At 72.0% G+C, this 347,300-nt stretch carries 298 protein-coding genes, 4 tRNA genes, 1 rRNA gene, 2 pseudogenes and 1 riboswitch; of the genes and pseudogenes, 154 read left to right on the forward strand and 151 right to left on the reverse strand.

Annotated features, from left to right (window positions below; all coding sequences use genetic code 11):
• Nucleotides 1–7: 7 nt before the first annotated feature.
• Nucleotides 8–589 (forward strand): hypothetical protein, encoded by a 582-nt coding sequence (locus FGW31_RS19415; protein WP_142194710.1) that lies wholly within the window; start codon nt 8–10, stop codon nt 587–589.
• Nucleotides 590–782: 193 nt separating this feature from the next.
• Here FGW31_RS19415 and pdxH read toward each other — a convergent pair whose 3' ends face one another.
• Nucleotides 783–1,469: a pyridoxamine 5'-phosphate oxidase gene (gene pdxH / locus FGW31_RS19420; RefSeq protein ID WP_142194711.1), complete on the reverse strand. Its 687-nt coding sequence runs from the start codon at nt 1,467–1,469 to the stop codon at nt 783–785.
• A 273-nt stretch (nt 1,470–1,742) separates the two neighbouring features.
• Here pdxH and FGW31_RS19425 point away from each other — a divergent pair, with 273 nt between their 5' ends.
• The gene (locus FGW31_RS19425; protein WP_142194712.1) at nt 1,743–2,843 is read left to right on the forward strand and encodes a citrate synthase 2; all 1,101 of its coding nucleotides are present in this window, start codon (nt 1,743–1,745) and stop codon (nt 2,841–2,843) included.
• A 333-nt stretch (nt 2,844–3,176) separates the two neighbouring features.
• Here FGW31_RS19425 and FGW31_RS19430 read toward each other — a convergent pair whose 3' ends face one another.
• Nucleotides 3,177–4,619 carry an NCS2 family permease gene (locus FGW31_RS19430; RefSeq protein WP_142194713.1) on the reverse strand — a complete coding sequence of 481 codons (1,443 nt, stop codon included), beginning with the start codon at nt 4,617–4,619 and terminating at the stop codon, nt 3,177–3,179.
• Between the two features lie 269 nt (nt 4,620–4,888).
• On the opposite strand from FGW31_RS19430, the gene FGW31_RS19435 reads away from it, so the two are divergent.
• Together FGW31_RS19435 and FGW31_RS19440 are read left to right on the forward strand one after the other, a co-directional pair.
• Entirely contained in the window at nt 4,889–5,563 is a 675-nt protein-coding gene (locus FGW31_RS19435; RefSeq protein WP_142194714.1) for a helix-turn-helix domain-containing protein, read from the forward strand.
• Nucleotides 5,564–5,784: 221 nt separating this feature from the next.
• Nucleotides 5,785–7,182, forward strand: coding sequence for a PAS domain-containing protein (locus tag FGW31_RS19440; RefSeq protein ID WP_142194715.1), 1,398 nt, complete (start codon nt 5,785–5,787; stop codon nt 7,180–7,182).
• Between the two features lie 22 nt (nt 7,183–7,204).
• On the opposite strand, the gene FGW31_RS19445 is transcribed toward FGW31_RS19440, so the two are convergent.
• On the reverse strand, nt 7,205–7,960 hold the full coding sequence (locus FGW31_RS19445; protein ID WP_142194716.1) for an SIS domain-containing protein: 756 nt from the start codon (nt 7,958–7,960) through the stop codon (nt 7,205–7,207).
• Nucleotides 7,961–8,188: 228 nt separating this feature from the next.
• On the opposite strand from FGW31_RS19445, the gene FGW31_RS19450 reads away from it, so the two are divergent.
• Together FGW31_RS19450 and FGW31_RS19455 are read left to right on the forward strand one after the other, a co-directional pair.
• Nucleotides 8,189–8,881, forward strand: a complete 693-nt coding sequence (locus FGW31_RS19450; RefSeq protein ID WP_142194717.1) for a metal-dependent transcriptional regulator — start codon at nt 8,189–8,191, stop codon at nt 8,879–8,881.
• A gap of 438 nt (nt 8,882–9,319) precedes the next feature.
• Nucleotides 9,320–10,180, forward strand: a complete 861-nt coding sequence (locus FGW31_RS19455) for an alpha/beta fold hydrolase (RefSeq protein ID WP_142194718.1) — start codon at nt 9,320–9,322, stop codon at nt 10,178–10,180.
• Between the two features lie 615 nt (nt 10,181–10,795).
• On the opposite strand, the gene FGW31_RS19465 is transcribed toward FGW31_RS19455, so the two are convergent.
• The 3 genes from FGW31_RS19465 to FGW31_RS19475 all read right to left on the reverse strand — a co-directional run bounded on the left by FGW31_RS19465 (nt 10,796) and on the right by FGW31_RS19475 (nt 14,122).
• The gene (locus FGW31_RS19465) at nt 10,796–12,388 is read right to left on the reverse strand and encodes a transporter (protein WP_142194719.1); all 1,593 of its coding nucleotides are present in this window, start codon (nt 12,386–12,388) and stop codon (nt 10,796–10,798) included.
• Entirely contained in the window at nt 12,385–13,158 is a 774-nt protein-coding gene (locus FGW31_RS19470; RefSeq protein ID WP_233452523.1) for an ABC transporter ATP-binding protein, read from the reverse strand. Before FGW31_RS19470 ends, FGW31_RS19465 begins: the two co-directional genes overlap by 4 nt.
• Before the next feature lie 301 nt (nt 13,159–13,459).
• Nucleotides 13,460–14,122: a bifunctional DNA primase/polymerase gene (locus tag FGW31_RS19475; protein WP_182674968.1), complete on the reverse strand. Its 663-nt coding sequence runs from the start codon at nt 14,120–14,122 to the stop codon at nt 13,460–13,462.
• Between the two features lie 306 nt (nt 14,123–14,428).
• Between FGW31_RS19475 and FGW31_RS19480 the strand changes: the two genes are divergently transcribed.
• Together FGW31_RS19480 and FGW31_RS19485 are read left to right on the forward strand one after the other, a co-directional pair.
• Nucleotides 14,429–15,814, forward strand: a complete 1,386-nt coding sequence (locus FGW31_RS19480) for a transcriptional regulator (RefSeq protein ID WP_142194721.1) — start codon at nt 14,429–14,431, stop codon at nt 15,812–15,814.
• Nucleotides 15,815–15,991: 177 nt separating this feature from the next.
• A complete protein-coding gene (locus FGW31_RS19485; RefSeq protein WP_142194722.1) occupies nt 15,992–17,845 on the forward strand; it encodes a hypothetical protein in 1,854 nt (617 codons plus the stop codon).
• Between the two features lie 99 nt (nt 17,846–17,944).
• Here the strand turns inward: FGW31_RS19485 and FGW31_RS19490 are convergent, their stop codons facing one another.
• On the reverse strand, nt 17,945–19,255 hold the full coding sequence (locus tag FGW31_RS19490; RefSeq protein WP_142194723.1) for an ABC transporter substrate-binding protein: 1,311 nt from the start codon (nt 19,253–19,255) through the stop codon (nt 17,945–17,947).
• A 172-nt stretch (nt 19,256–19,427) separates the two neighbouring features.
• Here FGW31_RS19490 and FGW31_RS19495 point away from each other — a divergent pair, with 172 nt between their 5' ends.
• Nucleotides 19,428–19,874, forward strand: coding sequence for an SCO4402 family protein (locus tag FGW31_RS19495; protein WP_142194724.1), 447 nt, complete (start codon nt 19,428–19,430; stop codon nt 19,872–19,874).
• A gap of 47 nt (nt 19,875–19,921) precedes the next feature.
• Nucleotides 19,922–20,803 carry a formyltetrahydrofolate deformylase gene (gene purU / locus FGW31_RS19500; RefSeq protein WP_142194725.1) on the forward strand — a complete coding sequence of 294 codons (882 nt, stop codon included), beginning with the start codon at nt 19,922–19,924 and terminating at the stop codon, nt 20,801–20,803.
• A 54-nt stretch (nt 20,804–20,857) separates the two neighbouring features.
• Here purU and FGW31_RS19505 read toward each other — a convergent pair whose 3' ends face one another.
• Together FGW31_RS19505 and FGW31_RS19510 are read right to left on the reverse strand one after the other, a co-directional pair.
• Nucleotides 20,858–22,120 carry a maleylpyruvate isomerase N-terminal domain-containing protein gene (locus FGW31_RS19505; RefSeq protein WP_142194726.1) on the reverse strand — a complete coding sequence of 421 codons (1,263 nt, stop codon included), beginning with the start codon at nt 22,118–22,120 and terminating at the stop codon, nt 20,858–20,860.
• Nucleotides 22,117–22,698, reverse strand: a complete 582-nt coding sequence (locus FGW31_RS19510) for a sigma-70 family RNA polymerase sigma factor (protein WP_142194982.1) — start codon at nt 22,696–22,698, stop codon at nt 22,117–22,119. Before FGW31_RS19510 ends, FGW31_RS19505 begins: the two co-directional genes overlap by 4 nt.
• A gap of 362 nt (nt 22,699–23,060) precedes the next feature.
• Here FGW31_RS19510 and FGW31_RS19515 point away from each other — a divergent pair, with 362 nt between their 5' ends.
• The 3 genes from FGW31_RS19515 to FGW31_RS19530 all read left to right on the forward strand — a co-directional run bounded on the left by FGW31_RS19515 (nt 23,061) and on the right by FGW31_RS19530 (nt 25,325).
• Nucleotides 23,061–23,441 carry an STAS domain-containing protein gene (locus tag FGW31_RS19515; protein ID WP_142194727.1) on the forward strand — a complete coding sequence of 127 codons (381 nt, stop codon included), beginning with the start codon at nt 23,061–23,063 and terminating at the stop codon, nt 23,439–23,441.
• A 171-nt stretch (nt 23,442–23,612) separates the two neighbouring features.
• Nucleotides 23,613–24,125 carry an EF-hand domain-containing protein gene (locus tag FGW31_RS19520; RefSeq protein WP_142194728.1) on the forward strand — a complete coding sequence of 171 codons (513 nt, stop codon included), beginning with the start codon at nt 23,613–23,615 and terminating at the stop codon, nt 24,123–24,125.
• 735 nt (nt 24,126–24,860) lie between these two features.
• Nucleotides 24,861–25,325: an ATP-binding protein gene (locus FGW31_RS19530; protein ID WP_182674966.1), complete on the forward strand. Its 465-nt coding sequence runs from the start codon at nt 24,861–24,863 to the stop codon at nt 25,323–25,325.
• 632 nt (nt 25,326–25,957) lie between these two features.
• On the opposite strand, the gene FGW31_RS19535 is transcribed toward FGW31_RS19530, so the two are convergent.
• A complete protein-coding gene (locus FGW31_RS19535; RefSeq protein ID WP_142194731.1) occupies nt 25,958–27,037 on the reverse strand; it encodes a GlxA family transcriptional regulator in 1,080 nt (359 codons plus the stop codon).
• A 70-nt stretch (nt 27,038–27,107) separates the two neighbouring features.
• Here FGW31_RS19535 and FGW31_RS19540 point away from each other — a divergent pair, with 70 nt between their 5' ends.
• On the forward strand, nt 27,108–28,424 hold the full coding sequence (locus tag FGW31_RS19540) for an MFS transporter (protein WP_142194732.1): 1,317 nt from the start codon (nt 27,108–27,110) through the stop codon (nt 28,422–28,424).
• 46 nt (nt 28,425–28,470) lie between these two features.
• Complete coding sequence (locus tag FGW31_RS19545) at nt 28,471–29,415, forward strand: hypothetical protein (RefSeq protein WP_233452525.1); 945 nt, start codon at nt 28,471–28,473, stop codon at nt 29,413–29,415.
• 62 nt (nt 29,416–29,477) lie between these two features.
• Here FGW31_RS19545 and FGW31_RS19550 read toward each other — a convergent pair whose 3' ends face one another.
• Nucleotides 29,478–30,677, reverse strand: coding sequence for a flavin-containing monooxygenase (locus FGW31_RS19550; RefSeq protein ID WP_142194733.1), 1,200 nt, complete (start codon nt 30,675–30,677; stop codon nt 29,478–29,480).
• Nucleotides 30,678–30,779: 102 nt separating this feature from the next.
• Here FGW31_RS19550 and FGW31_RS19555 point away from each other — a divergent pair, with 102 nt between their 5' ends.
• On the forward strand, nt 30,780–31,406 hold the full coding sequence (locus FGW31_RS19555) for a GNAT family N-acetyltransferase (RefSeq protein ID WP_142194734.1): 627 nt from the start codon (nt 30,780–30,782) through the stop codon (nt 31,404–31,406).
• Between the two features lie 50 nt (nt 31,407–31,456).
• On the opposite strand, the gene FGW31_RS19560 is transcribed toward FGW31_RS19555, so the two are convergent.
• The 3 genes from FGW31_RS19560 to FGW31_RS19570 all read right to left on the reverse strand — a co-directional run bounded on the left by FGW31_RS19560 (nt 31,457) and on the right by FGW31_RS19570 (nt 33,445).
• Nucleotides 31,457–32,122, reverse strand: coding sequence for a pyridoxine/pyridoxamine 5'-phosphate oxidase (locus FGW31_RS19560; RefSeq protein WP_142194735.1), 666 nt, complete (start codon nt 32,120–32,122; stop codon nt 31,457–31,459).
• Nucleotides 32,123–32,150: 28 nt separating this feature from the next.
• Nucleotides 32,151–32,576, reverse strand: coding sequence for a pyridoxamine 5'-phosphate oxidase family protein (locus tag FGW31_RS19565; protein WP_142194736.1), 426 nt, complete (start codon nt 32,574–32,576; stop codon nt 32,151–32,153).
• A 233-nt stretch (nt 32,577–32,809) separates the two neighbouring features.
• On the reverse strand, nt 32,810–33,445 hold the full coding sequence (locus tag FGW31_RS19570; protein WP_142194984.1) for a TetR family transcriptional regulator: 636 nt from the start codon (nt 33,443–33,445) through the stop codon (nt 32,810–32,812).
• 134 nt (nt 33,446–33,579) lie between these two features.
• Between FGW31_RS19570 and FGW31_RS19575 the strand changes: the two genes are divergently transcribed.
• From FGW31_RS19575 to FGW31_RS19585, 3 genes are all read left to right on the forward strand, one after another.
• Nucleotides 33,580–34,302, forward strand: coding sequence for a VOC family protein (locus FGW31_RS19575; protein WP_182674955.1), 723 nt, complete (start codon nt 33,580–33,582; stop codon nt 34,300–34,302).
• 209 nt (nt 34,303–34,511) lie between these two features.
• Nucleotides 34,512–36,869 (forward strand): outer membrane protein assembly factor BamB family protein, encoded by a 2,358-nt coding sequence (locus FGW31_RS19580; RefSeq protein ID WP_142194737.1) that lies wholly within the window; start codon nt 34,512–34,514, stop codon nt 36,867–36,869.
• A gap of 392 nt (nt 36,870–37,261) precedes the next feature.
• Nucleotides 37,262–37,792: a hypothetical protein gene (locus FGW31_RS19585; RefSeq protein WP_142194738.1), complete on the forward strand. Its 531-nt coding sequence runs from the start codon at nt 37,262–37,264 to the stop codon at nt 37,790–37,792.
• Between the two features lie 93 nt (nt 37,793–37,885).
• On the opposite strand, the gene FGW31_RS19590 is transcribed toward FGW31_RS19585, so the two are convergent.
• The 3 genes from FGW31_RS19590 to FGW31_RS19600 all read right to left on the reverse strand — a co-directional run bounded on the left by FGW31_RS19590 (nt 37,886) and on the right by FGW31_RS19600 (nt 43,029).
• Entirely contained in the window at nt 37,886–38,074 is a 189-nt protein-coding gene (locus FGW31_RS19590) for a hypothetical protein (RefSeq protein WP_142194739.1), read from the reverse strand.
• Nucleotides 38,075–38,301: 227 nt separating this feature from the next.
• Complete coding sequence (locus FGW31_RS19595) at nt 38,302–41,259, reverse strand: AfsR/SARP family transcriptional regulator (RefSeq protein WP_142194740.1); 2,958 nt, start codon at nt 41,257–41,259, stop codon at nt 38,302–38,304.
• A gap of 258 nt (nt 41,260–41,517) precedes the next feature.
• On the reverse strand, nt 41,518–43,029 hold the full coding sequence (locus tag FGW31_RS19600) for a CehA/McbA family metallohydrolase (protein ID WP_142194741.1): 1,512 nt from the start codon (nt 43,027–43,029) through the stop codon (nt 41,518–41,520).
• 313 nt (nt 43,030–43,342) lie between these two features.
• Here FGW31_RS19600 and FGW31_RS19605 point away from each other — a divergent pair, with 313 nt between their 5' ends.
• The 3 genes from FGW31_RS19605 (at nt 43,343) to FGW31_RS19615 (ending at nt 47,486) form a co-directional block, all read left to right on the forward strand.
• Nucleotides 43,343–44,203 carry an LLM class F420-dependent oxidoreductase gene (locus tag FGW31_RS19605; RefSeq protein ID WP_142194742.1) on the forward strand — a complete coding sequence of 287 codons (861 nt, stop codon included), beginning with the start codon at nt 43,343–43,345 and terminating at the stop codon, nt 44,201–44,203.
• A 24-nt stretch (nt 44,204–44,227) separates the two neighbouring features.
• Entirely contained in the window at nt 44,228–46,816 is a 2,589-nt protein-coding gene (locus FGW31_RS19610; RefSeq protein WP_142194743.1) for a bifunctional FO biosynthesis protein CofGH, read from the forward strand.
• A gap of 103 nt (nt 46,817–46,919) precedes the next feature.
• Nucleotides 46,920–47,486 carry a hypothetical protein gene (locus tag FGW31_RS19615; RefSeq protein ID WP_142194744.1) on the forward strand — a complete coding sequence of 189 codons (567 nt, stop codon included), beginning with the start codon at nt 46,920–46,922 and terminating at the stop codon, nt 47,484–47,486.
• A gap of 14 nt (nt 47,487–47,500) precedes the next feature.
• On the opposite strand, the gene FGW31_RS19620 is transcribed toward FGW31_RS19615, so the two are convergent.
• The 3 genes from FGW31_RS19620 to FGW31_RS19630 form a co-directional block, all read right to left on the reverse strand.
• On the reverse strand, nt 47,501–47,899 hold the full coding sequence (locus tag FGW31_RS19620) for a PIN domain-containing protein (protein WP_142194745.1): 399 nt from the start codon (nt 47,897–47,899) through the stop codon (nt 47,501–47,503).
• A complete protein-coding gene (locus tag FGW31_RS19625) occupies nt 47,896–48,177 on the reverse strand; it encodes a hypothetical protein (protein WP_142194746.1) in 282 nt (93 codons plus the stop codon). Before FGW31_RS19625 ends, FGW31_RS19620 begins: the two co-directional genes overlap by 4 nt.
• A 63-nt stretch (nt 48,178–48,240) precedes the next feature.
• Nucleotides 48,241–48,753 carry a DUF2165 domain-containing protein gene (locus FGW31_RS19630; protein WP_142194747.1) on the reverse strand — a complete coding sequence of 171 codons (513 nt, stop codon included), beginning with the start codon at nt 48,751–48,753 and terminating at the stop codon, nt 48,241–48,243.
• Between the two features lie 291 nt (nt 48,754–49,044).
• Between FGW31_RS19630 and FGW31_RS19635 the strand changes: the two genes are divergently transcribed.
• Nucleotides 49,045–50,181, forward strand: coding sequence for an ADP-ribosylglycohydrolase family protein (locus FGW31_RS19635; RefSeq protein ID WP_142194748.1), 1,137 nt, complete (start codon nt 49,045–49,047; stop codon nt 50,179–50,181).
• A 104-nt stretch (nt 50,182–50,285) separates the two neighbouring features.
• Here the strand turns inward: FGW31_RS19635 and FGW31_RS19640 are convergent, their stop codons facing one another.
• The 3 genes from FGW31_RS19640 to FGW31_RS19650 all read right to left on the reverse strand — a co-directional run bounded on the left by FGW31_RS19640 (nt 50,286) and on the right by FGW31_RS19650 (nt 56,835).
• Nucleotides 50,286–51,860, reverse strand: coding sequence for a sodium:solute symporter family protein (locus FGW31_RS19640; protein WP_142194749.1), 1,575 nt, complete (start codon nt 51,858–51,860; stop codon nt 50,286–50,288).
• 219 nt (nt 51,861–52,079) lie between these two features.
• A complete protein-coding gene (locus FGW31_RS19645; RefSeq protein WP_142194750.1) occupies nt 52,080–53,963 on the reverse strand; it encodes an MFS transporter in 1,884 nt (627 codons plus the stop codon).
• A gap of 142 nt (nt 53,964–54,105) precedes the next feature.
• On the reverse strand, nt 54,106–56,835 hold the full coding sequence (locus FGW31_RS19650; RefSeq protein WP_220511087.1) for a D-alanyl-D-alanine carboxypeptidase family protein: 2,730 nt from the start codon (nt 56,833–56,835) through the stop codon (nt 54,106–54,108).
• A gap of 222 nt (nt 56,836–57,057) precedes the next feature.
• Here FGW31_RS19650 and FGW31_RS19655 point away from each other — a divergent pair, with 222 nt between their 5' ends.
• The 3 genes from FGW31_RS19655 (at nt 57,058) to FGW31_RS19665 (ending at nt 59,374) form a co-directional block, all read left to right on the forward strand.
• Nucleotides 57,058–57,813, forward strand: coding sequence for a GOLPH3/VPS74 family protein (locus FGW31_RS19655; protein ID WP_142194751.1), 756 nt, complete (start codon nt 57,058–57,060; stop codon nt 57,811–57,813).
• A 286-nt stretch (nt 57,814–58,099) separates the two neighbouring features.
• Entirely contained in the window at nt 58,100–58,957 is an 858-nt protein-coding gene (locus tag FGW31_RS19660; protein WP_142194752.1) for a helix-turn-helix domain-containing protein, read from the forward strand.
• A 225-nt stretch (nt 58,958–59,182) separates the two neighbouring features.
• A complete protein-coding gene (locus tag FGW31_RS19665; RefSeq protein WP_142194753.1) occupies nt 59,183–59,374 on the forward strand; it encodes a DUF397 domain-containing protein in 192 nt (63 codons plus the stop codon).
• A gap of 88 nt (nt 59,375–59,462) precedes the next feature.
• Here the strand turns inward: FGW31_RS19665 and FGW31_RS19670 are convergent, their stop codons facing one another.
• From FGW31_RS19670 to FGW31_RS19695, 6 genes are all read right to left on the reverse strand, one after another.
• Nucleotides 59,463–60,398, reverse strand: a complete 936-nt coding sequence (locus FGW31_RS19670) for a MerR family transcriptional regulator (protein ID WP_142194754.1) — start codon at nt 60,396–60,398, stop codon at nt 59,463–59,465.
• A gap of 80 nt (nt 60,399–60,478) precedes the next feature.
• Nucleotides 60,479–60,988 (reverse strand): glutathione peroxidase, encoded by a 510-nt coding sequence (locus tag FGW31_RS19675; protein ID WP_142194755.1) that lies wholly within the window; start codon nt 60,986–60,988, stop codon nt 60,479–60,481.
• A 54-nt stretch (nt 60,989–61,042) separates the two neighbouring features.
• On the reverse strand, nt 61,043–61,795 hold the full coding sequence (locus tag FGW31_RS19680; RefSeq protein WP_142194756.1) for a nucleotidyl transferase AbiEii/AbiGii toxin family protein: 753 nt from the start codon (nt 61,793–61,795) through the stop codon (nt 61,043–61,045).
• Nucleotides 61,796–61,822: 27 nt separating this feature from the next.
• Complete coding sequence (locus FGW31_RS19685) at nt 61,823–62,647, reverse strand: SAM-dependent methyltransferase (RefSeq protein ID WP_142194757.1); 825 nt, start codon at nt 62,645–62,647, stop codon at nt 61,823–61,825.
• 123 nt (nt 62,648–62,770) lie between these two features.
• Nucleotides 62,771–64,162, reverse strand: coding sequence for an MFS transporter (locus FGW31_RS19690; RefSeq protein WP_142194758.1), 1,392 nt, complete (start codon nt 64,160–64,162; stop codon nt 62,771–62,773).
• 3 nt (nt 64,163–64,165) lie between these two features.
• Nucleotides 64,166–65,176 (reverse strand): amidohydrolase family protein, encoded by a 1,011-nt coding sequence (locus tag FGW31_RS19695; RefSeq protein WP_142194759.1) that lies wholly within the window; start codon nt 65,174–65,176, stop codon nt 64,166–64,168.
• 252 nt (nt 65,177–65,428) lie between these two features.
• Between FGW31_RS19695 and FGW31_RS19700 the strand changes: the two genes are divergently transcribed.
• From FGW31_RS19700 to FGW31_RS19710, 3 genes are read left to right on the forward strand one after another with little or no spacing between them, the layout of a single operon-like run.
• On the forward strand, nt 65,429–66,100 hold the full coding sequence (locus FGW31_RS19700) for a response regulator transcription factor (RefSeq protein WP_142194760.1): 672 nt from the start codon (nt 65,429–65,431) through the stop codon (nt 66,098–66,100).
• 11 nt (nt 66,101–66,111) lie between these two features.
• Nucleotides 66,112–67,515, forward strand: a complete 1,404-nt coding sequence (locus FGW31_RS19705; protein ID WP_142194761.1) for a sensor histidine kinase — start codon at nt 66,112–66,114, stop codon at nt 67,513–67,515.
• The gene (locus FGW31_RS19710) at nt 67,512–68,681 is read left to right on the forward strand and encodes a TAXI family TRAP transporter solute-binding subunit (protein ID WP_142194762.1); all 1,170 of its coding nucleotides are present in this window, start codon (nt 67,512–67,514) and stop codon (nt 68,679–68,681) included. The genes FGW31_RS19705 and FGW31_RS19710 overlap by 4 nt, the downstream gene beginning before the upstream one ends.
• A 27-nt stretch (nt 68,682–68,708) precedes the next feature.
• Here FGW31_RS19710 and FGW31_RS19715 read toward each other — a convergent pair whose 3' ends face one another.
• Nucleotides 68,709–69,152: a RidA family protein gene (locus tag FGW31_RS19715; protein ID WP_142194763.1), complete on the reverse strand. Its 444-nt coding sequence runs from the start codon at nt 69,150–69,152 to the stop codon at nt 68,709–68,711.
• A gap of 120 nt (nt 69,153–69,272) precedes the next feature.
• Between FGW31_RS19715 and FGW31_RS19720 the strand changes: the two genes are divergently transcribed.
• From FGW31_RS19720 to FGW31_RS19740, 4 genes are all read left to right on the forward strand, one after another.
• Nucleotides 69,273–69,773, forward strand: a complete 501-nt coding sequence (locus tag FGW31_RS19720) for a MarR family winged helix-turn-helix transcriptional regulator (protein ID WP_142194764.1) — start codon at nt 69,273–69,275, stop codon at nt 69,771–69,773.
• Between the two features lie 229 nt (nt 69,774–70,002).
• Nucleotides 70,003–70,794 carry a VCBS repeat-containing protein gene (locus tag FGW31_RS19730; protein WP_142194765.1) on the forward strand — a complete coding sequence of 264 codons (792 nt, stop codon included), beginning with the start codon at nt 70,003–70,005 and terminating at the stop codon, nt 70,792–70,794.
• A gap of 87 nt (nt 70,795–70,881) precedes the next feature.
• Nucleotides 70,882–71,913 carry a hypothetical protein gene (locus FGW31_RS19735; protein WP_142194766.1) on the forward strand — a complete coding sequence of 344 codons (1,032 nt, stop codon included), beginning with the start codon at nt 70,882–70,884 and terminating at the stop codon, nt 71,911–71,913.
• A 170-nt stretch (nt 71,914–72,083) separates the two neighbouring features.
• Nucleotides 72,084–73,286, forward strand: coding sequence for an HNH endonuclease signature motif containing protein (locus FGW31_RS19740; protein WP_142194767.1), 1,203 nt, complete (start codon nt 72,084–72,086; stop codon nt 73,284–73,286).
• 164 nt (nt 73,287–73,450) lie between these two features.
• Here FGW31_RS19740 and FGW31_RS36240 read toward each other — a convergent pair whose 3' ends face one another.
• Nucleotides 73,451–74,125, reverse strand: a complete 675-nt coding sequence (locus FGW31_RS36240) for a helix-turn-helix domain-containing protein (RefSeq protein WP_142194768.1) — start codon at nt 74,123–74,125, stop codon at nt 73,451–73,453.
• Nucleotides 74,126–74,309: 184 nt separating this feature from the next.
• On the opposite strand from FGW31_RS36240, the gene FGW31_RS19750 reads away from it, so the two are divergent.
• Nucleotides 74,310–75,509 carry a cytochrome P450 gene (locus tag FGW31_RS19750; RefSeq protein ID WP_142194769.1) on the forward strand — a complete coding sequence of 400 codons (1,200 nt, stop codon included), beginning with the start codon at nt 74,310–74,312 and terminating at the stop codon, nt 75,507–75,509.
• Nucleotides 75,506–75,730 carry a ferredoxin gene (locus FGW31_RS19755; RefSeq protein ID WP_142194770.1) on the forward strand — a complete coding sequence of 75 codons (225 nt, stop codon included), beginning with the start codon at nt 75,506–75,508 and terminating at the stop codon, nt 75,728–75,730. The genes FGW31_RS19750 and FGW31_RS19755 overlap by 4 nt, the downstream gene beginning before the upstream one ends.
• A gap of 152 nt (nt 75,731–75,882) precedes the next feature.
• Here FGW31_RS19755 and FGW31_RS19760 read toward each other — a convergent pair whose 3' ends face one another.
• Nucleotides 75,883–77,211, reverse strand: a complete 1,329-nt coding sequence (locus FGW31_RS19760) for a hypothetical protein (protein WP_233288655.1) — start codon at nt 77,209–77,211, stop codon at nt 75,883–75,885.
• 295 nt (nt 77,212–77,506) lie between these two features.
• Between FGW31_RS19760 and FGW31_RS19765 the strand changes: the two genes are divergently transcribed.
• Both FGW31_RS19765 and FGW31_RS19770 read left to right on the forward strand, forming a co-directional pair.
• A complete protein-coding gene (locus tag FGW31_RS19765) occupies nt 77,507–78,373 on the forward strand; it encodes an AraC family transcriptional regulator (protein WP_142194988.1) in 867 nt (288 codons plus the stop codon).
• A gap of 52 nt (nt 78,374–78,425) precedes the next feature.
• On the forward strand, nt 78,426–78,785 hold the full coding sequence (locus tag FGW31_RS19770; protein ID WP_142194771.1) for a hypothetical protein: 360 nt from the start codon (nt 78,426–78,428) through the stop codon (nt 78,783–78,785).
• Nucleotides 78,786–79,216: 431 nt separating this feature from the next.
• On the opposite strand, the gene FGW31_RS19775 is transcribed toward FGW31_RS19770, so the two are convergent.
• The 11 genes from FGW31_RS19775 to FGW31_RS19830 form a co-directional block, all read right to left on the reverse strand.
• On the reverse strand, nt 79,217–79,591 hold the full coding sequence (locus tag FGW31_RS19775; RefSeq protein WP_142194772.1) for a MerR family transcriptional regulator: 375 nt from the start codon (nt 79,589–79,591) through the stop codon (nt 79,217–79,219).
• 759 nt (nt 79,592–80,350) lie between these two features.
• Nucleotides 80,351–80,692 (reverse strand): CBS domain-containing protein, encoded by a 342-nt coding sequence (locus tag FGW31_RS19780; protein ID WP_202432662.1) that lies wholly within the window; start codon nt 80,690–80,692, stop codon nt 80,351–80,353.
• A 137-nt stretch (nt 80,693–80,829) separates the two neighbouring features.
• Nucleotides 80,830–82,329, reverse strand: coding sequence for a DEAD/DEAH box helicase (locus tag FGW31_RS19785; RefSeq protein ID WP_142194773.1), 1,500 nt, complete (start codon nt 82,327–82,329; stop codon nt 80,830–80,832).
• 275 nt (nt 82,330–82,604) lie between these two features.
• Complete coding sequence (locus tag FGW31_RS19790) at nt 82,605–82,808, reverse strand: cold-shock protein (RefSeq protein WP_004986771.1); 204 nt, start codon at nt 82,806–82,808, stop codon at nt 82,605–82,607.
• 687 nt (nt 82,809–83,495) lie between these two features.
• Nucleotides 83,496–84,530, reverse strand: coding sequence for a Gfo/Idh/MocA family protein (locus FGW31_RS19795; protein WP_233452526.1), 1,035 nt, complete (start codon nt 84,528–84,530; stop codon nt 83,496–83,498).
• A gap of 398 nt (nt 84,531–84,928) precedes the next feature.
• Nucleotides 84,929–85,192: a LapA family protein gene (locus tag FGW31_RS19800; protein ID WP_142194775.1), complete on the reverse strand. Its 264-nt coding sequence runs from the start codon at nt 85,190–85,192 to the stop codon at nt 84,929–84,931.
• Nucleotides 85,189–86,556, reverse strand: coding sequence for a diacylglycerol/lipid kinase family protein (locus tag FGW31_RS19805; protein WP_142194776.1), 1,368 nt, complete (start codon nt 86,554–86,556; stop codon nt 85,189–85,191). The genes FGW31_RS19800 and FGW31_RS19805 overlap by 4 nt, the downstream gene beginning before the upstream one ends.
• 27 nt (nt 86,557–86,583) lie before the next feature.
• Nucleotides 86,584–87,030 (reverse strand): DUF7144 family membrane protein, encoded by a 447-nt coding sequence (locus FGW31_RS19810; protein ID WP_142194777.1) that lies wholly within the window; start codon nt 87,028–87,030, stop codon nt 86,584–86,586.
• Nucleotides 87,031–87,060: 30 nt separating this feature from the next.
• Entirely contained in the window at nt 87,061–87,534 is a 474-nt protein-coding gene (locus tag FGW31_RS19815; protein WP_142194778.1) for an SHOCT domain-containing protein, read from the reverse strand.
• 140 nt (nt 87,535–87,674) lie between these two features.
• The gene (locus tag FGW31_RS35065; RefSeq protein WP_182674950.1) at nt 87,675–88,124 is read right to left on the reverse strand and encodes a hypothetical protein; all 450 of its coding nucleotides are present in this window, start codon (nt 88,122–88,124) and stop codon (nt 87,675–87,677) included.
• Nucleotides 88,125–88,464: 340 nt separating this feature from the next.
• Nucleotides 88,465–89,121, reverse strand: coding sequence for an HdeD family acid-resistance protein (locus FGW31_RS19830; RefSeq protein ID WP_182674947.1), 657 nt, complete (start codon nt 89,119–89,121; stop codon nt 88,465–88,467).
• A 214-nt stretch (nt 89,122–89,335) separates the two neighbouring features.
• On the opposite strand from FGW31_RS19830, the gene FGW31_RS19835 reads away from it, so the two are divergent.
• The gene (locus FGW31_RS19835) at nt 89,336–89,968 is read left to right on the forward strand and encodes a potassium channel family protein (protein WP_142194779.1); all 633 of its coding nucleotides are present in this window, start codon (nt 89,336–89,338) and stop codon (nt 89,966–89,968) included.
• Nucleotides 89,965–91,374: a DUF2252 domain-containing protein gene (locus tag FGW31_RS19840; RefSeq protein WP_142194780.1), complete on the forward strand. Its 1,410-nt coding sequence runs from the start codon at nt 89,965–89,967 to the stop codon at nt 91,372–91,374. The genes FGW31_RS19835 and FGW31_RS19840 overlap by 4 nt, the downstream gene beginning before the upstream one ends.
• Before the next feature lie 48 nt (nt 91,375–91,422).
• Here FGW31_RS19840 and FGW31_RS19845 read toward each other — a convergent pair whose 3' ends face one another.
• From FGW31_RS19845 to FGW31_RS19865, 5 genes are all read right to left on the reverse strand, one after another.
• On the reverse strand, nt 91,423–91,620 hold the full coding sequence (locus tag FGW31_RS19845; RefSeq protein ID WP_142194781.1) for a hypothetical protein: 198 nt from the start codon (nt 91,618–91,620) through the stop codon (nt 91,423–91,425).
• A 141-nt stretch (nt 91,621–91,761) separates the two neighbouring features.
• Complete coding sequence (locus FGW31_RS19850; RefSeq protein ID WP_142194782.1) at nt 91,762–92,295, reverse strand: hypothetical protein; 534 nt, start codon at nt 92,293–92,295, stop codon at nt 91,762–91,764.
• Between the two features lie 16 nt (nt 92,296–92,311).
• Nucleotides 92,312–93,955, reverse strand: a complete 1,644-nt coding sequence (locus FGW31_RS19855) for an MFS transporter (RefSeq protein ID WP_142194783.1) — start codon at nt 93,953–93,955, stop codon at nt 92,312–92,314.
• 97 nt (nt 93,956–94,052) lie between these two features.
• Nucleotides 94,053–96,755 carry a LuxR C-terminal-related transcriptional regulator gene (locus tag FGW31_RS19860; RefSeq protein WP_142194784.1) on the reverse strand — a complete coding sequence of 901 codons (2,703 nt, stop codon included), beginning with the start codon at nt 96,753–96,755 and terminating at the stop codon, nt 94,053–94,055.
• 5 nt (nt 96,756–96,760) lie between these two features.
• Nucleotides 96,761–97,621, reverse strand: a complete 861-nt coding sequence (locus FGW31_RS19865; protein WP_142194785.1) for a class II glutamine amidotransferase — start codon at nt 97,619–97,621, stop codon at nt 96,761–96,763.
• 675 nt (nt 97,622–98,296) lie between these two features.
• Here FGW31_RS19865 and FGW31_RS19870 point away from each other — a divergent pair.
• Nucleotides 98,297–98,926 carry a hypothetical protein gene (locus FGW31_RS19870; RefSeq protein WP_142194786.1) on the forward strand — a complete coding sequence of 210 codons (630 nt, stop codon included), beginning with the start codon at nt 98,297–98,299 and terminating at the stop codon, nt 98,924–98,926.
• Here the strand turns inward: FGW31_RS19870 and FGW31_RS19875 are convergent.
• Together FGW31_RS19875 and FGW31_RS19880 are read right to left on the reverse strand one after the other, a co-directional pair.
• Nucleotides 98,896–100,122, reverse strand: a complete 1,227-nt coding sequence (locus FGW31_RS19875; protein ID WP_142194787.1) for a hypothetical protein — start codon at nt 100,120–100,122, stop codon at nt 98,896–98,898. The genes FGW31_RS19870 and FGW31_RS19875 overlap by 31 nt on opposite strands.
• A gap of 2 nt (nt 100,123–100,124) precedes the next feature.
• On the reverse strand, nt 100,125–101,231 hold the full coding sequence (locus FGW31_RS19880; RefSeq protein WP_142194788.1) for an ImmA/IrrE family metallo-endopeptidase: 1,107 nt from the start codon (nt 101,229–101,231) through the stop codon (nt 100,125–100,127).
• Nucleotides 101,232–101,471: 240 nt separating this feature from the next.
• Between FGW31_RS19880 and FGW31_RS19885 the strand changes: the two genes are divergently transcribed.
• Nucleotides 101,472–101,954 carry a DUF5994 family protein gene (locus FGW31_RS19885; RefSeq protein ID WP_182674944.1) on the forward strand — a complete coding sequence of 161 codons (483 nt, stop codon included), beginning with the start codon at nt 101,472–101,474 and terminating at the stop codon, nt 101,952–101,954.
• A gap of 93 nt (nt 101,955–102,047) precedes the next feature.
• Here FGW31_RS19885 and FGW31_RS19890 read toward each other — a convergent pair whose 3' ends face one another.
• The 5 genes and pseudogenes from FGW31_RS19890 to FGW31_RS19915 form a co-directional block, all read right to left on the reverse strand.
• Entirely contained in the window at nt 102,048–102,395 is a 348-nt protein-coding gene (locus tag FGW31_RS19890; protein WP_142194789.1) for an STAS domain-containing protein, read from the reverse strand.
• Between the two features lie 315 nt (nt 102,396–102,710).
• Nucleotides 102,711–103,295: a DUF5994 family protein gene (locus tag FGW31_RS35720; protein WP_142194992.1), complete on the reverse strand. Its 585-nt coding sequence runs from the start codon at nt 103,293–103,295 to the stop codon at nt 102,711–102,713.
• A pseudogene (locus FGW31_RS19905) lies at nt 103,296–104,330 on the reverse strand (PP2C family protein-serine/threonine phosphatase); the annotation flags it as partial.
• Between the two features lie 106 nt (nt 104,331–104,436).
• Nucleotides 104,437–104,973 (reverse strand): DUF5994 family protein, encoded by a 537-nt coding sequence (locus tag FGW31_RS19910; protein ID WP_233452528.1) that lies wholly within the window; start codon nt 104,971–104,973, stop codon nt 104,437–104,439.
• A 237-nt stretch (nt 104,974–105,210) separates the two neighbouring features.
• Nucleotides 105,211–106,101, reverse strand: a complete 891-nt coding sequence (locus FGW31_RS19915) for an STAS domain-containing protein (protein ID WP_233452529.1) — start codon at nt 106,099–106,101, stop codon at nt 105,211–105,213.
• Nucleotides 106,102–106,696: 595 nt separating this feature from the next.
• On the opposite strand from FGW31_RS19915, the gene FGW31_RS19920 reads away from it, so the two are divergent.
• Nucleotides 106,697–107,514, forward strand: a protein-coding gene (locus tag FGW31_RS19920) for an IS5 family transposase (protein WP_228126347.1) whose coding sequence is annotated in 2 segments (ribosomal slippage) — nt 106,697–107,026 and nt 107,029–107,514 — 816 coding nt in all. Because the reading frame shifts where the segments join, the coding sequence is not laid out codon by codon here.
• 5 nt (nt 107,515–107,519) lie between these two features.
• Here FGW31_RS19920 and FGW31_RS19925 read toward each other — a convergent pair.
• The 7 genes from FGW31_RS19925 to FGW31_RS19955 all read right to left on the reverse strand — a co-directional run bounded on the left by FGW31_RS19925 (nt 107,520) and on the right by FGW31_RS19955 (nt 113,834).
• Nucleotides 107,520–108,563, reverse strand: coding sequence for a serine hydrolase domain-containing protein (locus tag FGW31_RS19925; RefSeq protein WP_142194791.1), 1,044 nt, complete (start codon nt 108,561–108,563; stop codon nt 107,520–107,522).
• A 95-nt stretch (nt 108,564–108,658) separates the two neighbouring features.
• Nucleotides 108,659–109,747 (reverse strand): glycosyltransferase family 4 protein, encoded by a 1,089-nt coding sequence (locus FGW31_RS19930; protein ID WP_142194993.1) that lies wholly within the window; start codon nt 109,745–109,747, stop codon nt 108,659–108,661.
• 23 nt (nt 109,748–109,770) lie between these two features.
• A complete protein-coding gene (locus FGW31_RS19935; RefSeq protein WP_142194792.1) occupies nt 109,771–110,307 on the reverse strand; it encodes a dCTP deaminase in 537 nt (178 codons plus the stop codon).
• Entirely contained in the window at nt 110,304–110,843 is a 540-nt protein-coding gene (gene dcd, locus FGW31_RS19940; RefSeq protein WP_142194793.1) for a dCTP deaminase, read from the reverse strand. The genes FGW31_RS19935 and dcd overlap by 4 nt, the downstream gene beginning before the upstream one ends.
• On the reverse strand, nt 110,840–112,078 hold the full coding sequence (locus tag FGW31_RS19945; protein WP_142194794.1) for a metallophosphoesterase: 1,239 nt from the start codon (nt 112,076–112,078) through the stop codon (nt 110,840–110,842). The genes dcd and FGW31_RS19945 overlap by 4 nt, the downstream gene beginning before the upstream one ends.
• On the reverse strand, nt 112,075–113,394 hold the full coding sequence (locus FGW31_RS19950) for a UDP-N-acetylglucosamine 1-carboxyvinyltransferase (RefSeq protein ID WP_182674960.1): 1,320 nt from the start codon (nt 113,392–113,394) through the stop codon (nt 112,075–112,077). The genes FGW31_RS19945 and FGW31_RS19950 overlap by 4 nt, the downstream gene beginning before the upstream one ends.
• Nucleotides 113,395–113,396: 2 nt before the next feature.
• Nucleotides 113,397–113,834, reverse strand: a complete 438-nt coding sequence (locus FGW31_RS19955; protein WP_142194795.1) for an ATP-binding protein — start codon at nt 113,832–113,834, stop codon at nt 113,397–113,399.
• A gap of 175 nt (nt 113,835–114,009) precedes the next feature.
• On the opposite strand from FGW31_RS19955, the gene FGW31_RS19960 reads away from it, so the two are divergent.
• Together FGW31_RS19960 and FGW31_RS19965 are read left to right on the forward strand one after the other, a co-directional pair.
• Entirely contained in the window at nt 114,010–115,281 is a 1,272-nt protein-coding gene (locus FGW31_RS19960) for a helix-turn-helix domain-containing protein (protein WP_182674941.1), read from the forward strand.
• A complete protein-coding gene (locus FGW31_RS19965; RefSeq protein ID WP_142194796.1) occupies nt 115,278–115,832 on the forward strand; it encodes a flavoprotein in 555 nt (184 codons plus the stop codon). The genes FGW31_RS19960 and FGW31_RS19965 overlap by 4 nt, the downstream gene beginning before the upstream one ends.
• A gap of 75 nt (nt 115,833–115,907) precedes the next feature.
• On the opposite strand, the gene FGW31_RS19970 is transcribed toward FGW31_RS19965, so the two are convergent.
• From FGW31_RS19970 to FGW31_RS19990, 5 genes are all read right to left on the reverse strand, one after another.
• Nucleotides 115,908–117,617 carry a relaxase/mobilization nuclease domain-containing protein gene (locus FGW31_RS19970; protein ID WP_142194797.1) on the reverse strand — a complete coding sequence of 570 codons (1,710 nt, stop codon included), beginning with the start codon at nt 117,615–117,617 and terminating at the stop codon, nt 115,908–115,910.
• A complete protein-coding gene (locus FGW31_RS19975) occupies nt 117,614–118,264 on the reverse strand; it encodes a MobC family plasmid mobilization relaxosome protein (RefSeq protein WP_142194798.1) in 651 nt (216 codons plus the stop codon). Before FGW31_RS19975 ends, FGW31_RS19970 begins: the two co-directional genes overlap by 4 nt.
• Nucleotides 118,265–118,377: 113 nt before the next feature.
• Nucleotides 118,378–119,184, reverse strand: a complete 807-nt coding sequence (locus FGW31_RS19980) for a DUF2637 domain-containing protein (RefSeq protein WP_142194799.1) — start codon at nt 119,182–119,184, stop codon at nt 118,378–118,380.
• A gap of 206 nt (nt 119,185–119,390) precedes the next feature.
• On the reverse strand, nt 119,391–120,647 hold the full coding sequence (locus FGW31_RS19985; RefSeq protein WP_142194800.1) for a DUF3631 domain-containing protein: 1,257 nt from the start codon (nt 120,645–120,647) through the stop codon (nt 119,391–119,393).
• Between the two features lie 145 nt (nt 120,648–120,792).
• Nucleotides 120,793–121,029, reverse strand: coding sequence for a helix-turn-helix transcriptional regulator (locus tag FGW31_RS19990; protein ID WP_142194801.1), 237 nt, complete (start codon nt 121,027–121,029; stop codon nt 120,793–120,795).
• Nucleotides 121,030–121,544: 515 nt separating this feature from the next.
• On the opposite strand from FGW31_RS19990, the gene FGW31_RS36105 reads away from it, so the two are divergent.
• Both FGW31_RS36105 and FGW31_RS20000 read left to right on the forward strand, forming a co-directional pair.
• Complete coding sequence (locus FGW31_RS36105) at nt 121,545–121,697, forward strand: XRE family transcriptional regulator (protein ID WP_142194802.1); 153 nt, start codon at nt 121,545–121,547, stop codon at nt 121,695–121,697.
• Entirely contained in the window at nt 121,698–122,936 is a 1,239-nt protein-coding gene (locus FGW31_RS20000; RefSeq protein WP_182674934.1) for a tyrosine-type recombinase/integrase, read from the forward strand. It begins immediately after the preceding gene.
• Between the two features lie 89 nt (nt 122,937–123,025).
• Here the strand turns inward: FGW31_RS20000 and FGW31_RS20005 are convergent, their stop codons facing one another.
• The 3 genes from FGW31_RS20005 to FGW31_RS20015 all read right to left on the reverse strand — a co-directional run bounded on the left by FGW31_RS20005 (nt 123,026) and on the right by FGW31_RS20015 (nt 124,936).
• On the reverse strand, nt 123,026–123,373 hold the full coding sequence (locus FGW31_RS20005) for a hypothetical protein (RefSeq protein WP_142194803.1): 348 nt from the start codon (nt 123,371–123,373) through the stop codon (nt 123,026–123,028).
• 113 nt (nt 123,374–123,486) lie between these two features.
• A tRNA-Arg gene (locus FGW31_RS20010) sits at nt 123,487–123,559 on the reverse strand.
• Between the two features lie 84 nt (nt 123,560–123,643).
• Entirely contained in the window at nt 123,644–124,936 is a 1,293-nt protein-coding gene (locus FGW31_RS20015) for a M6 family metalloprotease domain-containing protein (RefSeq protein WP_142194804.1), read from the reverse strand.
• 301 nt (nt 124,937–125,237) lie between these two features.
• Here FGW31_RS20015 and FGW31_RS20020 point away from each other — a divergent pair, with 301 nt between their 5' ends.
• Both FGW31_RS20020 and FGW31_RS20025 read left to right on the forward strand, forming a co-directional pair.
• Entirely contained in the window at nt 125,238–125,879 is a 642-nt protein-coding gene (locus FGW31_RS20020; RefSeq protein ID WP_182674931.1) for a TetR/AcrR family transcriptional regulator, read from the forward strand.
• 262 nt (nt 125,880–126,141) lie between these two features.
• Entirely contained in the window at nt 126,142–127,713 is a 1,572-nt protein-coding gene (locus tag FGW31_RS20025; protein ID WP_142194805.1) for an MFS transporter, read from the forward strand.
• Nucleotides 127,714–127,870: 157 nt separating this feature from the next.
• On the opposite strand, the gene FGW31_RS20030 is transcribed toward FGW31_RS20025, so the two are convergent.
• Complete coding sequence (locus FGW31_RS20030) at nt 127,871–128,386, reverse strand: MarR family winged helix-turn-helix transcriptional regulator (RefSeq protein WP_142194806.1); 516 nt, start codon at nt 128,384–128,386, stop codon at nt 127,871–127,873.
• 150 nt (nt 128,387–128,536) lie between these two features.
• Between FGW31_RS20030 and FGW31_RS20035 the strand changes: the two genes are divergently transcribed.
• A complete protein-coding gene (locus FGW31_RS20035) occupies nt 128,537–129,322 on the forward strand; it encodes a dioxygenase family protein (RefSeq protein ID WP_182674928.1) in 786 nt (261 codons plus the stop codon).
• 262 nt (nt 129,323–129,584) lie between these two features.
• On the opposite strand, the gene FGW31_RS20040 is transcribed toward FGW31_RS20035, so the two are convergent.
• Complete coding sequence (locus tag FGW31_RS20040) at nt 129,585–130,103, reverse strand: GNAT family N-acetyltransferase (RefSeq protein WP_142194807.1); 519 nt, start codon at nt 130,101–130,103, stop codon at nt 129,585–129,587.
• Nucleotides 130,104–130,296: 193 nt separating this feature from the next.
• Between FGW31_RS20040 and FGW31_RS20045 the strand changes: the two genes are divergently transcribed.
• Nucleotides 130,297–131,295, forward strand: coding sequence for a sigma-70 family RNA polymerase sigma factor (locus FGW31_RS20045; protein ID WP_142194808.1), 999 nt, complete (start codon nt 130,297–130,299; stop codon nt 131,293–131,295).
• A 483-nt stretch (nt 131,296–131,778) separates the two neighbouring features.
• On the forward strand, nt 131,779–132,699 hold the full coding sequence (locus FGW31_RS20050; protein ID WP_373303368.1) for a TetR/AcrR family transcriptional regulator: 921 nt from the start codon (nt 131,779–131,781) through the stop codon (nt 132,697–132,699).
• Between the two features lie 90 nt (nt 132,700–132,789).
• On the opposite strand, the gene FGW31_RS20055 is transcribed toward FGW31_RS20050, so the two are convergent.
• Nucleotides 132,790–133,794, reverse strand: coding sequence for a helix-turn-helix transcriptional regulator (locus tag FGW31_RS20055; RefSeq protein ID WP_142194809.1), 1,005 nt, complete (start codon nt 133,792–133,794; stop codon nt 132,790–132,792).
• A gap of 61 nt (nt 133,795–133,855) precedes the next feature.
• On the opposite strand from FGW31_RS20055, the gene FGW31_RS20060 reads away from it, so the two are divergent.
• The 5 genes from FGW31_RS20060 (at nt 133,856) to FGW31_RS20080 (ending at nt 140,113) form a co-directional block, all read left to right on the forward strand.
• A complete protein-coding gene (locus FGW31_RS20060) occupies nt 133,856–135,373 on the forward strand; it encodes an MFS transporter (protein WP_142194810.1) in 1,518 nt (505 codons plus the stop codon).
• 207 nt (nt 135,374–135,580) lie between these two features.
• A complete protein-coding gene (locus FGW31_RS20065) occupies nt 135,581–136,342 on the forward strand; it encodes a DeoR/GlpR family DNA-binding transcription regulator (RefSeq protein WP_142195000.1) in 762 nt (253 codons plus the stop codon).
• A complete protein-coding gene (gene pfkB, locus FGW31_RS20070; protein ID WP_142194811.1) occupies nt 136,339–137,286 on the forward strand; it encodes a 1-phosphofructokinase in 948 nt (315 codons plus the stop codon). The genes FGW31_RS20065 and pfkB overlap by 4 nt, the downstream gene beginning before the upstream one ends.
• Nucleotides 137,287–137,578: 292 nt before the next feature.
• Entirely contained in the window at nt 137,579–139,711 is a 2,133-nt protein-coding gene (locus tag FGW31_RS20075) for a PTS fructose transporter subunit IIABC (protein WP_142194812.1), read from the forward strand.
• Nucleotides 139,712–139,828: 117 nt separating this feature from the next.
• A complete protein-coding gene (locus FGW31_RS20080) occupies nt 139,829–140,113 on the forward strand; it encodes a hypothetical protein (protein ID WP_142194813.1) in 285 nt (94 codons plus the stop codon).
• Between the two features lie 303 nt (nt 140,114–140,416).
• On the opposite strand, the gene FGW31_RS20085 is transcribed toward FGW31_RS20080, so the two are convergent.
• Nucleotides 140,417–141,163 (reverse strand): DUF6227 family protein, encoded by a 747-nt coding sequence (locus FGW31_RS20085; RefSeq protein ID WP_142194814.1) that lies wholly within the window; start codon nt 141,161–141,163, stop codon nt 140,417–140,419.
• Nucleotides 141,164–141,323: 160 nt separating this feature from the next.
• Nucleotides 141,324–142,352, reverse strand: coding sequence for a P1 family peptidase (locus FGW31_RS20090; protein ID WP_142194815.1), 1,029 nt, complete (start codon nt 142,350–142,352; stop codon nt 141,324–141,326).
• 42 nt (nt 142,353–142,394) lie between these two features.
• Between FGW31_RS20090 and FGW31_RS20095 the strand changes: the two genes are divergently transcribed.
• Nucleotides 142,395–142,571 carry a hypothetical protein gene (locus FGW31_RS20095; RefSeq protein WP_142194816.1) on the forward strand — a complete coding sequence of 59 codons (177 nt, stop codon included), beginning with the start codon at nt 142,395–142,397 and terminating at the stop codon, nt 142,569–142,571.
• Between the two features lie 22 nt (nt 142,572–142,593).
• On the opposite strand, the gene mscL is transcribed toward FGW31_RS20095, so the two are convergent.
• From mscL to FGW31_RS20125, 6 genes are all read right to left on the reverse strand, one after another.
• The gene (gene mscL / locus FGW31_RS20100) at nt 142,594–143,061 is read right to left on the reverse strand and encodes a large conductance mechanosensitive channel protein MscL (RefSeq protein WP_142194817.1); all 468 of its coding nucleotides are present in this window, start codon (nt 143,059–143,061) and stop codon (nt 142,594–142,596) included.
• A gap of 135 nt (nt 143,062–143,196) precedes the next feature.
• Nucleotides 143,197–143,703 (reverse strand): hypothetical protein, encoded by a 507-nt coding sequence (locus FGW31_RS20105; protein WP_233452531.1) that lies wholly within the window; start codon nt 143,701–143,703, stop codon nt 143,197–143,199.
• An 835-nt stretch (nt 143,704–144,538) separates the two neighbouring features.
• On the reverse strand, nt 144,539–145,381 hold the full coding sequence (locus FGW31_RS20110; protein ID WP_142194819.1) for an S-methyl-5'-thioadenosine phosphorylase: 843 nt from the start codon (nt 145,379–145,381) through the stop codon (nt 144,539–144,541).
• A 78-nt stretch (nt 145,382–145,459) separates the two neighbouring features.
• The gene (locus FGW31_RS20115) at nt 145,460–145,792 is read right to left on the reverse strand and encodes an FmdB family zinc ribbon protein (RefSeq protein WP_142194820.1); all 333 of its coding nucleotides are present in this window, start codon (nt 145,790–145,792) and stop codon (nt 145,460–145,462) included.
• 67 nt (nt 145,793–145,859) lie between these two features.
• Nucleotides 145,860–147,149, reverse strand: coding sequence for an MFS transporter (locus tag FGW31_RS20120; RefSeq protein ID WP_142194821.1), 1,290 nt, complete (start codon nt 147,147–147,149; stop codon nt 145,860–145,862).
• Nucleotides 147,150–147,894: 745 nt separating this feature from the next.
• Nucleotides 147,895–149,430: a potassium/proton antiporter gene (locus tag FGW31_RS20125; RefSeq protein ID WP_142194822.1), complete on the reverse strand. Its 1,536-nt coding sequence runs from the start codon at nt 149,428–149,430 to the stop codon at nt 147,895–147,897.
• A gap of 237 nt (nt 149,431–149,667) precedes the next feature.
• On the opposite strand from FGW31_RS20125, the gene FGW31_RS20130 reads away from it, so the two are divergent.
• Entirely contained in the window at nt 149,668–152,469 is a 2,802-nt protein-coding gene (locus FGW31_RS20130; RefSeq protein ID WP_142194823.1) for a penicillin acylase family protein, read from the forward strand.
• 72 nt (nt 152,470–152,541) lie between these two features.
• On the opposite strand, the gene FGW31_RS20135 is transcribed toward FGW31_RS20130, so the two are convergent.
• On the reverse strand, nt 152,542–153,177 hold the full coding sequence (locus FGW31_RS20135) for a 5-formyltetrahydrofolate cyclo-ligase (RefSeq protein WP_142194824.1): 636 nt from the start codon (nt 153,175–153,177) through the stop codon (nt 152,542–152,544).
• A 92-nt stretch (nt 153,178–153,269) separates the two neighbouring features.
• On the opposite strand from FGW31_RS20135, the gene galU reads away from it, so the two are divergent.
• From galU to FGW31_RS20170, 7 genes are all read left to right on the forward strand, one after another.
• Nucleotides 153,270–154,181, forward strand: coding sequence for a UTP--glucose-1-phosphate uridylyltransferase GalU (gene galU, locus FGW31_RS20140; protein ID WP_142194825.1), 912 nt, complete (start codon nt 153,270–153,272; stop codon nt 154,179–154,181).
• Nucleotides 154,178–155,500 carry a molybdotransferase-like divisome protein Glp gene (glp, locus tag FGW31_RS20145; RefSeq protein WP_142194826.1) on the forward strand — a complete coding sequence of 441 codons (1,323 nt, stop codon included), beginning with the start codon at nt 154,178–154,180 and terminating at the stop codon, nt 155,498–155,500. Before galU ends, glp begins: the two co-directional genes overlap by 4 nt.
• A gap of 86 nt (nt 155,501–155,586) precedes the next feature.
• Nucleotides 155,587–156,099 (forward strand): cyclic pyranopterin monophosphate synthase MoaC, encoded by a 513-nt coding sequence (gene moaC / locus FGW31_RS20150; RefSeq protein WP_142194827.1) that lies wholly within the window; start codon nt 155,587–155,589, stop codon nt 156,097–156,099.
• Complete coding sequence (locus tag FGW31_RS20155) at nt 156,096–156,629, forward strand: MogA/MoaB family molybdenum cofactor biosynthesis protein (protein ID WP_142194828.1); 534 nt, start codon at nt 156,096–156,098, stop codon at nt 156,627–156,629. The genes moaC and FGW31_RS20155 overlap by 4 nt, the downstream gene beginning before the upstream one ends.
• A gap of 26 nt (nt 156,630–156,655) precedes the next feature.
• Nucleotides 156,656–157,309 carry a GNAT family N-acetyltransferase gene (locus FGW31_RS20160; RefSeq protein WP_233452532.1) on the forward strand — a complete coding sequence of 218 codons (654 nt, stop codon included), beginning with the start codon at nt 156,656–156,658 and terminating at the stop codon, nt 157,307–157,309.
• A gap of 172 nt (nt 157,310–157,481) precedes the next feature.
• Nucleotides 157,482–158,699: a divisome protein SepX/GlpR gene (gene sepX / locus FGW31_RS20165; RefSeq protein WP_142194830.1), complete on the forward strand. Its 1,218-nt coding sequence runs from the start codon at nt 157,482–157,484 to the stop codon at nt 158,697–158,699.
• Between the two features lie 60 nt (nt 158,700–158,759).
• Nucleotides 158,760–158,833, forward strand: a tRNA-Ala gene (locus FGW31_RS20170).
• A 102-nt stretch (nt 158,834–158,935) separates the two neighbouring features.
• On the opposite strand, the gene FGW31_RS20175 is transcribed toward FGW31_RS20170, so the two are convergent.
• The 4 genes from FGW31_RS20175 to FGW31_RS20190 all read right to left on the reverse strand — a co-directional run bounded on the left by FGW31_RS20175 (nt 158,936) and on the right by FGW31_RS20190 (nt 162,533).
• A complete protein-coding gene (locus FGW31_RS20175; RefSeq protein ID WP_142194831.1) occupies nt 158,936–159,169 on the reverse strand; it encodes a hypothetical protein in 234 nt (77 codons plus the stop codon).
• A gap of 426 nt (nt 159,170–159,595) precedes the next feature.
• Nucleotides 159,596–160,072: a hypothetical protein gene (locus tag FGW31_RS20180; RefSeq protein WP_142194832.1), complete on the reverse strand. Its 477-nt coding sequence runs from the start codon at nt 160,070–160,072 to the stop codon at nt 159,596–159,598.
• Nucleotides 160,073–160,161: 89 nt separating this feature from the next.
• Entirely contained in the window at nt 160,162–162,078 is a 1,917-nt protein-coding gene (locus FGW31_RS20185; RefSeq protein ID WP_142194833.1) for an alpha/beta hydrolase, read from the reverse strand.
• Entirely contained in the window at nt 162,078–162,533 is a 456-nt protein-coding gene (locus tag FGW31_RS20190) for an amino acid ABC transporter permease (RefSeq protein ID WP_142194834.1), read from the reverse strand. The genes FGW31_RS20185 and FGW31_RS20190 overlap by 1 nt, the downstream gene beginning before the upstream one ends.
• Before the next feature lie 303 nt (nt 162,534–162,836).
• Between FGW31_RS20190 and FGW31_RS20195 the strand changes: the two genes are divergently transcribed.
• Complete coding sequence (locus FGW31_RS20195) at nt 162,837–163,466, forward strand: hypothetical protein (protein WP_233452533.1); 630 nt, start codon at nt 162,837–162,839, stop codon at nt 163,464–163,466.
• On the opposite strand, the gene FGW31_RS20200 is transcribed toward FGW31_RS20195, so the two are convergent.
• Nucleotides 163,448–163,924, reverse strand: a complete 477-nt coding sequence (locus tag FGW31_RS20200; RefSeq protein WP_142194835.1) for a GNAT family N-acetyltransferase — start codon at nt 163,922–163,924, stop codon at nt 163,448–163,450. The two genes, FGW31_RS20195 and FGW31_RS20200, sit on opposite strands and share 19 nt — an antisense overlap.
• 49 nt (nt 163,925–163,973) lie before the next feature.
• Between FGW31_RS20200 and FGW31_RS20205 the strand changes: the two genes are divergently transcribed.
• The gene (locus tag FGW31_RS20205; protein WP_142194836.1) at nt 163,974–164,777 is read left to right on the forward strand and encodes an exodeoxyribonuclease III; all 804 of its coding nucleotides are present in this window, start codon (nt 163,974–163,976) and stop codon (nt 164,775–164,777) included.
• On the opposite strand, the gene FGW31_RS20210 is transcribed toward FGW31_RS20205, so the two are convergent.
• Nucleotides 164,774–165,397, reverse strand: a complete 624-nt coding sequence (locus FGW31_RS20210) for a MerR family transcriptional regulator (protein WP_142195002.1) — start codon at nt 165,395–165,397, stop codon at nt 164,774–164,776. The genes FGW31_RS20205 and FGW31_RS20210 overlap by 4 nt on opposite strands.
• A gap of 177 nt (nt 165,398–165,574) precedes the next feature.
• On the opposite strand from FGW31_RS20210, the gene FGW31_RS20215 reads away from it, so the two are divergent.
• The 4 genes from FGW31_RS20215 (at nt 165,575) to FGW31_RS20230 (ending at nt 169,166) form a co-directional block, all read left to right on the forward strand.
• Nucleotides 165,575–167,095, forward strand: coding sequence for a flavin-containing monooxygenase (locus FGW31_RS20215; protein ID WP_142194837.1), 1,521 nt, complete (start codon nt 165,575–165,577; stop codon nt 167,093–167,095).
• Nucleotides 167,092–168,030 (forward strand): alpha/beta fold hydrolase, encoded by a 939-nt coding sequence (locus FGW31_RS20220; RefSeq protein ID WP_142194838.1) that lies wholly within the window; start codon nt 167,092–167,094, stop codon nt 168,028–168,030. Before FGW31_RS20215 ends, FGW31_RS20220 begins: the two co-directional genes overlap by 4 nt.
• A complete protein-coding gene (locus tag FGW31_RS20225; protein WP_142194839.1) occupies nt 168,027–168,911 on the forward strand; it encodes an SDR family oxidoreductase in 885 nt (294 codons plus the stop codon). Before FGW31_RS20220 ends, FGW31_RS20225 begins: the two co-directional genes overlap by 4 nt.
• Before the next feature lie 75 nt (nt 168,912–168,986).
• Nucleotides 168,987–169,166 carry a hypothetical protein gene (locus tag FGW31_RS20230; protein WP_142194840.1) on the forward strand — a complete coding sequence of 60 codons (180 nt, stop codon included), beginning with the start codon at nt 168,987–168,989 and terminating at the stop codon, nt 169,164–169,166.
• Between the two features lie 62 nt (nt 169,167–169,228).
• On the opposite strand, the gene FGW31_RS20235 is transcribed toward FGW31_RS20230, so the two are convergent.
• Complete coding sequence (locus FGW31_RS20235) at nt 169,229–172,534, reverse strand: S41 family peptidase (RefSeq protein WP_142194841.1); 3,306 nt, start codon at nt 172,532–172,534, stop codon at nt 169,229–169,231.
• A 173-nt stretch (nt 172,535–172,707) separates the two neighbouring features.
• On the opposite strand from FGW31_RS20235, the gene FGW31_RS20240 reads away from it, so the two are divergent.
• The gene (locus FGW31_RS20240; protein WP_142194842.1) at nt 172,708–173,307 is read left to right on the forward strand and encodes a TetR/AcrR family transcriptional regulator; all 600 of its coding nucleotides are present in this window, start codon (nt 172,708–172,710) and stop codon (nt 173,305–173,307) included.
• A 99-nt stretch (nt 173,308–173,406) separates the two neighbouring features.
• A complete protein-coding gene (locus tag FGW31_RS20245; protein WP_142194843.1) occupies nt 173,407–175,614 on the forward strand; it encodes an MMPL family transporter in 2,208 nt (735 codons plus the stop codon).
• A gap of 127 nt (nt 175,615–175,741) precedes the next feature.
• Here the strand turns inward: FGW31_RS20245 and FGW31_RS20250 are convergent, their stop codons facing one another.
• Nucleotides 175,742–176,272, reverse strand: a complete 531-nt coding sequence (locus FGW31_RS20250) for an ATP-binding protein (RefSeq protein ID WP_142195003.1) — start codon at nt 176,270–176,272, stop codon at nt 175,742–175,744.
• A 146-nt stretch (nt 176,273–176,418) separates the two neighbouring features.
• Here FGW31_RS20250 and FGW31_RS20255 point away from each other — a divergent pair, with 146 nt between their 5' ends.
• The 4 genes from FGW31_RS20255 to FGW31_RS20270 all read left to right on the forward strand — a co-directional run bounded on the left by FGW31_RS20255 (nt 176,419) and on the right by FGW31_RS20270 (nt 178,423).
• The gene (locus tag FGW31_RS20255; RefSeq protein ID WP_142194844.1) at nt 176,419–177,276 is read left to right on the forward strand and encodes a helix-turn-helix domain-containing protein; all 858 of its coding nucleotides are present in this window, start codon (nt 176,419–176,421) and stop codon (nt 177,274–177,276) included.
• Nucleotides 177,273–177,461: a DUF397 domain-containing protein gene (locus FGW31_RS20260; protein ID WP_142194845.1), complete on the forward strand. Its 189-nt coding sequence runs from the start codon at nt 177,273–177,275 to the stop codon at nt 177,459–177,461. Before FGW31_RS20255 ends, FGW31_RS20260 begins: the two co-directional genes overlap by 4 nt.
• A gap of 10 nt (nt 177,462–177,471) precedes the next feature.
• A complete protein-coding gene (locus tag FGW31_RS20265) occupies nt 177,472–177,975 on the forward strand; it encodes a YbaK/EbsC family protein (protein WP_142194846.1) in 504 nt (167 codons plus the stop codon).
• 172 nt (nt 177,976–178,147) lie between these two features.
• Nucleotides 178,148–178,423 (forward strand): DUF1876 domain-containing protein, encoded by a 276-nt coding sequence (locus tag FGW31_RS20270; RefSeq protein WP_142194847.1) that lies wholly within the window; start codon nt 178,148–178,150, stop codon nt 178,421–178,423.
• 64 nt (nt 178,424–178,487) lie between these two features.
• Here FGW31_RS20270 and FGW31_RS20275 read toward each other — a convergent pair whose 3' ends face one another.
• The 5 genes from FGW31_RS20275 to FGW31_RS20295 form a co-directional block, all read right to left on the reverse strand.
• Nucleotides 178,488–179,657 (reverse strand): serine hydrolase domain-containing protein, encoded by a 1,170-nt coding sequence (locus FGW31_RS20275; RefSeq protein ID WP_142194848.1) that lies wholly within the window; start codon nt 179,655–179,657, stop codon nt 178,488–178,490.
• A gap of 122 nt (nt 179,658–179,779) precedes the next feature.
• Nucleotides 179,780–180,250: a MarR family winged helix-turn-helix transcriptional regulator gene (locus tag FGW31_RS20280; protein WP_142194849.1), complete on the reverse strand. Its 471-nt coding sequence runs from the start codon at nt 180,248–180,250 to the stop codon at nt 179,780–179,782.
• A gap of 11 nt (nt 180,251–180,261) precedes the next feature.
• Nucleotides 180,262–181,029, reverse strand: a complete 768-nt coding sequence (locus FGW31_RS20285; RefSeq protein WP_142195004.1) for an energy-coupling factor ABC transporter ATP-binding protein — start codon at nt 181,027–181,029, stop codon at nt 180,262–180,264.
• A 12-nt stretch (nt 181,030–181,041) separates the two neighbouring features.
• Nucleotides 181,042–181,833 carry a cobalt ECF transporter T component CbiQ gene (gene cbiQ, locus FGW31_RS20290; protein ID WP_142194850.1) on the reverse strand — a complete coding sequence of 264 codons (792 nt, stop codon included), beginning with the start codon at nt 181,831–181,833 and terminating at the stop codon, nt 181,042–181,044.
• A 1-nt stretch (nt 181,834) separates the two neighbouring features.
• Nucleotides 181,835–182,896 (reverse strand): energy-coupling factor ABC transporter permease, encoded by a 1,062-nt coding sequence (locus FGW31_RS20295; protein WP_142194851.1) that lies wholly within the window; start codon nt 182,894–182,896, stop codon nt 181,835–181,837.
• Nucleotides 182,897–183,088: 192 nt separating this feature from the next.
• On the opposite strand from FGW31_RS20295, the gene FGW31_RS20300 reads away from it, so the two are divergent.
• The gene (locus FGW31_RS20300; RefSeq protein WP_142194852.1) at nt 183,089–183,451 is read left to right on the forward strand and encodes an SsgA family sporulation/cell division regulator; all 363 of its coding nucleotides are present in this window, start codon (nt 183,089–183,091) and stop codon (nt 183,449–183,451) included.
• Between the two features lie 10 nt (nt 183,452–183,461).
• On the opposite strand, the gene FGW31_RS20305 is transcribed toward FGW31_RS20300, so the two are convergent.
• The 5 genes from FGW31_RS20305 to FGW31_RS20330 all read right to left on the reverse strand — a co-directional run bounded on the left by FGW31_RS20305 (nt 183,462) and on the right by FGW31_RS20330 (nt 190,526).
• Nucleotides 183,462–185,138: a penicillin-binding transpeptidase domain-containing protein gene (locus FGW31_RS20305; protein WP_142194853.1), complete on the reverse strand. Its 1,677-nt coding sequence runs from the start codon at nt 185,136–185,138 to the stop codon at nt 183,462–183,464.
• A 132-nt stretch (nt 185,139–185,270) separates the two neighbouring features.
• Nucleotides 185,271–186,902, reverse strand: a complete 1,632-nt coding sequence (locus tag FGW31_RS20310) for a penicillin-binding transpeptidase domain-containing protein (RefSeq protein WP_142194854.1) — start codon at nt 186,900–186,902, stop codon at nt 185,271–185,273.
• A 258-nt stretch (nt 186,903–187,160) separates the two neighbouring features.
• Nucleotides 187,161–187,628 (reverse strand): hypothetical protein, encoded by a 468-nt coding sequence (locus FGW31_RS20315; protein ID WP_142194855.1) that lies wholly within the window; start codon nt 187,626–187,628, stop codon nt 187,161–187,163.
• A gap of 11 nt (nt 187,629–187,639) precedes the next feature.
• Entirely contained in the window at nt 187,640–188,293 is a 654-nt protein-coding gene (locus tag FGW31_RS20320) for a hypothetical protein (protein WP_142194856.1), read from the reverse strand.
• 487 nt (nt 188,294–188,780) lie between these two features.
• Nucleotides 188,781–190,526 carry a dolichyl-phosphate-mannose--protein mannosyltransferase gene (locus FGW31_RS20330; RefSeq protein WP_142194858.1) on the reverse strand — a complete coding sequence of 582 codons (1,746 nt, stop codon included), beginning with the start codon at nt 190,524–190,526 and terminating at the stop codon, nt 188,781–188,783.
• A gap of 426 nt (nt 190,527–190,952) precedes the next feature.
• Here FGW31_RS20330 and rsmI point away from each other — a divergent pair, with 426 nt between their 5' ends.
• The 8 genes from rsmI (at nt 190,953) to FGW31_RS20370 (ending at nt 201,599) form a co-directional block, all read left to right on the forward strand.
• Nucleotides 190,953–191,810 carry a 16S rRNA (cytidine(1402)-2'-O)-methyltransferase gene (rsmI, locus tag FGW31_RS20335; protein ID WP_142194859.1) on the forward strand — a complete coding sequence of 286 codons (858 nt, stop codon included), beginning with the start codon at nt 190,953–190,955 and terminating at the stop codon, nt 191,808–191,810.
• A 147-nt stretch (nt 191,811–191,957) separates the two neighbouring features.
• On the forward strand, nt 191,958–192,848 hold the full coding sequence (locus FGW31_RS20340; RefSeq protein WP_142194860.1) for a TatD family hydrolase: 891 nt from the start codon (nt 191,958–191,960) through the stop codon (nt 192,846–192,848).
• A gap of 34 nt (nt 192,849–192,882) precedes the next feature.
• On the forward strand, nt 192,883–193,752 hold the full coding sequence (gene rsmA, locus FGW31_RS20345; RefSeq protein ID WP_142194861.1) for a 16S rRNA (adenine(1518)-N(6)/adenine(1519)-N(6))-dimethyltransferase RsmA: 870 nt from the start codon (nt 192,883–192,885) through the stop codon (nt 193,750–193,752).
• Nucleotides 193,749–194,651 (forward strand): 4-(cytidine 5'-diphospho)-2-C-methyl-D-erythritol kinase, encoded by a 903-nt coding sequence (locus FGW31_RS20350; protein WP_142194862.1) that lies wholly within the window; start codon nt 193,749–193,751, stop codon nt 194,649–194,651. Before rsmA ends, FGW31_RS20350 begins: the two co-directional genes overlap by 4 nt.
• Before the next feature lie 169 nt (nt 194,652–194,820).
• Nucleotides 194,821–196,632 carry an ABC-F family ATP-binding cassette domain-containing protein gene (locus FGW31_RS20355; RefSeq protein ID WP_142194863.1) on the forward strand — a complete coding sequence of 604 codons (1,812 nt, stop codon included), beginning with the start codon at nt 194,821–194,823 and terminating at the stop codon, nt 196,630–196,632.
• Nucleotides 196,633–196,865: 233 nt separating this feature from the next.
• Entirely contained in the window at nt 196,866–198,662 is a 1,797-nt protein-coding gene (locus FGW31_RS20360) for an outer membrane protein assembly factor BamB family protein (RefSeq protein WP_142194864.1), read from the forward strand.
• Between the two features lie 70 nt (nt 198,663–198,732).
• On the forward strand, nt 198,733–200,685 hold the full coding sequence (locus tag FGW31_RS20365) for an outer membrane protein assembly factor BamB family protein (RefSeq protein WP_142194865.1): 1,953 nt from the start codon (nt 198,733–198,735) through the stop codon (nt 200,683–200,685).
• Nucleotides 200,686–200,927: 242 nt separating this feature from the next.
• On the forward strand, nt 200,928–201,599 hold the full coding sequence (locus tag FGW31_RS20370) for a helix-turn-helix transcriptional regulator (protein WP_142194866.1): 672 nt from the start codon (nt 200,928–200,930) through the stop codon (nt 201,597–201,599).
• A 480-nt stretch (nt 201,600–202,079) separates the two neighbouring features.
• Here the strand turns inward: FGW31_RS20370 and FGW31_RS20375 are convergent, their stop codons facing one another.
• Together FGW31_RS20375 and FGW31_RS20380 are read right to left on the reverse strand one after the other, a co-directional pair.
• Entirely contained in the window at nt 202,080–202,391 is a 312-nt protein-coding gene (locus tag FGW31_RS20375) for a hypothetical protein (protein WP_142194867.1), read from the reverse strand.
• A gap of 21 nt (nt 202,392–202,412) precedes the next feature.
• Complete coding sequence (locus FGW31_RS20380; protein ID WP_142194868.1) at nt 202,413–204,092, reverse strand: sodium:solute symporter family protein; 1,680 nt, start codon at nt 204,090–204,092, stop codon at nt 202,413–202,415.
• A 176-nt stretch (nt 204,093–204,268) separates the two neighbouring features.
• Between FGW31_RS20380 and galT the strand changes: the two genes are divergently transcribed.
• The 3 genes from galT to galK are packed head-to-tail and all read left to right on the forward strand — an operon-like array spanning nt 204,269 to nt 207,490.
• A complete protein-coding gene (gene galT / locus FGW31_RS20385; RefSeq protein ID WP_142194869.1) occupies nt 204,269–205,330 on the forward strand; it encodes a galactose-1-phosphate uridylyltransferase in 1,062 nt (353 codons plus the stop codon).
• Nucleotides 205,327–206,289 (forward strand): UDP-glucose 4-epimerase GalE, encoded by a 963-nt coding sequence (galE, locus tag FGW31_RS20390; RefSeq protein ID WP_142194870.1) that lies wholly within the window; start codon nt 205,327–205,329, stop codon nt 206,287–206,289. The genes galT and galE overlap by 4 nt, the downstream gene beginning before the upstream one ends.
• 28 nt (nt 206,290–206,317) lie before the next feature.
• The gene (gene galK, locus FGW31_RS20395; RefSeq protein ID WP_142194871.1) at nt 206,318–207,490 is read left to right on the forward strand and encodes a galactokinase; all 1,173 of its coding nucleotides are present in this window, start codon (nt 206,318–206,320) and stop codon (nt 207,488–207,490) included.
• Nucleotides 207,491–207,577: 87 nt separating this feature from the next.
• On the opposite strand, the gene FGW31_RS20400 is transcribed toward galK, so the two are convergent.
• The gene (locus tag FGW31_RS20400; RefSeq protein WP_182674958.1) at nt 207,578–208,033 is read right to left on the reverse strand and encodes a GNAT family N-acetyltransferase; all 456 of its coding nucleotides are present in this window, start codon (nt 208,031–208,033) and stop codon (nt 207,578–207,580) included.
• A 291-nt stretch (nt 208,034–208,324) separates the two neighbouring features.
• On the opposite strand from FGW31_RS20400, the gene FGW31_RS20405 reads away from it, so the two are divergent.
• Nucleotides 208,325–209,092 (forward strand): LuxR C-terminal-related transcriptional regulator, encoded by a 768-nt coding sequence (locus FGW31_RS20405; protein ID WP_142194873.1) that lies wholly within the window; start codon nt 208,325–208,327, stop codon nt 209,090–209,092.
• Here the strand turns inward: FGW31_RS20405 and tamR are convergent.
• Complete coding sequence (tamR, locus tag FGW31_RS20410; RefSeq protein ID WP_142194874.1) at nt 209,051–209,548, reverse strand: MarR family transcriptional regulator TamR; 498 nt, start codon at nt 209,546–209,548, stop codon at nt 209,051–209,053. The two genes, FGW31_RS20405 and tamR, sit on opposite strands and share 42 nt — an antisense overlap.
• 119 nt (nt 209,549–209,667) lie before the next feature.
• Here tamR and FGW31_RS20415 point away from each other — a divergent pair, with 119 nt between their 5' ends.
• Nucleotides 209,668–210,510 carry a trans-aconitate 2-methyltransferase gene (locus FGW31_RS20415; RefSeq protein ID WP_142194875.1) on the forward strand — a complete coding sequence of 281 codons (843 nt, stop codon included), beginning with the start codon at nt 209,668–209,670 and terminating at the stop codon, nt 210,508–210,510.
• Here the strand turns inward: FGW31_RS20415 and FGW31_RS20420 are convergent.
• Both FGW31_RS20420 and FGW31_RS20425 read right to left on the reverse strand, forming a co-directional pair.
• A complete protein-coding gene (locus FGW31_RS20420; protein WP_030870343.1) occupies nt 210,495–211,172 on the reverse strand; it encodes a TetR/AcrR family transcriptional regulator in 678 nt (225 codons plus the stop codon). The genes FGW31_RS20415 and FGW31_RS20420 overlap by 16 nt on opposite strands.
• Entirely contained in the window at nt 211,169–212,182 is a 1,014-nt protein-coding gene (locus FGW31_RS20425; RefSeq protein WP_142194876.1) for an acyl-CoA desaturase, read from the reverse strand. Before FGW31_RS20425 ends, FGW31_RS20420 begins: the two co-directional genes overlap by 4 nt.
• 290 nt (nt 212,183–212,472) lie before the next feature.
• Here FGW31_RS20425 and ppc point away from each other — a divergent pair, with 290 nt between their 5' ends.
• The gene (gene ppc / locus FGW31_RS20430; RefSeq protein WP_142194877.1) at nt 212,473–215,214 is read left to right on the forward strand and encodes a phosphoenolpyruvate carboxylase; all 2,742 of its coding nucleotides are present in this window, start codon (nt 212,473–212,475) and stop codon (nt 215,212–215,214) included.
• A 73-nt stretch (nt 215,215–215,287) separates the two neighbouring features.
• On the opposite strand, the gene FGW31_RS20435 is transcribed toward ppc, so the two are convergent.
• From FGW31_RS20435 to FGW31_RS35075, 7 genes are all read right to left on the reverse strand, one after another.
• Nucleotides 215,288–215,956, reverse strand: a complete 669-nt coding sequence (locus FGW31_RS20435; RefSeq protein WP_142194878.1) for an LPXTG cell wall anchor domain-containing protein — start codon at nt 215,954–215,956, stop codon at nt 215,288–215,290.
• 166 nt (nt 215,957–216,122) lie between these two features.
• Nucleotides 216,123–216,611: a hypothetical protein gene (locus FGW31_RS20440; RefSeq protein WP_142194879.1), complete on the reverse strand. Its 489-nt coding sequence runs from the start codon at nt 216,609–216,611 to the stop codon at nt 216,123–216,125.
• A gap of 125 nt (nt 216,612–216,736) precedes the next feature.
• Nucleotides 216,737–217,351: an aminoacyl-tRNA hydrolase gene (gene pth / locus FGW31_RS20445; RefSeq protein WP_142194880.1), complete on the reverse strand. Its 615-nt coding sequence runs from the start codon at nt 217,349–217,351 to the stop codon at nt 216,737–216,739.
• 144 nt (nt 217,352–217,495) lie between these two features.
• Nucleotides 217,496–218,095, reverse strand: coding sequence for a 50S ribosomal protein L25/general stress protein Ctc (locus FGW31_RS20450; protein ID WP_142194881.1), 600 nt, complete (start codon nt 218,093–218,095; stop codon nt 217,496–217,498).
• Between the two features lie 205 nt (nt 218,096–218,300).
• Entirely contained in the window at nt 218,301–219,281 is a 981-nt protein-coding gene (locus tag FGW31_RS20455) for a ribose-phosphate diphosphokinase (RefSeq protein WP_142194882.1), read from the reverse strand.
• Nucleotides 219,282–219,369: 88 nt separating this feature from the next.
• Nucleotides 219,370–220,815: a bifunctional UDP-N-acetylglucosamine diphosphorylase/glucosamine-1-phosphate N-acetyltransferase GlmU gene (gene glmU, locus FGW31_RS20460; RefSeq protein WP_142194883.1), complete on the reverse strand. Its 1,446-nt coding sequence runs from the start codon at nt 220,813–220,815 to the stop codon at nt 219,370–219,372.
• Between the two features lie 115 nt (nt 220,816–220,930).
• Nucleotides 220,931–221,001: transfer RNA gene (locus FGW31_RS35075), tRNA-Gln, on the reverse strand.
• A gap of 378 nt (nt 221,002–221,379) precedes the next feature.
• On the opposite strand from FGW31_RS35075, the gene FGW31_RS20465 reads away from it, so the two are divergent.
• Entirely contained in the window at nt 221,380–222,696 is a 1,317-nt protein-coding gene (locus FGW31_RS20465) for a sensor histidine kinase (RefSeq protein ID WP_142194884.1), read from the forward strand.
• Nucleotides 222,697–222,734: 38 nt separating this feature from the next.
• On the opposite strand, the gene FGW31_RS20470 is transcribed toward FGW31_RS20465, so the two are convergent.
• Nucleotides 222,735–223,262 carry an SUKH-3 domain-containing protein gene (locus FGW31_RS20470; protein WP_142194885.1) on the reverse strand — a complete coding sequence of 176 codons (528 nt, stop codon included), beginning with the start codon at nt 223,260–223,262 and terminating at the stop codon, nt 222,735–222,737.
• Nucleotides 223,263–223,301: 39 nt separating this feature from the next.
• Nucleotides 223,302–223,829, reverse strand: a complete 528-nt coding sequence (locus tag FGW31_RS20475) for a YwqJ-related putative deaminase (protein WP_142194886.1) — start codon at nt 223,827–223,829, stop codon at nt 223,302–223,304.
• 351 nt (nt 223,830–224,180) lie between these two features.
• Between FGW31_RS20475 and FGW31_RS20480 the strand changes: the two genes are divergently transcribed.
• The 3 genes from FGW31_RS20480 (at nt 224,181) to FGW31_RS20490 (ending at nt 229,030) form a co-directional block, all read left to right on the forward strand.
• Nucleotides 224,181–225,200 (forward strand): SMI1/KNR4 family protein, encoded by a 1,020-nt coding sequence (locus FGW31_RS20480; protein ID WP_142194887.1) that lies wholly within the window; start codon nt 224,181–224,183, stop codon nt 225,198–225,200.
• 8 nt (nt 225,201–225,208) lie between these two features.
• Nucleotides 225,209–227,944, forward strand: a complete 2,736-nt coding sequence (locus FGW31_RS20485) for an SUKH-4 family immunity protein (RefSeq protein ID WP_142194888.1) — start codon at nt 225,209–225,211, stop codon at nt 227,942–227,944.
• Nucleotides 227,945–228,145: 201 nt separating this feature from the next.
• Entirely contained in the window at nt 228,146–229,030 is an 885-nt protein-coding gene (locus FGW31_RS20490) for a cellulose-binding protein (protein ID WP_233288661.1), read from the forward strand.
• A 75-nt stretch (nt 229,031–229,105) separates the two neighbouring features.
• On the opposite strand, the gene FGW31_RS20495 is transcribed toward FGW31_RS20490, so the two are convergent.
• The gene (locus tag FGW31_RS20495; protein WP_233288662.1) at nt 229,106–230,620 is read right to left on the reverse strand and encodes an MFS transporter; all 1,515 of its coding nucleotides are present in this window, start codon (nt 230,618–230,620) and stop codon (nt 229,106–229,108) included.
• A 499-nt stretch (nt 230,621–231,119) separates the two neighbouring features.
• Between FGW31_RS20495 and FGW31_RS20500 the strand changes: the two genes are divergently transcribed.
• Together FGW31_RS20500 and FGW31_RS20505 are read left to right on the forward strand one after the other, a co-directional pair.
• Nucleotides 231,120–231,959, forward strand: a complete 840-nt coding sequence (locus FGW31_RS20500) for an ABC transporter ATP-binding protein (RefSeq protein ID WP_373303366.1) — start codon at nt 231,120–231,122, stop codon at nt 231,957–231,959.
• On the forward strand, nt 231,956–234,535 hold the full coding sequence (locus tag FGW31_RS20505) for an ABC transporter permease (RefSeq protein WP_142194890.1): 2,580 nt from the start codon (nt 231,956–231,958) through the stop codon (nt 234,533–234,535). The genes FGW31_RS20500 and FGW31_RS20505 overlap by 4 nt, the downstream gene beginning before the upstream one ends.
• A gap of 79 nt (nt 234,536–234,614) precedes the next feature.
• Here FGW31_RS20505 and FGW31_RS20510 read toward each other — a convergent pair whose 3' ends face one another.
• Nucleotides 234,615–237,680 carry an NACHT domain-containing protein gene (locus FGW31_RS20510; protein ID WP_142194891.1) on the reverse strand — a complete coding sequence of 1,022 codons (3,066 nt, stop codon included), beginning with the start codon at nt 237,678–237,680 and terminating at the stop codon, nt 234,615–234,617.
• A 266-nt stretch (nt 237,681–237,946) separates the two neighbouring features.
• Between FGW31_RS20510 and mfd the strand changes: the two genes are divergently transcribed.
• On the forward strand, nt 237,947–241,531 hold the full coding sequence (gene mfd / locus FGW31_RS20515; RefSeq protein WP_142194892.1) for a transcription-repair coupling factor: 3,585 nt from the start codon (nt 237,947–237,949) through the stop codon (nt 241,529–241,531).
• A 245-nt stretch (nt 241,532–241,776) separates the two neighbouring features.
• Here the strand turns inward: mfd and FGW31_RS20520 are convergent, their stop codons facing one another.
• Nucleotides 241,777–241,962, reverse strand: coding sequence for an antitoxin (locus tag FGW31_RS20520; RefSeq protein ID WP_142194893.1), 186 nt, complete (start codon nt 241,960–241,962; stop codon nt 241,777–241,779).
• Nucleotides 241,963–242,159: 197 nt separating this feature from the next.
• On the opposite strand from FGW31_RS20520, the gene FGW31_RS20525 reads away from it, so the two are divergent.
• Nucleotides 242,160–242,927, forward strand: coding sequence for an HNH endonuclease family protein (locus FGW31_RS20525; protein WP_142195007.1), 768 nt, complete (start codon nt 242,160–242,162; stop codon nt 242,925–242,927).
• 488 nt (nt 242,928–243,415) lie between these two features.
• Here the strand turns inward: FGW31_RS20525 and FGW31_RS20530 are convergent, their stop codons facing one another.
• Together FGW31_RS20530 and FGW31_RS20535 are read right to left on the reverse strand one after the other, a co-directional pair.
• Complete coding sequence (locus FGW31_RS20530; protein WP_142194894.1) at nt 243,416–244,219, reverse strand: hypothetical protein; 804 nt, start codon at nt 244,217–244,219, stop codon at nt 243,416–243,418.
• Nucleotides 244,220–244,263: 44 nt separating this feature from the next.
• Entirely contained in the window at nt 244,264–244,776 is a 513-nt protein-coding gene (locus FGW31_RS20535; protein ID WP_142194895.1) for a hypothetical protein, read from the reverse strand.
• A gap of 204 nt (nt 244,777–244,980) precedes the next feature.
• On the opposite strand from FGW31_RS20535, the gene FGW31_RS20540 reads away from it, so the two are divergent.
• The 11 genes from FGW31_RS20540 to FGW31_RS20595 all read left to right on the forward strand — a co-directional run bounded on the left by FGW31_RS20540 (nt 244,981) and on the right by FGW31_RS20595 (nt 259,179).
• Complete coding sequence (locus FGW31_RS20540; protein WP_142194896.1) at nt 244,981–247,224, forward strand: N-6 DNA methylase; 2,244 nt, start codon at nt 244,981–244,983, stop codon at nt 247,222–247,224.
• Between the two features lie 943 nt (nt 247,225–248,167).
• Complete coding sequence (locus FGW31_RS20550) at nt 248,168–249,664, forward strand: serine/threonine-protein kinase (RefSeq protein ID WP_220511103.1); 1,497 nt, start codon at nt 248,168–248,170, stop codon at nt 249,662–249,664.
• 171 nt (nt 249,665–249,835) lie between these two features.
• Nucleotides 249,836–250,483 carry a SurA N-terminal domain-containing protein gene (locus tag FGW31_RS20555; RefSeq protein ID WP_142194898.1) on the forward strand — a complete coding sequence of 216 codons (648 nt, stop codon included), beginning with the start codon at nt 249,836–249,838 and terminating at the stop codon, nt 250,481–250,483.
• Nucleotides 250,484–250,685: 202 nt separating this feature from the next.
• A complete protein-coding gene (locus tag FGW31_RS20560; RefSeq protein WP_142194899.1) occupies nt 250,686–251,678 on the forward strand; it encodes a nucleoside triphosphate pyrophosphohydrolase in 993 nt (330 codons plus the stop codon).
• 129 nt (nt 251,679–251,807) lie between these two features.
• On the forward strand, nt 251,808–253,100 hold the full coding sequence (locus FGW31_RS20565; protein ID WP_142194900.1) for a cytochrome P450 family protein: 1,293 nt from the start codon (nt 251,808–251,810) through the stop codon (nt 253,098–253,100).
• Nucleotides 253,101–253,290: 190 nt separating this feature from the next.
• Nucleotides 253,291–254,295: a LysM peptidoglycan-binding domain-containing protein gene (locus FGW31_RS20570; RefSeq protein ID WP_142194901.1), complete on the forward strand. Its 1,005-nt coding sequence runs from the start codon at nt 253,291–253,293 to the stop codon at nt 254,293–254,295.
• A gap of 228 nt (nt 254,296–254,523) precedes the next feature.
• Nucleotides 254,524–254,690: riboswitch (cyclic di-AMP (ydaO/yuaA leader) on the forward strand.
• Nucleotides 254,691–254,694: 4 nt separating this feature from the next.
• Nucleotides 254,695–255,381: a transglycosylase family protein gene (locus tag FGW31_RS20575; RefSeq protein ID WP_142194902.1), complete on the forward strand. Its 687-nt coding sequence runs from the start codon at nt 254,695–254,697 to the stop codon at nt 255,379–255,381.
• Between the two features lie 330 nt (nt 255,382–255,711).
• Nucleotides 255,712–256,992, forward strand: coding sequence for a phosphopyruvate hydratase (eno, locus tag FGW31_RS20580; RefSeq protein WP_142194903.1), 1,281 nt, complete (start codon nt 255,712–255,714; stop codon nt 256,990–256,992).
• 104 nt (nt 256,993–257,096) lie between these two features.
• Nucleotides 257,097–257,573: an FtsB family cell division protein gene (locus FGW31_RS20585; protein ID WP_142194904.1), complete on the forward strand. Its 477-nt coding sequence runs from the start codon at nt 257,097–257,099 to the stop codon at nt 257,571–257,573.
• A gap of 110 nt (nt 257,574–257,683) precedes the next feature.
• Nucleotides 257,684–258,229: a DUF501 domain-containing protein gene (locus FGW31_RS20590; protein WP_142194905.1), complete on the forward strand. Its 546-nt coding sequence runs from the start codon at nt 257,684–257,686 to the stop codon at nt 258,227–258,229.
• Nucleotides 258,226–259,179: a Ppx/GppA phosphatase family protein gene (locus FGW31_RS20595; RefSeq protein WP_142194906.1), complete on the forward strand. Its 954-nt coding sequence runs from the start codon at nt 258,226–258,228 to the stop codon at nt 259,177–259,179. The genes FGW31_RS20590 and FGW31_RS20595 overlap by 4 nt, the downstream gene beginning before the upstream one ends.
• 37 nt (nt 259,180–259,216) lie before the next feature.
• Here the strand turns inward: FGW31_RS20595 and FGW31_RS20600 are convergent, their stop codons facing one another.
• A complete protein-coding gene (locus FGW31_RS20600; protein ID WP_142194907.1) occupies nt 259,217–259,486 on the reverse strand; it encodes a type II toxin-antitoxin system RelE family toxin in 270 nt (89 codons plus the stop codon).
• Nucleotides 259,483–259,755 (reverse strand): type II toxin-antitoxin system Phd/YefM family antitoxin, encoded by a 273-nt coding sequence (locus FGW31_RS20605; RefSeq protein ID WP_030739901.1) that lies wholly within the window; start codon nt 259,753–259,755, stop codon nt 259,483–259,485. The genes FGW31_RS20600 and FGW31_RS20605 overlap by 4 nt, the downstream gene beginning before the upstream one ends.
• Before the next feature lie 540 nt (nt 259,756–260,295).
• On the opposite strand from FGW31_RS20605, the gene FGW31_RS20610 reads away from it, so the two are divergent.
• A complete protein-coding gene (locus FGW31_RS20610; RefSeq protein WP_142194908.1) occupies nt 260,296–261,681 on the forward strand; it encodes an NAD(P)/FAD-dependent oxidoreductase in 1,386 nt (461 codons plus the stop codon).
• A 233-nt stretch (nt 261,682–261,914) separates the two neighbouring features.
• Nucleotides 261,915–263,213: an SAM-dependent methyltransferase gene (locus tag FGW31_RS20615; RefSeq protein WP_142194909.1), complete on the forward strand. Its 1,299-nt coding sequence runs from the start codon at nt 261,915–261,917 to the stop codon at nt 263,211–263,213.
• A 64-nt stretch (nt 263,214–263,277) separates the two neighbouring features.
• On the opposite strand, the gene FGW31_RS20620 is transcribed toward FGW31_RS20615, so the two are convergent.
• Both FGW31_RS20620 and FGW31_RS20625 read right to left on the reverse strand, forming a co-directional pair.
• Nucleotides 263,278–265,806, reverse strand: a complete 2,529-nt coding sequence (locus FGW31_RS20620; RefSeq protein WP_142194910.1) for an ABC transporter permease — start codon at nt 265,804–265,806, stop codon at nt 263,278–263,280.
• A 57-nt stretch (nt 265,807–265,863) separates the two neighbouring features.
• Complete coding sequence (locus tag FGW31_RS20625; protein WP_142194911.1) at nt 265,864–266,661, reverse strand: ABC transporter ATP-binding protein; 798 nt, start codon at nt 266,659–266,661, stop codon at nt 265,864–265,866.
• Nucleotides 266,662–267,166: 505 nt separating this feature from the next.
• Here FGW31_RS20625 and FGW31_RS20630 point away from each other — a divergent pair.
• From FGW31_RS20630 to FGW31_RS20640, 3 genes are all read left to right on the forward strand, one after another.
• A tRNA-Leu gene (locus FGW31_RS20630) sits at nt 267,167–267,253 on the forward strand.
• A 280-nt stretch (nt 267,254–267,533) separates the two neighbouring features.
• Nucleotides 267,534–268,709, forward strand: a complete 1,176-nt coding sequence (locus FGW31_RS20635; protein WP_142194912.1) for a 4-hydroxybenzoate 3-monooxygenase — start codon at nt 267,534–267,536, stop codon at nt 268,707–268,709.
• Nucleotides 268,710–268,912: 203 nt separating this feature from the next.
• Nucleotides 268,913–269,821: a Bax inhibitor-1/YccA family protein gene (locus tag FGW31_RS20640; RefSeq protein ID WP_142194913.1), complete on the forward strand. Its 909-nt coding sequence runs from the start codon at nt 268,913–268,915 to the stop codon at nt 269,819–269,821.
• Between the two features lie 264 nt (nt 269,822–270,085).
• Here the strand turns inward: FGW31_RS20640 and FGW31_RS20650 are convergent, their stop codons facing one another.
• Complete coding sequence (locus FGW31_RS20650; protein WP_142194914.1) at nt 270,086–270,316, reverse strand: DUF4287 domain-containing protein; 231 nt, start codon at nt 270,314–270,316, stop codon at nt 270,086–270,088.
• A gap of 102 nt (nt 270,317–270,418) precedes the next feature.
• Here FGW31_RS20650 and FGW31_RS20655 point away from each other — a divergent pair, with 102 nt between their 5' ends.
• Nucleotides 270,419–270,730: a hypothetical protein gene (locus FGW31_RS20655; RefSeq protein WP_142194915.1), complete on the forward strand. Its 312-nt coding sequence runs from the start codon at nt 270,419–270,421 to the stop codon at nt 270,728–270,730.
• A gap of 37 nt (nt 270,731–270,767) precedes the next feature.
• Here FGW31_RS20655 and FGW31_RS20660 read toward each other — a convergent pair whose 3' ends face one another.
• The 3 genes from FGW31_RS20660 to FGW31_RS20670 form a co-directional block, all read right to left on the reverse strand.
• Nucleotides 270,768–271,538 (reverse strand): hypothetical protein, encoded by a 771-nt coding sequence (locus tag FGW31_RS20660; protein WP_142194916.1) that lies wholly within the window; start codon nt 271,536–271,538, stop codon nt 270,768–270,770.
• Between the two features lie 272 nt (nt 271,539–271,810).
• On the reverse strand, nt 271,811–273,031 hold the full coding sequence (locus tag FGW31_RS20665; protein ID WP_142194917.1) for an acetyl-CoA C-acetyltransferase: 1,221 nt from the start codon (nt 273,029–273,031) through the stop codon (nt 271,811–271,813).
• A gap of 271 nt (nt 273,032–273,302) precedes the next feature.
• Entirely contained in the window at nt 273,303–274,331 is a 1,029-nt protein-coding gene (locus tag FGW31_RS20670; protein ID WP_142194918.1) for an SGNH/GDSL hydrolase family protein, read from the reverse strand.
• Between the two features lie 163 nt (nt 274,332–274,494).
• On the opposite strand from FGW31_RS20670, the gene FGW31_RS20675 reads away from it, so the two are divergent.
• A complete protein-coding gene (locus tag FGW31_RS20675) occupies nt 274,495–275,883 on the forward strand; it encodes a cystathionine beta-synthase (protein WP_142194919.1) in 1,389 nt (462 codons plus the stop codon).
• Nucleotides 275,884–276,262: 379 nt separating this feature from the next.
• Here FGW31_RS20675 and FGW31_RS20680 read toward each other — a convergent pair whose 3' ends face one another.
• Entirely contained in the window at nt 276,263–277,123 is an 861-nt protein-coding gene (locus tag FGW31_RS20680) for a helix-turn-helix transcriptional regulator (RefSeq protein ID WP_142194920.1), read from the reverse strand.
• 145 nt (nt 277,124–277,268) lie between these two features.
• Between FGW31_RS20680 and FGW31_RS20685 the strand changes: the two genes are divergently transcribed.
• A complete protein-coding gene (locus tag FGW31_RS20685) occupies nt 277,269–278,030 on the forward strand; it encodes an SDR family oxidoreductase (protein ID WP_142194921.1) in 762 nt (253 codons plus the stop codon).
• Nucleotides 278,031–278,042: 12 nt separating this feature from the next.
• Here FGW31_RS20685 and FGW31_RS20690 read toward each other — a convergent pair whose 3' ends face one another.
• Nucleotides 278,043–278,465, reverse strand: a complete 423-nt coding sequence (locus FGW31_RS20690) for a hypothetical protein (RefSeq protein WP_142195008.1) — start codon at nt 278,463–278,465, stop codon at nt 278,043–278,045.
• An 836-nt stretch (nt 278,466–279,301) separates the two neighbouring features.
• Here FGW31_RS20690 and FGW31_RS20695 point away from each other — a divergent pair.
• Nucleotides 279,302–280,144: a MurR/RpiR family transcriptional regulator gene (locus FGW31_RS20695; protein WP_142194922.1), complete on the forward strand. Its 843-nt coding sequence runs from the start codon at nt 279,302–279,304 to the stop codon at nt 280,142–280,144.
• A 129-nt stretch (nt 280,145–280,273) separates the two neighbouring features.
• The gene (locus tag FGW31_RS20700) at nt 280,274–280,882 is read left to right on the forward strand and encodes a hypothetical protein (protein WP_142194923.1); all 609 of its coding nucleotides are present in this window, start codon (nt 280,274–280,276) and stop codon (nt 280,880–280,882) included.
• 279 nt (nt 280,883–281,161) lie between these two features.
• Here FGW31_RS20700 and FGW31_RS20705 read toward each other — a convergent pair.
• Nucleotides 281,162–282,466 (reverse strand): annotated as a pseudogene (locus FGW31_RS20705) (type III PLP-dependent enzyme domain-containing protein); the annotation flags it as partial.
• A 191-nt stretch (nt 282,467–282,657) separates the two neighbouring features.
• On the opposite strand from FGW31_RS20705, the gene hutU reads away from it, so the two are divergent.
• From hutU to hutI, 4 genes are read left to right on the forward strand one after another with little or no spacing between them, the layout of a single operon-like run.
• Nucleotides 282,658–284,331, forward strand: a complete 1,674-nt coding sequence (gene hutU, locus FGW31_RS20710; RefSeq protein WP_142194924.1) for a urocanate hydratase — start codon at nt 282,658–282,660, stop codon at nt 284,329–284,331.
• Nucleotides 284,328–285,545 carry an allantoate amidohydrolase gene (locus FGW31_RS20715; RefSeq protein WP_142194925.1) on the forward strand — a complete coding sequence of 406 codons (1,218 nt, stop codon included), beginning with the start codon at nt 284,328–284,330 and terminating at the stop codon, nt 285,543–285,545. Before hutU ends, FGW31_RS20715 begins: the two co-directional genes overlap by 4 nt.
• The gene (locus tag FGW31_RS20720) at nt 285,542–286,888 is read left to right on the forward strand and encodes a formimidoylglutamate deiminase (protein ID WP_142194926.1); all 1,347 of its coding nucleotides are present in this window, start codon (nt 285,542–285,544) and stop codon (nt 286,886–286,888) included. The genes FGW31_RS20715 and FGW31_RS20720 overlap by 4 nt, the downstream gene beginning before the upstream one ends.
• Nucleotides 286,885–288,075, forward strand: a complete 1,191-nt coding sequence (gene hutI / locus FGW31_RS20725) for an imidazolonepropionase (protein ID WP_373303364.1) — start codon at nt 286,885–286,887, stop codon at nt 288,073–288,075. Before FGW31_RS20720 ends, hutI begins: the two co-directional genes overlap by 4 nt.
• A 675-nt stretch (nt 288,076–288,750) precedes the next feature.
• Here hutI and FGW31_RS20730 read toward each other — a convergent pair.
• Nucleotides 288,751–289,665, reverse strand: a complete 915-nt coding sequence (locus FGW31_RS20730) for an RNA polymerase sigma factor SigF (RefSeq protein WP_142194928.1) — start codon at nt 289,663–289,665, stop codon at nt 288,751–288,753.
• 251 nt (nt 289,666–289,916) lie between these two features.
• Between FGW31_RS20730 and FGW31_RS20735 the strand changes: the two genes are divergently transcribed.
• Both FGW31_RS20735 and FGW31_RS20740 read left to right on the forward strand, forming a co-directional pair.
• Complete coding sequence (locus tag FGW31_RS20735; RefSeq protein ID WP_142194929.1) at nt 289,917–290,294, forward strand: STAS domain-containing protein; 378 nt, start codon at nt 289,917–289,919, stop codon at nt 290,292–290,294.
• Between the two features lie 269 nt (nt 290,295–290,563).
• Entirely contained in the window at nt 290,564–291,127 is a 564-nt protein-coding gene (locus FGW31_RS20740; RefSeq protein WP_142194930.1) for an ATP-binding protein, read from the forward strand.
• An 87-nt stretch (nt 291,128–291,214) separates the two neighbouring features.
• On the opposite strand, the gene FGW31_RS20745 is transcribed toward FGW31_RS20740, so the two are convergent.
• The gene (locus FGW31_RS20745) at nt 291,215–292,711 is read right to left on the reverse strand and encodes an oligopeptide:H+ symporter (RefSeq protein WP_142194931.1); all 1,497 of its coding nucleotides are present in this window, start codon (nt 292,709–292,711) and stop codon (nt 291,215–291,217) included.
• 515 nt (nt 292,712–293,226) lie between these two features.
• Between FGW31_RS20745 and FGW31_RS20750 the strand changes: the two genes are divergently transcribed.
• Both FGW31_RS20750 and FGW31_RS20755 read left to right on the forward strand, forming a co-directional pair.
• On the forward strand, nt 293,227–293,904 hold the full coding sequence (locus FGW31_RS20750; RefSeq protein WP_142194932.1) for a response regulator transcription factor: 678 nt from the start codon (nt 293,227–293,229) through the stop codon (nt 293,902–293,904).
• Nucleotides 293,905–293,936: 32 nt separating this feature from the next.
• Nucleotides 293,937–295,211 carry an ATP-binding protein gene (locus FGW31_RS20755; RefSeq protein ID WP_142194933.1) on the forward strand — a complete coding sequence of 425 codons (1,275 nt, stop codon included), beginning with the start codon at nt 293,937–293,939 and terminating at the stop codon, nt 295,209–295,211.
• A 42-nt stretch (nt 295,212–295,253) separates the two neighbouring features.
• Here the strand turns inward: FGW31_RS20755 and FGW31_RS20760 are convergent, their stop codons facing one another.
• Nucleotides 295,254–295,754: a GtrA family protein gene (locus tag FGW31_RS20760; RefSeq protein WP_142194934.1), complete on the reverse strand. Its 501-nt coding sequence runs from the start codon at nt 295,752–295,754 to the stop codon at nt 295,254–295,256.
• A 150-nt stretch (nt 295,755–295,904) separates the two neighbouring features.
• Between FGW31_RS20760 and FGW31_RS20765 the strand changes: the two genes are divergently transcribed.
• The 4 genes from FGW31_RS20765 (at nt 295,905) to FGW31_RS20780 (ending at nt 300,203) form a co-directional block, all read left to right on the forward strand.
• On the forward strand, nt 295,905–297,044 hold the full coding sequence (locus FGW31_RS20765) for a 5-(carboxyamino)imidazole ribonucleotide synthase (protein ID WP_142194935.1): 1,140 nt from the start codon (nt 295,905–295,907) through the stop codon (nt 297,042–297,044).
• Between the two features lie 77 nt (nt 297,045–297,121).
• Nucleotides 297,122–297,622 (forward strand): 5-(carboxyamino)imidazole ribonucleotide mutase, encoded by a 501-nt coding sequence (gene purE, locus FGW31_RS20770; RefSeq protein WP_142195010.1) that lies wholly within the window; start codon nt 297,122–297,124, stop codon nt 297,620–297,622.
• A complete protein-coding gene (locus FGW31_RS20775) occupies nt 297,619–298,806 on the forward strand; it encodes a dipeptidase (RefSeq protein WP_142194936.1) in 1,188 nt (395 codons plus the stop codon). The genes purE and FGW31_RS20775 overlap by 4 nt, the downstream gene beginning before the upstream one ends.
• A gap of 260 nt (nt 298,807–299,066) precedes the next feature.
• Entirely contained in the window at nt 299,067–300,203 is a 1,137-nt protein-coding gene (locus tag FGW31_RS20780) for a dipeptidase (RefSeq protein WP_142194937.1), read from the forward strand.
• 12 nt (nt 300,204–300,215) lie between these two features.
• On the opposite strand, the gene FGW31_RS20785 is transcribed toward FGW31_RS20780, so the two are convergent.
• Together FGW31_RS20785 and FGW31_RS20790 are read right to left on the reverse strand one after the other, a co-directional pair.
• Entirely contained in the window at nt 300,216–300,608 is a 393-nt protein-coding gene (locus FGW31_RS20785) for a VOC family protein (RefSeq protein ID WP_142194938.1), read from the reverse strand.
• A gap of 48 nt (nt 300,609–300,656) precedes the next feature.
• The gene (locus FGW31_RS20790) at nt 300,657–301,016 is read right to left on the reverse strand and encodes a VOC family protein (RefSeq protein ID WP_142194939.1); all 360 of its coding nucleotides are present in this window, start codon (nt 301,014–301,016) and stop codon (nt 300,657–300,659) included.
• Between the two features lie 136 nt (nt 301,017–301,152).
• Between FGW31_RS20790 and FGW31_RS20795 the strand changes: the two genes are divergently transcribed.
• Nucleotides 301,153–301,659: a CGNR zinc finger domain-containing protein gene (locus tag FGW31_RS20795; RefSeq protein WP_142194940.1), complete on the forward strand. Its 507-nt coding sequence runs from the start codon at nt 301,153–301,155 to the stop codon at nt 301,657–301,659.
• Between the two features lie 106 nt (nt 301,660–301,765).
• On the opposite strand, the gene FGW31_RS20800 is transcribed toward FGW31_RS20795, so the two are convergent.
• Entirely contained in the window at nt 301,766–303,109 is a 1,344-nt protein-coding gene (locus FGW31_RS20800) for a UDP-glucose dehydrogenase family protein (RefSeq protein WP_142194941.1), read from the reverse strand.
• Between the two features lie 183 nt (nt 303,110–303,292).
• Between FGW31_RS20800 and FGW31_RS20805 the strand changes: the two genes are divergently transcribed.
• Nucleotides 303,293–304,450: an acyl-CoA dehydrogenase gene (locus FGW31_RS20805; protein ID WP_142194942.1), complete on the forward strand. Its 1,158-nt coding sequence runs from the start codon at nt 303,293–303,295 to the stop codon at nt 304,448–304,450.
• A 72-nt stretch (nt 304,451–304,522) separates the two neighbouring features.
• Here the strand turns inward: FGW31_RS20805 and FGW31_RS20810 are convergent, their stop codons facing one another.
• Nucleotides 304,523–305,725 (reverse strand): phospholipase D-like domain-containing protein, encoded by a 1,203-nt coding sequence (locus tag FGW31_RS20810; protein ID WP_142194943.1) that lies wholly within the window; start codon nt 305,723–305,725, stop codon nt 304,523–304,525.
• Nucleotides 305,726–305,947: 222 nt separating this feature from the next.
• Here FGW31_RS20810 and FGW31_RS20815 point away from each other — a divergent pair, with 222 nt between their 5' ends.
• Nucleotides 305,948–306,319, forward strand: coding sequence for a four-helix bundle copper-binding protein (locus tag FGW31_RS20815; protein ID WP_142194944.1), 372 nt, complete (start codon nt 305,948–305,950; stop codon nt 306,317–306,319).
• Between the two features lie 64 nt (nt 306,320–306,383).
• Here the strand turns inward: FGW31_RS20815 and FGW31_RS20820 are convergent, their stop codons facing one another.
• A complete protein-coding gene (locus FGW31_RS20820; protein WP_233452534.1) occupies nt 306,384–307,664 on the reverse strand; it encodes an LCP family protein in 1,281 nt (426 codons plus the stop codon).
• Between the two features lie 119 nt (nt 307,665–307,783).
• Here FGW31_RS20820 and FGW31_RS20825 point away from each other — a divergent pair, with 119 nt between their 5' ends.
• Entirely contained in the window at nt 307,784–308,341 is a 558-nt protein-coding gene (locus FGW31_RS20825; RefSeq protein ID WP_142194945.1) for an acyl-CoA thioesterase, read from the forward strand.
• Nucleotides 308,342–308,359: 18 nt separating this feature from the next.
• Here the strand turns inward: FGW31_RS20825 and FGW31_RS20830 are convergent, their stop codons facing one another.
• On the reverse strand, nt 308,360–309,847 hold the full coding sequence (locus FGW31_RS20830) for an LCP family protein (RefSeq protein ID WP_233452535.1): 1,488 nt from the start codon (nt 309,845–309,847) through the stop codon (nt 308,360–308,362).
• A 128-nt stretch (nt 309,848–309,975) separates the two neighbouring features.
• Between FGW31_RS20830 and FGW31_RS20835 the strand changes: the two genes are divergently transcribed.
• On the forward strand, nt 309,976–311,013 hold the full coding sequence (locus FGW31_RS20835; protein ID WP_142194947.1) for a glycosyltransferase family 2 protein: 1,038 nt from the start codon (nt 309,976–309,978) through the stop codon (nt 311,011–311,013).
• Between the two features lie 83 nt (nt 311,014–311,096).
• Here FGW31_RS20835 and FGW31_RS20840 read toward each other — a convergent pair whose 3' ends face one another.
• The 5 genes from FGW31_RS20840 to FGW31_RS20860 all read right to left on the reverse strand — a co-directional run bounded on the left by FGW31_RS20840 (nt 311,097) and on the right by FGW31_RS20860 (nt 319,275).
• Entirely contained in the window at nt 311,097–312,695 is a 1,599-nt protein-coding gene (locus FGW31_RS20840) for an LCP family protein (protein ID WP_142194948.1), read from the reverse strand.
• A 676-nt stretch (nt 312,696–313,371) separates the two neighbouring features.
• The gene (locus tag FGW31_RS20845) at nt 313,372–314,877 is read right to left on the reverse strand and encodes an LCP family protein (RefSeq protein ID WP_373303376.1); all 1,506 of its coding nucleotides are present in this window, start codon (nt 314,875–314,877) and stop codon (nt 313,372–313,374) included.
• Between the two features lie 188 nt (nt 314,878–315,065).
• A complete protein-coding gene (locus FGW31_RS20850; RefSeq protein WP_142194950.1) occupies nt 315,066–316,805 on the reverse strand; it encodes an LCP family protein in 1,740 nt (579 codons plus the stop codon).
• Nucleotides 316,806–317,070: 265 nt separating this feature from the next.
• Complete coding sequence (locus tag FGW31_RS20855; protein ID WP_142194951.1) at nt 317,071–318,276, reverse strand: LCP family protein; 1,206 nt, start codon at nt 318,274–318,276, stop codon at nt 317,071–317,073.
• Nucleotides 318,277–318,513: 237 nt separating this feature from the next.
• Nucleotides 318,514–319,275: a TIGR03089 family protein gene (locus tag FGW31_RS20860; protein WP_142194952.1), complete on the reverse strand. Its 762-nt coding sequence runs from the start codon at nt 319,273–319,275 to the stop codon at nt 318,514–318,516.
• A 140-nt stretch (nt 319,276–319,415) separates the two neighbouring features.
• Between FGW31_RS20860 and FGW31_RS20865 the strand changes: the two genes are divergently transcribed.
• On the forward strand, nt 319,416–320,918 hold the full coding sequence (locus FGW31_RS20865; protein WP_142194953.1) for a peptidoglycan recognition protein family protein: 1,503 nt from the start codon (nt 319,416–319,418) through the stop codon (nt 320,916–320,918).
• 119 nt (nt 320,919–321,037) lie between these two features.
• Nucleotides 321,038–322,120, forward strand: coding sequence for a mannose-1-phosphate guanylyltransferase (gene manB, locus FGW31_RS20870; protein ID WP_142194954.1), 1,083 nt, complete (start codon nt 321,038–321,040; stop codon nt 322,118–322,120).
• 351 nt (nt 322,121–322,471) lie between these two features.
• Here the strand turns inward: manB and FGW31_RS20875 are convergent, their stop codons facing one another.
• From FGW31_RS20875 to FGW31_RS20890, 4 genes are read right to left on the reverse strand one after another with little or no spacing between them, the layout of a single operon-like run.
• Nucleotides 322,472–323,473: a DNA-3-methyladenine glycosylase family protein gene (locus tag FGW31_RS20875; protein WP_142194955.1), complete on the reverse strand. Its 1,002-nt coding sequence runs from the start codon at nt 323,471–323,473 to the stop codon at nt 322,472–322,474.
• A gap of 60 nt (nt 323,474–323,533) precedes the next feature.
• Nucleotides 323,534–324,850, reverse strand: a complete 1,317-nt coding sequence (locus FGW31_RS20880; protein ID WP_142194956.1) for a coenzyme F420-0:L-glutamate ligase — start codon at nt 324,848–324,850, stop codon at nt 323,534–323,536.
• Entirely contained in the window at nt 324,847–325,806 is a 960-nt protein-coding gene (gene cofD, locus FGW31_RS20885) for a 2-phospho-L-lactate transferase (RefSeq protein WP_142194957.1), read from the reverse strand. Before cofD ends, FGW31_RS20880 begins: the two co-directional genes overlap by 4 nt.
• Nucleotides 325,807–325,839: 33 nt before the next feature.
• Nucleotides 325,840–326,346, reverse strand: a complete 507-nt coding sequence (locus FGW31_RS20890) for a cysteine dioxygenase (protein WP_142194958.1) — start codon at nt 326,344–326,346, stop codon at nt 325,840–325,842.
• A 719-nt stretch (nt 326,347–327,065) separates the two neighbouring features.
• Here FGW31_RS20890 and FGW31_RS20900 point away from each other — a divergent pair.
• The 3 genes from FGW31_RS20900 to FGW31_RS20910 all read left to right on the forward strand — a co-directional run bounded on the left by FGW31_RS20900 (nt 327,066) and on the right by FGW31_RS20910 (nt 332,709).
• Nucleotides 327,066–327,329 carry a WhiB family transcriptional regulator gene (locus FGW31_RS20900; protein WP_003975777.1) on the forward strand — a complete coding sequence of 88 codons (264 nt, stop codon included), beginning with the start codon at nt 327,066–327,068 and terminating at the stop codon, nt 327,327–327,329.
• A gap of 248 nt (nt 327,330–327,577) precedes the next feature.
• Nucleotides 327,578–331,246 carry a glycosyltransferase family 2 protein gene (locus FGW31_RS20905; RefSeq protein WP_142194960.1) on the forward strand — a complete coding sequence of 1,223 codons (3,669 nt, stop codon included), beginning with the start codon at nt 327,578–327,580 and terminating at the stop codon, nt 331,244–331,246.
• The gene (locus FGW31_RS20910) at nt 331,243–332,709 is read left to right on the forward strand and encodes a DUF5719 family protein (RefSeq protein ID WP_142194961.1); all 1,467 of its coding nucleotides are present in this window, start codon (nt 331,243–331,245) and stop codon (nt 332,707–332,709) included. Before FGW31_RS20905 ends, FGW31_RS20910 begins: the two co-directional genes overlap by 4 nt.
• A 155-nt stretch (nt 332,710–332,864) precedes the next feature.
• Here the strand turns inward: FGW31_RS20910 and FGW31_RS20915 are convergent, their stop codons facing one another.
• Entirely contained in the window at nt 332,865–333,317 is a 453-nt protein-coding gene (locus tag FGW31_RS20915; RefSeq protein WP_142194962.1) for a metallopeptidase family protein, read from the reverse strand.
• Nucleotides 333,318–333,609: 292 nt separating this feature from the next.
• Between FGW31_RS20915 and FGW31_RS20920 the strand changes: the two genes are divergently transcribed.
• From FGW31_RS20920 to FGW31_RS20965, 9 genes are all read left to right on the forward strand, one after another.
• Nucleotides 333,610–334,032: a DUF3499 domain-containing protein gene (locus FGW31_RS20920; RefSeq protein WP_073936149.1), complete on the forward strand. Its 423-nt coding sequence runs from the start codon at nt 333,610–333,612 to the stop codon at nt 334,030–334,032.
• A gap of 321 nt (nt 334,033–334,353) precedes the next feature.
• Nucleotides 334,354–335,970 (forward strand): L-lactate permease, encoded by a 1,617-nt coding sequence (locus FGW31_RS20925; RefSeq protein WP_142194963.1) that lies wholly within the window; start codon nt 334,354–334,356, stop codon nt 335,968–335,970.
• 325 nt (nt 335,971–336,295) lie between these two features.
• Nucleotides 336,296–337,663: a phosphomannomutase/phosphoglucomutase gene (locus FGW31_RS20930; protein ID WP_142194964.1), complete on the forward strand. Its 1,368-nt coding sequence runs from the start codon at nt 336,296–336,298 to the stop codon at nt 337,661–337,663.
• Between the two features lie 217 nt (nt 337,664–337,880).
• Nucleotides 337,881–338,051, forward strand: coding sequence for a Trm112 family protein (locus FGW31_RS20935; protein WP_007382472.1), 171 nt, complete (start codon nt 337,881–337,883; stop codon nt 338,049–338,051).
• 78 nt (nt 338,052–338,129) lie between these two features.
• Nucleotides 338,130–339,257 carry an SIS domain-containing protein gene (locus FGW31_RS20940; RefSeq protein ID WP_142194965.1) on the forward strand — a complete coding sequence of 376 codons (1,128 nt, stop codon included), beginning with the start codon at nt 338,130–338,132 and terminating at the stop codon, nt 339,255–339,257.
• Between the two features lie 84 nt (nt 339,258–339,341).
• Nucleotides 339,342–340,493: a mannose-6-phosphate isomerase, class I gene (manA, locus tag FGW31_RS20945; RefSeq protein WP_142194966.1), complete on the forward strand. Its 1,152-nt coding sequence runs from the start codon at nt 339,342–339,344 to the stop codon at nt 340,491–340,493.
• Nucleotides 340,494–340,638: 145 nt separating this feature from the next.
• On the forward strand, nt 340,639–341,619 hold the full coding sequence (locus FGW31_RS20950) for a cation diffusion facilitator family transporter (protein WP_142194967.1): 981 nt from the start codon (nt 340,639–340,641) through the stop codon (nt 341,617–341,619).
• Between the two features lie 316 nt (nt 341,620–341,935).
• Nucleotides 341,936–343,393 carry an adenosylhomocysteinase gene (gene ahcY / locus FGW31_RS20960; protein WP_142194968.1) on the forward strand — a complete coding sequence of 486 codons (1,458 nt, stop codon included), beginning with the start codon at nt 341,936–341,938 and terminating at the stop codon, nt 343,391–343,393.
• Between the two features lie 150 nt (nt 343,394–343,543).
• The gene (locus FGW31_RS20965; RefSeq protein ID WP_142194969.1) at nt 343,544–344,161 is read left to right on the forward strand and encodes a hypothetical protein; all 618 of its coding nucleotides are present in this window, start codon (nt 343,544–343,546) and stop codon (nt 344,159–344,161) included.
• A 205-nt stretch (nt 344,162–344,366) separates the two neighbouring features.
• On the opposite strand, the gene FGW31_RS20975 is transcribed toward FGW31_RS20965, so the two are convergent.
• A complete protein-coding gene (locus FGW31_RS20975) occupies nt 344,367–345,449 on the reverse strand; it encodes an RDD family protein (protein ID WP_142194970.1) in 1,083 nt (360 codons plus the stop codon).
• Between the two features lie 149 nt (nt 345,450–345,598).
• On the opposite strand from FGW31_RS20975, the gene FGW31_RS20980 reads away from it, so the two are divergent.
• Both FGW31_RS20980 and FGW31_RS20990 read left to right on the forward strand, forming a co-directional pair.
• A complete protein-coding gene (locus tag FGW31_RS20980; protein WP_142194971.1) occupies nt 345,599–346,606 on the forward strand; it encodes a stage II sporulation protein M in 1,008 nt (335 codons plus the stop codon).
• A gap of 559 nt (nt 346,607–347,165) precedes the next feature.
• Nucleotides 347,166–347,300 (forward strand): 16S ribosomal RNA (locus FGW31_RS20990); the annotation flags it as partial.

Raw genomic sequence — 347,300 nt, forward strand, 5'->3', positions numbered from 1 at the left:
TCTCCGCATGGGTGACTACTTCCAGACGATCGTCGACCTCGACGCCGGTGCCGACGAGGCGGCGCGGCTCGCGGACCGCGCGGTGGCGTGGCTGGTGACCGAAGGCATCGTCCTCGCGGAGCGCACCGGCTGCGTCCTCGGTGTGCCGCTGGGGCATCCGCCCGGCCCGGACTGGCACCGCGCCGTGGCGGACGACGACGCCGAGTGGAAGCCGACGGACGGACTGGCCGTGGTGGTCGGGCGCACGGTCTTCGACGGCGGGCAGGGCGAAGCGGAGGCGGTGACCTGCCCGCGGTGTGCGGCCACCACGCCGCTGGTCACGGACCACTGGGACACGATCGACGCCGCCTGGGAGCCGTTCAGGGACGCCATCGAGACCTGGCAGGAGACCGGGCAGGCAGAGGTCGCCTGCCCCGCCTGCGCCGAGTCCGTCCCGCTGCCCGAGTGGAGCTGGGCCGACGACTACTTCACCTTCGCCCACCTCGGCTTCACGTTCTGGAACTGGCCCGAGTTCACGCCCGAGTTCCAGGCCCGGTTCTCCGGCGCCCTCGGCGGCCACCGCACCGGACTCGTGTGGGGCAAGTTGTGAGGCGCCGCGCGACCACGCCTGCTCGCGAGCGCCGCGCACCGCACCGAGGCCGCCGCTGACGTCCTCGGCCGTCACACCGCCGCGCGTGGCGCCGCCGTCACCGCTGCGCGCGTGGCGAGGGCGCGGGCCTCGACCGCCGTCCAGCGCGGCGAAGGGTTTGCGGCTGCACCCGGCGCGCGGGTGTGCTGCCCGTTCACGGACTCAGCCGCTCCACCCGCCAGCTGTCGTCCGGCTCGCGGACGTACCGCAGGCGGTCGTGGAGACGGTTCTCGCGTCCCTGCCAGAACTCCACCGCCGACGGCACCACGCGGAAGCCGCCCCAGTGCGGCGGCACCGGCACCTGCTCGTGCTCCGGGTAGCGGGCCGCCAGCTCGGCGTAGACGGCGTCCAGCTCCGCCCGGCCGGAGATCACCGACGACTGGCCGCTGGCCCACGCGCCGAGCTGGGAGCCGTGCGGCCGGGAGCGGAAGTAGGCCGCCGTCTCGTCCCGGCCGGTGCGCCGCGCCGTGCCGGTGACGATGACCTGCCGGGCCATCGGGTGCCAGGGGAACAGCAGCGAGACGTGCGGGTTCTCGCCGAGGTCGCGGGCCTTGCGGGAGTCGTAGTTCGTGTAGAAGACGAAGCCCTCGTCGTCGAAGTGCTTCAGCAGCACCGTGCGGGAACTGGGCCGGCCCTGCGCGTCCGCCGTCGAGACGACCATCGCGTTCGGCTCGAACAGCCCGCCCTCCGTCGCGGCCTGCCGGAACCAGCGGGCGAACTGCTCGACGGGAGTGGCGGCCAGGTCGGTCTCGGAGAGCCCGTCGGCCCGGTACTGCTTGCGCATCGAGGCGAGATCGAAGGGCACGGCGTCGCGGTCGGTCACGCCGTCATCCTGCCGCATGCGCCGGGCGCCCGGGGCGGCCGTGTCCTACGTCACGCATGGCACTGAGTGCCGCGAACTCTCCCCAAAGATGGCACCCGGGGATATCGTGCTGGCACTGATCCGGTTGGGTGACCGCCAGCCGGGCATCACAGGGGTGACGTCCCGGACCGCGAGTCCCGCCAGACGACCGTGGATCCACCGGACGCCTCGCCCAGCAGCACCTACTTGACCGACACATGGTCGTCCCACCCCACAACACCATCTGTCACCCACCTCACGAGGAGCCGCCTGATGTCCGACTTCGTACCCGGGCTCGAAGGAGTCGTCGCGTTCGAGACGGAGATCGCCGAACCGGACAAGGAGGGCGGCGCCCTGCGGTACCGGGGCGTCGACATCGAGGACCTGGTCGGTCACGTCTCCTTCGGCAACGTCTGGGGGCTGCTGGTCGACGGGGCGTTCAACCCCGGACTGCCGCCCGCCGAGCCGTTCCCGATCCCCGTGCACTCCGGCGACATCCGCGTCGACGTGCAGTCCGCGCTCGCCATGCTGGCGCCCGTGTGGGGCCTGAAACCGCTCCTGGACATCGACGCCGGGCAGGCCCGCGACGACCTCGCCCGCGCCGCCGTCATGGCCCTGTCGTACGTCGCCCAGTCCGCGCGCGGCCAGGGCCGGCCCATGGTGCCGCAGCGCGAGATCGACAAGGCCGAGTCCATCGTCGAGCGGTTCATGATCCGCTGGCGCGGCGAGCCCGACCCGCGGCACGTCAAGGCGGTGGACGCCTACTGGACGTCGGCCGCGGAGCACGGCATGAACGCCTCCACGTTCACCGCCCGGGTCATCGCCTCGACCGGCGCGGACGTCGCGGCCGCCCTCTCCGGTGCCGTCGGCGCCATGTCGGGACCGCTGCACGGCGGCGCCCCCTCCCGAGTGCTGCACATGATCGAGGAGATCGAGCGCACCGGGGACGCCGAGGCGTACGTCAAGCAGGCCCTGGACCGGGGCGAGCGGCTGATGGGCTTCGGGCACCGCGTCTACCGCGCCGAGGACCCCCGGGCCCGCGTCCTGCGCCGCACCGCCCGCGAGCTGGGCGCCCCGCGCTTCGAGGTCGCCGAGGCGCTGGAGAAGGCCGCCCTGGCCGAACTCCACGCCCGCCGCCCCGACCGGGTCCTGGCCACCAACGTCGAGTTCTGGGCCGCCATCGTGCTGGACTTCGCCGAGGTCCCGGCCCCCATGTTCACCTCGATGTTCACCTGCGCCCGCACGGCGGGCTGGTCGGCGCACATCCTGGAGCAGAAGCGCACCGGCCGCCTGGTGCGGCCCTCGGCGCGCTACGTCGGCCCGGGCAGCCGCGACCCGCGCGAGATCGAGGGCTACGCGGACATCGCCCGCTGACCGAGGAGAGGGACGCCGGGCGCAAAGGGCCCGGAAAACGCAGGCGACCCGCGAGTCTGGTTCCTCCCTCGGGGAGGAGCCGGCCGGACGTTACCGGCGACTCGCGGGTCGGGTGACTGCGTTGGATTAGGCCGGCTGCGTGCTGCTCGCGCACGCTGGTCCGGCGCCGAACCGAGTACGACGACGGGCCACTAGCCCGCAGTCACCTCTTCCGTCCGGTGTGTGTACATCTGCCGAACCACCTCCTTTCCGAAGTACCGCCACCTTAAGAAGCGCTTCGGCTCGGATCAACCACTTTTTTCTCCGTCGGCCGGCCGAGGCGGTCCGCCGGGGTCAGATGCCCAGCAGCTGCTTCACCGGGTCGATGGCGAAGTACGCGAGGAAGAGCCCCGCGGTGCCCCAGAGCAGCCAGTGCACCTCGCGGGCCTTGCCCAGGCAGGCCTTGATGACGACGTAGGCGATGAAGCCGGCGCCGATGCCGTTGCTGATGGAGTACGTGAACGGCATGACGACGATCGTCAGGAACGCCGGGACGGCGAGGTCGTAGCGGTTCCAGTCGATGTGCCTGACCTGCGTCATCATCAGGAAGCCCACCGCGATCAGCGCCGGCGAGGCGGCCTGCATCGGCACGATGGTCAGCACCGGCGTGAAGAACAGCGCCAGCGCGAACAGACCACCGGTGACGAGGTTGGCGAAGCCGGTCCGGGCGCCCTCGCCGACACCGGCGGCGGACTCGATGTAGGTGGTGGCCGACGAGGAGGACGCCGCACCGCCCGCGACGGCCGCCGCGCTGTCGATGAGCAGGACCTTGCCCAGGCCGGGGACCTGGCCGCGCTCGTCGAGCAGCCCGGCCTCGGCGGTGACACCGACGACGGTGCCCATGGTGTCGAAGAAGTCCGACAGGATCAGCGTGAAGATCAGCAGCACCGCGGTGAGCACGCTGATCTGGCCGAACGAGCCGAGCAGGTCGAACTGGCCCAGCAGCCCGAAGTCGGGCGCGGCGACCGGGTTGTCCGGCAGCTCCGGCGCCGTCAGACCCCAGGACTTCACGTCGGCCAGCTCGTTGATGACGACGGAGAGCAGGGTCATCGCCACGATGCTGATGAGGATCGCGCCGCGCACCTTGCGGGCCATGAGGACGACCGTCAGCAGCACGCCGAGGCAGAACACCAGCATCGGCCAGCCGGTGAGGCTGCCCGTGCCGAGCTGCACGGGCACGGTGGTGTTGGCCGCGTCGGGGATGCGGGTGACGAACCCGGAGTCCACGAAGCCGATGAACGCGATGAACATGCCGATGCCGACGCTGATGGCCTGCTTGAGCGGCTGCGGGATGGCGTGCATGACGGCCTCGCGCAGACCGGTCAGCACCAGGACGCAGATCAGCAGACCCTCGAGGACCACGAGGCCCATCGCGTCGTCCCAGCTCATCAACGGAGCGATCTGGAACGCGACGACGGCGTTCAGGCCGAGGCCCGCGGCCAGGGCGAGCGGCAGGTTGCCGGCCACACCCATGATGATCGTCATCACGGCGGCGACCAGGGTCGTGGCGGTCGCCAGCTGGGCCGGATCCAGCTTGTCACCGAACTTGTCCTCGGTACTGCCGAGGATGATCGGGTTCAGTACGAGGATGTACGCCATAGTGAAGAACGTTGCGAAACCGCCGCGTATCTCCCGGGCGTACGTCGAGCCGCGTTCACTGATGCGGAAGAATCGGTCGAGCGCGCCGCCGCCTCTGGGGGGTGCGGGGTCGGCCGGGCCGGTCTTCATGGTCTGCATGGGGAATCTCCTGGGCGTGCGCGGGGGACGAATGCACGACGGTGCCGCCGGGGAAACGCGGCAGTCGGTATGCGGTCACACCTGCGGCAGCCTGCGTGCGGATCCTACGGAGCACTGTGCCCACGTCAACACCCCTGCAGGAAGTGGCAGTTGCGAGCGCAATGATCTCCGTTGCTTCCTACAGAATCGGCGGCGACCTTCCCGCCATAACGGGATGCAGGCGACAAGGACCGTGGTGCTCACCCTCCGTCGCTCCCTACTCTCCCACCGTGCATCCTCCACTCCCCTTCAGCGCACGCGCCGCCCGCATCCTGCGCGAGAAAGTCGGGATGGCCCCCGGCCACGTCGCCTACGGCATGCGCGCCTCCTACGGAATGACCCACATCACCCCCGACCACATCACCGCCTGGGAACGCGGCCTCGCCGTGCCGAACGCCCAGGAACTCACCGCCCTGGCCGGTGCCCTGTGGTGCGCGCCCCGCGACCTCATGGGCGCCCCCCGCACCCTGCGGGAGCACCGCATCGCCCGCGGAGTGGCCCCCGAGGACATCGCCCGCGCCACCGGCCTCACCCTCAGCGCCTACCTCGCGATGGAGGAGTCCGGCCGCTGGACCGGCGGACCGCGAGAGTCGTCCCTGCTCGGCGCGGCCCTCGGGCTGCCGCCGCGGGCGCTGCTCGCCATCACCGGCGGCGAGGAGGAACTGGCCCGGCTGCTCACCGAGGCCGTCTCCACCCGCTGGCAGGCGCACATCCGGGAGATCTCCGACCTGCTGTCCATCGAGCGCCGCGAGCTGAAGAGCACGCTGCGCGCCATGCACGACGAGTACCAGACCCTCATGGCCGTCACCCTCAGCCGGGCCGGCGACGTCTCCTCCGGCGAGACCGGGCGGCGCTACCTCGACGAGATCGTCCACCACTTCTGGACCCGGTTCGAGAACCGGTGAACGACCGGTCCCCCGGAGTGGGGGGCGTGGTCGGTCGCACCGGTGAGCGATCTTCGGTCCGGTGCCTTTTCGCACGTGGCCGGGCCCGGCGCGATCAGTCGTACAACGATTCCCTCAATCTTGCGGGAACCCGATGTGCGCTGCGTCACGTTCAAGTTGAATGATTGCAAGTGAGCGAACCGTCGTGCCGTACGCACGGACGCAGCCTGCAGGGGGTCCAGGTGAGTGCTTCCCGGCGTAGTGGGATCACCGACGAGCTGGGGCCGGAGGAGCCCGAGCCCGCGCGGGAGGGCGGTGACGGCTCCGATCTGCTCGCCGCGCTGCTGGACGGCATGGACGCCGCCCTGTGCGCCTTCGACGCGGACGGTGTCGTCACGCACTGGAACCGCGAGGCGGAGCGGATCCTCGGCTGGACCGCCGCCGAGGCGGTGGGCCGGGCCGGTTTCGCCGGGTGGGCCGTGCGCAGCGCGGACGCCGAGGAGGTCGAGGCGCGGCTGATGTCGGCCATGGACGCGCCGGGCCGGCAGGTGAACGAGTTCGCGCTGCTGACCAAGGACGGCGGCCGGGTGCTGGTGCGCACGCAGTCGGCCGCGGTGCACGGGCCGGACGGCAAGCCGGCCGGCGTGTACTGCGCGTTCAGCGAGGTGCACGCGCAGATCGACCTGGAGCGGTCGATCGCCCTGAGCGAGGCGCTGCTGGAGGACGCGAGCTGGGGTGTCGTGCTGGTCGACGCCGACCTGCGGCCCGCCGTGGTGAACGCGCACGCCGCGCGGGCGCTGGGCGCCGGGCGCACGGCCGTGCTGGGGCGTCCGCTGGGGGAGTTGCTGACGCAGGGCGCGGAGGAACTGGAGAGCGCGCTCACACACGTGCTGGCCGAGGGGGCGCCGCCGGCGCCCGCCGAGCTGTGGGTGAGCGTGCGCACGCCGGAGGGCGAGCGGCGGCGGTGCTGGCGCAGCGGGTTCGTGCGGCTGGCGTCACCTCTCGCGGAGGAGCCCGTTCCGCTCGGGGTGGGCTGGATGTTCCAGGACGTGACCGAGGCGCGGCAGGGGGAGCAGGAGGCGTCGCTGCTGCGGTTCCGCGCGCAGCAGCTGCACCGTGCGGCGCGCGCGGCGGCGGAGTGCGAGGACCCTGCGGAGGCGGTGACGGTCCATCTGGACTTCGCGCTCGCCGGGTTCGCCGACCACGCGCTGATCGACCGGGTCGCCGAGGGCACGGCGGACGGGGCCGCGCGGGTGCGGCTGGTGCGGATCGCCGCCACCCCGTCCGGCTCCCCGGGGCCGAGCAGGCTCGCCGGGCAGGCGGGACTGCCGGTGCGCTACGGCGACGGCCACCCGGCGGTGCAGTGCGTGGAGCGGTGCGGCTCGGTCCGGGCGAGCGCGGGGGCCGCCGGCGCCGAGGCGGCGCGGACGTGGGCCCTGTCCCGGCAGTGGCCGGCGGACACGGTGCACGCCCTGTGCGCGGTGCTGCGCAGCCGCGGCCGCACGCTCGGTGCCGTGACGTTTCTGCGCGGTGCCGGCCGCAACCCGTTCGAACGCGCCGACGCCATGTACGCGGAGGACGTGGCCACCCACATCGCCACCGCCCTCGACCTCGCGAACCTCGCCCCGGACGACCACTGACCGGGGCCCGGTCACGACGTCATCAGTACTGGTAGAAGATCCGGTCGCCGTACTCCTCGAAGACGCGGGCGTTCCACTCGTGGCCGCCGTCCACGTTGCCGGAGCGCAGCAGCGGCGGCTCGATGCCGCGGTCGGCGAGGGTGGCGGCGGCGGTGGCCACGACGGCCTGGAGGAGCGCCGAGGTGACGACCGTGGACGCGGGCGCGAAGGGCGCGGGCACGTTGTCGAGAGTGAGCTCCGCGTCACCGACCGCGATGCGGGAGTCCAGCACCAGGTCGCAGTGGTCCTTCAGGAACGTCCCGGAGGAGTGCCGCGACGTCGTACGCGTCGCGTACGCCACCGAGGTCACGCCGATCACCTTCACGCCCATGGCGCGGGCCTTCAGGGCCATCTCCACGGGCAGCGCGTTGCGCCCGGACAGCGAGATGATCAGCAGCGCGTCGCCCGCGCGCAGCGGCGAGCACTCCAGCACGACGCCGGCGAGCCCGTCGACGCGTTCCAGCGCGGAGCCCAGCGTCGCCGGCATCACGTCCACGCCCACCATCCCCGGGACGGTGAGCAGGTTCATCAGGGCCAGTCCGCCCGCGCGGTAGACGAGGTCCTGCGCGGCGAGCGAGGAGTGCCCGGCGCCGAAGGCGAAGAGGCGGCCGCCGTCCGCGACCGTGTCGGCCAGCAGGGTCCCCGCGGCCGTCACCGACGCGTCCTCCTCGTCGCGGATCCGCTGCAGCAGCTCGATCGCGGCGTCGAGGAACCGTCCGGACGGCGTGCGGTCGCTCATGCGGCATCCCTTCGGGAAGGAGTGGTGTGGATCACCGTGCGGTCTGGACCAGTGCCCTGTCAATACGGTGCCCCACGGCACCGTTCCCCGGGCCCGGAACCGCTCGTTTCCAAGGCGCGACCCGGTTGTCGGTCGGATGCGCAAGAATTGAGGCCTGGGCCAGCGCACGCGCCGGTGAGCCGTCCAGCCTCCGGCAGAGCCATCCGCAGATCTCATCGAGGGGCATGTATGTCCGGACTGATCGACACCACGGAGATGTATCTCCGCACCATCCTCGAGCTGGAGGAGGAAGGTGTGGTCCCCATGCGCGCCCGGATCGCCGAGCGGCTCGACCAGAGCGGGCCGACGGTCAGCCAGACGGTGGCGCGGATGGAGCGCGACGGCCTGGTGTCCGTCGCCACCGACCGGCACCTGGAGCTGACGGAGGAGGGCCGTCGGCTGGCGACCCGCGTGATGCGCAAGCACCGCCTCGCCGAGTGCCTGCTGGTCGATGTGATCGGCCTGGAGTGGGAGCAGGTGCACGCCGAGGCGTGCCGCTGGGAGCACGTGATGAGCGAGGCCGTCGAGCGCCGCGTGCTGGAGCTGCTGCGGCACCCGACCGAGTCGCCGTACGGCAACCCGATCCCGGGCCTGGAGGAGCTGGGCGAGAAGGACGGCGCGCACCCGTTCCTCGACGAGGGCATGGTGTCGCTGGCCGATCTCGACCCCGGCGCCGAGGGCAAGACGGTCGTGGTGCGCCGGATCGGCGAACCGATCCAGACGGACGCGCAGCTGATGTACACGCTGCGCCGGGCCGGTGTGCAGCCGGGTTCGGTGGTGAGCGTGACGGAGTCGGCCGGCGGTGTGCTGGTCGGCAGCAGTGGTGAGGCGGCCGAGCTGGAGTCGGACGTCGCCTCGCACGTGTTCGTCGCCAAGCCCTGAGTACCGGCGCGAACGCGCCGTTCCAAGATCCAGTCCGTGGAATCGCAGCGCTCGCCGGGTTCCCGTGCGACGCTGTGGCGTGAGGCATATGACCGGAGGGGTTCTTGGCCGGGGTGACAGCGATGTCATCGGGCCGGGGAGGGGCGGGACGATGTGCCGTGATCACGTGAGGAGCCCCGGCGCCGCGCGGCGCCGGGGCCTGTCCTCCCCTGTGCTGACCCGGAGCCCCGAGCTCTCAGGGTCATTCCCCTCGGACCGTTTTCCCCGAGCGGTCCGCCTCCCGATGAAGGTCTCCCCTGAGCCGCGGCGATCAATCCCCGGAGCGGGTCACTCGAACGAGCGGTGTTGCCGCGCAAGACGGCGTCTTCGAATGCGCATTCGATAACCTGCGGGTACAACCAGTCGGCGGGCAGGCAGCGAGCTTGGGGGTCCAGGCACATGGCGCGACGCATCGACGTGACCGGGGCGGACGGCGTGCGGCTGGCCGCCTGGGAGTTCGGCGACCCGCCGAAGGACGGGTCGGACACCGCCGCACCGGGCGTGCTGTTGCTCCACGGCCTGATGGGCCGCGCCTCGCACTGGGCGCCGACCGCCCGGCGCCTCTCCGCGCGGTACCGTGCGATCGCCCTCGACCAGCGCGGCCACGGCCGCAGCGACAAGCCTCCGCAGGCCGCCTTCACCCGTGACGCCTACGTGAACGACGCCGAGGCCGCCCTGGAACAGCTCGACCTGGGCCCCACCGTCCTCATCGGCCACGCGATGGGCGCGCTGACCGCCTGGCAACTGGCCGCCAAACGCCCGGACCTGGTCCGCGGCCTGATCATCTGCGACATGCGGGCCTCCGCGCTCGGGGCGGCGTCGCAGCGCGTGTGGGCGGAGTGGTTCAAGGCCTGGCCGGTCCCGTTCGCGACACTCGCCGACGTACGCAAGTGGTTCGGCGAGGACGACCCGTGGGTGGAGCGGCCCAACCCGGCCCGCGGCGCGTTCTACGCCGAGGTGATGGCCGAGTCCCCCGACGGCTGGCGTCCGGTGTTCGACCCGGACCAGATGCTCCGCTCCCGCGAGACGTGGGTGTACGACGCGCACTGGGAGGAGCTGGCCCAGGTGCGCTGCCCGGCCCTGGTGGTCCGCGGCCTCGACGGCGAACTGGGCCGCGCGGAGGCCCAGGAGATGGTGCGGGTCCTGCCCCACGGCCAGTACGCGGAGGTCGCCGACGCGGGCCACCTGGTCCACTACGACCAGCCGGAGAAGTGGCTGTCCGTGATCGAGCCCTTCCTGGACACCCTCACCACCGACTGACCCACCGGAGTACTTCCTCCGGAGACCGCACCGGGCCGGCGGGGACTGCCGCGTACGGCGCGGAGGGGGCGGGGCGGGGGTGTCCGCCCGCAGCGACCGGCGCGTCAACGCCCCCACCTCTCCAATGCCCCATTCCGCGCCGGTCCGAGGACGGACACCCCCCCCCCCCCCCCCCCCCCCCCCCCCCCCCCCCCCCCCCCCCCCCCCCCCCCCCCCCCCCCCCCCCCCCCCCCCCCCCCCCCCCCCCCCCCCCCCCCCCCCCCCCCCCCCCCCCCCCCCCCCCCCCCCCCCCCCCCCCCCCCCCCCCCCCCCCCCCCCCCCCCCCCCCCCCCCCCCCCCCCCCCCCCCCCCCCCCCCCCGACCCACCCACCGCCTCGCACGCACCGCACCACCCGCGCACCCGCACCCCGCCCGCGCACCGCACCCCGCCCGCACCGCCCGCGCATCACCGCGCACCGCCCGCATCCCACCGGCGCACCGCACTCCGCACACAGCCCGCGCACCGCACCCGCGCACCGCCCGCACCGCCGGCATCCCACCCGCGCACCACCGCGCACCGCACACAGCCCGCGCACCCGCGCACCGCACTCCGCGCAGCGCCGCCGCGCCCCGCGCTCACCCCTTGCTGACCGCCGTAAGGATCTCCGGCAGCCGACGAGCCGTCAGCGGCGCGGCCAGGCGCAGACCGCCCAGCGCCAGGCCCGCCCCGTACACCGCGCCCACGGGCAGCAGCAGCCACAGTCGCCCGTCCCCGGCCTCGCTCACGTTCAGCCAGATCGTGAGGCCGATGACCGGCGCGCAGAGCACGGCCGCCGTGAGCATCCCGCCGAAGATGGAGATCCACGCCAGCCCGGTCTGCCCCGGCGCGACGTTCTTGTAGCCCTCCTGCGGGATCGAGTACGGGAACCGTGCCGACGTCCACGCACCCGTCGCCAGCATCGCGCCGAGCAGCGCGAAGGACAGGCCCAGCGTCTCCGGCAGCCGCGCCCAGTCGCCGAGCATCGCGGTCGTGAGGACGGTGACGAGCGCCGCGTAGGGCAGGGTGATCAGGAGGAGGGCCAGCGCGCGGGCGCGGAGTTCGACGTAGGCGTCCCGCGGCGAGGAGATCGTCATGGCGACCATCCAGAACGCGGAGGTGTCCTGTCCGAACTGGTTGTACATCTGGATGCCGAGCATCCCGGCGGCGAAGCAGGCGAAGTACACCGATCCGGTGCCCTGCCAGGCGTTGAACACCGGCACGATCAGTCCGACCGCCAGCGAGGTCACCCACGCGGCCTTGGTCTTGGGGTCGCGCCAGACGTACCGCAGGGTGCGCTCCATGGCCGTACCGGTGCGGCCCGGTGGCAGCAGCCGGGCGGGCCCGCTCGTTCCGCGTTCGCGGACCGTGGTGTCGCCGGCCGGCAGGGTGGAGCCGTCGGGCGAGGTCATCAGCCGGGTCAGGGTCCGCGACCACACCACGAGCAGCACCGCCAACGCCGACGCAGTCAGCGCGAGTTGCGCCGCCGCGACGCCGTACGACCCTTCGCCCGCCGAGTGCACCGCGCCGAGCGCCGACGCGGGCGGCAGCCACCGCAGTACGTCCGCCGCCGGCGCGAGCTGCTCCAGTCCGGACGAGCCGAGCCGCTGCGCACCGAAGTTGACCAGTTGCGCGCCGACCGCGATCACCAGCCCGCTGAGCACCGCGAGGTCACGTCCCTTGCGGCTGGTGAGCAGTCGTACGTTGGCGGCGGCGACCGCCCGTGCGAGCGCGACGCACACCAGCAGCGCCAGCGGAACGGCGAGGACACCCACGGCGAACGCCGTCCCGCCGTGTGCGACGGCGATCACGGAACCGGCGAGCAGGCTCACCGTGAACAGCGGCCCGATGCCGACCAGCGAGGCCGCCAGCAGTGCCCGCACCAGCGGACGCGGCCGCAGCGGCAGCATCACCAGCCGGGTCGGGTCGAGGGTCTCGTCACCGCCGGGGAAGAACAGCGGCATCACGGCCCAGCCCAGCCCCAGGACGGCCACGAGGAGCACCACCAGCGACTCGACGTCGTCGAAGCCGCGCAGCGCGATCAGCCCGATGAGCTGGAGCGCGGCGAACAGCAGCGCCACGACCGCGGAGGCGATGTACGCGGCTTTGCGTCCGCCGGACTGCCGTAGCCCGTTGCGCAGGAGGGACAGTTTCAGCCGGACGACGACGGGGGTGATCGCGGGGGCGCTCACCGGGCGCCTCCGCCGAGCCAGTCGAGGTCCGTGCCGGCGTCGCGGCCGTCGGCGCCGACGAGTTCCAGGAACGCCCGCTGGAGTGAGGGCGCGTCGCCGCGCACCTCGGCGAGCGGCCCGTGGGCGCGGATCCGGCCGGCGGCCATCACGGCCACCCAGTCGCACAGCGACTCGACGAGTTCCATGACGTGGGAGGAGAACACGACGGTGGCGCCGGACGCCGTGTACCGCTCCAGGACGCCCCGGATGGTCTGCGCGGAGACCGGGTCGACGCCTTCGAACGGCTCGTCCAGAAAGAGGACTTCGGGGTTGTGCAGGAGTGCGGCGGCGAGGCCGATCTTCTTGCGCATGCCGGTCGAGTAGTCGACGACGAGCTTGTGCTGGGCGCCGGCCAGGTCGAGGACGTCGAGGAGCTGGGTGGCCCGCTTGTCGACCTCGGCGCCGGGCAGTCCGCGCAACCGGCCGGTGTAGGCAAGGAGTTCACGTCCGGACAGCCGCTCGAACAGTCGCAGTCCTTCCGGTAGTACGCCGATCCGGGCCTTGACCTCGACGGGGTCCTGCCACACGTCGTGCCCGACGACCTCGACGGTGCCCTGGTCGGGCCGCAGCAGCCCGGTCACCATGGACAAGGTGGTGGTCTTCCCGGCCCCGTTGGGCCCGACCAGCCCGATGAACCGCCCCGCGGGCAGTTCCAGGTCCACCCCGCCGACGGCCACCTGCTGCCCGAACCGCTTCCAGAGCCCCCGCACGCTGACGGCAACAGTCCCCACGATGTCTCCCTCCGGTCAGCATGAAGCCTACGGCGGGCCGACGAGGCCCCGAAAACCTGAAGCGAACACACGAACCGAAAGACCACAACCGAAAGGAACGCACCCCGAAGGTGCCGCACCCCAAAGGTGCCGCATCCCGAAGGTGCCGCATCCCGAAGGTGCCGCACCGCAAAGGTGCCGCGCCCAAGAAGCCGCGCCCCCCGAAGAGATGGCACCCGTGCCCCGAAGCCGCCTACCCCTACCGGTTCCTACCGACCCCTACAGACCACCCCTACCGATCCTTACCGACCCCTGCCAACCCCTACCGATCCCTCCCGCACGCGTACGCCAGCGGCGACATCAGCTCCTCCGCGTCCGGCAGCCACCGGTTCGCCACGGTCGGCCGGCAGGCCCACTGCACGGCCCCCCGCGACCCCACCCGGGTCGGCGGCGCGGCGACGAAGTCGCCCTCCCCCCGCACCGTCAGGTCCAGCGACGACGGCGCCCACCCGAGCCGCCGCAGCAGGTCCGGCACCTTCGCCGCGGCCCCGGGCAGCACGAAGAACTCCATGCGCCGGTCCGGTGTCAGCGTCACCGGGCCCAGTGTCAGCTCCATCCGCCGCATCCGGGCGAGCGCCAGGAACCCGGCCGTCTCCGGGACGGAGACCGTGTCGAACGTCAGGCCCGTGGGCAGCAGGATCGACGCGGTGGGCCGTTCCTGCCACATGCGGCGGGCGACGGTGGCGCTGCCGGTCGCCTCCGACATCCAGTCCGGGCGGGCCGGGTGCGCGCCGGGTGCCGGGCACGCGGCGTCACCGCACGAGCAGCGGTGCGAGCCGTCGACGGCGTCGAGCCAGGTGCCCGGGACCACGTCCCAGTGTCGTTCCTCGGCGTAGCGAACTGCGGCGTCCAGCAGCGATTCCCCGCGCTGCTTCGGGATCTGTACGGCGTCGGTGCCCGCGATGGTCTCTTCCACGATGAACACAACTACGGCCGTCACCAGGGGTTACGCACGCGCGCATGCGCGGGGGAGGTGCACCGGTTCCGTGTTCGGGGCGCATGGGTGCATCCGTGGGGGCGCGCGGGAGGATCCGCATCCGCTGGTGGGTAACCACGAGGAGGGTCGGCATCAGCCGTAACCCCGGCAATCCTCACATGTCCCGCATTGTCGGCACTTCAGCGGGGCATCGATCTTCACGGCCGGAGCTTTTCGCCGGGACGTGAGAAGTACGGCCGCGGAAGAACGTCAACCCGGTGCGAGGGCAGGCACCGCAGCCTCAGGGGGTACGCCATGGCCGCAAGGCCTCTCGTCGCGCGGCAGCCGAACGAACGGCTGCAGGCGCTCATCCAGGAAGCCGGATGCTCCAACGCCGGTCTGGCCCGCAGGGTCAACATGTGCGGCGCGGAGCACGGCCTCGATCTGCGCTACGACAAGACGTCGGTGGCCCGCTGGCTGCGCGGACAGCAGCCGCGCGGCCGGGCGCCGGCGATCATCGCGGAGGCGCTGGGCCGCAAGCTGGGCCGTACGGTCACGATCGACGAGATCGGGATGGCCAACGGCAAGAACCTCGCCTCGGGTGTCGGTCTCCAGTTCTCGCCGACGGTGCTGGGGGCCATCGAGCAGGTATGCGAGCTGTGGCGCAGCGACGTGGGCCGGCGGGACTTCCTGTCCGGATCGTCCGTCGCCGCCTCCGCGTTGGTGGAGCCGAGCCGCGACTGGCTGATCTCCGCCCCCGACGGGCAGGTGGCGCGCTCCGCCGGGCCGCGCGTGGGGCAGTCCGACGTGGCGGCCGTGCGGGCGATGACGCAGGCGCTGGTCGACCTGGACCACCAGTACGGCAGCGGGCACGTCCGCCCGGTCGTGGTGCACTACCTCAACAGCGTGGTCTCGGGGCTGCTGGCGGGGTCGTACCGCGAGGCGGTGGGGCGTGATCTGTTCGCGGCGGTGGCGCGGTTGACCGAACTGGCCGGGTACATGGCCGTCGACACCGGACAGCCGGGTCTCGCCCAGCGCTACTACATCCAGGCGCTGCGGCTGGCGCAGGCGGCCGGCGACCGCGGCTACGGCGGGTACGTGCTCGCGGCCTCCATGAGTCATCTCGCCGCGCAGCTCGGAAACCCGCGGGAGATCGCGCAGTTGGCGCGGGCGGCGCAGGAGGGCGCGCGCGGGCGGGTCACGCCGCGTGCGGAGGCGATGTTCCACGCGGCGGAGGCGCGCGGGCACGCCCTGCTGGGCGACGCGTTCGCCGCGCAGACGGCGGCCGGGCGCGCGGTGAGCGCCATGGAGGCGGCCGATCCGGCCTCGGGTGACGATCCGGCGTGGATCGCCCACTTCGACGAGGCGTACCTGGCCGACGAGTTGGCGCACTGCCACCGGGACCTCGGCCAGGCGGAGGCCGCCGCCCGGTGCGCCCGGGACTCGCTGAACGGGCATCCGGCGTCGCGGGCGCGGCGGCGGGCGATCGGTTATGTGCTGTTGGCCACCGCGCAGGTGCAGCAACGTGAAATCGAGCAGGCCTGCAGTACGGGTCTGAAGGCGGTGGAACTGCTCGGCGGGCTGCGCTCCAACCGGGGCGCCGAGTATCTGGAGGACCTTCAGCAGCGGCTCGAGCCGTACCGGGAGGAGTCCGTGGTGCGGGAGTTCGGGGCGCGGATGGAGCTTCAGACGGCGGCGTGATGCCGGTGGGGTGAAGCGACGGTGTGGGGGAGGTGACGTAAGCAGCGTGCGGTGACCCGGTTTTGTTACCGCGCTCACAGGGCAGGAGGTCTGGTTCTGTGCTGCGTGGCACCGGGCTCCGGGGACCCGGTAGCGTGAGCCGACGATTCACAAGGTCCCCCATTAGTAGGAGTCCCGGTGACGCAGAGTGGACAGGGCGAGGAGCCCTCGGCGCGCATCGCGCGCGAAGGCATCGTGCTGCCCTCCGACGGTGGTGAACCCCTGCTGCCGGGCATGACGGCCGGACCGGTCGCGCCCGGCGGCGGCGCGGACGGCCGGGGCTCCGGCGGAGAGTTCCCCGCCTCGGCCCCGCCCGGCGGCCAGACGTGGGACACGCCGTGGGGTCCCGACCAGCAGGCGCCGGCCCCGCCGCCCGGCCAGGACTGGCGGTCGCCCGCGGACAACCAGTGGGGCGCGCCGGATCAGGCGTCGTGGGGCGCGCAGGCACCGTCCGTCGGCGGGCAGGGCCCCGGCCCGCTGCCGCCGGAGGGCGCCCGGCCGCCGGCCCTCGGCGGCCCGTACGACGGCGGCGGCACCGCGCAGCAGCCGGGCGCCGGGTACGGCTACCCGGGCCCGCAGGGCGACCCCGGCACCGGGTACGGCGCCGGATCCGCCCCTCTGCCGCCGCAGTTGGACGCGGGACACGGCGCGACGTCCGGGCCCGCCGCGCAGGGCGCCGACGGCGTGTACGGACCGGGTGCGGGCCACGGCGCCGGATCCGGTCCCGTCCCGCAGCCGGGCGCCGCGTACGGCGGCCACCCGGCCCCCGGCGCCCCGCCCGCACCGCACAGCCCGCCGGCACCGCAGGGCCTGCCCGCGCCGCACGGCGCTCCCGGTGCCTACGGGGCGTCCGACGGGAGCGGGTACGGCGGCGCGCCGCTGCCGCCCGCCGCACCCGACGGTTCGGAGGGCGCCACCCAGTTCCTGCCGCCCGTGGCGGCCGGCGGCGCCGACGAGGCGGCGACCCAGTACATACCTCCGGTGGGTCCGGGCGCGCTGCCGCCGGAGATGCCCGCCGCGTCCGCCCACGACCCGGAGACGACCCGCTTCCTGGGCCACCGGGCCCCGCAGGGCGCGCCCGCCGCCGGCCATCCCGACGCCGAGGCCACCCAGTACCTCGCCCCGGTCCCCGACCAGGGCCCCGCGCGGCCCTACGGCGCCCCGCCGCCCGGTGACGGCAACCGGCAGCCGCCCGCCGAGTTCGACAACCTGTTCCGCAGCGACGACGGCCCGGCCGGGTCCACCCAGCAGATGCCGCGCCCGGGTCACGGCCGTCCGCCGGCCGGCCCCGCCGCCCACGTGCCGCCCGGCCCGCCCGGCCCGTCCGCCTCCGGCCGGGGCGGACGCGGCGGGGGCCGCAGCGGGTCGCGGGTGCCGCTCATCGCGGCGGTCGGTGTCGGCATCGTCGTGTTCGGTGTCGGCGCGGGCGCCCTGATGGGCAGCGGGGACGACGACGGCGGCGGCGACAACCAGACCGTGTCCGCCACCGCGCCGGCCGGTGAGGAGACGTCCGCCTCGCCGTCCGCCGACCCGGTCCGCGAGCAGGCCGTCGAGCTGGACAAGCTGCTGGCCGACAGCGGCGACAGCCGCAACGCCGTGATCGCGGCGGTGGGTGACGTCAAGGCCTGCCGCGACCTCGGCCGGGCCGCCCAGTCCCTGCGGGACGCGGCCGAGCAGCGCAACCAGCTGGTGACCGACCTGTCCGCCCTGTCGGTGGACCGGCTGCCCGACCACGAGGCGCTGACCACCGCGCTCACCAAGGCGTGGAAGGCGTCGGCCTCGGCCGACGACCACTACGCGGCCTGGGCCGACCAGGTCGCCGGGAGCAAGGGCAAGTTCTGCAAGAAGGGCCAGGCCCGCACGACCGCCCAGACCCAGGCGGGCAACCGGGCCAGCGGCACCGCGACCACCGAGAAGGCCAAGGCCGCCAAGCTGTGGAACGCCATCGCCCGCGAGTACGGCCTGACCGAGCGCCGGCCGACCCAGCTGTGACCGGGCACCGGTGACCGCACGACCGGTCCGTCCCGCTTCCGCGCCGGACGGACCGGGAGCGGGACGGTGCACCGGGGGTCGGTGCACCGGCCGGCCGGGTCAGGCCAGGTCCGCCTCCCGCAGCGTCTTCGTCATGTCGGTGAATCCCTTGCGGGCGGCGACCAGCCGGCCGTCCCTGACCACGTGAAGGGTCATGTTGGCGTTGACCAGACGCGGGAAGCCGACGGCGGCGAGCTCGTCCTGGAACTTCCACTGCAGGGTGGGCGTGAGCCCGCCCGTGGTGACCTTCAGCCCGCTGTCCAGCGCCTCGCTCACCGTGTCGGCGGTCACCTCGCCGTCGCCGAGCGTCTCCACGACCTGCTGGAACACGGTGTAGGCGATCCAGGTGGTCTGCACCCCGGCGTCGGCGGGGTCGATCCGGTTGTCGCCGAAAGCCTGCTCCTTGATCACCTTCTTCATCGGGTCCCAGCGCGCATCGCTCGACGCCGGGTACCAGCCGGTGACGTACGCGCCCTCGTACGGCCCCGACGCACCGCCGGACGCGTCGATCGTCGACTGGTCGACGCTGCCCAGCACGGTCCCGGTGCGCACCTCCGGGTAGTCGGCGCGGGCGCGCCGGAAGGAGTCCATGAAGGTGTTGGTGCGGTCGCCGAGGGCGGGCACCACACAGCCCTGCCGGGCCGGGTCGGCGGTGGCCTTCTCCAGGGCCCGCTCGGCCTGGTCGTCGTAGGAGGTGGCGTCCTCGGCCGCCCGCTGGTCGCCGGAGAGGGCGTGCCCGCCCGCCTTCAGGCCCGAGTCGAGCAGCGGCGGCAGCTGGTCGCCCGTGATGGTGTCGGGCCGGATGAGGGTGACCGGGCCGCAGGTGTCGGCGAGGGTGCGGCCGAGGCCGGCCAGCAGTGTCGGCTGCCCGCCGTTGACCGGGTAGGACAGGGGGCTGGTGAACTCGTTGGTGGTGATGCCGTAGCCGCCGATGTACGGGATGCCGGCGCCCTCCAGGGTGGGCATGAAGGAGTCGGCGTACTGGCTGTAGGAGCCGACGACCGCGACGGCGTTCTCCTGCACCGCGCGCCGGGCGCACCGCGCGGCGGTCACGGTGTCGTTCTGGTCGTTGCAGGTCAGCACGTTGAGCCGACGGCCGTTGATGCCGCCCTTGGAGTTGACCGAGCGGGCGTAGGCCTGGGCGAAGGCCGGCATTCCGGGCTTGTTGGTGGCGTCGGTGTCCTGCGGCGCCCACGTCATCACGGTGATGGTGTCGTCGTCGGGGCCGCCCGCGGCGCCCGGGACGATTCCGCAGCCGGCGGTGAGCGACGCGCACGCCACGACGGCGCCCGCGGCCAGGACTCCCGCTTTGACGGGTCGGGGGAGGAGGCGGGGGAGGAACGTGCTGCGGGTGTGTCGCCTGCCGGTCATGCTTCCGCACGATTCCGCCACACGGCCAATCCTGGAGTGATCCTCGGTCAACGGCGGGTGACGTGGAGGTGAATTGCGGGGTCCGTTGTGTCCGGCGGGCTGCGGAAACGTACGATCGAGCATCGTGCAAGGTTCGGAGAACTCTTCCCGTCGCGGCCGTCGCTCCTCCACCATGGGCGGCATGCCACTCAACGACATGCCGTGGTGGCGCTGGCGCAGCAATGTGCGCTCCGCGCTGCACATGCTCTCCGACCCCGTGTTCCAGCGGGACGTCTGGCTGGCCGGCGTGCCCGGCTACGGGGACGTCACCGACGCCGTCTACCGGCTGGTCGAGGACACCTGGCTGGACAACTGGTCCGCCGAGAAGTACGTCGGCACGATCTTCCGCGACTCCCAGGAGGCGGCGCTGGTCGACACCGCGGTGCTGCGGGTGCTGCGGATCATGCACCAGGTCGGCCCGGACGCCCCGGTGACCGCCTACCTGGAGGACGAGGGGTGGCCGGAGGCGGTGCGGGCGGCGCGGGACGCGCACGTGCGGATGGCGGCGAGCGACGGCGAGGACCCCGACACCCCGCCGAGCACGCTCGAGGTGCTGCGGATCCTCACCCGGTCCGCCTAGCGGAACGGCCGGGCTGTCGTGACCGCGCGTGTGCGACCCTTTTCAGCATGAGCGAGCAGTCCACCCGACCCGCGGCCCCGGCCGACCAGTACGTCCTCACGCTGTCCTGCCCCGACAAGCAGGGCATCGTGCACGCCGTGTCCAGCTACCTGTTCATGACCGGCTGCAACATCGAGGACAGCCAGCAGTTCGGCGACCACGACACGGGACTGTTCTTCATGCGGGTCCACTTCTCCGCGGACGCCCCGGTGACGGTGGAGAAGCTGCGGGCGAGCTTCGCGGCGATCGGTGACTCCTTCCAGATGGACTGGCAGATCAACCGGGCCGACGAGAAGATGCGCATCCTGCTCATGGTCAGCAGGTTCGGGCACTGCCTGAACGACCTGCTGTTCCGCGCACGCATCGGCGCGCTGCCGGTGGAGATCGCCGGCGTGGTGTCCAATCACACCGACTTCGCCGAGCTGGTGTCCTCGTACAACATTCCCTTCCATCACATTCCGGTGACCCGGGACACCAAGCCCGAGGCCGAGGCGCAGCTGCTGGAGATCGTGCGCGAGCAGGACGTCGAGCTCGTCGTCCTGGCCCGCTACATGCAGGTCCTCTCCGACGACCTGTGCAAGCAGCTCTCCGGGCGGATCATCAACATCCACCACTCGTTCCTGCCGAGCTTCAAGGGCGCGAAGCCGTACCACCAGGCGCACGCGCGGGGCGTGAAGCTCATCGGCGCGACCGCGCACTATGTGACGGCCGACCTCGACGAGGGCCCGATCATCGAGCAGGAGGTCGAGCGGGTGGGGCACGACGTCACGCCGGACCAGCTCGTCGCCATCGGCCGCGACGTGGAGTGCCAGGCGCTGGCGCGGGCGGTCAAGTGGCACGCGGAGCGCCGGATCCTGCTGAACGGCCGGCGCACGGTGGTCTTCGCCTGAGATCCGGGGCCGGGGCCGCCCGCGCACCGTGGTCGGCCCCGCGTCCGGCCGTGGTCAGATCCGGCTCATGCTCGCCGCCGCGAACAGCACGTCCCTGATCGCGTCCCGGTCTCCGACCTGCCCGGCGGCGGCCTCCTGCGGCGGTACGTGTCCGGCGGCCAGCCGGCAGAACTCCGCGCCGTCCAGCGCCACATGGGCCACCTCGTGCTCCGCGGACCCCTTCGCGGCGGGCGAGTCCAGCGGAATCAGCCACTCGCCTCCGCCGGACCCCTCGATCTCCAGCCGCAGACTGCGACCCGGCTCGCCGGCCGCGACCAGGCGCCGCTCGACCGGTGAGGCCAGCCCGTTGAGGCGGCGGTGCTCCAGCACGGCCGGGAGCATCCGCGCGGCCAGGTCGACGATGCGGTGCAGATGCCGTCCGGTGGGCGGGTCGTAGGGGTAGTCCACCGCCTCGGCGATGTCCTCCCCGTGCACCCAGCACTCGAAGGCGCGGTCCAGCATCGCGTCGTGCAGCGGCAGCGTGTAGTCGCCGTACGACACCGGCATCCGGCCCGTGCCGCCGCCCGTGAACGACACCGTCCGCACCAGGTCGTGGCTCTGCTCCCGCCAGGGTGTCCGCACGGCACGGGTGGGCGGGACCCGGGCGGACCGCCAGTACGCCTCGGTGCGGTCCCACGGCGTGGGCCGGGGCGGGGCGGCGTCGCCGAGCGGGTCGTCCAGCCCGAGCGCGATCGCCACCAGCCCGTCCACCGTCATCAGGTGCGCTATGACCCCGGCGACGGTGGTCCGCCGGGTGGTCGCCTCGTCGGACTCGTACCAGCGCAGCCGCACCGGCGCGTGCCACTCGGCGTCGCCGAAGTCCTGCAGCAGCGCGTCCAGCCGCGCGGTCTCGGCGTCGTAGGGCGCGGCCCACTCCGGGACGGGGATGCGTGGCGGGCGACGCTCCAGGCAGGACTGGAGGACGCGGGTGCGCAGGGCGGGGTCCAGGTCGAGGGGCTCGGGCCGCTGGAGCAGGCCGACCGCCTCGCGCAGCCGCAGCGCCTCGTCCGCGCAGGACCCGCAGGAGCCGAGGTGCTCCTCGACGGCCTCCGCCTCCGCGGGCCCGCAGGCGGCCAGGGCCCAGGCGCCCAGCAGCGACTTCAGCACGTGGTGCTCCAGCACGGGAGGCACACCCTCCGGCCCGCTCGCGGGGTGTGACCCGTTCTCGTCGTGGTGGTCGTCCGCGTCATGGCTCCGGACGGTGTCCTCGTGGTGCCGGACGGAGGCTTCGTGGTGCCGGGCGGGGTCCTCGTGGGGAGCGCGCGGGTGCTCGCTCACGCGGCACCTCCGACGCGGGGCGGGGCGCCCGGGGCCTCGGTGTCGTGGGCGGTGGCCAGCAGTTGCAGGCCCAGGCGGAGCCTGCGGCGCGCCTCGTCGTCGGTGACGCCCAGGTGGACGGCGGTCTGGTGGTAGTCCCGGCGCTGGAAGTACGCCAGCTCCAGGGCGGCCCGCAGCGGCGTCGGCATGGACTGGACGATGTAGTCGGCGCGGGCGGCCACCGAGGCGTGGCGCACCTTGCGCTCCAGGTCCTCCGGAGTGCCCGGACCGCCCCGGGCGAGCGCCGCGGTCTCCAGGCTGCGCAGCCGCTGCACGGCCAGCCGGCTGGTCAGCGCCGCGAGCCAGGTGCGCAGCGGCTCCCGCTTCGGGTCGTAGGCGTCCGGGTGCTCCCAGACGTGGGCGAAGACGTCGCGGGTGATGGCGTCGGCGGCGTGCTCGTCGCCGACGACGCGGTGGGCGAGGCCGTGCACGAGGGAGGCGAAGCGGTCGTAGAGCTCGCCGAGCGCGGCCGCCTCCCCGCGCGCGAGCCGCTGCTGCATCTTGCGGTCCCAGCGGGGCGGCACGTCCCGTTGCGCCATGCGGCTGTTCACCCCCTCTTCCTCCCCCAGCGTGCCGGGCCGGTCGGCGCCCGGGGCCGGCGTGCGGCCTGCGACCACCCGAATGTAGTCGGCACCTACGACGACGCACGCCCCTTTGTGGCAATGTGCGCCCCCGTCGGAGCCGCAGGTGGTAAGGGGCCGAGCGGGCACGTCGGACGCCTCCCGGACGGCGTCTACCCCTCACCACGCTGATCGGAACCGATCGAATCGGATCGAAGGCGACTAAAACAAGCCCTTTCCGTTCGGTAACCGTTTCTGGGCCCGTGTTTCAGGGAACGGCCGGTGGGCAGCCGCGCTGCAAGGAAGCGTAGGTACTGCTTCCGTTTCGGCGAGCGAGGGGCGTGGTGGTGACCTTCAAAGTGACCGGCCAAGAGCACGGCGAGTGGGCCGTGCTCCGGGTGTCGGGCGAGCTGGACCTGGTGACGTCCCCGGTGCTGCGCCAACGGGTGCACGACGTGGTGGCCGACGGCGGGCACCGTCTCGTCCTCGATCTCTCCGAGGTGTGGTTCTGCGACTCGAGCGGGGTCGGCGTGCTCATCGCCACCCGCCGGCTGCTGCGCTCCTGCCGGGGCAGCCTGCGGCTGATCCTCCCGGCCCGGGGGGCCGCCGACGGCAGCCACGTCAACAAGGTGCTCGGCGCCCTCGGCGTCCGCCGCCTCTTCGAGATCCACCCCGACGTCCCGTCCGCGGTCGACGAGGACTCCCGCCCGCTGTCCGCGTGAGGACTCCCGCCGCTGTCCCCGTGCGGAGTGCGTTCGCTCACACGTGTCACACGGTTGTCCCGTTCTTCCCCCGGTCTTGGTGCAGCCGCCGCTTTCGGGCCTCCCGACGCCCCTCCACCCCGTACGCTCCCAGCGAGACGACCCACTGACCTAAGGCGGCCTGAGGAAGACATGGTCACCAGCGAGTACGAGCGCAGGATCGCGGACCGTTTTGCCACGTTCGACCAGGACGGCAACGGCTACATCGACCGCGAGGACTTCAGCGGAGCGGCCAAGGCGCTGCTCGCCGAGTTCGGCACCGCGGCCCGCTCCGACCGGGGCCAGGCCCTGTACATCGGCGCCGAGGCGTTCTGGCAGGGCATGGCGGGGATCGCGGACCGGGACGGCGACCAGCGCATCACCCGCGAGGAGTTCGTGAACGGCGCGGTCAAGCGGCTGCGGGACAACCCCGACCGGTTCGCCGAGATCGCCCGCCCCTTCCTGCACGCGGCGCTCGCCGTCGCGGGGCCCGCGCCCGACGGTGCGGCCACGGTCGAGGGCACCGCCCGGGTGCTCGGCGCGCTCGGCGTCCAGGAGGATCTGGCCCGCGCGGCCGCCGCCTCGCTGGACGCGGACGGCGACGGCCGGATCGGCGAGGAAGAGATCGTGCGGGCCTTCGCCCGCTACTTCACCGTCCCGGAATAGCGGAAGCCGCGCGTCCGTGCGAGGCGCGCGTCCGTGCGAGCCGCGCGACCGTGCGAGCCGCATGACCGCACCGAGCCGCGCGACCGTACGAGGCGCGGGTGCGTACGAGCCGCATGACCGCACGAGCCTGGTGGCCGTACGAGCCGCATGGCCGCACGAGTCACGTGACCGTGAGCCGCGCGGCCGCACGAGGCGCGCTGGTTGCGCGACCGCGGGCCGCATGACCGCACGAGCCTGGTGCCCGTACGGACCGCGCGGCCGCGCGGATGTCACGGATCGTGGCATTTCCGTGATCACGGAGCGTTGATACCGGCTTGTGTCCTGTGCGTGACTCGTCACGGCCCGGAGTCGGACGTCCGCTCCGGTACCTTGTGTGGGATGCGAGTCGTTGTGAGCGCGCACCGCGGCGGAGTCGCCCCCGAGGCGACTCCGTCTCCGCTGGTGCCCGCGTCCGCTCGCCGTGCGGCCAGGCAGAACGCCGTCGACTGTTCGACTTCCCGCGACGGGCGTCGCACAGTATGCCGCACATGTACTCCTTCGCGCTGGAATATGCCCGAAGCGCTTGTTGGCGTGACTGTACGTCAACCATGCTGTCCCACCAGGGATTCACGTTCCGTGACTCCCGTCCCGGCCGTTGTTCCGGCCATGCAGGGAATGGCCACGATCGTGGCCCTCATGAGGCGCGAGCCTAAGTGTCCGCCGGTTCGGATGGTGTGAGCGGTGCAGGTGCTTCAAGTGCAGCTGGAGATCCGGCCCGATCCCGCTGAGGTGGGACGGGCCAGGCGGTGGGCCCGCTCGCGTCTGGCGGTGTCCGGTATGCAGGCCGACGAACCCCTCGCCGAGACGCTGATCCTGCTCGTCTCGGAACTCGTCACCAACGCCGTGGTGCACACCGGTCGGCCCGCCGTGCTGCGGCTGTCCCTGCCGGGCGCGGAGGCGCCCGAGGAGGCCATCGTCCGCCTGGAGGTGGCCGACCGCAGCGGCCGGGCGCCGGTGCCGCGCTGCGTGGACGGCGAGGCGACCGGCGGGCGCGGGCTCGCCCTCGTGGACGGACTGGCCGACCGCTGGGGCTGGAGCGCCGAGGGCGTCGGCAAACGCATCTGGTGCGAACTCGACCGCTGCGCGCGGCCGTCCGGGGTCACCGGGGTCTGCAGCGAGGGCACGGGCGCGTACGGCGGACTGGCGTACGAGGCGGTGTGAGCGCGGCCCGGTGACGGCCCGCCCGCCCGGGGCGCGGGCCGGCCGTGCCGGAGCGCGCGCCCGCCGGTGCGGGCGGCCGGACCGGTGCACGGGCGCAGGGCGGGCCGGTGACACGGGGGCGCGCACGAGACGGTGCGCCGGGTGTGCTTCCGTGCGCGGTGCCCGCGAACAGGGCGTATGTCGCATTCCTCGCAATCTCACCCGAACCGGTGTTGACTCGCCGTGACCGTTTGATCACGCTGTTCGTCAGCGATTCGCCGCGAGGGGACGGCGAGGGCTCGGCGACGGGAGTCCTCGGCGAGTGTGGGTCGTGATTCGGTGCCGGTTCCCCCTCAAGGGCCGAGAGGGAACCCGGGTGGGAGCGCCGAAGCCGGAAGGGCGGTGCGGCACTGCCGTGCTCGGGGCGGACAGTGCCGCACCGCCACCGGCCGCTCGACACCGTCCACAGGCTGTGGACGAACGGGCCGTCGGTGTCGGTGAACGGGCTGTGGACGACTGGGCTGGGGATCGCCCGGCCGCACGGGCTGGGGATCGCCCCGGCGAACGGGATGGAGATTGCCCCGGCGAACGGGATGGAGATCACCCCGGGCGGCGGCCCCGCGGGACGGAAACCCGCCGACGTCCCCGCGGGCTCACGCCCCGACCGGAACGGGCGGGCCGGACCCGCGCCGGCCGTCGGCCCGGAAGGTCCGCCGGTAGGCGGTCGGCGTCACGCCCAGCGCCGCCTGGAGGTGCTGCCGCATCGACTGGGCCGTGCCGAAGCCGGCGTCCCGGGCCACCTGGTCCACCGACAGATCGGTGGACTCCAGCAGATGCCGGGCCCGCTCCACCCGCTGCTGCGTCAGCCACTGACCCGGGCTGACACCGGCCTCCTCCCGGAAACGCCGGGTGAACGTGCGCACCGACATCGCCTCCCGCGCGGCCATGTCGCGCAACTGGATCGGCTCGTGCAGCCGGGTCAGCGCCCACGCCCTGGCCGCGCTCGTGGACGCCTGCTGCGGATCGGGCACCGGACGCTCGATGTACTGCGCCTGCCCGCCGTCGCGGTGCGGCGGCACCACCGTGCGCCGGGCCACGTCGTTGGCGACCGCCGCGCCGTGGTCGCGCCGCACCATGTGCAGGCACAGGTCGATGCCGGCCGCGACACCCGCCGACGTGAGGATGTCGCCGTCGTCGACGAACAGCACGTCCGGATCGACCTCCACCCGCGGGAACAGCCGCTGGAAACGCTCCGCGTCCGCCCAGTGGGTGGTCGCCGGGCGGCCGTCGAGACGGCCGGCGGCCGCCAGCACGTACACACCCGTGCAGATGGAGGCCAGCCGGGTGCCCGGGCGGACGCGAGCGAGGGCGGCGGCCAGCTCGTCGGTCAGCTCGCCCCGCTCGTACACCGGGCCCAGCTCGTAGGAGGCCGGGACGATCACCGTGTCGGCGGTGGCGAGCGCCTCCGGGCCGTGCGCGACGTGAACGGCGAAGTCGGCGTCCGTCTCGACCGGCCCCGGCGGCCGCACCGAGCAGGTCACCACCTCGTACAGGTGCCGCCCCCGCGCGTCCCTCGGGCGGCCGAAGATGCGGTGCGGGATGCCCAGTTCGAACGGGAGCAGCCCGTCCAGGGCCAGGACAACGACCCGATGCGGCCGGAAACCGCCGGAAGAAGGAGAGGAAGAGGATGAGGGGGAGGGCGAGGAAGAGGTGGAGGGCGCGACCGGAGCCATGGCCCGATCCTAGCGAATGCTGTCCTTCGGGCCACTCGATGCGGCGTCGTCGACCCCGCAAGCTCTAGGCGTGAACCGGACAAGCGAGACAGCCACCGCCCTGGAGCCGCCCGTGAGCGGCCGCAAGCCGACCCGCGCCCGCGTCCACCGGGCGTGGTTCGTCGCCGCCGTCACCTTCGTAACGATCATCGGCGCCGCCGCCTTCCGCTCCGTACCGGGCCTGTTCATCGACCCGCTGCACGAGGAGTTCGGCTGGTCGCGCGGCACCATCGGCGCGGCGGTCTCCGTCAACCTCGCGCTGTACGGACTCACCGCGCCGTTCGCGGCGGCGCTCATGGACCGCTACGGCATCCGCAAGGTCGTCGCCGTCGCCCTCACCGTGATCGCGCTCGGCTCCGGGCTGACGGTGTGGATGACCGCGGCCTGGCAACTGATGCTGTGCTGGGGCCTGCTGGTGGGCCTCGGCTCCGGCTCCATGGCGCTGGCCTTCGCCGCGACTGTCACCAACCGCTGGTTCACCGAGCGGCGCGGCCTGGTCAGCGGCATCCTCACCGCCGCGTCCGCTTCCGGGCAGCTGATCTTCCTGCCCGTGCTGTCCTGGATCGTCGACACGCACCACTGGCGCCCGGCGGCCGTCACGGTGGCGCTCGCCGCGCTCGCCGTGGTCCCGTTCGTCTGGCTGCTGCTGCACGACCACCCGGCCGACATCGGCCAGAAGCCCTACGGCGCGAAGGAGTTCGTGCCCAAGCCCGAGCCCGTGCCCGGCGCCGCCCGCCGCGCGCTGACGGTGCTGTCCTCCGCGGTGCGCACCGGGCCGTTCTGGCTGCTCGCCGGCACCTTCGCGATCTGCGGTGCCTCCACCAACGGCCTGATCCAGACCCACTTCGTGCCCGCGTCCCACGACCACGGCATGCCGATCACGACCGCCGCGTCCCTGCTGGCCGTCATCGGTGTCTTCGACGTCGTCGGCACGGTCGCCTCCGGCTGGTTCACCGACCGCTTCGACTCCCGCCGCCTGCTCGCCGTCTACTACGCGCTGCGCGGCGTCTCCCTGCTGTTCCTGCCGATCCTGCTGGCGCCCAGCGTCCACCCGCCGATGGTCTTCTTCATCGTCTTCTACGGCCTCGACTGGGTCGCCACCGTCCCGCCCACCCTCGCCCTGTGCCGCGAGCACTACGGCGACGACAGCCCCATCGTCTTCGGCTGGGTCCTCGCGTCCCACCAGGTCGGCGCCGCCCTCGTCGCCTTCCTCGGCGGCGTCGCCCGCGACACCTTCGGCTCCTACGACGTCGTCTGGTACGCCTCCGGGGCGCTGTGCGCCGCGGCGGCCCTGATGGCCCTGGTGATCCGCCGCCGCCCGGTCGCACCGGCGCTCTCGACGGCCTGACCGGCTCCCCGCAGGCACCGCGGCAACCCGGGCGTACGCTGCGCGCATGGGACGGGGGGAAGGCGGCTGCCGGCGGGCCGAGCTGCACACGGCTGCCGAGCTGCACACGGCCGCCGCGCTGGGCGCGGCACAACTGCCGGCGGCCGGGCTGCTGTGGTGGGTCGTCGCCGACAGCGGCACCGACGACTACGGTGCCGGATACGGCGGAGCGTTCGGGCTGCTCTGCCTGTTCCTCTTCGCCCCGCTCGTACTGCCCGTCCTCGGTCTGCTGCACGCGGTCCTGCACCCGCTGCCCGCCCTGGTCCTCGCCCGCCGCGCCGCCCGGCGCGTCCCGGGGCCCGAATGGGCCCGGCACCTCGGCGGCGTGGCGCTGCTCGGGACGGCCTGGGCGGCACCGGTCACCCTCCGGTGGGGCGGGTCCTACCCGGCCACCGCCGTGTCGCTGTCGCTCCTGGGCGTGCTGCCCGTGCTCGGCGTCGCCCGCCTGCGAAGGCGGTACGCCCGGGAGGCACAGGGCACGGGACGGGCGTGGCGGGCCCGGAGCGTCTGGCTCGGCTCGGCGCCGGTCTCCGTGGCCCTGTTCGTGGTGGCCTTCCTCGGCGCGCTGCTGGCCTCCGTCACCGGGCTGCTCACCGCGTACGAGCCGCCGAAGCTGTCCGCCGGGCAACTCGCCGGGGTGTGGCGCGGCGACGACGGCGCGGTCCTGCGGCTGCTGCCCGGCGGCCGGGCGCGGGGCACCGCACTGCCGACCCGGGCCGGGTCCGAAGGGCCGCCGGGCACACGGGACTTCGTGGTGTGCGGCGGAGACGGCACCTGGCGCCTCGACGCGCCGGAGCATGAGGGGGAGCGGGACGGTGTCCTCCTCCGCCTCGACCGGGACTGCGGCCGGGAGACGGTGTGGACGATCGGCGGCACGGCCGACGAGCCCGAACTGTTCGTGCTGTTCGGCGATCCGGACGCGGGCGACGTGCGGATCCTGACCCGGGACTGACGGGCCTGACCCGGGACTGACGGGCCGTCGCGAGCCCTCAGGAGGCTTACCGCGTACGGGCGTCAGACGGGCAGCCGGGAGGGGCGCGCGTCCGAGCGGGAGATCGCCCTGGCGATCCGCTGGGCGTCCAGGGCCAGTTCGCGCAGCGTGCCGCTGAGCGGGGTGGTGAAGCCGGTGAAGTACAGGCCGGGAGTGTCGCGCGGGCAACGGGCGCCCTGGGCCAGGGGCTTGCCGTGGGCGTCGAGCACGCCGAGGTGGCCGACGAGGCCGTGCAGGTCGCGGGTGTACCCGGTGGCGGCGACGACCGCGTCCGGAGCGATGCGTTCACCGTCGGCGAGGACGACCTTGCCGTCCTCGAAGCCCTCCACGGCGGCCACGACCTCCACCGCGCCCCGGCGCACCGCGTCGATCAGGCCGGCGTCCACCACCGGCACGGCCCCCGCGGCGGCCCGTACGGAGAGCCGGGAGTCCGGGCGCGGCAGGCCCTGCTGCGACAGGTCCGGCGTGCTCAGCCCGGCCAGCAGCGGCGCCAGCCGGTCGACCAGGCCGGCCGGCAGCCTCCGGCACACCACGCCCGAGTACTGCGCGGCCCAGCCCGCCGTCGAGCGGCGCAGGATGTGCGGCACGGTGCGCACCGACAGCCGCACCCGGGAGGCACCGCCCTCCACCAGGTCCACGGCGAGTTCGGCGCCGGTGTTGCCGACGCCCACGACGAGCACGTCCCGGCCGGCGAACGGCTCGGCGTCGCGGTAGGCGGAGGCGTGCAGGAACTCGCCGGTGTAGGTGTCCCGGCCGGGCCAGTCCGGGACGTGCGGCGTGTGGTTGTGGCCCGTGGCGACGACGACCGCGGAGCCCGTCAACTCCCGTCCCCCGGTGGCGTGCAGCAGCCAGCCCGCGCCGTCGGGCGAGCGCTCGACCCGGGACACCTCGACCCCGGTGACGATCTCCAGGCGGTGGTGCTCGGCGTACTTCTCCAGGTACCGCACCACGTCGTCCCGGGCCGGCCAGCGCCCGAACCGGCGCGGCATCGGCAGGCCGGGCAGGGCGGACAGGCGCCGGGTGGTGTGCAGCCGCAGCCGGTCGTAGTGCCGCCGCCAGGAGTCGCCGACCCGGGCCGACCGCTCCAGGACGACGGCCCGTATGCCCCGGGAGCGCAGGGCGTACGCGACGGCGAGTCCGCCCGGGCCGCCGCCGATGACGTAGACGGGACGGTCCGCGCGGGTCGGCGCGGGGGTCGGTGCGGAGGCGGCGGAGTCGGTCATGAGCGCGAGCGTAATCCGGCACCAGGTTGATGGGTCTCGGTCAAGACCGGAATTGGTTGCGGATTGATCACGTGTGTGGGGATCGCGCGTTTGAATGTCCCCATGTCCTCCTTGCCCGAGCGCAACCGGCCCCGTCCCCTGCCCGAACTCCGCGGGCACGGTCTGCACCTGCGCCCCTGGAACCCCGAGTCCCGCACCGACGTGGAGGCGTGGCTGCGCGGCCTCACGGACCCGGAGTTCCTGCGCTGGAACACGCCGTTCCGGCCCATCACGGACCTGGCCGGCGCCCGGGCGTCGCTGCGCCGCGCCGTGGGGTACGACGCCGACGGCACAGGGGTGTCCTTCCAGGTCGCCGACGCCGGCAGCGGTACGCCGCTGGGACACGTCGGCGTCAACGAGATCCACCCGGTGCTGCCGCAGGCCCGCATCGGCTACTGGGTACTCCCCGAGGCACGCGGCCGGGGTGTCGCCACCCGGGCGCTGCTGCTCGCCGCGCGCTGGGCGCTGACCGAACGGCGCCTGTACCGCCTGGAGTTGAACCACGCCCTGGGGCACGGGGCGTCCTGCCGGGTCGCCGAGCGGTGCGGGTTCCGCCACGAGGGCACCCTGCGCGGCGCGATCCTGCAGGCGGGCCGCACCGACGCCTTCCGCGACGCCCACCTGCACGCCCGCCTCGCCACCGACCCGTACCCCACCCCACCCGACGGCCCGCCCCCGGCGACTTGGTGACCTCGACCGGCCCGGGACCCGCGCTCCTCCCCGCCCTCACGCCCACTCCCTCACGGCCACAGCAGTTTCCTGCTCCACCCCCGTTCCTCGCGGTCGTAGCGGAGCCGGACGTGACGGCGGGCGGGGTCGCCCTGGAAGAACTCGACTTCGTCCGGGTGCAGCCGGTACAGGGTCCACGACGGTGCCGGTGCGTCCGGCTCTCGCCGTGCCCGTTCCCACGCGGCCTCCGAGGCGCGGGCCAGCTCCTCGGCCGAGCCGAGCACGGCGCTCTGCCGGCCGGTCAGGGCGGCGGCCAGCGCCCCGGTGGAGCGGGCGTGCAGGTCCGCCTGGGCCCGGTCGGCCGGTGCCGTGGTGACCGGCCCGCGGACCCGCACCTGGCGGCCCAGCACCGGCCAGTAGAAGGCCAGCGCGGCGTACGGGCGGCCGTCGAGCTGGCCGCCCTTGCGGCTGTGCGCGTGCGTCGCGAAGGACCAGCCGTCGGCGTCCGCGCCGTGCAGCATCACGATCCGCACGTCCGGCCGGCCCTCGGCGTCCGCGGTGGCCAGCGACATGGTGTGCGGCTCGGTCTGCCCGGCCGCCACCGCCTCGGCGAACCAGCGCGCGAACAGCGGCAGCGGCTCGGCGGGCGCCGTGCCGGGGTCGAACGGCGGCAGGGCGGTGACCGCCGGGTCCCACACCCGCAGGGACCTCAGCAGCTCGGGGAGATCGGGTTCCATGCCCCCGATTGTCGGACGTGCCGCGCGCTCACACCGAGCCGAGGTCGGAGGACACCCACCGCTCCGGCCGCATCCGCACGACGACCTGATCGCCGTGGTTCTTCGACGAGAAGTCGACGTAGCCGTCGACCTTCGCGGCCGGCAGGTAGCGGGCGGCCATCTCCCGCAGCTGCTCCCGGGTGGCCGGGGTGGTGTCGAGGACCGGGCCCTCGACGGAGACGTAGCGGACGGTGGGCTCGGTCCGCTCGACCATGAGCGAGAACCGTCCCGCCGCACTGATCAGCCGGTTCTTGCGCGAGTCGAGGCCGGTCATGATCCACACGTCGCCGCCGGGCGCGTACTGGTACCAGATCGGCACGGTCAGCGGGGCGCGGCCCTCGCCCGCGTCCACCGCGAGGGCGGCGACGTGCGGCTCGGCCAGGAACTGTTCACGCTCTTCGCGGGTCAGGGCCATGTCCGGATCCTCCTGCGCGTCCACGGTCGGGTCGGTGCAGGCACAACACCGGGCACCCGCCGCGGTGTTCCCGTGCGGGGCGTGTCGTCCGGACGGCCCGCGCCGGTTCCGGCGTCCGGCGGCCGCGGTGAGGCGTCTCTCCGCGCAACGCGACGGGCGGCGGTCCACCGGAGTGGACCGCCGCCCGGATGACAGGACTTGGGGTCGCGCGCGGAGTGCGTGCCGCCGGACGGCTACTTCGTCGGCTTCCTGCCGGTGACCCCCAGGTGCACCAACAGGGCCAGCGACGGCTTGAGTTCGGCCTGCTTCACGCCCCAGGAGGAGGCGGCCTTCTGGTGCGAGGCCACGGCCGCGAGCATCGCGACCAGCGCACCGGCGATCGCCGCCGGGTTCACGTCCTTGTCGATCCGCCCCTTGGACTGCAACTCGGCGACGGAGCCGGCCAGCGAGCTGTTCACGGAGTTCAGGATCTTCGTACGGAGCTTGGAGAAACGTTTATCGCCCTCGGCGGCGCCGAGATCGACCACGCGCAGGATGGCGTCGTTCTTCCGCCAGAACTCCAGGAATCCGTCCACGAGTTCCTGCGCCGTCTGCCAGCCCGCCCGGCCCGCCCAGGAGCGGCCCTCCAGCAGCCCGGCCAGCCCGGCGCTCTCGGCGGCCATGCGCTCGGCGATCTCCAGGACGGCGCCCTCGACGTCCGGGAAGTACTGGTAGAAGGTGGCCGGTGACGTCCCCGCGCGGCGGGCCACGTCGATGACTTTGACATCCCGGTACGGGGACGAGCTGAGCATCTCGCTGAGGCAGTCGAGCAGCTTCTGCCGGGTCGCCTGCCCACGCCGACCGGCCACGCGGCCGTCGACGGTACGCACTTGTCCTGTCATGCCGTCAGCTTACCGACGGGTGATCTGAGCGCGATTCGGCCGACTGCAAATGGGGTGTGCGGGTCCACGGAGCCTGGTGTGCCTGGTCTGCGGCCTGCGGGCGACCCGGCTACGTTGGCGGCATGGCCGAAAACAGGGCATCGGAGTACCCGGAGGGCACCCCCTGCTGGGTGGACGCGCAGCTTCCCGACGTGGAGGCCGGCAGGCGCTTCTACGGCGAGCTCTTCGGCTGGACCTTCGAGGACCAGCCGCAGGGGACCGTCCGCGCGCTGAAGGACGGGAAGCCCGTCGCCTCCCTCGCGCACAAGACCGACGGCCGGCTGCCGACCGTGTGGACGGTCTCCTTCACCACCCCGGACGCCGAGGCGCTGTGCCGGCGCATCCGCGCGGCCGGCGGGCAGGTCGTCTCCCCGCCGGCGCCGTTCGGCGACCTGGGCGTCACCGCGCTGGTCACCGACCCCGAGGGCGCCGTCTTCTCGCTCTGGCAGCCCGGCACCACCCCGGGGTTCGGGCGCCGCCACGAGCCGGGCACCTTCGCCTGGGTCCAGCTCTACACGCGCGACACCGACACGGCGAACACCTTCTACGGCGGCCTCTTCCACGACGCCCTGTTCGGTCCGGACACCGACCCCGACTTCGGCCGCGCGCCGGTCTCCGACGTCTTCGCCGCCGAGATGCCGCCGCACTTCCTGGTCCACTTCGCCGTCGAGGACGTCGACGCCGGCCTGCGGGAGGTGACCCGGCTCGGCGGCCGGGTCCAGGTTCCGCCCTTCGAGACGTCGTACGGCACCGCGGCCGTGGTCACGGACAATCAAGGGGCGTCGTTCGCGCTGCTGCACCGCTGAACCCGCACCCCGGCCCGCCCGCGGACCTGCCGGTCCGCCCATTGGGTCGTATGTAAACCTGGACACCCTATTTGTCGGTCGGTTCGCAACCGGGGGCCCGGACAGGAAGAATCGGGGTGCGTGCCGCCACGGCGGTGCGGTGGTGAGACGCTGCACTTCGGTCGCGTGCACAGGTGGTGGCGCGACTCGTACGGGGAGGTGGCAGGCAAGTGGTGGATCAGCTGACGCAGCACGATCCGCGGCGTATCGGGCCGTTCGAGGTGCTGGGACGGCTGGGGGCCGGCGGCATGGGGCTGGTCTATCTCGCGCGCTCGGCGTCCGGCCGGCGCGTGGCGATCAAGACCGTCCGGACCGAACTGGCCGAGGACCAGCTGTTCCGCGTCCGCTTCACACGTGAGGTGGAGGCGGCCCGCGCGGTCTCCGGCTTCTACACGGCGGCCGTCGTGGACGCCGACCCGCGGGCCGCCGTGCCGTGGCTGGCCACCGCGTACGTTCCCGCGCCCTCCCTCGAGGAGATAGTGAACGAGTGCGGGCCGCTGCCGGCCCAGGCCGTGCGCTGGCTGGCGGCGGGCGTCGCGGAGGCGCTCCAGTCGATCCACGGCGCCGGGCTGGTCCACCGCGACCTGAAGCCCTCCAACGTCCTCGTCGTCGAGGACGGCCCCCGGGTGATCGACTTCGGCATCGCCTCCGGGGTGTCGAACACGCGCCTGACGATGACCAACGTCGCGGTCGGCACCCCCGCCTACATGTCGCCGGAGCAGGCGAAGGACTCCCGCAGCGTCACCGGCGCGAGCGACGTGTTCTCGCTGGGCTCGATGCTGGTCTTCGCGGCCACGGGACACCCGCCCTTCCACGGCGCCAACCCCGTGGAGACCGTCTTCATGCTGCTGCGCGAGGGCCCCGACCTGGAGGGCCTGCCGGACGAGCTGCGCCCGCTCATCGAGGCGTGCATGCAGATGGACGCGACGGCCCGGCCCAACCCGGCCGACCTCCAGGCGCAGCTCGCGCCGCACCTCTTCGGCTCGGGCTCCGACGACAGCGGCACGGCCTCGGCCTGGCTGCCGGAGCGGGCGGTGAGCCTGATCGAGGCGCGCCGCGGCGGCCGCCCGGCGGCCAAGCCCGCGCCGTCGGGCCGCAGTGCCGGCGGCGCCCGCCCGCCCGTGCCGCCCCCGCCGCCGCACGACCCCGTCGTCCCGCCGCTCCCGTCCGTGCCCGCGCCGGTCGGCGCCCCCGACACCGGCCCGGTGCGGCTGGCGGGCGGGGCGGTGCCCATCGGGCCCGGCCCGCGCGTCGCCGACACCCGCGCGGCCGCCGTCAAGGCACCCCCGGCGACGGCGGCCCTGGCCGCCACCTGGTCCCGGCCCCGCCCCGGCGTCAACGGCGCCGACCCGGCCGTACCCGCCCCGGCCGCGCCCGCCGCGCCGCCGGAGCAGCCCGGCGGCTGGCGTCCCTGGCGCTTCCGCATGTCCAACGACGTCTGGGGCACCCCCGCCGTCGACGGCGACCTGGTCTACGTCACCTCCTTCGAGGTGCACGCCCTCGACGTCGCCACCGGCCGGCGCCGCTTCAAGACCCGGGACGTCGCCTGGTCGATGGCGGTCGCCGACGGCCGCATCCACGCCTCCGACGGGCCCACCCTGTACGCGCTGGACGCCCGCGAGGGCGGCGACCTGTGGCGGCTGTCCACGGACGCCTGGGTGTACTCCCTGAAGGCCGACCGCGGCACCGTCGTCACCGGCACGCGCGGCGGCGGCGTCCAGGCGTGGGAGGCGTCCACCGGTCAGAAGCTGTGGGAGGTCACCGGCTGCCAGACCGACTTCGAATCCCCGGAGGCCGGCCCGTCCCTGCACGACGGCACCGTCTTCGTCTGGCAGGACGCCCGGCTGCGCGCCCTGGACGCCCGCACCGGCGACGAGCGCTGGTCGTACCCGATCGGTGACGCGGCCTCCTGCGGCGGCGTACCGGTACGGGTGACCCACGCCCCCGACGGCAGCGTCTACGTCTGCGCCGGCACCCGTGTCCTCGCCCTGGACGTCGCCGGCGGCCATGTGCGCTGGCACTTCGAGGCTCCGGCGGTCTTCCTCGCCCCGCCCGCCCACGTCCCCGGCCCGGCCGTCACCGGCGGCGGCGTGTACCTCGCCGACTACCTCGGCACGGTCTACGCCCTCGACGCCACCGACGGCCGCGACCGCTGGCGCATCGCCACCGAGGCCCGTTCCTCCGCCGAACCGGTCCTGGTCGCCGCCGGCCACGTCCACGTGGGCAGCGGCAAGGGCCTGTACACCCTGGACGCGGTCACCGGCACGCCCAAGTGGCGCTTCCAGTCGGGCGGCGACATCGTCGGCGCGCCCGTGGTCGCCGAGGGCCGGATCCACTTCGGCTCCAGCGACCACCTGCTGTACACGCTGAAGGCCGACGACGGCCGTCTGCGCTGGAAGCTGGCGACGGGCGGCGAGATCACCGGCTCCCCGGTGGTGCGGGACGGCGTGGTGTACGCGTGCAGCAAGGACCGCTGTGTGTACGCGCTGGACGCGGAGAAGGGCACGGGCACCTCGCGCACGGCCTAGGGTCTGTTGTTCGGATCAGCGCGGCTGTGAGGTGCGGTGCCCTTTCGACCGGCCCGAGCGGGGTCCGGTGCGTGCAGCTGCAAGGCGGAGGAGGGCGACAACGCGGTGGGGGTGCCCCCGCGCGAGCGGAGCCGAGCGTGGGGGAGTTGGCAACCGACGACAACGCCGCAGATGCGCGTGCCGGACCCCGCGACCCCGGGATGATCCGAACGACAGGCCCCAGGCGGGGTGCGGGACGGCCGTCGTGCCGGTGCACGGAAGGGGTGCCGGACGGCGGCCGCCGCTGCGGGGAGCGGCCCGTTCGCCGCTCTCACCGCCGACGCTACGCCGGGTACGCGACGGTCGCCAGGTAGTGACATGCTCGTGACACAAAGATCGCTAGTCTGTCGCGCATGAATTCCCGGGGGAACGCACTCAAGCTCACAGCGGTGTCGGCACTCGTCGTCCTCACCCTCACCGGTTTCTCGACCGGCCGCGGCGGCAGCAGCAGCGGCGGCGGGGACGGCTCGGGCGGCGGCGGTTGCAGCAGCTCCAGCCAGAACCACGACTCGTCGGGCTCCGGCGGCTCGCACAGCGACTACGACGACGACTACGACGACACCTACGACGACACCGGCAGCGGCGGCGCCGACGTGGACGCCTCGCCGGCCGAGCAGGACGCCACGGTGGAACTGGTCGACTGCGCCTCGCCGACCGCTCCGTACGCGACCGTCGAGGTCACCAACCCCAACGCCGCGTCCGGCTCGTTCACCGTCACCGTGACCTTCCGGGACGCCTCCGGCGCGGAGGTCACCGCCCCGGCGAAGGACGTCCACGTGCCGGGCAACGACACGGTGACGGCCCGGGTGGAGATCGACGACAGCGCGGCCGCCGGCCGGGTCGACGACTGCGACCCGGACCCGTACGCGCCGCCCGCCGTCTGACCCGGGACGACAGAGAGAAGAACCGCGGACACACCTCGGCCGCGGCGGCTCCCCCTCCGCGCCGCCGCGGCCGATCCCCGTGTGGAAGGACGACTACCTGCCGCCGTCGAGGTCCAGGGCCGGCGGGGCCGGCATGCTGTTGTCCAGGGTGGTGACGGCCTCACCCGTGGCCGGTTCGCTCGGCATGCTGTTGTCCAGCGTCGTGGCGTCCCCGTCCGCCGGCGGCGTGGGCATGCTGTTGTCCTGCGTGGTGACGTCCGCGTCCTTCTTCGTGTCGCTCATCGACCTGACTTCCCTGTAGTCGCAACGAGTCGGTCACGCCCGTCCGGTAACTCCCCCGAGGGCCACCGGACGGGCGTTCGGAGCCGCACATTAACCGGTACGGCTCCTGTCCGACCGCCTGCCCCCCGACGCGACGGTCCGACTGCTTCGAGAGTGCCGCGCACCGATAAACGAATGCTGAACGCGCGCGGGCGCCGTGCCGGGACGCCGCCCGCACTCGGCGCGCGTCAGGCCGCGGAGGCGCCGTTCAGCAGGTTCCGGATCTCCGCGGCCTCCGCGGCGCCGCACTGTTCGTACAGGTTGAGGGCCTCCCGCCAGCAGGCGTTCGCCCGGTCCGCCTGGCCGAGTTCGGCCAGCGCCCGGCCCAGCAGGGCCACGACGTTCCCCCGCATCCTGTCCCCGCCGACACAGCCCAGCGCGAGGGCCTGTTCGGCGTGCTGGGCGGCCTGCGCGGGACGGGCCGCACCGAGGTGCACCTCGGCCATCCGGAAGTGGGTGTTGCCCACCCACAGCCGCTGGCGGTGCTCGGTGAAGATGTCCTGCGCGTCGACGAACTGGCTCAGCGCCTCCGCGTGCCGGTTGGCCTTGGCCAGCGCCAGACCGAGCGCGAAGTGGGCGCTGGCGCGCCGCATGGGCCGGCCCAGCTCCGAGTGGACGGCGAGCGAGTGCCGGGCGATGGACACGGCCGTGGAGACGTTGCCCAACCCCAGGTAGGCGCGGGAGAGGTTGGCGAGCGTGACGGCCTCACCGAGCCGGTTGCCGGCGGCCCGGTGCCCCTCGATGGCCTGGTTGAAGAAGGACTCGCCGTCCGCGTAGCGGCCCTGGTGCAGGCAGATGAGCCCCCGGTCGTTGGCCACCCAGCTCACCGCGGTCGCGTCCGCCGCCGAGGCCGCCAGGCCCATGGCCCGGTGCGCCTCCTCCTCCGCCTGCTGGATACGGCCGTAGACGAGGAGGACGTTGGTGAGGGTGGTGCGTGCCCGGCCCTCCGCGCGGGCGTCGCCGGCCTCCCGCGCCGCACCGCACATCGACCGGGCCGTCGTCTCGTACTGGTGCGAGTTGGCGCCCGACTCGGTGAGGTCCTTGGCCGCCCACAGCAGGTCCACCGCGCGCCGCAGCCGGCCGGTGCCGGCCGCCTGCCGCACGCACGCCAGCAGGGGAGAGGCCTCGCTGTAGAGCCAGTCCAGGGCCGCGGACCCGGCGGCGAAGCGCAGCCCGGGGTAGTCGGTCGGTTCGAGGTCGTCGACCAGCCGGTCGCCGGGCCGCTCGATGGCGTACACCCCGGCCGCCGTGGCCAGGTAGAAGTCCAGCAGCCGGGACAGCGCGGCCTCCCGCTCGCTCGGCGGCTGCTCGTCGCGTTCCGCGCACGCACGCGCGTAGAGCCGCACCAGGTCGTGGAACCGGTACCGGCCCGGCGCCGCCGACTCCAGCAGCGAGGTGTCCACCAACGACTCCAGCAGGTCCTCGGTGTCCTCCGCCGGCAGGTCGAGGACGGCCGCCGCGGCCGCCAGCGACATGTCCGGGCCGTCCGCCAGCCCGAGCAGCCGGAACGCCCGCGCCTGCGCCGGCTCCAACTGCCCGTAGCCCAGCTCGAACGTCGCCTTCACCGCCAGGTCGCCCGCCTGGAGTTCGTCCAGGCGGCGGCGCTCGTCGGCCAGCTTGGCCGCCAGCACCGACACCGTCCAGGTGCGGCGGGCGGCCAGGCGGGACGCCGCGATGCGGATCGCCAGCGGCAGGAAGCCGCACGCCGCCACCACGTCCAGGGCCGCCTTGCGTTCCGAGCCGACCCGCTCCTCGCCCACGATCTTCGTGAACAGGGCCAGCGCCTCGTCCGGCGACATCACGTCCAGGTCGACCAGGTGCGCGCCGGCCAGGTCCACCATCCGTACCCGGGACGTCACCAGCGCCGCGCAGCCCGCCGTGCCGGGCAGCAGCGGGCGCACCTGCGCCGCGTCCCGCGCGTTGTCCAGCAGCACCAGGACCCGGCGCCCGTCCAGGACGGACCGGTACAGCGCCGCCCGCTCCTCCAGCGAGTCCGGGATCGCGGAGTCCGCCGTGCCGAGGGCGCGCAGGAAGGAGCCGAGGACCGTCTCCGGTTCGGCCGCCCGCGCGCCGGCGCCCTGGAGGTCCACGTACAGCTGGCCGTCGGGGAAGGCGGCGCGGGCCTGGTGGGCCACGTGCACCGCGAGGGTCGTCTTGCCGACGCCGCCGATGCCGGCCAGCGCGGACACCGCCATCACCCGGCCCTCGGAGCCGGACGCCGACGCCAGCACCTCGCTCAGGTCCCGCACGAAGGACGCGCGGCCGGTGAAGTCCGGTACCGACGCCGGGAGTTGGGCGGGACGGACCGGTACCGCCACCGGCTCCGCCATCGGCGCGGAGGGCTCCGCCAGGCCCGGGTCGGCCCGCAGGATGCGCTGCTGGAGGTCCTGCAGGCCCGGACGCGGATCGACGCCCAGCTCGTCGGCGAGCAGACGGCGCGTGTCCGCGTACACGGCGAGCGCCTCGCCCTGGCGGCCGCTGCGGTAGAGCGCCAGCATCAGCAGTTCTCGCAGCCGTTCGCGCAGGGGGTGCGCGGCGGTCAGGGCCGTCAGCTCGGAGACCGCCTCCGCGTGGCAGCCCTGCTCCAGGTCCATGTCGAGCCTGGTCTCCAGGAGTTGCAGCCGCCACTCCTCCAGGCGGACGCGCTGCGCCTCCGCGTACGGGCCGGGCACGCCGGCCAGGGTCTCGCCGTCCCACAGGGCCAGCGCCCGGTTCAGCACCTTCCGCGCATGGCACAGGTCACCGGTGTTGCGTGCCTTCTCCGCCTCCGCCGCCCGCTCCTGCGCGACCGCGAGGTCCAGCGCCCCCTCGCCGAGCCCGCGCACCGCGTAGCCGCCGGACTCGCTGACCAGGACACCGGCGTCGAGCACCTTCCGCAGCCGCGAGGCGTACGTACGGACCGCGGCCAGCGCCTGCGAGGGCGGCTCCTCGCCCCACAACGCGTCGATCAGCTCGCCCGCCGTGGCGGTACGGCCCTCGCGCAGCAGCAGGGCGGCGAGCAGCGCGCGTTGCTGTGGGCTGCCGGTGGCGACCGGTTCGCCGTCGCGCCAGGCACGCACCGGTCCGAGCACGCTGAAGCGCAGCGCCTCCGGCTCCGTCGAGGAGCCGGGACGCCGCTGCTCCGGTACTCGTGGCACACCGTCCATGCAGTCCCCCTATGCATCCTCAGCAACTAGGCCAGTTTGCCTTCTTGAGGGCGGATGCGTCAGCCGTGCGAGACGGCGATCACATGGGGCGCGGCGGGCCACCACCGAGCCCACACAACTTCGTCCCCACGCCTCCCGATCCACCTCGTCCGACGGGTCCCCGGGCCGTCCGCCGCGCTCCCGCACCGGCCGGAAAGTGCGGCCGGCCGGCGCCGGCCCGCGGCCCGTCTCCGGTGCGGGAGTCGTGGCGCGACGAGCCTACCGGCGGCCCAGGAAGATCGGGTTGGTGAAGGCGGCCAACGCCCCGGGCAGCGGCCCCACGGCCGTCTCGTGCCGCAACTCGGCGCGTACGTAGGCGGCGTACGACGCGGTGGTCCGCCACTCCACGGTCCCCGCGCCGGACACCGGCAGCGGGGCGCTGGTGTGCAGCACGCCCTGGTCGGTGACGAACCGGACGGTGCAGCGCGGCGCGCCGGTGACGGCCAGGCGGACGGTGACCGGGGTGTCCCGGTCCACCTCCAGCCGTCCGCCGATGCCCGCGTGCCCGCCGCGCCCGCCGGAGGCCGTGAAGTCGAGGGTGACGGCGGCGGATTCGGCGATGTAGGAGCGTCCCGCGCGGATGCCGTCCTGGATCGCCCGGCGGGTCAGGTCGTCGGCGAGGACCACGGTCTGCGGGCGGCCGACGACGTCCGGGTCGCGGTGGGCGTCGCTGCTGCCCATCGCCGGGATCCAGTCGCGGCCCTCGCGCACGGACGCGACGAGCATGCCGTCCCAGTCGGCGAGCGCCACCTCGTCGTCCGGCGTCCAGGGGCCGTTCCACACCTCGACGGCGTCCGCCTCGCCGAAGCCGAACTTCCAGTTGCAGCCGATGCAGGTGGCGTGCGGATGGGCCGGGACGACCAGGCCGCCGGCCCGGCGGATCTGCCGGGCGAACCGGCCGAAGCGGTTGTCGCGGGCGCGGTAGCGCCAGTCGACGAAGGTGCCGGGGTCCGTGCCGAGCGCCACCACGTGCCCGTTGCGGGTGGTGACCTCCTCGCCGAGCAGCACCAGCAGGTCGTCCCCGGCGGCGTCGGCCCAGTGGGCGTGCGCGGAGTGCGTGTTGTGCTCGGAGCTGTTGATGAAGTCCAGGCCGGCCGCGCGGGCGAGCGCGGCGATCTCGGCCGGGGTGCGGCGGCCGTCGGAGTACCAGGAGTGCAGATGGCAGTCGCCCCGGTACCAGGCCCTTCCGCGCCCCTTGGCCCGCTCCGGCGGATACACCGGCCGCAGTGCCTCACCGGGTTCGCCGTAGGTCAGCGTCACGGTGATCTCGTACGACAGTCCCTGCGGCGCCACGGTGTACGGGCCCAGCGCGATGTGCCAGGTGCCCTCGCGCACGGGGCCGGGGAGGTAGCCGGGGGTGGCGTCGTCGGCGCGCAGGAAGAACTCCGTGCGCGCCCCGCCGGACCAGCCCCGGAAGCCCTGCCCGCCGAGGTCGGTGCCGCGTTCGTCGAAGATGCCGATGTCGAGTGCGTTGCCGGCGGTGCCGGCGGGCACGGCCGGTCTGTCGTAGGTGTAGGCGACCTTGATCTCGCGCACGCCGGCGGGCACGTCGACGGGGACGTACACGAAGTCGGGGGCGCCCGGCGGGAGGGTGCCGCGCACCGTCCTCGTCTCCCGGCCGTCCCGGTCCGCCGCGGCAGCGAAGCTCACGCTTCCCAACGTAAGCGCGGCCGCCGCGCCCGTCAGGAAGACGGCGCGCCGCCCGATCCCGGTGTGGTCGTCCTCGCACATGCTGCTGCTCCCAGGTGTCGGTGATGACGGAACTTCCGGTGGTGCGGGTGGTGCAGGGTGGTGCCGGGTGTGCGGTGCAACCCTTGTATTGAGGGGTGAACTGCCGTGCAAGGGAAGGGAACTTGCAGGCGCCGGCCGTTCCGCGTCCGCGGACGTCGTGTGACGGCTCCCGGTGGCCGGGCCGTCCGCCGGGGTGATGCCGACCGGTCGGTATGGACAGATGGGCCGGGCCCCGGTATTGATGGGGTGCCGCCGGCGCTCCCACCGGGCTCCGGTCGCACAGTGCCGTCGTCCCGCGTACGAAAGGCCCCCCATGCGTATCGCCGCCACGATCTTCCTCACCGACGAGACGATCCGCCCCACCCGGCTCGCCCGTGAGCTGGAGCAGCGGGGCTTCGCCGGGCTCTACCTGCCCGAGCACACGCACATCCCGGTCGAGCGCACCACCCCCTACCCGGCGGGCGGGGACCTGCCCCGCGAGTACGGCCGCACCCTCGACCCCTTCGTCGCGCTCGGGCAGGCCGCCGCCGTCACCGAGCGGCTCGGCGTCGGCACCGGCATCACGCTCGCCGCGCAGCACGACCCGATCGACCTGGCCAAGCGGATCGCGACCCTCGACCACCTCTCCGGCGGCCGGTTCACGCTCGGGCTGGGCTTCGGCTGGAACGTCGAGGAGGCCGCCGACCACGGCGTGCAGTGGCGCACCCGGCGCGAACTGGTCCGCGACCGGATGGGCCTGATGCGGGCCCTGTGGGCGGAGGAACCGACCGCCTACGACGGCGAGTTCGGCAGTGTGCGGGCCAGCTACGCGCACCCCAAGCCGGTGCAGAAGCCGCGCGGCCCGGTCGTCGGCCCGCGCACCCTGGTCGGCGGGGCGGCCGGGCCGAAACTGTTCGCGCACATCTGTGAGTACGCCGACGGCTGGCTGCCCATCGGCGGGCGCGGCCTGTCCGAGTCACTGCCCGCGCTGCGCGCCGCCTGGGCCGACGCGGGCCGTGACCCCGGCGCCCTCCAGGTCGTCCCGTACGCGGTCCGTCCCAGCGCCGGCAAGCTCGCCCACTACGCCGAACTCGGCATCGAGGAGGTCGTGGTGCAGCTGCCGCCCGAGGACGAGGCCGGAGTGCTGCGCGCACTGGACCACTACCAGCCGTTCCTGGACGGGCCGAGCGCCTGACCACCCCGAACGTATGCTCACAGGATGACGACTTCCGCGACCCACGGAACCGGCGGCCCGACCGAGAACGCCCTGCGGCGCGCCCTGAGACGAGCCCGGGACGGCGTCTCCCTGGACGTCGCCGAGGCGGCGGTCCTGCTCCAGGCGCGCGGTGAGCACCTCGAGGACCTCTCCGCGTCGGCCGCCCGGGTCAGGGACGCGGGGCTCGAGGCGGCGGGCCGGCCCGGCGTCATCACGTACTCGAAGAGCGTCTTCGTCCCGCTGACCCGGCTGTGCCGGGACAAGTGCCACTACTGCACGTTCGTCACCGTGCCCGGCAAGCTGCGCCGCGCCGGGCACGGGATGTTCATGTCGCCGGACGAGGTGCTGGACATCGCCCGCAAGGGCGCCGCCCTCGGCTGCAAGGAAGCCCTCATCACCCTCGGCGACAAGCCCGAGGACCGCTGGCCCGAGGCCCGCGAATGGCTCGACGCGCACGGCTACGACGACACCATCGCGTACGTGCGGGCCATCTCGATCCGGATCCTGGAGGAGACCGGACTCCTCCCGCACCTCAACCCGGGCGTCCTGACCTGGACCGACTTCCAGCGCCTCAAGCCCGTCGCCCCGTCCATGGGCATGATGCTGGAGACCACCGCGACCCGCCTGTGGTCCGAGCCCGGCGGCCCGCACCACGGCTCACCGGACAAGGAACCGGCCGTGCGCCTGCGGGTCCTGGAGGACGCGGGCCGCTCCTCCGTCCCCTTCACCTCCGGCCTGCTCATCGGCATCGGCGAGACGTACGAGGAGCGCGCCGAGTCGCTGTTCGCGCTGCGGAAGGTCTCCCGCGCCCACCACGGCATCCAGGAACTGATCATCCAGAACTTCCGCGCCAAGCCGGACACCGCGATGCGCGGCATGCCGGACGCGGAACTCGACGAACTGGTCGCCACGGTCGCCGTCGCCCGGCACGTCCTCGGCCCGTCCGCCTGCCTCCAGGCCCCGCCGAACCTGGTCGACGCGGAGTACGGGCGGCTGATCGCGGCCGGCATCGACGACTGGGGCGGCGTCTCACCACTCACCATCGACCACGTCAATCCCGAGCGCCCCTGGCCGCAGATCGACGAACTCGCCGAGCAGTCCCGGGCGGCAGGCTTCGCACTGCGCGAACGCCTTTGCGTCTACCCGGAGTTCGTGAGGCGCGGCGAGCCATGGCTGGACCCGAGGCTGCGCCCGCACGTCGCCGCCCTCGCCGACCCGGAGACCGGCCTGGCCCGCCCCGACGTCCTGCCGCAGGGCCTGCCGTGGCAGGAGCCGGACGAGGCGTTCACCGCGAGCGGCCGCACCGACCTGCACCGCACCATCGACACCGAGGGCCGCACCGGCGACCGCCGTGCCGACTTCGACGAGGTGTACGGCGACTGGGACGCCCTGCGCGAGGCCGCCGCACCGGGCATGGTCCCGGAACGCATCGACACCGACGTGCGCGAGGCCCTGCGCACCGCGGCCGACGACCCGACGCGGCTCACCGACGCGGAGGCGCTAGCGCTGCTGCACGCCGACGGCCCGGCCCTCGACGCGCTGTGCCGGATCGCCGACGATGTGCGGAAGTCGGCGGTCGGCGACGACGTGACGTACATCGTCACCCGCAACATCAACTTCACCAACGTCTGCTACACCGGCTGCCGTTTCTGCGCCTTCGCGCAGCGCCGCACGGACGCCGACGCGTACACGCTCTCCCTGGACCAGGTGGCCGACCGCGCCCAGCAGGCGTGGGACGTGGGTGCGGTGGAGGTGTGCATGCAGGGCGGCATCCACCCCGACCTGCCCGGCACGGCGTACTTCGACATCGCGCGGGCGGTGAAGGAACGCGTACCCGGCCTGCACGTGCACGCCTTCTCCCCGATGGAGGTGGTGAACGGCGCGACCCGCACCGGGATGTCGATCCGCGAGTGGCTGACGGCGGCGAAGGAAGCGGGCCTGGACACCATCCCCGGCACGGCGGCGGAGATCCTCGACGACGAGGTCCGCTGGATCCTCACCAAGGGCAAACTGCCGGCGGCGACCTGGACCGAGGTGGTGACCACCGCCCACGAGCTGGGCATCCGCTCCTCCTCCACGATGATGTACGGCCACGTCGACCAGCCCCGCCACTGGCTGGGCCACCTGCGGACCCTGGCGGACATCCAGCGCCGTACCGGCGGCTTCACGGAGTTCGTGACCCTGCCCTTCGTGCACACCAACGCGCCCGTGTACCTGGCCGGCATCGCCCGTCCCGGCCCGACCGTCCGCGACAACCGCGCGGTCACGGCGATGGCGCGGCTGCTGCTCCACCCCTGGATCCCGAACATCCAGACGAGCTGGGTCAAACTGGGCGCCGAGGGTGCGGCGGAGATGCTCCGGTCCGGCGCCAACGACCTCGGCGGCACGCTGATGGAGGAGACGATCTCCCGCATGGCGGGCTCCTCCTACGGCTCGTACAAGTCCGTCCGGGACCTCGTCGCGGTGGCGGAGGCGGCGGGCCGCCCGGCGAAGCCGCGCACGACCCTGTACGGCGAGGTCCCCGAGGAACGCCGCCGCGCGGCCGAGGCCTCCGACGGCCACCTGCCGGAGCTGCTGCCGGTGCTGGAGTGAGACGGCCGGGGCGGGGGCGGCACGGGCAGTAGGATGATCCGACCCGCGTTCCATGGGGATGCATGGCCTCCATGGGGACCCGTAGCTGAGGAGATGCGTACCGGTGTCTGCCCGTCTTCCTTCGTGGGCCTGGGTGACCGGGCTGACCACGGGGGCGATAGCCGTGGTGGCCGTGCTGGCCGTCCAGGCGGACGGGGGAGCGAAGCCCACCGCCGCCACGAGCCGGCCGAGCCCGTCGGCGACGGCGGACGCGAAGCCGTCCGCGAAGCCGGAGGAGAAGAAACCGGTGGCGGTGCCGGCCGGCTCCGGCACCGGCCGCCGGATCGTCTACGCGCTCGACCAGAAACGCGTGTGGCTGGTCGACGCCAGCGACACCCCGCGCCGCACCTTCACCGTCTGGCCCGGCACGGTGTCCCCGGACCCCGGCTCCTACACGATCGGCGCCCGCACCGAGGCCACGACCGGCAGCGACGGCGTCGAGGTCGAGCACATCATGTACTTCGCCGCGAAGTCCGGTGTGAACGTGGCCTTCTCCAACGCGGTCGACGGCTCCTCACCCCCGCCCCCGGCCCCCGGCACCCCGACCGGCGGCATCCGCGTCTCCAAGGACGACGGCCGCGCCCTGTGGACGTTCGGCACGGCGGGCACCCCGGTCACGGTCGTCGAGTAGCCGCCCGCGCCCGGTCAGACCTTCGCGGCCACCAGGCGTGGATGGCCGGCGGTGAGCAGGCCGATGTCCTCGACGTCGGAGGTGAGGACGGTCACTCTCCCGGGGAAGTGCAGCGCGGTCGCGCAGAGCATGGCGTCGATGGCGTACTTGTGGCCGTGCAGGCCCGCGGCGCGCAGCAGGGCGGCGGCGGACTGGGCGAGTGCCTGGGTGACCGGTTCCACGCGCAGCCGTGAGAGCGTCCACCGCAGCGCGGCGTTGTTGATCCCCGGATGCACCACCTCGACCAGCACCGCTGCCGAGGTGATCACCGGGAGATCCGCCTCCCGGGCTGCCGACAGCCACTCGTGCACCTCTCGGTCCCGCTGTACTGCCTTGGCGAGCCCTTCGCTGTCCAGAACCAGGGCGCCGCTCACGCAGCGGCCCCCGCGCCGGGGCTCTCCCCGGTGAGCCGGGCGCGCTTGGCCGCCACGGCGTCGGGATCAGCCGGCCCGTGGACCTCATCGAAGGCGGCGATCAGTTCGTCCAGCCGATCCCGCTCGATCTGTCGCTGAGCTGCCTTCTCCAGATAGGCCGAGACACCCCGTTTGCCGACCCGCTCGCGAATGGCCCGCAGGGTGCCGGCGGTGAGGGTGACGGAGACGCCGCTGGTCGGGCCGTCGCCGGGAGGGAATTCGGTGTCGTCGTCAGCCATGAGGCCAGTATGGCATTGCTTATGCCATAACGCGGTGCCGTGTGGTTCCCGGGGTCGGCGTCCTCAGTGGGTCTCGCGTCCCCCGGTGTGGGCCAGCGGCAGGTGGTTCACCAGCAGCACCACGCCGCTGAAGACGAACACGCGAAGGGCCGCGTCCAGGCCGTTCCAGTCCTCCGACTGCCACATCGCGAACCACTCGCCGCCGATCGCCATGAACCCGGCGCCGAACAGGAGCATGGTCATCAGCAGGCCGTAGGTGGAGAAGCGGCGGGCGCGGGCGTGGTCGCGGCGGATCCACAGCCAGGTGCCGTACACCAGGACCAGCGCGGCGGCCGTCTCCCAGGCGATGATCGCGACGTAGGCGGCGTCCTGCACGCCCTCGTTGGTGATCGCCCGCCACATCAGGTCGTCGTCCTTGAACGTGGTGTCCATGGCCAGGACGTGCCGGACGAACTCCTGGTTCGTGCCGAAGTCCGTGATGTTGCCGAAGGCGACCAGCGCCATGTAGAGAGCGACGGAAGCGGTGAGAAGGGTCACGGTCAGCGTGAGCGCGCCGCGCGGGGTGGTGGTGGACATGGCGATTCCTTTCCCCGTACCACCGGCCCCTATCCGCCCGGCGGCCCACGACGCGAACCCGCCCCGCCCCGCGCCGACTTCGCCCCCTCCGCCCGGGCCCGCGGCCCGCCGTCCACCGCTCCCCGCGGCGCCCCGCGGCGACACGGTCCGCAGGGCGTCGGGACGGCCGATAACCGTCCACTTCCGCGCACTCGGGTCACACTCCGCATACCCGTCCGCCCCCTGAACCGACCGCCCTCGTTCGATTAGGGTGCTGGGCGTCGTAGGACGGACGGTGCCTGGGAGGTCGTGGTGACCGGTACTGCCGGGCCCGTGTGGGGGCGCCGTGAGCAGCAGGACTTCCGCAGCCGGGTGCGCGGCACGCTGCTCGGAGTGGCCCTCGGGGACGCGCTGGGCGCGCCCGTGGACGGGGCGGGCATCGACGCGATCCGGCAGGCGCACGGCGCCGAGGGCCTGGTCGACTTCGTCCCCGCCTACGGCCGGCGCGGCGCCGTCACCCACCACACCCAGCTCACCCTCTTCTCCGTGGACGGCCTGATCCGTGCCCAGGTGCGGCGCGACACCGGCGCCTGGCATCCGCCGACCGACCTGCACCGGGCGTATCTGCGCTGGGCGACCACCCAGCGCGACTGGGGCCCGGACGAGCGGCGCACCGAGGACGGGTGGCTGGCCCGGGAGGAGTGGCTGTACGCCCGCCGGGACCCGGCCCGCGTGCTGCTGCTGGGGCTCGGCGACGAGACGATGGGGACACCGGCGGCGCCCAAGAACCCCGGTGCTGCCGGGCCCGAGGCCGCCGCACGGTCCGCGCCGTTCGGGCTGCTCGTCGGCTGGGAGCCGCAGCTCGTCGCCCAGCTCGCCGTGGAGTGCGCGGCGCAGACCCACGGCCACCCGGTCGCCTGCCTCGCGGCGGGCGCGTACGCGGTGATCGTGCACACGCTGGCCCGGGGCGAGAGCCTCGACACGTCGGTGCAGCGGGCGCTGGCGCTGCTGGCCGGGCGGCCGGGACACCAGCCGGTGTCGGACGCGCTGCAGCAGGCGCTGGGCGCCGTCCGGCAGGGCATGCCGACCCCGGAGCGGGTCACCGAGCTGGTCGGGAACGCCACCGCGGAGGGGCTGCTCGCCGCCGCCGTGTACTGCGCGCTGGTGGGGGAGGACGTACGGCACGGGCTGCGGCTGGCGGTCAACCACGACGGGCCCAGTGCCGCCGCCGGGGCGCTGACCGGCGGCCTGCTCGGGGCGCTGCACGGCGAGACGGCCCTCCCGCCGGCCTGGCTGGCCGAGCTGGAGGGCCGTCCCACACTCCTGGAACTCGCCGACGACTTCGCCATGGAGATGACGCAGGGTCCCGCGCTGCACGGACCCGCGGGATCGTCCCCGGCCTGGCTGGCACGCTACCCGCGCGGCCTCTCGGCACCCCTCGGTGCCTAGGGTCCGTCGTTGGGGATGATCCCGGGGGCGGCCGGCCGGAAGGCGCCGCACTCAGTAGCCGGGCTGGTCCGAACGACAGGCCCTGGTCCTCACGGGCGCACGGGCTAGTCCTTCACCGGTGTCCGTGCCGCGCTCGGGGCCTCCTGGGCCGGGGCCGGTACCGCCGCCGCGGCCGCGTCGTCGTCGCCGTCGGTGTTGACGCGCTCGATGATCGCCAGCCGTTCCGGGGTGTCCTCCGGCTTCACCCAGCCGATCAGGACGTACAGGATCAGTGAGACCGCCAGCGGGATGGAGACCTGGTACTCCAGCGGCACACCGCCGTCGACGGCCCAGTGGATCGGGTAGTTCACCAGCCAGAAGGCCAGCAGGCCCGCCGCCCAGCTGGTCATGGCCGCCGTCGGGCCGGAGCGGCGGAAGGGCCGCAGCAGACCCAGCATCATCGGGATGGCGATCGGTCCCATCAGACCGGCCACCCACTTGATGACGACCGTGATGATGTCCTTGAACGCCGGCGAGTTGACCTGGGTGGCGACCGCCATGGACAGGCCGAGGAAGACCACCGTCGTCACGCGGGCCGCGATCAGGCCGGACCGCTCGCCCCACCCGCGGGCCTTCGCCGACAGCACCGGCGCCACGTCCCGGGTGAACACCGCGGCGATGGCGTTGGCGTCGGAGGAGCACATGGCCATGGTGTGGGAGAAGAAGCCGACGATGACCAGGCCCAGCAGGCCGTGCGGCAGCAGCTGTTCGGTCATCAGCGCGTAGGAGTCGGAACCGTCCGCCTTCTGCGACTCCACCAGCAGCGGCGACATCCACATCGGGAAGAACAGCACCAGCGGCCAGACCAGCCACAGGATCGCCGACAGCCGTGCCGAGCGCGCCGCCTCACGGGCGTTGGGGGTGGCCATGTAGCGCTGGGCCTGGTTGAGCATGCCGCCGTTGTACTCGAACAGCTTGATGAACAGGAACGCCAGCAGGAAGACCGTGCCGTACGGTCCGACCAGCGGCTTCTCGTGCCCCTGGAGTTCCGGCTGGTCCCACACGCCGAAGAAGCCGCCGTGGTCGCCGAGTTCCACCAGCACCGCGAAGAACATGGCGAGCCCGGCCAGCAACTGGATGATGAACTGGCCGAGTTCGGTCAGCGCGTCCGCCCACAGGCCGCCGATGGTGCAGTAGATCGCCGTGACCACGCCGGTGATGAGGATGCCCTGGTTGAGCGAGACGCCGGTGAACACCGACAGCAGGGTGGCGATCGCCGCCCACTTCGCGCCCACGTCCACGATCTTCAGCAGCATGCCGGACCAGGCCAGGGCCTGTTGGGTCTTCAGGTCGTAGCGGTTCTTCAGGTACTCCAGCGGCGACGCCACGTGGAGCCGGGAACGCAGCCGGTTGATGCGCGGCGCGAACAGCTTGGACCCGATGGCGATGCCGAGGGCGATGGGGAAGGACCAGGTGACGAAGGACGTCACACCGTAGGTGTAGGCGATGCCGGCGTACCCGGTGAACATCACCGCGCTGTAGCCCGACATGTGGTGGGAGATGCCGGAGAGCCACCACGGCATCTTGCCGCCGGCCGTGAAGAAGTCGCTGACGTTGTCCACCCGCTTGTGGGACCAGACACCGATGCCGACCATCACGGCGAAATAGCCGATGAGCACCGCCCAGTCGAGACTGTTCATGTCCCCCCTTCCAGGGTCCGCCTTGTGAACTCCACTCAGCTGGTTGGCACTTCGCCTGAGCGGGGTAGGGACGAGGACGGACGCGAAGTGCCCGCTCATCGTGGGCGGGATGGCGAGGGCACGACAAGAAAGCGTCAGGTCAAGAGCAGGCAAAATTGTTCGGCTTGCTGACCTCGGTTCACGTTCATGAACGGCATGGGAGGGGTTCCGGCGTGCCGGTCAGCGCAGTTCCTCCGGGCAGGGCGTGCCCCGCTGCCACTGGTAGGGAGCCGCCAGCCGGTACGTCCCCGGCTTCGGCGCGAGCAGCACCGTCCACCTGTCGCCGTTGGCGTCCTCCTCCGTCTCCATCAGGCAGCCGTTGACGTTCTCGTACGTCTTCGGCTCGCCCTCGGGACGGCTCCGGGACGCCTGCGTCTCCTGCGGCGGCTCCACCTTGTCGCCCTCGGCGTCGACGATGCTCAGCCACGGCGAGTAGGGGACGCGGACCAGGATGCGGCCCGCCCGCTCCACCCGCAGCGTCATCTCGCCCTGCTCGGCCCGCTCCACGACCGTGTCCGGCTCCGCCAGCGGCGTCGGCTCGTCCACCGCGAACAGCTGCCAGTTGGCGTCGCCCCAGATCTGCTTCAGGTACGGCAGGCCCCGCTGCACCAGCTCCCGCTCCCGCTGGCCGCCGTCGCCGTCCGGCTCGTCCTTCGGCAGCACCACGAAGTGCACGGCCCAGCGCTTCAGCCACTCGTGGTAGTTCGCCGAGTTGAGTGTGTCGTCGTAGAAGAGCGGGTTGCGCTCCATGTCGGCCTGCCGGTTCCAGCCGCGGGCCAGGTTGACGTACGGGGCGAGCGCCGAGGCCTCGCGGTGCGAGCGGGCCGGCACGACCTCCACCCGTCCCCGCTCGGCCCCGACCTCCTGCAGCTCGTTCACCAGCGGCGCCAGCTCGCGCGCCCAGGACGCGGCCGGCGTGGTGTGCACGACGTCGTCGACCGACTTGAAGCCCACCCAGACCGTGAAGCCGACGAAGGCGACGACGATCGTGTACCACTTGCGGGACCTCGGCACCGCGAACGGCAGCGCGGCCAGCAGCACCACACCGCCGAACAGCATCGCCAGCCGCGTCATGTTCGAGCCGATCTGCGAACTGATCACCCAGACCAGCACCACACCGAGCCCGTACACGGCGGCCGTGATCCGTACGGTCTTCCACTCCCGCGGCACCAGGACGTACACCAGGATCGAGTACAGCAGCGGCAACACCACCGAGCCGATGCCCATCGGCTGGGTCCCGGAGAACGGGAACAGCCACGCCGACACCGCCACCACCGCGCTCGGCGCCAGCCCCAGCGCCCAGGCGCCGGGCCGCCGCTTCTGCAGGAACAGCGCCACCGCCACCAGGCCCACGAACAGTCCCGCGACCGGCGAGGACATGGTGGCCAGCGCGGCCAGCGGGGCCGCGCACAGCGCCTTCGCCCACCGCTTGTACCGCCACCGGTGCGGCCAGCAGAAGACGACGGCGACCGCGCCGAGCCCGAACATGGTGCCGAGCCCGAACGTCACCCGCCCGGACGCCGCGTTGCACAGCAGCGCGAACACCCCGGCGAGCGCCGCCCACAGGGGATTGCGCACCATGGGGGTCCCCCCGCTGGAGCGAAGCCGAGAGTGGGGGAGGCTGCGCATGAGCACCATCGTCAGCAGCCCGGCCGACACCGTCCCGGCGATCATCATCGTGGTCCGCACGCCGAGCAGCGACATCAGGTACGGGGACACCACGCTGTACGACACCGGGTGCATGCCGCCGTACCAGGCGAGGTTGTACGCGGAGTCCGGGTGGCGGCCGACGAACTCGGCCCACGCGTCCTGCGCCGCGAGGTCACCGCCGCTGTTGGCGAACGTGAAGAACCAGACGACGTGCAGCAGACCGGCGAGACCGGTCACGGACAGCACGGGGTGGCGCAGCATGCGGGCGCGCACGGCGAGGACGGCGGACCTGACGGCACCCGGGCCGCCCTCGGGGTCACGCGGCGGGCGCGGTGTCCCGGACACGGGTATTCGCGGACCGGCTCCCGGACCCGGATCGGCGTCGTCGGCGCGTGTCGGCTCCGCTGTGGCCACCTGAAGGCACTCCCCGTGTCCCGTTCCTTGCCCGAATCCTGCCCGTTTCGTGACGCTAGCACGCACCCCGCCGACCGTCCCCCGGGGTGGGGCGGCGGCCGGCGGGGTGCGGTGCGCGTCTGTCGGAGGTACCGGCTCCGGATCAGCCGATGCGCGTCAGCTTGTCCGTGAAGCCGGGCTCCACGAGGTCGTCCTTCAGGGCCACCGGCACCTTGACGGCGCCGCTCGTGCCGTCGCCCACGGTGAGCGTGCCGACCTCGGTCCCGGCCTTCGCGCTGTGCGGCAGGTCCGCCCCGGCGAACGTCAGCTTCACCGACAGGCCCGCCCAGCCGACGGCCTTGACGTCCTCGGTGACGACGACGGGCGTCCGGCCGCCGAGCCCGTCGTCCACGTAGCCGACGACGGTGCCCTTCTCCAGGATCGTCGCCGACTCCAGGGCTCCCTGCGCGGCCCGGATCAGCGCGTCGCCCGCGGTGAGGGCGGCGGACAGGATCGTGTTGTCCGTGCCGCCCGCCGGCTGGCGCACGACGGCACCGACGACGGTCCGCGTCTCCCCGCCGATCTCCTTCTTCGCCGCGAAGACCAGGTTGCCGAGCGCGGAGGTGGTGGTGCCGGTCTTGATGCCGACGACGCCGTTGCTGCCCACCAGCTGGTTCCAGTTCGGGTGGTTGACGCCCTTGTAGTCGTCGTACGACATCATCGCGGCGACCTCACGGAACGCCGGCTGCTTCATCGCGGCCCGGGCCAGCTTCACCTGGTCCACGGCGGTGCTCACGGTGGTGTCGTTCAGACCCGAGGGGTCCGTGTACGTCGTGTTCGTCATGCCGAGGTCCTTCGCGGCCTCGTTCATCTTCTCCACGAACGCCTTCTCGGAGCCCGCGTCCCAGCGGGCGAGGAGCCGCGCCACGTTGTTCGCGGACGCGATCAGGATGGCCTCGATCGCCTCCCGCTGGGAGATCTCGTCGCCCTCGGTGACGGTGACGGTCGACTCCTGGCCGGCGTCGGACTGCTTCTCGGCGAGCGCGTCGATCCCGATCATCGGACCCTCGGCGCCGCTCTTCAGCGGGTGGTCGCGCAGGATCAGATACGCCGTCATGACCTTGGCGACACTGGCGATCGGTACGGGCTTCTGCTCGCCGGAGGAGCCGAACGTGCCGATGCCGTCGACGTCCAGGGCGGCCTGCCCGGCGTCCGGCCACGGGATGTCCGGCTTGCCGCCCTCGAAGGTGTGCCTGTCCTCGGCGGTGAGCTCCAGGGTCGGCGCCGGGAGCGGGCGGAAGTTCTGCACGACCGCGAAGACGATCACCAGGAGCAGGACCAGCGGCGTCCAGATCTTGATCCGCCGCACGGCCGTCCGCAGCGGTGTCTGCGGAGGCGGCGGGGTGTTGGTCAGCTCGGCCAGCAGGTCCAGCGGCGGCTTGGGCGGCAGCGGCTGCTGCGTCGTCCGCTCCGGACCGAGCTGCGGGACGGAGGCGGTGACGTCCGCGCCGCGCGGCGGCTGGCGGACGCCGGGGTCGTCGAGGCCCTTCAGCGCCACGAACTTGCTGGTCCGCTCGGCGTCGGACTCGGAACCGGCGGAGGGCCGGGCGCCGCCCAGCTTGAGCATGGTCGTGGGCTGGTCCACGGCGGGCGCGGAGGGGCGCCCGGTGCGGAAGACGGCGGTGGGCTGGTCCACGGGACCCTTGGGCCGGCCCGCGTCGCCGTCGCCGCTGTCGCTGTCGTCCGCGTCGTCGTCGCTGTCGTCGCTGGTGTCCGTGTCGTCGTCGCTGTCAGCGGCGGCGTCGGGCTTTTGGCGGCCGTCCTCGCCCTTGGGGGCGTCAACGGCGGGCGCGGGCGCGGGGTCGTCGTCGCCGTCCGCGTCGTCGTCCGTGGCCGGGCGCTCGTCCGAGTCCTTGGCCGAGCCCTTGCCCGAGTCCTTGGCCGGGTCCGTGGCCGCGGCGCTCCCGGACTTCGGCTCCGCGCCGTCGCCCGGGACCTTCCCGGAGCCCTGCTGCGGCCTGCCGACGCCCTCGGCGGCCTCCCGCGGGCCGCCCGTGGCTTCGCCGTCACCGTCCTCGCCGTCACCGTCGTCGGCGCGCTCGCCGCTCTCGGTCTTCGCGTCCTCGGTCTTCGCGTCCTCGGCCCGATCCTCGTACCCGGCCTTCGCGGCGCCGGCGGCAACCGCTTCGGAGCCGCCCTGCGCGTCCGTACGCGCCCCGGCCCCGGTGTCCCCGGTCTCCGGCTCCCCGGCGTCGGCGGCGGGCCGCTCCGCGTCGTCCAGCGCGTCCGTACGCGCCTTGGGCTCCGCCCCGGCGGTCCCAGGACGCTCGGCGTCCTCCCGTGCGCCCGTACCGGCCTCCGAGGCCTTCTGCCCGCCGTCCGCGGACGCATCGTCAGCACCGGCACCGTCCGCCGCGCCGGCCCCGGCGGCCCCGGCGTCACGACCGTCCGCCGCGCTCTCGTCGGAGGCGTCCTCGCCCGCGCCGGTCTCTCCGGCCCCGGCCCCGGCCCCGTCCTCGTCCGCGCCCGTGCCGCCCGCGACGGGGCCGTCCTCGGCCGGTTCGGCGGGGCGGACCCACGCCGCCTCCGCCTCGCGCAGCCGGCCGCCGTCGCCGTCCGCGCCGGCGGCAGAATCGTCACGCCCGTCCGGATCGCCGTCCCCGGCCTCCGCCGGGCCCCGCGCCGCGTCCTCCGCCGTCCCGGGCACCGACAGCACCCTGGTGGCCGTGTCGACGCCGCCGCCGGCGGCCGGCGACGCGTCCTCGCGGGTGATCGCCAGACGGGGATCCCGCGTCTCGGGAACCGGACCCGCGCTCCCCGACGTCGGTTCTGCCGACGACTCGCGCTGCTTCGACCTGTCGGGGGACTCGCCCGCCACCGATGCCTCCTCCATGCGCCGCACGCTCCGCGTGCGCCAACCGAACCGTGAACCGCCGCCCGCCACAACGCTCCACAGCGCTGTCCGAACCATGTACCAGTGTCCTGTGTGCGGGCCTGCCCCACGCGGTAGACGAGAACGACATACCTACCGGTTCCCTTACGAACCGGTCACGCACCCTCGACAGACCAATGTGAGAGGGGTCACCCTGTCATTCATCCACGCGGGGAGGCATGGATGGGCAGGAGCCGCAGAACACTTCCGGAGGAGCTTCTGCTGCTGGCACTGGACCCGGCCACGGGTACCACTGCACAGCCGCAGTCGCTCGACCTCGGTCTGGCCGGAGCACAGCTAGTGGAGCTGGCGCTGGCCGGACGGATAGCCCCAGACGGGGATCGTATCGCCGTGGTCGTGCCACGGCCGACTGGAGACCCAACACTGGACTGCGCGTTGGAGTTGCTGCGAAGGCGTGGCGCTCCCGTGCGGGCGGTCCACTGGATCGGCGGGCCGCGTCTCGGGCTCCGCCAGACCTACCTCTCGCATCTGGAGCGGTGCGGCATGGTGCACGCCGTGGCCGGACAGATGTGCGGGGTGCTGCCGACGACTCGCTACCAGGCGACGGACACCGAGATCAGCCGGGAGATCAGGGCCCGGCTGGACTCCGCGATCCGCACCGGCGTTCCGCCGGACCCGCGGACCGCGGCGCTCGCCGCACTGGCGCACGCGGTCGGACTCGGCAAGCACCTGTACCCGGGGAACGAGGGACGCTCCTCGCGTTCCCGGTTGCGGGACCTGATCCGGCACGACCCCATGGGCGGACTCGTCGCACACGCCGTGATGGACGTCCAGAACGGCGTGGCGGCACAGCCGCGCCGCAGCTCCGCGCCGGCGGGCCGACAGGGCCCCGCCGACGTCAGGGGCGCACCGGAACCCGCCCGTGGCGTTCCGGCGCAACCACGCCGCGGATCCATGGCACGTGCCGTGGCCCACTGAGCAGTACGTCCCCCAGGGCCGACGCACGGCGTCCACGGACCACCGGCACCACAGACCCGGTCACGGGAGCCGCTGTCGAGCGGGGCGGAGAGAGCACACGGGCTCTCCCCGCCCCGTTCGGCGTGCCCGGAACCGGCGTCCGGGTCGTCCACACGGCCGTGAACCGGCGTGTACCCGTCGTATCTCCATCATTTCCCAGCGGTGACGCGCGCCTTGGTGGCAGTCTGCTCAGGAGCAGACACACAAAGTGGCAAGTACGAGCCAGGCAGCCGGAGGTGCGCGTCCCGTGGCGTCCAATGTCAATCCCACCGTCCGGCGGCGCCGGCTGGGCCAGGAGCTGCGCAGGCTCCGCGAACTCAAGGGCATGACGGCCGAAGAGGTGGCGGAGCGGCTGCTGGTGTCGCAGTCGAAGATCAGCCGCCTGGAGAACGGCCGGCGCAGCATCAGCCAGCGCGACGTCCGCGACCTGTGCGGCGTCTACGAGGTCGAGGACCAGCGGATCGTCGACTCGCTGATGCAAATGGCCAAGGATTCCCGCCAGCAGGGCTGGTGGCACGCCTTCGGCGACATCCCGTACAGCGTCTACATCGGTCTGGAGACTGACGCGGAGTCGCTGCGGGTCTACGAACCCCAGATCATCACCGGCCTGTTGCAGACCCGGGCGTACGCCGAGGCCATCATTCGCGGCGGTTCGCCGGAGTCGTCGGAGCAGGACAACGACAAGCGGGTCGAGGTCCGGCTGCGCCGGCAGGGCCGGATCACCGCCGAGAAGGACCCGCTGCGCCTGTGGGTGGTGCTGGACGAGGCCTCGCTGCACCGGGTCGTCGGCAGCCGGCAGGTGATGCGCGAACAGCTCGAGCACGTCATGGAGTTGTCCCAGCTGCCGCACGTCACCGTGCAGGTGCTGCCGTTCGAGGTCGGCGCGCACGCCGGGATCAACGGCCAGTACTCGATCCTGGAGTTCGCCGACGCCGCCGACTCCAGCGTGGTGTACATCGAGGGCGTGACCAGCGACCTGTACCTGGAGAAGCCGCACGACGTGCAGAAGTACACGGTGATGTACGAGCACCTGCGGGCCCAGTCGCTGAACGTGGACCAGTCCCGGCAGCTCGTCGAGCGGCTCGCCAAGGACTACGCGCGCTGAGCCGACCTCGCAAGGCGCGGGATGGTACACCGCTGACAAGCCTGACCGGAAGTCACGCCTGGAATATGCCATCCGGTCGAGTGAACGACTCCTCCGGAAGAAGATGTTGGCGAGTAGCGTCGATCACGCCAGCCGCCAGTGGTGGTTGGCGCAATCCGTTCTGCGGATCCATGCCGGAATGCGCAGGCCGGTGACAGCAACTCAGCATCTGGCTACGGAGCGAACATGGCAATTCGTCTGGGCGCCACGGAAACGTGGACGACGTCCTCGTACACCAACAACAACGGCGCGTGCGTGATGGTCAGGTCGACCACCGAGGAAGCGCTGGAACTCGGGGACACCAAGATCCCCGAGGGTCCGAAGCTGGCCTTCCCCGCGGACGCGTGGAGCGCCTTCGTGTCCTCGGTCAAGGGCTGACCGGGCGGACGCCCGTCACCACCGTCGACGGGGCCCTCTCGACCAGTTCGCCGTCCTAGCCGAGAGGGTTCGGCCGTGGCCTCCCGGCTCAGTCCGCCGGGAGCGCCGCCGAAGAACCGGTCGGCAGCGCCGCGGAAGAACCGGTCGGCAGCGCCGCCGAGGAATCCGCCGGGAGTGCCACGGGGAAGGCCACGTCGCACACCGGGTCCTCCGGTCCCGCGGCCGACCAGTCCGCGAAGTACACCTCCCGGCACGGACCCACCGGCGTCAGGCCCTCGGCCGCCATCCACTGCTCCACCGCCTCGAACGCGGCCAGGATCTGCGGATGCGCCACCTGCGCCTTGGTGATCCGGGTGAAGGCCAGCCGCCGGGCCGGCTCCACCCGCACCGCCGTCTCGAAGACCCGGCCCCGCCGCCCGGCCCACGCCCGCGCCGCCGCCTCGTCGGCGACCGGCAGACACGCCTCCGCCGGACCGTCGCTCTCCATCGACACCTCCGCGCGGTAGGCGACGAACGGCGCCCCCGCCGCACCCCCGCACTCCGCTGCCGCCGCCTCCAGCCGACCCAGCGCGGCCCCGATCCACGTCGGCAACTCGTCCGCCAGCACGTGCCGCGACTCGGTGATCAGCACCTGCTCCGGCACGTCCACCGTCTCGACCACGAACTTCCCGTACATCTCGGAACTCCTCCCGGACAACCGGCCACGGAGGTACTCGGCGAGCGTGCGCCGCGCGGCGTGCCGGGACTCGACATCCGCCCAGTAGGCGGTGAGCCGTCCCGCCGCCACCGCGCCGTCGTCCGCGTCCACCACCTCGGCGATCCGGGCGAGCGGCATGTCCAGCTGCCGCAACAGCGCCACCAGACGCGCCCGTTCGACCTGCCCCGGCCGGTAGAACCGGTAACCGGTGGCCTTGTCGACCCGGGCCGGCGACAGCAGTCCCAGCCGGTCGTACAGCCGCAGCGCCTTCGCCGACAGACGCGCCCGCGCCGCGAACGCCCCGATGCCGATCAGTTCCTCGTCCACGCCGACATCCTCCGTCGCCGGGCGGACCGTCCGCCCGGCGACGAACACGCTCGGCCCTGCCCCAGGGGCAAGGTCAACGGTCAGCCGATCGCCTTCTCCACCGCCGCCACGACCTCCGCCGACTCCGGCTCGGTCTGCGGCGAGAAGCGGGCCACGACCGCTCCGTCCCGCCCGATCAGGAACTTCTCGAAGTTCCAGCGGACGTCCCCGCTGTGCCCCTCGGCGTCGGCGAAACCGACCAGCCGCTCGTACAGCGCGTGCCGGCCGTCCCCGTTGACCTCGACCTTCTCCGTCATCGGGAAGGTCACCCCGTACGTCGCCGAACAGAACTCGGCGATCTCCTCGGCGCTGCCCGGCTCCTGCCCGAGGAACTGGTTGCAGGGCACGCCGAGCACGGTGAAGCCCCGCTCCGCGTACCGCTCGTGCAGCCGCTCCAGGCCGGCGTACTGCGGGGTCAGCCCGCACTTGGAGGCCACGTTCACCACGAGCACGGCCCGGCCCGCGTACTGCGCCAGGTCGGCCGGACCGCCGTTCAGCGCGCCGATCCCGACATCGAGGGGAGAAGTGCCGTTGTTCTCAACAGTCGTCATGCTCCGAACCCTAGGCGGTGTCGCGCGGAACCCGCCGAGGGCACGGGGCCGCGCTCACCCCTCGTCAGGATCCGGCTCCGCCGGGGCCGGGGCCGAATCCTCCGGTTCCTCCGGTTCCTCCGGTTCCTCCGGGGCCTCGCCCTCCAGCAGTCGTTCCGCGATGTCGTCCGCCCACGCCTGCGCCCAGCGGCGCAGCTCCTCGACCGCCGGGGCGTCCAGCCCGTGCGCGCGGAACCCGGCGTCGTCCAGCCACTCGGTGCCCGACAGCCGGGACTGGAGCTCGGCGAGGTCGAAGGTGTCCGGGGCGTGCCGGCGCCCCAGCTCCTCCAGCTCCGCCGGGCTCCACCGGCGCGCGGCCGCGTGGACGTCGACGAGATCCTGCGGCAGTCCCCGGTCGGCCAGCGCCCGCACGGTCGTACCGACGAGATCCTCCAGGGACAGCGCCGGACCGGCGTCCGTCACCACCGGCGGACGCCACAGCACCTCCTTGCGCAGATCGACCCGGCACTCCGCGCCGGACGCGGGCTCACAGGCGACCAGCCGCGCGGACAACGGATCCGACATCACGCCCCGCACCGACCAGCCGCGCCCTTCGAGACCGGCCCGCACCGCCTCCGCGATCTCCGCCATGGCCGCCGGATGCTCGGTCGCCAGGTCCACGCCCCGGCTGAGCCGGGCGTCCACCAGCCGGTGCGCCCGCACGGCGTCGCCGCCGGCCAGCACGAGCGCGTACGGAGCACCCGCGGCGAGGGCGTCGCCCGACAGCCGCTCGTGCACGGCGTCCACGCCGACCGGAGGTGAGGTCATGCCCCGATTATCGCCCGCGTCCGCCGCTCAGGCCTTGCGTCCCACCCCGCAGAACGCGTCCACGGTCGCCTCGCCGTCCTCGGCCGCCGCTGCGTCCGGCCGCCACTCCGGCACCCGCACGACACCCGGCTCCACCAGCTCCAGCCCCTCGAAGAAGCCGGCGATCTCCTCGACGGGCCGCACGTGGTACGGCACCGCACCGCTCGCGTTGTACGCCTCGGACGCCGCGATCATGCCCGGGCTGGTGGCGGTGCTGTCGCTGATCACCAGGTAGCTGCCCGGGGCGAGCCCGGCCATCAGCCGGCGCACCAGGTCCCGCGCCTGCCCGTGGTCGGCGACGTGGCCGAGGGTGTTGAGGATCATCAGGGCCACCGGCCGGGACAGGTCGAGCGTCCGGGCGGCGGCCCGCAGCACGGACTCCGGCTCGTACAGGTCGGCGTCCAGGTACGCCGTCGCGCCCTCGGGCGTGCTGGTGAGCAGGGCCTGCGCGTGGGTGAGCACGATCGGGTCGTTGTCGACGTACACGATCCGCGCGTCCGGGGCGACGCGCTGCGCCACCTGGTGCGTGTTGTCGGCCGTCGGCAGCCCGGTGCCGATGTCGAGGAACTGCCGGATGCCCTGCTCACCGGCGAGATGACTGACCGCGCGGCCGAGGAAGCGCCGGCTGGTGAGCGCCACGTCGACGAGCCCGGGGAAGATCCCCTTGATCTCCTCGCCGATCTCCCGGTCGACGGGGTAGTGGTCCTTGCCGCCGACGAAGTAGTTCCAGAAGCGCGCCGAGTGCGGTGTGGTCGTATCGATACGGGCGCGTATCTCGAAACCGGAGCGGTCCTGGGCGATGTCCTCCGACACGGCTGAGCCTCCTGTGACTGTGCGGTACCAGTGCCCCCAACCTAGGCGAACCGGCCGTGCGACACACGGAGTTGAGGACGCCGGTCGGCCGGTGCCCGGCGCGGCGGCCGGGCACCGGCACGGTCACGGCGCGCCCGCGGCCTGCCGTTCCGTCGCGTGCGCCGCCGCCTGGGCCTGCCGGGTGCGGGGGCCGAACACGGCGAGGACGACGGCGCCGGCCAGCCACATGCCGGCGATGAAGAAGAAGACGCTGCGGTAGCCGCTGCTCTGGTAGAGCGCCGCGACGATCAGCGGTCCCGCCGCGTTCGACAGCCGGCCGAGCCCGTAGGAGATGCCGGTGCCCAGGGAGCGGCCGCGGGTGTCGAACAGCTCGGGGGAGTAGGCGTAGGCGAGGGCCGTGTAGCCGCGCTCGAACAGGTTGACCAGGAAACCGAAGACGATGATCAGGAGAGGGTTGAAGGTCAGCCCGTACAGCAGGCCGCACAGCGCGATGACCGTGCCGAAGGCGGCCAGGCTCCACTTGCGTTCGAAACGGTCGGTGACCAGGGAGGCGAGGTAGGAGCCGAGGGGCGCGCCGACCGTGGTCAGCGCCACGTAGAAGACGGACTTCTCGACGCTGAAGCCCTCCTTGGCGAGCAGGGTGGGCGCCCAGCTGGAGAACCCGAAGAAGCCGATGGTCTGCGTCACCCACAGCACCGTGAGCAGCAGCGTCGGATACAGGTACTTCTTCTGCAGCAGCAGCCGCAGCGGAGTGCGGGTCGACGGCGTCTCCTCGATGGGGGGCGCCGGCTCGGGCAGCGGGCCCTTCTCCGCGGCGACGCTCGCCTCGATCTCCCGCAGCACCGCGTCCGCCTTGCCGTGCTCGCCGCGGCTCTCGTACCAGCGCGGCGACTCCTTCAGCCGCCTGGTGAACAGCACCAGCAGGATGCCCAGCGAGCCCCACAGGTAGACCAGCCGCCACGACCAGTCGCTCAGCGGCACCACCGCGCTGGCGATGAGGTTGGTGGCCGGGGTGCCGCAGATGCCGATGACGATGGCGTACGCCTGGTACTTGCCGCGCACGGCGGCCGGATACATCTCGTTGACGTAGATGACCGCGACGACCGTCATCGCGGCCAGCCCGGCCGAGGTCAGCACGCGGAACACGCCGAGCGACACGATGTCCCAGGAGAACACCGACACGAACGAGAACGCGCCGAACCACACGGTGGTCAGCATCAGGGCCCGTTTGCGGCCCCAGCGGTCGGCGATCGCGCCGGCGCACACCGATCCGAAGAACATGCCGACGAACGACAGCGACGTCACGTAGGCGACCTGGTCGATCGTCACGCCCCACAGGCCGATCAGCTTGGGCGCGGTCGTCGCGAAGGTGTTGATGTCCGCGAACTCGAAGAAGTAGGCGAAGGAGACGGCCACCAGGGTGACCTTGTGGAACCGGCCGATCGGCAGCCGGTTCAGCCGGTTCAGCGCGTTGGAGTGCGCCGGGTGCGCGGAGTGCGCCGGTGACTGCTGCATGGGTCAGATCTCCTCGCCGGGCCAGTACAGGTTCATGGGGTTGTCGACCAGCAACTTGCGCTGCTGCTCGGCGGTGACCGCGACGTGCGGCACGTAGTCGACGAGCAGGCCGTCGTCGGGCATGTGGCCGGTGAGGTTGGGGTGCGGCCAGTCGGTGCCCCACAGCACCCGGTCGGGGAACTCCGCCACGACGCGGCGGCCGAACGGCACGACGTCGGCGTACGGGTGCCGCTCGCCGTCCAGCGCGGCGGGGCCGCTCACGCTGAGGCGTTCCGGGCAGGTCACCTTCACCCACACGTCGTGGTGCTCCACGAAGCGCAGGAACCGGCCGAACTCCGGCCCGTCCACCGGCCGGGTCACGTCCGGCCGACCCATGTGGTCCACCACCAGCGGCGTGGGCAGCGACCCGAAGAAGCCCTCCAGGTCCGGCAGGTCGGCGGCCTCGAAGTACAGCACGACGTGCCAGCCCAGCTCCGCGACCTTCTCCGCGATCACCCGCAGGTCGTCCCGGGGCGAGGCGTCCACCAGACGCCGTACGAAGTTGAACCGCACCCCGCGCACGCCCGCCGCGTGCAGCGCGCGCAGCTCGGCCTCGCCGACGTCCGGCCGTACCGTCGCGACGCCGCGCGCCCGGTCACCGGCCGCCCGTACGGCGTCGACCATGGCGGAGTTGTCCGCGCCGTGGCAGGTGGCCTGCACGATCACGGTGCGGGAGACGCCCAGGTGGTCGCGGAGCGCGAACAGCTGCTCCTTGCCGGCGTCGCAGGGCGTGTACTTCCGCTCCGGCGCGAAGGGGAACGCGGCCTGCGGGCCGAAGACGTGGCAGTGCGCGTCGACGGTGCCGGGCGGCAGCCGGAAGGCGGGCCGGGCCGGGTCCGGGTGCCAGTCCAGCCAGCCCGGCGTCGTGGGAGCGACGGGATGAGCGGCGGGCCGGGTGGTGGGCCGGGCAGGGGATGCTGCCGGGTGGGTGGCGGGCTGGGCAGCGGAAGACGCTGCCGGGTGAGCGGCGGCCATGAAGTCTCCTCGGGGGACCGGAACGGTGCGGGGTCCTCGACCGCTGCAGCCTGGCTCCGCCGCCACGGGCCCGGGAGACGGCCCGACGCGAAACTAACCTCGCCTTAACATTCCGGCGCCACCCCCTCCGGCCTGCGGCGAACGACCGTCCGCCGCCCGCCTGGCGGCCCGCCGCGGGTGGTCCGCACGTGGTCTACATTCGAAAGCCGGAGCGGTCGACGCCCGGGACGCGGGTGGAGGGAGGTGAGCGGGATGCAGATACTGCTGGCCGAGGACGACGACGGGGTGGCCGCCGCCCTCGTCGAGGTCCTCTACGACCACGGCCACGACACCCGGCGGGTCCGCAACGGCCGGGACGTGCTGACCTACCACCGCAGCGCCGACCTGCTCCTGCTCGACCTCGGCCTGCCCGACGTCGACGGCCTGGACGTGCTGCGCGGACTGCGCGCGGTCAGCGACGTGTCCGTGCTGATCCTCACGGCGCGCGGCGACGAGCGCTCCGTGGTGCGCGGGCTGCGGCTCGGCGCCGACGACTACCTGGTCAAGCCGGTACGGCTCACCGAACTCCTCGCCCGGATCGAGGCCGTCACCCGCCGCACCGCCGCCGCCCGGGACACCGCCCGCGCACCCGGCGCGCGCACCGTCCGCGTCGGCGACGTCGAGGTGGACCTCGGCGCCCGCCGGGTCCGGGTGGCCGGGGCGGAGGTCGAGCTGACCGCGAAGGAGTTCGACGTCCTCGCCGTCCTGGCCGGCCGCGCCGGAACGGCGGTCAGCCGCGAGCAGCTCCTGGACGAGGTGTGGGGCGACGCCCATCACGCCGTGTCCCGCTCCCTCGACGTCCACCTCACCCAGCTGCGCGCCAAGCTGCGGCGGCCGGGACTGCTGACCACCATCCGCGGTTTCGGCTACCGCCTCGGCGACTGAGGGGCGGGCACGTGCGCACCCGGGTCCAGGCCGTGCTGCTGGTGTTCGGGATCCTCACCGTCGCCGCGTTCGCCGTGCCGCTGCTGCTGTTCACCGCCTCCGACCGCACCCAGCAGCTCGTCCTCGCCCGCAGCTCCTCGCTGGACCGCTTCGCCTCCCTCATGGACCAGGCGGCGGCCACCGGCGACACCTCCGCGGTCACCGCCGAGGCCCGCCGCTACACCGAGCTGTACGGCGAACCGCTCGTCGTCACCGACCTCCGCCGCGTGCCCGTCGTCCAGACCGGCGGCATGCGGGCCTCCGACCCGGCCGTCGCCCGGCTGGTCGACGCGGCCCTGCGCAACCAGACCGCCCACCCCAAGGGGCCGCTGCGCCCCTGGTCCCGCGGGTATCGCGAGTTCGCCGAACCGGCCGGCACGGGCACCCGGGTCACCGGCGCCGTCGTCCTGCGGGCGTCGGTGGAGAACGCGGCGCGGGACATCACCCGGCGCTGGGCCGCCGTACTGGCCGGCACGGCACTGGTCGCCCTCGCCTGCACGGCCCTGGCGCGCGCCGCGACCCGCTGGGTGGTCAGCCCGCTGCGCCGCCTCGACCGCGCGGTGGGGCAGCTCGCGGCGGGACTGCCGCCGGAACAGACCGGCCCCGGCGGCCCGCCGGAGCTGCGGCAGCTGGCCACCGGCTTCAACCGGATGGCGAGCACCGTCACGGCGGCGCTGGAGCAGCAGCGCCGGCTGGTCGCCGACACCTCCCACCAGATGCGCAACCCGATGGCCGCGCTGCGGCTCCGCGTGGACGCCCTGCGCACCCAGCTGCCCGCCTCCGCCGACCGCACCTACAACGGCGTCACCGGCGAACTCGACCGGCTGGAGACCCTGCTCGACGACATGCTGGCCCTCGCCGCGGCGGAGCACCGGGCCGGCGAGCTGACGGTGACCGGCGGCGCGGACGCCCGGTGCGACGCGGCCGAGGTCGTCCGGGCGCAGCACCGCCGGTGGCAGCCGGTCGCCGACCGGGCCGGCGCCCGCCTCACCACGGGGACACCGGGCCCGGTCCCGGCCGCCTGCACGGAACGCGAACTCACCCAGATCACGGACATCCTCCTGGACAACGCGATCAAGTACGCGGGCCCCGGCGCCACGATCACCCTCGACTGCGCCACCGAGGGCACCCGCGCGGTGCTCACGGTGACGGACGACGGCCCCGGCCTCGGTACGGACGAACTCGCGCGTGCCACGACCCGGTTCTGGCGCTCGTCCCGCCAGACCGGCACGCCGGGAACGGGACTGGGCCTGGCCATCGCCGAACAGCTGCTGGCCGGCCGGGGCGGCCACCTGGAACTCCGGCCGGCCCACCCGCACGGCCTGCACGCCACAGCCGCCCTCCCGCGCCCCACCCCCACGGGCGGCACCCCATGACCCGCCCCACAGGCCCCGCTGCCGGTAGCCCGGGCCCCGTCGGTCACGGTGGTGTCGACCGCGATGCCGGGCGCGCCATCGACGGTGGTGTCGGCCGCGACGCCGACCGTGGTGTGGGCCGCGACGCCGACCGTGGTCTGGGCCGCGACGCCGACCGTGGTGTGGGCCGCGACGCCGACCGTGGTGTCGGCCGCCGTACGGTGCTGCGTGCGGCCGTCGGGGTCGGGGTGGTCGCCGGGCTCGGGGGCGTACTCGCCGGTGACGCCTCCCGGCAGGACCCCGGACCCAGCGGCGAGCTGCGCCTGGCGACCGGGGAGCCCACGGCGTTCTACGCGGCCTTCGGCCGGCTCTTCGCCGCCGAGATCGAACGCGCCCATCCCCGCCTGACCTGCCGTGTCCGCACCACCGCGGGCAGCATCGCCAACATCGAGCTGCTGCGCGACGGCCACGCCGACCTGGCGCTCGTCCTCACCGACACCGCCCGCGCCGCGCAGGGCACCGGCCTCTTCCCGCGCCCGGTGCCGCTGCGCGCGCTCGGCCGGCTCTACGAGACGTACCTCCAGTTCGCCGTCCGCGCGGACTCCCCGGTGCGCACCGTCGCCGACCTGGCCGGACGGAAGGTGTCGCTCGGGGCGGTCGGATCGGGTGCGGCGCTCCTCGGGGAGCGCCTCCTGAACGCCGCGGGCCTGACGCCCGGCACCGACGTCCCCGTACGCCATCTGCGGCTGGCGGACGCGGCCGCCGCCGTACGGGACGGATCCGTCGAGGGGCTGCTGGTGGCGGGCGGCGTACCGCTGCCCACCCTCACCGACCTCGACACGGATCCCGGCCTGCGGTTCCTGCCGCTGGCCGGCCTGCTGCCGCGGCTCGGGGGCCGCGACGGGCTGGCCGGCTCGGGGCTGGAGGAGGTGCCGTTCCCGCAGGGCGCCTACCGGGGCGCGGGCGGCGTCTCCACCATCGGTGTGTCCAATCTGCTGGTGTGCCGCCCCGGCCTGCCGTCCGCCGTCGTCGAGGCGCTGACCCGCCTGCTGGTCCTGCGCGCCACCGCCCTCGTGCCCGAGAACGCCGTCGGCGCCCAGTTCCTCGACGTGCGCAGCCTCATCGGCACGGGCAGCGTCCCACTGCACTCCGGCGCGGTGTCGGCGTACCGCGCACTGCACGGCTGAACCGGCCGGAGGCCCACCGGGCGGTGGTCAGCCGTCGTGACCGACCAGCGCGGTCACGCGGATCTCGACCCGCATCCCCGGCGCGCCCAGCGCCGACACCCCGACCTGGGTCCAGATCGGTGCGCGGTCGCCCATGCGGCGCCGGAACTGCTCGACCATGACCCGGTTGTGGTCGTCACCGATGCAGTCGTCGGCGCTCGGGATGTGGTACGAGTTCACGGCGACGACGTCGCGCCACGTGGCGCCGGCCGTGGCGAGGGTCCGCTCGACGTTGTCGAACGCCCGGACGATCTCGTCCTCCAGGCTCTCGGGGAAGCGGAACGCGTCGTCCCATCCGCCCTGCCCCGAGATCTCGACCCGGTCCCCGATGCGCACGGCCTGGCTGTAGCGCAGGTCCGCCAGCAGCGTGTCGCCGTAGCCGGGGGTGACGAAGAACTCGGGCCTGCTCGTGGTGGAAGTACCGCTGGTCATGGGCGTACGCCCCTCTCCTGGTTCCGTAACCGCACAGCGCTCCGTAACTTCAAGCGTGAAGTGAACCTAGCATGCTCTCGCTTCACGCGTGAAGTGAAAGCCGCTTGGTAGGGTGTGCCCATGACCAGCCCTTCGCCCGCCGACACCGGCGGCGGCGCCCCCGACGAGCCGCAGTGGCTCACCCCGGAGGAGAAGGAGGCCTGGACCGGACTGGCCTCACTGGTCCTGCTGCTTCCGGGCCGGCTGGAGGCGCCGCTGCAGCGCGCGGCCGGCCTGACGCTCTTCGAGTACCTGGCCCTCAGCCACATCTCGGAGACCCCGGAACGCCGCCTGCGGATGAGCGAACTGGCCTACCTCGCCAACGGCTCCCTCTCCCGGCTGTCCAACGTCGTCAAGCGGTTCGAGCAGCGCGGCTGGGTCGAGCGCCACCCCGACCCCGACGACGGCCGCTTCACGCTCGCCGCACTCACCGACGCCGGCTACGAGGTGGTCGTCGCCGCGGCACCCGTCCATGTGCGCGCCGTACGCCAACTGGTCCTCGACCCGCTGACCGCGGCGGACCAGCGGGCACTGGCCCGCATCGCCGCCAAACTGCGCACCCGCCCGGCGGACCTCGCCTAGGGCCTGTCGTTTGGATCATGTCGGTTTCGCGGGGCGTGGCACGCACATCTGCTGCGTTGTCGTCGGTTGTCGACGCTCCGCGTCGCCGCCCTCCTCCGCCTTGCAGCTGCACGCACCACGCCCCGCTCGGGTGGGCTGAGAAGCGCTGCGTCTCCCAGCCGACCTGATCCAAACGACAGACCCTAGGACGCGCCGCCGCGCGGGGCACGGCAAGGACCGACGACAGGGGATGGGAGAGATGGAAGGCCTGCCGGCGACGGAACGAGCCGGCCGCACACCGCCGAGGGGACGAACGCGACGCGTCCGCCCCTCCGTCGTGGTGGCCGTCCTCACGACCGCCGCACTGGTGGCGGGCTGCGGCGGCGACGGCCGCGGCGACCCGCCCCCACGCCCGTCAGCCGGCCCGTCGGTCACCACCTGCACGACACCCTCCGGCGGCCTCCGCGCCGACCTGGACGGCAACGGCTCGCCCGACCGCGTCTTCCCGCCCTCCCGAACCGGCGCCGACCTGGTCGTCACCTTCACCGGCGAGGACGGCCACGTCACCACGGCGCGCCCCCGCGACCTCGTCGGCGAACGCGGCGAGGACGCCGAGGACGTCCTGGCCGTCGTGGCCGACTTCGACCGGGACGGCTGGCAGGACCTCTTCATCGCCGCCACCGACGCGTTCAGCGGCGACGACCCCCTGACCTCGGCCGTCTCCGAACTCCGCCTCGGCCCGTTCTCCCCGCGCGGGCGCGGCCAGAGCGACCACCACGTCACGCTGACCGAGCCGCGCGCCCTGGCCGTCGCCGACTACGACCACGACCGCCACCCCGACCTCGCCGCCTACGGCCACCAGGGCGACGGCGTCTACGCGACCACGGCCCGCCTGGGCGGCCCGCACGGCCTCGACCGGCAAGCGGACGAGCGGAACAGGCGGTACCTGGAGGAAGCCGACCGAACCGACCGGCAGACCCCCGAGTCGATGCCGCAGGCCGACCCGGCGACGTTCAACCCTTCCTGCTCACAGGTAGATTGACGCCCCACCCCCCGAACCCCGACCCGGCCTCCCGCCCGGTCACGCATGCCCCTCCCCCCACCTGTCCCTCAAGGAGGAACCTCCCGCATGTCCCGCCCCACGCACCGGCTCCCCCACCTGCGCCGGCTGACCGTGCTCGCCCTCGGTGTCACCACCGCCGTCACCCTCACCGCCTGCGGTGGCGGCTCCGGCGCCGACACCGACGACGCCCCCGCCCGGAGCACGGACGCCGAACCGAAGGGCCTGCTCACCGAGCAGGCGGCCGAAAAGGTGGTCGACACCTACGAGCGGGTGAACAACCGCGCCAACGCCGAGCGGGACCAGAAGCTGCTCAGCACCGTCGAGGCCGGACAGGTCCACGAGCAGTCCAAGGCCGACTACAAGCAGTGGGAGGTCTGGTCGAAGGAGGACCAGAAGGAGTACGCGTCGTCCTTCACCTACGAGGACCGCGACTACCTCATCCCGGCCGCCGACAGCGGCGTCACCTGGTTCGCCGTCAAGACCCGCTCCAGCGCCTCCACCGAGGACGAGGCCGCGCTGATGGTCTTCGACAAGGTCGGCGGCACCTACAAGCTGACGATGGCCGTCTACGCCGACGAGTCCTCGATACCCGAGTTCGCCGTCGACCGGCACGGCCACGTCACCCCGGCCGACCCGTCGAAGAAGGTCGGCGCCCACGCCCCCGACGAACTCGGCGCCCTCTACGAGGACTTCTTCGAAACGGGCGGCAAGGCGAAGGCCGGGAAGACGTTCACGCCGACCGAGACCTCGAAGGACTCCATCGAGGTCCACGAGGAGGGCCCGGACGACGACATGGAGGCCTACGCGACCGAGAAGTACTTCGCCAAGGACCCCGCCCACCCGAAGGTGTACGCCCTGAAGCTCGCCGACGGCGGCACGCTCGCCCTCTTCCCGACCGCGCACACCAGCGAACTGATGCTCAAGCCCCGCTACATGAGCGGCTTCGACATCAATCCCAACGAGAAGGAAGCCCTCTACAACCCCTCCGAGCGGGACATCGTCACCGACGAGTTCCAGGGCCAGGCCCTCGCCGTCCTCGACCCCAGGGCCAAGCCCCGCGTCACCGCCATCGAATACCGCATGGTCGACTCCCGCTGACCCGAAGCTTCCGCACCGGCACGTCCGTCCGTCCGCTCCGCAGCCGCCGGAGCGGACGGACGGACCGCGGAGCCCTCGAGCAGTCCCGCGCCGCCAACAGCCCGCCCGGCCCTCCCCGTTGCCCCGTCAGCCTGGCCCCTCTGTCAGTCCCGTCGCTTAGGGTTTCCGGCATGGCGCTCAGTGACCTCACACGCGGCGAAGTCGAGCAGGCGATGGAAGAGTGCGACCGGCTGGGACGGGACGCCTTCCTCCAGCACTACGGTTTCCGCCGTGCCCGCCGCTACCTCCTGGTGCACCGGGGCAGTCACTACGACACCAAGGCGATCGTCGGTGCCGCACACGGCTTCCTGGCCGGACAACAGCCGCTTGCCGCAAGCGACTTCTCCGGCGGCGCCGAGCACGCCGCCGGACTGCTGCGCGGCCTAGGCTTCGACGTCGTGGACCAGCAGCCGACGGGCACCGTCACCCACGACGAGCTCGTCGACCGGATCACCCGTCTCACGGTGAACCGCTCCTCCGGCCGGCCCGCCCTGTACAAACCCATCACCCTGCTGTGGGCCATGGGCCGGGCCCTGCGCGGCGAGCCCCGGCTCCTCCCGTGGTCCGCCACGGAGGAAGCCCTCGCATCCCTCCTGCGGCAACACGGTCAGAGAGGCGAGCGCCCCCGCCCCGACTACCCCGTCGCCTCCCTGCACCGCGAAGGCTTCTGGGAGTTGCGGGACTGCGCGGACACCGCGCCCACCGCCCACGGCGACGCCGAGCTGCGCCGGTGGTTCACCGACCGGCAGCCCCTGGGCGGCCTGGCAGAGCCGGTGTACGACCTGCTCGGCCACTCCGCGGTGACCCGCCTCGCCGTCCTCGACGAACTCCTGAACACCTACTTCGACGACCTCGACCCCGCACCGCTCCTGGCCGCCGTCGGCCTGGACGACGCGGAAACCGCCGACCTGCCCGAACGCGGGCCGGAGCAGTGGCTCCTCACCGCCGCCGCATACGAACGCGGCTGCCGGCTCGTCGAGCAACGGGAGGAGAGGACACACGGCCGACGCGCCGCCCGCACCACGAACCCACCGATACGCTCGCGCGCCGCCCGGTACCTGGTCCTCAGCCGGAGCGAGGGACGCTGCGAGAACCCGCACTGCACGGGCCAGCCGGCCGACGTGACCGACCGCAACCACCCGATACTCGAGGTCGATCACGTGGTGGACCTCACGCGGGGCGGCCGCGACCACCCCAGCCAGATGGTCGCTCTTTGCCCGAACTGCCACGCCGTCAAGACCCGCGGCAGCACACGGGAATCCCTCCGCCGAACCCTCCAGGAAGTCGCGGCGGAACGCCACCGGTCCATGACCGACGCCGCCCGAATACGCTGACGGCCGGGCCGGCACACCAGACGCGAGCGGATGCCGTCGGCACTGCTGAACTCGCAGTCGCCGCAAGCGAGGTGGGTCCCGGCTCCTGCGAGCCGGGGCTCAGGGGCGGGGCGATCGGCGTGGCCGTTGTCGTCTCCGCCCACACCGCGGCCCCAGTGGAGCGGTCACGTCAGAAGGTGGCGCCAGCGGTTGGCTGACTCGAGCATGTCCAGGGTCACGCGTTCCAGGAACGCGCCGGCCCTGGCCATGCGTTGTCCCGCGGGGTCGTCGAGTCCGACGGTGTCCGCGCCTGCCAGGGCGGCGCGCGCCGATTCGAGTGTCTGCCGTGCGCTGATCACGACCGAGCGGTACCAGGCGTCGTCGTCGACCACGTAGATGTCGCGGCGCCGCTGCGGGTCGCGCTCGCGCCGGACGAAGCCCTGGTCGACCAGGAAGTTCACGGCCACGGAGACGGAGGCCGGGCTGACCTTCAGTCTGCGGGTCAGTTCGGCGGCGGTGCGTCTGCCGTTCTCCGACAGCAACAGGTCGACGTGCACCCGCGCCGTCATCCTCGGCATGCCCGATCTGACCGCCAGTTCGATCATCTCCTCTGCCACCCCGCCTTCCGGCTCTCCGTCCGCGCGCGGTGGTGCCGGGGTGCCGCGCCGGGCCCGTTGTGCCGTCGCCTGGTGTGCCTGGTGGGCCCGGTAGCCGGCGGGGCCGCCGTTGCGGCCGACCTCCCGGCTGATGGTGGAGGTCGGCCGGTCGAGCCGCCTGGCGATCTCCGCGTAGGAGAGGCCGTCGGCGAGGCCGACCGCGATCCGCTGACGCTCCTGCTGGCTCAACCGTCCTCCTGGCATGCCGCCAGTATTGCCTTCACAGTCAGTCATTGCAATGCGTCGTTGCATTCGACGGCAGCGTCATTACATCAATTATGGTGCTGTGAGCTGCGGTTATGTGGTTTTGTTGATTGCCGGGGTGCTGAATGCAACGTAGCTTTCGAGGTGCGTAAAACACATTGTGGTCGCGAGACGAGGAATGGTCATGGGTGAATCCCTGCACACCGTCACGATGTTGCCGACGACGCGCCGACCCGGCTGTCCCTTCGATCCGCCGGAGGAGTTGCTCGAGGCCCGTCGGCACGGGCCCATCAGCCGCCTGATCCATCCCGGCGGGATGCCCGGCTGGCTGATCACCGGCTACGACCTGGTCCGGTCCGTGCTGGCCGACTCACGGTTCAGTGCGCGCAAGGAACTCTTGAACGTGGTCGACTACCAGCTTCCTCCGGCGCCGCCCGGCGAGTTCCTGCTCATGGACGAGCCGCAGCACGGGCGCTACCGCAAGCCGCTGGTGGGCAGGTTCACCGTGCGGCGGATGCGCCTGCTCACCGAGCGCGTGGAGCGGGTCACCGCCGAGTGCCTGGACGCCATGGAGGAGGCCGGGCCGCCGGCGGACCTCGTGACAGCGTTCGCCAAGCCGATCCCCGCCGTCATCATCTGCGAGCTGCTGGGGGTGCCGTACGCGGACCGGGGTTCGTTCCAGGAGCAGATCGACACGTTCATGGGCGGGGAGTCGAATGAGGAGGAGCTGATAGCGGCGTACACCGCGACCCAGGACTACCTCGCGGAGCTGGTGGCCGCCAAGCGCGCGCACCCCACCGACGACGTGCTCAGCGAACTCACCGACAGTGATCTGACCGACGAGGAACTGAAGGGCGTCGCCCTCGTCCTGCTCGCGGGCGGAATCGACACCACCGCGAACATGCTGTCCCTCGGCACCTTCGCCCTGCTGCAGAACCCGTCCCAACTCGCCGCCCTGCGCGCCGATCCCGCGCTCGCCGACCGGACCGTGGAGGAACTGCTGCGGTATCTGAGCGTCGCCAAGTCGTTCATGCGGACGGCGCTGGAGGACGTCGAGGTGGGCGGGCAGATCATCGAGGCCGGCACGACGGTCGTCCTGTCGTACCACACCGCCAACCACGACCCCGGGCGTTTCGCCGACCCCCACGTCCTCGACGTCCGGCGGCAGAGCGTCGGGCACCTGGCCTTCGGCCACGGCATCCACCAGTGCCTGGGCCAGCAACTGGCGCGCGTCGAGCTGCGGGTGGCGCTGCCCGCGCTGTTCCGGCGCTTCCCCACGCTGCGTCTGGCCGTACCGGCGGAGGAGGTCGACCTGCGTCCGGAGACCGCCGACATCTACGGGGTGCGGAGCCTCCCGGTCGCGTGGGACCGGGAGCGGTCATGACGGCGTTCCGCCCGCGCATCGACCGTGAACGCTGCATCGGCGCCGGAATGTGCGCCCTGACCGCGCCGGACGTCTTCGACCAGGACCCCGACGACGGTCGTGTCGTCCTCCTGGACGCCGAACCGTCCGCGGCCCACCGCACCGCCACCCGGCTCGCCGCCGGCGCCTGCCCCTCGGGCGCCATCACGCTCGACGGCCCCGAGGGCAACAAGGACTCCTGACGGCCGTGGCGTGGGCGCGGGCCCGGGGCGGGCCGCGGTGCCCACACCAGCGGCGGGAGTGTCAGGCACCGCACCCGTCTCGCGGCCGTCCCGCACCCGTCCCGCGGCCGTCCCGCACCCGTCCCGTGGCCGTTCCCGGGCCGGGGCCGGCGTCAGCGGCTCGGCTTCACCGCCTGCGAGGTCGCCGCGCGGAACGAGTCCGTCGCCTCGAAGTGCGCACGGAAGTAGCCGCGTTCCGCGTCCGGAATGTCGGCCGAGAAGGCGTGGCCGCTGCCGGACCAGGTGGCCTCCGTGGTGAGGAGGTCCGTCCAGGAGTCGCCGTCGCGCGAGTACTGGATGTGCACCGGGATGGTGGCGGGCGTCCAGCCGTCGGGGAAGTCCATCGCGCCCTCGACGTGCACGCCGCGGTCCTGCGTACGGGTGGCCGTGAACGACGTGAAGACCGAGGCACGCAGCACGGTGATCCGCGCACTGTTCGCGGACGCGGGGGCGATGAACGGGTCGTCGCTGTGCGAGGCGACCCGGAAGCTGCCGGTCTCCCACGGGGCGTGGTTGAAGGCGACCGTGCCGTCCGCACCCGTCGTGAAGTAGCCGACGGTGGCGGACTGACCGCCGGATGCGGGCTCGAAGAGCACGCCACCGCTCTGCCCCTCGAAGGGCACCCAGCCCTGCGGGGTCTCGCGCTCCAGCGTCGCCGTGAAGGCGACCTCCTGTCCGAAGTCGATCGTGCGGGCCTCCGCCGGGGCCTTGACGGTCCAGCGCGTGGCCACCTGCCGTACGCCGATCCGCGTCGGCGTGGACTCGCCGTACAGGACGTAGGGGTGCTGCGAGGAGTGCCGGTAGACGGCCTGGACGGGCACGGCGTCGTTCACGGTGACCGTGCCGGAGAAGCGTCCGTCGGCGTCGGTGCGGACGGTGCTCTCCGTCCAGAAGTCCACATCGATGTCCACCGGGTGGTCCGCGAGGGGCTTCAGCTCCCGCGTCCCCGGCCACCGTCCCTTCAGCACGCCCTCGACGCCCACCTGGCGGTCGTCGATCGTGACTTCCGCGCGGTCGGTGCGCACGTCCTCGAACACCGCGGCCACGTAGTACGCGAGGGTGCCCGCGGAGTTGTCGGTGGTGCGGTCGCCGTCGGCGTCCGTGGCCTCGATGCGGACGGTGTAGCTGCCCAGGTCGGGCAGGTTCAGCGGCTGTTCGGTGTGCCAGACGCCGTCCTCCGGCGTGCCGGAGACCAGCGTGAACGCGTCGGTCTCCACGACGGCCACTTCCTGCTGTGTGGCGGCGGAGACGATATGCGCCCTGATCCCGGTGACGGCACTGTCGGAGCCGATGCCCACGGCCAGTGTGCCGAGGTCGTCCGAGACGCTGCTCGCCCACCGCACGTCGGGCGCCTGCCCTTCCACGGCGTTCGCCGCGGGTGCGCCGCTCCACAACAGCCCGACGGCGCCTACGGCGGCCAGGGCCGCCCGTGTTCTGACCATCACATACCCCCCAGGGACGGGTCGAAGGACCACGCCGTGCCCCCCACCGCAGGTCTGCGGCACGCACCGGCGATCGAACGCCCTTTCTACCGCATGACCATGCCATCCGGCTTCCGAGTTGTCCGCGCCGGGCCGGCCGCAGGTACGCGGGGCGAGCCGGGCGCGCGGGCGCCGAGTCCGTTCACCCGGATCCCGGGCGCGGCCCGGGTGCACGACCCGATCGGGCACAGGATGTCGGGTCGGCAGGGGTGTCCGCCTCCTAGCGTGGTGATCGCAGATGAGGAAGGAGACCGGAGTGCTGGAGCGACTCAACCAGGCCCTGGAGTACATCGAGGACCGTCTCGACCAGCAGGTCGACGTGACCGAGCTGGCGCGCATCGCAGCCACCTCGGAGTACCACCTGCGCCGGATGTTCTCCGCGCTCGCGGGCATGCCGCTGTCGGAGTACGTGCGCCGGCGTCGGCTCACCGTCGCCGGCGCCGAGGTGCTCGCCGGGCAGGTGCCCCTGCTGGAGATCGCGGTGCGTTACGGCTACGGCTCGGGCGAGGCGTTCGCCCGGGCGTTCCGCGCCGTGCACGGCATCGGGCCGGGTGAGGCCCGGCGCACCGGTGCCGCGCTCGTGTCCCAGCCCCGGTTGGCCTTCCGCCTCACCGTCGAAGGGAACAGCAGCATGCGATACCGCATCGTGGACAGGCCGGAGTTCAACGTCGTCGGGCTCAAGGCCAGGGTGCCGCTGGTGCACAGCGGACCGAACCAGGCGATCATCGACTTCGTCCGCGGGATCGACCCGCGGACGCTGGAGCGCCTGGAGGAACTGTCGGACCAGGAGCCGCAGGGCATCGTCGCCGTCTGCGACGACCTGGACCCGAGCCGCGCCGAGGGAACGGAGCTCGACTACCACCACGGAGTGATCACGTCGGCGGCCGCGCCCGAGGGCACCACGGCGCTGCCCGTCCCGGCCGGCACCTGGGCGGTCTTCACCACGTCCGGGCCGGCGCCGCAGGCGATCCAGGAGCTGTGGCGGGACGTGTTCACCCAGTGGTTCCCGTCCAACCCGTACCGCAGCCGTCCCGGCCCCGAGATCCTGCGCACCCGCCTGTCCCCGGACGGCACCGAGGCCGACGCCGAACTGTGGCTGCCGGTGGAGCGGGACGGGAGCTAGAACTCGGACCGACCGGCCCGCGCGGACGGGCCGGTGCATAGAATTCGCTCTCATGCCGAAGCCTGACGAGCTGATCGTTGACATCGCCGCCCGTGTGGAGTCCGGGCAGAGCACTCAGATGTCGTTGACCGTGGTCACCGGCGGTGCCGTCATCACCGGTCGCCTGGCGCCCGAAGCCGTGTGGCGGAAGAGGGTGTCGGAGGTTCTGACGGATTCCGCCCACCTGGGCGAGTTCTCCACGGTCTTCGACAGTCCCGCGAAGAAGGACGGGCTGCCCACGCACCTGCACTTCCACGTCGCCCGGATTCTGCAGGGCACGGTGGGGATCCCGGAGACGGGCGGGATGTACCGGGTGGCGATCGAGGACGTCAGTGCCTGGACCGTCGGTGATTTCAGCTACTCCGACCACTGACCCACTGGCACCCCACTGCCCCGATCACACCTCCTGATCCACTGACCCACTGACCCACTGACCCGTTGACCCACTGACCCGCTGACCCGCTGACCCGTTGACCCGCTGCCGCGCCGGGAACGGCGCGGCAGTACGCGGTGAGGGCACGGCCGGTTCGCGACGGTTGGGCCCTCACTGCTTCGTTCGGTCCGTGACCGGCCGGCCGGTCGGGTGGACGGACAGGGGAGAGTGCCCCGTCGCCGAAGCCCGCCGGAACGGGCCTCTCCGCGTGCGGCGGTCGCTGCGGCTGTCGCTGCGATGCGGATGCGGATGTGGCTGGGGCCTCGGCCTCGGCCCGGGGAGGGCACCGTCCGCCGTGCTCCGTGCTCCGTGCGCCGTCCGCCTCCCGCCGTCGTACGGGTGCGAGCAGCCGACGTGTCCGTGCCACGCCGTCAGCTCGGAGCGGCGCCGGCACCGGGACCGGGACCGGGACCGGGGCCGCCGGACGGTTCGTTCGCGGCGCGGCGGTACTCGGCGTTGATGCGCTGTGCCTCCTCGAGCTGGTCCTCGAGGATGACGATGCGGCAGGCAGCCTCGATCGGCGTTCCCCGGTCGACGAGCTCGCGGGCGCGCGCGGCGATCCGCAGTTGGTAGCGCGAGTACCGGCGATGTCCGCCTTCCGAGCGCAGCGGAGTGATGAGACGGGCGTCACCGATGGCCCGGAGGAAGGCCGGGGTGGTGCCGAGCATCTCGGCGGCCCGGCCCATGGTGTACGCGGGGTAGTCGTCGTCGTTCAGACGATCGCTGAGCGGAGTATCTGCTGCCATGTCACCTCGTTGTGCAACGCGTCGAGGGGCCCTGGTGCCGTACGGCACCAGGGCCCCGAAGGAAATGAAACACCATCTGTCGGCCCTAATGCTCTGCCGACCTTCTGTTTCCGCTCCCTGCCCGGCGACGGGAGGGACGCGGGGATCGCGGCTGCGTGACCGGGGACCACCATCCATTCCGGGGTCTTGCGGTACCCGGACCGGGGTTTTTCCGGACCGGGCGATCCTGATGGCGTCTGCTCCTCCGATCTTCCTCTGTTCTTCCAACCACTGGGTGAAGGGGTACTGCGGTACTGCGTCGGTGTTGCTCTTGGCAGCCCCTCGACCTGCGGGCCGCCCAGTGCGGCTCCCAGCCCCGTCGCCGTTGCTGTGAACACTGTGGCTTCGGAACTCCAGAGCTGCACTGACCTGCGAACTTCGGGTACCACTACCCGGCAGTTCGTGTCTGCCGGGTCTCACTTGACCGTGTCAACGAGAAGAAGGTTAACCATGCCAGGAGGCAATGTCTACTCTCACAAGAGTAGATTTTCGCGCTCACCTACCGCAGGTAGCTTGCGGCATGCGGTGACGGGGAGAGCGGCGGTACGACGACCGAAGGCCGGCACCGCAACCGTGCGGGCGGCACAACGACGGCGCGGGCGGCACAACGACGGTGAGGGCGGCACCGCAACGGTGCGGGTGGCACAACGACGGTGAGGGCCCTGCCGACGCGCGTCGGCAGGGCCCTCACCAGTCTTTTCGGCGGTTCTCCGCCCGTTCTCACACCTCCGCGAAGGCGGTCTCCCCGAGCAGCGCCGACGCGGTCCGCGGCGCCGTGCGAACGGTCACCGGCGCGCTGTCGGGGACGTCCCGCAGCCGGATCCGGTCCGTGTAGGCGGGGCTGTCGCGGAGAACGGCGAGCCGGGCCAGGGTGATCAGGCCCGTGCCCTGGTCGTCCCCGTCGCACAGGACGAGGTGATCGACGCGGGCGCCGGCCATGAGGGACAGCGCCACCTCGACCGTCATGTCGTCACGGACCCGAGGTCCGGGCGTGCCCGTGGCGTCGGCCACGGTCGTGGGGGAGCGATCCGCTCCGTGGTGCTGCGGCTGGGCCGACGTCATGGGTGCCTCCTGCGGCGGGGACGAGTGGGTGATCACGGCGGTGCCGGGGCCTGCCGTTCGGATCATCACGGGGTCGCGGGGTCCGGGTCGGTCGAAAGCACCGCACCGCGCAGCCGGGCTGGTCCGAACGACGGACCCTAGGCGGCCGGGCGGAAGCGGCGCCGCGACGGTGCGCTGCGGCCCGCCGTTTCACCGGCCGGCCGGCCCTGTCCGGCGTAGCTGCCCCTGCGGCCCCGACGGCCACGGGACGGGGAGGACGCGCCGCGCGGACGTTCCACGTCCGCCGCGGCGATGACGACCGGCACACCGGAAGGGGCCTGGGCCCCCGTGATGCGGCTCAGCTCCGCCTCGCCCGACCGCACCTGGGCGATCCGCGGGGTGATGCCCGCCGAAGCCATCAGCCGGCTCATGCCGCGACGCTGGTCGGGGGTCACCAGGGTGACGACGCTGCCGGACTCGCCGGCGCGGGCCGTACGACCGCCGCGGTGCAGGTAGTCCTTGTGGTCGGTGGGCGGATCGACGTTGACGACCAGGTCGAGGTTGTCGACGTGGATGCCGCGCGCCGCGACGTTGGTCGCCACCAGTGCCGTCACCTGGCCCTTCTTGAACTGGGCCAGGGTCCGGGTGCGCTGCGGCTGGGACTTGCCGCCGTGCAGGGCCGCGGCGCGGACGCCGTTGCTCAGCAGGTGCTTGGTCAGCCGGTCCACGGCGTGCTTGGTGTCCAGGAACATGATCACCCGGCCGTCCCGTGCCGCGATCTCGGTGGTCGTCCGGTGCTTGTCGGCGTCGTGCACGTGGAGCACGTGGTGCTCCATCGTGGTGACCGCGCCGGCGGAGGGATCGACCGAGTGGACGACGGGATCGTGCAGGTAGGTGCGCACCAGCCGGTCGACGTTGCGGTCCAGGGTGGCGGAGAAGAGCAGCCGCTGCCCGTCGGGACGCACCTGGTCGAGCAGGGCGGTGACCTGGGGCATGAAGCCCATGTCCGCCATCTGGTCGGCCTCGTCGAGGACCGTGACGGCGATGTCGTCGAGCCGGCAGTCGCCCCGGTCGATGAGGTCCTTCAGACGCCCGGGCGTGGCGACGACCACCTCGGCCCCGGTACGCAGCTGACCGGCCTGCCTGCCGATGGACATGCCGCCGACGACGGTGGCCAGCCGCAGACTCACGGAGCGGGCGTACGGGGTGAGCGCGTCGGTGACCTGCTGGGCGAGCTCACGGGTGGGGACGAGCACGAGGGCCAGCGGTCGCCGGGGCTCGGCGCGTCGTCCCGCGGTGCGGTCCAGTACGGCGAGACCGAAGGCGAGCGTCTTGCCGGAGCCGGTGCGGCCGCGGCCCAGCACGTCACGGCCGGCCAGGGAGTTCGGCAGGGTCGCCGCCTGGATCGGGAACGGCACGGTCACGCCTTCGCGGCCGAGCGTGGCCAGCAGCTCCGCGGACATGGCGAGATCGGCGAACGACGCCACGGGGGCCAGCGCCGGCGTGATCGTCTTCGGCAGAGCGAAATCGCCCTGGACGGCCCGTCCGGCCGGTCGATTCCCGTAGCGCCGGGAACGGCGGGGACCACTGGAACGGCTGCCGCCGGTTCCACCTGCGGAACGGTCATGGGTATGGGGAGTGCGGGCACGCTGTGGCATGCGGAACCTTCCTTGATGAGGCACGTGGCAAGGAATTCCCGCAGCAGAGGAGCGGCGCAGAGAATCTCGATACGAGCCGGATTCGATGAGGCGAGTCGGACCGACGGCGGTGTTTCGCCGCGTCGGTGAGATGGCGGAGCCTTTTTGTCGCGCGCCCCGAAAAGCAGCGAGCTGGGGCCCGCACTTCAGAGGTGCGGGCCCCAGCTGCGACGTGTGCGTCAGCGCCGTGGTGTCAGCGCTGCGGTGTCAGCGCCGATGGTGTCAGCGCCGTGGCGTCAGGCAGGAACGATGTTCTCGGCCGTCGGGCCCTTCTGGCCCTGCGCGATGTCGAAGGACACCTTCTGGCCTTCCAGCAGCTCGCGGAAGCCCTGGGCGGCGATGTTCGAGTAGTGGGCGAAGACGTCGGCGCCGCCGCCGTCCTGCTCGATGAAGCCGAAGCCCTTTTCCGCGTTGAACCACTTCACGGTACCAGTAGCCATGTCATTTCTCCTTCGGAGACGGTGTCAGGAATTCACCCTGTGTGAATTCCGTGTCGCCGTGATGATTACCCCGTCGGAAATGAACCTTCTGGCAACCACACCTGCAACTGAGATCGACAGTAGCACGGTGCGACCGGCCCTGCTCGGCCCAGAATTCCGAGCCGGTCGACGGTCCAGGAATACTGGCCGTGCCCGGCGTCTAATTCTCATGTCGCGGAAACAGATATTGCCCTCCGCGGATCCGGATTTTCCTGTCGTGCACTTCCGTCCGCGGCTCTGTGACCTCCACCGAAGGGCGTCGCGCGGCTGTCGTGGCCGTCGGCGGACGCCGCACCACCGAAGACCGCAAAACGCCCTTGCGGCGATGAAGGTCACATCCCCGTTCCCGTCGTCCCCTCCCCGTCCGCTCGCCCACCCCCGTCGCACGCGCCCGGAGGTGCGCCGCGTCTCGCAAGTGCCCGTCATCAGCTATCGGCACTGCGGGCGGGCGGCGGTCCTGGGAAGCGCACCTGTCGCCCACCCTGTCGCCCACCCCGCCCCTCCGCTCCCGCCCCTACCAACGGGTGCCCGGCCACCGCCGGTACTCCTTGTGGGAGTCGGAGAAGAGGACCCGAGCTGGTACGGACTGCCTCACCCGGCCGAGGCCCTCGCCTCTCGTCCCGCCGGTGGATCTGCCCGGACCGTGGTTCATCGTGGACCGGTCGTCATCACGGGTACGGGGACCGGGCGGAAACCGTTGGCCAGTGACTCCGCGCCGGCCACACCGACCAGCGACGCGGCCACGGCGGGCCGCACCGGTACCAGCGGCGGCTCTCCGTGTTCCATCGTGGCCCGGAAAGCGCGCAGTACTCGTACGGTGCCTTCAACCCTGCGTGCCACAGGTTCCCCGGCGAGGGTGAGGGTCGGAGGGGTGCGTTCCTCCTCGCGGGCGTGGCCCTCCGGCGTCGCCCAGCCCTCCGTTCTGACACGGACCGACCAGGCCCGTTCGCCGGCTGCTCGGACGGACTCGGCCAACGCCTTGGTGCCACGTACGGAGATCCAGCTCCAGTGGCTGTCGGGCTCGCCCTGGAGGAACCCGTGCCGAGTGAGGGCCAGCGCTCCGGTGGACAGCCGTACCGCCATGACGACCGCGGCGCGCGGGTCCGCCTCGTCCACCGGGAACGCCGACACCTCGACCGGCCAGGCGTCCGTGAGGGCCAGCACCGGTGAGAGGGTGTGCGTGCAGTACGCCGTGGGAGCGATACGCCCGCGCCAGTGCGCCGGATCACCGATCAGGCCCGCGACCTCGGCCGGGGACATGCCGTGCAGGTAGTCCGCTTCGATCAGGCTGATCCGGCCCAGCTCTCCGGCCTCGATCGCCTGCCGGATGAGACGGACGTGTGGATGGGCCACGTAGTTCTCGGCGAAGGAATAGGTCGCGGACGACCTGTCCGCCGCCGTGATGAGCCGTTCTCCTTCCGCAGCGTCCACGCACGCCGCCGACTCGGACAGCACATGCACCCCACGGTCCAGGAACGCGATGGCCAACGGCGCGTGCTCGTCGAAATCGTTGGCCAGGACGACCCCGTCCAGACGGTGCTCCAGCAGCTCCTCCCACCGCTCCACCAGCACCGCGCCGGACAACTGCGCCCGCGCCACGGCACGGCGTTCGGGGTCGCGGTCACATGCCGCCACGACCTCCATGCCCACCTTGCGGCACCAGTCCGCCAGGTGAAGCCCCATCCTGAGCCCTACCACTCCTACCCGCATACAGACATCGTCTTCCGAACTCCCCTTCCCCGACAGCTGCTTTCCGAGCGAGAGAGCAGGTGGAGGGAGCGGCCGAAGCACACGTCCCGAACACGACGAAGGGCCAGCCTGGAGGAAACCCCTCCTGAGCTGGCCCTTTTCTCTGTGCCCCCGGCAGGATTCGAACCTGCGACACCCGCTTTAGGAGTTTTCCCTGGATGCGTCTTTGACCTGCGGAAATGCTGGCTCCTGGCGTTCTGGCCAGGGAAGCGTGCCTCCGCAGTTCTCACGCCTTCGCCTGGCTTCCCGTGCTGATGTGTGCCGAATCTGGGCTGCTGCCCGTGCTGCCCGTGCTGCCCGTGCTGCCCGTGCTGCCCGAGTGGCCCGTGGCGTCATACCTGTCGTCGTGCGTGCCGGTTCGACCGGCGGTGCACCGTGAAGGCGCAGGCGAGGATGCCGAGGGCCCAGGCGATCAGCAGGGCCCCCCACAGCGGCATGGTCACCATGGGGATGAGGAGGCGGATCTCGACACTCGAACGGTTCTCGAAGATGAAGATGAGAGCGATTGCGGTGATCAGGGTGAAGGGTATGAGGCGGCGGACAGTGGGGCGAGAAAGGAACGACTTGTGCGCTTTGTCTGTAGTTGCCTGAGTCATGGGTGTATCTCCATCTCATTGCCCTCGCCCGGTCGGCGCAGTGCCAGGCGGGCGACGCGCGGCCAGTCGGCCGTCGGTGCAGGGGACCTCGATCTACCGGGCCGGTGGCGCGGCACGCGGACCCGTAGGGCTCCGGGTGTACTACGGCACACCACGGGACAGGGCAGGTCGACGTACTCCCCGTCGATGCCGGCCGGCACGGTGGCGGTACCGGCCTCGACGAGGACCTCGTCGGCGGTGAGCCGGACGAGGCCTCCGGAGCGCGGTCGGCTCGCCAGGCGTGCCGCTTCGGCGGTGCTGGCGACCCGGACGCACGCCACACCGAGGAGTCCCGTGTCCAGCCGTCCCCGGCGCCCCGGGTGCGACACGTCGACGGCCCGGCCGTAGGGGTTGTTGCTGACGAGCAGGGCCTGCAGGCCGGCTATGTGCCGTCCGTTGGCCGTCACGCGCAAGGCGGGGGCGCTGTCGCCGGTGAGCAGCCCGGGCAGGGTCTGCAGGACCGTGTGGGCTTTCGCGTCGCGGTAGGCGGGGTCGTTGACGACGGCCGCGTACGTGCCGAACGAGGCGTTGTTGACGAAGACGCGGTGCGCGGCGTACGCCAGGTCGACGCGGAGTTCCACACCACCCGTCAGGGCTTCCAGCGCCGCCACCGGATCGTCGCGGTCGATGCCGAGGTCGAGGGCGAAGTGGTTGCGGGTTCCGGCCGGGATCACGGCGAACGGCACGTCATGGTGGGCGGCGATGTCGGCGACCAGCGCCTGGGTGCCGTCGCCACCCGCCACCCCCAGCAGGTCCGCTCCGTCGGCGACGGCCTGCCGGGCCAGCGCGGTGACGTCCTGGCCGGGGTCGAGCACGTGCACACGGCAACCCGCGGCCCGTGCCTTGTCCACCAGGTGGAACCGGTCCACCTTGCCGCCGCCGGATCGGCGGTTCATGAGCACCCAGGGGTGGCGGGGCGTTCCGGCGACCTCTTCATGGGGGTGGTGAGCAGGGGCCAGGGCCCAGCGTGCCGCTACGACGGCCAGTACCAAAAGGCCCGACGACAGCAGGGCGGGACCCAGCAGGCCGGCCGCGGCGTAGAGCGCGAGGACGGTGAGCGGCGCGGCCACCGACAGTGTTGTTCCGATGATGCGGGTGACACCGGTACGGGCCAGGGCCCACCACACGCCGACGGCCGCGAGCGCGAGCCCTGCGATGCCGATCGAAGCCCACAGCACGCTGCGGAGCCCGGCGGCGACAAGCGGCACCAGGACGCAGGCCGACAGAGCCAGCAGGGCGATGCGGGCGAGAGCGGTGTCGCCCTCGCCCCCGGGCGCTACGCCCCTTACGCGCCGCCTGCTCGTGTCCGCGCCTCGTGCACCCACGTGTTGCTCCTTCGCTCCGTCACACGTCTAGTCAGGGCTGCGTTCCCCGGACAGGTCGTAGAGGTTGCCGCCGGGCTTGATCACGCTGAGGGCCCAGATGATGAAGCCCGACATGGTGATCATCACGACGGACCACAGCGGGTAGTACGGCATGGAGAGGAAGTTGGCGAGGATCACGAGCGCGGCGATGGCCACGCCGGACACACGCGCCCACGTCGCGATCTTGAGCAGCCCGGCGCTGATGATCACAGCGAGTACGCCCAGGACGAGGTGGATCCAGCCCCAACTGGTGAGGTCGAACTGGAAGACGTAGTCGGGTGTGGTGACGAAGACGTCGTCCTCGGCGATGGCCATGATGCCCCGGAGGATGTCGAGAAGGCCGACGAGCAGGAGCATGACGGCGGCGAAGACGGTCAGGCCGGTCGCCCACGCCTGCCTCGAAGAGTGCGTCGGCCGGGTGTGTGTGGCGGTCATCGTGCGCCTCGATTCGTGGCGTGCGGATGGTCAGCGTGCGGAAGGGCTGGATGTGGTGAGGGCCTGGCCCGCGTGTTCCGCCGGGCCGTGGCCGCTCAGGACCAGCTCCTTCGCCCTGCGGAACTCCTCGTCCGTGATGGCACCCTGTTCGCGAATCTCGGAGAGCCGGGCCAGTTCGTCGACGCTGGAGCGCTGTTCACCGATCGCGGTCTTCCTCATGTAGGCGTCGAACTCCTCTTGGCGGGCGCGGGCGTGTGCCGTCTCCCGGCGGCCCATGTCCTTCCCGCGTGCGATGACGTAGACGAATACGCCGAGGAAGGGCAGGAGGAGGCAGAACACCAGCCAGCCGGCCTTGGCCCAGCCGCTCAGCCGGTCGTCGCGGAAGATGTCGCCGATGATCCGGAAGAGCAGGACGAACCACATGATCCACAGGAAGACCAGAAGCATGGTCCAGAACATGTTGAGCAAGGGGTAGTCGTACGCCAGGTAGGTCTGCGCGTTCATGTCCGTCCTCCGTCCCGGGCGGGCCCGGCCGTCGTTGCGTACCGAACCTCAGAGTGGTCGTGGGGTTCGGCGCCCGGCATCACCCGGCACGGGTGATCTGGCCGCCGGTCCGGCGACTGCCGCCAGGACCGCCATGACGATCAGGGCGGCTGAGGTGATCCCGAGGACGAGCGCCATCGTGGTGACCGTGGGTGGTTCCAGAGCAACAGCGCCAACGCTCCCGCCGCGACGACGGCGCCGGTGGTCCACGTCCGGTGCTTCGCCAGCAGACGTCCCGTGGACCCGGTGTCCACACCGCTTCGGCGCAGGGCCCGGCCGGTGGCCGCCGTGACTCGCGCGGCCGCTCCTCGGGCGGCACGGGCGGCGCGCCCGGGCCCGTACAGGTACGCGGCCAGCGCGGTGACCACCGCGACAACCAGCAGCGGGCGGGTGCTGTCGTGCAGGAACCGGACGAACGTGTCGTAGACGGCCGCCGCCGCGTCGGGCGGCAGCGCCGCGGGCGGTACCGGGTCCAGGTAGGCCCGGTGCACTACCGCCAAGGCCACGAGCAGCAGCGCCGTCATCGCCCCGGCACCGGTCGCGGTGGCCATCAGCATCACACGGTGGGCGGGTGCGGTCCACACGGCGAGCGCGGCCAGGAAGGTGGTCAGTACGGGCAGCCAGACGCCGACGACGTTCAGCTCGTTAAGGCGGTGTCCGACTCGCTCGCTACCACGCTCCGGGAGGGGCGAGCAACAGAGTCAGCAGGAGAAGGACCGAGGAGCCGGCGACGCGGGCCCGCCGGTGGCGTACCGATCCCGCCGGCGCAGAAGCTCGTACTCCGCCCGCTCACCGGCCGAGAGGGCGGGGGAGCGGTCCGCAGGCCCGCCGGAGTCGGGCGATCCGGCCGGGGTGGTCGGGGCCATCGATGTTCCTTCTACCGGCCCGTGGTCAGGTCATGGCAGCGGGCGATCCAGCCTTCGGCGGGCGTGCCCCGCGCAGCGCGGACCGCCACCCCAGGGCGGCCACCGCCTCGGCCAGGCCCAGTAGGACCAGCCACAGGCCGAGAAGTCGGGCCAGGGCACGGGCCGACTCCGCGGGCAGCGCGAGGACGACGATCCCGGCGACGACCGCCAGTACCGCCATCCCTATGACCAGGCCGCGGTGCGGCAGGTTCTCGGTGACCAGGGCGGCGTAGAGGGTGAGGATGCCGGACACCAGCCAGACCATGCCGACGATCAGTGACAGGGCGGCGATGGTCTGCAGCGGGTTGCGCAGACACAGCACCCCGGCCAGCAGGTACAGCACGGCCAGCAGGAGCCCGGGCAGCCGCTCGTGTCCCTCCCGCGCGAAGACGGTCACGAATCGGAACACACCGGTCAGCAGCAGGTACAGGCCGATGAGGACGGCCAGGACATGCAGGGTCGCCTCCGGCCAGACCAGGACCAGGACGCCGGGGACCAGCGTGGCGACGGCCGATCCCATGAGCCAGGTCCAGGACCGGCCGAGCCGGGTGAGGACGTGCGCAGGATCGTCCATGGCTCCTGGAACCGCCCCGCCGGACCCGCCTCCCCGGCCCGGGGGTCCCGCATCTCGGGGCACGGTCATGGCGCCTCCTCGTGGACCGGCCGGTCGCCGCCGGGCCGTCCGGTGGGGACAGTCCGTGAGCTCCGCAGGACTGGTAGGTGTCCGTTCCAGGGTCGGGGCCGGCACCGAGGGCCGGGATCACCCGTCAGGGGTGATCCCGGCCTGACGGCGGGGCAGTGAGGTGGGATTCGGGAACACCTGTCCAACGGGCCCGGACGAGACGAAGAGACGTGAGATGAGCGATACCACCTCAGGAGGCGGCAAGGGCCGCACCTCGTCAGGGCCGCCCCCACGTGGCGGGCTTCGTTCTCGCCGAGCCGCCGGGGCGATCACGGTCGTGCGCGCTGTGTCCGTCGCCGTCGGGCTCGTCATCGCCTACTACCTGCTGCCCCTGGACGAGCGGCTCACGGCCGGTACAGCGGTGCTGCTGGTGTGCGGCCTGCTCGCGGTCCTCCTGGTGTTCTGCTGGGAAGTGCGGGCCATCGCACGTTCCCCTCATCCACGCCTGCGAGCCATCGAGGGCCTGGCCGCGACCCTGGTGCTCTTTCTGGTCCTCTTCGCCGGCTCCTACTACCTGCTGGAGCGCTCCGCGCCCGGCTCGTTCAGCGAGCCGCTGAACAGGACGGACGCGCTGTACTTCACCCTGACCACTTTCGCCACCGTCGGCTTCGGCGACATCACGGCACGCTCCCAGACCGGGCGAGTGCTCACGATGGCCCAGATGACGGGAGGGCTGTTGCTGGTCGGTGTCGCCGCCCGGATCCTGGCGAGCGCGGTGCAGGCAGGACTGAACCGCCAGCGTCGAGGTGCGACGGCTCCGCCGCGTTCCGCAGCCGGGTCCGTGGAAGAACCGGAGGCCGGACCATGACGATACCCAGCGTCTTCACCGCCTTCCTGCCACCGGCCGAGCGAGCCGCATACGGCAGGAAGGCCCGTAAGCGGGCCTCGCGTTCGTGCCACGGCTGGTACGAGACGGGACAGCGACGAGGCGATCCGGTCGACCTGCTGGAACGCCAGTCCGGCGAGCGCGTCCCGGCCCTGGTGCCAATCCGCTACGGCCGCATGCTGGAGTCGCCGTTCCGCTTCTACCGCGGCGCGGCAGCGATCATGGCGGCGGACCTGGCGACCCTGCCCAGCAGCGGACTCCAGGTGCAACTGTGCGGGGACGCACACCCGCTGAACTTCCGGCTTCTGGCCTCACCGGAGCGCCGCCTGGTCTTCGACATCAACGACTTCGACGAGACGCTGCCAGGCCCCTTCGAATGGGATGTCAAACGCCTTGCGGCCGGGTTCGTGATCGCGGCCCGGTCGAACGGCTTCTCGCCCAAGGAACAGGACCGCACCGTACGGGCCTGTGCGCGGGCCTACCGGCAGCGCATGCGGGAATTCGCCAGCATGCCGACCTTGGACATCTGGTACGCCCAGGACGACGCCGACCACGTACGGCAGCTGCTGGCGACGGAGGGTGCGGGGGAAGCGGAGCATCGGCTCAGGAACGCGGCTGTGAAGGCCCGTACACGCACCCACATGCGAGCGTTCGCGAAACTCACTCGCGTCACGGCCGAAGGCCGGCGGCTCTCCCCCGACCCGCCGCTGATCACCCCACTCGCCGATCTGCTCACCGACCCGGCCGAAGCCGGCCGGGAGGAGGAACTGCGGTCCGTCGTGAAGGGCTACGCACGGTCCCTGCCGCCAGAGCGTCGGCACCTGCTGCGTCACTACCGGCTCGTGGACATGGCCCGCAAAGTGGTCGGCGTCGGCAGCGTCGGCACCCGCTGCTGGGTACTGCTCCTGCTCGGCAGGGACGACGACGACCCCCTGCTGCTCCAGGCCAAGGAAGCCTCGGAATCGGTGCTGGCGGCCCACACGGGCGGCGAACGCCACGCGAACCAGGGCTGCCGGGTCGTGACCGGCCAACGTCTGATCCAGACCACCAGCGACATCTTCCTCGGCTGGACGCACGTCACCGGCCTCGACGGGAAGGGCCGGGACTTCTACGTACGCCAACTGTGGGACTGGAAGGGCATCGCGCGAACGGAGACCATGGGGCCCGAACTGCTCTCCCGCTTCGCCCGGCTGTGTGGAACCTGCCTGGCCAGAGCCCACGCCCGCTCCGGCGACCCCATCGCGCTCGCGGCGTACCTGGGTGGCAGCGACCGCTTCGACCGTGCGCTCACCGAGTTCGCCCACGCCTATGCCGACCAGAACGAACGCGACCACGAAGCCCTGACGGCGGCCTGCCGCTCCGGCCGGATCACGGCCGCCCAGGTGTGAGGCCGGCCGTGGAACGACGAGCGGGCCGACCCACACCGTCCGGGGGCGTCATTCCGGTATCTGTCGCATCTCCATGACGTGCAGTCCCAATGACTGGCAGCGGGTGAGCAGCCCGTACAGGTGGGCCTCATCGATCACCGTGCCGAACAGGACGGTCTGGCCGGACATGACGACGTGCTCCAGCTCCGGGAACGCGTTGGCCAGCGTCTCCGACAGGTGTCCCTCGATGCGGATCTCGTAGCGCACGAGCGGTCCCTCCACCGGACGGGGCTCGGGACACCGTCCGGGGCTCCGGGGCGGACGGTGTTCTGTGCGACGATCCTGCGCCTTCTCGCCCTCCGGCGCCCTCACCCGGTACAGGTGACTCTGGCGCAGGGCCCTTGCCCTTCAGTGCGTCACTGCGATCTTGACGACGACGATCGCCAGACCGAGCAGTACGTTGACCGTCGCCGTGGTGGCCATCAGCCGCAGTGGGGCGCCCGCGCGGTGTGCCGCGGCGACGGACCAGCCCACCTGTCCGGTGACGGCGACGGACAGCGCCAGCCACAGGGTGGCCTGGACGTCCAGCCCCAGCACGGGGCTGACGGCGATCGCCGCGGCCGGAGGCACGGCGGCCTTCACGATGGGCCACTCCTCGCGGCACACCCGCAGGATCACCCGCCGGTCCGGAGTGCGCCGCGCCAGACGCGCACCGAACAGCTCGGCGTGGACGTGGGCGATCCAGAACACCAGGCTGGTGAGCAACAGCAGCAGAACCAGTTCGGCGCGGGGGAACGATCCCAGGGTGCCGGCGCCGATCACGACGGAGGCCGCGAGCATGGAGCCGTAGACACCGCCGGTGTAGTCCGCGTGGGCCCGGTGCGCGGCCCGCCGCTCCCGCCGATCCGTGGATCGCCCTCTTCTGGTCTCGCCCGCGGTCACCTGTGTCTCCTTCGAGTCAGCCCGTCGGCCCGGACGGTCCGGCTGTCCGGCTTCCGGCACCGGGTTCGGGTTCGGGTTCGGACGGGCGGCCTGTCCGGGCGGTCGGAAGGCGTGCGGTGACCAGGAAGCTCGCGAGCGCGACGCCGCCCGTGGCCAGGATCGCCGCCTTCAGCCCGTCCAACTGGGCGGAAGCGTAGGAGTCCGTCACGGCGTCGACTTCGGACGGCGGCAGCCCGGCTTCCTCGGCCGCGGAACGCACCTGCTCGGTCGGGACGAAGGTGATGCCGGCTTCCAGACGGACCCCGACCTCGTCCCGGGCGGCCGGGGACAGCCGGGGGTCGTCCGCGACCTGGGTGGTGAAGGCGCCTGCCAGCGCGCCGACCAGGATGGAGCCGATGAGCGCGGTGCCCAGCGACGAGCCCAGATTCTGGGCCGTGAACTGCAGCCCTCCAGCCTCGCTGCGCTCGTCCTCACCGACACCGGACTGCACGACGTTGCCGAGCTGCGAGGCGAGCAGACCGACGCCCACCCCGAGCACGGCCATCGCCCCAGCGAACTGGGCGTCGTCGATGACCGGGTCGATCGTGGCGAGCAGCCACACGACGGCCGCCGCCAGAATCGCCAGGGCCAGCCGCACCACCCGGCGCGGTCCCATCCTGTGCCCCAGCGCGGACCCGCACAGGGAGGTCACCAGCATGGTGGCCGACACCGGCAGCAGGCGCAGCCCAGTCTGGAAGGCGTTGAAGCCCTGCACCACCTGGAGGTAGAGCGGGATGGCGAAGAACAGGCCGAGGAGGATGAGGTTCTGGCTGAGCAGGGTCGTCAGGCAGGCCCGCAGTACGGGCCTGCCCAGCAGGGACAGGTGTACCAGAGGGTCGGTGCCCCGGGCCTCTCGCCGCCGTTCCCAGAACCGGAACAGGGCCAGCACGGCGATTCCGGCACCGATGACGAACAGGGTGGGGGAGAAGCCCAGGACGGTGAAAGGTGGGTTGCGGGGGTCGACCCAGCCCCAGGTGCTGCTTTGCAGCACCCCGAGTACGCCCAGTCCCAGCCCGACGGCGGAGAGCGCCGCGCCGACCCCGTCCAGCCGGGGGCGCTTCGAGGCCGGTATGGGCGTCGCGATCACCCGCCGGCACAGCAGCACGGCCACCACGACGAGTACCTCACCGGCGAAGACCAGCCGCCAGGTGAGGTAGGTCGTCATCCAGCCGCCCAGCAGTGGGCCGACTGCGATCCCGGCGCCGGCGAGCCCTCCGACGACCGCGTAGGCGATGGCGCGGTCCCGTCCGCGGTACGACTCCGCGACCAGGGCGGCCATGGCCGGCAGCACCATAGCCGCCCCGAGCCCCTCGATGACGGACCAGCCCAGCGTGAGCACCCACAGGCTGGGTGCCGCGGCGGTCACGGCCGACCCGACCCCGTAGACGGCCAGTCCCGTCAGGAACATGCGCCGCCGTCCCAGGATGTCCCCGAAGCGGCCGCCGATGAGCATGAAAGCGGCCATGACCAGCGCGTACAGGGTGATGACGGCTTGGATGGCGGTGACCTCCGTGTCGAAGTCCTCGACCAACTGGCTGATCGACACGTTCATCACGGACGTGTCCAGAACCATCAGGAACTGGGCCGTACCGAGGACTGCCAGGGCCCGCCAGTGCTTCACGTCGTCTCACCTCGCCGGGTCGACCGGTGCGCTGCGGCACGTTCCTCCCATCCCACCTCTGCGGCGGCGCCGCGTGCCTCACCCCTCGCGGGGGAGGTCACAGGAGGCCGAGGTCGCGCGCCCGGCGTACGGCGTCGCTGCGCCGGTTCACCGCCAGCTTCCGGTAGGCGCTCTTGAGATGGGTCTTCACCGTGTTGACCGACACGTAGAGGTCGGCGGCGATCTCCTCCGCGGACATCATGCGGGCCAGCCGTTGCAGCACGTCACGTTCGCGTCCGCTCAGTTCCACCGGCACCAGGAGCGCGGGGTCGGCTACGGGCTGCACCGGCTCGCCGTGCGTTTGTCGTCGGCCGGACGGGAGCCAGCCCTCGGCGAGCTCGTGCAGCGGGGCTGCGGCCAACAGCGGCTCGATCCAGCCTCCTGCCTGGAGGAAAGGACGCCGCAGTCGCTCGCGCCGTGCGTCGAGAAGTGCACGTGCGACGAGCCGGCGGGCGGTGATCGTGTCTCCCGACTCCTGCGCCACCCGGGCCCGCACCAGCGCCGCCCCCACGCTCACCGCGGGGCCGGTGCGTCCCTCGGAGCGAACGGCGTCGAGCAGTTCTGCCGCCGCGCGGGGACGCCCCGCGGCGACCTGGATCCCCGCTGCTTCGACGGCGCACACCGGTTGGTCGCCACCGACGCCTTGGAGAAGGCGCACGGCTTCGTCCGGCCGCCCGTCGGTGAGGCAGGCGGCAGAGCGGACGACTGCGGCTTGACTCTCCGCCCAAGGCGACGCCACCGCCGTGGACACGGTCGGCTCCACAGCCTCGGCGGCGGCGTCCGTTTCACCGTCGTCGAGCAGAAGGCGTGAGACGGTCATGGCCCGACCCGCCGTCGGTACCGGGTCGTGCTCCCGCGCCGGAAGCCGTGCCGTCTCCTCGAGCAGGACCCGGGCCAGGCCCAGTTCCTGTCGGTCCACGGCCACCGCGGCCAGGACCAGCCGGCCCAGGCCCGCACCGGGGGGCCGGGGCAGCCCCGCCCGCTCCGCCTCGGCCACCGCGGCCAGAGCCCTGCGTTCCGCCCGGCCGAGCCAACCGTTCAGATAGTCGAGCAGGGCCAGGTGCCCCATCGACTCCACTCGGGGCAGGACGGTGGCGGATCCGCCCGGGGCACCGGCCGCACGGCGCAGCACGGCGCGTGCGTCGTCGAAGCGTCCCTCCCACAGGCGGGCCGAACCCACGTGTGTCATCAGCAGGGCGGTCAGTTCCGGATGCTCGTCCAGCAGGTGGTCAGGCAGGTCCCGGCGCAGTTCCTCGGCCGTCGCGGCGGCCTGCTCGGCCCGCGGAGTGCAGCCGGTGAGCCGGGCGGCGAGTGCCTCGAGCAGGGTGCAGCTCAGCCGGGCTGCCACCGGGCCGGGAGAGTCATCGGTCTCGGAGAGCTGTTCCCGGGCCCGCCGCAGCCGGTCCAGACCGTGGTCGAGGTCGCATCGGGCAAGTGCGCCGGCCGCCCGCACGAGGTCGCTCGCCGGGCTCCCCGCTTCGGGCCCCATGCCGGCGAAGAGCTGGGCCAGAGCGTCCGAGTGCAGGCCGGTGAAAAGCTGCCCGATCGCGAGGTCGTCGACGAGCGCGCCGGCGGCCAGGTCGAAGTCGCCGCCCGCGGCCCCGTGGGCGAGCGTCTCCGGGAGGAAACCGGAACGGCGCAGCCATCGCGCGGCTCGCAGGTGCAGCTCCGCTTCCGCACCGGGCAGGCGTTCACGCAGGTGAGCCCGGAGGATCTCTCGGAACAGCGGGTGCAGTCGGTACCAGGAGTGCCCCAGCCGCTCGATGAACGCGTTCTCCCGGTGCAGCCCGGCGAGGAGGCGTTCGGCGTCGGCCCGCAGCGTCAGGGCGTCGGCCAGGTCCGGGCAGAACCGGTCCAGGACGCTCACCCGCAACAGCAGATCCTGCGTCTCCTCCGTCCTCCCCTTGAGAACCTCCGCCAGCAGGAAGTCCGCGACCGTGCTGTGGTCCGCCTCGAACTCCTTCAGATACCGCTCGGGGTCAGTGCTCTCCCGGGCCGCGAGGGCGGACAGCCGCAGCCCGGCGGCCCAGCCCCGGGTGCGGTCCACCAGGGCGGACGCGGCGGGCTCGGGAAGGTGCAGCCCGTGCAGTCGCAGCAGCGCACCGGCCTCCTCCGGGGTGAAGGACAACTCGGCGCCGCGGATCTCGGTCAGCTCGTCGGCGGCGCGGAAGCGGTGCAGCGGGAGCAGTGGCTCGGTGCGGGTGACAAGCACGAGGCGCAGTCCCTGCCCGGAGTGGCGAAGGACGAACTCCAGCTGCTCCGCAACCTCAGGAACGGCCACCCGGTCGTACTCGTCCAGCACGAGGACCACGGGGCCGTCACGGGCGTTCAGTTCGGCGGCGAGCGATGCCAGCAGACTGCGTCCCACGCCACTCGAGTCCGCCGGCGCCCCGGCAGCGTCAGCTGCCCGCGCCCCGGCAGCGTCAGCTGCCCGCGCCCCGCACACGCGCAGGGACTCGAAGACGTAGGCCCAGAAGACCCCGGGCCGATGGTCTCCGGCCTCTACGGTCAGCCAGGCGACCGGCAGCCGCAGCCCCGCGGCCCAGTCGGCCGTCAGGAGCGTCTTGCCGGCGCCGGCCGACCCGTTGACCAGCGTCAGCGGTGTGCTCAGGGCCTGATCCAGATGCGAGACGAGCCGCTGCCGCCGCAAGAAGGTGGCAGGCCGAGAGGGAAGCGCGAACCGTGTGCGCAGGTACGGATCACCTGACGGGTCGGTGCCCGCGTCGGTCGGTGCCCTAGCCCTGCCGTAGGGCGTGCTCACACTCCTCACCCCCGCGCGCCTGTCCCTTCGGGGTACTCGGGCCTGAAGCGGTGGAGCACGCCCCCGCCCGGCTGGACGACGCCGTAGCTGCTCTCGGGCACTTCGTTCCACGCCCCCGGCAGGTCACCCAGGGGCTCCGACACGACGAGACGGGTCTCGTCGGACAGCTCCCGCAGGAACGACACGTCCGGGTGGAGCGCGCGCAGGGCGTCCACCTTCGTGCTGACGTACAACGATCGCGAACGGCCTTCACTGGAATAACGGAAGGCCCACACGCGCTCGCCGTCGGTCACCGCGACGGTCATCTGCAGGGGGTGACGGGTGCCGTGCGACTGAGCGGTCGTCTCGACAAAACCCGCCATCCGCGCCACCGCACCGGGCGGGTCCTCGGGCAGACCGAAGGTCAGGGCGAGGAAGAACATCACCTCGGAGTCAGTGGAGCCCTCGATGTCGGCGTACAAGGCCGGATCGACGGCCAGGGCAAGATCACGTCGGACCCGGCGGAACTCACTGATCATCCCGTTGTGCATCCACATCCACCGACCGCTCCGGAAGGGATGGCAGTTGCTCTGCTGCACCGCCGACCCCGTCGATGCCCTGATGTGCCCGAAGAACAGCCCCGAGCGCGTGTGGTGGGCGACTTCCTGCAGGTTGCGGTCGTTCCAGGCCGGGCCCACGTCCCGCAGGACCGCCGGATCGGCCATTTCCGTGTCCTGCGGGTACCAGCCGATACCGAAGCCGTCTCCATTGGTCGTCTCTACACCCATACGGGAGTGCAGGCTCTGGTCGATCAGGGAGTGCTCCGGCTGGAACAGAACCTGGCTGAGGAGGACGGGTGTACCCGAGTAGGCGATCCAGCGGCACATCGGGACGCTCCTTCCGGCGGCTGCGAAGGTGCCACCACGGAGACCAGCCACGGCATACCCCGCAGTCCTGGCGCACGGCAAGCGTCATTCCGCAGCTGCTACCAGTGTCGCTCCCGGTAGCCATCAGGGCATGTGGACGGGCAGTCCTGCCCAGGACCCTTCAACAGAACAGATAGAGACGTCGGCTACCGATGTGCCATCGACGCATCAACCGGAAGCCACGTTCAGGGCCGTCCCCAGGCGACACGCTTGACGCTCCGCCTCATGCGCCCGGGCGTCGGCGTCCTGTCATTCGTGCAGCGATTGGCGGCGGTGGGGCACTGACCTGGGGCTTCTCGGTGAAACGTGCGTTGACCTGCGGAAACCCTTCTTGGTAGTTCTCATGGGTCAACGCCGTTTCCCGGGCTCATGTGCCCTGGATGTGCCCTCCGGAGACGTGGCTGGGGAGGCGCGTTCAGGCCCAGCTTTCGCGCCTAGGTGTGCTGTCCCGGGACGTTGGTGACACGCGTGCTGGGTGCTTGAACAGGTGAGGGCAGTGATGCGGAGAAGGATCCCAGTCGGGCAGTGTCCGCGAGGCGTCTTGAGCTGTTTGGCAGGTGTACCCGTACTCATACGGGTTGGATGAACGCGGGGCCGCTGCATGCGGTCGAATCCCAGTGAGGCAGGGTGGGGGCCATGGTGACCTTGGCGAGTTCCCTGACGGGCGGTTCTGTGCGGGAGGCTTCTCGCGCCTTGCTGGAGCCGGGCGGGCAGGCCCGAACTGTCTCTGTCTTCGGGACCGAGGCGCTGTGCTTCTACCGTCTGAACGAGGGCGAGCATGCGCGGCGCGAGGAAGTCTCCGCCGCCAGGGTGGATAAGCTGCCCGACCTTGAGTGCCTGCTGACACTCCCGGTGGACGTTCCTGTTCCGCTGCAATCGCTGGACTCGCCGGCGCGGCGGGCGGTGCGAGGGCTGCCGTCGGGAGCGGTGGAGCGAGACCGGAAGACGGTCACCCGACGTGCCGTGCGGCCCCTGCAGGTGGATCTTGCTGTGGTTCGCGCTTCCGGGTGGCGCCTGGGCCTTGAGCGAGCGGGCCAATTTGCTCCCTTCTGCCGCCGGGCCATGCTGTTGGACCGTCTTCCAGCCCGACTGGATGAGGTCCTCGTCGAGGCCGACTTCTACGGCATCGGCGTGTTCGTCGCCTCCGGAAACGAGGTCGAGCTGGTACTGGAGCCGGAGGACTACAGGCCGCCCCGGCACACCGCTGCGGCCTGGTGGTTCGTCGAGGATGTATATCAGCGCCTACGCTCGGCGGCGGCTGTCTGAGCCGATGTCTTGGCGGCTTCGGGAGCGGTCGACGCCCATCGATCGAGCTGCGCCGGAGACTTGAACGCCTTCGGCTGCCTGATGGACGTGTTGATCAGTTCGTACTGATCGAGAGCTTTACGGCAGCGGTCGAACCACCACTGCTGGCGTGCTGTGCCGGGCTTGACGGAAGTAAGGGCGCGCAGCCACTCCATGAGGACAGCGACGTTGTGGGCCGCCGCTGCGGCAGGAAGCTCGCCGCGGTTGCTTGTGAAGGCGTCCAGCGCGAGCTTGCCGGCGCAGGCCGAGCAGAAGCAGACCGGAGCGTGGGCGCCACCGTAACGCTTGGCGATCGTCTCGCCCAGGAAGAAGGCCATCAGGTCGGGGAAGAGAACGTGCGGTGACTGCACGGGGATGCTCTTGTTGGTCTGCGCTTTTTCGCCGGGGGCGATGATGTGCCGGTAGCGGCTGCTGGCGCCGAAGGCTGTGAAGGCGGCACCGAAGGCCAGGGCGCCGAATGCCGCGAGATCTGTGCGTAGCAGGGAAGCTCTGGGGACTTTTTCGATGACCTGCTTGAGATGACTTACGGCCTTGGCGTAACGGGCCAGGGGGTCCATCTGCCCGCCCAGCATGATGGCCTTCGGCCCCTTGATCATCCGCAGGTAGGCGATGAGCTGGCGGGTCGATTCCTCGTCGCGTAGCCAGGAGACATCAACCGGAGCGGCGAAGATCACCTCTGGATCGTCGAGTTCCAGGACTCGTGTCACGGCGGCCCGGAGGGCATCGGAGTCCTCCCCCCTGATGTAGCCGGTGGGGGTCATAGGGAGCGTTGCTCCGGCGTCCCGCTGCTCGGCCAGAGACAGTTCCAGGGGATCGTCGAGGAAGAGCGTGGGCTCGGCGTCGTAGGGGAAGGGGTTCTCCTCGGTCGCGGCGCTGACCTCGTACACCGCCGGGTCGATCAGGAGCGGAGCGGCGTAGCCGTCCCGGTATCGCAGGGTGCCGGCCTTCTTCACGGCGTCGGTGCCACACAGGATGAGCCCACTGCGTGCCAGGTCGACCTGCCCCTGGACGTAGCTGAGCCGGGCGGTGCTGACCTGGATCAGCATGCGGCCCTGCAGATTGTTCAGGCTGTCCGGCCGGTCTCGCGCACCCACAGCGTCGGGAGGCTCGGTCAGATCGGAGCGTGGACGAGGCAGCGGGGCGGAACGGTCGGTCATGGTCACCTTCGGAAGGCCGGGAATGATGATGAACCGGCGCCCTCGACGTACAGGCGCTGGAAGTCTTCAGGAAGCAGGTGCGCGCAGGCAGCCGCATCCTCCAGAGTCATCTGGCGGTCGGTCAGCAAGGTGTGGACAAGGGCGGCGAGGCGCCGCGGCTGCTCGGGGGGGACATCAACAGGCTCCGCGGTCCGGTAGCCGAGCGCTGACATCTCGATCATCAGGGTGCGGTACTGCCACTCGCTGACAGCGTTGAGCGTTTGGGCACGGCGCAGCAGCGCACTCATGGAAACACCCCAAAGCCGCTTCAGCTCCGTCAGCCTGGCCAGATCGACGCGGTCGGAGAACGCCTGCCGGATATCGGAGGCAGGCATCAAGAACTCGGCAGCGAAGGCGTCGGCCTGCTTCTCCTGTGTTGACCCTGTGCCCGGCTCGTCATGCATCACAAGGTGACCCAGCTCGTGCGCGATGCTGAAGCGACGTCGGTCGCCCGGTGCCCGGGTGTTGACCAGGAGCAGAGGTTGCCCGCCTTCTGCCCACTGGCTTACGGCGTCCAACAGGTCGCTGTCCAGGTCGCGGGTGATTACCAGTGCGCCGGCATGCTCCAGCACCGCGACTATGTTGGGCACCGGACCGGGGGCCATGCACCACTCCCTGCGGACTCGCCGGGCAGCGTCCTTCGGGGTGGTGAGGTCATCCAGCGAGACCCTGAAGAAGTGTTGCGGGACTGGTGGCAATGCCGCTGCGGACGCCAGGCCGTTCAACTGAATCCGTGAGAGCGCCAAATGGGCGTGCACGCGCCGCAGAGCGGAAGCAGACAGAGCTGCTTTCTTGCGGTGGTGGACCAAACCCACTCCGATGCCGCTGACCTGCGGATCCAGGCACAGCAGCTCAGGAGGGTAGCCGAGCGCGGCTGCGTATAGCTCAAGACGCTCGCCAGTGACGACGAGACGACCAGCCTCGGCTCGGCTTACGTAGCCCTGAGAAACCGTAGTGCCACTCAGCGACGCCTTGGTCATAGCCGTGGCGACCTCAGCCTGCGTCAGCCCGCGGGACTCGCGCGCCAGCACGAGCATCCCGGGGTGCGCCCGCAGCTCAGCGATCGCCATACACGACACCACCTCGTATCAGACCTCGAAACAGTAGCACGAAATATTCCACGACTGATTCGAGGCCCTGAGCCCCCTCCGTAAATCTCGACGTGCGGCGGACCCCCCGTGTGCTGCATCCGTTCCCTCCAGGGCCGGGCGGGGGCTTTGGAGATGCCGTCGCGCGTGACACCAGGAGTAGCGTGGGAGCTGCGGAACGGAGTCCCGTCGTCGCACCGGCCCTACAGACGGGTGGTCATCATGACCAGCTCGGATACACCACCTGTTCCCCGGCGCCTGCCCAGTGGCGTCCACGAGGCCGTGCGACCGGGATCTGCGCTTCTCCGGCTGGAGACGACCGAATCACGCAAAGGCGTCCTCGACGGCGCGTGGTGGCCGCGCTCGCGCGACATCGGCGCCGAGCTGCCCGCCCTGTTGAGTGCCCTCGTCGCCCACCTCGGCCCCGTGTCCCGTGTGGGGCTGGATGCCTCCGCCTGGGAGGGTCTCCCGACGCGTATCGTCGTGGACGACCACGTGGTGCACATCGACTCCTTCCCGGTCGGTGACGACACGGTCCTGATCACCCGGGGCGACCGGGACATCTTCTCGCTGCTGGTCGTCCCGCCCGACGCGGCACCGGATGCCGCACGTGCCGCGATGGCCCAGGCGGTCCGGGTGGACAACGTCAGCGACGCGGAACAGATCCTCATCGACACCGGGAGCGGGCGTGGTCCTGTGGGCTGACGGGGCGGCGCGGGGCGCGACCGGCGTACGGCTTGACCGGCGCATCAGCGCTCTCCGTCCGGTGGCCCGTTCCCTGGGGTGCTTCTGTCGACGTCAGGCCCGCTGAGGGCGCGCCCCTCCCGGCCTCATCGGGTAGAGCAGACCGTCGGAGCCCGTGTCCATGAGCAGTCGTTCGGTCTGCGGGGAGGGGTGGTGCAGCAGGAGGAACGCCTGGGCCTCGGCGGCATGCTCCGACACGTCGAGGAAGACGCGCAGGCCGCTGTCGTCACAGCGGTCGACGGTGGTCAGATCGACGTCGATGAGGGTGATCCCGTCCCGCAGACACTGCTCCAGAGCGGCGCGCACCCGGGGCGCGGTGACGGGGTCGATCACACCGGCCAAGGTGACCAGGGCCCGCGCGCCCCGGTCGTGCCGGTAGATGTTCAGCCGCGGAAGAGTCATGACGCCTCGGTTCGGATGCTCGGATCCTCGGGTGCTCCAGAGCCTGCGTCCACGCCCCGTGCTCGCGTCGTCTCGGGCCGGCTGGGCGGTGGGGATGGGCGGCCGGTTGGCCGGTCGGATGCCCGGATGCCGGCCCATGGTGCGGGGTGCGGCTGGGGCGCGCCCCGGCCCCGGCGACCGGGCCGGGGAGTGCTGTACCGGTATGCCGCGATCCTGTCGGCGTGCTGGAGCCCGAGCCGGTGGATCACGTATGCCGCCACTGCGACGAGGACCAGGAAAGCGATGGCCGTCAGGAAGGCGTTCACGGCGGCCACCTCACATACCGATGATCAGCCGGCTGGCCGGCCCTGGCGGACCGGTCTGTTCGGTGACGGCCGCGGCCACCGCCGAGGCGCCGCCCTCGGACTCCCCTGCCTCGTCCGGGTCCAGTGCCTGGCCGGCGGGGTAGACGGCGTGCCGGGCCGCTTCCGCGGCGATGAGCGCGCTCGCGGTCAGGAGCGGGCCGTCGTCGTCGGATACGGCTGCCATCAGACGGGCCGCCGACTGCGCCCCGGTCTCGGGCGGAACAACGAGGAGATCCCAGCGGCTGGTGCCGTAGGAGAGCAGCAGCAGCTTGTGCGGGTCGATCTCCGACGTGAACCAGCCGACCTTGACGATGTGCCCGCTCACCGGAATCTTGCGGGGGATGACCGGCCAGTGCTCCGGGTTGACGGCGATACGGGTGATGTGGCCCCACAGGGGGTCCAACAGGTCGGTGAGCGCCGGCAGTTCACTCAGCAGGTCCCGGGACCGTGGCCACCAGGCTCCGTCCAAAAGCCCGCGGGAGGCGCCGTCGGTCTTCAGCGCGAGACGCGCGGCTGGGGCTGCGACGGGCTCGGGGTGCGGCAGGGTGGGGTACAACTCCTCCCCGCCGCTCTTGTGTTCCTCGACCACTCCGTCGGTGAAGCAGAGGATTCGGTCACCGGGCACCAGCCCCAGTTCGCTCACCCGAGGCTCCGAACCGCCCAGGCCGACGGGAAGGGTCGTCGGGACGACCAGACGCTGTGCGACGCGGTGGTCGCGGACGAGGATCGGCGGCGGGTGCCCGGCGTTGACCCACTGCACCCGCCCCGTCGTCGTGTCCACCTGCAGCATCTGCGCGGTGACGAAATGCTCGGGACCGAACTGCTCGGCCACGGCGCGGTCCATGAACGCGTAGATCTCCGACAGTCCGATGCCGGAGCGGCGGGCATGGCGGTAGGCGCCGATGGCCACGGTGGCCATCGTGGCCGCGTCCAGCCCGTGCCCCATCGCGTCGATCATGACCACGTGGAGGGCATCGCCGTTCAGCGCGTAGTCGAAGCTGTCGCCGCCCACGTCGTAGGCGGGTTCCAGGATCCCGGCCACGGCGACCCGGGGCATGATCATGGCCAGAGGTGGCAGCAGCGACCACTGGATCTCCGCGGCGACGCTCATCCCCTCATCGCGTCGGACGTCGAAGAACAGGTCGGAGTAGCCGTGCTTGGTCACCAGAAGGTCGGCCACCAGGCCGGAGATTCTGAGCAGCAGGCGGCGGTCGTCGTCATCGACGCTGTCCAGCGTCACCGCCATGACCCCCACCTGGTCACCGCCGTCCAGGAGGGGCAGATGGACCCGGATGCCGTCCTGCTCGGGCACCTCCACGGGGACCGCGTCGAGAAAGCAGCGGCCCGCCTCGGAGTCGTCGATCACCTGCGGTTCCCCGCCGCTGAGGCCCTCCCCGGGCAGCGGTACGAGCACCAACTGGCCGTAGTCCTGCAACAGCACCTGCGGACGGCGGCCACCGAGCCGGTCCACCACGTCGGCGACCAGGGGCCCGATGAGATGGGGTGGGAGTTCGTGCGCGCTGTCCAGGATCTTTCCGAGGAGCGCTTCCCCGAAGCTTTCGGACCGGTCCGGGCGCCGTCCTGCCGTCATCCCGTCACCTTCCGCGGTCACGTTTCGGGCGGGGGCGGGCCCGGATGACAAAGGATGTGTCGGTGCCATGGCTCCATCATGCGGTCGTGGATGCCCGTCCCGCCGGTCAGGCGGAGTCGGCCGGGCTGCTCACCTGGGTCCGGCTCCTCCTTCCGACTCCCGTGCGTCCTGTCCGTCGGGGCCGCTCTCGGCGAGTGCCAGCAGGCGCGGAGCCGACAGTGGGTTCGCGGGGTCGGAAGCAGCGGTCAGCAACCGGGTGGCCACTCGGGCCGGCTCGTCCGGGGGGGATCACCAGCAGTTCCCAGCTCCCCACGGTGCCGCAGTCCACGGTGATGGCATGTGCCTCGGCGGCGGAATCGGTCAGCACCACCTCGATCACGTGGCCGGGAGCCATCACCTCCTGCGGGGCATCGGGCCAGGCGGCCGTTTCCACGGTCACGCGGGTGACGGTGCCGATGCCCGGATCCAAGGAGCCGACCAGCGCGGGCAGCTCCAGTTCCAGTGCGTCGCAAAGCGGCCACCATGCGCCGTCCAGCGGGCCATGGCTGACACCTGGCATGAGGCGCAGCCGGGGCATGGGCATCCGGTAGGAGTGTCCGTCATCGGGCACCGCACCTTCGGCGGGCTCTGTGGTGATGTTCATCGTGCGATTCCGTTCCGGGCCGTGCGGTTTCCGGCTGCCCGTGTCTGTCGCTCGCCGGGCACGGCGCCGCCGTCATCGTGCGCCCGGAAGTTCTCGGTATGTCTCAGATTACTCCGGCTGTGGCAGGCGGCGTGGCAGGCGGCCATCGCACTGCCACATCATCGGCGTGCCAAGGGCTGTCCTTCGGCGGACAAGGTCAGCACGCAGGGGGCGAGGGGGCCGGGCAGGCCGATGACCTCACCCATGTTCTGCCAGCCCCAGGACGAGAAGGCGGCTCGTGTTCCCCGGTCGGCAGGATGAAGCAGGGTGACCCCGAGGGAGGTCTGTGAGGAGGCGCTGTTGCAGGCGGTGGGCGATGTCGCGGTGCTGTGCGTGCGGATGGGCCACGACCTGGGTCAGGAGGACGAACCGCGTGCAGGAGGTGAGCCGCTGGATGATCTCCTGGAGTGTTCCGCCGCCCTGTCGGCCGTCGGAACCGTCAGAGCCCACCGGAAAACCGAAGGCGCAACCGACCAGCACCGTCGTCTCGGCGACCAGCAGGGCGAAGCCGGGGCGGTGGGCGGTGGCCGCCAAGCGGTGCAGGAAGTCTCCGCGGTCGTGGTATGCCGCTCCGAAGGTGCCCGCGACGGACTCCGCAGCCAGGTCGGCGATGTCCTCGCGCTTGTCTTCTGCCTGCCAGCGGGTCAGCCGGCGAAGGCGGATACCGGCCCAGAGGACCGGCTGGTCCAGCCGACGAGCGGGGTCCTCGGGCGCCCGCGTCGCGGTACTCATGTGGTCGCTGGATGCGGTGGGCGGCACGGGACTCACGGGGGCCGTAAGGAGCAGTGAAGTCGATCCGGTGGCGTCGAGGAGCCGGGCGATCTGAGCGCACGGATGGTGCAGCCGCAGGCGGGCGTGGACCCGGCCGGCGCGCCGTGCTGCCGACAGGAGGACGTCCAAGCCCCGGGCGTCGCAGGAGCCGACCATGGTCAGGTCGATGTCGATCTCGGTGACGCCGTCCAGCAGACACTGCTCCACTGCGGCCCGTAGCAGCGGCGTCGTGGTCGGCCCGATGTCGCCGACAAGCGTGACGAGCGTTCGCTCTCCTCGGTTTCGCCGATGGATGTCCAGCCGGGAAAAGGCCGTCACGTCTCTCCTCGGCGGGGTTGCGGACCCGCGCGGGTGCTCGGCGCGGTTCCTGCCGTGATGAGCTTGCGCTGAGTTGCTTCGACCGCGGCGGACATGGTGCCGACCCGTCTCCGTGCCGGCCACAGGGGCGGCCCGGATTCACTCGTCTCTCGCCGAGGACGACCCGGCATGCGCCGGAGTACGTGATGCCCTCGGTACTTCAACCGTACGTCGGCCGCAACCGGAAGCGGCTGCGTCGAAGGATGCGCACCTCACAGCCGAGGGTCGGCAGGGTAAGAGCAGGGGCGCCAGCCCATCCCTGCCCTGTCGAGGCAGGTGCGCAGGATGCGCGCCGACTCTGGACCAGCACCGGCCGCGCGCAGCCCCGTGAACACAGCACAGCGCTGCCGCCCGCGTTCGAAGCCGGACGGCAGTGCGGGTGGACGAATCGAATGCCAGCTCATTTCCGAACCCGCACGCGACGCGACCTCCGCTCACCGGGTCTCCGAACCCCTCCGAGCGAAACATCCCACGCCAGAAGGATTTGCTCCCTAACTGGCTCTAACAAAAGCTGCTGATCATGAGGCTGTCGGCCTCTCTGCTCGTATGTCTGGGTATGGGAAATCGTCAGTCGCGGCCGTGGATCGTGTCGGATGAACTGTGGTTGCTGGTCGAGCCGTTGTTGCCGAAGCCGGGTCCGAAGAAGGTCGAGGGTCGGCCGCGGGTGCCGGACCGGCAGGCGCTGTGCGGGATTCTCTTCGTCCTGCACACCGGCATCCAGTGGGAGTACCTGCCCCAGGAGCTGGGCTTCGGCTCGGGGATGACGTGCTGGCGACGCCTGGCGGCATGGAACGAGGCCGGCGTCTGGGACCAGCTCCACCAGCTGCTGCTGAACGAGCTGCGGTCGAAGAACCAGCTGGACTGGGAGCGGGCGGTGATCGACTCCTCGCACGTGCGGGCTGCCCGGCGGGGCCCAAAAGCGGGCCGAGCCCGGTCGACCGTGCACGGCCGGGCAGCAAGCACCACCTCATCGTCGACGGACAGGGCATCCCGCTCGCGGTGTCGCTGACCGGCGGCAACCGCAATGACGTCACCCAGCTGCTGCCCCTCCTCGACAAGATCCCACCCGTCGCGGGCCGGACCGGCAGGCCCCGTCGGCGGCCGGACGCTCTGCTGGCCGACCGCGGCTACGACCACGACATCTACCGGCGCCTGCTCTGGCAGCGCGGCATCCGGCCCGTGATCGCGAGACGGGGCGAGCCCCACGGCACTGGCCTGGGCATCTTCCGCTACGTCGTCGAGCGCACGATCGCCTGGCTCCACGGCTTCCGCCGCCTACGCATCCGCTGGGAGAGGCGCGACGACATCCACGAAGCCTTCCTCGGCCTCGCCGTTTGCCTGATCACCCACCGCCACGTTCGACGCCTTTGTTAGGACCTCTAAGTGAAAGCCAGCTTTCGGAAGGCATTGCGGACGCCGTTCAGCGGTTCGCGGTCACGGGTGTAGTAGAGCTTGTTGGTCAGGAGCACCGCCCAACGGCCCTTGGTGGGAGAGATCCAAATGCCTGTGCCCGTGAAGCCGTAGTGGACCCAGACGTCATCCTCAGTGGTGGTGCCGGGAGCGGGATGCCAGAACAGGCCACGAGCCGGCTGCAGCTCACCGGTCCCGATGATCAGGGAGCGGGTGGTCCACTCGCTGCCGAAACCAGCCCGCACATGGGACGCAGCAGGGTCGAGCATGTACTGGAGGAAGGTGGCGAGGTCGTCGAGGACGGTGAAGACGCCTGCGATGCCGCAGACGCCGCCCAGGAGGCGGGCTGAGAAGTCGTGGGGGACTCCCTTGAGGTGGGTGTCGGTGTCTTGGTCGAGTTCGGTCGGTGCGCAGCGGGCGGCGAGGTCGGCGGGCAGGGGGCCGAAGCGGGTGCTGGTCATGCCCAGTGGGTGCCAGGTGCGGGTGGTGGCCAGTCGGTCCAGGGGCTGGCCGGAGAGGTGTTCGGCGAGGTAGCCGAGGATGAGGGCGGCCCGGTCGGTGTACTCGACGGCTCCTCCGGGTGTCCGGTGAAGTTGTTCTTGGAGGACGCCTCGGCGGATCTCGTGGGGGTTGGTGCCGTAGAGGTTCTTCAGCTGCGCCCGCAGTGGGACGCCGGCGGTGTGTGTCAGCAGCTGCCGGGCGGTGACGGCTCCGAGTGGGTGCCTGGCGACTTCCTGCCAGAAGCTGCCGAGTGGCTGGTCGAGGTCGAGGGCACCGTCCTCCCACAAGGCGCCGATGGAGGACCAGACGGCCAGGATCTTGGTGAGGCTGGCGGCGTCGAAGACGGTGTCGGTGCGCATCGGCACGTCCGGCTCGTCGGGGTCAAGGACGCCTGTTGTGCCCTGGGCGAGGGTGCCGGTTGCGTCGCCGGTGGCCCACACGGCGCCCGGGTACATCTTGTCGCGGACTCCCTGGTCGAGCAGGGCTTCGATGCGGTCGCGGTCGTACGTCATGGTCTCCCTCTTCGACGGGGTGCCCCGTCGGTCAGCGTAGTGACGTTCGCGGAGCGGTCCGGGTAGTGGCGGGGCGGGTCGTCCGGCGGCCGGATTCAGGTGAGCTGTCGGCCGAGTTCGGTCAGGGAGCGCGCGGTCGCCGAAAGAGGGTGGCGAGCCGCGTTTGCGTAACCCGCCTGTCGCAGGGCGGTCAGCAGTCCGGGCGTCGCCCTCAGCCGGTCGAGGTCGCGCGCGAGTGCGGCTGAGTAGGCGAAGTCCGTGGCCGTACCGGATGCCGCGAGCGTTTCGCTGAGACCAGGGATGGGCTGGTAGAGGACGGGTAGTCCGCACGCTTGGGCTTCCAGCGCGACGAGTCCCATGGCCTCCAGGGTGGTGGACGGCACGACCAGCACGTCGTGTTCGGTGAAGGCTTTCCACAGCTGAGGACGGCGGAGCCAGCCGAGGTACCGCACTCGTACGCCTGCTCGTTGCATCAGCGGGGCCAGAGCATGGAACTGGGCTCTGGGCGCCGCAATGCTCAGCTCGACGCCGGGCACGGAAGCCAAGCTCTTGATCAGGGCCTCGACGCCCTTTTCGGTGGTCAGGCGTCCTGCGTACAGCAGCCGCAGGTGGCTGGTGGATGTGCGCACTGGCCGGGGCGGCGGGTCGGTGAGCAGGTGGTCGGGGATGCCCCAGGGGATGTGGGTGATCTTGCGGCGTTCGATCTGCGGGGCGAGCTTGCGGAGGCGGTCGGCCATCGCGTTGGTGGGGACGACGACGGCGTCGGCGGCTCTGGCTGTTTCGCGCAGCACCTGGAGCTGGTCTCGGTGTGTCTCAGCGAAGAGCAGGTCCGTGCCGTGGACGAGGGCGATCCGGGGATGTGTCGGTAGAGCGCGGATGAGAGCAGGAGTGGCGCCGAACGCGAGGTGCTGCAGGTGGAGCACGTCGATCTGCGCGGGATCGACCGCGGCTGTGAGTGCTCTGCGAAGGGCGGCGACGTAGCGGCTGAAGGCCGGTCCTTCCAGGCATTTGCCTGCCACGGGCAGCAGGTTGAGTCCGACGGGCGGTCGGGGAGCGTGACCGGGTGGCGCGAGCATGAAGGCGCGGGCCGGGATGAGGGGCTGCTGGCCGGTGTAGAGGTCGAGGAAGAGCTCGACGCTGCCGCCGGGGCTTCCGGCGGGGAGGTCCAGGAAGGTGGCGGCCATCGGGCCGGTGGCCGAGCGAGCATTCACCGTGTGCCTCCGTCGATCTCCTCGTAGAGGCGCGAGATGCCGATGCCTTCTGTGGAGGCGTACTTGGCGGGCTGTTGCTGGTAGCTGGTCGGTGCGCCGAGGGGGGTGAGGAAGACGAGCTTGCCGAAGGTCATGCCCGGATACACGCGCACCGGTCGCGTGGCGCGGATCTCCAGCGTCCACCGGATCGCATGGCCCTGGTGTCCGAGCGGGGCCGACACGTGGACCCAGATGCCCAGGGAGCCGGTGGTGAGGTCGCCGTTCAGCAGCTGCGCGTACATCTCAGAACCGGTCCGCTCCAGGGTGATGGCCAGGTAGAGCAGGCCAGGGCGCAGCACGAAGCCGGTGTCGGGGATGGACTCCTCGGTGAAGGCGGTGGGGGTTGCAGCGTCGAGGTCGTCGTCGCAGACGCGGATCGTGTCGCCGAGCCGCCAGTCGTAGGCGTTGGGGGAGACGCGGCTGGGCTCGTAGGGGTCGATGATGATCTCGCCGGCCTGGACAGCGGCGGCGATGGCGGGGCCGGTGAGGATCACGGCGCCACCGCCGGGAGCCGGGCGAGGTCTCGCCAGTAGGCGGAGGGCTGCGGTCCTGCGGCGGCCTGGTACTTGCCGCTGTAGAGTTCCACGGCGCCCGTGGAGACGAAGAACATGATCTGCCCGATCTTCATGCCTGCGTACACGCGCAGCGGCCGGGTCGGGGTGAGCATGAGCGTCCACTGCCCATGGAAGCCGATGTCGCCGATGGGCGAGGTGATCTCGACGAACAGGCCAAGACGTCCGACGGAGGAGCGGCCGAACAGCAGCGGCACGAAGGTGTCGGAGCCGACCTCTTCGAGGGTGTGGCCGAGGTAGAGCTCGCCTGGCTGGAGGACATGCCCTTCCGAGCCGATGGTTGTCTTGTAGGTGGGATTGGGCAGGTGGGCGTCCAGGACTGTGCTCGTGTAGGTGATCAGGGTGGGGCCCAGACGGACGTTGTAGCTGTTGGGGTTGACCTGGTCGGCGGCGAACGGGGTGATGCTGAGGCGGCCGTCGTGAGCGGCAGCGGTGATCTCCGGGCCGGTGAGGATCACTGGCTGCCTCCTTCCGCGGTGCCGGGAGCGGTGAGGACGTGCTGGACGGCGTGGTCCAGGCGCAGGCCGGCCTCGTGCGTGCGTCCGCCGAGGTGGGTCTCGGCGAGGTAATCGGTGGTCAGCACGGTGGTGACGGCGTCCGGCAAGGGATCGGGAGCGGTGACGAGCGGGCCGATCTGGGTGGTCAGATGTGAGAGCCATCCGGGGAGGTCGCTGCGCGCTGACTCGGGTACGTGGGCGTGCACCAGCTGGTTGGCGAACGGCTCGATGGAGAGCAGGTCACCGTGGGTGAGGCTGTCGCCGAGTGTTACGGCTCGTAGCGCCGTCTCGTTGAGGATGACCGCGTCTGCGCCGAGCCCCCTTCGCAGACGGGCGGTGAGGTCCAGAAGCAGGCTGCGCCGGTCGAGGGTCCGGTGGCGGTAGACCGCTCCGAGCGGGCAGAGGGTGGCGGCCAGCTGCTGCTTGACGCCGTCGATCTGGGAGCACAGATCCGCAAGCTCCGTCGGAACGACGCTCGGGACCCGATCGGGGAAGGATGTGGTGCCTGCACCCCATCCCCGGCCCACGGGTGCGGCGATTGCGTAGCCTTCGGCGAGTTCCCGGCCCTTGACGACCAGGGTGTCGTCGACTCGGACCGGCCCGTACTGGTCGCTGTGGCAGTGCCCTGCGAAGACCACGTCGAGGAAGGGACAGGCCGCCGCGAGTTCCCGGTCCTCGTCGAAGCCGGAGTGGCTGAGCAGGACCCAGCTGTCCACCTCGTGGACGTGGGCGAGGATCACGTCGCGCAGGGCCTGGAGGGGATCGGTCACGCAGTGGCCGACTCGCTGGGCGGCCGGGATCGAGTGGAAGGCTTGCCGACCGATCACAGCGGTTACGCCGACGCGCCGTCCATCGACGTCGGCGACGTACAGGCGGCGGAAGAGAGCGTCGCCGGTGCTGGCATGAACGACGTTGGCGCAGACAGTGCGCCGGTGAAGGTCGGGTTCGAAGTGGTGGGACCAGCCATGATTGCCGGGAGCCAGCACGTCGTACAGCCCGAGCAGGATCTCCCGCTCGATCGTGCCGCCAGCGAGGCGGTAATACCCGCTGCCTTCGAAGAAGTCGCCGCAGTCCACGATGAGCGAGGTCGGGCGCAGCGCGTGGAGGTGGGTCAGAAACGGTGCGGCGTTGTCGAAGGCGGAGTGGACGTCCGTCGTGGCAACGATCTGGCGCAGGTTCCGGCCTTCGGTGGTCATGGGGTGACCTCGCAGATGTCGGCACCCAGGGCGCGCAGCTTGCCGGACAGGTCGGCGTGGCCGCGGCGCAACTGGTCGAGGCCGCCGATGGTGGTGACGCCTCGGGCCGTGAGGCCGACGACCATGAGGGCGGCGCCGGTGCGGATGTCTGTGGCTTCAACGCCTGCGCCCGTGAGTAGTTGGGGCCCCGTCAGGCGGCATTCGGTGGGGGAGATCTCCTCGATCTCGGCGCCCAGGCGGGCCAGCTGCGGCAGCAGGTTGCCGTGGCGGCCGGGATTGATCGCGTCGGCGAACAGATGCGTCCCGGGCAGTCCCAAGGCGAGTGCCATGAGCGGTGGTTCGAAGTCGGCATCCAGACCGGCCGGGCTCAGGGAAGCGATGGCCCGCAGGGGGCGACCCGTGGGGGCTGCCTCCTGGGCGCGGACGGTAAGGCCATCCAATTCCGCGACGACGGGGATGCCGAGCTGATGAAGGGCAGCCACGAACGGGCCTACGTCCTTGGCCTGCACGCCGTCGATACGGGCAGTACCGCGTGTCGCGGCGATTGCGCAGGCGAGCGTGGCTGCCTCGATCTTGTCTCCGGGAACTGTCCAGGCAGCGGGGGCAGCCGACGACGAGGAAGGCGGTGAGAGAGTGAGTACATGCTCGCTGGCGCGCGTCTCCCAGCCCACCGAACTCAGGGCGTCGAGCACGCTGAGGACTTCGGGTGAGAGGTTGGGCTGACCCAGGCGTAAGGGGCGGCCGGTCGTGAGAGCGCTCAGGGTCGCGGCCACGGTCGCACCGCGAGAACGGAACGGCAGTGCGATGGAGACGGTGCCGGTGTGAGAGCCGAGTGCCTCGATGCCGTAACCGGAGCTGTTCAGTCGGCTCCGGTCGCCGAACGCCTCGTACACCTTGAAGTGCAGCTCCATGCCACGCGCGCCGATTCGGCAGCCACCCGGCCAGGGCAGCTGTGCCTGGCCGTAACGCGCGAGCAGGGCGGGGACGAGGTAGTACGAGGCGCGGATGTGGGCTGCCTGCGCCAGATCGGGCTGCCCGCGAGATGCCCCCGATGGCAGGATCACATAGGTGGTCGGTTCGCCGACGGGCTGCGTGACATGCCAGCCCGCCTGCTGCAGCAGAGCAAGCATGATCTGGACGTCCGTGCTGTCCGGGACGTTGCCCAGCCGGACCGGGCAGCCGAGGGCAGCCGCGGCGGCCAGGAGCGGCAGTGCGGCGTTCTTGGAGCCGTCGACGCTCACGGTGCCGGCGAGCGGCGACCCGGGGCGTACGGCGATCACCTCGGCGGCCACGCCGGGGGCGTGGGTGGTCGTCATCATCAACTCCTCTGGAGAGGAAGGAAACAGGCGACTTCCTGGATGGGCTTGCTGGTCAGGCCGATCTCGGCCCAGCACCGCTTGCCGGTCTCCGTAGGCTCGGAGTGGTACCGGTCGGCGAGAGCGGCGACGAGGAACAGGCCCCGGCCGCCTTCGCTGTCCACGTTGGGCAGAGCTGGCTGGGGCAGTACCGGGCTCGTGTCGCAGACCTCGATCCGCAGGACGGTCGCGTCGAGACAGACCGCGAGCGAGACGGATCCGGCGCCGGCGTACTGGACCGCGTTGGTGATGAGCTCGCTGACCAGCAGTTCGGCTGTCTCCACCACCTCGGCGCCCAGTCCCGAGTCCCAGGCCGCTATCGCGTCCACGACCTGGCGCCGGGCCTCGCTTGCTGCGGCGGGCGTCGCGGGCAGGAAGAGAGCGAGCTGGTGCGCTGCCATGAGCGGCCTCCCGGTGTAGGTGCGGCCACACCAAGCAACCAGCCCGTCGCCGTGAGTGGTGAGCCCTGACGCGGGCGCTGCATGACTTATGCAGGAGCTGCATCACCGCCAACCACGCCTGACCTATGCTCGATTGAGCAGGCAGGATCAGCGACGGCGGAAGGAGCCGTGGCAGATGGCCGACGCGCATGGCGAAGCGAGACGGATCGCAGAACGGATCCGTCGGGCACGGGTGTTACAGCGGCGTTCACAGCATGACGTGGCCGCAGCGCTCGGGTATCACCAGTCCAAGGTGAGCCGTCTGGAGAGCGGTCGTGGCACGGATGACATTCGCGTACTACGCGCCATCGCGCAGGAACTGAACATCCCGCCCGAGGAGTTGGGTCTAGCCCCATCTCAGGACGTCTCCGCCGTCGATCAAGAAGCTGACGACATGCACCGCCGCACTTTCCTCGCCGCGAGCATCGCAGCGCTCGCGGCCCCGGCCGGCTCTATGGCCTCGCACACCGCCCTCGTCCAGGCCCTCCTGCCCGGTCCCGGCCCCGCGGGCACCGGTGGCCCCCAGGACACCGCCGTCCTGTACGAACGCGTCGGATCAGCGCTCAGGCTTTTCCACACCTGCCACTACACAGAGCTGGAGCTCACCCTCCCGAGCCTGATCGCCGACCTGCGACTGGCGGCCGGTGATGCGACGGACAGGGATACGGTGTCCCGCCTCCTGGCCACCGCGTACCAGACGGCGACGAGCCTGCTGCTCAAGCAGCACGACCAGGGCAACGCATGGCTCGCCGTCGGCCGGGCGATGGCAGAAGCCGAACGCTCGGGCGACCCGGTCGTTCTCGCCTCCAGCGTCCGCGTCCAGGCCCACGTCCTGGTCCGCGAGAAGCACGCCACAGAGGCCGTCACCCTGGTACGGCACACCGCGGACCAGCTCACCGGCTCCTACGACCGGCGTTCACCGAAGTACCTCGCCGCCGTCGGACTGCTGCTCCTGCGCGGTGTAACCGCGGCCAGCAGCCGCGGTGATCGCGCGGCCACGAAGGAATTCCTAACCGAGGCCAAGGAAGTCTCCCGGTATGTGACCCTGGACCGGCCCGACGCCTGGGCCACCTTCAGCCCGACCAACGTCGCTCTGCACGAGCTGAGCGCTCTGGTGGCCTTCGGCGACGCCGGCTTCGCCCTTCAGGCGGCCCGGCCCCTCATGCGCCGGCACATCCCGGTGCCTGAACGCCGGGCCGCACTATGGGTCGAAGCGGCCCGCGCCTACAGCCAACAGGGCCGCCTGGCCGACGGCTACCAAGCCCTGCGCATCGCCGAGACCTGCGCCGCCCAGGACATCCGCCGCCCCGACGTCCGCCACCTGGTCGCGGATATGGCAGCCCGCGACCGCCGACGTACTCTGCCGGAACTGCACCACTTCAGTCGTCAACTGGGAGTCCCCGCGTGACCGAACCGACCGCCCCGGACAAGAAGCCCTTCCTGTACGTCGTAGTGTGCGCTGCAGGTGTTGCCCGCGACGTCGGCAAGCTCATCACGGCTGCCCAGGAGTCGAACTGGGACGTCGGCGTCATCGCCACACCACAGGGGCTCGGCTTCATCGATACCAAGGCGATCGAGGCACAGACCGGCTACCCGATCCGCTCCGCCTGGCGTTCACCGGGAGGCCCGCGCCCCCTGCCCCCGGCGGACGCGATCGCCGTGGCTCCCGCCACCTTCAACACGATCAACAAGTGGGCCGCCGGGATCTCCGACACCCTCGCCCTGGGGATCCTGTGCGAGGCGTACGGCATGGGCATCCCGACCGTGGCTTTGCCCTACCTGAACTCCGCCCAGGCTGCCCACCCCGCATACCAGCAGAGCCTGGACCGGCTGCGGGGGATGGGTGTCCTGACCGGTTCCTGCGAACCGCACCGGCCGAGGGCCGGCGGCGCGGCGGAGCGCTTCCGCTGGGAGGAAGCACTCTGCTTGCTGGAGCCTATGGTCAGCACGACGCGGTGACTGTGTCCGTCACTTGGTAAGAAGGTGTATCCCCATGGCTGACGGCCTCGAGACACGAGGCCGTCAGTGCCGGAATTACCGGTGTCGCGTGGGGTCCGCAGGCCCAGGCGGTGACGGGCTCGGTCGTGTCTGGCCGGAGTGTGCCGGTCGTGGTGTCACCCACGTACGGGCTTGGGCGGCTCGTGCTCGATCGCTGGGGGATTGCCGGGCGGCGAGGCGTTGGACACGCCAGGTGAGGGTCATGGCGGTGGAGTGGGCGTCGTCCAGGGTGCGCTGGCGGGCGGCATGCTGGAGGAGCAGCTCGGGGTCGTGGCCGGCGGTCTCGGCTTCGGTCAGGGCGGCGGCCAGAGCCGGCCAGGCGGGGTCGTCGAGGACCTGCTGAGCGTGTTCGGGCACGATCATGAGGATCCGCTGGGCGTGCCTTTCCACGGTGCGGGCCGGTGGTCGACGCTGGGCCAGGGCGGCCAGCGGCTCGGCAGCAGCCTGTTGGTAGGCGGCCTGCAGATGGACAAGGGCCTGGTGGGCGGCCGCGACCTGCTGGTCGTGCCGGCGGGCCTGGTGCCAGCGGGCCGTGGCGATGACGACGAGGACGGCGAGGTCGAGGAACATGGCCAGCCCGGAGCCGTCGCCGGTGACCGGGGCGGTGCGCAGGGCGCGGACGGCGCCCCGGAGGGCGTGGGCCTGGTCCTGCTGGGCGCGGATGCGGGAGCGGGTGGCGCGTTCGAACGCTGTGGCGGCCTGTTGGAGCTGTCGCCGCAGGTGGCCGGGGGCGAGCAGCGGCAGGACATCGATGGCTTCGCCGAAGGCCGCGATGTGGGCCTGGGCGGCTGCCTCGTCGCCGTGGTCGAGGTGGTGGAGGATGCGCTCGGCCGCAGCGGTGGCCTGGTGCCAGGGGCTGGGTCCGCGTCGTCTGCCCGGCTCGGTGACGGGCGTAGCTTCGACGCCGGTGAGGCGTTCGCGGATCTTGGGGTAAGACAGGTCGGGGGCGAGTTTGGCGCCGGAGAACCAGACCGGTTCACCGGCGGCGTTGGTGTCGCGTTCCACGGCGACCTTGTACCCGCGCACGTCGCCGGACGGGAAGCGCTGGACGTCGACGAGGACGCCCTCGACCCCGTCGAGCAGGTGGAGGAACTCCTCCGGGCTGGTGGCGATGGACACCAGCTGGCGGACGGTGGTGCGCAGGTGTTCGCGGGAGGTCTTGGTCTTGCCGGCGCGGCGGGCCTTCTCCGTCTCGGCGCGGGTGGGGCGCTGGGCGGCGGTGCGGTCGCCGCGCACCACCCGCTTCAGGCCGTATTCCTTCTCGATGGCCGCGAGTTCCTTGTCCGCCGTGAGGTAGTCGTTCCAGTGGCGGGCGGTGCGCAGGTCGCCTCGGACCTTGGTGGCGGCGATGTGGATGTGGTCGTCCGCGTGGCGTACGGCGACCCACCGGCACCCGTCGGGATCGCCTTGTGGCGCGATGCCGGTGGCCGCCACAATCCGGTGGGCGATGTCGGCCCACTCGGCGTCGGTGAGGTGCCGGTCGCCGGGGGCGGCACGTACCGAGCAGTGCCACACGTGCCGCTCGGGCGCCCGGCCCAGTCGGCGGGCTTGCTTGACCCGCAGGTCGAGGTCGGCCACGAGCCGCAGCTTTGTGGCGTCGAAGTCGTCGGCGCGGCCGGGATCGGGAGCGAAGCCGTCCCAGGAGGCGACCAGGTGCGGGTCGGTGTGGTCCTTGGCCTTCTTCGTGTCGAACAGATACCGGATCAGGCCGGCGGTGCTCTTGCCGCTGCCGATCTTGGCGATCACCGGGCCGCCCTCGCGGAGACGGCGTGGTTCATGGTCTGCGCGATGTCGCCGATGGCGGCGCGGACGGCGTCCAGGGTGCGCTCGGTCTGGGCGAGGACAGCGGTGTCCACAGGGTGCGGATCGCCTCCGGCGTTGAGGCGGTGGGCGATCTGGTTGACGTTGTTGCCGACGCGGGCGACCTGGGCCCGCAGGGCGTCGAGCTTGTCGAGGCAGTCGTCGAGCTGGGTGCGCTGCCCAGACAGGCCCACGGAGAGGTCGCCGTCGAGATAGGCCATGATGACGGCGCCGACGAGGTGGGCGCCGGCGATGCCCGTCTTGCGGGCACGGGCGAGGATCCGGAACTTCTCGTCGGCGCTGTAGCGGACGTCGACACGCTCTTTGCGCTGGACGCTCTCGCGGGTACGCCGGCGAGCGATACGACGCAGGGTGACTTCGTCGGCGAGCGCGGCGGGGGACTGCTCGGCCGCGCCGGTGGGCGTTTCCTCCTCGGGCACCCCCCGGTGCCCGAGGTCCTCCGCCACCCCCGGGGCGGAGGTGTCCGCGTTGGACCGGCCCTTGGACGGTCCAGCGTCATACCTTGCTGGCTGGGTGACGCTTGTGGTCGTCTCCCGCAGTCCGGGGGGCAGCTCACGTCGGGCTTCGCGCATGGGGGCAGTCCTTGCTAGGGGTCGGCGGACGGGATGTGCCATGGGCGGTCGGCTCCGCCTTCTGTTCACTCGCTGAGCGGCGCGATGACGGGAGGTACCGACCGGTGAGCGCGTTAGGAGACGTGCTCGGGCGTACGGTCGAGTTCGGCCTGCAGGCGGCGTGTGATCTCGGTGAGGCGGTCTTTGCCGACGGGGTGGCCCTGGGCTCGGATCGCCGCTTCGACGTGGCGGCGGGAGATACGTCCTTGGCGGCCCAGGGGCGCGGCGCGGCCGAGAGCCAGGAGCGTTTCCGTGGAAGCGCTGGGCTGCCGACCCTTGATCGGGCTGTGGGGCTGACGCGCCGCCGCCACTTCGGCCGGAGGGTCCGCCACGTCCGCGATGTCCTCCGCCACAACTTCATGCCGTGCTTGTGCCGCGCCCTTCGAGGCATCGGCCGTGTCGCTGTCCGGAGCGGGCCGCAGCAAGTCCTCGACGTGAGTGTGGCGCTGAGCACTGACCGGTTCAGTCGAGTGCCGACCAGTGGGGTGGCGGCGTATGACGAGATCCAGGTGGACGGCTCCGGCGAGCGCGAGCGGGGCGATGGCCGACAGGGCGCCGACGGTGACGTCGTCCAGGTGGAGCCCGGCGGCGTCGCTCTCCTGGTTGAGACGGACGGCGTGCAGGGCGTTCGCCCAGATGCTCGTGATGGTGGCGACGCCGACGAGGGACCAGACGTAGAGGCGGGAGCGCCAGGGGGCGGCCCGCAGGATGAGCAGGGCCGCGACGCCGATGGCGATGAACCCGTCGATCACGAGCGGGAAGGCGTACGTCAGCACTCCGCGGATGTGGATGGCCACTGCCATCTGTCGCAGGGCGTCGTACGAGAGGGCGAAGCCGATCGTGCCGACCAGAGCGACCCCCAGGCGGATCGCGGCGGTCATCATCGGTACTGGGGTCGCGGTGGTGCGTACGGGCAAGCGGGTGCTCCAAGCGGGGAGGATGGTGGACAGCGAGGTGGCGGACCCGTCGCACCCGTCGCACGGCTGGTCAGAGCAGGTACGGGTGTTCGTCGTGGTACGAGACGACTCGTCGCAGCGACGACACCCGTCACGGGGTTGACCTGCGATGCGACGGGTGCGACGAGTCTTTACGGGTGCGGGTCCGGGCCTATCGGGGCGCTCTCGTCACCGTTCTCGGGAGTGGACTCCTCCGGGCAGTACCGCGCCCAGGCGTCGGTGAAGCGGAGCCGGGCGAAGCCCTTGGCCTGCCTGCCGCCCTCGAAGCGGAGGGTGGCGGCCTTGATGTCGAAGTCCTTCAGGAGGAGCCCAAGGTGGCGTGGGCTGAGGCCGGTGGTGCCGTACTCGGCCCACGGAGCCTCCTGGTCCTTGAGTAGCTCCTCCAGCAGGTCCCGGGTGCGCATGATGTCCGGGTCGCCGCAGCGGGCGAAGGCGCGCCGGATGTCCTGCAGCAGGCGGGTTTTGAGGTTGGACTCGTCGTCCTTGTCCGCCTCGGCGGCGCACATGGCCACACAGGCAGCGCGCGCGTCCTCGGGCCAGGTGCCGCCGGCCAGCTCCGCGATGATCACGAGCGGTTCCCAGGTGTCCGCCGCGCGGTCCTGCACCGGCATCCGCGGTACCAGGTCCGCGGCGGTGTCCATGAGCGGACGGATCCAGGCCGCCAGGCGGTCCCGCAGGGTGTGCAGGGCTGGGATGTCGCGGCGGGAGCGGAACTGTTCGACGCGCTCGCCGTCCTTGCGGCGTTGCATGCGGATCACCACCGCCCGGTCCATGACCGTGTCCGGCAGGGCGCCGATGCCGGCGAGCGCGGCCATGGCGAAGGTGGGGAACTTCCGCGTCTTGTGCTCGGGGCCGGAGATCCGCAGGGCGGGCCGGTTGCGCTGGTGGCCGGCGTTGAGCAGGCCGCGCAGTTCCTCGTTCTTCTCGGCGGCCTTGATGCTGCCGAAGATGGTGTCGGCCTCGTCCACCAGCAGAGTGGGCGGGTCGTCACCGATGGCGCGGAAGACGACAGCCGGGCTGGTGTTCACGGTGATCAGCGGGTCGTGCGCCGTCTCCGTGATCACGTCCAGCAGGCGGGACTTGCCGCACCGCTTCGCCGGCCCGACCACCGCCAGGCGCGGAGCGTGCTGCAGTGCCGGCTGGATGTGCGTGGCCGCCACCCACAGCGTGACGGCGGTCAGCGCCTCGCCACTGGGCAGGATCACGTACCGGGCGATCGCTGCGCGCAGCTCGTCCAGCAGGCCGGCGCCCTCGTTGGAGCTGTCGGTCCGATCACGCTCGCTGGATGAGGGATCGGACGCCGGGCCTTGGCCGGGGATGGCCACGGGTGGCCAAGACGGGGTGACGGCGGGTGCGGTGGGGGTGCGAGAGGTCGTAGATTCGTCCACAGGCGTTCCTCCCTGGTGAGCCGGACGGGCAAGGTCCGGACTCACCGAGACAGATCGTTTTCTGGCAAGGGGCGATGGGGGAAGGGGCCGCGCGGCTCCCGGCGGTGGCTCGCCGGGAGCCGTTTCGCTTTCCCGTGGGGTGGTCTCAGACGGCGAGGTCGTACGCGGCCTGGGCGTTCAGCCAGGCGTCCACCTCGGTCCAGCGGTAGCGCAGGTGGCGGCCGACCTTGTGCACGTTCGGGCCGATGCCCCGGTACTTCCACTGGTAGAGCGTCTTGACCGGCACTCCGAGGTACTCGGCGACTTCCGCCGGGGTGGCCAGGGGGCCGCGCCGGTCGGCGTCGGCGGCGGCGTGGGCGGGACGGGGGTAAAGGCTCGGCATAGGGCTCCTTTTTCGGTTTCGGACAACTGCGTGGACAACACAGCCACACCCGAGGCGGAGAAGTCCAGAGTTGGTTCTAGAAGGCTCCAGAAGTTCCCGTTGGTGAGCACGGGAGGCAATACCGTAGGTGTGAATTTGCGGTTGACCAAAAAGTCGGCGCCAAGGTGGCGGGCGGTTCGTAAGCCCAGGTGGCGGCGCATCGTCCAGGGGTGCAGTCAGCTACACTGCGCTTCCTTTCCCGAGGGGGGAGTCAGCAGTGCAGCCTTCCTGCCGCCGTGTGTCAGGCATTAGTCGGTGCGATTGCTGATTCGGCGGGACGCGACTTCTGTAGGGTTTAAGAACCAACTATTGCCAAAAAGGTCGGTCGCACGTTAAAGCTACGTGTTATGGCAACTCGACCCATAGAAATCGGCCCTGCCGGCCTCCACACCGCCCAGGCGATAGAGCGCGCGCGCCTCAACCGCGCCCTCACTCAGCAGCAACTCGCAGCTGGCTGCGCCGCTCTGGGGCGCGCGATGACCAACATCGCGCTCAGCCGTACGGAACGCGCGCGCCGCCGTTGCGACGTCGACGACCTCGTCGTGATCGCTGCCGTGCTCGGAGTCCCTCCGGCGACCCTGCTGCTCCCGTTCGCTTCTTCATCCGGTACCGACCGGGAGGGGCGCTAGTTGGCACGCGTCTGGATCGAGGACCGCATCGGTCACGCGGCCTATATGCGTGCGGTGACCGAAGCCAAGAGAGTGGGGCGCACGCCACCTGGGCGCTACCGGGTTCGCTGGTATGGCCCCGACGGCAAGCCGAAGATGAAGACCTTGGCCCGCAAGGTCGATGCCGACGCCGAGCGATTGAAGGTGGAATCACGTCTCAATGACGGTTCCTACCGCGACCCGGCTGCCGCGCGCGCCAAGTTCGCTGAGGTCGCGGACTCCTGGCTCGCCGCCCAGATTCACCTGAAGCGTTCTACGCGCAACCGGTACCGGGGTGTTCTGGACGTCCATGTGACCCCCAGGTGGGGCACCACGTCCCTCGACCGCATCCATTTCGAGGACATTGCCGAGTGGCTGGCCGACATGCTGTCCGGCCAGGCGACGGGAGGCCGGAAGCTCAGCCCGCGATCGGTCCGCAAGGCGTATGTGGTGCTGAGCCGTGTCCTCGGTTACGCGGTCAAGGCCCGCCGCCTAGCCGTCAATCCCGCCCTCGGGGTGCCCCTGCCGAAGCCGGCTCCGACCGACCACGTGTACCTCGACGACATGCAGGTCGAGGCACTCGCGAACGCGGCAGGTGCCTACCGGGTGTTCATCCAACTCTTGGCCTACACCGGTCTGCGGTGGGGCGAAGCGTCGGCGTTGAAGGTGGGCCGTGTGGACTTGGCCGCCTGCAGGGCCCACATCGTCGAGGCGTACGTCGAGGACAACGGCAAGCTCTACCTCGACACCCCCAAGAACCACGAGCGCCGATCCGTGCCGATCCCGCGCTTCCTTGCCGAGGAGCTGAAGCCCCACGTCGAGAGACGGGGCGATGAGGAGTTGCTCTTCACGGCCCCCCAGGGCGGCCCCCTGCGGGCGCGCAACTTCCGTCAGCGGTTCTTCGCGCCTGCGGTCACTCGGGCGGGGCTGGGGCATCTCAAGGTCACCCCGCACAAGCTGCGCCACACGGCGGCCTCGCTCGCCATCGCCAGCGGCGCGGACGTCAACGTCGTACAGACGATGCTGGGCCACAAGTCCGCGACGCTGACCCTGGACACCTACGGGCACCTCTTTCCCGACCGCCTGGACGAGGTCTCGAAGAAGATGCACAAGCGCCGCTCCAAGCAACTGGCCAAGGCAAAGGCCAAGCTGGAGAAAGCGGAGCGGAAGGCCCGTGAGGCCGCCGAGACCGTGGCCGCCCTGGAGGTAGACGCCGCGTGATGTGTGCCTAACCCGTGCCGGGGCGCCGTAACCGAGGGGGCACCCCACCGCGCTGATGCGGTGGGGTGCCCCCTTGCGTCCTTCTCGGATCAGGTCAGTCGCGGCCGACGGCTTTCCTCCCAGAACCGGTCCATCGCAGCAGCGGCCGCATCCCCAGCCAACCGCTCGATCCTCTCAGGTACCTCGCGCTCGTCGAGGACGAAGAGCCTCCCGCCGACGAGGTGCGTGGTTGTCTTCCAGGCGAGACGCTGTCCCGCCTCCCTGGCGGCACGCCGGACATCCTTGAGCTCGCCCATCTCCGCAAGATCGTCTGCGCCGAGGATCAGCTGCCCGTAGTAGTCCTCGAACTCCGGCTTCAGCGCGGCCCGCATCAGCGACTCAAGCCGGTCGACCAGCTTCTCGTACCGTCGCCGGGCCAGCTCATCCTTCGAGGGCATCTCGCACAGCTCCCCACCTCTGCCCGCAGCCGCATGTGTGCCATATGTGTGCTGCGAGTACGAAGGCCCTCCCGTCCGTCGGACGGAAGGGCCTCTGACCAGGCGTTTTTCTGTGCCCCCGGCAGGATTCGAACCTGCGACACCCGCTTTAGGAGAGCGGTGCTCTATCCCCTGAGCTACGAAGGCGTGGGTTGTGGCCTGCGTGTGCGGCCACAGGCGTCAGCGTACCGGATGGCGGTTGTGGGGGTGTGGGGGTCCGGGTGGGTGGTGTCAGTTGGGGGAGGTGCGGGAGACGCGGACGCGGTGGGTGTTCTCGTCGGCCGCCACCACCGTCACCCGGACTCCGGTGCGGCGGTCGATGAAGCTCTCGCCCGGGGTGAAGGTGGCGTCGGAGAGTTCCGCGTGGACGTTGGGGGTGCGGGTGCAGCCGCCGCTGTCGCGGCGTGAGTCGTAGACGGTGATGGGGCCCATGCCGGTGTCCACGTTGGCGTCGACGCGGTAGATCAGGATGCCGGGGCGGCACACCGCCTCGTCGTTGCCGGCGCGGGTGCGCAGTTCGACGGCGTAGCCGGAGTGGCGGTTCAGCGGGACGAACACGAGTTTCGGGCCGCCGGTCCGGGCCAGCGGCGTCAGCGTGTACTCCTTGGTTCCGGGGTCGGCCGCGCAGTCGACCTGGTCCGCGTCCAGCCAGCCCAGCTTCCACTTGTGCCAGGCGAGGAGGTCGTTGTTGGCGCCCCAGTCCTCGCTCATGATGTCCCAGTGGCCGACCGCGCCGCCGCCCTCGGCGGTGTAGAGGTCGGGCAGGCCGAAGACGTGGCCGTTCTCGTGCGGCAGGACGCGGTAGCCGGTGCGGTCGTAGGAGCCGGAGCCGTCGTCCTGGCGGGAGTAGACGAAGGAGGCGTTGGCGACGGGGACGCCGTCCGCGGTCGGGGCCTCGGTGTTGCCGGCGAAGGTGACGGACAGGACCGTGTCGAGCGCGGCCGGGCCCGCGTTGGGGGTCACCAGGACGTTCAGCAGGTCGTACGACTGGAAGTCGACCTTGTGGTCGGCCTCGGCCACGATGTCGTCGACCAGTTCGCGGTAGCCGGGATCGAACGGGGCGCCGCGCTCTATGCCGTACTCCCGGAAGGACTTGGGCATGCGCAGCCAGTCGGGGACGGGGATCTCGGGGCGGTAGTCGAGGCGGCCGTAGGAGCTGGTGGCGAACCACTCGCGGGTCTTCGGGAAGAACTCCCGGTAGCGGTCGAGGGCGTCGCCCTCGCCGGGCGCGTCCGAGAAGTCGATCATCAGGGTGAGGGCGCGGACCGTGCCGGTGGAGCGGGTGTAGCCCTGGGCGGTGGGGATGCCCTCGGACATCTGGATGTGGCTGTCGCCGCTGATCATGCAGGGGCCGTGGGCGGAGGTGCGGTACAGGGCGCTGGGGCCGGCGCCGGCGACGGAGGAGCCGGGGGAGAGCCGGCTGTTGCCGGCGGAGGTGCTGACGGCGAGGGTCAGGGCGGTCACGGATGCCAGGGCCGCCAGGCGGCGCGCGGATATCCGGCTGCGGCTCGGCTGCGGCTGCATGGGGGACCTCCCGCTCCACACGGCAGCCGCCGGACTCCGACTGCACCCTCTCGATCACCCTGCGGTGACGGCTGCGCGGGCGCTCGCTGGGAGGGCCGATCGTGGGTCCCGTCCGGAGACGGAGGGCGGTGCCGGCGATGTGAGGCGGGTCACAGGGGAAGTTCGCGAGGAAGGAAATAAGCGGGGATCGTTTCCCCGTTTACACCCGTGTCCGAGCGAAACGGGGATTCACTCCCCGGATCGCGGAGGCACCGAGTGTGAGCCAGAAGAGTCAGAGCGATTGCGACTGAAGGAGGGCACCGTGCAGACCGCCACCCCCGAAGCGCGCAGGATGCCTCGGCCCCGTGCCGACGCCCTGCGCAACCGGGAGCGGATCGTCACCGCCGCCCGGGAGATGTTCGTCGAGTTCGGGCCGGACGTGCCGCTCGACGAGATCGCCCGCCGGGCCGGCGTCGGCAATGCCACGGTGTACCGGAACTTCCCCGACCGTGACGCGCTGGTGCGCGAGGTCGTCTGCTCCGTGATGGACCGTACGGTGCGGGCGGCCGAGCAGGCGCTCAGCGAGACCGGGGACGCCTTCGAGGCGCTGGAGCGCTTCGCGCACGCGGCCGCCGACGAGCGGATCAGCGCGTTGTGCCCGATGGTCTCCAGCACCTTCGACCAGAACCATCCCGACCTGGAGGACGCGCGCCGCCGTGCGGAGAGCCTCGTCGCGCAGCTGATGGACCGCGCCAAGGCGGCCGGTCGGCTCCGTGACGACGTGGAGTACGGCGACCTGATGGTCGGCGTCGCCCAGCTGAGCCGGCCGCCGGCCGGTACCGGCTGTCTGAACGCCGACCGTTTCGTCCACCGCCATCTTCAGCTGTTCCTGGACGGGATGCGGGCACCCGCCCCGACCGTCCTGCCGGGTGCGGCCGTGACCGTGGAGGACCTGCGCCGCTGAGCCATCCCTGACAACGCAGGCCCGACCCGAACCGCCCCGGCCCGATCACGCAGAGATCGGAAAGTCGCGGAGCGAGCGCGTATCGCGCCGGTGCGGGCCCGAACGGCCTGAACGCCTCGTGCAGATCGCGGTCCGATCGCACCGATCACGGGCGTCCGCATACGGCGGCCGTCCCCACCGGGGACGCGTCGTTCCCTGAAGACGCCCGATTTTTCCTTACACAGTCTCGATTTCCGTCACACATTCCGAAGTGGGTACCCCCATGTCTCAAACAGCCTCGACGGCCGGAAAGTCCGTCGGCTCCGGCTCCGGATTCGGTACTGGTCCCGGTGCCGCCGACGCCAACCGCTGGAAAGCGCTCGTCTTCATCGCGCTCGCCCAGCTGATGGTCGTCCTGGACGCCACCATCGTGAACATCGCCCTGCCCTCCGCCCAGCAGGACCTGGGTATTTCGGACGGCAACCGCCAGTGGGTGGTCACCGCCTACGCCCTCGCCTTCGGCGGACTGCTGCTGTTCGGCGGCCGGATAGCCGACCTGTGGGGGCGCAAGCGGGCCTTCGTGCTCGGGCTGGGCGGGTTCGCCGCGGCGTCCGCGCTCGGTGGCGCGGCCACCAATGAGGCCATGATGTTCGGCGCCCGCGCCCTGCAGGGCGTGTTCGGCGCGCTGCTCGCGCCCGCCGCGCTGTCCCTGCTCGCGGTGATGTTCACCGACGGCAAGGAGCGCGCCAAGGCGTTCGGCATCTACGGCGCGATCGCCGGTGGCGGTGGTGCCGTCGGTCTGATCCTCGGCGGTTTCCTCACCGAGTACATGGACTGGCGCTGGACGTTCTTCGTGAACATCCCGTTCGCCGTGGTGGCCGCGGCCGGCGCGTACTTCGTCATCCGTGAGCCCGCGGGCGGCCGCAACCGTTCGCCGCTGGACATCCCCGGCGTGGTCCTGTCCACGGTGGGTCTGGTCGCGCTGGTCTACGGCTTCACCCGCGCGGAGTCCGAGGGCTGGAGCGACTCGCTGACGATCGGCATGTTCGTCGCCTCCGCCGTGCTGCTCGCCGCGTTCGTGGCGGTCGAGGCGAAGGTCAAGGCGCCGCTGCTGCCGCTGCGCGTGATCACCGAGCGCAACCGCGGTGGTGTCTACCTCTCGCTGGGCCTGGCGATCATCGCGATGTTCGGCCTGTTCCTCTTCCTGACGTACTACCTGCAGGTCGTGAAGGGCTACTCGCCGGTGAAGACCGGCTTCGCCTTCCTGCCGATGATCGCGGGCATGATCACGGGTTCCACGCAGATCGGCACCCGGCTGATGACCCGGGTCGCGCCCCGGCTGCTGATGGGCCCCGGCTTCCTGGTCGCCGCGCTCGGCATGCTGCTGCTGACGCAGCTGGAGATCGACACCTCGTACGCGGCCGTCCTGCTGCCCGGCATGCTGCTGCTCGGCCTGGGCATGGGTACGGCGTTCATGCCGGCCATGTCGCTGTCCACGCTGGGTGTCGAGCCGCGTGACTCCGGTGTCGCCTCCGCGATGGTCAACACCTCGCAGCAGGTGGGCGGCGCCATCGGCACGGCCCTGCTGAACACGATCGCCGCCTCGGCCACCACCTCCTACATCGCCGATCACATCGGCGGCGCCACCAGCCGGTCCCAGCAGCAGCTGGTCCAGCTCCAGGGGCAGGTGCAGGGCTACACCAGCGCGATCTGGTTCGCCGTCGGCATCCTGGTGGCGGCCGCGGCCATCGCCGTGACCTTCATCAACGCCGGCCGGCCGGGCGGCACCGCCGTCGCCGGGTCCGCCGACGCCTCAGCCGAGGAGGAACTGGCGGTGCCGGTGGTCGTCCACTAGCCCGTCCTCGGGCACGGCTGCCGCTGCCGGGTACGGCTGCCAGTAGCTGTCGGGTACGGCTTACGGCCGCCTTCGGGTACCGCTTCGGACCACCCGTACGGACGGGGAGGGGACGCCTCGTCCGTACGGCTTCCCGGGACCTGCCCCGGCTTCCGCGTCAGCGGAGCCAGGGCAGGTCCGCACCCGCTTCGCTCGGCTGAAGTCCCTCGGCGATGATCCGCATGATCTCGCCGAGGGACTTCTGCTGTTCCGGGCTGAGCCGGTCGAAGACCGCCTGGCGCACGGCGTCCACATGGCCGGGCGCGTGCCGGCGCAGCACCTCGTAGCCGTCGTCGGTCAGCACCGCGAACTGGCCTCGCTTGTCGGACGGGCAGTCCTCGCGGCGCACCCAGCCGTTCTTCTCCAGACGGGCCACGGCGTGCGAGAGGCGCGAGCGGGTGATCTTCGCGGACATCGCCAGCTCCGTCATGCGCAGCCGCCGTTGCGGGGACTCGGCCAGTTGGACCAGCAGGCCGTAGTAGATGTGCGGCATTCCCGCGTCGCGCTGCAGCTGACGGTCGAGGTGGTCTTCCAGGAGGGTGGAGGCGTCGATGTACGAGCGCCAGACGCGCTGCTCCTCGTCCGTGAGCCAGCGGGGTTCGTCAGCGCGTGCCGATGCGGGTGCCGTCTTCATGTATCCCACTGTACGACCGACCTTCTTGAAGGTTAAACAAAGTAGGCGTAGAGTTCGCGGGTAGAAGTTGAGAGTTCAAGCAAGCCGGGGGTCGCGCCGTGCGCGGCACCCAGGTGGAGGGAACTCGCACCGTCGAAGGGAGTCGCCGTCATGACCGCCGCCGCCCAGGAGCGCATGCCCGCGCTCTACCTCAGTCATGGCGCCCCGCCCCTGGCCGACGACCCCGTCTGGCCCGGCGAGCTGGCCGCCTGGTCGGCCGGCCTGCCCCGCCCGAAGGCGATCCTCGTCGTCTCCGCCCACTGGGAGGAGGCCCCGCTCGCCCTCGGCGCCACCGAGACGGTCCCCCTGGTCTACGACTTCTGGGGCTTCCCCGAGCACTACTACCAGGTCACCTACGGCGCCCCGGGCGCCCCCGCGCTCGCCGACTCGGTGCGCAAACTGCTGCGCGCCCCCGGCATCCCCGTGCAGGACGTCCCCGACCGGGGCCTGGACCACGGCGCCTACGTACCGTTGGTCGAGATGTTCCCGGAGGCCGACGTGCCGGTGCTCCAGGTGTCCATGCCGACGCTGGACCCGGTGAAGCTGATGGAGATCGGGCGCAGGCTCGCACCGCTGCGCGACGAGGGCGTGCTGATCATCGGCTCCGGGTTCTTCACCCACAACCTGGCCGCGCTGCGCCAGGGCGGCATCCCCGCCTGGTCGGCGGAGTTCGACGACTGGGGCCGGCGGGCGCTGGAGACCGGTGACGTGGACGCGCTGCTCGACTTCACCCGCAAGTCGCCGGCGGGCCTGCTCGCCCACCCGCGCACCGAGCACTTCGCCCCGCTCTTCGTCACCATGGGCGCCGCGGACGCCGCCGGCGAGCTCGGGGAACAGAAGTCCGTGATCGACGGGTTCTGGATGGGGCTGGCCAAACGGTCGGTGCAGTTCGGCTGAGTCCCGGACGGCGGGTCCGCTGAGCCCCGAGGTGTGACTCGGACAAGCCCCTAGGTGTGACTCGGACGAGCCCCGAGGTATGACTCGGACGAGCCCCGAAGCGTGACTCGGACGAGCCCCGAGGAGCGAGTCCGCCGATCCCGAGGAGCGGGTCCGCCGAGCCCCGAGGAGCGGGTCGACCGAGCCGCGAGGGGTGAGTTCCGAGGGTTGGGGGGGTGAGTTCCGAGGGTCGGGGGGGGGATTCCGAGGGCGGGGCGGCGGGTCACAGCTCCTTCTCGTACCAGGCCACGTCCCACCAGCGGCCGAACTTGCGGCCCACCTCCCGGTACGTGCCGACGTGCCGGAAGCCGAAGCGCTCGTGCAGCCGCGTCGAGGCGTCGTTCGGCTGGGCGACACCGGCGTACGCGCGGTGCAGGCCCTCGCCGGCCAGGGCCTCGAAGAGCGCCTCGTAGAGCAGGGTGCCGATGCCGCGCCGGCCGACGTCCGGGGCGACGTAGACCGTCGTCTCGACGGAGGTCGCGTAGGCGGGCTTGGCCCGCAACGGGCTGGACGTGGCGTACCCCAGAATCCGCTGTGGACCGGCGCCCGTGGCAACCATCAGGCGGTACGGGCCGTCTTCAGGGTGGGAGAGCAGCCACGGGCGGCGCTCCTCCGGGGTGAAAGGCACGGTGTCGAATGTGATCGCGGTCTCACGTACGTAGTGGTTGTACAGGTCGGTGAGGGTCACCAGATCACCCTCGGTTCCCGGTCTGACCTGGACCTCTGCATGCTCCGACGGCATCGCGCCTCCCCGTGTGGCCGGACAGGGTACTGCATGATCAGAAAAATCGGGGGGCGGGTTGGGAATTCTGTCCGGATTCCAGTCGTTGTTTCCATCGGATGCAGGGCACCCGAGCAGAGTCCCGAGAGACCTGAAGAACGTGCCGAGTGTCCGCAGGACCACCCGCTGACCTCATCTTCGCAAGGGAGCACGCATGGCAACCCGTGCCGTCGCCCGTCGTCAGTCCGCCAACGGCGAGACGGTCGACTCGGCAAGCAGTGTTCGCGCCCATGGCGGCGAGATCGCCGACCGCGACCTGGTCGGCATGTACCTCGACGAGATAGCGCGCACACCGCTGCTCGACGCCGCCAAGGAGGTCGAGCTGTCCCAGATCATCGAGGCGGGTGTGTTCGCGCGGCAGATCCTCGACGGCCTCGAGGAGAACAAGGCCGGGGCCACGCCCGAGGAACTGCAGGCCCTGGTCGACGCGAGCGAGCGGGCCAAGGACGTCTTCATCCGCTCCAACCTGCGCCTTGTCGTCGCCGTGGCCCGCCGGTACCCGCGCAGCGGGCTGCCGCTGCTGGACCTGATCCAGGAGGGCAATGCCGGCCTGGTGCGCGCGGTGGAGAAGTTCGACTACCGCAAGGGCTTCAAGTTCTCGACGTACGCCACCTGGTGGATCCGTCAGGCCATCACCCGTTCCATAGCGGACCAGTCGCGCACCATCCGCCTGCCCGTCCACCTGGTGGAGGAGCTGGGCCGGATCCGGCGCGTGCAGCGCGAGTTCAACCGTGAGCACGGCCGGGACCCGGAGCCCGCCGAGATCGCCGCCGAGCTCGGCTCCACGCCGGAGCGCGTGACCGACGTGCTCGACTGGGCCCGCGACCCGGTCTCGCTGAACATGTCGGTGGACGACGAGGGCGAGACCCAGTTCGGCGACCTTCTGGAGGACACCTCCGCGGTGTCGCCGGAGCAGTCGGTGATGACGCTGCTGCGCAGCGAGGAACTGGACGACCTGATCGGTCGCCTCGACCAGCGCACGGCCTCCATCATCAAGATGCGCTACGGCATCGAGGACGGCCGCGAGCGCACGCTGACCGAGGTCGGCAAGGAGCACGGTCTGACCCGTGAGCGGATCCGCCAGATCGAGAAGCACGCGCTGCTGGAGCTGAAGAAGCTCGCCCGCGACACCGGTTTCGACGCGGCGGCGTGAACTCCCGCCGCCGGGCGGTAGCGTGACGTGCGGTGTCGCCGCCACGGTGACGCGCGCGGGGTCCCGGCACGGTGGTGTGAGCGGGCCGGGGCGCGTACGCCGGGTGGCGAAAGACCGCGCAAAACATGGCTGTTCCGCGCCGCTTCAACCCGCTGGACCCCGGGAACAAGACTTCCGGGCCCGGCAGTTCGGACCCGGACCCGGGCCCGAAGCCACGCCGGGTCCAGTACGGTCCCGTACGGTCCCCCGGACCCCTGAGCCACGTCCCGACGCACAACCCCCCCGGCGCCGGGACTTCCCAGGCCGGGTTCGGCGCCCCTCCCCCCGGGCGCCGGACCCGGCTTCCTCATGTCCGCGGTGCTCGCGGCCGCCCGCGACGCACCCCCGTGCCGTGCCCCGGCCTCCCGCACCCCCCCCCGCCCCCGCGCCGGGGGGGCCCCCGCCAGATGGCAGATTGTGCCACATGGGCATAGCCTGCCGGGCGTGAGCAGCACCACCCCGATGTCGTCGTCCCCTCCTCCGCCTCCCGCGGCCTCGTTGACCGAGCGGCGCAAGGCCGAGACCCGTATGGAGATCGCCCGCGCGGCGGCCGGCCTCTTCGTCCGGCAGGGCCTGCGGGCCACGCGTGCCGAGGAGATCGCGCAGGCCGCGGGCATCGCCCCGCGCACCTTCTACCGGTACTTCGCCACCAAGGAAGAGGCCATCGGCCCGCTCTACGCGGTCGGCGCCCGGCGCTGGGTGGACGCGGTGCGCGCCGCTCCCGCCGAGGTGCCCCTGCCGCAGGCCCTGGAGGACGCCGTGCGTCACACGCTGACGCCCGGCGTCGGAGTGTCCACGGCCTCCTGGAACTGGGTCCGTACCCTCATCCGGCTGGCGGAGGCGAATCCGGCCCTGCGCCGGGTGTGGGCCGAGGTGTGCCGGACGTCGGAGCGGGATCTGACGGAGGCACTGATGGAGCGGCTGACGCACGGTCAGGAGGCGTGCGTCACGAAGAGCCGAGAGCCGTACAGCGCGCGTAGTCGAAAGGCCGGCAGCGCACAGGATCGGGAGGCGTGCGACATACCGGATCGGGATGCGTGGGCCACACCGGATCGGGAGGCGTGCGTCACACCGGATCGGGAGGCGTGTGCCGCACCGGATCGGGAGGCGTGTGCCGCACCGGATCGGGAAGCGGGCAGTTCACTGCGTCAGGAGCCGTCCGGTGCCGGCCGCGACAACGATGCCAGTCGTGCCCGGTCGGCCTTCGCCGCCGCCGTCGCGAGCGCGGCCGTGCGCACGGCCATGGAGAGCTGGGCGGCGGGCGACGGCCCCGCCGAAGGCCCCGCGGGCCCGGCCCAACTGGCCCTGGACAACCTGGCAGCGCTACGGGACTTCCCCTGGGCGGACGTGACACGAGGCGGGTGACGCCACCGGCGGGTGAATGCCGCGCACGCGCACGCCGGTCCACCTCACCCTGCATCCCTCCGCCCCAAGTCACCGACGCAGCAAGCGACTTCACTCCTCACTCGGGGTCGGACCGGCCGGCCCCGACCCCTCACCACCCCCGGCCCGGCTCATTCGCGCCCCCAACTCCCGTACCGCCGCGACGAGTTCCGGCGGTTCGTGCACGGTGAACTCGTGCCCCAGCATGGCCAGTCGTACCGCCATCCAGTCCTTCGCGTCGGCCACCGTCGCGCGCAACCGGCAACGGCCTTCGTCCAGCGGCTCGGGCGGGCCCAGCCAGCCCGGCAGCCGGGCCGCGACCGCCTCGGCCGGCGCGGCGAAGGTGACGACGAGATCGTAGGACTCCTGCGCGCGGTGCATGGACCGGCGCAGGTACTCCGCCGCGCTCCCGGTCGGCAGCTCCCTCGGTGTGAACCGGGCGCCGGTGGCGAAGGGTTCGCTCACCCGGTCGACGCGGAAGGTGCGCCAGTCGGCGCGGTCGAGGTCGTACGCCACGAGGTACCAGCGCCGCCCGGTCGACACCAGCCGGTACGGCTCCGTCACCCGCCGGGACCCGGTGCCGTCGGCGGCGCGGTAGGCGAACCGCAGCCGTTCACGGCCGGCCACCGTGGAGGCCATGACGGTGAGTGTCTCCGGAGCGATCGTCGGGCCGTCGCCGCTGGTCAACGGGGTGGTGGCGGCCTGGAGGGTGCTGACGCGGTGACGCAGCCTGGCCGGCAGCACCTGCTCCAGTTTCGCCAGCGCCCGCACCGACGCCTCGTCCACGCCCTCCAGTGCGTGCCCGGCGCCCGCCCGCAGCCCGACCGCGATGGCCACCGCCTCCTCGTCGTCGAGCACCAGCGGAGGCATGGCCTTGCCGGCGACCAGCCGGTAGCCGCCGTCCGCACCCATGGTCGCCTGCACGGGATAGCCGAGTTCGCGCAGCCGGTCGATGTCCCGCCGGATCGTGCGCCGGGAGACCCCCAGACGGTCGGCCAGCTCGCCGCCCGGCCATTCGCGGGGCGTCTGGAGCAGCGAGAGGAGCTGGAGAAGCCGGGCCGGTGTGTCCGTCGTCATGCCACGAGGATGCCGCACATCTAGGACATGGTCTGACCTACTGCGGTCCTAACGTCGCGACATGACCTTCACCGACACCCCGCCCGCGGCGCGGCCCGCCGCGGGCGACCGCCGCCGCTGGTTCGCCCTGGCGATCGTGATGACCGCGGCCTTCATGGACCTCGTCGACGTCACGATCGTCAACATCGCGATCCCGTCGATCCAGCGCGACGAGGGCGCCACCTTCAGCCAGATCCAGTGGATCACCGCCGGTTACGCGCTGGCCTTCGCCGCCGGTCTCGTCACCGGCGGCCGGCTCGGCGACATCCACGGCCGCAAACGCGTCTTCCTCGTCGGCATCGGAGGCTTCACCGTCGCCTCCGCGCTGTGCGGTCTCGCCGTGAACCCGGAGATGCTGGTCGCCTCCCGCATCCTCCAGGGCGCCATGGCGGCGCTGATGGTGCCGCAGGTGCTGTCGATCGTGCACGCGACCTTCCCGGCGCACGAACGCGGCAAGGTGTTCGGACTGTTCGGCGCGATCGTCGGCCTCGGCGCGGTGTCCGGGCCGCTGCTCGGCGCGCTGCTGACCCAGTGGAACCTGTTCGGCCTCGAATGGCGGCCGATCTTCCTGATCAACCTGCCGGTCGGCATCGCCGGACTGGTCCTCGGCAGCCGCTTCATCAGCGAGTCGAAGGCGCCGCGGGCCCTCAAACTCGACCTCGTGGGCGTCGCGCTGGTGACGCTGGGCCTGCTGATGCTGCTCTACCCGCTCACCCGCGGCCGGGAACTGGGCTGGCCGCTGTGGGGATACGGGTCGATGGCCGGCGCGCTGGTGGTGTTCGCGGCGCTGGTTGCGTACGAGCGGCGCAAGGGCGCGCGGGACGGTTCGCCGCTGATCGAGCTGTCGCTGTTCCGGGTGAAGAGCTTCGCGGCGGGCATCGCGGTGCAGACCGTGTTCGGCGTCGGTCTCGGCGTCTTCTTCCTCGTGTGGACGCTGTACATGCAGGTCGGCCTGGGCTGGAGCGCGCTGCGGGCGGGGCTGACCGGGGTGCCGTTCTCCCTCGCCGTCTCCGCGGCCGCCGGGGCGTCGGTGCAGCTGCTGGTCCCGCGCTTCGGCCGCAAGGTGCTCCAGGCGGGCGCGCTGGTGATGGCGGCCGGAGTGCTCATCTACATCTGGGAGGCCGGACGGTACGGCCTGTCCATCGCCTCCTGGCAGATGGCGCTCCCGCTGGTGGTCATGGGCGTCGGCATGGGCCTGATCGTGGCCCCGCTCACCGACGCGGTGCTGTCCGAGGTGCCGCGCGAGCACGCCGGGTCGGCCTCGGGGCTGATCAACACCGTGCAGCAGATGGGCAACGCGTTGGGGCTCGGCCTGGTGTCCGTGGTGTTCTTCGGCGTCATCGACGAGCGGCTCGCACCGGCCGAGGTGGGCCCGGCCTTCGCGGACGGCTTCCAGCACGCGCTGGGCTGGGTGGCGGCGGTGCTCGGCGCGATCTTCCTGCTGATGTTCGCGCTGCCGAAGCGCCCGGCCCAGCACGTGGAGGGCGCGGGAGCCGAGGACGCACCGGCGCCGGAGAGGGAGCGGGAACTCGTGTCCTGAGGCCCCGCCGCCGTTCGCGGCCGAAGAGGTCTGGCGTCCACGGGATGCCAGACCTCTCCTCATTCCGGAGCAAACCAAGAACAGACCCAAACAGAAGCCCGTTCATGCCCGACCGTGCCCACACCCGTTTACTTTCCGGACATCTGGACGTATCGTCCCAGCGAAACCACACGTTCGGGCATGAACGGACTCGGAGGCAGGCGGAGCATGTACGCACCGGAGCGCCAGCAGGAGATCCTGCGGCTCGCCCGCGACGGCGGACGGGTGGACGTGGTCTCACTGGCCGAGGAGTTCCAGGTCACCGCCGAGACCATCCGCCGGGACCTGAAGGCCCTGGACCGCGCCGGCCTGGTCCGCAGGGTGCACGGCGGCGCCATCCCCGCCGGACGCCTCGACTTCGAACCCGACCTCGCCGAGCGGGAGACGACCGCCGCCGACGAGAAGGACCGCATCGCCCGCGCCGCCCTCGCCGAACTCCCGGCCGACGGCGCCGTGATCGTCGACGCCGGTTCCACGGCCGCGCGGCTCGCCGGATTCCTGCCGGTGGAGGCGTCCCTCACCGTCGTCACCCACAGCCTGCCCATCGCGGCCCGCCTCGCCGACCACCCCGGCATCCAACTCCACCTGGTCGGAGGCCGCGTACGGCACCGTACGCGCGCCGCCGTGGACGCCTGGGCGCTGCGCGCGTACGCCGAGATCCGCGCCGACGTGCTGTTCGTGGCCGCCAACGGCTTCTCCGCCGAGCACGGCCTGACCACCCCCGACCTCGCCGAGGCCGCCGTCAAACGCGCCGCCATCGCCGCGGCCCGCCGCGTGGTGCTGCTCGCCGACTCCTCCAAGCACGGCCAGGAGCACTTCGCCCGCTTCGGCGACCTGGGCGACGTGGACCTGCTGATCACCGACAGCGGGCTGAACCCGCAGGACGCCGCCGCCATCGAGCGCGGCGGTACGGAAGTAGTACGCGCATGATCCTCACCGTCACCCCCAACCCCTCCCTGGACCGCACCTACGAGGTCCCCTCGCTGGACCGCGGCGAGGTCGTCCGGGCCACCGGCGAACGCGTCGACCCCGGAGGCAAGGGCGTCAACGTCTCCCGCGCCGTCGCCGCCGCCGGCCGGCGCACGGTGGCCGTGCTGCCCCTGGGCGGAGCACCGGGCGCCCTGGTCGCCCACCTGCTCGACGCGCAGGGCATCGAGGTCGCTCCGGTGCCCGTCGCCGGCGCCACCCGCTCCAACATCGCGCTCGCCGAGACGGACGGCGTACTGACGAAGATCAACGCGCCGGGCCCGGAACTGACCGCGGCCGAGCAGGAACTGCTCCTCGACACCGTGCGGCGGCAGTCCCGGGACGCCGACTGGATCGCCTGCTGCGGCAGCCTCCCGCGCGGACTCGCGCCCTCCTGGTACGCCGACCTGGTCGCCCGGGCACATGCCGCCGGAGTGCGCATCGCCCTGGACACCTCCGGTCCCGCACTGCTCGCGGCCCTGCGCGAACGGCCCGACGTGGTGAAGCCCAACGCCGAGGAACTCGCCGAAGCCGTCGGCCGGCCCCTGACGACCGTGGGCGACGCGCTGAAGGCGGCCGAGGAGCTGCGGGGGAGCGGCGCCCGCGCCGTCCTCGCCAGCCTCGGCGCCGACGGGCAACTGCTCGTGGACGACGACGGCGCCTGGTTCGGCACCGCCCGGGTGGACGCCGTCCGCAGCAACGTCGGCGCCGGCGACTCCTCCCTCGCCGGTTTCCTCGTCGCCGGCGGACGCGGCCCCCGGGCGCTCGCCTCGGCCGTCGCGCACGGCGCCGCCGCCGTCCGGCTGCCCGGCAGCCTGATGCCGGCCCCCGCCGACCTCGACCCGGCGGCGGTGACCGTCACGGCCGACGTACCCGTCGACCGCGCCCTGCGGGAGCCGACCTCATGAACCACCACTCGGCCCCGGCTCCGCACCACTCACTCGGGTCCCTCCCCTCCGCGAGGTACCTGCGCTCGCTGAGGTATCTGCGCTCGCTGAGGTCCCTCTGCTCCCTGAGGTCTCCGAAGTCTCTGAGGTCCTTGAGGTCCCTGACGTCTTCGAGGTCTCTGAGGTCCCTGACATCTTCGAGGCCCCTGACGTCCCTGACGTCTCCGAGGCCACTGAGGTCTCCGCTCCCCACCCCCGTCCCCTCTCCCGTCCACCCCGCTGCACCGGCGATACGCGTGCGAAGGAGCCCGCGATGAGCGACATGATCACCGCGGAACTGGTCGATCTCGATCTCGACCGGTCCGCCGACACCAAGGAAGCCGCGGCGCGTGCCCTCGCCGAGCGCATGGTGGCCGTGGGCCGGGTGACCGACCTGGAGGGGTTCCTCGCCGACGTCGCTGCCCGCGAGGCCCAGATGCCGACCGGCCTCGACGGCGGCATCGGTATCCCGCACTGCCGCAGCGCGCACGTCACCGAGCCGACGCTGGCTTTCGGACGCAGCGCCGCCGGCATCGACTTCGGTGCGGCGGACGGGCCCGCCGACCTGATCTTCCTGATCGCCGCCCCGGCCGGCGCCGACGACGCCCATCTGACGATCCTGTCGTCGCTGGCCCGGCAGCTGATGAACGCCGACTTCACCACCGCGCTCCGTGCGGTGGACGAGGCGGTGGCAGCCGCGGCGCTCATCCGCGGCGACGAGCCGCGGCCGGCCGAGGACAGCGGCCCCGAGAACTCCGTGGCGGTGCCGGTGGCGGCCTCCGCCGGCACCGCCACGGGCACCGACGAGGCAGAGACGCCCGCGCGCCACGAGGCAGAGACCGCGCCGGTGGTGGCCACCGGCAAGGACGCGGAGGCCCCGGCGGGCTCCGGCGCCGGTGCGGAACGTCCCTTCCGGGTCGTCGCCGTCACCTCCTGCCCCACCGGAATCGCTCACACCTACATGGCGGCCGAGTCGCTGGAGAACGCCGGCCGGGAGGCGGGCGTCGAGGTCGTCGTCGAAACCCAGGGCTCGGCCGGCTTCACCCGGCTCGACCCGGCCGTGATCGCGGCGGCGGACGGTGTGATCTTCGCCCACGACGTCCCCGTACGGGAGAAGGAGCGGTTCGCCGGGAAGCCCACCGTCGACACCGGCGTGAAGGCGGCCATCAACCGCCCCGGCGACCTGATCACCGAGGTCCGCGGCAAGGCCGAACGGGGCGAGGTCACCGGGACCGCCGCCGCGTCCGCCGGTACGCCCGTCGAGCGCGCCGGCGCCGGCGGCGAGGGCTACGGCACCAAGCTGCGCACGTGGCTGATGTCCGGCGTCAGCTACATGGTGCCGTTCGTCGCGGCGGGCGGTCTGCTCATCGCCCTCGGCTTCGCGATCGGCGGCTACGAGATCAACAAGGCGCCGTCGGTGATGGACCACTTCGTGTGGACCCAGGCCGACAGCTGGGGCGCCCTGCTCTTCCAGATCGGCGGCGTCGCCTTCGGCTTCCTCGTCCCGGTCCTGGCCGGCTACATCGCCTACGGCATGGCCGACCGGCCCGGACTCGTGCCCGGCTTCGTCGGCGGCGCGATCTCCCTCACCATCAACGCCGGCTTCCTCGGCGGCCTCGCGGCCGGTCTGATCGCCGGTGCCGTGGTGATCGCCATCCAGAAGGCGCGCATCCCCGCCGCACTGCGCGGCATCATGCCGGTGGTGGTGATCCCGCTGATCTCCGCCGCGGTCGTCGGTTTCCTGATGTTCGTCGTCATCGGCAAGCCCATCGCCGAGGCGCAGAAGGCCATGACCGACTGGCTGAACGGCCTCACCGGCACCAACGCCGTCCTGCTGGGCGCGCTGCTCGGCCTGATGATGTGCTTCGACCTCGGCGGCCCCGTGAACAAGGTCGCCTACACCTTCGCCACCGCCGGCATCGCCGTCGCGAGCCCCAGCGACTCCGCGATGAAGATCATGGCCGCGGTGATGGCCGCCGGCATGGTGCCGCCGCTGGCGATGGCCCTGGCCACCACGGTCCGCGGCAAGCTCTTCAACCGGACCGAACGGGAGAACGGCAAGGCCGCCTGGGTCCTGGGCGCCTCCTTCATCACCGAAGGCGCGATCCCGTTCGCGGCGGCCGACCCGCTGCGCGTGATTCCCGCATCCATGGCGGGCGGCGCCGTCACCGGCGCCCTGTCCATGGCGTTCGACGCCACCCTGCGCGCTCCGCACGGCGGCATCTTCGTGGTCCCGCTCATCGGCAACCCGCTCCTCTACCTGGTCGCCATCGCCGCCGGTGTCGGTGTCACCACCGCCCTGGTGATCGTCCTCAAGGGCCTGCGCAGGCCCGCCCCGGCCGACACGGCCACTGGCCCGGACACCTCCGTGCCGTCGCCGGAGCGCAAGCAGCCGGTGGCCGCGTAACGCCGGGACAATGCGTCCGTTTGGGTAGGTGTGGGCGGTTCATGCCTACTGCGATATAGATCACGCTCCTCACGATCCGGGGTCCACCGCCCCGGATCGTGGTGTCTACTGGGCCGCATGCGTGAGCACGAGACGATCTCGCGGACCGCAGGCGCCACCGTTCTGGTCCTGGTGGCCGCGGTCTGCGCGGCGGGTCTGGCCGACGTCCTGCGGCGGCGCCGCGGACGGACACGCGAACGCCTGCGAGGAGGCTTCGCGCCGGCCCCACCGCACACGCCCCACGGCAGCCCGACCATCCCCCGCCAGCAGCGGACGAGCCCGCAGGAGGAAACGGTGCACCTCACCGCCGCCGAACGCGACGCGTTCGCCGGACTGGTGCGCCGCTTCACCGAAGGGACCTGAACCGACGCCGGTTCCCGTGGGCGGAGGAAGCACTCGCGGTGTCGGGAGACACCGTGGGCGATGGGAACACTTGCGGCGTCGGAGAGAGGCCGTGGGCGGGAAAGGCTTCCGGTGTCGGGAGACACCGTGGGCGGGGAACACTCGCGGTGTCGGGGAGGCGCCGTGGGTGGGAAAGGCTCCCGGTGTCAGGAGACACCGTGGGCGATGGGAACACTCCCGGTGTCAGGCGACGTCGTGGGTGGGGGAGGAGTTCCTGGTGTCGGGAGACATCGTGGGTGGGGGAGAAGCTCGAAGCTCCTGGTGTCAGGAGACCTGTGCCGCCCGGCGTTCCATCGCGTCGCGTGCCGCGTCCTCGCTGAGGTACACCTCGCACATGTGCCGCCCGTCCGGAGTGGCCGTGTGCTCGACCTCCCACAGGGACAACTCCCCGCCGTCCGCGAGCAGGAACGCGTGCTCGTAGAGCGAGAAGCACAGCCCCGAACGCCCGGCGCGGGACGGCCGGCCGAAGGCCTGCGTGATCCGGTGCGCGCAGGCCGCCGACAGCAACGCCGCCGTCTCCGGACCCGGCCGGTCCGCGTTCTCCGCCCGGCGCAGTAAACGACGGGCGTGGTCCGCGGAGTGGTCCGGAACATAGACGTGCCGCAACTCGGGTGCCGGGGGCAGCTGCACCGTCACCGGCAGCTCGAAGTCCGGGGCGTCCGGCGGCAACGGCAACCGGCTCGTCGCCGTGCGCAGTTCCTCCTCGTCCACGTACACCTCGTGCTGCGGCTCCGCCCCCGGCGCGGTGTTGTGCACCAACTCCCACAGGGTGAGCGCGGATCCGTCGGCGAGCAGCCACGTGTGCCGGTACGTCTCCCGGTGCAGGCCCGCGCTGTGGTGCGCGGAGTGCAGGGAACCGTCGTGCGCCAACGCGCAGTCCAGCTGCCGGACCGTCTCGTCCGGCAGCTCGAAGGAGTTCAGGGCGCGGCCCAGCAGGCGCGCGAGGTGCTCGTCCGGAGACTCGGGCGAGTCGGGTGGTTCGTACGCTGCCGTGTCGTACGGAACGCTCAAGGTTTCTCCCGGCGTTGCTGCATGTCACCTTGTGGACGCATACCGTAGCCCCTCGGCCGGACATCATGTCCCGGAACCGAGAAAACAGATGGCGGGAGAACGAGCGGCCCGCGGCGGAAATTCCCGCCCGGCCCGAAGCGGCGGCGACCGGACGGTTCCTTCACCGTTCCCCGTACAACTCACCATGACTCGGCCACGATCCACCCGGTCCGGTCACCGGCCCGGCCGCCCGTACCGCCCGCACGATCGACCGGGTCACCAGGTCCGCGCCGGCCGCGAGCAGCTCGTTCAACGCGAGGGGGTCCGCCGCGTCCAGCGGACGCCGCCCGGTGGCCAGGGTGAACACCGTGTCCCCGTCGCTGAGCAGATGCACCGGCCGTACCGCCCGCGCGATGCCGTCGTGCGCGGCGCCGGCCAGCTTCTGCGCCTGCGCCTTGGACAGGTCGGCGTCGGTCGCGACCACCGCCAGCGTGGTGTTCAGCGGCGGCGGCGCGTTCTCCTCGGCCGACTCCGCGAGCCGGCGCAGCGCCGCCTCGTGCACCTCGGCCCGCGGATAACGCGCCCGGCCCTGGAACAACTCCCCGTAGAGCATGCCCGTTTCCGGATCGAGTACCGAGCCCGCCGCGTTGGCCACCACCAGCGCGGCCACCGTGATGCCCGACTCCAACACCGTGCTCGCGGTGCCGACCCCGCCCTTCATGCGGCCTACCACCGCGCCCGTGCCCGCGCCCACACAGCCCTGCGGCACCGGAGCGCCCGGCTCGCTCGCCGCCGCGGCCTCGACCGCGGCGCGACCGGTGGCCGCGTCCGGCCGGGCCCGGAAGTCACCACCACGGCCCAGGTCGAAGACGCAGGCGGCCGGCACCACCGGCACCACGTGCGCCGGGTCGGGCCCGACCCGCACTCCGCGGCCCCGCTCCTCGAGCCAGGCCATCACCCCGGACGCCGCGTCGAGCCCGTACGCGCTGCCCCCGGTGAGCACGATCGCCTGGATCTTCTGCACCAGGTTGCGCGGATCGAGTGCGTCGGTCTCCTTGGTGCCGGGGCCGCCGCCCCGCACGTCCACCGCGGCCACGGCCCCGTCCTCGGGCGCGAGCACGACCGTCGTGCCCGTGAGCCAACCGCCGCCGGTGCGCGTCGCGTGTCCCACGCGCACCCCGGCCACATCCGTCAGAGCGTCAGCTGTCATGAGGCCAGTCATGCCCGCTGTGCGGGGCCGTACCCTGGGCGTATGAGCGATGCCCCCGATCCCCGGCCGCGCGAGCCCAGGCCCGCGCTGGTCTTCGACGACCCGCTGGACCAGCAGTCCTCGGACGACACGGACCGAGGGTGGGGCGATCGACCGTCCGGCGACAGCGCCTCCGACCTGAAGCGCTTCCTCGACGAGAAGCCGCCCCACCACATCTGAGCCGTCCGCCGACGGGGCGCCGCTACCGCTCGGCGCCGCCCGGACCGCGCTGCGCGACGAGCGAGTCGCGGATCTCCTTGAGCACTTCCAGCTCGGTGATCTCGACGACCTCCTGCGTGCCCTCCTTCTCCTTCCGGCGGGCCTCCACCCGGGCCAGGTACTTCGCCATGGGCAGCACCATCAGGAAGTAGACGACCGCCGCGGTGATCAGGAACTGCAGGGTCGCGCCGAGCACGGAGCCCCACAGGATACGGACGCCGGTCGCCGCGTCGCCGGTCCCCTCGCAGGGGCCCTTCAGACACGAGCTGTAGCTGTCCAGGTTCTTGGTGCCGAACGCACCGACCAGCGGGTTGATGATGCCCTTGACCACCGCGTTGACGATGTTGGTGAAGGCAGCGCCGATCACCACCGCAACGGCCAGGTCGACCACGTTCCCGCGGGTCAGGAAGGCCTTGAAGCCCGCCCACACGGATTCTTTCTTCTCGCTCATGTCGAGCCCCCATCTGAGGTGCGCACTGCGCGGAACCAAACGCTCCGCAACCTACGCCAGCGCTGGGCCGCGATGTCCAATCGGGTCGCTCGAACGAAGGCCCCGGCAGGCGGACCGGGCTCGAAAAGGCACTGTTCACCACACTGTCACCGCCAGTCGTGCCGTGGCTCCCGCGCCGGCCAGACCGGCCGCGGTGGAACGCGGCACCGACAGCACCAGCAGGGCCCCGCCGTCGCCCGCGCCGTCCGTCGGTTCCGGCACCTCGGTCACCCGCGCACCGCGCGCGACCACACGGGCCTCGGACCCGGACGCCGTCTCCTCGGCGGCGATCACATCCACCCGGTCGCCCGGCCGCAGCAGCCGGACCGTGGCGGCGTCGGCGATGCGCACGGCCGCCGTGACCGTCGCGCCGCCCGCGCGCCGCGCCCGTACCGGACGGTCCCCGGCGGACGCGGAGTCCGCGCGGGCGGCGGGGGAGCCGTCGGGATGACCGCGGGAGCGGTCCGCCTCCCGCGGTCCCGCGGCCACGAGCGCCGCCGCCGTGACCGCGAGGCCGACCGCCATGGCCCGCCTGCGGTGCCGGACGAGCCGGACCGGGAGCGGCAGTGCGCCGCGCACCCGCACCGGCGCGAAGTGCGGCACCTCGCACGGAGCGGGCACATCGGTGCCGGGCGGGCGGGGACCGGACGAGGAACGGTGACCGGCAGACGGGCGGGAACCGGCGGACGGGTGGTGACCGGCGGGTGAGTGGTGACCGGCAGGGGAGCCGGGGCCGGTGCGGGGAGGGGAAGGGGGTGACGAGGGGGAGGGGGACAGGGGGGTCCGGAGCGACGTGGGCGCCCGGAGGGCGGAGGGACGCCGGGAGGCGGAGGGCGGACCGGGCGCGTAACCGGATGGAGAAGCGGACGCGGACGGTGAGGAGGGATGGGACGGTGAGGAGGGATGGGACGGTGAGGAGGGATGGGACGGCGAGGAGTGACCGGACGGCGAGGAGTGACGGGACGGAGGGAACGCCATCTGTCGGGACACGGAGACCACCACCTGTGACGAGGGATCGGCTTGCGAGTCCCACGATCGGGGCTTCCGCTGACGCCCGTTGGGCCCTGTGCACGCACCAGCAGCCTGTGGAAAACTCCGCCACCCGAACGAGCGGCTCCGCAGCACCGTCCTCCCGAGCCGTCCTCCCCGAGCCGTCCCTCCCGAGCCCCCCGTGCCGTCCTTCCCGCACCCACGGCCCTCCACGGCACCCCAGGTTTCTTTACGGCTCCCCGACGGTCCTCTCCGGCCCCCGACAGCCTTCTCCGCGTCCCGACGGCCGCCTCTCTGGCGTCCCGACGGCCGCCTTTCCGGCGTCTCCGGCGTCCGGACGGTCGGTCTCTCCGGCCTTTCCGCATCCCGACGGGCGGCCTCTCCGGCGTCCCTGCGGGCGGCCTCTCCGGCGGCCCGACGGTCCTCTACCGCGCCCCGCCCTCCCCTACTACGGCAGCGCGAACCCCGGATCCATGCCTCCCAGCGCCGAGGTGCACAGGCAGTCGCGTTCCGCCGTCGCCGGGAGTGCGGCCACCGCGTCGAAGAGCACTCCGCGGAGCCGGTCCACGTTCTCGGCGAACACCCGCAGCACCTCGTCGTGGGAGACGCCCTCGCCGGTCTCCGCGCCGGCGTCGAGGTCGGTCACCAGGGTCAGCGAGGTGTAGCAGAGCTCCAGCTCCCGGGCGAGCACCGCCTCGGGGTGACCGGTCATGCCGACCACCGACCAGCCCTGCGCCTGGTGCCACAACGATTCCGCACGGGTGGAGAAGCGCGGCCCCTCCACCACGACCAGCGTGCCGCCGTCCACCGGCTCCCAGTCCCGCCCGCGCGCCGCCTTCAGCGCGGCCGCCCGCCCGGTGGGGCAGTAGGGGTCGGCCAGCGACACGTGGACGACGTTCGGCATCGTGCCGTCGGGCAGCGGCACCCCGTCGTAGTACGTCCCCACCCGGGACTTCGTGCGGTCCACGAGCTGGTCCGGCACCAGCAGCGTGCCCGGCCCGTACTCGGGCCGCAGTCCGCCCACCGCGCACGGCCCGAGCACCTGGCGCGCGCCGACCGACCGCAGCGCCCACAGGTTGGCCCGGTAGTTGATGCGGTGCGGCGGCAGATGGTGGCCGCGTCCGTGCCGGGGCAGGAAGGCCACCCGCCGTCCCGCCACCTCGCCGAGGAAGACGGAGTCGCTGGGCGCCCCGTAGGGGGTGTCCACCTGGACCTCGGTCACGTCGTCGAGGAACGAATAGAAACCGGAGCCGCCGATCACGCCGATCTCGGCCTGCGCAGTGTTCGCCATGCTCCGCACCCTAACGGCACCCGGAAACGCCGAAGACCCCGTCGTCGGTGGACGACAGGGTCCCGTGCGAAGTGGGCCCTACGCGGCGGTGGTGCTGGTGGAGCTGCTCGAACCGGAGGAGCCGGACGACGAGCCCGAGCCCGATCCCGAGCCTGATCCCGAGTCCGAGGAGGTGGAGGAGCTCGTCGAGGACGACCCGGAGGACTTGGCCGCCGGGGAGCTGCTGGACGAGGAGCCGCGGCTGTCGTTGCGGTAGAAGCCGGAGCCCTTGAAGACGATGCCGACCGCCGAGAACACCTTCTTCAGGCGTCCCTTGCACTGGGGGCATTCGGTCAGGGCGTCGTCGGTGAACTTCTGCACCGCCTCGAGGCCCTCGCCGCACTCGGTGCACTGGTACTGGTAGGTGGGCACTGTCTTCCTCCTGGCACTCTCACTCGATGAGTGCTAACGACGGTCCATAGTGACGTATTCCGAGGAATCAGTCCACTGCGACGGGCTCGCGGTGACCCACGCCACGCGCCACGGTGCGTCCGCGCGCGTCCGGCACCAGCCGGGAGCGCAGCGCCAACAGAGTCCCGAGGGCGAGGACGGTACCGGCCATCGGCACCAGGAATCCGGCGCCGTCCCAGAGGCGGTCCTCCAGTTGTCCGGCGGCGGTGACGGCCGCGGCCTGGCCGAGCGCGACGGCGCCGGTGAGCCAGGTGAAGGCCTCGGTGCGGGCGCCGGCCGGGACCAGGCTCTCCACCAGGGTGTAGCCGGTGATCAGGGCCGGTGCGATGCACATGCCGACCAGCAGGCCGAGTCCGGCCAGGAGCAGCGCCGACTCGGCCGTCCACAGGGCGGAGGCGGTCAGCGCGAGCGCCGTGTAACCGACGAGCAGGCGCCGCTGCGGGGCGGCCTTCCAGGCGATCGCCCCGCAGGCGATGCCGGAGAGCATGTTGCCCGCGGCGAAGACGCCGTAGAGGACGCCGTTCAGGCCGGGTTCGCCGATGGACTCGGAGAACGCGGCCAGCGAGACCTGCATGCCGCCGAAGACGGCCCCGATGCCCAGGAACGTCACGATCAGCACGCGCACACCGGGGACGCGCAGCGCGGAGACGTGCTCCACGCGCGCGTGCCCGCCGCCGCGTCCCGGCCGGGGCTGCGTGGCCTTCTGCGCGGCGAACAGCAGTCCGCCGACCAGCGTGAGCGCCGCCTCGGTGACCAGTCCGGCGGCCGGGTCGACGGCCGTGCACAGGGCCGTGGCCAGCAGCGGTCCGACGACGAAGGTGAGTTCGTCGGTGACGGACTCGAAGGCCGCCGCGGTGGTCATCAGCGGGGAGCCCTTGAGCTTCACGCCCCAGCGGGCGCGCACCATGGGCCCGATCTGCGGCACCGAGGCGCCCGTGGGCACGGCGGCGGCGAACAGCGCCCACAGGGGTGCGTCGGTCAGTGCCAGCGCGGTGAGCGCCAGCCCGGACAGGGTGTGCGCCAGGACGCCGGGCACCAGGACGGCACGCTGCCCGTGCCGGTCGGCGAGGCGGCCGCTGTAGGGCGCGAACACTGCCATGGAGACACCGGTGACGGCGGCGACGGCACCGGCCGCGCCGTACGAGCCGGTGGTGTGCTGGACCAGCAGCACGATGGAGATGGTGAGCATCGCGAACGGCTGGCGTGCCGCGAAGCCGGGGAGCAGGAACGTCCAGGCGCCGCGGGTGCGCAGCAGCCGGCCGTATCCCGGGCGGGAGGCGGCCGGCGAGTCCTTCGACGTGGTGACCGTGGATGCCACGGCCCGTGCCTTTCTGCTACCTGGTAGCACCGTCCGCGCGGTGTCGTGCGGGCGTGCCGAGAGCTGTCCTCTTGCGCTGACTGCGGTGGATACCGGCGCCACAGCTCAGGGCGTCCCGGCCGCCATACGGTCGCGCCAGCTCTGCGTCAGGCAGAGTTGGTTCGATCTGGTGGTTCGTGTGCATCGTACAGGGATCGATGCCATATGGGCTGTGAGAAGGGCCCCACCCCGGCGGCGGCCGCGCCCTCCGCACCGAGGCCCTCGCGATCCGGGCCGTACCAGACGAGCCGACGGCCCCATGCCTCGCGATCCGGTCCCGTGCCAGGCGGGCGGACGGGCTCAGGCCTCGCGATCCGGTCCCGTGCCAGGCAGGCGGACGGGCCCAACCCGTCGCGCCCCGGCCCGTGCAAGGCGAGCCGACCGACCCAGGCCCGACCGCCCCAGGCCCGACCGCCCCAGCCCCAACCGCCTCAGGCCCGACCGCCTCAGGCCCGACCGCCTCAGGCCCGACCGCCCCAGGCCCGACCGGCCCAGCCCGGGCGGTCCAGGCAGGCCGCCCGACCGGTCCAGGCCCTGGCGATCCGGTCCCGTGCGAGCCCGCGGCCCTCCTGCACGCCGGGACCGTCCGGGCCGGGCGGGCCCTGTGCCCCGCACCCGTGCCGGGCGGGCCGGCGGGCCCAGGCCCTGCGACCCGGCCCCGCGCAAGGCTGGCTCCCTGCGCGCGGGGCCGTGCCGGGTGTCGCGTTCACGTTCCGTTCTGTGTTCCGTCGGTGCCCAGCCAGCCGGCCAGCTTGCCGCCGCGGCCCACCGCGCGCAGCCGCCGCTCGGCGGCGTCCCGCACCGGGTCGGTGGCGACGACGAGGAGTTCGTCGCCGCGCCGCAGCACCGTCGTCGGCAGTGGCACGAAGGAGGTCCCCTCCCGCACGACGAGGGTGACGGCCGCGCCGGCGGGCAGCCGCAGCTCGGCGACCTCCACGCCGTGCATCCTCGACCCGGCCGGGATGGCGACCGACAGCAGATGGCCGCGCAGCCGCTCCAGGGGCGCCGACTCGATACCGAGGTCGGCGGCCTCGGCGTCCTTGCCCAGCCGCAGCTTGCGCGCCAGCCAGGGCAGCGTCGGCCCCTGGACGAGGGTGTAGACGACGACCAGGACGAAGACGATGTTGAAGATCTTCTCGCTGGACTCGACGCCCTGCACCATGGGGATCGTCGCCAGGATGATGGGCACGGCGCCGCGCAGCCCGGCCCACGACATCAGCGTCTGCTCCTGCCACGGCACCCGGAACGGCAGCAGGCTCACCACCACGCTCAGCGGCCGGGCCACCATGGTCAGCGCCAGCCCGATGACCAGGGCGGGCACGATGTCGTCGCCGAGTTCGTGCGGCGTGACCAGCAGGCCGAGCAGGACGAACATGCCGATCTGCGCGATCCAGCCGAGCCCTTCGGCGAATCCGCGGGTGGCCGGCCAGTGCGGCAGCCTGGCGTTGCCCAGCACCATCGAGGCGAGGTAGACGGCGAGGAAGCCGCTGCCGTGAGCGATGGCGCCCGCCGCGTAGGCGGCCACGGCGATGGCCATCACGGCGATCGGGTAGAGGCCGGAGGCGGGCAGCGCCACGTGCCTGAGGCCCCAGGCGCCCAGCCAGCCGACCGCGAGTCCGACGGCGGCGCCGATGGCCAGCTCCAGCGCTATCTCGCCGATCAGCACGTACCAGTGCTCGACCGGTCCGGCCGTGGAGAAGGAGACCACCAGGATGACGACGGGTGCGTCGTTGAAGCCGGACTCGGCCTCCAGGGTGCCGGTCACGCGCGCGGGCAGGGGTATTTTCCGCAGCACCGAGAAGACGGCCGCGGCGTCGGTCGAGGAGACGACCGCGCCGATGATGAGCGCCTGCCGCCACTCCAGCCCGACCAGGAAGTGCGCGGCCGACGCCGTGACGCCGACGCTCACCGCGACGCCGGCCACGGCGAGCGCGGACGCGGCGGGCAGGGCCGGTTTCACCTCCGCCCACTTGGTGCCCAGTCCACCCTCGGCCAGGATCACGACCAGGGCCGCGTACCCGATGACCTGTGTCAGCTCGGCGTTGTCGAAGTGGATGTCGCCGATGCCGTCCTGGCCCATGGCGATGCCGATGCCCAGGTAGACGAGCAGGCTGGGGAGCCCGCTGCGCGAGGAGATCCGGACCGCTGCGACGGCGACGAGCAGGACGATCGAGCAGACGAGCAGGAGCTGGTTGAGGTGGTGGACAGTCAGCGGCCGTTCCCTTCCCTGACTCAGGCGCACTCGCGCGTGAGCTCACGTACATCGCTTGCGATCCACCGCTTTCGCGGCAAACTACTTCGTTACCTTACCTAACTCTTGACGCTTTCTTGACGCGGTTCGCGGCAAGATCGAACGGCCGTCCGGGCTGGTTCCCGACTCCGCGTCAAGTGCCACGGGCCCCTGCGCCTATCGTTGCTCCAGCGCTCAGTTAAAAGCACAGCCCGACCTGCCGCTCGCGTTAGGACAGCAAGGACAGCGATGCCCACCGACACCACCGCCTCCACGGGTCAGCAGGCCGGCAAGTCCGGCAGGAAGAAGGGGCGCAAAGCCCGACTGGTCGTGCTCGTCCTGGTGCTGGCCTTGATCGGCGGTATCGCCTACGGGGGGTACTGGTCGGTCAGCACCGTGCGTGCCTCCTTCCCGCAGACCAAGGGCTCGATCACGCTCCAGGGCCTGACGGGAACCGTCGACGTCAGACGCGACGGCCACGGCATCCCGCAGATCTACGCCTCCTCCGACGAGGACCTGTTCATGGCGCAGGGCTACGTCCAGGCGCAGGACCGGTTCTACGAGATGGACGTGCGCCGGCACATGACCTCCGGCCGCCTGTCGGAGATGTTCGGCAAGAGCCAGATCGACAACGACGAGTTCCTGCGCACCCTGGGCTGGGACCGGGTGGCCAAGGAGGAGTACGACAAGAAGCTCTCGCCCGCCACGAAGAAGTACCTCCAGGCGTACGCCAAGGGGGTCAACGCCTACCTGGAGGGCAAGGAGGGCAAGGAGATCTCCCTGGAGTACGCGGCCCTGGGCTTCACCAACGACTACCGGCCCGAGGAGTGGACCCCGGTCGACTCCGTCGCCTGGCTGAAGGCGATGGCCTGGGACCTGCGCGGCAACATGCAGGACGAGATCGACCGCGCGCTGATGACCAGCCGCCTCGGCCCGAAGCAGATCGCCGACCTGTACCCGGCGTACCCGTACGACCGCAACAAGCCGGTCGTGCAGGAGGGCCAGTACAGCGAGCTCAGCGGGGCCTACGAGCAGAGCGGCGGCACGGGCACGGGCACGGGCACCGGGACGGGGACCGGCACCGGCACCGGAACGGAGACCGGCACCGGAACCGGAACCGGAACGGAGACCGGTACGGGCACCGGCGCGGGTTCCGCCCTGGAGAGCCAGCTCACGGGACTCCAGCGGGTCATGGAGGACCTGCCGACCGCCGTCGGCATCAACGGCGACGGCATCGGCTCCAACTCCTGGGTCGTCGCCGGTGACCACACCATCACCGGTGAGCCGCTGCTCGCCAACGACCCGCACCTGTCGGCCTCGCTGCCGTCCGTCTGGTACCAGATGGGCCTGCACTGCCGCAGCGTCTCCGCGACGTGCCAGTACGACGTCACCGGCTACACCTTCGCGGGCATGCCCGGCGTGATAATCGGCCACAACCAGGACATCGCCTGGGGCCTGACCAACTCCGGCGTGGACGTCACCGACCTCTACCTGGAGAAGATCACCGGCGACGGCTACCAGTACGACGGCAAGGTGGTGCCGTTCGAGACGCGCGAGGAGACCATCGAGGTCGCCGGCGGCTCGGCGCAGAAGATCGTCGTGCGTGAGACGAACAACGGCCCCCTGCTCTCCGACCGTTCCGACGAGCTGGTGAAGACCGGCAAGAAGGCCACCGTCGACAGCGCCGCCCCCGACCGGGGTGACGGCTACGGCGTCGCGCTGCGCTGGACCGCGCTGGAGCCCGGCCGCACCATGGACTCCGTCTTCGCGATGAACCGCGCGAAGAACTGGAGCGACTTCCGTGCGGCGGCCGCCCTCTTCGAGGTCCCCTCGCAGAACCTCGTCTACGCCGACACCGACGGCCACATCGGCTACACGCTGCCCGGCAGGATCCCCACCCGCGCCGAGGGCCACGACGGTTCCGTGCCCGCCCCGGGCTGGAACCCCGACTACGAGTGGACCGGCTGGGTCGAGCAGGACGCGCTGCCCTACGAGTTCGACCCGGAGCGCGGCTACATCGTCACCGCCAACCAGGCCGTCGTCGGCAAGGACTACCCGTACACGCTGACCACGGACTGGGGTTACGGCGCCCGCAGCCAGCGCATCACCGACCTGATCCAGTCGAAGATCAAGGACGGCGGCAAGATCTCCACCGACGACATGCGGCAGATGCAGCTCGACAACTCCAGCTCCATCGCCAAGCTGCTGGTGCCGCACCTGCTCAAGATCGACACCGGTGACGAGGACGTCCGCGAGGCGCAGAAGCTGCTGGAGGGCTGGGACTACACCCAGGACGCCGACTCGGCGGCGGCCGCGTACTTCAACGCGGTGTGGCGCAACATCCTCAAGCTCGCCTTCGGCCACAAGCTGCCCAAGGAGCTGCGGGTCAAGGGCCAGTGCCTGTGGGTCGACCCGGTCAACCCGACCGGGCCCGCCGACGAGGTGAACAAGGTCCGCGAGTGCGGCCAGCGGGAGGCCGACCAGGCGCAGCCGGACGGCGGCGACCGCTGGTTCGAGGTGGTCCGCACGCTGATGGACGACCAGGACAGCGAGTGGTGGTCGACGCCGAAGAGGGGCACCCGACCGGGCGCCGACAACCGTGACGAGCTGTTCAAGCGGGCCATGATCGACGCCACCTGGGAGCTGACGGCCAAGCTCGGCAAGGACATCGACACCTGGAGCTGGGGCCGGCTGCACCGCCTGTTCCTGAAGAACCAGACGCTCGGCACCGACGGCCCCGGCTTCCTGCAGTACGTCCTCAACCGCGGCCCGTGGAAGCTCGGCGGCGGCGAGGCCACGGTCAACGCGACCGGCTGGAACGCCGCCGGCGGCTACGGGGTCGTGTGGGTGCCGTCCATGCGGATGGTGGTCAACCTCGGTGACCTGGACAAGTCCCGGTGGATCAACCTCACCGGCGCCTCCGGCCACGCCTACAGCTCCCACTACGTCGACCAGACCGACAAGTGGGCCGAGGGCGAGCTGCTGCCGTGGGCGTTCACGGACAAGGCGGTCGAGGCCGCCACCAGCGACACCCTGCTGCTCAAGCCCTGACCCCGGCAGGCCCCACCGGAAGCGGTCCCCACGCGCGCGTGGGGACCGCTTCGGCGTTGCGGGGCACGTCCGTCAGGGGTGTCGCGCGGCGGCGGGGCCGAAGCGCCGTACGCCGGACGGGGTCACCACCGCCTGCACCGGCCGGTCGTGCGGCTCCTCGGGGACGCGCGCGACGACCTCGGAGTCGTACAGCAGCACCACCAGCGCCGGGTGCGCGTCCGCGCGCTCCAGCCGCGCGAGGACCCGGTCGTACGAGCCCCCGCCGCGCCCCAGCCGCATGCCGCGCGCGTCGACGGCCAGCCCGGGCAGCAGCACGGCGTCCGCCTCGGTGACGGCGTCCGGCCCGAGGCGGTCCCCGGCGGGTTCGAGCAGGGTCATGCGCCCGCCGTGCCGGACCCGCACGAGGGACCCCTCTCCGTCGTACGTCCCCCAGTCGAGGTCGTTGTCGGGCAGCAGCGCGGGCAGCAGAACCCGTACGCCCCGCGCGCGCAACGCGTCCAACAGCGTGAGCGTGCCGGGCTCGCTCCCCACGGAGACGTACGCCGCCACCGTGCGCGCCTGCGCCAGTTCGGGCAGTGCCAGTGCCCTGCGGGCCAGCTCGGTGGCGGACACCCGCACGTCATCCGCCGTCAACCTGTTCCTCGCCGAGCGGATTTCGCGTCGCAACGCTCGCTTGTCAGGCTCGTCCGCGCGATCGTGGTGTCTCAAGGCCGTCCCTGTATCGTTCCGAAGTGCTCATATGAGCAGTTAATAATCGGAGCCACAGATTCCTCACAATGGCACCGGATATGGTGTCGGGCATGTCTCAGTCACACCCTCGGATCAGCAAGGCTGTCATCCCCGCAGCCGGCCTCGGCACCCGGTTCCTGCCGGCGACCAAGGCCACTCCCAAGGAGATGCTGCCGGTCGTCGACAAGCCGGCGATCCAGTACGTGGTCGAAGAGGCCGTCTCCGCCGGTCTCGACGACGTCCTCATGGTGACGGGCCGCAACAAGCGCCCCCTGGAGGACCACTTCGACCGCAACTACGAACTGGAGTCCGCCCTGGGCAAGAAGGGCGACGCCGCGCGCCTCGCCAAGGTCCAGGAGTCCAGTGACCTCGCCACCATGCACTACGTCCGCCAGGGCGACCCCAAGGGCCTCGGCCACGCCGTGCTGTGCGCCGCCCCGCACGTCGGCGACGAGCCCTTCGCCGTCCTCCTCGGCGACGACCTGATCGACCCGCGCGACCCCCTGCTCCAGCGCATGATCGAGGTGCAGCAGGAGCACGGCGGCAGCGTCATCGCGCTCATGGAGGTGGCCCCCGAGCAGATCCACCTCTACGGCTCCGCCGCCGTCGAGGCCACCGCCGACGCCGACGTCGTCAAGGTGAGCGGCCTGGTCGAGAAGCCGACCGCGGAGGAGGCCCCCTCCCACTACGCCGTCATCGGGCGCTACGTCCTCGACCCGGCCGTCTTCGGCATACTGCGCAAGACCGAGCCCGGCCGCGGCGGCGAGATCCAGCTGACCGACGCCCTCCAGCAGCTCGCCGCCGACGAGACGGTCGGCGGCCCGGTGCACGGCGTCGTCTTCAAGGGCCGCCGCTATGACACCGGCGACCGCGGCGACTACCTGCGTGCCATTGTCCGACTCGCGTGCGAACGTGAGGACCTGGGACCGGACTTCCGGGCCTGGCTCCGCCGTTACGTCACCGAGGAGATGCAGCAACGTTGAGCACCGCCGCGCCCCGCACCGCAGGCCCGGACCACCTCTGGTCGGTGGACGAGCACCTGGCCGACATCCTCGCCACCGTCCGGCCCCTCGAACCCATCGAGCTGAACCTCCTCGACGCCCAGGGCTGCGTCCTGGTCGAGGACGTCACGGTGCCGGTGTCCCTGCCCCCGTTCGACAACAGCTCCATGGACGGGTACGCGGTACGGGTCGCGGACGTCGCCGGCGCCAGTGAGCAGTACCCGGCGGCCCTGGAGGTCGTCGGGGACGTCGCGGCCGGCCAGGCCGACCTCCTGCACGTCGGGCCCGGGCAGGCCGCCCGCATCATGACCGGCGCCCCGCTCCCGCCCGGCGCCGAGACGGTCGTCCCCGTCGAGTGGACCGACGGCGGCCTCGGCGAGGGCCCGGCCGACGGGATGCGCGCCCGCAGCCTCGCCCCGGAGGGCGCCACCGGGCAGGTCCTCGTCCACCGTCCCGCCGGGCCGCGCGCGCACGTGCGCGCCAAGGGCAGCGACGTCAGGGCCGGGGACCGGGCCCTGGAGGCGGGCACCGTCCTCGGACCGCCGCAGATCTCCCTGCTCGCCGCGATCGGCCGCGGCACCGTCCGGGTGCGTCCGCGCCCGCGCGTGGTGGTCCTGTCCACCGGCAGCGAACTCGTCCAGCCCGACGAAGAGCTGCGCTCCGGTCAGATCTACGACTCCAACAGCTTCGCGCTCACCGCCGCCGCGCGGGACGCCGGCGCGATCGCCTACCGCGTGGGCGCCGTCGCCGACGACGCCGCGACCCTGCGGGACACCATCGAGGACCAACTGGTCCGCGCCGACCTGGTGGTCACCACCGGCGGCGTGAGCGTCGGCGCGTACGACGTCGTCAAGGAGGCGCTGTCGTACACGGCGGACGAGGACGAGCCCGGCAGCGGCGTCGAGTTCCGCAGGATCGCCATGCAGCCGGGCAAGCCGCAGGGCTTCGGCTCCGTGGGCCCCGACCACACCCCGCTGCTGGCCCTGCCCGGCAACCCGGTCTCCTCCTACGTCTCCTTCGAGTTGTTCGTCCGCCCCGCCATCCGCACCCTGATGGGCCTGACGGACGTCCACCGGCCGAGGGTGCGCGCGCGGCTCACCGCCGACCGGGCACTGACCTCGCCGAAGGGCCGCCGCCAGTTCCTGCGCGGCCGGTACGCCGACGGCACGGTGACCCCCGTCGGCGGCGCGGGCTCCCATCTCGTGGCGGCCCTGGCGCAGGCGAACGCGCTGATCGTCGTCCCCGAGGACGTCGAGTCGGTCGCGCCCGGCACCGAGACCGAGGTGGTCCTGCTCGGCTGAGCGGGAGCGGTTGGAGGTACCGTGTCGCGCACAGCAGGCCCGTGCGCCGCACCGCGACGGGCCAGGACCGGGAGCGCCACACGATCATGACCGTGCCATCCCGGGGGGAGTCCCCCGGTACCTCCGAGCAGCGCCGGCTGACCCACATCGACGAGGCGGGCGCCGCCCGCATGGTCGATGTCTCCGGCAAGGACGTCACCGCCCGCACCGCGCGGGCCACCGGCCGCGTCCTCGTCTCGTCCCGCGTGATCGAACTGCTGCGCGGCGAGGGCGTCCCCAAGGGCGACGCGCTGGCCACCGCACGCATCGCGGGCATCATGGGCGCCAAACGCACCCCCGACCTGATCCCGCTGTGCCACCCGTTGTCGGTGTCCGGTGTGAAACTGGACCTGTCGGTCGCGGACGACGCCGTGGAGATCACCGCCACCGTGAAGACGACGGACCGCACGGGCGTCGAGATGGAGGCGCTCACCGCGGTGTCCGTGGCCGCGCTCACCGTGATCGACATGGTCAAGGCGGTCGACAAGGAGGCGGTCATCACGGACGTGCGGGTCGAGGAGAAGACGGGCGGCAAGTCGGGCGACTGGAGCCGGGCATGACACCCGACGCGCCGGCCGGCGCCGCGCCGTACCGCGCGCTGGTCGTCACCGCCTCCAACCGGGCCGCCGCCGGCGTCTACGAGGACAAGGGCGGCCCGCTGATCGCGGAGGGGCTGCGGCGCTTCGGTTTCGCGGTCGACGGCCCGCAGGTGGTCCCCGACGGCGACCCCGTGGAGGCCGCCCTGCGCGCGGGAGCCGAGGCCGGGTACGACGTCATCGTCACCACCGGCGGCACCGGCATCTCGCCCACCGACCGCACGCCCGAGGCGACCCGCCGGGTCATCGACCACGAGGTCCCCGGCATCGCGGAGGCCATCCGGGCGTACGGCCGGGACAAGGTGCCCACGGCCGCCCTGTCCCGGGGCCTCGCCGGAGTCGCGGGCGGCACGCTGATCGTCAACCTGCCCGGGTCCAGCGGCGGTGTGAAGGACGGCCTGGCGGTCCTGGAACCGCTGCTGAGGCACGCCGTCGACCAGCTGCGCGGCGGGGACCACCCGCGACCGGACGCCAGTGGCGGGGGTGCGAGCTGAACAGCCTACAGTGGCCGGTCGAGCTGGTGGACGGCGACATCGTCCTCCGGCCCATAAAGCTGCGCGACCAGAAGGCCTGGCGCGAGGTCAACCGGCGCAACCGGGACTGGCTGCGGCCCTGGGAGGCGACGATCCCGCCGCCCACGCCCAGCGGCCCGGTCATCCACCGGCCGACCTACCGTCAGATGGTCCGGCACCTGCGCTCCGAGGCGAACGCGGGCCGGATGCTGCCGTTCGTCATCGAGTACCAGGGGCGGCTGGTCGGCCAGTTGACGGTCGCCGGGATCACCTGGGGCTCGATGTGCTCGGGCCACGTCGGCTACTGGGTGGACGAGGCGGTGGCCGGCCGCGGGGTGGTGCCGACGGCCGTGGCGATGGTCGTGGACCACTGTTTCCGCACCGTGGGTCTGCACCGCATCGAGATCTGCATTCGCCCGGAGAACGGGCCGAGCCGCAGGGTCGTGGAGAAACTCGGATTCCGCGAGGAGGGGCTGCGTCCGCGATATCTCCACATCGACGGCGCCTGGCGCGACCATCTCGTCTACGCGCTCACCGCCGAGGAAGTCCCGGACGGTTTGCTCGCCCGGTGGCGCCGGGCACGCTCTCAGGAGCGGCCCGGCCACGAGCTGCCCGGACGCGACCGACGCAACCCGGGAATCCCCCACAGCCCGGGAAATTGAATATACGTTCGAATTTGACCGGCGGGCGACCGTCTACAGGTGCGGAATTCCCGGTTCGAGTGGTCTCTTGATCGCATCGGTCACAAAAAAAGTTCGAAATATCAGCCAGATCGTGCGACACACCGGCTCAATTGGCGGAGCGCGCCGCGCAAACCCCTCTACGGTGTGAGACGTGAGCAGCAGCGGCCTCATCTACGCAGTCATTGTCGGGGCCTGGGCCGCCTACTTGGTGCCGATGTGGCTCCGTAGGCAGGACGAGCTGAACGAGGCCCGTCCAACGGAACGCTTCAGCACCGCCATCCGATTGCTGTCCGGACGGGCGGGCATGGAGCGCCGGTACGCCAAGGACCTGCGGGCGCGCTCCACCGACGAGGGGGAGCAGGACGTCCACGACCCGGACGCGATCACCGACTCGGTGGACGTCCGGGCCTTCGCCGTGTCCCAGACCCGCCCGCACACCCAGGTACCCGTACCGTCCCTCCCCGCGGAGCCGCCGGAACCGGCGGCCGCCAGGCCCGGCCGGCCTCCGCGCGAGGAGGCGGACCGCAGGAGTGCCGGGCCCGGCGCCGCACGGGACCGCGTCCCGGCCGCCCGCCGCGCGCAGGACGCACGGCGTGAGCGGGCGGCGCAGGCGGCCGCCGCGCGCGCCCGGCGCACGAAGGTGCTCGCGCGCCGTCGGCGCACCACCACCCTGCTGTTCGTCGCCTTCACGCTCGGCGCGATCGTCGCGGCGGTCGGTGGGCTCGCGTTCCTGTGGGCGCCCGGCGTCCCGGCCGTCCTGCTGAGCGCCTACATCGCCTACCTGCGCTCCCAGGAGCGCCGCCGGTTCGCCTACCAGATGGACCGCCGCCAGGCCGAGGTCGCGGCGCAGCGGCTGCGGGAACGCGAGCGCCAGCCGCGTCGCCGCCCCACCGTGGACGAGGCCGACCCCGACGAACCGGAGGGACCGGAAGCCGGAGCCGACCCCGACCCCGGCCTCTCCGCGCTCGCCGCGGACCGGCGTGCGCTCGTCGAGCAGACCGACCACGCCGAGTGGGTCGACCAGCAGCGTGAGCGCCGGCGGCCGCCCGGCCAGGGCGGCGACAGCTGGGACCCGGTCCCGGTGCCGCTCCCCACGTACGTGACCGCGCCCGTGGCCCCGCGCGCCGGCAGCGACGTGGACCTCGGCGCCCCGGGCACCTGGAGCTCGGCCCGTTCGAGCGCCGTACCGGCCGAGGAGGCCGCCGACGAGGCGGACCCCGAGCCGGCCGCCACCGACGACCGCCTCGCGGACGACGGCCGCAGCGACGCCCGCCGCGCCGCCTCGGCCCGCCGCTCCCGCGAGCGCGGCCGCACCCCGCTCTTCGACCAGTACGAGGACGGGGACCGCCCGAAGGCCGCCAACGAGTAGCACCGGGCCAACGGATTTCCGAGCACCCCGATCGGGATGCTAAAGTTTCACTCGTTGCAAGGGCCTGTGGCGCAGTCCGGTAGCGCACCTCGTTCGCATCGAGGGGGCCAGGGGTTCAAATCCCCTCAGGTCCACTGCACAGTTGGAAGCCCCCGCCGAGAAATCGGCGGGGGCTTCTTCGTGTTGTCGCGGCAAGACTTCCTCAGCTCTGTGGGGGTCGTCACAGGGCGCCGTGGTCATCGCCGCGCTCTCTGGCAGACGTGGCCGGCAGCACAGGACCGAAGCAGACCCTCTGCAGGGTGCTCCCAGGCGATGAGCAGTTGGAAGACGGCGGCACGGTCGCCGAGCGAGCCGGTGACGCGCATGGCTTTGAACGGTTCGGCCGCGAAGGCGTGAAGATCGAAGTCCGGCAGGCACACCAACCCAGGGGCAGGCGTACGCGATACGCCGACCATGGCATCAGTGCTCATGCCGTCGAAGGGTGGCACTCTGCAGCGCGTCGCCCGGGGGTCTCGCTCTCGTTCTGCGGAATCTTTGCTGGAGGCACTCGGGGCGTACAAAATCGCCCTCGATGGGGGGAGGGTGATGAGCAGCCCTTGCTCGCGCGTCGCGGACGGCTCGGCGGGCGGTGTTGGCGGCGTACTGCTGGCGAGGTCGCGCTCGGCGGGTAGGCATGCACCCGTGCGTCGTGCCGTGCCGGGACCTGCGACGACCGCTGCGCGGTTCCGGTCCACGTCCAGGCCCGCACCGGAGTCATTGCAGAAGCTGCAATGCGGTGTCCGCAGGTCGTAGGTCGTGCCTGCCCGACGTGGACGGGCAGGACGTACGCGGTCTGTCAGTTGTCGGAGGCCTTCCGCTACAGCCCGCCGAGGCCTGCCCCTGGCGGGCGCTGTACTTCATGGCGTGGCAGGAGCATCGGGAACCTGGCTGGTCGCCGACCAGAAATCGGACCGGACGTTCGGGTCCGGGATCGAACCCCCCGCGTAGTTGGGGCCGTGCGTGTCAGTGGTCGGCGGCGAAACAGAGGACTTGGTCACGCACGGCGTGGCCACCTCGAAGAAGGCTTGGCCATTTCCACCGATGAGCAACCGTACGTTGAAATGGTCGGGTGTCTTGAAATACGTGGCAGGGCTCTTGACGCTTCGGTTGACACCGATCTGCTGGAATCCTTGGGATTTCCAGTAGCGTTCCACGACCCCGAGGAAACTACCCCTCCGTTCCGGGGAAATGATGGTCATCACCGCTCGGCGTCGTGATACATCACACCTTCCCTCTGTGGATTCCCCATGGGTCCATTGCACGGCCGGTTTAATGGCTGTGAATGTGTCGTCGAGAATCTTGTCGGCGCGTTCGGCGGCTTCCTGCATGTTCATGTCTGGTCCTTCTTCAGGGGCCTTTCCCGAAGTCCCGCAGCTGGTCATAAGGAGTATCACTCCGGTTGCTGCTGCGACATTGAGTCCCCTCATCGAGGCTGCTCCAGAATAATTTCGTCGGCCTTTCCGACCACAATTTTTGCAATGTTGTCGGCTGACAACTGATCTTTTGCCGGAGTGAAGTACTGAGAGTGTGCGTCAGTTCCCCCCTCGATCAGGGTAGGGCCATCGTCCACCATGAAGCGCGTGGCGCCGAACGACTTGTTCGCCGGGTCGGTGCCGAACCAGATCTGACTCGGATCGGTCTGCTGGTCCTGGGCTGTGTAACCAGCGATGCCGCCGACGGCCGAACCCGCCAAACCGCCGACCACTCCTCCTAGAGGGCCGGCGATGCCCAGCCCCAGAACGAGTCCTGCCGACCCGCCGCCGGCGACTCCGGCTCCTATGCCGCTGGCCTCGTCCTGATTGGGGAGTTTGGTGACGATGTCGTTGTCTGCTGCGCCGACGTAGACGTGACCTTCACCGACATTCAGCTCGTTCGCAGTTTTCGCTCCGGTGCCGGGACTGCCGACGAGGATAATGTCGTCCGCTCCTGGGACCCCGCCCCTCTCCTGTGCCGCCAAACCAACCGTGAGAGAGCCGTAGGAGTGCCCGATGGCCGTGATGTGAGGGTCGGTGTTTTCGTTCGTCGCGGAGATTCCGGCCATGAAGGCGTTATAGGAGACTGCTCCGGCCTCGGCGTTTTCCTTGCGCATGACGTCAGTGTTGGCAGCCAGATCTTGCGGCGAGAGCTGGGGAGCGTCGTAGCCGAGCCAGACGATCGACGCAGTCGAATTGTGAGGATCAGCTTCGGCGGCGCCGAGGGCGGTGTCCTGCGCTCGCTTCAGCGTACCGTCGGCGAACTCCTTGTCCAGCTTGGTGCCGAGGCCCGGCACATAAGCTGAGACGTTGTGTGCCGTATCGGGATTTCCGTAAGAAACGATGGCGCGACCGTTTCCTGCATCTCCAATACCCAGAAGGTACATGGGAGGTACGCTCGGTTTTTCCAATTTTGCCTGGATGCCTTTCAATCCGTCCAACATTGTCTTCGAGTTCTCGTCCTCCTGCCCGGAGAGTTTTCCGATCAGGAGCTGAATGTTATCCCGGTTCGCCTCGTCTCGGATGGTCGCCGGGATTCCGTCCAGATTTCCGATCACGTCCGGATAGACGGCCAGGTACTGGTCCCTTTGCTCTTGAGTGAGGCGGTCCCACCATTCCTTGCGGTCGGCAGGAGACTTGTCGCGGGGGATCCCGTCTTCCAGGTAATTAGCCGCAGATCCGACGGCTGCGGTGTCAGCGGCGGCGTCGGCCCAGGTCTTCTCGTCGACACTAAGTCCTGGGGGAGCCTTGAGTTTGCTGAGCGCCTGCCTGTATCGGTCGTCAATCTCGTGAGCCTCTCGCAGGGCATGGGCAATGCGGTCTGCGATGTCCTGCGCCTTGGCGTGGTGCGGGTTGTGGTTGATCAGGCCAGGCGTCTCCGGGGAATACAGCCCTTTGTCGTTCGGTGGGTGCAGTTCCTTGTTGCCCCCGGTGAGCATGCCGTTGTTGCCCATGACTGTCCCACCAGGAAGCTCTTTCCCGGTCAACTCATTCTTACCGCCGGCGGGGTAACCTATGCTTCCATCCGCGTGTACTGTGTATGAAAGGGCGGCGGCATCCTCCAGTGCATCCTTCAGTCGCTTCTGGGGAGCGGCAAGCTCGGAGGAAAGGCCGCTGACCGAGGCGCGAATCAGGCCACACTCGGTGTGGATGTAGTGGTAATTATTACTCAGGCGTTTCAGTCGCTCGACGGCTGCAGTCGCCGAGTCGCTCTCCTGAGTTTTTGCCAGCCGCCCAGCCATCTCGGCGTCTACACGCTCGCCCGCGGCATCCGCGTGATGCGACACCTTTGCCCAGCCGTCCGCTGCATCATCCAGCTCCGACAGTTTCACGTCCCGCAGTTGCTGCCAGGTCAACGAGGAGGGCACTATTCCCGGCCTCCCGTCGGCACACTCACGGCACGTACTGAGGCGGCGATGGCTCCCTCGCGCTCACCCATTTCCTTGGCGACGGCGCGCAGTTTGGGCTCCAGTGACTCACATTCGTCTCGTACCGCCTCCAGTCGCCGTTCCCAGGAGGTGAGTACAGATTTGAGCACTTCCAGGCTTGCCAGGCCCTCTGCACCCTTCGACACACCTGCGTGCCCGGACAGCAGGTTCTTCTTCGTCGACTCGGTGCTGATCCTCAGATCGCCCGCTGTGCCTGCCGCCCGGGTCCATGGCCCGCCCGAGTGACGAAGAGTGCCCGAGCCGCCGGATTCGGTTTTCGATTCGCCCGTGGACGTACCACCACCCTGATCAGCGGGTAGCTGGTTGAGCTGCATCTGTGCGGTATGCCGCTCGGCCGCTGCGGCCTTCACCTGCTCCCATTCGTCCCACGCCATGCGTGGCCCTCCCCCTGTCGTACCGCCGAGCTGATGCGCGCGTGCGTTGCTGTGTCGCTGTGATCAGTGCGGACGGTAGCGGATCATCGGCGTCTGCCTTATCCGTATCGGCCATCAAGGTGCCTGAGTAGGCGTACTCGGACTGAGTCCGACATCGAACGGTGGGAGTGAGGCGTCCAGGCCCGGTGACGTTCGGGTCTTGGTCCACTGCGTCCCGTACTCGGGTGTCCGTCGGCTGCCGGAATGAATCATGAGTATGTGTGCTCATGAAGGGGCGCAGGACCGGTTCCTACCGTGGCCTGCATGGATGTGGATGTGGTGTCCGATGGTGGCCCGACGGCCAAGGGCTCGACGGGCTTCGCCGGCTGCGCGGTCGCCCTGGTCCTCTTCGTCGTCCTGATGGCCGGGGTCGCCTGGGTGCTGGACGAGCTGGTGAAAGGGCTGGACGGATACGGGCAGTTGGAGCAGACCGGTACCGGTGCCTCCGGCAGCGTGGTGGAGCCTTACGGCCCTGGTGCGAGCGCCCGGTACGAGGACGGCCTGAAGATCACGGTCAGCCGTCCGCACGAGGAGTCCGACGGCACGTACCGCTTCACGGTCACCTATGACAACGACACCGGCCAGGAGTTGCTGCTGGGCGGTGAGCCGACCGGTGGCGCCGATCCTGCTCTCGAGGTCCGCGAGGGCGAGCCCCTGGACGACGACTACTCCCACGACTACTTCCTGACGTGGCTGAACGAGCAGGAGTGCGCCGCTGCGCTCACTGCGCCTCTCGGCGAGGGCGAGACACGCAGCGTCCCGGTGCACGTCGAGCCGAGCAGGAAGGGCATCCCGGTCACCGTGGAGGTCGAACCGGCGGACGACGATTTCCGCGAGACGGCGTACTTCCTGCTCAGCCTGGAGCGACCGGGCCGCTACAGGACCTTCGCGTAGCAGCGGCTGTCCTCGTGGAAGCGGTAGAAGCCGAACTTCTCACAGGGCTCGTAGCCGCTGGAGGTGTACAGGGCGATGGCCTCCGGCTGCTTGGTGCCGGTTTCCAGGACCATGCGGAGACGGCCGGCGGCGCGGGCGTCGGCCTCCAGGGCGGCGAGGATGCGGCGGGCCAGGCCGCGGCCGCGCATCTGCTCGATCACGAACATGCGCTTCAGCTCGGCGTCGCCGTCGAGATTGCCCTCGCCGTTGGCGTCCTGGACGCGCCAGCCGCCGGAGGCCACGGGGGTGCCGGACTCGTCGTACGCGATCAGGTAGATGCCGTTCGGGGGTTCGAAGTCCGCCGGGTGCATGGGGGTGGAGTCGCCGCCGTCGCCGTAGCGGACGTGGTATTCGGCCTGGACCTCGGTGTCCAGCTTCACGGCGTCGGGGTGGTCGTAGGGGACCGGGCGGATGTCCATGCCGAGTACGGTAAAACAGCTCGGGCCCGGCGTGTCGTATCGTGCCCTGATGCTCACTGTGACCTCCGTCAACGTCAATGGACTGCGGGCCGCCGCGAAGAAGGGCTTCGTGGAGTGGCTGGCCGGGACCTCCGCCGATGTGCTGTGTCTGCAGGAGGTACGGGCGGAGGCGCAGCAACTGCCGGAGCAGGTGCGGGAGCCCGAGGGATGGCACGTGGTGCACGCGCCCGCGGCGGCGAAGGGGCGCGCGGGCGTCTCGCTGTACAGCCGGCGTGAGCCGGACCGGGTCCGGGTCGGTTTCGGGTCGGAGGAGTTCGACGGCAGCGGGCGGTACGTGGAGGCCGACCTGCCCGGTGTGACCGTCGCCTCGCTGTACCTGCCGTCCGGGGAGGTCGGCACGGAGCGGCAGGACGAGAAGGGGCGGTTCATGGACGAGTTCCTGACGTACCTCAAGGGGCTGAGGGAGCGGGCCGCCGCCGAGGGGCGGGAGGTCGTGGTCTGCGGGGACTGGAACATCGCCCACGAGAAGGCCGACCTGAAGAACTGGCGCGGCAACACCAAGAACTCCGGGTTCCTGCCGGAGGAGCGCCAGTGGCTCTCGCGCGTCCTCGACCCGGCGGAGGGCGGGTACGTCGACGTCGTACGGGCGCTGCACCCGGACGTGGACGGGCCGTACTCCTGGTGGTCGTACCGGGGGCGGGCGTTCGACAACGACACCGGGTGGCGGATCGACTACCAGATGGCGACGCCGGGGCTCGCGAACCGCGCGGTCAAGGCGTACGTCGAGCGGGCCGCCACGCACGCCGAGCGCTGGTCGGACCACGCGCCGGTGACGGTGGTGTACGAGCGCTAGTCGGTCCGCCGGCCCAGGCGCCGGTCCATGGCCAGGGAGAGTTCCGCGTCGACCACGCTGCGGGCCAGCGGGCGCAGGCGGTGCACGGCTTCCTCCGGGGCGTGGCGGAGGATCAGGGTGGCGAAGAGGTCGGCCAGCGCGTCGGCGTGGACGCGCACCTCCGCGCCGGTGCGCAGCACCTCCGCGAGCGGGATGCCCTCGCGGACCAGGGCCGAGGAGACGTCCAGCAGGCGGCGGCTGATGTGGACGATCTCCTCGCCGTCGACGCCGAGGTAGCCGAGGTCCAGCGCGGCGGCCAGGTTCTCGGGCGTGACCTGTCCGGCGAAGTGGTCGGCGAGTTCCTCGGGGGTGAGGCGGACCGGGGTCTCCTCGGTGGGGGCCTCCATGCCGAGGAGTTCGCCGACGTCCCGGCCGTGGTCGAAGGCCTCGGCGAGTTCCGCTATGCCGTTCAGGGTGTGGCCGCGTTCCAGCAGCGCCGTGATGGTGCGCAGGCGGGCCAGGTGGTGGTCGTCGTACCAGGCGATGCGGCCCTCGCGGCGGGGTGGCGGGATCAGTTTGCGTTCGCGGTAGAAGCGCAGGGTGCGCACCGTGATGCCGGCCAGGCGGGCCAGCTCCTCCATGCGGTACTCGCGCCGCTCGCCGGGTTCTGCGATGTCCTCTGCCACGTCAGAAGCCTAGGCCGTACCGGCGGTAACTTTCCTTGCACACCCCCTACCCATCAGTACGGAGCTGCTCTACTCTCCCCATTGCGCCAGTGTTCACTGGCAGGGTTCTGAGCGATGCGTGGAGGCTTCGGGATGGCCGAGCACGGACATGAGCATGTGCGGGTGGCGGTGGTCGGGTCGGGGTTCGGCGGACTCGGGGCCGCCGTACGGCTGCGGCGTGAGGGAATCACCGACTTCGTCGTCCTGGAACGGGCGGGCAGCGTCGGCGGCACCTGGCGCGACAACAGCTACCCCGGATGCGCGTGCGACGTGCCGTCGCACCTGTACTCCTTCTCCTTCGCGCCCAACCCCGACTGGCCCCGCTCCTTCTCCGGACAGGAGCACATCCGGGCCTACCTGGAGCACGTCACCGACGTCTTCGGACTGCGGCCCCACATCCGCTTCAACTCCGAGGTGAAGCGGATGACGTGGGACACCGAGCGGCTGCGCTGGGACATCGAGACCAGCAGCGGCCACCTCAGCGCCGACGTGGTCGTGTCCGCGACCGGCCCGCTGTCCGACCCGAAGATCCCCGACGTCCCGGGCCTGGACACCTTCCCCGGCAAGGTGTTCCACTCCGCCCGCTGGGACCACGACTACGACCTGCGCGGCAAGCGGGTCGCCATGATCGGCACCGGCGCGTCCGCGATCCAGATCGTGCCCGCCATCCAGCCCGAGGTCGCGCAGCTGACCCTCTTCCAGCGCACGCCCGCCTGGGTGCTGCCCCGCATGGACCGCCCCATCAGCGGCGCCGAGCGCGCCCTGCACCGCGCGCTGCCCTTCACCACCAAGCTGCGCCGCGGACTGCTGTGGGGCGTACGGGAGTTGCAGGTGCAGGCGTTCACCAAGCACCCCGGCGAGCTCGGCTTCGTCGAGCAGCTGGCCAAGCGCAACATGGGCCGGGCGATCAAGGATCCGGCCCTGCGCGCCAAACTCACCCCGGACTACCGCATCGGCTGCAAGCGGATCCTGCTGTCCAGCACCTACTACCCGGCGCTCGCGCAGCCCAACGTGGACGTCGTCGCCGGGCTGAGCGAGGTGCGCGGGTCGACCCTGGTGGCGGCCGACGGCACCGAGACCGAGGTCGACGCGATCGTGTTCGGCACCGGGTTCCACGTGACCGACATGCCCATCGCCGAGCGGGTCGTCGGGGCCGAGGGCAGGACCCTCGCCGAGACCTGGGCGGGCGGGATGCAGGCGCTGCGCGGCGCCTCGGCCGCCGGGTTCCCCAACTGGATGACGATCATCGGGCCCAACACCGGCCTCGGGAACTCCTCCATGATCCTCATGATCGAGTCCCAGCTGAACTACATGGCCGACTACCTCCGCCAGCTCGACGTCCTCGGCGGCCGGGCCGCCCTCGACGCCCGCCCCAGCGCCGTGAGCGCCTGGAACCACCGGGTGCAGGAGCGGATGAAGCGCACCGTGTGGAACACCGGCGGCTGCACCAGCTGGTACCTGGACGCCAGTGGACGCAACACCACCATCTGGCCCGGTACGACGAGCGAGTTCCGGCGTGCGACGCGCAGCGTGGACCTCGCCGAGTACGCGGTGCTGCGGGCGCCGGCCGGAACCGGCGACGCCGACCGGGAGAACGCCGAGGTGACCGCATGAGCCGCCTCACCCACGTCACCTCCGGCCCGTACGCCCCGCCCGCCGCCGCCCGCGAACTCACCGCCCGGTCCGCCGACGGCACCCGGCTGCACGTCGAGGTGCACGGGCCCGCGGAGGCGCCCGCGGTCGTCCTCTCCCACGGCTGGACCTGCTCCACCGCCTTCTGGGCGGCGCAGATCCGCGAACTGGCCGCCGACCACCGGGTCATCGCCTACGACCAGCGCGGCCACGGACGGACGCCCGCGAGCCCCGCGTGCAGCACGGACGCGCTCGCCGACGACCTGGAGGCCGTGCTCTCCGCCACCCTCGCGCCCGGTGAACGGGCCGTGATCGCCGGGCACTCCATGGGCGGGATGACGGTCATGGCCGCCGCCGCCCGGCCCGTCTTCCGCGCGCACGCCGCGGCCGTCCTGCTGTGCAGCACCGGCAGTTCGCGGCTGGTCGCCGAGTCGACCGTGGTGCCGATACGGCCGGGGCGGGCCCGCACCTGGCTGACCCGGCAGATCCTCGGCTCCCGCGTACCGCTCGGGCCGGTCACACCGCTCGCCCGCCGGATCCTCAGGTACGGGACCATGGGCCCGGCGTCGGCACCGGACATGATCGAGGCGTGCGCCCGGATCGTGCACGCCTGCCCGCGCACCGTCCGCCACGCCTGGTCGCACGTGCTCGCCACGCTCGACCTCGGTCACGGCGTACGGGAGTTGCGGGTGCCCACGGAGATCGTCGTCGGCACCGCCGACCGGCTCACCCCGCCCGTGCACGCCCGCGAACTGGCCGCCGCGCTGCCGCAGTGCACCGGCGTCACCGAACTGCCCGGCATCGGCCACATGACACCCGTCGAGGCGCCCGGCACGGTCACCGGCAGGATCCGGGACCTCGTCGCCACCCATGTGACCGCCCACCAGCCCGCCGTACCCGCCGAGGAGAGCGCATGAGCAGGGTCAGTCTCGAAGGAAAGGTCGCCGTCGTCACCGGAGCGGCGCGCGGTGTCGGGGAGTTGCTGGCCCGCAAGCTCTCCGCGCGCGGGGTGCGGGTGGCGCTGGTCGGGCTGGAGCCGGACGCGCTCAAGGACGTCTCCGCGCGGCTGCACAGCGACAGCGACCACTGGTACGCCGACGTCACCGACCACGAGGCGATGGCCCGGGTCGCGGCGGAGGTCAAGGCGCGGTTCGGCAGGGTCGACATCGTCGTCGCCAACGCCGGTGTGGCGACCGGCGGTCCGTTCATCGAGTCCGACCCGGAGGCCTGGCGGCGGGTGATCGAGGTGAACCTGATCGGATCGGCGGTCACCGCGCGGGCGTTCCTGCCGCAGCTCGTCGAGAGCCGCGGCTACCTCCTCCAGATCGCCTCGCTCGCCGCGATCACCCCGGCGCCGATGATGAGCGCGTACTGCGCCTCCAAGTCCGGTGTGGAGGCGTACGCGCACAGCCTGCGGGCCGAGGTCGGGTACCGGGGCGTGAAGGTCGGCGTCGGCTATCTGTCGTGGACCGACACGGACATGGTGCGCGGGGCCGATCAGGACGACGTGATGCGGGAGTTGCGGCAGCGGCTGCCGTGGCCGTCCAACAAGACCTATCCGCTGGGCCCGGCGGTGGACCGGCTGGTGGCCGGGATCGAGCGGCGGTCGGCTCATGTGTACGGGCAGTGGTGGCTGCGCGGCATGCAGGGCGTCCGCGGCTACCTGCCGGCGCTCATCGGGAGCGTGGGCCAGCGGGAGATGCGGCGGTTCGCGGACCGGCTCGCCGACGTCCGCACCGGGCTGGTCGGGGCGGGCGGCAACGCCGACGAGCAGCACCGCGCCACGGTGCGTGACTGATCGACATGCGCAGGGTGACGGCCCGTGTGAATCTGGTCGGGCAAGTTCCCCCACCCCACACGGGAGTGAACCCACATGGGCATGAAGGACCAGTTCCAGGAGAAGTCCGAGCAGTTCCAGCAGCAGGCGAAGCAGCGCGCCCAGCAGGGCAAGGAGCAGCTGCAGAACCGTGGCCGCCGCCGGGACGAGGACATGGACGAGCCGCAGCGCGGGCGCGAGTCCGAGGACCGTCTCGACCAGGACTACGACGCCTGACGCCCGACGCCTGACGTCGTGCGCCGCAGCGGAAGGGGTGCCCTGGCGAAGGGCACCCCTTCTCATGTTCTCGGCGGCAGCTTCGGACGGGAGCGGTCGGGGACGTCGCGGTAGGACGGGGGTGTGGCCGGCGGGTTGGTCTCCAGCAGCTCCAGGGCCAGCCGTACGGCGTCGTCGAGCTGGGCGTAGCGGCCCTCGGCCCAGTCCAGCGGGGTGCGCAGCGCCTCCAGGTCGGGGGCGACGCCCTTGTTCTCCACCGACCAGCCGTACGCGTCGAACCAGGCCGCGTTCATCGGCACCGTGATCACCGTGCCGTCCCCGAGCCGGTGCCGGCCGGTCATGCCGACCACGCCGCCCCAGGTGCGCTGGCCCACCACCGGGCCCAGCCGCAGCAGTTTGAACGCGGCGGTGATCATGTCGCCGTCGGAGCTGGTCGCCTCGTCCGCCAGCGCCACCACCGGCCCGCGCGGGGCGTTGGAGGCGTACGAGACGGGCTGGGCGTCGCGGGTGAGGTCCCAGCCGATGATGGTGCGGGTCAGCTTCTCGACGACGAGTTCGCTGATGTGGCCGCCGGCGTTGCCGCGCACGTCCACGATCAGCGCGGGCCGGGACATCTCCATGCGCAGGTCGCGGTTGAACTGGGCCCAGCCCGAGCCGCCCATGTCGGGGATGTGCAGGTAGCCGCACCGGCCGCCGCTCAACCTCCGTACCACGGCACGGCGTTTGGCCACCCAGTCCTGGTAGCGCAGCGGCGTCTCGTCGACCAGCGGGACGACCGCGACCCGCCGCGGCGGGGCCTCGTCCTGCGGGTCCGAAGCGCCGTCCGCGTGAGGGCCGTTGCGGTCGGCGGCCGGGCGGAAGGTCAGCTCCACCGTCGTACCGCCCGCACCCGCGAGCAGCGGGTACGGGCCGGTGACCGGGTCGACCGGGCGGCCGTCGACATGGGTGAGGACCGCGCCCTCGCGGATGCCGGTGCCGGCCAGCGGTGAGCGGGCCCGGGAGTCGGAGGAGTCGCCGGGCAGGATCCGCTTGACCGTCCAGCCGTCCTCCCGGGGCACGAGGCCGGCGCCGAGCAGGCCCTGCGGGCGCTGGTAGTGCGGCGGGCCCTCGTTGCGGCGGGCGGCGGTGACATAGGCGTGGGAGGTGCCGAGTTCGCCGAGGACCTCGCGCAGCAGATCGGCGAACTCGTCCGGCGTGGCGACCCGTTCGACCAGCGGGCGGTACTGGTCCAGGACCGCGTCCCAGTCGATGCCGCACATGCCGGGCTCCCAGAAGTAGGCGCGGATCAGCCGCCCGGCCTCCGCGTACGCCTGGCGCCACTCGGCCGCCGGGTCCACCTCGTGCAGGATGCGCCGGGAGTCGATCCACACCGTGGAGTCGCTGTCGCCGGGCTCGGTGGCGGGCACCGCGCGCAGCTCGCCCTCGTCGGCCACGACCAGCCGGGTGCCGTCGCCGCTGACCGCGAAGAAGTCCAGGTTGGCGACGAGTTCGGACTTCCGTGCCCGGCCGATGGAGAAGTGCTCCAGGGTGGGCCGGCCGCTGGTGTCGTCCGGGTTGGCGAAGGTCTCGCCGAGCGCGCCGGAGATCGGCCAGCGCAGCCACACCAGCCCGCAGCCCGCGACCGGATACAGCCCCGAGTACTTGGAGGCGGCGACCGGGAACGGCGTGACCCTGCTCTCCAGGCCCTCCGCCTCCACGGTCACCGTGCCGCTCTCGCCGCCCTCCCCGGCGTCCTCGCGCTCCACCGGGTCCAGACCCCCGGCCGCCGGCCGGCCCTCGGGGTTCAGCGCGAACGGCGACGGCGTCGCGGAGGACAGCGGCACCAGGTACGGGCGGCAGCCCAGCGGGAACGACAGGTCGCCGGTGTGCACGTCGTACACCGGGTCGAAGCCGCGCCAGGACAGGAAGGCGAGATAGCGGCCGTCCCGGGTGAAGACCGGATTCTCGTCCTCGAAGCGGCCGTTGGTGACGTCGACGACCAGCCGGTCGGCGATCCGGGCGAGTTTGATCTGCCGCAGCGACCGCCCGATGCCCGGGTGGGACCAGGCCAGCCACGCCCCGTCGGGGGAGAAGGCGAGGTCGCGCACCGGGCCGTTGACCGAGCGGATCAGCTCGGTGACCTCGCCGGCCGGGCCGTCCGCCGACTCGCCGGTACCGACCAGCAGCAGCCGTCCGTCGTGCGCGGCGACGGCCAGCCGGTCCCCGTCCGGGTCGGACACCATCTCCAGCACCCGGCCCAGCCTCCCGGCGGCCAGCCGCCGGGGCGGGCGCTGGCCGCTGGCCCGGGGCAGCGAGGCGATCTCGACGGCGTCCTCGCCCTCGGCGTCCGTCACGTAGGCGACCCGACCGCCGGCGCCGAGCATCTCCGGCAGCCGCACCCGGACGCCCGGGGTGTCGGTGAGGGTGCGGGCGGGGCCGTCGCGGTGGGTGAGCCAGTACAGGCTGCCGCGGACGACGACGGCGCTGGCCCGGCCGGTCTCGTCGACGGAGATGCCGTCGAGGTGCCGGGCGGCCGGCACCTGGTAGCGGCGGCGTCCGGCGCGCGGGCCGCTCAGCGTCACGTCGAGGCGGCGTGGGACGGAACCCGGGGACAGGTCGTCCACCAGCCACAGGTCGCCGGCGCACTGGTAGACGACCCGGATGCCGTCGCCGGAGGCGTGCCGGGCGTAGAAGGCGTCGTGGTCGGTGTGGCGGCGCAGGTCGGAGCCGTCGTACGCGCACGAGTAGAGGTTGCCGACGCCCTCGTGGTCGGAGAGGAAGGCGATCCGGCCGTCGACGAACATCGGCGAGTGCAGATGGCCGCCGAGCCCTTCGAGCAGCCGCCGGCCGTGCAGCCACAGCCTGCCCGTGGCGCCGCCCCGGTAGCGCTTCCAGGAGGCCGGTTCGTGCGGCGGGGTGCCGGTGAGCAGCAGCGATTTGCGCTCCCCGGCGATGTCGGCGACCTGGAGGTCGGAGACCGGGCCCCAGGGCAGCTTGCGGCCGGGGCTGCCGTCGCAGCCGAGCTTGTAGGCCCAGGTGAAGTGGGAGAACGGTTCGCCGTGCGAGGCGACGGCGAGGATCTCGGCGTGACCGTCCTCGTCGGGCGGCGTCCAGCCGCAGACCCGGGTGTCGGCGTTGCCCCAGTAGGTGAGGCGTTCGCCCGGTCCGCCGTCCACCGGGACGAGGTGCACCTCCGGGTCGAGGCTGCGCCAGCTCGTGTACGCGATGTGGCGGCCGTCGGGGGAGAAGCGGGGGTGGCCGAGCCGGGTGCGGTCGACGGTGAGCCGCCAGGCGCGGCCCCGGCCGTCGAGCGGGGCGAGCCAGAGGTCGTCCTCGGCCACGAAGCACAGCAGGTCGTCCTTGAGGTGCGGCAGACGCAGATAGGTCACCCTCCCCATGCTTTTCCCGGGTACGGACCCCGGCAACTTATGAGAAACCGACAACCGTGACGCAGAACACGAACGAAACCGTTTCGTTTCGCTAGCGGCCGGGAGTATCGTCGTACGTGTACGAAACCGTGTCGTTCGGCCCGGCCGGACGACGGAGCGGAAGGTGGGACGGGATGAGTGACGTCGCGACGACACGTCGCAGCCGGATCACCCCCGAGCGCGAGGCCGAGCTGTACGCGGCCGTGCTCGACCTGCTCCGCGAGGTCGGCTACGACGCCGTCACCATGGACGCCGTGGCCGCCCGCACGAGGTCCAGCAAGGCCACCCTCTACCGCCAGTGGGGCGGCAAGGCCGAGCTGGTGGTCAGAGCGATGCGCAGCCAGAAACCCGGCGGCCTCGCCGACATCGACACCGGTTCCCTCCGCGGCGACCTGCACGCCATCGCCGTACGTGAGGACGACTGCGCCATGGAGCAGAACGCCGCCCTGATGCGGGCGCTGGCCATGGCCGTCCACACCAACGACGACCTGCGCCAGGCGTTCAAGGAACTCCTGGTGGAACCGGAGATGGAGGAGTTCCGGCGCATGGTCCGGCGCGCGGTCGACCGGGGCGAGGTCCGCCCCGACAACCCGGCGCTGGAGTACCTGGTGCACATGCTCGTCGGCGCGTTCGCCACCCGGACGCTGATCGACGACCTGCCGCCCACCCGGGACTTCCTGCTCTCGTACATCGACGCCGTGGTCCTCCCCGCCCTCGGCGTGCCCCTCCACTGACCGTCCCCCAGTCAGCCACCACCTGACGTCACCGCTCACGTCGTCGGGCTGATCACACCTGCCCCGAAGCAACCACGACCTGACCGGGAGTACGCCCTCGTGGCCACTTTCCTCTACCGACTCGGCCGGTTCGCCTTCCGGCGACGGCATCTCGTAGCCCTCTTCTGGGTGGCGCTGCTGGCGCTCGCGGGCGTCGGCGCGGCCGGCGCGCCCGCCGCCGGCAACTCCTCCTTCTCCATCCCCGGCACCGAGGCCCAGAAGGCCTTCGACCTGCTGGACGAACGCTTCCCCGGCTCCAGCGCCGACGGGGCGACCGCACGCGTCGTCTTCAAGGCACCGGCCGGCGAGAAGATGACCGACGCCGAGAACAAGAAGGCCGTCCGGAACACCGTCGACGCGCTCGCCGACGGCTCCGAGGTCGCCGTCGTCACCGACCCCTACCAGGCCGGCGGCATCAGCCGGGACGGCACCATCGCCTACGCCTCGGTGAGCTACAAGGTCTCCGGCATGGAGCTGGAGGACTCCTCCCGCGACGCCCTGGAAGGCGCCGCCGAGGACGCCCGCAAGTCCGGGCTGACCGTGGAGATCGGCGGTGACGCCCTCCAGACCGTCCCGCACACCGGGTCCGCCGAGATCATCGGCATCGGTGTCGCCGCGGTCGTCCTGGTCATCACCTTCGGCTCGCTGCTCGCGGCCGGACTGCCGCTGGTCACCGCGATCGTCGGCGTCGGCATCGGCGTCGCGAGCATCACCGCGCTGGCCAGCACCCTGGACCTCGGCTCCACCACCTCCATCCTCGCCTCGATGATCGGCCTCGCCGTCGGCATCGACTACGCGCTCTTCGTCGTCTCCCGCTACCGCGCCGAACTGGCCGAGGGCCGGGACCGCGAGGAGGCGGCCGGCCGGGCCGTCGGCACGGCGGGCTCCGCCGTGGTCTTCGCCGGCCTCACCGTCGTCATCGCCCTGGTCGGTCTCGCCGTCGTCAACATCCCGATGCTGACCAAGATGGGCGTCGCCGCGGCCGGCACCGTCGCCCTCGCCGTCCTCATCGCCCTCACCCTCATCCCGGCGCTGCTCGGCTACGCGGGCCGCCGGGTCCGCCCGGCCGGCGAGAAGAGCAAGCTGCTCGGCGGCGGCCGCGCCGCGAAGAAGCCGCAGCGCCCGAACATGGGCACCCGCTGGGCGAGCTTCGTCGTGCGCCGTCCGCTGGCGGTGCTCCTGCTCGGCGTCATCGGCCTCGGCGCCGCCGCCGTCCCGGCCGCCTCGCTGGAACTGGGCCTGCCCGACGACGGCTCCCAGCCGACCTCCACCACCCAGCGCCGCGCCTACGACCTGCTCTCCGAGGGCTTCGGCCCGGGCTTCAACGGCCCGCTGGTGGTCGTGGTCGACGCCAAGGACAGCGACGACCCGCAGGCCGCCTTCCGGCAGACCGGCGAGGACATCAAGGGCCTCGACAACGTCGTGAACGTCGGCCCGGCCCAGCCCAACAAGGCGGGCGACACCGCGACGATCACCGTGATCCCGGACGCCAAGCCCTCGTCGGTCACGACCGAGGACCTGGTGCACGACATCCGTGACACGGGCGCCGACATCGGCTCCGACACCGGGGCCGACGTCCTCGTCACCGGCGCCACCGCCATGAACATCGACGTGTCGCAGAAGCTCAACGACGCGCTGGCCCCGTACCTGATCCTGGTCGTCGGACTGGCCTTCCTGCTCCTGATCGTGGTGTTCCGCTCGATCCTGGTCCCGCTGAAGGCGGCCCTCGGCTTCCTGCTCTCCGTGATGGCGGCCCTCGGCGCGGTCGTCGCGGTCTACCAGTGGGGCTGGCTGTCCGGCCTGATGGGCGTCGAGGAGACCGGCCCGATCATGTCGATGATGCCGATCTTCATGGTCGGCGTGGTCTTCGGACTGGCCATGGACTACGAGGTCTTCCTCGTCACCCGCATCCGGGAGGCCTACGTCCACGGCGAGAAGCCGGGCCAGGCCGTGGTGACCGGGTTCAGGTACAGCGCCCGGGTGGTCACCGCGGCGGCGGTCATCATGATCGCGGTCTTCTCCGGCTTCATCGGGTCCAGCGACTCGATGGTCAAGATGATCGGCTTCGGTCTCGCGGTCGCCGTCCTCTTCGACGCGTTCGTCGTCCGCATGGCGATCGTCCCGGCCGTCCTCGCCCTGCTCGGCAAGCGGGCCTGGTGGCTGCCGAAGTGGCTGGACCGCGCCCTGCCCAACGTGGACGTCGAGGGCGAGAGCCTGCGCACGGAGGGCGACCCGAAGGACGAGGACCGGGAACTCGTGCGGGCCTGACGGCCCGGCGCGACACCGAACCAGCCGGTGAGGGCTCCGTGGGGACGGGGTGCCCTCACCGGCTTCCTCATGCCGGCGGGACGGAACGGGCCGCATGCGCAGGTACCCGTGCTTCATGCCGGTCCGTTCACTCGCGACGCTCCCGTGTCTCCCGCAGGACGTCCTCGAACGGGACGCCGGCGGCCCGGTTCGTCATGCGCCCATCGACGATCCGGTCGATCTCGCACGCTTCCGGTTCACCGGTCCGCACCGTCAGCTCCGCCCACACCGTCTTGCGCGGGTACGGCCCCCGAGCGACGCCCCAGCGGTCGGCGAGCGCCTCCACGAGCAGCAGGCCCCGGCCGGACTCGGCGTCGGGAGCGGGCGGCGGGGCGAGGTGGGGCAGGCGGTCGGCGCGGGTGTCCGTGACCTCGATGCGCAGGGTGTCCGCGACGACGTGGAGGGCCAGGCGGAAGTCGCGGCCGGTCACGCGGCCGTGCGTGGCCGCGTTGGTGGCCAGCTCGGCGACGATCAGCTCCGCCGGGTCCGACGGGAGTCCCCAGCCGCGGAGGTGCCGCCTCGCGAGGAGCCGGGCGAGGCGGGCACTGCGCGGAGTCGGGGACAGCAGCACGCTGAAGTTGCCGACGTGGTGGGTGAGTTCATGGTCGGGGACACTCATCTCGTGGTTCACGTCACCCAGAGTGGCGGAGCGTGTCTGCCTTGAGCTGCGCTGATGCCAGGGCGTAGGAGAACTGTCTCGCCGTTGTCCCGTGCTGTCCCGGCTGTCTGCGGAGTTGTACGAGTGGACAAGCGCGTTGGAGGTGGATGGCTGTGACCAACCGAGGTGTGGACGAGTCGGGTTGGGATGTCGAGCCCGGGGACGAGATCGAGCCGGTGGTGCAGGCGGTGGGGCATCTGCTCAAGGTCTGCCGAGAAGCGGCGGGAATGCGGGCGGTCGACCTCGGGGAGTCCATGGGCTACGGCGAGGACATGATCCGCAAGATGGAGCGGGGACAACGGATTCCCAGGCCGGAGTTCCTGGACAGGGCGGACACGGTACTGAACGCGCAGGGGCATCTGCGCGCCTTCATGGAGGACATGAGGAAGGCCCGGTATCCGAAGAAGGTGCGGCGGCTGGCCGACATGGAGGCACGAGCGGTCGAGCAGCTGTACTACAACAACCACAACATCCACGGCCTGTTGCAGACGCGTGAGTACGCCAAGGCGCTGTTCGAGATGACGCAGCCCCCGCTCTCGCCGGAAGTGATCGAGCGGGAGGTGGCCGCCCGGACGGATCGTGCGTCGATCTTCGAAAGGGACGACCCGGCTCCAGCGCTCAGCTTCGTCCAGGAACAGGTGACCCTGGAGCGGCCACTTGGAGGGAAGGCGGTAATGCGTCGACAGCTCGAACACCTTCTGGTGGTGGGCCAGTTGCGGAACGTCTCGATCCAGGTCATGCCGACCGACCGCGACGAGCACGCCGGAACGCAGGGACTGATCGAGGTGCTCAAGTTCGACGACGGCACGGCGATCGGTCGTTCCGACGGTGCCTTCAACGGCCGCCCGACCTCAAACCCAAGGGATCTTCGTATCCTTGAATTGCGTTATGGGACGATCCGGGCCCAGGCCCTCCCTCCGAGGGAGTCGTTGATCTTCATCGAGAAAGCGCTGGGGAGACTATGAGCACCACGGAACTCCACTGGTTCAAGAGCAGCTACAGCAGCAGCGGCGAACCCGGCGACTGCGTCGAAGTCGCCATAGCCCCCGCCACCGTCCACATCCGCGACTCCAAGACCGCCGAGGCCCCGCACCTCACGGTCACGCCACGCACCTGGAATTCCTTCGTGGGCCACGTATCCGACCGCTAGCCTGCCGGGCATGACGTCCTCGGAATCACTCGCCCACCCCCGTTTCGCCGAGGCTCTGCGTGAGCTAGGGCTGATCGACCTGCACACCCGGATCCGCCGGTTCCCGGACGCGACCCGTACCGCCGCCGAGGCCGCAGCCGCGCTCGGATGCGAGCTGAGTGAGATCTGCAAGTCACTGGTCTTCGCGGCGGACGGGGAGCCGGTGCTGGTGCTGATGGACGGGGCCTCGCGGGTCGACGTGGAGCTGGTCCGCAAGGAACTCGGCGCCGAGAAGGTGACGCGGGCCAAGGCCGACGTCGTACGGGAGACGACCGGGTACGCCATCGGGGGCGTACCGCCCTTCGGGCACCGTACGAGGACGAGGGTGCTCGCCGACCGGTCGCTGCTCGCGCACGACGTGGTGTGGGCGGCCGCGGGTGACCCGCACACCGTCTTCCCCATGTCGCCCGAGGACCTCGTGGCCCACGCCGGTGCCACGGTGGTGGACGTGCGCGAGCAGCCGCAGACTTCGTGACCCGGCCGGTCACCGCGGCCGTGCTGCTCGCCGCGGTCACCCATGCCGGCCGGCCCGCCGGCGCGCCGCACCGGAGGTAGGGCGGGCGCGGGCGGGAACCGCAGCGCGGGCGGGTGCAGCGCGGCGGGACGAGGAGCACCCTGGAATGAGAGGTGTTCCGGAGGTGATCGTCATGATGCACACCGCAGTGGGCTGGCATGTGGAGCTGGAGTTCATGGAGGACGACCAGCACACGCGCGCGGTCGCGATGGTCCGGCTGCCCGACGGGACCGAGGTGCGGGCGAGCGGGCACGCGAGCCGGCACCGGACCGACGCGAATCAGCCGAGGGTCGGGGAGGAGGTCGCCGGCGCACGGGCGTTGAACGAGCTCGCCATGCAGCTGCTCACCAAGGCGCACAACGAGATCGACGCGGCGTCGGGCCGCACCTCGCACCCGATCCACGTCTAGTCGCGCCCGCCGGGTCCGGGCTCCGCGGCCGTGCGGTGGTCACGGGGGCCGGACCCGAGTCGGCTCACGGCGTGAGCTGCGTGAGCGACTGCCGTACCGCCCGTACCAGTGCCTGGGCCCTGGGGTCCGCCGTCACCGTCCTGCGGAAGCCGTTGGTGACGTAGCCGAAGGCGATGCCGGACTCCGGGTCGGCGAAGCCGAGGGAGCCGCCGCGGCCGGGATGGCCGAACGAGCCCGGGGCCAGGAACGGGGAGGCGCTGCCGTGCAGCATGTAGCCGAGACCGAAACGGGTGCCGACGACCAGGACGCGGTCGGGGCCGGCGGACTCCTCGGCGCGGGCGCGTTCCACGGTGGCCGGGTCGAACAGGCGGGTGCCGTCGACCGGGCCGATCAGTGACGCGTAGAAACGAGCGAGGCCGTCGGCCGTCGCGATGCCATTCGCGGCGGGCAGGGCCGCCGCGCGGAACTCCGGGTCGTTCTGGTCCGGGAACGGGGTGATCGCGGCGAAGGCGCGGCGGGTGAGGGAGGCGGGGTCGGCGTAGGCGTCGGTGACCGACCGCTTCGGGCGGGCGCGCAGCACCCCGGACGGTTCGGGCCCCTCGATCCGGCCGACGGTGCCGACGCGGTGCGCCTGCGCCTGAGGCAGCCCCACCCACAGGTCCAGGCCCAGCGGAGCGGCGATCTCCGACGCGATCCACTGACCGGACCCCCGGCCCGTGACGCGCCGCACCAGCTCGTCGAGGAGCCAGCCGTACGTCAGCGCGTGGTAGCCGTGGTCGGTGCCCGGCTCCCACACGGGGGCCTGCGCGGCGACCGCCTCGGCGGCCCGCCGCGGGTCGGCCGCCTCCCGCGGGGTGAGCGGACGGTCCAGGACGGGCAGTCCGGCGCGGTGGTTCAGCACGTGCCGGACCAGCAGATGTTCCTTGCCGTGCGCCTTGAACTCCGGCCAGTGCTCGGCGACCGGCGCGTCCAGGTCCAGCTCGCCGCGCTGGTGCAGCAGCAGGAGCACGGCGGCGGCGACGCCCTTCGTAGCGGAGCGCACCACCTGCACGGTCTCCTGCCGCCAGGGTTCGCTGCCGTCGACGTCCTTCACTCCGGCCCACAGGTCCACGACCCGGCGGCCGTCCCGGTAGACGGCGACCGCCGCGCCCCGCTCGCCGAGCGTGTCGAAGTTCCGTGCGAACGCCGCCCTCACCGGCTCGAAGCCCTCGGCCACTGTGCCGTGCACGTCCACGTCCGTCGGTCCCTTCCACTCGCCTGCGACGGTGGGTGCAACGGCGGCGGACCGCCTGCGATTCCTGGGCCGCGCCCGCAGCGCAGGATCGTTACGCCGATGTTGCCGCGGGCGCGCCCGGATCAGCGGGCCCGTTCCGCCGCCGCGTCCGCCCGGTGCGCCAGCTGCCACAGCTGCTCCCGCAGCCGGGCCACCTCCGGCCCGGTCAGCTCCGCCACCGACAGCAGCGCGCCCGGCACCACCGCCGCGCGTTCGCGCAGCTCCTCGCCCCGGCCGGTGAGCGCGATGCGCACCGTGCGTTCGTCGTGCGCCGCGCGCTCCCGGCGCACCAGGCCGGCCGCCTCCAGCCGTTTGAGCAGCGGCGACATCGTGCCGTAGTCCAGCCGCAGGGCGGACGCCAGCTCCTTGACGGTCGTCTCGCCGCGGTCCCAGAGCACCAGCAGCACCAGGTACTGCGGATACGTCAGGCCCAGCCCGTCCAGCAGCGGACGGTACGCGGACGTCACCGCGCGCTGGGCGGCGTACAGCGCGAAGCACAGCTGCTCGTCGAGCAGCAGTGAGGCGCTCTCCGCGGTCGGCTTCTCGTTCGTCACGCGCCCATTGTCTACGGACGGCCGGGCGCCGCCGATACCGAACGCGGATCGAAACCGTACGGCAGCTCCAGACGGTGGGCGCGCATCAGCGCCTCGTCGGCGAGGAGGTCCGCCGTCGGGCCGTCCGCCGCGATCACCCCGTCGCTGAGGACCAGGGAGCGCGGGCACAGCTCCAGCGCGTACGGCAGGTCGTGCGTGACCATCAGGACGGTGACGTCCAGGGAGCGCAGGATGTCGGCCAGTTCCCGGCGGGAGGCCGGGTCGAGGTTGGAGGACGGCTCGTCCAGGACCAGGATCTCCGGCTCCATGGCGAGGACGGTCGCCACGGCCACCCGGCGCCGCTGGCCGAAGGAGAGGTGGTGCGGGGGCCGGTCCTTGAACTCCGCCATGCCGACCCGGGCCAGGGCGCGGTCCACGCGCTCCTCCAGCGCGGCGCCCTTCAGCCCGGCCGCCGCCGGGCCGAACGCCACGTCCTCCCGCACGGTCGGCATGAACAGCTGGTCGTCGGGGTCCTGGAAGACGATGCCGACGCGCCGCCTGATCTCCGCCATGTGCCGCTTGCCGACCGGCAGTCCGGCCACCGTGACCGTGCCGGTGCCGCCGGTGAGGATGCCGTTGAGGTGGAGCACGAGCGTGGTCTTGCCGGCGCCGTTCGGGCCGAGCAGCGCGACCCGCTCGCCGCGCGCGAGGGAGAAGTCCACGCCGAACAGGGCCTGGTGGCCGTCGGGGTAGGCGAAGGCGAGGCCGGAGACCTCCAGGGAAGCAGTCACGCCGTCCATCACAGCATCCATTCAGAGCGTCCATCCCAGCAGGCAGACCACGAGGGCGGCACAGGGCAGGGCGAGGGCGTACGACCACTGCGCCCGGGACGCGGTCACCTCGTCGATCACCGGCATGGAACCGGCGTAGCCGCGGCTCAGCATGGCCAGGTGGACGCGCTCGCCGCGCTCGTAGGAACGGATGAACAGCGCGCCCGCCGACTTGGCGAGCACGCCCCAGTGCCGCACCCCGCGCGCCTCGAAGCCGCGGGACTCGCGGGCGATCCGCATGCGCCGCATCTCGTCGGTGATGACGTCGCCGTAGCGGACCATGAAGGAGGCGATCTGCACCAGCAGCGGCGGCAGCTTCAGCCGCTGGAGGCCGAGCAGCAGTGCGCGCAGCTCGGTCGTGGCGGCCAGCAGCACCGAGGCGGCCACGCCCAGCGTGCCCTTGGCCAGTACGTTCCAGGCGCCCCACAGTCCGTTCACGCTCAGCGACAGCCCGAGGACGTCCACCCGCTCGCCCTCCGCCACGAACGGCAGCAGCACGGCGAACGCGACGAACGGCACCTCGATCAGCAGCCGCTTGAGCAGGAACCCGGCCGGGACCCGGGCGGCGTACGCGACGCCGGCGAGCAGCCCGGCGTACACCGCGAACGCCCACATCGCCTCGCGCGGCGTGGAGACCACCACGAGCACGAAGGCGAGGACCGCGGCGAGCTTGGTGTGCGGCGGCAGGGCGTGCACGGGTGAGTGCCCGTGCCGGTACAGCCTGTGGGCTCCCCCACTGCTGAACGCGTGGGAGGTACCCCCATCCGCTCCCATGTCACACGCTCGTGTCGGCGGGAGAGACGGCGTCGGCCGCGTCGCCGGTACGGCGCCTGCGGACCGCCCAGAACACGCCGGTGCCGGCGACGACCGTGACGCCGACGCCGATCACTCCGGCCAGGCCGCCGGAGAGGCGGGCGTCGTCGACGTCCTCGACGCCGTAGTCGGCCAGCGGGGAGTCGGCGATCGCGTGCTCCTCGGCCTTCTGGTCGATGCCGTGGTCGGTGGCGACCTTCTCCAGGCCGTCGGGGTCGGCGGAGGCGTAGAAGCTGACGAAACCGGCGAGGACCAGCGAGGCGGCCAGGCCGGTGATCCACACGGTGCGCGAGGAGCGGGCGGCGGCCGGTGCGGGCTCCGGCGCGGCCTGCGGGGCGTCGACCAGTTCGCCGTTGACCCGCAGCTTGAGCCGCTGCTTCAGCCCGCGCGCCCCGTGCACCAGGTCCGGGCGGACGGCGATGACCGCGCCGACGGTCAGGGCGGTGATCACCGCCTCGCCGATGCCGATGAGGACGTGCACGCCCACCATGGCCGTGGCGACCTTGCCGATCGAGACGTCGGCGGTGCCGCCGACCGCGTAGAGCAGCGTGAAGACGAGCGCGGAGGCCGGGACGGAGACCAGCGCGGCGACGAACGACGCGACGGTCACCGAGCGGCGGGTGCGCGGCAGCACCGTCACCAGGCCCCGGAAGAGCGCGTAGGCGACGACGGTGGTGACGATCGCCATGTCGGTGATGTTCACGCCGAGCGCGGTCAGCCCGCCGTCGGCGAACAGGACGGCCTGCATCAGCAGGACGACGGAGACGCACAGGATCCCGGTGAAGGGGCCCACGAGGATCGCGGCGAGGGCGCCGCCGAGCAGATGGCCGCTGGTTCCCGCAGCGACGGGGAAGTTCAGCATCTGCACGGCGAAGATGAACGCCGCCACCAGTCCGGCCAGCGGTGCCGTCGCCTCGTCGAGCTCGCGGCGCGCGCCGCGCAGGCTCACGGCGATCGCGCCGGCGGCGACCAGTCCGGCCGCGGCGGACACGGGGGCGTTGATGAATCCGTCGGGTGCGTGCACCGTTCGATGATAGGGGGCTGTTGCAAGCCATTCGCAAGAGCGAGGGGCTTGTCTTGACCGGACCCTTATCTCGCATGTGATATGCGCCTCCCGGACGCAGAGATTCCGGAATGGAGGCAGGATGGGACCGGGGGGTGGGTATACGGCTTACATGCCTTTCGGGCATGTTGACGCAGCGTAAGGGGCCCACCGATGTCCGTAGTCGAACAGTACGCGCGAGTCCACGTCCTCACGGACGCGGATCCCCTGCTGGAGGACCGCGGGGCCGTCTCCGTGGTGCTGCGGTACGACCCCGAGACCGACCCCCGGTGCGTGCGCGTGGGCCTGCCCGGCCCGGTGGCCCGCGAATGGACCGTCGAGCGGGACCTGCTGGAGCAGGGCCTGCGCGCCCCCGCGGGCAGCGGCGCGATACGCGTCTGGCCGTGCGGCCGGGTACAGGCCGTGGTGGAGTTCCACACCGGGCACGGCGTGTCCGTGGTGGAGTTCGAGATGAAGACGCTGGCCCGGTTCCTGCGGCGGACGCACGCCGCCGCAGCGGAACCGGTGCCCCACTGACCCCTGCGGCTCAGCCGCCGTTCTTCAGCAGCGCCGCCACGATCGGCCCGGCCGTCGAGCCGCCGTGACCGGCCGCCTGCACCACACCGGCCGCGGCCAGGTCCCCGCGGTACGCGGTGAACCAGCCGTTGGGCTTCTTCTGCCCGTCGACCTCGGCCGACCCGGTCTTCGCGCCGGTCTGACCGCCCACCCCGGCCATCGCCTCCGCGGCCGTGCCGTAGGCCGCCGTGTACGACATCAGCTCCCGCAGCTGCGCGAGCGTGCCGGACGACAGGGTGCGCGAGGCCGTCGCCAGCGTGCGCCCGTCGACCTCCGGCGACACCAGGTACGGCTGGCGGAAGACACCGGACTGGACCGTCGCCGACACCGACGCCATGTTCAGCGGGTTCATCCGCACCCCACCCTGGCCGATCAGCGAGGCCGCCATCGGCGCCGCCGACTGCACCGGCACCGAGCCGTCGAACGTCGGCACGCCGACCTGCCAGTTGTTCATCGACAGCCCGAACACCTGCTGGGCCTGCTTGGTCAGGTCGTCGTTCTTCAGCTCGGGCGCCTGGCTGATGAAGGCCGTGTTGCAGGACCGCGCGAAGCTCGCCTTGAAGGTGCCGTCCTTGATCTCGAACTTGTCGTCGTTCTGGAACTTCCAGCCGCCGTAGCTGAAGTACTTCGGGCACGGGTGCTTCTCGTCCATGGAGGCGAGACCCTTCTCGATCAGCATCGAGGAAGTGATCACCTTCATCGTGGAGCCCGGCGCCAGCGAACCCTGGAACGCGACGTTGAAGCCGTGCGAGGAGTTCGCCACCGCGAGTATCTCGCCGGTCGACGGGCGCACCACCACCACCGACGCCCGCTCCTTGCGGGCCACCTGCTCCTCGGCGGCCGCCTGCAGGGACGGGTTCAGCGTGGTCTTCACCGTGCCCGGCGTGCCCTCGCTCAGCTCCAGCAGCGTCTTGTCGGACAGCTTCGCCTTCTGCGACTCCTTGCCGCGCACCACCCGCAGCTCGACGCCGGCCTCGCCGCCCGCCTTCTCGCCGTACTTCTCCCGCAGCCCGTCCAGCACCGAGCCCAGCGACGGGTACTTCTCGGTGGTCAGCTCGCCGCCGTCCCGGTCCAGCGCCTTGACCGGCGGGGTGCCCGACTCGCCGGTGACCAGCTTGTCGCCGTCCTTCAGGTCGGGGTGCACGACCTGAGGCCGCCAGGCCACCCGCGGCTCGCCGTCCCCGGCCCGGCGCACCACGGTCAGCGCGCTGTCGTACGCCAGCGGCTTGCTGACGTCCTCGTACGACACCGTGCCCTTGACGGAGAACGGCACCTTGCCGCCGGAACGGGCGCCGGCGGTGAGGGTGACGTCCTTCACGCCGGCGTCCTTGGCGTAGGCGGTGAGCAGGGCGGCGGCGGCCTTCGGGTCGTCGGTGACCGCGGCGGCCTCGCTCACCTTCCCGGACTGCCAGGCGGTGAGGAAGCGCTCGGCCGTGCCGGTGACCTCGACGGCGGACAGCGGGCCGGTCCTGACGTCCTCCTCCTGCTGCGCGGAGGTCGTCCGCGTGCCGTCCTCGGCGGCGGCACCGCCACCGCCGAGCAGCGCGTAGGCGCCGAAACCGGCACCGCCGACGACCACGGCGATCACTCCGCCGAGCACGGCGGGTCTCGTCTTCCGCCGCTCACCGGCGTGCCCTCTGTTCCCCACTGCTGTCCGTTCCTCCGCTGATCGCCGGGCCCTCGGATCCCCTCCGGGGCCCTCGTGGCCCCTGGGGCGCGCAGGGCGCCGTGTGCGCAAACGTCGGCACCACCCTAGAGTCCCGCTCCGGACCGGGCGCGATCAGCTGCCCGCTCGTAGCACGGCTGCGACAATCGGACCGGCCGCGTCGCCGCCGTGGCCGCCCTGCTGGGCCATGGCCGCCGCCGCGACATCGTTGCGGAAGCCGGTGAACCAGCTGTCCGAGGTGGCCTTGCCGTCGACCTCCGCACTGCCGGTCTTCGCGCCGATGTCGCCGCTCAGCCCGGTCATGGCGTCCCGGCCGGTGCCCTGCGTGGCGGTGAGCCGCATCATCTGCTTCAGCTGGGCGGCGGTGTCCGCCCGCAGACCGTCGGCCTGCCGCAACTGCCGGCCGTCGAGCTCGGGCGGGACCAGGTAGGGCTGGCGGAAGGCTCCCGTGATGGCGGTGGCCGTCACCGACGCCATGGTGAGCGGGTTCATCTGCACCTGGCCCTGGCCGATCGCGTTCGCCGCGCGGTCCGGGCCGCCGGAGGCCGGAACGCTGCCGTCGAAGGAGGCGATGCCCGTCTTCCAGTCGCCGCGGCCGAGCCCGAACCGCTGCTCGGCCTCCTGGGTGAGCGAGGCGTCGGTGAGCGGCTGCTCGTCGATGAGCTTGATGAAGGCCGTGTTGCAGGAACGCAGGAAGCTGTTGGCGAGGGTGGCGCCCTCGTCCGGCTGCATGCCGGTGAGGTTCTTGAAGGTCTGGCTCTGCCAGGTGGCGGTGGGCGGGCAGGGCGCCGGGCCGTTCATCGAGGTCACGCCGTTGTCGATGAGCATGGCCGCGGTGACGATCTTCATGGTGGAACCGGGGGCGACCTGGCCCTGGAAGGCCGCGTTGAACCCGTCCTCGCGGTGGTTGGCCACCGCCAGCACCTCACCGGTGCTCGGCTTCACCGCCACCACCGACGACTCGGCGAACCGCCGCACCGCCCGCTCCGCCGCGTCCTGCACCGCGGCACCGATCGTGGTGCGCAGCCGGCCCGGCTTCCCCTCGGCGAGGGTCAGCAGCGGCGTGTCGGCGGTCTCGTCCGCGTGCTTGATCACCAGTTCGACACCGGGAGTGCCGCCCGCCTGCTCCCCGTACTTCTCGCGCAGGGTGTCCAGCACCGGGCCGAGCGAGGGGTACTTCTCCTTCGTCAGCACCACGCCGTCGCGGTCCACCGCCTCGATGGGCGGCTGCGCGGACTCCCCGGTGACGAGCGTGTCGCCCTCCTTCAGGTCCGGGTGGACGACGGACGGCTCCCAGTCGACCAGCGCCCGCCCGGTCGTCCGCCCGCGCACCACGGTCAGCTCGCTCGCGTAGCTCAGCGGCTTCGACGTCCCGTCGTAGCGGACGGTCGCCTTCACGGTGAACGGCACGGTCGTGCCGGTGACCTTGCCCGGCGTGATCCGCACCGCCCCGATGCGGGCGTCCTCGCCGTACCCCGTCAGCAGCGCGCCGGCCTCCTGCGCGTTGTCCGTGTACGACGCCGCCCCGGCCCCGTCCCCCTTCTCCCACGCCGCGAAGAACGCCTCGCTGGTCGCGCGGACCTCGTCCGCGCCCGGCGGCCCGGATCTCTTCGTCTCCGCCGCGCCCGCGCCGCCTGACCCGCCACCGCTCACGGCGGAGACGATGTTGTACACCCCGTAGCCAGCGCCGCCCACCATCACGGCGAACACCCCGCCGACGACGGCGACCTTGACCCCCTTGCCCATCGGGCGATCCCCTCCCCGCCGGACCCCCCGCATCTTCTGAACACGTTCAAAAAGTCCGGCGGCTGAGCACTCTATGCGCCGCGTGCGACGACCGGGGAGGCCGTGTCCGTTTGTTGTCCGAAGAGAGACCCTGCTCCGGCGGCCCGGAGAACAGGACGGAACGGCTGGCGCGCCACGTCCGGAGCCTGACTCCGGCCGGGCCTCCGACTGCGAGCCGGGCAGCACCTGTCGCCTGCCCTGCGCCGGAATCGAGACCCCCTACGCCTCTTGGTCGTCCTCCATGGCCAGGAGGTCCATGGTCATGTGAGAAGAGCAGAGACGCCCTGTGAGATCGGAAATGCTGGCGCGCAGATAGGGGTATACGGCTGCGATCGCAGTCGTACGTCCGAACGCGTTCACCGCTTCCGCGCTGAACGCCTCCTCGGCGTTTCCGGCACTCGACACATCGAAGATGACGCCTACCTCGGTGCAAAGGTAGAGGGCGTCTTTGTTGTTCTTCCCCTTGACCGTGAACTCGTGCTTGAAGCGATACATCAAGCTGTCCTCCGTGAGTCCGACGGTCACGGAGGAGTTCAGCTCGTTGATCGGGGTGAGTTCCTCCGCTGCTTCCGCGTCGAGGACTTTGCCGTGAAGCTCCAGGATGCTGATGTCGCTCAGCCGGGCGTAAGTGCCCACCGACGCGGATTGCTCCCGCTCCGCCTTCGAGACCTGGATCACGAATGGCATGGTCAGTCACCTCACCCTGACTTCGAGGACGGAACGGGCTCCCGCTGTACAACCGGACCAGGGACGTTCCAGGACGAAACCCATGCCTCCGTTGCATGGCGCGACCGGCGGCGCGGCTCGCTGTGGATCGCCTCCGAAGCGGTGATCTCGAAGAATTCCGTGCGGACGTGCTGATCGCGCGGCATGGTGGCCCAGCGGAGAATCCACGCGTCCACTACGGCGCACTCGTCCTTGCTCAAGTAGCGCTCGGTGTCACCTTCCCCTGGAAGGTTGATCCTCAGCCATTCGTTCACGGTGCCCCACTCCCAAATACGCTTGCCGTTCGGGGCCCCTGAGGGGGTGGGGAATGCCATTCCTTTGCGTCGCTCACCCGCGATCAGTTGCCGGATGCTCTCCCGGCTGCGGCCGATTCTGCGGGCGATCTCTGCGGCGTCCACCAGGTCGCGGTCCGTTCGGCGGGGCGTGGCACCGACCTTGTCCTTCAGTTCCATTACGGCGCATTGAGCGGCACTGATGCCGTTTCGGTGGCCATCCATGTAGATCGTGACCAGCCAGCGGCCGAACGACTCGGCGAGGAGCCCGTCGAAGTGCTCGTAGAAGGCCGCTTCCAGAGCCTCACGGTCGGTCGGCGGGTCCACCTCGAACCTGAGAGCGTAAGTCGTCATCGGCAACTCCCCCCGCTGTCGATGGAACCTGTTGACAGTCGTCAACGGTACGGTACCCCGTCCGAGAGCCGTCAAGCGGGATGTCAGGCGTCCGGGCGCTTGACACTGCGGGGGTCGTCATCGGGCAGTGGGCAGGTACGAGCTTCACGCAGGAGGTCGCGAGCATGTCGCTCCGAGACCCTTGGTGTCCCGTGCACGGAGATGCGGTGGCAGCCGGCGTCACAGGTCAGGAGTCCCCAATGGCCTCCCTTGTACAAGTGCCAGCCGCCGCGTGCCATGATCGCGACCAGGGCTTCCCGGATCACCTTGTCCTTGTGGCTGCCCGGCCGTAGCTCTTCCCCCACCCACCGTCCCCCTGGCGCGCGCAAAAGTTACAAGCTTCGGCTCCAGTATGACGGCCGGCCGCACTGAGCCAACGGCCTTGGCGCTTCGGCCTGTTGACCACCGAATACGCGGGAGAAACGCAGCGGACGGCGGACCCGCCCGGCTACACCCAGGTGTCCAGCCACATCCGTGCCCGCCAGTCGTCCATCGGGATGGGCGTGCCGGTGTAGATGGGCCAGAAGTAGATGAAGTTCCAGGCGATCAGGAGGGTCAGGACGCCCGCGGCCGTCGCGCCCGCGACGCGGCGGGTGTCGGAGGAGCGGGGCGGGCCGACCAGGGCGCCCAGCAGCATCGCCACGGCCAGGCACAGGAACGGCAGGAAGACGATGGCGTAGAAGAAGAAGATCGTCCGTTCCTGGTAGAGGAACCAGGGGGCGTAGCCGGCGGCGATGCCGCAGGCGATGGCGCCGGCCCGCCAGTCGCGGCGGAAGAACCACCGCCACAGGACGTACAGGAGCGCGAAGCACGCCACCCACCACAGCAGCGGCGTGCCGATGGCCAGGACCTCGCGGGCGCACTTCTCGCCCGCGTCGGCGGGACAGCCGTCCGTGCCGGGCGCCGGGGACTCGTAGAAGTAGGAGACCGGGCGGCCGGTGACGATCCAGCTCCACGGGTTGGACTCGTAGGTGTGCGGCGAGGACAGGCCGACGTGGAAGTCGTAGACCTGGTTCTCGTAGTGCCACAGGCTGCGCCACCAGTCGGGGAACAGCCAGGACCAGTCGCTGCTCCGGCCGTCCTTGGTGGCCCAGTCGCGGTAGTAGCCGCCGGTGCCGTCGGAGGCGGAGAGGATCCAGCCGGTCCAGGACGCGAAGTAGGTGACCACCGCCACCGGGACGGTGGACAGGAAGGCCCAGCCCAGGTCCCGCTGCAGCACGGCCAGCCGGGGCCGGCGGGCGCCGGCGACCCGGCGCGAGCCGACGTCCCAGAGCACCGCCATCACACAGAACGCGGCCGTGACGTACAGGCCGTTCCACTTGGTGCCGATCGCCAGGCCCAGCAGCACGCCCGCCGCCAGCCGCCAGGGCCGGAAACCGATCCGGGTGGTCTCCGCGGCGTACGCGTCCGGCCGGGCCCGGCCGTCGGCGTCCACCGGCAGCGCGGCCGCGAGTTTCTCCCGCGCCCGGTCCCGGTCGACCAGCAGGCAGCCGAACGCCGCCAGCACGAAGAACATCAGCACGCCGTCGAGCAGCGAGGTCCGGCTCATCACGAAGTGCAGCCCGTCCACCGCCATCAGCGCGCCCGCCAGGCAGCCGAGGAACGTGGAGCGGAACAGGCGCCGGCCGATGCGGCACAGCAGCAGCACGGACAGCGTGCCGAGCAGGGCCGTCATGAACCGCCAGCCGAACGGGTCGAACCCGAACATCAGCTCGCCCAGCCCGATGACGTACTTGCCGACCGGCGGATGCACCACGTACGCGGCGTCCGTCGGGACGGGCACGTTTCCGCCGGAGGACAGGATCAGGTCGTTGGCGTTCTTGTCCCAGTTGACCTCGAAGCCGCGGTGGACCAGCGCCCACGCGTCCTTGGCGTAGTACGTCTCGTCGAATATCACCGCCTTCGGGCTGCCCAGGTTCCAGAACCGCAGCACCCCGGCCAGCAGCGCGACCAGCAGCGGGCCGCCCCACGCCGACCAGCGGGTGATCCGCCCGGCGAGCCCCGGCGGCACCCCGAGCGTCGCCCACAGCCGGCCCGACGGCTCGGTGTACGGCGGGACCAGACGGTCGCGGACATCGCCCCCGGCGTCCGGCCCTGGGTGGCCGAAACGGCGCAGCCGCCGGTGCCACGCCGGCTGCTGCTCGTGCGGCGGCTGGTCCTTCCGGAGGTCCATGGAGGACGCGGTACTGGTCACCGCGCCATCGTAGGGAACGGCGCTGTGTGAGTCCCGCGCATGGGCGGTATGCCCCGCCTGCGTCCGGTCCCGCCCCGGCTCCGGTCCCGTCCCGGTTCCGGTGGCGCCCCGGCTCCGGGCTGCGGTCGCGTCCCGGTTGCGGTGCCGTCCCGATTCGGGTGGCGCCCCGGCTCCGGTGCCGTCCCGGTTCCGCCCCGGCTCCGGGCTCCGGTCGCGTCCCGGTTCCGGTGCCGTCCCGGCTCCGGTGGCGCCCCGGCTCCGGTGCCGTCCCGATTCGGGTGGCGCCCCGGCTCCGGGCTCCCGTGCCGTCCCGGTCCCGCCCCGGCTCCGGGCTCCGGTCCCGTCCCGGTTGCGGTGCCGTCCCGGCTGAGGTGCCGCCCCGGCTCCCGTCGCGTCCGGGCCGCGCGGCCCTGGGAGGATGGTGGCGTGACCGGAACCCTCGTACTCGCAGGCACCCCCATCGGCGACGTCTCCGACGCCCCGCCCCGGCTCGCCGAGGAACTCGCCGGCGCCGACGTCGTCGCCGCCGAGGACACCCGGCGGCTGCGCCGGCTGACCCAGGCGCTCGGCGTCACGCCCCGGGGACGCGTCGTGTCGTACTTCGAGGGCAACGAGTCCGCCCGCACGCCCGAGCTGGTCGAGGAGCTGGCGGGCGGCGCGCGTGTGCTGCTGGTGACGGACGCCGGGATGCCGTCCGTGTCCGACCCCGGCTACCGGCTGGTCGCCGCGGCCGTCGAGCGGGACATCAAGGTCACCGCGGTGCCCGGACCGTCCGCCGTGCTCACCGCGCTCGCCCTGTCCGGGCTGCCCGTGGACCGGTTCTGCTTCGAGGGCTTCCTGCCCCGCAAGGCCGGGGAACGGCTGGGACGGCTGCGCGAGGTGGCCGAGGAGCGGCGCACCCTCGTCTACTTCGAGGCCCCGCACCGCCTCGACGACACCCTCGCCGCGATGGCCGAGGTCTTCGGCGCCGAACGCCGGGCCGCCGTCTGCCGGGAGCTGACCAAGACGTACGAGGAGGTCCGCCGGGGCCCGCTGGCCGAGCTCGCCGCGTGGGCGGCCGAGGGCGTGCGCGGGGAGATCACCGTGGTGGTCGAGGGCGCGCCGGACAAGGGCCCCGAGGAACTGGACGCCGCGGAACTGGTGCGCCGGGTACGGGTGCGCGAGGAGGCCGGCGAGCGCCGCAAGGAGGCGATCGCCGCGGTGGCCGTGGAGGCCGGCCTGCCCAAGCGGCAGGTGTTCGACGCGGTCGTCGCGGCGAAGAGCGCCGGAACGGGCCCCGTCTAGATTTGCCGCGTTCCGGATCAGCCCGGCGGTGAGGCGCGGTGCCTTCCGACCGGACCGAGCGGGCTCGGATGCGTGCCGGACCCCGCGACGCCGGGATGATCCGAACGACAGGCCCGGGCTTCCTCGGCGCTTCCGTAGGATCGGGACATGCCTTCGAACGCCGCCGACAAGAACGCCGCGCCGCCGCTCCCGGAGCCCCTGCGGGTCCCGGTCGCGGATTCCCACACCCACCTGGACATGCAGTCCGGCACGGTCGAGGAGGCCCTCGCCAAGGCCGCCTCGGTGGGAGTGACGACGGTCGTGCAGGTCGGCTGCGACCTCGCCGGTTCGCGCTGGGCGGCCGAGACGGCGGCGGCGCACGACGCCGTCCACGCCACGGTCGCGCTGCACCCCAACGAGGCCCCGCGGATCGTGCACGGCGACCCCGACGGCTGGTCCCGGCAGGGCGCCCGCGAGCCCGGCGGCGACGCGGGCCTCGACGAGGCGCTCGCCGAGATCGACCGGCTGGCCGCGCTGCCGCAGGTCAGGGGCGTCGGCGAGACCGGCCTCGACTACTTCCGCACCGGGCCCGAGGGCAAGGAGGCGCAGGAGAAGTCCTTCCGCGCCCACATCGAGATCGCCAAGCGGCACGGCAAGACCCTGGTGATCCACGACCGCGACGCCCACGCCGACGTCCTGCGCGTCCTCAAGGAGGAGGGCGCCCCCGAGCGGACCGTCTTCCACTGCTACTCGGGCGACGCCGAGATGGCGGAGATCTGCGCGAGCGCCGGCTACTACATGTCCTTCGCCGGCAACGTCACCTTCAAGAACGCGCAGAACCTGCGGGACGCGCTCGCCGTGGCCCCGGCGGAGCTGCTCCTGGTGGAGACCGATGCGCCGTTCCTCACACCGGCGCCCTACCGGGGACGGCCGAACGCCCCGTACCTGGTGCCGGTCACGGTGCGCGCCATGGCGGCCGTGCGGGGCGTCGACGAGGACACCCTGGCCGCGGCGCTCGGGGCGAACACCGCCCGCGCCTTCGGCTACCCGCAGGCGTGACCTGCAAGGTCCCCGTGCCCCGTACCCTTGTCCCGTGACCAGCCCCACCCCCGACGCCCTGCTGGGCCCTGCCGACGTCCGTGAACTGGCGGCCGCCCTCGGCGTACGGCCCACCAAGCAGCGCGGCCAGAACTTCGTCATCGACGCCAACACCGTCCGCCGTATCGTCCGCACCGCCGAGGTCCGCCCCGACGACACGGTCGTCGAGGTCGGCCCGGGCCTCGGCTCGCTGACGCTGGCGCTGCTGGAGGTCGCCGACCGGGTCACCGCCGTGGAGATCGACGACGTCCTCGCCGCCGCGCTGCCCGCCACCATCGCCGCGCGCATGCCCGGGCGCGCCGACCGGTTCGCGCTGGTCCACTCCGACGCGATGCACGTCACCGAACTGCCGGGACCGGCCCCGACCGCCCTGGTCGCGAACCTCCCCTACAACGTGGCCGTCCCGGTGCTGCTGCACATGCTCGAAAGCTTCCCGAGCATCGAGCGCACCCTCGTCATGGTCCAGTCGGAGGTCGCCGACCGGCTCGCCGCCGCGCCCGGCTCGAAGGTGTACGGCGTGCCCTCGGTCAAGGCCAACTGGTACGCCGAGGTCAAGCGGGCCGGCGCCATCGGGCGGAACGTCTTCTGGCCGGCGCCCAACGTCGACAGCGGACTGGTCTCCCTGGTCCGCCGTACCGAGCCGCTGAAGACCACCGCCTCCCGGCGCGAGGTGTTCGCCGTCGTCGACGCCGCCTTCGCCCAGCGCCGCAAGACCCTGCGGGCCGCGCTCGCCGGCTGGGCCGGCTCCGCCGCGGCGGCCGAGGCCGCTCTGGTCGCGGCCGGGGTGTCGCCGCAGGCCCGGGGCGAGTCCCTGACCGTCGAGGAGTTCGCGCGCATCGCCGAGCACAAGGAGCGCACCGCGTGAGCGTCACCGTCCGCGTCCCCGCCAAGGTCAACGTCCAGCTGGCGGTCGGCGCCGCCCGCCCGGACGGCTTCCACGACCTGGCCAACGTGTTCCTCGCGGTCGGCCTGTACGACGAGGTCACCGTGACGCCCTCCGCCGACGGACTCCGCATCACCTGCGAGGGCCCCGACGCCGGCCAGGTCCCGCTGGACCGCACCAACCTCGCCGCCCGCGCCGCCCTGCTCCTCGCCGACCGGTACGGCCGGAGCGCGGACGTCCACATCCACATCGCCAAGGACATCCCCGTCGCCGGCGGCATGGCGGGCGGCAGCGCGGACGGCGCGGGCGCCCTCCTCGCCTGCGACACCCTGTGGGGAACCGGCGCCTCGCGCGAGGAACTCCTCGACATCTGCGCCGAACTGGGCAGCGACGTGCCGTTCAGCCTGGTCGGCGGGGCCGCCCTCGGCACCGGGCGGGGTGAGCGGCTGACGCCGCTGGAGACCGGCGGCACCTTCCACTGGGTGTTCGCCATGGCCTCGCGCGGCCTGTCCACCCCGGCGGTGTTCCGGGAGTTCGACCGGCTCGCCGAGGGACGGCACGTCCCGGAGCCCGTGGCCTCCCAGGAGCTGATCGCCGCCCTCGCCAAGGGCGACGCCGACGCACTCGCCGCCACCGTCACCAACGACCTCCAGCCCGCCGCCCTCTCCCTCTTCCCGGAACTCGCCGGCACCCTCGCGGCCGGCCGCGAGGCGGGAGCCCTGGCCGCGCTGGTGTCCGGCTCCGGCCCGACCACGGCGTTCCTCGTGCGCGATCCGGAGTCGGCGGCCGCGGTGGAGCGGGCCCTGGCGGCCTCCGGTACCTGCCGGTCCGTACGGACGGCGTCCGGGCCCGCGCCCGGGGCGACGGTCACCGGACGCTGACCGGCGGGACGTCCGGGACGTCCGGGGACGCCCGGGACGACCCGGAGACGCCGGGGGCCGTTCTGCCGAGTGAACGGGAGGCCGCCGGGCCCTCCCGAGCACCCCCGCCGGAGCGGTCCGCCGCCCGACTACCCTGGAGGATCGACCCATCCCCCCTGGCAGGAGAGAAATGGCCGTCAACCTGGTCAATGTCGAGAACGTCAGCAAGGTGTACGGCACCCGTGCCCTGCTCGACGGCATTTCCCTCGGCGTTTCCGAAGGGGACCGGATCGGGGTGGTGGGACGCAACGGAGACGGCAAGACCACGCTCATCCGGATGCTCGCCCGGCTGGAGGAGGCCGACACCGGGCGCGTGACCCACTCCGGCGGGCTGCGGCTCGGCGTGCTCACCCAGCACGACTCCCTCGACCCCGAGGCCACCGTCCGGCACGAGGTCATCGGCGACATGGCCGACCACGAATGGGCGGGCAACGCCAAGGTCAGGGACGTCCTGACCGGACTCTTCGGCGGACTCGACCTGCCCGGATTCCCCAAGGGCCTGGACACCGTCATCGGCCCGCTGTCCGGCGGTGAGCGGCGGCGCATCGCGCTCGCCAAACTGCTCATCGAGGAGCAGGACCTGATCGTCCTCGACGAGCCGACCAACCACCTCGACGTCGAGGGCATCGCCTGGCTCGCCGAGCACCTGCGCAACCGCCGGTCCGCGCTCGTGTGCGTCACCCACGACCGCTGGTTCCTCGACCAGGTCTGCACCCGCATGTGGGACGTGCAGCGCGGCAGCGTCTACGAGTACGAGGGCGGCTACTCCGACTACGTCTTCGCCCGCGCCGAACGGGAACGCATCGCCGCCACCGAGGAGGCCAAGCGGCAGAACCTGGTCCGCAAGGAGCTGGCCTGGCTGCGCCGCGGCGCCCCCGCACGGACGTCCAAGCCGCGCTTCCGCGTCGAAGCCGCCAACGAGCTGATCGCGGACGTACCGCCGCCCCGCGACAGCAGCGAGCTGATGAAGTTCGCGTCGTCCCGGCTCGGCAAGACCGTGTTCGACCTGGAGGACGTCACCGTCCAGGCCGGGCCCAAGGTGCTGCTGAAGCACATCACCTGGCAGCTCGGGCCCGGTGACCGCATCGGTCTCGTCGGCGTCAACGGGGCGGGCAAGACGTCCCTGCTGCGGGCGCTCGCCGACGCCGCCAGGAGCGAGGGCGAGGTCCAGCCCGCGGCCGGGCAGGTCCGCGTCGGCAGGACGGTCAAGCTCGCCTACCTCTCCCAGGAGGTCGCCGAACTCGACCCGGAATGGCGGGTGTTGCAGGCCGTGCAGCAGGTGCGCGAGCGCGTCGACCTCGGCAAGGGGCGCGAGATGACCGCCGGGCAGCTGTGCGAGACGTTCGGGTTCAACAAGGAGAAGCAGTGGACGCCGGTCGGCGACCTCTCCGGCGGTGAGCGGCGCCGGCTCCAGCTGCTGCGCCTGCTCATGGACGAACCCAACGTCCTCTTCCTCGACGAGCCCACCAACGACCTCGACATCGAGACCCTCACCCAGCTCGAGGACCTCCTCGACGGCTGGCCCGGCTCGATGATCGTCATCTCCCACGACCGGTTCTTCGTCGAGCGCACCACCGACCGCGTGTTCGCCCTCCTCGGCGACGGCACCCTGCGGATGCTGCCGCGCGGGATCGACGAGTACCTGGAGCGGCGCAAGCGGATGGAGGAGGCCGCCGCCGCGGCCGCCGTCCCGGCCGCCGCCGCGCAGAGCGCGACGCCGGAGAGGAGCGCCGCCGACCAGCGCGCCGCCAAGAAGGAACTGCAGAAGATCGAACGCCAGCTGGACAAGATCTCCGAGAAGGAGACCAAGCTGCACGCCGCCATCGCCGAGCACGCCACCGACTTCGCGAAGGTCGCCGAACTCGACGCCGAACTGCGGGAGCTGGCCGGCCGGCGTGAGGAACTCGAACTGACCTGGCTGGAACTGGCGGAGGACGCCTGAGCCGCACTCCCGGAAGCGCACCGGGGGCGTGCGTTGCGTGGAGAGGGCGTGAAGGCGCGTAACGGGCTCATCACGGGCCGGTCCTCCCTTGGGAACAGGGCAGGACACGGCCCGGTGGCCTGTCCGCACCGGGTGATAGAAAGAGCCGTCTGAGAACTGTCTGAAGACGACCACGGGTTCATCACGCACCTCAGGGCGTGGCTAAAAATCAGTGAGTAAGGGGGAACGCGCTGATGACTCAGCCGCCCAACCAGCCGCCGCACGGTGGCTTCGGAGCACCTCAGGAACCGCCGCCGGGCGGTGGGTTCGGCGCTCCGCAGACCCCACCGCCCCCGCAGGGCACGCCGCAAGGACCGCCGGCCGGCCCGCCGCAGCCCGGGTACGGCTACCCGCAGCAGCAGCCTCCGCAGCAGCCCGGCCCGTACGCCTCCGGGTCCTACGCCCCCGGCCCCTACGGGCAGCCGCAGCAGCCGGGCCCGTACGGACAGCCGCAGCAGCCCGGCCCGTACGGACAGCCCGGGTACGGCTACCCGCAGCAGCCGCAGTTCCCCGGCGCGCCCGGCACCCCGCCCGGCGGCTCCGGCTCCCGCAACCCCTTCAAGGGCAAGCCCGCCCTGGTCGTCGGTGCCGCGGTGGCCGCGCTGCTGGTGATCGGCGGCACCGTGTGGGCCGTCTCCGGCGACAGCGACAGCGGCAAGGACGACAAACCCGTCGCCCAAGGGTCCGACGACCCCGCACCGAACGGCTCCGGCGCCCCGGTCAACCCTGGCGACGGCAGCGGCGACGGCGGCGAGGACCCCGAGGACCTCAACAAGGGCCGCAAGGCAGGCGAGTCGAAGGTGCTCTGGTACAAGGAGGCGCCCGACGCGCCCGGTTCCGGCGCCGACGCCCCCGGCATGTGGATCACCGACAAGGTGGCGGTGAAGGCGGCCTACAAGGAACTCTCCGCCTACAACGTCACCGACGGCAAGCCCGCCTGGGAGGCCATCGCCTTCCCGCAGAAGATCTGCGCCGTCACCCAGGACAAGACGTCCGACGACAGAATCGTCGTCGCGCACATGAGCGGCAGCAGCGACCGCGCCAAGTGCAACCAGCTCCAGCTCGTCGACCTCAACACCGGCGAGAAGGGCTGGACCCAGGAAGTCGCCGACGGCGCACTGTTCGACTCTGTGCTGTCCATCGAGATGTCCCTCGCCGGCAACACCCTCATGGTGGGCCGCTCGCAGTCCGGCACGGCGTACGACATGCGCACCGGCGACAAGCTGTTCGACTCCCGGAAGTACGGCGACGCCTGCTTCCCCGCCGCCTTCGCCGGCGGGAAGCGGCTGATCCAGGTCGCCTCCTGCGGCGCCGGCGGCAACAACGAGCACGACGAGGTCCGCGAACTCGACCCCGCCACCGGCAAGGTCAAGTGGACCTACGCGTACGAGAAGGGCTGGCGGATCGAGCGGGCCTACTCCGTCGACCCGCTCGTCCTCTACGCCACCAAGGAAGAGGACGGCGACAAGAAGGTCTGGAACATCGCCGCCTTCACCGCCGGCGGCAAGGTGCGCTCGCAGGTCTCCGTCGACGAGAACTTCGCCCCCGGCTGCGGCTGGGCCGTCCTCGCCCGCGACCTCCAGGGCTGCGAGGGCGTCGCCGTCGACGCCAACACCCTCTACCTGCCCACCGAGGCGACCACCGGCGCCAACGAGATCGTCGCGATCAGCCTCGACAACGGCAAGGAGCGCTGGCGCCAGAAGTCCCCGGTGGAGGACTCGATGGTGCCCATGAAGGTCGAGGGCGGCAACCTCATCGCCTACGTGGAGCCCTCGTACGACTCCGGCGGCCAGGTCGTGTCCCTCCCCGTCGGCGGCAGCAGCCACAAGCCGGTCGAGCTGATGCAGAACCCGCAGGGCGTCGCCGACATCGAGAACAGCTTCTTCAGCAGGTCCATCGACTGGGTCGACGGGCGCTTCTACATCTCCACCACCCGGCTCACCGGCAACGACGAGTCGAAGGAGAAGTTGATGCTCGCCTACGGCAAGTGAGGCACCCGGTCCCGCTCCGTCCTCCTCGCTTCCCCGCCGCCCGCCGTCCCTTCTCCGAGGTGCACACGCCATGACTCAGCCGCCACCGCCGCCGAACCAGCCCCCGCAGCAGCCCGGGTTCGGGCCGCCGCAGGACCCCTCCTCCCAGCAGCAGCCGCCCGCCCAGCCGCCCGCCCAGCCGTCCGGGGCCCCGAGCGGGCCCGACCTCAGCAAGAACCCCGAGCCCGGGTACGGCTACCCGCAGGCACCGCAGACCCCTCCGGCCGGGCCGCCGGGGACCCCGCCGCCCGCGGCCGGGCCGTCGGCTCCGCAGGGACCCGGGTACGGGTACCCGCAGCAGCCGCCCACGCCGGCCGCCGGGTACGGATATCCCGGGCAGCAGCCGCAGCAGCAGCCTCAGCCGTCCGGGCCTTATGGGCAGCCGCAGCAGCCGGGTGCGCAGGGGCAGCCCGGGTACGGCCAGCCCGGATACGGTCAGCCCGCATACGGCCAGCCCGGATACGGGCAGCCCGGGTACGGGTATCCGCAGCCGCCGACCATGCCGATGCAACCGCAGCCCGGACAGCCCGGCGGCGGACGGAAGTTCAGCGCGCAGATGGGCATCGTCGTCGCGGCGGTCGTGGCCATCGCCCTGATCGTCGGCGGAGGCGTCTGGTACGCCTCGTCGTCCGGCAAGGACGACGACAAGCAGACCACCGCGGAAACCGGCGGCACCGGCGGCGACACCAAGGGCGGTGACGCCGGCGGCGGTTCCACCGGCGCCAAGGAGAAGGCCCCCGCCGACACCGCCTCCAAGGTGCTGTTCCAGGTACCCGCACCCAAGGTCCCCAAGGGCAGCAGCACCATCTCCACCTCCGGGTCCTGGCTGACCGACACCGTGTACGCCAAGAGCGGCATCGCCGAGATCGTCGGCTACGACCGTGCCAAGGGCACCAAGAAGTGGACGATCGACCTGCCCGGCCCGGTCTGCGAAGCCACCGCCCACGTCACCGACGACAACAAGACGGCCGTCATCTACAAGCCGGCCATGCCGACCAAGGACGACCCCCAGCGCTGCACGAACGTCGCACTGATCGACCTGGCCGCCGGCGAGGAGGTGTGGACCAAGACCGCCAAGTCCGGGACCATGCCGATCAGCTTCAACAACGTCACCATCAGCGGCGGCACGGTCGCCGCGGGCAGCACCAGCGGCGGCGCCGCCTGGGAGGTCGCCTCCGGCAAGCAGCTCTGGGCGCCCAAGACGTCCGACGCCTGCTACGACGCCGGGTACGGCGGCGGCGCGAAACTGGTCGCGGTCCGCAAGTGCGGCACCTACGAGCAGCGCCAGCTGCACATCCAGACCATCGACCCCAAGTCCGGCAAGGTCGTCTCCGAGTACAAGATGGACGAAGGCATCGAGTACGCGGGCATCGTGTCCACCGAACCCCTGGTCGTGGCCGCCGACGTCGGCGACACCGCGGGCGACGGCAGCGGCATCTCGGACTTCTTCTCCATCGACAACAAGACCGGCAAGCTGCGCACGCGCATCTCCGCGCCGGGTGAGGAGTTCGCGGCCCGCTGCGACATCATCACCAGGATCGAGAAGTGCAGCGGACTCGCCGTCGGCAACGACCGGCTGTACATCCCGACCGAGGAGCACGAGGGCACCGGCGAGTACAGCCAGACCAACGAGGTCGTCGCCTTCGACCTGTCGACCGGAAAGCAGACGGGACAGCGCGCCGACGCGGGCGACGGCTACCAGCTCACCCCGCTGCGGATGGACGGCGGCAACGTACTGGCGTACAAGCGTCCGCCCTACGACAAGGGCGGGCAGATCGTGAGCATCGACGGTGCGTCCTTCAAGCAGACGACGCTGATGGAGAACCCGGCGACGGAGGCCGTGCGGAACGTGGAGACGCGGATGCTGCCGGACTACGCCGAGATCCTCTACGCGCAGGGCGGTCTGTACATGTCGGGGGTGTACGCCAGTGACTTCTCCAGTTCGGACGAGGAGTATCTGGTGATCGCTTTCGGTACCGGCTGATCGTTCGTTCGGTATGTGTTGTGTGCGGCCCCGTCCCGGTCAGGGACGGGGCCGCAGGCGTATCGCGACTGCTGTGCCCGGCGCTGCGGAATACGAGAATTTCGGCGATCAGGGGGCGATTCTCGCCGGTAGGGGCAGCGCTACGGCGAAGCAGCGTGTAGCTTCCGTGGGCATCCTCGGGGAGTCGGGACCCGGGGTGCGGCGCACAGGGGGTGCGCGCGGTCTGGGGGGTTGGTTGTTCGATGGGAGTGCGGCTGATGGTGGTCGACGACCACCGACTGCTCGCCGAGGCGTTGGCCTCGGCGCTGAAGCTGCGGGGACACCGGGTGCTGGCCGCGGCCGCGCCGGCGGTGGGGGCGGCGGACCTGGTGATCAGCAGGGCGCCGGAGGTGTGTCTGCTGGGGACGGCGGCGCCGGCGGAGCCGGGGACGTTCGATCCGATCGTGAAGATCAAGCGGGAGCGGCCGCAGGTGGCGGTGGTGGTGCTGGGGCCGGTGCCGTCGCCGCGGGGGATCGCGGCGGCGTTCGCGTCGGGGGCGTCGGGATACGTGCGGCACGACGAACGCATCGAGGGCGTCGAGCGGGCGATCATGAAGGCGCGGGCGGGGGAGGTGGCGGTGGCGCCGCAGTTGTTGCAGGGTGCGTTCGGTGAGCTGCTGAATCCCGTGGCGCAGCCGGACGACGAGGGGCAGCGGCTGCTGCACATGCTGACGCCTCGGGAGGTGGAGGTGCTGGTGCGGGTGGCCGAGGGGGAGGACACGCGGCTGATCGCGGCGGGGATGGGCATCGCGGCGTCGACGGCGCGGACGCATGTGCAGCGGGTGCTGATGAAGCTGGGGGTGGGGTCGCGGTTGGAGGCGGCGGCGCTGGCCGCGCGGACGGGGTTGCTGGATCGGGCGGGTCCGGTCGGCTGACGTCGGTCGGACCCGGGGGCGGTTGGACGGGGACGGTCGGACGGTCGGGGCTCGGGCGGGGAGACCTGCGGTGCCTGCGCGGCTTCGGTGGGGGCGGGCGTGGCGCCTACGGGGGGTGGGTGGGTCGGGGCCGGGTCGGGGGGGTCCGTCCTCGGACTGGCGCGGAATGGGGGGCTTGAGAGGCGGGGGCGGGGGCGCGCCAGCCACTGCGGGCGAACACCCCCGCCCCGACCCCTCCACGCCGTACGCGCCACTGCGGGCGGTCGCCTGACGCCGCCGCTGCGGGCGGTCGTGTCGCTGGGGCGATGGGGGTCCCCCCCCCCGCTCGAGCGAAGCCGAGAGTGGGGGAGGGTGGGCGCGGCGGCAACGCGTGGGCGCTGGGGTGCGCAATTGCCCGCCGGTTCCACCCAGGCGCCGGGCTGCGCAATCCGGTCGGTTCGCACCAGAGCCCGGCACGCCGTGGGTGCCGGGCTGCGGGAACTACTCCTTCCGTTCCTCGGGGATCGCGTCCGGTGGTGGCGGAGCCGTCGGCCTCAGCTTCAGCCAGAGGAGGAACAGCAGGCCGAGGACCAGCATCCCCAGGCCCGTCCACAGGTTGATGTTCACGCCCTCGGCCTTTTTGATGTCGGCGTCGGAGGCGGTGAAGCCGGCGATCGTGACGATCACGCCGTACACGACGAACAGTCCGCCGATGATGCGACGGATGTCGAAGAGGCGGGCGGCCGTCGCCGACTTGGTCTCCAGGTCGGTGATCTCACGCTGGAGGTCGCGCTCGGAGTAGTGCTCTGACATGGTCTCTCCATCCTCCCGCGGTCAGAACGAGAACGGGATGTAGCAGGCGGCGGCCAGGACCACCGCGCCCCAGCCGAGCAGTGCCGGCTTGCGGTACCAGGCGTCGTCGCCCTCCGCGGGCGGCTCGGCCATACCGGGGGAGCGGGTGCCGTAGACCAGGCCCTGGAGTTCGTCGGCGGGTTTGGGGGCGGTGAAGAGGGACACGGCGACCATGACCACCGCGCCCGCGACGAAGCCCGCGATCGCGGACACGAAGTTGGCGCCCTGGTCGGAGGGGATGTCGACGATGCCCTGCTTGTAGATCCAGAAGTAGTTCAGCATCGCCGCCGTGGTGCCCGCGATCAGGCCCCAGAAGCCGGACTTCATCGACGCCCGCTTCCAGAACATGCCGATGATGAAGACCACGAACATCGGGACGTTGAAGAAGGAGAACAGCGTCTGGAGGTAGCTCATGATGTTGGAGAAGGAGCTGGCCAGGAACGCCGTGCCGATGGAGGCGAGCACGCCGATCGCCGTGATCAGGCGGCCGAAGCGGACGTAGTACGCGTCCTCGCGGTGCTTCACCACGTACTTCGCCCAGATGTCGGTGGTGAAGACGGTGTTGAAGGAGGAGACGTTGGCCGCCATGCCCGCCATGAACGCGGCCAGCAGACCGGTCACGGCGATGCCCAGGACACCGTTGGGCAGCAGCTGCTCCATCAGGTACGGGATGGCGTCGTTGTACTGGAGGTCGGAGTCGGCGGTGCCGATCTTGGGCACCAGGACCGCTGCGACCAGGCCCGGGATCATCACCAGGAAGACGATGAAGATCTTCGGGAACGCGGCGATCAGCGGGGTGCGCTGGGCCGCCGAGAGGTTTCTCGCGGACAGGGCGCGCTGCACCTCGGCGAAGTTGGTCGTCCAGTAGCCGAAGGAGAGGACGAAACCGAGACCGAGGACGATGGTCAGCCAGTTGGCGCCGAGCGGGTTGTCACTGCCGATGCCGGTTCCGCCCCACGACGTCATGAAGTCGCCGCCGCGCGAGGCCGTGAGGGAGTCGGACAGGCCGTCCCAGCCGCCGACGCTCTTCAGGCCCAGCACCGTGATCGGGATGAGCGCGGCCAGGATGACGAAGAACTGCAGGACCTCGTTGTAGATCGCCGAGGACAGGCCGCCCAGGGTGATGTAGGCCAGCACGAAGAAGCCGGCGACGACGATCGCCACCCACTGCGGCCAGCCCAGAAGGGCCTCGACGACGATCGCCAGGGCGTACAGGTTGACGCCGGCGATGAGGATGGCGGCGGCCGCGAAGAGGACCGAGCTGAGCAGGTGGGCCGCCTTGTCGAAGCGCAGCAGCAGGAACTCGGGGACCGAGCGGACCTTGCTGCCGTAGTAGAAGGGCATCATCACCAGGCCGAGGAAGACCATCGCCGGGATGGCGCCGATCCAGTACCAGTGCGTGGTGTAGACGCCGTACTGGGCGCTGTTGGCGGCCATGCCGAGGATCTCGGTGGCGCCCAGGTTGGCCGCGATGAACGCCAGACCGGTGACCCAGGCGGGCAGGGAGCGGCCCGAGAGGAAGAAGTCCAGGCTGGTTTTGACCGAGCGGCGGGCGGCGAAGCCGATGCCGAGCACCACGACGAAGTAGATCCCGAGGATCGTGTAGTCCAGCCAGTTGGTGGGGAGTCGAAGCTCTGCAGCTAGATATGTGGGGGTTTGCATAAGCACTCGCTTCGTTCGCGAACTGATCCGGTGCGGAACCTATGCCTCTGTGTTCAGTAATTGAACACTCCTGGTGATGTTCTTTGTTTGATTGTGATCAGAGGCGTTCACTGGTCGGTTGTGGCGTGTTATGTTTGATTGTGTTGGAAGACTGGTGGGTGCAGAGGAGTACGGCAGTGAAGAAGACCTCGACCCGGCTGGCCGACGGTCGCGAGCTCATCTACTACGACCTGGGTGACGACACCGTCCGGGACGCCGTCGACCGCCGTCCGCTGGACGCCACCGTCACCACGTCCGAGATCCGCCGCGACCCGCTGCTGGGCGACTCCGTCGCGATCGCCTCGCACCGCCAGGGCCGCACGTACCATCCGCCGGCCGACGAGTGCCCGCTGTGCCCGTCCGAGGGCGACCGGCTGAGCGAGATCCCCGACTCCTCCTACGACGTGGTCGTCTTCGAGAACCGCTTCCCCTCGCTGGCGGGGGACTCGGGGCGGTGCGAGGTCGTCTGCTTCACCTCCGACCACCACGCCTCCTTCGCCCGGCTGAGCGAACAGCAGGCGCGGCTGGTGCTCGACGCCTGGACGGACCGCACCTCCGAGCTGTCGCATCTGCCCTCCGTCGAACAGGTCTTCTGCTTCGAGAACCGGGGCGCCGAGATCGGCGTCACCCTCCAGCACCCGCACGGGCAGATCTACGCCTACCCCTTCACCACCCCCCGCACCGCCCTGATGCTGCGCCAAGTGGCCGCGCACAAGGAGGCGACCGGTGGGGAGAACCTGTTCGACGCCGTGCTGGAGCGGGAACTGGCGGGCGAGCGGATCGTCCTTGAGGGTGAACACTGGGTGGCCTTCGTGCCGTACGCGGCGCACTGGCCCTACGAGGTCCACCTCTACCCCCGGCGCCGCGTGCCCGACCTGCTCGCGCTGGACGAGGCGGCGCGCACAGAGTTTCCCCAGGTCTATCTGGAACTCTTGAAGCGCTTCGATCGGATCTTCGGCGAAGGTGAGCCTCCGACGCCGTACATCGCGGCCTGGCACCAGGCGCCGTTCGGGCAGCTGGAGGAGTTCGAGGGCGTGACGCGCGACGACTTCGCGCTGCACCTGGAGCTTTTCACCATCCGCCGCACGTCCGGCAAGCTGAAGTTCCTCGCGGGCTCCGAGTCCGGCATGAACGTCTTCATCAACGACGTGCCGCCGGAGCGCGCGGCCGAGCGACTGCGGGAGGTAGCGAGTTCATGAGCGGGAAGTACCTGGTCACCGGGGGCGCGGGATACGTCGGCAGCGTCGTCGCCCAGCACCTGGTCGAGGCCGGTCACGAGGTCGTCGTCCTCGACAACCTCTCCACGGGCTTCCGGGAGGCCGTTCCCGCGGACGCCTCCTTCATCGAGGGCGACATCCGCGACGCCGCCAAATGGCTGGACCCGTCCTTCGACGGCGTGCTGCACTTCGCCGCCTTCTCACAGGTCGGCGAGTCGGTCGTGAAGCCCGAGAAGTACTGGGACAACAACGTCGGCGGCACCATGGCGCTGCTCGGCGCGATGCGCGAGGCGGGCGTGCGCCGGCTGGTGTTCTCCTCCACCGCGGCGACGTACGGAGAGCCGGAGCAGGTGCCGATCCCGGAGTCCGCACCGACCCGTCCCACCAGCCCCTACGGCGCCTCCAAGCTCGCCGTCGACCACATGATCACCGGTGAGGCGGCGGCCCACGGCCTGGGCGCGGTCTCCCTGCGCTACTTCAACGTGGCCGGCGCCTACGGGCGGTACGGCGAGCGCCACGACCCCGAGTCGCACCTCATCCCGCTCGTGCTCCAGGTCGCCCAGGGCCGGCGCGACGCCATCTCCGTCTACGGCGACGACTACCCGACGCCCGACGGCACCTGCGTGCGCGACTACATCCACGTCGCCGACCTGGCCGACGCCCATCTGCTGGCGCTGCGCGCCGCCGCGCCGGGCGAGCACCTGATCTGCAACCTCGGCAACGGCAACGGCTTCTCCGTCCGCGAGGTCGTCGAGACCGTCCGCCGGGTCACCGGGCACCCGATCCCCGAGGTGGTGGCCCCGCGCCGGGGCGGCGACCCGGCGGTCCTGGTGGCGTCCGCCGACACGGCACGCGAGAAGCTGGGCTGGAACCCGTCGCGCGCGGACCTCACGGGGATCGTCGCGGACGCATGGGAGTTCGCGCAGCAGCGCGCCAAGTAGAACGCAACGAAGGGTCAGGGGTCAGGGCATGAGCGAGTCCAGCGAGGTTGTCGCGGAGTCCGTCGCCGAGCGGTTCCAGCAGTTGTACGGGGGCGCGCCGGACGGGGTGTGGGCGGCACCGGGCCGGGTCAACCTCATCGGCGAGCACACCGACTACAACGACGGCTTCGTCATGCCGTTCGCGCTGCCGCACACCGTGGTCGCGGCGGTGTCCCGCCGGACGGACGGCGTACTGCGGCTGCACTCCGCCGACGTGGACGGCCCGGTCGTGGAACTGGCCGTGGACGCCCTCGCCCCCGAGTCCGACAAGAACTGGACCGCCTACCCGTCGGGCGTGGTGTGGGCGCTGCGCGAGGCCGGGCACGCGGTCACCGGCGCGGACATCCACCTCGCCTCGACGGTGCCGTCCGGTGCAGGCCTGTCGTCGTCGGCCGCCCTGGAGGTCGTCGTCGCGCTCGCGATGAACGACCTGTTCGGGCTCGGCCTGCGCGGCTGGCAGCTGGCCCGGCTGTGCCAGCGCGCGGAGAACGTCTACGTCGGCGCCCCCGTCGGCATAATGGACCAGACGGCGTCGGCCTGCTGCGAGGCCGGACACGCCCTGTTCCTCGACACCCGTGACCTCTCCCAGCGGCAGATCCCCTTCGACCTGGCCGCCGAGGGCATGCGGCTGCTCGTCGTCGACACCCGCGTCAAGCACAGCCACAGCGAGGGCGAGTACGGCAAGCGCCGCGCGGGCTGCGAGAAGGGCGCGGCCCTGCTGGGCGTCGACGCCCTGCGCGACGTCCCGTTCGCCGACCTGGACGCGGCGCTGGCGCGGCTGGGCGACGAGGAGGAGGTGCGCCGGCTGGTCCGCCACGTGGTGACGGAGGACGAGCGGGTGGAGCGGGTGGTGTCCCTGCTGGAGGCCGGCGACACCCGCGCCATCGGCCCGGTGCTGGTCGAGGGGCACGCCTCGCTGCGCGACGACTTCCGCATCTCCTGCCCGGAGCTGGACCTGGTCGTCGACACCGCCCTGACGGCCGGCGCGCTGGGCGCCCGGATGACCGGCGGCGGCTTCGGCGGCTCGGCCATCGTCCTGGCGGAGGAGGCGGACGTCCTCGCCGTCACCAAGGCCGTCGAGGAGGCGTTCGCGCAGGCCGGCTTCAAGGCCCCCCGCGTCTTCGAGGCGGTGCCCTCGGCGGGGGCCCGGCGGATGCGCTAGGCAGTCCCGGCCGGTCCCGTCCGTCGGTGGGCGGTCCCGCGGCGCCGGGAAGCGGACGGGAACGGCCGGACAGTCCCGTCGGGCCGCTCAGCCGAGCCGCTTCGTCAGGGTGAACTCCGTGATCCCCGGCGGGTAGTCGGGGATCACGCACACCACCTCGTAGCCGTGTTTGCGGTAGAAGTCCGGGGCCTGGAAGTCCCAGGTCTCCACGCGGGAGGCGGTGCAGGCGCGTTCGCCGGCGGCGACGCGTTCCGCCTGCGCCAGCAGCCGCGATCCGAGGCCGGCGCCCCGGTGGCGGTCGTCGACCCACAGGTAGGTGACGTGCAGCCAGGTCGTCCACGTGTGGCCGACCAGGCCGCCGGCCAGCTCGCCGTTCGCATCCAACGCCCACACGTGCAAAGGCGATTCGCGTTCGTCCGGGGTTCCGCGCAGCGCCCGCAGGTGCGGGGAGGCCGCGGTGTTCGTGTCCCGGAGCCGCCTGCGGAGCAGATCACGTCGGGCCTTGTCGACTTCTGTCTCAAGACGAAACATGCGGCACACCATAAACGCGTAAGGCCGCCAGTTCTGCACATCCCCTTCCGTTCCCGGCCCCCGCCCGTACGCTGAAACACAGCGCCGGTGGGGGCCGGCGCCGTTCAGGGGGCGAGACAGTCGGGTACGGCGTCCGGGGTGGGGTGGTGGCTGTCGCGCGGCGGCGGCCGTGCGGCCGCGACGGCCCGTCCCGCGTTCACCGGATGAGTGGCAGGGGCCTCGGCGCCGTACCCGCGCCGGTGTCGTCCTTTGACGATCGGGGTAAGTCCCCTGCTCCGCGAGGAGTTCGGGGAAGGGGGTTTCGTGGTACGCATTCGTGTCCTGGTCGTCGACGACCACCGCATCTTCGCCGAGTCACTGGCCGCGGCCCTGGCCGCCGAGCCGGACGTCGAAGTGTCGGCGGCCGGCAGCGGCCCGGCCGCGCTGCGCTGCCTGGAACGGGCGGCCGCGGAGGGGCGGCGGTTCGACGTGCTGCTCGTCGACGCCGACCTGGGCGGCACGGCGCCCGGCGGCCGGCCGGCCGTGCCCGTGCAGGCCGGCGACGAGGACGGCCTGGTCGACGGGATCTCGCTGGTCACCGGCGTGCGCTCGGCGTATCCGCAGGTGCGTCTCGTGGTCCTCGCGGAGAAGGACGACGCGGGCCGCGCCGCGGTCGCGCTGCAGGCGGGCGCCTCCGGCTGGGTCGCCAAGGACTGCTCGCTGAGCCGGCTGCTCACCGTCATCCGGGGCGTGCTGCGCGACGAGACGCATCTGCCGCCCGCCCTGCTCACCGGCGTACTGCGCGAACTGACCGCCACCCGCAAGCACCGCACCGAGAGCGAACGGCTCGTGGAGTCCCTCACCCCGCGCGAGCGGGAGGTGCTGCGGTGCATGGTCGCGGGACTGGGGCGCAAGGCCGTCGCCGAGCGCCTGTACCTGTCCCCGCACACCGTGCGCACCCACATGCAGAACGTCCTCGGGAAGCTGGGCGTGCACTCCACGCTGGCCGCGGTGGCCCTGGCCCGGCGGGCGGGCGTCGGGCCCGTCGACCTATCCGGGGATGTTGTCGAACGGGGCGGTCAGCCGGCGTAGCAGCCCGGCCAGTTCGCCGCGCTGCGCGCGGCTCAGCTCGGCGAGGATCGCGCGCTCCTGGTCCAGCAGCCCGGCCAGCGCCTGGTCGGCACGGTCGCGGCCCTCGTCGGTGAGGCGCACCAGGACGCCCCGCCGGTCACTGGGGTCGGGCAGCCGCTCCACCAGGCCCTTCTTGGCGAGGCGGTCGATACGGTTGGTCATCGTGCCCGAGGTGACGAGCGTCTGGGTGAGAAGCTGCCCCGGAGAGAGCTGGTACGGGGTGCCCGCGCGGCGCAGCGCGGTCAGGACGTCGAACTCCCAGGACTCCAGGCCGTGCTCGGCGAAGGCCAGCCGGCGCGCCCGGTCCAGGTGCCGGGCCAGTCTGCTCACCCGGCTGAGCACCTCGAGCGGTTCCACGTCGAGGTCCGGGCGCTCCCGGCGCCACGCTGCGACCAGCCGATCGACCTCGTCCTCCATGGCGATCAGTGTAGTGGTTGTGTCGATGTGAAGTCTCTTGATGTCGAGCATCTTGACGTCGAGATGGTAGGGCGGAGACGCTGGGTACCCGGCACTCCGCACCGCACCGGGAGGCATCCATGTCCGCGGCCGCCACCGACCCCACCTGGGACCCCGCCCAGTACCTGCGTCACGCCGGGCACCGCACCCGGCCCTTCGCCGACCTGCTCGCCCGCGTCCCGCAACTCCCCGGCGACCCGCCCCGCATCGCCGACCTCGGCTGCGGTGCAGGCAACGTCACCGCGCTCCTCGCCGACCGCTGGCCCACCGCCCGGATCACCGGATACGACAACTCGCCCGAGATGCTCGACCGGGCCCGCGCCGACCACGGGACCGGCAGGCTGGACTTCGTCCACGCCGACCTCCGCACCTGGACGCCCGAGGAGCCGTACGACCTGATCGTCAGCAACGCCGCGCTGCACTGGGTGCCGGGGCACGCGCAGCGGTTCCGCGACTGGATCTCCGGGCTCACCCCCGGCGGCACCCTCGCCTTCCAGGTGCCCGGCAACTTCGACGCCCCCAGCCACACCCTGCTGCGCGACCTGGCCGCCTCCCCGCGCCGCCGCGACCGCCTGTCCGGCGTCCTGCGCCACCAGGAGGCGGTGCTCCGCCCGGAGGACTACCTGGAGCGCCTGACCGCGCTCGGCTGCACCACCGACGCCTGGGAGACCACGTACGTCCACCTGCTGACCGGCGAGGACCCGGTCCTGGACTGGGTCGAGGGGACGACCCTGCGGCCCGTGCTGACCGCCCTCGCCGACGACCCCGAGGCGCGGGACGCCTTCCTCGCCGAGTACCGCACCGCCCTGCGGGCCGCCTACCCGGCCGGCCCCCACGGCACCCCGTTCCGCTTCCGCCGGGTCTTCGCGGTCGCCCGCACGCAGGCGGGACGGGGCGCCGCGGAAGGTCAGGACTTCCGGTGACCTATCAGCCGCGGCTTCGGCTCCAGGCCGTCCAGGCCGTGCCAGGCCAGGTTGACCAGGTGCGCCGCCACCTCCGCCTTCTTCGGCTTGCGCACGTCCAGCCACCACTGGCCGGTCAGGGCCACCATCCCCACCAGCGCCTGCGCGTACAGCGGGGCCAGCTTCGGATCGAAGCCGCGGCTCTTGAACTCGCGGCCCAGAATGTCCTCCACCTGGGTGGCGATGTCCGAGATGAGAGACGCGAAGGAACCCGTCGACTGCGGGATCGGGGAGTCACGGACCAGGATGCGGAAACCGTCCGTGTACTCCTCGATGTAGTCCAGCAGCGCGAACGCGGCCTGTTCGCACAGCTCGCGCGGATGGCCGGCGGTCAGCGAGCCGGTCACCATGTCCAGCAGACGACGCATCTCCCGGTCCACCACCACCGCGTACAGGCCCTCCTTGCCGCCGAAATGCTCGTACACCACCGGTTTGGAGACCCCAGCCTTCGCCGCGATCTCCTCCACCGACGTGCCCTCGAAGCCCTTCGCCGCGAACAGGGTCCGGCCGATCTCCAGCAGCTGTTGGCGGCGCTCCGCACCGGTCATCCGGGTGCGACGCGCTCGCCGCGGCTTGTCATTGCTCGGGGTGCTGCTGGAGTCGGTCGCCACGGCGACCATCATGCCGCCTCGACGGACTCCTTCCCCTGCCGGGAGCCGCCTTCCGCGGTGTTGCGGCGGGAATCGATACGGGAGCGTGACGGCCACCGCACGTCGTAGGCCCAGCCCAGCTGTTCGAACCAGCGGATCAGCCGGGCGCTGGAGTCCAGCTGCCACCGCTCCACACCGTGCCGCGCGGACGTCGGGTCGGCGTGGTGCAGGTTGTGCCAGGACTCACCGCAGGACAGCACCGCCAGCCACCACACGTTGCCCGAGCGGTCCCGCGACTTGAACGGACGCTTGCCGACCGCGTGGCAGATCGAGTTGATCGACCACGTCACATGGTGCAGCAGCGCCACCCGCACGAGGGAGCCCCAGAAGAAGCCGGTGAACGCGCCCCACCACGACATGGTGACCAGGCCGCCGATCAGCGCCGGCAGCGCCAGCGACAGCGCCGTCCACAGGACGAACTGCCGGGAGATCGCACGCAGCGCCGGGTCCTTGATCAGATCCGGTGCGTACTTGTCCTGCGGCGTCTGCTCCTCGTCGAACATCCAGCCGATGTGCGCCCACCACAGGCCCTTGATCAGCGCCGGCACCGTCTCCCCGTACTTCCACGGCGAATGCGGGTCGCCTTCGGCGTCGGAGAACTTGTGGTGCTTGCGGTGATCGGCCACCCAGCGCACCAGGGGCCCCTCGACCGCCATGGACCCGGCGATCGCCAGCGCGATCTTCAGCGGCCGCTTCGCCTTGAACGAACCGTGGGTGAAATGCCGGTGGAAGCCGATCGTGATGCCGTGGCATCCCAGGTAGTAGAAGAACACCAGCAGACCGAGGTCCAGCCAGCTCACCCCCCAGCCCCAGGCCAGCGGCACCGCCGCCACCAGCGCGAGGAACGGGACGGTGATGAAGAGCAGCAGTGTGATCTGCTCGATGGAACGCTTGCGCTCACCGCCGAGCGTGGCGGAGGCTACGGCGTCGTCGGACCGGGGTTGCTTCGGCGCTTCGTCGAGCACATCGGAGCGTGAGGTCATGCGTGTCCCCTGTGGGGTATGTGGACTGGGGGTGGTGCCGGGCCGTCGGGACCGCACAGCGTTCCTACGGTTCCGTAACCTACGGCATCGTAAGTATGGCAGTGCGTCGCTCGGCGGCAAGAGCCCGTGAGCCAGCGCGTCCGGGTCGACACCTATCCTTGAAGTCGGTCGGACAGCGCGGTCCGCTCTGATTTCTTCCCGGACGTCCGGCCCGCAGGCGGTGCACGCCGTGCGAGACGCCGTCCGGGTTCCCTCCCAGACGAGCTTCAACACTGCAAGGAGCCGCACCTGTGAGCAGTGCCGACGACCAGACCGTATCCACGGCGACCACGAGCAGCGAGCTGCGTGCCGACATCCGCCGGCTGGGTGACCTCCTGGGCGAGACCCTGGTCAGGCAGGAGGGCCCGGAACTCCTCGACCTCGTCGAAAAGGTCCGCCGACTCACCCGCGAGGACGGCGAGGCCGCCGCCGAGCTGCTGCGCGGTACCGAACTCCAGACCGCCGCGAAGCTGGTCCGCGCCTTCTCCACCTACTTCCACCTGGCCAACGTCACCGAGCAGGTGCACCGCGGCCGGGAACTGCGCGCCCGCCGGGCCGCCGAGGGCGGACTGCTCTCCCGCACCGCCGACCGCCTCAAGGACGCCGACCCCGAACACCTGCGCGAAACCGTCCGCAACCTCACCGTGCGGCCCGTGTTCACCGCCCACCCCACCGAAGCGGCCCGCCGCTCCGTCCTCAACAAGCTCCGCCGCATCGCCGCCCTCCTCGACACCCCCGTCATCGAGGCCGACCGGCGCCGCCTCGACACCCGGCTCGCCGAGAACATCGACCTCGTCTGGCAGACCGACGAACTGCGCGTGGTCCGTCCCGAACCCGCCGACGAGGCCCGCAACGCCATCTACTACCTCGACGAGCTGCACGCCGGCGCCGTCGGCGACGTCCTGGAGGACCTCACCGCCGAACTGGAACGCGTCGGCGTCCACCTCCCCGACGACACCCGCCCCCTCACCTTCGGCACCTGGATCGGCGGCGACCGCGACGGCAACCCCAACGTCACCCCCCAGGTCACCTGGGACGTCCTCATCCTCCAGCACGAACACGGCATCAACGACGCCCTGGAGATGATCGACGAACTGCGCGGCTTCCTCTCCAACTCCATCCGCTACGCAGGCGCCACCGACGAACTCCTCACCTCCCTCCAGGCCGACCTCGACGCCCTGCCCGAGATCAGCCCCCGCTACAAGCGCCTCAACGCCGAGGAGCCCTACCGGCTCAAGGCCACCTGCATCCGGCAGAAGCTGGAGAACACCAAGCTCCGCCTCGCCAAGGGCACCCCGCACGAGCCCGGCCGCGACTACCTCGGCACCGCCGAACTCCTCGCCGACCTGCGCATCATCCAGGCGTCCCTGCGCGAGCACCGCGGCGGCCTCTTCGCCGACGGCCGCCTCGCCCGCACCATCCGCACCCTGGCCGCCTTCGGTCTCCAGCTCGCCACCATGGACGTCCGCGAACACGCCGACGCCCACCACCACGCCCTCGGCCAGCTCTTCGACCGGCTCGGCGAGGAATCCTGGCGCTACGCCGACATGCCCCGCGACTACCGGGCCAAGCTCCTCGCCAAGGAACTCCGCTCCCGCCGCCCCCTCGCCCCCACCCCCGCACCCGTGGACGCGGCCGGCGAGAAGACCCTCGGCGTGTTCCAGACCGTCAAGCGGGCCCTTGAGGTCTTCGGCCCCGAGGTCATCGAGTCGTACATCATCTCCATGTGCCAGGGCGCCGACGACGTCTTCGCCGCCGCCGTCCTCGCCCGCGAGGCCGGCCTCATCGACCTCCACGCCGGCTGGGCCAAGATCGGCATCGTGCCGCTGCTGGAGACCACCGACGAGCTGAAGGCCGCCGACACGATCCTCGAGGACATGCTCGCCGACCCCTCCTACCGGCGCCTCGTCGCACTCCGCGGCGACGTCCAGGAGGTCATGCTCGGCTACTCCGACTCCTCCAAGTTCGGCGGCATCACCACCAGCCAGTGGGAGATCCACCGCGCCCAGCGCCGCCTGCGCGACGTCGCCCACCGCTACGGCGTACGCCTGCGCCTCTTCCACGGCCGCGGCGGCACCGTCGGCCGCGGCGGCGGTCCCACCCACGACGCGATCCTCGCCCAGCCCTGGGGCACCCTCGAAGGCGAGATCAAGGTCACCGAACAGGGCGAGGTCATCTCCGACAAGTACCTCATCCCGGCCCTCGCCCGCGAGAACCTGGAGCTGACCGTCGCGGCCACCCTCCAGGCCTCCGCCCTGCACACCGCCCCCCGCCAGTCCGACGAGGCCCTCGCCCGCTGGGACGCCGCCATGGACGTCGTCTCCGACGCGGCCCACACCGCCTACCGCAAGCTGGTCGAGGACCCCGACCTGCCGACGTACTTCCTGGCCTCCACACCGGTCGACCAGCTCGCCGACCTGCACCTGGGCTCGCGGCCCTCCCGCCGCCCCGGCTCGGGCGTCTCGCTCGACGGACTGCGTGCCATCCCGTGGGTGTTCGGCTGGACCCAGTCCCGGCAGATCGTCCCCGGCTGGTACGGCGTCGGCTCCGGCCTCAAGGCACTGCGCGAGGCCGGACTGGACACCGTGCTCGACGAGATGCACGAGCAGTGGCACTTCTTCCGCAACTTCATCTCCAACGTCGAGATGACCCTCGCCAAGACCGACCTGCGCATCGCCCAGCACTACGTCGACACCCTCGTGCCCGACCACCTCAAGCACGTCTTCGACACCATCCGCGCCGAGCACGAACTGACCGTCGCCGAGGTGCTGCGCGTCACCGGAGAGAAGGAACTCCTCGACGCCACACCGGTCCTGAAGCAGACCTTCACCATCCGCGACGCCTACCTGGACCCCATCTCCTACCTCCAGGTGGCCCTCCTCAAGCGCCAGCGGGACGCCGCGGCCGCCGGAGAACAGCCCGACCCGCTGCTCTCCCGCGCCCTGCTGCTCACCGTCAACGGCGTGGCGGCCGGCCTGCGCAACACCGGCTGACCCACGACGAAAGGGGTGCCCCCGAGCCGCGTACGAGCTCGGGGGCACCCCTGTTGTGCCGTCGGGACCGGCGTCAGGCGGCGGACCTCCGGCGGCGGAACATCAGGAAACCGCCCACGGCGAGCAGCGCGGCCGCCGCACCGGCCAGCAGACCCACCGGGGCACCGCTGCCGGTCTCGGCGAGGTCACCGGAACCGCCCTGCGCGGACGACTCCGCGACCGGGACGGCCGAGGACGAGGCGGACACGGAAGCGGCAGGCTCGGACGCAGCCGGCGCCGACGCGGACGCGGACGCCGAGGCGGACGGCGTGCCGCCCGGCTCCTCGGACTCCTTCCCGCCCTCGCAGTCCGACCAGAACACCTTGTGCTTGGCCGAACCCTTCTCGCCGTCGAAGTTCCAGAACAGCTTGTAGTGGCCGTCCGGCAGCGACAGGTCCTCGGTGCGGCCGTGACCGGACGCGTCCAGGACCAGGCTGTCCGACAGCACCGTCTCACCCTTGGTGCCGGCCGTCGGGGCCCACACCTCGATACGCCAGTCGACCTGCTGACCGGCATCGAAACCGAAGGCGTCCAGGTAGAAGTCGCACACGTGCGGCTCGTTGCGGCGCTGCTCCTCACCGGTCGAGACGTCGTGGATCTTGACCGTGCCGTCGTCACCCGGCGCGGCGTGCGCGGCGGGAGCGGTCAGGGCAACGGCAGAGAGCGCGACGGCGAATACGCCGACGCGAACAGGGGTACGCATGAGGCAGTCCATCTTCGAGTGACGACGGGGAAGATGTGGAGGGGGCGATTCAGCGTCCTGTCTCCCTGACCCCACGTCAAGCACGAACGTGCAACGCACAAATGCTTCACACACCGGGCCGCCGCACACACCCCCCGGCACACCCCCGAAGCATCGGCGAACCCCCTCAGACCACCAGAAAAGCCGCCGTCAGCAGCGCCGTCCCCGACAGCGCCAGCACCCACGCCGGCCGCGTCCGCAACAACCCGCCCGCCACCACCACCGACGCCAGCAGCAGCGCCCCACCCAACGGCACCCAGGCGTGCAGCACCCCGGCAGGACCCGAACGGACCGCCTCCCGGCCACCCGGCTTCAACACCACCGTGTAGGTCCGCCCCTCCTCCACGGCCACCGAGTTCTCCAGCACCACCTCGGCCCGCGGCTGCGACCCCTGCGACAACGGGCTGTACCGCCCCGTACACGCCTCCGCACCGCACCGCGTCACGGCAACCGTGCCGCGCTCACGCCCCTTCGTCAGCATCGCGTGCTGCGCCGTCCCCCACGACGCCCACACGCCCGCGATCAGGATCAGCGCCGTCACCACACCCATCGCCGCGAACCGGCCGAACCGCAGCACGGCGCGCGCACCACCGGAGGAGCTGACCGCAGAAGGCATGGCCGCGATCCTTGGCCATGACCTTGCGATCGGTCAACTCCCACGGGCCGCCACGGGGGACAAGTCAGCCGATGTACACATCACCCCACCACACCCGCCACACCACCAGGCACGCAAGCCACGCCTCAGGAGTTGTACGAACCCTGCGCCCGCTCCAACCCCTCGATCACCAGACACTCCACCGCATCCGCCGCCCGGTCCACGAAGTAGTCCAACTCCTTGCGCTCCGCCGACGAAAAATCCTTCAGCACGAAATCCGCCACCTGCATCCGCCCCGGCGGACGCCCGATTCCGAACCGCACCCGGTGGTACTCCCGCCCGAACGCCTTCGTCAACGACTTCAACCCGTTGTGACCGTTGTCCCCGCCACCCAACTTCAGCCGCAACGTCCCGAAGTCGATGTCCAACTCGTCATGAACCGCCACCACCTGCGCCACCGGAACCTTGTAGAACTCCCGCAACGCATTCACCGGCCCACCCGACAGATTCATGTACGACATCGGCTTGGCCAGCACCACCCGCCGGCTCCCCGGCCCCGCAGGCCCGATCCGACCCTCCACCACCTGCGCCTGAGCCTTGCCCGCACGCTTGAACCGGCCACCGATCCGCTCCGCCAGCAGATCCGCCACCATGAACCCCACGTTGTGCCGGTTCATCGCATACTCCGGCCCCGGATTGCCCAGCCCCACGATCAGCCAGGGCCCCACCGCACCCGCCGCCGCATCCGTCGTCACGTCCATGCCTCCTTCATACGCGCCACCACCGCGCCCCACGCACCCACGCACCCACGCCCACGCACCCACACGCACCCACGCGTCCTCATACACGTCGGCCGCTGCCCCGCACGGGAACAGCGGCCGACGAAACGACGACTACGAGAGGAATCAGGCCTCGGCGGCCGCCTCGCCCTCTTCCTCGGCACCCTCGGCGGGCGCCTCCTCGGCCTGCGCGGCCAGCACCTGCAGCACCACGGCGTCCTCGTCCACCGCCAGCGTCACACCGTTCGGCAGCGCGATGTCCTTGGCGTGGATCGACGCACCGGCCTCCAGGCCCTCCACCGACACCGTCACGCTCTCCGGAATGTGCGTCGCCTCGGCCTCGACCGGCAGCGCGTCCAGAACGTGCTCCAGCAGGTAACCACCCGGAGCCAGCTCACCCTCGGTCTGCACCGGGATCTCGACCTGAACCTTCTCGCCACGCTTGACCAGCAGCAGGTCCACGTGCTCCAGGAAACCCTTCAGCGGGTCACGCTGCACCGACTTCGGAATCGCCAGCTCGCTCGACTTGCCGTCGATGTCCAGCGCGATCAGCACGTTCGGCGTACGCAGCGCCAGCAGCAGCTCGTGGCCCGGGAACGTCAGGTGCAGCGGGTCCGAACCGTGCCCGTACAGCACACCCGGAACCTTGTTGTCACGACGGATACGACGGGCCGCACCCTTGCCGAACTCGCTGCGCGTCTCGGCGGAGATCTTCACCTCGGACATACTCACTCCTCGAAGTCAGAAACGGACGTGGTCACCCGGCCACGAACGGCCTGCTACGAAGAGCGCGTCGATAACGGACCACCGCACCGACTTCCGAAGAAGCAGCACGGCCTCCCTCGCCGAGCAACTGCATCAGTCTACTCGGACCGGGAGGCCGCACCCAAAACGATCACCGGGACCCCACAGGAACCCCGACGCAGAACCCTTACTGCTCGTCGAACAGGCTCGTCACCGAACCGTCCTCGAACACCTCACGCACCGCACGCGCAATCGTCGGCGCGATCGACAACACCTTGATCTTGTCCAGGCTCTCACTCAGCTCACCCGGAGTCGGCAGCGTGTTCGTGAACACGAACTCACTCACCTTCGAATTCTTCAACCGGTCCGCGGCCGGACCCGACAGCACACCGTGCGTCGCCGTCACGATCACGTCCTCCGCACCATGCGCGAACAACGCATCCGCCGCCGCACAGATCGTGCCACCGGTGTCGATCATGTCGTCCACCAGCACACACACGCGGCCCTTCACCTCACCGACCACCTCATGCACGGTGACCTGGTTCGCCACGTCCTTGTCACGCCGCTTGTGCACGATCGCCAACGGCGCACCCAACCGGTCGCACCAACGGTCCGCCACCCGGACACGACCCGCGTCCGGCGACACCACCGTCAGCTTCTCCCGGTCCACCTTCGCGCCCACGTAATCCGCCAGCAGCGGCAACGCGAACAGATGATCCACCGGCCCGTCGAAGAATCCCTGGATCTGATCCGTGTGCAGATCCACCGTGAGCAGACGGTCCGCGCCCGCCGTCTTCATCAGATCCGCGATCAGACGCGCCGAAATCGGTTCACGACCCCGGTGCTTCTTGTCCTGCCGCGCGTAACCGTAGAACGGCACGATGACAGTGATGGACCTGGCCGACGCACGCTTCAACGCATCGATCATGATCAACTGCTCCATGATCCACTTGTTGATCGGAGCAGTGTGGCTCTGGATCAGGAAACAGTCGGCACCACGGGCCGACTCCTGATACCGCACATAGATCTCGCCATTGGCGAAGTCGAAGGCCTTCGTCGGGACGACCCCGACACCCAGCTGGTGGGCGACCTCCTCGGCAAGCTCGGGGTGGGCGCGGCCGGAGAAGAACATCATCTTCTTCTCCCCGGTCGTCTTGATCCCGGTCACAGCACTTTCTCCTCAGAGGTGTCGCAGCAGGTGGGGGTGCGGATGTGCACTTATCACCGTACGCCGTGTCTGACGCAGCGGAATCCGGTCAGCCCTCCCCGGCCGACCCCCGAGAAGCCTCCTCGGCAGCCTTCGCGGCAGCGCTCCCCGGACGCTTCCGAGCCACCCAACCCTCGATATTCCGCTGCTGACCACGGGCCACAGCCAACGAACCCGGCGGCACATCCTTCGTGATCACCGAGCCGGCAGCCGTGTAAGCACCGTCCCCAATGGTGACAGGTGCCACAAACATGTTGTCCGACCCGGTCCGACAGTGCGACCCCACCGTCGTGTGATGCTTGTCCTGTCCGTCGTAGTTCACGAACACGCTCGCCGCACCGATGTTCGAAAACTCCCCGATGGTCGCATCCCCCACATACGACAAATGCGGAACCTTCGTACCCTCACCGATCGACGCGTTCTTCGTCTCCACATACGTACCGATCTTGCCCTTGCGCCCCAAACGCGTCCCCGGACGCAGATACGCATACGGCCCCACCGTCGCCTCGGCACCCACCTCGGCACCCAACGCCACCGTGTTGTCCACCCGCGCACCCGCACCCACCCGCGTATCCGTCAACCGCGAGTTCGGACCCACCTCCGAGCCCTCCGCCAGATGCGTCGCACCATGCAACTGCGTACCCGGATGAACGACCACGTCCTGCTCGAACGTCACCGACACATCCACCCACGTCGTAGCCGGATCAACCACCGTCACACCCGACAACATCGCAGCCGTCAACACCCGATCGTTCAGAATCCGACGCGCCTCGGACAACTGCACCCGGTTGTTGATCCCCGCGATCTCCCGATGATCACCGGCCACCGAAGCACCCACCCGATGCCCCGCCTCACGCAGAATCCCCAGCACATCCGTCAGGTACTCCTCACCCTGACTGTTGTCCGTCCGCACCCGCTTCAACGCATCCGCCAACAACGCCCCGTCGAACGCGAACACACCCGAATTGATCTCCCGGATCGCCCGCTGCTCCTCCGACGCGTCCTTGTGCTCCACGATCGCGATGACGGCACCGCTGTCGTCCCGCACGATCCGCCCGTACCCGGTCGCATCCGGCACCTCGGCCGTCAGCACGGTCACCGCGTTGCCGTCGGCGGAATGCGTGGCCGACAACTGCCGCAGCGTCTCACCGGTCAACAGCGGAGTGTCACCACACACCACCACCACGGTCCCGGACACGGAACCACCCAGCTCCTCCAGACCCATCCGCACGGCGTGCCCGGTGCCGTTCTGCTCCGCCTGCACGGCGGTACGCACTCCCGGGGCGATCTCGGCGAGGTGGGCGGTCACCTTCTCGCGGGCGTGACCCACGACGACGACCAGGTTGTCCGGCTGGAGTTCACCGGCGGCGGCGAGCACATGGCCCACCAGGGAACGGCCACAGATGTCGTGCAGGACCTTCGGTGTGGCCGACTTCATACGGGTGCCCTCACCCGCTGCGAGAACGACGACGGCTGCCGGGCGGTTGGCGCTCACGGGATGCCCTTCGGCTGTAATGGGGTGGGGGTTGACACCCGCAGGATACCGGGGGGCTGGTGGGGGGACATGAGTGCGGGCCCTGACGGAAATGTCAGGGCCCGCACCTGATGGGCTCCCGGGGGAGGACTCGAACCCCCATAAGTGACACCAAAAGACACCGTCTTGCCCTTAGACGACCCGGGATAGCTGTGTCCGGTTCGATGGATCGCCCGGACGGACAGCTCCTACTATGCCGTACCGCCAGCCTTCGATGCGACGGTACAGCTCGGCACCTTGCAGGACACTGATCACGAGGCAACCCCGGTAGCCGTCGCCGACGTTCTTGCGCCGTCGTAGCTCCACTGCCTGTCGGCGCAGGCTTTCGAAGTCGGCGTATCTGCCTGGTGTGTGTCACGTGCATACCGTCCGGGCGGAATGGCGTGTTCCCTGGTCGAACGGTGATCGGTTCAGCAGTTCGAGGGATTTCGAGTCGTACCGCATCCGAATGGTCACGCTTTGTGGTGGCGACTTGTGGGGGAAACTCGCCGGAAAAGCGGTTGGGGGCGCCCGTAGGCTGGACTCATGACCACGACGGGGGAAGACCATGTGACGGCCCGGGGAGGGCCGTGGTGGTGGGAGAGGCGCCGCAGTGCGGTGCTGGACGCGGGGCTTGCGGTGGTGTCCGCCGTGGAGTGCGGGCTGGAGGGGATTCCGTTCGCGCGGGAGGCGGGGATTCCGGAGGCTGCGGGGGTCGTCTTCGGGTTGCTGGCCGGTGTGGTGCTGCTGGTGCGGCGGAAGTGGCCGATCGCGGTGGTGCTGGTGGCGATCGCGGTCACGCCGGCGGCGATGGGCTTTCTGATGGGTGTGGTCGGCCTGTACTCGCTGGCCGCTTCCGAGGTGCCGCGGCGGATCATCGGTTCGTTGGCCGGGATGCAGCTGGTCGGTGTGCTGATCGTGATGTTCGTGCGGATGCGGCAGGACCTGGCGCGGGAGGACCTGGAGGTCGAGGACTGGATCGTGCCGTTCGCGTCGATCACGACGGCGCTCGGGATGACGGCTCCGCCGCTGCTGCTGGGGCTGTATGTGGGGGCGCGGCGGCGGTTGATGGAGAGCTTGCGGGAGCGGGCGGACAGTTTGGAGCGGGAGCTTCAGTTGCTCGCGGAGCGGGCTGAGGAGCGGGCCGAGTGGGCGCGGAACGAGGAGCGGACGCGGATCGCGCGGGAGATGCACGACGTGGTGGCGCATCGGGTGAGTCTGATGGTGGTGCATGCGGCGGCGTTGCAGGCGGTGGCGCGTAAGGATCCGGAGAAGGCGGTGAGGAATGCCGCTTTGGTGGGGGACATGGGGCGGCAGGCGTTGACGGAGTTGCGGGAGATGTTGGGGGTGTTGCGGGCCGGGGCGGACGGTGGGCGGGTGCGGGAGCGGTCGTCGGTGCCGTTGGCGGCGGTGGGGGCGGCGGCTGCGGCCGCGGCGTCTCGTGCGGTGGGTGAGTCCGACGGGGCGGGTGAGGGGCCGTGTTTGTCGGAGATCGGTGAGTTGGTGGGGCAGTCGGCTGCTGCGGGGATGGTGGTGGATCTGTCGGTGGAGGGGGAGAGCCGGGGGTATGCGCCGGAGGTGGAGTCGACGGCGTACCGGGTGGTGCAGGAGGCGTTGACCAACGTGCACAAGCATGCGGCGGGGGCGAAGACGTATGTGCGGCTTGCGCATCGGGTGTCGGAGATTGCGATGCAGGTGGAGAACGAGCCGCCGCCGGAGGTGGGGGCGTCGGCGGGGTTGCCGTCCGGGGGGAACGGGTTGGTGGGGATGAAGGAGCGGGTGTCGGCTTTGGGTGGGGTGTTTGTGTCGGGGCCGACGGAGGCTGGGGGTTTTCGGGTGTCGGCGGTGATTCCGGCGTCGTAGGCGGGTGTGCGGTTCGGGGGCGGGTTCTTCGGGTTGGTTCAGCCTGTGGTGAGGCGGGTGGGTTGGATGCCGGAGATCAGTGTGGTGAGGGCGTGGTCGACGGTGGGGCCGAGGTACCAGTCGCCGGTGTGGTCGAGGGCGTAGACGCGGCCTTGGAGGTCGATGGCGAGGAGGGCCTGGGTGTCGGTTTCGGCGCCGAGTGGGCTGACTTCGGTGTCGAGGGCGCGGCCGAGGTCGCCGAGGGTGCGGGCCATGTGGAGGCCGTGGAGTGGGTCGAGGTGGAGGGTGGCGGGGGCGACCTGGCGTCCGGGGCCGGTGGGGGTGAGGTGGAGTCCGCCGAATTCGGCCCAGGCTTCGACGGCGGCGGGGAAGACGGCGTGTCGATGGCCGGCGGGTGAGGTGTGGTCGCGCAGGGTGTCGGCCCAGATTTCGGCTTGTTTGATGTCCCAGCGTCCGGGTTGCCAGCCGGCGGCGCGGAGGGTGGCGTCGACGGGTACGGCGAAGCGGGGTGGGGTGGCGCCGCCCGGTGTGGGCGGGGTCGGGGAGGGGGCGCGGTCGGTGTGCATCTGCCCTTCGTTCGTCGGGGGCGTTCGGTGGTGCGGTGGTCAGTTGTCGGTGGTGGGGTCGACGAGGCGGACGCCGAAGTGGGCGCTGAGGGCGGTGCAGGCGCGGCAGGGGGTGGCGTAGCGGCCGTGGAGGGGGTCGCCGTCCTCGCGGATGCGGCGGGTGGTGAGTTTGGCGTGTTTGAGTGCTTTGCGGGCTTCGCCGTTGGTCATGGGTTTGCGTGCGGCGCGTTTGCTGCGGGCTGCGTCGGCGGTGGTGATGTGCCGGGAGATGAGGATGGTTTCGGCGCAGCGGCCGGTGAAGCGGTCGCGTTGGTCGCTGGTGAGGGTGTCCAGGAAGTCCTGGACGAGAGGGTGGAGCGCGGGGGGTGTGTCGCCGCGGGCGGGGGTGCCGGTGAGGGTGGCGCCGCGGACGGAGAGGGCGGCGGCGATGGTGGGGAGGATGCCGTCGCGGCGGTGGTGGAGGAGGGGAGTGTGGGGGGCGTCGTTGGTGCTCCAGCCGATGCGGGGGTCGCCGGAGCGGGGGTCGCCGGAGGGGCCGGTGTGCGGCCCTGTCTGCGTGACATTCATGATCATCATCCCCTCCCGAGCATCCCCCCGGAGGTCACAGAGTGCCAAATGCCCGGCCTGATGCGGAAGCTGGGGCGGGTGACACGCCCGGGTTCGGGTGAGCTGTCACGAGAGGGTGACGGGTGGTCACGGAAGCGGAGGGGTGGGTGACCGGTGCCCGGTGACCCGTGCGGTCGTACCGCATAGGCTGTCGGCACCGCGATCCCTGCGGTGATCCGCGCGATTGTGTGTGCGAGGGCTGTGGGGTCGTGGTGGTCAGTAGTCGAGACAGACGTGACAGTCGAATACGTTCCGTAGCGGTCCGATGGTGGGCGGCGCGGGTCGTACAGAGTGCCGCAGGGGGCAACCGCCATGACGACAGGTCGGCTCGGGCTGGGGGTTCCTCCCGGCCGCCAGGCTGGGGGGCACGCCGCGCCGCCGAACGCGGCGTACGCCGGGCAGGTCGTGCACTTCCCGGATCCGGTGCGGGCGGCGCGGCATCCGAGGGGGGTGCGGGTGGACGAGCGTGGTTACCCGGATTTCTCGCCCTATGCGCGTGCGGCCGCGGAGATCGCGGAGCCGCCGGAGGGTTTCGGTGTCGACGAGTTGCGGCTGACGGATTATGTGTCGGCGAACGCGGCGTTGGCGGCCAGTGGGCACGAGTTGTGGGACACGGTTCCGGCGGTGGCGACGCCGCACGGCTGGACGTGGCATCACGTGGTGGGGTCGCGGCGGCTGGAGCTGGTGCCGGTCGAGGTGAAGGCGTTGCTGCGGCATCACGGGGGTGTGGCGACGTCGGCGGTGGATCAGGGGAAGCGGGGGACGCGTCCGTTGCAGGAGACGCGTCCGGCGCATTTCGGGCTGCCGAAGTCGGGTGTGGCGGTGACGGAGTCGCAGGTGCAGGGTGTCGAGGAGGATCTCGGTTACCGGCTGCCGGGTGCGTACCGGTCGTTCCTCAAGGCGGCGGGCGGGTGTGCGCCGGTCGGGACGGCGTTGGACGCGGAGCTGGGTCTGCTGGTCGATCAGCCGTTCTTCACGGTGCGGGACCAGGCGGCGGTCAATGATCTGGTGTACGTCAACAAGTGTCTGCGTGACCATTTGACCAAGGACTTCCTGTGTGTCGGGTTCGTGCAGGGTGGTCTGCTGGCGGTGAAGGTGCGGGGCGAGCGGCAGGGGTCGGTGTGGTTCTGCGCGTACGACGATGCGCGGGATGTCGATCCGTCGTGGCCGCCGGCGGAGCGGGTGGAGCGGTTGCTGCTGCCGTGCGGTGACGATTTCGACGCCTTCCTGTCGCGTCTGGCGGGGTCGCCGCCGGAGTTGGAGACGGTGGCGAATCTGATGGTGGACGGCGGGTTCGCGCGTGCCGTTCCGGTTTCTTCCGCGGGGGAGTGAGCTCGGCGATGGTGACGTTCGCGCAGGCGCAGGAGCGTGCGGAGGAATGGGTCAACGGCGATGTGCCGTCGTACCAGCATCGTGAGGTGCGGGTGCGGGAGTTCGACCTCGGTTTCGTGGTGTGGGCGGAGGACCGTGCCGATGGGCCGCGTTCGGACGGGGGTGCGCAGCGGCTGGTGATCGCCCGGGACAGTGGTGAGGCGACGCTGTGGCCGGCGCTGCCGGTGGGTGAGGTGATCCGCCGGTACGAGGAGGAGTACGGCCGTGACGCGGCGGCGTCGGAGCCGGTGGCGGCGCCGGCGGCGCGGGTGGATCTGAACCAGACGTCGTTCCTGTTGAGTCCGCCGGAGTGGCTGCAGGAGGCGGCCGACCGGTTGGGGATTCCGGATCGGCGGGGGGAGTCGGCGGGGTCGGTTTCGGGGGGCGGGTCCGGGGCCGCTTCGGGGTCGGATGCGGGATCGGTCTCGGGGTCGGGCTCGGGCTCGGGCTCGATTCCTGGGTCGGGTTCCGGTGCTGATCCAGGTGCTGGTTCCGCGGGGTCCTCGGCTTCTTCTGGCTCTTCGGGTTCTTCAAGTTCTTCGGGTTCTTCGGGTTCTTCGGGGGTGGGTGTCGGGGGTGGGACTCCGGCGCCGGGTGTGCCCGCCGGTGCGGGGAGCGGTGCGGCGTGGCCCGCGGCCGGGGGGAGCGACTCCGGTTCGGAGGCGGGTGTGGCCGCGGGGGCGACTCCGTGGGCCGGTACGGACACCAACGCCGACGCCGGTGAGGACCGTTCCGTTCCGCTGCCGGAGACCGTGTTCGCGCCGCAGTTGAGCGTTCCCGGCGACGGCACTCCGCCGCCTCCGGCGACGCCGGAGGCGCAGACGGCGCTGATGGCGGGCGGCAGCGCGCTGCCGCCGACGGCCGTCGCGCCGGCGGTGCAGGAGCCCGGTGCGGGGCAGGGCGCGCCACAGTACGGCTACCCGCAAGGGCCGGGCGGTGCGCCCGGTACTCCTGCGCCGGGTGTGCCGACGCCGCCGCCGGCCGCTCCGGCGCCCGGGGAGCGGCCGCTCGCGCCGCACGCCGGGGACATCGCCGACGCCGCGACCAGCAAGGCGACGCCGCCGCCGCGCCGTGCGCCGGGTTCGGCGACTCCGCCGCCTCCGGGCGCCCCGGGTGTGCCCGGCAGCACGCCGCCGCCTCCGTCGGCGGCGCCGGCGGGGGGGGACGTACCGACGCAGCTGGTGTCGTCGCTCGGCCCGGAAGGGCCCGGCGGTCCGGTGACTCCGCCCCCGCCCGGCACGCCGACGCCTCCGCCCGGTGCTCCGACGCCCCCGCCTCCGCCCGGCGCGCCGACGCCTCCGCCGGGTGTGCCCGGTGCGCCCGGTGGGACGCCGCCCGGTGGTGTCCATCACGCGGCGACGATGCTCGCCGACCCGAGTGCCATGGGGCCGGGCGGGCCCGGCGTGCCCCAGCCTCCGGGCCCGCCCGGGGTGCCCGGTGCCCCGCAGCCGCCGGGACCGCCCGGTGCTCCGGGTGCCCCGCAGCCTCCCGTGCCTCCCGGTGCGCCCGGTGGTCCGGGGACCGCGGGTGGTCGTGGGCCGGTGCACCACGCGGAGACCATGCTGGCCGCGCCGCCGGTCGGCGGCCCCGGCACGCCTCCGCCGCCGGCTCCGCCCGGCATGCCCGGCGGCGCTCCGCCGATGCCGCCCGGCGCGATGCCGCCCGGCACGCCGCCGCCGGGAATGCCGGGTCGGCCGCCCGCGTACGGCTATCCGCAGCAGCCCGCCGGTCAGCCGATCGTCGGCCCCGGCTACCAGGCCGTGCTGCGCTACCGCGCGCAGGACGGCTCCGAGCAGCAGCTGATCCGGCGTTCGGCGCCGGGTACGCCGCACCCGGAGTGGCAGATCTTCCACGAGCTGCGCGCCATGAACGTCCCGCCGGACCAGGTGCTGGAGCTGCACACCGAGCTGGAGTCGTGCGAGCTGCCCGGTGCCTACTGCGCGCGGATGATCCGGGAGCAGTGGCCGCAGGCGCGGATCACGTCGATCGCGCCGTACGGCACGGACCACGCGAGCCGGCAGCAGGGGATGCAGCAACTGCTCGCCCATCAGGGTGAGTTGCACCAGGTGGCGGACGGTCCGGCGCGTCCCGCGCCGGTGCGTGTGCCGGTCCCGCCGGTGCAGCCGGCGCCGCCGGTCCCGCCCGAGGCCGTCGCGCAGGAGCTGGCCGGGGCGTTCGGGCCGGGCGTGTTCCGGTTCGAGCAGGCCGCGGTGTCCCGGCAGGGCGTGCCGCCGGTCGTGGCGCACACGCTGGTGGCGGCCGGGCTGCCGATGGACATGGGGCCGTTCTTCTGGGCGCAGGCCCAGCCGGGCCGTCCGGTGCCGACGCTGGCGGAGCTGGCGGCGGAGCGGGGCGTGCAGCCGGCCTCGGACGCGGGCTCGTACCTGGTGATGGGCAGCGACTTCGGCAAGGCCATCTGTGTGCAGTACGGCACGGCGAACATCGTCGCGGTGCCGGTGGAGGCCGGGCCGGGCGGTGCGCCGGTTCCGCCGCAGTTCGTGAACACCGGTCTGCCGGAGTTCGCGCGCTGTCTGGCGCTGCTCGGCCGGATGTGGCGGCTGCGGTTCGGGCTGAACCAGGAGCAGGCGGGCCGCTGGACCGTCGACTTCCAGGCGCAGTTGGCGGCGCTGGATCCCGCGGCGCTGGGTTCGCCGGAGAGCTGGTGGTCGGTGCTGTTGGAGCAGATGTGGGACGGGTTGCTGTGACCGCCGGTCGCTGAGTCCCGTGTGACGTGAGGAGCCGGGCCCGGTCGTCCAGACGACCGGGCCCGGCTTTTGCGTGCCCTCCTCGCGGAGTGTCGCGTTATGAACACTTCCTTGTGATCCATCAAGATGTGCGCGGTTCGTCCCGTTTCGTGCTCGGTCGTGGTGCTGGGCTACGTGCCGTCGGTGGAGAGGGGTTCGAGGGTGAGCAGCGCATCGGTGTCGTCGCAGGGCTTCGAGGTCGTGCGGGGGCGCGGCTACCGGCCCTTGCAGGTGATCGCGTACGTCGAGGCACTCTCGGACGATCGTGACGCCGCCTGGGAGCGGGCCGCGCGGCTCACCGTGCTCGCCCGGGAGATGGAGGAGGAGCTCGAGCTGCTGCGGGAGCGGGTGGCGGGGCTCGCGCCGCAGACGTACGAGTCGCTCGGTGAGGGCGCCCGGCGGCTGTTCGAGCTGGCGCAGGAGGAGGCGGCGGCCGTGCGGGAGGAGGCGCGGCAGTGGGCCCATGACGTCGTCGACCTGGCGCGGGACGAGGCGTCCGCCGTGCGGGAGGCCGCGCAGGAGTACGCCGGCGTGGTGCGTGCCGACGCCGACGAGGACGCCCGGCAGCGGCTGCTCGCGGCCCGCGCACAGGCGGACGGGATCCGGATCGACGCCCGCGCGGAGGTGAAGGAGAAGCGCGGGGAGCTGCTGGCCGAGTTGAGGGAGAAGCGCGGGCGCACCTCCGAACTGCTCGCCGAGCGGGCCGGGGAGGAGGCGCGGCGGCTGGACGAGGCGGAGCGCGAGGAGGCCGCCCGGGTGGCCGCGCTGGACGCCCGGCACGCGGAGGCGGAGGAACGGGCCGAGGATGCGCTGGCCGAGGCGCGGCGCGTCTACGCCGCCGCGGAGGAGGGGGCCCGGCGCCGCGCCGAGGAGGCGGAGGAGCACGCGGCGCAGGTGCTGGCCGAGGCGCACGCCCGCGCGGAGGGCATCGCGCGGGAGACCGAGCGGGTGCTGCGCGATCACGCCGAGCGGCGGGAGGAGGTGCAGACGCACATGGACCACGTGCGCGCCAGCCTCAGCGCGCTGACCGGCCGGGTGGTGGACTGAGCCGCACGGCCTCCCGGTCACCGGTGTGCGCGGGTTCGCGCCGCTGAGGCCGTTGCGGCCGTCGTGCGGGCGCCGTCACGGCGATGACGGCTCCGGCTGGTCCTCGAGGACCGGGAACCTGCGCGGCGCGAGCACCAGCAGGACGAGGAACGCCAGCGCCGCCGCGCCCGCCGCGCCCAGGTACACGGCGTGCACGGCGTCCGCGACGGCCCGGCGGGTCGCTTCGGGCACCGCGCCCACGTCCAGCGCGTGGGTGACGGAGTCCAGGTCGCCGGCGCCGCCGAGCCGGGCGGCCAGGACGCCGTTGGCGACCGCGCCGAACAGGGCCGCCCCGACGGTCTGGCCGGTCTGCCGGCAGAACAGGATCGACGCGGTCGCCGTGCCCCGCTCCTCCCACGCCACCGACGACTGCACCCCGATGATCAGCGGCAGTTGGAACAGTCCGAGCGCCGCGCCCAGCAGGCACATCAGCAGGGCTGGCTGCCACGCCCGGCCGGGATACGGCAGGAAGGGGAAGGCGAAGAGGACCAGCGCGGCCGCGCCGATGCCGAGCATCGCCGTGTTGCGGAAACCGATACGGCGGTACACGTGCTGGCTGAGGGCGGCCGAGACCGGCCAGGTCAGCGTCCATACGGACAGCACGAATCCGGCCGCCACGGGCGCCAGGCCGAGCACCGACTGCGCGTAGGTGGGCAGGAAGACGGTCGGGGCGACCATCAGCAGACCCAGCGCGCCCAGCGCCAGATTGACCGCGGCGATCGTGCGGCGGCGCCACACCCAGCCCGGGATGATGGGCTCCGCCGCACGGCGTTCCACGACGACCACGACGACGAGCAGCGCGATGCCCGCCCCGAACAGCGCGAGCGACGGCGCCGACAGCCAGGGCCAGGCGACCCCGCCCTGCACGAGGCCGGTCAGGAGGACACCGCCGCAGGCGAAGATCGCGCAGGCGCCCGCCCAGTCGACCCGTGTCCGGCCGCGTGCCTCCCGCTCGGACTCGTGCAGGTGACGGACGATCAGCCACAACGCCACCGCGCCGACGGGCAGGTTGACGAGGAAGATCCAGCGCCAGTCGGCGTAGCCGGCGAGCAGCCCGCCGACGCCGGGACCGGCCACCGCGGAGACCGCCCACACGGTGGACAGCCGGGCCTGGATCTTCGGCCGCTCCTCGAGCGGGTACAGGTCGGCGGCGAGTGTCTGCACCGTGCCCTGCAGCGCGCCGCCGCCCAGCCCCTGCACCACCCGGAACGCCACCAGCGCCGCCATGTTCCAGGCCAGCGCGCACAGCAGCGAGCCCAGCAGGAACAGCGCGGCGCCCGCCACCAGGACCGGTTTGCGGCCGAAGGTGTCGGAGAGCTTGCCGTAGACCGGCAGGGAGACCGTCACGGCGAGGAGATAGCCGGAGAACAGCCAGGAGAAGTAGGAGAACCCGCCGAGGTCGCCGACGATCTGCGGGACCGCCGTGGAGACGATGGTGGAGTCGAGCGCCGCCAGCGCCATCGCCAGCATCAGTGCGGCGACGACGGCCCCGCGCCGCCCGCCCGCCTCGGATCGTCGGCCGTCGCGTGTGACCGGTCTGGTGCTGCCCACCCCTGGAGTCCCTTCCTCGCGGTTTCGTGCCCCCTGCACCTGTCTGCCGCCGCACAGCTTCCCACCCGGCCCGCCCGCCGCCCGACCGCCACCCCTCGACGGCGTGCTTCGCGCGGACCCTTGCGGTCCGGGCGGCGCAAGGGCGGAGGGCGGGTGGACCGTCAGGAGGAGTCGACCCCGAGACGGACTCCACCCGCCGGTGGACTGCCCCTAGGGGTACCTCCGTACTACGGCTCGGGGAGGGTTCGTACCGGCGGAGGACGAGAGGCGCAAGGGCCGGTCCTTAACCTGGCTTTACGCCGTCGGGGGGCGGTAGGCACAGCGCCGGGGGTGGGGTTTTCCTCAGGAGAAGACTGCGTTGAACACCAGGGCGGCCGGCCCCTGACGACCGCAAGACTGAGACACGTCGCACACACACGCATCGAACGGCCACCGGGCACGACCGGAGGGCCGACGGGGCACCTCTCTCTCATCCATTGACCGACATAGGAGACTTACCGTGACATCGGCTGTGACCATTCCCGGGCACGGGGGCGATTCGGAAGGTGCGGCGCGGAGCGCCTCGTTGAGGGGTGGCGGCCGGGTGGCGGGAGGGCGTACGGCCGTTGCCGCGCGGGCGCGGCAGGTCGTGAAGGCGTACGGGTCCGGCGAGACCCGTGTCGTCGCCCTCGACCACGTCGACGTGGACATCGCCCGCGGCCAGTTCACCGCGATCATGGGCCCCTCGGGGTCCGGCAAGTCCACGCTGATGCACTGCTTGGCCGGGCTCGACACCGTCACCAGCGGTCAGATCCACCTCGACGAGACCGAGATCACCGGGCTGAAGGACAAGAAGCTCACCCGGCTGCGCCGGGACCGGATCGGGTTCATCTTCCAGGCGTTCAACCTGCTGCCGACGCTCAACGCGCTCGAGAACATCACGCTGCCCATGGACATAGCCGGCCGCAAGCCCGACAAGGCGTGGCTGGACCGGGTCGTGGAGACCGTCGGGCTGGCCGGGCGGCTGAAGCACCGGCCGACGCAGTTGTCCGGCGGCCAGCAGCAGCGGGTCGCGGTGGCGCGGGCACTGGCGGCCCGGCCGGAGATCATCTTTGGTGACGAGCCGACCGGGAACCTCGACTCGCGGGCCGGTGCCGAAGTGCTCGGCTTCCTGCGCCGCTCGGTGGACGAACTGGGCCAGACCATCGTGATGGTCACCCACGACCCGGTCGCCGCCTCCTACGCGGACCGGGTGCTGTACCTCGCCGACGGCCGCATCGTCGACGAGATGCACCAGCCGACGGCCGAGCAGGTCCTGGACCGCATGAAGGACTTCGACGCCCGGGGGCGCACGTCATGACCGTCCTGAAGACCTCGATGCGCAACTTCCTCGCGCACAAGGGACGCATGGCGCTGTCCGCCGTCGCCGTCCTGCTGTCGGTGGCGTTCGTCTGCGGGACGCTCGTCTTCACCGACACCATGTCCACGACGTTCGACAAGCTGTTCGCGGCCACCTCGTCGGACGTGACGGTGAGCGCCAAGGGCGCCTCCGACACCGGCGAGACGACCTCCGACAACGGCAAGCCGCCGGTGCTGCCGGCCTCCGTCCTCGACGAGGTGCGCGGTGCCGACGGTGTGAAGTCGGCCGAGGGCACGGTGTTCTCCACCTCCGTCACCGTCGTCGACGGCGACAAGGACAGCCTCTCGCCCACCAGCGGCGGCCCGACCATCGTCGGCAGCTGGAACGGCAACGACGCCCGCACCATGAAGATCACCGACGGTGCCGCGCCCAAGGGCCCGGAACAGGTCATGGTCGACGCCGACACCGCCGACAAGCACGACCTGACGCTCGGTGACGAGATCGCCGTGATCAACGTCGTCGGCACCCACACCGCGAAGGTCTCCGGCATCGCCGACTTCACCGTCACCAACCCCGGCGCCGCGATCTTCTACCTGGACACGAAGACCGCCCAGCAGGTCCTGGTCGGCGAGAGCGGCGTCTACACCAACGTCAACGTCACCGCCGCGGCCGGAGTGAGCGACGCGCAGCTGAAGAAGAACGTCGCCGCCGAGCTCGGTGGCGGCTTCAAGGTGCAGACCGCCGAGGAGACCGCGGAGGCCAACCAGAAGGACGTCGAGGGCTTCATGAGCGTCATGAAGTACGCGATGCTCGGCTTCGCCGGGATCGCGTTCCTCGTCGGCATCTTCCTGATCATCAACACGTTCTCCATGCTGGTCGCCCAGCGCACCCGGGAGATCGGCCTGATGCGGGCCATCGGCTCCTCCCGCAAGCAGGTCAACCGCTCGGTGCTCGCCGAGGCGCTGCTGCTCGGCGTGTTCGGCTCGATCCTCGGCGTCGGCGCGGGCATCGGGCTCGCGGTCGGCCTGATGAAGCTCATGGGCAGCATGGGCATGCAGCTGTCCACGGACGACCTGACGGTCGCCTGGACGACGCCGGCGCTCGGACTGCTCCTCGGCGTGGTCGTCACCGTCCTGGCCGCCTACCTGCCCGCCCGCCGGGCCGGCAAGATCTCCCCGATGGCCGCGCTGCGCGACGCCGGCACGCCCGCCGACGTCAAGGCCGGCCGCATCCGGGGCCTGATCGGCCTGGCCCTCACCGGCGCCGGCGGCTTCGCCCTCTACCTGGCGGGCGCCGCCGACAAGGCCGCCGACGGCTCCCTGTGGCTGGGCCTCGGCGTGGTGCTGTCGCTGATCGGCTTCGTCGTCGTCGGCCCGGTCCTGGCGGGCGGCGTGGTCCGGGTCCTCGGCGCGGTCCTGCTGCGGGCCTTCGGTCCCGTCGGCCGCATGGCCGAGCGCAACGCGCTGCGCAACCCGCGCCGCACCGGCGCCACGGGCGCCGCGCTGATGATCGGGCTGGCCCTGGTGGCCTGCCTGTCGGTGGTCGGCTCCTCCATGGTCGCCTCCGCCACCGACGAGCTCGACAAGACCGTCGGCACGGACTTCATCATCCAGTCCGACAGCGGCCAGCTGATCACCCCGCAGGCCGTCCAGGCCGTGAAGTCGGCGCCCGCGGTGGACCGGGTCACCGAGTACAAGTGGACGCAGGCCGACTTCACCACCCCCGACGGCAAGACGCTCAAGGACACCGCGATCACCGCCGCCGACCCGACGTACGCGACCGACCTGCGGGTCGAGACCGTGGCCGGGAAGCTCGGCGACGCCTACCGGCCCGACTCGATGTCCGTCCACGAGGACTTCGCCAAGGACCACGGCATCAGCATCGGCTCGAAGATCGACGTCGCGTTCGAAGGCGGCTCCACGGGCGCGCTGACGGTCCGGGCGATCACCAGCAGCGAGGCCGTCGTCGACGCCGGCGCGATGTACACGTCCATCGACACCCTCGCCACGTACGTGCCGGCCGACAGGATGCCGCTGGACATGCTGCTCTTCGTCTCGGCGAAGGACGGCCAGGTGGACGCCGCGTACACGGCGCTGAAGGACTCCCTGCACGACTACCCGCAGTACACCGTGCGCGACCAGACCGACTACAAGGAGGCGCTGAAGGACCAGATCGGCCAGCTGCTGAACATGATCTACGGCCTGCTGGCCCTGGCGATCGTCGTCGCGATCCTCGGAGTGGTGAACACGCTGGCCCTGTCGGTCGTGGAGCGCACCCGGGAGATCGGACTGATGCGGGCCATCGGCCTCTCCCGCCGGCAGCTGCGCCGCATGATCCGCATGGAGTCGGTCGTGATCGCCCTCTTCGGCGCCCTGCTGGGCCTCGGACTGGGCATGGGCTGGGGCGCCACCGCCCAGCAGCTGCTCGCCCTGGAGGGCCTGAAGGTCCTCGAGATCCCGTGGCCGACGATCACCGGCGTGTTCATCGGCTCGGCCTTCGTGGGCCTGTTCGCCGCCCTGATCCCGGCCTTCCGCGCCGGCCGCATGAACGTCCTGAACGCCATCGCCACCGAATAGCCACCGCACACGGGGGTTGCGGGGGAGCACCCGGCGCCGGAAAGCCTGGAGGGCTTTCCGGCGCCGGTGCGTGTGCGGGTCACTTCCCGCCGAGCCTGGCCCAGAACTCCTCGGTGCCGGGGCGGCTTCCGTCGTCGGCGAGGATCGCGGAGGCGCTGCACTTGAGACGGAGCCGAATCTTGCGCTCGCCGCTGGCCGAGAAGTTCTCGTCAGCGGCCAGCCCCGTGACCAGGAGTTCGTTGACGAACTTCTTCCAGGCGTCCGGACCGTACGCCTGCGCCCACTTCAGCCGGTTGTCCTCCGGCTGGTTGTCGCTGCGGAGGATGACGGACTTCTCCACGCGCCGGGCCATGCTGGTGAGGAAGTGCCGGGCCGCCAGCACTTCGATGGGCGGCAGGTCGTCGTTCCGGCTCTCCGCGTCCACGACCTCCGCCCCGTACCGCTGCAGCGCGGCAAGGATGCCTTCCTTGCGGTCCAGCAGCTCGTTGGGCAGCAGGAGTTCCACCAGGTCGGCGTGGCGCACCCCGTGCAGGTGGCGCAGAGCGTTGGGCGACCCGCTCACCTTGATCTTCTTCACCGTGGTGTTCTCCAGCCGCAGGCTCCAGCCGGGCGTCGCCGGCAGGGTCAGGGAGGACAGTTCGCAGCCGACCAGGCGGGCGTCCACATCCTCCACCTGGGAGAGATCCAGCTCATCGGCGAATATCGCGTTGACGACGGTCTGCCCGGTCAGCGTTCCCGTCTCCCGGACGACCGCGGTCCACAGCGCACCGAGATTGGTGGCGGCGACGGTCGATTCCATCTGGCGTTCCGTGCCGCCGATGCGGGGCGCGAAGTCCGAGACGGCACGGACGGTCAGCTGGGCCCCGGCCGTGCTGACCACGCCCGTGACCGTCGCCGACCGCCAGTGGGACTGCTTCAGCATGGCCTGGAACAGCGCGGGATGGCCCTCCAGCAGGTATCGGCTGGCGGCCCCCGCCAGGAACTGGTCGAAGAACAACTCGTGCTGGAAGCGGAAGCGCGAGGACGACGCGTCGTCCGAGGCGGCGGCGAGACCGCACAGCACCGGCAGCCGCTGCTTCAGATGCCGCCGGCTGGACAACTCGGCCTCTATGGCGTACTCGGCGGCGTCCTCCAGTTCGCTCATGTCCGCCTCGCGTTCGTCATGGCTGGCCATGAACTCCGCGACGTACTCGAACATCCGACGCAGCTCGGCGCTGCTCAGCAGCGCCGCACCGGCTTCCCCGGTCATCAGCTTGCGTTCTTCCCGGGCCACGTACTTGCTGAGTAAACGCTCGGTCAGGGTGTCGCTCTTGATCTCGCTCTCGTTCGGGTCGAGCGTCATCTCCGCGAACACCCGCGCGAAGAACGGCAGGCCCAGCAGCCGCCGGTCGTGCTCCGACAGCCGGTCGAGGCTCCTCCGCGGCACCTCGCACTCGTCCAGGAACGACTCGACGTCCGCGGGCGACCAGCGCTGCACCTCCGCGATGCGATGGCGCACGTAGGGCAGGCCCTGCTCGTTGGCACGCTCGACGCTGAAGCGGTACTGCCCCATGTAGTACGAGGACCGGGCCGAGACCACGACCACGCCCCGCCCGCCGAGGTCGTCGAGCCACGGCCGCAGCGATCCGATGGCGTCGCTGTAGCCGACACCGCCGAGCAGTTCGTCGAAGCCGTCGATGAGCAGCGTCATCAGCCCGTTGCGGCACAGGGCCTTGACGCCCTTGTCGGTGAGGTTCCGGGTCGATGCCACGGCGCTGTCCACCACGGTCCGCAGACTGTCGAGTACCTGCCCGGTGGAGCGCACGTACAGGAAGAGGGCCTGGTGCGACGGTCGTCCCTCCAGCAGCGCCTGCTCGACCTCGCGCGCGCGGCTCTTGGCGGCGTCCAGCATGGCGCGTGTCTTGCCGATGCCGGCCTCGCCGTTGATGAAGACCACCTGGGTCTGGCCGCGGTTGGCCTGCAGATCCTCGTCGACGCCGTCGATCAGCTCGGCGAACGTGCTGGGCGGACCCGCGTGACTGCCGTCCATGTCATGGACGATCACCTTGGCCATCCGCGTGGTACCGCGCTCCCGCGACGCCCATCCCAGCGTCTCGCGTTCCTCGGCGGCGAGCTGGGTCTCCAGCTGGTCCAGCTTCTGACGCAGACGCGTCGCGACGACCTGCCAGTTCGCCAGCTTCCGCAGATAGTCCGAGTACGGCACCCAGCCGGACTCGTCACGCCACTGCCGGGCGTTGTCGGGGCCGAGGCGGAAGTAGTCCCGGCGCGACTGGGTTCCGGTGCCCTCGCCGGTCGCCTTGTCCCAGTAGTACTCGAAGCCGTGATCGTGATCGGCGTAGACCGGTTCGGAGTCGTCGTCGGCGAAACCGCGCAGATCCCGCTCGACGTCCCTGATGAAGTAGTCGAGGGTGCCGTTGTCCGCCTTCTTCGGCTTGAGCAGGGGATGGAGCGCGGACCGTACCGCTTCACCCTTCGGTGTGGCGGTCACCACCGTCCCGCCGAAGCACAGGTAGCTGGGCTGGGCGCCTGCGAACTTGGAGAACAGGTGCCAGGCTCCCGTCCCCGTGACGTACAGGAAGGGCCACAGCGGTACCTCGTCGCCGTCCCAGACGAACACCGGCTGCGACTCTCCCGTCCCGTCGTCCGCCACGGTCCGCAGGCCGGCGTCGGCGAGGCATGCGGCGATGGCGTCGGCGACGGCGTGGACGAGTTCGTCGAGGGTGGTCAGGTCGGTCCGGTCGGTGGGCAGTGCCCCGCCGTGACTGATGTGGTCCCGGAGCCGCTTGAGGTTGCGCAATTCGTGCGGGGCGCCCGGAACACCCCGGTCGTACCGGTCCAGTACCTCGATGACGGCCCGCCCCACCCGCGCCGCGGGCACGGTCGGGCAGTCGTCCAGCTGCTTGCGCACGTGGCGCAGGTACCCGGTCCATTCACCGAGCCCCGGCGAACGGCCCACGCCGGCCGGGGTGTGCCCGGCCGCCCGCACCGTCGCGGCGGCCAGCAGGCTCAGGAAGCGCAGTTCGAAGTCGAGGACCGAGAAGCCCTCGTGGATACTGCGAGGACGGCCGGCCGGCACCGGCGAGTAGGACCTCTCCATGCTGCGGAACACGTCGACGGGCGATTGCGCCCCTGCCTCTTCGACCACCGGTCCCCCCTTGTCGCGCACCGCGCCCCCTCGTGTCGTCGTGCGTTCGGTGTGCGACGCAGAGTATCGATCGGGCCGTGACGTCGTCCGCACTTGTGGAAGCCCGGCGAGGCAGCCGGTGGAAGCGGTCGGCGCGGGGCGGGGAGCGGGGCACTGTCCACAGCCCCCGGCGGACGCGAGCGCGGCGTCGTACGCTGGACACCCCCGGCCCGCAGCGCGCGTCGGGCCCGTCGTGTTGCACACCCCCGGACGGAAAGCGCCCCCGAATGAGCCTGCACGGTCTGCTCGACGCCGTCGTCAAGGACGCCGCCCTCGCGGAAGCGATCACCGCGGCCGCCGACGGCAACCGCATGCACGTCGACCTGGTCGGCCCGCCCGCGGCCCGCCCCTTCGCGGTCGCCGCCCTGGCCCGGGACAGCGGCCGCCCCGTGCTCGCGGTGACGGCGACCGGCCGCGAGGCCGAGGACCTGGCCGCCGCCCTGCGCTCCCTGCTCCCGCCGGAAGGGGTCGTGGAGTACCCGTCCTGGGAGACGCTGCCGCACGAGCGGCTCAGCCCCCGCAGCGACACCGTCGGCCGCCGCCTGGCCGTGCTGCGCCGCCTGGCCCACCCGCGTCCCGACGACCCCGAGACCGGCCCGGTCTCCGTCGTCGTCGCGCCCGTGCGTTCCGTGCTCCAGCCGCAGGTCAAGGGTCTGGGCGACCTGGAGCCGGTCGCCCTGCGGACCGGGCAGAGCGCCGACCTGAACGAGGTCGTCGAAGCCCTCGCCGCCGCCGCGTACGCGCGGGTGGAGCTGGTGGAGAAGCGCGGCGAGTTCGCGGTGCGCGGCGGCATCCTCGACGTGTTCCCGCCCACCGAGGAACACCCGCTGCGCATCGAGTTCTGGGGCGACGACGTCGAGGAGATCCGCTACTTCAAGGTCGCCGACCAGCGCTCCCTGGAGGTCGCCGAGCACGGCCTGTGGGCGCCGCCGTGCCGTGAGCTGCTGCTCACCGACGATGTGCGGGAGCGGGCGCGGGTCCTCGCCGAGCAGCACCCGGAGCTCGGCGAACTGCTCGGGAAGATCGCCGAGGGGATCGCGGTGGAGGGCATGGAGTCCCTGGCTCCGGTCCTCGTCGACGACATGGAGCTGCTGCTGGACGTGCTGCCCAAGGGCGCCATGGCCGTCGTCTGCGACCCGGAGCGGGTGCGGACGCGGGCCGCGGACCTGGTGGCGACGAGCCAGGAGTTCCTGCAGGCATCCTGGGCGGCCACGGCGATGTCCCGTGCGGACGAAGCCCGCTCCGGCGAGGGCGGTGGCGGGCGACGGGCGGGCGGTCAGGCGCCCATCGACGTCGGCGCGGCCTCCCTGTGGTCCATCGCGGACGTCCGGGACCGGGCCCGCGAGCTGGACATGATGTGGTGGTCGGTGTCGCCGTTCGCCGCCGACGAGGAGCTCGACGCGGACACCCTCAAGCTGGGCATGCACGCCCCCGAGTCCTACCGCGGCGACACCGCGCGGGCGCTGGCCGACACCAAGGGCTGGCTCGCCGACGGCTGGCGCACGGTCTACGTCACCGAGGGCCACGGCCCGGCCGCCCGGACCGTGGAGGTGCTGGGCGGCGAGGGCATCGCGGCCCGCCTGGACACCGACCTCGGTGAGATCAGCCCGTCCGTCGTGCACGTCGCCTGCGGCTGCATCGACCTCGGCTTCGTCGACCCGGCGCTCAGGCTCGCCGTCCTCACCGAGACCGACCTGACCGGGCAGAAGGCCGCCGGCCGCGAGGGCGCCCGGATGCCGGCCCGCCGCCGCAAGACCATCGACCCGCTCACCCTGGAGACGGGCGACTACATCGTCCACGAGCAGCACGGCGTCGGCCGCTACATCGAGATGGTGCAGCGCACCGTGCAGGGCGCCACCCGCGAGTACCTGGTCGTGGAGTACGCCCCGGCCAAGCGCGGCCAGCCCGGCGACCGGCTCTACATCCCCACCGACCAGCTGGAGCAGATCACCAAGTACGTCGGCGGCGAGGCACCCACGCTGCACCGGCTCGGCGGCGCCGACTGGACGAAGACGAAGGCCCGCGCGAAGAAGGCCGTGAAGGAGATCGCGGCCGACCTGATCAAGCTGTACAGCGCGCGCATGGCCGCGCCGGGGCACGCCTTCGGCGGTGACACCCCGTGGCAGCGCGAGCTGGAGGACGCCTTCCCGTACGCCGAGACCCCCGACCAGCTGACGACGATCGCCGAGGTCAAGGAGGACATGGAGAAGTCGGTCCCGATGGACCGCCTGATCTGCGGCGACGTCGGCTACGGCAAGACGGAGATCGCGGTGCGCGCGGCCTTCAAGGCCGTCCAGGACGGCAAGCAGGTCGCCGTGCTCGTGCCGACGACGCTGCTGGTGCAGCAGCACTTCGGCACGTTCTCCGAGCGCTACTCGCAGTTCCCGGTGAACGTGCGCGCGCTGTCCCGCTTCCAGACCGACACCGAGGCGAAGGCGGTCCTGGAGGGGCTGCGCGACGGTTCGGTGGACGTCGTCATCGGCACCCACCGGCTGTTCTCGTCCGAGACCAAGTTCAAGGACCTCGGTCTGGTCATCGTCGACGAGGAGCAGCGCTTCGGCGTCGAGCACAAGGAGCAGCTGAAGAAGCTGCGCGCCAACGTCGACGTCCTGACGATGTCCGCGACGCCGATCCCGAGAACGCTGGAGATGGCGGTCACCGGCATCCGCGAGATGTCCACGATCACCACCCCGCCGGAGGAGCGGCACCCGGTCCTCACCTTCGTCGGGCCGTACGAGGAGAAGCAGATCGGCGCGGCGATCCGCCGTGAGCTGCTGCGCGAGGGCCAGGTCTTCTACATCCACAACCGCGTCGAGTCGATCGACCGGGCCGCCGCCCGGCTGCGCGAGATCGTCCCCGAGGCGCGGATCGCCACCGCCCACGGGCAGATGTCGGAGCAGGCGCTGGAGCAGGTCGTCGTCGACTTCTGGGAGAAGAAGTTCGACGTCCTCGTCTCCACGACGATCGTCGAGTCCGGCATCGACATCTCCAACGCCAACACCCTGATCGTCGAGCGCGGCGACAACTTCGGCCTCTCCCAGCTGCACCAGCTGCGCGGCCGTGTCGGCCGGGGCCGTGAGCGCGGCTACGCCTACTTCCTGTACCCGCCGGAGAAGCCGCTCACGGAGACCGCGCACGAACGGCTGGCCACCATCGCCCAGCACACCGAGATGGGCGCGGGCATGTACGTGGCCATGAAGGACCTGGAGATCCGCGGCGCCGGAAACCTGCTGGGCGGCGAGCAGTCCGGCCACATCGCGGGCGTCGGCTTCGACCTGTACGTGCGGATGGTCGGCGAGGCGGTGGCGGACTACCGGCGGCAGCTGGAGACCGGCGGGATCGAGGAGGAGCCGCCGCTCGAGGTCAAGATCGAACTGCCTGTCGACGCGCACGTCCCGCACGACTACGCGCCCGGCGAGCGGCTGCGCCTCCAGGCGTACCGTGCGATCGCCTCGGCCAACACCGAGGACGACATCAAGGCGGTGCGCGAGGAACTGGTCGACCGCTACGGCAAGTTGCCGGAGCCGGTGGAGAACCTGCTGCTGGTGGCGGGCCTGCGGATGCTCGCGCGGGCGTGCGGTGTCGGCGAGATCGTGCTCCAGGGCACGAACGTGCGGTTCGCGCCGGTGGAGTTGCGCGAGTCCCAGGAGCTGCGGCTGAAGCGCCTGTACCCGGGCACGGTCGTCAAGCCGGCCGCCCACCAGGTGCTGGTGCCGCGTCCGAAGACCGCGAAGGTCGGCGGGAAGCCGCTGGTCGGACGGGAACTGCTCGGCTGGGTCGGGGAGTTCCTGACGTCCGTGCTGGGGTCCTGATCCGTGCTGGGGTCCTGACCTGCGCGGTCAGGTACCTGACTGACCTGCGCGGTCAGGTCCCTGACCTCCGCGGTGGGTTCTTGACGCCGTCTGCGCCGGGGGTCTGACGTCCGTGCCGGGTGCTCGATGGCCTCGGCGTCGGGGCCTGGCGCCCGTGCCGGGGGCCAGTCGTCCGGCGCGCGGCGGTTGCGCGCAGCCGTCCACGGCGCGGTGCGCCGTGGACGGTTCGACGGGTGCGTGAGGCCTTACGGCTGGTCGGGACGGTCGCGGTCCATGCCGAGCCGGCGTTCGGCCTGCTGCTGGCCCGTGTCGATGTGCTGCTCGTACTTTCCGCCGGTCCTCTCGTTCAGTTTCCGTTCGGCGGCGTCCGAGGCCTGCTTGGCCTTGTCGCGCGCCGCCTTGTTGCTCTTGAACTTGTCGAGGATGCCCATCCAGAGCTCCTTCCGGAGGTGACTCAAAACAGACGATACGCGCGGATTCGAGCGAATGCCCACAAACCTCGGCTTTGGTCTGGACCATTTCCGGGTGTGCCTCGCTCTTTACGGTGAGTTCCGGCGCCGGAGCGGATCGGTCCGCCCACGCCGGGGCAGAGAGCAGGGGAGCGAGGGAGGGGCGCGTGACGCGACACATGGGGCGGGGCGGGAAGGTCCGGTACGCGGGGGTGGCGGTGGCCGTCGCCGCGGCTCTCCTCGCCGGCTGCGAATCGGTGCCGGACAAGGACCGCCCGGCCGGCGGCGGAGGCGGCAGTGCGGCGCCCGACGGGCGGGCCGTCAGCCCGCTGGACAATCCCGACGGCACCGAACCGGGCCTGGCGCCCGTGGCCGGCGAGGTGGACCGGGCCGAGGCCGTCGACCTGATCGGCAAGGTGACCACCAAGGGCCGCGGACCGAAGACCGGTTACGACCGCGAGGAGTTCGGCTACGCCTGGATGGACACGGCCGACGGCGTGCCGCTCGCCAGGAACGGCTGCGACACCCGTAACGACCTGCTCCGGCGCGACGGCGAGAAGCTGCGCTTCCGGTCCGGCTCCGACTGCGTGGTGATCGCCATGACACTGGCCGACCCGTACACCGGGACGACGATCGAGTGGCGCAAGGAGCAGGCCGCCGAGGTGCAGGTGGACCACGTCGTCCCGCTTTCCTACAGCTGGCAGATGGGCGCCTCGCGCTGGCCCGAGGAGAAGCGGCAGCAACTGGCGAACGATCCGCTGAACCTCATACCGGTCGAGGGCCGCGCCAACTCGGCCAAGGGAGACGCCGGACCGGCCACCTGGCTCCCGCCGGACAAGCGCATCCGCTGCGCCTACGCGGTGCGCTTCGCCCAGGTCGCGGTCAAGTACGAGCTGCCGGTGACGGCACCCGACGAGCGCGCGATGCTGCGGCAGTGCGAGGGCTGAGCGGCTTCTTCCGGCGGCGGTCGGGACGCGGCTGCTGCCGGCTCCCGTCCCTGCCGACCGGCGGTGACGGTCGGTCGACGGCGACGCCAGCCCCGCGGTGACGGTCGCCCCGCGGCGACGCCAGCCCCGCGGTGACGGTCGGTCGACGGCGACGCCAGCCCCGTGGTGACGGTCGCCCCGCGGCGACGCCAGCCCCGCGGTGACGGTCGGTCGACGGCGACGCCAGCCCCGCGGTGACGGTTGCCTCGCGGTGACGCCAGCCCTGCGGTGACGGTCGGTCGGCGGTGACGGTCGGTCGACGGCGACGCCAGTCCCGCGGTGACGGTCGCCTCGCGGTGACAGTCGCCCTGCGGTGACGGTTGGTCGACGGCAGTGGCCGTCCGGTGGCTGGGCCGCGCGTCCCGGGCAGGGGCCGGCCGCGGGATCGACGCAGTGAGCCGGTGCCACGTCGAGCGCGTGGCACCGGCAACCAGGACGGTCCTCGGTCGTCAGCTCAGCGAGTCGAGGTCCAGGACGTTGCCCTTCGGCGCGTCCAGGGGGACCGACTTGCCGTAGTCGCTGAAGGTGATCGAGCCGGGATCGTCGGCGGAGGCGCTGTCGAGGCGCAGCAGGTACGGCTCGCCCTCGGTGGCGACGTACAGCGTGAAGTGGTCCTTGCCGTCCCGCGCCTCCACCGTGACGGCCTGCGCGCCGTCGACGGTCGTCGTCCTGCCGCGGGTGGCGGCCGAGTTGCCCTCCTCGGCGCCGCCGAACACCATGTCGAGGTCGCAGAAGGTCGAGAGGTCCTCGGCGTCCGCGTCGTCGGTGGACATCTTGGCCCACTTCCCGGCGAGCAGCGCCACGGCCGCGTCCACGTCCGCCTGGGGCTCGCCCTTGCTCTGGGCCCGCAGGAACGCCTCGTCGTACTTCAGGTAGAGGACGTCGCCGGTCTTGATCAGCTCGGCCTCGCCCTGCTTGCCGAAGCCCATCGTGCCGGAGCAGTCGCCCGCCTCGTTCAGGGCCATGTCGAGGCGGATGGTGCCGCCGGACTCCTCGTCGGGGACGTCGCCCGACATCCGCAGGGAGGAGGCGCCGGCGGTGGCCTTGAAGGCCTTGTCGGCGATCTCGCCGCCGGTCAGCCCGGCGAACGGCTTCTTCTCCGGCCGGCTCGTGCTGTTCGGTTCCTTCGTCGTGCTGCGGCCGGTCGGATCGTTCGATGAACCGCCGTTCGCCTGGTCCTCGCCGGCGCAGCCGGTGAGAGCGGCGACGGACACGGCGACGAGGCAGAGTCCGGCGAGTGCGGTGCGACGCATGATGGATTCCCTCAGGGGTGAAGTGGAAGGACGGTGGGAGCGGCTCAGAAGTTGCCGGTGCCGAGCAGTTCGCCCTCGGCGTCGTAGACGGTGACGAGGCCGTTGTCGCTCTGCTTCCAGTCGGCGAACGCGGAGGCGATGAGGTTGGCGGGGCCCGTTCCCTCACCCATGAGACCGCCGGTGAAGTCGGTGTAGACGTTGGCCGAGTCGAGGATGTCGTTCTGCTCGTCGGCGCCCTGGACCTTGGTGACGTGCGAGACGGCCTCCTTCTCGGCGGCCGTCCCGTTCTTCTGCACGAACCCCTTGAACTGCTCGGCCTGCGAGGCCTTCTCCGCCCCCTCGTCCTCGGCGTTCCCGTCCGCGCCGCCCTTGTCGTCGGCGGGCTCGGCGTCGGACCGCGTGTCCGCGTTCGTGCCACCGGACTGCTGCTCCGCGGACGCCGAGGAGGAGCCCTGCCCGGCGGATCCCCCGTCCGCATCACCGGAGTTCGCCGAGACGGCACCGATGACGACGATCCCCACGACGGCGCCCAGCGCGATCTTGGTCTTCATGCCCATGTCTGTGTCCCCTCCCCATGCGGCACCACCTTCGGCCGGCCCTGCCGCTCGTTCAACGCGGTCAATAAGACCATGCGCTGTGAACCGAGTCAACCAGGTTCACAAGGGTGGCGATGTACACGGCGTGAACTCCTGGGTGTTGCGTGCGTCGGTATGCTCGTCGCCACACAGGGAGCAGCGGGAAGGCAGGGCGGGGTGCCGGGCATGCAGGACAAGGCGACAGAAGTGACCGCCGCCGGGATCGCGCGGCTGGCAGGCGTCGGCCGTGCCGCCGTCAGCAACTGGCGCCGACGGCACGCGGACTTCCCCCGGCCGGTCGGCGGAACCGAGACCAGCCCCTCGTTCGCGCTCCTCGAGGTCGAGAACTGGCTGCGCCGACACGGAAAGCTCGCCGAGGTCCCGCTCAAGGAACGCGTCTGGCAGCAGCTCGCCGGTCACCCCGCCGGGCCGGTCACCGCCCTCCTCCACGCCGGGTGCGTCCTGCTGCTGATCCACGACCGCTCCCCGGTGTGGCTGGAGGTGAGCTCCGGCTCCGACGAACGGCTCGCCGCGATGCTGCCCGAAGCACTGGAGGAGGCGCTCACACCGCGACTCGGCGCGCTGGACGAAAAGCGTGTGAACCGCTCGGGCCGTGTGAACAGCCCGGGTGACGTCAACGGCGAGCCCACGGGGCACACACCTGCGCCGCCGACAGCCCCTTCCACCTCCACACGACCGGCATCCCCACCACCGTCGTCGTCCCCCTCGCCCACTTCCGCCTCACCAACCACACCACCACCAGCCCCCCTCACCCCCGCCCCCTTCCGCCTCCCCACCGCCCCCCAACTCCTCCCCTCCGCCCCCCTCCTGCGCGGTGTGGCCGAACTCGCCGCCGAACAGGGCGCGCGGCACACCTTCGAGTTCCTGCTCGGCCGGCACCTCGACGCCAACCCGCGCCAGTACACGCTCACCCCCGCCGACCTCGCCGGCCTCATGGCCGACGTCGCCGGCCCCGCCCGTACCGTCCTCGACCCGGCCTGCGGCACCGGCGCCCTGCTGCGCCGCGTCACCCCCCGCCCCGGCCAGGAGCTCTACGCCCAGGACGGCGCCCCCGAACTCGCCGCGCTCACCGCGCTCCGCCTCGCCCTGCACACCCGCGCCCCCGTGCACGCCGCCGCCGGTGACACCCTGCGCGCCGACGCCCACCCGGCGGTGCGGGCGGACGCCGTGCTGTGCCACCCGCCGTTCAACGAGCGCAACTGGGGACACGACGAACTCGCCTACGACCCGCGCTGGGAGTACGGCTTCCCGGCCCGCACCGAGTCCGAGCTGGCCTGGGTGCAGCACGCGCTGGCCCGGCTGCGGGACGGCGGCGTCGCCGTCCTGCTGATGCCGCCCGCCGCCGCGTCCCGCCGCTCCGGCCGCCGGATCAGGGCCGACCTGCTGCGCCGCGGCGCCCTGCGCGCCGTCATCGCCCTGCCGGTCGGCGCGGCACCCCCGTACAACATCCCGCTGCACCTGTGGGTGCTGCGCCGGCCCGCACCGGCGCAGCCGGCCCAGGCCCAGCCCGCGCAGCCGGAGGTGCTGCTCGCCGACGCCGGGCAGTTCGCCGGCGAGGGACGCGGCGGCCCCGACTGGCCGGGCGTGCGCGAGACGGTCCTGGACGCCTGGCGCGCCTTCGACCGGGACGGGCGGCTCGGCGAACGGCCCGGACTGGCCCGTTCCGTGCCCGTCATCGAACTCCTCGACGACGACGTCGACCTCGCCCCGGCCCGCCATCTGCCGCCCCCGGCCGCGTCGGACGGCGCCGGCGAACTCACCGACGTACGGGAACGGCTCGGTGAGACGTTGCGGCTGACCGCGGCGCTGACCCCGCCGCCCGTGGCGCCCGAGCCGTCGGCCGCTCCCGGGCGCCTGCCCCTCACCACCGTCGGCGAACTCGCGCGCGGCGGCGCCCTGGTGATGCGTACCGGCGGAATGGGCGGGCCCGCGCGCGTGCCCGTGCTCACCGACCACGACGTACTCGCCGGAACCGCTCCCTCCGGCACGCTTCCGGAGAGCGAGGAGGAGGCGGTGCTCACCGAACCCGGAGACGTCGTCGTCCCCGTGCTCGGCGGCGGCTCCGTCGCGCGCGTCATCGACGAGGAGACCGCCGGTGCCGCCCTGGGCCGCAACCTCGTGCTGCTGCGCCCCGACCCGGCGGCGCTCGACGCCTGGTTCCTCGCCGGTTTCCTGCGCGGCACCGCCAACAACCGCCAGGCCAGCAGCTACGCGTCCACCGCCACCCGGCTCGACGTCCGCCGCCTCCAACTGCCCCGGCTGCCCCCGGCCGAACAGCGGCGCTACGGCGCCCGGTTCCGGGCCCTGGACGAGTTCGAGCGGGCGCTCCGCCAGGCCGGCCGGCTCGGCGAACAGCTCGTGCGCGGGATGTACGACGGCCTGACCGACGGGACGATCGCTCCCGACTGATCCTGCACCGCAACGGTTCGGTACATCCCGGGACCGGTTGTCCCCGTCGGCCTATACGCTCGGACTCTCGAACCGGATTCCCGAACCGGGTTCCCGTCGGATACCAGTCCAGGAGCAGTCATGTACGGCCACGGTGTGGCGCCGCCCACCCGCAGCGCGGCAACGGTCATCGCCCTGCGGGTGCTGTTCGCCGCCGCCGGTTTCCTGTCGTGCGGACTGCTGGCCTGCGTGCCGCTGTTCCGGGTCGCGATCGTGCGGGGACGGGTCCTCGACTGGGTGGCGGCCTGGCTGAGCATCCCGGCCTCGATCGTCTGCCTGGCGGTGGTCGGTTCGCTGCCGGAGACGGACTACCGCACCGACGTCGCCCTGGCCTCGGCCCTGATCCTCGGCGCGGCCGCGAGCGCCTACTTCCTGACCGTGGACATACGCCTGCACCGTCGGCCGGGCCCGTACGGCATCCCGGTGCCGCCGCCGTCGCCCCACGCCACCACGGTGCACTCCGCCACCGCCACGACCCAGCACACCCCGGGCCCGCACGCCCCGGGCGTCCACTCCCCGTACGGCTACCCGCAGCCCGCCTCGCCGTACGCGCCGACGCCCGCCCCGCACCCCCCCCCCCCCCCCCCCCCCCCCCGCCCCCCCCCGCCCCGGGCGTCCCCCCCCCGTCCGGCTCCCCGCAGCCCGCCTCGCCGTACGCGCCGACGCCCGCCCCGCAGCCCCCGGCCCCCCACACCCCCGCCCCCCACACCCCGGCCCAGCACGCCCCCGTACCGCCGCAGCCGCCGCAGCGTCCCGCGCCGGCCCGGATCGACCAGGTGCGTGCCGAGCTCGACGAACTCAGCGACTACCTGCGCCGCCAGGACGGACAGCAGGGCCCGCACGGCAACGACGAAGGCGGAAGGTGAGCGTGACGACGGGACGTGTCGTCGCCGGCCGCTACGAACTGTCCACGCTCATCGGACAGGGCGGCATGGGGCAGGTCTGGACGGCCTACGACAAGCGGCTGGACCGGCGCGTGGCGGTGAAACTGCTGCGCCCCGACAAGGTGGCCGGCCAGGAGGCCGACGAACTGCGCCGCCGCTTCGTGCGCGAGTGCCGGGTGACCGCGCAGGTCGACCACCCCGGCCTGGTCACCGTGCACGACGCGGGCAGCGAGGGCGAGGAGCTGTTCCTCGTCATGCAGTACGTCGACGGCGCCGACCTCGGCGACCACCTCGCCGAACACGACCCGTACCCGTGGCAGTGGGCGGTGGCGGTGGCCGCGCAACTGTGCGCCGTGCTGAGCGCCGTGCACGCCGTGCCGATCGTCCATCGGGACCTCAAGCCGCGCAACGTGATGGTGAAGCAGGACGGCACCGTCACCGTGCTCGACCTCGGTGTCGCCTCCGTCATGGACAGCGACACCACCCGCCTGACCCACACCGGTTCGCCCATCGGCTCGCCCGCCTACATGGCGCCCGAGCAGGCCATGGGCGGCGCCGTCGGCCCGTACACCGACCTGTACGCGCTCGGCGTGCTGCTGCACGAACTGCTCAGCGGCGACGTGCCGTTCGCGGGCTCCACGGCGCTCGGCGTGCTGCACCGGCACCTGTACGAGCCGCCGGTCCCCGTGCGCCGGATACGCCCGGAGGTCCCCGAGGCGCTGGAGGCCCTGGTGCTGCGCCTGCTCGCCAAGGACCCGCAGCACCGCCCGGACTCCGCGCAGGAGGTCTACGAGCACCTGGCGCAGCTGCTCCCCGCGCGGGGAACGCCCACCGGCGCGCCCCTGGACCCCACCCGCCCCTTCCTGCGCCCGCACGCCCCCTGGCCGGACCGCGCCCGCACCCCCGCGCCGCAGCCCGCCCCCGCCGCACCGCCCGCACCGATGGCGGGAACGGCCGACGTCGCCGCCGCGGTGGACGAGGTGAAGCGGCTGCTCGGCGAGGGCCGCATCACCCAGGCCGTCGACATCCTCGGCTCGATCCTGCCCGTCGCCGCCGACCGGCACGGCGAGCACTCCCCGGTCGTACGCACCCTGCGCAAGCAGTACGCGGCCACCCTCCTGGACGACGGCCAGTACCGGCGCGCCCTGCCGGAACTGCGCCGCCTCGCCGACGAGCGCGCCGCCGAGGCCGGCCAGGCCGACCCGCAGTCGCTGCGCTACCGCTACGAGGCCGCCCAGTGCCTGGAACAGCTCGGCGAACCGGCGGCGGCCCTCGCCGAGTACCGGGCGCTGCTGCCGTACTACGAGAACCAGTACGTGGCCGCCGGTGACCCGCAGCTCGCCCACGACGTCCGCCGCCGCATCGGCCACCTGCTGCTCGCCCTCGGCGACCGCGCCGCCGCGCACGACACACTCGTCCGGCTGCTGCACGACGTCGAACGCGCCCACGGCCCCGGCCACCCGCTGGCCGCCGAGATCCGCCGCACCCTGCAGTGGCTGGGACAGGTGCGCGGATAGCCGGACAGCCGCCCCCAAAGGGGCCGCACGGCCGGACGGCGCGGGCGCGGCGGTGCCGGAACTCCCCGTGAATCGTTGGTCGAATGGGTTGGCCAGAGCTTGGCCGATGCCTACCATCGATCACCGCAAGACTTTGTGCACCGCCGCACAAGCTCCCCTCAGGAGGTCTCCTTGCACCGCCGCCGTCGCACCGCGCTCCTCCTCACCGCCGCGATCGCCGCAGCGGCGCCCCTGCTCACCGCCTGCGGGAACGACGCGCACCCGGGCGCCGCCGCCGTCGTCGGCGGAGAGCGGATCACCGTGTCGCAGCTGGAGAACCGGGTCGACGAGGTCCGCGCGGCCCAGCGGGCGGCCGTCCCGGACGAGGCCCAGTACCAGCAGGCCATCGCGCGGACCGGCAGCCTCACCCGCGACACCCTGCACAGCATGGTCCTGGACCGGGTGCTGGAGCGCGCCGCGCGGGACGCGGGCGTGCGCGTCACGCCCCGCGAGGTCCAGGAGATGCGGGGCGGTCTCGAGCAGCAGGCCGGCGGCGCGAAGGCGCTGGAGGCGGCCTGGCTGCAGCAGTACGGCATCCCGCCGCGGCGCCTCGACGACAACCTGCGCCTCCAGCTCCAGGCGCAGAAGCTCGCCCAGCAGCTCGGCACCGACACCAGCCGGCCCGAGTTCTGGAAGGCGCTGTCCTCGGCGAGCAAGGACCTCGGCGTCGACCTCAACCCGCGCTACGGCAGCTGGGACGCCGAGAAGAGCAGCCGCGTCGACGCGAAGACCCCGTGGGTGCGGGACATCACCGCGGCGGGAGCCCCGCCGACCCTCTGACCCGGCCCTGCCCGCGGCCCGTCGGCGAAGGCATTCGCCTGGGGCCTGCGGATGTGGATGCAGGAAGGCCCTGCGGCCGGGGCCCGTGGACGATGGTCCCGGCGGCAGGAGCTTGTGGACGATGGTCCCGGCGGCAGGAGCCTGTGGACAGCGGCCTGTGGACAACTCGGGGCCTGTCGGCGACGTGGGCTAGTTTCGGAACGTGAACGCAATCAGCTCCGTACCGAACCCGGAAGCCGCCGTCGGCCGCATCGTCCTGCTCACCACCAGCCACCGCGTCGCGCCCGGCCTGCTGTCCTGGCCGGCCTGGCAGATCCTGCACGCTGCGGACCGGGTGCTGTGCGCGGACGGCGCCCATCCGCAGCTGCCGTACCTGCGGGAGGCCGGGACAGCCGTCGAGGAGGCGTCGCCGACCGCCGAGGAACTGGTCGACGCCTGCGCCGGCGGGCGCACGGTGGTGGTCGTGGCCACCGGCGAGGGCGAGCCCGCGCTGACCGACGGACTGGCCCGTCTGGCCGGCACCGGCCGGGTCCGGATGCCCGAGCTGGAGCTGCTGCCCGCCTCCTACGACCTGCCGGGCGCCCGCCTGCTCGACCTCGTGCAGGTCATGGACCGCATCCGCGCCGAGTGCCCGTGGTCGTCCCGGCAGACCCACAAGGGCCTGGCCAAGTACGGCATCGAGGAGGCGTACGAGCTTGTCGAGGCCATCGAGGAGGGCGACCGCGACGAACTGCGCGAGGAACTCGGTGACGTGCTGCTCCAGGTCGTCTTCCACGCGCGGATCGCCGAGGAGCACCCCGAGGAGCCGTTCTCCGTGGACGACGTGGCGGGCGGCATCGTCGCCAAGCTGATCCACCGGCACCCGCATGTCTTCGGCGAGGAGACGGCCGCCACCCCGGAGGACGTCAAGGCGCACTGGCTGCGGACCAAGGCGGAGGAGAAGCGCCGCAGCTCGGTGACGGAGGGCGTGCCGCTCGGCCAGCCCGGCCTGGCGCTCGCGGCGAAACTGGCCTCCCGGGCCCGGACCGCCGGACTGGACGTGCCGCTGCCGACCGGGGAGGGCGTGGGCTACGAGCTGCTGGCGCTGGCGGCGCGGGCCGAGGCGTCCGGCGTCGACCCCGAGGCCGCGCTGCGGGCGGCGGCGCGGGTCTACCGGGACGCGATACGCGCGGCGGAGGGGCAGGAGGGCACCTGACGCCGGGGCACGGCGAGGGCTCCCTCGCCCCCGCCACCCCCTTCGCCCCCGTACGTTCCCGCCCCGCGGGGCTCCCGCCCCGGACCCCTGTACCGCGCGGTCCGCCGCGCCCCCGATCGAGGTCGTCCCATGCCTGACCAGTCCACCCCGCCGCCCCCGCCGCCCCAGCCCGGCCCCGTTCCCGAGCTGTTCACCTGGGAGTTCGCCGCCGACCCCTACCCCGCCTACGCCTGGCTGCGCGAGCACGCGCCGGTGCACCGCACGCGGCTGCCCAGCGGTGTCGAGGCCTGGCTGGTCACCCGGTACGCCGACGCCCGGCAGACCCTCGCCGACCCGCGCCTGTCCAAGAACCCCGCTCACCACGACGAGCCCGCGCACGCCAAGGGCAAGACGGGCATCCCGGGGGAGCGCCAGGCGGAGCTGATGACGCACCTGCTCAACATCGACCCGCCGGACCACACCCGGCTGCGGCGCCTGGTCAGCAAGGCGTTCACCCCGCGCCGGGTCGCCGAGTTCGAGCCCCGGGTGCGGGAGCTGACCGACGGACTCATCGACCGGTTCGCGGAGAGCGGCTCCGCCGACCTCATCCACGAGTTCGCCTTCCCCCTGCCCATCTACGCCATCTGCGACCTGCTCGGCGTCCCCCGCGAGGACCAGGACGACTTCCGGGACTGGGCGGGCATGATGATCCGTCACCAGGGCGGGCCGCGGGGCGGCGTCGCCCGGTCCGTGAAGAAGATGCGCGGCTACCTCGCCGAGCTCATCCACCGCAAACGGGAGGAACTGCCCGCGGAACCGGCCCCGGGCGAGGACCTCATCTCCGGTCTGATCCGCGCCTCCGACCACGGCGAGCACCTCACCGAGAACGAGGCCGCCGCCATGGCGTTCATCCTGCTGTTCGCCGGCTTCGAGACGACCGTCAACCTCATCGGCAACGGCACCTACGCCCTGCTCACCCACCCCGGCCAGCGCGAGCGCCTGCAACGGGCCCTCGCCGACGGGGACCGGGGACTGCTGGCGACCGGAGTCGAGGAACTGCTGCGCTACGACGGCCCCGTGGAGCTCGCCACCTGGCGGTTCGCCACCGAGCCGGTCACCATCGGCGGCCGGCACATCGCGGCCGGCGACCCGGTCCTCGTCGTGCTCGCCGCCGCCGACCGCGACCCGGAGCGGTTCGCCGACCCGGACGCGCTCGACCTCGGCCGGCGCGACAACCAGCACCTGGGGTACGGGCACGGCATCCACTACTGCCTCGGCGCGCCGCTGGCCCGCCTGGAAGGACAGACCGCGCTCGCCGCGCTGCTGACCCGGCTGCCGGACCTGAGACTCGCGGTGGAACCGGACGAACTGCGCTGGCGCGGCGGGCTCATCATGCGCGGACTGCGCACGCTGCCAGTGGAGTTCACCCCGTCGCGCCGCTGACCGACGGCCGCCGCGCCCGTGCCCACGAGCCGACCAGCGCAAACATGACATGGCCTCAACTCTGTGATCTTCACGTGATCTGCGCGGCATGAACTTGTGACAAGTGATCCTCTGCGGATACGTTCACCCATCAGCGCGGCACCTCGGTTTGCTCGCCGCGGGTCATTGCTGTCTTGCGAAAGGTCTCCGCATGCTCTCCGGGAACGGTCGGCACCGCCGCCCCCGTCAGGCTCCGGCTCTCCTCGTCGCGGCCGGAGTGACCGGCTCCGCCATCGCGATCCCGCTCCTCGGAGCGGGCAGCGCCAGCGCGGCCGACGGCGCGACCTGGGACCGGGTCGCCGAGTGCGAGAGCGGCGGTTCCTGGAGCCAGAACACCGGCAACGGCTACTACGGCGGCCTGCAGTTGACCCAGGACGACTGGGAGGCCTACGGCGGCCTCGACTACGCGCCGAGCGCCGACCAGGCCAGCCGGGGACAGCAGATAACCGTGGCCGAGCGGATCCTGGCCGACCAGGGCGTCGGCGCGTGGCGCACCTGCGGACTGCTCGCCGGCCTGGAGCAGGACTCGGTGTCGGGCGACATCGACACGGGCGTGGTGGAGGACGCGACACCGGACGCGTCCGAATCGCCGGACTCCGGCGATTCGTCCGCCTCCTCCTCGCCGACGCCCACCTCCGACCCGTCGGCCGACGCGGAGCGGACGGACGGGACGGACGGAACGGACGCCACGCAGAGTCCGCAGAACACGACCGGCGAGTCGGCCGACCCCTCCGCCACCTCCGGCGCCTCCGAGTCCGAGGGCCCGGAAGCGGAAGCCTCGCCCTCGACCACCCCCGGAAGCGACGAGTCGGACAAGTCGGAAAGCGCCGAGGGGTCTTCGGGCTCCGCCGACACCGGGACCTCCGGCGGCGGCCGCCACCGCGGCGAGAGCGCCGACGAGGGCACGACCGAGGACCGTCCGTCCGCGTCGTCCGGCCGGCACGCCTCGCGCGACTCCGACGCCGCGCGCGACGCGGCCGACGGCTCCTACACCGTGCGTACCGGCGACAGCCTCTCGTCCATCGCGGACTCCCTTGGGCTGAGCGGCGGATGGCGGCCCCTCTACGCCGAGAACGAGCAGGTCGTGGGCGCCGACCCGGACCTCATCCTGCCCGGTCAGGAGCTTGCGGTGGGGATCGAGCCGGGCGGGAAGTGACGCGCCGCCGGGGCGAAGGGCGATGCGTCAAGCGGCTTCGCTCCGGCGGAAGTTGGCGTCACGGTTCGCGCTGAATGTCCGGTTTAAAGACTGTGAGAGATAGGTCTCAGAAGCCCTGATCGTCTTTGTCTTTCCGCGGGCCGCGTGTTTACGGTCGTGACCGCTCGCCACCGCGGGCCCCGGCTGCCGCCACGCCTAATCCTGCCAGTGGCAGCACGGGAACAGTCGACGCGTCATGCGCCGTAGGCAGGAGCGGGGGACCCAAGGTAGGCGCCGAGTCCGGGCAGTCGACGGACACGGCTCGGGGTGAAGCCGCGTCCCGTGAGGGACGTGGCCGGGCAACTCAACCGGCCCGAACCCGACAGCTCACCTCGCAGGCGTCGGTGAGGGGATCAATCCATGCTGTTTTCCGGCAAGGGCAAGCACCGCCGTCCGTCCAAGGCCACCCGCGCCATCGCCGTCACCGGTGTCGTCGGCGCCGCCGTCGCCGCCCCGCTGATGGCGGCCGGCAACGCCTCCGCCGCCACCGCCTCCGAGTGGGACGCCGTCGCCCAGTGCGAGTCCGGCGGCAACTGGTCCATCAACACCGGCAACGGTTACTACGGCGGTCTGCAGTTCTCCGCCTCCACCTGGGCCGCGTACGGCGGCACCGCGTACGCCGCCTCCGCCGACCAGGCCACCAAGGCCCAGCAGATCGAGATCGCCGAGAAGGTCCTCGCGGGCCAGGGCAAGGGCGCCTGGCCGGTCTGCGGCACGGGCCTGTCGAGCACCCCGTACAGCGGTGGCGGCTCCACTCAGACCCCGGAGAGCGGCTCCACCGAGTCCCGCGAGACCGAGCAGAAGGCCTCCCGGTCCACCGAGCGCCCGGCCGCCGAGCAGCAGGCGAAGAAGACCGTCACCACTCCGACCGGCAAGAAGGTCGCCAAGGGCGACGGCGAGTACAAGGTCGTCAAGGGCGACACCCTCAGCTCGATCGCCGAGGAGCACGACGTCAAGGGCGGCTGGGCCGAGCTGTTCGAGCTGAACGACGACATCGTCGACGACGCCGACCTCATCTACCCGGGCCAGCAGCTGCACCTGAAGTAAGGGCACGGCCCTCCCGGTCCGCGGCCCTCGGGTCCTCACCCGGCCCCTGGGTCCTTCCCGGCCCCACGGCCGTTCCCCCCGGCCCACGGGCTCCCCGCCCCGGTGCGTTTTCCCCCGTACGCACCGGGGTGGGGCTTTTTCCGGTCCGCCTTTCGCCCGGGTTGCGATCCGGTTTCCGTTCCAGGCTTTGTTCCGTTCGGAAACAATTTACTCTCGGTTCTGTCCATGGGTCGGGCGACCGGCTGGCCGATCGCCCGGAGCCGGTTAGGCTCGGTCTCGCAGAGCCACCGCGGCCCTGCCCACCGCGTCACATCCACGAAGGAGATGCTCGTGCCGTCCATCGACGTCGTCGTAGCCCGGGAAATCCTGGACTCCCGAGGCAACCCCACGGTCGAGGTCGAGGTCGGCCTCGACGACGGCAGCACGGGTCGTGCCGCCGTCCCCTCCGGCGCCTCCACCGGCGCCTTCGAGGCCATCGAACTCCGTGACGGCGATGCCGGCCGTTACCTGGGCAAGGGCGTCGAGAAGGCCGTGCTGGCCGTCATCGAGCAGATCGGCCCGGAGCTCGTCGGTTACGACGCCACCGAGCAGCGCCTGATCGACCAGGCGATGTTCGACCTGGACGCCACCGACAACAAGGGCTCCCTCGGCGCCAACGCCATCCTCGGTGTCTCGCTCGCCGTCGCCCACGCCGCCTCCGAGGCCAGCGACCTGCCGCTGTTCCGCTACCTGGGCGGCCCGAACGCGCACCTGCTGCCGGTGCCGATGATGAACATCCTGAACGGCGGCTCGCACGCCGACTCCAACGTGGACATCCAGGAGTTCATGATCGCCCCGATCGGCGCGGAGTCCTTCTCCGAGGCCCTGCGCTGGGGCGCCGAGGTCTACCACACCCTGAAGAAGGTCCTGAAGAGCAAGGGCCTGGCCACCGGCCTCGGCGACGAGGGCGGCTTCGCCCCGAACCTCGGCTCCAACCGCGAGGCCCTCGACCTCATCCTGGAAGCGATCAAGGAAGCCGGCTACACCCCCGGCGAGCAGATCGCCCTCGCGCTCGACGTCGCCGCCTCCGAGTTCTACAAGGACGGCGTCTACACCTTCGAGGGCAAGGAGCGCAGCGCCGCCGAGATGACCGAGTACTACGCGGAGCTCGTCGACGCGTACCCGCTCGTGTCCATCGAGGACCCGCTGTTCGAGGACGACTGGGAGGGCTGGAAGACCATCACCGCCAAGCTCGGTGACAAGGTCCAGCTCGTCGGCGACGACCTGTTCGTCACCAACCCCGAGCGCCTCGCCCGCGGCATCGAGGAGGGCGCCGCCAACGCCCTGCTGGTGAAGGTCAACCAGATCGGTTCGCTGACCGAGACCCTGGACGCCGTCGAGCTGGCCCAGCGCAGCGGCTTCAAGTGCATGATGTCGCACCGCTCCGGCGAGACCGAGGACGTCACCATCGCCGACCTGGCCGTCGCCACCAACTGCGGCCAGATCAAGACCGGCGCCCCGGCCCGCTCCGAGCGCGTCGCCAAGTACAACCAGCTGCTGCGCATCGAGGAGATCCTCGACGACGCCGCGGTGTACGCCGGCCGCAGCGCGTTCCCGCGCTTCAAGGGCTGACCCGACCCGTAAGTAGCGGCGTCGTACGTACGTCCCCGTACTCGGTCCCGTACCGTGTCCGGGGACGTACGCGCGTATGACGGTGGAACGGGAGGCGGGGAGACATGGCCGTGAAGGACCGGGACCGTTTCTCCACCGCGACCAGGATCCGGCTGATCGGTGAGCAGACCGCGGCCCGGGTCTACCGCTCGCAGACCAAACGGCAGGCCCGCCGCTCCCGGCTCACCGGCCGGGCGGCGCTGCTCGCCCTGGTGGTCTGCTCGCTGATCGTGGCCCTCGCCTACCCGATGCGGCAGTACGTCTCCCAGCGGGCGGAGATCGCCGACCTCCAGCAGGAGCAGGACGAGGCCCGCCAACGCGTCGAACGGCTGCGCGACCTGAAGGCGCGCTGGCAGGACGACGCGTACGCCGAGCAGGAGATCCGCCGGCGCCTGCACTACGTCATGCCCGGCGAGACCGGCTACATCGTCGTCGACCCGGGTCCGGCCGAGCAGTCGCGCACCGACCTCGACGCCGCCGACCGCCCCTGGTACGCGAACGTCTGGGACGGCGTCGACAAGGCCGACGCCGCCGCCCGGTGACCCTTCGCCGAACGCCGCACAGACTTCGCGGAGCCCCGCAGAGATCCACAGAGCCCCGCAGAGATCCGCAAGACCCGCAGAGATCCGCAGAAAGACAGATAAAGGCAGATATGGACACGCCTCCGCCCACGACCCCGCGCACCGAGCCCACCGACGCGGACGTCGAGGCCTTCAAGCAGCAGCTCGGGCGGCCCCCGCGCGGGCTGCGCGCCATCGCGCACCGCTGCCCCTGCGGGCAGCCGGACGTCGTGGAGACCGCGCCGAGGCTGCCCGACGGCACCCCCTTCCCGACGCTGTACTACCTCACCTGTCCGCGGGCCGCCTCGGCGATCGGGACGCTGGAGGCGAACGGCGTGATGAAGGAGATGACGGAGCGGCTGGCCACCGACCCGGAGCTGGCCGCCGCCTACCGCGCGGCGCACGAGGACTACATCCGGCGCCGCGACGAGATCGAGGAGCTGAAGAACTTCCCCAGCGCAGGCGGCATGCCGGACCGGGTGAAGTGCCTGCACGTCCTGGTCGGCCACTCGCTGGCCGCCGGCCCCGGCGTCAACCCGCTGGGTGACGAGGCGCTGGCGATGCTGCCGGAGTGGTGGCGCAAGGGCCCCTGCGTGCCGCTTGCCGAGTCCGCCACGGAGAAGGAGGACGGTCAGTGACCCGGGTCGCCGCCGTCGACTGCGGTACCAACTCCATCCGCCTGTTGGTGGCCGACGTGGAGCCGGCCACCGGTGAACTGGCCGAGCTGGACCGGCGGATGACGATCGTCCGGCTCGGCCAGGGCGTCGACCGGACGGGCCGGCTGGCGCCCGAGGCGCTGGAGCGGACCTTCGCCGCCTGCCGCGAGTACGCGGAGATCATCAAGGAGCACGGCGCGGAACGCCTCCGCTTCGTCGCCACCTCCGCCTCCCGTGACGCCGAGAACCGCGACGAGTTCGTGCGCGGGGTGCTGGACATCCTGGGCGTGGAGCCCGAGGTCATCACCGGCGACCAGGAGGCCGAGTTCTCCTTCACCGGCGCCACCAAGGAGCTGACGGGCCGTTCCGGCCTGCGCCGCCCGTTCCTGGTCGTGGACATCGGCGGCGGCTCGACCGAGTTCGTCGTCGGCGACGACCACGTGCGCGCCGCCCGCTCCGTGGACGTCGGCTGCGTCCGGATGACCGAGCGGCACCTGGTGCGGGACGGGGCCGTGACGGACCCGCCGAGCGAGGAGCAGATCGCGGCGATGCGCGCCGACATCGAGGCCGCCCTCGACCGCGCCGAGGAGACGGTTCCGCTGCGCGAGGCGCACACCCTGGTCGGCCTGGCCGGCTCGGTCACGACGGTGTCGGCCATCGCCCAGGACCTCCCCGAGTACGACTCCGAGGCGATCCACCACTCACGCGTCTCCCGCGACCGGGTCCGCGAGATCACCCACTGGCTGCTGCGCTCCACGCACGCCGAACGCGCGGCCGTGCCCTCGATGCACCCGGGCCGGGTCGACGTCATCGGCGCGGGCGCGCTGGTCCTGCTGTCGATCATGGAGCGGATCGGCGCGCAGGAGGTCGTGGTGTCGGAGCACGACATCCTCGACGGGATCGCTCACAGCTGCGCCGCCGAGGCGCGCTGAGGGGCACTGTCGAACGATCCTGGCACCGGGCGGGGCGTCAGAGGTTGCGGTAGACGTCCCGCCGGTCGCCCACCTTGACCACGAGGACGACGAGTTCACCATCGTTGATCTGGTAGGCGACCCGGTAGCTACCGACCCTGAGCCGGCAGAGGCCCGACGGGCCGGTGAGTTTCTTGACGTCGGCGTCCTGGCGGTACGGGTCGTCACCGAGCGCGGTCAGCGCGGTCAGGATGCGCATGGCGTCGGGGCGGCTGATGGCCCGGAGCTGCCGCTGCGCCGCCGTGGTGAACCGGAAGGCGTACTTCACGCCGCGTCGCCGTTCTGTTCGGTGAACAGGTCCGCCAGCAGTTCCGCCATCGTCACGGTGGGGCCGCCCTCGGCCAGGACCGCTTCGGCCTCGCGCGCCAGCATGACGTCGGCCGCTTCCTCCAGGGCTTCGAAGTCTGCGATCGGGACCACGGCCGCCACCGGGGCGCCGTTGCGCGTGATGACGGTCGGGACACCTTCCTCGGCCCGGTTGATGTGATCGGCGAGGTGCGCGCGGGCTTCCCGTACGGTCACGGTGTTCTCAGTCATGGAGTCAGTGTACGCGCCTGCGTGTACACAACGCAGGCTCAGGGGGGAATCGCGTTCGTGCGCGATCCTCGACGGCATCGCCTGGTCCGTGGCCTGAGTCTCCTTTATTACCGATCGGTAGCACTCTGCTGAGCTGTCGGGATAGCGTTTGAGCGGCCTTCGGAGGGTCGGTGCGGGCCCTGTGGAGGGGGTCCGCCGAGAATGTTCGTGAACTTCTTCACAAGGAATTGGCCCCGGTGGATCGAAGAACTTGATTCTGTTGACCCGTTCGGGGCCCCAACACCCCTTTGAACGCGTTCAGAAGGCGCCGGGAGCGGTGGGCCCGGGAAGGCACGGGTCGACTCGGAGTCCGCCCTCACAACGCCCTCCGGTCGACAGAGAGGCAGCTCACGCGGCATTGACAACGTCCCGTCGGGTGAGCCGGTTCCCGTCACGCGCTGTGATCTGGATCAAAAAGCGCGGGAGTGTAACACAGGGGCTGTCGGACCTTGTGAAGGGGCGCACGAGGTACCCCCTCCGAGCGGGTGGATACTCGATGGCATGAGCACCACGGAGCGTCCCAGGATCCTCGTAGTAGGCGGTGGGTACGTAGGCCTGTACGCAGCTCGGCGCATCCAGAAGAAGATGCGTTACGGCGAGGCGACCGTCACCGTCGTCGACCCGCGGTCGTACATGACCTACCAGCCCTTCCTCCCCGAAGCCGCCGCCGGCAGCATCTCCCCGCGGCATGTCGTCGTCCCGCTGCGACGCGTGCTGCCCAAGGCGGAGGTTCTCACCGGCCGGGTCACCACCATCGACCAGGACCGCAAGGTCGCCACCGTCGCCCCGCTGGTCGGCGACGCGTACGAGCTGCCCTTCGACTACCTGGTGATCGCGCTCGGCGCGGTCTCCCGCACCTTCCCGATCCCCGGCCTCGCCGAGCAGGGCATCGGCATGAAGGGCATCGAGGAGGCCATCGGCCTGCGCAACCACGTCCTCGAACAGCTCGACAAGGCCGACTCCACCACGGACGAGGAGATCCGGCGCAAGGCCCTCACCTTCGTCTTCGTCGGCGGCGGCTTCGCCGGCGCGGAGACCATCGGCGAGGTCGAGGACATGGCCCGCGACGCGGCCAAGTACTACAACAACGTGTCCCGCGAGGACATGCGCTTCATCCTCGTCGACGCCGCGGACAAGATCCTCCCCGAGGTCGGTCCGAAGCTCGGCAAGTACGGCAAGGAGCACCTCGAGGGCCGCGGCGTCGAGGTCTACCTGTCCACGTCGATGGACTCCTGCGTCGACGGCCACGTGGTGCTCAAGAACGGCCTCGAGGTCGACTCCAACACCATCGTGTGGACCGCGGGCGTCAAGCCGAACCCGGCGCTGGCCCGCTTCGGCCTGCCGCTGGGCCCGCGCGGCCACGTCGACACCGAGCCCACCCTCCAGGTCAAGGGCACCGACTACATCTGGGCCGCCGGCGACAACGCCCAGGTCCCGGACCTCGTCGGCCGCAAGGCGGGCAACGAGAACGCCTGGTGCCCGCCGAACGCCCAGCACGCGCTGCGCCAGGCGAAGGTCCTCGGCGACAACGTCGTCTCCGGCATGCGGGGCTTCCCGCAGAAGGAGTACAGCCACGCCAACAAGGGCGCGGTGGCGGGCCTCGGCCTGCACAAGGGCGTCGCGATGATCGTCTTCGGCAAGATGAAGATCAAGCTCAAGGGCCGTCTCGCCTGGTACATGCACCGCGGCTACCACGGCATGGCGATGCCGACCTGGAACCGCAAGATCCGCGTCTTCGCCGACTGGACCCTCGGCATGTTCCTCAAGCGCGAGGTCGTCTCGCTCGGCGCGATCGAGACGCCGCGCGAGGAGTTCTACGAGGCGGCCAAGCCGGCGCCGGCGCCCGCGGCGGCCCAGCAGGAGAAGACCGAGGCCAAGGCCTCCTGACCCTGCCGGTCCACCTCCGGTCACACCTCCCCGAAGGGGCCACCCGCCATCCGTGGTGCGGGCGGCCCCTTCGGCGTTCCCGGACACCCGTACGGCGTCGGCGAGGACGGCCGCCGGCACCGCCGCCGAGGGCTTTTGCCCAGTCATGACGCGTGCCGGGGACTGTCCGGAGCGTGTCGGAGTGTTTACGTGGTGACGACATTCCGGTATTCCCCGTCATGGAGGTGTACCTCATGGCAGACGCAGCCCCGCGGCTGAAGAGCCTGCTCGAACAACTGATCGGCACCCCGCTGCCCGTCCGCGTCCGCACCTGGGACGGGTCGCAGGCCGGCCCCCCGGACGCCCCGATCCTGCTCGTACGCAACCGCCGCGCCGTGCGCCACCTGCTGTGGAAGCCCGGCGAACTCGGCCTGGCCCGCGCCTGGGTGGCCGGCGACCTCGACATCGAGGGCGACCTCTACACCGCCCTGGACCTCCTCGCGGGCCTCGTCTGGGAGCGCGGCGAGGACGCCCCCTCCCTCACCCGCTCCCTGCGCGATCCCGCCTTCCGCTCCGCCGCCCGCGGACTGATCGCCCTCGCCGGCCTCCCGCTGCCGCCCGCCCCGCCCCGCGAGGAGGCCCGCCGCCCCCGCCGCGGACTGCACACCCGGCACACCGACCGCCGCGCCATCAGCCACCACTACGACGTCGGCAACGACTTCTACGAGATCGTCCTCGGCCCGTCCATGGTGTACTCCTGCGCCTACTGGCCCGCCCCGCCCCCGCAGGGCACCCTCGAACAGGCCCAGCACGACAAGCTCGAACTGGTCGCCCGCAAACTCGCCCTGAAGCCCGGTCAGCGCCTGCTGGACGTCGGCTGCGGCTGGGGCTCGATGGCCATCCACGCCGCCCGCGAGCACGGTGTGAACGTCGTCGGCATCACCCTCTCCCAGGAACAGGCCGCCTACGCCCGCAAGCGCATCGCCGACGAGGGACTGACCGACCGCATCGAGATCCGCGTACAGGACTACCGCGACGTCACCGACGGCCCCTACGACGCCGTCTCCTCCATCGGCATGGCCGAGCACGTCGGATCCGAGCGGTACCTGGAGTACGCCACCGTCCTGCACCGCCTCCTCAAGCCCGGCGGCCGGCTGCTGAACCACCAGATCGCGCGCCGCCCGCAGCGCGACGAGACGGCCTACCGCGTGGACCCGTTCATCGACGCCTACGTCTTCCCCGACGGCGAACTCGCCCCGATCGGCACCACCGTGTCCAACCTGGAGCGCGCCGGGTTCGAGGTCCGCGACGTGGAGTCCATCCGCGAGCACTACGCCCTCACCCTGCGCCGCTGGGTGGAGCGGCTGGAGGCCGACTGGGCGCATGCGGCGGCCCTGGCCGGCCCGGGCCGGGCCCGCGTCTGGCGGCTGTACATGGCCGCCTCCGCGCTCGCCTTCGAACGCAACCGCATCGGCGTCAACCAGGTCCTCGCTATCAGGACCCCCGAGTCCGGCGCCTCCGGCCTCCCGCTGCGCACCCGCACCTGGAACTGACCGCGGCGCGAGACGGGCCCCGCTCCCGGAGGAACGGGGCCCGCGCCGTGCGGCAGCCGGACGGCTACTCGGACTTGATCGCCTGGAGCATGTTCAGCCGGGCCGCGCGCCGGGCCGGCCACAGCGCCGCCAGCACGCCCACCACCGCGGCCAGCGCCAGGAAGAGGGCCATCCGGCCCCACGGCAGGACCAGTTCGTACGTCGCCATCGTCGTGCCCAGCAGCTCACCGGCCGCCCAGCCGAAGAACACGCCCAGGCCGATGCCGAGCACCCCGCCGAACAGCGAGATCACCAGGGACTCCAGCCGCACCATCCGCTTGATGCCCGAGCGGTCCAGGCCGATCGCCCGCAGCATGCCGATCTCCTGGGAGCGCTCGAACACCGACATCGCCAGGGTGTTGATGACGCCGAGGACCGCCACGATCACCGCCATCGCCAGCAGGCCGTAGACCATGTTCAGCATCAGGGTGAACATCTGCGCGATCTCGTTGGAGAGGTCCTTCTTGTCCTGGACCTGGATCGCCGGGTTGGTGCCGAGGGCCTTCTCCAGGGTGTCCTTCGCCGCGTCGGAGGCGCCGCCGGAGGTCTTCACCATGACCATCATGTCGGCCGGATCCGGCTCGTGCGGGGCGAGGGTCGCGGTGTCGATCATGATGCCGCGCATCATCTCGTTGGGCTGGTAGACACCGGCGACGGTGAGCTTCTGCCGGGCGCCGTCGCCGTAGGCCACGGTGAACACCGAACCGGCCTTCCAGCCGTACGACGTGGCGGTGTCCGCGTCCACGGCGACCCGCGCGCCGCCGACCTCGAAGGCGCCGTCCTCGACGGGGAACTCGGTCAGCTGCTCGATCGTGGCGCCGTCCACGCCGGTCAGGAACTCCGTCTGCCCGTCGATGCGGGCGTCCGCGTTGCGCATCGGGCTGGTGGCGGTGACGCCGCCGGCCCGCTTCAGCTTCTTCTCGACGTCCGGCGACAGCGCGTTGCCGTTCGCCATGGACACCACGTAGTCCGCCTCGATCGCGGAGGCGGCCATCTTGTCGATGGACTTCTGCAGGCTGCCCGCCATCACCGTCATCCCGGTGATCAGGGTCAGCCCGATCATCAGCGCGGACGCGGTGGCGGCGGTACGGCGCGGGTTGCGCACCGAGTTCTGCCGGGCCAGCTTGCCGGAGACCCCGAAGACGCGCAGCACCGGTGCCGCGGCGGCGATCAGCGGACGGGACAGCAGCGGCGTCAGCACGAACACACCGATGATCAGCAGCACCGCGCCGAAGCCCATGGGCGCCTGGCCGTCGGTGCCGTTCATCGTCGTGGCCGCGAGGACCACCGCGACACCGGCCCCGGACAGCAGCGCGCCCAGCGTGTTGCGCAGCACCAGGGACTTGGTGGTCGCCTTGGCGTGCACCGAGCTCATCGCCGCCACCGGCGGGATCTTCGCCGCCCGGCGGCCCGGCAGCCACGCGGCGAGCATGGTGACCAGGATGCCGACGGCGAACGCGGCGCCGATCGTGCCGGGGCTGACCACCAGCGGACCGTCGGGCACGGGCGCGTCCAGCGTGCCCATCAGCGAGCGCAGCCCGGCGCCGATGCCGATGCCCGCGAGCAGCCCGGCGACGGCGGCGACCGCGCCGACCACGAACGCCTCGATCAGCACCGACCGCGTCACCTGCCGGCGGGAGGCGCCGACGGCGCGCATCAGGGCCAGCTCCTTGGTGCGCTGGGCGACCAGCATGGTGAAGGTGTTGGCGATGATGAACGTGCCGACGAACAGCGCGATGCCGGCGAACACCAGCAGCCCCTGCTTCATGCCGCTCATCGAGGAGGCGATCGCCTCCGCCTGCTCTTCGGCGAGCCGGGTGCCCGTGGTGGTCTCCACGACGTCGGCGGGCAGCGCCTTCTTCAGCTGGGCCTCCAGCGCCGCGTCGCTGACGCCGGCCTTCGCCTTCACGGCGATCTCGTCGAAGGTGCCCGCCTTGCCGAACAGTTCCTGCGCGGTCGCCGTGTCGAACAGGGTGAGGCTGCCGCCGGCCGCGACATTGCCGTCGTCGGTGGTGAAGATGCCGGTGACCACCGGCCGCAGGACCGGGCCGTCGACCGACATCCGCACCGTGTCGCCGACCTCGTAGCCGGTCCGCTTCGCGGTCTCGGAGTCGATGAGGATCTCGCCCTCGCCCTTCGGGGCGCGTCCGGCGGTCAGCGGGTACCGGGGGTCCTCGTCACCCCAGTAGTTGCCGCCCTGCGACCGGAAGCCGTCACCGATCAGCTCGCCGTCCTTGCCGGCGAGGGCGGTGAAGCCCTGGACGGTCCCGATGGCCTGGGCGGCGCCGGGCACCCGGGCGCTGTCCTCGACCAGGTCGGGCGTCAGCTCCCGCAGCTCGCCGACCCGGTCGCCCTCGGCCTCCTTCCAGCGGGGCGTGACGGCGACGTCGACGTGGTCGAAACCCTTGGCGGACTGGTTCTGCAGGGCGTCGGAGAGGGTGTTGGTGAAGACCAGGGTTCCCGACACGAAGGCCACGCCGAGCATCACGGCAAGCACGGTCATCAGGAGCCGGGCCTTGTGCGCGAGCACGTTGCGCAAGGCGGTACGGAACATGGGTGTCTTCTCGAGTCCAGACGTACGAGGCGGAGGAGGGCGGGGGACGGGCGGGTGTCAGCTGGTGCGGCCCTTGGCGTCGAACCGCTTCATGCGGTCGAGCACCGAGTCGGCCGTCGGCGCGTGGACCTCGTCCACGATCCGGCCGTCGGCGAGGAAGACCACCCGGTCCGCGTAGGCGGCGGCCACCGGGTCGTGGGTCACCATGACCACCGTCTGCCCCAGCTCCCGCACGGAGTTGCGCAGGAAGCCCAGCACCTCGGCGCCGGAGCGGGAGTCGAGGTTGCCGGTCGGCTCGTCGCCGAAGACGATGTCGGGCCGGGAGGCGAGCGCGCGGGCCACGGCGACGCGCTGCTGCTGGCCGCCGGACAGCTGGGAGGGCCGGTGCCCCAGCCGGTCGGCCAGGCCGACCATCCGGATCACGGTGTCCAGCCACTGCTTGTCCGGCCTGCGGCCCGCGATGTCCATGGGGAGGGTGATGTTCTCCAGCGCGGACAGCGTCGGGAGCAGGTTGAACGCCTGGAAGATGAAGCCGATCTTGTCCCGGCGCAGCCTGGTCAGCTGCTTGTCCTTGAGCGCGCCCAGTTCCGTGTCACCGATGCGCACGGAACCGGAGGAGAAGGTGTCCAGCCCGGCCACGCAGTGCATCAGCGTGGACTTGCCGGAGCCGGAGGGACCCATGATCGCGGTGAACTCGGCCTGCCGGAAGTCGACGGAGACCCGGTCCAGGGCGACCACCTGGGTCTCGCCCTGGCCATAGATCTTCGAAAGGTCCGTGGCGCGCGCTGCCACGGCGGTGGTCCGGTCGGCCGGGGGTCCCGCCGGGCGGAGCCCGGGGGAGGGTGCGGTGGTCACGGGATGGACACTCCTGTCGGGGCGACGTCTTGGGGGATGCCTCCATCGTTCCGGCGCCCCGCCGCCGTGTAGTCACCCGCTGCTCCGGTTCCGGGGGGCGACTCCGGGCGGACCGGCCGGCGCGGTGTCATACCTGGGGATGACGGCGAACCCTGAGCCGGGGCGCGCCCGGAGCCCGGGTGGGGATGTGCGGTGACCTGGTGTGGGTGCGCGGTCGGGGCTGGGCGGCGGGTGCTCCGTGGACCCTGGGCGGGGGTGCGTGTGGAGGCGGGCGCGGGGGTGCGCCGGGAACGGGTGGAGCGCCCTTGTTCGGACGGTGAAATTCCGTCATTCCGCATGCGTGACGTACCGTCACACGCGAGGCTGTTGGCACGTGCTGAAGGCGAGTTCCAGATGCTGATGCACCCTCAGGCGCCAATAAAATAAGACAAGATCGGTCCATCCCGCCGGTGATCGCGGGAGTGTCACCGATAGGCTCGAGACGCTCGAACGGAGCCCACGGCCTGCCCGGATGGTGGAATGCAGACACGGCGAGCTTAAACCTCGCTGCCCCTCAGCGGGCGTGCCGGTTCAAGTCCGGCTCCGGGCACCACTACGCAGGCCGCGGACGCTCCGCGGCGACGGGCGGTGTCGCCGTCCACCCGCCCCGGCTCCCGCTCCCGGGGCGCAACCCGAGGCTTGGCATGTGCACAGCGTACGTGCGCGGCCGGACCGGCGTGCCGCCCCCACACCGCCCGGATGCCCGTCGCACCGCCCGGACCACCGCGCGGGGGATCGTTGACACCGGGTGGACGCGGCTGGACACTCGCTCGCGGCCCGACCGGTGAACAGCGGCGCACCCGGCGAGCACCTCCGCGCGAAGGGAACCCGCGATGCGAACCACCGTCGGCATCATCGGCGCCGGCCCGGCCGGGCTGCTGCTCGCCCGGCTGCTGCGCGGCGCCGGGATCGACACGGTCGTCCTGGAGGCGCGCGACCGCGCCTACGTCGAACAACGGCAGCGGGCCGGGATCCTCGAACAGGGAACGGTGGACGCGCTGCGGGCGGCCGGCGCCGGAGCCCGGATGGACCGCGAGGGACTGCGGCACGACGGGATCGAACTGCGCTTCGACCGGCGGCGGCACCGCGTCGACTTCCCGGCCCTCACCGGCGGTCGGTCGGTCATGGTCTACGCGCAGACCGAGGTCTGCAAGGACCTCATCGCCCTCCAGCTCGCCGAGGGCGGCCCGCTGCTCTTCGGCGCCGAGGCGCTGGCCGTCGAGGACGCCGACACCGGCCGCCCGCGCGTCCGCTTCCGGCACCGGGGCCGCGAGGACGTCCTGGAGTGCGACTACGTGGCCGGCTGCGACGGCTTCCGGGGGGTGTCGCGGACGGCGGTGCCCGCCGGCGTCGGACAGGTCTTCGAGCGCACGTACCCCTTCGCCTGGCTCGGCATCCTCGCCGACGTACCGCCCTCCCACCACGAACTGGTCTACGCCCGCCACGACCGCGGCTTCGCCCTGCTGTCCATGCGCACCCCGTCGGTCTCCCGCCTCTACCTCCAGGTGCCCGAGGGGACGAAGCCCGAGGAGTGGAGCGACGCGGACATCTGGCGGGAGCTGGAGCGCCGCTTCGAGACCGACGACGACTGGACCCTGCGCCGCGGCCCCGTCACCCGGAAGTCGGTCACCTCCATGCGGTCCCACGTCCACGAGCCGATGCGGTACGGCCGGCTCTTCCTCGCCGGGGACGCCGCCCACATCGTGCCGCCCACCGGCGCCAAGGGACTCAACCTCGCCGTCGGCGACGTTGTCACCCTCGCGCGGGCGCTGGCGCACGAGAAGGAGACCGGCTCCGCCGCGCTCCTCGACGCCTACTCCGCGACCTGCCTGCGCCGGGTCTGGCAGGCCGAACGGTTCTCCCACGACATGACCGGCCTGCTGCACCGCGCCCCGGACGCCACCCCCTTCGAGGACCGCCTCCAGCTCGCCCGCCTGGAACGCCTCACCACCTCCCGGGCCGCCGAGACCGACCTCGCCGAGGCCTACACCGGCTTCCCCCTGGACTGAGCGGCGCCGTGCCGGTTCCCCGTGGTCGCGGACGGGTACCGGGTCGGTCAGGGTTCGGTCCCGACGGCGAGGGGAATCACCGGGCGGCGTAGCGTGTTGCGCAGCACAACGAGGGAAAGATCCTCCCCAAGCATTAGGGTCATTCCTTTGCCTACCTATTACTCTTGAGCCAAGGCCACACTGTGCGGCCATGGAGGAGTGAAATGAGGAGCAGAAACCCGGTCTTCTCGCGACGGGGGTTCAGCCGCGACAACGGCTACGCGGGCTTCAACACCGCGCCGCAGGCCGGGGGTCCCGCTGTCGCCACGCAGGGCAACCCGTACGCGCAGCCCACCGGCAACCCGTACGCGCAGAACCCGTACGCGCAGAACCCTTACGCCCAGCAGGACCAGCAGTACGGCGCACCGCCGCAGGCGCCGGCCGTCGCCGGCCGGATGACCATCGACGACGTCATCATGCGCACGGCGAGCACGCTCGGTGTGCTGGTCCTCACCGCCGCGCTCTCCTGGGCGCTGCTGCCGGTCGACGACGCCAACATCAACCGGTCCTACGGCATCGGTATCGGCGCCGCGCTGATCGGCATGGTGCTGGCGCTCGTGCAGTCCTTCAAGCGCAAGGCCTCGCCGGCGCTGATCCTGACGTACGCGGCGTTCGAGGGTGTCTTCCTCGGCGTCATCTCCAGCATCGTTGACAACCGCATCGCCGACGGTGCGGCCATGCAGGCGGTGCTCGGCACCATGGCGGTCTTCGCCGGTGTGCTGGTGGCGTACAAGGCGGGCTGGATCCGCGTCAACCGCCGCTTCTACGGCTTCGTCATGGCGGCGGCGCTCGGCTTCATCCTGCTGATGGCCGTGAACCTGCTGTTCGCGGTGTTCGGCGGCGGTGACGGCCTCGGCTTCCGCAGCGGAGCGCTCGGCGTCGTCTTCGGCGTCGTCGGCATCATCCTCGGTGCCTGCTTCCTCGCCCTGGACTTCAAGCAGGTCGAGGACGGCATCGCCTACGGTGCCCCGCGCGAGGAGGCCTGGTTCGCCGCCTTCGGCCTCACGCTGACGCTGGTGTGGATCTACCTGGAGTTCCTGCGCCTCATCTCGATCCTCAACAGCAACGACTAGCGGCCGGTCCGGCATCCGCCGCACCGACCAGGGCCCCGGGGTGGTTCACCCCGGGGCCCTTCGTCGTGTCACGGCGCGCCAGCGCCTGTCGTTTGGATCATGTCGGTTTCGCGGGGCGTGGCACGCACATCTGCTGCGTTGTCGTCGGTTGTCGACGCTCCGCGTCGCCGCCCTCCTCCGCCTTGCAGCTGCACGCACCACGCCCCGCTCGGGTGGGCTGAGAAGCGCTGCGTCTCCCAGCCGACCTGATCCAAACGACAGACCCTAGAGAAGCTTGCGCGCGGCCCTCCTCAGGTCGTACTCGTGGACGATCGCCTTGGCATGGCCGTACGCGAGGTCGTACTCGTGACGGAGCCAGCTGACCTTCTCCTCGAAGCGGAAGAGCGACGGGCCCTCTTCGACGGTGCGCAGCCAGTCGGAGATCTCACGACCGGTGCAGTAGGGGATGCGGGCGAGCAGGTTGCGATGGGTCTCTGCGGAGAAGACTTGGGACATCGGCGCCTCCGGACGTATGGGATGTAAGCCGGTCCTTCAGGTCACGGTGCCTGAGCGTTCGCCCGTTGGCAACAGTCCTGCCGCGCCGCGTACGCTCGCCGCGTGGTTGATACGACGCCCTTCACCCGTGCCGTGGATCATTTCGCCGACCGTCTGCGGGCCGCGCCGCAGAGCCGGCTGCAACGGGGCGGAGCAGCCGAGGCGCTGGCGCTGGCCAGGGAGCTGGCCCGGCGCACCCAGCTCGTCGAGGAACCGGGCACCGAGCCGCGGGAGATGCCGGACGCGGGAATGTTCGCCGCCGCCGACCAGATCACCGTCGCCGGCCACGACCTGGCCCTCGTACTGAAGGACGACGACGAGGTGGCGGAAGCGGTACGGCTGGTGGAGCAGGCACGCGAACGCGCCGGGGTCTAGACCCCCGGCGGCCTGCGCGGCCCGCGACGGTGCGGCGTCAGAGGGACGCGATGACGCGGTCCGCCAGGATGTAGACGTTCTCCTCGCCGCAGCAGAAGGTCAGCGTGTACGCGCCCGAGATGCCGGAGCCGCCCAGCAGGAACGGGATCTCGCCCTCGCGCAGGGCGGCCGCCAGCCGCTCCGCGGTCTCGCGGTGGCCCGGCGTCATGCACAGGGTCGTGCCGTCGGCGAAGACGTAGACGTCCAGGGTGCCCAGCGGGCCCGGGCGGACGTCGGTCAGCTCGGTACGGGACTCGGCCAGCTCCTCCAGAGCGGCCACGGTGCGCTCGTGGTCGTTCGCGACCGGCGAGGAGTGGGGCACGAAGTCCGGGTGCGAGGGGTGGCGGCGGCGGGCCGCGGCCAGCTCCGGGGAGTCACCGGCGTAGTCCTCCGGCTCGGCGCCGTACTCGGTGACCGGCTCCAGACCGACGAAATCGGCCTGCCGGGGCAGGAACAGCTCGCTGTCGGCCAGACCCAGCAGGGACGGCGCGTCGGAGGCGTCACGGGCCTCCTGGGCGGCCCAGAAGGCACGCGCCTCGGCGAGCTCGCGCTCCCGTTCCTCGGCGAGGGCCTCCGCGACGGCGGCACGTATCTCGTCGGTGTCGGCGGAGCGGGCGGCCGGCACCCGCGCGGTGGCGCGGCTCCCGGACAGCTCCGTGTGCAGGGCCGCGACCTGTCGGCGCAGCACCACGATGCTGCGCAGCACAGCGACGCCCACGGCGCCGGTGGCGGCCGTGGTGATCAGCAGGGCGATCGGCATGGCGCTCACTGACGTACTCCCGGTTCAAAGTCGACCCCCGACTTCCTACATCAGCTTGAAGGGCGGACTAACCATCTGTCAGTGCGTAACGTCACGAAACGGACAGGGGTTTCCGTGGGGTCGCGCTACAGGTGTGATCCTGACCTGCGTCGATCCCCGGCGAACGAGGGATAGGTCACATCCTGGGCGAGATTGGATCACAAAACGGCCCGGGCCCCCGAGTCTCCGGGGTCCCGGGCCGCCGTGTCACGGACGGTGCCGCACCGGCTACGGCGGGGTGGTCAGCTGAGCCGCTCGATCACCATCGCCATGCCCTGGCCGCCGCCGACGCACATGGTCTCCAGACCGAACTGCTTGTCGTGGAACTGGAGGGAGTTGATGAGCGTGGTGGTGATGCGCGCACCCGTCATGCCGAAGGGGTGGCCGACGGCGATGGCGCCGCCGTTGACGTTCAGCTTCTCCAGCGGGATGCCGAGGTCGCGGTAGGAGGGGATCACCTGCGCGGCGAACGCCTCGTTGATCTCGACCAGGTCGATGTCGTCGATGGTGAGACCGGCACGGCGCAGCGCCTGCTTCGACGCCTCGACCGGGCCGAGGCCCATGATCTCCGGGGAGAGGCCGGAGACGCCGGTGGAGACGATCCGGGCGAGGGGCGTCAGGCCCAGCTCGCGGGCCTTGGTGTCGCTCATGACGACGAGCGCGGCGGCGCCGTCGTTGAGCGGGCAGCAGTTGCCGGCGGTGACCAGGCCGTCGGGGCGGAACACCGGCTTCAGGCCGGCGACGCCCTCCATGGTGACGCCGGCGCGGGGGCCGTCGTCCTTGCTGATCACCGTGCCGTCGGGGAGCGTCACCGGGGTGATCTCGCGCTCCCAGAAGCCGTTCTTGATGGCCTCCTCGGCGAGGTTCTGCGAGCGGACGCCGAACTCGTCCATGTCCTGCCGGGTGACGCCCTTGGCGCGCGCCAGGTTCTCCGCGGTCTGGCCCATCGCGATGTACGGGTCGGGCAGCAGGCCGTCCTCGCGCGGGTCGTGCCAGGAGGCGCCCTCTGACTCGGCGACGGCGGCGGTACGGGCCTCGGCCTCGGCGAACAGCGGGTTGCGCGTGTCCGGGAGGCTGTCGGAGTTGCCCTTGGTGAAGCGGGAGACCGTCTCGACGCCGGCCGAGATGAAGACGTCGCCCTCGCCCGCCTTGATGGCGTGCAGCGCCATGCGGGAGGTCTGCAGCGAGGACGAGCAGTAGCGGGTGACGGTGCAGCCGGGGAGGTGGTCCATGCCCATCTGCACGGCCACGATGCGGCCCAGGTTGTTGCCCTGCTCGCCGCCGGGCAGGCCGCAGCCGAGCATCAGGTCGTCGATGTCCTTCGGGTCCAGCTCGGGGACCTTGGCGAGGGCGGCCTGGATGATCGTGGCGGTCAGGTCGTCCGGACGCAGGTCCTTCAGGGAGCCCTTGAAGGCACGGCCGATGGGGGAGCGGGCGGCAGAGACGATCACGGCTTCGGGCATCACGGCTCCAGAGGGAAGGGGCGGCGCGTAGCGCCTCGCTGGAAGGGGGTGGTGGCATACCGGGTGGTTGGTGCGGGGCTGCTTGGGAAGTTACCCGTACGTATGCGCGCGGTCACGCGTGTCGCGGTGTGACATGGGCCGCAACTGTCTAAGCGCTTGCTTGGTCGGCGGGCGCGCGTCGCGGCCGGTTGCCGTTGCAGGAACCGGCAGCCGGCGGCCGGCAATCCGCGGCTGCGTACGCCGGCCGGCGGGCGGCGCCCGGCCGGCGTCGCTACGTCGGTGGCGCGACCGGCTCCGCCTCCGGGACCCGGCGCCGGCGCCGCCGCTTCAGCAGGGCCCAGGGACCCCACGGCCCCCGCGCGCCCGTCGGCATCGCCGCCGCGACCTCCGTGCCCGCCTCCGACGCCGCCTCCGCCGCCGCCCGCGCCACCGGCAGGAACCCCTCGCGGCGGGCCGCGTCCGGCCGCTCCTCCTCCGCCGGCCACAGCCCCAGCGCCGCGCAGACCGTCGGCAGCACCGCCATCGCGGCCGTCGCGTAGCCCTCGACCGACGGGTGGTAGCTGTCGGGGCCGAACAGTTCGCGCGGGTTCGCGGCGAACTCCGGGCCCAGCAGGTCGCCCAGCGACACCGTGCGCCCGCCCTGCTCGACCACGCCGATGGTCTGGGCCGCCGCCAGCTGCCGGGAGGCGCGGCGGGCCAGCCAGCGCAGCGGCTGGCGCACCGGCTCGATGGTGCCGAGGTCCGGGCAGGTGCCGACGACCACCTCCGCGCCGGCCGTCCGCAGCCGGCGCACCGCCGAGGCCAGATGGCGCACGGAACGGGTGGGCGGCATCCGATGGGTGACGTCGTTGGCGCCGATCATGATCACGCAGATGTCGGGGACCCGGGACGGGTCGGCCAGCGCCAGGGCCACCTGCCGGTCCAGGTCGTCCGAGCGGGCCCCCGGCGCCGCCACCGTGCTCAGCCCCACCGGGCGTTCCGCGACCGCCGCGACGCCCGACGCCAGCAGCGCGCCCGGCGTCTGCCCCGCCCGGTGCACGCCCTGGCCGGCGGCCGTGGAGTCGCCCAGCATGGTCAGCCGCAGCGCCGGCTCGCCGGGCACCGTGTAGGCCGCGCCGTACAGCCCGTCCGCGTTCGGTACGTGCGGTGTCGCGCCGTTGCCCACGCGGCGCCGCGCCAGCCGCGCCTCCGCCAGTAGCAGGCCCACGGTGGCCGCGCCCGCCAGGCCGATGCCCCCGCCGCCGTATGCCGCGCCGGCCGCGATCCGCCGGGCCACCCTCGCCCTCGACATGTTGGTCATGCCCGCCGCCACCTCCTCGAGCCGTACACCCAGTGCTTGCCCCGTACGGACCGTGCTCCAATCCCCACAGCGCGTGAACGGGGCGACGGGGCTCGGCGGGCGAAAGGGCCTAGGCTGGCCTGACCACTAGGACCACACCTTTTGCAAGCATCCGGAGACAACGGTGCAATTCCACGACTCGATGATCAGCCTCGTCGGCAACACCCCGCTGGTGCGGCTCAACAGCGTGACCAAGGGCATCAGGGCGACCGTCCTGGCCAAGGTGGAGTACTTCAACCCGGGCGGCTCCGTGAAGGACCGCATCGCCCTGCGCATGATCGAGGCGGCCGAGCGGAGCGGTGAGCTGAAGCCGGGCGGCACCATCGTCGAGCCGACGAGCGGCAACACCGGGGTCGGGCTCGCGATCGTGGCGCAGCAGAAGGGCTACAAGTGCATCTTCGTGTGCCCGGACAAGGTGTCCACGGACAAGATCAACGTGCTGCGGGCGTACGGCGCCGAGGTCGTCGTCTGCCCGACCGCCGTGGCGCCCGAGCACCCCGACTCCTACTACAACGTCTCCGACCGGCTGGTGCGTGAGACGCCGGGGGCGTGGAAGCCGGACCAGTACTCCAACCCCAACAACCCCCTCTCCCACTACCACTCCACCGGCCCCGAGCTGTGGGAGCAGACGGAGGGGAGGATCACCCACTTCGTGGCCGGCGTCGGCACCGGCGGCACCATCTCCGGGACCGGGCGCTACCTGAAGGAGGCCAGCGACGGCCGGGTGCAGGTCGTCGGCGCCGACCCCGAGGGGTCCGTGTACTCCGGCGGCTCCGGGCGGCCCTACCTCGTGGAGGGCGTCGGCGAGGACTTCTGGCCGACCGCCTACGACCGGACCGTCGCGGACGAGATCGTCGCCGTCTCCGACAAGGACTCCTTCCAGATGACCCGCCGCCTCGCCAAGGAGGAGGGCCTGCTGGTCGGCGGCTCCTGCGGCATGGCGGTCGTGGCGGCGCTGCGGGTGGCCGAACGGCTCGGCGAGGACGACGTCGTGGTGGTGCTGCTGCCGGACAGCGGCCGCGGCTACCTCAGCAAGATCTTCAACGACGAGTGGATGGCCGACTACGGCTTCCTGGAGGACGCGGGCCCCAGCGCGCGCGTCGGCGACGTCCTCCAGGACAAGGCGGGCGGCTCCATGCCGTCCCTCGTCCACATGCACCCCGACGAGACAGTCGGCCAGGCCATCGAGGTGCTGCGCGAGTACGGCGTCTCGCAGATGCCGGTGGTCAAGCCGGGCGCGGGACACCCGGACGTGATGGCCGCCGAGGTCGTCGGCTCCGTGGTGGAGCGGGAACTGCTGGACGCGCTGTTCAGCAGGAGCGCCTCGCTCGACGACCCGCTGGAGAAGCACATGTCCGCGCCGCTGCCGCAGGTCGGCTCCGGCGAGCCCGTGGCCGACCTGATGGCCGTCCTCGGCAAGGCGGACGCGGCGATCGTCCTCGTCGAGGGCAAGCCGACCGGGGTGGTCAGCCGCCAGGACCTGCTGTCCTTCCTGGCCCGCACCGGGAAGTGACGGACCGTCCGGAGGAACCAGAGGTGAACGGGGCCTGAACGCCCGGGTGTCAGGGCGTCCGCGATCTTCGTGATCTTCGTGGACTTCGCGGAAGTGGTACGAGGGTGTCACGTCCGCGCAGCACTCGCTTAACACGGCTCCGGCACATTGGTGGGTGTCGGCAGGGCGGGAGCGGCTCCCCGCCCGGGCCGGCGCCCGAACGGCGTCGAAGGACCTCCGGAGCGGCTCCCGGACCTCCATGGACGCCAGGGACGCGTGGCCCGGCTCCGGCCCGGCCCGCGTCCCCCGCGGGGACCGCCGTCGTCCCGCCCCCCGGCAACGGGGGTGCGGCGGTCCCCGCGCATCACGTCACCGTCGGCCCGGACACGTCGCCCGGATGTCAGTGCGTCCGGCTCGTCGTCGCCCAGCTCCCGAGCAGCGCCAGGCGCTCCGCCGTCTCCGAGTCCGGTTCCGGGGCGTAGACCACGATCGTCTGGTCCGGGGCTGCCGGGACGGTGAGTGTCTCGTACGGCAGGACCAGCAGGCCCGCGACCGGGTGCCGCAGCCGCTTCACACCGTGGTCGCAGGGTCTGACCAGGTGGTCGGCCCACAGGCGGCGGAAGTCACCGCTGGCGCGGGCGAGTTCCGCGACGAGCTTCCCCATGGCGGTGTCGTGCGGGTGGTGGCCGGCGTTCAGGCGGAGGTGGGCCACCGTCTGCTCGGCCACCGCGGCCCAGTCCTGGTAGAGGTCGTGTGCGGCCGGGTCGAGGAAGAGCCGGCGCGGCAGGCTGCGGTCCTCGGGGCCGGTGCCGCCGAAGCCGAGCACGGCGTCCGCGAGGGCGTTCCAGGCGAGGACGTTCATCCGGCGGTCCAGTACGTAGGCCGGGTTGCGGTCCATGCCGTCGAGGATCAGCTGGACACCCGGGCGCACACCGGAGGCGACGGGCCCGCCGTCGCCGCGCCGGTGCGGTCGGGCCACCGCCCGCAAGTACTGCCGCTCGGCCTCGTCCAGCCGCAGCACCCGGGCGACCGCGTCCAGCACGGCGTCCGACACTCCACCGGATCGCGTCCGGGAAGGCCCCCCGGGCCCTCTGCCCTGTTCGAGGCGGATGTAGTAGTCGACGCTCACACCGGCCAGTTGCGCCACCTCCTCGCGGCGCAGTCCCGGGACGCGGCGGCGGCCGTGAGAGGGCAGCCCCACGTCCTCCGGGCGGATCCGGGCACGGCGCGAGCGCAGGAAGTCCCCCAGTTCTCCGTCCATGCCCTTGAGCGTAGGCGGTCCGGGGCCGGCGAACCTGGTACTGCCGGACCCAGGAAAACCGTCGCCCTGCATACGGCGGCCGATGCCGCCGAGGGTGGTGTCCGAAGCCGGGGAGACGCCCCGGCCACCACCGAGGAGATCCCCCATGGCGTACGAGAACCTGGCCGGCCGCACCGCCGTCGTCACCGGAGCCGCGAGCGGCATCGGCGAGGCCGTCGCGGTGCTGCTGGCCGCCGAGGGCGCGCGCGTGGCGCTCCTGGCCCGGCGCGAGGAACGCCTCGCGGCGGTCGCCGGCAAGATCCGGGCGGACGGCGGGCAGGCACTGGCCGTCGCCGCGGACGTCACCGGCGAGACGTCCGTCGCCGACGCCGTCGACCGGATCCACGCCGAGTACGGGCCCGCCGACCTCGTCGTGAACGCCGCCGGCGTGATGCTGCCGCACCCCGTCGACGCCCGGCGCACCGACGAGTGGCAGCGGATGCTCGACACCAACGTCGCCGGCGTGCTGCGGATCACCGGCGCCTTCACCGCCGACCTGGTGGGCGCGGCGCGGGCGGGCCGTGCCGCCGACCTCGTGAACATCTCGTCGATCGCCGGGCACGTCCACTTCCCGAACTACGCGGTGTACGGCGCGACCAAGGCCGCCGTCACCTATCTGTCGGAGTCGTTGCGCGGGGAGTTCGGACCGCGGGACGTCCGGGTCACCAACATCGAGCCCGGGTTCGTCGAGAGCGAGCTGCGCACGCACATCACCGATGCGGAACTGTCCCGGCAGGTGGAGGGCATGCTGGACGAGGTGGGCGCGCTGTCCGCCGAGGAGCTGGCCGACCTGGTGGCCTACGCCGTGAGCCGGCCGCGCCGGGTCAACCTGCGGCAGATCGTGGCCCTGCCGACGCGCCAGGCCTGACCGCCGGCGGCCTCAGTCCTCCCAGTCGCCGTCCCCGGACGACCTGCGCCGGCCGAAGAGGCCCGGGTTGGTGCGGACGGCCTGCACGACGTTGACGCCGACGATGCCGGCCCAGGCGACCAGCAGGCCCGGCAGATGGGCCACACCGCCGCCGATGGCGGACAGCGGCACCGCCAGGACCAGCGAGACGATCCCGAAGCCGAAGCGCTCGCCCCAGGTGTCGGTGACCTTCGGCGCCCGCGCGTCCCGGGCCGCCGTCATCTGGTGCTCGGCGAGATGACGGCGCACCCGGCGCTCCACCGCGCCGTCGATGCGCTGGTCGACCTTCTCCAGGAACGAGTCGACCAGCGCGGATTCGTACTCCTCGCCCAGTTCCCTGCGGGCCCGCAGGGAGGCGTCGAGTTCCTTCTTCAGCTCCGCGTCCCGCGCGTCCATTCCGCTCATGCGGTCCACGGTAGGCAGCCCGCACACCGGCGGCACTGGGGATAGACCCCGTCTCGGCTTCGGGCCCGCAGGGGCCCGGACGCCCGCTTCCGGTGAGGGCGGCTACTCACTTCCGGCGGGCGCGGGCCACGCTTCCGGCGGGCGCGGGCCACGCTTTCGGTGGGGGCGGCAGCTCACTCCGGCGGGCGCGGGCCACGCTTCCGGTGGGGGCGGGCCACGCTTTCGGTGGGGGCGGCTACTCGCTTCCGGCGGGTGCGGGCGCACACTCCGGCGGGCGCGGGCCACGCTTCTGGTGGGCGCGGCAACTCACTCCGGCGGGCGCGGGCCACGCTTCTGGTGGGCGCGGCAACTCACTCCGGCGGGCGCGGGCCACGCTTCTGGTGGGCGCGGCAACTCACTCCGGCGGGCGCGGGCCACGCTTCTGGTGGGCGCGGCAACTCACTCCGGCGGGCGCGGGCCACGCTTCTGGTGGGCGCGGCAACTCACTCCGGCCGGCGCGGGCCACGCTTCCGGCGGGTGCGGCAACTCACTCCGGCGGGCGCGGGCGCGGGCCACGCTTTCGGTGGGGGCGGCAGCTCACTCCGGCGGGCGCGGGCCACGCTTCTGGTGGGGGCGGGCCACGCTGTCGGTGGGGGCGGCTACTCGCTTCCGGCGGGTGCGGGCGCACACTTCGGCGGGCGCGGGCCACGCTTCCGGCGGGCACGGCCGGCTCCGTCGCGTGGCGGCCGCCCGGGGCCGAGGTGGCCGGTACGGCGGGATGCCGCGTTCGCCTGTATAACGGCATGCAGGAATCGCGGTGAGTGAATAGGTCGAGGGGGAGTCACGTCATGAGCGGCACCGAGAGCCCCGCCGCGCGCCTCCAGGCGCTCTTCGAGGGGCACCGGCTGACGCCGACGCAGCGGCGCATCGCGCACAGCATGGTGCGGCGCGCCGCCGACGTGCCGTTCCTGTCCAGCGTGGAACTGGCCGAGCTGGCCGGGGTCAGCCAGCCCTCGGTGACCCGGTTCGCCGTCGCCCTCGGCTTCGACGGCTACCCCGCGCTGCGCCGGCACCTGCGCGAGGTCGCGCCCGCCGAGCCCGCGCCGGAGACCGGCTCGTACAACGAGTACCAGCAGGCCGTGGAGGCCGAGATCGAGAACCTGCGGCACCTCGCGGAGGCGCTGGCCGACCCGGAACCGGTGCAGCGTGCGGGGCGGGTCCTGGCGGGGAGCCGGCCGCTGCCCGTGCTGGGACTGCGGGCCGCGGCGGCCCAGGCGCACGGCTTCGCCTACTTCGCCGCCAAGGTCCACCCGGACGTCCGGCTGCTCAACGAGGGCGGCACGATGCTGCACGACCGCATCGACGCCGCCGCCCGGGCCGGCGCGAGCGCCCTGCTGTGCTTCGCGCTGCCCCGGCACCCCCGCGAGGTCGTCGACGCGCTCACCCGCGCCAAGGAGGCCGGGCTGACCGTCGTCACCGTCGCCGACTCCCCGTTCGCGCCGGTCGCCAAGGTGTCCGACCTGCTGCTGCCCGCGGCCGTCGGCACCGGGCTCGCCTTCGACACGGCGTGCGCGCCGATGCTGCTGGGGCGGGTGCTGCTGGAGGCGATGTGCGACGACCTGCCGGACGCGCAGGCGCGGTTGGAGGAGTTCGACGCGAAGGCGGCGGCGCGCGGGCTGTTCGTGGAGTGACGGCCGGCGCGGCCGGGCCGCGTTCTCAGACTCGTCTCAGGTTCCGCCGCTACCTTCCGTCGCGCAGGACGCGTCCTCGGAGAGGACATCCTCGGACGAAGCGCTGACGTGAGAGACGGGAGGCCGGACGTGACGCGTGGAGGACAGGGACTGGCCCGGGTGGCCGTCGTCGTGCGGGCCGGGGCGGCGCCACTGTGGTGGCCGGGAGTGTGTGCGGCGGGCATCGGACTGCTGGTGCCGGGGCTGACCGGGCGCCGCATCGGCGTCCTGGCGGGCGCCGCGCTGTTCATCGTGGCGGCGGCCGTCGTCGCCCGGTGGCGACGGGGACGGTACCGCGCGCTCGCCCGTACGACGGCCCGTGCGGGCAAGCACGACATCCTCCAGGACCGCGCGGTGACGGCACGCAACTGGCGCCGCGGGCACCGCTGGTGGCTGCTGCTCGCCTTCCTCGCCGCCGTCGGCACGGCGTTCGCGGTACCCGCCGCCGGTGGTCTGCTGCTCGCCGGGTGCGGGGCCGGGCTGTGGCTGAAGGCGGCCTGGATCGGCCGCCTGGAGCAGGCCGACGACGTGCTGCTGTGGGTGCGCGTCGACTGGCTGCGCGGCGGCGCGGGCGCCCCCGCCGGCCGCACGGTCAAGTCCTACCGCACCACGGGCATCGCGGCGGGCGACGCGGCCCCGGGCGGCGCCCGCCGCCGGGGCGCGGCCCCCGGCGCCCGCCGCACCCCGGCCCTGGTCTGACGGCGCGGGTGGGGCCGGCCCCGGCCCGACGGGTCAGGGTGTGGGCCCCGCCGTCAGGGCGTCGCGGTGGGCGCCGCCCGACTCGGTGACGATCTCCTCGACGGTCTGGGCGGGACGGACCAGCGCGAACGCGATCCCTCCCGTCCCGTCCGGCACGAAGCCGTGGACGGCGGGACGGGGCAGCGAGTTGTACCCGTAGTGGTGGGCGAAGTAGTACGCGCCGGTGTCCAGCGCCGCCGCGTGGTCGCCCTGCTCCAGCAGCGGCAGTTCCTGCCCCCGCGCCAGCAGGTCGCCCGCGAAGCAGGCCGGACCCGCGACGTCCTGGACCACCGGCGGACCCTGCTTGGGCCGCCCCTTCGCGTCGTACGCGGCGATCCGGAGCGGCCACGCGGCCGGCGCGTACACCGTCCGCGCCGCCACCTGCACGCCCGCGTGCGTCACCGCGACCGGGCGCCCGCCCGCGCTCTTGGCGTACTCCACGCGCGTGACCACCGTGCCGTGCTTGGCCAGCAGCGACCGCCCGAACTCGGTGACCAGCCCGTACCGCCCGGCGAACAGTCCCGGCACCGCCTCGCGCAGCACCCGCGCGTACCGCCCGTACGTCGGCACGGCCGGCTCGGAGGCGAAGTTCACCGGCAGCCCGCCGCCGATGTCGACGGTGTCGACCTGCCGCCGCCCCGCCCGCCGGTTGATCTCCTCCGCCAGCTCGTACGTCTCCGCCACGCCGCGCGCCATCGTTGCCGGCGCGATGCCCTGGGAGCCGGTGTGCGTGTGCAGCCGGGTCAGCCACGGCCGGTCCAGATACGCCCGCACCACCCACTCCCGCGCCCCCTCGTCGCGCAGCGCCACACCGAACTTCGAGGTCGCCGTGGCCGTGGACAGCGCCTCAATGGAACCACCGCCGACCTGCGGGTTGACCCGGAGACCGAGCGGCGAGCGGACCTCGGTCCCGGCCGTCAGGGCGTCGATGCGGGCCAGCTCCTGCGGGTTGTCCGCGTTGACGGCGATGCCCAGCGCCAGCGCCTCGCGCAGCTCGGCGGTCGTCTTGGCGGGCGAGTCGAGGACGGTCCGCCCCGGCTCGATGCCCGCCGCACGCGCCAGCGCCAGCTCGCCCGGACTCGCGACCTCCGCGCCGATGCCCTCCTCGCGCAGCAGCCGCAGCACCGGCACCAGCGGGGTCGCCTTCACCGCGAAGGCGTGCAGCACCGGTGTGCCGGGCGCGGTCACCGAGGCGAACGCGGCCCGCAGATCGGCCGCCGACTCCCGGATGCCGGTGACATCGAGCAGCGCCACCAGGGGGAGGCCGGAGTCCAGCAGCCCTTGCTCCACCGCTGCCCGTACCGCCGCGTCGCGCCGGGCCGCCCGCCCGGCGGCCCGCGGATCCGTCCCGACCGCCGGGTCAGCCGGATCGGTCCCGTCAGCCGGGCCCGTCCCGTTCATCGCGTCCGTCCAGTCGTCGTACGCCACCGCTTCTCCCGTCCCGCCGGTGTTCAGCGTGTCCGCGCGCCGTGTGTCCGCGCGCCTGTGCCCGCGTTCTGTGTGCTCGCTCTCTGTGTGCCCGGAGGCTGTGTGCCCGCGCTCCATGTGTCCGCGTGCCGTGTGCCCGTGTTCTCCGTGTCCGCGTGCATGTGTCCACCCAAACACCCCTGCCCGGGTGACGACACACCCGCCCTCTTGACTAGAGCTATTCAGAAGATGAGGATGTGAATATCTGTAGTACCCGTGGGGCCGCCCGGCCCACGGAGCAGCCGGGAGCAAGCACCAGGAGGCAGACCATGTCCGGACCCCGCCCCGTCCGAGCGCCGCGCGGCACCGAACCGAGCGCCCTGGGATGGCAGCAGGAGGCCGCCCTGCGGATGCTGCAGAACAACCTCGACCCCGAGGTCGCCGAGCACCCCGACAAGCTGGTCGTCTACGGCGGCACCGGCAAGGCGGCCCGCGACTGGCGCTCCTTCGACGCCATGGTCCGCACGCTGAAGACCCTCAAGCAGGACGAGACCATGCTCGTCCAGTCCGGCCGTCCCGTCGGTGTCATGCAGACCCACGAGTGGGCGCCGCGCGTCCTCATCGCCAACTCCAACCTCGTCGGCGACTGGGCCAACTGGGAGGAGTTCCGTCGTCTGGAGGCCCTCGGCCTGACCATGTACGGGCAGATGACCGCCGGCTCCTGGATCTACATCGGCACGCAGGGCATCCTCCAGGGCACCTACGAGACCTTCGCCGCCGTCGCCGCGAAGAAGTTCGGCGGCACCCTCGCCGGGACCATCACCCTGACCGCCGGACTCGGCGGCATGGGCGGCGCCCAGCCCCTCGCGGTCACCATGAACGACGGCGTCGCGATCTGCATCGACTGCGACCCGCGCGCCATCGACCGCCGCATCGAGCACCGCTACCTCGACGTGCGCGCCGACTCCCTCGACCACGCCCTGCGGCTCGCCACCGAGGCCCGCGACGCCCGCCGCCCGCTGTCCGTCGGCGTCCTCGGCAACGCCGCCGAACTCGTCCCGCAGCTCCTCGCCATGGGCGCCCCCGTCGACATCGTCACCGACCAGACCTCCGCCCACGACCCCCTGGCCTACCTGCCCGTCGGCATCGCCTTCGAGGACATGGCGGACGCCGCCGCCAAGGACCCGGCCGGCTTCACCACCCGCGCCCGCGCGTCCATGGCCCGGCACGTCGAGGCCATGGTCGGCTTCCAGGACGCCGGCGCCGAGGTCTTCGACTACGGCAACTCCATCCGCGGCGAGGCCCAGCTCGCCGGATACGACCGCGCGTTCGCCTTCCCCGGCTTCGTCCCCGCCTACATCCGGCCCCTGTTCTGCGAGGGCAAGGGCCCTTTCCGCTGGGCCGCGCTGTCCGGCGACCCGGCCGACATCGCCCGGACCGACAAGGCGATCCTGGAGCTCTTCCCGGAGAACGAGTCCCTGGCCCGCTGGATCAAGATGGCCGGCGAGCGCGTCCACTTCCAGGGCCTGCCCGCCCGCATCTGCTGGCTCGGCTACGGCGAACGCGACAAGGCCGGCGAGCGGTTCAACGACATGGTCGCGAGCGGCGAGCTGGCCGCGCCGATCGTCATCGGCCGCGACCACCTCGACTGCGGCTCCGTCGCGTCCCCGTACCGCGAGACCGAGGCCATGCTCGACGGCTCCGACGCGATCGCCGACTGGCCGCTGCTGAACGCCATGGTCAACGTGGCCTCCGGCGCCTCCTGGGTGTCGATCCACCACGGCGGCGGCGTCGGCATGGGCCGCTCGATCCACGCCGGCCAGGTCACGGTCGCCGACGGCACGAAGCTCGCCGGCGAGAAGATCCGCCGCGTCCTGACCAACGACCCGGGCATGGGCGTCATCCGGCACGTGGACGCCGGGTACGACATCGCCGAGTCGGTGGCGGACGAGCGGGGCGTGCGGGTGCCGATGCGCGAAGGCCACGAAGGCGGGGCCGCGTGAGCTTCCACAGCATGTGGGCGGAGCTGCTGCCGGTCGGCCGCAGCTCCGCCTCCGGCGGCTACCGCCGCTTCGCCTGGACCGGGGCCGACGCCGACTGCCGGGCCTGGTTCGAGCAGCAGGCCCGCAGCCGCGGCCTGGCCTATGAGACGGACCGCAACGGCAACCAGTGGGCCTGGCTCGGCGACCCGGCACGAGGCGACGCCGTCGTCACCGGCTCGCACCTGGACTCCGTGCCCGACGGCGGCGCCTTCGACGGCCCCCTCGGTGTGGTGTCCGCCTTCGCCGCCCTGGACGAACTGCGCCACCGGGGAGCGCGGTTCACCAGGCCGCTCGGCATCGTCAACTTCGGCGACGAGGAGGGCGCCCGGTTCGGGCTCGCCTGCGTCGGCTCCCGGCTCACCGCCGGGCTGCTCACCGTCGAACAGGCCCACCGCCTGACCGACGCGCAGGGCATCACACTGCCGCAGGCCATGGAGGCCGCCGGCCACGACCCCGGCGCCATCGGCCCCGACCCGGAGCGGCTGGACCGCATCGGCGCCTTCGTCGAACTCCACGTCGAGCAGGGCCGCGCCCTGGACCTGTCCGGCGACCCGGTCGGCGTCGCGAGCGCCATCTGGCCGCACGGCCGCTGGCGCTTCGACTTCCGGGGCGAGGCCAACCACGCCGGCACCACCCGGCTCGCCGACCGGCGCGACCCGATGCTGTCGTACGCCGAGACCGTGCTCGCCGCGCGCCGCGAGGCCGAACTCGCCGGAGCCGTCGCCACCTTCGGCAAGATCGCCGTCGAGCCGAACGGCGTCAACGCGATCCCCTCCCTGGTGCGCGGCTGGCTCGACTCCCGCGCCGCCGACCAGGAGAGCCTCGACGCCGTCGTCGACGGGGTGCGCAGCGCCGCGCGGGAGTACGCCGACGCGCATGGGGTCGAACTCGTCGTAGAGCGCGAGTCCTTCACATCCGTCGTCGAGTTCGACCGGGTGCTGCGCGACGAACTCGCCCGCATCCTGGGCACCGGCACGGACCTCACGGTGCCCGTCCTCGGCACCGGCGCCGGACACGACGCCGGGATCCTCTCCGCGCGTGTCCCGACCGCCATGCTGTTCGTACGCAACCCCACCGGCGTCTCGCATTCCCCGGCCGAGTTCGCGGCCGAGGACGACTGCGTGGCCGGGGTGAGGGCACTCGCCGACGCACTGGAAGGACTGGCCTGCACGTGACTGCCACCCAGCGGACGTACTGGCTGGAGCACGCCTGGCTCGGCGCCCGCGTCGAGCCGGGCGTGACCGTCGCCGTCGCCGACGGCCGCATCACCGCCGTCCACCGGGACACACCCGCCCCGCCGCCCGGCGCCGAGATCCTGCGCGGACTGACCCTCCCGGGGCTGGCGAACGCCCACAGCCACGCCTTCCACCGCGCCCTGCGCTCCGCCGTTCAGGTGGGCTCCGGCACCTTCTGGACCTGGCGCGAGGTCATGTACGCCACGGCCGACCGGCTCACACCGGACACCTACCACGCCCTCGCCCGCGCCGTGTACGCCGAGATGGCGCTGGCCGGCATCACCACCGTCGGCGAGTTCCACTACGTCCACCACGCCCCCGGCGGCACCCCCTACGCCGACCCCAACGCCATGGGCGAGGCGCTCCTCGCGGCCGCCGCCGAAGCCGGCATCCGCATCACCCTTCTCGACACCGCCTACCTCTCCTCCGGCTTCGGCCGGCCGCCCACCAGCCACCAGCTCCGCTTCTCCGACGGTGACGCGGACGCATGGGCCGCTCGCTGTTCACTTCTCAAGGAACGGGATCACGCACGGATCGGCGCGGCGATCCACTCCGTCCGGGCCGTGCCGGCGGAGCAGTTGGCGACGGTGGCGCGGTGGGCCGAGGAACGGCGGGCCCCGCTCCATGTGCACCTGTCCGAGCAGACCGCCGAGAACGAGGCCTGCCAGGAGGCGCACGGCTGCACCCCGACGCAGCTCCTCGCCCTGCACGGCGTCCTCGGACCCCGCACCACGGGCGTCCACAACACCCACCTCACCGCCGAGGACATCGCCCTCATCGGCGGCAGCGGCACCGGCACCTGCATGTGCCCGACCACCGAACGGGACCTCGCGGACGGCATCGGGCCCGCCGTGGCCCTGCAGAACGAGGGCTCCCCGCTCTCGCTCGGCTCCGACAGCCACGCCGTCATCGACCTGTTCGAGGAGGCGCGCGCGATGGAGCTGAACGAGCGCCTGCGCTCGCGCACCCGCGGCCACTGGACGGCCGCCGCCCTGCTGCGGGCCGCCACCGCGGACGGGCACGCCGCCCTCGGCTGGCACGACGCGGGCACCATCGAGCCCGGCGCGCTCGCCGACCTCACCACGATCGCCCTCGACTCGGTCAGAACGGCCGGGCCGCCGCCCGCACTCGGCGCCGAGACGGCCGTATTCGCCGCGACGGCAGCGGACGTACGGCACACGGTCGTGGGCGGCCGGCACGTCGTGCGCGACGGGGCGCACACACGGGTGCCGGACGTGCCTGGAGCCCTCGCGCGGGCGGTCGACGCCCTGCGTGCCCGATGACCACCCACGAGGACACGATGAGCACCGTCATCACCAACATCGCCACGCTGGTCACCAACGACCCCTCCCTCGGTGACAACTCCCCCCTCGGACTGGTCCGGGACGCGGCCGTCGTCATCGACGGCGACCGCATCGCGTGGACCGGTGAATCAAGCAAAGCACCCGCCACTGACAACCGGGTCGACGCCGGCGGCCGGACGGTCCTGCCCGGCTTCGTCGACTCCCACTCCCACCTGGTCTTCGCCGGAGACCGCACGGAAGAGTTCAACGCCCGCATGTCGGGCCGCCGCTACAGCGCCGGCGGCATCCGCACGACCGTCGCCGCCACCCGGGCCGCCACCGACGGGCAACTGGAGGCGAACCTCACGCGTTTCCTCGCCGAGGCGCTCCGCCAGGGCACGACGACCTTCGAGACCAAGTCCGGTTACGGGCTGACCGTCGAGGACGAGGCCCGCGCCCTGCGCGTCGCCGCCGCCCACACCGAGGAGGTCACCTACCTCGGCGCGCACATCGTCGCCCCCGAGTACGCCGAGGACCCGGCAGCCTACGTGGAGCTGGTCACCGGCGAGATGCTCGACGCCTGCGCGCCGCACGCCCGTTGGATCGACGTCTTCTGCGAGAAGGGCGCCTTCGACGGCGACCAGGCCCGTGCGATCCTCACCGCGGGGAAGGCGAGGGGACTGCACCCGCGCATCCACGCCAACCAGCTGTCCCACGGCCCCGGCGTCCAGCTCGCCGTGGAGCTCGACGCCGCCAGCGCCGACCACTGCACCCACCTCACGGACGCCGACGTCGACGCCCTCGCGAACGGCTCGACCGTCGCGACGCTGCTGCCCGGCGCCGAGTTCTCCACCCGCGCCGAATGGCCCGACGCCCGCAGGCTGCTGGACGCGGGCGTCACCGTCGCGCTGTCCACGGACTGCAATCCCGGGTCGTCGTTCACGTCCTCGGTGCCGTTCTGCGTCGCGCTCGCCGTGCGGGACATGGGCATGACGCCGGACGAGGCGGTCTGGTCGGCCACGGCGGGCGGCGCGGCGGCCCTGCGCCGCACCGACATCGGCCGGCTGACGCCGGGTGCCCGGGCCGACCTGACCCTGCTCGACGCCCCGAGCCACGTCCACCTCGCCTACCGCCCCGGCGTCCCGCTGGTCGCCGGCGTCTGGCGCAACGGCACCCGCGTCGTCTGAGACACACGGCCACCACGGCGGCCGGCCGCGGCAGCACGACACCTGCGGTCGGCCCGCCCGCACGATCGGGCGCGTCGGCGCACCACTTGGGGTCCGCGGTCACCTTGCGCCCGGAGTACCACACCGGGCCGGCGCATCACGGCGGCCGGCCGCGGCAGCACGACTCCTGCGGTCGGCCCGCCCGCGCAATCGGGCGCGTCGGCGCACCACTTGGGGTCCGCGGTCACCATGCGCCCGGAGCACCACACCGGGCCCGCACACCACGGCGGTCGGCCGCGGCAGCACGACACCCGGGGTCGGCCCGCCCGCACAATTAGGCGCGCCCGCACACCACTTCAAGCCCCGCGCACGAGATCGCGGCCCCGCACACCGCATCGCGGCCCCGCTCACGACTTCGCACCCCGCACACCGCATCGCGGCCCCGCGCACGACTTCGCACCCCGTACACCGCATCGCGCACCGCGCAACGAGACGCGCCGCCGCGCAACGAGGCGCGCCCCGCGCCCGGCGGGCGCCCGGTGCCCGGGTGGGCATCCGGCGCCGGCAGGGCGCGGGGCGCGGTCACGTCGTCCGGAGTGGCGTCACGACGTGCGACCGTCACCGCCTGCGGGATGACGTCGTGTCACACGGGGCCGTCACTCGTGCACGGCCGTCACCGGGCGGGGTGACGGCACGTCATTCCTCGACGGTCAGCCCCTTGCGCAGTTTCACCAGCGTCCGCGACAGCAGCCGGGAGACGTGCATCTGGGAGATGCCCAGCTCCTCGCCGATCTCCGACTGGGTCATGCCCGCGACGAAGCGCAGGGACAGGATCTTCCGGTCCCGTGCGGGCAGTTCGGCGATCAGCGGCTTCAGCGACTCGACGTACTCGATGCCTTCGAGCCCGTTGTCCTCGTAACCGATCCGGTCCGCCAGCGCGCCCTCGGCGTCGTCCTCCTCCGGCTGGGCGTCCAGCGAGGAGGCGGTGTAGGCGTTGGACGCCGCCATGCCCTCGACGACCTCGTCGTTGCTGATGCCCAGCCGCGCGGCCAGCTCGGGCACGGTCGGCGCCCGGTCCAGCTGCTGGGCCAGCTCGTCACCGGCCTTGGCCAGGTCGAGCCGCAGCTCCTGCAGCCGGCGCGGCACGCGCACGGACCAGGAGGTGTCGCGGAAGAAGCGCTTGATCTCGCCGATGATGGTTGGCATCGCGAAGGTGGGGAACTCCACACCGCGCGACAGTTCGAAGCGGTCGATCGCCTTGATCAGGCCGATGGTGCCGACCTGGATGATGTCCTCCATCGGCTCGCTGCGCGAGCGGAAGCGGGAGGCGGCGAACTTGACCAGGGCGAGGTTGAGCTCGACGAGCGTGTTGCGCACGTACGAGAACTCGTGAGTGCCTTCCTCCAGCGACTCCAGGCGCTCGAAGAGGGTCTTGGAGAGAGCCCGCGCGTCGACCGGGCCCACCTCGTCGTAAGGGGGGATCTCCGGCAGTCCGGCGAGTAGGTCGTCGGGGACGACACCCAGGTCGTCCTGCTCGATGGGATTCAGATGTTCCGGAGGGGGTGTCGACGTCGCTTCGTGGGTAGGCGATGCGTCGAGCCGGGGTGACATGATGTCCTCCATCGTTCTCGGCATAAGGCTGCCGAAGCCGATACGTGCACTGCGGTGTGCGGCGCCTCCAAAGCCGGCCGTGTCGGGTACGTGTTCTTACTAGCCCTACCCGCTTCCCCGAGCCCTCCGCAAGTGCGTTCTGTTTGTATATGTCCGTTTGTGCGTGATTGTTAGAGTGTCGGAGCGTGCCCGGAAGGCGTAATGTTCGAGGGCGTCATCAAGCAGCCACGACGTCGGGAGAGAGAGACGGCATGGACCGCGGGACGGTCGGCAGCGCACAGTCGGGCCGGCTTCTGGTCGAGGTGCGAGAAGAGGGCCCCAGTGCCGTCGTGACTCCGGCGGGTGAGTTGGATCACCACACCGCCGACCTGTTGCGAGAGCCACTGGAGGACTGCCTCGCCAAGGGATTCAAGCGGCTTGTCATCGACTGCTCAAGGCTGGAGTTCTGCGACTCCACGGGGCTGAACGTGCTGCTCGGGGCCCGGCTCAAGGCCGAGGCGGCAGGGGGCGGGGTTCATCTCGCGGGCATGCAGCCCGTGGTCGCGCGCGTCTTCGAGATCACGGGAGCGGACGCGGTGTTCACCGTGCACGACACTCTCGAGGCGGCGCTGGCCGACGATTCGGCGTGACCCGCGCGGGCAGGCCCGGCGGGGCGCGCCCGACGCCCCTGCCGTCGAAGGGGCCGTCGCGCCGCGCCTCCGCGCGCGAGGACACGGGTGTCCGCTCTCCGTGTGAAGACGGGGGTGTCCGCCCGGCGCGCCCGGGCAGGAGACTCCCTGAACGTTCCGGACGCGATGGCCGCGCAAGCGCCGAGAACCGTACGCGTCCCGTGCGCGTGACAGATCGAGTACGGAATTTTGTCAGTCGTGAACTGGTGACACGGTGAGGTGAAGCGCTGATGAGCACCACCCGGCCCTACTCGCCGGGCGACCGCGGTCCGGAGCCCAGCGGCGTTTCCGGGGTGCCCGGGGGCGGCGCGTCGGCGGGGAGTGAGCCCGACGGTGGCGCGACCGCGCCGGTGGCGCCCGAGGGAGCCTCGGGGTCGTCGGGCGGCGGCCAGGTCCGCCGCCTGAGCTTCGACGGCCAGAGCGGCGTCGTACCGCTGGCCCGCGACTTCACCCGCCAGGCGCTGTACGCCTGGGGCTGGCTGCCCGCCGCCACCGCGGACCAGCGGGCCGCCGCCGAGGACGTCCTGCTCGTCGTCTCCGAACTGGTCACCAACGCCTGCCTGCACGCCGAGGGACCCGACCACCTCGCCATCACCTGCGACAACAAGGTGATCCGGCTGGAGGTCACCGACCGGGGCACCGGCCAGCCGGCCCCGCGCACCCCGCACCGGGCCGGCCGGCCCGGCGGCCACGGCATGTTCATCGTGCAGCGGCTCTGCCTGGACTGGGGCGTCGTACGGACGCCGGACGTGGCCGGCAAGACCGTCTGGGCGGAACTGGGCGCCCCCGCGTAGCCCCGCCCGCCGGGCGCACCTCCCGCGCGAACCCGAAGGGCCCCGCATCCAACCGGATGCGGGGCCCTTCGTCGGCTCGGGGACGGCTCAGCGCACGTCGCCCATGAGCGCCTTGACCTTGTTGCGGTACATCCACACCGCGACACCGGCGACCACGGCGAGCGCGGCCTCCATCGCGACGATGCCCGTCTTGTTCAGGTCGACACCCGCGATGGACAGCAGACCGGTCGTGGCGTCACCGGCGGTGACGGCCAGGAACCAGACGCCCATCATCTGCGAGGCGTACTTCGCGGGCGCCATCTTCGTGGTGACCGACAGGCCGACGGGGGAGAGCAGCAGCTCACCGACGGTCTGCGTGAAGTAGATGGCCACCAGCCACAGCGCCGCCGCCTTGTGACCGCCCTCGGCGATGGACAGCGGGGCGAGGAACAGGAAGAAGGACACGCCGACCAGCACCAGACCGGAAGCGAACTTCACGATCGTGCTCGGCTCCTTGCCGCGCCGGTTCAGCGCCAGCCAGATCCAGGCGAAGACCGGGGCCAGCGCCATGATCAGGACCGGGTTGACCGACTGGTACCAGGAGACCGGGAACTCCCAGCCGAGGACCCTGTTGTCGGCCGACGAGTCCGCGAAGATCGACAGGGTCGAGCCGCCCTGGTCGTAGATCATCCAGAAGATCGCGGCGGCGACGAAGAACCAGATGTACGCGGACATCTTCGACTGGTCGTCGCGGTCCAGGTCCTTGTCGCGCTTGATCCGCACCAGCACCATCACGGGGATGATCACGCCGAGCAGCGTCAGCGGGACCAGGACCCAGTTCAGCGTGTAGTGGCCGGACAGGCCGAGGGCGGCGTAGGCGACGACGGCGATGCCCGCCCACAGCGCGGACTTGCGCAGCGTCGAGGACTTCTCCTCGGCCGACAGCGGCTTCGGCACGACGCTGGAGTGCGCGTCCAGGTGGCGGCTGCCCAGCAGGAACTGCGCCAGGCCCAGGCCCATGCCCAGCGCGGCGAGCGCGAAGCCCAGGTGCCAGTTCACGCTCTCGCCGACGGTGCCGATGATCAGCGGCGCGGCGAAGGCACCGAGGTTGATGCCCATGTAGAAGACGGTGAAGCCACCGTCGCGGCGCGGGTCGTCCGGTCCCTTGTAGAGGTGGCCGACCATCGTGGAGATGTTGGCCTTCAGCAGACCCGAACCGATGGCGACCAGGCCGAGACCCGCGTAGAAGGTGCCGGAGGAGGGCAGGGCCAGCGTGAGGTGGCCGAGCATGATGATCGCGCCGGCGACGGCGACGGTCTTGCGGGGACCCCAGACGCGGTCGCCGAACCAGCCGCCCGGCATGGCGAGCAGGTACACCAGCGACACGTACACCGAGTAGATCGCCGTCGCGGTGCCGGCGTTCAGCGCGAGGCCGCCCGGCGCGACGAGGTACAGCGGGAGCAGAGCCCTCATGCCGTAGTAGGAGAAACGCTCCCACATCTCGGTCATGAAGAGAGTGGCCAGTCCGCGGGGGTGGCCGAAGAAGGTCTTCTCGGACCCGGGGGTGCCGGGAGTGACCGAGTCCTTCGTCAGGCTGGACGCCATGGTCGTTCCTTGCTGGTCGGGACGCGTCGCGCGAACGCGTACGCGCCCGGTGGGGGGCGGCCGGCACCGGCGGGTCGTACCGTCCCACCCCACGCCCGGGGGAGGCCGCCCCGGATCGCGGAGCGGCGGACGGCGACCACCGGGATCCACGCCTCCTCCGCGCGCAGACGCGCGGCGAGGCCCGGCCACAGGTCATTCCTTCCGGGGCCGGCTCGGAGCCGGCCCGCACACAAAAGAGACCCTCGGCGTCAAGTGCCGCCAAAGGTCCCCGTGGTGCAACAGGCGTTGGTTCACCATACGGCAGGACAGTGCCGGATATGGAAGGACTTGAGACATGGATCACAGGTTTCACTGGAACTGCGATCACCTATTCGAAGGTCCTCATCAGGATCGCACCCCACACTCTCAGGTCCGTACCGGGCTCCGTGGAGGTGAGAAAACGGTGTGGCGCCGGTAAGAACCGAGCCCGGCGATCACACCCCTGGGGCCGTCGCGCCGGGACTACCATCACTGGCATGACCCGTGTACTGCTCGCCGAGGACGACGCGTCCATCTCTGAGCCGCTGGCCCGCGCACTGCGCCGGGAGGGCTACGAAGTCGAGGTGCGTGAGGACGGACCCAGCGCGCTCGACGCCGGAATGCAGGGCGGCGTCGACCTGGTCGTGCTGGACCTCGGACTGCCCGGCATGGACGGTCTGGAGGTCGCCCGCCGTCTCCGCTCCGAGGGGCACACGGTTCCGCTGCTGATCCTGACCGCGCGTGCCGACGAGGTGGACACCGTCGTCGGCCTGGACGCGGGCGCCGACGACTACGTCACCAAGCCGTTCCGCCTCGCCGAACTGCTCGCCCGGGTGCGGGCGCTGCTGCGGCGCGGCGCCGCGGAGCCGCCGCAGCCGCCGGCCACCCACGGGGTGCGCATCGACGTCGAGTCGCACCGGGCGTGGATGGGCGAGGAGGAACTCCAGCTCACCGCCAAGGAGTTCGACCTGCTGCGGGTCCTGGTGCGGGACGCGGGCCGGGTCGTCACCCGGGACCAGCTGATGCGCGAGGTCTGGGACACCACCTGGTGGTCCTCCACCAAGACGCTCGACATGCACATCTCCTGGCTGCGCAAGAAGCTCGGCGACGACGCGGCCAACCCCCGCTACATCGCGACCGTGCGCGGCGTGGGCTTCCGTTTCGAGAAGAGCTGAACCCGCCGGGGTTCGGCAATGGGTAAGAGAACATGCGCCGCCGCCTGATCCAGTCCACCCTCGCCGTGGTGCTCGTCGTGATCGCCGTCTTCGGCGTCTCCCTGGTGATCGTCGAGACCCGCACCATCACCGAGAGCGCCCGGGAGCGCGTGGAGTCCGAGGCGGTGCGGCTGGCCAGCATCGTCGACAGCAGGCTGATCGTCGAGGACCAGGTCACCGCCGAGATCCTCAGCAACCAGGTCACCGAGGACCGGTACGCCGTCATCCGGATCCCCGGCAAGCCGCCCATCGAGGTCGGCACCGAGCCGGACGGCGACGTCATCAGCGCCTCGGCGCCCGGCGAGGAGGGCGAGACGGTCACCGTGCAGGAGCCGCGCTCCTCGGTGACCCGGGAGGTCGGCCGCACGCTGCTGATCATCGGGCTGGTGGCGCTGCTCGCGGTGATCGCGGCGGTGCTGCTGGCGATCCGCCAGGCCAACCGGCTCGCCTCCCCGCTGACCGACCTGGCGGAGACCGCCGAACGCCTCGGCTCCGGCGACCCGCGCCCCCGCCACCGCCGCTACGGAGTCCCCGAGCTGGACCGCGTCGCCGACGTCCTGGACCGCTCCGCCGAGCGCATCGCCCGCATGCTGACCGCCGAGCGGCGGCTGGCCGCCGACGCCTCCCACCAGCTGCGCACCCCGCTGACCGCCCTGTCCATGCGCCTGGAGGAGATCACCCTCACCGACGACCCGGACACGGTGAAGGAGGAGGCGACCATCGCGCTGACGCAGGTGGAACGGCTGACGGACGTGGTGGAGCGGCTGCTGACCAACTCCCGCGACCCGCGCACCGGCTCCGCGGTCACCTTCGACCTCGACGACGTCATCCAGCAGCAGCTCGCCGAGTGGCGCCCCGCCTACCGCAGCGCCGGCCGGGCGATCGTCACCTCGGGCAAGCGGCACCTGCGGGCGGTGGGCACGCCGGGCGCGGTCGCCCAGGTGCTGGCGGCGCTGATCGAGAACTCGCTGATGCACGGCGGCGGCACGGTCGCCCTGCGCACCCGGGTCACCGGCAACCAGGTCGTCGTGGAGGTCACCGACGAGGGTCCGGGCATCCCCGCCGACCTGGGCTCGCGGATCTTCGAACGGGCGATCAGCGGCCACAACTCCACCGGTATCGGTCTCGCCGTCGCCCGGGACCTCGCGGAGGCGGACGGCGGCCGCCTGGAGATGCTCCAGGCCAAGCCGGCCGTGTTCGGCCTGTTCCTGTCCCGGACACCCCCGGACAGGTCCCGCGAGGACGAGGGCCGGCAGACGGTCCGCTGACCGGCGCGCAGCCCGCCCGGAAGAAGGACCGGCGCGGGCCGGCTACGGCACCCGCTGCCTCGGACGGGCGCGCCCGCTCCCGCCGCCCCGCGCGACCGCGCCCGCACCCGGCTCCCTGACCGGCAGCGCGCGGAACACCCAGGTGCGGTACGACCAGAAGCGGAACAGGGTCGCGACGCCGATGCCCAGGAACTTGAAGATGTTGCTCTGCAGCGGGCTGTCCCAGCCGAAGCCGTACGTCGCCGTGTACAGCACGCCGTTCTCGATGACCAGGCCGACCGCGCTGAACAGCAGGAACAGCGTCATCTCCCGGGTGCGCCCGGACTTGTCGCGGTCCCGGTAGGTGAAGTAGCGGAAGCCGACGTAGTTGAAGACGATCGCCACGACGGTCGCGATGACACTGGCCCGCACCACCTGGAGGTCGGTCACCTGCCGGACCAGGTTGAACACGCCCAGGTTGACCAGCACCCCGGCTCCGCCCACCGCGCCGAACTTGGCGATTTCCCGGCAGAGCCGTCGGAGCCTGGACGAACCGCGTTCCATCGCGTGCGGGCTCCCGTCGTCGGTTGTGTCAACCCAGCCATGCTAACCACCCACCCGCGCGATCTTCCTGCGGACGAAGCCGCCGGCCGCACACCGTCCGGTATGGGGCCGGAAAACCGGCCACTGTGGCTCGGCCGATACCCTGGGGGTGTGACATTCCCGGTAGTCGGCATGGTCGGCGGTGGCCAGCTCGCTCGTATGACCCACGAGGCGGGCATCCCGCTCGGCATCAGGTTCAAGCTTCTCAGTGACACTCCGCAGGACTCCGCGGCGCAGGTCGTCGGCGATGTCGTCGTCGGCGACTACCGCGACCTGGACACGCTGCGCGCGTTCGCACGCGGCTGCGACGTGATCACCTTCGATCACGAGCACGTGCCCACCGAGCACCTCAGGGCCCTGGAGGCGGACGGCATCCCCGTCCGCCCGGGCCCCGACGCGCTGGTGCACGCCCAGGACAAGGGCGTGATGCGCGCGCGGCTCGACGCGATCGGCGTGCCGTGCCCACGGCACCGCATCGTCGCCGATCCGCAGGACGTGGCGGCGTTCGCCGCCGAGGGGGACGGCTTCCCGGTCGTCCTCAAGACCGTCCGCGGCGGCTACGACGGCAAGGGCGTGTGGGTGGTGGACTCCGCCGAGGAGGCCGCCGAGCCGTTCAAGGCGGGCGTCCCGGTCCTCGCCGAGGAGAAGGTCGACTACGTCCGTGAGCTGGCCGCCAACGTCGTGCGCTCCCCGCACGGCCAGGCCGTCGCCTACCCGGTCGTGGAGTCCCGCCAGGTGAACGGCGTCTGCGACACGGTCATCGCGCCCGCGCCCGACCTCGACGAGGCCCTCGCCCTGCAGGCCGAGGAGATGGCGCTGAACATCGCCAAGGAACTCGGCGTCGTCGGCCACCTCGCGGTGGAGCTGTTCCAGACCCGCGACGGCCGCATCCTCGTCAACGAGCTCGCCATGCGTCCGCACAACTCCGGGCACTGGTCCATGGACGGCGCGATCACCTCGCAGTTCGCCAACCACGTCCGCGCCGTCCTCGACCTGCCGCTCGGCGACCCGCGCCCGCGCGCGAAGTGGACGGTCATGGTCAACGTCCTCGGCGGCGACTACCCGGACATGTACTCGGCGTACCTGCACTGCATGGCCCGCGACCCCCAGCTGAAGATCCACATGTACGGCAAGGACGTGAAGCCCGGCCGCAAGGTCGGCCACGTCAACACCTACGGCGACGACCTGGACGACGTGCTGGAGCGCGCCCGTCACGCAGCCGGTTACCTGAGAGGCACGATCACCGAATGAGCCCCGCCCACCCGTCGCCCGACCACCACCCCTCGACGAGCGCCGACGCGCGTCCCTTCCCCTCGGTGGGCATCGTCATGGGGTCGGACTCCGACTGGCCCGTCATGGAGGCCGCGGCGAAGGCCCTCGACGAGTTCGAGATCGCCTACGAGGTCGACGTCGTCTCCGCGCACCGCATGCCCCGGGAGATGATCTCCTACGGCGAGCAGGCCGCGGACCGGGGCCTGAAGGTGATCATCGCGGGTGCGGGCGGCGCCGCCCACCTGCCCGGCATGCTCGCCTCCGTCACGCCGCTGCCCGTCATCGGCGTGCCCGTGCCGCTGAAGTACCTCGACGGCATGGACTCCCTGCTGTCCATCGTGCAGATGCCGGCCGGTGTCCCCGTCGCCACCGTCTCCGTCGCCGGGGCGCGCAACGCCGGTCTGCTCGCGGCCCGCATGCTCGCCGCGCACGACGAAGAACTCCTCGGCCGGATGCGGGAGTTCCAGCAGGACCTGAACGACCAGGCCACCGAGAAGGGCAAGCGGCTGCGCTCCAAGGTCGAGGGCTCCGGCGCCGGATTCGGTTTCGCCAAGTGACCGCGGCGACGTCCCTGGAGCGGGCCCGGGAGCTGCTGCGGGAGTACCCGGTCGTCGACGGGCACAACGACCTGCCGTGGGCCCTGCGCGAACAGGTCCGCTACGACCTCGACGCCCGCGACGTCGCCGCCGACCAGACCGCCCACCTGCACACCGACATCCCCCGGCTGCGGGCCGGCGGCGTCGGCGCGCAGTACTGGTCGGTGTACGTCCGCTCGGACCTGCCGGGCGCGGTGACGGCGACGCTGGAGCAGATCGACTGCGTACGGCGGCTGATCGACCGGCACCCCGGCGACCTGCGGGCCGCGCTGACCGCCGCCGACCTGGAGGCGGCGCGCGCCGAGGGCCGGATCGCCTCGCTGATGGGTGCCGAGGGCGGCCACTCCATCGACAACTCCCTCGCCACCCTGCGCGCCCTGTACGCGCTCGGCGTGCGCTACATGACGCTCACCCACAACGACAACGTGGCGTGGGCGGACTCGGCGACCGACGAGCCCGGCGTCGGCGGCCTGTCGGCGTTCGGCCGGGAGGTCGTGCGGGAGATGAACCGCGAGGGCATGCTGGTCGACCTGTCGCACGTGGCGGCGACGACGATGCGCGACGCGCTGGACACCTCCGCCGCGCCGGTGATCTTCTCGCACTCGTCCTCCCGCGCCGTGTGCGACCACCCGCGCAACATCCCCGACGACGTGCTGGAGCGACTGCCGGCCAACGGCGGCATGGCGATGGTGACGTTCGTGCCGAAGTTCGTGCTCCAGGCGGCCGTCGACTGGACGGCCGCGGCCGACGAGAACATGCGCGCCCACGGCTTCCACCACCTCGACACCACCGCCGAGGCGATGAAGGTGCACCGCGCCTTCGAGGAGGCCCACCCGCGCCCGGTCGCCACGGTCGCCACCGTCGCCGACCACCTCGACCACATGCGCGAGGTCGCCGGCATCGACCACCTCGGCATCGGCGGCGACTACGACGGCACCGCGTTCACCCCGGACGGCCTGAACGACGTGTCCGCCTACCCGAACCTCATCGCCGAGCTGCTCGACCGCGGCTGGTCGACGGCCGACCTGGCCAAGCTGACCTGGCAGAACGCGGTGCGGGTGCTGGGCGCGGCGGAGGACGTGGCACGGGACCTCCAGGCCACGCGCGGCCCGTCGAACGCGACGATCGCGGACCTGGACGGCTGACCGCCGGGGACCGGGCGGCCGGCCCGACCGTCCGCCCCGCCCACCGGACACCGGCCCCGCGGCCGCTCCGGCCGCGCACCGGGCGCCCGCCGGCCCGCGCGCCGATCAGGCCCCTTACCCCCGAACGCCGCGTCCACCAGGAAGACTCCCGGGGCGCCGTGCGACGGTGGCCGTACAGCGATCCCGCGGATGCGACCTACCTGCGTGCGGCGCCCGCGCCACGCGGTCGCGCGCCCAGGTCACGACGTACGGAGCCCGTGATGGCCGATCTCCAGGACGACCTGCACCCCGCCACCGAGGTCGGCCGGGCCGACGAGCCCGTCCCGCCGTACCCGCAGGAAGCGGTCGTCGTCGCACCGGAGTCCTACGAGCCCGTCTCCGACCCCGACGACGATCCGATGACCCGCGCCCGTGCCGTCCTCGCCGCCCACCCCGTCGCCGACGGTTACAGCGGGCTGCCGTGGACGCTGCGCCGGCTGCCCTGGTACGACCTCGACCTCGGCGACAGCGCCGTCGACGCGGACCTGCCCCGGCTGCGTCAGGGCCGGGTCGGCGCCGTGTTCTGGTCCCTGCACCTGCCCGAGGGCCCCGGCGGCGACCGGGCCCTGGCCGCCACCCTGGAGCAGCTCGACCTGGCGAAGGCGGTGGTCGCCGACCACGACGCGGGCCTGCGCCCGGCCCGCACCATCGGTGAGATCGCCGACGCCCGCAACCGCGGCCGGGTCGCCGTGCTGTTCGGGCCGGCCGGGGCCGCCGCCCTCGGCGACTCGCTGAGCGTCCTGCGCGCCCTGTACGCGCTCGGCCTGCGCGCGCTCACGCTGACCGACGTGTCCTGGGCGGGCCCCGCCGGGCTGACCCGGTTCGGCGAGGAGGTGGTGCGGGAGATGAACCGGCTCGGCATGATCGCCGACCTCTCCCACGCCTCCACCCCGACGATCGGCCGGGTGCTGACCGTCTCCAAGGCGCCCGTGCTGTTCAGCCGCTCCGCCGCCCGCGCCCTGCGCCCCCACCCGGCCAACCTGCCCGACGACCTGCTCACCGAGGTGGGGCGGGCCCGGGGCCTGTGCATGGTGCCGCTCACCGCCGAACAGGCCGGCCCGACCGTCCGGGACGTCGCCGACCACCTCGACCACATCCGCGCACTCGCCGGACGGGAGTGCGTCGGCCTGTCCGGCACCTACGACACCGGCAGCGCCCACCCCCAGGAACTCGGCGACACCTCCCGCTATCCGCGGCTGGTCGCCGAGCTGCTGCGACGCGGCTGGGACGACTCCGATGTGGGCCTGCTGACCTGGGGCAACGTCCAACGGGTGCTGCGCGGCGTCGACTTCACCGCGCACGCCGTGCAGCAGCGCCGCCCGCCGTCCACGGCGACCATCGCCGACCTGGACCGCTGACCCGCCGGACGGTCACGGCTGCTCGTAACGGCACAGGCAGAAGGGATGCCCGGCCGGATCCGCGTACACCCGGAAGTCCTTCGTCCGGTCGTCCTCGCGGTCCAGCACCCGCGCTCCCAGCGCGAGCACCTTCTCCTCGGCCGCGTCGACCTCCTCCCAGGTGCCCCCGGCGTCGAAGTCCAGGTGGAACTGCTGGGAGTCGTGGTCGGCGCGCGGCCAGTCCGGCGGCGAGTACCCCGGCGCGCGCTGGAAGGCCAGCCGCGGCCCGGCGGGGATCTGGAGGACCACCCAGTCCGGGTTCTCCTCGACGGGCGTTCCCCCGCCCACGGCCGCGTAGAAGACGGCCAGTTCCCGCGGGTCGGGGCAGTCGACGACGACGGAGTGCAGACGGGCCACGGCGGCCATGGGTCCTCCCGGGGTCTCGGCGGCTCGGCCGGTGCGCGAGCGGACGTCTCAGCAGGCGCACAGGCAGAACGGGTGCCCGGCCGGGTCCGCGTAAACCCGGAAGGTCCGCGCGCGGTCGTCCGCGTCCAGCGGCCGGGCGCCGAGCGCCAGCGCCTCCTTCTCGGCGGCGTCCAGGTCGTCGACGGTCAGGTCCAGATGGAACTGCTGGGAGTGGTCGGCGGCCGGCCACCGCGGCGGCACGTACCCCGGCGCCGCCTGGAAGGCGAGGGTCGGGCCGCCGGGGATCCGCAGGTCCACCCAGTCGCCCTCGCCCTCCACCGTGCCGCCCGTGAGGCCGGCGTAGAAACCGGCCAGCGCACGCGGGTCGGGACAGTCCAGGACGACGGCGCCCACCTTGGCCACGGACATGACTTCCTCCTCGAAGTCCGGGTTACCCGTAGGAGCGGGCAACCGGTAACGGTTACCGTATGGTGCCCGACAGGCGGTAACGTCGCAAGGGGAAACCGCAGGAAGAGACGGGGAGGGCGGGAGGTACCGTCCAGGCATGAGTGAGAGATCGGCCCCGCCCGGCGCGCTGGCCCTGGTCCAGGACCTGGTCAACACCCTCGACCTGGGAACGGGCGGCGACGCGCTGGACTCCGCCGAGGGCCGCGCGCCCTTCGGACTCACCGAGGACACCGTCGGCCCCGCGCGTGAACTGCGCGAGTCCCTGCGCGCGACCCTGCTCGCCCACGCGGGCCACCCGCCGCACCGCGCCGTCACCCCGCTCGGCGCACTGCTGGCCCGGGCGCCCCTGGTCGTCACGGTCGACGACACCGACGGCTCCGCCGCTCTCGCACCCGTGGACGAGGGACCCCTGCTGTCCCGCGTGGCCGCCGCCGTCGCGGAGGCGGTCACGGCGGGCACCTGGCAGCGGCTCAAGGCCTGCGAGGCGGCCGACTGCCACTGGGCGTACTACGACCGCAGCCCGGCCGGGCGCGGCCGCTGGTGCTCCATGCAACTGTGCGGCGCCCGCGCGAAGATGCGCCGGTACCGCGCGAAGGGCGCATAGGCCCGCTCCGCCCCGTGCCCGGTGGGGCAGAATGCGGCAGGGACGCCGGTTCGGCCGACTGAGCCTCGGCCGAACCGGCGTCCCGCACGCCGCTCGTGGTGTCCCGTCAGGCGCCGGGGCGCCCCATCGCACGGTAGCGCCACCCGGCCCGGCGCCACGCCTGCGCGTCGAGCGCGTTCCGCCCGTCCAGGACGAGCCGTTCCGTCACGACCTCGCCCAGCTCCGCCGGGTCCAGCTCGCGGAACTCCCGCCACTCCGTCAGGTGCAGGACGACGTCCGCGCCGCGCACCGCCTCGAGCGCCGAGTCGGCGTACCCCAGCGTCGGGAAGATCCGGCGGGCGTTGTCCATGCCCTTCGGGTCGTACACCGTGACCTGGCCGCCCTGGAGGTGGATCTGCCCGGCCACGTTCAGCGCCGGCGAGTCGCGCACGTCGTCCGAGTCCGGCTTGAACGTCGCGCCCAGCACCGCCACCCGCTTGCCCAGGAACGGCCCGCCGCCCAGAGCCTGCCGCGTCAGCTCCACCATCCGGCCGCGCTGGCGCATGTTGATCGAGTCGATCTCCCGCAGGAAGGTCAGCGCCTGGTCCACGCCCAGCTCACCGGCGCGCGCCATGAACGCCCGGATGTCCTTCGGCAGGCAGCCGCCGCCGAATCCGATCCCGGCCCGCAGGAACTTCGCGCCGATCCGGTCGTCGTAGCCGATGGCCTCCGCCAGCTTCGCCACGTCCCCGCCGGTCGCCTCGCACAGCTCCGCCATCGCGTTGATGAACGAGATCTTGGTGGCCAGGAAGGAGTTCGCGGACGTCTTCACCAGCTCCGCGGTCGGGAAGTCGGTCACCACGAACGGCGAGCCCTCCTCGACCGGCGTGGCGTACACCTCCCGCAGCAGCTTCTCCGCCCGCTCGCTGCGCACGCCCACCACGATCCGGTCCGGGTGCAGCGTGTCCTCGACGGCGAAGCCCTCGCGCAGGAACTCCGGGTTCCACGCCAGCTCCGCGTCCCCGCCCGCCGGGGCGTGCTCCGCGAGGTAGGCGGCCAGCCGGTCGGCCGAGCCGACGGGCACCGTCGACTTGCCGACGACCAGCGCCGGGCCCTTCAGGTGCGGCGCGAGCGAGGCGACCGCGGAGTCGACGTACGACATGTCGCAGGCGTACTCGCCGTGCCGCTGCGGGGTGTTCACGCACACGAAGTGCACATCGCCGAACTCACCGACCTCGGCCCAGTCCATGGTGAACCGCAGCCGCCCGGTGGACCCCTCGATCCCGGCGACGTGCCGCCGCAGCAGCTCGTCCAGCCCCGGCTCGTACATCGGCACCTCACCGCGCCGGAGCAGGTCGATCTTCTCCGGTACGACGTCCAGGCCCAGCACCTCGAACCCCAGCTCCGCCATGGCCGCCGCGTGGGTCGCGCCGAGATAACCGGTGCCGATCACGGTGATCTTGAGGGCCATCAGTGCTCCAGGGGGTGTACGGCATGCAGTGCGCGCCCGAGCATATCCGCCGGGCACCGGCGGCCGGACTTCCGGCTGTCGTCAAGCTCACCTATCCACGATCGCGGCCGACGCCTTAAAATTTGAGTTACTTAACGGTAGTTAGCGTGACCAGCATCGCAGCGTTTTGGAGCGTGAGAGACCTTGGCCGGATCGGCTGACTTCGACCTGTACCGCCCGTCCGAGGAGCACGACATGCTCCGCGACGCCGTCCGCGCGCTGGCCGAGGCGAAGATCGCGCCGCACGCCGCCGCCGTGGACGAGGAAGCACGCTTCCCGCGCGAGGCGCTCGACGCCCTCGTCGCCAACGACCTGCACGCCGTCCACGTGCCGGAGGAGTACGGCGGCGCCGGCGCCGACGCGCTCGCCACGGTCATCGTGATCGAGGAGGTGGCCCGCGTCTGCGCCTCCTCCTCCCTCATCCCCGCCGTGAACAAGCTGGGTTCGCTGCCGGTCATCCTCTCCGGCTCCGAGGCGCTGAAGAAGAAGTACATGACCCCGCTCGCCAAGGGCGACGCGATGTTCTCGTACTGCCTGTCCGAGCCGGACGCCGGCTCCGACGCGGCCGGCATGAAGACCCGTGCGGTCCGCGACGGCGACAGCTACGTCCTCAACGGCGTGAAGCGCTGGATCACCAACGCCGGCGAGTCCGAGTACTACACGGTCATGGCCGTCACCGACCCGGAGAAGCGCTCCAAGGGCATCTCCGCCTTCGTCGTGGAGAAGTCCGACGAGGGCGTCTCCTTCGGCGCCCCGGAGAAGAAGCTCGGCATCAAGGGCTCCCCGACCCGCGAGGTCTACCTCGACAACGTGCGCATCCCCGCCGACCGCATGATCGGCGAGGAGGGCACCGGCTTCGCCACGGCGATGAAGACCCTGGACCACACCCGCATCACCATCGCCGCGCAGGCCCTCGGCATCGCCCAGGGCGCCCTGGACTACGCCAAGGGCTACGTCCGCGAGCGCAAGCAGTTCGGCAAGCCGATCGCCGACTTCCAGGGCGTCCAGTTCATGCTCGCCGACATGGCCATGAAGATCGAGGCCGCCCGCCAGCTGACGTACGCGGCCGCCGCCAAGTCCGAGCGCGGTGACAGCGACCTCACGTTCCAGGGCGCCGCCGCCAAGTGCTTCGCCTCCGACGTCGCCATGGAGGTCACCACCGACGCCGTCCAGCTCCTCGGCGGCTACGGCTACACCCGCGACTACCCGGTCGAGCGCATGATGCGCGACGCCAAGATCACGCAGATCTACGAGGGCACCAACCAGGTCCAGCGGATCGTCATGGCCCGCAACCTGCCGTAGCGCACCCCGAACCGTGAGCGAAGGGCGCCCGGATGCCGGGCGCCCTTGCCGTTTCCCGGCCGCCGCGTGCCGTCACAGGAACCGGCGGATCGGGGTGACCGCGGCCTCGGCGAGCCGCAGGGGCAGCGGGCGGCGCCTCCAGCGGGCCGGGTCCACCGGCTCGCTCAGTTTCCGGTCGGCGTCGAAGTCGGCGTCGAGCGCGGCCGTGAAGTCCTCGTCGAGGACGGCCAGCATGACCTCCTCGTCGTGCTCCAGCGAGCGCCGGTTGACGTTGGTCGAGCCGATCAGGGAGCAGACGCCGTCCACCGTGATGACCTTCGTGTGGAGCATCGTCGGCTGGTACTCGCGCACCTCCACGCCCGCGTCGACCAGGGTCTGGTAGTGCTGCCGCCCGGCCAAGCGGCAGACCCGCTGGTCGGTGTGCGGGCCGGGCAGCAGGATCTCGACGCGCACGCCCCGCCGCGCCGCGGCCGCCAGCAGGTCCACGAAGTAGGTGTCCGGGGCGAAGTAGGCCGTGGACAGCCGGAAGCGCTCCTGCGCCGAGGTGATCGCGACGCGCAGCAGCGTCTGCATGTCCTGCCAGCCGAAGCTCGCAGAGCCCCGCACCACCTGGACCGTGGCCCGGCCCGGCTGCTCCTGCGCGGTGAAGCGGTCGTGCTCGTCGTACAGGTCGTCGTGGCACTCGGCCCAGTTCTGGGCGAACGCCGCGGCGATGCCGTCCACGGCGGGTCCCCGGACCCGCACGTGGGTGTCGCGCCACTCGCCGGGGTTGCGGGCGTCGCCGCACCACTCCTGGGCGATGCCGACGCCCCCGGTGAAGGCGGTGTGCTCGTCGGTGACCAGGACCTTGCGGTGGCAGCGGTGGTTCTGCCGCATCGGCGACAGCCGCGCGGGCCTGCGGAACCAGGCCACCTGGACGCCCGCTTCGTCCATGGCGTCCAGCAGGTCCGGCTCTATCTCCTTGGCGCCGAAACCGTCCAGCAGCAGCCGTACCCGCACTCCCGCGCGTGCCCGGTCGGCCAGCGCGGCGGCGAACTCCCGCGCGATGTCGCCGCGCCAGTACACGAAGGTCATCATGTCGACGGTGTGTTCCGCGGCGCGGACGGCGTCCAGCATCGCGGGGAAGATCTCGTCGCCGTTGCGCAGCGGAAGGAGCTCGTTGCCCTCGGTCGCGGCGATGCCGATGAGCCGCTCCAGCCGTCTGCGCAGCCGCTGTCTCTCGCCCGGCGCTTCGGGCTCCGCCGCCCGCCGTCCGGTATCCGCCTGTCCCGTCACGTCCGCTCTCCCTGCCTCCCGGGCCCGCTCGTCCCGTCCGGATTCCCCCCGTCTCCTTGCCGCTGACGGCGGTTCCACGCAGCGGCCGCGTCCGACGTGCCGCACATCACGGAGCGTCCGTTTCGGATGGTTCCGTCCGTCCTGTGGTGGTCTTGGGGTGCGGGGCGTAGGACGGAGGGGCGGGGACCGATCGCCGGTTCCCGCCGTCCCCCGGGAGGAACCATGACCCAGCAGCAGCCCACCACCACCCTGGAACCCCTGAGCAAGGAGATGCAGGACTGCGTCAACGCCTGCATGGCCTGTCACGGGGTGTGCGAGGAGACCATGAGTTCCTGTCTGCAGAAGGGCGGCCAGGCCCAGATGCGGATCATGCGGGCGCTCATGGACTGCGCGGAGATGACCCGCATGTGCGCCGACATGATGATGCGCCGCTCACCGCTGGCGAACGAGATGTGCACGATGTGCGCGCAGGCCTGCGACCTGTGTGCCGAGGCGTGCATGTCGATGCCGGACGACGACCGGATGATGCGCTGCGCCGAGTCCTGTCGCCGCTGCTCCGAGACGTGCCGCGCGATGGCGGGCGCCACGATGTGACGCAGCCGCCGGACACGGCGAAGGGGCGCCCCGTGGCGGGACGCCCCTTCGCCGTCGTCGGGTCTCAGTTGCCGGAGACGGTGACCTTCTCGTCGTTCTTCAGCTGCTCGACCAGCTGCTTCACCTTCGGCATGTCCCACTGCAGGTTGCCGTTGCCGGCGCTGCCCGATATCGGCATGTTCATCGACGTGCCCTCGCCGCCGCTGACACCCTTCATCGCCCAGAACATCCCGGCCAGGTCGAACAGCCCCATGTCCTTGTCGACGACCAGCGAGTCCAGGCCCGCGCCCATCGTCGGGTACAGCTTGAACGGGTTGAGGACGGTGCCCGGCGTGGCCACCTGGTTGGCGAGCGCGGAGAGGAACTTCTGCTGGTTCTTCGTCCGGTCCAGGTCGGAGCCGGCCAGCGCGTACCGGGTGCGGACGAAGGCCAGGGCCTCCTCGCCGTTCAGGGTCTGCTTGCCCTTCTTGAAGTCGGCGCCGGACTTGGTGTCCTTGATGTCCTGCGGGATGTCCATCTCGACGCCGCCGACCGCGTCCACGATGTTGGCGAAGCCGGCGAAGCCGATCTCCACGTAGTGGTCGATGTGCAGGCCGGTGTTGAACTCCACCGTGCGCACCAGCAGCGTCGGGCCGTCGATGGAGTACGCCGCGTTCAGCTTGTTCGCGCCCATGGCGGGCCGGGTCTTGCCCGACTCCGAGCCCTTGAACTCCGGGATCGTGACGTTGGAGTCACGGGGCAGCGAGATCAGCGTGGGCCCGTTGTCGCCGGTGTGCAGGATCATCATCGAGTCCGTGCGCTTGCCCTCGGCGGACCCGGTGTGCAGCTTCTTCTTGTCCTCGTCGGACATGCCCTCGCGGCTGTCGGAGCCGACGATCAGGTAGTTGGTGCCCTCGCCCGGCTCGGGCCGGTCGACGACCGTGGCGAGGTCGACCTCGCGGTTGAGCTTGCCGTCGGCCCAGAAGTACGTGCCGACGGTCGTCACGACCAGCACGGTCACCACGGTGATCGCCGTCCACTTGATGCGGCGGCGCCAGTCGGGCGCCGGCCCGGGACCGTGACCGGGTCCACCGCCGGGGCCGCCGGGGCCACCGGGACCGCCGGCCGGCCTGCCGTAGACCTGGCCCGTGTTGTAGCCGCTGTCGTAGGCCTCGGGCCCGCCGTGGCCGTCCACGTACGACGGCTGCTGCGGGACACCGCCGTACGCGCCCTGCCCGGGCGGGGCCGCCGGGCCGCGGCGGACCTGCCGCATGACACGGGCGCCCTCGGGCTGCGCGCTGCCGCTCCCGCGTCCGTAGCGTCCGCCGCGGTTGTCGTCGGACCTTGCCTCGGGCCAATCAGTCATGGGCAACAGTGTGCAGGCCCCGGCTGTGCGTCATACAAGGGTCGTCGGAAAATCAGGGCACCGCTGTTGCGAAGCTGACACAAATCCCACCGATGTGACCTCGGCATAAGGTGGAGGCCATGACAGACCAGGCCCCAGCCGCACAGACGGAGACTCCGGACATCCCCGGCAAGCCCACCTCGGCGTCCCGTACGACACTCAGCCACATCATGACCCACAACGACACCAACCTCCTGGGCACGGTGCACGGCGGGGTGATCATGAAGCTGGTGGACGACGCGGCGGGGGCCGTCGCCGGGCGGCACTCCGGAGGGCCGGCCGTCACCGCGTCCATGGACGAGATGGCGTTCCTCGAACCGGTCCGCGTCGGCGACCTGGTCCATGTGAAGGCCCAGGTCAACTGGACCGGACGGACCTCGATGGAGGTCGGCGTGCGGGTGCTGGCCGAGCGCTGGAACGAGTCGGCGCCCGCCACCCAGGTCGGCTCGGCCTACCTGGTGTTCGCCGCCGTCGACGCCGACGGCAAGCCGCGCCGGGTGCCGCCGGTGATACCCGAGACCGAGCGCGACGAGCGCCGCTACCAGGAGGCCCAGATCCGCCGCACCCACCGGCTGGCCCGCCGCCGGGCGATCATGGAACTGCGCGAGAAGCGCGCGGCGGAGGGCTTCGAGGACTGACCGGCCCCGGCCCGGCACTCAGGAACAGCCCACCTCGTCGCCCCGCACCACCCCGAACTCGCCCTGCCCCGGGTCCAGCGCCCGGACCTTGCGGACCTTCTCGAAGTCGGCGCCCGCGATCACCTTCAGCGTGGCGCCCTGGCCCTTCACCGCACGCAGTTCACTGCCCGGCAGGGCCGCCGCGAGGGACTTCGCGGAGCGGTCCCACCGCGGGTCGTAGGCGACGACGGTCCGCTTCACGTCCCGGTCGGCCGCGTTGACCGGGGCCCGTGTGGTGCCGAAGCCGATCGCCGCGAGGGCCGCGTCCACGCGCCGCCCCAGACCGGGCGTGCGGGTGCCGTTCTCGACCTGGACCCGGATCTGCCGCGGGTCGACCGGCACCCGCTGCGCCTCGTCGCGCGTGCGGTGCCCGGTCAGCGGCTGGTCGCGGCGCAGCGCCTCGAAGATCCGCTGGGACTTCTCGGTGTCCCACTTCAGCGTGGAGCCGACGCCCTTCACGGTGTGGCCGACCGCCGCGACCGGCACCGTGGTGAACTCCGAGGAGGCGGGTGAGAAGTTCCGCATCGCCCGGCCGAGGTCCAGCAGCTCGTCGGTGCCGAAGCCCTCGTCCGCGCGAACCGAGCCGAGCACGGCACGGGTCACGTCCCGGAACCTCATCGGGTTCAGCAGGATCCCGGAGGACGTGGCCCGGTCCACCAGCGCCGCCATGAAGTGCTGCTGGCGCTTCATCCGGCTGAGGTCGGAGGCGCCGTCGACATGGCGGGCCCGCACGTACTGCAGGGCCTGGCCGCCCTTGAGGGTGTGCCGGCCGGCGGGCAGGTCGAGACCGGTGTGGCTGTCCTTCAGCCGCTGGTCGGTGCAGACCTCCACGCCGCCGACCACGTCCACCGTCTTCATGAAGCTGGCGAAGTCGACCTCCAGATAGTGGTCGATCTTCACCCGGGTCATCTTCTCGACCGTGCGCACGGTCAGCTGCGGCCCGCCCTCCGCGTACGCCGCGTTCAGCTTCAGGGGGTGCTCCCCGTGCCGTTCGCCGCTGACGCGGTCGGTGTGCGGGGGCGTCACCGCGTAGGAGTCGCGGGGCAGGCTGACCACGCTGGCGCGATCCCGGTCCTCCGAGATGTGCACGATCATGATCGTGTCGGTGCAGTGGCAGGGCGCCCCGCCGAGCCGGTACTTCTCCCGCTCCTCCCGGCCGATCTTCTCGCGGCCGTCCGTGCCGACGAGCAGGATGTTCATGCCGTGCCCGGCCTCGGGCCGGTTCTTCATGTCGCGGAACGGGTCGACGCGTTCGATGTCCTCGTCGAGGCTGCTGAGCACCGCGTGTCCGATCCCGGCGGAGGCGAGCACCACGACCGACAGCGTGGTGACGGTGCGCATGACCCAGCGGGGCCTGCGGCGCGCGGGAGCGGGAGCGGGCGCGGGCGGGCGGGCGTCCCGGGCGGACGGCCGCCGGGAGGGCCGGGGTGCGGTGCGGGGCCGGGAGGACCGCGGCGGCGTGGGCAAGGGGGACACCTCCGGACGACGGCCGTGCGAGCGATCGTGAGCACCGTAGGCCGATAGGATCTGCGGCCCGGCGCATCGCCCCCGGCGCGCGCACCGGTATCCCCCGTTCGCGGTAACGTGAGCGCTCTATGAACGCCAATCCCGACGTGCGGCTCCCCGCCGTTTCCGTGATCATGCCCGTCCTCAACGAGGAGAGGCATCTGCGTGGCGCCGTCCGCGCGATCCTCGCCCAGGAGTACGCCGGCGAGATGGAGGTCGTGATCGCCCTCGGTCCCTCCACGGACCGCACGGACGAGATCGCCGCCGAGCTCGTGGCCGAGGACCCGCGGGTGCACACCGTGCCCAACCCGACCGGCCGCACCCCGGCCGCCCTCAACGCGGCGATCAAGGCCTCGCGCCATCCGGTCGTGGTCCGCGTCGACGGGCACGGGATGCTCTCCCCGAACTACATCGCGACCGCCGTGCGGCTCCTGGAGGAGACCGGCGCGCAGAACGTCGGCGGCATCATGCACGCCGAGGGGGAGAACGACTGGGAGCACGCGGTCGCCGCCGCGATGACGTCGAAGATAGGCGTCGGCAACGCCGCCTTCCACACCGGCGGCCAGGCGGGCCCCGCCGAGACCGTGTACCTCGGTGTCTTCCGGCGCGAGGCGCTGGAGCGTCAGGGCGGCTACAACGTGGAGTTCATCCGCGCCCAGGACTGGGAGCTGAACTTCCGCATCCGTGAGGCGGGCGGGCTGATCTGGTTCTCGCCGGAACTGAAGGTGTCCTACCGGCCCCGGCCGAGCGTGCGGGCGCTGGCCAAGCAGTACAAGGACTACGGGCGCTGGCGGCACGTCGTGGCCCGCTACCACTCCGGCTCCATCAACCTGCGCTATCTGGCCCCGCCGACCGCGGTGTGCGCGATCGCGGCCGGGCTCGTGGTGGGCGCGGCGCTCACGCCGTGGGGCTTCGTGGTCCCCGGCGGCTACCTCGCCGCGATCGTGGCGGGCTCGGTACCGGCCGGCAAGGGCCTGCCGCTGAAGGCGCGGCTGCAGATCCCGGTGGCGCTGGCCACCATGCACATGTCGTGGGGCTGGGGCTTCCTGACCAGTCCGCGCGCGCTGGCGAAGAAGGTCATCGCCTCCCGGCGCCCCGCCGTCCACGCGGACGCGCCGGCCGCCTGACGCCACCCGTCGTGAGGGGCCGTGCCGGCCCGTCAGCCGTCGTGAGGGGGCCTCCCCGGCCGGGGAGGCCCCCTCACGTGTCGTCACCAGGTGAAGGCCGGGTTGACGTGCATGCAGGCCTTGTCGTCGGCCCCGTTGAGCGCCTGCGCCGACTCGGGAACGCTGTCGTCCTCCTCGGGCGCCGCGTACTCCGTGCCCTCGCGCCAGTCGGCGCCCACCACGAGCGTGACACCGGACACGTCGGTGGACCGCTCCACCGCGTCCGCCGGGATGCCGAGCGCCTCGGCGACGCGCCGGGCGTCGCCCTCCAGGTCGGCGCTCGGGTAGCGCACCACCGTCCGCTCCTCGCTGAGGGCGCTCGTGGTGTCGGCGCTCGCCTGCGTGAAGCCCTTCTCCCGCAGCACCCCGGCCACCGTGGCGGTCCGTCCGGGCGCGGCCGCCAGGGTGTCGGTGCGGGTGCCGTTGCGGACCTGGACGGCGATCCCGGCGTCGTCGGCGGGTTCGTCGGCGGGCACGTCGGACGGTTCGGCCGAAGCCTTCTTCTCCCCGTCCCGCACGGGCTTCGCGTCCCTGCCGTCGAGGGCGATGTCCTCCCGCACCAGACGGAACAGCTTCTCGGCGTCCTCGGTCGGCTCGACCCGGGCGCCCACGTACCGGTTGGGCATCGTCGTCATGGTGATGCGCTCCGGCTTCACCTTGCGCAGCTCCGCGCTCAGGTCGTAGAGCTTCTTCACCGTGTCGAGGCCGGGGTCCACGGTGAGCGCCTCGGTGGCCTTCTCGGCCAGTCTGCGCAGGTTGTTGGGGCTGCTCAGAGTGGCGTTCTCGCGCAGCTGCCGGGCCAGTGAGTTCATGTACATGTGCTGCGCCTTGGCGCGGGCGAGGTCGCTGCCGTCCTCGAAGCCGTAGCGGGTGCGCAGCCACTGCAGGGCCTGCTCGCCCTTCACCGGGTGGGTGCCCTCGGGCAGTTTCAGCCCGGAGCCGTGGCCCTGGCTGTCCCGCGAGTGGATGTTGGCGTCCACGCACACCGGGACACCGCCGACCGCGTCCGCCATGGACACCACGCCCGCGAAGTCGACCATGACGAAGTGGTCGATGTGGACGCCGGTGAGCTCCTGCCAGGTGGCCACGGTGCAGCCCGGACCGCCGTGCCCGAGGCTCTGGTTGGCCATCGTGCGCCCGTTGCTCGCCGGGTACACGGTGCCGTCGTCCGGGTCGGTGCACTGGGGGATGTGGACCAGGGTGTCGCGCGGCATGCTGATCACGGACATGTTGGACCGGTCGGCGGACAGGTGCACCAGCATCTGGACGTCGGCGAGCGGGGTGGAGCCGAACGTCTCGCGGGCGCCGCCGAGTTGCTGGTTCTCCTCGCTGTCGCGGGCGTCGCTGCCGATGAGCAGGATGTTCAGCGGGGTCTGGCCGGCCGCGTTCGGCGTCGGCGCGGCGACCTTGCTGTCGCCCAGGTTCAGTGGGTCCTTCTTGATGTTGTCGTTCAGCTGCCGGTAGTAGAGGTAACCCGCCCCGGCGGCGCCGAATATGAGCAGTGCCAGCACCGCCGCGAACCACTTGAGCAGCCGGCGCACGCGGCGCCGGCGCGGAGGATCCCCGGCGTCGGACGGGCTCTCGTCCGGGTCCTGTTCGGACTCCTCGTCACGGAGCGTCTCCGGCGCGGCGTTCTGTGTCACTGCACCCGTCCTGCCCACCCCTGGCAACTCCTCGACTCGTCACGTCGGGCCCGTCCCGCGTCCTGTTAGACGCTCGACGCGCCCGTCAGTTGCCCCGCGAACGGCACCGACTTCAACTGTTCACGACCGACCACGAAGGCCGCTTCCGCTCCGGGCGCGGAGGCCGCTCCGGCACCGGGCGCGAAGGCCGCTCCCGCACCGGCCGGAGGCCGCTTCCGCTCCGGCCGCGGAGGCCGCTCCGGCACCGGCCGGAGGCCGCTTCCGCACCGGGTGCGGAGGCCGCTCCGGCACCGGCCGGAGGCCGCTTCCGCTCCGGGCGCGGAGGCCGCTTCTGCACCGGCCGGAGGCCGCTTCCGCTCCGGGCGCGGAGGCCGCTCCGGCACCGGGCGCGAAGGCCGCTCCCGCACCGGCCGGAGGCCGCTTCCGCTCCGGCCGCGGAGGCCGCTCCGGCACCGGCCGGAGGCCGCTTCCGCACCGGGTGCGGAGGCCGCTCCGGCACCGGCCGGAGGCCGCTTCCGCTCCGGGCGCGGAGGCCGCTTCTGCACCGGCCGGAGGCCGCTTCCGCTCCGGGCGCGGAGGCCGCTCCGGCACCGGGCGCGAAGGCCGCTTCTGCACCGGCCGGAGGCCGCTTCCGCACCGGGTGCGGCAAGCGTCGTCCGCACCGGGGCGCGGACCGCTACCAGCGGTACGGGCCGTACACGTCCATGCATGCGGCCGTCTCGGACCCGTTGAGCGCGTCGGCGTCCCGTGGCAGGTCCCCGGAACCGGAGGCCGGCCGCCGCGGATAGGCCGTGCCCTCGCGCCAGTCGGCGCCGACCACCACCGTGACACCGGTGACGCCGGCCGACCGCTCGACCGAACTCGCCGGAACGCCCAGCGACTTGGCGACCCTCAGGGCGTCACCCTCCGACCCGGCGTCCGCATAGCGTACGACGGTCCGCTCCGCGGCCGGTGCGCCGGAGGTGTCCGCCGCGGCGCGGGCGAAGCCCTTCGCCCGCAGCGACCGGGCGATGTCGCCGGCCCGGCCGTTCACCGGGCCGAGCGTCGCGGACCCGGTGGCGTTGCGCACCCGGACGTCGATCTCCGCGTCGGGCGCGGCCGGTCCGGCGGGCTTGGCCCCGTCCCCGCGGTCTTCCTCGTCGCCGTCGGCGGCCTCGCGCGGGGCCGTCGTGGCGCCCGCGCCGTCGAAGGGCACGTCGTCCCGGAGCATGGTCCACATCCGCTCGGCCTCGGCACCGGCCGCGACCAGGTGGTTGCGGTCCTGCGGATCCTCGGTGGTGGGCAGCGTCGTCATGGTGATGCGCTCCGGCGGCACCGTCCTCAGCTGCATCGCCAGGTCGTACAGCTTCCGCACCGAGCCGATCTCCTCCGAGACCGTCAGCGACTTCGTCGCCGCCTCGGCCAGGTCGGTCAGACGGCCGGTGTCGGTGAAGACGTTCTGGTCCCGCAGGGTGCGGATCATCGAGTTCATGTACATGCGCTGGGCGCGGATGCGCAGGACGTCGCTGCCCCAGGCGTGCCGGGTGCGCAGCCACTGCAGCGCCTGCTCGCCCTCGACCCCGTGGGTCCCGGCGGTCATCTTCAGGCCCGAGCCGCCGGGCACGCCGGGCAGCGGACGATCCCACACGTTCTGGCTGACGCAGACCTCGACACCGCCGACGGCGTCGGCCATGGTCACCACGCCCGCGAAGTCGATGGTCATCCAGTGGTCGATGTAGACGCCGGTGAGCTTCTCCCAGGTGGCCAGCGTGCAGCCGGCGCCGCCGCGGGCCAGCGAGGTGTTGATGATGCCGTTGGTCGCCGGGTGGGTCTCTCCGGTGGCCGGGTCGGTGCACCGGGGAATGTCGACCCGGGTGTCGCGGGGGACGCTCACCACGGCCGCGCTCCTGCGGTCGGCGGCCACGTGGATCAGCATCTGCACGTCGCCCAGCGGCGGATTGCCGCGCGTGTCCCGGCCGCCGCCGAGCTCGGCGTTCGCCGCGGACGCCCGGCTGTCGGAGCCGATCAGCAGGATGTTCAGGGGCCGTTGCCCGGCCGCGTTCGCTCCGGACCGGCGCGCCTTGGAGTCGCCGCTGCTGCGCTCGCCCTTCTCGATGTTGCCGTTCAGGTGCTCGGTGTACAGGTAGCCGGCGCCGGACACGGTGAGGATCAGTGAGGCCAGGACCGTCGCCGACCGGCGCAGCGCGTGCCGTACTCTCCGGGGCACCGCTGTCGGTCGTGTTCCCTGCCCGCGCGCGCCGCTTCGCGTCATCGTCTGCGTCTTCCCGTCCCTCGCCCCGTGGAACGGACCCGTCGCGGGCCCCTGTCGCGCGCCTCGCACGGCAACGGGCCCGCCTCGTGCCGTCGCCGGCGCGGAACGGGCCCGTCAGGTCACTTGGCGCACTCGACCTTGTCCGCCGTGGACTTCTTGATGTCGTCGGGTGCCTTGTCCGGCGGCGTGAGCGAGACTCCGGCACCCTTGAAGTCCTTGCCGAGGGTCAGTGACATCGCGGGCAGGCCCTGGGCGTTGAGGACGCTCTCACCCGGCTTCATCGCCGACCCCGACAGCCCCAGGATGTCGGCCAGGCGGCGCGCCTGGGCGGCCTGGTCGGGGGCGTACTCCAGCGTCGTCTTGTCCAGCTGTGCGGGCGCGTTGCCGGCGTTCTCGGACTTCTCGACGCCCTCCTCGACCTGGAGCCAGCTGAGGGTCTCCTGGGCGCTGCCGCCGGGCGCGCCGCCGTTGAGGATCCGCACGCGGACCTCGGAGGCCGGTGCCTTCTCGCCCTTGAGCCGGGCGGCGACCTCCGCCTTCTCCTTCTTCTTCTGCTGCTTGACCTCGGTGAACGACACGTCGTTGCGGATCAGGTCGAAGACGTCCGGTGCCTTGGACTCGTCGAGGACGACGGTCGTCTTCACCGTCTCCGCCGGGTTGTCCTTCACCGGCACCGTGGTGAACGACAGGTTCTTGACGTTGAGTTTGCCCAGTTCCAGGCCGAGGTCCTTGAGCTTGCCGATGCTGTCCAGCTGGGAGTCGACGGTGAGCGCCTCGGTGCCCGCCTCCGCCAGCTTGATCATCTTGGAGGGGCTGGTGAGGGTGTCGTTCGACTTCAGCTTGCGCATCAGCGAGCTGAGGAACTGCTGCTGGAGCTCGATCCGGCTCAGGTCGCCGCCCATGCCGACCGAGTGCCGGGTGCGCACGAACGCCAGGGCCTGCTCGCCCTCGATGGTGTGCTCGCCCTTGGGCAGCTTCAGATGCGAGTCCGGGTCGTCGATGTCCTTCGCCAGGCACACCTCGACGCCGCCGACCGCGGACGTCAGCGTCTTGACGGCGTTGAAGTCGGCGACCATGAAGTTGTCCGGCTTGATGCCGGTCAGCTCGGTCACGGTCCGCATGGTGCAGCTGGGCGTACGGCCGCTCTGGCCGAGGCTGATGTTGAAGCGGACGCCGGACTCGCCCGGGATCACCTTCTCGCTGCCGTCCTCCTGCTGCGTCGGGCAGTCGGGGATGTCGACTATCAGGTCGCGCGGGATGCTCAGCGCGGTCGCGTTGGAGCGGTCCTTGGAGACGTGCAGCAGGATCGTGGTGTCGGCGTGCCCGGCGCTGCCCGTGTCGCCGTATCCCTCGTTGCCGGAACCGGTGCGCTTGTCGGTGCCGATCAGCAGGATGTTGATCGCCTCGTCCTTCTTGAAGCCGCCGGTGCTGGCGCCGTCGTCGGAGACGGACGAGATGTTGTCGTTCAGGTGCTCCAGATACAGGTAGCCGGCCACGCCGACGGCGAGCACCACGAACGCCATGGTGCCGCCGGTCCACATGAGGACCTTCTTCGCCTTCGGCTTCTTCTTCGCCGGCCGGCGGCCGCGCCGCCCGGCCGGCGGCTCCTCGGCCGTGCCGCCCCGGCGCCTGCGCTGCGGCGGCACCTCCGCGGCGGACGTCTCCCGCGCGGCCGCACGGCCCGAGGACTGCGTCCGGCCGCGCCGAGCGCCCGCGGAGCGGGAGGCACGCGGTCCCGGCACGGTCGGCTGCGGAGCGGAACTGCCCAGTCGCAATTCGTATTCGCCGGTGTCCGGATTGAGCACCCACTGGTCTGCGGGGTCGACGTTCTCCGCCCGCCCACGGCCTTGCGCGTCCACGGTTGCCTGAATCCTCCGTCGGGGCCACGCGGCGCCTTTCCCCTCCCAAGGCGCTCGGGTCTCGTTTGCACAGTGCGGGACCTCAGGGCAGGCCTGAGGGAACGGACGCACCGGAGCGCTCACACTAACGGTCCAGATCGGCCCCGGGCGACGCCGGTGATGAATTGCACGTTCCTACAAGGGGCCAATCCGCCCATTTCCCTGGACGAATGTTCCCGGAGCCGCGTCGCGGGGGTCGCGGACCGCACGGGTTTTGAGGCGGGCTTTACGTGCAGGTGTCCTCGGCGGCGGTGTTTCCCGAGAATGTCGGGGCCGGGGAGGTGTCGCCGGACGGCTTCCCCGATTCCGTTTTCGTGGCCTTTCCGTCACCGTCCGTATCGACCGCAACGGGTGCGTCCTCGCGCAGCCGCTCGAACAATTCCGCCGCGGCGGGCTGGGCGAGCTGGTCGCGATTGACGTCTCCGGAGTACGCCTCCCGCGGAACGGTCAGGAATTGCACATCTTCCGTGGGGATCTGGCGCAGTCCGCGGACGAGTTGGTACAAGCCGCGCAAACTGGCCAGTTCGGGGTCGGTGGTGAGGGACGAGGTGGCCGCGTCCAGGACCGGATACAGCTTCACCGGGTTCAGCAGGACGTCGTTGCTGTGCACCTTGTTGACGAGCGCGCCGAGGAAGCGCTGCTGCCGCTCCATGCGGCTGGTGTCGCTGCCGTCGCCGAGGCTCTTGCGGGCGCGCACGTAACCCAGCGCCTGCTCCCCGCTCAGCGTCACCCGGCCCGCTGGCAGCTTCAGTTCGGCGGCCTCGTCGTCGACGGGCTCGCGCAGGCACACCTCGACACCGTCCACCGCGTCGACCATGTCCTTGAATCCGGCGAAGTCGACGACGACGTGGTGATCGACGCGGATGTCCGTGAGTTTCTCGACGGTGCGAATCGTGCAGGCCGAACCGCCCACTTCGAAAGCGGAGTTGAACAACGTGAACATCGGCTGCGAACGGGATCCGTCCGGACGGCGACAGCCGGGCACGTTCACCATCAGGTCCCGGGGTATGGACACCGCGGTGGCGCTGCGCCGGCCCGCCGACAGATGCAGCAGGATCACGGTGTCGGAGCGCTCCGTCCCCGGGTCCCGTCCGTAACGGCGGTTCTCCTCGCCCGCACGCGAGTCCGACCCGATCAGCAGGATGTTCCGGGCGCCCTGGACGAGCGCGGTGGGCCGCTCCTTCTCGAAGCGCGCCAGTTCGGCCGCCGCCGCCTCGTCCGGCGTGATGTTCCCCTCCAGCTTCATGTACACCGCCCACCCGGCCCCCGCCACCCCGAGCAGCGCGACGGCGGCCACGAGCGCCGTACCGTGCCTCCAGCGCCGTCGCCTGCGCCGCGACCGCCCCCGCCCGCTCGCCGAGGCGCCCGTCCCCGTGCCGGGACCGCGCCTGCCGCCCGGCGGTACGGGGGGCGTGCCTGCGGAGTCGCTCATGACCGTGTCCACCCCTCACTGCGTACGGGACCGTGGCCCGTCGTACGGGAGCGCGGACCGTGGCCCGTCGTACGGGAGCGCGGTGCGCGGCACCTGGCGTGTGCCGTCGCTACGACGATGGCCCGGCAGGATGCCGTGCGGCGGCCGGTGCTGCGCCGAACGGGGGACGGGGCGGGGCGGACGGGTGGTGCGGCGGCCGGGCGGGTTTGGGACGCCGCGGTGCCGGAGGACGGTGGGTCAGCGGGCGATGACCGCCACGCGCTCGCTCTCCACCCGCTTGTCCAGGGCGTCGTCCGCGAGCCGGTCCAGGTGGCGGCAGAGCACCACCGAGCCGCCGGTCGCGAGCGGCCCGTACAGGCCCGCGTGCAGACCCTCCCAGGTGTCGAACGGCAGTCCCGACAGGATCCGCGAGCCCGGCCCGGTCAGTCCGCGCTCCGCCGCCTCCGCGCGGGCCCGCTCGACCACCTCCGCGCCGGTGAACTCCCGTCCGGCCACGATCAGCGCCGGCTCCTCGGGGTCGACGGGCGCGTACGGCACGAACCGGTCGCCCTGGCCCGGCACCTCGACGGCGTAGTCGGCGAAGCCCTCCGGCGGCTGCGGGAAGCGCCCGCCGAGCGGCCGGAGCGCCAGCGCCACCCGGGCGCCCGAGCAGGCCCGTGCCGCCTCCAGCGACTCCGGCTCCGGGCCGCTGACGACCACGTCGGCCGCCGCCGGGTCCCCGGCCACGTCCGCGATCACGCCCACCGACGCGCACGCCAGCAGCCAGACCGCCGTCTGCCAGTGCGCGGGCAGCAGCAGCGCCACCCGGTCGCCGGGTTCGACGGAGAGCTCGTCCTGGAGGAGGTTGGCGGTCTTGGCCACCCAATTGGCGAAGGTGGCCACGGACAATTCGACGCGTTCGCCCGTGGCGTCGTCGTAGAAGGTCACCAGAGGGCGTCCGGGGTCCGCGGACAGCGCGGAACTCAGCAGGTCGGCGGGGGTGCGGTCGGTGGCGTTCACCCGCGCTAGCGTACGCGGGCCCGCCCGCGCGCACCGCCCGTCGGACGCATGCGGCAGACACCGGTTCGGGGGAACGGGCCCCGACGGCCCGTCAAGTCACCGTTGGACAGAATTGTCTGACTATGGACAAGGTCGGTGGTATGCGTGGATTTGTTGCTTCCTCGATCGGTGTCACCTGCGCCGCAGCCCTCGCCCTCCCGCTCGTCCCGCCCGCCACCGCCGCGGACACCCGACCGGCGGCTCCGGCGGAAGCGGCCCCGCGGGCAGGGACGACGGCCCGGCCCGACGTTCCCGGCAGCACCCAGTCGCTGCCCCTGAGACCCCTCACCCGCGACCGCGCCACCGGCGCCGCCGTCCTCGGCCTCGCCCCCCGGACCGTACGGCAGTTCTCCCTCCTCGGCGTCGTCTGGGACGATCCCGCCGCCCACCTCCACGGCCGCGTCCAGGTCCGCACCCGGTCGGCCGCCACTGGTACCTGGTCCGGCTGGCAGGACGTCGAGACCCACTACTCCGACCACGCGGCCGACCCGGGCACCGCGGAAGCCGCCTCGGACGCGGTGCGCGGGGCGACGGCGCCGTTGTGGGTCGGGGAGTCGGACGCCGTGGAGATCCGGGTGCAGCCGGAGCCACAGCCGGAGCCGGAGCCGCAGTCGGGCGAGCCCGGCGGGTCAGTGAGCGGCGACGCGGCAGCCGGCGATGCCGGGGCTGGTCACTCCCACGGCGACGCCGGCCCCGACAGTGACCCCCCGGACGCCCAGGACGCCCAGACCCCCCAGGCCGGTGCCCTCACGGAGCTGCCCTCCGGCCTGCGGCTCGAACTGATCGACCCCGGTGAGACCGCCGCGGCCCCGGCCGGGGCCACGGACGCCTCCCGCACCGGCGCCCTGACCGCCGAGGCGACCGCCGCCTCCGCGGCCAACGCCGCGCTCGCACCGCTCGGCGCCACCGAGATCCCGGCGCTGACCGGCGAACAGACCCGGCAGGAACTCCTCGCCCTGCGCGGGACCGAACTGACCGAGCAGCAGCGGGCCAAGCCGTACATCGGGCCGCGCCCCGCCATCGTCACGCGGCGCGGCTGGGGAGCCAACGAGAGCCTGCGGGAGAAGCAGTTCGTCTACACCGGCAAGGTCAAGGCGGCCTTCGTGCACCACACCGCCTCCGGCAACACGTACTCCTGCTCCCAGGCGCCGTCGCTGATCCGCGGCTTCTACCGCTATCACGTGCGGAGCCTGGGCTGGCGGGACATCGGCTACAACTTCCTCGTCGACAAGTGCGGGCGGATCTACGAGGGCCGGGCCGGGGGAGTGGCGAAGCCCGTCAAGGGCGCCCACACCTTCGGGTTCAACACCAACACGACCGGCATCGCGGTCATCGGCTCCTACGGCTCGAAGAAGCCGTCGTCCTCGGCGGTGAAGGCCGTCGCCCGGCTCACCGCCTGGAAACTCGGCCTGCACGGCATGAATCCGCGCGGCAAGACATATCTGACGTCCGGAGGTGGCAATCTCTACCGAAAAGGTAAGAAGGTACGACTGAACGTGATCTCCGGTCACAGGGACGGGTTCAACACGACCTGTCCCGGGGGGAAGCTGTACCGCAAGCTCGGCACCGCGCGTTCCACGGCGGCCCGTTACCAGGGACGCTGAGGCGGCCGGGGCTCTTTCCTGCCGGAGGCACCGCCGTCGCGAGCGCTGCGGAACGGTCTGCATACACTGGCCGGCCGAAACACAGTTCGGCCGGTCCCGGCAGGAAGCAGAGACGACAGGTGACAGAAGCGATCCTCCTGGTCGGCGGCAAGGGCACGCGGCTGCGCCCGCTCACGGTGCACACGCCCAAGCCCATGGTCCCCGCGGCCGGGGTGCCCTTCCTCACGCACCAGCTGGCGAGAGCGAGAGCCGCGGGCGTCGAGCACATCGTCCTGGCCACGTCCTACCTGGCCGAGGTCTTCGAGCCGTACTTCGGCGACGGGTCGGCCCTGGGGCTGCACATCGAGTACGTGACGGAGGAGGAGCCGCTCGGCACGGGCGGCGCGATCCGCAACGTCGCGTCCCGGCTGCACTCCGGCCCGGACGACCCGGTGCTCGTCTTCAACGGGGACATCCTGACGGGGCTGGACATCCGGGCGCTGGTGCGCACGCACGGGACGACGGGCGCGGACGTCTCGCTGCACCTGACGAAGGTGACGGACCCGCGCGCCTACGGCCTGGTGCCGACGGACGACACCGGCAGGGTGCTGGCGTTCCTGGAGAAGCCGCAGACGCCGGAGGAGATCGTCACCGACCAGATCAACGCGGGGGCGTACGTGTTCCGGCGCTCGGTGATCGACACGATCCCGGCGGGCCGGGTGGTGTCGGTGGAGCGGGAGACGTTCCCGCAGCTGCTGGCGGCGGGCGCCCACCTCCAGGGCATGGTCGACTCCACGTACTGGCTGGACCTCGGCACCCCGGCGGCCTTCGTGCGGGGCTCGGCGGACCTGGTGCTCGGCCGGGCGCCGTCGCCGGCCGTGCCGGGGCACTGCGGCGACCGGCTGGTGCTGCCCACGGCGACCGTGGCGCCCGACGCGAAGCTCGCGGGCGGGACGGTGGTGGGTGAGGGCGCGTTCGTCGCGGAGGGCGCGCGCGTCTTCGGCAGCACGATCCTGCCGGGAGCGGTCATCGAGCCGGGCGCCGTCATCACCGACTCACTGATCGGCAACCGGGCCCGGGTCGGCGAACGGTCGGTCCTCACCGGCACGGTGATAGGCGACGGCGCGGTGATCGGCGCCCGCAACGAACTGCGCGAGGGCGTCCGCGTGTGGTGCGACGCGCGGATTCCGGCGGGAGCGGTTCGTTTCTCCTCGGATCAGTAGGGGGACGGCTTCGGGGCGGCTTTGGGCGCGAGGGTCCGGTCGGTGGAGTGCTGTTGCGTGCCTGCGGCGCAGGGGTCCGGTCGGTGGCTGTGTTGTGTGCGTGCCTGCGGCGCAGGGGTTGGGTCGGCGGGGGTGCTGTTGCGTGCCTGCGGCGCAGTGGTCTGTCCGGTGGGGGTGCGCACGGCGCTTTCGGTGCGGTGGGTGGCGCGGGGACGGGGCGTGGGTGTCCGTGCCCGGTCCGGCGCGGAACCGGCCGGTTGGGACGTGCGGGGTGCGGACGCGCCGGCCGCTGCGGGCACGCACTCCCGCCCCGTCCGCCTCAGCGCCGTACGCGGCCGGGGGCAGGAGGTCTCACAGCCGTCCGATGTCGCCGTGCGGCATGCGCGGTGCCCGGCGTTCCGGTACGCGTCCGCTCAGCAGGATCAGCCGCGCGGCGCGGTGCCGCTGACCGGCGTACGGTTCCAGGAGCGACAGCATCACCGCGTCGTCCGCGTGCCGGTCCCCGGCCAGCGCCCACCCGACGATCCCCGGCAGGTGCAGGTCCCCGACGGTCACCGCGTCCGGCGCCCCGTGACTGCGCTGCACCGTCTCCGCCGACGTCCACGGCCCGATCCCCGGCACCAGTTCCAGCCGCTTCTGCGCCGCCGCAGGCGACATCCCCGCCGCCTCCTCCAGCCGCGCGGCGACCCGCACCGCCCGCAGGACGGTCGAGGCACGCTTGTCGTCCACCCCGGCGCGGTGCCACTCCCAGGACGGGATCAGCGCCCAGGTGCGCGGGGCCGGCATCACCGACATCCGCTCCGGTGCCGGGCCGGGCGCCGGCTCCCCGAACGCGCGGACCAGCAGCCGCCACGCCCGGTACGCCTCACCGGTGGTGACCTTCTGCTCCAGCACCGACGGGATCAGCGACTCCAGCACCAGCCCGGTGCGCGTCAGCCGCAGACCGGGCCGCCGGTGACGGGTGAGGGCGAGGAGTCTGTGCCGGGGGACGAAGGCGGACGGGTCGTCGGCCGCCCCGAGCAGCTCCGGCAGCCGGTCCAGCAGCCACTCGGCGCCCGGCCCCCACGCCTCGCCGCGGACCTCACCGGCCCGCTGCGTCACCCGCAGTGTCCCCGGGCCCGCCGGCGTCAGGCTGGCCCGCCACACGGAGCCGTCCGGCAGCGCGCGGAACGTCGGGTCCCCGGGCCCGCGCCGCAGCGGGCCGAGCACCAGGCCGAGGTCCAGCGGACCGTCCGGCGTCCAGGTCCGCACCCGGGCGGGGGCCGGCGCCTGGCGCGGAACGCCCGCGGGCACGGCGGCACGCCCGCCGCGCACGGTCGTACGCGTCGGGCGGGGAGCGAAACGTCCTGCCACGAGAGATCCCAGGGGTGGAGCGGAAGGGCACCTACGAGGGTAGGGGGCCGCGCGGCCGGCTCACCGCACCTCGATGAACGCGCCCGCGTCCCGCTCCGGCCGCGGACGGGGCTCCTCGGCCGGGTGGCCCACCGCCACCGCGCCCATCGGGTCCCAGTGCGCGGGCAGGTCCAGGACCTCGCGGACCACGTCGCGGCAGAACATCGTCGACGACACCCACGCCGAGCCCAGCCGCTCCCCGGCCAGCGCGACCAGGAAGTTCTGCACACCGGCGCCGGCGGCGACCACGAACATCTCCCGCTCCGCGCCGTCCCGCCGCGCGTCCCCGTAGGCGTGCGCGCCGTCCATGACCAGGCAGGGCACGACCAGACAGGGCGCGTTGCGCAGCACGTCGCCGCGGCGGACGCGCCGGGCGATGGACTCCTCCGTCTTCCCGTCGCGGCGCAGGTCGGCGATCCAGGCGTCGCGCATCGCGTCCAGGAGGCGGGTGCGGGTCCCGGGGGACTCCAGCAGGACGAACCGCCACGGCGTGGTGTGGTGCGGGGCCGGTGCCGTCACCGCCGCCGCCACCGCGCGGCGCACCGCGCCCGGGTCGACCGGCTGGTCCGTGAAGGTCCGCACCGTACGCCGCTGGGTCACCGCCAGGCGCACCGCCTCCGAGGTGCCCAGGCGGAACATGTCGTCGCGTGCGCCGCGCACCAGTGCCCGGGCGCCCTCGCCGTCGCCGGACACCACCAGGTGCGGCAGCCCGCGCACGACGGCCACCGGCAGACCGTTGGCCTTGCCCTTGACCAGGTCGCCCGCCGCGGCCAGTTCGTCGGCCAGGGCGACGACCGTGGCGGCGAGCGGATTGCCGTACGCGTCGGTGCCGCCGCGCAGGTCGTCCAGCACCCGCACGCCCGCCGCGCCGATCGCGACGTCCGTCAGCCCCGAGCGCCAGGGCCGCCCGAAGGTGTCGGTGACGATCACGCCGACCTCGACGCCGAGGGCGTCGCGCAGGCCCGCGCGGATCGCGCGCGCGGAGGCGTCCGGGTCCTCGGGCAGCAGCAGGACCGTGCCAGCGGGGGTGTTGGAGGCGTCGACGCCGGCCGCGGCCATGACCAGGCCCTGCCGGTTCTCGACGATGCGCAGCGAGCCGCGCCGGGCCACCACGCGCACCGTCTCCGCGTCGATCGCCGCCTCCCGGTCGGCCGCCTCGACGACCCGGCCCTCGGCCTTGGAGACGATCTTCGAGGTGACCAGCAGGATGTCGCCGTCGGCCAGCCCCGGCTCGGCGCCCGCGATCAGCTTGGCCAGGTCGTCGCCCGGCCCGACCTCGGGAAGGCCCGGCACGGCGCGGACCCGGAAGCCGTCGGACGGCGGGAGCGCGCCGCTCATGCCGCGCGCACCTCCTCCGCCAGCGCCAGCGCCTCCCGCGCCATCTGCGCGGCCGCGTCGACGTCCGTCATCATCAGCGGCACGGCGCGGCAGCGGATCCCGGCGGCCTCGACCCGCTCCACACAGCCGGCGTCGACGGTGTCGACCAGCCAGCCGTCCAGCAGGCCCGAGCCGTAGTGCTCGGCCACCGCGGGGGCGGTCGACTCCACGCCGACGGCCGCGAGCACCTTGTCGGCCATGCCGCGCACCGGAGCGTCCCCGACGATCGGCGACAGGCCGATCACCGGCACGCCCGCGTCGGCGATCGCCTCCCGGATGCCGGGCACGGCGAGGATGGTGCCGACGGAGACCACCGGGTTGGACGGCGGGAAGAGGATCACGTCGGCCGCCGCGATCGCCTCCAGGACGCCCGGCGCCGGCTTCGCCTGCTCCGCGCCGACCGGCACGACCGCCTCGGCCGGCACCGACGCCCGCAGCCGCACCCAGTACTCCTGGAAGTGGATCGCCCTGCGCTCGCCCTCCAACTCGACGGCCACGTGCGTCTCCACGCGGTCGTCGGTCATCGGGATCAGGCGCACGCCGGGCTGCCAGCGGTCGCACAGCGCCTCGGTCACCGCGCTCAGCGGATAGCCGGCGCCGAGCATTTGGGTCCGCACGATGTGCGTGGCGAAGTCCCGGTCGCCGAGCCCGAACCACTCGGGGCCGACGCCGTACGCCGCCAGCTCCTCCTTGAGGTGGAAGGTCTCGTCGGTCCGTCCCCAGCCCTGCTCCTCGTTGATGCCGCCGCCGAGCGTGTACATCACCGTGTCGAGGTCCGGGCAGACCTTCAGCCCGAAGAGGTGGATGTCGTCCCCGGTGTTGCCGATGACGGTGATGTCCGCGTCCGGCACGGCCCGCTTCAGACCGCGCAGGAAACGGGCACCACCGATGCCGCCTGCCAGAACCACGATGCGCATGGGCCCATCCTCGCAGGCGGCTACGACATCGCGTCAGGCAGTCACCGGACCGGGGGCCGGGCGGGGCTCGCACCGGGGTGCCGTGTGCATCGGCATGTCGGTCAGACCCGGGTAGTAGATGTGCAGGCTGACCGCGGGGTGCAGGGCGTCGTTGACGACCTCGTGCACGTAGCCCGGCGCGAAGACGCGCTGCGCGCCCGCCGTCAACGCGCGCGTGCCGCGGGCGGTGTGCTCGGTCAGCGTGCCGTCCAGGACGGTGAGGACCCCGAAGGAGCGGCCGTGGTCGTGCAGTCCGCTGCCCTGGCCGGGCACCCAGGACAGCAGCCACAGCTCGTAACCGGGTCCTGTGCGCAGTCGGTGGTACCAGCGGCTGGTGGCGTCGTAGCGCACGAGGTGCTCCCACTGGGAGCGGTCGGCGGCGACGGAACGCGCCAGGCCGGCGAACTCGGCGACGGTGGCCGGGTGCTCGCGCGGGGGCTGGAGGAGATGGGGGACTTCGAGGATGTCGCCGGCGATCTGGAGGTCGCTGTCGCTGTTCATGGGGTGCGGAGGTTCCTTGGCGGAGAAGCGGTGGGGGTGAGGGTGTCGCGTCGCGTGCGCCCGGATCGCGGACGGCGGCGAGGGGTGCCCTGGTGGAGCGAAGGAAACAGCGGCCGGGGTGACCCGGCGGGGGCCGGAGCGCGTGGGCTCAACAGCCGGAACAGCGACAGCTACAGCGAGCGCGGGCAGCACCGAGGAACCCGGCGGAGCGGGTCGAGGTGAGTGCCGAATTCGCGAGCATGCCCACAAGGACAGCGGCTCACTCCTCCACTGTCAACTCGACGCCCGGAATGTGGGACATGTTTCACCTCATCCGGTTCATGTCCCAGGCGAAAGGTTTGCTCAGTCGTTTCCCGGGACACAAGCTGCGCACGGCCGGGCGCCACGCGCCGTTGCGATCCCGTGATCCGACTGTGATCCGGTTCGCTTCGACGCGGGTGTCGGAACGAGATCGATCTCCCGGGCGTCCTCCCCGTAGAGGCTCTGCGGAGACTCTGCGTGCGGCCGGAAGCCCTCGGGGGTCCCGTGCGTGTGTCAAGGTTTAGGGTGATTTGAACACTTTCCGCTTGGCCTTGGTTCCGCAGAGTGAATAAGGGGCTCAATAGCAGATCTCGGCTTGACTCGCCCGGAGCAGCACACTTGTAATTTCACTCGTGTCGTTCAGCCGGAATCGGTAACGGCAACATCACGGGGACGCGAAAGACAGACGAGGGGCGCACATGACCGAGCTGGTGCAGCAACTGCTGGTCGACGACGCGGACGAGGAACTCGGCTGGCAGGAGCGCGCGCTGTGCGCCCAGACCGACCCCGAGTCCTTCTTCCCCGAGAAGGGCGGCTCCACCCGCGAGGCCAAGAAGGTCTGCCTCGCCTGCGAAGTCCGCTCCGAGTGCCTCGAGTACGCCCTCGCCAACGACGAGCGCTTCGGCATCTGGGGCGGCCTGTCCGAGCGGGAGCGCCGCCGGCTCAAGAAGGCCGCCGTCTGACGGACGGCCGCCCCACCGCCGGACGCGCATCGCCGTCGTCCGCACGTCGTCTCCGCGCGCGCACCGCGGAACACCTCCGCAGGACACTCGGTACATACGTCACTTAAGGCCCGTCGCAGGTGGGTTGTCCACAGGCGGCGGGCCGAGGTGTTGCCCAGCCGATAGTGTGGTCGCTCGTCCGAGACGCCCCGCTGCCCCCGCCGGGCACGGGCGTCCCCACAGTCCACCGAACCGGGGCCCGTACCTCGATGTCCGTGCACAGCCACACGGCAGCCGCGCAAGACGTCGCTGCCACACCTGAGTTCCCGCGCCACGTGGTGACCGCGGTCCTCGTCTCCCACGACGGCGCCCGCTGGCTGCCCGACGCGCTCGCCGGGCTGCTCGGCCAGGAGCGCCCCGTCCAGTTCGCCATGGCCGCCGACACCGGCAGCGCCGACGACTCCGCCCGGCTGGTCGCCGAGGCCTTCGGTGACGACCGTGTGCTGCACCTCGCCCGCCGCACCGGCTTCGGCCAGGCCGTCGAGGAGTGCCACCGCACCGCCCCGCACCTCACGCCGGACGACCTGCCCTACCTGAAGCGGCCGAGCGGCTGGGACCCGGTCACCCGCAGCTGGCGCGACGACGCCTACGACATGCCGGAACTCCCGCACGGCGAACCCGTCCAGTGGCTGTGGCTGCTGCACGACGACTGCGCCCCCGAACCCGACGCGCTGGCCCAGCTGCTGCGCGTGGTGGAGAACGAGTACGAACTCGGCCGGGACGACGTCGCCGTCGTCGGCCCCAAACTCCGCGGCTGGTACGACCGCAGGCAACTGCTCGAGGTCGGCGTCTCCATCGCCAACTCGGGCCGCCGCTGGACCGGCCTGGACCGCCGCGAGCAGGACCAGGGCCAGCACGACCACGTGCGGCCGGTGCTGTCGGTCTCCACCGCCGGCATGCTGGTCCGCCGCGACGTCTTCGACCGGCTCGGCGGATTCGACCGGCACCTGCCCCTCATGCGCGACGACGTCGACCTGTGCTGGCGCGCGCACTCCGCCGGACACCGCGTCCTGATCGCCCCCGACGCGGTCGTCCGGCACGCCGAGGCCGCCTCCCGGGAACGCCGCACCGTCGACTGCGTCGGCCGCACCTCGGCGTCCCCGCACAAGGTGGACAAGGCCGGCGCCGTCTACACCCTCCTCGTCAACACCCGTACCGCGGCGCTGCCGTGGGTGCTGCTGCGCGTCGTCCTCGGCACGCTGCTGCGCACGCTGGCCTACCTCGTCGGCAAGGCCCCCGGACAGGCCGTCGACGAGATCCGCGGCCTGATCGGCACCCTGCTGCGGCCCGAACGGATCCTCGCCGGACGCCGCCGCCGCGGCAGCCCGCAGACCGGCAAGGAGGAACTGCGGCCGCTGTTCCCGCCGCCCGGCGCCACCGTCCGCGTCACCGTCGAACAGGTCGCCAGCAACCTCGTCGGCCGCTCCGACCCCGAAGCCGCCTCCGGCGCCGGACGGCACGGCAGCGCCGTGGAGTCCGGACCGGGCGGCGACGACGCCGACTTCCTCGAGGTCGAACAGTTCGCCCGCCTCAAGCGCATCGCCCGCAAACCCGGGCCCGTCCTCTTCCTGATGCTGCTGCTCGTCTCCCTGGTGGCCTGCCGCGGACTCCTCGGCGGCGGCGCGCTCGCGGGCGGCGCCCTGCTGCCCGTGCCCGCCGACTCCGGCGAACTGTGGGCGCGTTACACCGACGCCTGGCACGCCGTGGGCGCCGGCGGCACCGGAGCCGCGCCGCCCTACCTCGCCCTCGTGGCGGCCCTCGCCTCGCTCCTGCTCGGCTCCACCGGCCTCGCCGTCACCGTCCTCCTGGTCTGCTCGGTCCCGCTGGCCGGCTTCACCGCGTACTTCGCCTCCCGTCCGCTCGTCGAGTCGCGGCTGCTGCGCGCCTGGGCGGCCGTCGCCTACGCCTTCCTGCCCGCCGCGACCGGCGCCCTGGCCGGCGGCCGCATCGGCACCGCCGTCCTCGCCGTGCTGCTGCCGCTCCTCGCCCGCGCGGGCATCGCCGCGAGCGGCCTGGCGAACACCTCCGGTGCGCGCGGCAGTTGGCGCGCCACCTGGGCGTACGCGCTGCTGCTCACCGTCACCACCGCGTTCACGCCGATCGTGTGGCCCGTGGCCCTGGTCCTCGGCCTCGGCGTGCCGGCGCTGCGCAGGACCGACCTCCCGGCCTACGGGCTGCGCTTCCTGGCCCAACTGGGCACGCCCCTGCTGGTCCTCGCCCCGTGGTCGCTCTCCCTGCTGCCCCTGGGCTTCTTCCGGGAGGCCGGCCTGGAGTACGGCGCGTCCGCCGCCTCCGCCCTCGACCTGCTGGGCGCGAGCCCCGGGGGACCGGGCACCGTGGGCGGCCTGCTGCTCATCGGCCTGGTGCTCGCGGCGCTCGCCGCGCTGCTGCGCTCCGAGCGCCGGCCGGCCATCCTGACCGCCTGGGCGGCGGCCCTGGTGGGCCTCGTCTTCGCGGTCCTGTCGAACAACTCCGCCTGGGCCGGTCCCGCCACCCTCGTCTACGGCATCGCCGTCCTCGCCGCCGCCACGCTCGGCGCCGACGGGGCCCGTGCCCGGGTCGCCGAGCAGAGCTTCGGCTGGCGCCAGCCGGTCGCCGCACTGATCGCCCTCGCCTGCGCCGTCGGCCCGCTGCTCGCCGCCGCCGGCTGGATGATCCGCGGCGCCGACGGGCCGGTGGAGCGGCGCGACCCGGTCCAGGTGCCCGCGTTCGTCGCCGAGGAGAGCGGCACCCGCGACCAGGCCCGCACCCTCGTCCTGGCCAGCGACTCCGCCGCCCACGTCCGCTACGTGCTGGTCCGCGGCTCCGGCGCCCGCATGGGCGACGCCGAGACCGCCGCGGTGGACGGCGAGAACGCCCGGCTCGACAAGGTCGTCGCCAACCTCGTCGCCGGCTCCGGCGCCGACCAGGCCGACCAGCTCGGCGGCTTCGCCGTCCGCTACGTCCTCGTCCACCCCGGTGCGCCCCGCGAGGTCACCCGGGTCCTGGACGCCACGCCCGGCCTGAGCCGGCTCAGCCAGCAGGCGGGCGGCGCTCTGTGGCGGGTCGACCGGCAGGTCTCCCGCGCGAGCATCCTGCCCGCCGGGGACGGCGAGCCGCAGCCCGTCGCCGCCGGCCCGGTCGCGATCCACACCAGGATCCCGGCCGGCGCCGAGGGCCGGACCCTCCGCCTCGCCGACACCGCCGACGACGGCTGGACCGCCACCCTCGACGGCAAGCCGCTGACCCGCACCACGGTCGACGGCTGGGCGCAGGGCTTCGAACTCCCCGCCGCGGGCGGCACCCTGGACGTCACCTACGACGACCCGATCACCCACACCGCCTGGCTGTGGGCGCAGGGCCTGCTCGGCGTCGTCCTCGTCGTGATGGCCCTGCCCGGCCGCCGCCGCGACATCGACGACGACCTCCCCGAGGAACCGGCCGTCCCCGCCGAGGCCCTGGCCGGCGAGGGTCGCCGCGCCCGCCGCCTGCGCGCCCAGGCCGAGGCGGAGGCCACGCCCGAGCCGGCCTCCGAGACGCCGCCGGTCCCCGAAGCACCGCCGGTACCCGAGGCGCCCGCGCCGCCGGTTCCGCAGGTGCCGTCCGTCCCGGCCCAGCCCGACTACACCGACTGGTCCGGCACGCCCGGCCACGACCCGGCGTACACCGGCGGCCAGTACCAGCAGCAGTACCCGACGGACCCGTACCACCAGCAGGAGTACCCGGCCGATCCCTACCAGCAGGGCGGCGCGTACGACCCGTACGGCTACGGCAACCAGCAGCCGTACGACCGGACGACGTACCAGCAGGGCTACGAGCAGAACTACACGCAGGGCTACGACGCGCCGTACGACCCCCACGGCACAGGCAGTGAGCGTCCCGAGGGGAGCCAGCAGTGAACCGCACCACCCTGTCCCTGATCGCGGCCGTCGCCGCGCTCGCCGCCGTCACCGGCGTCGCCGCGGTGTCCGCCCCGGACGCCGCCACGGACGACACGGCGAAGGCGGCGGCCCACCTCCCGGTCGAGCGCACGGGCCTGCTGTGCCCCCGGCCCAGCACCTCCGACCTGGCCGAGACGACGTACACGTCCTTCACCCCGGTCACCGAAGGCGCGGAGAAGGGCGGCGAGGCCGGACTGCGGCCCGCCACGCAGCAGGCGAAGGACGGCGCCGAGCCCGTCCTGGAGCCCGGCGACCCCGGCAAACCGGTCACCGGGGAGGTCTCCGGCGGTGACGCCCCGGCCCTCGTCGGCACCGCCGAGGGCCGCTTCGCGCCCGGCTGGACCGTGCAGCAGACCACCGAGGTCGCCGCGGGCACCGGCCGGGGGCTGCAGGGTGTCGCCTGCACGGCCGCGGACACCGAGTTCTGGTTCCCGGGCGCCGCCACCGGGGACGACCGCACCGACTACGTCCACCTGACGAACCCGGACGACTCGGCGGCGGTCGTGGACATCGAGCTCTACGGCAAGGACGGCGCCCTGGAGACGGTGGTGGGGGAGGGCATCACGGTCAAGCCGCACTCCGCCGAGCCGGTCCTGCTGTCCACGCTGACCGACGAGAAGCAGACCGACGTGACCGTGCACGTGGTGGTCCGCAGCGGCAGGGTCGGTGCGGCCGTGCAGGCCCTGGACACCGAGCTGGGCGGCGACTGGCTGCCCGCCTCGGCCGACCCCGCGGGCCGCCTGGTCGTGCCCGGCATCCCCGAGGACGCCACCGCCGTGCGCCTCGTCGCCTTCACCCCGCGCGACGCCGACGTCGACCTGAAGCTGCGTCTCGCCTCCCCCACCGGCCTGATCACGCCGGCCGGGAACGAGACCCTGCACGTGAAGGGCGGCATGACCTCGGCCGTCGACCTGGGCGACCTCACACGCGGCGAGGCGGGCTCACTGGTCCTCACGGCGTCGGACGACTCCGTCCCGGTCGTCGCGGCGGTACGGGTGCTGCGCGGCAAGGGCGACAAGCAGGAGTCGGCCTTCATCCCGGCCGCCCGCCCGGTCGGCACGCGCGCCACGTCCGTCGGCAACACCGCCGAGGGCACGACGCTCTCGCTGACCGCCCCCGAGGGCACGGCCGAGGTGAAGGTCACCGCATCCGCGGGCACCGAGGGCGGTACGCCGGCGTCCAGGACGTACACGATCAAGTCCGGCACCACGCAGAACATCGAGGCCCCCGTACCCGCGGGCGTGAAGGGCACCTACGCCCTGACGATCGAGCCGCGCTCGGACACCCCCGTCTACGCCTCCCGCACCCTGACCGTCACGGAGGACGGCGTGCCGTTCTTCACCGTCCAGGCGCTCCCGGACGACCGCGGAACGGTCGCGGTACCGCAGTCGGAGGAGGACCTCTCGGTCCTGCAGAAGTAACCGCGGCGCGGGCGCCGACAGGTCCCCGCGCCGACAGGTCCCCGAGCCGACCGGTTCCCGAGCCCGACAGGTCCCCGAGCCCGACAGGTCCCCGCGCCGACCGATTCCTGCGCCGACCGGTTCCCGCGCCCACCGTCCGAGGGGCGCGGGGCCGTTCAGTCCTCCCCGTAGCGGGGGTCCACGGTCTCCGGCGTCAGCCCCAGCAGGTCCGCCACCTGCTCGACCACCACCTCGTGCACCAGCGCCGCCCGCTCGTCGCGCCCCTTGGTCCGGATCTCGACCGGCCGCCGGTAGATCACCACCCGCGCCGGGCGTCCCGCGCGCGCGGCCACGGTCCCGCCCAGCGGCACCGCCTCGTCGCTCCACGCCGCGTCCGCCGTCCCGTCCAGCCGGGGCACGTCCAGCACGAGGAAGTCGATGTCCGCGAGCTGCGGCCACCGCCGCTCCAGCCGCTCCACGGAGTCCTGCACCAGATCCGCGAACGTCTCCGCGCGGCTGGCGGCGAGCGGTACCTGGGGTGGTGCGATCGGGCCGCGCATGCCCCGGCCGTGGCGATCACGGCGTCGGGGCCCGGGGCCGGCGGCACGGGGCGTCACAGGGCTGTCCATCACTGCGAAGCGTAGTCGCCCCGTAGCCGCACCGCCCGGCCCCACACGTCGTCGGGACCTCTCCGGGCCACCCGCGTGGCATGTCACAACCTGACCATTCCAGCCAAGGTTGGGCTCGATTCCGTATCTCCTCAGGACCGGGTAACTCAAGGCAATTGACGGTGTTTGTACCAACTGGTGACCGGAATCAGAACCGCCGCACCTGACGGACACCTGCGTCGAACCAGGTCAGCGAGGTATGCACAAAGGGGTATGTGGGGCGTTTCACACCACGACACGGTGGAGTGACGTGGTGGAGAGTCGTCGCGGCCCGCTCAAGAGTGCGGTACCGTCCAACGTCGTGAGCCCTGTACGTCGCTGTTCGCGCACCGCTTGCGGCCGTCCCGCCGTCGCGACGCTGACGTACGTCTACGCCGACTCGACCGCGGTCCTCGGCCCCCTCGCCACCTACGCCGAACCCCACTGCTACGACCTGTGCGCCGAGCACTCCGAGCGCCTGACCGCGCCGCGCGGCTGGGAGGTCGTCCGGCTCCTCGACGGCTCCGCCCCCGCGCAGCCCAGCGGGGACGACCTGGAAGCGCTTGCGAACGCCGTGCGCGAGGCCGCCCGCCCCCAGGAGCGCGCGGCCGGAGCCGGGGGCGGATCCCGCGCCGCCGACCCCATGGAGGTCGCGCGCCGCGGCCACCTGCGCGTCCTCCGCTCCCCGGACAACTGACCCCAGGTCCCCGTCCGCCCGGTCGACACCCCTTCGGCGGCGACGCCGTTCCTCACACCCCGCACCCGGCACCCCGCACCCGGCACCCCGCACCCGGCACCCCGCACCCGGCACCCCGCACCCCGCACCCGGCACCCCGCACCCCGCACCCGGCACCCGGCACCCGGCACCCGGCACCCGGCACCCCGCACCCCGTGCCCGTGCCCCGTACGCACGGCACGCCGACGACGCACACCCATTGACGCCCGCTTGTCACGGACACGACCATTCCGTTGACGCGTCGAGAAATCGCTTTCGCATGGCGGAATTCGGGAGTCGCCCGTGTACGTCCAGGAACTGGAGCCCGTCGCCGGCTCGCTCGGCCTCTCCGCCCTCGTGGCGGCCCTGCCCCTCGTCCTCGTCCTGGTGCTGCTCGGCGGCGTCCGCATGAAAGCGCACCTCGCGGGCCTGTCCGGCCTGCTGGCGGCCGTTCTCGTGGCCTGCCTCGCCTACGGCATGCCGCTCGGACAGACGCTCTCCAGCGGCGTCCAGGGAGCCGCCTTCGGCCTCTTCCCCATCATGTGGATCGTCGTCAACGCCCTGTGGGTCTACCGGATGACCGTCCGCACCCGCCACTTCGACATCCTGCGCCGCTCCTTCGGCGGCCTCTCCGACGACCCCCGCATCCAGGCCCTCGTCATCGCCTTCTGCTTCGGCGCCCTCCTGGAGGCCCTCGCCGGATTCGGCGCGCCCGTCGCGATCTCCGCCGTGATGCTGGTGGCCCTCGGCTTCGACCCCGTACGCGCCGCCGTGGTCGCGCTCGTCGCCAACACCGCCCCGGTGGCGTTCGGCGCCATGGGCACACCCGTCGTCACGCTCGCACAGGTCACCGGGCTGCCCCTGGACTCCGTGGCCTCCGTGGTGGGCCGCCAGACCCCGCTGCTGGCGATCGTCGTGCCGCTCGTGCTGGTCTGGCTGGTCGACGGACGCCGCGGCCTGCGCGAGACCTGGGTGCCCGCACTCGTGTGCGGTGTCGCCTTCGCCCTGGCGCAGTTCGTCGCCTCCAATTACGTCTCCGCCCAACTCGCCGACATCGGCGCCGCGCTGGCCGGCGCGGCCGCCCTGGTCGCCGTACCGCAGGCGCGCGTGCCCGCGGCCGAGTCCGTGCGCGCCTCCGTGCTGACCGGCGCACGCAGCGAGGAACTGGACGAGGAGGACCCGCGCGGAGAGGTGGTCCGGGCCTACGCCCCCTACGCACTCATCGTGACGATCTTCTCCGTGGCGCAGATCCCGGCGGTGAAGGACTGGCTCGCCGGCGCGACCCGAACCTTCGACTGGCCCCTCCTGGACGTCGCGGGACCGGACGGCGAGCCGGTCGGCGGCAACGTGTTCACGTGGCCGGTCGTCTCCACCGGCGGCACCCTCGTGCTGTTCGCCGGGGTGTGCACGGCGGCCGTGATCGGGGTGCGCGCGCGTACGGCGGCCAAGGAGTGGCTCGCCACGGTGCACGAACTGCGGTTCGCGATCCTCACCGTGACCTCCGTGCTGGCCCTCGCCTACGTCATGAACCTCTCCGGCCAGGCCGCGACGATCGGCCACTTCGTGGCCGCGGCGGGCGCCGGGCTCGCCTTCCTGTCGCCGGTGCTCGGCTGGTTCGGCGTCGCCGTGTCCGGCTCGGACACCTCCGCCAACGCCCTCTTCGGCGCCCTCCAGGTGACCGCCGCCCGCGAGTCCGGCCTGTCCGCCGAACTCCTCGCCGCCGCCAACAGCTCCGGCGGCGTCCTCGGCAAGATGATCTCGCCGCAGAACCTCACCATCGCCTGCGCGGCCGTCGGACTGGCGGGCCGCGAGGGCGACCTGCTGCGCAAGGTCCTGCCGTGGAGCCTCGGACTGCTGCTCGTGATGTGCCTGATCGTCGTGGGCCAGAGCACGGCGGCACTCGGCTGGATGCTGCCCTGACCGACTGGCCTGACCGACTGCCCTGACCGACTGCCCTGAGCGACTGCCCTGAGCGACTGTCCTGACCGTCTGTCCTGAGCGACTGTCCTGAGCGACTGCCCCGGCCGTCTGTCCTGACCGACTGCCCCGGCCGGCTGTCCTGACCGACGTCTGCGAGCCACGCCTTTCACCGACCGACCGACCGACCGACCGACCGACCGGCCGACCTCGGCCGTTTTCCGTCGGACTGCCCGGTGCCCGCCGCGGAGTGTCACCCTCTACGGGTAGTTTGTGGTGACCGTGAACCGTGAACCGTGTCCGAACCGGACCTCCGGAAAGGCTGGCCGTGGCTGCTGACCTCTCGCAGATCGTCAAGGCGTACGACGTGCGCGGCATCGTCCCCGACCAGTGGGACGAGTCCCTGGCCGAGCTCTTCGGCGCCGCCTTCGCCCGGGTGACCGGCGCGACCGCCGTCGTCACCGGCCACGACATGCGCCCGTCGTCGCCCGGCCTGTCGGGCGCGTTCGCGCGCGGCGCGGCCGCCCAGGGCGTCGACGTGACCGAGATCGGCCTGGCCTCCACGGACCAGCTGTACTACGCCTCGGGCGCGCTGGACCTGCCGGGCGCGATGTTCACCGCCTCGCACAACCCGGCCCGCTACAACGGCATCAAGCTCTGCCGCGCGGGCGCCGCCCCGGTCGGCCTGGACACCGGCCTGGCGGAGATCCGGGAACTCGTCGAGCGGTGGAGCGAGACGGGCGCGCCCGAACCGGCCGGCACCCCGGGCACGGTCACCCGGCGCGACACGCTGGACGACTACGCGACCCACCTGCGCTCGCTCGTCGACCTGACGTCGATCCGCCCGCTGAAGGTCGTCGTCGACGCGGGCAACGGCATGGGCGGGCACACCGTCCCCACGGTCTTCGCCGGTCTGCCGCTCACCCTCGTCCCGATGTACTTCGAGCTCGACGGCACCTTCCCCAACCACGAGGCCAACCCCCTCGACCCGGCCAACCTGGTCGACCTGCAGAAGCGGGTCCGCGAGGAGGGCGCCGACCTCGGCCTCGCCTTCGACGGCGACGCCGACCGCTGCTTCGTCGTCGACGAGCGGGGCGAACCGGTCCCGCCGTCCGCGATCACCGCCCTGGTGGCCTCCCGCGAGCTGGCCCGCAACGGCGGCCGGGGCACGATCATCCACAACCTGATCACGTCCTGGTCGGTCCCCGAGGTCGTCAAGGAGAACGGCGGCACCCCCGCCCGCACCCGCGTGGGCCACTCCTTCATCAAGGCCGAGATGGCCAGGACCGGCGCGATCTTCGGCGGCGAGCACTCCGCGCACTACTACTTCCGCGACTTCTGGAACGCCGACACGGGCATGCTGGCCGCCCTGCACGTCCTCGCCGCCCTCGGCGGACAGGACGGCACCCTCTCCGCCCTCGTCGCCCAGTACGACCGCTACGCCGGCTCCGGCGAGATCAACTCCACCGTCGACGACCAGAGCGCCCGCCTCGCCGCGATCCGCGCCGCCTACGAGGGCCGCGAGGGCATCACCCTGGACGAACTGGACGGCCTCACCGTCGCCTCCGCCGACTGGTGGTTCAACGTCCGCCCGTCCAACACCGAACCGCTCCTCCGCCTCAACGCGGAGGCCCGCGACGAGGCCACCATGACGAAGATCCGCGACGAAGCGCTGGCGATCATCAGGGCGTCGTAGCTTCGATCGGCAGGGCGTCGTAGCGTCGCAGCGGCGGGCCGGGGGACCGACGGATCGGTCGCGGCGGCGCGGGGGAAGGGCGGCGCCGGGTACCGGCCCGCCCAGGGAGCCCGGAGCGTCACCGTCCCCGCCCCGCCCCCACGCCGCAGGCGCCCCACCGGCGGTACCCTGACCAGCACATCCACACAAGCCGCCCCACCGTCCGAAGGGACCCCTCATGCCGCTCGAAGCCGGCCTCCTGGAGATCCTCGCCTGCCCGGCCTGCCACGCCCCCCTCAAGGAGCAGGACACCGAGCTGATCTGCACCGGCCAGGACTGCGGCCTGGCCTACCCGGTCCGCGACGGCATCCCCGTCCTCCTCGTCGACGAGGCCCGCCGCCCCGCGTAACCCACGGTCCGGCGACCCGGCGCATCCGCGACCCGGCGCCCCGCTCACCGACGCCCCGCCGATCGGAGCCTGCCGCCCATGCTCGACGAATCGCTGCTCGACTCACCGGAGGGCCTCGCCGAGGCCGACCGCCGCGCACTGCTCCGCGGCGCCGCCGAAGCCGGCGCCCGGGTCCGCACCGCCGCCCGGCAGGCCGCCGAGGCGGGCGTCGGCGGCCTCGCACCGGACGGCCGCCCGCGCGCCGTCCTCATCGCCGGCCCCGGCGCCGCCGCCACCCAGACCGCCGACCTCCTCGGCACCCTGGCCGGCGCGGGCAGCCCCGTCACCCGCCTCGCGCCCACCGGCGTCGCCCCCGCCGCCGGCGCCCTGCGCTGGGAACTGCCCGGCTGGGCCGGCAGCGTGGACCTCCTCCTCATCGCCACCCCGGACGGCACCGAACCGGGCCTGTCCCTGCTCGCCGAGCAGGCGTACCGCCGCGGCTGCACCGTCGTCGCCGTGGCCCCCGCCCGCACCCCGCTCGCCGAGACGGTCAACGGCTCCCACGGCCTGTTCCTCCCCATGGCCACCGCCCCCTACGACCAGGACGAGCCCCTCGCCGCCTCCGCACCCGGCGTCCTGTGGGCGCTGCTCACCCCGCTGCTCGCGCTGCTGGACCGCACCGGCCTGCTCTCCGCCCCGCCCGACGCCATGGAGAAGGTCGCCGACCGCCTCGACGCCGTCGCCGAACGCTGCGGCCCCGCCATCGCGACGTACAGCAACCCCGCCAAGACCCTCGCCGCCGAACTCGCCGAAGCGCTGCCCCTGGTCTGGACGGAAGGCGTCTCGGCCGGACCGGCGGGCCGCCGGTTCGCCGCCGCGCTCGCCGAACTCTCCGGCACCCCCGCCGTCGTCGCCGAACTGCCCGAGGCGCTCGCCGCGCACAGCGCCCTGCTCGCCGGCCGGCTCGCCGCCGGCGCCGACCCGGACGACTTCTTCCGCGACCGCGTGGAGGACCCGCCCGCCCTGCACGCGCGCGTGGTGCTGCTCCGCGACCGCCCCATCGGCGGCCTCACCGCCGCCCCCGCCGCCCGCGAACTGGCCCTCACCCACGACACACCGGTCAGCGAGCTGGAACCGGAGGAGGGCGGCGAACTGGAGACCCTCGCGGAACTGATCGCCATCACGGATTTCGCCGCCGTTTACCTGGCGCTCGCCTCCGGCGCCTGATCATGCGCGGGAAGCGCTGACGCACCCGCGCGCACGCACCCCCGCGCGCACGCACGAACCGGCAGAAGGAACGCAGAGAACCCCATGGACCGCCTCGACAACACCATCCGCCCCTACGCCTGGGGTTCCACCACCGCCATCCCGCGACTGCTCGGCACCGAACCGACCGGAGAGCCGCAGGCGGAGATGTGGATGGGCGCCCACCCGGGCGCACCCTCGCGCACCGACCGGGGCGCGCTCGACGAGGTCATCGACGCCGACCCGGAAAAGGAACTCGGCATCGACTCGGTCGCCAAGTTCGGCCCGCGCCTGCCCTTCCTGCTGAAGCTGCTCGCCGCCGGCGCCCCGCTCTCCCTCCAGGTCCACCCCGACCTGACGCAGGCCAAGGAGGGCTACGCCGACGAGGAGCGCCGCGGCGTCCCCCGCAACGCCCCGCACCGCAACTACAAGGACGCCAACCACAAGCCCGAACTGATCTGCGCCCTCACCGAGTTCGACGGCCTGTGCGGCTTCCGCGACCCGCTGGCCGCCGCCGCCCTCCTCGACGGCCTCGGTGTGGACTCCCTCAAGCCGTACGTCGACCTGCTGCACGCCCACCCGGAAGAGGCCGCCCTGCGCGAGGTCCTCACCGCGGTCCTCACCGCCGACCCGGAGGCCATGGCCCGCACCGTCAGGGACGCGGCCGCGGCCTGCGACCGTCTCGGCGGCGCCTACGCCCCATACGCCGACATCGCCCACCACTACCCGGGCGACCCCGGCGTCATCGCCGCGATGCTCCTCAACCACGTCCGGCTCCAGCCGGGCGAGGCCCTCTTCCTCGGCGCCGGCGTCCCGCACGCCTACCTGAACGGCCTCGGCGTCGAAATCATGGCCAACTCCGACAACGTCCTGCGCTGCGGCCTCACCCCCAAGCACGTCGACGTGCCCGAACTCCTGCGCATCGTCCGCTTCGAGGCCACCGACCCGGGCGTACTGCGCCCCGAGGCCGGCCCGGACGGCGAAGAGGTCTACGAGACCCCCATCGACGAGTTCCGCCTCTCCCGCTACGTCCTCCCCGAGGGCGGCGCCACCCACGACCTCACCCTGACCAACCCGCAGATCCTGCTCTGCACGGCCGGCACCGTACGGGCGGGCGAGCACCAACTGACCCCGGGCAGGTCCGTGTTCGTCCCGGCAGGTGAGGAGACCGAAGTGTCGGGTACCGGAACCCTGTTCAGGGCCACGGTGGTCGCCTGACCGTCCGGTGACGGCGACCTGACGCGCAGTCGCCGCGGAGGACTGCAACAATGGCCCACCGTCACAGGACGGCACAGTCCCGGGCCGCGTGCGCAGACGCGCGCCCGGGCCCGAAACACGGCGTACGAAGGGACAACGCGAACACATGAGCGCGTCAGGCGGCACCAAGGCGATCGTGGCGGCACTCGTCGCCAACCTCGCGATCGCGGTAGCGAAGTTCGTGGCGTTCCTCTTCAGCGGCTCGTCCTCGATGCTCGCGGAGTCCGTGCACTCGGTCGCCGACTCCGGCAACCAGGCCCTGCTGCTGGTCGGCGGCAAGAAGGCGAAGCGCCAGGCCACCCCGCAGCACCCCTTCGGCTACGGCCGCGAGCGCTACATCTACGCCTTCCTCGTCTCCATCGTGCTGTTCTCGGTCGGTGGCATGTTCGCCCTCTACGAGGGCTACGAGAAGATCAAGCACCCGCACGAGCTGGAGCACTGGTACTGGCCGGTCGGCGTCCTGGTCTTCGCGATCATCGCCGAGTCCTTCTCCTTCCGGACTGCCATCAAGGAGTCCAACGTCCTGCGCGGCAAGCGCTCCTGGAAGGAGTTCGTCCGCCACGCCAAGGCGCCCGAGCTGCCGGTCGTCCTCCTGGAGGACCTCGGCGCGCTGGTCGGTCTGATCCTCGCCCTCGGCGGCGTCGGTCTCGCCCTGCTCACCGGCGACAGCGTCTGGGACGGCATCGGCACCCTCTGCATCGGCATCCTGCTCATCCTGATCGCCCTCGTCCTGGCCGTCGAGACGAAGTCCCTGCTGCTCGGCGAGGCCGCCGGAGCCGAGGAGACGCGGAAGATCGAGGCCGCCGTCGTCGACGGCGACACCGTCACCCGCATCATCCACATGCGCACCCTCCACATCGGCCCGGAGGAACTGCTGGTCGCCGCGAAGATCGCCGTCCGGCACGAGGACACGGCCACGGAGATCGCCGCCGCCATCGACGCCGCCGAGTCCCGCATCCGCGAGGCCGTCCCGATCGCCCGCGTCATCTACCTCGAGCCCGACATCTACAGCGACACCGAGGCCGCCAAGGGCGCCGACCCCGAGGCCACTCCCGGCGGCCCCACGCCGCACGACACCGCTCACTGACCCCACAGGTCACAGGGGCCCCGCCGATCGTCCGGCGGGGCCCTTCGCCGTCCCGGCGCCCGAGATCGGCCTGATGTGTACGCCGGACGGACTGGGGGCGGCGGGGCAGGTCGGTGTAGCTTGGAACGAAGCCAGACGTCGCTGCTGATGGCGGTCGGGCGGTCCCACCGCGGACCGGCCGAGGGAGAGAGGGCCTCCGACGGACTGCGCTGCGCGTACGCGGGCATGCCTGTGTCCTCTTGTGGGCACCCCTGTGTCCGCCGCCGCGCAGACCAGCCGTACCCACCTCGACCCACATCCCGAGGAGCAGCTCGCAATGACGACTGTCGAGAACCGACAGGACTTCAAGGTCGCCGACCTCTCCCTGGCCGAGTTCGGCCGCAAGGAGATCACCCTCGCCGAGCACGAGATGCCCGGCCTGATGGCGATCCGCAAGGAGTACGCCGAGGCGCAGCCCCTGGCCGGCGCCCGCGTCACCGGTTCCCTGCACATGACGGTGCAGACCGCCGTCCTCATCGAGACCCTGGTCGCCCTGGGCGCGCAGGTCCGCTGGGCCTCCTGCAACATCTTCTCCACCCAGGACCACGCCGCGGCCGCCATCGCCGTCGGCCCGAACGGCACGCCCGACAACCCGCAGGGCGTCCCGGTCTTCGCCTGGAAGGGCGAGACCCTCCAGGAGTACTGGTGGTGCACCGAGCAGGCGCTGACCTGGCCGGACAGCCCCACCGGCGGCCCGAACATGATCCTCGACGACGGCGGCGACGCCACCCTCCTCGTCCACAAGGGCGTCGAGTACGAGAAGGACGGCAAGGTCCCCTCGCCGGACACCGCCGAGTCCGAGGAGCACCGCGTCATCCTCGAACTGCTCACCCGCACCCTGGGCGAGAACCCGCAGAAGTGGACCCAGCTCTCCTCCGAGATCCGCGGCGTCACCGAGGAGACCACGACCGGCGTCCACCGCCTGTACGAGATGCAGCGCGACGGCACCCTCCTGTTCCCGGCGATCAACGTCAACGACGCCGTCACCAAGTCGAAGTTCGACAACAAGTACGGCTGCCGCCACTCCCTGGTCGACGGCATCAACCGCGCCACCGACACCCTGATCGGCGGCAAGACCGCCGTCGTGTGCGGCTACGGCGACGTGGGCAAGGGCTGCGCGGAGTCCCTGCGCGGCCAGGGCGCCCGGGTGATCATCACCGAGATCGACCCGATCTGCGCCCTGCAGGCCGCCATGGACGGCTACCAGGTCACCACGCTCGACGAGGTCGTCGACAAGGCCGACATCTTCATCACCACGACCGGCAACAAGGACATCATCATGGCCTCGGACATGGCCAAGATGAAGCACCAGGCCATCGTCGGCAACATCGGCCACTTCGACAACGAGATCGACATGGCCGGCCTCGCCAAGGTCCCCGGCATCGTCAAGGACGAGATCAAGCCGCAGGTCCACACCTGGACCTTCCCCGACGGCAAGAAGATCATCGTCCTCTCCGAGGGCCGCCTGCTGAACCTGGGCAACGCCACCGGCCACCCGTCGTTCGTGATGTCCAACTCCTTCGCGGACCAGACGCTGGCCCAGATCGAGCTGTTCACCAAGCCCGACGAGTACCCGACCGGCGTCTACGTGCTGCCCAAGCACCTCGACGAGAAGGTCGCCCGCCTCCACCTCGACGCGCTCGGCGTGAAGCTGACCACGCTCCGCCCCGAGCAGGCCGAGTACATCGGCGTCCAGGTCGAGGGCCCGTACAAGCCGGACCACTACCGCTACTGAGCCGACGCTCCCGCCGCGGGTGCGCGCCCGTGCACTGACGCGCACCCCAGGCGGCAGGTCCTCCGAGGCAGGCCCCCGCACCCCCGTGCCGGGGGCCTGCCCCTTGGGCGGACCGGCGACCGGCCCCGCACGTCACGACCCAGGACCCCCATGCCCCGCGGCCGCTATTCGCTCCACGATCCGCACGATCACACTCCCCTCGCCCAAGAGCACTTCCACTGCGCCCCCGGCCCGTCCGGCTGGCGCTACGTCTCCCAGCTCACCGCCCCGTCCGGCGATCACCTGGGCTCGGTCGACCTCGCCCTCGACGAGCTGGGCCGCCCCATCCGACTCGAACTGCACGCCGCGAGCTGGCAGGTCCGCGGCGCCGCCCTCGACGGCGTCACCTGGGTCCGTACCGACCCCACCGGGGCCCACGCCACCGAAGGCAATGTGCGCGCCCACGCCTTCACCGGCTCGTCCCCCGCGTTCCTCGTCGCCACCGCCCGTCTGCTGCGCCTCACCCCTTCCTCGTCCGCCACCCGCGTCCGCCTCGTCGCCTTCACGGATCCGGTCCTCGCCCCCCGCACCGTGGACCAGTCCTGGGCGCTGGTGAAAAGAGAAGCACACGCCACTGACAACGGCCCCCTGACCGTGGACGAATACCAGGTCACAGCCCTGGACACGGGCGAACAGCACGCCGTGCACCTCGCCGGCGACGTGGTCCTCGCGGCCCCCGGCATCGAGCTCGAGGACCTCGAATCACCGCCGTCCGTCTTCGGCGACTGACCGGCACTCCCGCGGGCACCCAGGGCCTGTCGTTTGGATCATGTCGGTTTCGCGGGGCGTGGCACGCACATCTGCTGCGTTGTCGTCGGTTGTCGACGCTCCGCGTCGCCGCCCTCCTCCGCCTTGCAGCTGCACGCACCACGCCCCGCTCGGGTGGGCTGAGAAGCGCTGTGTCTCCCAGCCGACCTGATCCAAACGACAGACCCTAGGCCGGCGGCACGAACCCCGTCGAAGGCCGGTCGGCGGCCCCGTTCTCCCGCGGTGCCCGTGACTGCTCGAAGGCAGTGCCCTCCCGCGGCGCACCGCCGAGCCCGGAGGAACCGCTCTCCCGCGGCACCGCACCCGGCGTCCCGGGCACCGCCCACGCACCGGCCGCCGTCCCGGGCCCCGTCCCGGCTGAAGGACCGGCGGCCGTCCCGGCCCGCTCCCCGGCACCCGTCGGCCCCGCGGCACCCGTCGGCCCCGCGGCACCCGCGGCACTCCCATCCACCGCACCGGCGGACCAGCCCGTTCCCGCCTGCCCGCCACTCCCATACGCCCGGCCGCCGAAGGTCCGCCGCGCCTCCCTGGCCTGCCGCTCCTGCACCACCGCCGCCAGATACGCGGCAGGCGGCACCCCCGGCGGCACCGGCGCCCCCGTGCGCTCGGCGAGGTCCGAGGCCAGCCGCTCCGCCATCGACCAGCCGACCTGCGGCTCCAGCTCCCGCATCCGCGTCAGGTACTGGCGGACGGCGAGCCACAGACCGTCCGGCACCGCCGACAGGTCCAGCCCGGAGAAACGCCCGGCCAGCCAGGGCGGAGGCGGCGGCACGAACCCCGCCTGCCCGGCCGGCACCCGCTCCCGCACCACGAGCGTGCCGGCGAACACGTCCCCGAGCCGCCGCCCGCGCGCCGACACCAGCGAGGCGATGCAGGCCACGACCCCGAACGTCATCAGGATCTCGATCACGCCGATCAGGCCCCGCACCAGCGCGTGCCGGAACCGGATCGGCCCCCCGTCGTCCCGCACCACCCGCAGCCCGCACGCCATCTTGCCCAGCGACCGCCCCTGGCTCAGCGTCTCGACCATGATCGGACCGCCCACCAGCACCAGCACGAACAGCGCGATCGATATCGCCGTCTGCGCCGCCTGGTCCAGCGAGGCCGTGGCACTCACCAGAGCGATCGTCACGGCGATGTAGGCGGCCACGGCCACCGCCAGGTCGAGCAGCACGGCCAGTGCCCTGCTGGGCAGCCTCGCGGGGCGCAGTTCCAGCGCCACCGCCTCGCCCGTCACCAGCTCACTCACGCCCGCCGCCCTTCCCTGGCCTGCCCCGAACACCGTCAGTCTGCCAAGCTGATGCCACATCGCACCGCAGTACGACCAGCCGATCACACCGATCATCCGTCCACCGCTCCGGCCGACCGCCGACGAACAGCCGAGGAGCAGGCACCCCGATGGACCTCGACGTCTTCGTCTCCGCCCACCGCGCGGAGTGGGACCGCCTCGACGCCCTGCTCCGGCGCCGCCGCCGGCTCACCGGCGCGGAGACCGACGAACTCGTCGTCCTCTACCAGCGCACGGCCACGCACCTCTCCCTGATCCAGTCGGCCGCTCCCGACCCCCAGCTGACCGGCCGGCTCAGCCAACTCGTGGCCCGCGCGCGCAGCGCCGTGACGGGCACGCGCCGGGCGTCCTGGCAGGACGTCACGCGCTTCCTCACCCACGGCTTCCCGGCCGCCGTCTACCGGTCGCGCCACTGGTGGGTGCCCACGGCACTGCTGTCCACGGCCGTCGCGGCACTGCTCGGCTGGTGGATAGGCACCCACCCCGAAGTCCAGGCCACCATCGCGGCCCCCAGCGAGCTGCGGGAGCTCACCCGCCCCGGCGGCCAGTACGAGACGTACTACTCGAGCAACCCCGCCGCCTCCTTCGCCGCCCAGGTCTGGACGAACAATGCCTGGGCCGCCGCCCTCTGCCTGATCCTGGGCGTCTTCCTGGGCCTGCCGGTCCTGTGGATCCTCTTCCAGAACATGCTCAACCTGGGCATCGGCTTCGGCCTGATGTCCTCCGCCGGCCGCCTCGACACGTTCCTCGGCCTCGTCCTGCCACACGGCCTTCTCGAACTGACCGCAGTCTTCGTCGCCGCCGGAACCGGCCTCCGCCTCGGCTGGACCGTCATCGACCCGGGTCCCCGCACCCGGCGCACGGCCCTCGCGCAGGAGGGCAGGGCCGCCCTCGCCATGGCGATCGGCCTGGCCCTGGTCCTCTTCGTCTCCGGAGCCATCGAAGGCTTCGTCACCCCGTCGGGCCTGCCCACCTGGGCGCGCATCACCATCGGCGTCGTCGCCGAACTGGCCTTCCTGGCGTACGTCTACGTCCTGGGCGGACGCGCCGCGCGCGCCGGCGAGACCGGAGACCTGGAGGCGTCCGAGCGCAGCGCCGACGTGCCCACGGCCGCCTGATGTGCGAGGCGGTCCCTTGGCCTGCTAGTCTCCTCTTCGCCCCGCAGGAGCCGTTGACACGGAGCCGGCGGGGAGGTAGATTCGAACAGTTGCCTGGAGATGGGGTCTCACCCCCGGACGGCAACGGTGAGCATCTGTCAGCTTCCCGGCGGAACATCGATTCCGCGGAAGCACCTCCCGATAAATCGGAAATCGAAGGCCGGTCAGTCCGCCCCGAAACTTCTGATAAAGTCGGATCCGCCGGAAAGGGAAACGCGAAAGCATCGACCTGGAAAGCACCGAGGAAATCGGATCGGAAAGATCTGATAGAGTCGGAAACACCGAAGGGAAGCGCCCGGAGGAAAGCCCGAGAGGGTGAGTACGAAGGAAGCGTCCGTTCCTTGAGAACTCAACAGCGTGCCAAAAGTCAACGCCAGATATGTTGATACCCCGCCCGTCGGAATACTTCGACGGTCGAGGTTCCTTTGAAAAAACACAGCGAGGACGCTGTGGACCGTGAGGACTATTCCTCCTTACGGTTCCGCTCTCGTGATGTGTTCGCCCCGATTACGGGGAAGCATTCACGGAGAGTTTGATCCTGGCTCAGGACGAACGCTGGCGGCGTGCTTAACACATGCAAGTCGAACGATGAACCACTTCGGTGGGGATTAGTGGCGAACGGGTGAGTAACACGTGGGCAATCTGCCCTGCACTC

The sequence above is a fragment of the Streptomyces calvus genome, assembly GCF_006782915.1.
GTDB lineage: Bacteria > Actinomycetota > Actinomycetes > Streptomycetales > Streptomycetaceae > Streptomyces > Streptomyces calvus.

Coding starts and splice junctions, on each gene's coding strand:
- FGW31_RS19415 (WP_142194710.1), top strand. CDS start 8: ATGGGTGACTACTTCCAGACGATCGTCGACCTCGACGCCGGTGCCGAC.
- pdxH (WP_142194711.1), bottom strand. CDS start 1,469: ATGCGGCAGGATGACGGCGTGACCGACCGCGACGCCGTGCCCTTCGAT.
- FGW31_RS19425 (WP_142194712.1), top strand. CDS start 1,743: ATGTCCGACTTCGTACCCGGGCTCGAAGGAGTCGTCGCGTTCGAGACG.
- FGW31_RS19430 (WP_142194713.1), bottom strand. CDS start 4,619: ATGCAGACCATGAAGACCGGCCCGGCCGACCCCGCACCCCCCAGAGGC.
- FGW31_RS19445 (WP_142194716.1), bottom strand. CDS start 7,960: ATGAGCGACCGCACGCCGTCCGGACGGTTCCTCGACGCCGCGATCGAG.
- FGW31_RS19450 (WP_142194717.1), top strand. CDS start 8,189: ATGTCCGGACTGATCGACACCACGGAGATGTATCTCCGCACCATCCTC.
- FGW31_RS19455 (WP_142194718.1), top strand. CDS start 9,320: ATGGCGCGACGCATCGACGTGACCGGGGCGGACGGCGTGCGGCTGGCC.
- FGW31_RS19480 (WP_142194721.1), top strand. CDS start 14,429: ATGGCCGCAAGGCCTCTCGTCGCGCGGCAGCCGAACGAACGGCTGCAG.
- FGW31_RS19490 (WP_142194723.1), bottom strand. CDS start 19,255: ATGACCGGCAGGCGACACACCCGCAGCACGTTCCTCCCCCGCCTCCTC.
- FGW31_RS19495 (WP_142194724.1), top strand. CDS start 19,428: ATGGGCGGCATGCCACTCAACGACATGCCGTGGTGGCGCTGGCGCAGC.
- purU (WP_142194725.1), top strand. CDS start 19,922: ATGAGCGAGCAGTCCACCCGACCCGCGGCCCCGGCCGACCAGTACGTC.
- FGW31_RS19510 (WP_142194982.1), bottom strand. CDS start 22,698: ATGGCGCAACGGGACGTGCCGCCCCGCTGGGACCGCAAGATGCAGCAG.
- FGW31_RS19520 (WP_142194728.1), top strand. CDS start 23,613: ATGGTCACCAGCGAGTACGAGCGCAGGATCGCGGACCGTTTTGCCACG.
- FGW31_RS19535 (WP_142194731.1), bottom strand. CDS start 27,037: ATGGCTCCGGTCGCGCCCTCCACCTCTTCCTCGCCCTCCCCCTCATCC.
- FGW31_RS19545 (WP_233452525.1), top strand. CDS start 28,471: ATGGGACGGGGGGAAGGCGGCTGCCGGCGGGCCGAGCTGCACACGGCT.
- FGW31_RS19550 (WP_142194733.1), bottom strand. CDS start 30,677: ATGACCGACTCCGCCGCCTCCGCACCGACCCCCGCGCCGACCCGCGCG.
- FGW31_RS19555 (WP_142194734.1), top strand. CDS start 30,780: ATGTCCTCCTTGCCCGAGCGCAACCGGCCCCGTCCCCTGCCCGAACTC.
- FGW31_RS19560 (WP_142194735.1), bottom strand. CDS start 32,122: ATGGAACCCGATCTCCCCGAGCTGCTGAGGTCCCTGCGGGTGTGGGAC.
- FGW31_RS19565 (WP_142194736.1), bottom strand. CDS start 32,576: ATGGCCCTGACCCGCGAAGAGCGTGAACAGTTCCTGGCCGAGCCGCAC.
- FGW31_RS19575 (WP_182674955.1), top strand. CDS start 33,580: ATGGCCGAAAACAGGGCATCGGAGTACCCGGAGGGCACCCCCTGCTGG.
- FGW31_RS19585 (WP_142194738.1), top strand. CDS start 37,262: ATGAATTCCCGGGGGAACGCACTCAAGCTCACAGCGGTGTCGGCACTC.
- FGW31_RS19590 (WP_142194739.1), bottom strand. CDS start 38,074: ATGAGCGACACGAAGAAGGACGCGGACGTCACCACGCAGGACAACAGC.
- FGW31_RS19595 (WP_142194740.1), bottom strand. CDS start 41,259: ATGGACGGTGTGCCACGAGTACCGGAGCAGCGGCGTCCCGGCTCCTCG.
- FGW31_RS19600 (WP_142194741.1), bottom strand. CDS start 43,029: ATGTGCGAGGACGACCACACCGGGATCGGGCGGCGCGCCGTCTTCCTG.
- FGW31_RS19605 (WP_142194742.1), top strand. CDS start 43,343: ATGCGTATCGCCGCCACGATCTTCCTCACCGACGAGACGATCCGCCCC.
- FGW31_RS19610 (WP_142194743.1), top strand. CDS start 44,228: ATGACGACTTCCGCGACCCACGGAACCGGCGGCCCGACCGAGAACGCC.
- FGW31_RS19625 (WP_142194746.1), bottom strand. CDS start 48,177: ATGGCTGACGACGACACCGAATTCCCTCCCGGCGACGGCCCGACCAGC.
- FGW31_RS19630 (WP_142194747.1), bottom strand. CDS start 48,753: ATGTCCACCACCACCCCGCGCGGCGCGCTCACGCTGACCGTGACCCTT.
- FGW31_RS19640 (WP_142194749.1), bottom strand. CDS start 51,860: ATGAACAGTCTCGACTGGGCGGTGCTCATCGGCTATTTCGCCGTGATG.
- FGW31_RS19650 (WP_220511087.1), bottom strand. CDS start 56,835: ATGGAGGAGGCATCGGTGGCGGGCGAGTCCCCCGACAGGTCGAAGCAG.
- FGW31_RS19655 (WP_142194751.1), top strand. CDS start 57,058: ATGGGCAGGAGCCGCAGAACACTTCCGGAGGAGCTTCTGCTGCTGGCA.
- FGW31_RS19665 (WP_142194753.1), top strand. CDS start 59,183: ATGGCAATTCGTCTGGGCGCCACGGAAACGTGGACGACGTCCTCGTAC.
- FGW31_RS19675 (WP_142194755.1), bottom strand. CDS start 60,988: ATGACGACTGTTGAGAACAACGGCACTTCTCCCCTCGATGTCGGGATC.
- FGW31_RS19680 (WP_142194756.1), bottom strand. CDS start 61,795: ATGACCTCACCTCCGGTCGGCGTGGACGCCGTGCACGAGCGGCTGTCG.
- FGW31_RS19690 (WP_142194758.1), bottom strand. CDS start 64,162: ATGCAGCAGTCACCGGCGCACTCCGCGCACCCGGCGCACTCCAACGCG.
- FGW31_RS19695 (WP_142194759.1), bottom strand. CDS start 65,176: ATGGCCGCCGCTCACCCGGCAGCGTCTTCCGCTGCCCAGCCCGCCACC.
- FGW31_RS19700 (WP_142194760.1), top strand. CDS start 65,429: ATGCAGATACTGCTGGCCGAGGACGACGACGGGGTGGCCGCCGCCCTC.
- FGW31_RS19710 (WP_142194762.1), top strand. CDS start 67,512: ATGACCCGCCCCACAGGCCCCGCTGCCGGTAGCCCGGGCCCCGTCGGT.
- FGW31_RS19715 (WP_142194763.1), bottom strand. CDS start 69,152: ATGACCAGCGGTACTTCCACCACGAGCAGGCCCGAGTTCTTCGTCACC.
- FGW31_RS19720 (WP_142194764.1), top strand. CDS start 69,273: ATGACCAGCCCTTCGCCCGCCGACACCGGCGGCGGCGCCCCCGACGAG.
- FGW31_RS19730 (WP_142194765.1), top strand. CDS start 70,003: ATGGGAGAGATGGAAGGCCTGCCGGCGACGGAACGAGCCGGCCGCACA.
- FGW31_RS19735 (WP_142194766.1), top strand. CDS start 70,882: ATGTCCCGCCCCACGCACCGGCTCCCCCACCTGCGCCGGCTGACCGTG.
- FGW31_RS19740 (WP_142194767.1), top strand. CDS start 72,084: ATGGCGCTCAGTGACCTCACACGCGGCGAAGTCGAGCAGGCGATGGAA.
- FGW31_RS36240 (WP_142194768.1), bottom strand. CDS start 74,125: ATGCCAGGAGGACGGTTGAGCCAGCAGGAGCGTCAGCGGATCGCGGTC.
- FGW31_RS19750 (WP_142194769.1), top strand. CDS start 74,310: ATGGGTGAATCCCTGCACACCGTCACGATGTTGCCGACGACGCGCCGA.
- FGW31_RS19755 (WP_142194770.1), top strand. CDS start 75,506: ATGACGGCGTTCCGCCCGCGCATCGACCGTGAACGCTGCATCGGCGCC.
- FGW31_RS19760 (WP_233288655.1), bottom strand. CDS start 77,211: ATGGTCAGAACACGGGCGGCCCTGGCCGCCGTAGGCGCCGTCGGGCTG.
- FGW31_RS19770 (WP_142194771.1), top strand. CDS start 78,426: ATGCCGAAGCCTGACGAGCTGATCGTTGACATCGCCGCCCGTGTGGAG.
- FGW31_RS19775 (WP_142194772.1), bottom strand. CDS start 79,591: ATGGCAGCAGATACTCCGCTCAGCGATCGTCTGAACGACGACGACTAC.
- FGW31_RS19780 (WP_202432662.1), bottom strand. CDS start 80,692: ATGACGTCGGCCCAGCCGCAGCACCACGGAGCGGATCGCTCCCCCACG.
- FGW31_RS19785 (WP_142194773.1), bottom strand. CDS start 82,329: ATGCCACAGCGTGCCCGCACTCCCCATACCCATGACCGTTCCGCAGGT.
- FGW31_RS19790 (WP_004986771.1), bottom strand. CDS start 82,808: ATGGCTACTGGTACCGTGAAGTGGTTCAACGCGGAAAAGGGCTTCGGC.
- FGW31_RS19795 (WP_233452526.1), bottom strand. CDS start 84,530: ATGGGGCTTCACCTGGCGGACTGGTGCCGCAAGGTGGGCATGGAGGTC.
- FGW31_RS19800 (WP_142194775.1), bottom strand. CDS start 85,192: ATGACTCAGGCAACTACAGACAAAGCGCACAAGTCGTTCCTTTCTCGC.
- FGW31_RS19810 (WP_142194777.1), bottom strand. CDS start 87,030: ATGACCGCCACACACACCCGGCCGACGCACTCTTCGAGGCAGGCGTGG.
- FGW31_RS19815 (WP_142194778.1), bottom strand. CDS start 87,534: ATGAACGCGCAGACCTACCTGGCGTACGACTACCCCTTGCTCAACATG.
- FGW31_RS35065 (WP_182674950.1), bottom strand. CDS start 88,124: ATGGCCACCGCGACCGGTGCCGGGGCGATGACGGCGCTGCTGCTCGTG.
- FGW31_RS19830 (WP_182674947.1), bottom strand. CDS start 89,121: ATGACCGTGCCCCGAGATGCGGGACCCCCGGGCCGGGGAGGCGGGTCC.
- FGW31_RS19835 (WP_142194779.1), top strand. CDS start 89,336: ATGAGCGATACCACCTCAGGAGGCGGCAAGGGCCGCACCTCGTCAGGG.
- FGW31_RS19840 (WP_142194780.1), top strand. CDS start 89,965: ATGACGATACCCAGCGTCTTCACCGCCTTCCTGCCACCGGCCGAGCGA.
- FGW31_RS19865 (WP_142194785.1), bottom strand. CDS start 97,621: ATGTGCCGCTGGATCGCCTACTCGGGTACACCCGTCCTCCTCAGCCAG.
- FGW31_RS19870 (WP_142194786.1), top strand. CDS start 98,297: ATGGTGACCTTGGCGAGTTCCCTGACGGGCGGTTCTGTGCGGGAGGCT.
- FGW31_RS19875 (WP_142194787.1), bottom strand. CDS start 100,122: ATGACCGACCGTTCCGCCCCGCTGCCTCGTCCACGCTCCGATCTGACC.
- FGW31_RS19880 (WP_142194788.1), bottom strand. CDS start 101,231: ATGGCGATCGCTGAGCTGCGGGCGCACCCCGGGATGCTCGTGCTGGCG.
- FGW31_RS19885 (WP_182674944.1), top strand. CDS start 101,472: ATGACCAGCTCGGATACACCACCTGTTCCCCGGCGCCTGCCCAGTGGC.
- FGW31_RS19890 (WP_142194789.1), bottom strand. CDS start 102,395: ATGACTCTTCCGCGGCTGAACATCTACCGGCACGACCGGGGCGCGCGG.
- FGW31_RS19910 (WP_233452528.1), bottom strand. CDS start 104,973: ATGAACATCACCACAGAGCCCGCCGAAGGTGCGGTGCCCGATGACGGA.
- FGW31_RS19925 (WP_142194791.1), bottom strand. CDS start 108,563: ATGACGTACGACCGCGACCGCATCGAAGCCCTGCTCGACCAGGGAGTC.
- FGW31_RS19930 (WP_142194993.1), bottom strand. CDS start 109,747: ATGGCCGCCACCTTCCTGGACCTCCCCGCCGGAAGCCCCGGCGGCAGC.
- FGW31_RS19945 (WP_142194794.1), bottom strand. CDS start 112,078: ATGACCACCGAAGGCCGGAACCTGCGCCAGATCGTTGCCACGACGGAC.
- FGW31_RS19950 (WP_182674960.1), bottom strand. CDS start 113,394: ATGACGACCACCCACGCCCCCGGCGTGGCCGCCGAGGTGATCGCCGTA.
- FGW31_RS19955 (WP_142194795.1), bottom strand. CDS start 113,834: ATGGCAGCGCACCAGCTCGCTCTCTTCCTGCCCGCGACGCCCGCCGCA.
- FGW31_RS19960 (WP_182674941.1), top strand. CDS start 114,010: ATGGCCGACGCGCATGGCGAAGCGAGACGGATCGCAGAACGGATCCGT.
- FGW31_RS19975 (WP_142194798.1), bottom strand. CDS start 118,264: ATGCGCGAAGCCCGACGTGAGCTGCCCCCCGGACTGCGGGAGACGACC.
- FGW31_RS19980 (WP_142194799.1), bottom strand. CDS start 119,184: ATGACCGCCGCGATCCGCCTGGGGGTCGCTCTGGTCGGCACGATCGGC.
- FGW31_RS19990 (WP_142194801.1), bottom strand. CDS start 121,029: ATGCCGAGCCTTTACCCCCGTCCCGCCCACGCCGCCGCCGACGCCGAC.
- FGW31_RS36105 (WP_142194802.1), top strand. CDS start 121,545: ATGACCAACATCGCGCTCAGCCGTACGGAACGCGCGCGCCGCCGTTGC.
- FGW31_RS20005 (WP_142194803.1), bottom strand. CDS start 123,373: ATGCCCTCGAAGGATGAGCTGGCCCGGCGACGGTACGAGAAGCTGGTC.
- FGW31_RS20015 (WP_142194804.1), bottom strand. CDS start 124,936: ATGCAGCCGCAGCCGAGCCGCAGCCGGATATCCGCGCGCCGCCTGGCG.
- FGW31_RS20025 (WP_142194805.1), top strand. CDS start 126,142: ATGTCTCAAACAGCCTCGACGGCCGGAAAGTCCGTCGGCTCCGGCTCC.
- FGW31_RS20030 (WP_142194806.1), bottom strand. CDS start 128,386: ATGAAGACGGCACCCGCATCGGCACGCGCTGACGAACCCCGCTGGCTC.
- FGW31_RS20035 (WP_182674928.1), top strand. CDS start 128,537: ATGACCGCCGCCGCCCAGGAGCGCATGCCCGCGCTCTACCTCAGTCAT.
- FGW31_RS20040 (WP_142194807.1), bottom strand. CDS start 130,103: ATGCCGTCGGAGCATGCAGAGGTCCAGGTCAGACCGGGAACCGAGGGT.
- FGW31_RS20045 (WP_142194808.1), top strand. CDS start 130,297: ATGGCAACCCGTGCCGTCGCCCGTCGTCAGTCCGCCAACGGCGAGACG.
- FGW31_RS20055 (WP_142194809.1), bottom strand. CDS start 133,794: ATGACGACGGACACACCGGCCCGGCTTCTCCAGCTCCTCTCGCTGCTC.
- FGW31_RS20060 (WP_142194810.1), top strand. CDS start 133,856: ATGACCTTCACCGACACCCCGCCCGCGGCGCGGCCCGCCGCGGGCGAC.
- FGW31_RS20065 (WP_142195000.1), top strand. CDS start 135,581: ATGTACGCACCGGAGCGCCAGCAGGAGATCCTGCGGCTCGCCCGCGAC.
- pfkB (WP_142194811.1), top strand. CDS start 136,339: ATGATCCTCACCGTCACCCCCAACCCCTCCCTGGACCGCACCTACGAG.
- FGW31_RS20075 (WP_142194812.1), top strand. CDS start 137,579: ATGAGCGACATGATCACCGCGGAACTGGTCGATCTCGATCTCGACCGG.
- FGW31_RS20080 (WP_142194813.1), top strand. CDS start 139,829: ATGCGTGAGCACGAGACGATCTCGCGGACCGCAGGCGCCACCGTTCTG.
- FGW31_RS20090 (WP_142194815.1), bottom strand. CDS start 142,352: ATGACAGCTGACGCTCTGACGGATGTGGCCGGGGTGCGCGTGGGACAC.
- FGW31_RS20095 (WP_142194816.1), top strand. CDS start 142,395: ATGAGCGATGCCCCCGATCCCCGGCCGCGCGAGCCCAGGCCCGCGCTG.
- mscL (WP_142194817.1), bottom strand. CDS start 143,061: ATGAGCGAGAAGAAAGAATCCGTGTGGGCGGGCTTCAAGGCCTTCCTG.
- FGW31_RS20110 (WP_142194819.1), bottom strand. CDS start 145,381: ATGGCGAACACTGCGCAGGCCGAGATCGGCGTGATCGGCGGCTCCGGT.
- FGW31_RS20130 (WP_142194823.1), top strand. CDS start 149,668: ATGCCCACCGACACCACCGCCTCCACGGGTCAGCAGGCCGGCAAGTCC.
- galU (WP_142194825.1), top strand. CDS start 153,270: ATGTCTCAGTCACACCCTCGGATCAGCAAGGCTGTCATCCCCGCAGCC.
- moaC (WP_142194827.1), top strand. CDS start 155,587: ATGACCGTGCCATCCCGGGGGGAGTCCCCCGGTACCTCCGAGCAGCGC.
- FGW31_RS20155 (WP_142194828.1), top strand. CDS start 156,096: ATGACACCCGACGCGCCGGCCGGCGCCGCGCCGTACCGCGCGCTGGTC.
- FGW31_RS20175 (WP_142194831.1), bottom strand. CDS start 159,169: ATGAGCACTGATGCCATGGTCGGCGTATCGCGTACGCCTGCCCCTGGG.
- FGW31_RS20180 (WP_142194832.1), bottom strand. CDS start 160,072: ATGAACATGCAGGAAGCCGCCGAACGCGCCGACAAGATTCTCGACGAC.
- FGW31_RS20190 (WP_142194834.1), bottom strand. CDS start 162,533: ATGGCGTGGGACGAATGGGAGCAGGTGAAGGCCGCAGCGGCCGAGCGG.
- FGW31_RS20195 (WP_233452533.1), top strand. CDS start 162,837: ATGGATGTGGATGTGGTGTCCGATGGTGGCCCGACGGCCAAGGGCTCG.
- FGW31_RS20200 (WP_142194835.1), bottom strand. CDS start 163,924: ATGGACATCCGCCCGGTCCCCTACGACCACCCCGACGCCGTGAAGCTG.
- FGW31_RS20205 (WP_142194836.1), top strand. CDS start 163,974: ATGCTCACTGTGACCTCCGTCAACGTCAATGGACTGCGGGCCGCCGCG.
- FGW31_RS20210 (WP_142195002.1), bottom strand. CDS start 165,397: ATGGAGGAGCTGGCCCGCCTGGCCGGCATCACGGTGCGCACCCTGCGC.
- FGW31_RS20215 (WP_142194837.1), top strand. CDS start 165,575: ATGGCCGAGCACGGACATGAGCATGTGCGGGTGGCGGTGGTCGGGTCG.
- FGW31_RS20220 (WP_142194838.1), top strand. CDS start 167,092: ATGAGCCGCCTCACCCACGTCACCTCCGGCCCGTACGCCCCGCCCGCC.
- FGW31_RS20225 (WP_142194839.1), top strand. CDS start 168,027: ATGAGCAGGGTCAGTCTCGAAGGAAAGGTCGCCGTCGTCACCGGAGCG.
- FGW31_RS20230 (WP_142194840.1), top strand. CDS start 168,987: ATGGGCATGAAGGACCAGTTCCAGGAGAAGTCCGAGCAGTTCCAGCAG.
- FGW31_RS20240 (WP_142194842.1), top strand. CDS start 172,708: ATGAGTGACGTCGCGACGACACGTCGCAGCCGGATCACCCCCGAGCGC.
- FGW31_RS20250 (WP_142195003.1), bottom strand. CDS start 176,272: ATGAGTGTCCCCGACCATGAACTCACCCACCACGTCGGCAACTTCAGC.
- FGW31_RS20255 (WP_142194844.1), top strand. CDS start 176,419: ATGGCTGTGACCAACCGAGGTGTGGACGAGTCGGGTTGGGATGTCGAG.
- FGW31_RS20260 (WP_142194845.1), top strand. CDS start 177,273: ATGAGCACCACGGAACTCCACTGGTTCAAGAGCAGCTACAGCAGCAGC.
- FGW31_RS20265 (WP_142194846.1), top strand. CDS start 177,472: ATGACGTCCTCGGAATCACTCGCCCACCCCCGTTTCGCCGAGGCTCTG.
- FGW31_RS20270 (WP_142194847.1), top strand. CDS start 178,148: ATGATGCACACCGCAGTGGGCTGGCATGTGGAGCTGGAGTTCATGGAG.
- FGW31_RS20285 (WP_142195004.1), bottom strand. CDS start 181,029: ATGGACGGCGTGACTGCTTCCCTGGAGGTCTCCGGCCTCGCCTTCGCC.
- cbiQ (WP_142194850.1), bottom strand. CDS start 181,833: ATGGGAGCGGATGGGGGTACCTCCCACGCGTTCAGCAGTGGGGGAGCC.
- FGW31_RS20300 (WP_142194852.1), top strand. CDS start 183,089: ATGTCCGTAGTCGAACAGTACGCGCGAGTCCACGTCCTCACGGACGCG.
- FGW31_RS20310 (WP_142194854.1), bottom strand. CDS start 186,902: ATGGGCAAGGGGGTCAAGGTCGCCGTCGTCGGCGGGGTGTTCGCCGTG.
- FGW31_RS20315 (WP_142194855.1), bottom strand. CDS start 187,628: ATGCCATTCGTGATCCAGGTCTCGAAGGCGGAGCGGGAGCAATCCGCG.
- FGW31_RS20320 (WP_142194856.1), bottom strand. CDS start 188,293: ATGACGACTTACGCTCTCAGGTTCGAGGTGGACCCGCCGACCGACCGT.
- FGW31_RS20340 (WP_142194860.1), top strand. CDS start 191,958: ATGCCTTCGAACGCCGCCGACAAGAACGCCGCGCCGCCGCTCCCGGAG.
- FGW31_RS20355 (WP_142194863.1), top strand. CDS start 194,821: ATGGCCGTCAACCTGGTCAATGTCGAGAACGTCAGCAAGGTGTACGGC.
- FGW31_RS20360 (WP_142194864.1), top strand. CDS start 196,866: ATGACTCAGCCGCCCAACCAGCCGCCGCACGGTGGCTTCGGAGCACCT.
- FGW31_RS20365 (WP_142194865.1), top strand. CDS start 198,733: ATGACTCAGCCGCCACCGCCGCCGAACCAGCCCCCGCAGCAGCCCGGG.
- FGW31_RS20370 (WP_142194866.1), top strand. CDS start 200,928: ATGGGAGTGCGGCTGATGGTGGTCGACGACCACCGACTGCTCGCCGAG.
- FGW31_RS20375 (WP_142194867.1), bottom strand. CDS start 202,391: ATGTCAGAGCACTACTCCGAGCGCGACCTCCAGCGTGAGATCACCGAC.
- FGW31_RS20380 (WP_142194868.1), bottom strand. CDS start 204,092: ATGCAAACCCCCACATATCTAGCTGCAGAGCTTCGACTCCCCACCAAC.
- galE (WP_142194870.1), top strand. CDS start 205,327: ATGAGCGGGAAGTACCTGGTCACCGGGGGCGCGGGATACGTCGGCAGC.
- galK (WP_142194871.1), top strand. CDS start 206,318: ATGAGCGAGTCCAGCGAGGTTGTCGCGGAGTCCGTCGCCGAGCGGTTC.
- FGW31_RS20400 (WP_182674958.1), bottom strand. CDS start 208,033: ATGGTGTGCCGCATGTTTCGTCTTGAGACAGAAGTCGACAAGGCCCGA.
- tamR (WP_142194874.1), bottom strand. CDS start 209,548: ATGGAGGACGAGGTCGATCGGCTGGTCGCAGCGTGGCGCCGGGAGCGC.
- FGW31_RS20415 (WP_142194875.1), top strand. CDS start 209,668: ATGTCCGCGGCCGCCACCGACCCCACCTGGGACCCCGCCCAGTACCTG.
- FGW31_RS20420 (WP_030870343.1), bottom strand. CDS start 211,172: ATGATGGTCGCCGTGGCGACCGACTCCAGCAGCACCCCGAGCAATGAC.
- FGW31_RS20425 (WP_142194876.1), bottom strand. CDS start 212,182: ATGACCTCACGCTCCGATGTGCTCGACGAAGCGCCGAAGCAACCCCGG.
- FGW31_RS20435 (WP_142194878.1), bottom strand. CDS start 215,956: ATGCGTACCCCTGTTCGCGTCGGCGTATTCGCCGTCGCGCTCTCTGCC.
- FGW31_RS20440 (WP_142194879.1), bottom strand. CDS start 216,611: ATGCCTTCTGCGGTCAGCTCCTCCGGTGGTGCGCGCGCCGTGCTGCGG.
- pth (WP_142194880.1), bottom strand. CDS start 217,351: ATGGACGTGACGACGGATGCGGCGGCGGGTGCGGTGGGGCCCTGGCTG.
- FGW31_RS20450 (WP_142194881.1), bottom strand. CDS start 218,095: ATGTCCGAGGTGAAGATCTCCGCCGAGACGCGCAGCGAGTTCGGCAAG.
- FGW31_RS20465 (WP_142194884.1), top strand. CDS start 221,380: ATGACCACGACGGGGGAAGACCATGTGACGGCCCGGGGAGGGCCGTGG.
- FGW31_RS20470 (WP_142194885.1), bottom strand. CDS start 223,262: ATGCACACCGACCGCGCCCCCTCCCCGACCCCGCCCACACCGGGCGGC.
- FGW31_RS20475 (WP_142194886.1), bottom strand. CDS start 223,829: ATGAATGTCACGCAGACAGGGCCGCACACCGGCCCCTCCGGCGACCCC.
- FGW31_RS20480 (WP_142194887.1), top strand. CDS start 224,181: ATGACGACAGGTCGGCTCGGGCTGGGGGTTCCTCCCGGCCGCCAGGCT.
- FGW31_RS20485 (WP_142194888.1), top strand. CDS start 225,209: ATGGTGACGTTCGCGCAGGCGCAGGAGCGTGCGGAGGAATGGGTCAAC.
- FGW31_RS20505 (WP_142194890.1), top strand. CDS start 231,956: ATGACCGTCCTGAAGACCTCGATGCGCAACTTCCTCGCGCACAAGGGA.
- mfd (WP_142194892.1), top strand. CDS start 237,947: ATGAGCCTGCACGGTCTGCTCGACGCCGTCGTCAAGGACGCCGCCCTC.
- FGW31_RS20520 (WP_142194893.1), bottom strand. CDS start 241,962: ATGGGCATCCTCGACAAGTTCAAGAGCAACAAGGCGGCGCGCGACAAG.
- FGW31_RS20525 (WP_142195007.1), top strand. CDS start 242,160: ATGGGGCGGGGCGGGAAGGTCCGGTACGCGGGGGTGGCGGTGGCCGTC.
- FGW31_RS20530 (WP_142194894.1), bottom strand. CDS start 244,219: ATGCGTCGCACCGCACTCGCCGGACTCTGCCTCGTCGCCGTGTCCGTC.
- FGW31_RS20535 (WP_142194895.1), bottom strand. CDS start 244,776: ATGGGCATGAAGACCAAGATCGCGCTGGGCGCCGTCGTGGGGATCGTC.
- FGW31_RS20540 (WP_142194896.1), top strand. CDS start 244,981: ATGCAGGACAAGGCGACAGAAGTGACCGCCGCCGGGATCGCGCGGCTG.
- FGW31_RS20565 (WP_142194900.1), top strand. CDS start 251,808: ATGCCTGACCAGTCCACCCCGCCGCCCCCGCCGCCCCAGCCCGGCCCC.
- FGW31_RS20570 (WP_142194901.1), top strand. CDS start 253,291: ATGCTCTCCGGGAACGGTCGGCACCGCCGCCCCCGTCAGGCTCCGGCT.
- FGW31_RS20575 (WP_142194902.1), top strand. CDS start 254,695: ATGCTGTTTTCCGGCAAGGGCAAGCACCGCCGTCCGTCCAAGGCCACC.
- FGW31_RS20585 (WP_142194904.1), top strand. CDS start 257,097: ATGGCCGTGAAGGACCGGGACCGTTTCTCCACCGCGACCAGGATCCGG.
- FGW31_RS20590 (WP_142194905.1), top strand. CDS start 257,684: ATGGACACGCCTCCGCCCACGACCCCGCGCACCGAGCCCACCGACGCG.
- FGW31_RS20605 (WP_030739901.1), bottom strand. CDS start 259,755: ATGACTGAGAACACCGTGACCGTACGGGAAGCCCGCGCGCACCTCGCC.
- FGW31_RS20610 (WP_142194908.1), top strand. CDS start 260,296: ATGAGCACCACGGAGCGTCCCAGGATCCTCGTAGTAGGCGGTGGGTAC.
- FGW31_RS20615 (WP_142194909.1), top strand. CDS start 261,915: ATGGCAGACGCAGCCCCGCGGCTGAAGAGCCTGCTCGAACAACTGATC.
- FGW31_RS20620 (WP_142194910.1), bottom strand. CDS start 265,806: ATGTTCCGTACCGCCTTGCGCAACGTGCTCGCGCACAAGGCCCGGCTC.
- FGW31_RS20635 (WP_142194912.1), top strand. CDS start 267,534: ATGCGAACCACCGTCGGCATCATCGGCGCCGGCCCGGCCGGGCTGCTG.
- FGW31_RS20640 (WP_142194913.1), top strand. CDS start 268,913: ATGAGGAGCAGAAACCCGGTCTTCTCGCGACGGGGGTTCAGCCGCGAC.
- FGW31_RS20650 (WP_142194914.1), bottom strand. CDS start 270,316: ATGTCCCAAGTCTTCTCCGCAGAGACCCATCGCAACCTGCTCGCCCGC.
- FGW31_RS20665 (WP_142194917.1), bottom strand. CDS start 273,031: ATGCCCGAAGCCGTGATCGTCTCTGCCGCCCGCTCCCCCATCGGCCGT.
- FGW31_RS20670 (WP_142194918.1), bottom strand. CDS start 274,331: ATGACCAACATGTCGAGGGCGAGGGTGGCCCGGCGGATCGCGGCCGGC.
- FGW31_RS20680 (WP_142194920.1), bottom strand. CDS start 277,123: ATGGACGGAGAACTGGGGGACTTCCTGCGCTCGCGCCGTGCCCGGATC.
- FGW31_RS20685 (WP_142194921.1), top strand. CDS start 277,269: ATGGCGTACGAGAACCTGGCCGGCCGCACCGCCGTCGTCACCGGAGCC.
- FGW31_RS20690 (WP_142195008.1), bottom strand. CDS start 278,465: ATGGACGCGCGGGACGCGGAGCTGAAGAAGGAACTCGACGCCTCCCTG.
- FGW31_RS20695 (WP_142194922.1), top strand. CDS start 279,302: ATGAGCGGCACCGAGAGCCCCGCCGCGCGCCTCCAGGCGCTCTTCGAG.
- hutU (WP_142194924.1), top strand. CDS start 282,658: ATGTCCGGACCCCGCCCCGTCCGAGCGCCGCGCGGCACCGAACCGAGC.
- hutI (WP_373303364.1), top strand. CDS start 286,885: ATGACCACCCACGAGGACACGATGAGCACCGTCATCACCAACATCGCC.
- FGW31_RS20730 (WP_142194928.1), bottom strand. CDS start 289,665: ATGTCACCCCGGCTCGACGCATCGCCTACCCACGAAGCGACGTCGACA.
- FGW31_RS20735 (WP_142194929.1), top strand. CDS start 289,917: ATGGACCGCGGGACGGTCGGCAGCGCACAGTCGGGCCGGCTTCTGGTC.
- FGW31_RS20740 (WP_142194930.1), top strand. CDS start 290,564: ATGAGCACCACCCGGCCCTACTCGCCGGGCGACCGCGGTCCGGAGCCC.
- FGW31_RS20745 (WP_142194931.1), bottom strand. CDS start 292,711: ATGGCGTCCAGCCTGACGAAGGACTCGGTCACTCCCGGCACCCCCGGG.
- FGW31_RS20750 (WP_142194932.1), top strand. CDS start 293,227: ATGACCCGTGTACTGCTCGCCGAGGACGACGCGTCCATCTCTGAGCCG.
- FGW31_RS20755 (WP_142194933.1), top strand. CDS start 293,937: ATGCGCCGCCGCCTGATCCAGTCCACCCTCGCCGTGGTGCTCGTCGTG.
- FGW31_RS20760 (WP_142194934.1), bottom strand. CDS start 295,754: ATGGAACGCGGTTCGTCCAGGCTCCGACGGCTCTGCCGGGAAATCGCC.
- purE (WP_142195010.1), top strand. CDS start 297,122: ATGGGGTCGGACTCCGACTGGCCCGTCATGGAGGCCGCGGCGAAGGCC.
- FGW31_RS20780 (WP_142194937.1), top strand. CDS start 299,067: ATGGCCGATCTCCAGGACGACCTGCACCCCGCCACCGAGGTCGGCCGG.
- FGW31_RS20785 (WP_142194938.1), bottom strand. CDS start 300,608: ATGGCCGCCGTGGCCCGTCTGCACTCCGTCGTCGTCGACTGCCCCGAC.
- FGW31_RS20790 (WP_142194939.1), bottom strand. CDS start 301,016: ATGTCCGTGGCCAAGGTGGGCGCCGTCGTCCTGGACTGTCCCGACCCG.
- FGW31_RS20795 (WP_142194940.1), top strand. CDS start 301,153: ATGAGTGAGAGATCGGCCCCGCCCGGCGCGCTGGCCCTGGTCCAGGAC.
- FGW31_RS20800 (WP_142194941.1), bottom strand. CDS start 303,109: ATGGCCCTCAAGATCACCGTGATCGGCACCGGTTATCTCGGCGCGACC.
- FGW31_RS20815 (WP_142194944.1), top strand. CDS start 305,948: ATGACCCAGCAGCAGCCCACCACCACCCTGGAACCCCTGAGCAAGGAG.
- FGW31_RS20820 (WP_233452534.1), bottom strand. CDS start 307,664: ATGACTGATTGGCCCGAGGCAAGGTCCGACGACAACCGCGGCGGACGC.
- FGW31_RS20825 (WP_142194945.1), top strand. CDS start 307,784: ATGACAGACCAGGCCCCAGCCGCACAGACGGAGACTCCGGACATCCCC.
- FGW31_RS20835 (WP_142194947.1), top strand. CDS start 309,976: ATGAACGCCAATCCCGACGTGCGGCTCCCCGCCGTTTCCGTGATCATG.
- FGW31_RS20855 (WP_142194951.1), bottom strand. CDS start 318,276: ATGAGCGACTCCGCAGGCACGCCCCCCGTACCGCCGGGCGGCAGGCGC.
- FGW31_RS20865 (WP_142194953.1), top strand. CDS start 319,416: ATGCGTGGATTTGTTGCTTCCTCGATCGGTGTCACCTGCGCCGCAGCC.
- FGW31_RS20880 (WP_142194956.1), bottom strand. CDS start 324,850: ATGAGCGGCGCGCTCCCGCCGTCCGACGGCTTCCGGGTCCGCGCCGTG.
- cofD (WP_142194957.1), bottom strand. CDS start 325,806: ATGCGCATCGTGGTTCTGGCAGGCGGCATCGGTGGTGCCCGTTTCCTG.
- FGW31_RS20890 (WP_142194958.1), bottom strand. CDS start 326,346: ATGAACAGCGACAGCGACCTCCAGATCGCCGGCGACATCCTCGAAGTC.
- FGW31_RS20900 (WP_003975777.1), top strand. CDS start 327,066: ATGACCGAGCTGGTGCAGCAACTGCTGGTCGACGACGCGGACGAGGAA.
- FGW31_RS20905 (WP_142194960.1), top strand. CDS start 327,578: ATGTCCGTGCACAGCCACACGGCAGCCGCGCAAGACGTCGCTGCCACA.
- FGW31_RS20915 (WP_142194962.1), bottom strand. CDS start 333,317: ATGGACAGCCCTGTGACGCCCCGTGCCGCCGGCCCCGGGCCCCGACGC.
- FGW31_RS20935 (WP_007382472.1), top strand. CDS start 337,881: ATGCCGCTCGAAGCCGGCCTCCTGGAGATCCTCGCCTGCCCGGCCTGC.
- FGW31_RS20940 (WP_142194965.1), top strand. CDS start 338,130: ATGCTCGACGAATCGCTGCTCGACTCACCGGAGGGCCTCGCCGAGGCC.
- manA (WP_142194966.1), top strand. CDS start 339,342: ATGGACCGCCTCGACAACACCATCCGCCCCTACGCCTGGGGTTCCACC.
- FGW31_RS20950 (WP_142194967.1), top strand. CDS start 340,639: ATGAGCGCGTCAGGCGGCACCAAGGCGATCGTGGCGGCACTCGTCGCC.
- ahcY (WP_142194968.1), top strand. CDS start 341,936: ATGACGACTGTCGAGAACCGACAGGACTTCAAGGTCGCCGACCTCTCC.
- FGW31_RS20965 (WP_142194969.1), top strand. CDS start 343,544: ATGCCCCGCGGCCGCTATTCGCTCCACGATCCGCACGATCACACTCCC.
- FGW31_RS20980 (WP_142194971.1), top strand. CDS start 345,599: ATGGACCTCGACGTCTTCGTCTCCGCCCACCGCGCGGAGTGGGACCGC.